The sequence below is a fragment of the Streptomyces canus genome (genome assembly GCF_030816965.1).
GTDB classification, from domain to species: domain Bacteria; phylum Actinomycetota; class Actinomycetes; order Streptomycetales; family Streptomycetaceae; genus Streptomyces; species Streptomyces canus_E.
The window spans coordinates 114,507-572,919 of record NZ_JAUSYQ010000002.1 but is presented as its reverse complement, the minus strand read 5'-3'; the positions used below and the strand labels follow the sequence as shown (position 1 = coordinate 572,919).

415 protein-coding genes and 34 pseudogenes (2 of these 449 only partly in view) are annotated in these 458,413 nt (G+C 70.6%); 222 read left to right on the top strand and 227 right to left on the bottom strand.

Annotation, left to right across the window (positions count from 1 at the left end):
• A protein-coding gene (locus QF027_RS03550; RefSeq protein ID WP_307072555.1) for an NAD(P)/FAD-dependent oxidoreductase crosses the window boundary here: on the bottom strand, positions 1–1,089 show its 5' portion. It extends 288 nt beyond the left edge of the window; the window shows 1,089 of its 1,377 coding nt (coding positions 1–1,089); its start codon is at positions 1,087–1,089; the stop codon falls past the left edge of the window.
• Between the two features lie 264 nt (positions 1,090–1,353).
• Here QF027_RS03550 and QF027_RS03545 point away from each other — a divergent pair, with 264 nt between their 5' ends.
• A complete protein-coding gene (locus QF027_RS03545) occupies positions 1,354–1,713 on the top strand; it encodes a PRC-barrel domain-containing protein (RefSeq protein ID WP_307072552.1) in 360 nt (119 codons plus the stop codon).
• Between the two features lie 16 nt (positions 1,714–1,729).
• Here QF027_RS03545 and QF027_RS03540 read toward each other — a convergent pair whose 3' ends face one another.
• Both QF027_RS03540 and QF027_RS03535 read right to left on the bottom strand, forming a co-directional pair.
• Positions 1,730–2,164, bottom strand: a complete 435-nt coding sequence (locus tag QF027_RS03540; protein ID WP_306986162.1) for an ATP-binding protein — start codon at positions 2,162–2,164, stop codon at positions 1,730–1,732.
• A gap of 117 nt (positions 2,165–2,281) precedes the next feature.
• Positions 2,282–4,177, bottom strand: a complete 1,896-nt coding sequence (locus QF027_RS03535; RefSeq protein WP_307072550.1) for an AMP-dependent synthetase/ligase — start codon at positions 4,175–4,177, stop codon at positions 2,282–2,284.
• 152 nt (positions 4,178–4,329) lie between these two features.
• On the opposite strand from QF027_RS03535, the gene QF027_RS03530 reads away from it, so the two are divergent.
• Positions 4,330–4,563, top strand: a complete 234-nt coding sequence (locus QF027_RS03530) for a DUF6480 family protein (RefSeq protein ID WP_053848060.1) — start codon at positions 4,330–4,332, stop codon at positions 4,561–4,563.
• A 3-nt stretch (positions 4,564–4,566) separates the two neighbouring features.
• Here QF027_RS03530 and QF027_RS03525 read toward each other — a convergent pair whose 3' ends face one another.
• The 6 genes from QF027_RS03525 to QF027_RS03500 form a co-directional block, all read right to left on the bottom strand.
• Positions 4,567–5,655 (bottom strand): glutamate--cysteine ligase 2, encoded by a 1,089-nt coding sequence (locus tag QF027_RS03525; RefSeq protein ID WP_306986164.1) that lies wholly within the window; start codon positions 5,653–5,655, stop codon positions 4,567–4,569.
• Positions 5,656–5,764: 109 nt separating this feature from the next.
• Entirely contained in the window at positions 5,765–7,972 is a 2,208-nt protein-coding gene (gene glgB / locus QF027_RS03520) for a 1,4-alpha-glucan branching enzyme (RefSeq protein WP_306986165.1), read from the bottom strand.
• 3 nt (positions 7,973–7,975) lie between these two features.
• Positions 7,976–9,334, bottom strand: a complete 1,359-nt coding sequence (locus QF027_RS03515) for a maltokinase N-terminal cap-like domain-containing protein (RefSeq protein ID WP_307072548.1) — start codon at positions 9,332–9,334, stop codon at positions 7,976–7,978.
• 26 nt (positions 9,335–9,360) lie between these two features.
• Positions 9,361–11,079, bottom strand: a complete 1,719-nt coding sequence (gene treS / locus QF027_RS03510) for a maltose alpha-D-glucosyltransferase (RefSeq protein WP_307072546.1) — start codon at positions 11,077–11,079, stop codon at positions 9,361–9,363.
• The gene (locus tag QF027_RS03505) at positions 11,076–13,052 is read right to left on the bottom strand and encodes an alpha-1,4-glucan--maltose-1-phosphate maltosyltransferase (protein ID WP_307072545.1); all 1,977 of its coding nucleotides are present in this window, start codon (positions 13,050–13,052) and stop codon (positions 11,076–11,078) included. The genes treS and QF027_RS03505 overlap by 4 nt, the downstream gene beginning before the upstream one ends.
• 74 nt (positions 13,053–13,126) lie before the next feature.
• Positions 13,127–13,426 carry a DUF5133 domain-containing protein gene (locus tag QF027_RS03500; protein ID WP_306986169.1) on the bottom strand — a complete coding sequence of 100 codons (300 nt, stop codon included), beginning with the start codon at positions 13,424–13,426 and terminating at the stop codon, positions 13,127–13,129.
• A 246-nt stretch (positions 13,427–13,672) separates the two neighbouring features.
• Between QF027_RS03500 and QF027_RS03495 the strand changes: the two genes are divergently transcribed.
• Both QF027_RS03495 and glgX read left to right on the top strand, forming a co-directional pair.
• Complete coding sequence (locus QF027_RS03495) at positions 13,673–14,167, top strand: pep a2 (protein WP_306986170.1); 495 nt, start codon at positions 13,673–13,675, stop codon at positions 14,165–14,167.
• A gap of 44 nt (positions 14,168–14,211) precedes the next feature.
• On the top strand, positions 14,212–16,308 hold the full coding sequence (gene glgX / locus QF027_RS03490) for a glycogen debranching protein GlgX (protein ID WP_307082262.1): 2,097 nt from the start codon (positions 14,212–14,214) through the stop codon (positions 16,306–16,308).
• A gap of 24 nt (positions 16,309–16,332) precedes the next feature.
• Here glgX and QF027_RS03485 read toward each other — a convergent pair whose 3' ends face one another.
• Positions 16,333–17,136, bottom strand: a complete 804-nt coding sequence (locus QF027_RS03485; RefSeq protein ID WP_306986171.1) for a VOC family protein — start codon at positions 17,134–17,136, stop codon at positions 16,333–16,335.
• Positions 17,137–17,306: 170 nt separating this feature from the next.
• Between QF027_RS03485 and QF027_RS03480 the strand changes: the two genes are divergently transcribed.
• Positions 17,307–17,639, top strand: coding sequence for an ANTAR domain-containing protein (locus QF027_RS03480; protein ID WP_306986172.1), 333 nt, complete (start codon positions 17,307–17,309; stop codon positions 17,637–17,639).
• A 15-nt stretch (positions 17,640–17,654) separates the two neighbouring features.
• Here QF027_RS03480 and QF027_RS03475 read toward each other — a convergent pair whose 3' ends face one another.
• The gene (locus QF027_RS03475; protein WP_266553792.1) at positions 17,655–18,446 is read right to left on the bottom strand and encodes an RNA polymerase sigma factor SigF; all 792 of its coding nucleotides are present in this window, start codon (positions 18,444–18,446) and stop codon (positions 17,655–17,657) included.
• 239 nt (positions 18,447–18,685) lie between these two features.
• Here QF027_RS03475 and QF027_RS03470 point away from each other — a divergent pair, with 239 nt between their 5' ends.
• The 4 genes from QF027_RS03470 to QF027_RS03455 all read left to right on the top strand — a co-directional run bounded on the left by QF027_RS03470 (position 18,686) and on the right by QF027_RS03455 (position 21,478).
• Positions 18,686–19,141 carry a MarR family winged helix-turn-helix transcriptional regulator gene (locus tag QF027_RS03470; protein WP_306986173.1) on the top strand — a complete coding sequence of 152 codons (456 nt, stop codon included), beginning with the start codon at positions 18,686–18,688 and terminating at the stop codon, positions 19,139–19,141.
• Positions 19,138–19,959, top strand: a complete 822-nt coding sequence (locus QF027_RS03465; RefSeq protein WP_306986174.1) for an ABC transporter ATP-binding protein — start codon at positions 19,138–19,140, stop codon at positions 19,957–19,959. The genes QF027_RS03470 and QF027_RS03465 overlap by 4 nt, the downstream gene beginning before the upstream one ends.
• The gene (locus QF027_RS03460; RefSeq protein ID WP_306986175.1) at positions 19,919–20,770 is read left to right on the top strand and encodes an ABC transporter permease; all 852 of its coding nucleotides are present in this window, start codon (positions 19,919–19,921) and stop codon (positions 20,768–20,770) included. The genes QF027_RS03465 and QF027_RS03460 overlap by 41 nt, the downstream gene beginning before the upstream one ends.
• 192 nt (positions 20,771–20,962) lie before the next feature.
• Positions 20,963–21,478, top strand: a complete 516-nt coding sequence (locus QF027_RS03455) for a hypothetical protein (protein ID WP_057612613.1) — start codon at positions 20,963–20,965, stop codon at positions 21,476–21,478.
• Positions 21,479–21,491: 13 nt separating this feature from the next.
• Here the strand turns inward: QF027_RS03455 and hemC are convergent, their stop codons facing one another.
• The 4 genes and pseudogenes from hemC to QF027_RS03435 all read right to left on the bottom strand — a co-directional run bounded on the left by hemC (position 21,492) and on the right by QF027_RS03435 (position 24,657).
• On the bottom strand, positions 21,492–22,427 hold the full coding sequence (gene hemC, locus QF027_RS03450; RefSeq protein ID WP_059209722.1) for a hydroxymethylbilane synthase: 936 nt from the start codon (positions 22,425–22,427) through the stop codon (positions 21,492–21,494).
• Positions 22,428–22,468: 41 nt separating this feature from the next.
• A pseudogene (locus QF027_RS03445) lies at positions 22,469–22,924 on the bottom strand (GNAT family N-acetyltransferase); the annotation flags it as partial.
• Between the two features lie 7 nt (positions 22,925–22,931).
• The gene (locus tag QF027_RS03440; protein ID WP_307072542.1) at positions 22,932–23,450 is read right to left on the bottom strand and encodes a hypothetical protein; all 519 of its coding nucleotides are present in this window, start codon (positions 23,448–23,450) and stop codon (positions 22,932–22,934) included.
• A gap of 7 nt (positions 23,451–23,457) precedes the next feature.
• Complete coding sequence (locus QF027_RS03435; protein WP_307072540.1) at positions 23,458–24,657, bottom strand: MFS transporter; 1,200 nt, start codon at positions 24,655–24,657, stop codon at positions 23,458–23,460.
• Positions 24,658–24,770: 113 nt separating this feature from the next.
• Between QF027_RS03435 and QF027_RS03430 the strand changes: the two genes are divergently transcribed.
• Complete coding sequence (locus tag QF027_RS03430; RefSeq protein WP_307072538.1) at positions 24,771–25,760, top strand: ArsR/SmtB family transcription factor; 990 nt, start codon at positions 24,771–24,773, stop codon at positions 25,758–25,760.
• A 471-nt stretch (positions 25,761–26,231) separates the two neighbouring features.
• Here QF027_RS03430 and QF027_RS03425 read toward each other — a convergent pair whose 3' ends face one another.
• The 5 genes from QF027_RS03425 to QF027_RS03405 form a co-directional block, all read right to left on the bottom strand.
• On the bottom strand, positions 26,232–27,257 hold the full coding sequence (locus QF027_RS03425; protein WP_307072535.1) for a questin oxidase family protein: 1,026 nt from the start codon (positions 27,255–27,257) through the stop codon (positions 26,232–26,234).
• Between the two features lie 103 nt (positions 27,258–27,360).
• Positions 27,361–28,137 carry an NPP1 family protein gene (locus tag QF027_RS03420; RefSeq protein ID WP_306986183.1) on the bottom strand — a complete coding sequence of 259 codons (777 nt, stop codon included), beginning with the start codon at positions 28,135–28,137 and terminating at the stop codon, positions 27,361–27,363.
• A gap of 131 nt (positions 28,138–28,268) precedes the next feature.
• Complete coding sequence (ligD, locus tag QF027_RS03415) at positions 28,269–29,249, bottom strand: non-homologous end-joining DNA ligase (RefSeq protein ID WP_306986184.1); 981 nt, start codon at positions 29,247–29,249, stop codon at positions 28,269–28,271.
• Positions 29,250–29,330: 81 nt separating this feature from the next.
• Positions 29,331–29,702, bottom strand: a complete 372-nt coding sequence (locus QF027_RS03410; RefSeq protein ID WP_307072533.1) for a VOC family protein — start codon at positions 29,700–29,702, stop codon at positions 29,331–29,333.
• Between the two features lie 80 nt (positions 29,703–29,782).
• The gene (locus QF027_RS03405; RefSeq protein WP_307072530.1) at positions 29,783–30,532 is read right to left on the bottom strand and encodes an SDR family oxidoreductase; all 750 of its coding nucleotides are present in this window, start codon (positions 30,530–30,532) and stop codon (positions 29,783–29,785) included.
• 117 nt (positions 30,533–30,649) lie between these two features.
• Here QF027_RS03405 and QF027_RS03400 point away from each other — a divergent pair, with 117 nt between their 5' ends.
• Complete coding sequence (locus QF027_RS03400) at positions 30,650–31,339, top strand: TetR/AcrR family transcriptional regulator (protein ID WP_307072528.1); 690 nt, start codon at positions 30,650–30,652, stop codon at positions 31,337–31,339.
• 4 nt (positions 31,340–31,343) lie between these two features.
• Here the strand turns inward: QF027_RS03400 and QF027_RS03395 are convergent, their stop codons facing one another.
• The 3 genes from QF027_RS03395 to QF027_RS03385 form a co-directional block, all read right to left on the bottom strand.
• Positions 31,344–32,027 carry a response regulator gene (locus QF027_RS03395; RefSeq protein ID WP_306986188.1) on the bottom strand — a complete coding sequence of 228 codons (684 nt, stop codon included), beginning with the start codon at positions 32,025–32,027 and terminating at the stop codon, positions 31,344–31,346.
• Positions 32,024–32,218 (bottom strand): hypothetical protein, encoded by a 195-nt coding sequence (locus tag QF027_RS03390; protein ID WP_306986189.1) that lies wholly within the window; start codon positions 32,216–32,218, stop codon positions 32,024–32,026. The genes QF027_RS03395 and QF027_RS03390 overlap by 4 nt, the downstream gene beginning before the upstream one ends.
• A 162-nt stretch (positions 32,219–32,380) precedes the next feature.
• Positions 32,381–33,868, bottom strand: coding sequence for an MFS transporter (locus tag QF027_RS03385; RefSeq protein ID WP_307072526.1), 1,488 nt, complete (start codon positions 33,866–33,868; stop codon positions 32,381–32,383).
• A gap of 245 nt (positions 33,869–34,113) precedes the next feature.
• Between QF027_RS03385 and QF027_RS03380 the strand changes: the two genes are divergently transcribed.
• The 6 genes from QF027_RS03380 to QF027_RS03355 all read left to right on the top strand — a co-directional run bounded on the left by QF027_RS03380 (position 34,114) and on the right by QF027_RS03355 (position 39,103).
• Positions 34,114–34,764, top strand: a complete 651-nt coding sequence (locus QF027_RS03380) for a TetR/AcrR family transcriptional regulator (RefSeq protein ID WP_306986191.1) — start codon at positions 34,114–34,116, stop codon at positions 34,762–34,764.
• A 91-nt stretch (positions 34,765–34,855) separates the two neighbouring features.
• Complete coding sequence (locus tag QF027_RS03375) at positions 34,856–35,578, top strand: response regulator transcription factor (RefSeq protein ID WP_306986192.1); 723 nt, start codon at positions 34,856–34,858, stop codon at positions 35,576–35,578.
• Positions 35,579–35,819: 241 nt separating this feature from the next.
• The gene (locus QF027_RS03370) at positions 35,820–37,052 is read left to right on the top strand and encodes a cytochrome P450 (protein WP_306986193.1); all 1,233 of its coding nucleotides are present in this window, start codon (positions 35,820–35,822) and stop codon (positions 37,050–37,052) included.
• Positions 37,053–37,100: 48 nt separating this feature from the next.
• Complete coding sequence (locus QF027_RS03365) at positions 37,101–37,295, top strand: ferredoxin (protein WP_307072524.1); 195 nt, start codon at positions 37,101–37,103, stop codon at positions 37,293–37,295.
• Entirely contained in the window at positions 37,292–38,479 is a 1,188-nt protein-coding gene (locus tag QF027_RS03360; protein WP_307072522.1) for an NAD(P)/FAD-dependent oxidoreductase, read from the top strand. The genes QF027_RS03365 and QF027_RS03360 overlap by 4 nt, the downstream gene beginning before the upstream one ends.
• A gap of 108 nt (positions 38,480–38,587) precedes the next feature.
• Positions 38,588–39,103 carry a MarR family winged helix-turn-helix transcriptional regulator gene (locus QF027_RS03355; protein WP_306986197.1) on the top strand — a complete coding sequence of 172 codons (516 nt, stop codon included), beginning with the start codon at positions 38,588–38,590 and terminating at the stop codon, positions 39,101–39,103.
• A gap of 3 nt (positions 39,104–39,106) precedes the next feature.
• On the opposite strand, the gene QF027_RS03350 is transcribed toward QF027_RS03355, so the two are convergent.
• Positions 39,107–40,246: an MFS transporter gene (locus QF027_RS03350; protein ID WP_307082260.1), complete on the bottom strand. Its 1,140-nt coding sequence runs from the start codon at positions 40,244–40,246 to the stop codon at positions 39,107–39,109.
• An 81-nt stretch (positions 40,247–40,327) separates the two neighbouring features.
• Here QF027_RS03350 and QF027_RS03345 point away from each other — a divergent pair, with 81 nt between their 5' ends.
• The 4 genes from QF027_RS03345 to QF027_RS03330 all read left to right on the top strand — a co-directional run bounded on the left by QF027_RS03345 (position 40,328) and on the right by QF027_RS03330 (position 44,429).
• Positions 40,328–41,092 carry an AraC family transcriptional regulator gene (locus QF027_RS03345; protein WP_307072520.1) on the top strand — a complete coding sequence of 255 codons (765 nt, stop codon included), beginning with the start codon at positions 40,328–40,330 and terminating at the stop codon, positions 41,090–41,092.
• 71 nt (positions 41,093–41,163) lie between these two features.
• Positions 41,164–41,544, top strand: a complete 381-nt coding sequence (locus QF027_RS03340; protein ID WP_307072518.1) for a DoxX family protein — start codon at positions 41,164–41,166, stop codon at positions 41,542–41,544.
• Positions 41,541–42,008: a peroxiredoxin gene (locus tag QF027_RS03335; RefSeq protein WP_306986200.1), complete on the top strand. Its 468-nt coding sequence runs from the start codon at positions 41,541–41,543 to the stop codon at positions 42,006–42,008. Before QF027_RS03340 ends, QF027_RS03335 begins: the two co-directional genes overlap by 4 nt.
• Positions 42,009–42,071: 63 nt before the next feature.
• Complete coding sequence (locus QF027_RS03330; RefSeq protein WP_307072516.1) at positions 42,072–44,429, top strand: SpoIIE family protein phosphatase; 2,358 nt, start codon at positions 42,072–42,074, stop codon at positions 44,427–44,429.
• Positions 44,430–44,438: 9 nt separating this feature from the next.
• On the opposite strand, the gene QF027_RS03325 is transcribed toward QF027_RS03330, so the two are convergent.
• The 4 genes from QF027_RS03325 to QF027_RS03310 all read right to left on the bottom strand — a co-directional run bounded on the left by QF027_RS03325 (position 44,439) and on the right by QF027_RS03310 (position 47,167).
• A complete protein-coding gene (locus tag QF027_RS03325) occupies positions 44,439–44,873 on the bottom strand; it encodes a cupin domain-containing protein (RefSeq protein ID WP_306986202.1) in 435 nt (144 codons plus the stop codon).
• A 110-nt stretch (positions 44,874–44,983) separates the two neighbouring features.
• Entirely contained in the window at positions 44,984–45,565 is a 582-nt protein-coding gene (locus QF027_RS03320; RefSeq protein WP_307072514.1) for a DNA polymerase ligase N-terminal domain-containing protein, read from the bottom strand.
• A 25-nt stretch (positions 45,566–45,590) separates the two neighbouring features.
• Positions 45,591–46,421, bottom strand: coding sequence for an aldo/keto reductase (locus QF027_RS03315; protein WP_307072512.1), 831 nt, complete (start codon positions 46,419–46,421; stop codon positions 45,591–45,593).
• Positions 46,422–46,543: 122 nt separating this feature from the next.
• Positions 46,544–47,167: an HIT family protein gene (locus QF027_RS03310; RefSeq protein WP_307072510.1), complete on the bottom strand. Its 624-nt coding sequence runs from the start codon at positions 47,165–47,167 to the stop codon at positions 46,544–46,546.
• 77 nt (positions 47,168–47,244) lie between these two features.
• Here QF027_RS03310 and QF027_RS03305 point away from each other — a divergent pair, with 77 nt between their 5' ends.
• The gene (locus QF027_RS03305; protein ID WP_307072509.1) at positions 47,245–48,210 is read left to right on the top strand and encodes a TauD/TfdA dioxygenase family protein; all 966 of its coding nucleotides are present in this window, start codon (positions 47,245–47,247) and stop codon (positions 48,208–48,210) included.
• A 513-nt stretch (positions 48,211–48,723) separates the two neighbouring features.
• On the opposite strand, the gene QF027_RS03300 is transcribed toward QF027_RS03305, so the two are convergent.
• The 3 genes from QF027_RS03300 to QF027_RS03290 form a co-directional block, all read right to left on the bottom strand.
• Complete coding sequence (locus tag QF027_RS03300) at positions 48,724–49,752, bottom strand: LLM class flavin-dependent oxidoreductase (protein WP_307072507.1); 1,029 nt, start codon at positions 49,750–49,752, stop codon at positions 48,724–48,726.
• 90 nt (positions 49,753–49,842) lie between these two features.
• Complete coding sequence (locus QF027_RS03295; protein ID WP_307072505.1) at positions 49,843–51,351, bottom strand: metallophosphoesterase family protein; 1,509 nt, start codon at positions 51,349–51,351, stop codon at positions 49,843–49,845.
• Between the two features lie 49 nt (positions 51,352–51,400).
• Entirely contained in the window at positions 51,401–52,288 is an 888-nt protein-coding gene (locus tag QF027_RS03290) for an MHYT domain-containing protein (protein WP_307072503.1), read from the bottom strand.
• 276 nt (positions 52,289–52,564) lie between these two features.
• Between QF027_RS03290 and QF027_RS03285 the strand changes: the two genes are divergently transcribed.
• A complete protein-coding gene (locus tag QF027_RS03285) occupies positions 52,565–53,341 on the top strand; it encodes an SDR family oxidoreductase (protein WP_307072501.1) in 777 nt (258 codons plus the stop codon).
• Between the two features lie 56 nt (positions 53,342–53,397).
• Here QF027_RS03285 and QF027_RS03280 read toward each other — a convergent pair whose 3' ends face one another.
• The 4 genes from QF027_RS03280 to QF027_RS03265 form a co-directional block, all read right to left on the bottom strand.
• Positions 53,398–54,168 carry an alpha/beta fold hydrolase gene (locus QF027_RS03280; RefSeq protein WP_307072499.1) on the bottom strand — a complete coding sequence of 257 codons (771 nt, stop codon included), beginning with the start codon at positions 54,166–54,168 and terminating at the stop codon, positions 53,398–53,400.
• 82 nt (positions 54,169–54,250) lie between these two features.
• A complete protein-coding gene (locus QF027_RS03275; RefSeq protein ID WP_444876084.1) occupies positions 54,251–55,060 on the bottom strand; it encodes a DUF899 domain-containing protein in 810 nt (269 codons plus the stop codon).
• Positions 55,061–55,143: 83 nt separating this feature from the next.
• A complete protein-coding gene (locus QF027_RS03270; RefSeq protein ID WP_307072497.1) occupies positions 55,144–55,908 on the bottom strand; it encodes an ABC transporter permease in 765 nt (254 codons plus the stop codon).
• Positions 55,892–56,770, bottom strand: a complete 879-nt coding sequence (locus tag QF027_RS03265; protein WP_307072494.1) for an ABC transporter ATP-binding protein — start codon at positions 56,768–56,770, stop codon at positions 55,892–55,894. The genes QF027_RS03270 and QF027_RS03265 overlap by 17 nt, the downstream gene beginning before the upstream one ends.
• A gap of 45 nt (positions 56,771–56,815) precedes the next feature.
• On the opposite strand from QF027_RS03265, the gene QF027_RS03260 reads away from it, so the two are divergent.
• A complete protein-coding gene (locus tag QF027_RS03260; protein ID WP_307072492.1) occupies positions 56,816–57,511 on the top strand; it encodes a TetR/AcrR family transcriptional regulator in 696 nt (231 codons plus the stop codon).
• A 4-nt stretch (positions 57,512–57,515) separates the two neighbouring features.
• Here QF027_RS03260 and QF027_RS03255 read toward each other — a convergent pair whose 3' ends face one another.
• The gene (locus QF027_RS03255; protein ID WP_306986215.1) at positions 57,516–57,731 is read right to left on the bottom strand and encodes a 4-oxalocrotonate tautomerase family protein; all 216 of its coding nucleotides are present in this window, start codon (positions 57,729–57,731) and stop codon (positions 57,516–57,518) included.
• 183 nt (positions 57,732–57,914) lie between these two features.
• Here QF027_RS03255 and QF027_RS03250 point away from each other — a divergent pair, with 183 nt between their 5' ends.
• On the top strand, positions 57,915–58,778 hold the full coding sequence (locus tag QF027_RS03250) for a helix-turn-helix transcriptional regulator (protein WP_307072490.1): 864 nt from the start codon (positions 57,915–57,917) through the stop codon (positions 58,776–58,778).
• A 162-nt stretch (positions 58,779–58,940) separates the two neighbouring features.
• On the opposite strand, the gene QF027_RS03245 is transcribed toward QF027_RS03250, so the two are convergent.
• Positions 58,941–60,302, bottom strand: coding sequence for a DEAD/DEAH box helicase (locus QF027_RS03245; RefSeq protein ID WP_306986217.1), 1,362 nt, complete (start codon positions 60,300–60,302; stop codon positions 58,941–58,943).
• 158 nt (positions 60,303–60,460) lie between these two features.
• Between QF027_RS03245 and QF027_RS03240 the strand changes: the two genes are divergently transcribed.
• Entirely contained in the window at positions 60,461–62,536 is a 2,076-nt protein-coding gene (locus QF027_RS03240) for a S9 family peptidase (RefSeq protein ID WP_307072488.1), read from the top strand.
• On the opposite strand, the gene QF027_RS03235 is transcribed toward QF027_RS03240, so the two are convergent.
• Together QF027_RS03235 and QF027_RS03230 are read right to left on the bottom strand one after the other, a co-directional pair.
• Positions 62,533–63,288, bottom strand: a complete 756-nt coding sequence (locus QF027_RS03235) for a dienelactone hydrolase family protein (protein ID WP_307072485.1) — start codon at positions 63,286–63,288, stop codon at positions 62,533–62,535. The two genes, QF027_RS03240 and QF027_RS03235, sit on opposite strands and share 4 nt — an antisense overlap.
• A gap of 133 nt (positions 63,289–63,421) precedes the next feature.
• Positions 63,422–64,042, bottom strand: coding sequence for an L-threonylcarbamoyladenylate synthase (locus QF027_RS03230; RefSeq protein ID WP_037712834.1), 621 nt, complete (start codon positions 64,040–64,042; stop codon positions 63,422–63,424).
• 153 nt (positions 64,043–64,195) lie between these two features.
• Here QF027_RS03230 and QF027_RS03225 point away from each other — a divergent pair.
• From QF027_RS03225 to QF027_RS03210, 4 genes and pseudogenes are all read left to right on the top strand, one after another.
• Positions 64,196–65,113: pseudogene (locus QF027_RS03225) on the top strand (MerR family transcriptional regulator).
• Between the two features lie 240 nt (positions 65,114–65,353).
• Positions 65,354–66,886, top strand: coding sequence for a helix-turn-helix domain-containing protein (locus QF027_RS03220; RefSeq protein WP_307072483.1), 1,533 nt, complete (start codon positions 65,354–65,356; stop codon positions 66,884–66,886).
• 252 nt (positions 66,887–67,138) lie between these two features.
• Positions 67,139–67,375: a hypothetical protein gene (locus QF027_RS03215; protein WP_059209764.1), complete on the top strand. Its 237-nt coding sequence runs from the start codon at positions 67,139–67,141 to the stop codon at positions 67,373–67,375.
• Between the two features lie 280 nt (positions 67,376–67,655).
• Positions 67,656–68,102, top strand: a complete 447-nt coding sequence (locus QF027_RS03210; RefSeq protein WP_306986220.1) for a hypothetical protein — start codon at positions 67,656–67,658, stop codon at positions 68,100–68,102.
• Positions 68,103–68,138: 36 nt separating this feature from the next.
• Here the strand turns inward: QF027_RS03210 and QF027_RS03205 are convergent, their stop codons facing one another.
• Positions 68,139–68,882 carry a CbtA family protein gene (locus tag QF027_RS03205; protein ID WP_307072481.1) on the bottom strand — a complete coding sequence of 248 codons (744 nt, stop codon included), beginning with the start codon at positions 68,880–68,882 and terminating at the stop codon, positions 68,139–68,141.
• Positions 68,883–68,898: 16 nt separating this feature from the next.
• Positions 68,899–69,117, bottom strand: a complete 219-nt coding sequence (locus QF027_RS03200; protein WP_037712826.1) for a CbtB domain-containing protein — start codon at positions 69,115–69,117, stop codon at positions 68,899–68,901.
• A 251-nt stretch (positions 69,118–69,368) separates the two neighbouring features.
• Here QF027_RS03200 and QF027_RS03195 point away from each other — a divergent pair, with 251 nt between their 5' ends.
• Positions 69,369–69,950: a histidine phosphatase family protein gene (locus QF027_RS03195; RefSeq protein WP_307072478.1), complete on the top strand. Its 582-nt coding sequence runs from the start codon at positions 69,369–69,371 to the stop codon at positions 69,948–69,950.
• Here QF027_RS03195 and QF027_RS03190 read toward each other — a convergent pair.
• Positions 69,928–71,022, bottom strand: a complete 1,095-nt coding sequence (locus QF027_RS03190) for a serine hydrolase domain-containing protein (RefSeq protein WP_307072476.1) — start codon at positions 71,020–71,022, stop codon at positions 69,928–69,930. The two genes, QF027_RS03195 and QF027_RS03190, sit on opposite strands and share 23 nt — an antisense overlap.
• Positions 71,023–71,088: 66 nt before the next feature.
• Positions 71,089–71,973, bottom strand: a complete 885-nt coding sequence (locus tag QF027_RS03185) for an alpha/beta fold hydrolase (protein ID WP_307072474.1) — start codon at positions 71,971–71,973, stop codon at positions 71,089–71,091.
• A gap of 121 nt (positions 71,974–72,094) precedes the next feature.
• Here QF027_RS03185 and QF027_RS03180 point away from each other — a divergent pair, with 121 nt between their 5' ends.
• Together QF027_RS03180 and QF027_RS03175 are read left to right on the top strand one after the other, a co-directional pair.
• Positions 72,095–74,074, top strand: coding sequence for an AfsR/SARP family transcriptional regulator (locus QF027_RS03180; protein ID WP_307072472.1), 1,980 nt, complete (start codon positions 72,095–72,097; stop codon positions 74,072–74,074).
• A gap of 75 nt (positions 74,075–74,149) precedes the next feature.
• Complete coding sequence (locus QF027_RS03175) at positions 74,150–77,143, top strand: glycosyl hydrolase (RefSeq protein ID WP_307072470.1); 2,994 nt, start codon at positions 74,150–74,152, stop codon at positions 77,141–77,143.
• Positions 77,144–77,447: 304 nt separating this feature from the next.
• On the opposite strand, the gene QF027_RS03170 is transcribed toward QF027_RS03175, so the two are convergent.
• Positions 77,448–78,089 (bottom strand): methyltransferase domain-containing protein, encoded by a 642-nt coding sequence (locus QF027_RS03170; RefSeq protein WP_307072468.1) that lies wholly within the window; start codon positions 78,087–78,089, stop codon positions 77,448–77,450.
• A gap of 98 nt (positions 78,090–78,187) precedes the next feature.
• On the opposite strand from QF027_RS03170, the gene QF027_RS03165 reads away from it, so the two are divergent.
• Entirely contained in the window at positions 78,188–78,640 is a 453-nt protein-coding gene (locus tag QF027_RS03165) for a flavodoxin family protein (RefSeq protein WP_306986228.1), read from the top strand.
• On the opposite strand, the gene QF027_RS03160 is transcribed toward QF027_RS03165, so the two are convergent.
• Both QF027_RS03160 and QF027_RS03155 read right to left on the bottom strand, forming a co-directional pair.
• A complete protein-coding gene (locus tag QF027_RS03160) occupies positions 78,637–79,353 on the bottom strand; it encodes a response regulator (RefSeq protein ID WP_307072466.1) in 717 nt (238 codons plus the stop codon). The two genes, QF027_RS03165 and QF027_RS03160, sit on opposite strands and share 4 nt — an antisense overlap.
• A gap of 123 nt (positions 79,354–79,476) precedes the next feature.
• Positions 79,477–80,775, bottom strand: coding sequence for a sensor histidine kinase (locus tag QF027_RS03155; RefSeq protein ID WP_307072464.1), 1,299 nt, complete (start codon positions 80,773–80,775; stop codon positions 79,477–79,479).
• Between the two features lie 218 nt (positions 80,776–80,993).
• On the opposite strand from QF027_RS03155, the gene QF027_RS03150 reads away from it, so the two are divergent.
• Positions 80,994–81,686 (top strand): ABC transporter ATP-binding protein, encoded by a 693-nt coding sequence (locus QF027_RS03150; RefSeq protein ID WP_306986231.1) that lies wholly within the window; start codon positions 80,994–80,996, stop codon positions 81,684–81,686.
• Positions 81,683–84,031 carry an ABC transporter permease gene (locus QF027_RS03145; RefSeq protein WP_307072462.1) on the top strand — a complete coding sequence of 783 codons (2,349 nt, stop codon included), beginning with the start codon at positions 81,683–81,685 and terminating at the stop codon, positions 84,029–84,031. The genes QF027_RS03150 and QF027_RS03145 overlap by 4 nt, the downstream gene beginning before the upstream one ends.
• Positions 84,032–84,034: 3 nt before the next feature.
• Here the strand turns inward: QF027_RS03145 and QF027_RS03140 are convergent, their stop codons facing one another.
• Both QF027_RS03140 and QF027_RS03135 read right to left on the bottom strand, forming a co-directional pair.
• Positions 84,035–85,204, bottom strand: a complete 1,170-nt coding sequence (locus QF027_RS03140) for an alanine--tRNA ligase-related protein (RefSeq protein WP_307072460.1) — start codon at positions 85,202–85,204, stop codon at positions 84,035–84,037.
• Between the two features lie 209 nt (positions 85,205–85,413).
• Positions 85,414–85,785 carry an ANTAR domain-containing protein gene (locus QF027_RS03135; protein WP_306986234.1) on the bottom strand — a complete coding sequence of 124 codons (372 nt, stop codon included), beginning with the start codon at positions 85,783–85,785 and terminating at the stop codon, positions 85,414–85,416.
• A 210-nt stretch (positions 85,786–85,995) separates the two neighbouring features.
• Between QF027_RS03135 and QF027_RS03130 the strand changes: the two genes are divergently transcribed.
• Positions 85,996–86,955, top strand: coding sequence for a helix-turn-helix transcriptional regulator (locus tag QF027_RS03130; protein WP_307072457.1), 960 nt, complete (start codon positions 85,996–85,998; stop codon positions 86,953–86,955).
• Between the two features lie 96 nt (positions 86,956–87,051).
• Positions 87,052–88,764, top strand: coding sequence for a hypothetical protein (locus QF027_RS03125; RefSeq protein ID WP_307072455.1), 1,713 nt, complete (start codon positions 87,052–87,054; stop codon positions 88,762–88,764).
• Positions 88,765–88,824: 60 nt separating this feature from the next.
• Here the strand turns inward: QF027_RS03125 and QF027_RS03120 are convergent, their stop codons facing one another.
• From QF027_RS03120 to QF027_RS03095, 6 genes are all read right to left on the bottom strand, one after another.
• Positions 88,825–89,466, bottom strand: coding sequence for a cutinase family protein (locus tag QF027_RS03120; RefSeq protein ID WP_306986237.1), 642 nt, complete (start codon positions 89,464–89,466; stop codon positions 88,825–88,827).
• Between the two features lie 80 nt (positions 89,467–89,546).
• A complete protein-coding gene (locus QF027_RS03115; RefSeq protein ID WP_306986238.1) occupies positions 89,547–90,779 on the bottom strand; it encodes a PucR family transcriptional regulator in 1,233 nt (410 codons plus the stop codon).
• A gap of 122 nt (positions 90,780–90,901) precedes the next feature.
• A complete protein-coding gene (locus QF027_RS03110) occupies positions 90,902–91,825 on the bottom strand; it encodes an alpha/beta hydrolase (protein WP_306986239.1) in 924 nt (307 codons plus the stop codon).
• 22 nt (positions 91,826–91,847) lie between these two features.
• Positions 91,848–95,786: a beta-ketoacyl synthase N-terminal-like domain-containing protein gene (locus tag QF027_RS03105; protein ID WP_373432398.1), complete on the bottom strand. Its 3,939-nt coding sequence runs from the start codon at positions 95,784–95,786 to the stop codon at positions 91,848–91,850.
• Positions 95,783–97,483, bottom strand: coding sequence for a fatty acyl-AMP ligase (locus tag QF027_RS03100; RefSeq protein WP_307072450.1), 1,701 nt, complete (start codon positions 97,481–97,483; stop codon positions 95,783–95,785). The genes QF027_RS03105 and QF027_RS03100 overlap by 4 nt, the downstream gene beginning before the upstream one ends.
• 25 nt (positions 97,484–97,508) lie before the next feature.
• Positions 97,509–99,050: an acyl-CoA carboxylase subunit beta gene (locus QF027_RS03095; RefSeq protein ID WP_307072448.1), complete on the bottom strand. Its 1,542-nt coding sequence runs from the start codon at positions 99,048–99,050 to the stop codon at positions 97,509–97,511.
• Between the two features lie 508 nt (positions 99,051–99,558).
• On the opposite strand from QF027_RS03095, the gene QF027_RS03090 reads away from it, so the two are divergent.
• The 3 genes from QF027_RS03090 (at position 99,559) to QF027_RS03080 (ending at position 102,355) form a co-directional block, all read left to right on the top strand.
• Entirely contained in the window at positions 99,559–99,993 is a 435-nt protein-coding gene (locus QF027_RS03090; RefSeq protein WP_306986243.1) for a DUF485 domain-containing protein, read from the top strand.
• Positions 99,987–101,579: a solute symporter family protein gene (locus QF027_RS03085; RefSeq protein ID WP_306986244.1), complete on the top strand. Its 1,593-nt coding sequence runs from the start codon at positions 99,987–99,989 to the stop codon at positions 101,577–101,579. The genes QF027_RS03090 and QF027_RS03085 overlap by 7 nt, the downstream gene beginning before the upstream one ends.
• 107 nt (positions 101,580–101,686) lie before the next feature.
• On the top strand, positions 101,687–102,355 hold the full coding sequence (locus QF027_RS03080; protein WP_306986245.1) for a YceI family protein: 669 nt from the start codon (positions 101,687–101,689) through the stop codon (positions 102,353–102,355).
• Positions 102,356–102,427: 72 nt separating this feature from the next.
• On the opposite strand, the gene QF027_RS03075 is transcribed toward QF027_RS03080, so the two are convergent.
• Together QF027_RS03075 and QF027_RS03070 are read right to left on the bottom strand one after the other, a co-directional pair.
• On the bottom strand, positions 102,428–103,825 hold the full coding sequence (locus tag QF027_RS03075; RefSeq protein ID WP_306986246.1) for a cytochrome: 1,398 nt from the start codon (positions 103,823–103,825) through the stop codon (positions 102,428–102,430).
• A 157-nt stretch (positions 103,826–103,982) separates the two neighbouring features.
• On the bottom strand, positions 103,983–105,101 hold the full coding sequence (locus QF027_RS03070) for a glycoside hydrolase family 53 protein (protein WP_306986247.1): 1,119 nt from the start codon (positions 105,099–105,101) through the stop codon (positions 103,983–103,985).
• Positions 105,102–105,326: 225 nt separating this feature from the next.
• On the opposite strand from QF027_RS03070, the gene QF027_RS03065 reads away from it, so the two are divergent.
• Positions 105,327–105,635: a helix-turn-helix domain-containing protein gene (locus QF027_RS03065; RefSeq protein WP_306986248.1), complete on the top strand. Its 309-nt coding sequence runs from the start codon at positions 105,327–105,329 to the stop codon at positions 105,633–105,635.
• Positions 105,636–105,792: 157 nt separating this feature from the next.
• Here the strand turns inward: QF027_RS03065 and QF027_RS03060 are convergent, their stop codons facing one another.
• Positions 105,793–106,164 (bottom strand): cupin domain-containing protein, encoded by a 372-nt coding sequence (locus QF027_RS03060; RefSeq protein WP_307072446.1) that lies wholly within the window; start codon positions 106,162–106,164, stop codon positions 105,793–105,795.
• Positions 106,165–106,801: 637 nt separating this feature from the next.
• Between QF027_RS03060 and QF027_RS03055 the strand changes: the two genes are divergently transcribed.
• Both QF027_RS03055 and QF027_RS03050 read left to right on the top strand, forming a co-directional pair.
• Complete coding sequence (locus QF027_RS03055; RefSeq protein ID WP_307072444.1) at positions 106,802–107,503, top strand: 2-phosphosulfolactate phosphatase; 702 nt, start codon at positions 106,802–106,804, stop codon at positions 107,501–107,503.
• A 146-nt stretch (positions 107,504–107,649) separates the two neighbouring features.
• Positions 107,650–109,650, top strand: coding sequence for a S9 family peptidase (locus QF027_RS03050; protein WP_307072442.1), 2,001 nt, complete (start codon positions 107,650–107,652; stop codon positions 109,648–109,650).
• A gap of 30 nt (positions 109,651–109,680) precedes the next feature.
• Here QF027_RS03050 and QF027_RS03045 read toward each other — a convergent pair whose 3' ends face one another.
• Complete coding sequence (locus tag QF027_RS03045) at positions 109,681–110,475, bottom strand: S1 family peptidase (RefSeq protein WP_307072440.1); 795 nt, start codon at positions 110,473–110,475, stop codon at positions 109,681–109,683.
• Between the two features lie 210 nt (positions 110,476–110,685).
• Positions 110,686–111,312 (bottom strand): TetR/AcrR family transcriptional regulator, encoded by a 627-nt coding sequence (locus QF027_RS03040; RefSeq protein ID WP_307072438.1) that lies wholly within the window; start codon positions 111,310–111,312, stop codon positions 110,686–110,688.
• A 115-nt stretch (positions 111,313–111,427) separates the two neighbouring features.
• On the opposite strand from QF027_RS03040, the gene QF027_RS03035 reads away from it, so the two are divergent.
• Positions 111,428–112,114, top strand: coding sequence for an SDR family oxidoreductase (locus tag QF027_RS03035; protein WP_307072436.1), 687 nt, complete (start codon positions 111,428–111,430; stop codon positions 112,112–112,114).
• A gap of 18 nt (positions 112,115–112,132) precedes the next feature.
• Here QF027_RS03035 and QF027_RS03030 read toward each other — a convergent pair whose 3' ends face one another.
• The 4 genes from QF027_RS03030 to QF027_RS03015 are packed head-to-tail and all read right to left on the bottom strand — an operon-like array spanning position 112,133 to position 118,460.
• Entirely contained in the window at positions 112,133–115,210 is a 3,078-nt protein-coding gene (locus QF027_RS03030; RefSeq protein WP_307072434.1) for an alpha-mannosidase, read from the bottom strand.
• Between the two features lie 51 nt (positions 115,211–115,261).
• Positions 115,262–116,152: a carbohydrate ABC transporter permease gene (locus QF027_RS03025; RefSeq protein ID WP_306986257.1), complete on the bottom strand. Its 891-nt coding sequence runs from the start codon at positions 116,150–116,152 to the stop codon at positions 115,262–115,264.
• Complete coding sequence (locus QF027_RS03020) at positions 116,152–117,084, bottom strand: carbohydrate ABC transporter permease (RefSeq protein ID WP_373432124.1); 933 nt, start codon at positions 117,082–117,084, stop codon at positions 116,152–116,154. The genes QF027_RS03025 and QF027_RS03020 overlap by 1 nt, the downstream gene beginning before the upstream one ends.
• Complete coding sequence (locus QF027_RS03015) at positions 117,081–118,460, bottom strand: extracellular solute-binding protein (protein WP_307072432.1); 1,380 nt, start codon at positions 118,458–118,460, stop codon at positions 117,081–117,083. The genes QF027_RS03020 and QF027_RS03015 overlap by 4 nt, the downstream gene beginning before the upstream one ends.
• A gap of 240 nt (positions 118,461–118,700) precedes the next feature.
• Between QF027_RS03015 and QF027_RS03010 the strand changes: the two genes are divergently transcribed.
• Positions 118,701–119,939, top strand: coding sequence for an ROK family transcriptional regulator (locus QF027_RS03010; RefSeq protein ID WP_306986834.1), 1,239 nt, complete (start codon positions 118,701–118,703; stop codon positions 119,937–119,939).
• 60 nt (positions 119,940–119,999) lie between these two features.
• Here the strand turns inward: QF027_RS03010 and QF027_RS03005 are convergent, their stop codons facing one another.
• Positions 120,000–120,452, bottom strand: coding sequence for a cytidine deaminase (locus QF027_RS03005; protein WP_307072430.1), 453 nt, complete (start codon positions 120,450–120,452; stop codon positions 120,000–120,002).
• A gap of 203 nt (positions 120,453–120,655) precedes the next feature.
• Between QF027_RS03005 and QF027_RS03000 the strand changes: the two genes are divergently transcribed.
• The 5 genes from QF027_RS03000 (at position 120,656) to QF027_RS02980 (ending at position 127,663) form a co-directional block, all read left to right on the top strand.
• A complete protein-coding gene (locus QF027_RS03000) occupies positions 120,656–122,908 on the top strand; it encodes an MMPL family transporter (protein WP_307072428.1) in 2,253 nt (750 codons plus the stop codon).
• 7 nt (positions 122,909–122,915) lie between these two features.
• Entirely contained in the window at positions 122,916–124,247 is a 1,332-nt protein-coding gene (locus tag QF027_RS02995) for a sensor histidine kinase (RefSeq protein ID WP_307072426.1), read from the top strand.
• Positions 124,244–124,936, top strand: a complete 693-nt coding sequence (locus QF027_RS02990) for a response regulator transcription factor (protein WP_306986262.1) — start codon at positions 124,244–124,246, stop codon at positions 124,934–124,936. The genes QF027_RS02995 and QF027_RS02990 overlap by 4 nt, the downstream gene beginning before the upstream one ends.
• Before the next feature lie 133 nt (positions 124,937–125,069).
• Positions 125,070–126,476: an MFS transporter gene (locus QF027_RS02985; protein WP_307072424.1), complete on the top strand. Its 1,407-nt coding sequence runs from the start codon at positions 125,070–125,072 to the stop codon at positions 126,474–126,476.
• Positions 126,473–127,663, top strand: coding sequence for an FAD-dependent monooxygenase (locus tag QF027_RS02980; RefSeq protein WP_307072422.1), 1,191 nt, complete (start codon positions 126,473–126,475; stop codon positions 127,661–127,663). The genes QF027_RS02985 and QF027_RS02980 overlap by 4 nt, the downstream gene beginning before the upstream one ends.
• Before the next feature lie 6 nt (positions 127,664–127,669).
• Here the strand turns inward: QF027_RS02980 and QF027_RS02975 are convergent, their stop codons facing one another.
• Positions 127,670–128,410, bottom strand: a complete 741-nt coding sequence (locus QF027_RS02975) for an SDR family NAD(P)-dependent oxidoreductase (RefSeq protein WP_307072419.1) — start codon at positions 128,408–128,410, stop codon at positions 127,670–127,672.
• Between the two features lie 46 nt (positions 128,411–128,456).
• Positions 128,457–128,819: a winged helix-turn-helix transcriptional regulator gene (locus tag QF027_RS02970; RefSeq protein ID WP_306986266.1), complete on the bottom strand. Its 363-nt coding sequence runs from the start codon at positions 128,817–128,819 to the stop codon at positions 128,457–128,459.
• Positions 128,820–128,915: 96 nt separating this feature from the next.
• Here QF027_RS02970 and QF027_RS02965 point away from each other — a divergent pair, with 96 nt between their 5' ends.
• Positions 128,916–129,797: an NAD(P)-dependent oxidoreductase gene (locus QF027_RS02965; RefSeq protein ID WP_307072416.1), complete on the top strand. Its 882-nt coding sequence runs from the start codon at positions 128,916–128,918 to the stop codon at positions 129,795–129,797.
• Between the two features lie 59 nt (positions 129,798–129,856).
• Here QF027_RS02965 and QF027_RS02960 read toward each other — a convergent pair whose 3' ends face one another.
• The 3 genes from QF027_RS02960 to QF027_RS02950 form a co-directional block, all read right to left on the bottom strand.
• Complete coding sequence (locus tag QF027_RS02960; protein ID WP_306986268.1) at positions 129,857–130,675, bottom strand: SAM-dependent methyltransferase; 819 nt, start codon at positions 130,673–130,675, stop codon at positions 129,857–129,859.
• A gap of 75 nt (positions 130,676–130,750) precedes the next feature.
• On the bottom strand, positions 130,751–131,002 hold the full coding sequence (locus QF027_RS02955) for a DUF397 domain-containing protein (RefSeq protein ID WP_306986269.1): 252 nt from the start codon (positions 131,000–131,002) through the stop codon (positions 130,751–130,753).
• Positions 130,999–131,874, bottom strand: coding sequence for a helix-turn-helix domain-containing protein (locus QF027_RS02950; RefSeq protein WP_307072413.1), 876 nt, complete (start codon positions 131,872–131,874; stop codon positions 130,999–131,001). Before QF027_RS02950 ends, QF027_RS02955 begins: the two co-directional genes overlap by 4 nt.
• 261 nt (positions 131,875–132,135) lie before the next feature.
• On the opposite strand from QF027_RS02950, the gene QF027_RS02945 reads away from it, so the two are divergent.
• Positions 132,136–132,576, top strand: a complete 441-nt coding sequence (locus tag QF027_RS02945; RefSeq protein ID WP_306986270.1) for an ATP-binding protein — start codon at positions 132,136–132,138, stop codon at positions 132,574–132,576.
• A gap of 1 nt (position 132,577) precedes the next feature.
• Here the strand turns inward: QF027_RS02945 and QF027_RS02940 are convergent, their stop codons facing one another.
• The gene (locus QF027_RS02940) at positions 132,578–133,885 is read right to left on the bottom strand and encodes a PP2C family protein-serine/threonine phosphatase (RefSeq protein WP_307072412.1); all 1,308 of its coding nucleotides are present in this window, start codon (positions 133,883–133,885) and stop codon (positions 132,578–132,580) included.
• 162 nt (positions 133,886–134,047) lie between these two features.
• On the opposite strand from QF027_RS02940, the gene QF027_RS02935 reads away from it, so the two are divergent.
• Positions 134,048–134,860, top strand: coding sequence for an SAM-dependent methyltransferase (locus QF027_RS02935; protein WP_306986272.1), 813 nt, complete (start codon positions 134,048–134,050; stop codon positions 134,858–134,860).
• Positions 134,861–135,030: 170 nt separating this feature from the next.
• Here QF027_RS02935 and QF027_RS02930 read toward each other — a convergent pair whose 3' ends face one another.
• The 3 genes from QF027_RS02930 to QF027_RS02920 form a co-directional block, all read right to left on the bottom strand.
• Complete coding sequence (locus QF027_RS02930) at positions 135,031–136,296, bottom strand: alginate lyase family protein (protein ID WP_307072409.1); 1,266 nt, start codon at positions 136,294–136,296, stop codon at positions 135,031–135,033.
• Positions 136,293–137,945 carry a glycosyl hydrolase family 28-related protein gene (locus QF027_RS02925; RefSeq protein WP_307072407.1) on the bottom strand — a complete coding sequence of 551 codons (1,653 nt, stop codon included), beginning with the start codon at positions 137,943–137,945 and terminating at the stop codon, positions 136,293–136,295. Before QF027_RS02925 ends, QF027_RS02930 begins: the two co-directional genes overlap by 4 nt.
• 244 nt (positions 137,946–138,189) lie before the next feature.
• A complete protein-coding gene (locus tag QF027_RS02920; RefSeq protein WP_307072405.1) occupies positions 138,190–143,391 on the bottom strand; it encodes a family 43 glycosylhydrolase in 5,202 nt (1,733 codons plus the stop codon).
• A gap of 221 nt (positions 143,392–143,612) precedes the next feature.
• Here QF027_RS02920 and QF027_RS02915 point away from each other — a divergent pair, with 221 nt between their 5' ends.
• Positions 143,613–143,798: a hypothetical protein gene (locus QF027_RS02915; RefSeq protein ID WP_306986868.1), complete on the top strand. Its 186-nt coding sequence runs from the start codon at positions 143,613–143,615 to the stop codon at positions 143,796–143,798.
• A 6-nt stretch (positions 143,799–143,804) separates the two neighbouring features.
• Here QF027_RS02915 and QF027_RS02910 read toward each other — a convergent pair whose 3' ends face one another.
• The 4 genes from QF027_RS02910 to QF027_RS02895 all read right to left on the bottom strand — a co-directional run bounded on the left by QF027_RS02910 (position 143,805) and on the right by QF027_RS02895 (position 147,931).
• Positions 143,805–146,141 carry a glycosyl hydrolase family 95 catalytic domain-containing protein gene (locus tag QF027_RS02910; protein WP_307072402.1) on the bottom strand — a complete coding sequence of 779 codons (2,337 nt, stop codon included), beginning with the start codon at positions 146,139–146,141 and terminating at the stop codon, positions 143,805–143,807.
• A 108-nt stretch (positions 146,142–146,249) separates the two neighbouring features.
• The gene (locus tag QF027_RS02905; protein ID WP_307072400.1) at positions 146,250–147,155 is read right to left on the bottom strand and encodes a PfkB family carbohydrate kinase; all 906 of its coding nucleotides are present in this window, start codon (positions 147,153–147,155) and stop codon (positions 146,250–146,252) included.
• Positions 147,156–147,180: 25 nt separating this feature from the next.
• Entirely contained in the window at positions 147,181–147,318 is a 138-nt protein-coding gene (locus QF027_RS02900) for a hypothetical protein (protein ID WP_307082779.1), read from the bottom strand.
• A 16-nt stretch (positions 147,319–147,334) separates the two neighbouring features.
• Positions 147,335–147,931 carry a TetR/AcrR family transcriptional regulator gene (locus tag QF027_RS02895; RefSeq protein WP_307072398.1) on the bottom strand — a complete coding sequence of 199 codons (597 nt, stop codon included), beginning with the start codon at positions 147,929–147,931 and terminating at the stop codon, positions 147,335–147,337.
• Between the two features lie 149 nt (positions 147,932–148,080).
• On the opposite strand from QF027_RS02895, the gene QF027_RS02890 reads away from it, so the two are divergent.
• Entirely contained in the window at positions 148,081–149,100 is a 1,020-nt protein-coding gene (locus QF027_RS02890) for an aldo/keto reductase (protein WP_307072396.1), read from the top strand.
• A gap of 40 nt (positions 149,101–149,140) precedes the next feature.
• Positions 149,141–150,058: an LLM class flavin-dependent oxidoreductase gene (locus QF027_RS02885; RefSeq protein WP_307072394.1), complete on the top strand. Its 918-nt coding sequence runs from the start codon at positions 149,141–149,143 to the stop codon at positions 150,056–150,058.
• Here the strand turns inward: QF027_RS02885 and QF027_RS02880 are convergent.
• Positions 150,021–150,929, bottom strand: a complete 909-nt coding sequence (locus tag QF027_RS02880) for a glycoside hydrolase family 16 protein (RefSeq protein WP_307072392.1) — start codon at positions 150,927–150,929, stop codon at positions 150,021–150,023. The two genes, QF027_RS02885 and QF027_RS02880, sit on opposite strands and share 38 nt — an antisense overlap.
• 172 nt (positions 150,930–151,101) lie before the next feature.
• Positions 151,102–151,419 (bottom strand): hypothetical protein, encoded by a 318-nt coding sequence (locus QF027_RS02875; protein ID WP_306986281.1) that lies wholly within the window; start codon positions 151,417–151,419, stop codon positions 151,102–151,104.
• A gap of 376 nt (positions 151,420–151,795) precedes the next feature.
• Between QF027_RS02875 and QF027_RS02870 the strand changes: the two genes are divergently transcribed.
• Genes QF027_RS02870 through QF027_RS02860 form a run of 3 tightly spaced genes read left to right on the top strand, consistent with a single transcriptional unit; the run spans position 151,796 to position 155,112 of the window.
• Positions 151,796–153,016, top strand: coding sequence for a PP2C family protein-serine/threonine phosphatase (locus tag QF027_RS02870; RefSeq protein ID WP_307072389.1), 1,221 nt, complete (start codon positions 151,796–151,798; stop codon positions 153,014–153,016).
• A 42-nt stretch (positions 153,017–153,058) separates the two neighbouring features.
• Positions 153,059–154,669 (top strand): sensor histidine kinase, encoded by a 1,611-nt coding sequence (locus tag QF027_RS02865; RefSeq protein WP_307082256.1) that lies wholly within the window; start codon positions 153,059–153,061, stop codon positions 154,667–154,669.
• Positions 154,666–155,112, top strand: coding sequence for a response regulator (locus QF027_RS02860; protein ID WP_307072387.1), 447 nt, complete (start codon positions 154,666–154,668; stop codon positions 155,110–155,112). The genes QF027_RS02865 and QF027_RS02860 overlap by 4 nt, the downstream gene beginning before the upstream one ends.
• 14 nt (positions 155,113–155,126) lie before the next feature.
• Here QF027_RS02860 and QF027_RS02855 read toward each other — a convergent pair whose 3' ends face one another.
• Entirely contained in the window at positions 155,127–155,858 is a 732-nt protein-coding gene (locus tag QF027_RS02855; protein WP_307072384.1) for a TioE family transcriptional regulator, read from the bottom strand.
• Positions 155,859–155,916: 58 nt separating this feature from the next.
• Here QF027_RS02855 and QF027_RS02850 point away from each other — a divergent pair, with 58 nt between their 5' ends.
• The 3 genes from QF027_RS02850 to QF027_RS02840 all read left to right on the top strand — a co-directional run bounded on the left by QF027_RS02850 (position 155,917) and on the right by QF027_RS02840 (position 158,688).
• Positions 155,917–157,119, top strand: coding sequence for an erythromycin esterase family protein (locus QF027_RS02850; protein WP_307072382.1), 1,203 nt, complete (start codon positions 155,917–155,919; stop codon positions 157,117–157,119).
• A 226-nt stretch (positions 157,120–157,345) separates the two neighbouring features.
• Positions 157,346–158,119 carry a chitosanase gene (locus QF027_RS02845; RefSeq protein WP_307082254.1) on the top strand — a complete coding sequence of 258 codons (774 nt, stop codon included), beginning with the start codon at positions 157,346–157,348 and terminating at the stop codon, positions 158,117–158,119.
• A 104-nt stretch (positions 158,120–158,223) separates the two neighbouring features.
• Positions 158,224–158,688: a hypothetical protein gene (locus QF027_RS02840; RefSeq protein WP_373431034.1), complete on the top strand. Its 465-nt coding sequence runs from the start codon at positions 158,224–158,226 to the stop codon at positions 158,686–158,688.
• A gap of 57 nt (positions 158,689–158,745) precedes the next feature.
• On the opposite strand, the gene QF027_RS02835 is transcribed toward QF027_RS02840, so the two are convergent.
• Positions 158,746–159,357 carry a hypothetical protein gene (locus QF027_RS02835; protein ID WP_306986285.1) on the bottom strand — a complete coding sequence of 204 codons (612 nt, stop codon included), beginning with the start codon at positions 159,355–159,357 and terminating at the stop codon, positions 158,746–158,748.
• A 460-nt stretch (positions 159,358–159,817) separates the two neighbouring features.
• On the opposite strand from QF027_RS02835, the gene QF027_RS02830 reads away from it, so the two are divergent.
• The 7 genes from QF027_RS02830 to QF027_RS02800 all read left to right on the top strand — a co-directional run bounded on the left by QF027_RS02830 (position 159,818) and on the right by QF027_RS02800 (position 168,423).
• Positions 159,818–161,536, top strand: a complete 1,719-nt coding sequence (locus QF027_RS02830; protein WP_307072380.1) for a SpoIIE family protein phosphatase — start codon at positions 159,818–159,820, stop codon at positions 161,534–161,536.
• 148 nt (positions 161,537–161,684) lie between these two features.
• Positions 161,685–162,806 carry a DUF475 domain-containing protein gene (locus QF027_RS02825; RefSeq protein ID WP_307072378.1) on the top strand — a complete coding sequence of 374 codons (1,122 nt, stop codon included), beginning with the start codon at positions 161,685–161,687 and terminating at the stop codon, positions 162,804–162,806.
• Positions 162,807–162,873: 67 nt separating this feature from the next.
• Positions 162,874–163,638, top strand: a complete 765-nt coding sequence (locus tag QF027_RS02820; RefSeq protein ID WP_373432397.1) for a DUF4097 family beta strand repeat-containing protein — start codon at positions 162,874–162,876, stop codon at positions 163,636–163,638.
• Between the two features lie 742 nt (positions 163,639–164,380).
• Entirely contained in the window at positions 164,381–164,611 is a 231-nt protein-coding gene (locus QF027_RS02815; RefSeq protein ID WP_057614068.1) for a DUF5133 domain-containing protein, read from the top strand.
• Positions 164,612–164,722: 111 nt separating this feature from the next.
• A complete protein-coding gene (locus QF027_RS02810) occupies positions 164,723–166,381 on the top strand; it encodes a catalase (protein ID WP_306986290.1) in 1,659 nt (552 codons plus the stop codon).
• A gap of 85 nt (positions 166,382–166,466) precedes the next feature.
• Positions 166,467–167,816 (top strand): diacylglycerol/lipid kinase family protein, encoded by a 1,350-nt coding sequence (locus QF027_RS02805; protein WP_307072374.1) that lies wholly within the window; start codon positions 166,467–166,469, stop codon positions 167,814–167,816.
• Positions 167,809–168,423, top strand: coding sequence for a phosphatase PAP2 family protein (locus QF027_RS02800; RefSeq protein WP_307072372.1), 615 nt, complete (start codon positions 167,809–167,811; stop codon positions 168,421–168,423). Before QF027_RS02805 ends, QF027_RS02800 begins: the two co-directional genes overlap by 8 nt.
• 35 nt (positions 168,424–168,458) lie before the next feature.
• Here the strand turns inward: QF027_RS02800 and QF027_RS02795 are convergent, their stop codons facing one another.
• On the bottom strand, positions 168,459–169,073 hold the full coding sequence (locus QF027_RS02795) for a hypothetical protein (protein ID WP_307072370.1): 615 nt from the start codon (positions 169,071–169,073) through the stop codon (positions 168,459–168,461).
• A gap of 298 nt (positions 169,074–169,371) precedes the next feature.
• Between QF027_RS02795 and QF027_RS02790 the strand changes: the two genes are divergently transcribed.
• On the top strand, positions 169,372–170,262 hold the full coding sequence (locus QF027_RS02790) for a hypothetical protein (RefSeq protein WP_307072368.1): 891 nt from the start codon (positions 169,372–169,374) through the stop codon (positions 170,260–170,262).
• 93 nt (positions 170,263–170,355) lie between these two features.
• Positions 170,356–170,649: a hypothetical protein gene (locus QF027_RS02785; RefSeq protein ID WP_306986296.1), complete on the top strand. Its 294-nt coding sequence runs from the start codon at positions 170,356–170,358 to the stop codon at positions 170,647–170,649.
• 106 nt (positions 170,650–170,755) lie between these two features.
• Here QF027_RS02785 and QF027_RS02780 read toward each other — a convergent pair whose 3' ends face one another.
• The gene (locus QF027_RS02780) at positions 170,756–170,923 is read right to left on the bottom strand and encodes a hypothetical protein (RefSeq protein ID WP_307072366.1); all 168 of its coding nucleotides are present in this window, start codon (positions 170,921–170,923) and stop codon (positions 170,756–170,758) included.
• Between the two features lie 26 nt (positions 170,924–170,949).
• Between QF027_RS02780 and QF027_RS02775 the strand changes: the two genes are divergently transcribed.
• From QF027_RS02775 to QF027_RS02750, 6 genes are all read left to right on the top strand, one after another.
• On the top strand, positions 170,950–171,318 hold the full coding sequence (locus QF027_RS02775; protein ID WP_307072364.1) for a hypothetical protein: 369 nt from the start codon (positions 170,950–170,952) through the stop codon (positions 171,316–171,318).
• Between the two features lie 248 nt (positions 171,319–171,566).
• A complete protein-coding gene (locus tag QF027_RS02770; protein WP_307072362.1) occupies positions 171,567–172,109 on the top strand; it encodes a DUF1360 domain-containing protein in 543 nt (180 codons plus the stop codon).
• A gap of 136 nt (positions 172,110–172,245) precedes the next feature.
• The gene (locus QF027_RS02765) at positions 172,246–173,418 is read left to right on the top strand and encodes a carboxylate-amine ligase (protein WP_307072360.1); all 1,173 of its coding nucleotides are present in this window, start codon (positions 172,246–172,248) and stop codon (positions 173,416–173,418) included.
• Between the two features lie 174 nt (positions 173,419–173,592).
• A complete protein-coding gene (locus QF027_RS02760) occupies positions 173,593–175,377 on the top strand; it encodes an N-acetylglutaminylglutamine amidotransferase (RefSeq protein WP_306986301.1) in 1,785 nt (594 codons plus the stop codon).
• Positions 175,350–177,455, top strand: coding sequence for a S9 family peptidase (locus QF027_RS02755; RefSeq protein ID WP_307072358.1), 2,106 nt, complete (start codon positions 175,350–175,352; stop codon positions 177,453–177,455). Before QF027_RS02760 ends, QF027_RS02755 begins: the two co-directional genes overlap by 28 nt.
• A 125-nt stretch (positions 177,456–177,580) precedes the next feature.
• Positions 177,581–179,044, top strand: coding sequence for an aminotransferase class I/II-fold pyridoxal phosphate-dependent enzyme (locus tag QF027_RS02750; RefSeq protein WP_307072356.1), 1,464 nt, complete (start codon positions 177,581–177,583; stop codon positions 179,042–179,044).
• A gap of 13 nt (positions 179,045–179,057) precedes the next feature.
• Here the strand turns inward: QF027_RS02750 and QF027_RS02745 are convergent, their stop codons facing one another.
• From QF027_RS02745 to QF027_RS02735, 3 genes are all read right to left on the bottom strand, one after another.
• On the bottom strand, positions 179,058–181,469 hold the full coding sequence (locus tag QF027_RS02745; RefSeq protein WP_373431036.1) for a SpoIIE family protein phosphatase: 2,412 nt from the start codon (positions 181,467–181,469) through the stop codon (positions 179,058–179,060).
• Between the two features lie 58 nt (positions 181,470–181,527).
• Complete coding sequence (locus QF027_RS02740) at positions 181,528–185,802, bottom strand: HAMP domain-containing protein (protein WP_306986304.1); 4,275 nt, start codon at positions 185,800–185,802, stop codon at positions 181,528–181,530.
• Positions 185,803–186,045: 243 nt separating this feature from the next.
• Entirely contained in the window at positions 186,046–186,426 is a 381-nt protein-coding gene (locus QF027_RS02735) for an STAS domain-containing protein (protein ID WP_306986305.1), read from the bottom strand.
• Positions 186,427–186,646: 220 nt separating this feature from the next.
• Between QF027_RS02735 and QF027_RS02730 the strand changes: the two genes are divergently transcribed.
• Complete coding sequence (locus QF027_RS02730) at positions 186,647–187,081, top strand: ATP-binding protein (protein WP_306986306.1); 435 nt, start codon at positions 186,647–186,649, stop codon at positions 187,079–187,081.
• Positions 187,082–187,221: 140 nt separating this feature from the next.
• On the opposite strand, the pseudogene QF027_RS02725 reads toward QF027_RS02730, so the two are convergent.
• Positions 187,222–187,603 (bottom strand): annotated as a pseudogene (locus QF027_RS02725) (SRPBCC family protein).
• A gap of 82 nt (positions 187,604–187,685) precedes the next feature.
• Here QF027_RS02725 and QF027_RS02720 point away from each other — a divergent pair.
• Positions 187,686–187,805 (top strand): annotated as a pseudogene (locus tag QF027_RS02720) (inorganic diphosphatase); the annotation flags it as partial.
• Between the two features lie 99 nt (positions 187,806–187,904).
• Here QF027_RS02720 and QF027_RS02715 read toward each other — a convergent pair.
• Positions 187,905–188,834 carry a LysR family transcriptional regulator gene (locus tag QF027_RS02715; protein WP_306986307.1) on the bottom strand — a complete coding sequence of 310 codons (930 nt, stop codon included), beginning with the start codon at positions 188,832–188,834 and terminating at the stop codon, positions 187,905–187,907.
• A 92-nt stretch (positions 188,835–188,926) separates the two neighbouring features.
• Between QF027_RS02715 and QF027_RS02710 the strand changes: the two genes are divergently transcribed.
• Entirely contained in the window at positions 188,927–190,318 is a 1,392-nt protein-coding gene (locus QF027_RS02710) for an MFS transporter (protein ID WP_307072354.1), read from the top strand.
• A gap of 116 nt (positions 190,319–190,434) precedes the next feature.
• On the opposite strand, the pseudogene QF027_RS02705 reads toward QF027_RS02710, so the two are convergent.
• The 5 genes and pseudogenes from QF027_RS02705 to nac all read right to left on the bottom strand — a co-directional run.
• Positions 190,435–190,600, bottom strand: a pseudogene (locus QF027_RS02705) (triacylglycerol lipase); the annotation flags it as partial.
• A 32-nt stretch (positions 190,601–190,632) separates the two neighbouring features.
• Positions 190,633–191,661 (bottom strand): L-idonate 5-dehydrogenase, encoded by a 1,029-nt coding sequence (locus QF027_RS02700; protein WP_307072352.1) that lies wholly within the window; start codon positions 191,659–191,661, stop codon positions 190,633–190,635.
• A 27-nt stretch (positions 191,662–191,688) separates the two neighbouring features.
• Entirely contained in the window at positions 191,689–192,459 is a 771-nt protein-coding gene (locus QF027_RS02695; protein WP_307072350.1) for an SDR family oxidoreductase, read from the bottom strand.
• Complete coding sequence (locus QF027_RS02690) at positions 192,456–193,463, bottom strand: 2-hydroxyacid dehydrogenase (protein ID WP_307072348.1); 1,008 nt, start codon at positions 193,461–193,463, stop codon at positions 192,456–192,458. The genes QF027_RS02695 and QF027_RS02690 overlap by 4 nt, the downstream gene beginning before the upstream one ends.
• 116 nt (positions 193,464–193,579) lie before the next feature.
• Positions 193,580–194,509, bottom strand: a complete 930-nt coding sequence (gene nac / locus QF027_RS02685; RefSeq protein WP_306986312.1) for a nitrogen assimilation transcriptional regulator NAC — start codon at positions 194,507–194,509, stop codon at positions 193,580–193,582.
• 319 nt (positions 194,510–194,828) lie between these two features.
• Between nac and QF027_RS02680 the strand changes: the two genes are divergently transcribed.
• From QF027_RS02680 to QF027_RS02650, 7 genes are all read left to right on the top strand, one after another.
• The gene (locus QF027_RS02680) at positions 194,829–195,611 is read left to right on the top strand and encodes a LamB/YcsF family protein (protein ID WP_307072346.1); all 783 of its coding nucleotides are present in this window, start codon (positions 194,829–194,831) and stop codon (positions 195,609–195,611) included.
• A gap of 1 nt (position 195,612) precedes the next feature.
• Positions 195,613–196,326 carry a 5-oxoprolinase subunit B family protein gene (locus QF027_RS02675; protein WP_307072344.1) on the top strand — a complete coding sequence of 238 codons (714 nt, stop codon included), beginning with the start codon at positions 195,613–195,615 and terminating at the stop codon, positions 196,324–196,326.
• Positions 196,319–197,305: a 5-oxoprolinase subunit C family protein gene (locus QF027_RS02670; protein ID WP_306986315.1), complete on the top strand. Its 987-nt coding sequence runs from the start codon at positions 196,319–196,321 to the stop codon at positions 197,303–197,305. Before QF027_RS02675 ends, QF027_RS02670 begins: the two co-directional genes overlap by 8 nt.
• A gap of 161 nt (positions 197,306–197,466) precedes the next feature.
• Positions 197,467–198,783, top strand: a complete 1,317-nt coding sequence (locus QF027_RS02665; protein WP_307072342.1) for an MFS transporter — start codon at positions 197,467–197,469, stop codon at positions 198,781–198,783.
• Positions 198,784–198,833: 50 nt separating this feature from the next.
• On the top strand, positions 198,834–199,577 hold the full coding sequence (locus QF027_RS02660; RefSeq protein ID WP_306986317.1) for an SDR family oxidoreductase: 744 nt from the start codon (positions 198,834–198,836) through the stop codon (positions 199,575–199,577).
• A gap of 4 nt (positions 199,578–199,581) precedes the next feature.
• Positions 199,582–200,823, top strand: a complete 1,242-nt coding sequence (locus QF027_RS02655) for an aspartate transaminase (protein WP_307072340.1) — start codon at positions 199,582–199,584, stop codon at positions 200,821–200,823.
• Positions 200,820–201,494 carry a 4-carboxy-4-hydroxy-2-oxoadipate aldolase/oxaloacetate decarboxylase gene (locus tag QF027_RS02650; protein WP_307072337.1) on the top strand — a complete coding sequence of 225 codons (675 nt, stop codon included), beginning with the start codon at positions 200,820–200,822 and terminating at the stop codon, positions 201,492–201,494. The genes QF027_RS02655 and QF027_RS02650 overlap by 4 nt, the downstream gene beginning before the upstream one ends.
• A gap of 187 nt (positions 201,495–201,681) precedes the next feature.
• Here the strand turns inward: QF027_RS02650 and QF027_RS02645 are convergent, their stop codons facing one another.
• The 7 genes and pseudogenes from QF027_RS02645 to QF027_RS02615 all read right to left on the bottom strand — a co-directional run bounded on the left by QF027_RS02645 (position 201,682) and on the right by QF027_RS02615 (position 206,936).
• Complete coding sequence (locus QF027_RS02645; RefSeq protein WP_307072335.1) at positions 201,682–201,948, bottom strand: hypothetical protein; 267 nt, start codon at positions 201,946–201,948, stop codon at positions 201,682–201,684.
• Positions 201,949–202,296: 348 nt separating this feature from the next.
• A complete protein-coding gene (locus tag QF027_RS49500) occupies positions 202,297–202,542 on the bottom strand; it encodes a hypothetical protein (protein WP_373432396.1) in 246 nt (81 codons plus the stop codon).
• Positions 202,543–202,756: 214 nt separating this feature from the next.
• Positions 202,757–204,133: a glycoside hydrolase family 43 protein gene (locus QF027_RS02640; protein ID WP_307072333.1), complete on the bottom strand. Its 1,377-nt coding sequence runs from the start codon at positions 204,131–204,133 to the stop codon at positions 202,757–202,759.
• 343 nt (positions 204,134–204,476) lie between these two features.
• Positions 204,477–204,768, bottom strand: a pseudogene (locus QF027_RS02630) (LLM class F420-dependent oxidoreductase); the annotation flags it as partial.
• Positions 204,769–204,832: 64 nt separating this feature from the next.
• On the bottom strand, positions 204,833–205,342 hold the full coding sequence (locus tag QF027_RS02625; protein WP_307072331.1) for a MaoC/PaaZ C-terminal domain-containing protein: 510 nt from the start codon (positions 205,340–205,342) through the stop codon (positions 204,833–204,835).
• 146 nt (positions 205,343–205,488) lie between these two features.
• On the bottom strand, positions 205,489–205,707 hold the full coding sequence (locus QF027_RS02620; protein WP_307072329.1) for a hypothetical protein: 219 nt from the start codon (positions 205,705–205,707) through the stop codon (positions 205,489–205,491).
• A gap of 302 nt (positions 205,708–206,009) precedes the next feature.
• Positions 206,010–206,936: a hypothetical protein gene (locus QF027_RS02615; protein ID WP_306986323.1), complete on the bottom strand. Its 927-nt coding sequence runs from the start codon at positions 206,934–206,936 to the stop codon at positions 206,010–206,012.
• Between the two features lie 584 nt (positions 206,937–207,520).
• Here QF027_RS02615 and denD point away from each other — a divergent pair.
• Positions 207,521–208,537 (top strand): D-erythronate dehydrogenase, encoded by a 1,017-nt coding sequence (denD, locus tag QF027_RS02610; RefSeq protein WP_307072325.1) that lies wholly within the window; start codon positions 207,521–207,523, stop codon positions 208,535–208,537.
• A 270-nt stretch (positions 208,538–208,807) separates the two neighbouring features.
• On the opposite strand, the gene rph is transcribed toward denD, so the two are convergent.
• A complete protein-coding gene (gene rph / locus QF027_RS02605; RefSeq protein ID WP_307072323.1) occupies positions 208,808–211,405 on the bottom strand; it encodes a rifamycin-inactivating phosphotransferase in 2,598 nt (865 codons plus the stop codon).
• A gap of 369 nt (positions 211,406–211,774) precedes the next feature.
• Here rph and QF027_RS02600 point away from each other — a divergent pair, with 369 nt between their 5' ends.
• Complete coding sequence (locus QF027_RS02600) at positions 211,775–212,278, top strand: MarR family winged helix-turn-helix transcriptional regulator (RefSeq protein WP_306986326.1); 504 nt, start codon at positions 211,775–211,777, stop codon at positions 212,276–212,278.
• A gap of 331 nt (positions 212,279–212,609) precedes the next feature.
• Here QF027_RS02600 and QF027_RS02595 read toward each other — a convergent pair whose 3' ends face one another.
• From QF027_RS02595 to QF027_RS02570, 6 genes are all read right to left on the bottom strand, one after another.
• Positions 212,610–214,349, bottom strand: a complete 1,740-nt coding sequence (locus QF027_RS02595) for a PP2C family protein-serine/threonine phosphatase (protein ID WP_307072321.1) — start codon at positions 214,347–214,349, stop codon at positions 212,610–212,612.
• The gene (locus QF027_RS02590; RefSeq protein WP_307072319.1) at positions 214,333–215,418 is read right to left on the bottom strand and encodes a SpoIIE family protein phosphatase; all 1,086 of its coding nucleotides are present in this window, start codon (positions 215,416–215,418) and stop codon (positions 214,333–214,335) included. The genes QF027_RS02595 and QF027_RS02590 overlap by 17 nt, the downstream gene beginning before the upstream one ends.
• A complete protein-coding gene (locus tag QF027_RS02585; protein ID WP_306986841.1) occupies positions 215,415–215,858 on the bottom strand; it encodes an ATP-binding protein in 444 nt (147 codons plus the stop codon). The genes QF027_RS02590 and QF027_RS02585 overlap by 4 nt, the downstream gene beginning before the upstream one ends.
• Positions 215,858–216,283 carry an STAS domain-containing protein gene (locus QF027_RS02580; RefSeq protein ID WP_373432395.1) on the bottom strand — a complete coding sequence of 142 codons (426 nt, stop codon included), beginning with the start codon at positions 216,281–216,283 and terminating at the stop codon, positions 215,858–215,860. Before QF027_RS02580 ends, QF027_RS02585 begins: the two co-directional genes overlap by 1 nt.
• Positions 216,280–217,179 (bottom strand): STAS domain-containing protein, encoded by a 900-nt coding sequence (locus QF027_RS02575; protein WP_307072317.1) that lies wholly within the window; start codon positions 217,177–217,179, stop codon positions 216,280–216,282. The genes QF027_RS02580 and QF027_RS02575 overlap by 4 nt, the downstream gene beginning before the upstream one ends.
• Before the next feature lie 134 nt (positions 217,180–217,313).
• Entirely contained in the window at positions 217,314–218,486 is a 1,173-nt protein-coding gene (locus QF027_RS02570; RefSeq protein ID WP_307072315.1) for a PP2C family protein-serine/threonine phosphatase, read from the bottom strand.
• A gap of 198 nt (positions 218,487–218,684) precedes the next feature.
• Here QF027_RS02570 and QF027_RS02565 point away from each other — a divergent pair, with 198 nt between their 5' ends.
• Complete coding sequence (locus QF027_RS02565) at positions 218,685–219,119, top strand: MarR family transcriptional regulator (protein WP_306986331.1); 435 nt, start codon at positions 218,685–218,687, stop codon at positions 219,117–219,119.
• Between the two features lie 287 nt (positions 219,120–219,406).
• Here the strand turns inward: QF027_RS02565 and QF027_RS02560 are convergent, their stop codons facing one another.
• Positions 219,407–220,516 (bottom strand): hypothetical protein, encoded by a 1,110-nt coding sequence (locus QF027_RS02560; RefSeq protein WP_307072313.1) that lies wholly within the window; start codon positions 220,514–220,516, stop codon positions 219,407–219,409.
• A gap of 2 nt (positions 220,517–220,518) precedes the next feature.
• Positions 220,519–221,586 (bottom strand): hypothetical protein, encoded by a 1,068-nt coding sequence (locus QF027_RS02555; RefSeq protein WP_307072311.1) that lies wholly within the window; start codon positions 221,584–221,586, stop codon positions 220,519–220,521.
• A gap of 175 nt (positions 221,587–221,761) precedes the next feature.
• Between QF027_RS02555 and QF027_RS02550 the strand changes: the two genes are divergently transcribed.
• Positions 221,762–222,109: an antibiotic biosynthesis monooxygenase family protein gene (locus QF027_RS02550; RefSeq protein WP_307072309.1), complete on the top strand. Its 348-nt coding sequence runs from the start codon at positions 221,762–221,764 to the stop codon at positions 222,107–222,109.
• 45 nt (positions 222,110–222,154) lie between these two features.
• On the opposite strand, the gene QF027_RS02545 is transcribed toward QF027_RS02550, so the two are convergent.
• From QF027_RS02545 to QF027_RS02480, 14 genes are all read right to left on the bottom strand, one after another.
• On the bottom strand, positions 222,155–224,446 hold the full coding sequence (locus tag QF027_RS02545) for an FdhF/YdeP family oxidoreductase (RefSeq protein ID WP_307072307.1): 2,292 nt from the start codon (positions 224,444–224,446) through the stop codon (positions 222,155–222,157).
• A gap of 50 nt (positions 224,447–224,496) precedes the next feature.
• On the bottom strand, positions 224,497–225,117 hold the full coding sequence (locus tag QF027_RS02540; protein ID WP_306986336.1) for an SRPBCC family protein: 621 nt from the start codon (positions 225,115–225,117) through the stop codon (positions 224,497–224,499).
• A 367-nt stretch (positions 225,118–225,484) separates the two neighbouring features.
• A complete protein-coding gene (locus QF027_RS02535; protein ID WP_306986337.1) occupies positions 225,485–225,736 on the bottom strand; it encodes a hypothetical protein in 252 nt (83 codons plus the stop codon).
• Between the two features lie 69 nt (positions 225,737–225,805).
• Complete coding sequence (locus QF027_RS02530; protein ID WP_307072305.1) at positions 225,806–227,224, bottom strand: NADH-quinone oxidoreductase subunit N; 1,419 nt, start codon at positions 227,222–227,224, stop codon at positions 225,806–225,808.
• On the bottom strand, positions 227,221–228,726 hold the full coding sequence (locus QF027_RS02525; protein WP_307072302.1) for a complex I subunit 4 family protein: 1,506 nt from the start codon (positions 228,724–228,726) through the stop codon (positions 227,221–227,223). The genes QF027_RS02530 and QF027_RS02525 overlap by 4 nt, the downstream gene beginning before the upstream one ends.
• A gap of 7 nt (positions 228,727–228,733) precedes the next feature.
• Positions 228,734–230,581, bottom strand: coding sequence for an NADH-quinone oxidoreductase subunit 5 family protein (locus QF027_RS02520; RefSeq protein WP_307072300.1), 1,848 nt, complete (start codon positions 230,579–230,581; stop codon positions 228,734–228,736).
• Positions 230,578–230,883, bottom strand: a complete 306-nt coding sequence (locus QF027_RS02515) for an NADH-quinone oxidoreductase subunit NuoK (RefSeq protein ID WP_306986341.1) — start codon at positions 230,881–230,883, stop codon at positions 230,578–230,580. Before QF027_RS02515 ends, QF027_RS02520 begins: the two co-directional genes overlap by 4 nt.
• Positions 230,880–231,440, bottom strand: coding sequence for an NADH-quinone oxidoreductase subunit J (locus QF027_RS02510; RefSeq protein ID WP_306986342.1), 561 nt, complete (start codon positions 231,438–231,440; stop codon positions 230,880–230,882). Before QF027_RS02510 ends, QF027_RS02515 begins: the two co-directional genes overlap by 4 nt.
• A gap of 23 nt (positions 231,441–231,463) precedes the next feature.
• Positions 231,464–232,408: an NADH-quinone oxidoreductase subunit H gene (locus QF027_RS02505; RefSeq protein WP_307072297.1), complete on the bottom strand. Its 945-nt coding sequence runs from the start codon at positions 232,406–232,408 to the stop codon at positions 231,464–231,466.
• Entirely contained in the window at positions 232,401–234,032 is a 1,632-nt protein-coding gene (locus QF027_RS02500) for a hypothetical protein (RefSeq protein WP_307072295.1), read from the bottom strand. Before QF027_RS02500 ends, QF027_RS02505 begins: the two co-directional genes overlap by 8 nt.
• The gene (locus QF027_RS02495) at positions 234,023–234,379 is read right to left on the bottom strand and encodes an NADH-quinone oxidoreductase subunit A (RefSeq protein WP_307072293.1); all 357 of its coding nucleotides are present in this window, start codon (positions 234,377–234,379) and stop codon (positions 234,023–234,025) included. Before QF027_RS02495 ends, QF027_RS02500 begins: the two co-directional genes overlap by 10 nt.
• Before the next feature lie 95 nt (positions 234,380–234,474).
• Positions 234,475–236,748, bottom strand: coding sequence for a heavy metal translocating P-type ATPase (locus QF027_RS02490; RefSeq protein ID WP_307072291.1), 2,274 nt, complete (start codon positions 236,746–236,748; stop codon positions 234,475–234,477).
• Positions 236,729–236,992 carry a hypothetical protein gene (locus QF027_RS02485; protein ID WP_307072289.1) on the bottom strand — a complete coding sequence of 88 codons (264 nt, stop codon included), beginning with the start codon at positions 236,990–236,992 and terminating at the stop codon, positions 236,729–236,731. Before QF027_RS02485 ends, QF027_RS02490 begins: the two co-directional genes overlap by 20 nt.
• Before the next feature lie 196 nt (positions 236,993–237,188).
• A complete protein-coding gene (locus QF027_RS02480) occupies positions 237,189–237,482 on the bottom strand; it encodes a heavy-metal-associated domain-containing protein (protein ID WP_306986348.1) in 294 nt (97 codons plus the stop codon).
• A 357-nt stretch (positions 237,483–237,839) separates the two neighbouring features.
• Here QF027_RS02480 and QF027_RS02475 point away from each other — a divergent pair, with 357 nt between their 5' ends.
• From QF027_RS02475 to QF027_RS02465, 3 genes and pseudogenes are all read left to right on the top strand, one after another.
• Positions 237,840–238,250 carry a DUF6153 family protein gene (locus QF027_RS02475; RefSeq protein WP_307072287.1) on the top strand — a complete coding sequence of 137 codons (411 nt, stop codon included), beginning with the start codon at positions 237,840–237,842 and terminating at the stop codon, positions 238,248–238,250.
• Positions 238,251–238,327: 77 nt separating this feature from the next.
• A complete protein-coding gene (locus tag QF027_RS02470; RefSeq protein ID WP_307072285.1) occupies positions 238,328–239,977 on the top strand; it encodes a multicopper oxidase family protein in 1,650 nt (549 codons plus the stop codon).
• A 345-nt stretch (positions 239,978–240,322) separates the two neighbouring features.
• Positions 240,323–240,601, top strand: a pseudogene (locus tag QF027_RS02465) (LmrA/YxaF family transcription factor); the annotation flags it as partial.
• A 394-nt stretch (positions 240,602–240,995) separates the two neighbouring features.
• On the opposite strand, the gene QF027_RS02460 reads toward QF027_RS02465, so the two are convergent.
• Together QF027_RS02460 and QF027_RS02455 are read right to left on the bottom strand one after the other, a co-directional pair.
• Positions 240,996–241,544 carry a GNAT family N-acetyltransferase gene (locus tag QF027_RS02460; RefSeq protein ID WP_306986351.1) on the bottom strand — a complete coding sequence of 183 codons (549 nt, stop codon included), beginning with the start codon at positions 241,542–241,544 and terminating at the stop codon, positions 240,996–240,998.
• A gap of 117 nt (positions 241,545–241,661) precedes the next feature.
• A complete protein-coding gene (locus QF027_RS02455; RefSeq protein ID WP_307072284.1) occupies positions 241,662–241,844 on the bottom strand; it encodes a hypothetical protein in 183 nt (60 codons plus the stop codon).
• Between the two features lie 191 nt (positions 241,845–242,035).
• On the opposite strand from QF027_RS02455, the gene QF027_RS02450 reads away from it, so the two are divergent.
• Positions 242,036–242,278: a DUF5302 domain-containing protein gene (locus tag QF027_RS02450; protein WP_059209864.1), complete on the top strand. Its 243-nt coding sequence runs from the start codon at positions 242,036–242,038 to the stop codon at positions 242,276–242,278.
• Between the two features lie 672 nt (positions 242,279–242,950).
• Positions 242,951–243,850: an LLM class flavin-dependent oxidoreductase gene (locus tag QF027_RS02445; protein WP_307072283.1), complete on the top strand. Its 900-nt coding sequence runs from the start codon at positions 242,951–242,953 to the stop codon at positions 243,848–243,850.
• Positions 243,851–244,107: 257 nt separating this feature from the next.
• On the opposite strand, the gene QF027_RS02440 is transcribed toward QF027_RS02445, so the two are convergent.
• Positions 244,108–244,437 (bottom strand): TfoX/Sxy family protein, encoded by a 330-nt coding sequence (locus QF027_RS02440; protein ID WP_307072282.1) that lies wholly within the window; start codon positions 244,435–244,437, stop codon positions 244,108–244,110.
• A complete protein-coding gene (locus QF027_RS02435) occupies positions 244,437–244,892 on the bottom strand; it encodes an SRPBCC family protein (RefSeq protein ID WP_307072281.1) in 456 nt (151 codons plus the stop codon). Before QF027_RS02435 ends, QF027_RS02440 begins: the two co-directional genes overlap by 1 nt.
• A gap of 380 nt (positions 244,893–245,272) precedes the next feature.
• Between QF027_RS02435 and QF027_RS02430 the strand changes: the two genes are divergently transcribed.
• From QF027_RS02430 to QF027_RS02420, 3 genes and pseudogenes are all read left to right on the top strand, one after another.
• Positions 245,273–246,069 (top strand): IS5 family transposase gene (locus QF027_RS02430; RefSeq protein WP_307082246.1). Its coding sequence is split into 2 segments (ribosomal slippage): positions 245,273–245,608 and positions 245,611–246,069, totalling 795 coding nucleotides; the frame shifts between segments, so codons are not numbered across the junction.
• Positions 246,070–246,308: 239 nt separating this feature from the next.
• Positions 246,309–246,575 carry a hypothetical protein gene (locus tag QF027_RS02425; protein ID WP_306986356.1) on the top strand — a complete coding sequence of 89 codons (267 nt, stop codon included), beginning with the start codon at positions 246,309–246,311 and terminating at the stop codon, positions 246,573–246,575.
• Positions 246,576–246,636: 61 nt separating this feature from the next.
• Positions 246,637–246,738 (top strand): annotated as a pseudogene (locus QF027_RS02420) (transposase); the annotation flags it as partial.
• A 450-nt stretch (positions 246,739–247,188) separates the two neighbouring features.
• On the opposite strand, the gene QF027_RS02415 reads toward QF027_RS02420, so the two are convergent.
• Together QF027_RS02415 and QF027_RS02410 are read right to left on the bottom strand one after the other, a co-directional pair.
• Entirely contained in the window at positions 247,189–247,530 is a 342-nt protein-coding gene (locus tag QF027_RS02415; RefSeq protein ID WP_307072280.1) for a YrdB family protein, read from the bottom strand.
• 513 nt (positions 247,531–248,043) lie between these two features.
• Positions 248,044–248,466: a MarR family winged helix-turn-helix transcriptional regulator gene (locus tag QF027_RS02410; RefSeq protein WP_307072279.1), complete on the bottom strand. Its 423-nt coding sequence runs from the start codon at positions 248,464–248,466 to the stop codon at positions 248,044–248,046.
• A 62-nt stretch (positions 248,467–248,528) separates the two neighbouring features.
• On the opposite strand from QF027_RS02410, the gene QF027_RS02405 reads away from it, so the two are divergent.
• Positions 248,529–249,323: an alpha/beta fold hydrolase gene (locus tag QF027_RS02405; protein WP_307072278.1), complete on the top strand. Its 795-nt coding sequence runs from the start codon at positions 248,529–248,531 to the stop codon at positions 249,321–249,323.
• A 436-nt stretch (positions 249,324–249,759) separates the two neighbouring features.
• Here QF027_RS02405 and QF027_RS02400 read toward each other — a convergent pair whose 3' ends face one another.
• The 3 genes and pseudogenes from QF027_RS02400 to QF027_RS02390 form a co-directional block, all read right to left on the bottom strand.
• On the bottom strand, positions 249,760–250,278 hold the full coding sequence (locus tag QF027_RS02400) for a GIY-YIG nuclease family protein (RefSeq protein ID WP_306986360.1): 519 nt from the start codon (positions 250,276–250,278) through the stop codon (positions 249,760–249,762).
• Between the two features lie 267 nt (positions 250,279–250,545).
• A pseudogene (locus tag QF027_RS02395) lies at positions 250,546–251,212 on the bottom strand (hypothetical protein); the annotation flags it as partial.
• 133 nt (positions 251,213–251,345) lie between these two features.
• Entirely contained in the window at positions 251,346–252,047 is a 702-nt protein-coding gene (locus QF027_RS02390; RefSeq protein ID WP_307072277.1) for a response regulator, read from the bottom strand.
• Positions 252,048–252,190: 143 nt separating this feature from the next.
• Between QF027_RS02390 and QF027_RS02385 the strand changes: the two genes are divergently transcribed.
• The 6 genes from QF027_RS02385 to QF027_RS02360 all read left to right on the top strand — a co-directional run bounded on the left by QF027_RS02385 (position 252,191) and on the right by QF027_RS02360 (position 256,890).
• Entirely contained in the window at positions 252,191–252,376 is a 186-nt protein-coding gene (locus QF027_RS02385) for a hypothetical protein (protein ID WP_307072276.1), read from the top strand.
• A gap of 5 nt (positions 252,377–252,381) precedes the next feature.
• The gene (gene pflA / locus QF027_RS02380; protein ID WP_307082244.1) at positions 252,382–253,119 is read left to right on the top strand and encodes a pyruvate formate-lyase-activating protein; all 738 of its coding nucleotides are present in this window, start codon (positions 252,382–252,384) and stop codon (positions 253,117–253,119) included.
• 152 nt (positions 253,120–253,271) lie between these two features.
• Positions 253,272–253,901: a DoxX family membrane protein gene (locus QF027_RS02375; RefSeq protein ID WP_307072275.1), complete on the top strand. Its 630-nt coding sequence runs from the start codon at positions 253,272–253,274 to the stop codon at positions 253,899–253,901.
• A gap of 157 nt (positions 253,902–254,058) precedes the next feature.
• Positions 254,059–254,964: a universal stress protein gene (locus tag QF027_RS02370; protein WP_306986363.1), complete on the top strand. Its 906-nt coding sequence runs from the start codon at positions 254,059–254,061 to the stop codon at positions 254,962–254,964.
• A gap of 25 nt (positions 254,965–254,989) precedes the next feature.
• Positions 254,990–256,012, top strand: coding sequence for a zinc-dependent alcohol dehydrogenase (locus tag QF027_RS02365; RefSeq protein WP_307072274.1), 1,023 nt, complete (start codon positions 254,990–254,992; stop codon positions 256,010–256,012).
• A gap of 5 nt (positions 256,013–256,017) precedes the next feature.
• The gene (locus QF027_RS02360; RefSeq protein ID WP_307072273.1) at positions 256,018–256,890 is read left to right on the top strand and encodes a universal stress protein; all 873 of its coding nucleotides are present in this window, start codon (positions 256,018–256,020) and stop codon (positions 256,888–256,890) included.
• A 41-nt stretch (positions 256,891–256,931) separates the two neighbouring features.
• On the opposite strand, the gene ppk2 is transcribed toward QF027_RS02360, so the two are convergent.
• A complete protein-coding gene (gene ppk2 / locus QF027_RS02355; RefSeq protein ID WP_306986366.1) occupies positions 256,932–257,735 on the bottom strand; it encodes a polyphosphate kinase 2 in 804 nt (267 codons plus the stop codon).
• Positions 257,736–257,776: 41 nt separating this feature from the next.
• Here ppk2 and QF027_RS02350 point away from each other — a divergent pair, with 41 nt between their 5' ends.
• From QF027_RS02350 to QF027_RS02335, 4 genes and pseudogenes are all read left to right on the top strand, one after another.
• Positions 257,777–260,170: a phosphoketolase family protein gene (locus QF027_RS02350; protein WP_307072272.1), complete on the top strand. Its 2,394-nt coding sequence runs from the start codon at positions 257,777–257,779 to the stop codon at positions 260,168–260,170.
• Positions 260,171–260,473: 303 nt separating this feature from the next.
• Positions 260,474–260,716, top strand: a pseudogene (locus QF027_RS02345) (acetate--CoA ligase family protein); the annotation flags it as partial.
• Positions 260,713–261,444: a CBS domain-containing protein gene (locus QF027_RS02340; RefSeq protein WP_307072271.1), complete on the top strand. Its 732-nt coding sequence runs from the start codon at positions 260,713–260,715 to the stop codon at positions 261,442–261,444. The pseudogene QF027_RS02345 and the gene QF027_RS02340, both read left to right, overlap by 4 nt.
• A gap of 16 nt (positions 261,445–261,460) precedes the next feature.
• Positions 261,461–261,958, top strand: a complete 498-nt coding sequence (locus QF027_RS02335) for a flavodoxin domain-containing protein (protein ID WP_306986369.1) — start codon at positions 261,461–261,463, stop codon at positions 261,956–261,958.
• A 57-nt stretch (positions 261,959–262,015) separates the two neighbouring features.
• Here QF027_RS02335 and QF027_RS02330 read toward each other — a convergent pair whose 3' ends face one another.
• The 4 genes from QF027_RS02330 to QF027_RS02315 all read right to left on the bottom strand — a co-directional run bounded on the left by QF027_RS02330 (position 262,016) and on the right by QF027_RS02315 (position 264,532).
• A complete protein-coding gene (locus QF027_RS02330; RefSeq protein ID WP_307072270.1) occupies positions 262,016–262,273 on the bottom strand; it encodes a hypothetical protein in 258 nt (85 codons plus the stop codon).
• A gap of 203 nt (positions 262,274–262,476) precedes the next feature.
• Positions 262,477–263,058 (bottom strand): Rv1733c family protein, encoded by a 582-nt coding sequence (locus tag QF027_RS02325; RefSeq protein ID WP_307072269.1) that lies wholly within the window; start codon positions 263,056–263,058, stop codon positions 262,477–262,479.
• Between the two features lie 501 nt (positions 263,059–263,559).
• A complete protein-coding gene (locus QF027_RS02320) occupies positions 263,560–264,024 on the bottom strand; it encodes a pyridoxamine 5'-phosphate oxidase family protein (RefSeq protein ID WP_307072268.1) in 465 nt (154 codons plus the stop codon).
• 160 nt (positions 264,025–264,184) lie between these two features.
• Entirely contained in the window at positions 264,185–264,532 is a 348-nt protein-coding gene (locus QF027_RS02315; protein ID WP_307072267.1) for a hypothetical protein, read from the bottom strand.
• Between the two features lie 463 nt (positions 264,533–264,995).
• Here QF027_RS02315 and QF027_RS02310 point away from each other — a divergent pair, with 463 nt between their 5' ends.
• The 6 genes and pseudogenes from QF027_RS02310 (at position 264,996) to QF027_RS02285 (ending at position 272,962) form a co-directional block, all read left to right on the top strand.
• Complete coding sequence (locus tag QF027_RS02310; protein WP_307072266.1) at positions 264,996–266,723, top strand: sensor histidine kinase; 1,728 nt, start codon at positions 264,996–264,998, stop codon at positions 266,721–266,723.
• A gap of 161 nt (positions 266,724–266,884) precedes the next feature.
• Positions 266,885–267,478 (top strand): annotated as a pseudogene (locus tag QF027_RS02305) (universal stress protein); the annotation flags it as partial.
• Positions 267,475–268,245 (top strand): HAD family hydrolase, encoded by a 771-nt coding sequence (locus QF027_RS02300; RefSeq protein ID WP_373432394.1) that lies wholly within the window; start codon positions 267,475–267,477, stop codon positions 268,243–268,245. The pseudogene QF027_RS02305 and the gene QF027_RS02300, both read left to right, overlap by 4 nt.
• Positions 268,242–270,464: a glycoside hydrolase family 65 protein gene (locus tag QF027_RS02295; protein ID WP_307072264.1), complete on the top strand. Its 2,223-nt coding sequence runs from the start codon at positions 268,242–268,244 to the stop codon at positions 270,462–270,464. Before QF027_RS02300 ends, QF027_RS02295 begins: the two co-directional genes overlap by 4 nt.
• A 486-nt stretch (positions 270,465–270,950) precedes the next feature.
• Positions 270,951–271,439, top strand: a complete 489-nt coding sequence (locus QF027_RS02290; RefSeq protein WP_307072263.1) for a GNAT family N-acetyltransferase — start codon at positions 270,951–270,953, stop codon at positions 271,437–271,439.
• A gap of 752 nt (positions 271,440–272,191) precedes the next feature.
• Positions 272,192–272,962, top strand: coding sequence for a polysaccharide deacetylase family protein (locus QF027_RS02285; protein WP_307072262.1), 771 nt, complete (start codon positions 272,192–272,194; stop codon positions 272,960–272,962).
• 147 nt (positions 272,963–273,109) lie between these two features.
• On the opposite strand, the gene QF027_RS02280 is transcribed toward QF027_RS02285, so the two are convergent.
• Both QF027_RS02280 and QF027_RS02275 read right to left on the bottom strand, forming a co-directional pair.
• Positions 273,110–273,688 carry a hypothetical protein gene (locus QF027_RS02280; RefSeq protein ID WP_307072261.1) on the bottom strand — a complete coding sequence of 193 codons (579 nt, stop codon included), beginning with the start codon at positions 273,686–273,688 and terminating at the stop codon, positions 273,110–273,112.
• Between the two features lie 1,104 nt (positions 273,689–274,792).
• Positions 274,793–275,407 carry a hypothetical protein gene (locus QF027_RS02275; RefSeq protein ID WP_307072260.1) on the bottom strand — a complete coding sequence of 205 codons (615 nt, stop codon included), beginning with the start codon at positions 275,405–275,407 and terminating at the stop codon, positions 274,793–274,795.
• 414 nt (positions 275,408–275,821) lie between these two features.
• Between QF027_RS02275 and QF027_RS02270 the strand changes: the two genes are divergently transcribed.
• The 5 genes from QF027_RS02270 to QF027_RS02250 all read left to right on the top strand — a co-directional run bounded on the left by QF027_RS02270 (position 275,822) and on the right by QF027_RS02250 (position 280,090).
• Positions 275,822–276,769, top strand: coding sequence for an RNA polymerase sigma-70 factor (locus QF027_RS02270; RefSeq protein ID WP_306986382.1), 948 nt, complete (start codon positions 275,822–275,824; stop codon positions 276,767–276,769).
• Positions 276,770–276,880: 111 nt separating this feature from the next.
• The gene (locus tag QF027_RS02265; protein WP_307072259.1) at positions 276,881–278,077 is read left to right on the top strand and encodes an NAD(P)/FAD-dependent oxidoreductase; all 1,197 of its coding nucleotides are present in this window, start codon (positions 276,881–276,883) and stop codon (positions 278,075–278,077) included.
• Positions 278,078–278,542: 465 nt separating this feature from the next.
• Positions 278,543–278,914, top strand: coding sequence for an ArsR/SmtB family transcription factor (locus QF027_RS02260; RefSeq protein ID WP_307072258.1), 372 nt, complete (start codon positions 278,543–278,545; stop codon positions 278,912–278,914).
• The gene (locus QF027_RS02255; RefSeq protein WP_307072257.1) at positions 278,889–279,425 is read left to right on the top strand and encodes an SRPBCC family protein; all 537 of its coding nucleotides are present in this window, start codon (positions 278,889–278,891) and stop codon (positions 279,423–279,425) included. The genes QF027_RS02260 and QF027_RS02255 overlap by 26 nt, the downstream gene beginning before the upstream one ends.
• On the top strand, positions 279,425–280,090 hold the full coding sequence (locus QF027_RS02250) for a dihydrofolate reductase family protein (RefSeq protein ID WP_307072256.1): 666 nt from the start codon (positions 279,425–279,427) through the stop codon (positions 280,088–280,090). The genes QF027_RS02255 and QF027_RS02250 overlap by 1 nt, the downstream gene beginning before the upstream one ends.
• 437 nt (positions 280,091–280,527) lie before the next feature.
• On the opposite strand, the pseudogene QF027_RS02245 reads toward QF027_RS02250, so the two are convergent.
• The 3 genes and pseudogenes from QF027_RS02245 to QF027_RS02235 form a co-directional block, all read right to left on the bottom strand.
• Positions 280,528–280,680: pseudogene (locus tag QF027_RS02245) on the bottom strand (IS481 family transposase); the annotation flags it as partial.
• A gap of 170 nt (positions 280,681–280,850) precedes the next feature.
• Positions 280,851–281,327, bottom strand: coding sequence for a DUF6069 family protein (locus QF027_RS02240; RefSeq protein ID WP_307072255.1), 477 nt, complete (start codon positions 281,325–281,327; stop codon positions 280,851–280,853).
• A complete protein-coding gene (locus tag QF027_RS02235; protein ID WP_307072254.1) occupies positions 281,324–281,935 on the bottom strand; it encodes a TetR/AcrR family transcriptional regulator in 612 nt (203 codons plus the stop codon). Before QF027_RS02235 ends, QF027_RS02240 begins: the two co-directional genes overlap by 4 nt.
• Before the next feature lie 164 nt (positions 281,936–282,099).
• On the opposite strand from QF027_RS02235, the gene QF027_RS02230 reads away from it, so the two are divergent.
• From QF027_RS02230 to QF027_RS02200, 7 genes are all read left to right on the top strand, one after another.
• Positions 282,100–282,888, top strand: coding sequence for an ArsR/SmtB family transcription factor (locus QF027_RS02230; protein ID WP_307082242.1), 789 nt, complete (start codon positions 282,100–282,102; stop codon positions 282,886–282,888).
• Between the two features lie 58 nt (positions 282,889–282,946).
• Positions 282,947–283,462 carry a hypothetical protein gene (locus QF027_RS02225; RefSeq protein ID WP_306986389.1) on the top strand — a complete coding sequence of 172 codons (516 nt, stop codon included), beginning with the start codon at positions 282,947–282,949 and terminating at the stop codon, positions 283,460–283,462.
• A 281-nt stretch (positions 283,463–283,743) separates the two neighbouring features.
• Positions 283,744–284,226 carry a DUF3533 domain-containing protein gene (locus QF027_RS02220; RefSeq protein ID WP_307072253.1) on the top strand — a complete coding sequence of 161 codons (483 nt, stop codon included), beginning with the start codon at positions 283,744–283,746 and terminating at the stop codon, positions 284,224–284,226.
• 159 nt (positions 284,227–284,385) lie between these two features.
• Complete coding sequence (locus QF027_RS02215) at positions 284,386–284,955, top strand: TetR/AcrR family transcriptional regulator (protein ID WP_306986391.1); 570 nt, start codon at positions 284,386–284,388, stop codon at positions 284,953–284,955.
• Between the two features lie 203 nt (positions 284,956–285,158).
• Positions 285,159–285,863 (top strand): phosphotransferase family protein, encoded by a 705-nt coding sequence (locus QF027_RS02210; protein ID WP_307072252.1) that lies wholly within the window; start codon positions 285,159–285,161, stop codon positions 285,861–285,863.
• Between the two features lie 206 nt (positions 285,864–286,069).
• A complete protein-coding gene (locus QF027_RS02205) occupies positions 286,070–286,429 on the top strand; it encodes a hypothetical protein (protein WP_307072251.1) in 360 nt (119 codons plus the stop codon).
• A 264-nt stretch (positions 286,430–286,693) separates the two neighbouring features.
• On the top strand, positions 286,694–287,365 hold the full coding sequence (locus QF027_RS02200; protein WP_307072250.1) for a class I SAM-dependent methyltransferase: 672 nt from the start codon (positions 286,694–286,696) through the stop codon (positions 287,363–287,365).
• Between the two features lie 200 nt (positions 287,366–287,565).
• Here QF027_RS02200 and QF027_RS02195 read toward each other — a convergent pair whose 3' ends face one another.
• A complete protein-coding gene (locus tag QF027_RS02195; RefSeq protein WP_306986394.1) occupies positions 287,566–288,393 on the bottom strand; it encodes an SAM-dependent methyltransferase in 828 nt (275 codons plus the stop codon).
• Positions 288,394–288,830: 437 nt separating this feature from the next.
• On the opposite strand from QF027_RS02195, the gene QF027_RS02190 reads away from it, so the two are divergent.
• Together QF027_RS02190 and QF027_RS02185 are read left to right on the top strand one after the other, a co-directional pair.
• Positions 288,831–290,045 carry a tyrosine-type recombinase/integrase gene (locus QF027_RS02190; RefSeq protein WP_373432393.1) on the top strand — a complete coding sequence of 405 codons (1,215 nt, stop codon included), beginning with the start codon at positions 288,831–288,833 and terminating at the stop codon, positions 290,043–290,045.
• Positions 289,976–290,161: pseudogene (locus QF027_RS02185) on the top strand (non-reducing end alpha-L-arabinofuranosidase family hydrolase); the annotation flags it as partial. The gene QF027_RS02190 and the pseudogene QF027_RS02185, both read left to right, overlap by 70 nt.
• A 734-nt stretch (positions 290,162–290,895) precedes the next feature.
• Here QF027_RS02185 and QF027_RS02180 read toward each other — a convergent pair.
• From QF027_RS02180 to QF027_RS02170, 3 genes are all read right to left on the bottom strand, one after another.
• The gene (locus QF027_RS02180; RefSeq protein WP_307072249.1) at positions 290,896–293,244 is read right to left on the bottom strand and encodes an alpha-L-fucosidase; all 2,349 of its coding nucleotides are present in this window, start codon (positions 293,242–293,244) and stop codon (positions 290,896–290,898) included.
• Between the two features lie 346 nt (positions 293,245–293,590).
• Positions 293,591–293,890, bottom strand: coding sequence for a transcriptional regulator (locus tag QF027_RS02175; protein WP_307072248.1), 300 nt, complete (start codon positions 293,888–293,890; stop codon positions 293,591–293,593).
• An 837-nt stretch (positions 293,891–294,727) separates the two neighbouring features.
• A complete protein-coding gene (locus QF027_RS02170; protein ID WP_307072247.1) occupies positions 294,728–295,036 on the bottom strand; it encodes a hypothetical protein in 309 nt (102 codons plus the stop codon).
• Here QF027_RS02170 and QF027_RS02165 point away from each other — a divergent pair.
• Complete coding sequence (locus QF027_RS02165) at positions 294,996–296,693, top strand: sensor histidine kinase (protein ID WP_307072246.1); 1,698 nt, start codon at positions 294,996–294,998, stop codon at positions 296,691–296,693. The two genes, QF027_RS02170 and QF027_RS02165, sit on opposite strands and share 41 nt — an antisense overlap.
• A 7-nt stretch (positions 296,694–296,700) precedes the next feature.
• The gene (locus QF027_RS02160; protein ID WP_307072245.1) at positions 296,701–297,381 is read left to right on the top strand and encodes a response regulator; all 681 of its coding nucleotides are present in this window, start codon (positions 296,701–296,703) and stop codon (positions 297,379–297,381) included.
• On the opposite strand, the pseudogene QF027_RS49990 reads toward QF027_RS02160, so the two are convergent.
• Positions 297,328–298,062: pseudogene (locus tag QF027_RS49990) on the bottom strand (phosphatase PAP2 family protein); the annotation flags it as partial. The gene QF027_RS02160 and the pseudogene QF027_RS49990 sit on opposite strands and share 54 nt — an antisense overlap.
• A 417-nt stretch (positions 298,063–298,479) precedes the next feature.
• Entirely contained in the window at positions 298,480–299,361 is an 882-nt protein-coding gene (locus QF027_RS02150; RefSeq protein ID WP_307072244.1) for a LysR substrate-binding domain-containing protein, read from the bottom strand.
• A gap of 71 nt (positions 299,362–299,432) precedes the next feature.
• Between QF027_RS02150 and QF027_RS02145 the strand changes: the two genes are divergently transcribed.
• Genes QF027_RS02145 through QF027_RS02135 form a run of 3 tightly spaced genes read left to right on the top strand, consistent with a single transcriptional unit; the run spans position 299,433 to position 301,989 of the window.
• Positions 299,433–300,638 (top strand): thiolase family protein, encoded by a 1,206-nt coding sequence (locus QF027_RS02145; RefSeq protein WP_306987121.1) that lies wholly within the window; start codon positions 299,433–299,435, stop codon positions 300,636–300,638.
• Positions 300,635–301,330 carry a 3-oxoacid CoA-transferase subunit A gene (locus QF027_RS02140; RefSeq protein WP_306987119.1) on the top strand — a complete coding sequence of 232 codons (696 nt, stop codon included), beginning with the start codon at positions 300,635–300,637 and terminating at the stop codon, positions 301,328–301,330. The genes QF027_RS02145 and QF027_RS02140 overlap by 4 nt, the downstream gene beginning before the upstream one ends.
• Complete coding sequence (locus QF027_RS02135; protein WP_306987117.1) at positions 301,327–301,989, top strand: 3-oxoacid CoA-transferase subunit B; 663 nt, start codon at positions 301,327–301,329, stop codon at positions 301,987–301,989. The genes QF027_RS02140 and QF027_RS02135 overlap by 4 nt, the downstream gene beginning before the upstream one ends.
• 62 nt (positions 301,990–302,051) lie before the next feature.
• On the opposite strand, the gene QF027_RS02130 is transcribed toward QF027_RS02135, so the two are convergent.
• Positions 302,052–302,450: a VOC family protein gene (locus QF027_RS02130; RefSeq protein ID WP_306987116.1), complete on the bottom strand. Its 399-nt coding sequence runs from the start codon at positions 302,448–302,450 to the stop codon at positions 302,052–302,054.
• A gap of 93 nt (positions 302,451–302,543) precedes the next feature.
• On the opposite strand from QF027_RS02130, the gene QF027_RS02125 reads away from it, so the two are divergent.
• The 4 genes and pseudogenes from QF027_RS02125 to QF027_RS02110 all read left to right on the top strand — a co-directional run bounded on the left by QF027_RS02125 (position 302,544) and on the right by QF027_RS02110 (position 305,284).
• A complete protein-coding gene (locus QF027_RS02125; protein WP_306987115.1) occupies positions 302,544–303,527 on the top strand; it encodes a helix-turn-helix transcriptional regulator in 984 nt (327 codons plus the stop codon).
• Between the two features lie 127 nt (positions 303,528–303,654).
• Positions 303,655–304,329, top strand: a pseudogene (locus QF027_RS02120) (cytochrome P450); the annotation flags it as partial.
• The gene (locus tag QF027_RS02115; RefSeq protein WP_307082238.1) at positions 304,248–304,760 is read left to right on the top strand and encodes a hypothetical protein; all 513 of its coding nucleotides are present in this window, start codon (positions 304,248–304,250) and stop codon (positions 304,758–304,760) included. The pseudogene QF027_RS02120 and the gene QF027_RS02115, both read left to right, overlap by 82 nt.
• A gap of 338 nt (positions 304,761–305,098) precedes the next feature.
• Positions 305,099–305,284: a hypothetical protein gene (locus tag QF027_RS02110; RefSeq protein ID WP_306987113.1), complete on the top strand. Its 186-nt coding sequence runs from the start codon at positions 305,099–305,101 to the stop codon at positions 305,282–305,284.
• 139 nt (positions 305,285–305,423) lie between these two features.
• Here QF027_RS02110 and QF027_RS02105 read toward each other — a convergent pair whose 3' ends face one another.
• The 7 genes and pseudogenes from QF027_RS02105 to QF027_RS02075 all read right to left on the bottom strand — a co-directional run bounded on the left by QF027_RS02105 (position 305,424) and on the right by QF027_RS02075 (position 310,830).
• The gene (locus tag QF027_RS02105; protein ID WP_307072243.1) at positions 305,424–305,960 is read right to left on the bottom strand and encodes a GNAT family N-acetyltransferase; all 537 of its coding nucleotides are present in this window, start codon (positions 305,958–305,960) and stop codon (positions 305,424–305,426) included.
• Positions 305,961–306,044: 84 nt separating this feature from the next.
• Positions 306,045–306,620 (bottom strand): hypothetical protein, encoded by a 576-nt coding sequence (locus QF027_RS02100; protein ID WP_307072242.1) that lies wholly within the window; start codon positions 306,618–306,620, stop codon positions 306,045–306,047.
• Entirely contained in the window at positions 306,617–307,636 is a 1,020-nt protein-coding gene (locus QF027_RS02095; protein WP_307072241.1) for a DUF4232 domain-containing protein, read from the bottom strand. The genes QF027_RS02100 and QF027_RS02095 overlap by 4 nt, the downstream gene beginning before the upstream one ends.
• A gap of 110 nt (positions 307,637–307,746) precedes the next feature.
• Positions 307,747–307,935, bottom strand: coding sequence for a hypothetical protein (locus tag QF027_RS02090; protein ID WP_306987109.1), 189 nt, complete (start codon positions 307,933–307,935; stop codon positions 307,747–307,749).
• Between the two features lie 70 nt (positions 307,936–308,005).
• A complete protein-coding gene (locus QF027_RS02085) occupies positions 308,006–309,760 on the bottom strand; it encodes an NlpC/P60 family protein (RefSeq protein WP_307072240.1) in 1,755 nt (584 codons plus the stop codon).
• 5 nt (positions 309,761–309,765) lie between these two features.
• Positions 309,766–309,999: pseudogene (locus QF027_RS02080) on the bottom strand (sulfatase-like hydrolase/transferase); the annotation flags it as partial.
• Between the two features lie 90 nt (positions 310,000–310,089).
• Positions 310,090–310,830, bottom strand: a complete 741-nt coding sequence (locus tag QF027_RS02075) for a sulfatase-like hydrolase/transferase (protein ID WP_307072239.1) — start codon at positions 310,828–310,830, stop codon at positions 310,090–310,092.
• A gap of 454 nt (positions 310,831–311,284) precedes the next feature.
• On the opposite strand from QF027_RS02075, the gene QF027_RS02070 reads away from it, so the two are divergent.
• Both QF027_RS02070 and QF027_RS02065 read left to right on the top strand, forming a co-directional pair.
• Positions 311,285–313,873: a LuxR C-terminal-related transcriptional regulator gene (locus QF027_RS02070; RefSeq protein WP_307072238.1), complete on the top strand. Its 2,589-nt coding sequence runs from the start codon at positions 311,285–311,287 to the stop codon at positions 313,871–313,873.
• 122 nt (positions 313,874–313,995) lie between these two features.
• On the top strand, positions 313,996–314,193 hold the full coding sequence (locus QF027_RS02065) for a hypothetical protein (protein ID WP_306987104.1): 198 nt from the start codon (positions 313,996–313,998) through the stop codon (positions 314,191–314,193).
• A gap of 345 nt (positions 314,194–314,538) precedes the next feature.
• On the opposite strand, the gene QF027_RS02060 is transcribed toward QF027_RS02065, so the two are convergent.
• Positions 314,539–314,727 (bottom strand): hypothetical protein, encoded by a 189-nt coding sequence (locus QF027_RS02060; RefSeq protein WP_307072237.1) that lies wholly within the window; start codon positions 314,725–314,727, stop codon positions 314,539–314,541.
• Between the two features lie 351 nt (positions 314,728–315,078).
• Between QF027_RS02060 and QF027_RS02055 the strand changes: the two are divergent.
• Positions 315,079–315,834, top strand: a pseudogene (locus QF027_RS02055) (transposase family protein); the annotation flags it as partial.
• Between the two features lie 307 nt (positions 315,835–316,141).
• Here QF027_RS02055 and QF027_RS02050 read toward each other — a convergent pair.
• The 5 genes from QF027_RS02050 to QF027_RS02030 all read right to left on the bottom strand — a co-directional run bounded on the left by QF027_RS02050 (position 316,142) and on the right by QF027_RS02030 (position 320,241).
• Complete coding sequence (locus tag QF027_RS02050; protein ID WP_307072236.1) at positions 316,142–317,080, bottom strand: hypothetical protein; 939 nt, start codon at positions 317,078–317,080, stop codon at positions 316,142–316,144.
• The gene (locus tag QF027_RS02045) at positions 317,077–317,565 is read right to left on the bottom strand and encodes a hypothetical protein (RefSeq protein ID WP_307072235.1); all 489 of its coding nucleotides are present in this window, start codon (positions 317,563–317,565) and stop codon (positions 317,077–317,079) included. The genes QF027_RS02050 and QF027_RS02045 overlap by 4 nt, the downstream gene beginning before the upstream one ends.
• Complete coding sequence (locus QF027_RS02040) at positions 317,565–318,791, bottom strand: macrolide family glycosyltransferase (RefSeq protein ID WP_306987100.1); 1,227 nt, start codon at positions 318,789–318,791, stop codon at positions 317,565–317,567. The genes QF027_RS02045 and QF027_RS02040 overlap by 1 nt, the downstream gene beginning before the upstream one ends.
• Positions 318,788–319,666 carry a patatin-like phospholipase family protein gene (locus QF027_RS02035; RefSeq protein ID WP_306987099.1) on the bottom strand — a complete coding sequence of 293 codons (879 nt, stop codon included), beginning with the start codon at positions 319,664–319,666 and terminating at the stop codon, positions 318,788–318,790. Before QF027_RS02035 ends, QF027_RS02040 begins: the two co-directional genes overlap by 4 nt.
• Positions 319,667–319,899: 233 nt before the next feature.
• The gene (locus tag QF027_RS02030) at positions 319,900–320,241 is read right to left on the bottom strand and encodes a DUF5134 domain-containing protein (RefSeq protein ID WP_307072234.1); all 342 of its coding nucleotides are present in this window, start codon (positions 320,239–320,241) and stop codon (positions 319,900–319,902) included.
• Between the two features lie 130 nt (positions 320,242–320,371).
• Between QF027_RS02030 and QF027_RS02025 the strand changes: the two genes are divergently transcribed.
• The 3 genes and pseudogenes from QF027_RS02025 (at position 320,372) to QF027_RS02015 (ending at position 322,699) form a co-directional block, all read left to right on the top strand.
• Positions 320,372–320,869 (top strand): Ohr family peroxiredoxin, encoded by a 498-nt coding sequence (locus tag QF027_RS02025; protein WP_307072233.1) that lies wholly within the window; start codon positions 320,372–320,374, stop codon positions 320,867–320,869.
• 98 nt (positions 320,870–320,967) lie between these two features.
• Positions 320,968–321,878: pseudogene (locus QF027_RS02020) on the top strand (FAD-binding protein); the annotation flags it as partial.
• Between the two features lie 74 nt (positions 321,879–321,952).
• The gene (locus tag QF027_RS02015) at positions 321,953–322,699 is read left to right on the top strand and encodes an SDR family oxidoreductase (RefSeq protein ID WP_307072232.1); all 747 of its coding nucleotides are present in this window, start codon (positions 321,953–321,955) and stop codon (positions 322,697–322,699) included.
• Positions 322,700–323,137: 438 nt separating this feature from the next.
• Here the strand turns inward: QF027_RS02015 and QF027_RS02010 are convergent, their stop codons facing one another.
• Both QF027_RS02010 and QF027_RS02005 read right to left on the bottom strand, forming a co-directional pair.
• Complete coding sequence (locus QF027_RS02010; RefSeq protein WP_307072231.1) at positions 323,138–323,788, bottom strand: sigma factor-like helix-turn-helix DNA-binding protein; 651 nt, start codon at positions 323,786–323,788, stop codon at positions 323,138–323,140.
• A 22-nt stretch (positions 323,789–323,810) separates the two neighbouring features.
• Positions 323,811–324,042: pseudogene (locus QF027_RS02005) on the bottom strand (WhiB family transcriptional regulator).
• A gap of 263 nt (positions 324,043–324,305) precedes the next feature.
• On the opposite strand from QF027_RS02005, the gene QF027_RS02000 reads away from it, so the two are divergent.
• Positions 324,306–324,725, top strand: a complete 420-nt coding sequence (locus QF027_RS02000) for a hypothetical protein (RefSeq protein ID WP_307072230.1) — start codon at positions 324,306–324,308, stop codon at positions 324,723–324,725.
• A gap of 10 nt (positions 324,726–324,735) precedes the next feature.
• On the opposite strand, the gene QF027_RS01995 is transcribed toward QF027_RS02000, so the two are convergent.
• From QF027_RS01995 to QF027_RS01985, 3 genes are all read right to left on the bottom strand, one after another.
• Complete coding sequence (locus QF027_RS01995; RefSeq protein ID WP_307072229.1) at positions 324,736–325,077, bottom strand: hypothetical protein; 342 nt, start codon at positions 325,075–325,077, stop codon at positions 324,736–324,738.
• A 35-nt stretch (positions 325,078–325,112) separates the two neighbouring features.
• Positions 325,113–326,468 carry an NAD(P)/FAD-dependent oxidoreductase gene (locus QF027_RS01990; protein WP_307072228.1) on the bottom strand — a complete coding sequence of 452 codons (1,356 nt, stop codon included), beginning with the start codon at positions 326,466–326,468 and terminating at the stop codon, positions 325,113–325,115.
• Positions 326,469–326,852: 384 nt separating this feature from the next.
• The gene (locus QF027_RS01985) at positions 326,853–327,263 is read right to left on the bottom strand and encodes an SsgA family sporulation/cell division regulator (protein WP_306987091.1); all 411 of its coding nucleotides are present in this window, start codon (positions 327,261–327,263) and stop codon (positions 326,853–326,855) included.
• A gap of 293 nt (positions 327,264–327,556) precedes the next feature.
• Between QF027_RS01985 and QF027_RS01980 the strand changes: the two genes are divergently transcribed.
• On the top strand, positions 327,557–330,313 hold the full coding sequence (locus tag QF027_RS01980) for an AAA family ATPase (RefSeq protein WP_307072227.1): 2,757 nt from the start codon (positions 327,557–327,559) through the stop codon (positions 330,311–330,313).
• Here QF027_RS01980 and QF027_RS01975 read toward each other — a convergent pair.
• Entirely contained in the window at positions 330,310–333,141 is a 2,832-nt protein-coding gene (locus tag QF027_RS01975) for a helix-turn-helix transcriptional regulator (RefSeq protein ID WP_307072226.1), read from the bottom strand. The genes QF027_RS01980 and QF027_RS01975 overlap by 4 nt on opposite strands.
• Positions 333,142–333,192: 51 nt before the next feature.
• Complete coding sequence (locus tag QF027_RS01970) at positions 333,193–333,615, bottom strand: cupin domain-containing protein (RefSeq protein ID WP_356949721.1); 423 nt, start codon at positions 333,613–333,615, stop codon at positions 333,193–333,195.
• A gap of 364 nt (positions 333,616–333,979) precedes the next feature.
• Between QF027_RS01970 and QF027_RS01965 the strand changes: the two genes are divergently transcribed.
• The 6 genes from QF027_RS01965 to QF027_RS01940 all read left to right on the top strand — a co-directional run bounded on the left by QF027_RS01965 (position 333,980) and on the right by QF027_RS01940 (position 343,481).
• Entirely contained in the window at positions 333,980–334,969 is a 990-nt protein-coding gene (locus QF027_RS01965) for an ROK family glucokinase (RefSeq protein ID WP_307072225.1), read from the top strand.
• Between the two features lie 157 nt (positions 334,970–335,126).
• Positions 335,127–336,560 carry a sugar porter family MFS transporter gene (locus QF027_RS01960; RefSeq protein WP_307072224.1) on the top strand — a complete coding sequence of 478 codons (1,434 nt, stop codon included), beginning with the start codon at positions 335,127–335,129 and terminating at the stop codon, positions 336,558–336,560.
• Positions 336,557–336,928 carry a WhiB family transcriptional regulator gene (locus QF027_RS01955; protein ID WP_307072223.1) on the top strand — a complete coding sequence of 124 codons (372 nt, stop codon included), beginning with the start codon at positions 336,557–336,559 and terminating at the stop codon, positions 336,926–336,928. The genes QF027_RS01960 and QF027_RS01955 overlap by 4 nt, the downstream gene beginning before the upstream one ends.
• A 231-nt stretch (positions 336,929–337,159) precedes the next feature.
• On the top strand, positions 337,160–339,904 hold the full coding sequence (locus QF027_RS01950) for an ATP-binding protein (RefSeq protein WP_306987082.1): 2,745 nt from the start codon (positions 337,160–337,162) through the stop codon (positions 339,902–339,904).
• A gap of 205 nt (positions 339,905–340,109) precedes the next feature.
• The gene (locus tag QF027_RS01945) at positions 340,110–342,884 is read left to right on the top strand and encodes a helix-turn-helix transcriptional regulator (protein ID WP_307072222.1); all 2,775 of its coding nucleotides are present in this window, start codon (positions 340,110–340,112) and stop codon (positions 342,882–342,884) included.
• A 366-nt stretch (positions 342,885–343,250) separates the two neighbouring features.
• Positions 343,251–343,481 carry a hypothetical protein gene (locus QF027_RS01940; RefSeq protein ID WP_307072221.1) on the top strand — a complete coding sequence of 77 codons (231 nt, stop codon included), beginning with the start codon at positions 343,251–343,253 and terminating at the stop codon, positions 343,479–343,481.
• 89 nt (positions 343,482–343,570) lie between these two features.
• Here QF027_RS01940 and QF027_RS01935 read toward each other — a convergent pair whose 3' ends face one another.
• From QF027_RS01935 to QF027_RS01915, 5 genes and pseudogenes are all read right to left on the bottom strand, one after another.
• Positions 343,571–344,245, bottom strand: a complete 675-nt coding sequence (locus QF027_RS01935) for a Type 1 glutamine amidotransferase-like domain-containing protein (RefSeq protein WP_306987140.1) — start codon at positions 344,243–344,245, stop codon at positions 343,571–343,573.
• The gene (locus QF027_RS01930; RefSeq protein ID WP_307072220.1) at positions 344,245–344,565 is read right to left on the bottom strand and encodes a hypothetical protein; all 321 of its coding nucleotides are present in this window, start codon (positions 344,563–344,565) and stop codon (positions 344,245–344,247) included. The genes QF027_RS01935 and QF027_RS01930 overlap by 1 nt, the downstream gene beginning before the upstream one ends.
• Before the next feature lie 51 nt (positions 344,566–344,616).
• Positions 344,617–345,404, bottom strand: a pseudogene (locus QF027_RS01925) (class I SAM-dependent methyltransferase).
• A 328-nt stretch (positions 345,405–345,732) separates the two neighbouring features.
• A complete protein-coding gene (locus tag QF027_RS01920) occupies positions 345,733–346,092 on the bottom strand; it encodes a hypothetical protein (RefSeq protein WP_306987074.1) in 360 nt (119 codons plus the stop codon).
• A gap of 76 nt (positions 346,093–346,168) precedes the next feature.
• Positions 346,169–346,350 (bottom strand): annotated as a pseudogene (locus QF027_RS01915) (IS5/IS1182 family transposase); the annotation flags it as partial.
• A 52-nt stretch (positions 346,351–346,402) separates the two neighbouring features.
• On the opposite strand from QF027_RS01915, the gene QF027_RS01910 reads away from it, so the two are divergent.
• The 7 genes from QF027_RS01910 (at position 346,403) to QF027_RS01880 (ending at position 353,666) form a co-directional block, all read left to right on the top strand.
• A complete protein-coding gene (locus QF027_RS01910) occupies positions 346,403–346,555 on the top strand; it encodes a hypothetical protein (protein WP_306987073.1) in 153 nt (50 codons plus the stop codon).
• Positions 346,556–346,898: 343 nt separating this feature from the next.
• Complete coding sequence (locus QF027_RS01905) at positions 346,899–347,423, top strand: PadR family transcriptional regulator (protein WP_307072219.1); 525 nt, start codon at positions 346,899–346,901, stop codon at positions 347,421–347,423.
• Entirely contained in the window at positions 347,420–348,118 is a 699-nt protein-coding gene (locus tag QF027_RS01900; protein ID WP_306987071.1) for an ABC transporter ATP-binding protein, read from the top strand. The genes QF027_RS01905 and QF027_RS01900 overlap by 4 nt, the downstream gene beginning before the upstream one ends.
• Positions 348,115–350,412: an FtsX-like permease family protein gene (locus QF027_RS01895; RefSeq protein ID WP_307072218.1), complete on the top strand. Its 2,298-nt coding sequence runs from the start codon at positions 348,115–348,117 to the stop codon at positions 350,410–350,412. Before QF027_RS01900 ends, QF027_RS01895 begins: the two co-directional genes overlap by 4 nt.
• A 1,675-nt stretch (positions 350,413–352,087) precedes the next feature.
• Entirely contained in the window at positions 352,088–352,711 is a 624-nt protein-coding gene (locus tag QF027_RS01890) for an RNA polymerase sigma factor (RefSeq protein WP_306987068.1), read from the top strand.
• Positions 352,708–353,379 (top strand): hypothetical protein, encoded by a 672-nt coding sequence (locus QF027_RS01885; protein WP_307072217.1) that lies wholly within the window; start codon positions 352,708–352,710, stop codon positions 353,377–353,379. The genes QF027_RS01890 and QF027_RS01885 overlap by 4 nt, the downstream gene beginning before the upstream one ends.
• A 113-nt stretch (positions 353,380–353,492) precedes the next feature.
• The gene (locus QF027_RS01880) at positions 353,493–353,666 is read left to right on the top strand and encodes a hypothetical protein (protein WP_306987066.1); all 174 of its coding nucleotides are present in this window, start codon (positions 353,493–353,495) and stop codon (positions 353,664–353,666) included.
• Positions 353,667–353,786: 120 nt separating this feature from the next.
• On the opposite strand, the pseudogene QF027_RS49495 reads toward QF027_RS01880, so the two are convergent.
• A pseudogene (locus QF027_RS49495) lies at positions 353,787–353,897 on the bottom strand (hypothetical protein); the annotation flags it as partial.
• Positions 353,898–353,967: 70 nt separating this feature from the next.
• Positions 353,968–354,582 carry a TetR/AcrR family transcriptional regulator gene (locus QF027_RS01870; protein WP_306987065.1) on the bottom strand — a complete coding sequence of 205 codons (615 nt, stop codon included), beginning with the start codon at positions 354,580–354,582 and terminating at the stop codon, positions 353,968–353,970.
• A gap of 114 nt (positions 354,583–354,696) precedes the next feature.
• On the opposite strand from QF027_RS01870, the gene QF027_RS01865 reads away from it, so the two are divergent.
• Positions 354,697–355,608, top strand: a complete 912-nt coding sequence (locus QF027_RS01865; protein WP_307072216.1) for an alpha/beta fold hydrolase — start codon at positions 354,697–354,699, stop codon at positions 355,606–355,608.
• A gap of 652 nt (positions 355,609–356,260) precedes the next feature.
• On the opposite strand, the gene QF027_RS01860 is transcribed toward QF027_RS01865, so the two are convergent.
• The 3 genes from QF027_RS01860 to QF027_RS01850 form a co-directional block, all read right to left on the bottom strand.
• Positions 356,261–357,901 carry an amino acid ABC transporter substrate-binding protein gene (locus QF027_RS01860; RefSeq protein ID WP_307072215.1) on the bottom strand — a complete coding sequence of 547 codons (1,641 nt, stop codon included), beginning with the start codon at positions 357,899–357,901 and terminating at the stop codon, positions 356,261–356,263.
• Positions 357,902–357,907: 6 nt separating this feature from the next.
• Entirely contained in the window at positions 357,908–360,049 is a 2,142-nt protein-coding gene (locus tag QF027_RS01855; protein ID WP_307072214.1) for a hypothetical protein, read from the bottom strand.
• Positions 360,050–360,457: 408 nt separating this feature from the next.
• Positions 360,458–361,195 (bottom strand): SAM-dependent methyltransferase, encoded by a 738-nt coding sequence (locus tag QF027_RS01850; protein WP_307072213.1) that lies wholly within the window; start codon positions 361,193–361,195, stop codon positions 360,458–360,460.
• 192 nt (positions 361,196–361,387) lie between these two features.
• Here QF027_RS01850 and QF027_RS01845 point away from each other — a divergent pair.
• Positions 361,388–361,552: pseudogene (locus QF027_RS01845) on the top strand (IS256 family transposase); the annotation flags it as partial.
• A 192-nt stretch (positions 361,553–361,744) separates the two neighbouring features.
• Here the strand turns inward: QF027_RS01845 and QF027_RS01840 are convergent.
• The 3 genes and pseudogenes from QF027_RS01840 to QF027_RS01835 form a co-directional block, all read right to left on the bottom strand.
• Positions 361,745–362,017, bottom strand: coding sequence for a hypothetical protein (locus QF027_RS01840; protein ID WP_306987060.1), 273 nt, complete (start codon positions 362,015–362,017; stop codon positions 361,745–361,747).
• A gap of 157 nt (positions 362,018–362,174) precedes the next feature.
• Positions 362,175–362,417, bottom strand: a pseudogene (locus QF027_RS49490) (hypothetical protein); the annotation flags it as partial.
• 69 nt (positions 362,418–362,486) lie between these two features.
• Positions 362,487–366,263, bottom strand: coding sequence for a S8 family serine peptidase (locus QF027_RS01835; protein ID WP_307072212.1), 3,777 nt, complete (start codon positions 366,261–366,263; stop codon positions 362,487–362,489).
• Between the two features lie 251 nt (positions 366,264–366,514).
• Here QF027_RS01835 and QF027_RS01830 point away from each other — a divergent pair, with 251 nt between their 5' ends.
• Positions 366,515–367,555 carry a helix-turn-helix transcriptional regulator gene (locus tag QF027_RS01830; protein ID WP_307072211.1) on the top strand — a complete coding sequence of 347 codons (1,041 nt, stop codon included), beginning with the start codon at positions 366,515–366,517 and terminating at the stop codon, positions 367,553–367,555.
• A 516-nt stretch (positions 367,556–368,071) separates the two neighbouring features.
• Complete coding sequence (locus QF027_RS01825) at positions 368,072–370,597, top strand: carboxypeptidase regulatory-like domain-containing protein (protein ID WP_307072210.1); 2,526 nt, start codon at positions 368,072–368,074, stop codon at positions 370,595–370,597.
• Between the two features lie 468 nt (positions 370,598–371,065).
• On the opposite strand, the gene QF027_RS01820 is transcribed toward QF027_RS01825, so the two are convergent.
• Positions 371,066–372,031, bottom strand: coding sequence for a DMT family transporter (locus QF027_RS01820; RefSeq protein WP_307072209.1), 966 nt, complete (start codon positions 372,029–372,031; stop codon positions 371,066–371,068).
• Positions 372,032–372,537: 506 nt separating this feature from the next.
• On the opposite strand from QF027_RS01820, the gene QF027_RS01815 reads away from it, so the two are divergent.
• The 7 genes and pseudogenes from QF027_RS01815 to QF027_RS49985 all read left to right on the top strand — a co-directional run.
• On the top strand, positions 372,538–373,599 hold the full coding sequence (locus QF027_RS01815; protein ID WP_306987139.1) for a YihY/virulence factor BrkB family protein: 1,062 nt from the start codon (positions 372,538–372,540) through the stop codon (positions 373,597–373,599).
• Positions 373,600–373,704: 105 nt separating this feature from the next.
• Positions 373,705–374,370, top strand: a complete 666-nt coding sequence (locus QF027_RS01810) for a phosphatase PAP2 family protein (protein WP_307072208.1) — start codon at positions 373,705–373,707, stop codon at positions 374,368–374,370.
• A 20-nt stretch (positions 374,371–374,390) separates the two neighbouring features.
• Positions 374,391–374,810, top strand: coding sequence for a phage holin family protein (locus QF027_RS01805; RefSeq protein ID WP_306987052.1), 420 nt, complete (start codon positions 374,391–374,393; stop codon positions 374,808–374,810).
• Positions 374,807–375,280, top strand: coding sequence for a DUF3618 domain-containing protein (locus tag QF027_RS01800; RefSeq protein WP_307072207.1), 474 nt, complete (start codon positions 374,807–374,809; stop codon positions 375,278–375,280). The genes QF027_RS01805 and QF027_RS01800 overlap by 4 nt, the downstream gene beginning before the upstream one ends.
• Positions 375,277–375,543 carry a DUF4235 domain-containing protein gene (locus tag QF027_RS01795; RefSeq protein ID WP_306987050.1) on the top strand — a complete coding sequence of 89 codons (267 nt, stop codon included), beginning with the start codon at positions 375,277–375,279 and terminating at the stop codon, positions 375,541–375,543. The genes QF027_RS01800 and QF027_RS01795 overlap by 4 nt, the downstream gene beginning before the upstream one ends.
• Positions 375,544–375,963: 420 nt before the next feature.
• On the top strand, positions 375,964–376,392 hold the full coding sequence (locus tag QF027_RS01790) for a hypothetical protein (RefSeq protein WP_307072206.1): 429 nt from the start codon (positions 375,964–375,966) through the stop codon (positions 376,390–376,392).
• Positions 376,393–376,543: 151 nt separating this feature from the next.
• Positions 376,544–377,651: pseudogene (locus QF027_RS49985) on the top strand (IS701 family transposase); the annotation flags it as partial.
• A 68-nt stretch (positions 377,652–377,719) separates the two neighbouring features.
• Here QF027_RS49985 and QF027_RS01775 read toward each other — a convergent pair.
• Positions 377,720–378,559 (bottom strand): hypothetical protein, encoded by an 840-nt coding sequence (locus tag QF027_RS01775; RefSeq protein WP_306987045.1) that lies wholly within the window; start codon positions 378,557–378,559, stop codon positions 377,720–377,722.
• A 568-nt stretch (positions 378,560–379,127) separates the two neighbouring features.
• Positions 379,128–379,436, bottom strand: a complete 309-nt coding sequence (locus tag QF027_RS01770; protein WP_307072205.1) for a hypothetical protein — start codon at positions 379,434–379,436, stop codon at positions 379,128–379,130.
• Positions 379,437–379,742: 306 nt separating this feature from the next.
• On the opposite strand from QF027_RS01770, the gene QF027_RS01765 reads away from it, so the two are divergent.
• The 17 genes from QF027_RS01765 (at position 379,743) to QF027_RS01685 (ending at position 398,167) form a co-directional block, all read left to right on the top strand.
• Positions 379,743–380,306: a hypothetical protein gene (locus tag QF027_RS01765; protein ID WP_307072204.1), complete on the top strand. Its 564-nt coding sequence runs from the start codon at positions 379,743–379,745 to the stop codon at positions 380,304–380,306.
• A 553-nt stretch (positions 380,307–380,859) separates the two neighbouring features.
• Positions 380,860–382,425, top strand: a complete 1,566-nt coding sequence (locus QF027_RS01760; RefSeq protein WP_306987040.1) for a glycosyltransferase family 39 protein — start codon at positions 380,860–380,862, stop codon at positions 382,423–382,425.
• A 202-nt stretch (positions 382,426–382,627) separates the two neighbouring features.
• A complete protein-coding gene (locus QF027_RS01755; protein WP_307072203.1) occupies positions 382,628–383,065 on the top strand; it encodes a hypothetical protein in 438 nt (145 codons plus the stop codon).
• 100 nt (positions 383,066–383,165) lie between these two features.
• Positions 383,166–384,788, top strand: coding sequence for an alpha/beta fold hydrolase (locus QF027_RS01750; RefSeq protein ID WP_307072202.1), 1,623 nt, complete (start codon positions 383,166–383,168; stop codon positions 384,786–384,788).
• A 267-nt stretch (positions 384,789–385,055) separates the two neighbouring features.
• The gene (locus QF027_RS01745; protein ID WP_307072201.1) at positions 385,056–385,619 is read left to right on the top strand and encodes a hemerythrin domain-containing protein; all 564 of its coding nucleotides are present in this window, start codon (positions 385,056–385,058) and stop codon (positions 385,617–385,619) included.
• Positions 385,620–385,744: 125 nt separating this feature from the next.
• Positions 385,745–386,707 carry an NAD-dependent epimerase/dehydratase family protein gene (locus QF027_RS01740; protein WP_307072200.1) on the top strand — a complete coding sequence of 321 codons (963 nt, stop codon included), beginning with the start codon at positions 385,745–385,747 and terminating at the stop codon, positions 386,705–386,707.
• Between the two features lie 407 nt (positions 386,708–387,114).
• Positions 387,115–388,749, top strand: coding sequence for a carbamoyltransferase family protein (locus QF027_RS01735; RefSeq protein WP_307072199.1), 1,635 nt, complete (start codon positions 387,115–387,117; stop codon positions 388,747–388,749).
• Complete coding sequence (locus QF027_RS01730) at positions 388,746–389,747, top strand: glycosyltransferase family 2 protein (RefSeq protein WP_307072198.1); 1,002 nt, start codon at positions 388,746–388,748, stop codon at positions 389,745–389,747. Before QF027_RS01735 ends, QF027_RS01730 begins: the two co-directional genes overlap by 4 nt.
• Positions 389,744–390,334 carry a D-glycero-alpha-D-manno-heptose-1,7-bisphosphate 7-phosphatase gene (locus QF027_RS01725; protein WP_307072197.1) on the top strand — a complete coding sequence of 197 codons (591 nt, stop codon included), beginning with the start codon at positions 389,744–389,746 and terminating at the stop codon, positions 390,332–390,334. Before QF027_RS01730 ends, QF027_RS01725 begins: the two co-directional genes overlap by 4 nt.
• Complete coding sequence (locus QF027_RS01720; protein WP_307072196.1) at positions 390,331–391,341, top strand: glycosyltransferase family 9 protein; 1,011 nt, start codon at positions 390,331–390,333, stop codon at positions 391,339–391,341. The genes QF027_RS01725 and QF027_RS01720 overlap by 4 nt, the downstream gene beginning before the upstream one ends.
• A complete protein-coding gene (locus tag QF027_RS01715) occupies positions 391,338–392,288 on the top strand; it encodes a glycosyltransferase (protein WP_307072195.1) in 951 nt (316 codons plus the stop codon). Before QF027_RS01720 ends, QF027_RS01715 begins: the two co-directional genes overlap by 4 nt.
• Entirely contained in the window at positions 392,285–393,502 is a 1,218-nt protein-coding gene (locus tag QF027_RS01710) for a glycosyltransferase (RefSeq protein WP_306987028.1), read from the top strand. Before QF027_RS01715 ends, QF027_RS01710 begins: the two co-directional genes overlap by 4 nt.
• A complete protein-coding gene (locus tag QF027_RS01705; RefSeq protein ID WP_307072194.1) occupies positions 393,502–394,086 on the top strand; it encodes a D-sedoheptulose-7-phosphate isomerase in 585 nt (194 codons plus the stop codon). Before QF027_RS01710 ends, QF027_RS01705 begins: the two co-directional genes overlap by 1 nt.
• A 1-nt stretch (position 394,087) precedes the next feature.
• Complete coding sequence (gene rfaE2 / locus QF027_RS01700) at positions 394,088–395,440, top strand: D-glycero-beta-D-manno-heptose 1-phosphate adenylyltransferase (protein ID WP_306987025.1); 1,353 nt, start codon at positions 394,088–394,090, stop codon at positions 395,438–395,440.
• Entirely contained in the window at positions 395,437–396,390 is a 954-nt protein-coding gene (locus QF027_RS01695) for a glycosyltransferase family 9 protein (protein WP_306987024.1), read from the top strand. The genes rfaE2 and QF027_RS01695 overlap by 4 nt, the downstream gene beginning before the upstream one ends.
• Positions 396,387–397,274: a glycosyltransferase family 2 protein gene (locus QF027_RS01690; protein ID WP_307072193.1), complete on the top strand. Its 888-nt coding sequence runs from the start codon at positions 396,387–396,389 to the stop codon at positions 397,272–397,274. The genes QF027_RS01695 and QF027_RS01690 overlap by 4 nt, the downstream gene beginning before the upstream one ends.
• Positions 397,271–398,167, top strand: a complete 897-nt coding sequence (locus QF027_RS01685; RefSeq protein ID WP_307072192.1) for a glycosyltransferase family 2 protein — start codon at positions 397,271–397,273, stop codon at positions 398,165–398,167. The genes QF027_RS01690 and QF027_RS01685 overlap by 4 nt, the downstream gene beginning before the upstream one ends.
• Positions 398,168–398,237: 70 nt before the next feature.
• Here QF027_RS01685 and QF027_RS01680 read toward each other — a convergent pair whose 3' ends face one another.
• The 5 genes and pseudogenes from QF027_RS01680 to QF027_RS01660 form a co-directional block, all read right to left on the bottom strand.
• A complete protein-coding gene (locus QF027_RS01680) occupies positions 398,238–398,438 on the bottom strand; it encodes a hypothetical protein (protein ID WP_307072191.1) in 201 nt (66 codons plus the stop codon).
• 256 nt (positions 398,439–398,694) lie between these two features.
• Positions 398,695–398,940: a hypothetical protein gene (locus QF027_RS01675; RefSeq protein WP_306987021.1), complete on the bottom strand. Its 246-nt coding sequence runs from the start codon at positions 398,938–398,940 to the stop codon at positions 398,695–398,697.
• 66 nt (positions 398,941–399,006) lie between these two features.
• A complete protein-coding gene (locus tag QF027_RS01670; RefSeq protein WP_307072190.1) occupies positions 399,007–400,278 on the bottom strand; it encodes a cytochrome P450 in 1,272 nt (423 codons plus the stop codon).
• A gap of 88 nt (positions 400,279–400,366) precedes the next feature.
• Entirely contained in the window at positions 400,367–400,675 is a 309-nt protein-coding gene (locus QF027_RS01665) for a hypothetical protein (RefSeq protein ID WP_306987019.1), read from the bottom strand.
• A 105-nt stretch (positions 400,676–400,780) separates the two neighbouring features.
• Positions 400,781–400,972: pseudogene (locus QF027_RS01660) on the bottom strand (DUF2795 domain-containing protein); the annotation flags it as partial.
• Between the two features lie 629 nt (positions 400,973–401,601).
• Between QF027_RS01660 and QF027_RS01655 the strand changes: the two are divergent.
• The 4 genes and pseudogenes from QF027_RS01655 to QF027_RS01640 form a co-directional block, all read left to right on the top strand.
• Positions 401,602–401,820 (top strand): annotated as a pseudogene (locus QF027_RS01655) (alpha-amylase family glycosyl hydrolase); the annotation flags it as partial.
• Positions 401,741–403,033 carry a glycosyltransferase gene (locus tag QF027_RS01650; protein ID WP_373432392.1) on the top strand — a complete coding sequence of 431 codons (1,293 nt, stop codon included), beginning with the start codon at positions 401,741–401,743 and terminating at the stop codon, positions 403,031–403,033. The pseudogene QF027_RS01655 and the gene QF027_RS01650, both read left to right, overlap by 80 nt.
• 379 nt (positions 403,034–403,412) lie before the next feature.
• Positions 403,413–404,891 (top strand): annotated as a pseudogene (locus QF027_RS49485) (NF041680 family putative transposase).
• A gap of 60 nt (positions 404,892–404,951) precedes the next feature.
• The gene (locus QF027_RS01640) at positions 404,952–405,428 is read left to right on the top strand and encodes a hypothetical protein (protein WP_307072187.1); all 477 of its coding nucleotides are present in this window, start codon (positions 404,952–404,954) and stop codon (positions 405,426–405,428) included.
• 514 nt (positions 405,429–405,942) lie between these two features.
• Here the strand turns inward: QF027_RS01640 and QF027_RS49480 are convergent.
• Positions 405,943–406,041: a pirin family protein gene (locus QF027_RS49480; protein ID WP_373432133.1), complete on the bottom strand. Its 99-nt coding sequence runs from the start codon at positions 406,039–406,041 to the stop codon at positions 405,943–405,945.
• Positions 406,042–406,237: 196 nt separating this feature from the next.
• Positions 406,238–407,053, bottom strand: a complete 816-nt coding sequence (locus QF027_RS01630; protein ID WP_307072186.1) for a hypothetical protein — start codon at positions 407,051–407,053, stop codon at positions 406,238–406,240.
• Positions 407,054–407,091: 38 nt separating this feature from the next.
• Here QF027_RS01630 and QF027_RS01625 point away from each other — a divergent pair, with 38 nt between their 5' ends.
• The 4 genes from QF027_RS01625 (at position 407,092) to QF027_RS49475 (ending at position 410,192) form a co-directional block, all read left to right on the top strand.
• Positions 407,092–407,364, top strand: a complete 273-nt coding sequence (locus tag QF027_RS01625; protein WP_307072185.1) for a WXG100 family type VII secretion target — start codon at positions 407,092–407,094, stop codon at positions 407,362–407,364.
• Between the two features lie 58 nt (positions 407,365–407,422).
• Positions 407,423–407,692: a WXG100 family type VII secretion target gene (locus QF027_RS01620; protein ID WP_307072184.1), complete on the top strand. Its 270-nt coding sequence runs from the start codon at positions 407,423–407,425 to the stop codon at positions 407,690–407,692.
• Between the two features lie 110 nt (positions 407,693–407,802).
• On the top strand, positions 407,803–409,161 hold the full coding sequence (eccD, locus tag QF027_RS01615; protein ID WP_307072183.1) for a type VII secretion integral membrane protein EccD: 1,359 nt from the start codon (positions 407,803–407,805) through the stop codon (positions 409,159–409,161).
• A 251-nt stretch (positions 409,162–409,412) separates the two neighbouring features.
• Positions 409,413–410,192: a right-handed parallel beta-helix repeat-containing protein gene (locus tag QF027_RS49475; RefSeq protein ID WP_373432391.1), complete on the top strand. Its 780-nt coding sequence runs from the start codon at positions 409,413–409,415 to the stop codon at positions 410,190–410,192.
• On the opposite strand, the gene QF027_RS01605 is transcribed toward QF027_RS49475, so the two are convergent.
• Positions 410,116–410,364, bottom strand: a complete 249-nt coding sequence (locus QF027_RS01605; RefSeq protein WP_307072181.1) for a hypothetical protein — start codon at positions 410,362–410,364, stop codon at positions 410,116–410,118. The genes QF027_RS49475 and QF027_RS01605 overlap by 77 nt on opposite strands.
• A 148-nt stretch (positions 410,365–410,512) precedes the next feature.
• Here QF027_RS01605 and QF027_RS01600 point away from each other — a divergent pair, with 148 nt between their 5' ends.
• A complete protein-coding gene (locus QF027_RS01600) occupies positions 410,513–410,944 on the top strand; it encodes a spore-associated protein (protein WP_306987137.1) in 432 nt (143 codons plus the stop codon).
• On the opposite strand, the gene QF027_RS01595 is transcribed toward QF027_RS01600, so the two are convergent.
• From QF027_RS01595 to QF027_RS01575, 4 genes and pseudogenes are all read right to left on the bottom strand, one after another.
• On the bottom strand, positions 410,875–411,105 hold the full coding sequence (locus QF027_RS01595) for a DUF6420 family protein (RefSeq protein ID WP_307082236.1): 231 nt from the start codon (positions 411,103–411,105) through the stop codon (positions 410,875–410,877). The two genes, QF027_RS01600 and QF027_RS01595, sit on opposite strands and share 70 nt — an antisense overlap.
• Positions 411,106–411,313: 208 nt before the next feature.
• Complete coding sequence (locus tag QF027_RS49470) at positions 411,314–411,949, bottom strand: hypothetical protein (protein WP_373432390.1); 636 nt, start codon at positions 411,947–411,949, stop codon at positions 411,314–411,316.
• A gap of 113 nt (positions 411,950–412,062) precedes the next feature.
• A complete protein-coding gene (locus tag QF027_RS01585; protein ID WP_306987010.1) occupies positions 412,063–412,452 on the bottom strand; it encodes a hypothetical protein in 390 nt (129 codons plus the stop codon).
• An 881-nt stretch (positions 412,453–413,333) separates the two neighbouring features.
• Positions 413,334–413,456 (bottom strand): annotated as a pseudogene (locus tag QF027_RS01575) (IS5/IS1182 family transposase); the annotation flags it as partial.
• A 404-nt stretch (positions 413,457–413,860) separates the two neighbouring features.
• Between QF027_RS01575 and QF027_RS01565 the strand changes: the two are divergent.
• Positions 413,861–416,872 (top strand): S53 family peptidase, encoded by a 3,012-nt coding sequence (locus QF027_RS01565; RefSeq protein WP_307072179.1) that lies wholly within the window; start codon positions 413,861–413,863, stop codon positions 416,870–416,872.
• Here QF027_RS01565 and QF027_RS01560 read toward each other — a convergent pair.
• From QF027_RS01560 to QF027_RS01520, 8 genes are all read right to left on the bottom strand, one after another.
• Positions 416,860–417,099, bottom strand: coding sequence for a hypothetical protein (locus QF027_RS01560; protein ID WP_306987007.1), 240 nt, complete (start codon positions 417,097–417,099; stop codon positions 416,860–416,862). The two genes, QF027_RS01565 and QF027_RS01560, sit on opposite strands and share 13 nt — an antisense overlap.
• A 69-nt stretch (positions 417,100–417,168) precedes the next feature.
• Positions 417,169–417,621 carry a hypothetical protein gene (locus QF027_RS01555; RefSeq protein ID WP_307072178.1) on the bottom strand — a complete coding sequence of 151 codons (453 nt, stop codon included), beginning with the start codon at positions 417,619–417,621 and terminating at the stop codon, positions 417,169–417,171.
• 271 nt (positions 417,622–417,892) lie between these two features.
• Positions 417,893–418,669 (bottom strand): polysaccharide deacetylase family protein, encoded by a 777-nt coding sequence (locus QF027_RS01550; protein ID WP_306987004.1) that lies wholly within the window; start codon positions 418,667–418,669, stop codon positions 417,893–417,895.
• Between the two features lie 78 nt (positions 418,670–418,747).
• A complete protein-coding gene (locus tag QF027_RS01545; RefSeq protein ID WP_306987003.1) occupies positions 418,748–419,023 on the bottom strand; it encodes a helix-turn-helix domain-containing protein in 276 nt (91 codons plus the stop codon).
• Positions 418,996–419,517, bottom strand: coding sequence for a hypothetical protein (locus QF027_RS01540; RefSeq protein WP_306987002.1), 522 nt, complete (start codon positions 419,515–419,517; stop codon positions 418,996–418,998). Before QF027_RS01540 ends, QF027_RS01545 begins: the two co-directional genes overlap by 28 nt.
• Positions 419,514–420,845: a hypothetical protein gene (locus QF027_RS01535; protein ID WP_307072177.1), complete on the bottom strand. Its 1,332-nt coding sequence runs from the start codon at positions 420,843–420,845 to the stop codon at positions 419,514–419,516. The genes QF027_RS01540 and QF027_RS01535 overlap by 4 nt, the downstream gene beginning before the upstream one ends.
• Before the next feature lie 197 nt (positions 420,846–421,042).
• Positions 421,043–421,549, bottom strand: a complete 507-nt coding sequence (locus tag QF027_RS01530; protein ID WP_306987000.1) for a PepSY domain-containing protein — start codon at positions 421,547–421,549, stop codon at positions 421,043–421,045.
• A 1,469-nt stretch (positions 421,550–423,018) separates the two neighbouring features.
• Complete coding sequence (locus tag QF027_RS01520) at positions 423,019–423,264, bottom strand: DUF2630 family protein (RefSeq protein WP_306986999.1); 246 nt, start codon at positions 423,262–423,264, stop codon at positions 423,019–423,021.
• Between the two features lie 272 nt (positions 423,265–423,536).
• Between QF027_RS01520 and QF027_RS49465 the strand changes: the two genes are divergently transcribed.
• The 6 genes from QF027_RS49465 (at position 423,537) to QF027_RS01495 (ending at position 429,807) form a co-directional block, all read left to right on the top strand.
• A complete protein-coding gene (locus QF027_RS49465; RefSeq protein ID WP_373431095.1) occupies positions 423,537–423,998 on the top strand; it encodes a transposase in 462 nt (153 codons plus the stop codon).
• A gap of 47 nt (positions 423,999–424,045) precedes the next feature.
• Entirely contained in the window at positions 424,046–424,603 is a 558-nt protein-coding gene (locus QF027_RS01515) for a site-specific integrase (protein ID WP_306986998.1), read from the top strand.
• A gap of 123 nt (positions 424,604–424,726) precedes the next feature.
• Entirely contained in the window at positions 424,727–425,527 is an 801-nt protein-coding gene (locus QF027_RS01510) for a hypothetical protein (RefSeq protein WP_306986997.1), read from the top strand.
• Entirely contained in the window at positions 425,524–427,341 is a 1,818-nt protein-coding gene (locus QF027_RS01505; RefSeq protein ID WP_307072176.1) for a hypothetical protein, read from the top strand. The genes QF027_RS01510 and QF027_RS01505 overlap by 4 nt, the downstream gene beginning before the upstream one ends.
• A 424-nt stretch (positions 427,342–427,765) precedes the next feature.
• On the top strand, positions 427,766–429,409 hold the full coding sequence (locus tag QF027_RS01500; RefSeq protein WP_307072175.1) for a hypothetical protein: 1,644 nt from the start codon (positions 427,766–427,768) through the stop codon (positions 429,407–429,409).
• On the top strand, positions 429,406–429,807 hold the full coding sequence (locus tag QF027_RS01495; protein ID WP_307072174.1) for a hypothetical protein: 402 nt from the start codon (positions 429,406–429,408) through the stop codon (positions 429,805–429,807). Before QF027_RS01500 ends, QF027_RS01495 begins: the two co-directional genes overlap by 4 nt.
• 19 nt (positions 429,808–429,826) lie before the next feature.
• On the opposite strand, the pseudogene QF027_RS01490 reads toward QF027_RS01495, so the two are convergent.
• From QF027_RS01490 to QF027_RS01465, 6 genes and pseudogenes are all read right to left on the bottom strand, one after another.
• A pseudogene (locus tag QF027_RS01490) lies at positions 429,827–429,952 on the bottom strand (IS5 family transposase); the annotation flags it as partial.
• The gene (locus QF027_RS01485) at positions 429,901–430,296 is read right to left on the bottom strand and encodes an alpha/beta fold hydrolase (RefSeq protein ID WP_306986994.1); all 396 of its coding nucleotides are present in this window, start codon (positions 430,294–430,296) and stop codon (positions 429,901–429,903) included. The pseudogene QF027_RS01490 and the gene QF027_RS01485, both read right to left, overlap by 52 nt.
• A 48-nt stretch (positions 430,297–430,344) precedes the next feature.
• On the bottom strand, positions 430,345–431,298 hold the full coding sequence (locus QF027_RS01480; protein ID WP_307072173.1) for a D-2-hydroxyacid dehydrogenase family protein: 954 nt from the start codon (positions 431,296–431,298) through the stop codon (positions 430,345–430,347).
• A 66-nt stretch (positions 431,299–431,364) separates the two neighbouring features.
• Entirely contained in the window at positions 431,365–432,219 is an 855-nt protein-coding gene (locus tag QF027_RS01475; protein WP_307072172.1) for an MBL fold metallo-hydrolase, read from the bottom strand.
• Positions 432,216–433,181 (bottom strand): zinc-dependent alcohol dehydrogenase family protein, encoded by a 966-nt coding sequence (locus QF027_RS01470; RefSeq protein WP_306986992.1) that lies wholly within the window; start codon positions 433,179–433,181, stop codon positions 432,216–432,218. Before QF027_RS01470 ends, QF027_RS01475 begins: the two co-directional genes overlap by 4 nt.
• 103 nt (positions 433,182–433,284) lie before the next feature.
• The gene (locus tag QF027_RS01465) at positions 433,285–433,908 is read right to left on the bottom strand and encodes a TetR/AcrR family transcriptional regulator (protein ID WP_307072171.1); all 624 of its coding nucleotides are present in this window, start codon (positions 433,906–433,908) and stop codon (positions 433,285–433,287) included.
• A 186-nt stretch (positions 433,909–434,094) separates the two neighbouring features.
• On the opposite strand from QF027_RS01465, the gene QF027_RS01460 reads away from it, so the two are divergent.
• The 4 genes from QF027_RS01460 to QF027_RS01445 all read left to right on the top strand — a co-directional run bounded on the left by QF027_RS01460 (position 434,095) and on the right by QF027_RS01445 (position 436,363).
• Positions 434,095–434,307 carry a nuclear transport factor 2 family protein gene (locus QF027_RS01460; RefSeq protein WP_306986990.1) on the top strand — a complete coding sequence of 71 codons (213 nt, stop codon included), beginning with the start codon at positions 434,095–434,097 and terminating at the stop codon, positions 434,305–434,307.
• Between the two features lie 310 nt (positions 434,308–434,617).
• The gene (locus QF027_RS01455) at positions 434,618–435,025 is read left to right on the top strand and encodes a tautomerase family protein (RefSeq protein ID WP_306986988.1); all 408 of its coding nucleotides are present in this window, start codon (positions 434,618–434,620) and stop codon (positions 435,023–435,025) included.
• 65 nt (positions 435,026–435,090) lie between these two features.
• Positions 435,091–436,014 carry an alpha/beta hydrolase gene (locus QF027_RS01450; protein ID WP_307072170.1) on the top strand — a complete coding sequence of 308 codons (924 nt, stop codon included), beginning with the start codon at positions 435,091–435,093 and terminating at the stop codon, positions 436,012–436,014.
• A 184-nt stretch (positions 436,015–436,198) separates the two neighbouring features.
• Positions 436,199–436,363, top strand: a complete 165-nt coding sequence (locus tag QF027_RS01445; RefSeq protein WP_307072169.1) for a hypothetical protein — start codon at positions 436,199–436,201, stop codon at positions 436,361–436,363.
• Here QF027_RS01445 and QF027_RS01440 read toward each other — a convergent pair whose 3' ends face one another.
• The gene (locus tag QF027_RS01440; RefSeq protein WP_306986985.1) at positions 436,364–436,567 is read right to left on the bottom strand and encodes an integrase core domain-containing protein; all 204 of its coding nucleotides are present in this window, start codon (positions 436,565–436,567) and stop codon (positions 436,364–436,366) included.
• Between QF027_RS01440 and QF027_RS01435 the strand changes: the two genes are divergently transcribed.
• A complete protein-coding gene (locus tag QF027_RS01435) occupies positions 436,511–437,506 on the top strand; it encodes an alpha/beta hydrolase (protein WP_444876083.1) in 996 nt (331 codons plus the stop codon). The genes QF027_RS01440 and QF027_RS01435 overlap by 57 nt on opposite strands.
• 20 nt (positions 437,507–437,526) lie before the next feature.
• Here QF027_RS01435 and QF027_RS01430 read toward each other — a convergent pair whose 3' ends face one another.
• The 3 genes and pseudogenes from QF027_RS01430 to QF027_RS01420 form a co-directional block, all read right to left on the bottom strand.
• Entirely contained in the window at positions 437,527–438,027 is a 501-nt protein-coding gene (locus tag QF027_RS01430) for a hypothetical protein (protein ID WP_307072167.1), read from the bottom strand.
• A gap of 115 nt (positions 438,028–438,142) precedes the next feature.
• A pseudogene (locus QF027_RS01425) lies at positions 438,143–438,827 on the bottom strand (P1 family peptidase); the annotation flags it as partial.
• Positions 438,828–438,855: 28 nt separating this feature from the next.
• Positions 438,856–440,094, bottom strand: coding sequence for a low temperature requirement protein A (locus QF027_RS01420; protein ID WP_307072166.1), 1,239 nt, complete (start codon positions 440,092–440,094; stop codon positions 438,856–438,858).
• A gap of 73 nt (positions 440,095–440,167) precedes the next feature.
• Between QF027_RS01420 and QF027_RS01415 the strand changes: the two genes are divergently transcribed.
• Entirely contained in the window at positions 440,168–440,584 is a 417-nt protein-coding gene (locus QF027_RS01415; protein ID WP_307072165.1) for a hypothetical protein, read from the top strand.
• Between the two features lie 478 nt (positions 440,585–441,062).
• Here QF027_RS01415 and QF027_RS01410 read toward each other — a convergent pair whose 3' ends face one another.
• On the bottom strand, positions 441,063–442,181 hold the full coding sequence (locus QF027_RS01410; protein WP_306986981.1) for a fatty acid desaturase family protein: 1,119 nt from the start codon (positions 442,179–442,181) through the stop codon (positions 441,063–441,065).
• Between the two features lie 7 nt (positions 442,182–442,188).
• Positions 442,189–443,244 (bottom strand): ferredoxin reductase, encoded by a 1,056-nt coding sequence (locus QF027_RS01405; RefSeq protein ID WP_307072164.1) that lies wholly within the window; start codon positions 443,242–443,244, stop codon positions 442,189–442,191.
• 85 nt (positions 443,245–443,329) lie between these two features.
• On the opposite strand from QF027_RS01405, the gene QF027_RS01400 reads away from it, so the two are divergent.
• A complete protein-coding gene (locus tag QF027_RS01400; RefSeq protein ID WP_306986979.1) occupies positions 443,330–444,469 on the top strand; it encodes a PucR family transcriptional regulator in 1,140 nt (379 codons plus the stop codon).
• Positions 444,470–444,880: 411 nt separating this feature from the next.
• A complete protein-coding gene (locus QF027_RS01395; protein WP_307072163.1) occupies positions 444,881–445,219 on the top strand; it encodes a thioredoxin family protein in 339 nt (112 codons plus the stop codon).
• A 682-nt stretch (positions 445,220–445,901) separates the two neighbouring features.
• Here QF027_RS01395 and QF027_RS01390 read toward each other — a convergent pair.
• Positions 445,902–446,840 (bottom strand): L,D-transpeptidase, encoded by a 939-nt coding sequence (locus QF027_RS01390; RefSeq protein WP_307082234.1) that lies wholly within the window; start codon positions 446,838–446,840, stop codon positions 445,902–445,904.
• A gap of 624 nt (positions 446,841–447,464) precedes the next feature.
• Between QF027_RS01390 and QF027_RS01385 the strand changes: the two genes are divergently transcribed.
• The gene (locus QF027_RS01385) at positions 447,465–447,584 is read left to right on the top strand and encodes a sigma factor-like helix-turn-helix DNA-binding protein (RefSeq protein WP_307072162.1); all 120 of its coding nucleotides are present in this window, start codon (positions 447,465–447,467) and stop codon (positions 447,582–447,584) included.
• A gap of 299 nt (positions 447,585–447,883) precedes the next feature.
• Here QF027_RS01385 and QF027_RS01380 read toward each other — a convergent pair whose 3' ends face one another.
• Complete coding sequence (locus tag QF027_RS01380; protein WP_373432489.1) at positions 447,884–448,339, bottom strand: GIY-YIG nuclease family protein; 456 nt, start codon at positions 448,337–448,339, stop codon at positions 447,884–447,886.
• Here QF027_RS01380 and QF027_RS49460 point away from each other — a divergent pair.
• The 4 genes and pseudogenes from QF027_RS49460 to QF027_RS01365 all read left to right on the top strand — a co-directional run.
• Positions 448,301–448,456: pseudogene (locus QF027_RS49460) on the top strand (zinc-binding dehydrogenase); the annotation flags it as partial. The gene QF027_RS01380 and the pseudogene QF027_RS49460 sit on opposite strands and share 39 nt — an antisense overlap.
• 40 nt (positions 448,457–448,496) lie before the next feature.
• On the top strand, positions 448,497–448,643 hold the full coding sequence (locus QF027_RS01375; RefSeq protein WP_306986975.1) for a hypothetical protein: 147 nt from the start codon (positions 448,497–448,499) through the stop codon (positions 448,641–448,643).
• 278 nt (positions 448,644–448,921) lie between these two features.
• Positions 448,922–449,353 (top strand): ATP-binding protein, encoded by a 432-nt coding sequence (locus tag QF027_RS01370; RefSeq protein ID WP_307072160.1) that lies wholly within the window; start codon positions 448,922–448,924, stop codon positions 449,351–449,353.
• Positions 449,354–449,397: 44 nt separating this feature from the next.
• Positions 449,398–449,796 (top strand): hypothetical protein, encoded by a 399-nt coding sequence (locus tag QF027_RS01365; RefSeq protein ID WP_307072159.1) that lies wholly within the window; start codon positions 449,398–449,400, stop codon positions 449,794–449,796.
• A gap of 498 nt (positions 449,797–450,294) precedes the next feature.
• Here QF027_RS01365 and QF027_RS01355 read toward each other — a convergent pair whose 3' ends face one another.
• The 3 genes from QF027_RS01355 to QF027_RS01345 all read right to left on the bottom strand — a co-directional run bounded on the left by QF027_RS01355 (position 450,295) and on the right by QF027_RS01345 (position 452,234).
• Complete coding sequence (locus QF027_RS01355; RefSeq protein ID WP_307072158.1) at positions 450,295–450,486, bottom strand: NUDIX domain-containing protein; 192 nt, start codon at positions 450,484–450,486, stop codon at positions 450,295–450,297.
• Positions 450,486–450,692 (bottom strand): dihydropteroate synthase, encoded by a 207-nt coding sequence (locus tag QF027_RS01350; RefSeq protein WP_307072157.1) that lies wholly within the window; start codon positions 450,690–450,692, stop codon positions 450,486–450,488. Before QF027_RS01350 ends, QF027_RS01355 begins: the two co-directional genes overlap by 1 nt.
• A gap of 252 nt (positions 450,693–450,944) precedes the next feature.
• Positions 450,945–452,234 carry a helix-turn-helix transcriptional regulator gene (locus QF027_RS01345; RefSeq protein ID WP_307072156.1) on the bottom strand — a complete coding sequence of 430 codons (1,290 nt, stop codon included), beginning with the start codon at positions 452,232–452,234 and terminating at the stop codon, positions 450,945–450,947.
• A 140-nt stretch (positions 452,235–452,374) separates the two neighbouring features.
• On the opposite strand from QF027_RS01345, the gene QF027_RS01340 reads away from it, so the two are divergent.
• Positions 452,375–453,310: an NADP-dependent oxidoreductase gene (locus QF027_RS01340; protein ID WP_307072155.1), complete on the top strand. Its 936-nt coding sequence runs from the start codon at positions 452,375–452,377 to the stop codon at positions 453,308–453,310.
• Between the two features lie 197 nt (positions 453,311–453,507).
• Here QF027_RS01340 and QF027_RS01330 read toward each other — a convergent pair.
• Together QF027_RS01330 and QF027_RS01325 are read right to left on the bottom strand one after the other, a co-directional pair.
• Positions 453,508–453,837: pseudogene (locus QF027_RS01330) on the bottom strand (DDE-type integrase/transposase/recombinase); the annotation flags it as partial.
• A 36-nt stretch (positions 453,838–453,873) separates the two neighbouring features.
• On the bottom strand, positions 453,874–454,257 hold the full coding sequence (locus QF027_RS01325) for a hypothetical protein (RefSeq protein WP_307072153.1): 384 nt from the start codon (positions 454,255–454,257) through the stop codon (positions 453,874–453,876).
• A gap of 6 nt (positions 454,258–454,263) precedes the next feature.
• On the opposite strand from QF027_RS01325, the gene QF027_RS01320 reads away from it, so the two are divergent.
• Together QF027_RS01320 and QF027_RS01315 are read left to right on the top strand one after the other, a co-directional pair.
• Positions 454,264–454,656, top strand: coding sequence for an alpha/beta fold hydrolase (locus tag QF027_RS01320; protein ID WP_307072152.1), 393 nt, complete (start codon positions 454,264–454,266; stop codon positions 454,654–454,656).
• The gene (locus QF027_RS01315; protein WP_307072151.1) at positions 454,641–455,048 is read left to right on the top strand and encodes a hypothetical protein; all 408 of its coding nucleotides are present in this window, start codon (positions 454,641–454,643) and stop codon (positions 455,046–455,048) included. The genes QF027_RS01320 and QF027_RS01315 overlap by 16 nt, the downstream gene beginning before the upstream one ends.
• Here the strand turns inward: QF027_RS01315 and QF027_RS01310 are convergent.
• Positions 455,002–455,730: an SDR family oxidoreductase gene (locus tag QF027_RS01310; protein ID WP_307072150.1), complete on the bottom strand. Its 729-nt coding sequence runs from the start codon at positions 455,728–455,730 to the stop codon at positions 455,002–455,004. The two genes, QF027_RS01315 and QF027_RS01310, sit on opposite strands and share 47 nt — an antisense overlap.
• Positions 455,731–455,800: 70 nt before the next feature.
• Here QF027_RS01310 and QF027_RS01305 point away from each other — a divergent pair.
• Positions 455,801–456,183, top strand: a pseudogene (locus QF027_RS01305) (MerR family DNA-binding transcriptional regulator).
• A 417-nt stretch (positions 456,184–456,600) separates the two neighbouring features.
• Here the strand turns inward: QF027_RS01305 and QF027_RS01300 are convergent.
• Both QF027_RS01300 and QF027_RS01295 read right to left on the bottom strand, forming a co-directional pair.
• The gene (locus tag QF027_RS01300; RefSeq protein WP_307082232.1) at positions 456,601–457,482 is read right to left on the bottom strand and encodes an alpha/beta fold hydrolase; all 882 of its coding nucleotides are present in this window, start codon (positions 457,480–457,482) and stop codon (positions 456,601–456,603) included.
• A gap of 36 nt (positions 457,483–457,518) precedes the next feature.
• Positions 457,519–458,413: the 3' portion of a hypothetical protein gene (locus QF027_RS01295; protein ID WP_307072149.1), read on the bottom strand. 386 nt of this gene lie beyond the right edge of the window; the window shows 895 of its 1,281 coding nt (coding positions 387–1,281); its start codon lies beyond the right edge, outside the window; the stop codon is at positions 457,519–457,521.

Below are 458,413 nucleotides of genomic sequence, written 5' to 3'. Positions count from 1 at the left end.
GTCGACGACGAGGCCGAGATCCTTGTGGACGTACGGCTTCAGCGGCTGGTTGCGCAGGGTGGCGATGACGTTGTCGGCGACCTGCTTGCCCTGGCGCATGGCGTGCTGCGCCGTGGGCGGGCAGATCGCGCTGTCGTCGTCCTTGGCCTTGTCGGGTACGGCGGCCGAGTCGCCGAGCGCGAAGACGCCGTCCTGGCCCGGCAGGGTCATCTCGGCGGTGACCGCGAGCCGCCCGCGAATCGTCTCGGCGCCGAGCGTGGCGATCAGCGGGCTCGCGACGACCCCGGCCGTCCAGATCAGGGTCCGGGTGGGGATCACCCGGCCGTCGGTGAAGGTGACCTCCTCGGGGCCCGCCTTCTCGATGGAGACGCCCAGAGAGACGTCGATGCCGCGGCGGCGCAGGATCTCCTGCGCGCTGCGTCCCAGCTTGTCGCCCAGTTCCGGCATCAGCTTCGGGGCGATGTCGATCAGATGCCACTTGATCAGAGAGGGGTCGATGCGCGGGTAGCGCTTGACCGCTGCGTGGGTGAGCTTCTGCAGACAGGCGGCGGTCTCGGTGCCGGCGTATCCGCCGCCGACGACCACGAACTGCAGCCGGGCCGCGCGCTCGGCCGGGTCCTGGCTGGCGTCCGCGAGATCGAGCTGGGAGATGACGTGGTCGCGGATGTAGGCGGCCTCGGCGAGGGTCTTCATGCCGAAGGCGTGCTCGGTGAGCCCGGGGATGTCGAAGGTGCGGGTGATGCTGCCGGGAGCCAACACGATGTAGTCGTACGGCTCGTTGATGATCTCGTCCGTGATGGTGCGGATGACGCAGACCTTGGACTTGAGATCCACGCCGATCGCGCCGCCCGGGATGATCCGGGTGCGGTACTTCTTGCTGCGGCGCAGCGAGACGGCGATCGACTGGGGCGTCAGCACGCCGGAGGCGACCTGGGGCAGCAGCGGGAGATAGAGCTGGTAGGCGAACGGCGTCACCAAGGTGACGTCGGCTTCGTCCGGGGAGAGTTTCCGCTCCAGCCGGCGAACGCATTCCACACCGGCGAAGCCGGCGCCAACCACCAGGATCCTGGGTCGTGTCACGGTGTTCATCCCTTTCTGCGGCTCCAGGCGGTCTGCCTCGAACGCCCTTCGTCTGCCCGTGCGGGCGCGACGAATGCGTCGAGGACCACCATGCCCGTCCTGGCCTGAAAGTGCACCGGGAGAAAAGTGAAGGAGGTGCGCGGACCGGACGCGGGGAAACCGCTTGTGAGGGTGCCGGTCGCCGAATGTGTGTGCGGCAGAGGGGTATTGGGTGCTGTGGGCCCGCTCGCAGCGGAGAGCCGGGGCCGGGCAGTGCCAGGAGGGAGGAGCAGCGTGACCACCGACAGCATCTGGTCGTACGCGCCGGACAGCGGATACGTCGAGGGACGGGACCTGACGGGCTTCACCGTCGTCGCGAGCGACGGCACGATCGGACACGTGGACCGGCAGGCCGCCCCACACGGTATGAGACACCTCGTCGTCGACACCGGCGTCTGGGTCTTCGGCAGGAGCGTCCTGGTACCGGTGGGCGTCGTCACCGGCGTCGACACCCAGGGCCGCCGCATCACGCTGGCCTGCACCGGGTCGGAGGTGAAGGCGGCCCCGCGCTTCCGGACGGACAGCGAGACCAGGGACCGCGAGTACCTCGCGACGGTCGGCACCTACTACCTGCGGCTCGCGGCCACTGCCTGACCGGGACCGGGGCAAGTCACCACGGCAGAAAGGCGTGCACGTCCTTGCCGCGGTCGTCCGTGACCACGCTGACCTGGTCGCACAGCGCCTGCACGAGGTGCCAGCCGACGCCCCCGCCGCCGCTGCGCGGATCGAAGGCGCGGGGCGCAGGCGGTGTGGGGTTGGTGTCGCGCAGGGTCACATGCACGCCGTCGAAGGTACGGCGCAGGCGGAGTGCGAAGGGGCCGGGAGCGTACTGGACCGCGTTGGCGGCGAGTTCGGTGACGATCAACAGGATGTCGTCCCAGTGCTCGGCGCTCGCGGGCGGCACCCTGTCGGCCAGGTCGCCGAGGAATTCCTCAGCGGCAAGCCGCGCGCCCGTCACGCACTGCGGTTCTCCCGCGAAACGGGTCGTACGGCTTGGGATCGCCTCGGAAGTCAGTGTCTCGTCCCAACGCGGCTCGGTCGCCATGCCGGAGTTCACCCCCGTGGAGTCGGCAAGGCATTGTCCTTTCACTGGCATCGCCATTGTGCTGTGTTCCCGAGCGGACGCGGCCCAATCGTCCTCGAGCGTGTCGGCTCGGGCGCATCACCGGAACACGTTGTCCGAGTCGTCCCAGCTCAGCACGTCATCCGCCGGTGTGCGCCGGGCACCGGGCGAGCGGGCCTGGTACATCGCGTCGATCTCCAGCGCGTACCGGCGCACGATCTCGTCCCGGCGCAGTTTCATCGACGGCGTCAGCAGGCCGTTGGCCAGGTCGAACGGCTCCGACAGCACCCGGAACACCCGGATCGACTCCGAGCGCGAGACCGTGCTGTTGGCGGCGGCCACGGCTCGCGCGATCTCCTCCCGCAGCGCGTTCTCCTCCCGCGCCGAGGGGTCCTGCTGGGCCACCAGAACCCCTCGCCAGTGGGCCAGGAACACCGGGTCCAGGGTGAGCAGGGCGCCCACGCAGGGCCGGTTGTCACCCACCACCACGGCCTGGTGGATGAGCGGGTGCATCCTCAGCCGGTGTTCCAGGGCGGCCGGGGCCACGCTCTTGCCGCTGGTGGTGACGATGATGTCCTTCTTGCGGCCGGTGATCGTCAGATAGCCGTCGGCGTCCAGCCGCCCGAGGTCCCCGGTGGCCAGCCAGCCGCCGTACAGCGCGGCCCGTGTCGCGGACTCGTCGTTGACATACCCCTGGAAGACCGACGGCCCGCGCACCAGGATCTCCCCGTCGTCCGCCACCCGCAGGTCCACACCCGGCAGGGGCCGGCCCACGGTCCCGGACTTCTCCCGGCCCAGCGGCTGCATGGTGATTCCGCCGCAGGTCTCGGTGAGCCCGTATCCGTCGTGGACGTAGACACCGATGCCCTCGTAGAACAGGGAGAGCTCACGGTTGAGGGTGGAACCGCCCGAGGTGGCACGCCGGGCCCGGCCGCCCAGCGCTGCCCGCAGTCTTCGGTACACGGTCCGTTCGTACAGGGCGTGCTGGAGCCGCAGGTCGAAACCGGGACCGGGACCCTCGCCCAGCCGCTGGCGCTCGCAGGCCAGGGCGAAGTCCCGTGCCGTGTCGGCGGCCCGCTCGAACAGGGCGCCGCGGCCCGCCTGCTGGGCGGCGCGCAGGAAGTTCTTGTAGATCTTCTCGAAGACAGAGGGGACGGCGTAGAAGTAGGTGGGACGGAAGGAAATCAGGGAGGCCGCCAGCGCCTCCTCGCTCAGGTCGGGCTCGTGGGCCATGAGCAGACCGCCGCGGATGCACACGCCCTGGATCATCAGGCCGTACACGTGGGAGAAGGGCAGGAAGGCGAGGACGGACGGCTGCTGTCCCGCCGGTGCCGTGATGCGGCGCCAGCCCTCGATCAGCGTGTCGACGGGGCTCGCGAGGCCGCGGTGGCTGAGCGCGCAGCCCAGCGGACGGCCGGTGGTGCCGGAGGTGTAGGCGATGACCGCTGTGGAGTCCGGCAGCACGATGCGGCGCAGTGACTCGACCGTGGCGAGCGGGATCATCCGGCCCCGCTCCGTCAGCTCTCCCAGCGCGTCCGCGTCCAGCTGCCAGACATGGCGCAGTCTGGGCAGCGAGGCGCACACCGAGCCGACCGTCATCACCGCCTGCTCGTCCTCCACCACCACGGCCACACAGCCGGTGTCCCGCAGGATCCACTCGACCTGTTCGCGCGACGACGTCGGATAGATCGGCACGACCTCGGCGCCGACCGTCCACAGCGCGTAGCTGAGGACCGTCCACTCGTAGCGGGTGCGCGCCATGATCGCCACCCGGTGGCCGGGCGAGATCCCGGACGCGACCAGCCCCTTCGCGAGGTCCACGACCTCGTCCCGCAGCTCCACGGCCGTGACCTCCTGCCAGCCTCCCGAGGAACCCTCGGGACGGCGGGCGAGCACCGGCAGGGTGGGGTCGAGATTCGCCCTCTCGAAAACGCTGTCGGCCAGGCCCCCGCTGGATTGCGAGATGGTCCGGGGAGCGAGGGCGAAGTCGCGCATGCACTGCTCCTGACGTGTACGGGCTGTGACTGAGCCGACGAGCTCGGTCATCGGCGGTGCTCGAATCTAGCCCAGGTGTGAGCGGGCGGTACCTGGAATACGGAAGTAAGCGGTCACCTGTGATCTGGTCGAGATCGGGGCACTCGGAGCGCATGAGTTACACGAACCCTGATCCCGAACCCGAACGCACCACCGGACTGGAACCGGGCGGTGGCGTACCCCCGGGCGAGACCCCGCCTGCCGAGAGCAGCCTGCCCGAGGCAGGTCCCCGGGAGACGCACAACCCGACCAGGGGCTGGGCCAAGGGGCCGCTGGCCCTGATCCTCCTCCTGGTCGTGCTCGTCGCCGCCTTCTTCCTGGTGTACGCGATCGTCCTGGCCCTGTGACGACTACGACTGGGTCAGCCGCACGCACTCGGTGACCACGTCCCGCAGGCTCCCGGTGCGCTCCAGCAGCTCGCGCTGCACCCGGGCGCCGTTGCCGTGCCGCAGCAGTTCGGCACAGGACTCGCGGGCCCGGTCCAGGTCGCCGCTGTCGGCGAGCGCGTCCTCGACATGCTCCAGCAGGGCCCGCACCACCGTTTCCGCGGGCATCCTGTGCATGGTCGCCGGGTGGAGCAGTTCCTCGGACAACCCGGAGCGCGCGGCCCGCCAGGCGGCCAGTCGCAGCAGGCTCACGCTGTGAGTCAACGGCTCGCGGCCCGCCCGCCACTCGCGCGCGGCCGTCTCCACCAGCCCGCGGGCGAGGGTCGCCAGGAGCACGGCCGTGTCCGCGTGCAGACAGACGTCCGAGACCCGGATCTCCACCGTCGGGTAGTTCCGCGACAGCCGGGCGTCGAAGTAGATCATTCCCTCGTCCAGGATGACGCCGGTCGCCACCATGTCCGCGACCCGCCGGTGATAGCGCTCCGCCGAGCGGAAGGGCTCGGTCGGACCGGCCGAGGGCCAGCGCTGCCACACCCGGCTGCGATAGCTGCTGTAGCCGGTGTCCTTGCCCTGCCAGAAGGGCGAGTTGGCGCTCATCGCGGCCAGCACGGTCAGCCAGGGCTGCATCCGGTCGACGACGGCGACGGCCTCCTCGTCGGACTCCACGGACACATGGACGTGACAGCCCATGACGAGCTGCTCGCGGGTGGCGATGCCGTACTGATCCGCCATCCACTGGTAGCGGCGGCCGATGCCGACCGAGGGGCTGACGGGCAGCGGCGAGGTGGCCAGGGAGGCCACGGCACAACCACTGTCGCCGGCGAGCCGGGCGGCCTCCTTGCGGCAGCGCACGATCTCGGCGCGGAGCTCGTCCATCCCCGACTGCGGGTGGGTGGCGAACTCCAGCATCTGGTTGTGCAGCTCCTTCTCGAAGACGTCCTGATCCGGCCCGTCCTGCGCGGCCCGCGCGAGCACGGCCGCGGACAGAGCCTGCGGCTCGCCGGTCTCGGGGTCGACCAGGAGGAGCTCCTCCTCCACTCCGACGGTGCGCAACGTGATCCAGCCCCTTCTGTGGCCCTCGGCGACGACGAGGATGCTCGTTCTCGTACGACCCCGACTGCCCCCTCGGGACCGGTCGGACACCTCCGCGCCGCCCGCGGACTCAGCCGGGCACCGGGACCAGCCACACCGTCGCGAGCGGCGGCAGGGTGAACCGCAGCGCCCCGTCCTCCGCCTTGACCGGGTCGCGCCGGACGATGTCGCCGCCGCCGTACCGCGCGGCGTCGGTGTTGAGGGACTCCTGCCACAGGGGAAGACCGTCGGGAACGGTGAGGCGGTAGTCCTCGCGCACGACGGGGGAGAGGTTGGAGACCGCGAGCAGCGGGCTGCCCGCCGCGTCGAACCTCAGGAAGGCGAAGACGTTGTCCTCGGCCGCGTCCCCCACCACCCACCGGAAGCCGCCGGGGTCGGTGTCGCGCTGCCAGAGCGCGGGGGTCGCCCGGTAGGTGGTGTTCAGGTCGCGCACGAGGTCACGGACGCCCCGGTGGTCGGCCTCGGCCCCGTACGCCGGGTCGAGCAGCCACCAGTCCGGGCCGTGGGACTCGGACCACTCGGCGCCCTGGGCGAACTCCTGGCCCATGAACAGGAGCTGCTTACCGGGGTGGGCCCACATGAAGCCGAGATACGCACGGTGGTTGGCGCGCCGTTGCCACCAGTCGCCCGGCATCTTGGAGACCAGCGCCTGCTTGCCGTGCACGACCTCGTCGTGGGAGATCGGCAGGACGTAGTTCTCGCTGTACGCGTACACCATCGAGAAGGTCATCTCGTTGTGGTGGTACTTGCGGTGCACCGGCTCATGGCTGATGTAGCCGAGGGAGTCGTGCATCCAGCCCATGTTCCACTTCAGGCCGAAACCCAGACCCCCGCTGTCCGTGGGGCGGGTCACGCCGTCCCAGGCCGTGGACTCCTCCGCGATCGTGACGACACCCGGCGCCCGGCGGTACACGGTCGCGTTCATCTCCTGGAGGAAGGCGACCGCGTCGAGATCCTCCCGCCCCCCGAACACGTTGGGGCTCCACTGGCCGGAGTCACGCGAGTAGTCGAGATAGAGCATCGAGGCGACCGCGTCCACGCGCAGCCCGTCGATGTGGAACTCCTCGCACCAGTACACGGCGTTGGCGACCAGGAAGTTGCGCACCTCCACGCGCCCGAAGTCGAACTCGTACGTCCCCCAGTCCGGGTGCTCGGCACGCCGGGAGTCTCCCGGCTCGTACAGCGGGTCCCCGTCGAAGCGGGCCAACGCCCAGTCGTCCTTGGGGAAATGGGCCGGCACCCAGTCCATGATCACGCCGATGCCGGCCCGGTGCAGGGCGTCGACCAGGTACTTGAAGTCGTCCGGGGTGCCGAGCCGGGCCATCGGCGCGTAGAACCCGGTGACCTGGTAGCCCCAGGAGCCGCTGAAGGGGTGCTGCGCGACCGGCATCAGCTCGACATGGGTGAAGCCCAGGTCCCTGACGTACGACGGCAGCTCGTCGGCCAGTTGACGGTAGGTCAGTCCTGGCCGCCAGGACGGGAGATGGACCTCGTAGACCGAGAACGGCGCCACGTGCACAGGCGTGTCCCCGCGGTGGGCCATCCAGTCGTGGTCGCCCCACTCGTAGCGCGAGGAGGTCACGATGGACGCCGTGTCGGGCGGCACCTCCGCGCGGCGGGCCATCGGGTCGGCCTTGAGGAATCGGCCGCCGTGGCGCGAGGTGATCTCGAACTTGTAGCGGGCGCCCTCGCCGATCCCCGGCAGGAACAGCTCCCACACCCCGGACGAGCCGAGCGAGCGCATCGGGAACGCCTGCCCGTCCCAGAAGGTGAACTCCCCGGCCACCCTGACCCCTTGGGCGTTGGGTGCCCACACCGTGAAGCGGGTGCCGGTCACGCCTTGGTGGGTCATCGGCTCGGCGCCGAGCGCCTTCCACAGCTGCTCGTGGCGGCCCTCGCGGATGAGGTGGAGGTCGGTCTCGCCGAGCGCGGGCAGGAAGCGGTACGGGTCGTGGACCTCCTGCTCCCCGTCCGCGTAGGACACCACCAGGGTGTAGGCGGGGATCGTGTCGAGAGGCAGCAGACCGGAGAAGAGGCCGTCGCCCTCCGAGGCCAGCCGCCTGCGCTCGCCGTCGATCACGACGCTCACCGCGCGGGCGAACGGGCGCAGCGCCCGGAAGACGATCCCGCCCGCGACCGGGTGGGCGCCGAGCAGCGCGTGCGGGTCGTGGTGGGCGCCCGCCAGCAGCCGGCCCCGGTCCACGGGGTCGAGCGGCGGGGCCGGAGCACAGCGCGCCACTCCGGACGGCTCGGGCAGTGAGGTGTCGCGCAGGGCCACGGCTCAGTCTCCTCTCACGGCGAGGCGTTCGATCGCCGCCATTGGCACGGGCAGCCAGTCCGGCCGGTGTCGTGCTTCGTACAGGACCTCGTAGACGGCCCGGTCGGTCTCGTAGGCGCGCAGCAGGCCGTGCTTCTTGCGCGGATCCCACCCGGCGAGGGCGGCATAGCCCCCGCAGAAGGCCTCCCGGCAGCGGCGCGCCCACTCCGGCCGCCAGGGCCGACGCTGCCGGGCCGCGTAGTCGAAGGAGCGCAGCATGCCCGCGATGTCCCGCACCGGGGACTGGGCGGTGCACCGCTCGGCGAGCGGGCGGGACGGCTCGCCCTCGAAGTCGATGACGAACCACTCGCGGCCCGCCCGCAGCACCTGCCCCAGGTGCAGGTCGCCGTGGACGCGCTGTGCGGGCGGCCCGGAGTCGCACGTGGCCAGCGCGCCGAAGGCGCTTTGCAGGCCGGGGACGAACGGCCGCAGCGCGGGCACGCTGTGCGCGGCGGCGTCCAGGCGTTCGGTCATCGCGGCCGCCGTGGAGCCGTTGTCGTCGTGGCCGCTGCCGGGGAAGGCGGCCGCCAGCGCGAGGTGCACCTCGGCCATGGCCCGTCCCAGCTCGTGGGCCTGCACGGTGAAGTCGTCACCTGAGGCCAGCGCCTGCAGGGCCAGTGCCCAGCCGTCGGACGCGTCGCGCAGATACGGCTGCAGCACGCCGAGTGTCGCCCCCTGCGGATGCGTGGTCCGGAACCAGGCCACCGGCGCCGGCACCCGACGGCAGCCCTGCCCGGCCAGCGCGACCGGCACCTCCAGGTCCGGATTGACCCCGGGCTGGATGCGCCGGAAGACCTTGAGGATGAACTCGTCGCCGTACACCAGCGAGGAGTTCGACTGCTCGGTCTCCAGCAGCCGCGGTGGGAGCCCGGCGGGCACCGGCACCGACGGGTCGCCCTCGAAGCGCAGGGGACCGGCCGTGCCGGGATGCCGCAGCCGCTCCAGCAGCAGCTGCGCCGAGCGCGGGTCGTGCAGGGCGTCGTAGATCGTCAGGCCGGCCAGCGGGCCCCGCTCCGCACGGCCGATGAGGGCGCGGCCCAGACGCGGCGAGAGGTTTTTGCGCACGCCGAGCAGCAGTTGGTAGCAGTCACCTGCCGGGGCGCCGCCGGGCCCGGGCACCCCGCCGTGACCGGTGCGGACCAGCAGATGCAGACAGCCCGGGAACAGCTCGGTCATCGACAGCAGACCGAGCTCACTCACGGGGCGGTCCTTGCCCGCGAACCAGCGCTGCCGCGGCAGCCATTGGCGCAGCAGCTCGCCGAGCGAGGTCATGAGATCGGTCGCGAGCGCGGGCCTCGGGCTGACCGATGCGGTCTTCGGCATGGTGACGCGTCCTTTCGTCGGCACGCTCAAAGGCGTCGGCCGATGCGGGATGCGACTCGGGAGAGCCGGAACCAGTAGAAGCCGTGCCCGCCGAGGGTGAGCAGATACGGCAGTTCACCGATGGCCGGGAAGCGCACCCCGCCGAACAGCTCGACCGGGTGCCGGCCGTCGAACTCACGCAGATCCAGCTCCGTGGGCTGCGCGAACCGGGAGAAGTTGTTCACACACAGGACCAGGTCGTCCTCGTACTCCCGCAGAAAGGCCAGCACCGCGGGGTTGGAGGACTGCAGTTCGGTGAAACTGCCGAGACCGAACGCGGGGTTCTGCTTGCGGATCTCGATCATCCTGCGGGTCCAGTGCAGCAGGGAGGACGGCGAGGCCATCGACGCCTCGACGTTGGTGACCTGGTGCCCGTAGACGGGGTCCATGATGATCGGCAGGTTGAGCCGGCCCGGATCGGCCGTGGAGAAGCCCGCGTTGCGGTCGGGGGTCCACTGCATGGGGGTGCGTACGGCGTCGCGGTCGCCGAGCCAGATGTTGTCGCCCATGCCGATCTCGTCGCCGTAGTAGAGGATCGGCGAGCCGGGGAGCGACAGCAGCAGGGCGGTGAAGAGCTCGATCGTGTCGCGGTCGTTGTCGAGCAGGGGGGCGAGGCGCCGCCGGATGCCGATGTTGGCGCGCATACGCGGGTCCTTCGCGTATTCGGCCCACATGTAGTCGCGTTCCTCGTCGGTGACCATTTCGAGGGTGAGCTCGTCGTGGTTGCGCAGGAAGATGCCCCACTGGCAGTTGTTGGGGATAGCCGGGGTCTTGGCGAGGATTTCCGAGACGGGGTAGCGGGATTCGCGCCGTACGGCCATGAAGATGCGGGGCATGACGGGGAAGTGGAACGCCATGTGGCATTCGTCGCCGCCGGCCTGGTAGTCGCCGAAGTAGTCGACGACGTCCTCCGGCCACTGATTCGCCTCGGCCAGCAGGACCGTGTCCGGATACATCGCGTCGATGTCGCGGCGCACCCGCTTCAGGAACTGGTGAGTGGCGGGCAGGTTCTCGCAGTTGGTGCCCTCCGCCGCGTACAGATAGGGGACGGCGTCGAGCCGGAAGCCGTCGATGCCGAGGTCGAGCCAGAAGCGGAGGGCGGCCAGGATCTCCTCCTGGACGGCCGGGTTCTCGTAGTTGAGATCCGGCTGGTGGGAGAAGAAGCGGTGGAAGTAGTACTGGCCGCGGACCGGGTCGTGACTCCAGTTGGAGGCCTCGGTGTCGACGAAGATGATCCGGGCGTCCTGGTACTGCTTGTCGTCGTCGGCCCACATGTAGTAGTCGCCGTAGGGCCCGTCGGGGTTGGCCCGGGACTCCTGGAACCACGGGTGCTGGTCGCTGGTGTGGTTCATGACGAAGTCGATGATCACGCGCATGCCGCGGTGATGGGCGGCGTCGACGAACTCCACGAAGTCGGCGAGGTCACCGAACTCCGGCAGGACGGCGGTGTAGTCGGAGACGTCGTAACCGCCGTCCCTGAGCGGTGACTTGAAGAACGGCGGCAGCCACAGGCAGTCGACGCCCAGCCACTGGAGGTAGTCGAGTTTGGCGGTCAGGCCCTTGAGGTCGCCGACGCCGTCGCCGTTGCTGTCCTGGAAGGAGCGGACGAGGACCTCGTAGAAGACGGCCCGCTTGAACCAGTCCGGGTCCCGGTCCTTCGCCGGGGTGTCCTCGAAAGTGTCGTGGACGGGCTCGTTGACGGTCACGGTGTGGATCCTCCGATCTGCGGCGCCGACCTCCGGACCTGGAACACGTGCGCGGGTGCCCGACCGGGCTCCAGACGCACGTAGTTGTTGCTGCTCCAGTGGTAGGTCTCACCCGTCAGTTCGTCGTGTACGGACAGGGTCTCGTGCCGTTCCAGGCCGAGTTGCGGCATGTCCAACGAGACCGTGGCCTCCTGGGTGTGGTGTGGATCCAGGTTCACGACCACCAGGACCGTGTCGTCACCGGTGTGCTTGCTGTAGGCGATGACCGCGCCGTTGTCGGTGTGGTGGAAGCGGAGGTTCCGCAGGCGCTGGAGGGCGGGGTGCCGGCGCCTGATGGTGTTGAGCTGGGTGATCAGGGGGGCGAGGCTGTCCTCGCGGTCCCAGTCGCGGGTCTTGAGCTGGTACTTCTCCGAGTTCAGGTATTCCTCGCTGCCCTCCCGCAGCGGGGTGTTCTCGGCCAGTTCGTAGCCGGAGTAGATGCCCCAGGTCGGCGAGAGGGTCGCGGCCAGGACCGCGCGCAGCGCGAACGCGGGCCGGCCGCCGTGCTGGAGGAACTCGTGCAGGATGTCGGGGGTGTTGGCGAAGAAGTTCGGCCGCATGTAGGAGGCCGCCTCACCCGAGAGCTCGCTCAGGTACTCGGTGAGTTCTTCCTTGGTAGTGCGCCAGGTGAAGTACGTGTAGGACTGCTGGAAGCCGATCTGGGCCAGGGTGTGCATCATCGCCGGGCGGGTGAACGCCTCGGCCAGGAAGATCACGTCCGGGTCGGTGGCGTTGATGTCCGCGATCACCCGCTCCCAGAACACCACCGGCTTGGTGTGCGGATTGTCCACTCTGAAGATCCGCACCCCGTGGTCCATCCAGTGCCGCAGCACCCGCAGCGTCTCCGCGATCAGCCCGTCCATGTCGGCGTCGAAGGCGATCGGGTAGATGTCCTGGTACTTCTTCGGCGGGTTCTCCGCATACGCGATGGTGCCGTCCGGCCGGTGGTGGAACCACTCCGGGTGCTTGTGCACCCAAGGATGATCCGGCGAACACTGCAGCGCGAAGTCCAGCGCGATCTCCAGATCGTGCTTCCCGGCCTCCTGCACGAACCAGTCGAAGTCCTCGATCGTGCCCAGATCCGGATGGACGGCGTCATGCCCGCCCTCCGGCGAGCCGATCGCCCACGGCACCCCCACATCGTCGGGCCCGGCGGACAGGGTGTTGTTGCGGCCCTTGCGGAAGGTGCTGCCGATCGGATGGATCGGCGGCAGGTAGACCACGTCGAAACCCATCGCCGCGATCGCCGGCAGCCGGCGGGCCGCGGTACGGAACGTGCCGTGCGGCCGCTGCGGCGTGCCCTCCGAGCGGGGGAAGAACTCGTACCACGACCCGAACAGCGCCCGCTCCCGCTCCACCAGCAACGGCAGCGTCTCCGACGCCGTGATCAACTCCCGCAGCGGGTGGCGGGCGAGCACCGCGTCCACGTCAGGCGTCAGGGCGCCCGCCAGACGGGTGGCGACCGGCAGTGAGTCGTCGGCGAGCGTCTTCGCCGCGGCCACCAGCACCGCATGCTGGGGGCCCTCCGGGACGCCCGCCGCCGCCCGGGTGTAGAGGTCGGCGCCCTCCTCCAGGACCAGACCGGTGTCGAGGCCGGCAGGAACCTTTATGCGGGCGACGTGGCGCCAGGTACCGATCGGATCGCTCCAGGCCTCGACGCGGTACGTCCAGCGGCCCTCGACGTCCGGAGTGACCTCCGCGCCCCAGCGATCGCTGCCGGGGGCCAACTCCCGCATCGGGGTCCAGGGGCCGTGCCGCCCTTCCGGGTCGGTCAGGACGACGTTCGCGGCGACCGCGTCGTGGCCCTCACGGAACACCGTTGCGGTGACCTCGAACGTCTCTCCCACGACCGCCTTCGCCGGACGCCTTCCGGACTCGACGGCAGGGCGGACGTCCCGTACCGGGATGCGGCCGATGACCGGGGTGGAACTCATGCTCTCGCCTCCGCCGTGCTCGAGGCCGGGCGCTGACTGCGCCCGGCCGGGGATCGAAGCTGCGCCGGAAGGGGTTACCTCCCTGCGGGGGACCGTTCCGCGGATCTCGGCGGACCACGCCTTGCGACGGCCCCCGTGCGGGGGAGGTCGCTCTGCTCCTCGAGGTAGGCGCCCACGCTGGTGCGCAGATAGCGCTCGGCGGCATCGGCCGCCTCACGCGCGCAGCGCTTGCCCATCAGGACGCAGAGCGTGTAACCCGAGTCCTCGAAGGTGGCCCGGACGGTGCGGTCGGCGGGGGAGGCCAGCATGACGCGCTCCCAGGCGCGATACCGCCGAAGTTGCCGGGCGACTTCGGCTTTGGCCGGTAGCAGCATGGCGCCGTACACCTTTCCGGGCGGGAGCAGATGCGGGACTCGCGAGATCTTCACTCATGGTGCACGGGTAACGACTCAGCGTCTTGTTGGATCTTCAACTACCTCACGGATCGCTCGTGTTGCACGAATGGCGTAGCACTCCCACTCTGGAGTGACTCTGAAGCGATCAGCACTCACGTTCCGTGTTTCGGGGTCCGGTCCCGCGGGGGCCGGGAGGAGCGGGAGCTTCGCCGGTGAGGAGTGACGATGAAGACCGCAGTGCCCTGCTACTACCACCTCGACGTGGAGGTCAGCCCGGAACGGGTCGGACAGGTCAGGCGCATCCTGGCCGCCCATCTACGGCTCTGGGACCTCGAGACCCTGGTCGAGCCCGTCTGCGGTGGTGCCGAACTGCTGCTCAAGGCCATCGACGAGCACGCGAGGGACAAGAACACCTCGATCGAGCTGTGGTGGAACGGCCAGCACCTCATCACCGCCGTCGCCGAGAACGACAGCGAGCTGCGCCCGGACCTGGATCTGCGCGCCTGCCTGGAGCGGATCGCCGCGATGAGCGACGGCTGGGGCTGCTGCGCCACCGACACCGGCAGCAAGGTCATCTGGTTCTCGCAGCGGGCCCGCGCCGGCGAGCGCGTCCCGCTCGTGCCGACGGCCCCCGAGCCCACCCTGCGGGAGGTGCTCCAGGTGCCGCGCGAGATGCCGGTCGCGGTCCTGGCCGCCACCACTGCCGACGGCGGGTGCTGAGCGTGCCGTCGTCCAGGAAGAAGCCGTACAAGAACGGGAAGCGGGTGCCGGCCTGGAGCGGGCACCCCTACCCGCTGGGCGCCCAATTCGACGGTGAGGGCACCAACTTCGCGCTGTTCAGCGAGGTCGCCGAGCGTGTCGAACTCGTCCTGGTCGACGAGCGTGGCGCCCACACCGCCATTGAGCTGACCGAGGTCGACGGCTTCGTGTGGCACGGCTTCCTGCCGGGCGTCGAGCCGGGGCAGCGTTACGGCTATCGGGTGCACGGACCCTGGCAGCCTTCACTCGGCCACCGGTGCGATCCGGCGAAGCTGCTCCTCGACCCGTACGCCAAGGCGGTGGACGGGGAGATGGACAACCACCCCTCGCTCCACACCCCCGAGGCCGACAGCGCCGGGCACACCATGCTCGGCGTGGTCACCGACCCGGGCTTCGACTGGGGTGACGACCAGCCGCCCAGGCACTTCTACGCCGACAGCGTGATCTACGAGGCCCATGTCCGCGGACTCACCCGCACCCACCCCGCTGTCCCGCCGGAACTGCGCGGCACGTACGCCGGTCTCGCCCACCCGGCGGTGATCGACCACCTGACCTCGCTCGGTGTGACCGCCGTCGAGCTGATGCCGGTGCACCAGTTCGTGCAGGACGGGGTGCTCCAGGACCGCGGCCTGGCCAACTACTGGGGCTACAACACGATCGGCTTCTTCGCGCCCCACAACGCCTACGCCGCCCACGGCACCCGCGGCCAGCAGGTCACCGAGTTCAAGGCGATGGTCAAGGCGCTGCACGCGGCCGGCCTCGAAGTCATCCTCGACGTCGTCTACAACCACACGGCCGAGGGCAACGAGAAGGGCCCCACGCTCTCCTTCCGGGGCATCGACAACGCCTCGTACTACCGGCTGGTCGACGGAGACTGGGGGCACTACTACGACACCACCGGCACCGGGAACAGCCTGCTGATGCGGCACCCCTACGTGCTCCAGCTGATCATGGACTCGTTGCGGTACTGGGTCACCGAGATGCACGTCGACGGATTCCGCTTCGACCTCGCAGCCACCCTGGCCCGGCAGTTCCACGAGGTGGACCGGCTCTCCGCGTTCTTCGACCTCATCCAGCAGGACCCGGTGATCAGCCGCGTCAAGCTGATCGCCGAGCCGTGGGACGTGGGGGAGGGCGGCTACCAGGTTGGCAACTTCCCGCCGCTGTGGTCGGAGTGGAACGGCAAGTACCGCGACGCCGTACGGGACTTCTGGCGGGGCGAGCCGCACACGCTGGGCGAGTTCGCCTCCCGGCTGACCGGCTCCTCCGACCTGTATCAGCACAGCCGGCGGCGACCACGGGCCAGCGTCAACTTCGTGACCGCGCACGACGGTTTCACCCTGCGCGACCTCGTCTCCTACAACGACAAACACAACGAGGCCAACGGGGAGGGCGGCCAGGACGGCGAAAGCGACAACCGGTCGTGGAACTGCGGGGCCGAGGGCGAGACCGACGACCCCGCCGTACTGGAGCTGCGGGCCCGCCAGCAACGCAACTTCCTTGCCACTCTGCTGCTCTCGCAGGGCATTCCGATGCTCTGTCACGGCGACGAACTCGGCCGCACCCAGCTGGGCAACAACAACGCCTACTGCCAGGACAACGAAGTCTCCTGGATCGACTGGGAGTTGAGCGAGGAGCAGCGCGAACTCGCCGAGTTCACGCGGCGCGTGATCGGCCTGCGCACGGCGCACCCCGTCCTGCGCAGGCGCCGGTTCTTCCGGGGCGAGACCCTGACGCACGCGGGGCAGCCGCTGCCCGACCTGGTCTGGCTGCTGCCGGACGCCCGCGAGATGGCCGAGGCGGACTGGCAGCGCTCCGACGCGCACGCGGTCGGGGTCTTCCTGAACGGCGACGCCATCGCCGAACCGGATCCGCGCGGACGCCCGGTGGTCGACGACTCGTTCCTGCTGCTGCTGAACGGCCACTGGGAGCCCGTCGACTTCCGGCTGCCGGGCCCCGCGTACGGCGAACGCTGGACGACCCTGCTCGACACGGCGGAACCCCAGGGCACCGACGAAGCGGAGCACAAGGCCGGCTCGGAGATGACGATCGAGGCGCGCAGCCTGGTGCTGCTGTCGAGGCCGTCCCGCGCGGGCACCTGAGGGCGGGCCTCTCGGCGCTCGCCCTCAGCGCACGCGGCGCGAGGTCACCGTGAACTGGGCGCCGTCGGGGTCGCGCAGGACGGCCTCCTCGCCGTTCTGCGAGAGCACGCTGCCGCCGTGGACCTCCGCCGCCTTGGCGCAGGCCGCCACGTCCTGGACCGCGAAGTGGACCTGCCAGTGCGGCCGGATGCTGGGATCGGGGGCCGAGCCCAGCGCCCCCGACTCGATGCGTGCCACCACGTCGCCCCCGCTGCGCAGCACCACCTCGCCGGCCTCGTAGCGGACCTCGCAGCAGCCGGGACGCTCCGTCGCCCAGTCGAGGACCTCGCCGTAGAAGATCGCGGCGTCGAACGCGTCACGGGTGTGCAGCCGTACGAAGGCCGGCTGGGCGCGGCGCCACACCTCCCAGTTGGCGACGAGCTCGCCCTCCCAGACGCCGAAAGTCGCCCCGTCGCGGTCCGAGAGCAGGGCCGCCCGGCCGGGCGGGAAGGACAGCGGGCCGACGGCCAGCGTGCCGCCGCGTTCCTGTACGCGGGCCGCTGCCTCGTCCGCGCTGGGCACCGCGAAGTACGCGGTCCAGGCCACCGCCATCTGCCACATCGACGCCACCGCCGCGATCCCGGCGACCGGCGTGCCGTCCACCAGCGCGACCCGGAAGCGCCCACCGAGCTTCGCGGGCCTCCACTCCCACCCGAGAACGGCCCCGTAGAACTCCTCCGTGGTCTGCTCGTCACGGCTGGTCAGGCTGACCCAGCAGGGGGCACCGAACACATGGTGCGTGGAGACGAAGTCCGCGGTCGCGGTGGGATGTCTCGGATCGTGGTTCATGGCAGTCGCGTCCTGCTCTCGTCGGCCGGCGGCCACCGGGCGGTCTTGGACCAGTGTCCGTCCGGAACCGCTTCGGGCGCCTGCCGAGTACCCCGAAGGCGGCGCCGAAACGGTGGCCCGTACGCCTGCCGCCCGGTGGCGCGGGCCTGTCCGGGTGACAGGATGGATGGGTGGCAGTCGTACCGAACGAACCCGCCGACGAGTCGGACCGGATCTTCGCCCTGCAGGAGGAGATCGGCCAGCTCAAGGAAGCGATGGCCTCACACGCGGTCGTGGACCAGGCCATCGGCATGGTCGTCGCGCTCGGCAGGGTGACCCCGGACCAGGGCTGGGAAGTGCTGAAGGACGTCTCCCAGCACACCAACATCAAGCTGCGCAACGTCGCGGACCTGATCCTCATCTGGGGACGGTCCGGAGAGATCCCGCCGGAGATCCGGGCCGAGCTGGAAGACGCCATCGACCGCTACGGCCCGACGCAGATTCCGGGGGCGCCGCCCGAGTGAGGATGTCCTTCGGGTTCAGTCGGCGTCGGCCAGGACCTCCTCGCGCAGGTGCGCGAAGCACGTGCTGAGCAACCGGGAGACATGCATCTGCGAGATGCCGAGTTCCTCGGCGATGCCGCTCTGTGTCATGCCCTGGAAGAAGCGCAGGTACAGGATGGTCCGCTCGCGCTCCGGCAGGGCCTCCAGACAGGGCCTGACGGCCACCCGGTCGATCACCACGTCGAAGCCGGGGTCGGGGCCGCCGAGCGCGTCGCCCAGGGCGTAGCCGTCGGTGCCGGGCATCTCCGCCTCCAGCGACAGCGCCGAGAAGCACTCCAGCGCCTCCGCACCGGTGCGTACCTCGTCCTCGGTCAACTGCGCCCGCTCGGCGATCTCGGCCACGGTGGGCGCCCGCCCGGGCGTCTGTGCGAGCTCCTTCGAGGCCTGCCGGACCCGGTTGCGCAGGTCCTGCACCCGGCGCGGCACGTGCAGCGTCCACATGTGGTCGCGGAAGTGCCGCTTGATCTCACCGGTCACGGTCGGCACCGCGTACGCCTCGAAGGCGCTCCCGCGTGCCGGGTCGTAGTGGTCGACGGCCTTGACGAGCCCGAGGGCGGCCACCTGGTAGAGGTCCTCGAGGGACTCCCCGCGGCCCCGGAACCGGACGGCGATCCGCTCCGCCATGGGCAGCCAGAGCTCGACCAGCTCGTCCCGCAGAGCCTTGCGTTCCGGACCGTCGGGCAGTCGCGCCAGGCGCACGAACGCCTTGTCGGTGTCGGGGGCGTCGTCGTGCGGATGAGGTTGTCTTCTGGTGGCGACGGACGACATGCCGCGCACCTCCCTGTGGTGCTGGATGGACAGACATCGTGGGAGGCGCACGATCGGACGTGAGGAAGGACATCCGGGGCCCTCTGGGCGGGCTCCCACGGAGACGTGCCTCCTGTCCGAAGCACTTATCTGGGGATTCCCGTTCTCGGATGAAATGAAACAAAGAGAACTAATCATCGGATATGTGTTTGACCAGCTCTTGAGATAGATACCTCTGTTGCAGAGGTAACCTCGGCGATGTGGACGAGGAGACCTTCCCGGAAGAGCTGGCCGACGCACTCGCCGGCGTCCAGCGGCTGCTCAGGCGCAGGCTGCGCGCCGGACTGACCGTGCCGCGGCTGCGTGGCGCCGAGGTCGAACTGCTGCGCCTGGTCGAGTCGCGGCCCGGCATCGGCGTCTCCGACGCCGCCAAGGAGCTGTATCTGGCCGGGAACTCCGTCTCGACCCTGGTCAACCAGCTGGTCAAGGAGGGCCATCTGGTCCGTGAGACCGACCCCGCCGACCGGCGCGCCGCCCGTCTGCTGCTCACCGAGAAGGCCGAGGCACGCCTCGGGGACTGGAAGCAGCGGCGGGTCGCGCTCGTGAGCGGGCACATCACCCGGCTGGACGCGGCCGATCAGGAGGCCCTGCGCGCCGCGCTCCCCGCGCTGCGCGCGCTCGCCGTCACTCTGCACGAGGAGGCCGAGGAGACATGACACCCGAAGCTGTTTCCTGTACGGGGCTCGCCTACGCCTTCGGTGACACCAACGCCGTGGACGGGCTGGACCTGACCGTCGAAGAGGGGGAGGTCTTCGGACTGCTCGGCCCCAACGGCGCCGGTAAGACCACCGCCATCCGCTGCATCACCACCCTGCTCCCCGTCCCGGCCGGCATGATCCACGTCTTCGGCCGCGACACCGCCACCGACGCGATGGCCGTACGCCGGCTGCTCGGCTACGTCCCGCAGCAGCTGTCCGCCGACGCGAACCTGACCGGCCGGGAGAACGTCACCCTGTTCGCCCGGGTCTTCGACGTCGCCCGCAAGGAACGCGCCGAACGCGTCGCCCAGGCCCTGGCCGCGGTCGACCTCACCGAAGCCGCCGACCGGCTCGCCGGTACCTACTCCGGCGGCATGGTCCGCCGGCTGGAGCTCGCCCAGGCCCTGGTCAGCGCGCCGCGGTTGCTGATCCTCGACGAGCCGACCATCGGCCTCGACCCGATCGCCCGCACCGGCGTGTGGGAGCACATCAACGCCGTGCGTGAGGCGACCGGCATGACGGTCCTCGTGACCACCCACTACATGGACGAGGCCGCCCAGTACTGCGACCGGGTCGGCCTCATGCACCGGGGCCGCATCCGCGCCCTCGGCACCCCCGACGCACTCCGCCGAGGCCTTGCCGAGAGCCGGGGCACCGACGCCCTGCCGACCCTGGAGGACGTCTTCCGTGACGTCGCCGGCAGCGGACTCGAAGACGAGGGAGGGGATTTCCGCGATGTCCGAAGCACCCGCCGCACCGCGAACCGTGTCGGCTGACCCGAGCTCCATCAGTCTGCTGCTCCGCCCGCCGGAGCCCCGCGCGGGCTGGCGAGTGCTGCCCGCCCGGGTCGTGGCGATGTGCGCCGTGGAACTGCAGAAGCTCGGCCACGACCGCACCGAGCTCTACACCCGCGCGGTCCAGCCCGCCCTGTGGCTGCTGATCTTCGGCCAGACCTTCACCCGCATCAAGGCGATCCCCACTCAGGGCATCCCCTACATCGACTATCTGGCGCCCGGCATCATCGCCCAGTCGGCGATGTTCATCGCGATCTTCTACGGCATCCAGATCATCTGGGAGCGGGACGCGGGCATCCTCAACAAGCTGCTGGTCACGCCCACCCCGCGCTCGGCACTCACCACCGGGAAGGCCTTCGCGGCCGGCGTGAAGTCGCTGATCCAGGCGGTCGTCGTCATCGTCATCGCCGCCCTCCTCGGGGTGTCCCTGACCTGGAACCCGCTCAAGCTCCTCGGCGTCGGGGCGATCGTGATCCTCGGCTCGGCGTTCTTCTCCTGCCTGTCGATGACCATCGCAGGCATCGTGCTCAGCAGGGACCGCCTGATGGGCATCGGGCAGGCCATCACCATGCCGCTCTTCTTCGGCTCCAACGCCCTGTACCCGCTGTCCGTCATGCCGGGCTGGCTCCAGGCCGTGAGCAAGGTGAACCCGCTCAGCTACGAAGTCGACGCCCTGCGCGGCCTCCTCCTCGGCACCCACGCCCATCTGGCGCTCGACTTCGGGGTGCTGGCCGTGGCCGCCGTGCTCGGCATCACGGCGGCCTCCTCGCTCCTCGGTCGACTGGCCCGTTGATCATGCGCGCGGAACGTGATGTGCGGCACGCCCGTGGAAGGGATTTTCCGGCCGCTCGGCGGATTCTTCCTGCGCACGGCTTGATCAGCGATCAAAGGGGCTGAATTCCCTGGCCACAGCGCATTCTGCTCATTTGACAGTGCATTGAGCACACAGATAGGAAGCAGCTCTCTGAGGTCGAAGAGGTGCACTGTGTACGAGCCGAACGTGGTCGGGGACTGGCAGGAGTACGACGAGCATGCCGGTCTGCGTGTCCGCGTCCACCGTCTGGAGGCGGCCGAGCCGCCGCGTGGACGCGACGACGCCGCCGAAGGGCTCACGTACTTCAGCGTCCGGGTGACCGTCGAGAACCGCGGCGACCTGCATCCGACCGTCCATCTCGAGGACGGTCAGATCGATGTGCGGATCGGCCCCGACGGCGAGAGCGCCTTCATCGACTGGCGCAACTCGCAGTTCATCGAGGGCTTCGACGTCTATCCGCTGCGCCGCGCCACCGCGGTGCTGTTCGCAGCGGGACCGGAGACGAGCCTCGGCCAGATCGACGTGCAGATCCAGCTGCGGGTCGACGACGAGTGGGCCGACCGCCGGCTGTGGGCGGGCGGCATCGGACTCGACGAGGGAGCCACGCACGCGGGCGTGGGCCGCGAGGGCCTGGCCTGCCAGGTGAGCAACTTCCTGCGGGACCAGGCCGAAGAGGGCACGGCCTGAACCGCCCCCGGGCTCAGTGGGGAATGCCGTCGATGATCTCGCGGGCGCCCTGACGCAGCAGCGCCACGGCGACCGAGGTGCCCAGCGTGGCCGGATCCAGCCGGCCCGCCCATTCGTGGGCGTTCAGCCGCGTCTTGCCGTCCGGGGTGAACACACAGGCGCGCAGGGAAAGTTCGTCGCTGTGGTCCACGCGTGCGTACCCCGCGATCGGGCTGTTGCAGTGGCCCTGCAGGACGTGCAGGAACATCCGCTCGGCGGTCGCCTCCCGGAACGTGTCCGGATCACCCAGCGCGCTCACCGTGTCGATCAGCTCGGTGTCGCCCTCCCGGCACTGGAGCGCGAGGATGCCCGCGCCGATCGGCGGCATCATCGTCTCGGGGGAGAGGATCTCGCTGATCACGTCCTCGCGGCCGATGCGCTCCAGGCCGGAGACCGCGAGCAGCAGCGCGTCCGCCTCGCCGGCCGCCAGCTTGGCCAGCCGACGGTTGGCGTTGCCGCGGAACGGCACACACTCCAGGTGCGGGTGGGTGGCGGCCAGCTGGGCCACGCGGCGCACCGAGGAGGTGCCGATCCGGGTCCCCTCCGGAAGCTCGTCCAGAGTGAGGCCGCCCGGGTGGATCAGGGCGTCGCGGATGTCGTCCCGCTTCAGGAACGCCGCGAACGTGGTGCCCGCCGGAAGCGGCCGGTCGGCGGGCACGTCCTTCACGCAGTGCACCGCGAGATCGGCCTCACCTGCCAGCAGCGCCGCGTCGACCTCCTTGGTGAACGCGCCCTTGCCCTCGACCTTGGACAGGTCACCCATCCACTTGTCACCGGTCGTCTTCACCGGTACGACCTCGGTGCGCACACCGGGGTACAGGGCCGTCAACTCGCTTCTGACACGCTCCACTTGAGCCAGCGCCATCGGCGAGTCACGGGAGACGATGCGGATCAGTTCCGGGAGGGACATGCGGGACACGATAGACCCTGCGGAGGTTCGGTGTTTGACGCTCAGGGAGCAACGGGTAGGGAGTAGCGCACCTTTTGCCTGGCGCGGGCGCCCATCCGGTCGTAGAAGCGGATCGCCCCTTCGTTCCAGACCGGCGTCTGCCACTGCACTTCGCCGAGCCCCAGCGTGCGGGCCTCGGCGGCCACTGCGTCCATGAGCAGGACGCCGAGTCCGAGGCCGCGGTGCCCGGGCAGCAGGAACAGGCAGTCCATGTGCAGGTACTCGCGGCCCTCCCAGGTGGAGAGTTCGGGCGAGCAGGTGGCGTAACCGACGAGTGCGCCGTCCGGGAGTTCGGCCACCAGGCAGCGCAGACGGGGCGCGGCGGTGTCGAAGAGGAGCGCGGCCAGCCGGTCGGGCAGGTCGTCAGGGGGCGGTGCCGCCTTCTCGTACTCCGCGTGCCGGGCGGCGAGTTCGGCGACCGCGGGAAGATCGGCGCGCTCGGCGTGCCGGACTTGGGGGCCTCGCTCATCGGACGTCGCCCGCGATCGTGTCCGCGCCCCAGGCGGTGAGACGTTCGGCGAGCGACCCGGTGCCGTCCAGGACGTGCCGGGAGTACGCGTCCCGCTCGTGCGCGAGTACGGCGGCCTCCCACACGCAGGGCGCGAGACCCGCTCGGCCGGGCCGCAACGCGTCGGGCTTGCCCACCGGGCCGGTGAAGATCGCCAGATCCGCCATGTCGCCCTCGATCCAGCTGTGGACCAGGACGTAGTCGCCGTCGCCGCCGGCATGCACGATCAGGACGGCGAGCCCCAGGGAACCCCGCAGCGGACCGAGTCCGAGGTGCCGCGCGGCGATCCGCAGCCCGGCCTCGGCGTCCTGATCGGAGACGGTGCGGCCGGGCGCCTCCAGCGCGTACACCTTCACCAGGTGACCGGCGGCCTCCCTGGTGCCCAACGGCCGTGCGGGGCGGGCGTGGTGGGAGTCGGCGAGGGCGAGCAGGGCCTCGGTGTCGACGGCGGCGGGCAGTTCCTCGTGAAGATCCATTCGGCCATCATCGGATGCCGGTCTCGGGTGCGTCCACCGCCGCCCGTGAGACGACCGACTCCGGCCAGGACAGGACCACCAGCGCCACCGCCGTCAGCAGCCCGCCCGCCAGGAACGTGCCGCGGACCCCGGTCAAGGGCAGCAGCGCGCCGCCGAGCAGGGCGCCGACGGCCACGCCCACGTTGAACGCGGCCGAGTTGGCCGCGAGGGCGGTCTCGGTGCGTCCCGGCGCGACACGCAGCACCTGGCTCTGTGTCGCCATGAACAGCGGTGCCACCGAGGCGCCCAGCAGCATCAGCAGGACGACGGTCGCGACCTGGCCGCTGCCGCCCGCGTACAGGCCGATCAGGGCGACGGCCTGTCCGGCCACCGGCACGGTCAGCGTGGCCCGTGGAAACCGGTCCAGCAGAGGCCCGGCCACCGTGACCCCGGCCAGCGCCGCCGCCCCGAACGCCATGAGCACCGTGCTCACCGCGTCCTGGCCGAACCCGCTCACCTCGTCCAGGAAGGCCACGATGTAGGTGAACCCGGTGAACGCGCCCGTCACCGAGAGCGCGGTGGTGGTGAGCACGACCGCGAACCGGCGCCGGTCGGGGGCGGCCCCGTACGCCGCATGACTCTCCTGCGGTCGCGAGGTCGGCAGCAGCACGGCCACCACGGCCAGCGACACGACGGCGAGCGCGCCGAGGACCGCGAACGGCACCCGCCAGCTGCTGTGCCCGCCCAGCCAGGTCCCCGCCGGTACCCCGGCGACCGTGGCCAGCGAGCCGCCGACCGACAGCAGCCCGATGATCCGGCCGCGGCGCTCGGACGGGAACAGCCCGACCGCGACCGGCCCCATCACCGCCCAGAACAGCGCCTGCGCCAGCGCAGTCGCTACCCGGGCCGCCAGCAGCAGCCCGTACGACACGGCGGTGAGCGCGGAGATCCAGCTGGCCACCGCGAGCACCGTGAGCAGAGCGGACATCAGATGCCGGCGCGGCACGGACCGGGTGACGTGGGCCAGCGGCAGGGAGCCGACGGCCACCGCCAGGCCGTAGCCGGTGACCAGCGCGCCCACCGCCGTGAGCGAGACCCGCAGATCGTCCGCCATCAGGGACAGCAGACCCACCGGGAGGTTCTCGGTGGTGTTGAAGGTGAACGCCGCCAGCATCAGCGCCGCGACGACGGCGGCCCTGCGCCAGGGGGCCGGACGTACGCTGCCCATGCACACGCCTTCCGGGGGAGGAGGGTCGGGGACGGCAAGCGTGCGGTGCCGAGGGCGGGGGTTCTACTCTTTCGACACAGGACGAATCACTCGCAGGTGCCGGGGGAACCGCTGTGCCGCTCACGCTGCGCCTGGGGCCCGACGACCTGCGACGGTGCCGGTTCGCGGTCTCGCCGCTGTGCCAGACCCACGAGGCGCTGCGCATGCTGCGCCGGACCGCCCGGCACGGCTACCACCGGGCCTGGCTGCGCCGCGCCGCGCCGACCGTGGCCGGGCTCGACCTGTCCCCGCTGTGGCTGTTCATCCCGCTCGCCGGCGGCTACACCCCCGATTTCCTGGGGCCGCCGCCGGAGGAGCCGTACCCCCGCTTCGAGGACGAGCTGGCCCGCGTGCGCGCCACCGACCCCGCCCTGGCCCACACCGAGATGGCCCGCTCGCTCGCCTGCACACCGGGGCTCACCGAGTCGCCGCAGGGCCGGGCCGCCCTCGATGACCCCGCCGCTGCCGTGCGGCGCCTCGCCGACCTCACCGAACAGGCCTGGCGGGCGCTGGTCGCCCCGGACTGGGCGCGCCATCGTGCCGTGCTGGAGGCCGACATCGCCCACCGGTCCCGGCAGGTGGCGGACGCGGGTCTGGACGCGCTGTTCGCCGGTCTGCATCCGGACGTCGACTGGGCCGACGGAAGCCTCACCCTTCCCGTGCGCGGCGACATGACGGACGCCCAGCTCGCCGACGGGCGGGGCGTGCTGCTCATGCCGAGTGTGTTCGTCTGGCCGGACGTGGTGAGCGGCTTCGCCCGGCCCTGGCAGCCGACGGTCATCTATCCCGCGCGCGGGATGGGCGGACTGCACACCGACGAGACGCCGCGCCCCTCGGAGGCGCTCCCACGCCTGCTGGGACGGCAGCGCGCGGCGATCCTGGCCGGGCTCGAGGACCCGGCCTCGACGACCGACCTGGCCCGCCGCCACGGTCTCGCCCCCTCGACCGTCTCCGCCCATCTGTCGGTCCTGCGCGAGGCGGGTCTGCTCGGCTCACGACGGCAGGGCCACCACGTGCTGTACGGGCGGACACCGCTCGGCGACGCGGTGGTTTCCGGGGCCTGACCTGTGGGGCGGTCAGGTTGTGATGCCGAGGGTGGCAGGGCCCGGCCTGGTCGGGCGGTGAGCCGGGTGAGGGATGCGGTGGCGTCCGGGGCCTGGTCTGTGGGGCGGTTCAGGCCGGTTGTCGGGGGCGCGTGTGGTGGGGGCGGGTGGTGAGCGGGGGCGTGGGACGCGGTGGCCGGCGGCGCCGGGTTTGTGGGGGCGATTGGGGTTGGTTGCTGGGGAGGCGGAGTTTGGTCCGGTCGGGCTGTGAGCCGGGCGGGGCACGGTGGTCGGCGCCTGGTTCGTCGGGTGGTTGGGGTGGGTTGGACCTGGTCGGGCGAGGAGTCTGGACGGGGACGCGGTCGGGGTCTGGCTGCACGGGATCGCTGTCCGTGGTGGTGCCGACCACGGCCGGCCGCACGGAGTCATCGCGGGCCTGAGCGTGGTCGGAGGCCCCCGCGTGTGACGTCGGCGCGGTCCGCCGGGCGGGGTTCAGACGAGCGGCTCGCTGAGTTCTACCGAGCGCAGGGCGGCCGCGAGGGCCTGCTCGTCGCCGATGTCCAGGGCGGTGTCGGTGAGCTTGATGACGTGCTCGTCGCCGTGGGCGAGGGCTCGTTCCACGACCTCTTCGGGCGTCAGGTGCGCGGGAGGGGCGTAGGCGACCGGTGCCACGGGCGCGTACATCGCCGTCACCGCCGCCGACGCCGTCCAGGCCGCGTGCAGGCTGGGTATCCACTGGTCACGGGGAAGGGAATCCAGGGTCCGCAGCACGGCGTTGGGGGCCGTGGCCGCGTGGACGAGCATCGTAGGCTCGCCGTGACCGTGGGTGGCGTAGCGGTGGGTCGCGGCGCGGACGAGTTCGGTGAGCCGCTCCTTCGCGGTGTCCGGGTCGGTCACCTCCTGCGCCCACACGGGCAGTCGGCGTACGGCGGCCAGACGGTTCCGGAACCCCACGTGCCCCGGCTCGATCGCGGGTACGGCGTCCAGGGCGTCCGTGGCGGTCGCCGCACCCGGCAGTGTCACGAGACCCGTCACGGGCTGGTGGCGTGCCGCCCAGTAGCCCAGCGCGTGCGCGAGTTCGGTGAGTCGGGGTCCGTTCTCCTCGGCCTCCACCGCGCGGACCGCGTGGCCGACCCGGATGACCGTGTGCGTGGCACCGCCGTACAGGCCCGGCAGCAGGCGCGGCCACCACTCGGCGAGCACGTCCTTCCAGGGACGCTCGGCGAGCGTGCGGGAGAAATGGTCGGTCCAGTCCGCGATCCGGCGCGGATCACCCAGCGCCGAGGGCCAGTTGTCGTCCGTGACCGGCGCGGTGCGGTCGGGGAAGTCCTCCAGCTTGTCCCGGTAGAGGTCCAGCCACCGGTGCACGGAGCCGGCCTGTCCGTGCGCGGCGAGTGCCTCGACGACCATGGGGGCGTGGTTGGTCAGCCAGCCCTCTCGCTCCGGGCCGGACGCGTGGACGCGGTCCAGGGCCTCCTCGAGGTGTCCGCTCGTGTCGCTCGTTCTGATCGTGTCCATGAACGGGACGCTATGCCGGGTCCGGGCCTGCGCGGATCGGGCGCGGGACGGAACCCGCGGGTGCGGGGGACCTAGGTCCCCCGCACCCGATCGTGTCACCGGGTCAGGCGTTGGGGTCGAAGGAGATCCCCGACGGCTTCGCCGACGACAGATGGGCCGCGAAGTTGGCGTCCTTGAGGCCGAAGTTGGCGCTGCCGAAGTCGTACGCGCTCAGCTTGTCGCGCAGCCCCGACGGGTAGCCGTTCCAGCCGACCAGCGGCGGGTACTGCCACGTGCCCTTGGCGTTCTCCGGCGGCTCGTCACCCGAGTTGGCCAGCCGGAAGCAGTGCGTGCTGACGCCGTCCTTGTGGTAGACGATCTTCGCGTGCGTGCCGTCGAAGCGGACGCCGGAGGCCGCGCTCACCGTGAACGAACCGTGGTTGGACGTCGACACGTACTGAATCGTGCCGTTCTGCACCCAGATCACGACGTGTTCCCAGTCGTTCCGGTGCCCGCCGATGCTGCTGTTCGCTATCGCCTGGTCCTTCTCGAAGTACAGGCCGTACATATAGGCGCACCAGCCGTTGTTGCACTTGTAGCGCGAGTACGTGTTGGTGTTGTCGAGGTCCGAGGCGTCATGGCACTCGCCGCTGAGCGAACCCGTCGGGTTCAGACCGCCGTTGATCGTGCCGTCGGGGCCGATGGCGGGCGTCGAGTAGCAGCCGTCGGTGTCGTAGTCGAAGGCCGGCTGGTAGGTGTACTCGGCGCTCTCGGCGTTGGCGGGCAGCGCCTTGGGCGGGGCGGCGAACGCGGCGGAGGGGAAGGCGACGACGAGCGCGGCGGCGCCGGCCAGGCCGGTGAACCATCTCGTGCGGTGCTTCTTGAACGACGGTGACGCCACTGCGTCCTCCTCGTGGTCCGGGCGCAGCCCAACGGCTGTGGGTTACTGGGGAGTTCAGCTTCTCCGCTTTTCATGTCCGCGCCAAGAGGTCGAAGGCGTCACTCCGGTTACGACCGGCCCAACAGTTCGGATCACGGAGGTGAGTCGGGGAGGTCGGCCGAGGACTCCTCCGGCGCGAGATCCGGCCGCAGCCGCAACCAGGACGGCTGACGCAGCAACCCCGCCCGGGTACGGGTGCTGTAACGGACCTCGCCGACCAGCCGGGGCAGCACCCAGCGCGCACCCGGGACCCGCGGCGCGGGATCGAAGGGGCACACGTCCGTCGCCGCGGCGGCCAACAGCGAGGCGAGCTCCGTCCGTTCCGCCTCGCTCCAGCCGGTGCCCACGTTGCCGACGTAGCGCAGCCGCCCGCCGCCCCGCTGTCCGACCAGCACCGCGCCCGGCAGACCCGTGAGCCTGCCCTTGCCGGGCAGCCAGCCGCCCACGACGACGTCCTCGCTGCGCATGTTGCGGATCTTGATCCAGGCGCGGGAGCGCACCCCGGGTTCGTACACCGAGTCGAGCCGCTTGCAGACCAGGCCTTCCAGACCGTGCTCACGAGTGGCGCGCAGGGCCTGCTCGCCGTGGCCGACGAGGGCGGCGGGTGTCGACCAGTGCGGGCCGGTGAGCTCCAGTTCGTCCAGTCGAGCGCGCCGCTGTGCGTAGGGGAGGGCGAGAAGCGAGCGCCGCCCCAGGTGCATCAGGTCGAACAGCACGAGATGCACGGGCGCTTCGGCCGCCCGGCGCGCGGCTCTGCCCGGGGAGTGAGCCAACTGCATGCGCGGTTGCAGCAACTGGAAGTCCGCGCGGCCCTGTTCGTCCAGCGCCAGGATCTCCCCGTCGAGCACGGCGGGTGTGGCGCCGAGCGCAGCGCCCAGCGGCCGCAGTTCGGGATAGGCACCGGTGATCTCCTCCCCGGACCGGGCGCGCAGCACCACCTCGCCGTGCCCGGCGAGGTAGACCACCACCCGCTGGCCGTCCTGCTTGGTCTCATAGGCCCAGCGCGCGTCCTGTGAGGCGGGCGGCAGGGCGCCGGCGGTGGCGAGCATGGGCGGGATCAACGGGAGGGTCACGGGTGAGGTGTCGACGCGAGCGCCGGCGGTCACGCGCTCCGCGCACCGGTTTCCCCTGAACGGGCGCCGCTCGAGGGCTGCTCAGACCTCCTGGTACAGGTTCACGATGTTGCCGTCCGGGTCCCGCAGCCACACCGACCGGCGGCCCCACGGCTGGGTGGTCGGCGGCTTGAGGATCTCGACACCCTGGGCCGCCAGCCGTTCGTGGCGTGCGTCCACGTCGGTGACCCGGAACTCCACGGTGAAGCTCCCGCTCGCGGCGGCGGCCGTCGAACCGGGCACCATCGACTCCATGCCCCGGGTGGAGAAGAAGGACAGGACGGCGCCGGGGACCGTCACCCGGGCGAAGGGCGCTTCGCCCTCCACCTCCGCGTCGAGGACTCTCGCGTAGAAGGCGGCGAGCGCCGGGACGTCGTCGGTGATCAGGGAGGTGCCGGTGAAGTGGGGCCGCATCCGCAGATCGTAAACGGAGGGTCGGACAACCGGGGCGGGGAGCGGACTTGGCGGCGCGGCCGGATGTCTGAAGACGCAGGTCAGATGATGCCTCCGTTGGCCCGCAGCACCTGCCCGTTGACCCAGTGACCGGCCGGGCTGACCAGGAACGACACGACGGAGGCGATGTCCTGGGGGGTCCCCAGCCGCTCCAGCGGGGGCTGTGCGGCCAGGCGGGCGATGGTCTCCTCGTCCTTGCCGTCGAGGAAGAGGTCGGTCGCCGTCGGTCCGGGGGCCACCGCGTTGACGGTGACGTCACGGCCGCGGAGCTCACGGGCGAGGATCAGGGTCACGGCCTCGACCGCGCCCTTGCTGGCCGCGTAGGCGCCGTAGCCGGGGAAGGCCAGGCCCACGACCGAGCTGGAGAGGTTGACGAGCGCGCCGCCCGGGCGCAGCCGGCGCGCGGCCTGCTGGTCGACGACGAAGGTGCCGCGGATGTTGGTGCGGTACAGGGCGTCGAGCTCGGCGAGGTCGAGCTCCGCGATCGGGGAGAGGGGCATCCGGCCCGCGGCGTGGACCACCGCGTCGACACCGCCGTACGTGGCCTCCGCCTGGTCGAACAGGGCGGCGACCTCGGTCTCGTCGGCGACGTCCGCGCGGGCGGCGTACGCGGTGCCGCCCGCCTCCTCGATGGCGCGCACGGCCTCGTCGGCGGCGTCCTTGTTGCCCGCGTACCCGACGACGACCGCGAACCCGTCGGCGGCGAGCTGCTGGGCGATCTGCCGTCCGATACCGCGCGACCCGCCGGTCACGATCGCGACACGCTGTTCCGTCCGGGGCTGAGTGGTCATGACTGCACCCTCCTCTGTTAGCACTGCTACGTCCATCTCGTATCGACGATAACATGGAATCGTATCGACGGTAACCCTCATCTCGTATCAACGCTACGAATGCCGTACCGTGGGGGCATGGATGCGAGGGAAAAGATCCTTGAAGCGGCCACCGAGCTGCTGGCCGGTGCGTCGGCCGCCGATGTCTCCACGCGTGCCGTGTGCGAGAAGGCCGGGGTGGGTGCGCCGATGCTCTACCGGCTCTTCGGCGACAAGGCCGGTCTGCTGGCCGCCGTGGTCGACCGGGGATTCGAGCGGTATCTCGCGTCCAAGCGGGAGGCGCGGCCGAGCGAGGATCCGGTCGAGGACCTGAAGAGCGGCTGGGACAACCACATGCGCTTCGCGCTGGAGCACCCCAGCCACTACCGCCTGATGTACTCGCCCGAGCTGACCGTGCCCCCGGCCGCGGCCCAGGAGGCGCACGACCTGCTGCACGGCATCCTCGAGCGTTGTGCGGCCGAGGGGCGGCTGACGGTGCCGCCCACGCTGGCCACCCAGATGATCATGTCCGCCAATGTCGGGGCGGCCCTGTCGATGCTGACCAGGCCCGAGCAGTACGCGGACACGAAGTTCTCGGAGCGGCTGCGCGACGCGGTGCTGGATGCGGTGACCTGGCCCGCCGGACCCGACACGCCCCGGGAAGGCAGGCCGGTGCCCGTCGCTGCCGCCACACTGGCGGCCCGCCTGCGCGCCGACCTGCCGCCGACGCTCACCGCGGCGGAGTCGGCCCTGCTCCAGCAGTGGCTGGAGAAGCTCTCCGAGCGGTGAGCAGTCAGCGCTCCTCGGGCGGCAGCGGCTGCACCAGACCGGACTGGTAGGCCATGACGACGAGCTGGGCGCGGTCCCGGGCGCCCAGCTTCGTCATCGCACGGTGGACGTGGGTGCGCACCGTCAGGGGGCTGACGAAGAGCTTCTGCGCGATCTCGTCGTTGGAGTGCCCCTCGGCGACCCACGCCATCACCTCCCGTTCCCGGGTGGTGAGGCCGCTCAGGTCGTCGGCTGCCGCGAGCCGGGTGCCCAGGCCCGGAGCGGAGAGGAAGCGGGTGATCAGGGTGCGGGTGGCGCCGGGGGAGAGCAGGGAGTCGCCGGCCGCCACGGTGCGGATGCCGGCGAGCAGGGCCTCCGCGGTGACGTCCTTGCCGAGGAAGCCGCTGGCGCCGGACCGCAGCGCCTGCGCGACGTACTCGTCGATCTCGAACGTGGTCAGGATCAGCACCCGCGTGTCGGACAGCTCGGAGTCCGCGCAGATCACGGACGTGGCGGCCAGGCCGTCGGTTTCCGGCATGCGGATGTCCATCAGGATCACGTCGGGGCGATGGACGCGCGCGAGGTCGACCGCCGCGGCGCCGTCGGTGGCCTCCGCGACCACCTCCATGTCGTCGCACGAGTCGATGAGGATCCGGAAGGTGGCCCGCAACAGGGCCTGGTCGTCGGCGAGCAGTACGCGGATGGTCATGGGGTCCGATCTTGATGTGCCGAGACGATGGGGGACCGGGACAGCGGAGACCGACCCACCGCGTCCGGCCGGTCGATGCCGGGACGGCCCTCGCCGCCGGACAGGGACGCGGGCGGTCGCAGCGCGGTCGTCACCGCGACGACCGTACGGACATGCCGCCGCGCCCCGTCCAGGCCGAGGGGGCCACGCATCCCCATCTCCACGGTCCGGATCGCCATTCTTGCGCAACCCGGTCCGTTCGTCGTCGTACCACCGCCGACCATCACGCGTACTGAGAACGCAGTACGCGCCAGGGGCGGGTCCTCCTCGGGCAGGACTGGTGGCCGCCGGCCGGCGGCCACCAGGCGGGGGCGTCAGCGTCCCGAGGGCGTTCCGGCCGAGGTCTCCGCGGCCGCCGGCGCGGGGGGCGCCGCCGGAACTGCGGCGCGCGGGCGCGGGATGAAGGAGGCGATGGCGAAGGCCAGGAGCGCGGCGCCCGCGCCGATCGCCATGACGGTCTTGAAGCCGTTCTCGGACGGCAGCGCGTATCCGCCCAGGTCGATGGTCATCTGGGCCAGCACGACACCGGCGATGGCACTCGCGCAGGATGTGCCGATGGACCGCATCAGGGTGTTCAGGCTGTTCGCCGCCGCCGTCTCGGACGCGGGTACGGCGCCCATGATGAGCGCGGGCATGGAGCCGTACGTGAACCCGATGCCGGCGCCGATCACGGAGGAGACCAGTACCAGGTGCCAGACCTCGGACATCAGCACGATGTTCAGGCCGTACCCGCAGGCCACGATCAGCGCGCCGATCATCAGCGTCACCTTCGGGCCCTTGGCCTTGGAGACCGCCGCCGAGACCGGGGCCAGGGCCATCATCACCAGGCCGGACGGGGCCATGACCAGGCCGGCGGTCAGCAGGGACCTGCCCAGGCCGTAGCCCGTCCGAGTGGGCAACTGGAGCAGCTGCGGGAGCACGAGCGACATCGCGAACATCGAGAAACCGACCGCGATCGAGGCGAGGTTGGTGAACAGCACCTGACGTCGGGCGGTGGTGCGCAGGTCCACCAGCGGCTGGGCGGTGCGCAGTTCGAACAGGCCCCAGGCCAGCAGGACGATCACGGCCGCGGCGAACAGGCCGAGCGTGGTGCCGCTGGTCCAGCCCCAGTCGGCACCCTTGGAGATGGCCAGCAGGAGGGAGACCAGGCCGACCGCCATGCCCACCGCGCCGACCGCGTCGAAGCGGCCGCCGGTGCGCACCCGGGACTCCGGAACGAACGCCAGGACGAGGACGAGGGCTGTCGCGCCCATCGTGGCCGAGGCCCAGAACAGGACGTGCCAGTCGAAGTTGTCCGCGATCAGCGCGGCGGTCGGCAGGCCCAGGGCGCCGCCGACGCCGAGGGAGGCACTCATCAGCGCGGTGGCCCCGGCCAGGCGCTCGGCGGGCAGTTCGTCGCGCATGATGCTGATGCCGAGCGGGATGACACCGGAGGACAGGCCCTGCAGGGCACGGCCGACGATCATCGGGACCAGGGCGTCGCTGAGTCCGCAGACCACCGATCCGACCACCAGCATCACCACGCTGACCAGCAGCATCCGGCGCTTGCCGAACATGTCGCCGAGCCGCCCGACGACCGGGGTGGCCACGGCCGCCGCGAGCAGGGTCGCGGTGACCGCCCACGCGGTGTCCGAGGCCGGGGCGTCCAGCAGTCTGGGCAGTTCCGGCACGATCGGGATCACCAGGGTCTGCATCAGCGAGACGACGATTCCGGCGAAGGCCAGCACCGCCACCACGGCGTTCGGCCGCGGCGCGGCCGCAGCGCCGCCCGTGTCGGCGGATCTGGCGGGAGCGTCGGACATGAAAGAGCCTCCAGGGCAGGGGAGCGGGGCAGAGAGCTGGGCCCAAAAATTAAGTCAGGTGCTTGACTTATCTTACCGGCCCGGTACTGGAGCCTCCGAGGGGACCGAGCGGTCCTGCGCATCGTTCTCGGCGTGCTGTTGCGTAGGCTTCCGGCACTGGAACCCGCCGCACCGCCGGCGGGCCTCGGGCGGCTCGAGGGACTGGCCGTCGGAGAGCTCGGCGAAGTCCCGGTGCGGTGGTGGGCATGGCGGGCAGGACGGTACGCGAGGAACAGGTCAGCGCGACCCGGGAGCTGATCCTGACCGCGGCCGAGCGGCTCTTCGCCGAGCGCGGTGTCCTCGCGGTGTCCAACCGTCAGGTCAGCGAGGCCGCGGGACAGGGAAACAACGCCGCGGTCGGCTACCACTTCGGCACCAAGGCCGACCTGGTCCGGGCGATCGCCCGCAAGCATCACACCCGTATCGAGGAGATCCGCGCCCGGCTGCTGGCCGGGGCCCGCGGCTCCACGGACGTACGCGACTGGGTGGACTGCCTGGTCCGGCCGGTGCCCGAACATCTCGCCGCGCTGGGCAGCCCCACCTGGTTCGCCCGCTTCTGCGCCCAGGTCATGACCGACCCGGTGCTCCAGCAGATCATGGTCGAGGAGTCCATGTCCTCGCCGTCGCTCCGGCAGATCGTCGAGGGCCTGAACCGTTGTCTGCCCGAACTGCCCGCCGACGTCCGGGCCGAGCGCGCCGAGATGGCCCGCCATCTGATCGTGCACATGGCCGCCGACCGGGAGCGGGCCCTTGCCGAGAACACCCCGACGCCCCGCGCCAACTGGCACGACGCCGCCACCGGTCTCGGTGATGTCGTGGTCGCCATGTGGACGGCTCCGGTCACTCCGACCCGGTAGAGGAGCCGGGCCGGGGGGAGGGCATTGCTTGAGTTAGGCAACGAAGGCGCTAGAGTGGTCGGGCGACCCCCTCCGACGAACGGTCTCGTCCATGCACGGCAGTTCCAGCGAGAGACCGGCACTCGCCCGCGGTGCCGGTCAGCGCCTCCTGATCGTCGCGGGCGACTCGGATGCCGCCGAACTGCTCTCCACCACACTGGAGTTGGCGGGCTACCGGATCGTCGCCGTCGCCGCTGCCGCCGAAGGTCTGGCGCGGCTGACCCGGGAGCGGTTCGATCTGGTGGTCGTCGACGCGAACCTGCCGGACCTGGCCGGACTGGGCCGCCACCGGCCGACGTTGGTCCGCCGCCCGCCGGTGCTCCTGCTGATCGACTACGAGTCCCTGGACCGGATCGTGCCCGAACTGGGCCTCGGGGAGCGGGACTACGTCACCAAGCCGCTCCGCGTGGCCGACCTCCTGGCCAGAGTGCAGGTCCTGCTGCGCGGCACCGGGGCGGGGCCCGCCCGGAGTGGCGCCCTCTGTTACCGCGACCTCGTGCTGGACGACACCCTGTGCGAGGCCCGTCGCGGACCGCGCGGCCTCGATCTCACCCCCGCCGAGTACCGGCTGCTGCGTCACCTCCTGGTCAACGCCCACCGGGTGCTGTCCAAGGAGCAGATCGGCCGGTACGTCTGGGGCGACCACCGCGGGGACAATGCGATCGAACAGCTCGTCTCCCGGCTGCGGCGCAAGGTGGACCAGGAGGCTCCCGAGCTCATCCACACCCGGCGTGGCTTCGGCTACTGGCTGGGACGCGCCGACGTGGAGGCGTGAGGGTTCGGCTGCAAAGGGTGGGTAGCGGGCCTCCAGAACACCCCATCTGCGCACAACAGCCTTGTGAATGGGGACAGTTGATGGCACGGCGGGTGCGTGATCCAGGTCACGTCAGCTTCCCGTCAGGTCACTGGCGGGATGACGTCAGCCCGGTCTGTTTGCATGTGTTCATCGAGGCCTCGACCACTTCGCCCCGGCGCTCCGCCCTCTCGGGCAGAGCCCCCCACCACCGAGGAGAACCATGGCCGAAACCGTGGCCGGTCCCGCGCACGACGTCGCGGGCACCGCCCCCGAGTTCCCCATGCCGCGTGCCTCCGGCTGTCCCTTCGACCCGCCGCCCGGCCTCAAGGAGCTCCAGGAGCAGGGGCCGCTCGTGAAGGTGCGCCTGTGGGACGGCAGCGAGCCCTGGCTCGTGACCCGCTACGCCGAGCAGCGGGCCGTCCTGGGCGATCCCCGGGTCAGCGCCGACACCGATCGGCCCGGCTATCCGACCAAGACCAGTGCCGAGGCCGGCGAGGGCAAGCTCAGCTTCATCATGATGGACGACCCCGAACACGCCCGGTTGCGCCGGATGGTGACGGCACCGTTCGCCATCAGGAAGGTCGAGGCCCTCAGGCCCGCCGTGCAGCGGATCGTGGACGGCCTGATCGACGACATGCTGTCAGGTCCCGGTCCCGTCGACCTCGTCGAAGCGTTCGCCCTGCCGGTCCCGTCGCTGGTCATCTGCGAACTGCTCGGCGTGCCCTACGACGACCACGCGATGTTCCAGGACAACACCAGGACGATGGTCCGCACGACCGCGACCCCCGAGGAACGCGGCGCCGCGACCCGGGAGATCGCCGGCTATCTGGCCGGTCAGATCGCCCGGCGCCTCACCGACCCGAAGGACGACCTCCTGTCGGGCATCGCCGGGCGTGTCGCCGCAGGGGAGCTGACGCACGGGCAGGCCACGGAGATGGCCCTGCTCCTGCTGATCGCGGGCCACGAGACCACCGCGAACATGATCACGCTCGGCACCGCCGCCCTCCTCGAACACCCCGACCAGCTCGCTCTGTTGCGCGACACGGACGACCCCAGGCTCGTCGCCTCGGCGGTCGAGGAACTGCTGCGCTACCTCCACATCACGCACCTGGGACGCCGGCGCGCGGTCACCGCGGACATGGAGATCGCCGGGCAGGTCATCAGGGCCGGCGAGGGCGTGATCATGGTCAACGAGATCGGCAACCGCGACCCCGAGGTGTTCGAGGCCCCCGACCGCCTCGACATCACCCGCGACGCCCGCCGCCACGTCGCGTTCGGCTTCGGCGTCCACCAGTGCCTCGGTCAGCCGCTGGCCCGCATGGAGCTCCAGGTCGTCTACGGCACCCTCTACCGGCGCATCCCCACCCTCAGGCTCGCCTGCGCCCTGGAGGACGTGAAGTTCAAGCACGACGCGTTCATCTACGGCATCCACGAACTGCCGGTGACCTGGTAGCGGCTCCCGCCCACCGACGACAACCGCGAGACAGACAAGGGGAATCCCATGAAGGTGGAACTGGAAGCCGACAAGTGCGTCGCCTCCGGGCAGTGTGTGGTCGCCGCCATGGACGTGTTCGACCAGGACGACGACGGCATCGCGATCCTCCTGACGGAACAGGTCGGCGACGACCAGATCGACGACGTCAAGGAGGCCGTCGCGGTCTGTCCGGCTGCGGCGATCCGGCTGGTCGGGGCGTGAGGCGGATCGCCGTCGTCGGCGCCTCGGCCGCCGGGCTCTCGGCGGCCGAGACACTGCGCCGCGAGGGGTACGACGGCACGATCACCCTCGTCGGCGAGGAGCCCGAACCTCCCTACGACCGACCGCCGTTGTCCAAGCAGGTCCTCGCAGCGGAGTGGGAGCGGGACCGGCTCGCCCTGCGCACCTCCGCCGACCTCGCCGCCCTCGACCTCGACCTGCGGCTCGGTGTCGAGGCGACGGGCCTCGAACTCGTCTCCCGCACAGTGGAGTTGGGCGACGGCTCCGAGGTGCCGTACGACGGACTGATCATCGCCACCGGGGTACGGCCGCGCCGCCTGCCCGGTGAGGGCGCGCATGTGCTGCGCACCCTGGACGACGCGCTCATGCTGCGGGAGCGGCTGAGCGCAGGACGGCGACTGGTCGTGGTGGGCGCCGGTTTCCTCGGTGCGGAGGCCGCCGCGGTCGCCCGGCGCCTCGGTGCCGAGGTGACCGTCCTCGAACCCGCCGCGGTGCCGCTGGCGCACGCGGTGGGGACGGAGGTCGGGCGGATGCTGGCCCAGGTCCATGTGGACCGGGGCGTCGGCCTGCGCTGCGGGGTGACCGTGACCGAGGTGACCGAGGACGGTGTCCGGCTCTCCGGTGGCGAGGAGATCGAGGCGGACGAGGTGCTCGTGGCCATCGGCTCGCTGCCCAACACCGAGTGGCTGGAGGGCAGCGGGCTCACGGTGGGTGACGGGCTGGTCTGCGACCAGTACTGCGAGGCCGCGAAGAACGTGTACGCGGCCGGCGACGTCGCCCGCTGGTACAACCCGCTGTTCAGCACCTCGATGCGCATCGAGCACCGCACCAACGCGGCCGAGCAGGGCATGGCGGCCGCCCGCAACCTGCTCGGCGCCGAGGGGGCGCGCAAGCCGTTCGCGCCCGTGCCGTACTTCTGGTCCGATCAGTACGACATGAAGATCCAGGCGTACGGCTTCCTGCGCGGCCACGACGAAGTCGCCGTCGTGGAGGGCGACTTGGCGCAGCGCCGGTTCGTCGCGGGGTACCGCACCGGCGACCGCGTCAGCGGTGCCCTCGCGGTGGGCATGCCGCCCAAGGCGATCCGGCGGTGGCGGCAGGCCATCGCTACCGGGGCGGCCTGGCACGCGACCGTGCCGACCGGGGTCCCGGCGGCCGACGTCTGAGTGTTCCGGGGGAGGCCGGCAGCTGGTCGGCTGCCGGCCTCCAGTGCCCTCGCTCATCGCCTGTCGCAGATTACTTGAGTTACGCAACAAGATGGTAAACTGGCGAGTATGTCCTCACAGCCGCTCCCCGACGTCCCCGCGTCCCCGGAAGTCATCGAGATCGAGCGGGCGCTCACCCGCATCACCTACCTGAGCACCCGGGCCCGGCAGCACGACCGGCTGATGTCCCTGGCCGAGGTGCCGCTGGACCGTGCCGCCGTGGCGCTGCTGCGGCAGGTCGCCGACACCGAACCGATGCGCCCGGGGGAGCTGGCCAACCGACTGGGTGTGGAGGCCTCCCACGTCACCCGCACCGTCCAGCAGCTGCAGAAGTCGGGTTATGTCACGCGCGTCCCCGACCCCGACGACCGGCGCGCCCAGCGCATCCAGCTCACCGAGACCGGTCAGCAGGCGATCGACCGCATCCGCGACGCCGGCGCCCGCGGTATGCAGATGGCCCTGGCGGAGTGGTCGCCCGAGGAGCTTCGGCAGCTGGCCGGGCTCTTCCATCGCATGGTGGACGACTTCCTCTCCCACGCGATCGAGGACGACAGCGAGGAGCCGACACCGGCCGGGACCGCCTGACGGTCATCGCACCGGAAGGCGCGGAGCGGACTGTCGCACCGGTGCGGGCTCGCGAAGCCCGCGCAGCAGCAGGCCGCCCAGCGCGGGCAGGACGATCAGCGGCACCAGCGCGGTCCGCAACGACGTGGTGTCGGCCAGCGCCCCGAGCGCCGGGGCGGCCAGCCCGCCGACGCTCACCGTCAGCCCCAGCGTGACCCCGCTCGCAGTGCCCACCCGCCCCGGCAGATAGTCCTGGCCGAGGGTGACGTGCAGGGAGAACGGCACGTACAGACCGGCCGAGGTGAGGGCGACGAACAGATACACGGCGGGGCCGGGGACGAGCACCACCCCGGCCACGGCGAGCACGGTCAGCGCATACGCCCGGCGCACCACCGCGACGCGCCCGTACCGGTCGGCGAGCCGGGCCCCGAGAACCGTGCCCACGGCACCGCCCGCGTAGAGCACGCACAGCGCCGCCGTACCGGCCACGTTCCCGCCGCCGACGCGCTCACGGACGTACAGCGAGACGAAGGCGCTCAGTCCGACGAACACGACCGACCGGCACACCACCGCGCCCGAGAGCCGCAGGAACGACGGCCAGTCGTCGCTTCCGGAGCTCTCGGTCGGCCGTCCAGCCGGCGCGCGGACCCGGGAGGCGCGCACCGCTGCCGCGCACAGGGCGGCACCCGCCATGGCCGGCACGACCAGCAAGGGAGAGGCGTTCAGCCCGCCCGTGGTGATCACGGCGGCGACCAGCAGCGGGGCAAGGGCGAAGCCGACGTTGCCGCCGAGCGAGAACCACCCCATCCCCGTGTTGCCGCCGGACGCGACGGTTCGCGCGGCCCTGGCGGCCTCCGGGTGGTAGGCAGCGACCCCGACTCCGGACACGGCGACCGCCGCCAGTGTGAGCGGATAGGAGCCGACGACCCCGCTCAGCGCGACCCCCGCCCCAGCGGTCAGCGCGCTCAGCGGCAGCAGCCACGGCATCGCCCAGCGGTCGGTGAACGCGCCGAACAGCGGCTGCACCACCGACGACAGCAGGGACGCGGCCAGGACGATGCCCGACGCGGCCGTGTACGAATAGGCGCGCTCGGCGACGAAGCAGGGCACCAGGGCGGCGACGGCCCCCTGGTACACGTCCACACAGGCGTGACCGAGCGACATCAGCGTGAGGGAACGATTCTTGGACACCGGACGAGCCTCGCCGGAGTCGTGTCTGGCCCGCTTTCGATAATCTGCCCATTGATGTCGAACACCCGCCAAAGGGCGATTCGCCCCACGCTTTCGGCGCCCACGCGCGCCCAGCACCTCGCCGCAGGCGCACGCATCGACGCCCACCGGCACGACGACCACCAGATCGTCTACGCGGGCTCCGGCGTCCTCGCGGTCACCACCGATGCCGGCACCTGGTTCGCGCCCGGTACCCGCGCCATCTGGGTTCCCGCGGGCACCGCCCACTCCCACCGCGCCCACGGCCGGCTCGACCTGCACCTGGTCGGCCTCCCCGCCGACGACAACCCACTTGGTCTGGACGCCCCTACCGTCCTCGCCGTCGGCCCGCTGCTGCGCGAGCTGATCCTCGCCTACACCCGCGACCCCGCCGACGACAGCCCCGAACGCCACCGCCTGCTCGCCGTCCTGCGCGACCAGCTGCGCGCCTCGCCCCAGCAGCCCCTGCTGCTGCCCACCCCCACCGATCCCCGCCTGGCCGAGGTCTGCGCGCTCGTCCACGCCGACCCCGCCGACCCGCGCACCCTGGCCGCCCTCGGCGCCGCGATCGGGGCCTCGGAACGCACCCTCAGCCGACTGTTCCGCGGCGAGTTCGGCATGACCTTCCCGCAGTGGCGCACTCAGTCGCGGCTCTACCACGCCCTGCGCATGCTGGCCGACGACGTCCCCGTCACAACCGTCGCCCACCGCTGCGGCTGGTCCTCCGCGAGCGCTTTCATCGACGTCTTCCACCGCTCCTTCGGCTACACCCCGGGCACCCACAGCCGTCGTTCCCGGTAAGGGCGGAGGCCGCTGCACGAGGTGCTTGTACCGTCCAGTAATGTGCGCGGCAGCCCCCAGGAGGAGGAACCGTGTCACGGTCCCCACGCTCACCCCTGCTGCTCGCCGGCCTGCTGGCCACCGCGGGCGTCACCCACTTCGCCGCACCACGTCCGTACGACGCCACCATCCCGCGAGCCCTGCCCGGCACGCCCCGGACCTGGACCTACGCGAGCGGTGCCGTGGAGCTCGCGCTCGCCGCCGGTCTGGCGCTGCCGAAGACCCGGCGGACCGCCGCGCTCGCCACGGCCGCCTTCTTCGTCGGGGTGTTCCCCGCCAACGTCAAGATGGCCGCCGACTGGCGCCACCGGCCCGCACCGCTGAAGGCGGCGGCCCTCGGACGGCTGCCGCTGCAGCTGCCGCTCGTGCTGTGGGCACGCAGCATCGCGAAGAACGGGGAGGGCCAGGGATGAGCAAGGCGATGGAGACCGGTGACACCGTCGAGGACTTCGAGCTGCCGGACGAGACCGGCACCAGCCGCAAGCTGTCCGAGCTGCTCGCCGACGGCCCGGTCGTCCTCTTCTTCTACCCCGCCGCCCTGACCGCCGGCTGCACCGCGGAGGCCTGCCACTTCCGCGACCTCGCCGCCGAGTTCGCCGCGGCCGGCGCCCGGCCGGTGGGCATCAGCGGCGACACCGTCGAACGCCAGCAGGAGTTCGCCGGACGGCACACCCTCGGCATGCCCCTGCTGTCCGATGTCGACGGCAAGATACGCGAGCTCTTCGGTGTCAAGCGAGGCTTCTCCCTGGCTCCCACCAAACGTGTCACCTTCGTCATCGCCCAGGACCGTACGGTTCTGGAGGTCGTCCGCAGCGAGCTGCGCATGAACACCCACGCCGACCGCGCCCTCGAAGCCCTGCGCGCACACCGGCAGTGACGGGCGGGCCCGGTTGCACCGTTTCGGTTGATGCGGTCCGGCAAAGGGACCATCCTGGACGATATGGAGCACGTCTCCGCTACGGCGACCACCGATGCCTCAGGCAGGGTGACGGGGTGGAGCGAGGGCGCCCGGCGGCTGACGGGACGTACGGCCGAGGAGGTCGTGGGGCGGGCGGCACGGGAGCTGCTCGCCGAGGACCCGCCGGGACCAGCTGTGGCGGCGCTGAAGGGGACTGTCGTACTGCGGCACCGCGACGGCTCCTCTCTCACGCGTTTCGTGGAGGCGTGCCCCGTCCTGGGCGGGGACGGCACCCCCGCCGGATACGTGATCACCGCCCGGCCGCCGGGCTCCACCGAGCCGACCCTGGCCGGACAGGCCTTCCAGCAGGCGGTCATGTCCATGTCGATCTTCGACACCCGACAGCACTACCTGCGCCTCAACGACGTGGCCTGCCGGGTCATGGGGGTGCCGGAGGAAGCCCTCATCGGACGGTTCTTCTCGGACACGGTCGAGGACGCCGAACACAGCCGCGGGTTCCTGGCCGGCCTGCGCCAGGTCGCCGAGACCGGCAGACCCGTCCGCTACGAGAGCTACACCGGCGCACCCGCCCTCAACCGGGATCACGCCTGGACCATCGAGATGTGGCCCGTGCGAGAGGAAGGCTCCGAGGAGCTCACCGGTGTCGCCCTGGCCGCGTTCGACAACAGCGACCAGTACTGGGCCCGCCGACGGCTGGCCCTGCTCAACGAGGCGGCCGCAGCCATCGGCACCACCCTGGACGTGGTGCGCACCGCCGAGGAACTCGTCGAACTCCTCGTGCCCCGGTACGCCGACTTCGCCAGCGTGGACCTCCTCGACTGGGTGCTCGGCGCGGACGAGCCGCCGACCGCGCTGGAGGGCGACGTCGTCCTGCGCCGTGTCGCCCACGGCTCCGGCCACGAGGGCACCCCCGAGGCCGCCGTCCGCCTCGGCGAGACGGACGTCTACCCTGCCTCCTCGCCGCCCGCGCGGGCCCTGCGGCAGGGGCGGGCGGCCCTCAGCCAGGCCGGCGAGCCCGACTTCATGCGCTGGGTCGCCGAGCGCAACGCCCGCGCCCCGGCCGGCCGCTCGTACCGCAAGGGCGTCCACTCCGTGCTCGCCGTGCCGCTCAAGGCGCGCGGCACCACCCTGGGCGTCGCGGTCGCCGTCCGCATCGCCCACCCCGACGACTTCGGGGACGACGACGCCGTCCTCGGCGAGGAACTCGCCAGCCGGGCCGCCGTCTGCGTCGACAACGCCCGCCGTTTCGCCCGCGAACGCACCACCGCACTGGCCCTGCAGAGCAGCCTCCTGCCGCGCGGCCTGCCCGGACAGGCCGCGGTCGAGGTCGCCCACCGCTATCTGCCCTCCGGCTCGCTGGCCGGCATCGGCGGCGACTGGTTCGACGTCATTCCGCTCTCCGGCAGCCGCGTCGCCCTGGTCGTCGGTGACGTCGTCGGCCACGGCATCTCCTCCTCGGCGACCATGGGCCGCCTGTGCACGGCCGTGCGCACCCTCGCCGACGTCGACCTGCCGCCCGACGAACTCCTCACCCACCTCGACGACCTCGTCACCCACCTCGCATCCGACGACGGCCCCGATGGAGGGGGCGAGGTCGCCGAACTCGGCGCCACCTGCCTCTACGCCGTCTACGACCCCGTCACGCGCCGCCTCACCACGGCCGCCGCCGGTCACCCGCCGCCCGCCGTCGTCCTGCCCGACGGTACGGCGCACCTCGTCCCCCTGAGCACGGGGCCCCCGCTCGGCGTCGGCGGCTTGCCCTTCGAGGCCACGGAGATCGAACTGCCCGAAGGGGCCGTGGTCGCCCTCTACACCGACGGTCTGACCCAGGACCGGGACCGCGACGTCGACCACGCCACCGACGAACTGTGCCGCGCGCTCACGGCGAAGACGGACACCCTCGACGAGCTGTGCGACACCGTCCTGAAGGCCGTACTGCCCGAGGAACCCGGTGACGACGTGGCCCTGCTGCTGGCCCGCACCCGGGTTCTCGGCGCCGACCGGGTCGCCACCTGGGACGTCGAGCCCGACCCCGCGCACGTGGCCGCCGCCCGGCAGGCCGCCACCGAGAAACTCGCCGTCTGGGGACTGGAGGAGGCCTCGTTCGTCACCGAACTCGTCGTCAGCGAGCTGGTCACCAACGCCATCCGCTACGGCGAACCGCCCATCCAGCTACGGCTGATCCGTGACCGCACCCTCATCTGCGAGGTCTCCGACGCCAGTTCCACCTCACCGCACCTGCGGCGCGCCCACGCCTTCGACGAGGGCGGCCGCGGGCTGCTGCTGGTCGCCCAGCTCACCCAGCGCTGGGGGAGCCGGCAGACCGGCAGCGGAAAGACGATCTGGGCCGAGCAGCCGCTGGAACCGCCCGACTCCTGATCACTTCGCTCACTCGAAGGAGCAGCCGGGGTTCGGCACGTCCCGCGAGTACGGCGAGCCGTGCGGGAGCACGTACAGCACCTCCAGGACGAGCGGGGTGGTCCCTTCGTTGCGGCCGAGGTGGACGTCGCTCGGGCCGCCGGGCTCACGCACCACGGTGCCCTGCCGATAGACGCCGTCACTGGCGCAGTCGGAGTGGTAGTGGCTGAGGGTGCCCTGCTTGACGTACCCGTAGACGAGACCGTCGTGGTAGTGCCAGCCGGTCGCCTGGCCCGGCGGGACGGTGATCTCTCTGAGGACGTAGTCGGTGCCGCCCACGGTCTTCTGGGCGATCAGTGTGCCGGTCACTCCGGGGCCGGGCGGGGTCGCCTGTGCGATGCCGCCGGCGAAGACGGTGGCGGTGACGACCGCGCCGGATATGGCGGTACGGAGCGCGATGCGCATACGGAAGGCCTCCTGGCTCGTGTTCTGGGCGACGACGTGTCGCGGTGAACGTCGCTGTGAACATAGAGGCACAGAAGGCCGGTTGGGCGGGATTCGGTGGATCTTCCGGCTCAGTTCTCCTCGGCGGCGACCTGGGCCAGGGTCCGGCCGGTCCGCACCGAGCGTGCCCGGCGCGGATCGGGCGTGCCGTGCCCCGGTGCCCGCCCCTCGGCTGCCTTCACCAGCAGCCAGGACCCCTCACGGAACCGGGTGAGCGCGTACGTGCCGTGCAGTTTCGATCCGTGCAGCCGGAAGGTGGCGTGCCCGCGCTCCAGCGACCGGCCGAAGTCGACGGGACGCCCCTTCTTGTCGTGGCTGAGGGGCTCGTAGGTCCCGTGGTCCCAGACGATGACGGTACCGCCGCCGTACTCGTCCTGCGGGATCACGCCCTCGAACTCCTCGTACGCGAGCGGATGGTCCTCCGTGGGCACGGCGAGCCGCTTGTCCTGGGGGAGGTCGGAGGGGCCCTTCGGGACCGACCAGGACTTCAGCACGTCGTCGACCTGGAGGCGGAAGTCGAAGTGCAGGGTGCTCGCGTCATGGATCTGCACGACGAACCGCGGATTCGCACCGGTGTGCCCTTCCCGGCCCTCGGGCTCACCGGTGCGTGCGAAGTCCCGCTTGCCGTGGTAGTCCCGCAGTCGCTCACTCACGCGCCCCGGGTACCCCTACCGCGGTTCAGAACTCCTCGTGCGCCTCCGGGTCCCCGCCGAGGCGCCGCTGCGCACGGTCGGCGATCGCCGCCATCTCGGCCTCGCTCAGCTCGAAACCGAACACGTCGAGGTTCGTGCGCTGCCGCTCGGGGTCGCCGGACTTCGGGATCGGCAGGGCGCCGAGCTGGATGTGCCAGCGCAGGATCACCTGGCCGGGCGTGACACCGTGCGCCTCGGCCACGCCGGCCACGGCCGGGTCGTCCAGGAGGTCCGAACCCCGGCCCAGCGGACTCCAGCTCTCGGTCACGATGCCCTTGTCGGCGTGGAAGGCGCGCAATTCGTCCTGCGGGAACAGGGGGTGCAGCTCGATCTGGTTGACGGACGGCAGGACCCCGGTCTCCTTCTCCAGCCGCTCGATGTGCGCGGCCGTGAAGTTGGAGACCCCGATCGACCGGACGAGGCCCTCCTCGCGGAGCTTGATCATGGCCTTCCACGAGTCGACGTACTTGTCGACACGGGGGAGCGGCCAGTGGATCAGGTACAGGTCCACGTACTCCAGGCCGAGACGGGCGCGGGACTCCTCGAAGGAGGCCAGGGTCTCCTCGTGGCCGTGATGACGGCCGGGCAGCTTCGTCGTCACGAGGACCTCCTCGCGCGGGACGCCGCCGGCGGCAACGCCACGGCCGACACCGGTCTCGTTCCGGTAGTTCGTCGCCGTGTCCAGGAGCCGGTAGCCGCTCTCCAGAGCGGTGGCGACCGCCCGCTCCGCCTCGGCGTCGTCCATCGGCCAGGTGCCCAGGCCGATGGCCGGGATCTTCGTACCGTCGTTGAGCGTGTGTGTCGGGATGCTGATCACGTCCGGACCTTCCCTTGACTGTGTCGTCCCCCCAGCCTCACGGACAGGGCGGGCAATGATCAACCGGGCGGGCGCGGACGAGGACACCGGACGGCACGTCGGCGGTATCCGGGTGCCCCACGTCAGGGGAGGTTGTGGGCCGTGCCGCCTTCAGCGGCGAGGGCTGCGGCGATTCGCCGGTGGGCCTGTCGGCGTTCCTCGTCCGGGAGGGGCGGCAGGAGTTCTTCCCAGACCGGAAGGAAGGTTCCCCGCAGCTGCATCAGCCCCGCGGGCCGGGCGAGCAGCCAGAAGTGCAGGTGGGCGGCTCCGTCGCCCCACCGGTTGACGTGGACGCGGGCGACGCCGTCGAGGCTGCGTACCGCCCGCTCCGCCCGCTGGAGCAGGGGGCCGAGCTCGGCCGCGCGTTCGGCGGGCAGGTCCGTCAGGTCGTAGTGGCCGCGCGGTTGCAGCATCACCACCGCCGGGAGGCGGGACTCGGTGCCGACCGCGTCGAGCCGCCAGTGGTCGTCGGACCAGAGGGCTTCCGTCACGGGCTTGCGGCAGGTGGGGCACTCCTCGGGCCCGTCCTCGCCGGAGCGGGCGGGCTCGGGGAGGACGGGGGGCTGCAAGGGCTTGACCCGGAGGTCGCCCTCGAAGGGGAAGGTCTCCCATGCGGTCACCGAGTCGGCGGGCAGGGGCAGCTGTTCACCCGCCCGCAGGCGCCGTACGAAGGCGCTGGGCTCCTGGGGAGTTGAGGGAACGGTCACGCTGGGCAGTCAACCATGGGTGACGTGCCCCGTGGGGCGCGGACTTCGGACGGATGCCGGCGATCAACGGAGCACGCATGACGACGGACAAGGGCACGGTGGAGTGGGACGCGGGCATCGAGGTGAACCCGGTGGCCGGGCACATCGGAGCCGAGATCACCGGGGTCGATCTGGCCGGCGATCTCGACGACTCCGTGGTCGCCGCGATCCGGGCGGCGGTGCTGCGCTGGAAGGTGGTGTTCTTCCGCGGACAGAAGCTCGACCACGCCGGCCATGTGGCTTTCGCCCGCAGGTTCGGTGAGCCCGTCGTCCTGGGCAGGCGCGGCAGTGCCTCGCCCGCGGAGTTCGCGGAGATCGAGACGACCGCCGACCGCCTGGAGCTGGGCGGGAAGTTCGGCATGGAGCACGAGGAGTGGCTGCAGCGTCGGCGGCACACGCTGCTGCGCGGCTGGCACTGCGACCACGGCGCCCGTGTCGACCCGCCCGCGGCGACCATCCTGCGCGCCGAGACCGTTCCGCCGTACGGCGGCGACACCACGTGGTCCAACCTCGCGGCCGCCTACGCCGGACTGTCCGCTCCGGTGCGGGCGTTCGTGGACGGCCTGCGCGTGGAGCACCGGCTCGGGGTCGGCTACCAGCCCCGTCCGGGCGACGACGCCTACGTCCGCCATCTCCTGGACCACCAGGTCGCCTCGCTGCACCCGCTGGTGCGGGTGCACCCCGAGTCGGGGGAGCGGATCCTCTACGTCAACGGCTACTACGTCGAGCAGATCGCCGGCCTCTCCCGTGCCGAGAGCCGGGCGATCCTCGACATGCTCCTCGAACAGGCCGTCCGGCCCGAGTACACGGTCCGCTTTCGCTGGCAGCCGGGCAGCGTGGCCTTCTGGGACAACCGGGCCACCATCCACCTGGCTCCTGGCGACAACGCCCACCTCGGTTTCCCCCGGACCATGCACCGGGTGATGCTGGCGGGGGACGTACCGGTGGGGCCGGACGGCACGCCGTCGGAGGCGATCACCGGGACCGAGGTGGGGCGCTGGTGACGGCGCCATGGGGCGGCGCCGGCCAGGTGGCCCGAGTCTGAGGTCGGTACCCCGGTTCGTTCGGGACGTGTGGTGTGTGGCGCGCCTGTGTCGTCGGTGCTGTGGGCCGTCGCTTCTCGGCCCGTCCGGGGTGTCGGCCATGCGGCCAACTTCTCCCGTCGGCGCTCCGAGGTGTTGTTGCCGGGTTCGGTCCGGGCGTGTGGTGTGTGGCGCGCCTGTGTCGTCGGTGCTGTGGGCCGTCGCTGCTCAGCCCACCGGGGGCGTCGGCATGCGACCCACCTCTCCCTTCGGCGCTCCGGCCCGCCGCCCCTCGGTCCATCCGGCCCGTTGTCCCTCGGCCTGCTGTGGGCCGCTGTTTCTCGGTGTCTGTCTGGTGCGTCGTCCGTTGGGTTGCCCTGGGGTTGCCGCTTCTCGGGCTGCTCCGGGCCGCTGTCCCTCGGTGTCCATCCGGCCCGTCGCTCCTCCGCCCGCCCAGGGCCGTCACCTCTCGGCCCCCTCGGCCGTCGGCCAGGTCTACGTGCCCGGCCGCCAGCCCAGCGTCGGACCCAGTTTCGTCGCCATGTCGGTGAGGATCTGCACATAGTCCTCGTGCTCGAAGGTGAACGGCAGCGCGAACGCCACCTCGTCGACCTCACGGAACGCCGCGTGCGCGTGCAGCCGTTCGGCGATCTCCTCCGACGTTCCGACGATGTCCGGCGCGAACATCAACCGCGCAGGGCCCTGCGGTGACGTGGTCCGAGGGGTGCGCTTCGCCGCGTACGCCTCGTACTTCGCGCGCTGCTCCGGCGAGGCCGAGTCGGTGGGGATGACGACGAGCCCCTGGGACACCCGGGCGTCCGCGCCGTCCGGGTGGGCGGCGCGGAAGGCACGGAGGTGCGAGAGCTGGATCTGAGCGAAGTCGTACGGGCCCTCGGCGCCCTCCGCCTTGACGACGCTGCTGGTCAGGAAGTTCATACCGTGCTCACCGGCCCACTGTGCCGAACTCAGGCTGCCGCCGCCGTACCAGAGGCGTCGGCCGAGGCCGGCGGAGTGCGGCTGCACCCGGTCGGAGAACACCTCGAAGCCCTGCACCCCGCTGAAGTCGCTGGCCGGCTTGCCGCGTACGAAGTCCAGCAGCCGCCGCACCCGCTCGTAGGAGAAGTCCTCGGCGTCGGCCGTGTTCGGGTACAGCGCCCCCTTGACCTCCTCGAAGTGCATCGGTGGGCCCACGCTCACCCCCGGGTTGATCCGGCCGCCGGACAGGATGTCCACCGTCGCCAGGTCCTCGGCCAGCCGTAGTGGGTTCTCCCAGCCGAGCGGGATCACGGCCGTGCCGAGCTCGATGCGGCTGGTGCGCTGCGAGGCCGCCGCCATGACGGCCACGGGGGACGAGATGCCGTACTGGAGATGCCGGTGGCGCAGCCACGCGCTGTCGAAGCCGAGCCGCTCGCCCAGCTCGATGATCTCCAGCGTGGACTCGTGGCCGCGCCGCGGATCCGCCTCGTCGAACAGGCCGATGGTCAGGAAGCCCAGCTTGCGCAGAGGGCGGGGGGACGACGGCACGGGTCCTCCGGGTTGTTTGATGTATCAAGTAGTACGGCAGTGCCAACCCGCCCGTCCCGCATGATGTTCCCCGTCGCCGGGCCCTTCGGGTCAAGACCGGGGCAAGGGAATGGTCACCTCGTCCTCGACCGGCGGGTCGATCTCCTGGGCGAGGTTGCCGGTGGCCGCGAAGCAGCGCAGACGCACCGCCTCCGGAGTGACGTCCAGGCGCAGGAAGCACTTGAAGAACGGCGGGCTGTACGTCGCCGAACCGGGCGAGAACAGCTGCGTGTAGATCTTGCGCACCGGGAGGCGGAACCGCGAGGCGCGGTCCGGGCGGCCGCCCGCGCCCAGGAGACTGGCGACCAGGCGAATACGGAAGGTGACACGCGCAGGCTCGCCCGGGAGACGGGTGGGCGGGATGCCGAGCCGCTCGGCGATCACCGCGGTGGCCTCGGCCTCGGTGAGGGTGAAGAAGCGGCGCAGGTGCAGCCTGCGGCCGTAGAGCCTGCTGTAGAAGGCCAGGGAGTCACCGCGCAGTGGATAGCAGCGGAAGTCCTTCTCGGTGACGTTCGCGATCGAGACATGCGGGATGGTGTGGGTGGCGTGCATGAACGCGCCGCCGCCGCCCGAGACGACGTACTGGATGGTGCGACCGTCCACGTCGACCGGGTAGCGCTGGTAGTTGTGGATGTCGCCGCCGATCGCCGCGACATAGTGGTGCTCCGGGGCGCGCACGATGTCGTCGACCGTGCCGCCGCCCTCGATGGCGCAGGGGTGGTGCTCGCCGTCCACGTACAGGGGCGAGCCCGTGATGAGGATCTTCGGGCGCGGGCCCCGCGAGACCTCGCGCAGCCAGGCGCCCTGTTCGGCGTCGATGGTGCCGAGCAGCCCGGTGTCTATGCCGATGATGCGAAGCGGGCCGGCGTCGACGGCCCAGTACGGACCCGGCTGGACGGTCCGTTGGGCCGGTGCCGCCCGCAACCGGCGTGCTCCGTCCAGGCGTTGGCCGTCGTCGGTGCGCGGTCGGTGCCACAGCAGGGACCGCACCCAGGCGCGGGTCAGGGGACGAGGCGCGGGCTCGGGGTCGAGGGGCGGGGCGTCGTCGCAGAAGACGCGCATGAAGGCGCCGAGGTCTTCGTACCAGTCGTGGTTGCCGGGTATCGCGTAGATCGGCGCCGGATAGTCCTGGTACGGCCGGAAGAACTTGGTGCCGTAGTCGTCCGCGCTGCCCACCGGGTAGATCACGTCACTGGCGACGACCGCGAACCTCGTGTCCTGACCGATCTTCAGAAATCCTGGCACGACGGCGTATTGAGGATCGTCGCCCTCGCCGGTGTCGCCGATGACCATGAACGAGAAGCGTTCGGGGTCCTCCCGCCGGATCAGCTTGTCGGCGGGTGCGCCGGCCGCCGCGCGCTGGGCCACCCAGCGGCTTCGGGTACGGCCCGTCGGGTCCCCGAACCAGGAGGCGACCACGCCGTTGCGGGCGGCCCACAACGTCCGGGGGTTCAGCCACGAGATCTTCTCGACCTTGGACGGCATCAGCCGCTTGTACTCGCCGAGTTGGGCAGAGCCCCAGCCGGCGCCTTCGGCGGTATCGCGTGAGGAGTCAGACACCGGTGCACCGTAACAACGATCTAGAAACGGCCGGGAAGGGGGGCGACTCTCACCTCTGCGGGCTGTGCGGCGCGGCCCACTGCGGATCCTGCGGTGCCCGGGCGTGGACCACCCTGTCCTCCTGGTCCTCCTGGTTCTCGAAGGCCGAGTCGGGCTGCGGTGCGGTGCTCGCGGTCGAGGCGGACCGGCGGTTCCAGTCGCCGTCGCCGAGCACCAGGAGCGGGTCGAACATGACCACTACTCCGGCCAGCAGCAGAAAGATCACCGGCCCCAGGAGCATGGGCAGCAGCAGCGAGGTGGGCGAATCACCCGCCCACGAGCCGCCGGTCCTGTTGTGCACATGGACGCTGACCGCGGACATGCCCGTGTAGTGCATCCCCGTCACGGCGACGCCCATGATCAGGCTGGCTCCGAGGCTCGTCGTGAAACCCCGGATCGTGACGGCCGCCCACAGTGCCGCGGTCGCCGCGACGATCGCGATGACCACGGAGAGCGCGACCGTGGTGGCGTCGTACCGGATCGTCCCGTTCAGGTGCAGGGCCGCCATGCCGAGGTAGTGCATGGCCGCCACGCCGAGCCCGGTGATCACGCCGGCGAAGGACAGGTTCAGGGTGCTGGCGCCGCGACAGCCGACGATGAACACGCCGATGCCCACGACGACGATGGCCACGGCGAGGCTGAGGACCGTGAGTCCGGTGTTGTAGCGGATCCGGGTCTCCACGACCTGGAAACCGATCATCGCGATGAAGTGCATCGTCCAGATGCCGCAGCCGATCGAGGCGGCACCGAGTGCCAGCCAGCCGGCCCTCCACGACTGATTGCTGAGCAGGGTGCGCACGATACAGCGCAGCCCCAGGGCCCCTCCCAGGCACGCCATTAAGTAGGCGGCCACCGGGGTCACCGCACCATAGCGGAACCCGTCAACTGTGCCTTCCATAAGCCAACTCCCCCCAGAGTTCTGGCTGGTTGTCGTCGAAGGGTTACGGCAGGCGATCCGGTAAAGCAAGGCATTACCGGTGGTAAGAGGAGAACCGTCGAATAGCGCGGTTGAACTTAAGTCACAATGAGGTGGGTTTCAGCCAAGCGGTCTCCCGGGGGCTGCCACCGTGCCAGAGTTGAGCGGATGTCAGGTCCTCGGCCGGGGGCTGGCACGCGTCTGTGGTCGGGAAAAGCGCTTGCCGCTCCGGGGGTCGCTCGTGAACGATCCCGTCCCGTGACAACACCATCTCTCTCTGCCGCCCGCCCCCTCGCCCTGATCACCGGCGTGGGCCGCACCGTCGGTATCGGCGCCGGTATCGCGCAGCGGCTGGCGGGCTCGGGTTGGGACATCGCCTTCACCTACTGGAACCCGTACGACGCACGGATGGCCTGGGGAACCGAGTCCGGCGCCACCGAGGCGATCGAGGCGAGCCTGTCCGAGCGGGGCGCGGCCACCGCCGCCATCGAGGCGGACCTCGCCGACCCCGACACACCGGCCCGGGTCTTCGACGAGGTGGAGCGGCGGCTGGGCCGCCCAGTCACCGCGCTGGTGATGAGCCACTGTGAGTCGGTCGACTCCGGCCTGCTCGACACCACCGTCGAGAGCTTCGACCGGCATTTCGCCGTCAACACGCGCGCGACCTGGCTGCTCATCCGGGAGTTCGGCCGCCGCTTCGCCGCGGAAAAGGGCGCGGGCCGGATCGTCAGCCTCACCAGCGACCACACCGTCGGCAACCTGCCCTACGGGGCGAGCAAGGGCGCCATGGACCGCATCACGCTGGCCGCCGCCCACGAGCTCGCCCATCTCGGCGTGACCGCCAACGCCATCAACCCGGGCCCCGTCGACACCGGTTGGATGACCGAGGAGGTTCGCGCGCACTGCATCGGCGCCACCCCGCTCGGCCGCCTCGGGACTCCGCAGGACACCGCCCACCTGGTGGACTTCCTGTGCTCACGGGAGGGTCAGTGGATCAACGGGCAGCTGCTGAAGAGCAACGGGGGCCTCGCCTGAGCCTGTTCTGCCTCGTCCCCCCATCTCCGGGCCCCCGGGCCGCTGTGCCGGCCGCGTCACGCGAAGAACTCGCCCAGCAGCGGCAGCAGCAGGGACGTCCGCCGCATGAGGGACATGTGCGTGGTGGCCGGCAGGACGGCCAACTGCGCCTGGGGGATCAGGCGTTGCATCTCCGCCGCGTGCTCCACCCGTACGAAGTCGCTGTCACCGACGAGCAGCAGCGTCGGCGCCCGCAGTCCGCGCAGGTCGTCGGCGGTCCAGGGCAGAGGGGCGTGCGCCGCCGCCGAGATCTTGGCGAGGAAGTCCTGGAAGTGGTCGGGGTCGGGTGCGACGGCCGCGTACGTGTCGGCCATCTCCTGGAAGTCGGCCTGGCTGGGCAGCCGGGGCGAGCTGTAGTCCGGGACGCGGACCTCTTCGTGGACCCCGTCCTGGGTGTACATGGTGGCGGCGAGCGCGAGCCGTCCGACGCGCTCCGGGTGCCTGACGGCGATCTCCAGCGCGGTCAGCCCGCCCAGGCTGAACCCGAGGAAGTCGGCCTGCTGGATGCCCAGTTCGTCGAGCAGCGCCACCACGTCCGACGCCAGAGCCGGCACCGTCAGCGCACGGTCGGTGTCGGCGGTGTGGCCGTGCCCCTGCAGCTCGGGAGCCACGACATGCCGGTCGGCGGCCAGGGCGGGCAGTACGGCGGAGAAGGCCAGACCGACCGTCTGGCCACCGCCGTGCAGCAGCACCAGCGGACGGTTCCCGTCAGGGGCGTCGCCGTGGGTCTCGTAGTACATCTCCAGGCCGTTGACCTTGGCGTGGGCGGAACTGTTCGGCACGGTCATCACATCCGTTCTGGGGGAGCCGTATAGGAGGAAGACCATGCGCGGACGCGGAAGTCATCGGTGCTCAGCCGTGCCCGTCAGCTCAGTCGTACTCGTCCGGAAGCCGCATCGCCGGGCCGCCGACCTGGAGCCCGAGCGGGGTCGCGCGGCCGTTGGGCTCCTCCCAAGCCTCCTGACGGCCGAGGGCGGTGAGGTCGAGGTAGGGATAGCCGTTGTGGAACTCCTCGATGCCCCGGCCGAAGGTGGAGTAGGTGTGGAAGACCTCGTCGCCGACCCGAAGGAAGGCGCTGATCCCCGGCCAGTCGCCGCGCATGCTCGGCGACCAGGGCGTTCCGGCGTGGGCGAGCTCGGCCTCGGAGCGGTGGAAGACCTGCACCGGTGCGACCCGCTCGTCGACGGTCGCGTGGAAGTCGTAGTTGAAGTCGCCGCCCGCCGAGGAGTACCAGGGGAACGACCAGCCCATCCGTTCCCGGTACGCGGCGAGTCTCGCGTACGGCGCCCTCGTGACCGCGGCCAGTGAGGTGTTGCGGACATGGAGTTGCCGCAGGTTGCCGATCTGGTCGGCCGCGGAGGAACAGCTGGGGCAGCCCGTGTCGCGGGGGTGCTCGGCGCCGTCGGCGTCGAGGTCGAAGGTCCACATGAAGTGATGGACGACCAACTGGGCCCGGCCCTCGAAGAGTTCGAGCAGGCTCACCTCGCCGTGCGGACCTTCGAAGGCGTACGGCTTCTCGACGCGGACCATCGGCAGCCGCCGCCGGGCGGCGTTGACCCGGTCGCGCGCCCGGGTGACCTCCTTCTCCTCGGCCAGCAGCTCCTTGCGGGCGAGGAGCCACTCCGCGCGTGAGACCACCTCGGGCAGATGCGCCATCGCCGTCATCTCGATCCTCCCCACCGCTCCTGCCCCCTGTCGGGCAAGGGGCCACGGGCCACCTCTCCAGCTTGCGCCCGACGCGGACACGGGGCGAACGTGCCCGCCTAGAGCGCCACCACCCGCCCGCTGCGGCCCTGAAGCCGGACCGAGGCCAGGGTGGCGCAGACCACGGCCACGCCGAAGAGCGTGCCGCAGGCCACCGCCGCGGTGCGGACGTCACCCGCGAGAGCGGCGCGCAGGCCGTGGGCGGCCCAGTAGCCGGGGGAGGCCGGAGCCACGTCCGCCACCCACGCCGGCAGGACGCTGAGCGGCACGAGCGCGCCGCCGACGCTGCTGAGGAGCATGCCGCCGATGTCGTAGGCCGCGGAGAGCTCGCCCATGGTGCGCACCAGAACGCCGAGCAGCGCCCCGAGCGCGAGCAGCGTGCAGCTCCAGTTGAGCAGGACCCCCAGCACCAGGAACGGATGCGAGACCCGCAGCCCGAACACGCACACCCCGAAGCCGACGATCAGGAGCTGCTGGGCGAGCAGGGCGGTGAGCACAGGGACGGCCTTGCCGAGGAGCAGCTCCGCCGGATGCAGCGGCGTGCCCCGCAGCCGGTCCCAGGTGCGGCCGAGCCGCTCGGTGAGGATGGCGTTGCCGGAGATGCTGAGCGCGAGCAGCGAGAAGGTGACCAGCGTGCCGACGACAGCTTGTTCCGTACCGGCCGTGCTGCCCTGCGCGGACAGGTAGAGCGGACGCAGCAGGATCATGAAGACCAGCGGCAGGATCATCCGGCTCAGCAGCGGGCCGGGTTCGCGCAGCATCAGCAGCGCGTTGTGACGTACGAGGACGCCGAGGCGGGTGGCGGACTCACTCGGCGGCGTCATGGCCCCGCCTCCCCTCACGGGCTGCGGTTTCCAGGGAGTGATACAGGTCGTCCAGACTGGGGCGGTGCACGTCGACCGAGACGGGCGTACGGCCGGAGGCGAGCAGGGCGGCCAGGTCGGCGCCGGGATCCGTGGTCGGCATCCGCAGCTGGGGCTCCGCCGGGTCGGCGAAGGTGACCCTGAGCTCGCCGGGCAGGTGGCGGGTCAGCTCCTCCTGGGTGCCGCGCGCGATGACCCGGCCGGCCCTCGCGAGCGCCAACGTGGCGTCCAGGTCGACGAGTTCGGGGAGGTAGTGGGTCGTGTAGACCACGGCGACACCTGTCTCGGCGCGCGCCCTGACGGCTGCCAGCAGTGCCGAGCGGGTCTCCGGATCGGCCCCGGCGGTCGGTTCGTCAAGCAGCAGAAGGGGCGCAGAGCCGACCATCGCGGTGGCCGCCTGGACCCGGCGGCGCTGCCCGCCGGACAGCACGCCCACCGGCCGGTCCGCGAGCGTCGACAACTCAAGCTCCTCAAGGACCCGGGCGATCCCCGCCTCGCGGCGCCGCGCGCGCAGCCCCGCGAGGCCGGCGAACAGCCGCAGGTTCTCCCGCACCGTGACGCTGCCGTACAGGGCCAGCTCCTGGGGAGCTACCCCGATGAGCCGTCGCGCGGCCAGCCCTTCGGCCAACGCGTCGTACGGCCCGATGCGGATCCGACCCGCGTCGGGACGCAGAAGACCCGTGACGATCTCCACGAAGGTGGTCTTGCCTGCCCCGTTGTGGCCGATCAGGCCGACGATCTCGCCTGGTTCGACCGTCAGATCGAAGCCGTCGAGCGCGCGATGACGGCCATGACACTTCACCAACCCGCCCGCTACGAGCATCTTGCCCCCTCATGTCTACGGCGTATACGTCTACACTGTAGACCCATGGGTGGCAGGCGGGAAGAGATCCTGGACGCGGCACTGGACATCGCCGACGAGCGCGGCCTGGAGGCGGTGTCGATGCGTGCGCTGGCCGAACGGGTCGGTGTCACGCCGATGGCGTTGTACCGGCACGTCAAGGACAAGGCGGCGCTGCTGGACGGCATGGTCGGACGCCTGCTGTCCGCGCTGTTGCCGAAGGACGCGGTGGAGGAACAGACGTGGGACGAACGGCTGAACACCCTCGCGCACGCCTGCCGGAAGGTGACCCAGCGGCATCCCTGGGCCGCGCACCTGCTCTTCTCGCGCCCCGCCGTCACACCGGACGCCGTGCGCGCGGTGGACATCATCTACCTGGCCCTGATCGAGGCCGGGGTCCCGGACTCGGAGGTGCCCCGCCTGGAGCGGCTGATCAGCACCTTCGTCATCGGCTTTGCCACGTCTGAAGCCTCGGGCCGCTTCGCCCCCGGTGCCCTCGACCCACGCAGCCGCCGCGGCCAACTCCGGGACAGCGAACTCCCCGGCCACACCAGGCTCGGGCCCTGGCTGGACCTTCCCGTCGACCTCACCGCGGAGTTCGAGGCCGATCTGTCGGACATCCGGCGACTGGTGGTGGGGGCCGCGCGGGGGAGGGGTGACGTGGGTACGGCCGGTGGCAGGAGCACCACCGAGGCCGTCGACCACTCCGCCCCTCACGGCTGAGCGGTCAACTTCCCACCGTCCCCCCGAGTTCGGCGAGAGTCAGCACGTTGCCGCCGATGCCCCAGCCGCCGTCGGTGACCTCCTCGACGAGAACGAGGGTGGTGGCGCGGGCGCGTTCGCCGTAGACGTCCACGTAGAGCTCGGTGGTGCGAGTGATGATCTGTTCCTTCTGCTCCTCGGTGAGGGTGCCGGCGGGGACCTTGAAGTTCGCGAACGGCATGCGCTGCTCCATCTGTGTCTGCGGGGTGTGTCCACGGGTGGCGAATATGCGGACCGAAGCCGTCGGGCGGGCCCGCCGCTGCACACCACCCTCGCCCGCTGCCGCGCGCGCAGCCAGGGCTGTGTCCACCCTGGGGTCGGCATCCCCTGGCTCCGCCTCCGCGTCCCGCGTGATGATGGCCGGATGAATCTCGCCGAACTCGCCGCGTTTCTGAGGTCCCGGCGCGCCCGCGTGCGGCCCTCCGACGTAGGACTGCCCACCGGACCCCGGCGCCGGGTCCCCGGCCTGCGGCGTGAGGAGGTCGCGCAGCTGGCCGGTCTGTCGGCGGACTACTACACCGAACTCGAGCGCGGAGGTGACGTGCAGCCCTCCGCGCAGGTGCTGGCCGCGCTCGCACGGGCGCTTCGGCTCGGCGGCGACGAACGCGACCACCTCTTCCACCTCGCCGACCGGCCCGTCCCCACGGCGGCCCGCGGCTCGAACGCTCATGCCCAGCCGGCCCTGCTCGGCCTGCTCGACCGGCTCACCACGACGCCCGCGCAGATCATCACGGACCTGCACGAGACCCTCGTCCAGAACGAACTCGCCGCCGCGCTGGTCGGCCGCGCTCCCACGCGCCGGGGGGCGGCCGGAAGTTTCGTCCACCGCTGGTTCACCGACCCCGTCTCCCGCACCGTCTATCCCACCGAGGACCACCCACAGCACTCCCGGGCCTTCGTCGCCGACCTCCGGGCCGTCGCCGCCCGGCGCGGCCGCGACACGGAAGTCGCCGGGATGGTGTCCGATCTGCGGCGACGCAGCGAGGAGTTCGCCGCCCTGTGGAACATCCACGACGTCGCCCTGCGGCGGACCGACCACAAACGCATCGTCCACCCCACGCTGGGAGTCGTCGAAGTCGACTGTCACACCCTGTTCAGCGAGGACGGACGCCAGCGCCTGCTGTGGTTCAGCGCCCCGCCGGGCACCGAGGGTGCCGCCCAGCTGGAACTGCTCTCCGTCATCGGCACCCAGGACATGTCCGCCGACGACGAGACCACGTTGCGGTAGGCGGGCGCCCTGACTCCCTCACCACCTACGTGTGGGCCTCCATCCTCCACGCCTGGAACGACGAGGAGAGTGGCCGCATCCCCGCCGCCCTCAGGGAGGCGGCCCGGGCCCGGCGCCCGCCCGCTGATGATCGAGAACGTCGCGCCGGAGGGCGACGAGCGCTCAGCCGCCGCGACGCACCTGGGCCGCCCTCCGGGCCTCGGCGAGCTTGCGGGCCTCGCCGGACTTCCGGGACTTGCCGCCGGTGCCGCGGGAGGCGTCCTTGCTGGTGCCCAGCCCGCGGAAGGGGGCGTTGGTGTTCTTGGGCCGCGACACAGCGGGTCCCCGGTCGAGCGGGGTGCCGGAGGGAGCCTTGGCTCCGGTGATCCGGCTCAGCTCCGCCTCACCCGAGCGCACCTTGGTGACGGTCGGCTCGATGCCGGCCTCGGCCATCACCCGACTCGTCTCGCGGCGCTGGCCCGACAGGACCAGGGTGACGACCTTTCCGGACTCACCCGCCCGGGCGGTACGCCCCGCGCGGTGCAGATAGTCCTTGGGGTCCGTGGGCGGATCGACGTTGACGACGAGGTCGAGGTCGTCGATGTGCAGGCCCCGGGCCGCGACATTGGTGGCGACCAGGACGGTGACCTGGCCGTCCTTGAACTGCGCGAGGGTACGGGTGCGCTGCGGCTGGGACTTGCCGCTGTGCAGGGCCGCGGCGTGCACTCCGCCGGCCCGCAGATGCCGGGTGAGCTGGTCGACGGCGTGCTTCGTGTCGAGGAACAGCAGCACACGGCCGTCACGGGCGGCGATCTCCGTGGTGACGGCGTACCGGTCGGGGCCGTGGACGACCAGGACATGGTGATCGCTCGTCGAGACGGCGCCTGCGGACGGGTCGACCGAGTGCACCACGGGGTCGTTGAGATAGCGGCTGACCAACTGGTCGACGTCACGGTCCAGGGTGGCCGAGAAGAGCATCCGCTGGCCGTCGGGGCGCACCTGGTCGAGCACCTCGGTGACCTGCGGCAGGAAGCCCATGTCGCACATCTGGTCGGCCTCGTCGAGGACGGTGATCCGCACCCGTCCCAGGCGGCAGGCCTTGCGCTCGATGAGGTCGTGCAGCCGTCCGGGCGTGGCGACGACGACTTCGGCCCCCTCCCGCAGCGCGGCGGTCTGCCGGCCGATCGACATGCCGCCGACGACCGCGGCCATCCGCAGCCGGAGTGCGTCGGCGTACGGCGCGAGCGCCTCGGTGACCTGCTGGGCCAGCTCCCGGGTGGGCACCAGGATCAGGGCGAGGGGCTGCTTCGCCTCCGCGCGCTGCCCGGCCGTCCGGACGAGCAGCGGCAGGCCGAAGGCGAGCGTCTTGCCCGATCCGGTGCGCCCGCGCCCCAGGACGTCACGTCCCGCGAGGGCGTCGGGCAGCGTGGCCGCCTGGATCGGGAAGGGCTCGCGCACGCCGTGTTCGGTGAGGGTGCGCAGCACCTGGGGCGGTAGCGCCATCTCGGAGAAGGAGGGGGTGCCGTGGTGGTCCGGGTGGTTCATGCAGAGCCTTCCGCAGAGGAGACGTACCGAGGAAGGCCCGGCAGGAGGTCATGCGTGCGCAAAGGTTAGACGGTAACACAAAGTGATGGTTGGGGTAGTGTGTCTCGATTTTATCGAACACGCGTTTGTGCCTTGGAGGCGGTGGAAGGAACCCCCGCATGGCGCCCACCACTTTCCCCGAACAACTCGTCCGCACCTGCCGCTTCACCCGAGGTGTCCCCGAGCGGTTCACCGTTTCGCCCGACGGAGGGACCATCCTGTTCCTTCGTGGGCGCACGGGTGACGATCCGGCCGCCTGTCTCTGGGCGTTGGACGTCGGTTCGGGGAGGGAGAGGCTGCTGGCCGACCCGTTCCGGATGCTCGCCAACGGGCGCTCGCCGCGAACGGCCGGCATCGAGGCCTACGGCACCGACGAGGCGACCGGTGTCGTCGCCTTTGCCCTGGCGGGCGGGCTCTGGAAGCTGGACGTGGGCAAGGGGGAGCCTCGCCGACTGCCCGTGGTCGGCCCGGTCGCTGACCCCCGGCCCGATCCGACCGGATGTCACATCGCCTACGTGTCGCACGGCGCCCTGCGTGTGGTGGAGGTGAACGGCTCCGGGGATCGCTCGGTGGCCGAACCGGACACTCCCCGCGTGGAGTTCGGAACCGCCGTACACACGGGCGCCACATCCCTCGACGGCAACCGCGGGCACTGGTGGTCCCCGAACGGCGGTCAACTGCTGTTCGCTCGGACCGACTTCACGCACGTCCGGCCCTGGCCGACGGTCGAGCCGACCGGACCCCCGGCGACCCGCACCGCCCTCGCCGGAACTCCCAATCCGGACGTCACCCTGTGGCTCTCCGCACTCGACAGCCCACCGGTACCGGTGAGTTGGGACCGGACGGCCTTCGAGTACGTCGTGGGCGCCGGCTGGGACGCACACGGACCCTGGGCCGTCGTCCAGTCCCGTGACCAGCAGGCCGTCCGGTTCCTCGGGATCGGGCCGGGCGACGGGCGGACGACCGTCCTGGACGAGCAACGCGACCCGTGCTGGGTACAGCTCGTGCCCGGGCTGCCCACGCGTACGGCATCCGGAGCTCTCCTCGCCCACCGGGACCTGCGGGGCACGAGACATCTCACCCTGGACGGAACTCCCGTGACCCCCAGGGGGCTGCAGCTGCGGACCGTGCTCGGCACCGACGGCGAGGAGGTCCTGTTCACGGCCTCCGGTGAGCCCGCGGAGACCCATCTGTGGAGTTACGGTCCCAAGTCCGGCCTACGGCAGCTGAGTTCCGGGCCCGGCGTCCACTCCGGCACCTCCCGCGGCGGCACTCTGGTCCGGATCACCCGTGACGCCGAGCGGCCCGGCGGGCGGGCCGAGGTGCTGCGGGCAGGCGCACCGGCGGTCGCTGTCCTGTCGTACGCCGAACGCCCGGTCCTCGACCTCCACCCACAGCGTCTCGTCCTCGGTCCCCGAGGGTTGGCCGCCCGGCTCCACTTCCCCTCCTGGTACCGCCGGGGCAGTGGCCCGCTGCCGGTGCTCGTCGACTCGTACGGCGGAGCGGGGCTCCAGCGCGTCACCGCGGAGCTGGACTGGCGGGTCCTGCTGTCGCAGTGGTTCGCCGAGCAGGGGTTCGCGGTGCTCACGACCGACGGCCGCGGCACACCGGGCCGGGGACCCGACTGGGAGCGCGAGGTGTACGGCGACCTGTTCGGGCCCGTCCTCGACGACCAGGTCACCGCCCTGCACGAGGCCGCGCGCCGGGATCCCGACCTCGATCTCGGCCGGGTCGCCGTCCGCGGCTGGTCCTTCGGCGGGGCACTCGCCGCCCTGGCCGTGCTGCGCCGCCCCGACGTGTTCCACGCTGCCGTGGCCGGTGCGGGCGTCGCCGACCAGCGGCTCTACAACGCCCATTGGCGCGAGCGGTTCCTCGGCCACCCCGACGCGTTCCCGCAGCGGTACGACGCCTGCAACCTGCTCCTCGACGCGCCCCGCCTGACGCGTCCGCTGCTGCTGATCCACGGCCTGACCGACACCAACGTCCCGGCGGTCAACACACTCCGCCTCTCCGAGGCGTTACGGACCGCGAGACTCCCGCACGAACTCCTGCTCCTGCCGGGCACCGGCCACCAGCCGATCGGCTCGCCTCTCACGGGGCAGCTGCTGGAGGGCCAAGTGCGCTTCCTGCGGCGCCACTTGGACGTCGGGCCGACGCAGGAGCCGACCGGCCACCCCGTGCGGCGCTCGTCCTAGAACGTGCGCTTGAGCAGGTCGAGCAGTGCCGCCCAGTGCCGCTCGTCGCCCTCGCGGTGGTACGAGGCGGTGTCGGCCTGGGTGAAACCGTGCGGGGCGCCGTCGTAGACCTCGCACCGGTGGCGGACTCCGGCCCGGGTCAGCGCGGCGGCGAGGCGCTCGATCTGCTCGGGAGGCAGCGACGGGTCCTGGTCCGCGTGGCCGAAGTACAGCTCGGCGGTGATGTGCTCGGCCACCAGGTGCGGGCTGTCCGGAGCTTCGGTCGCCAGACGTCCGCCGTGGAAACCGGCTGCCGCGGCCACCCGGTCCGGGTAGGTACCTGCGGTGAGCAGGGACAGCCGTGCGCCCATGCAGTAGCCGGTGAGGGCGACCGGGCCGTCGGCGACCTCGGGGCGGTCGGCCAGCCAGTGCAGATACGCCCCGGCGTCCCGCATCGCGAGCTCGGGCGTGAGCGCCTGCACCACCGGCATGATCTTCTTGAAGAGCTCCGGCCGCGCGCCGGGGTCGATGAACTCGGGCAGTTCGAAGACCGGCGCGCGCCCGTGACGGTAGAACAGGTTCGGCACGAGAACCGTGTAGCCGGCCTCGGCGAGCCGGTCGGCCATCGACTTCAGCTGGGGGCGCAGCCCGAAGGCGTCCTGGAAGAGCAGGACGGCCGGCCTGGGCACGCCATCGCCGGGGTGGGCCAGATAGGCGTCGGCGACGCCGTCCTCGGTGGGGATCTCGACGGCGGTTCCCTGTGCGGAGGTCATGGGGGGTGCCTCTCTGTGCATGCGACGGTGAGCAGGTCGCCGACCCGGCGGAACCGGGCCGGGCACATGGTTGCACGCACCATCCAGCTGGTCGTCGCGCCCCCCTCCCACTTGAGGGCCGCTTTACTCGAATTTACTCGAACCGGCTGGTGTCACCCGCACCGTGCCGCACGATCTCTGCCTCGCCGCCGGAGAAGTCGATCACCGTCGTCGGTTCGGTGCCGCAGTCCCCGGAGTCGACGACCGCGTCCAGCACATGGTCGAGACGGTCCTTGATCTCCCAGCCCTGGGTCATCGGCTCCTCCTCGTCGGGCAGGAGCAGGGTGCTCGACAGCAGCGGCTCTCCGAGCTCGGTGAGCAGCGCCTGGGTGACGACGTGGTCCGGGATGCGCACGCCGACCGTCTTCTTCTTAGGGTGCTGGAGCATGCGCGGCACCTCCTTCGTCGCCGGAAGGATGAAGGTGTAACTGCCGGGCGTGGACGCCTTGATCGCACGGAACACGTCCTTGTCGACCCGTACGAACTGGCCGAGCTGCGCGAAGTCCTGGCAGACCAGGGTGAAGTGGTGCCGGTCGTCCAGATGCCGGATGGTACGGATCCGGTCGATGCCGTCACGGCTGCCCAGCCGGCACCCGAGCGCGTAGCAGGAGTCCGTCGGATACGCGATCAGCGCGTCCGAGCGGATGCTCTCGGCGATCTGGGAGATGGTGCGGGGCTGCGGGTTGTCGGGGTGCACGTCGAAGTACTTCGCCATCCGTCGAGCTTATGCCGTCGCCGGACGGCGGCGACGCAGGTACATGGGTGCCGTCCCCGACCGACGTGTGTGCGCTCGGACGACCGAAGGCCTCGGCACGGGCCAAAACGGCCGGGTTGAGTCTCCCCCGGAGGGAGACCGCAGGATGAGGCCATGGACGACGGCGGAACCCTTTACTCGATCGGTGACCTTGCCCGGCAGACCGGGCTGACGGTGAAGACGATCCGTTTCTGGTCCGACCACGGCATCGTGACCCCCGCCGACCGCACCCCCGCCGGCTACCGCCGCTACGGCACCGAGGCCGTCGCCCGGCTCGCCTTCGTACGGACACTGCGCGAACTGGGCCTCGGCCTCGACGCGATCCGGTAGATCCTCGACCGTGAGCCGGCTCTGGACGAGGTCGCCGCACAGCACGCCGCGGCGCTGGACGCCCAGATCGCCGTCCTGCGGCTGAGGCGGGCGGTGCTGACCACCGTGGCGCGACGAAAGCCCACGCCCGAGGAGGCCCATCGCATGCACGAACTGGCCCGACTGCCCGAAACCGAACGCCGACGCCTGGTCGACGCCTTCCTCGACGCCGTGTTCGTGGCACCCGACAGCGAGGGGATCCGCAGCTCCATGACGCCGGAACTCCCCGACCGGCCCACGGAGGAACAACTGCAAGCCTGGGTCGAGCTGGCCGAACTCACCCTCGACCCGGACTTCCGGACCGGCCTTCGTCGCACCGTCGAGGCCCACCGCTCCGACGCCGCCACGCCGCCGCGCCCGGACGTCGTGGCCCTGGCCCGAGTACACGCGGAACCCGCTCTCGAATCGGGGATCGCGCCGGAGTCGCCCGAGGCCGATCCCCTCGTCACAGCACTCTGCGCACACTGCGCCCGCGCCCTGGACCGCTCCGACGACACCGCCCTGCACCGCCACCTGCTGAACCGCCTGGAAACCGCCCACGATCCGCACCGGGACCGGTACCTCGAACTACTCGCCGTCATCAACGCATGCCCCGCGCCGGGCCGCCTCTCCCCGGCCCTCGCCTGGTCCACGACCGCACTGCGCGCCCGGACGGCTCGGTGACACGGGCTGCGCCTCCGGCCTCCGCCGAGGCCGATCCGGTTCGTGCTGGGCCGCGGCTCCGGTCCTTGCCTGGTCCATGACCGCACGGTGCCGGGGCCGCTCTCCTCGCGCCCTTACCCGACGGGCACCTCCACGCACGTCTCCCACCTGACCGCGTCCGGCCGAGCTCCCGCCCGCCGCACGTGAGGTAACGTCCCGAGCGGTGTGCCATGCCGGGCGAGGGGCGAGGAGAAGGGTGACGTGGCAGGTCAGGAGGGTGGACTCGGTCGGAGCCGGGCGGCGGACGCCGGACCCCCGACATGGGCGCAGGAACTCCTCGACCATCTGCGGCCGACAGGACGTGATGTCCGCCGGATCGTCGCCTGGCTCGCAAAGACGCTGCACGGCTCGGCCTCGCTCCAGGACCACACCGGAACCCTCGTCGCCGGTACGCGCATACCGCTGGACGAGGGCCTGGTCGCCGACATCCTCGCCGGACGCATCGCCTCCGCGGCCTCGGCCGACGAGGACGGCCACCTGCGCCTGGTCAGGATCGAGCAGCCGAACCAGGCGTCCGCCGGAGTGCTCGCGGTGGCCCGCCCGGACCCCTTCGACCGGCACGCCTCCGACATCCTCACCCACACCGTCCAGGTCCTCGGACTTCTGCTGCTCGCCCGTGAGACGACCGCGGCCGGGCGGCGCCTGAAGCGGGCCACGTCCGATCTGCGCCTGGCCATCCTCCAGCTGCTCATGGTGGAGGACACCGTCTCCGCCCGTCGCGTCGCCGCGGGGCTCTGGCCCGGCCTGCTCGACACCGAGACGGCGCGCGTCTACGTGCTCGAGGGGGACGCCGCGGAACGGGAACGGCTCGTGGAGGAGTGCCTCGGCGTGACCGGCGACCGCGCACTCGTGGTGCGCTGTCCGGCCATGGACGAGCACGTGATCGTCGTGACCACCGCAGACGCGGCGGGCGAGGCCCTGCGCTCACTCGTCGACCGCACCCCCGGCACCCTGCTCGGCGGCAGCTCCCGGCAGAGCCTCGCCCGGACCGCCACCGCCTACGGGCAGGCGGTCAGCGCTCTCGCCGTGGCGCGGGTACGGCCGGACAAGGCGGCGGTGTACGCCGAGCGCAACCACCCCGAACGCCTGATGGACCCGGCCGCGCTGCGCGAGTGGACCGCCCGGCTGCTGCGCCCGCTCGACACCCTGCCGCACCACACCCGCGCCGAACTGCTCGCCACCACCCGGCTCGGACTGGAGTTCACCGCCGTGAGCGCGGCCAAGGTCCTCGGCGTCAGCCGCAACACCGTCCGCGCCCGTATGGAACGCGTCGAGTCCCTGCTGCGGACCGATTTCACCGACCTCACCGTCCGTGCGACCGTCCACCTGGCCCTGAGCACCCAGGTCAGCCTCGCAGACGGACAGAGTGATCACGGCGGCTCCACTCAGGCGCGCGCCCGGCTGGGTGACCTGCTGGCCGGACCCGCGCTGGGGACCTGGGCGCGGGAACTGCTGGGACGTCTGGACGGCGACGCCCGCGACCTGCGCCGCACGCTGCGCAGCTGGATCGCCGCGGGCGGCAACGCGGAGCGGGCCGCGCAGACACTGGCCGTCCACGCGCAGACCGTGCGCGAACACGTCCGCAGCGCCGAGCCGGTTCTCGAACGCCGGCTGATCGCCTCCGGCAGCGACCTCTACGAGGTCGTGCTGGCCCATCTGGCGACCGGCGAACTCGAACACCCCGTCCTGCTCCCGGACAATCCGGGCCCTCCGGACTCACCTGTGCACCGGTGAGCCCTGTGCCGCGCACAGCGGGCATCGACGCGATTCACAAGGGTACGCAGGTCACGTAAGTTCGACGCACCGCAGGGGGAACGACCGGAACGGGGGACCGGTCGCGCCCCCTGCGACGTGTTTCCGCGCGACTCCCGCCGGTCCTTGCCCACGCCGTCCACGCTGGTTCGGTTTTCGGGCACCGATGGGGACTGACCTGCGCACGACGGGTACTCGTCCCCTCCGGAACGACTACCGCTGGAGGAGGCCCGAATGACCAGCAGCACGGAGACCGGCGGCGCGACCGGCACGCCGGACAAGGACTACAACCTCATCTGGTATGTCGAGGCGTGCCTGAGCAACGCGCTGCGCCTGGAGAGCTACATCCAGGACGCGGAGCGTGACAAGGACACCGAGGTCGCCGACCTGTTCCGCAAGGCCCAGGCGGACAGCCGCAAGGGCGCCGAGATCGGCAAGGGGCTTCTGCGTGCCCGGCTGAACGGCGGCTGACCCGGTAGGTGCGGAGGGGTCGGACAGACGGGTGTCCGGCCCTTCCATCCTGCGCGGACATCGCGTTGCCGTCCGGAATCCTGTGGTCTCACGTGCCGGCTCCGCGGTGAGAACCTCTCCCAGGCCCGGGATCGCGTCCCGCGGGACGCCCGGGATCGGCCCGTCGCCGACATCGGCACGGCCCTCGGGCTCGAGCGAACGCACACAGGGACTGAACAGGCGTAACCGATCTTCCGTACCCCAGGGTGCAGCCGTACACCGACCGGATACGGAGAGGCTCGTGCCGCGACGAGGACGCAACCATCGGACCACCGTGTTACGGCTGGGCACCCTCGTCGGGAGCCTCGCGCTGGTCACGGCCTGCGGCGGAGGCGAGGACGACACCGCCAAGACGCCGCGGCCCTCGAGGAGTTCCGCCGCGCCGGCGGCCGGCATCGTGGCCGCGGCCAGGATCGAGGTGATCGCCGGACTGGCCGGCTGCAAGGCCGAGATCCGGATCGAGGCCGACGAACTGCGTGAGGGACTCTGCCACTCGGGGCAGGCCGACTACCGCATCACCACCTTCCCCGCGGAGAAGTACAAGGAGGCGTGGCTCGACGCGGCCAGTGTCTACGGCGGCACGTACCTCGTGGGCCCGCGCTGGGTGGTCAGCGCCAAGGCGGAGCACCTGGAACAGGCCAGGAACAAGCTCGGCGGGACCATACGGCAGCTGCAGGGCACGTCGTAGGTTCCGCCGGGCGCGCCCCCGGCAGAACCCACACCGTCAGGCGACCAGCGCCGAGACCTTGCCGCGAGCCCGTTCCGGCTCGAGGACCCGCTCCGCCAGGTAGCCGAAGAGCAGCCCGAATCCCGCCCACAGCACGGCCTGGACGCCGAGGGAGGCCAGGCGGAACTCCCACAGGTCGGTGGCCGGGAAACCCTTCGGGGAGTTGTCCCCGGCGGGCAGGGCGACCATCGCCACCGCCACCGCGGCGACGAAGGCCACGGCGGCCGCGGTCGAGGCGTTCCAGTTGCCCCAGGCCGGGGCCAGTCTGCGGCCCAGCAGGACCGTGCAGATCCCGAGGAGCACGCTCAGCGCGATCATCAGGACGAACAGGGCCGTGCGCTTGTCGATGGTGTCCGGGTCGCCCACCGCGGGCGGATTCGCCGGATACTTGAGGATCGGTACGAGATAGACGGTGAGGAAGCCGCCGAGCGCGGTCAGACCAGCGGTCGCCCGGGCTCCGAACCGGCCGATCCGGCCCAGCGCGAAGCAGAACGCCAGCGCCAGGATGCCGCCGATGGCGACCCCGAAGACGAGGACCCCGGTGGCGAGTCCGGCCGTCGACTGCACGGAACGGCTGACGAGTTCCTCGCCGTGCTCGTGGGAGCCGGCCTCCTCGAAGGCGATGGCCGCGTCCACCGGGCCCTCCCCGACCAGATAGGCGAAGACGAAGGCCAGGACGCCGGCGCCGAGCCCTGCGAGCATGCCGCGCACCAACAGGGTGCGTACGACTGTGGAGTTCATGGTGGTCCGCCCCGCCTCAGTGGCAGGGGAAGCCGAGCAGGTGGCGTGCGTCGTGCACCCACTCGTGGACGCCCTCGCCGGAGACGAGTGCGGTGGCGCCCTGTTCGGCGCCGACGAAGTACAGCAGGACGAGCATCAGGACGCCGAAGAAGACGGCCCAGGGGACGAGCGCCCGCACCGGCAGCGGGGTGATCGCAGGGGTGGTGGGCGTGGGGGCGGCAGTGGACTGCGCCATGGCGAGACCTCCTCGGGAACAACGCGTCCCGCATCGTGTGGAGCACTCGACGACGGCGTGGGGTCTGACTCACCACCACCTCGTCTGCCGAGGGGTGGCACACAGTGGCGCGACCGTGCCGGGCTTGCACCGGACTTCCGTGGCGCCGTCGTCCTTGTCGCCCCAGATGGTAGGGGCAATGCGGGCTCCGGCCAACATGGCGTACGCCACCTACGATGAACTGCCCCCGGAGACTCGACGAAAGGGCCCCCATGGCCGTCCGGCTCACCCTCCTGTGCGCCGCTGCCCGCACGGAACGCGCCGTACGCTTCGCCGACGGCCCTCTCGACGAGCGGGCACTGCGCCGGGCGGAGGCCGCCGCCGGAACCCTCCCCGAGGCCCGCACCGTCTACACGGCACCTTCTCGCCGCTGCACCGGGACGGCCGAGGCCCTTGGACGGGAGGCCGTCACCGCGCAACCGGCGCTGCGGGACCTCGACATGGGTTCCTGGTACGGCCGCACCCTCGACGAGATAGCGGCAACCGACGCCTCGGGACTGGTCAGTTGGCTCACCGATCCGGAGGCGGCACCGCACGGCGGGGAGAGCGTGGAGCAGATCTGCGACCGCGTCGCCGCCTGGCTGGACGCGCTGCCGTCCGACGCGGGACGTGTGCTTGCGGTGGTCGAACAGGCCGTGGCACGGGCCGCGGTGGTGCACGCGCTGGGGGCACCGCACCAGGCGTTCTGGAGAATCGACGTCCCCCCGCTGTCCACCGTCGGACTCACCGGGCGCGACGGCCGCTGGAATCTGCGGATGTCCGAGCTGCCGTTCAGTCCTCGCCCACCACGGTGAGGTCGTCCCCGAGGGCCGCGGCGATCCGCGCGGCCCGGACATGGTCGTCCAGCCGGCGGGTGAGATAGGCGCAGGCATGCCCGTGCCGCAGCGACCACCAGGCCGCGGACCCGCCGATCCCGCCCTTGGCGATCTTCCCCTTGTCGCGGACGAAGCCCAGCGTCCAGGTGAGCCGGGTGCCGAAGACCTCGTCGAAGCCGGTGACCTGGGCGGCGAGGAGCTCGGCGTGCAGGTCGGGGCCCAGGAGCCGGCGCACCGGCCCGTCCTCGCCGGTGAGACGCGAGAAGAACTCCGCCGTCGAACTCGCCGTCGTCTGGAGGTTGGTGGCCCCGAACACCGACTGCCGCCACGCCCGGGAGTTCGTCCGGGCCGTGTCCAGAACGCCGTCGGGTATCTCCAACCACGGCCTGGCATGCAGCTGTTCGGGCCAGTCGGGCCGCGCGTACTCGAGGTCGGCGACCCGCTCCAGCGAGTCGTCCGGCACGCCGAACCAGGCGTCCAGACCGAGCGCGGGCCGCACCACCTCGTGGAAGAGCTCCCCCAGAGTCGTCCCCGCGGCGGCCCGCAGGGCCCCGTCGACCAGATGGCCGTAGGTCAGGGCATGCTCCCCGAGGGATGTGCCGGGGACGTACTCCGGTGCCTCCTCCTCCAGGCTCTGCCGCAGCCCGGCGTCGTCCAGCGGGTCGAGAGCCGCGGCCGCGGCGGGGAAGCGGGGCTGGCCCGCCCGGTGGGTGAGCACCTGGCGCAGGGTGGTCCGCTCCTTGCCGTGGACTCCGTACGCCTTCCAGTGCGCGGCGATCGGCTCGTCCAGCGCCAGGGCGCCGTCGCGCACGGCCGCCAGCGCGGTGAGCGTGACGAAGGACTTGGACAGGGAGTACGGCATGACGAGGGTGTCGTCGCGCCACGGGCGGCTGCGCCCGGCGTCGGCCCAGCCGGCGTTCAGCCGCACCACTTCACGGCCGTCACGCCAGACGGAGACACCCGCCCCGGTCTCCAGACCCTCGTCCACCAACTGCTGTAAGACTTGGCGCACTTGGCCGTAACCGTCCGCGGTGAACCCTTCCACGTCCATGGTGTTCCTCCGTCCGTGTCGCCTGTCCCCGGACGATACGGGGGAGGGGTATATGGAGGCAACGGGTCACGCTCTTCGAAGAGTGAGTTCCCGAACGGCCTTCGCCACGTCCGCCGGTGCTTCCTCCGCCATGAAGTGGCCGCAGGTGACGGTCGTATGACGAAGGTCGTCGGCCCAGGCCGCCCACAGGGCGGTGGCGTCGTGGCCGAGCGCGGCTCCCCAGTCCTGCTGGAGCACGGTCACCGGCATGCCCAGCCGGTTCTCCGCGGCCCGGTCGGCCTCGTCGTGCTCGACGTCGATGCCCGCGGAGGCGCGGTAGTCGGCGACGATCGACGGCACCGCCTCGCGGCAGGCCCGCAGGTACTCGGCACGGACCTGGGCCGGGATCGCGTCGGGGCGGTTCGCCCACACGTCGAGGAAGTGGCCGAAGAACGCGTCCGCGCTCGCGGAGATCATCCGCTCGGCGAGACCGGGCGGCTGGGCCATGAGGTAGAGATGGAAGGCGACCGCGGCCGACGTGCCGTGCAGGGCGTCCCACATGTCGAGTGTCGGCAGGACGTCCAGACAGGCCAGGTGGGAGACCGCGTCCGGATGGTCGAGGCCTGCGCGGAAGGCGACCAGCGCGCCCCGGTCGTGCCCGGCCAGCGTGAACCGGGAGTGCCCCAGCCGGCGGGCGAGGGTGACGACGTCGTTCGCCATGGTCCGCTTGGAGTAGGTGCGGGGGCCGTCCTCGCGCGGCTTGTCGCTGCCGCCGTAGCCGCGCAGGTCGGGGCAGATCACGGTGTGGTCGGCCGCCAGGTCCGCCGCGACGTGGCGCCACATCAGGTGGGTCTGCGGGAAGCCGTGCAGCAGGACCACGGGTGTGCCGGTCCCTCCCACGGCCACCTGGAGGGACACGTCGTCGGCGACGGACACGCGCTGGTACTCGAATCCGGCGATGGTGGGTCTCACGGCGGGGCTCTCTTCGGTCGTACGGCGAGTGGGAGGCATCGGTGTCCGGGCCCGGGGCGCCGATGAACCCAGGATCCGGGGAGCGAATGAGCAACGAATGAACGCGTGTACGTTGAGGTACGTGCGTGTGGTCGAGTTCGGGGTCCTGGGGGCGGTGGCGGCCTGGGACGAGACCGGGGAGCCGATCGCCCTGAAGGGTCCGAGGCACCGTGCGGTGCTGGCCCGCCTCCTCATCGCCCGCCGCCGGGTCGTGCCCGTTCCCCGCCTGGTGGAGGACCTCTGGGAGGGGGACTCGCCGGCGGATGCCGTGGGCACCGTCCGGACCTTCGTCGCCGGGCTGAGGCGTGCTCTGGAACCCGAGCGTCCCCGCCGGACCCCGGCCCGCCTTCTCGTCACCGAAGGCCCCGGCTACGCGTTGCGCGCCGAACCCGCCCATGTCGACGCCCGCCGGTTCGAGGAGATGGTCGCCGCCGCTGCGGACCTTCCTCCCGTGCAGGCGGTGCCCCGGCTGACCGAGGCTCTCGAGCTGTGGCGCGGACCCGCCTACGCCGACTTCGCCGAGGAGCGCTGGGCGCGCGCGGAACGCTCCCGCCTCGCCGAGCTCCGGCTGACCGCCGTCGAGCGCCGGGCCGAGGGCCGGCTCGCCCTCGGTGCCGCGGCCGACGCGGCAGCGGACCTCGACGCCCATGTGGCCGAGCACCCCTGGCGGGAGGACGCCTGGCAGCTGCTCGCCCTCGCCCTGTACCGCTGCGGACGCCAGGCCGACGCCCTGTCCGTCCTGCGGCGTGCCCGACAGCTGCTGGGCGAGCACCTCGGTGTGGAGCCGGGCCCGCGGCTGAGCCGCACCGAGCAGGACATCCTGCGGCACGCCGACCACCTGGACCCGGGCCCCTCGGACCCGGCCGCGCAGGTCTGGGCGCAGGCCTCCGCGTCGTACGCGAGCATGGTCCCTGCGCGGGCACGCACCCGCCTGGAGTCGACCGCGGGGTTGATGCGCGATCTCGCCGTCACCGGGGGCGGCGGACTGGAAGCGGCCCGCAGGCACCGCGCGGCGGCCGTGGCGGCGGCGGAGCAGCTGGGCGATCCGGAGCTGACGGCGCGTGTCATCGGCGTCTACGACGTCCCCGCCGTCTGGACCCGTTCCGACGACCCCGCCCAGGCCGGCCGGCTGGTGGGTGCGGCGGAACGCACCCTGCTCCTCCTGCCGCCCGGCGCGTCCGAGGCGGCAAGGGCACGGCTCCTGGCCACCGTGGCGGTGGAGTCCCGCGGCACGCTCCTCGAGGGGGCGCGCGCCCTCCAGGCGGCCCATCGGGCCGTGGAGAGCGCACGCCGGCTCGAAGACGCCAGCCTGCTCGTCTTCGCCCTCAACGGCCTGTTCATGCAGACCTTCGAACGAGCCGGACTCGCTGCCCGGCGGGACGGGATCGGCGCGGAGATCACCGAAGTGGCCGCTCGGCACGGCCTGTTCACCTACGAGGTCCTCGGCCACCTGATCCGGCTCCAAGCGCACTGCGCCACCGCCTGCTTCACGGCGGCCGACCGACACGCGGCCGCCGCCGACGCCCTCGCCGAACGGCACGAACTGCCTCTCGTCGCCGTCTTCACCACGTGGTACCGCGCCCTGCGCACCGCGACGACAGAGCCCGCGCAGATCGGCGACTCCGCGTACCGGGCCGCCGCCACGTGCCTCGAGGGCGCCGGAATGCCTGGCCTGGAGCAGGGGTTGCTGCCGCTCGCCCTGCTGTGCCTGCGGCTGCACCACGGCCTCCCCGTCACCGCCGACCCGCACACCGACTGGGGCCCCTACGAGCCGTGGGTGCGCCCCCTGTTGCTGCTCGCCGAAGGGCGCGACCAGGACGCCGTACGCCTGCTGGCTTCCGTGCCTTCCCCGCCCGGGGACCTCCTGTACGAGGCCCTGTGGAGCCTCCTCGCCCGCGCGGCGATCCAGGTGGACGACCGTGTGCTGATGCGGCGTGCCCAGAGCGCGCTCGAACCCGCGAGGGGTGAACTCGCGGGCGCCGCAAGCGGCTTGCTCACCGCCGGTCCCGTCGCGGACCATCTGGACGCGCTCGCCGCGGCACTCGCACCGCACGCATCTTGACCTCGGCCGGAACGGCGGCTTAACGTTCCGGCGTTTGCCGGTGATTGAAACGATTCAATACTTTGGGGCGCCCCTATGCATGAAGCCAACCCGCAGCGCGACGGCATGTCCCGACGCGCGGTCCTGGCCGCCGGACTGACCGCGGGCGCCGCCCTGGCGCTCGGGGTGGGGGCCTCGTCGGCGGTGGCCGGGACGGAAGGCGCCGCCGACTGGTTCGCGGCCCCCGCCCGCTCCGTGCGGCCCCGGTTCCGCTGGTGGTGGCCGGACGGTCTCGTGGACCCGGACGAGATCGCCCGCGAGATCGACCAGATCGCGGACGCGGGCTTCGGCGGTGTGGAGATCGCCGCCGTCCACCACAGCATCAAGGACAAGTCGGTCCTGGACGCCGCACACCACGGCTGGGGGAGCGGGCCCTGGCGGGACGGCGTCGAGGCCGCGCTGCGCCGCGCGGCGAGACGGGGTCTCACCGTCGACCTCACCCTCGGTCCCAGCTGGCCCGTGGCCGTCCCCGGTCTCACGCCCGACGACGACGCCGCCGCCAAGGAACTCGCCCACGGCCGCGCCTCGTTGACCGGTGGGAGCACCTACCAGGGGCCCGTCCCGCCACCCGTCCACGCCACGGCCGCGGGGGTGACCCGTCAGCAGCTCCTCGCCGTACAGGCCGCCCGGGTCGAGCCCGCCCACTCGACCCGCAAGGAGACCGGACTCGACCCGGACAGCGTCCAGGACCTCACCGCGACCGTCACCGACGGCACGCTGACCTGGACCGCGCCCGGGGGCGGGGACTGGGTGCTCATCTCCTACTGGGTGCGTGGTTCGGGCCAGCAGCCCGAGTCCGGCCCCCACTCCGCCCCGGCCGCCTATGCCGTCGACCACTTCAGCCCGGCCGGCACCACCGCGGTCACCTCCTACTGGCAGGACCACCTGCTGACCCCCTCCGTGCGGCGCCTGTTGCGAGCCGCGGGCGGCTCCTTCTTCGAGGACTCCGTGGAGCTGGAGACCGACGGCCTGACCTGGACACCCCTGCTGCCCGAGGCCTTCGAGAAGCACACCGGACGGCCGCTGCTGCCGTACCTGCCCGCCCTCGTCCTGGACAACAGCAACCAGGTCTTCGCCTTCGAGGCCCAGTTCACCCGCCAGATCCGCCACGACTTCTGGGAGACCGTCTCCGGCCTCTTCAACCGCCACCACCTGACGGCCCTGCGGGACTGGGCGCACATCCTCGGCATGACCCTGCGCTCGCAGCCCTACGGCCTCCAGACGGACGCCATCGCCGCGGCCGCGATCCTCGACGTCCCCGAGGGCGAGTCCCTCGGCTTCAAGAACCTGGACGACTACCGCTGCCTGGCCGGCGGCCGGGACATGGCCGGACGGACCGTCCTGTCCTGCGAGGCGGGCGCCTACAACGGATCCGCGTACAGCACCACCTGGGACCGCTTCCTGCGCACCATGGGTGGCGCCTACGCGGCCGGCGTCAACCAGACCGTCGTGCACGGCTTCTCCTACGCCACCGCCCCCGGCGTCAACTGGCCGGGATTCGCCGCCTTCAGCCCGTACAACGGCACCGCCGGCTACGGCGAGTCGTGGGGCCCGCGCCAGCCCACCTGGCGGCACGTCCAGGACATCTCCGGATACCTGGGCCGCGTCCACCAGGTGCTGCAGACCGGTACCGCCAGAGCGGACGTCGCCGTGTTCCGGCAGACCGGCTACACCGCCACCGGAATCGGCGCCTCCTGGTTCACGGCGACCGGCGTCCCCCTCGGCTGGACCCACCAGTTCCTCAGCGGCCCCCTCCTCGACCTGCCCTCCGCCACCGTCTCGGACGGCCGGCTCGCCCCCGACGGCCCCGCCTACAAGGCCCTGTTCGTCGAGGGCGACTTCTTCTACGGCTCCACCCCCACGCTCGCCGTCGAGGACGCCCGCAAGATCCTCGCCCTGGCCGAGGCGGGACTCCCCGTGGTCCTGTTCGGAGCCTTCGACCAGGCGCTGACTCCCGGCGTCCCGGACCAGGGGGAGACGGACCGGCTGCGCGACATCCTCGCCCGGCTGCTCACGCTGCCCCACGTCATCCGGGTCACCGACAAGGCCGCGGTCGGCGACGCCCTCGCCGGGCTCGGGGTGAGCGCCGACGTACGGCACGCCACCGCGTCCACGCTCCTCAACGCCCACCGCGTCACCGCCGATGCGGACTTCTACTACCTCTGCAACGGCAAGCACGCCGAGACGGTCAAGCCGCCCGTGGCCGCGATCGACCACGACGTCACCCTGCGCCGCAGCCACGGCGGCAGGACGGTGCCGTATCTGCTCGATCCCTGGACGGGCGAGGCGGTCCGGATCGCGCGCTACACCGAGGACGGGGCCGACATCACCCTGCGGGTCACGCTCCAGCCGGGGCAGACGATGATCGTCGCCCTGGGACGGCCGGGGCTGTTCGGCGACCGCCATGGCACCAGTGCGCACGCCGAGGCGACCGACGCCGACGCGGTGCTGTTCACCGACCGAGGGCTGACCCTGCGTGCCCGCACCGCCGGTACCTGGACCACACGCCTGTCCCAGGGCCGTACCGCCACCACCAGGACCCCCGCCGTGCCCGCGCCGATCACACCGGCCCGCTGGGAACTGGACGTCGAGGACTGGTACCCGGGCTCGGACGCCACCCGCACCGAACACGTCCGGCACAGCCTCACGCTCGACCCGCTGCGGCCCTGGTCGCAGATCCCCGAACTGGCCGACTCCGCGGGCATCGGCCGGTACCGCACCACGGTCACCCTGCCGGCCGACTGGACGTCGTCCCACGGCGCCGAGTTGGAGCTGGGGCAGATCAGCGACACCTTCCGGGTGAGCGTCAACGGCAGGCGCCTGCCCGCGGCCGACCGGCTCCACCCCGTCGTCGACCTCGGCCCCTTCCTGCGGCGCGGTGAGAACACGCTCGAGATAGAGGTGGCGACCCCGCTCATCAACCGGCTCAGGGTCGCGCAGCCCACGGTGTTCGGCGGGGTCGCCCGCCAGGACCACGGTCTGGTGGGGCCGGTGAGACTGGTTCCGTATGTGCAGGCGGCCGTGCGCTGACCGACGAAGGGCGCCCCCTTCCTGTGCCGGGCGCGCCCCGGGAGCGGATGGCGTGGAGACGAGTCGGCGCCACGCCGTCGCTGTCGGTTGTCCGGTGTACCGGGGCCGTCGACGGCCGGATCCCCCTACGCGCCGTCGTCGTCCTGGCCGGTGTGAGGGAGGCCTCGGCGGCGACAACGGGCCCACAGGCGCTCGGTGTCGGGCCGGAGGCGTGCCTGGGGGAGACGACGGCGGACAGGCTCGCGGCCACGGCCACGGCCGTCGGCGGAAGACGGCGGAGGAGTCACAGCCCTGATCACTGCGTTCAATGTGCTCGCGCAGGAAGCCCGCAGTACAGGAACAGATGCGGTTCGGTGGCGCCTTCGGGATGGTCCGGGGTGAACTCCACTGCCTCCTCGTGCTGCACGGCCAGACCCGCGTCGCGCACTACGGTCACCACGTCCTCCGCGGCGAAACTCGTGGCCCGGACAGGCTGTCCCATGAACTCGACCGCCAGGTCCTCCACGTCCGCGGGCACGGTGGCAAGCACGAGGCTCCCGCCCGGCCGCAGGGCCCGCGCCAACCGCCCCAGCACCTCCGACTGCTCCGCGCGAGTCATCTGGAGCAGCGAGAAGTACACGCACACCGCGTCGAACGAGTCCTTCTCCAACGGCAGTTCGCGGATGTCCGCCTGGCGGAACACGGCCTGCGGCACCTGCCGGGCGGCGAGGTCGACCATGACGGGCGAGACGTCCACTCCCAGCACCTCGTGGCCCGCTGCCACCAGCGTCGACGCCGTGGGGCGGCCGGTTCCGCTGCCGACGTCCAGGATCCGGCTCCCGGGGCCGAGCCTCCCGAGCAGCCACTCCAGGGACGCCAGGTGAGCCTCGGAACGCGCGAACGCCTTCTCGTACGTCAGCCCCAGCGCGTCGAAGACCGCTGCTGCCCGTTGCCCTTTGTCCGCCACGACCTGCTCCCCCCTCGCGGTGTCCGGGCATCGTAGCCCGGCAGTGCCCGACCACGGCACGGCTTGCGGACGAAAGCCGAGGCGGGCAGGGTTCGACCGTGGCCACCCTGCTGATCGTGCATCACACGCCCTCGCCCAACTGCCAGGCGATGTTCGAAGCCGTCGTCTCCGGTGCGACGGCGCCGGAGATCGAGGACGTCCGTGTCGTGCGCCGCGCGGCCCTGTCCGCCACGGCCTCGGACGTGCTGGAGGCGGACGGCTACCTGCTGGGCACCCCGGCCAACCTCGGGTACATGTCCGGAGCCCTCAAGCACTTCTTCGACCAGGTCTACTACCCCTGCCTCGACGAGACGCGCGGCCGCCCGTTCGGCGTCTACGTGCACGGCGGCAACGACGTCACCGGAGCCCTGCGCGGCATCGAGTCGATCACGACGGGTCTCGGCTGGCGCAGCGCGGCCGAACCGGTGACCGTCACCGGCGAACCGGCCAAGGCCGACATCGAGGCGTGCTGGGAACTGGGGGCGACGGTCGCGGCAGGACTGATGTCCTAGGGGCCGCGGAGGGCACCTTCCGCGGTGCCGCCCGGTGTGATCAGCCCGCTCTCGTAGGCGAGGACCACCGCCTGGACACGGTCGCGCAGCTCCAGCTTCGACAGGATCCGGCCGATGTGCGTCTTCACCGTCGTCGGACTGAGGAACAGCCGCTCCGCGAGCTCGGCGTTGCTGAGCCCCGTCGCCAGCAGCCGCAACACCTCCAGCTCACGTGGTGTCAGTCCGGACAGCTCCCGGTGCGGGCCGGCCGAGGGGGCGGCCTCCTCACGCCGGGCGAAGCGCTCGATCAGACGGCGCGTGATCGTGGGCGCCAGCAGGGCGTCGCCGGACCGCACCAGCCGTATGGCGGCCACCAGATGCTCGGGCGTGACGTCCTTGAGGAGGAAGCCACTGGCCCCGGCGGTGAGCGCGGCGTAGACGTAGTGGTCGAGGTCGTACGTGGTCAGGATGATCACCCGGATCTCGCCCGCGGTGTCGTCGGCGAGGATCCGCCGGGTGGCCTCGATGCCGTCCATGCCCGGCATCCGGATGTCCATGAGGACGACGTCGGGGCGCGTGCGCCGGACCGCGGCGACCGCCTCCGCCCCGTCCGCCGCCTCCGCCGTCACCTCGATGCCGTCCGCGGTCAGGATCATCCCGAACCCCGTCCGTACGAGGGCCTGGTCGTCGGCGATGACGGCCCGCAGCCTGTCGCCGTTCACGTCGTCGGCCAACGCAGTCACCCCTCGCCCATGCCGTTCACGTCGTCGGCCAACGCAGTCACCCCTTGCCCATGCCGTTCGCCGAAGCCACCCCGCGCCACCGCTGCCAGAGCCGCCCCGTGGAACCGTGGACGCTCATCCTGTCCGCCACGGCACCTCCGCCCTGATCCGGAAGCCCCCGGCGAGGGTCGGGCCGGCCGTCAGTTCGCCGCCGTAGACCGCGAGGCGCTCCCGCAGACCGATCAGCCCGCGGCCGTTCCCGTCCGCGGGCACCCCGTCGCGCACTCCGCCGGTGTCCATGACCTCGATCTCCAACCGGTCACCGGACCAGCCGACCGTGACGACGGCCTCGGCGCCGGGCGCGTGCTTGATGGTGTTGGTCAGCGCCTCCTGGACCACGCGGTACGCCGTGAGGTCCACGCCGGGCGGCAGTGGTTCCGGGGGCAGCGAGACCGCGACGCCGACCGGTGTCCCGGCGGCCCGCACCCGGTCGATCAGCGCGTCCAACTGCCCGAGACCCGGCTGCGGTTCGAGGCCGTCGGCGGGGGAGTCCGGGCGGCCGGTGTCCGGCGCGGCCAACAGGCCCATCACATGCCGGAGTTCGGCCATCGCGGCCCGGCCCCCGGCCTCGACCGCGAGCAGCGCCTCCTTGGACCGCTCCGGGGCCGCGTCCATGACCTTGCGCGCGGCGCCCGCCTGGATGACCATCACGCTCACATTGTGGGTCACGACGTCGTGCAACTCGGCGGCGATCCGGGCCCGTTCCTCCTCCACGGCCCTGCGCGTCGTCTCCTCGTGGGCTCGCTCCAGTGCCGTGAACCGGTCGCGGCTGGCCGCAAGCCGCCGTCGCCCGGACCGGACCACGGTGGCCAGCACCCCGGCGACCAGCAGCACCACCCCGGGACTCGACCAGCCGGGCAGCACCGGCTGCGTCGACCGGAAGGCCACGCCGGCGAGGACGGCGGCGACGACAAGGCCGGCCATGGCTCCCGCCCGGTGCCGGCTGTGCATCACCGCGCTGTAGGTGCCGATGACGCAGGTCAGCACGTTGATCCAGGAGGCGTCGTCGCCGATGGCCAGCCCCGCGCAGAGCACCACGGCGAACACGGTCAGCGGAAACCGCCGCCGTGCCGCGAGCGGCAGTGCCGACAGCATGATCAGTCCCCACGGCGGTGAGGAGACCGGCGGCTCGATCCGCCCGCCCGGAAGAACGGGAGGCCGGGGCGGAACCGGCACCCCGTACTCCATCTTCGACACCTGTACCGGTCCGTCACCGGGATAACGCGACGCCACCACCAGCGCGACCACCGTCAGCAGCACGGCCAGCAGCACGTCGAAGCACACCGACCGCCGTGACAGCCCAGCGCCCTTCGCCTCCGGCCGCAGCGCGACACGCACCTGCCGACGCCATCCCCGCAGGTACTCCGTCTCCATGCGGTCATTGTCGCGGTCCCCGGGCCCGTGCCGCGTCCGTCTGCACGACCAGCGTCCCCTCCGCCGGGCGTACTTCGCAGGGATGACCCCGCCTGCGCGTCCTCCGCACGGAGGGCCGCATCTCGGTGCTCCGGCCGACGCGCCCGCGACCCGTCCTTCCATACCTTCGCCAGGCCGACAAGGACACGACCCGACGACCGACAGGACGGGCACCTCCCATGACCGCAGTGATCGAACTGAAGGGCGTGGCCAAGCGCTACGACAACGCCGGCGCACCCGCGCTCGGACCGCTCGACCTCTCCGTCGCTCAGGGTGAGGCCCTCGCCGTGACCGGCCCCTCCGGCAGCGGCAAGTCCACGCTGCTGAACCTCGTCGCAGGGCTCGACAAGCCGACCGAGGGCACCGTGACCGTCGCCGGGCAGCAGGTCGACCGGCTCGGCGAGCACGCCCTGGCCCGGTTCCGCCGTGAACGGATCGGCATGGTCTTCCAGTTCTTCAACCTCCTCGACGACCTCACCGTCCTCGACAACATCCAGCTTCCCGCCCAGCTCACGGGAAGCTCACGGCGCAAGACGGAGGGCCGGGCGAACGAGCTCATGGAGGTCCTGGGCATCCAGAAGCACGCCCGCGCCTACCCGGGCCGCCTCTCCGGCGGCGAACGCCAACGGGTCGCCGTCGCCCGGGCGTTGGTGAACCGGCCCGCACTGCTGCTCGCCGACGAACCGACCGGCGCCCTCGACAGCGTCTCGGGCCAGGACGTCCGGGACCTGCTGGTCGACCTGCACCGCGGCGGCCAGACCATCGTGCTCGTCACCCACGACCCGGCCCTGGCCGAGGCCTGCGCGAGCCGCACCGTCCACCTCGTCGACGGCCATGTCGCCCTCGACTCCCGCGCGGAGGCCGTGCGATGACCGGACCGCTCATCCGCGTCGTCCGCTCCGGAGTGGGCCGGCGCCGCGTGCAGACCGTCGTCATCGCGATCGCCACGATGATGGCCGTGGCGGCGGCGGTGGTCGCGGGTTCCCTCATGGTCGTCTCCAACGCGCCCTTCGACCACGCCTTCGCCGCGCAGCAGGGCGCCCACCTCACCGCCGAGTTCGACCCGGCGAAGGTCACCGCCGAACAGCTCGGGGCCACCGGGCAGCTGGACGAAGTCACCGCGAGCGCGGGGCCGTACCCCTCCACGGTCGTCGAGGCGACGGACTCGTCCGGCCGCCGGCCCCCGGCCATGACCCTGGTCGGACGCACCGGTCCGCACGCGGCCGTCGACGACCTGGACCTCACGTCCGGACGGTGGGCGAGGAAACCGGGCGAGATCGTGCTGAGCTCCTCCTACCAGGGGCCCGCCTTCAAGCTGGGCGACACTCTGACAGCCTCCGACACGACTCTCACGGTCGTCGGTTTCGCCACCTCGGCCAGCAAGACCGCCGACCTGTGGGCGACTCCCGCGCAAGTCAGGGCCCTTGCCTCCGAGGAACACCCCGTCACCAGCCAGATGCTCTACCGCTTCGCCTCGGCGGGCTCGAAGGGCGACATCGCCGCCGGCCGCAAGAAGCTCCTCGCCGCCGTCCCGGCCGGTGCGCTCCTCGGCACCCAGTCGTACCTCGACACCAAGCGCGCCGCCGACCGGGGCGCCGCCCCGACCATCCCGTTCCTGGTCGCCTTCGGGGTCCTCGGCATCGTCATGTCGGTGATCATCGTCGGCAGCGTCATCAGCGGCGCGGTCGGCACCAGCCTGCGCAGGATCGGCATCCTCAAGGCCATCGGCTTCACCCCACGCGAAGTCGTCGGCGCCTACGTGGCCCAGGCGATCATCCCGGCAACCGCGGGCATCGCGCTCGGAGTGGTCCTCGGCAATCTCCTGGCCGTGCCGCTCCTCGACGACACCGAGCAGGCGTACGGCACCGCCACCCTGTCCGTCGCCTGGTGGGTGGACGTGGTGGTCCCCGCGGGCGCCCTGCTGGTCGTCGGGATCGCGGCCTTCGTCCCCGCGCTGCGGGCCGGGCGGCTGCGCACGGTCGAGGCCATCGCGGTGGGCCGGGCCCCGCGCACCGGGCGCGGCCAGTGGGCGCACCGCGCGGCGGGACGGCTGCCGCTGCCCAGGGCGGTGACCTACGGTCTCGCCAGTCCGTTCGCGCATCCGGTCCGCACGCTCGCGATGCTGCTCGCCGTGGCGTTCGGCACGATCGCGGCGACCTTCGCCGTCGGGCTCACCTCCTCCCTGAACGAGGTCAGTTCCATACAGGACCCCGAGAGCCGTTCCGCGGTGACCGTCTTCACCGGCGGTCCGTCCGTCGCGGGCGGCGAGCACGTCCCCGCTCCGGGCACTGCGGAGCCCGAGCCGGCCGACCCGGCACAGGTGAGCGTCGCCATCAAGGCGCAGTCGGGCACCGCCTCGTACTACGGCATGAGCGGGCAGGACGCCACGGTGGCCGGGGTCTCCGGAACCGTCCGGGCGACCCTCTACCAGGGCGACTCCACTCGTGGCGCCTACGCCATGATCTCCGGGCACTGGCTCACCGGCGCGGGCCAGGTCGTCGTGCCCGGACAGTTCCTGGAGACCACCGGTACCGAGATCGGCGACACCGTACGCGTGACCGTCGGGAAGGAGACGGTCGTCCTGCGGATCGTCGGAGAGGCCTTCGGCACCTCGGACGACGTGCTGGAGATCCATGCGAACTCCGCCGACTTTCCCGCGACCAGGCCCCAGGTGTTCCTCGTCGACGTGAAACCGGGCGTCTCCGCGGTCGCGTACGCCGAGAAACTCGCCGCGCGGATCGAGCCCCTCGGCGCCGACGCCCGGGCCAACGCGCCGTCCGAGCAGGACAACTTCGTGCTCATCCTGAACACGATGGCCGCACTCCTCACCCTGATGCTCGTGTCCGTCGCAGGACTCGGCGTCCTCAACTCCGTGGTTCTGGACACCCGGGAGCGCGTCCACGACCTGGGCGTGTGCAAGGCGCTCGGCATGTCACCCCGGCAGACCGTGAGCCTCGTCCTCGCCTCGGTGGCCGGCATCGGCGTGATCGGCGGTCTCGTCGGTGTCCCCGCCGGATACGCCCTGCACGGATTCGTGCTCCCGGTGATGGGACACGCGGCCGGCACCGATCTGCCCAGGTCCGTCCTTGACGTCTACGACACCCCGCAGCTGATCCTGCTGGGCCTGGCCGGTCTCGTCATCGCCCTGCTGGGCGCGATGCTCCCGGCGGGCTGGGCGGCCAGGGCCCGTACGGCGACGGCTCTGCGCACGGAGTAGCCGTCACCCTTCCCGGCACAGGCTGAGAACCAGGTCGCGGGGCAGGCCGTGAGTGTCGTGCAGGTACTCGTAGTCCTCCTCGCTCAGCGGCCCCCGGTACCGCGGCCCGGACAGCAGACGCCGACCGCGTTCCAGCAGCCTGTCGAACCGGCGTTCCTCCTCCAGCAGCACGTCACGGACGAGCCCTGTCCCGCAGCTCGTACGGAAGTGGTCCAGCGTGTGCTGGAGGAGCTCCACCGGCAGGTCGGAGAGGGTGCGGGACGGGTCGTTGCGCCGCAGGGTGGTGAGCAGGCGGCGGACGACGCGGCGCAGGACGTAACCGCGGCCGGTGTTGGACGGCCGTACCCCGTCGCCGATCACGACGACACCGGAGCGCAGATGGTCGCAGACCAGACGCAGCGACGGCTCGTCGAGCCCCCACAGGGGAGGCAGCAGTCGCATCCACGGCTCGAACAGGTCGGTGTCGTAGACCGAGTCATGGCCCTGCAGGATGGTGACCAGGCGCTCCAGCCCCATGCCGGTGTCGACGCTCGGACGATCGAGGGGCCGGAGAGAGCCGTCCTCGAGGCGGCGGTACCGCATGAATACGTGGTTCCAGATCTCCACCCACCGCGGGTCCGTGGTGGGGGTGCCCTGGGGCGGGGTGCCGCCGGTCCACACGAAGATCTCCGAGTCGGGGCCGCACGGGCCGACGGGCCCGTTGGACCACCAGTTGTCCTCCCGGGTGAGTTCCACGGGCACCCCCGACTTCTGCCAGGTGCGCAGCGATTCGAGATCGGGGCCCACCTGCTCGTCACCGCCGAAGACCGTGACGTGGAGTCTCTCCCGGGGGATGCCGAACCCGTCACGGAGCAGCTCGTAGCCCCAGCGCAGGCTCTGCGAGTGGCCGTAGTCGCCGAGCGACCACGAGCCGAGCATCTCGAACACCGTCAGGTGGGTGGAGTCGCCGATCTCGTCGAGATCGGTGGTGCGCAGACAGCGCTGCACATTGACGAGGCGGCTGCCCCGGGGATGGGGGCGGCCCTCCAGATGAGGCGTGAGCGGATGCATGCCCGAGGTGGTGAACAGCACCGGGTCCCCGGGCGGTGGCAGCAGTGTGCTGCCCGTGATCAGGTGGTGTCCGCGCTCGCGGTAGAAGTCGGTGAAGACGCGTACGGTCCGGTCCGTGTCCATGGCAGTGGTCCTTCGGTCTCGTGGGACCGGAAACGACCGCGGGAACAGACGGCGACCAGAGGTCCTGCACCGGCGGTCCGTTTCCGGCCGCCGGGGGAGTGGGGAGGTCAGGCGTCGGCAGCCGGCGAGCTGGTCGCTCGCGCGGCTGCGGTGTGGGTACCGCTGCTGATCTCCATACGGTCAACGGTACGCACAGGCGCCCCGGCTCGTCACTCGGATTTCCCGGAGGGGGCCCTGCGGTAGCGCCTGCACCGCTGTTCCTGCCGTATCAGCGACCGGCCTCCGTGCGCCGCGTGCGCCTCGGTCAGGGCGATGCGCAGTGCGGGGTGGATCTCCGCCGGCAGGCTGCCGAGGTCGGGCCAGCGCACGACGTGCTGGGCGATGTCACGCAGCTTGGTGTTGGTGCGCTGGGACACGGTCTTGAGGACCTCCCACCCCTGGTCGGGACGGAGACCGCTGAGGGCGAGGACGACACCGATCGCCTGGTCGACGACGGCGTGAGAGACAAGGGCCTGCCGGAGCTGGGCGATTTCCTCCTCAAGTTCTTCGATCTTGTCGGCCGGCTCTTCGCGTTGCGTCATGCAGTCCTGTCGCCCTCTCCCTCTGTTGCCCGGCGACTTCGCAGCCACCGCCCGTCCAGCCTGGACGGATGGGCCCGTCCGCGACGAGTCACCGGACGCACACCTTGTGACCTGGCAGGACAGAAAACGAAACGCGGTCGCGAAGCATCGTGACATTCGCGGGTATGTGCGAAAGAGGAGCCGAGCCGAGAGCAGGAGGACCTCGCTGCGATGGAGACGCTGACATTCGACAGCGACGACCTGGACCGTACTGAGGACTTCCTCAGTCATGCCTACGCGAAGATGCGGATCGGCAGCGGTACCTCGGACAGCGGTCGTGCCCGGATCCACCGCACTGCCATCGACTCGGTCAGCGTCGACGAACTCGAACTCGACTTCGACATGAGCTACGCCGTCACCCCGCTGGGCCGGATCTGCCTGTGCGTCGTCCACGAGGGCACCATCGAGGACCACGTCTACCAGGGTGTCTCGGACTCCTTCGGCCCCGGTGACGTGGTGTCCTTCGCCCCTCCGGAACTGTCCTACGCGGGCCGTGTCCACGCGGCCCGCTACAACATCACCATGCTGGACCCGGAACTGCTCACCCAGGTCGCGGGGGCCACGGGCGGACGGCGCCCGGAACCGGTCCGGCTGACCGGACACCGGCCGCACACCCCCGCCGCGGGCGACCGGCTGCGGTCGACCATCCGCTATGTGCAGGACCACGTGCTGTCGGATCCCGCGGTCGCCGACCAGCCGCTCGTCGCCTCCACCGCCGCCCAGCACCTCGCCGCGACCGTCCTGGCCACGTTCCCCCACACGGCCTCCGCCGACCCCACCGGCTGCGAGCGCCAGGACGCCCACCCCGCCGCCCTGCGCCGCGCCCTCGCCCACATCGACGACCACGCCGACCAGCCCCTCACGGCCGCCCAGATCGCGGAGGCGGCCCACATCAGCGTCCGCGCGCTGCAGTACGCCTTCCGCCGGCACCTGGACACCACGCCGCTCGCGTACGTCCGGCAGGTCCGCCTGTCCCACGCGCATGACGAGCTGGGGGCCGCCGACCCCGGGGACGGAGCCACGGTCAGCGACATCGCCGCCCGCTGGGGCTTCTACCACCCGGGCCGCTTCGCCACCCTCTACCGGCACTCCTACGACCGCTCACCGCGCCGTACCCTGCACGACGGCTGACGTCTCCTCTGCGGTGGGTGACAAAGCGTCCACCGAGACCTGCGTTCTTGTGAGCAACCGCCGAGAGCCGTGCCCGCGCAGTTCTACGGTCCCAGCATGGAAACGAGTCGCAGCAGAGGAAGAACCCCGAGGACGCTGGGTGCCGCGGCGCTGGCGGTGCTGCTGACCACCGGGGCGTTCACCCCGTCGGCGTCCGCGGACAGCGCGAGAACCGAGACACCCGTCGGGACGAGCGGGGGTGTGACCGAGACCGTCGTACGCGTGAAGGCTCCCCTGCCGGCGTCCTTCGGGGCCCGTCCGGCGGCGTGCGACTGGCTGTCGTATCTGCGCTACCGGTCCTCGTCGGGGCCTGCGTCATCAGCCGACGCCGACCGGGTCCTCGTCGCCCAACCGGGCATCCTGGAGGGCGCCGGAGCCTTCGACAGCGTCGCCCGCAACACCGTGACCCGCGCCGCCGAGCAGGGCCGGCACATCGAGTTCTGGGCCCTGGACCGGCGCTCCAACTGCCTCGAGGACCGCACCGGAATCGCCTCCGGAAACCAGCACACCGCCGTCGACTACTACTACCGCGGCAAACAGGTCCAGGGCCGCACCTTCGCCGGGTTCGTCGGCAACGACAAGCTCGGATGGATGGCGAAGCTCGGCATCGAGCAGACCGTACGCGACGAATACGACCTGCTGGCCGCCGAGTTGCCCGACCAGGGGGTCCGCAAGGACAAGGTGCTGTGCGGCGGCCACTCGCTCGGCGGTGTCATCACCGGGTACTTCGCCGCCGCCGACTTCGACGGCAACCCCGCCACCACCGCCGACGCCGGACACAACCAGTGCGCCGGCTACTTCGCCCTCGACACCACCGTCTCCACCTCGCTCGCCGACCTGAGCGGCAGCATCCCGGACGACACCAACCTGCCGGACGTCGGCCTCGGTTACGGCGTCGTCCAGGCCGGACTCGACAGCGGACTGCTCCCGCGCTCGCTGTCCGCGCCCGTCCTGCTCAACCCCGAGACCATGACCCTGCTCGCCATCGCGGGCGTGGGTGCCCTGCAGGATCCGGGCGGCGAGGCCGACCTGCCGAGTTACCTGCCCGCCAACACCAACATCGAGGCCACCAACCGCTTCCTGTTCTCCAAGGACACCGCCACCTTCCTCACCGGCTCACCCGCGGTGAAGGACTTCCGGCTCACCAACGAGGCGATCCTCGGTTCGCTGATGGACGACCAGTCCGTCCCGCTCGCGTTCCTCCAGAGCAGCGTGGGCTTCTTCGACGGCGGGCCCATCACCGACAAGAACTTCCCCGCGGCCAACGGGAGTTCGTCGCAGCCTGGCCTCTTCGGCACCGAGTACAAGGCCATTCCCGCCGAGCCGCACGGTCCGCTCTACACCTGGCGCAACTACGACCGTGTCGGCGACCCGGACGACCCCGGTCACCGGTCGTCGGACGGGACGCCGTTCACCGCGGCGGGCAAGGAGGTCACCGACATCCAGGAGCTGGCGCGCAGCATGGCCGCGCAGCCGCTGGACTTCACCGAGCAGTACTTCCCGACCAAACTCGTCACCGACATCGAACTGGCCACCTCCCCGCAGGTGAAGCGGCTCGTCGTGCACCCCGACGGGCTCACCGCCAACCCGACGCTCACGGTCCTCGCGGGCGACGGACTGCTCGCCGGCCGGGTCCCCGCCGACCTGCACCCCGTGGTCGCGGACGGCTACCAGCACCTCGATGTGCTGACCGCGGCGCCGGTACAGAACAACGGCCGGCCCGAGCCGGTGTCCACCGCCCTCACGGAATTCGCCCGCACACCCCGATAGCCCGACGGCATGCGAAGGGCCCGGGAGGAACTCCTCCCGGGCCCTTCTTCATGCCGTCGCTCAGACCTTGCCCGCGGCGAAGGTCGCCGCCGCGTCGGCGTTCGCCGTGTAGCCGAGGTGCGCCAGCGTGTCGTTGCCGCCCGCTTCGCAGACGGGGTCACCCTTGGCGCAGAAGTCGATGGTGCGACTCTGGTACGTGCCGGTGACGCTCTTGCCGATCGCCCGGATCGGGTTGCCGAACAGCAGCACCGCGGCCACCCGTGACTCCAGCGCGGCGGGAATGGTGGCCACGATGGGACTGCCGACCACGGCACCGGCGCTGCTGATGCCGATGGAGTTGTCGACGACGTTCGCGCCCTGCGAATAGCCGACCAGAATGAAACGCTGATTCGGACAGGCGGCCGCCTGGCTTTTCACGTGGTTCACCAGATCCGCGTTGCCCTGCGCGGCCGAGGTGAGGGAAAGGTCCGCGGGGTAGTTCACCTTGTAGCTGGTCACACTCCGGCCCGTGAGTTTCCTCTGGAGGGCGGAGTACACCGGGTCGCCGACGATCAGGCCGAGCGTGCCGGGCTCGAAGGTGCCGCGAGCGGCGACGACGTCGATGTCCGAGCAGGCCGCGGCGGATGCCGGTGGTGCCGAGACGGTGGCCACACCGGCGCCGCCGACCAGCGACAGCGCGGCGAGGTACAAGCGAATACGCATGGGGATCCTTTGAGGGTGGGGCGTGTGAAACGCCTGCGGAAAGGACGTCCCGAAACTTATTCGCTGGACCGTGCCCGGTGTTATGGACGGGAATTCAGAAATTCCTCGCTCTTTTGTGCCGTGGTGAGTGCCAGAATGAGATCCAGACGGGCGCCGGGATCGTGCAGCGCATCACCGAAGACTTTCTCCAGCTGACGCAGCCGATAACGCACCGTCTGCGGATGGACGTGGAGACGGGCGGCGACGTCGGGCACATTGCTGCCGCTGAGCAGCCACGCCAGCAGCGTCTCGGCGAGCCGCTCGCGCTGCCCCTCCGACACCGTCTCGAGCGGTGCGAGGGCCCGCCCCCGCAGCTGGTCGAGCATCGGCTCGTCGCTGTGCAGCAGCAGGGTCGACAAGTGGTCCGCGCAGCGCACCACCCCCTGCCGGGGAAGGATCCCGCGCCCCATCAACCCCAGCGCGCGGGTGGCCCAGCGCAGCGACCGGGCGGCCTCGGCGAGCGGCACCGTCGGCCCGATCGCGGCCGGCCGCCCGCGCAGCGCGAGGCTGAACGCCCGGCCCCCGAAGCGCCCGGAGCCGTCCGGGTCGGGGATCAGCATCCGCGGCGGCCGCGACTCCATGTCCACCAGCGCTCCCGCGGCGGCCAGCGGCCACTCCTCCTCCCGCTGGTCCGGCGTGGCCGCGAGCGCGACGACCGCGACCTGCCTGGGCACCGACCACCGGGCACCGTGCGCCATGTCCTGCACCGCCGCCGGCGCGACCGGCCCCTCGCCGAGCAGCAGGTCCAGCAGGCGTCTGCGGCGCCGCTCCAGCTCGTCCGTGTTGTGCGCGCGTGCCTCGGAGTACCCGGCCGCAGCCGCCTCCGCGACCTCGTGCACGGTGCGGAAGGCGAGCTCGCCCAGCGCCGTGACCACCGCGGAGTCGAGGCCGAGTTGCTCGGCCGTACGGCCCATCAGGCGCCAGGCGTGCAGCCCGCCGACCCGCAGCGCGGACTGCAAGGCGTCCAGACTGCGCCCCTCCAGGGCCTCACCGCGCCCGAGTTCGTAGTACGTCGCCGCGATCGCCTCCCCGCGGCCGCGCGGGTCGGCGATGTGGTCGACGAACAGGGTGAGCGCCTGCACCACACCGGCTCTGAGGTGTTCGCGGTAGGTTCCGTCGGCCGGACGCGCGTACTCGGGCACCTGCCGGCGGACCTCCTCCTCGACCTCGTCGGCGACCTCCTCCAGCTGGGCGCGCAGCAGTTCGGCCAGGTCGGGCGGGACCGCGGCGGCGCCGCGGCCCTCCGGGACGCCGTGCGGGGCGGCGGTGGCCAAGGGGGGCCCTCCTTTCACCCGGAAGCGGCTCACCCGCGGGCTGTTGCCCGTGGGGCGAGGGGCAAGTCCTGTGTTGGACGGACGACCCCTGCGTTGCGTTCCGTGTTCCGACGGTACCGACATCACTGCGGCACCCCCAGGCCTCGGGCGAGCAACGGCCACGACGCGGTGAACTCCTGCTTCCAGTAGGCCCAGCTGTGCCCTCCTCCTGCGTAGAAGTGTGTGGTGACCGGGATGCGCTGCAGCGCGAGCATGTCGGTGAAGCTGTGGGCGGAGGGCCACAGGGCGCTCTCCAGGGCCTCGGGCAGCCAGTCACCCGTGCCTCCCGCCAGCCCGCTGCCGCTGGAGACGTACAGGGCGGTGCCGCGCAGTCCCGCGGCCCGGTTCCGCGGGTTGAAGTCGAGCCAGGTGAGCAGGTTCAGGAACGGACTGCCCCACAGCGACGTGGGCACCAGGTTCTCGCGGGCCACGATGGCGTCCATCAGGGTGGGGACACCGGGCGCCATGGTGTCGAGGATCCCGCTGTAGGAGGCCGCCGCGGTGAACATGCCCGGGTGCCGTGCCGCGTGCGCCATGGCGCCGTAGCCGCCGGTGGACACCCCTGCGACGACCCGTACTCCGGAGGCCCGGTAGTCGCGGGCGAGCAGCGCCGGAACCTCCTTCAGCTGGAAGGTCTCGTAGTCGGGCCCGCCGCGCCAGGCGGTGGGAATCCCGGTGGGCCCCGCGTCGGGCATCGCCACGATCAGGTCCCGGCCCTCGGTGAAGGCCTCGATGTCCGTCTCCCGCGTCCAGGACGTGTAGTCGTCGTGGGCGCCGTGCAGCAGGTACAGCACGGGGTAGGTGCGTGTGGGCTGCGAGCCGAAGCCCGACGGCAGGATCAGGCGCACCGGCGCACTGCGGCCCAGTGCGGCGGAGGACACGGACACGTCGACGGTGCGTGACCCCAGCGCGGCGGCGGTCCGGGCGCCGAACAGGACGGCCAGACCGGCACCGGCCGCGGCCTTGGTGACGGTACGTCGGGACACTCCGGTGGTGCGACGGTGCATGGCGGCTCTCCTCGGATCACGTTCAGCGGGTCCCTTCGGCGAGCTCACGCCCCAGACGGGCGGCGATCTCGTCGACATGCGGCGGGTCGAGCAGCGACAGGTGGTGTCCCGCGACCGGTACGACGGTCAGGCGCGGGCACACCTCGTCCCAGCCCAGCGCCTGGTCGTCGCGTTCGTAGGCGGGGTCACGCACGGTGTGCGGAGCGGGCTCCGTGGCCCGGTACAGGACCACCCGCCCGTCGTGACGGCCCGGCCGGTGGGCCTCGCCGATCCTCAGGTCCAGGTAGGAGGAGCGCTGGTGCTCCAGAGCGGCGGGCGGCACATCGGCGGACGCGCGCAGGATCTCCAGCACGGTGTCGATGCGTTCTCCGTCGTCGTCCATCGCGACGAGGTCGTCGTACGGCAGCTCGAGCCGGACCCCGTAGGCGTCGCGGACGTGTCGGGCGAACCCCTCGAAGTGGGCGCGCAGCCGCTCGGCCGGTGTCCGGTCCGGCTGGGGGAGGGGGCGTACGGAGTCGATGAGGACCACGAGCTCCACGTCCCGCCCCGCCGCGGTCAGTTGCCGCGCGGTCTCCTGGGCGACGAAGCCGCCGAAGGACCAACCGCCCAGCAGAAACGGCCCGTCGGGGTGTACGGCTGTGATGGCCTCGGCGTAGCGGCGCGCCTTCTCGGTCACCGTGGGGGCGTCGTCGAGGCGTTCGAGACCGTACACGGGCCGCTCGTCGCCGAGGCGTTCGGCCAGTGCCCGGTAGACGTCGGTCGTTCCACCGGCGGCGTGCACGAGGAAGAGCGGGGGGCCGCTGCCGGTGACGCGCAGCGGGCGTACCGGTCCGGTCCGGACCCGGTCGGCCACCTCCTGGACCGTGGTGGCGCCGAGCAGGTCGCGCAGCGGCAGCTCGACGGCGAACTCGCGCTCCAGGGCGGTGCGGATTCGGACCGCCATCAGCGAGTCGAGTCCGAGGTCGGCCAGCGCGGTGGCGGGGGTGACCCGGCCGGCGGGGTGGCCGGTGACCGTGGCGATGTGATGGCACAGACGGGCGGCGAGAGAGGTGTCCTCAGTGTTCGCGGGTACCTCCGGCGGTACCTCCGTCCGCACCTTCGTGGGTGCCGCTCCCTGCCCGTCCGTCCACCAGTGCCGCACGTGCTTCCAGCGCGGCTGGGGCAGGTCGACGACCCGCCCCGGCGGCAGCGGCAGCCGTCCGCCCGCGCAGTACAGGGTCGCCACCTGCGTGAGGAAGTCGGCGCATCCGTCGGCCTCCCGCCGGAGCGTGCCGATCGTGAGGGCACCGGGCACGTTGTCGGTGACGGCCCGGGCCAGGACCGGGTGGGGCGAGATCTCGACGAAGGCGGTGTGGCCGTCGGCGGCGGCCGCGGCGACGGCCCGGTCCAGCCGTACCGGCCGCCGCAGGTTCGCGGCCCAGTGGGCGGCGTCGAAGACACAGTCGCCGCGCGGGTCGTCCAGGACGGTGGAGTAGACCGGCACGAGGGGCGCTCTGCCTCCGACGTCGGCCAAGGACTCGGTCAACTCCGCGAGCAGCGGCTCGACATGGGGCGAGTGCCCGGCACCGACGACCCGCATGGACCGGGCCGCCCGCCCTTGCCGCTCCAGCCACCGCACGAGCCGCGCCACCGCCGGTTCCTCACCGGTGACGACCTTCTGCCCGGGCGAGGAGTGAACGGCGACATGCACACCGGGGAAGTCCCGGGCCAGGGCGTCGAGTTCACTGTCGTCCAGATCGACCACCGCCATGGCCCCGCCCTGGAGCCTGCTGAGCAGCCCGGCCCGTACGGCGACGATCCGGGCGCCCTCCGACACGTCCAGCGCCCCCGCGCACACCGCGGCGGCCACCTCGCCCAGGGAGTGGCCGATGACGGCGGCGGGCTCGACGCCGTAGGAGCGCCACAACTCGGCCAGCGCCACCTGGAGTCCGAACAGAACGGGCTGGGCCACCTCCAGCCTGTCGAGTTCGCTGCCGGACGCGAGACGGTCGTACAGGGACAGCCCGCACTCCGCGTCGAGCTTCTCCACGGCGGCGGCGAAGGCGGGCTCCTCGGTCAGCAACCGGCGTCCCATCCCTGCCCATTGGCTGCCGTACCCGGAGAAGACCCACACCGGACCCGGTCCCACGAGGTCACGTTCACCGGTCACGACCTGCCCGTGCGGGCGGCCCTGCGCCAACGCGTCCAGCCCGTCGGCGAGTTCGTCGCGGTCCCGGGCGACCACCGCCGCCCGCACCCCTCCGCGGCCGGTCCGTCCGGCCAGCGTGCGCGCCACGTCGGCAGGATGCGCGGCCGCCGTCCGGAGCCAGTCGGCGAGCCGGGACGCGGTGTCCCGCAGCCGCTCCTCGTCCACGTCGGACAGGAGATGGAGCCGGGCCCCGGGCTCCTCACTCGGTCGCGCGGGCAGCACGCCGGGTCGCCATTCCTCCAGCACCGCATGGGCGTTGGTGCCGCCGAACCCGAACCCGGAGACCCCGGCCGTGGCGGTGCCGCCGTAGCGCGGCCACGGCTCGTCCTCGGACACCACCCGCAGCCGGACGTCGTCCAGGGCGCTGCCCTCGGAGCAGTGCAGGGAGGGCGGGATGACGTCGTGGTGCAGGGCGAGCACGGTCTTCACCAGCCCGGCGATGCCCGCGGCGGACTCCAGGTGCCCCAGGTTCGACTTCACCGAGCCGAGGAGCAGCGGCTGGTCGGGGTCGCGGCCCGCACCGAGCACGGCGCCGAGCGCGCCCGCCTCGATCGGGTCGCCGAGCGGGGTGCCGGTGCCGTGCGCCTCGACGTAGTCGATGTGGGCGGGGGTGAGCCCGGCCCGGGCGTACGCGGTGGTCAGCAGGGCCTGCTGGGCGGCCGGGTTGGGGGCGAGGAGACCGTTGGAGCGGCCGTCGGAGTTGACGGCCGTGGCGCGGATGACGGCGAGCACTCGGTCGCCGTCCCGCTCGGCGTCGGACAGCCGCTTCAGGAGCACGGCCGCGCAGCCCTCACCGCGGCCGATGCCGTCGGCGCCCGGCGAGAACGGCTTGCACCGGCCGTCCGGCGCGAGGGCGCCCGCCCGCCGGAACGCCACGGTGACGGTGGGGGAGAGCAGCAGGTTGACGCCCGCGGCGATCGCCGTGTCGCTCTCGCCCGTGCGCAGGCTCACGCAGGCGTGGTGCACCGCGACGAGCGAGGAGGAGCAGGCGGTGTCCACGGCCATGCTCGGCCCACGCGTGTCCAGCACATACGCCAGCCGGCCCGCGGTCACGCTCAGCGCACCGCCCGCCGGCGCCCAGGGATCGACGGCCGCGGGGTCGGCGCCGGTCAGCGAGCCGTACTCCGGGGCGGAGACCCCGACGAAGACACCGGTGGCCGTGCCCGCGAGGGACGCGGCCGGGACGGCGGCATGGGCGAGGGCCTCGTGGACGACCTCCAGGAGGATCCGCTGCTGCGGGTCCATCACGGCGGCCTCGCGCGGGGTGATCCGGAAGAAGTCCGCGTCGAACCCGGCGATGTCGTCGAGATAGCCGCCGTAGGGGAGCGCGTCCTCGGGCGGGAAGGGGGTGAAGTCGCGCCAACGGTCCTCCGGGACGCGTCTGATCGCGTCGACGCCGTCGGTCAGCAGCCGCCAGTAGTCGGCCGGGCCGTGCACGCCGCCGGGGAGGCGGCAGCCGAGCCCTATGACGGCGATGGGCTCCGAGGTGGGCGGCGCCGGCGCGGCGGGCGCCGGCGGCGTGGTCTGCGACGGCGTACGGCACAGGTGCGCCACCAGAGCCTCCCCGGTGGGCGCCTCCCACAGCAACGTCGCCGGCAGCTCCCGTCCCGTCAGCCGGGAGAGTTCCCCGGCCAGCACGACCGCGTCCCGCGAGGACATGCCGAGATCCGCCAGCGGCCGGTCCATCGCCACCTCCGCGACGGCCGTACCGGACCACGCGGCGACCCGCTCCGCGACCAGGCGGCGTACCGCACCGGCGTCCACGGCCCTCACTCGGCGCCGTCCGGCGCATAGGCACCCGCCAGATACCGCTCACGTGTCAGCGCCCGCGACACCTTGCCGCTCGACGTCCGCGGCACCGTGCCCGGCGGGACGAGCAGGACGTCGGCGAGGCGCACCCCGTGCCGTCCGGAGACGGCCGCACGCACGGCCCGTACCAGAGCCGGTACGTCGATCTCGGCGAGGCTCGTGGTCCGCGTGTGCTCGGCCACCACGACCACCCGCTCGCCGGAGCCGCCCGTGACCCCGAACGCGGCGAGCCGGTCGCGCCGGACCGCCGGATGGGTGTCCTGGACGGTGGCCTCCAGGTCCTGCGGATAGTGATTGCGTCCGTCGACGACGATCAGGTCCTTCAGCCGACCGGTGACGATCAACTGCCCCTCCAGGACCGTTCCCAGGTCACCGGTGCGCAGCCGGCCGTCGGCTGTGAAGACGCGCCGGGTCTGCTCTTCCTGGTTCCAGTAACCGCGGCCCACGTTGGGACCCCGCACCTGGATCTCACCGACCTCACCCTCGGACAGAGGGGCGCCGGAGACGGGGTCGACGATACGGACCTGCTGCCCCGCCGGAGTGCCGCAGCCCGCCAGCAGCACGGCCCGGGGGTCGTCGGGGCGCGCGGGCAGCGCCTTCCCCTCGGCGAGCGCGTCGCGGTCGAGGGCGAAGCGCCGCAACGGTTCCCCGGGCCCGGCGGCGCTGACGAAGACGGTCGCCTCGGCGAGCCCGTACGAGGGACAGTGCGTCTCCGCGACGAGCCCCTGACCGGCGAAGGCCGCCTGGAACCTGTCGGCCGTGCCGGGGCGGACCGGCTCACTGCCGTTGATCAGCGCGGCGACCCCGTCCAGCCGCAGTTCCGCCTTCTGCGCGTCGGTCACCGCCGAGGCGCAGTAGTCGTAGGCGAAGTTGGGCGCCGCGCTCAGCGCGCGCGGATGTGAGGCCAACAGCCGCAGCCAGCGCGCGGGTTCGTGCAGGAAGGCGACCGGATCCATGAGCACCGACAGCAGCCCCCGCACGACCGGGGCGGCGATGCTCAGGACGAGCCCCATGTCGTGGTACAGCGGCAGCCAGCCCACGCACGTCACCGGATGGGCCTCGGCGCCGTAGGCGCTCAGCGCCTGACGGGCGTTGGCGACGACATTGGCGTGACTGATCTCCACCCCGGCCGGGGTACGGGTCGAACCGGAGGTGTACTGGAGGTAGGCGACCTCCGCGTCGGCCGGTTTCAGGTCTGTCGCGGCGGCGTCCGGGACCTGGTCCACGGCGACGACCCGGTCGCACAACTCCTGTACCTCAGCCAAGTGCCGGCTCGTCGTCACGACGACCGAAGGACGTGCGTCGGCCAGGACCGCCGTCAGCCGGTCCCCTTGGCCCGGCAGACCGGGCGGATACAGCGGTACGGCGATGAGGCCGGCGGCGAGCGTCGCCAGGAAGCCGGTGACGTACTCCAGCCCCTGGGGGCACAGCAGGGCGACCCGCGACCCGGGCTCGGCCTCCTCGGCGAGCCGGGCGGCCACCGCCCGCACGCGCACGTCGAGCCGGCGCCAGGTCAGCGTGCGGTGGACGCCACGCGAATCCGGGGCGGGATGGTCGACGAAGGTGAACGCCCGTCGGTCGGGGGTGGCTCGGGCCCAGTGCTGTACGTACTCCGGCAGGCTCCGGAACGCGGGGGCGAGCGGGGGACGGCGGTTGTCCATCGGGCAGGTCTCCTCGCGAGGCAGGTCAGAGCGGGATGTTGCCGTGCCGGCGCTCCGGCATGGGGGAGCGCTTCCCGCGCAGCGCGCGCAGGGCACGGCAGATGTGGTCACGGGTGTCGCGCGGGGCGATCACGGCGTCGACGTACCCGCGCTCGGCGGCGAGATAGGGCGTGCCGTGCGTGCTCTCGTACGCGTCCACGAGCTGGGCCCGCAGCGCCTCGGGATCCTCGGCGGCGGCGAGTTCCCGCCGGTGCAGGACGCCCACCGCGCCCTCGGCGCCCATCACGGCGATCCGTGCGGTGGGCCAGGCGAGGTTGATGTCGGCGCCCAGGTGCTTGGAGCCCATCACCGCGTAGCCGCCGCCGTACGCCTTGCGCACCACCACCGTCACCTTCGGCACGGTCGCCTCGGCGTAGGCGTACAGCAGCTTGGCGCCGCGCCGGATGATCCCGGCCTGCTCCTGCCGGACCCCGGAGAGGTATCCCGGCACATCGGCGAAGGTCAGCAGCGGAATGCCGAACGCGTCACAGAACCGTACGAAACGCGCCGCCTTCTCGGAGGCGTCGATGTCCAGCACGCCGGCCGCGTGCGACGGCTGGTTGGCGACGACGCCGACGGGCGCCCCCTCGACGAGCGCCAGCGCGCAGATGATGTTCGGCGCGAACAGCTCCTGGACCTCCAGGAGTTCACCGTCGTCGACGACCGCCCGCAGGATGTCCCGCATGTCGTACGCCTGCCCGAGCCGGTCCGGCACGATCTCGTCGAGCGGCACGTCGGCGGGCGGTGCCACGGGAGCGTACTGCGGTGGCCGCTCCAGGTTGTTGGCGGGCAGGTACGACAGCAGCTCCCGTACGGTGTCCAGGGCCTCCGCCTCGTCGGCGGCGAGGAAGTGGGCGTTGCCGTTGAGGGAGTTGCTGGTGCGGGCGCCGCCCAGCTCCTCGGCGCTGGTGCGCTCCCCGGTGACCGCCTCGATGACGTCGGGACCGGTGACGAACATGTGCGAGGCGCCGTCCACCATCACGGTGAAGTCGGTGATGGCGGGCGAGTAGGCGGCCCCGCCGGCACACGGGCCCAGGACGACGGAGATCTGCGGGATCACCCCGGACGCCTGCACGTTGCGGCGCACCAGCTCGGCGTAGAGGGCGAGCGAGACGACGCCCTCCTGGATGCGGGCGCCGCCGCCGTCGTTCAGCCCGATGACCGGGCATCCCGTCCTGAGGGCGAGATCCATGAGGGCCACGGTCTTCTCGCCGAATGCCTCGCCCATGCTGCCGCCGAAGACCGTGGAGTCCTGGGCGAACACGCAGACGGGACGGCCGTCGATCGTGCCGCACCCGGTGATCACCCCGTCCCCGTAAGGACGGCGGGCACCGTCCCCGGTCGGCCGGGACCGTACGAACAGACCGGTCTCGGTGAACGAGCCGGGGTCCAGCAGCAGATCGATCCGCTCCCGGGCGCCGAACTTGCCGCGTCTTCTCGGCCCGTTCCCCGCCACGGCCTGCGCCCGGCGGGCCTCGAGCGCGAGGACGCGGTCGGCGGTGCGGTCCGGCAGACGTGTCGTCGTCACCTCTAGTGTCACAGCCACCTCCGAAGTGGCCTTCGAATATGGCAGCGCCCCCGCGGCGGGCCGAGCCCAACGCCGTTCTGTTTGCGCGAGGTGAGTCCCGAGGGGCCGGCCTTAGTCCGTGAGTGACAAGGGACTGTGCCCGACGCGGAGGCCCCCTGTGCACTGCATTTGAGACAACCTGGGCGCAGGGAAGGTGCAGACCTATTCCGGAGGTCGGCCTTTTCGCAGGCTGTGGGATGGCGCGCAGGAGTATCGAAGCGCGTGAATGAGTCAGTTCACCGATTCGGTTCGACCGGCCGGTTGATAGTTCAACGGGGGCGCTGCAACAATCCCGGTCCTGGCCTCGTCGCCACCCCCGACTCCCCGGCCGATCGCCCCACCAGGCTTGTCGTCAAGCGCGAATTCGAATCGTGTGAATTCCGGATTCACAAACCCCCCACAGTCCGCACGAGCTTGACTCCGGCGTGCCTTTGTTGCGACGACCGGCGCGGCAGTAAAGAAGGTGCATGTGTCACGGCACTCCACGGGGCTCGGCGGGCCGCCGCCGCCCTACGAAACAGGTCCCGAACCGGCGGACCGGCAATCGGTGTCCCGCGAGCCCGCGTATCAGTCGCTGCGCCGCAGTCACCGCCGCTTCGGTGTCCGGGCCACGGCCGTCGCCGTCGGCGGCTTCCTGCTGTACGTCCTGCTGTCCAGCTTCGTGCCCGGCCTGATGAACACCGCCCTGAGCGGTCATCTCACGGTCGGACTGGCGCTGGGGCTCGGGCAGTTCGTGCTGATGGGCGTGATCGTGTGGCGCTACCTCGTGCACATGCGCACCCGGGTCACTCCGGTGGTCCGCGGTCTGCGCGGGCTGGTCCGCCACCACGAGACCGCGGAACGCGAACGCGCCGCCTTCGAGGCACGCACGGCCCCCCGCGGTGAGGAGTACCGCTCATGGTGACGCTCGGCGCCGCCGTCGTGGACCGCCTCAGCCTGCAGCTGACGCTCGTGCTCTTCCTGTCCGTGGTCGTGGTGACCCTGTTCACCGCGTTGCTCACCGCACCCCAACGCGACGAGATCGGCGAGTTCTACCTCGGCAACCGCGCCATGTCCCCGCTGCGCAACGGACTGGCGATGTGCGGCGACTACCTGTCCGCCGCGACCCTCCTGGGCAGCACCGGCCTGGTCGCCCTGACCGGCTACGACGGACTGCTCTACCTGTGCGGCACCGCGGTCGCCTGGATGATGGTGCTGCTGCTGATCGCCGAACCCCTGCGCAACACCGGCAAGTTCACCCTCGGCGACACCCTGGCCGTACGGCTGACGCGTATGCGGCGGCCGGTCCGCCTCGCCCTGGCCCTGTGCACGCTGGCCGTCACCACCCTCTACCTGGTCGCCCAACTCGTCGGCAGTGTCGCACTGTTGACCCAGTTCACCGGCGAACCCAGCGCCGCCACCCGCACCCTGTGCGTCATCGTCATCGGCACCGTCGTCATCGTCTACGCCGCCATCGGAGGCATGCCCGGCGCCACCTTCATCCAGGTCGTCAAGGCGGTCATGCTCATCTGTGGCGTCACCGTGGCCGGCGTGATGGTGCTCCAGCGCTTCGACTGGAACGTCGAGAACCTGCTCGCCGCCGCCGCGGACAACAGCGGGCAGGGCGCGCGGTTCCTGGAGCCCGGACTGCGTTACGGCGCCAGCTCCACCAGCAAACTCGACTTCTTCAGCCTGCAGTTGGCCATCGTGCTCGGCCTCGCCGCTCTCCCGCACGTGATGATGCGTCTGCTCGCCCCGAAGTCGGTCGATGTCCTGCGCACCTCGGTGGTGTGGGCCATGGGCCTGGTCAGCCTCGTCTGCCTGGCGGCCGGCATCCTCGGCCTCGGAGCCACCGCGGTCCTGGGCCGCGACACCATCGCGGAGAACGACCGCACGGGGAACGCGGCCGTGCTGCTGCTGGCGCACGAACTGGGCGGCGCCGTCCTGACCGCTTTGCTGTCCTGTCTCGCCTTCGTCACCCTCCTCGCGGTCGCCGCTGGCCTCACCCTGGCCGCCGCTTCCTCGCTCGCCCACGACCTCTATGGCGAGGTGATCCGCAAGGGAAGGGCGACGGAGACGGAGGAGCTTGCCGTGGCCCGGCTCGCGGCGGCCGTCATCGGCATCCTCGGCATGTCGCTCGCGCTGATCTCCTGGGGCGCCAACTCCGCGACCCTCGCCTTCCTCGCTTTCGCGATCGCCGCCTCCGCCATCCTTCCGACCCTCGTCTACAGCCTCTTCTGGCGGCGGTTCACCGCTCAGGGCGCCCTCCTCAGCCTCTGCGGGGGTCTGCTCACCTCGGTCCTCCTCGTGGTCTTCTCGCCGGTCGTCTCCTCCGCCCCAGCCTCGCTCTACCCGGACGCCGATTTCGCCTGGTTTCCCTTGCAGAATCCCGGAATCGTCTCCATCCCGGCCGGTTTTCTCCTCGGCTGGCTGGGCTCGATGCTCAGCCCTCCGGAAACGAAGGAGACCTACGAGGACTTCGAAGTGCGCACCCTCGTCGGGGTCGACTAGCCGATTTCCCCCCGCCTTCCGGGAATCGTGTGATGAAGGCGTGGATATTTCGTCGACGGCAGATCATGGCTTGCGGCAACAACGCCCGTGCAGTAATTAGGTGATGTATGAACTTGTTCAACCGTGGCACCCCGTTCCGTCGCGCGGACCGCACGGAACCCGCCGCCGTCACCCAGCCCCCCACCGGGTCGTCGGCCACTGCCACAGCCGTCCTTCCTGATCCTGGACTGGCGGCCCTGACCGGGGAGTGGGCCATCGACCCCGCACACAGCAGGATCGGCTTCTCGGTACGCCACGCCATGGTGACGACCGTGCGCGGGGCGTTCCTGGAGTACCAGAGCCGCCTCTACTTCAACGGCCGCGATCCGTCCCGCTCGAAGGCGGAGATCGTCATCTCCACCGGGAGCGTCGACACCGGCGTGGAACAGCGCGACGGCCACCTCGTGGGCCGCGACTTCCTGGACGCCGCGACCTATCCGCGCATGCGGTTCGTCAGCACCGGCGTGGAAGCCGTCGGCCCCGACGTGTACCGGATGAGCGGCGACCTCACCATCAAGGCGATCACCCGACCCGTGGTCCTCGAACTCACCTACATAGGCCATGTCACCGACCCGTTCGGCTACCAACGGGCCGGCTTCGACGGCACCACCACCATCAACCGCTCCGAATGGGGCCTGACCTACAGCACCAGGCTCGCCGAGGGCGGCGCCATGGTCAGCGAGAAGGTACGCCTTCAGTTCGACATCGCCGCGATCCGCACACCTCCGGCCGGCTGACCGGGCCCTACCGCGAAGAGCGGGCCACGAACTCGTCGGAGTTCGTGGCCCGTTCCGGTGTTCCAGGGGTCGTCAGCGCCCGCGCACCAGCCCCGCCAGGTAGCGCCACAGCGACGAACGCGGCCGCACGGCGGACTCGTCGGCCGGAGCCGAGCCGACCGGCGCGGGGAGGACCGGGGGAGGGGGCACCGGCAGGGCCGCCGCGTCCGAGAGGGTGTAACGCACCGGAAGCGACCTCAGACCCCGCATGAACGGCGATGAGCGCCAGGGCAGTTGGTCGACGGGCAGTGACAACTCCATCCCGGACAGCCGCTCGAAGAGCCTGCTCACCCCGATCGCCGCCGTGCCACCGGCCAGTTCCCGGGCCGGACACTGCCGCGGGCCCGCGCCCCAGGACAGATGGGCCCGCGTACTGATGGTCGACTCGGGGCAGACCTTGCCCGCGAAGGCCGGGTCCGCGTGCGCGGCGCCGACCGACACCCACACCGGATCGCCCGCCGCGATGGTGTAGTCGCCGAGCCGCATGTCGGTCAGCGGGAACCGGGGCACGAAGTTGATCAGCGGGGGCTTCTGCATCACCACCCGGTTCATGGTCTCCCTGATCAGCCCCGCCGACAGACTGGCGCTCGCGGGGAGGTTCCCGGTGATGACCTCGACGACCGTGTTGGATATCAGGATGCCGACATGGTCCGAGGTCATCCCGAGCAGCATCATCAGCTCACGCGACAACTCCTCGACACTCAGCCCGGGATGGGAGGCGAGCAGGTAGGAGGGGAAGTCGTCGCCGGGTTCCTTCATCTTCCACGCGCCCAGCTCCGACAGGGTCGCCAGCAGCCGCTCCAGCGCGGGTCCCGCGTCCGGCCCCGCGTCCAGCACCCGCCACATGTCCATCAACGCGTCGTCGTGCTGCGAGCCGGGGAAGCCGAGCAGGTGACTCGCCACCATCAACGGCAACGGCCGCGCGAACTGCGCCGACAGATCGGCCCACCCGGTGCGCCCGCCCTGCGAGAACAGCGTGATCAGCTCGTCGGCGTCACGGGTGATCTTCGCCTTGAGCCGCTTGGCCACCGGATGCCGGGGATCCTGGAACGGCCGGAGCGCGGTGTCCCAGGCGACACGAAGGCCCCGGTAGCCCTCACCGCCCTGGATCAGCACGTGGTTGACGTCCAGCGACGGCGCGAGCGGCCAGTCCTCGGGCAGCCGCCCTTCCCGCCGCGCCCGCCAGTTCTCCAGCCCCTTCGGCCAGGCGTGGTCGTCACGGAGAACCTGGAACGCCTCCTCGTAGCCCAGCACGAGCCAGACGGGCACCCCCAGCAGGTCGACCGGCGCGACCGGGCCGTGCGCCCGGCGCAGACGCTCGTACACGATCGCCGGATCCCGTTCGTAGTCGCGGGTCATGAGCGGTTCGAGACTCATCGACTCCAGCGACCCGTGACCGGCTGCCGATCCGCTGTTCAGTTGGACCCCCATGGCTTCCTTCCCTCGGTCAGGCGCTACGCCAGCGTAATGTGACCCGCTGCGCTGCCCTCATGGCGGGGGGTGATTATCGCCCCGGCGCTCCGCGAAGCCGCAGGAACGACGAACGGCACCGCCCGGCGGCGGTGCCGTTCCTGGTCCAAGTCGCCCCTTACGGGGTCCACTTGATGTTCGGGTTCACATTGCCGGTCCAGTTGAAGACGGCCATGTTGTCCCAGCCGTTGCCGCTGTTGTTGATGTCGGCCGGGTCCCACCCGTTGCCGGTCACCGCGTACCAGGTGGGCTCCCAGTAGAAGACGCCGATCGCGCCGTTGCTGCGGGCGGCGTTCTGCACGGCGGTGAAGTTGTCCGCCTGTCCCTGCCAGCTGAGCGGATAGCCCGAGCAGCCGGTCGTTATGGAGTTGGCGGTGCTGTCCGCGTTGGCCGAGGTGAACGGGTACGCCGTCTCGGCGATGATGACGTTCTTGCCGTAGCGGGACTTCATGTCGGCCACGACACTGCCCATGTTGGCGATCGTGCCGTGCCACGGGCAGTAGTAGGACAGCCCGGTGATGTCCCAGTTGACGCCCTTGGCCTTGATGCCGTCGTAGAACCAGCGGGCGTTCGCGTCACTGTCGGCGTCAGCGGTGTGGATGATCACCTGGGTGCCGCTGTTGCACGCCTTGGTCGCGTTGTAGCCCGACTTGAGCAGCAGACTGAGGTTGGTGAAGTCGTTGTTGACGACCTTGCCCTCGTTCCACAGCATGCCGACGTTGATCTCGTTGCCGATCTGCACGCTGTCCGGGGTGGTGCCCTGCGACTTGAGGCTGTTGCAGACGTCGTACGTGTAGTTGTAGACGTCGGTCTGCAGCTGGCTGATGGTGTGGCCGGCCCAGGCCGCGGGCTTGTTCTGGTTGCCCGGGTCCGCCCAGGTGTCCGAGTAGTGGAAGTCGACCAGCAGCTTGAGCCCCTTGGCCTTCACCTGCTTCGCGTACGACAGCACCTTGGCCTTGTTGTTGTAGCCGCTCGCGGGGTTGTTCCAGACCCGCAGACGGACGTAGTTGACGCCGAGGCCCTTGAGGATGTCCAGCGGGTCCTTGGCGGTGCCGCTCGCGTCGTAGTACTTGGCACCGAGGTCGAGGGCGCGCTGGGCGGTCGACACATCGGCACCGAGCATGGTGAGCGAACCGGCGGCAGAGGCGCTGGGCGTGGTGAGCAGGGATGCGGGCAGGGCGAGGGCCGCCAGGAGCATGGCGGCCCTCACGAGGCGGCGCGGACCTTTGACGGTCATCCCGACCTCCTTGTCTGACATGACCATGTGGATGATTTCCGTGAACGTTCACAGTAGAAGGTGCTTCTGGCACTGTAAATACATGTGTCGGCGGCATTTCTACGAGGTTAGAGAGGTGGCAGTCGAGGTGATGGATTGTGTACGTACACAGATTTCCGGGAGAGAGATTCACTCTCTATGCGCTTCACGCATACCTGGTGCGGCTGGAGTGGTAGGTTCCGCGCCATGCGGATGACGCTGGACGAGCGGGTGCGATCGGCGGTGGCCGCTCTCCTGTACGCGACCGGCGAGTCGCAGACGGAACTGGCCGCCGCTCTGGGCGTGAGCCAGGCGCAGGTGAGCCGCCGTCAGTCCGGAACCGCCGCCTGGAGCCTGGCCGACTGCGACGCGGTGGCCGCGCACTACGGCATCGACCCGCTGGACCTCCTGGCCGGGCCCACCCGGGCCACGGAGACACTGTCGGCGCAGCGCCGCCGCGTCGCCGGCCGTGGCGTGCGCCCTGCGGGCGCTGCTCGGGACGGGGGAGCCCGATGACCGGCTTCGGCGCGGTCGACGCGTTGCTCGCCAAGGGGAAGCAGGAGGTCCCGCTGCGTCCCATCGAGGAGGGGCGCGCCGGGTCGGTGGTGGGAGCGGGGGTGGATGGGCGGTGACGTCCGTTCCGGGACAACTCCCACCGCCCACGCCCCGCATGTCAGCTGAGGATCTCGGCCGCCTTGGTCATCGGCCCCCCTGCGTCACCGGTATTGATCGTTCCCGCCGGTTCGAACAACAGGATCGCGGTCTCCTCCTCTGCCAGGGGGCAGTGTTCGACTCCGCGGGGAACCACGAACAACTCGCCAGGTTCCACCACCACGTCGCCATCCCTGAGCTGGATGGTGAGCCGCCCGCTGATGACCAGGAACAGTTCATCGGTGTCCTCGTGGGTGTGCCAGACGAACTCTCCCTTCAGTTTCGCCAGCTTGACCTCGTAGTCGTTGAGCACAGCCACTTTCTTCTGCGACCACAGCTCGCTGAACTGCGCCAGCTTGTCGGCGAGATTGACAGGAACAGCGGAGTTGGACATCGGGAATCCCTCCTCAAGGGCCGGGCAACGAGGAGCGGCCTCTCAGGCCATCCAGCCGGCGTCACGAGCCTGCCGCGCTCAGGCTCCGCCAGTCTTGTACGTTCTTGACGTGGCCTCTGGCCGCCCGCGCACGGCCATCGTCGCCTGGAGGCCGCCGGTCCCTGGGATCGCCGAGGTCTGCCCCGCACACGTCAAGTGGGACCTGATGTTCCCCGACGACGGCTCGGGCGACTTCGCACGCGACCGCCGCCGCTGTGGGGCGTCCCTCATGTCCGCAAGCGCGGGGCGGGGCGTGAAGGTCGTACCGTCGGACACCGGGTGCAGCCCGCCGACACCCCGAACCCGGCTTCGGCAACTCGACGCGCTCGCCACGCTCATCACCACCCGGCGCGGACTCCGGTCCTGGCTGCGCCCCCCCGCACCGAAATCGCCCGCGCCACCGCACGCACGCCGAGGGCTCCTCACCGCGTGGTGGTGGATCTCGGCAGCCAATGGGGCGAGGACGAGGGCGAGTTCACGACCGCGACCGGGTTCGCCGCCTGAGGCATCGGACGCCGGGCGCTGATCATGCCGTTGAGTTCAGCGCGGGCGTACTGCTTTCCGGGGACTTCGACTCGGCATGCGCGATCATGGCCGGATGGACGCTCGTTTCCTTGGCATCGCTCACCTGGTCGACACCCCGTCGGTGGCGGTCGTGGTCGACGTCATGCGTGCTTTCACGGTGGCTGCCTGGGCCTTCGCCCAGGGGGCGGAAAAGATCGTTCTTGCCGAGTCGCTGGACGAGGCCCTGGCGCTCAAGGACCGCCACCCGGACTGGGTGGCGCTCAAGGACGGTCCGCCCGCTCCCGGCTTCGACACCGTCAACTCGCCGGGCCTGCTGCGATCCCTCGACCTCGGCGGACGGACCGTCGTGCAGAAGACCACGGCCGGGACGGTCGGCGCCCTCGCGGTCAAGGAGGCGTCGCTCGTGCTGTGCGCGAGCTTCGTCGTGGCGGGGGCGACGGCTCGACTCCTGCGGACCCGCAAGTGCGCCGATGTCACGTTCGTGGTGACGGGCGAGGACGGGCAGGCCGATGAGGATCTGGCCTGTGCTCAGTACATCGCTTGGAGGGCCACCGGGGCCGGCACGGACGCAGCCGAGTTCCTCCGCCGGGCAGGCGAGTCACGCGCCGCCGCCGAGCTGGCGGAGGGCGTGCGTCAAGGAGTCCATCCTGATGACGTCGCGCTCTGTCTTGAGCTCGACCGGTTCCCTTTTGCCATGGTGGCGACCTTGGAGGACTCGCTCATGGTGCTCCGTCCATGCGCAGTGCCTTCGCCGACCGTCGAGGCTTCGATCTGACGGTGCGGTGGTGTGCATCAGGAAGTTGCCGTGCACGGGCCCGGGTCGGGTGATCCAGCAGGAACCCACAAGCGCCTCAACGGCCGTACCAGTACGTTGACTTGATCGCGAAAGTTCGAGGGGACGAGTCTGGAACCCACTCCTTCATGGGCAGGATGATCACCATGGTCAACGCCCCGAGCCCCTTCCACCACCACCTCGTCGAACAACCGCGCCTGACCGACCTGGCCCTCGCTCCCGACGGCACCCGCCTGGTGGCGTCCGTCCAGACCCTGGACGACGAGGGCACGCGGTACGTGTCCGAGCTGTGGGAGGTGGATCCGGCGGGCGAGCGCGAGGCCCGTCTCGTGTCCGGATCCGTCCCGGGCGACTTCGCCCCCGCCTTCACCCCCGACGGCAGCCTGTTGTTCCTCTCCGAACGTGGCCCGCACGAGCCGCCGGGCGCCGCGCTGTGGTCGCTGTCCGAGCACGGTGAGGCCGAGCGGATCGCCCACCACCCGGGCGGTATGACCGCGTTGACCGCCGCCCCCCGTGCGTCCACGCTCGCCTGGACAGCCGCTCTTCTGCCAGGTGCTGCGGATGCCGACACCCACGCCGCCCTGCTCCGCGAGCGCCATCGGGCACGCGTCACCGCGGTCCTGTACGAGGCGACCCCCACCCGAGCCAACGGTGTGGACCTCGGCCCCGCCGAACCGCACACCTTCGTCCGTCGTGGCGAAGCCCCGCCGATCGACGCGGGCGGCCAAGGCCTCGCCGGCGCAGGGGACATGGCCCTCTCCCCGGACGGGTCGGTGGTCGCCTACACGCGGGCCCCGACGAGCACCGCCCCGGACACGAACGCGGTGGTGATCGCCGACGCGGCAACCGGCATGGAGCGTCGCGCCTTCTCCCTGCCGGGCCACCAGTACCACCGCCCGGTCTTCACCGCCGACGGCACGCGCCTGATCTGCCAACGCCAGCGGGAGGAGACGTACGACACGGAATGGCGGGTCACCCTCGTCGCTCTCGACCCCGTATCAGGCGAAGAGACGGACCTCCTGCCGGACTTCGACAACTGGCCCTGGCCGGGACGGGCCATACCCTCTCCGGTCGCCGGGGACGCCACGCTGTGGTTCACGGGCGATGAGCGGGGCCACTGCCCGGTCTTCCGCCGTGACCCGGACGGCACAGTCACCCGCCTCACCGCCTCCGGCGCGTACTCCTCCCTCTGCGTGACGCCGGACGGGTCCATCCTCTACGCCCTGCGCAGCGCGCTCGACAGTCCGCCCCAGGTAGCCCGCCTGGACGCCACCGAGCCCGACCAGGAGCCCGCCGTTCTCAAGGCACCGGGTGACCTCGGGCCCCTCCCCGGCACGTTGACCGAGGTGCACACGACCGCGGACGACGGCTTCGCACTCCGCGCCTGGCTGATCCTGCCCGAGGGCGCGGGGCCCGACGGCCCGTCACCCCTCCTCGTCGAGGCGCACGGCGGACCCCAGTCGTCCTGGAGCGGCTGGCCCTGTCAGTGGAACCCCTGGCCCTTCGTGGCCCGCGGCTACGCCGTACTCCTGCCCGATCCGGCCCTGTCCACCGGATACGGGCAGCAGATGCAGGCACGCGGACGCGGCCAGTGCGGCGGCCGGCCCTACCGCGACCTCATCGCCCTCACCGACGCCGCGCTGACCCGCGCCGACCTGGACGTGGGCCGAACGGCCCTTGCCGGCTGGTCCTTCGGTGGCTATCTCGCGGGCCGCGCCGCGACCCTGACCGACCGCTTCAGAGCAGTCGTCACACACGCCGGGATGTGGAACATGGAGGCCTTCCAGAGCGACACCGACATGCACACGTACTTCCGCAAGATCTACGGCGACCCGCGCACCCGGCGCGAACGCTACGAGGCCGACTCGCCCCACCTCGACGCGGAGCACCTGACGACACCGATGCTGATCGTGCACGGCGGCAAGGACTACCGGGTCCCGGTGGGCCAGTCCCTGGCCCTCCACCACGACCTTCAACGCCAGGGTGTTCCTGCCAAGTTCCTGTACTTCCCGGACGAGAGCCACGGGATCGGAGCCCCGAACCACCTGCGCCTCGTGTACGAGACCGCCCTGAACTTCCTCGACCACCATGTCCTCGGCGAGGAGTGGAAGCGGCCGGGGCCCGTGTGACGTCGGTCGATCACGAGGCCGGCTCGGGCGTCAGCGGGTGGGGATGCCCAGATCCGTGGCGACCGAGTCCGCGCGGACGATGACGGACACCGGGAACTGCTCGTCGCAGTACTTGTTGCCGGACGACACGATTCCCACCACCTTGCCGCCGCTGATCAGCGGCCCGCCGGAGTCTCCGGGGCAGATGCTGTCGGTGGAGCCGGGGCGGGGCATGCCGCACAGCATCGTGGCGGGGTCGGTCCCGGGGTCGGTGTACGGCTGACAGTCGGCGACGGGGGACAGGACCAGCGTGGTCTGCTTGAGCCTGGTTCCGCTGATACCGGGCCCGGTGCGTCCCCAGCCGAGCGTGGTGGCCTTCCGGCCCTCGGCCACCAGCTTGCCGTCCCTGGCTCCGGCCACCGGGATCGTCCGGTACGGCATCGGCCGGTCGAGAGTGAGGACCGCGGCGTCATAGGCGTAACCGGGCCCGCCGTAACGCGAGTCCATCCGGGCCGAGGTGACCTCCCGCACCGTGCCGTCGGTGCCGTCCACTTGGGTGCGGCCGCCGATGACCCGCAGTGTGGACACGTCACCGGCGCTCTCCACGCAGTGTCCTGCCGTGAGCACCTTCGTGGGCGCGACGAGCGTGCCACCGCAGAACTGCCTGCCGTCGAACTCGATCAACATGGCGTACGGCCGGGCTTTCGTGGTGGCCGGACCGCCGCCCTTGATCGCGGAGGCGGGAGTGGCGGTGGACCAGAGCGTGGCCGCGGCGAGCATGGCGGTGGTGACGACGGCGGCCGTGCGCGTACCGGGACGGGTGGACCTGGCGGCGCGGATCGGCATGGCGGTTTCCCCCTGAACTGCTGGGCGCGGGACGCGTGCATCGGCCCCGCGTGATGTGGTCGGTGGGGAGGACGAGCGTCAGGGGCGAATCGGTTTCGAAGAACGCGGCGTCCGGTTCCGGCGGGCGCATCACGATGACCGGCTCGCGGGCGAGAACCCGATGCCGGCATGGCCCGCACGGCGGGAGCCGTCGAGCCCTGTGCGGCAGTCTCAGTCGAAGAGGATGTGCCGCAGCATCCGCGTGAGATATGCGGTGAGTTGTTCCGGCGGCATCGAGGCGAGCGGCTCGGTGCGCGCGATGTACCGGCTGAAGGCGACTCCGATCATCAGGGACCCCACGAGCGCCACCCGGGCGTCCAGGTCGTCGTCCCGAGTCGCCGTCCCGTCGGGGAAGAGCACGGACCGGTAGACGGCGGCACTGCGCTGCTGCATCGCGGACAGGAGGCCGGCGGCTGCGCGTTCGTCCGACGCGGCACCCCGTACGAGGGCGACGAGCGGGTCGCCCACGGCGTCGGTCTCCATCCGCCGTACGAAGGCGTCGGCGATCCGGTCGGGCAACGTCGCCGGGTCCCCGGCCGCCACCTGCTCCAGATCACGATTGCCCGGAACCGCCGCCAGGAAGAGCCGTTCCTTCGACGAGAAGTGACGGGTGATCAGACCGTGGGTGACACCGGCCCGCCCGGCGATGTCCCTGAGGGTGGTGCGGGCGTAACCGCGCTCGGCGAAGGCGTGGCGTGCCGCGTCCAGGATGGCAGCCCGGTGTCCCTCGGGGTCCCGCCGGCGTCTGCGCGGTGGACCCCCCGGCTCTTCGCGGCCTTTCGCGGCGCCCTCTTCCATGTGATCACTGTACTTCCGGCCCGGGTGTCGAGGACCGGCGCCGCTATGGTTAATATCCAAGTGGATATTAAGAGTTGGGTACACGCCCAATCGGCAGCTGAGGGACGGTCACCGTATGACCAGCACACTCGTCGTAGGCGGCAGCGGCGGATTGGGCGCAGTGATCGCCCAGCACTTCGCCGACCGCGGCGATGACGTCCTCGTCACCAGCAGAGACAAGGCGCGGGCGGAGGCCACCGCCGCCCGGATCGGCCCCGGCACGCGAGGGCTGGCCCTCGACCTCGGCCGACCGGAGACGATCGGTTCCGCGTTGGCCGACGTGACCGAGGTCGACCACGTCGTCATCACCGCGGTCGGTCAGGCGGCGAACTCCCTGGCGCAGTTCAGCGTCACCGATGCCGTGGCGGCGGTGACCATGAAGCTCGTCGGCTACGCCGAGACCGTCCGTGTGCTGCGCGAGCGCTTCAACCCCGGCGCCTCCGTCGTTCTCTTCGGCGGGCTCGCCAAGGAACGCCCGTATCCCGGCTCCACCATCGTCAGTACCTTCAACGCCGGTATCACCGGCCTGGTGCGGACCCTCGCCGTGGAGATCGCCCCCCACCGCGTGAACGCGCTGCACCCCGGCCTGATCGGCGACAGCCCGAAGTGGCGTGACGTTCCCGACCCGCCGCACTCGGCCCGGACGCCGATCGGACGGCTGGTGACCATGGCCGAGATCGCCGACGCCACCGAGTTCCTGCTCCGCAACACCGGCGTCAACGCCCACGACCTGCACATGGACGGTGGCCTCCTCGCCACCTGACCCGCGCTCGCGGGAGCCTCAGTCGCGCGCGGCGGGCCGCAACCGCAGCGTCAGGATCTGGAACGGCCGCAGCGTCAAACGGACGCCGTCCTTCAGTTCTTGGTGGCTCGAAGGGTCGTCCAAGGGGCGTTCCAGCAGGTCGGTCACGTGGGAGGAGGCCAGCGGGAAGCCGGTGGTGAGTGCGGCCGCGGCCCGGGTGCCGCGGGATTCGTAGAGCCGTACGACGACGTCCCCGCTGCGGTCGTCGGCGAGCTTGACCGCTTCCACGATCACGCCCTCGTGGTCCACCGACACCAGCGGGGCGACCGTCGCACTGCCCGGCACCGCACGTTCGGGCAGGTTGAAGCGGTACCCCTCACGTCTCGCGTCGGTGACATCGGCGCCGATCACCAGCGCGTACCCGAGCCGGTGGGTGCCCTGGTCCTGGTCCGGGTCGGGGAAGCGGGCGGCGCGCAGCAGGGAGAGGCGGACCGTGGTGGTCGTACCGCCGTCGGGGCGCACGTCACGGGTGACGTCGTGGCCGTAGGAGGAGTCGTTGACCAGGGCGGCTCCCCAGTCGGGCTCGCCGACGTGCAGGAAACGGTGGGCGCACGTCTCGAACTTGGCCGCGTCCCAGCTGGTGTTGGTGTGCGTGGGCCGCTCGACATGTCCGAAGGGGATCTCGGCGGTGGAGTGGGCGGCCCGTACGTCCAGCGGGAAGGCCGCCTTGAGGAACTTCTCCCGCTCGTGCCAGTCGACAACGGTGTCGATCACCAGCCCGCGGGACCCGGCCGGCAACGTCAGGGTCTGCTCGATCCTCGACGCGCCGAAGACCCGGACCACCCGGACACCGTCGGCGGTCGCCGTCACGGACTCGGCATCGGTGAGGTCGCGCACGGTGTTGCGGTAGAAGACGTCGACGTCCCAGGCGTCCCACTGGTTGGGGAAGTCCTGGTGCAACTGGAGCAGGTTGCCGACCGCCCCCGGAACCAGCGCCTCCCGTCCGGCGGTGAGGTCGTAGGCGGAGGTGATCAGACCGCGGTCGTCCACCACGACACGCACCAGACCGTTGTCGAGAACGAATCCGTCCCCGTCCGGTACCGGGGGCACCGGCACGGCGACGGACTCGGGGCGCGGGGCCGCGCCGAACGCCGCGACACCGCCCCGCGAGTGCGGCGCGGAGTTGAAGACCACCGTGCCTCCAGCCACCGTGCCTCCCGGATCTCCGGCCAACGCCCCCTGAGCGGCGCCGATCAGCTCCTCCAGTTCCCGGGCCACGGCCGCGTACGTCTCCTCGGCCTCCCGGTGCACCCAGGCGATCGATGTCCCGGGCAGGATGTCGTGGAACTGGTGGAGCAGCACCGTCTTCCACAGCCGGTCCAGGGCGTCGTACGGATACGGCTGCCCGTGCCGTAGGGCCGCGGTCGCCGCCCACAACTCCGCCTCGCGCAGCAGGCGTTCGCTGCGTCGGTTGCCCTGCTTGGTGGCGAGCTGGCTGGTCAGCGTGCCGCGATGGAACTCCAGGTAGAGCTCCCCGGACCACACCGGTGCGCCGCCGTTGGCCTCGTACTCGTCGTGCGCGCGCCGGAAGAAGTCGACCGGCCCCTCCATCTCGATGCGTGCCGAGCCCTCCAGGTCCCTGAGCCGGTCGGCGCGCGCGAGCATCTCCCGCGTGGGGCCGCCACCGCCGTCGCCGTAACCGAAGGGGATGAGGGAGTGGCTCGCGCCTGCCTTGTCCTGGAAGTTCCGCACGCTGTGGGCGACGTCGGCGCCGGACAGCTCGCCGTTGTAGCTGTCGACGGGCGGGAAGTGGCTGAAGATCCGGGTGCCGTCGATGCCCTCCCACCAGAACGTGTGGTGCGGGAACTTGTTGGTGGTGTTCCAGGACATCTTCTGGGTCAGGAACCACTTCACCCCGGCCAGCTTCATCAGCTGCGGCAGGGCCGCGTTGTAGCCGAAGGTGTCCGGCAGCCACATCTCCTCGGTCTCGACGCCGAACTCCTCCAGGAAGAACCGCTTTCCGTGGACGAACTGGCGCACCAGGGCCTCGCCGCCGCTGATGTTGGTGTCGGGCTCCACCCACAGGCTGCCGGCCGGCAGGAACTGCCCGGTCTTCGCCTTCTCCTGCGCCCGTGCGTACACCTCGGGGCGGTGCTCCTTCAGCCAGGCGAGTTGCTGCGCCTGGGACATCACGAACTTGAACTCCGGATGGCCGTCCATGAGGTGGGTGACGTTGGAGACCGTCCGGGCCACCTTGCGCACGGTCTCACGCAGCGGCCACAGCCAGGCGGTGTCGATGTGCGCGTGCCCCACCGCAGAGATCCGGTGCGCGCTCGCGTGCGCGGGCGATGCGAGTACAGGGGCGAGGACTGCCCGCGCGGCGGCCGCGCTACCGCTGATGTCCTGGAGATCGAGTTCGTCCAGGGCGAGTTCGACGGCCCGAAGGATCTGCCAACGGCGCGGGGCGTCGGGGGACAGCTCGGGCATCAGCTGTCCCAACACCTCCAGATCCTGGACGAGTTCGTGGACCTCCCGGTCGAACACGGCGAGGTCCAGACGCCGTAGTCGGTACAGGGGTTCGCCGGGGTCCGCGGCCGGGTCGCCCAGCCACGGTGCCCGGCCGCCCACCGACGTGGGGCCGAACGCGAGCTCGCCGGGAGCGGTGTGCATGACGACCGGGATGGCGGCGGCCTCGATGTGGGCGGCGAACTCCTCACCGCCTGCGGCTCGTTCGGCCACCGGAAGCCAGATGTTGCGCGGGTTGAGTGCCTTCACCGCGGTGCCGTCCGGCCGGTAGACCAATCCCTCGGCGGAGAAGCCCGCGGAGTGGGTGGCGAACCCGAGGTCCAGTACGGCCTCGACCGTCTCGCCGGCCCAGTCCGCCGGGATCGTCCCGCTCACCTTGAACCAGCTCGTGGACCAGGCGGGACCCCACCACTCGCCAACCCGGGCCGGCCGGTAAGGAGCCGCCAGGCCCTCGGGGACCGGGACCGGCTCGCCGGGGACGTTCCAGATCTCCACGTGGAGAGGGACGGACCGGGCATGGACGGCGGGGCGTATCCGCTCGTTGAGCACGCGGGCCAGCCGCTGTTCGGTGACTTCACGGTCGTTGTGCATCGGGTTTCCGTCTCCGTGCGAGTACTACGAGGTGGGGGGAACGAGTCCGGGTCAGCCCTTGAGGGCGCCGCCGAGCGCGAAGCCGCCGCCGAGTTTGCGGGCCAGCAGCAGGTAGAGCATCACCACGGGCAGCGAGTAGAGGAGCGAGAACGCCGACAACTGCCCGTACTGCGTCTGGTCGTGGGCGGAGAGGAAGGTGAACACGCTGACGGACGCGGGGAGTTTCTCCGGGGACAGCAGCAGGATGAAGGGGACGAAGAAGTTCCCCCACATGCCGATGAACGTGAAGATGGTGACCACGACGACACCCGGCCGCATCAGCGGCAGCACCACCCGCCACAGCACCTGCATGGTGTTCGCGCCGTCGATACGGGCGGCCTCCTCCAGGACGATCGGCACGCCGTCCATGAAGTTCTTCATCAGCCAGATCCCGAACGGCAGCGCGGACGCGGCCAGGAACAGGGTCGTGCCCGGCATGGAGTCGATCAGGTTCACCTGCACGAACATGCTGTACACGGGGATCATCACGGCGGTGATGGGCAGTCCGGTGGAGAACAGGATCGTGTACAGGAACGGTCGGCGTACCCGGGACCGGTAACGCGAGAGCGGGTAGGCGCACAGGACCGACGCCACCACGGTCACCGCCGTGCCGAAGCCGCACAGCAGCAGGCTGTTGAGCATCGGCCGGTAGGTGGTGTCGACGTTGAGAACCGCGTCGAAGTTGTCGAGCGTCAGCGCCGAAGGCCATTTCAGCCGGAAGGAGTTGGTGTCGCTCACCGAGGCGAGCACCATCCACAGCAGCGGCAGGACGTACAGGACCGACACGGCGATCAGGACGAGGTTGATCACGAGGCGACCGGGACGCACGCGGCGCGGACTCGGGGCGGGTGCCGGCACCGTCTTCGAGACGGGCGGGGCGGGGGGAGTGGCGACGGCGGCCATCAGTCGTCCTCCAGTTTCAGCAGCCGGATGTACACGACGGAGAAGAGGGCGCCGACCACCAGCAGGACGAGGGCGATGGCGGTGCCGTAGCCGATCAGGCTGTTCTGGAAGGCTTGTTGGTACATGAAGATCGGCAGGGTCTCGCTCTTGTTGCCGGGGCCGCCGCGGGTCATGGTGTAGATCAGCCCGAAGACGGAGAGTGTCTGGAGCGTGATCAGCATCAGGTTGGTCAGGATCGAGGGCCTGATGACCGGCAGCACGACCCGCCACAGCCGCTGCCAGGGGCCCGCGCCGTCCATCTCGGCGGCCTCCACCAGCTCCTGCGGTACGTCGTTGATGGCGGCGGTGAAGACCATCAGCGAGAAGGCGGTGCCGCGCCACACGTTGGCCAGGCACACCGCGAGGATCGGCATCGTGTAGAGCCAGTTCTGGTCCGGCAGATGCACCGCGTCCAGAAGCGAGTTGAGTGAGCCCTGGTCGTAGAAGAAGGCGTACATCAGATAGCCGGCGACCACCTCGGGCAGCACCCAGGCGGCGATGACCACACCGTTGACGAGGGCCCGTACCGGCTGGGTGGCCTTCTGCGTCAGGACCGCGAGCGCGAGCCCGAGGGTGTTCTGGCCGATGACCGCGGAGCCGACCACGAACAGCAGGGTCAGCCACATCGCGTTGAGGAAGTCGGTGTCCTTGAACGCCCTGGTGAAGTTGTCGACGCCGACGAAGTGGGTGCCGGCGGCCCCGGTGAGCTGCATGTCGGTGAACGCGTAGTACACGCAGTACGCGATCGGACCGGCCAGGAACACCGCCAGCAGGACCACGGCCGGGACCGTCGGCAGACCGCGCAGCAGCGAGCGGACGGCCAGGGCGGGCGCCCCGCGGGACCGGCGGGGGTGACCGCCGGTCCCGCGGGGCGCCGGAGCGAGGGCGGTCACGAAGTGCCCTCCGCGGTCTTGTCGTCGCCCACCGCCGCCTTGACATCGTTATCGAAGGTCGAGGCGGCCTTGTCGACGGAGGCCTGACCGGTCGTCACGGACTCCATCGCCTTCTGGATCGCGGTCGAGACCTGGTTGTACTCGGGCAGCCCGGGCCGGTAGTGGGTGTCGGCGACCAGCTCCGTGAAGAACTTGTTGGTCGGCACCGAGTTCAGGTACGTCGGGTCCGACGCGACGTCCGTGCGCACCGCGATGTTCGCGTTGGTCGCGTTCCACTTGGCGGCGTTGGTTTTCGTCTGGAGTGTGGTCGACAGGAACTTCCAGGCCAGGTCGGGGTTCTTGGCCTTCGCCGGGATCGACCAGGCCCAGCCGCCCGACATGCTCGTACGGCCGGGCGCCTGACCGTTCTGGGTCGGCATGGCCGCGGTGCCCATCACCGACTGCCACTCGGTCCACGGCTTGGCCGCCGACGAGCTCCAGTTGTTGGGCATCCAGGAGCCGTCGATGTCGATCGCCAGCTTGCCCTCGGGAATGAGCTCGGTGCCCACGGCGGTCCCGAAGTTGGCGCCCAGCGCCTGCTCCTTGGCCGGACCGAGCCCCTGGCTGTAGAGGGTGTGCACGAAGTCCAGTGCGTCCTTGAAGCCCTGGCCGCCCACGACCCACTTCTTCTGCGAGGCGTCGTAGAGCGACTTGTCGCCGGCCGGGGTGCCGTACAGGAGCATCTCGAAGCCCTGCATGGAGGAGGCCTCGCCGCCCGCCTGGCCGGTGTAGAGGTTCAGCGGGGTGACGCCGGGCAGCTTCGCCTTGATCTTCTTGGCGGCGGCGATCACGTCCGCCCAGGTCTTCGGCTGCCAGGGCACGGAGATCCCGGCCTTCTGGAGGAGCTGCTTGTTGTACCAGATCCCGCGGGTGTCGGTGTCGTCCGGTACGGCGTAGGTCTTGCCGTCGGAGGCTCCGGTCACCGCGCCCTTGGCGGCCTTGGCGTACTGCGACCAGTCGGCCCATTTGGCGGTGTAGGTGTCCAGCGGCTTGAGGTAGCCGCCCGCGATGTCGGAGTTGATGAGCGCGGTGTCCTCGTAGACCAGGTCGGGCGCGGTCGCGGGGGAGCGCATCATGAGCTGGAGCTTGGTGTAGTAGTCGTTCTCGGAGGCGGTCACCGGCACGAGGGTCACCTTGGTGCCCGGGTTGGCCTTGGTGAACTCCTTCACCATCGAGGCGAGGAAGTTGGCCTGGAGCTTGTTGGTGCTGTCCAGGTTCTGCCAGTAGACGACCTTGATGGACTTGGCCGAGCTGCCTGACGAGCCCGAACCGCAGCCGGTGGCGGCCAGGGCGGTGGCGGCGGTGAAGGCCGCGGCGGTGACGATTCTCGAGCGCACAGTGGTTCCTCCGGGACGCGAAACCTGAGGGAAAGCCGCGAGTTTTTCGGCCTGGAGGCCAGCCCGGACGACGCGCCGTACTCTGCGCCACCCTGCGCTGATCGGCCTCGATGGCCGGAATTTGATGGGCGTCAGCTAAATCCATTTGATGGATGAAGTCAATGCTTCGAGTATGTAAACTTTCGCCGTGGGAGTGCCGGGGCGGCGGATGTGAGGGGATCAGGTGACCGACAGGTGACGATGCTCAGCGGGACGAACCTGCCGCGGGTCGGCGGCTACAACCAGGCCGTAGTCCTGGACGCCATCCGCACCACGGGACAGGTGAGCCGGGTCGAGCTGGCCGCCCTCACCGGCCTGACCAACCAGACCGTCTCCAACGTCGTCCGCAAGCTCCTCGACGCGGGCCTCGTGGCCGAATCCGGCCAGGCCCCCTCCAGCGGCGGCAAGCGCCGCACCCTGCTGACCATCCGGCCCGACGGGGCATGCGCGGTCGGCGTCCACCTCGACCCCGACGCCGCGGTCATCGTGGTGGTCGACCTGGCCGGCGAGGTGATCGGCAGCCGACGGCTGCGGCTCACCGATCCGGGCGACGCGGCCGACGTGGTGGACCGCATCGCGCGCACCACCGGGCGCCTCCTCGACCGCAGCGCAGTGGACCGCACCCGCCTGCTCGGCCTCGGGATCGCCGCGCCCGGGCCCCTCGACGGCAGCACCGGAGCCGTGGTCTCCCCGCCGAACTTCCCCGGCTGGGGCCGGGTCCCCCTCGCGGACATGTTCGCCGACGCCACCGGCCTGCCCGTCGCCCTCGACAACGACGCCACCGCCGCGGCCATCGGCGAGCGCTGGATCGGTGGCGCGGACCGGGCGGGCAGCTTCCTGTTCATCTACCTCGGCACGGGCGTCGGCGCCGGCATCGTCCTCAACAACACGGTCCTGCACGGCGATTCGGGCAACGCCGGCGAGTTCGGCCACATGGCCGTGGAGCCCGGTGACCGTGTCTGCCACTGCGGTGCGATGGACTGCCTCGGCCCGTATGTCAGCCCGGCCGCGATCATCGACGACCTGCTGCGCCTGCACGGCCGGACCGCCGCCGACCGCATCGGCCTCACCGGTACGCCCGACTCCGTGCACCACGACTGGAAGGCCCTGCGCCGAGCGGCCCGCGCGGACGATCCCGACGCCTGCGATGTCGTACGGCGTGCCGCGCGCCGTATCGGCGAGGCCGCGCGCGGCGCTGCCAGCCTCCTCGACGTCAGCCGGGTCGTCCTCGGCGGCGAGGCGCTGCGCGGCATCGAGCCGATCATCCGCGAGGAGGTCGAGGCCGCCGTCAACCGCACATCCGTCGCCCGTACGATCCGCGCGGTCGCCGTCGAGCAGAGTGTGATCGGCGAGACGGTGGGCGCTGTGGGGGCGGCGTCGCTCGTGCTGCACGGGAACTATGCGCCGGGGTGGCGGATGCTGACGGACGTATCGGGCTGAAGTGGGGGCGGTGCGCGTCGAGTTGGGGGGTGCGCTGACGTCTCGTGTCCGAAGTCCGGGTCAGTTCCGGGATTCCGGGTCCTGGGCTTCGTAAGGCCAGACGTCGTCCGGGAAGACTCGCGCGAACCAATGGGGCTGGACGTCCCGAAGCTGCAGCGTTCGCCAGCGGCGTGGGTCGGCAGGTTCCGGGACCGCGACCTCGACGTCCGGGCCGTAGGCGAAGAGCCGCTCCTGGCAGACACCACAGGGCGCAAGGATCCAGTACCCGCGGTCCTTGTCGGCGGCGGTGACGCACACGGACGCGACCACGCGCCGCCCCAGCTTGAAGGCCTCACAGATGGCGCCCGTCTCGTGGCAAAGGCCCACCGCACTGTTCGGTGCGTCCGGGGCGGTGCTCGTGAGGATTGCTCCGTCGTCCAGACGCAGCGCAGCGGCCCCGGACCAGTCCTGTCCGGGGAAGCGGTGGCGGGCCAGCCCGATGGCGGCGTCCACGAGTTCCTGATCAACGGCCATGGGGGAAACGTACATCCGGCGGCCCCGGCGAGGCTCAAGTCGGCCTGGTGCGCAGGCACTAGGACACGTGAGGGGCTGGTCCGGGTGCACCAGGGGAAGACGGCGGCGCAGGACGATGCCCGTCAGGGCGCCGGAAGGAAGGGTTGGAGGCGTGCGAATCCCGCGCGTTCCCCCTGCCTAGCGGCGTCTGGAGTGATCAACAGGTGGCTACTTTTCTTTACCGGATCGGACGGTGGGCCTTCCGTCGGCGCCGTCTCGTGGGTGGGCTGTGGCTGGGTGCCCTGCTGCTGGCCGTCGCCGCCGCCGCCATGGCACCGGGCGGGGAGGAAGAGGACCTCTCCATGCCCGGCACCGAGTCCCAGAAGGCGTTCGACCTGCTGGACGAGCGCTTCCCGCAGAGCAACTCCCAGGGGGCCGAGGCCCGCTTGGTGTTCCGGGCCCCGGACGGGCAGCGGGTGACGGCCACGGAGAACAAGGCGGCCGTCGAGGACGCGCTCGGCTCGTTGGACGGGGGCGGTCAGGTCGCGTCGACCACCGACCCCTATACGACCGGCGCGGTCAGCGAGGACGGCACCATCGCCTACTCCACGATCACCTACACCGCGGACGCCGTCGACCTGACCGGGTCGACGAAGAGCGCCCTCGAGGACGCCGCGAGCCAGGCCAGGGACGCGGGGCTGACCGTGGAGATCGGCGGCTCGGCCCTGGACGCGGAAGAGGAACCGGGCGGAACGACGGAACTCATCGGCGTGGCGGTGGCGGCGGTGGTGCTGGTCCTCGCTCTCGGGTCGCTGGTCGCGGCCGGACTGTCACTGCTGACCGCGTTCACGGGCGTGGCCATCGCCTTCGGCCTGGTCTCCGCGCTGGCCGTTCCGCTGGGTCTGACGTCCACCGTCGCCATCCTGGCGCTGATGCTGGGCCTGGCGGTCGGCATCGACTACGCACTCTTCATCACCTCCCGCTTCCGGGACGAGCGCGCCCAGGGCAGCGAGCCGGAAGAGGCCGCCGGCCGGGCGGTGGGCACGGCCGGATCCGCTGTCGTCTTCGCCGGCGCGACCGTCGTCATCGCCCTGGCCGGACTGGGAGTGGTCGGAATCCCCGAACTGACCAAGATGGGCATGGGCGGAGCGGGCGCCGTGGCCCTGGCCGTACTCGTCGCCCTGACCCTGGTCCCCGCGCTGTTCGGCTTCTTCGGACGGCGGGTGCTGTCCCGCCGTATCCGCAAGGCCACCCGGCCGGGAAGCGAGCGCCCGCACCCGATGCCCGCCGCGGCCGGCCGGCCCGGGCTCGGCACCCGCTGGGCCCGGTTAGTGCTGCGTCGGCCGGTGGCCGTGCTGATGATCGCGGGAATCGGTCTCGGAGCCGTCGCCCTACCGGCGCTGAGCCTCGAACTCGGGCTGCCCGGAGATGAGTCCAAGTCGGTGCAGACCACCCAGCGCCGTGGCTACGACCTGCTGTCGGAAGGCTTCGGCCCCGGCTTCAACGGCCCGTTGACCGTGGTCGTGGACATGTCGGCATCCTCGGGGTCCGCGGACACCCGGGCCACCACGGACCTGGTCGTCAAGACCGTAGAGGGAGTGGACGGGGTCGCGTCGGTCGGTGATCCGGTGCTCAGCCGGACCAAGGACACGGCCGTCCTCACCGCCGTCCCCCGGACCGCGCCGAACAGCGGCGAGACCAAGGACCTGGTACACGCGATCCGGGGCGCGGTCTCGGGCGTCGAGGCCGACACCGGCGCCGCCGTCCTGGTGACCGGCACCACCGCGATGAACATCGACATCTCCGAAGCCATGTCCGACGCGCTCGTCCCCTATCTGACCGTCGTCATCGGCCTGGCGGTGCTCCTGCTGATGGTGGTCTTCCGTTCGGTGCTGGTCCCGGTCAAGGCCGCGCTCGGCTTCCTGCTGTCGGTGGGTGCCGCATTCGGCGTCCTCGTCGCCGTCTTCCAGTGGGGCTGGGCGGCGGACCTGCTCGGCATCGAGCAGACCGGACCGGTCATGTCGCTGATGCCGATTCTCATCATCGGCATAGTGTTCGGCCTCGCCATGGACTACGAGGTCTTCCTCCTCACCCGGATGCGGGAGGCCTACGTTCATGGCGCGTCTCCCGGTGAGGCGATCGTCAGCGGGTTCCGGCACAGCGGCCGTGTGGTGGCCGCGGCGGCGATCATCATGATCAGCGTGTTCGCCGGATTCGTCGGAATGAGCAGCCCGACCGTCCAGACGATGGGGGTCGGCCTGGCCGCCGCCGTCGCCTTCGACGCCTTCGTGGTCCGGATGGCGATCGCACCCGCGGTCCTGGCGCTGCTCGGCCACCGGGCCTGGTGGCTGCCTCGTATCCTGAACCGTGTGCTGCCGAATGTGGATATCGAGGGTGAGGCACTGAGCAGGCATGTCCCCGGCTCCGCGGCCGAGTCGGACGCGGCGGTGCGGCGGCTCCCCGTCGGGCGGGACTGAGCCGGCCATGACGAACACAGGGGGCGGTGGCCCGCGACCACGCGGCACGTGGGCGCGGGAGGGAGCGATCACGGCGACAGCGTTCGCGCTCTGTCTGCTCGGCGGTGTGGTGAAGGACGACGGCAGCACGCTGTCACCGCCGTCCGCCGCCGCCTACGTCATCGCCGTGGTGTCCTGTGCCGTACTGCCGGTGCGGCACCGGGCGCCCCTGGCCGCCATGGCGGTCACGACCGCGAGCGGCGCGCTGGCGCCGTTCCTGGGCCTCCTGCTGAGCCCGCTCATCGCGGCTCCTGCCGTGATCACCGCGTACTCCTATGCGCTCACCGCGCGCACCGAACGGCGCGCGGCGAGCGCGGTGGCGCTCATCTCCGTGGCGCTGCTGGTCGCCTCGACCCCCCTGTTCGGGGCCCTGTCCTGGAAGGACGCGAGCAGGGTGGGAGCGGTGGCGGCGTTCCCGCTGGTGGCCGGCGTACTCGGTCACTCGGTGCGGAACCGACGGGCCTACCTGGCGGCCATGGAGGAGCGGGCCCTGCGGGCCGAGCAGAGCCGGGACAGCGAGGCGCGCCGGAGAGTGGCCGAGGAACGGGTGCGGATCGCCCGCGAGCTGCACGACCTGGTGGCCCATCAGATCACCCTGGCCAACGCACAGGCCACGGTCGCCGCCCACCTCTTCGACACCCGCCCGGAGCAGACCCGCAAGAGCCTCAAGGAACTCGTCGAGACCACCGGCGACGCGCTCGACGAACTGCGGGCCACGGTCGGTCTGCTGCGCCAGTCCGGGGACGCGGCCGTGCCCGCCGAACCGGCGCCCGGCCTCTCCCGGCTTCCCACGCTCCTCGAGTCCTTCCGCCGCGCGGGACTGGAGGTGTCGGCGCACCAGGAGGGCACGGCCAGGCCGCTGCCGCCGGGAGTGGACCTCACCGCCTACCGCATCGTCCAGGAGGCCCTGACCAACGTGACCAAGCACGCCGGTACCCGTAGCGCCCGGGTGCGCCTCGCCTGGAGCCGCGAACGCGTGACCATCACGGTCGCCGACGACGGAGGGGGCGCCCGCACGGCATCGACCGCCGCCACGGCGCCCAGTGCGTCCACGGCGGGGGACCGCCCGCCCGGTTACGGTCTGATCGGGATGCGTGAGCGTGCCACCGCGGTCGGGGGGCACCTCTCCGCGGGCAGGCGCCCGGAGGGCGGTTTCCTCGTCTCCGCCCAACTGCCCCTCCCGCCCGCCAAGGACGCGACGCACGGGACGGACGGAACGACAGCCGTCGAGAACCGGATGGCCGACGCGGCGACGGGCGACGGACGGACGGGCGACGCAGAGGCCGGGGATGCGCTGTGACGCTCCGGGTGCTGCTCGCCGACGATCAGGCCCTGCTGCGGGGTGCCTTCCGGCTGCTTCTCGACTCGGCCGACGACATCACCGTGGTCGGTGAGGCCGCCGACGGCGGGGAGGCCGTGAGACTCACCCGTCAGCTGCGCCCGGACGTGGTGATCATGGACATCCGGATGCCGGAGGTGGACGGTCTCACCGCCACGTCGGAGATCAGCGCGGACCCGGAACTGCGTGCCAGCCGCATCCTGATCCTGACCACGTACGAGACCGACGAGTACGTCGCCCAGGCGCTGCGCGCGGGGGCCGGCGGATTCATCGGCAAGGGCATCGGCGCCGAGGACCTGCTGGACGCCGTGCGGACGATCGCCGACGGCGACACCCTTCTGTCCCCCGCCGCGACCCGTTCCCTGGTCGCCCGTTTCCTGGCCACACCGGACGACGTCCCGTCGCACCGCCCCGAACAGCTCGCCGTGCTCACCCCGCGCGAACGCGAGATGGTGGCTCTGGTCGCGACCGGCCTGTCCAACCAGGAGATCGCCGAGCGGATGTTCCTCAGCCCCTTCACCGTCCGCGCCCACGTGCAGCGCGCCATGACGAAGCTGGACGCCCGCGACCGGGCACAACTCGTCGTCATCGCCTACCGGACGGGCCTGGCCCAGGCCGCCCCCGACAGCGGCACCGACCACCTGTCGTAGTACCCGCACTCGCTGCCGCACGCACCGAACGGCGGCGCGCTCGTCTGCGCCACGAGCGCAGACATCAAGCACGTCCACCGTCTGCTCGCACATGTCCATCTCTTGCTCGCAACCGACAATCAAGAGGACACCCATGTCCAAAGTGGCTGAAACTGTGGTCTCTCCGGTCCGCATCGGCAGACTCTCGATCGGAGCCCTCGGCATCCTGGCACTCGCCCTCGGTGCCCTGCAGTCAGTGGTGGAACCCGCGCTCCCGCTGCTGCAACGGGAGTTGGGGGTCAGTCCTGCCGAAGGGGCGTTGGTCGCCAACGCGTTACTCGTCACCGGTGCGGTCGTCACCCCCGTCGCAGGAAAACTCGGCGACCGCTACGGGGGAAAGCGGGTGCTGGTAGGGCTGATGGCCGTGGTCTCGGCCGGTGGTCTGGTGGCCGGTCTGGCGCCGAACCTGCCGGTGCTCTTGCTCGGTCAGGTATTGCAGGGCGTCATGGTGGGTGCGCTGCCCCTCTCGTTCATCCTGGTGCGCAAACACCTCCCGACAGGACAGTCACAGGTGGCGATCGGGATGGTCGTCGCGCTGTTCACCGGCGGCGGCATGGTGGGAACGTCGACGGCCGGGCCGATCGCGGAAGGTCTGTCCTGGCATGGGATGTTCGTGTTACCGACGCTCGCGATCATCGCGGCGACGCTCGTCGTGGCTCGCCTCCTGCCGCATGATCCGCCGATCCCGTCGGACAGCAGGATCGACTGGCCCGGTGCGGTGCTGCTGAGCGGCATGTTGCTCGCCTTCATGCTCGGGCTCGTGACGGTGACGAGGGACGGCGGCCTGCCGGCACTCGCGGTCGGCGCCCTCGCGGCGGTCGTGGCCGCCCTCGCGGCCGGATGGGTCGCCGTCGAGCGCCGGGCAGCCTCGCCGATGGTCGATCTGCGCATGCTGGCACAGCCCGCGATGTGGAACGCGGGTGTGCTCACCCTCGTCATCACCGTCAGTCTCGGGATGGTGCTCTTTCTGCTTCCGCAGCTGTTCGCGATATCGGCCGACGGCTACGGCTTCGGTGCCGATACCACCGACATCGGACTGTTCCTGCTGCCCGGCGCCGTCGCGGGGGCGGTGAGCGATGCGGTCGGCGGGATCGCGGCGCGGCGTTTCGGGCCGCGTGCCGTGGTCGCCGTGGGCACCGTCGTCACGGCGGCCACGATGATCGCCCTGGCATCGCTGCACACCGCGGCATGGCAGCTCGTCCTCGCCAAGGTGCTGACCGCGTTCGCCGCGGGCGTCGGTACCACAGCACTGCTCGCCGGCACCGCCACCGCCGTCGCGACCCGGGACATCGGCATCGCCACCAGCCTGCTCGTGGTGACGCGCGTGATCGGCGTCGCCCTGGGCGTCCAGATCGGGGGCGCCATCCTCGACGCCGGGGCCCACCCGGTGACGGGCCTGCCGAGCGAATCGGCCTTCGCCACGGGATTCGTCACCGCCGGACTCGTCGCCGCATTGTCACTGCTCGTCGTCCGCATCACGAAGAAGGGAACCCAGGCATGACACCGAAGCGCAACGTCCTCATCTCCGGGGCCGGCATCTCCGGATCCGCACTGGCGTACTGGCTGCACCGGTCCGGATTCACGGTCACCGTGGTGGAGAAGGCAGGCGCACCGCGCGACGGCGGATACCCGATCGACATTCGCGGGACCGCGACAGAGGTGGTCCGGCGCATGGGGATACTGCTGCAACTGCGGGACGTGCACATCGACTCGCGCCGCTGCACTTTCCTCGATGCCCATGGCAGTGAAGTGGCCTCGCTCCATCCGAGTGCCGTTGTCGGCAGTGTCGAGGGACAGGACCTCGAGGTGCGTCGAGGGGATCTGGCCGCGCTCCTCCACGCACTCGTCCGCGACGATGCGGAATTCCTGTTCGGCGACTCCATCCACACCTTCGACCAGTCCGGACAAGGGGTCGACGTCACGTTCCACAGTGGGCGACAGCGCAGGTACGACCTGGTGGTCGGTGCCGACGGAATGCATTCACCAACCCGGGAGCTCCTGTTCGGCCCCGAGAAAGAGTTCCACCGCTATCTCGGCTACTGCTTCGCCCTGTTCACCATGCCGAACACCTTCGGGCTCTCCCGCGAGCTCATGTTGTGGAACTCCCCGGGGAGGGCCGCGGCCCTCTACGCCGTCGGGAAAAACGACGAACTGCACGCGTTCCTGACCTTCCACCGACCAGAACCGCCGTTCGGCGCCCTCCGGAACCCCGGCGCCCAGCGGGACCTGGTCGCCCAGATCTTCGCGGGCGCGGGATGGGAGGTCCCCGGCATGGTCGACGCCATGCGCGACGCTGACGACCTGTTCTTCGACATGGCCGGTCAGATCCGTATGCCGCGCTGGTCCAGCGGCCGCGTCGTTCTCGTCGGTGACGCCGCGTACGCCCCCTCGTTCCTCACCGGACAAGGCTCGAGCCTTGCGCTGGTCGGTGCCTACATGCTCGCCCACGCCCTGGCCGCCCACCGGGATCACGCCGTGGCCTTCGCCGCCCACGAACGCGCTCTTCGCGCATTCGTCGCCATGAACCAGGCGCTGGTCGACAACGGTGGGGCCACGCTCTTTCCCACCACGGCGCGGGCCCTGGAGCAACGCAACACCATGCTGCGTGACCTCGTCACCATGCCCTCCGCGCCAACCCGACCGGCCCATTCAGCCCTCAAGCTGCCCGAATTCGCCCCGATGCCGTGAGGTCCCTCAGGTCAGGTTCAGGCCGCCGTCGAGCACGATGACCTCCCCGGTCAGATAGCCGCTGCCGATCACCGACGCCACCAGGTCGGCCACGTCGGAGGGGCGGGCCGGGCGGTGCATCGGTGCGCGGTCCCGCCACAGTTCGTGCGCCTGCACCCAGTCCTTCGTCATCGGCGTGTCCACGAGCCCCGGTGCCACCGCGTTCACCCGCACGTCGGGCCCGAGCGCGGCCGCGAGCAGCCGGGTGACGTGGTTCAGCGCGGCCTTGCTCGCCGCGTACGGCACCGAGGAACCCTTGGGCCGTACGCCGGCGTGGCTGGTGATGTTGACGATGCTGCCGCCACCGGGGGACTGCCGTAGCGCCGGAAGGGCCGCGGTGCACAGCACCCAGGGCGCGATGAGGTTGACCTCCAGCAGGCGCCGCCAGTCCGCCGGGGTCGCCGCCGCGAGGTCCGCGTGTGGGATCGGCCAGCTGATGCCCGCGTTGTTCACCAGCACGTCCAGCCGCCCGAAGTGACCCAGTGCCGTCTCGACCAGCTCCCGGGCTTCCTCCTCCACCGCGAGATCGGCCTGTACGTAGGCGCCGCCGAGTTCCGCCGCCAGTGCCTGCCCGGCCTCCGTGCTGCGCCGCGAGTGCAGGACGACCCGCGTCCCGTCCGCCGCGAGCCGCCGTGCGACGGCCTCGCCGATCCCCGACGTGGACCCGGTGACCAGGGCGACGGGTCCGTCGCCTAGTTGGATGCTCATGGCAGTGGATCTTGTCACGGCCCCCGCGGGACGTGGTCACCGGTTCCTAGCCCGCCCTCTCCTCCGCCCCCTGCGCGGCCGGCCGCCCGCGTCCCCAGGCGGCCAGAGGCCGGAGCGCGTCGTTGAGACGCTCGCCGTCCTCGGTCAGTGTGTACTCGACGCGGGGCGGCACCTCGTCGTAGGACACACGGCGCACCACCCCGTCCGTCTCCATCTCGCGCAGGTGGGATGCGAGCACCTTCTCGGTGATCCCCGGAAGCAGTCGGCGCAGCTCGCCGAAGCGGCGGCAGGGGTGCTCGTGGAGCGCCCACAGGATCAGCACCTTCCACTTGCCGCCGATCACCTCCATCGCGGCGTCGATCCCGCAGACGTGTCCGTCCGGCGCGCCCGGCCGGTTCAGTGTTGTCATGCCCCACCCCTCCGACGTGCTTGCTCACTTCGGGGTAACCACCCACTCCGAAGTGCGTACTTGATCTCCCACGGGCCTGTGACCAGCCTGATCGGCATGACACAGAACACCGTTGAGAAGGACTCCGTCACGCTGCTGGGCCTCGGCGCGATGGGCACCGCGCTGGCCCGTACCTGGCTTGCCGCCGGTCACCCGCTGACCGTCTGGAACCGCACGCCGGCCCGCGCCGCTTCGCTCGCCGCGGAGGGTGCGAAGGTCGCGGACAGCGCCGCAGCCGCGGTCGCCGTGAACGCCCTGGTCGTCGTCTGCCTGTTGGACGACGCCTCGGTCGAGGACGCGTTGGCCGGCACCGATCTGGCCGGCCGAGACCTGGTCAACCTGACCACCAGCACCCCTGCTCAGGCCCGCGCCCGTGCCGAGTGGGCCCGCGAGCGCGGTGCCCGCTACCTGGACGGCGGGATCATGGCCGTCCCGCCGATGATCGGCGTCCCGGAGTCCGGCGGCTACGTCTTCTACAGCGGCTCGCGGGAGCTGTTCGAGCGGCACCGGGAGACGCTGGTCCTCCCGGCCGGCACCGTCTACGTCGGCCACGACGCGGGCTTCGCGGCGCTGTACGACATGGCCCTGCTCAGCGCCATGTACGGGATGTTCGCCGGGGCCGCCCACGCCTTCGCCCTGATCCGCAAGGAGGACGTCGACCCCGCGTCGCTGGCCCCGCTGCTCGCCGACTGGCTCGTCGCGATGGCTCCGGCCGTGCACCGTACCGCCGACCAGCTGCGGAGCGGCGACTACACCCGAGGTGTCGTCTCCAACCTCGCCATGCAGGTGGCCGGCACACCGGCCTTCCTGAGCACCGCCGAGCAGCAGGGCGTCAGCCCCGAACTGCTCAGCCCGTACTTCGCGTTGATGCGCCGCCGACTGGCCGAGGGCAGCGGGGAGGAAGACCTGACGGGCGTGATCGACCTGCTGGTCCGCTGAGGGCCGTCGACCGTCCGGGCCGCCGTGCGGGCACGTGCTCCCGCACGGCCGACGCCGTGTCACGGCTTGATGCCCACCCCGGCCCACGCGCTGACCTCGGCGTCCGTGAGCTCCGGGCCGGTGCCCTGAGGGTCGTCCGGGCGCCACCGGTGGGTCAGGGAGACGCCGGGGTCGAGCAGGTCGAGGCCCTTGAAGAAGCGGGCGACCTCCTGCTGGCTGCGGACCTGGGCCCGGGTGCCGGCGGCGGCGTAGATACCGACGAGCTTCTCCCACAGCTCCGGGGCGAAGTCACCCGTGCAGTGGCTCACGGCCAGCGCGCTGCCCGAGGGCAGGGCGTCCAGGAGGCGGGAGACGATGCCGTACGGGTCCCAGTCGTCCGGGACGAAGTGCAGGATGGCGTTGAGGGACAGGGCCACGGGCCGGTTCAGGTCCAGGGTCCTGGCCAGCTCGGGGGAGTTGAGGATCGCCTCGGGGTCGGTGAAGTCGCCCTGGACGTAAGCCGTCCGGCCCTCGGGGGTGTTGCGCATCAGGCGCTCGGCGTACTTGAGGACCAGGGGGTCGTTGTCGGCGTAGACCACGCGAGCCTCGGGAGCCACGGACTGCGCGACCTGGTGCAGGTTCGGTTCGGTGGGGATGCCGGTGCCGATGTCCAGCCACTGGCGCACGCCGTACTCCCGCGCGAGGACGCGGGTGGCGCGGTGCATGAAGGAGCGGATCTCGCGGGCGCACGTGAAGATGCCGGGGTAGGTGGCCGCGACGGTCTCGGCCGCCTTCGTGTCGACGTCGAAGTGGTCCTTGCCGCCGAGGTAGTAGTCGTACATCCGGGCGGAGTGGGGCCGGCTGGTGTCGATCTCCCGCGCGGCGTGGGAGTTGGTCATCCTGTCCCTTTCAGGTGGTGTGCGTGGGGGTGTCGGGCAGGTCGCTGCCGGGGCAGGTCCGGCTCGGGTCGGGGTTCAGCCGGCCGCGAGATGGTCGGCGAGGCCCCGCTTGACGCCCGCGACGAACGCGGCGATCTCCTGCGGGGTGTAGATCAGCGCGGGTCCGGCCGGATCGGTCGACTGCCGCAGCGCCACCCGGCCGTCGGCCAGCAGCTTCGTCTGTACGCACTGGCCGCCGTTGGGACCGCTCCACGGCGACTCCCAGCCCTGCTCGCCCAGGTCGGTGGCCGGCATCCCGTTGTAGACCTGGCAGTCGGTGCTCGTCATGAGTACTCCTTGCGCATGCGGTTCAGCAGCGCCTTGCTGTCCGTGTCCGAGGTCAGCAGGGACATGCGGTTGTGCGCCTCCAGATGCGCCGACACGTCCGAGCGCTGATCCAGGTACATCGCGCCGGAAAGGACCTCGGTGTACACGATGTCCGGCAGCTCCGGCTCCTCGAAGCGGAAGTAGCTGAACGGGGCGCACGCACCCACATGGGCGCCGGCGGTGAACGGCACCACGTCGACGCTGACGTGCTCCAGCTCCGAGACCTCCAGGAGCCGGTCGATCTGCTCCCGCATGACCTCGGAGCCGCCGACCACCCGGTGCAGTACGGCCTCTTCCATCACCACCCACAGCGTGGGCGCGTCGGGTCTCTCGAGCAGGCTCTGGCGGCGCAGCCGCAGATCCACACGCCGCCCCAGATCCTCGTCGGCCTCACCCGGGAAGCCGCCGCGCAGCACCCCGCGCGCGTACGCGTGGGTCTGCAGCAGCCCGGTGACGTAGTGGGGTTCGTAGGTGCGCAGGGTCCGGGCCCCGGCCTCCAGGCTGACGTAGGCGCTGAACCAGTTCGGCAGGACGTCCCGGTAGGTGTGCCACCAGCCGGGCGCGTTGGCCCGCTCGGCCAGGACGACGAACTCGTCGATCTCCTGGCGGTCCGCCCCGTAGGTCTCCAGCAGCTTCTCCACGTAGAGCGGCTTGAGGGCGACCTCGGCCTTCTCCAGGCGGCGGATGGTCAGGGACGTCACCCTCAGGGCCCTGGCCGCGTCCTCCAGCGAGGCCCCCGCGTCCTGGCGCCGCTCCTGCAGACGGCGGCCGAGGATCATGCGCAGCACGGTGGGAGCACTGGTGCCACCGGTGCCCGTACGGCCTTCGCTCACGCCCTGACCTCCTGAGGGACTGTCACCGGATCGAGTCTGACAGCGACTTGATGACGCCACCAGACGGATATCGGCTATCTGAAATTATCAGGGAGCTGGTTGCAGGTTGAACTTGGGTGCGAGCATAGTGACTTGTGTGAACCGTGCCGCCGAACGCGAGCATGGTGCTGTCAACCGTCCCCACCCTCCGGCGTGTTGGCATCCGCCGCCCTCGATGCTGCTCGCCCGGCCGCGCCGCCGCCCCCACGGAAGGCCAACACCGTGTCCCCCCACACGACCTCGTACCCGCAGCTGTTAGACGCCGTGGACCAGGAACGGACCCACTGGATCGAACTTCCCGCCCACCGCTCCAGCGTCGGTGTCGCCCGGCGCTCCGTCGGCACCCGGCTCAAGGCCTGGAGCGTGCCGGGCGAGCTGTGCTCGGACGCGGTGCTGCTCCTGTCCGAACTGGCCACCAACGCCGTGTGCCACACCCTCAGCCCGCGCATCCTGTGCGGCATCGGGCTGGTCACCGACGGGATCCTCCGGCTGGAGGTCCACGACCACGACCACTCGGGCCCCACGTTGCGCCGGTGCCGGGCGGGGCTCGACGACGAGGGCGGGCGCGGACTGTTCCTGGTGGAGCAGCTCGCGGACACCTGGGGAGTGGACCGCTCGAGACTCACCGGCGGCAACGCGGTATGGGCGAACCTGTCGGCCTGAACTAGCCCTTGGTGGGCGTGAGTTCGGCGAGGAGCAGGGTGCGGTCGTCCGCGCCGGCCGGATCGGAGGGGGCGTTCAGCAGGCGTCGGCACAGGGAGGGGAGCGGGTCGTGGTCGACGGCGGCCGTGTCGAGCGCCCGGGCTAGGCGGGCGATCTGGTGGTCTATGTCGGCGTCCCGCGACTCGACCAGACCGTCGCTGTAGAGCACGAGCAGCGCGGGCTCGTCGATGCTCAGCACGGTCGGCTCGTAGGCTTGCGCACCGAGACCGAGCGGCAGGCCCGCGCCGACCAGCGTGACCGGAGCGGTCCGGCGGTCCGGCCCGCGCAGCAACGGCGGAGGGTGACCGGCACCGACGAGGGTGCAGGTGCCGCGCCGGGCGTCCCACTCGGCGTAGATGCAGGTGGCGAAGGACGCGCCCGGGGTGTCGCTGGCGAGCGCGTCGAGCCGTCGTATGAGATCGACGGCGGGGATGTCGAGACCGGCCAGCGTGCGTACGGCCGTGCGCAGTTGGATCATCGCCACGGCCGACTCCGGGCCGTGCCCCATGGCGTCCCCGACGATCAGGCTGACCCGGTCGTCCGGCCGTCTGAGCACGTCGAACCAGTCACCGCCGATGATCGAGCCCTGTCCGGCGGGCAGGGACCCGTGGGCGATGCGGCAGCCCTCGACCTCCTGGATGGTGCCCGGCAGCAGGCTGCCCCGGATGGCCAGGGCGGTGCGGCGCTCGTGCTCGTAGCGGCGCGCGTTGTCCAGGGCGACCGAGGCCCGCGCGGCCAGTGATTCCACGGCCGCGATCTCCGCGGTCAGGAACGGCCCGCGGTCCGGTCCGCGGGAGCAGGCGACGAAGCCGATCGCCCCGCCCCGCAGCCGCAGCGGCACCACGAGGAAGGAGCGCGTCCTGAGGAGTTCGCCGATGCGCGCGTCCTCACCGGCGGAGGCCGCGAGCCGCTCGGCCGTGTGGTCGTCGACCGAGTCGAGCAACTGCGCGTGTCCGTCGACCAGGGCGCGGGCGTACGGGGTCTCGCGGGGAAAGACCAGCACCTCGCCGACCGGCAGGGTGCGCTCCCAGGACTCGGGCGTGTCCGTGCCCACGCGCAGGGCCAGTCTGCGGGCCTCGATCTGAGCGGGGTCCGCGCCGGTGTACGTGGTCTCCTCACGCCGCCACCGCTCCAGCAGATAGAGGGACGCCGCGTCGCAGAAGCCGGGCGTCAGCGCGTGCACGACATGGCTGCCGGTCAGCCCCAGGTCGAGTTCCGAGCCGATGACGTCGGCCGCGGGGGAGAAGGCCGACCGACGGGGTGGGGGCACGGCGGCGGAGGCGTCGTCGGAGCGGCTGTGCGGTTCGTTCCGCAGGGTCGTGATGCCTTTCCGGGTGGGGGTCCGGGAGCCCGGCGGGGGACAACTGATCGCCAGGCGTCGACGGCAACTATATGATGAGTCGTCAAGTACCTTGTGGGAAAGGACTTTCTGGTGACCGACGCGGATGCTCTGCCGCCAGGGACCGATCCGGACAAGGCGAGCGTAGCCCGGATGTACGACGCGATGCTGGGCGGGGAGCACAACTTCGCCATCGACCGGGAGGCGGTGGCGGCCGTCACGGCCATCGACCCCCAGGTGCGCACGCTGGCCCGCGCCAACCGCGCCTTCCTCGGCCGGGCGGTGCGCTTCCTGGCCGACTCCGGTGTCCGGCAGTTCATCGACCTCGGATCGGGGATCCCGACGCAGGGCAACGTCCACGAGGTGGCCCAGGCGGCGAGCCCGCAGGCCCGGGTGGTCTACGTCGACAAGGACCCGGTGGCCGTCGCCCACAGCACCACCCTGCTCGCCGACAACCCGTACGCCGACATCGTCGACGCCGACATCCGGCGGCCGGCCGACGTCCTGGCCGCGCCGCAGGTGCGCAAGCTGATCGACTTCGACCAGCCGGTCGCCGTGCTCATGGTCGCGATCCTGCACTTCGTCGCGCCCGAGGAGAACCCGGCCGGCATCGTCGCGGCCTTCCGGGACGCCCTGCCCGAGGGAAGCTGGCTGGCCCTGTCCCACGCCACCAACCAGGACCGCCCAGACACGGCCGCCGCGGTCACCCAGCTGTACCGCTCCCGGGCCGCCTCGCCGGTCACCGTCCGCTCCCACCAGGAGATCCAGGACCTCTTCACCGGCTTCGAGCTGACGGAACCGGGCCTGGTCCACGTCCCGCTGTGGCGTCCGGACGAGAACGAGGACATCCCGGAGAACCCGTCGGAGTACTGGGTGTACGCGGGGGTCGGCCGCAAGAGCGGGTGACCCCCGCGACGGCTCCGTCCCGCTGGGGCACACAGCTCATCTCGGCGGGGCGGCGGAGGGTGGCAGCCATGGTCACCGCGCACTACCTGTTCGAAGACATCCCGCGAGTGCTGCGCCCGCAGGACGTCGACCGGGCGATCCACCCGTCCACTGGGCCCTGACGGAGGCCCTCACCCCGCGATGGAGTCCAGCTGTTCCGCCGCCGGACGCAGGGCCCACAGGTCGCCGCCCGGCGGCGCCTCCAGCAGCGGAACAGCCCTGCGCGCCGGCATGTCGCCCGCGTCGGCGGCCGCGTGCACGACGTCGGTCGCCGCGTACCGGAGGAACTCCAGCTCCGGATGGGGCCACGCGGCGGCTCCGGTCGTGGCAGGCAACAGATAGTCCACCGCCTTGAACAGACTCTGCCCGTTCGGGCCCCGGTACGCCCACAGATCGACCCCGACATGCCGGCCGATGGCCGCGAGCCGGGTGTAGGCGACCAGGTCGAAGGTCGAGTAGTGCCAGCTCCGGGTGCGGGTCAGCTCCTGGGGCTGGCTGCCGTCCGCCGCGATCTGCGGCGCGATGCGCTTGCCGCGGGCGTCCAGGACCGTACTGCGGGCCAGGGCCCTGTCGCCGGTCGCGTAGGCGAGGCCGGCGAGCAGCATGTCGTAGAAGGTCCCGTGGTTGTTGGTGGCGGCCGCCTCCTGCTTGCCGAAGTCACTGTCCTTGAGCCAGCCGAGGAAGTCGGTGTTCCACTCCGTCATGCCGGTGCGGTCCTTCCCGCTCCAGCCCGGAGCGCCGGTGTCCAGCAGGGCGAGCGCGTCGAGGACACTGGTGTAGGACTGCGAGAAGTCGATGATGCCGATGGCCCGTCCGTCGTACTTGCAGGGGATGAACTGCGCGTGGTCCAGGTGGGGGTTCATCCTCGTGGCCGGGTCGAGGAACCAGGTGCGCAGCACCTGCCCGGCCTTCCGCGCGTACCGCTTCTCGCCGGTGTAGTACCAGGCGAGGGAGAGGTCGTACGCGGAGTCGAAGGTCTTCTCGACATCCTGGCGGTCGGTGCCGGAGTCGACCTCGGGATTGCGCTCGCCGTCACGCTGGACGTACGGGCAGCCCCATGGGTTGTCGGCGGTGGGGGGCTGGGAGGGCCACCAGTACGGGGCCTGGCTGAGGTAGTCGTGGACGTCGCCGCCCGGAGCGGGCCTGGGCTTGTCCACGACGGTCCAGGGGCCCTGGTCCAGCCACTTGTCGGCGCGGACCGTCAACGCCTTCACCGCGCGCCGCAGTTGCGGATCACCACGATCGAGCCGGGCTTTCGTCTGCTGCAGACGGGCACCGTCCAGGACCGCGGTGTGCGGCGGGGGCGCGGTCCGTGCCGCCACCGGTGCGCAGAGCCCTGTCGTGAGCGCGGCCAGGGCTGTCGCAAGAACGACCCACCAGCGGGACCGCGCGCTCATCGGACCACCCCGTCCAGCCGGCGCTGGGCCTCGTGGAGGTTCCGTGGCCGCACCGCCTCCGCACTGCCGTACAGCTCAAGGCGCGTGTGCAGATCACCCGTGAAGTCGGGGACGTCGATCTGGTCGAACTCCCTGACCTCGTCGATGCCGACGCTCGCGGAGTACGGCGCCAGACCGTCGATCTTCACCAGCCCGGCGCGGCCGTTGGTGACGCGGATGTTCCAGTGCGTGAACCGGGCGCCGAAGAGGGGACCCGCGCTCGCGTCACCGCCGTGGCGGCCGTTGTTGTTCAGGGTGATGTCGGTGCGGACATTGGCGAAGGGCAGGCCGCGATGGCTGTCGAAGGTGCCCATCCGCATGTCGCCGCGCGACCAGACGTTGTACGACGACAGCCCCTCGACGTTGATGCCGTGCAGCTGGGTGCCCGCGGGCGCGGGGCTGGTGCGCTCCTCGATCGTGAAGTCCTCGACGAGGTTGTCGTGCGACCCCTCGCGGCAGAAGTAGGGGTGATGGGAGCCGCGGCCCGCCACGCGTGTCCGGCGCAGAGTACAGGCGGAGGCGGCCACCAGGCCGAAGCCGTTGTCCACATGACGGACCGTCACGTCGTCCACCCAGCAGTCGTACGCGCACTGAAGCACGACGCCGTTGTGCCCCTTGTCCAGCAGGTGCGGCTGCTGCGGGGCCTCGGGCGCCTCCAGGGTCAGGCCCTCGACGCCCGCTCCGCTCAGCTCCGCCACATGTGTGGTCAGTTGCGGGGACCACTCGGGGCGCAGGTCGAGCGGGAGCGGGCGTTCGAGGGTGACCTTCCGGCCGTGGACGCGGGCGATGCGGACCGGCCACTCGTAGGGCACGTACGACGTCAGTTTCGTCTTGTCGTCCCAGAAGTAGGCCTCGGGGCCGGGCCCGCCGCCGCACATGTGCTCCAGCAGGGTGTGGTCCGTGTCGTCCGCGAGCCGGAGGAGGACCAGGGCACCCGGACGCAGTGAGTCGGTGTCGGCGGCCGTCACCGTCCAGGAGCCCTGTCGTGCCGGGGCGAGCTCGGTGAGCGTCCGCCACTCGTCGCGCCGGTTGCCCGTCCAGCCCTCGAAGGGCCACGCCTTGGCCCTGATCGCGGCGACGAGTGATTCCCAGCGGGCCCGGGGCGCGAGCCAGATCAGTCCGCCCGCCCAGGACCAGGACGACTTGTCCCCTCCGTAGCGGGAGCCGTAGGTCCCGATCAGCTCGGTGAGGTTCTTCGTGGCGTACAACGTCGTACGACCGCTGCCGGCGCCCTTGAGCACGACGTTCGAGCGGTCCACGCGGATCACGTCGTCGATGCGGTACGTGCCCGGAGGGATGGTGACCGTGCCACCGCCGGCCCTTCCGGCGGCGGCGACGGCACGGTTGATCGCGGGGGCGGAGTCGGTCGTCCCGTCCGCCACGGCGCCGAAGTCGCGTACGTCGGCGACGACCCGGTGGCGCGGAAAGCGTGTCGCCCCGCCGCGGCATCCGGCGCGGCCGACGTACGGGATCTGCGGATGGGTGAGCGGAGTGCGGCTGAACTCCCGCCACAGAGACGGGACTTCGGCTGCTCGGGCGGTCGGCGCGGTGACGGCGCCGACCGCCACGGCGACCGCGCTTCCCAGCAGGGTTCGTCTGGTCATGCCCATGACATTCCGAGGATCCGTGGGGCCCGTGTGCGCATTGCTCATGTCCGTTCGCCCTTCCCATGTGCTCTTCATGGATATGAACGACGTTCATAACTGCGTTGAGCGGTGAGCATGCCACGAGGTTCATCCGTGCGAAAGAGGTTGCGCAGCGGTTAATGGGCCATGTCCGTGAACAGATGCCCATGCCGAGCCCCGCCGACGAAGTGTCTGTCGGCGGGGCTCGGCATGGCTGCGGTGCCGGGTTTTACCGGCGGCTCCAGCCGACGGCGATGATGCCGGTGATCTTCGATCCGGTGACGTTGTCGTAGACGACCTCACCGCCGGACTTCTTCCAGATCCTGAGGCGGAAGGTGTCCGGGGCGTCGGTGGCGGTGATCCGGAAGCCGTATCCGCTCTTGCCGTCGACCGTGCCGGATCCCTGGTAGACGGCCCGGGAGCCGGTGACCACGAGCCAGTCGGAGCCGGTCGAACGGAACGTGAGCCTGGCCGGGCCGAAGCCGAAGGAGGCCTCGCCGACGGGTGCCGAGGCCCCTGGCAGGTAGGCCGCGGCGAAGGAGAAGGCGGCCTTGCCCGTCAGGTCCGGCTTGGCGGGGTAGGCGCCGGCCGGGGAGCCGAGGACTCCGGTGCCGAGCGCGGGACCGGCGGAGCGGTCGTAGACGATCAGCTCGGGAAGCGTCCTGCTGTCCGATGCGCCGTCGTCGTCGGTGACGGTGATCACCGGACGGCGGATTCCGGCCGTGGTGTAAGGGTGTTCGGCGCGGCAGCCGGACGCGGTGACCGTGCCGGACTGCGGCGCGCTCCCGTCCTTCCAGTCGATCACGCACGTGTGGGTGTCACTCGCGCCCGGGTCGGTGAACTCCGCCGTGACGACTGTGCGCTTGCCGACCGGCCCGGGGGACTGCGGACCTGTGGCGGAGACGACGGCAGGCGCCGCGTTGGCCACCTCGACCGTCGCCGTGTCCTTGCTGCGGCCGCCCGTGAGGGTGACCGTGTAGGTGCCGTTGTCGGTGCACGTGAGCGTCGTCGCGGCCGAGCCGGGGTCGGCGAAGGAGCAGGGTGCCCCCTCCTCGACGGTCCACTTCGGGTTGCCCGCACCGGAGATCGTGCCGTGCAGCCTGATCGCGTCGCCCTCCGTCCCGCCGACGTCCTCGCCGGCGTGCACGATGCTCACCGGGTCGACGCTCGTCAGGGTGGGCACGACCTTCTTGATCAGGCCGTCGGAGTCGAACTCCAGCTTGTCGACGGTCGTTTCGCGGTGCATGCCGTCACCGCCGGGGATGGCGAACCGGTGATAGGCGATGTACCAGTCGTCGGTGCCCGGCACGTGGACGACCGAATGGTGACCGGGGCCCTTGATGCCGAGCGAGAGGTCCTTCTCCAGGATCACGCCCCGCTTGGTCCAGGGGCCGGTGGGGGAGGGGCCGGTGGCGTAGGCGACACGGTAGTTCTCGTCGCGGGTGTCGTTCTCCGACCACGTGAGGTAGTAGGTGCCCTTGCGCTTGATGACGAAGGAGCCCTCGTTGTAGCCGCTGGGCGTGATGTCCTTCATCTTCGTGAGGTCGACGGACGTCATGTCGTCGTTGAGCGGCGCCACGTAGGCGTGCCCGTTGCCCCAGTAGAGGTACGACTGCCCGTCGTCGTCGGTGAACACGGCCGGGTCGATCATCTGGCCGCTGAACTGGCCCGCCTTGAGCAGCGGCCGGCCCAGTGCGTCCTTGAAGGGGCCGGTCGGCGAGTCGGACACCGCGACACCGATGTTGGCGTCGGCGCAGAAGTAGAAGTAGTACTTCCCGTCCTTCTCGGCGATCGTCGGCGCCCACGCCCTGCTGTCCGCCCACGAGATGTCCGGACCGAGGTCGAGGATGACGCCGTGGTCTTTCCAGTGGACCAGGTCGGTGGAGGAGTACGCCTTGAACTGCGTGCCGCTCCAGCCCTCGAAGCCGTCGGTCGTCGGATAGATGTAGAAGGTGTCGCCGAACCGCACGATGTTCGGGTCGGCGTTGAGCCCCGGCAGGACCGGGCTCCTCATGATGAGCGCCGAGACCGTCCAGGTGCGCTTCTTGCCGTCGGACCCGGTCACCTCGTACGTCACCGGCTTGCTGAAGTCCTGCACGCTGCCGGAGGCGGGGCTGATCGCCGCGCCGTGGGCGAGGGCGAACTCCGGTGCCAGCGCGGTGAGATCGGTGCCCTCCCGCATCGGCAGCGTGACCTTGCCGTCCGCGTTGTCGACGATGGCGTCGACCTTCAGCGCCGGGTGCGTGGCCCTGGCGATGCCCGCGGTGTTGCCGCTGAGCTCCATGACCTCCGCGGCCGACAGGGCCCGGTCGTAGATGCGGAAGTCGTCGACCTCGCCGCCGAAGTACGGGTCGGGCGCGTACAGGGACTTGCCGATGTAGCCGCTGTAGTCCTTGTTCGCGTCGTACAGCTCGGACGGCTTGACGGTGGTCGTCGTGCGGGCCGCCTCGACGCCGTCGACGTAGAGGACCATCGTGCCGGTCGCCCCGTCGAGGGTGACCGTGACGTGCCGCCACTCGCCCGGCGTGAGCTGCGAGCCGGCCGTCAGCTTCGACTCCGCCGACCAACTCGCCTTCGTGATCGCCGAGTAGAGGCTGTTGCCGCCGTTGGAGGGGGTGGCGAAGAGGTACTTGTCGCTGTCGGGACCGAGCCCGAACAGCCACTGGAAGCTGTTGCCCCCCTTCCACTTGGCGTACGTCGACACGGTCACGCTGTCGGCGTTCTTCAGCACACCGCTCGGGATCCTGACGTACGGCGAACCCGTCGCGTCTCCCGACATCTTGAAGGAGCCGCCCCGCACGCCCGTGCCGAAGCCGGGGGTACCGACGTAGGTGCCGTGGTAGCCGTGCCCGCTGGAGTCGACCGCGATGTTGCCGCCGGTCTCGTCGAAGCCGTAGTGCAGAAGCAGGTCGGCCGGGACGTCGGGGCCCTCCTCGGACACGGTGACCTCGGCCTGGACGGGGAGTGCGGCGCCGTCGGGCAGGCTGCCGGTGACCGTGAAGGTGCCGGCCTGCGCGTACTGCGACGCCGGGACGTCCGCCCAGGTGACGGCGACGGGCCGGTCGACGCCGTCCGCGTACTTCGCGATCACGGTGGCCGGCAGGACGGGCGCCTGGCCCGTCCGAGTCTTCACCTGCACGGACTCGACGCTCTCGACGAGCTGGTCCGGCTGGTAGGCCCGCAGCAGCCGGTCGTACTCCGCCTGGGTGACGGGCAGGACGGTGCCGTGGCGCGGCTTGGCCGGAAGGTCGTAGTCGGCGACCGGGGTCCAGTTGCCGGAGTCGAGGTCGGTCGTCTCGAAGGGGAGGTAGCCGCGCCCGCCGAACTCGTCGAGGAACGCGTACCACTTGTCCTCTGTGTTCGACTTGAACACCAAGGGTCCCTCGGCGGCGCTCATCGCGCCCTTTCCGATGCCCTCCGCGACCGCGGTCCAGGACGGGTTCAGGATCGAGTCGCTCTTCTCCTCGAAAATGAACTTGCTGTTGGGCGTGGAGGAGCTGTTGTTCCGCTCGTCCTTCGACAGACGGTAGTAAGTGCCGTTGTTCTGGATCATCGTGGAGTCGATGACCGAGTAGCCGCGGTCGATCCAGACCTTGGGCTCGCTGAACGTGTAGAAGTCGCGGGTGGTCGCGTACATCATGCGGTTGTACGTGTCGCCGGAGTGCGCTTCGTTGTCGTACAGCTTCGACGCCCAGAAGACCACGTACTCGCCGAGCTCGGCGTCGTAGAACGCCTCCGGTGCCCAGGTGTTGCCCGCGCTGTCCGGAGAGATCTTGATCAGCCGCTGGTTCGTCCAGTGGACCAGGTCGGTGGACTCCCAGACCATGATGGACTTGCTGCCGGAGCGCTGGGCGGCGTCCCAGTCGCCGTTGCCGTAGATCCGGAGGTCGGTGGCGATCTGGTAGAACTTGTCGCCCTCGGGGGAGCGGATGATGAACGGGTCGCGCAGGCCCTTCTCGCCGAGCGTGGAGGTCAGGACCGGCTTGCCGTCGTTCAACTCCCGCCATTTCAACGGGTTGTTGCCCTTGCTGAGGGCGGAGTAGAGCTGCTCGCCGTCCGAGGTGCCCTCGCCCGTGAAGTAGCTGAACATATAGCCCTTGAGGGCCTGTTCCGCGGGAAGTTCGGGAACCTTCGCGGTGAAGCTGCGGGTCGCCTTCGCCTCGCCCTTGGTGACGGTGGCGGTCAGCGCGACGGTGGCGGAGCCGTCGCCGTGCGCGGGGCGGTGGACCACACCGTCGTTCTCGATGACCTTCTCGTCGGCGGAGGACCAGGCGACCTTCGTGTCGTACCCGCCGGTCGCCGGGAGGGTCAGGTTTCCGCGGACGTCGTCGAGGTTGTGCACGGCGAGCGACTGGGCGGCCCGCTCGGCGGCCGTGGCGTCGTCGAAATCGGGCAGGACCGTGACGTCGAAGCTCTTGGTGTCGGTCACGGTGCCCTTCTTCAGGGTCGCCGTGAGCGTGGCGTGGCCGTCCGGTTCACCGGCGGCGGGGCGGGTCACCTTGCCGGAGCCGCTGACCACATCCGTGTTGTCGCTGGCCCAGGTGATGCTGGACCCGCCGGCCGTGCCGGTCCTCGGCAGGTCCAGGTCGGCCGTGACGGCGCTGGTGTCGCCGAGGCTCAGCGCAGCCTTGTCATCGGCGACGCCCTGCGTGTCGACGGGGAGGGAGAGCTGCTCGACCTCGGAGGCCGCGAGGGCCCGGTCGTACACGCGGAAGTCACGGATCCGGCCCTTGAAGAGCTTGTCGCCGGAGTAGACCGACTTGCCGATGTAGTTGGCGGTGGTGGTTCCCGATCCGATGGCGCCGGGCATGATGGTGACCGCGGTGTTGCGGCCGACCTCGACGCCGTCCTCGTACAGGACGCCGGTGTTGCCGGTCTGGGTGTAGGTGAGCTGCTTCCACACCGCGCGGGTGAGGTTGTGCGCGTCGGAGGGCTTCGTGGTCTGCTCGGTCGACCAGTTTCCGGTCGCGATCGAGGTGCGCAGGGAGTTTCCGGTGGCGAACAGGTACCCGTTGCCGTTGCCGCCGCTGGAGTTGCCGAAGCCGTAGATGAAGTACGGCGTGGTCTGTGCGGAGTCGATCAGCACGTCGGTGGAGACGGTGATCGAGTCCATGCCTTTCAAGACGTCGTCCGGCACCTTGATGGAGGTGTCGGAGCCGTTGAAGGCGAGTCCCTGCGCGGGGTCCGACCAGTCGGCGGTCCCGTTCACTGTGCCGTCACGGCCGTTGCCCGAGGCGTCGGTGACGGTGGCGCCCGAGGCACCGTCCAGCTTGTACCAGAGGGCCAGGCCGTCGGTGACGTCCGCGGTGTCCGCCGCCTGGGCGGGGACCATGGGTGCGGCGAGGCCCAGGAGCAGTGACGCGGTGGTCAGGCCGGCGAGATGGCCTGCCCGGCGTCTCGCGCGGGTGCGTGGACGTGCGAAGTACGTCATGTGGGGTTCCCCTGCTGAGGCGTGGCGGGGCCTCGGCGGGGGCACCCTGCCGTTTCGGCTGTGTGACGTCGTGTTGCGAGAGTGTCAATCGCGTGGGACGGGGACGTCAAGAGGTTTCGAACGATGTCCGACTGGTCGAACGTTACGTTTTCCCCACATGTACCGGGGAGTTGGGGGCATGCGGGTTGTACCCAGCGTGACTACCTCAGACAATCGAAGGGATGGGCACCATGCTCGCCATCATCTCCGCGGTCCTGTTCTTCATCTCCTTTCTGATCAACGCTGCGGACATCTCGACCAATGACACCTTCAGCTCGACGAACATCATGCTGCTCGGTCTCATGGTGCTCGCCCTGCACGTGGCCGGCATCGGAAGCGGCTGGTCCGTGGGCGGTCGCAGGCGGTGAGACCCGTCAGATACGGGGCAGCCCCCAGCGGGGCGCGTCCTCGTTCGGGCGCACGGGTGCGACCGTCAGGTCGGGACGGTCGCCCCTGGCCGTGATGAGCACCGACTCGCCCTTGCACAGGGCGACTTGGACGGCACCGTCGCCGACGTCGATGTGACGGAGGGGGCGTCCCCGTCCGTCGCGTACGTCGACGGGACCCGCGATCCCGTGCCGTACGACGCAGGGCGCACCCGCCTCGCTCACCAGCCGCACCCAGCGCGTGGCGCCGTTCTCACGCCGCGCGCCGAGCAGGAAGGCGCCCTGCGTACGGAAGTCGTGCACGACCAGGTCCGCCCAGGCGGCGGGCAGCGCGGGAAACACCCTGATGACACCGCCCCACGACTGACACACCATGTCGTGCAGCGACTGTGCCGCCGACAGCGGTGTCTCGATGACCGGCCCGGACTCCTGGTACATGGTGTTGGGCTTGATGAAACGGGTCATCAGCTCGCCGAGGTACGCCAGCGCGTCCTCGCCCTTGCCGAGCAGCGCCGACATGGAGGCGGCGCCGGTGAAGGTGTAGCCCTGCAGGGCACCTTCGAAGCCCACCCAGTGCGCCAACGACCGCTCGATCAGGGCGTGTTCGTCGGGCGTGCGGCCGGTTACCTCGTACAGCGGGTAGACCGCGAGCAGGTGGGAGTAGTGGCGGTGCGACTTCGCGAAGGGGATGTCCGCGCCGATCATGAAGCCGTTCGCGTCCGTCGGATACGGCACCCGTCTCGCCAGCACCTCGCGCCAGCGGGGCGCCAACGGGTCGTCGACGCCGAGGAGTTCGGCAGAGTCGAGAAGGGTTCGACAGCCCCAGGTCAGGAGCATCAGGTCGTAGTTGCAGTCGCGCGAGTCGCCGCCGTACTCCGGGGAGAAGGTGGCGGGCAGGTGCAGCATGCCGTCCGGGCCGGGTTCGAGGAAGTGCAGGTAGTAGTTGACCGCCTTGCGCAGCAGGGGGAACAGGACATCCTGGAGGATCGACCTGTCCATCGTGTGCCGGTAGCTGAGCCAGACGTTGTGCAACGCCCAGGTCAGATTGCCGACTTCGGGTGTGGGAGGGTCCTGGCCGGGGACGCCGACGCCGTAGCCCGTGAGGGCGCCGGCCGCGCCGTTGACCAGGTGGGGATCGGTGGTGCGCGGGATGCCCAGCGAGTCGGCTCGGTACGGCGTCGGTGTCTCCTGGGCGAGGTTGTCCCGGAACTCGCTCAACGCGCGGGTGATGGCGTCCAGTTCGAGATGGTTGGAGCCGTGGATGAGCCAGTACTCCAGCTGGGCGTTCAGGTTCCACCAAGTGTTGGGCCAGGGCGTGGGCTCCAGCCAGGGCCCGCTCGTCGCCATCACGGGGGCGTCACGGCGGGCGGCGGAGGCGGTCTTGTACAGCTGGATCCAGTAGAAGCGCTGGATACGGGCGTCGGGGAGGGACAGGAAGCTCTTGCGGTAGTAGGCGTGCCACCAGGCGCGGTGGTCCACCGCCAGGGCGGAGCAGGGGAGTTGTTCCGTCCGGCGGACCGCTTTGAGGGCCCGGCCCAGAGCCGTGGTCTCGGGGTAGGAGTGCGCGACGTGCGCGTACAGCGTCCGGGTCCGGCCCCTGGTCCGCTCCCGCCACGCGGTGACGTGCTGCCCGCCCGCCAGCAGCGGCTGCACGGCGGCGGTGATCCCGTCGTGGTCGGCGACCTGGGCGGGCGGATTGCCCTGGTAGCCGTCCGGCAGCGGCTTGAAGGCGGCCCGCGGACTGATCGCGTCCGCCGGATGGAACACCCACCGGAAGCCGCGCTCGCCCTCGCTCGCGGTCACCTCCACGGCCAGGACCGAGCGGTCGTTGTGGACCAGGGCGCGCAGGGCCAAGGTGCCCTTGTCGGTGGTGAGCGTGCCGGTCAACTCGGCGTCGCGCAGCGACAGCCGCCAGTCGAGCCCGGTGATCGCGCCCACCGGCTCCAGTGTGAAGTACCCGATCGGCAGCCGGGCGAGACCGAAGAGTGAGCCGAACTCGGGGCGTCGGTCCTGCACTTCGGAGTGCTGGATGTTGAAACGCACCGCGTTCGAGGCGGCTCCCGGTTCGGCGTAGATCCCGGAGCCGAGGAAGCCGTTCCCGAGGAACGGACCTTCGTACCAGGCGGTCGGCATCCGCTGCCAGACCAGGTCGGCGTCGTCGAGAACGGCGCGCCAGGGGTCGCCGGCCGACGATGCGCTCTCGGTGCGGTCGGCCGCCGTCGCCTGCGTGAGAGGCAGACCCGACGCCAGAAGTGTGCCGCCGAGGGCGGAGCCCGTGACGAGCACGGTGCGTCGGGACGGATCGGGCGCGGAGGGGCTGGACACGGTGCCTCCAAGCGGGCTCAGCGAGGGCGATTCATCGGAGCTATCCCGCGTTGCAACATAGAGTTGGGGTTGCCGTGCGTCAATGGAACGGGATAGATCCGATGTCCCTCATCGCCCTCGCATCCAGGCCCGGGTGCCGAACGAGGCACACGCCCGCGCGGCCACCGCCGCCGCGGCGCGCAGGGCTTCGCCGAAGCCGTACGGGGTCAAGTCCCCCTGAGTGGCGAGGCGATGGGTGAGCGCCCCGTGGAGGACGTCACCGGCGCCCAGCGTGTCCGCGACCCGGACGGCAGGTACGTCCACGGTCCCACTGCCTTCGGGGCTCGCCCACTCGATGGGCCGCGCTCCGCGACTCACCGCCGACCAGGCCACCCCGTGTTCCCTCAGGAACCGCAGGACGTCCGCCGGGGTGTGCGTGCCTGGGGGCCGGAAGTCGTCCGAGCAGACGGCCACGTCGATCGACGGCAGCAGCTCCTCCGTACCGGCCTTCCAACTGCCCCCGTCGAGCACCGTCTTCCGGCCGACGGCACGCGCGGCGCGGGCGATCGCCGTCGCCAGCTCCATGTGGTGGCCGTCGAACTCGACGATGTCGCAGGCGGCCAGCAGCGCGCCGAGATCGTCGGGCGGCGTGAGCCGGTACCCGCTCGCGTTGGTCGACGCCACGGCGCGGTCCCCGCTCGACTCGGTGACCAGAATGGACGACACGGCGGGCGGGTCGGCCGAATCGGCGGCCAGGTCGGACACGCTGACCCCCAGCTTCCGCAGGTCCGCCGCTGCCGCGACCCCCAGCGGATGGGAACCGATCCCGGTGAGCAGCCTGGCCCCGCCACCCAGATGGCTGAAGGCCACGGCCGCGTTCGCGGCAGGACCGCCCGCGGCCACCACCTGCTCACGAGCCGTCACTTTCTCGTCGGACGACGGCGCATGGTCCACGAGCTGGATGACGTCCACCGTGCACAGGCCGACGAACAGCCCTTGAGGTCGTCGGCTGTTCGTCGGCTCCACCTTGTGCACCTCCTCCTCCTCGCAGCCCCGTGCCTCAGCCCGCCGCCTTGTCGGCACGCGAGCCGCGGCGCGCCGACGCCTTCACCTCCTGGGCGCGCTCCTTCATCGCGGAGCGCTCCTCGTCGGTGAACGTCTCGGTCTTCCTGGTCGTCTTGCTCGTACTGGCCGCCATGACGGTTCCTCCTGGTCTACGGATGGTCGGGGACATCGGCCGGCAGACGCAGACCCGCGATGAGGATCCGGACCAGCCGCCGCGGGTCGTAGTCGGGATCGCTGTCCGCCCCGATGCAGAGGTTGCCGACCCCGCGCATCAGCTCGTACGCCCCGACGCCGGAGCGGATCTCGCCGGCCGCGGCCGCGGCGTCGAGCAACTGGGTGCACACGGGCACGAGGCGGTCGAGGAAGTAGGCGTGCAGCGTGTCGAAGCCGGAGTTGTCGGACTGCAGGACGCCCGCGAGCCCGTGCTTGGTGACCAGGAAGTCGACGAAGAGGCTGATCCACTGCTCCAGCGCTGCATGCGCCGTCGCGCTGCTCGCCAGCAGGGCGGGACCTGCCTCGGCGCAGGCGTCGACCTGGTGCCGGTAGACGGCGATGATCAGGTCCGACCGGGTGGGGAAGTGCCGGTAGATCGTGCCAAGGCCGACACCGGCCTCGGCGGCGATGTCACGCACGGGTGCCTCCACGCCCCTGGTGACGAACACCGCGGCGGCCGCGTCGAGCAGGGTCTCCTTGTTGCGCCGGGCGTCCTTCCGGCGTGGGGCCGCGCGCCCTGGGTCGTCGTTCACCGTGCCGTTTCCTCCGTCTCCTTGCAAAAACGGAACAGTGTTCCGTATCGTTACCGGAACGAGGTTCCGTTTGTTCATGATGGCAGAGCGGAGCCCCGCCACCAAGCCATGCCCTGCCGCACGGCTGCACCCGTCATGGAGGAACATTCATGCAGTACCGCACATTGGGCCGCACCGGTGTCCAGGTCAGTGCCCTCGCGCTCGGCGCGATGAACTTCGGCAGGATCGGCCGCACCACCCAGGACGAGGCCACCGCGATCGTCGACGCCGCTCTCGAGGCAGGCATCAACGTCATCGACACCGCCGACATGTACGGCGACGGCGAGTCGGAGGAGATGGTCGGCAAGGCCGTCGCCGGCCGCCGCGACGACATCGTGCTGGCCACCAAGGCCGGCATGCCCATCGGCAACGAGCGCAACCACCAGGGCAGTTCACGCCGCTGGCTGGTCACCGAACTGGACGCCAGCCTGCGCCGCCTCGGCGTCGACCATGTCGACCTGTACCAGATCCACCGCTGGGACCCGACCACCGGCGACGAGGAGACGCTGTCGGCCCTCACCGACCTGCAACGCGCCGGAAAGATCCGCTACTTCGGCTCTTCCACCTTCCCCGCCCACCGCATCGTGCAGGCCCAGTGGGCCGCCCGCGAGCACCGCCTGGGCCGCTACGTCACCGAACAGCCCAGCTACTCCATCCTCCAGCGCGGCATAGAGACCCACGTCCTGCCCGTCACCCAGGAGTACGGCCTCGGCGTCCTGGTGTGGAGCCCGCTGGCCTCGGGCTGGCTGTCGGGCGCGATCCGCGCGGGCCGGGACATCACCACCCACCGCTCGGCGATCCTGCCCGCGCGATTCGACACCACGATCCCCGCCAACCGGACCAGGCTCGACGCCGTCGAGCGACTGGCCGAGGTCGCCGACGAGGCGGGACTCACGCTCATCCAGCTCGCACTCGGCTTCGTGACCGCGCACCCCGGCGTGACCAGTGCCCTCGTCGGCCCCCGTACGGTCGATCACCTGCGCGCCCAACTCGCCGCTGCGGACACCGTCCTGACCGACGACGTGCTCGACGCGATCGACGAGATCGTCGCCCCCGGCACCGACCTGGCCCCGGACGAGAAGTACGACACCCCGCCCGCGCTCCTCGATCCGTCACTGCGGCGCCGCTGACCGCCGGGGGAGACCCCAGGACGAAAGGGACCCAGTTTCCATGCCGCACCGACCACCGCCCAGCTTCGGGCTCATGACCGCCCCCATGCAGGTCGACTACCACGACATCCTGCGGGTCTGGCGTGAGGCCGACACCATCCCCGCCATCGAGCACGCCTGGCTCTTCGACCACCTCATGCCGATCGGTGGCGATCCTGACGGACCGGCCTACGAAGGCTGGACCCTCCTCGCGGCCCTGGCCGCCCAGACCCGACGACTACGGCTCGGAGTCATGGTGACCAGCAACCGCTTCCGGCCACCCGCGATGCTGGCCAAGATCGCCACAACCGTCGACGTGGTCTCCGGCGGCCGGCTCGACTTCGGCATCGGCGTCGGCTCCCGCCCAGACCACCCCCTGGCCCGGCGCGAGTACGAAGCGCACGGCCTGCCCTTCCACGACTCCGCGCGAGCGGTGAGCGACCTCGCGGAAGCGTGCACGCTGATCAAACGCCTGTGGACCGAGGAGAAACCCTTCGACCACCACGGCACCCACTATCACCTCACCGGAGCCTTCGGCAACCCCAAACCGGTCCAGCGCCCCCACCCCCCGATCCTCATCGGCGGCCGCTCGTCCGCGACCCTGCGCATCGCGGCCCGACACGCCGACCTGTGGAACATTCCCGGCGGCGACATCGACGACGTCATCCGCCGCAGCGCCCTGCTGGACCGCTACTGCGGGGAGATCGGCCGCGACCCGGCCGAGATCACCCGCTCGATCCACGTGCCGGTCTCCTACGACCGTCCGGGCTCCACCCGCGACGCGATCACCGAGGCGATCGACGCGGGCTTCACCCACCTGGTACTCGGCCTGCCGTCGCCCTACCCCGCCCACGTCGCCCGGTGGGTCACGGACGAACTCATCGACCCGTCCGTCCGACCCGTCACTTCCAGCCGTAGGCATACGCCGCGACCCACGTGATGTCGAGCTGCGCGCTGCTTCCCGGTGCCGCCCCCGGGCCCTCCAGAGCGCTTTCGTTCTGGAGTACCCAGGACAGAGGACGGTCCGGCACGTCGCGGGTGTCATGACCCGTCTGCCGGCCGTCGACGAAGAACCGCACGTGGCCCGGAGTCCACTCGGTGGACACGGTGTGCCACCGCGTCCAGTCGTCGCTTCCCGGGAAGTAGCCCTGCTCACCGCCACCACAGGGATGGTGGAAGGAGCTGAGGGAGCCGGTCCACTCGCCTTCGGGATGGTCCATCTCGCAGCCCCCGCCGTAGTGCAGCCACGCGGACTTGTAGCCGGGCGCGAGTTTCGTGACCTTGATGCGGGCGCTGTACTTGCCGTACTTCATCTGCATCACCGCACGCGGCACCACCGCCGCGGCATGCACGGGGCCGCCTTCGGCGGGTCGCCACATCCGCACGGACATCCTTCCGTCGCCGTTCGCCGCGGGACCGACGCTCACCGTGTCCTCCGGGTGGTGGACCCCCACCACATCCCGCCCCCGGCTGGCGGCCGTGTCGGGCCAACCGGCGGGATACGCCCACCAGTTGTCGCGGTACTTCCCCTTCAGGCCCCCGCAGTAGGCCGCGGAGGTGTCGACGTCGTGCTCGCAGTCGCTGAACGAACCCAGTGGCACCCGGTCGCCGTTGAAGTCCTCGGCGAGGACCTGCCAGAAGGGCCCGCAGTCACCGCGGGGCAGGTGCGCTGCGGTGGTGCGGCAGGCGTCCGCCGGAGCGGGTGCCCCGTCGGCCCGGGGGAGGCCCAGGAGGCCGCCTCCCACGAGCAGGAGGCTCGAGACCATCACCAGGATGCGCTTGTGGTGGTGCGGCGCTGCGTGTGAACCCATCCCGAGGCTCCTTCAGGCGGCCGACGTCGGGCGCCCTTGCCGCGCGGGGCACCGAAAAGGCCAACCGCGGCGGGCGGACCGCGCTTTCGCGAAGGAACATCCTCGCCCGCCCGACTCCGCGGCGCCATCCCCCGGACAGGCCGGGAACCGGACGGCCGCTCCGGCGCCTGCCTCAGAACCCGCTGTCGATGCCCGTCACGACCGCCGCGCCCAACGGCGAGTCCTCCTCGGCCAGGCCGCTGTCACGCAGGGCCCGGGAAACCAGCCGTACCGCTTCGGCCTCGGCCTGCGACCGGTCGGCGGCCTCGACCTCGACCCGGGCGGCGAACATGCCGTCCTCCTCCACGGTCAGCACACTCAGTTCCTCGCTCTCCCCGAGATCCGTGTTCCTGGGGTCCTGAGGCCGGAGCCTTCGCCCGATGTCCGAGCAGACGCTGTCGGGGACTCCTCGCAGGAACGTGCCGGGGACGGTGATGACGTAGGTGGTCACGGCGACTCCTTTCTGACGTCCTACCCGGTTCCCCGTGAGGCCGATCGGAACCGAAGGCCCGGGGAAGAGCCCTCGGATGTGGAGAAGGTGTGTCGCGGAAGGTCGTTTTCTGGACCTGCCCCTGCATGGTGACGCCGGTCGGGGGTAAACGCGGCCAGAACGACTGCGATCTCGGGACGGGCGACGATGAGGACGGCGATGAGGGCTGACGCAGGCAGGGCACTGCCACAGGCGGAGGACCCCGCGCGGTGCAGCGGCGGGCCCCCTTGCCTTCTTGGTGACATGTGAAGATCGGATCGTCGCTCTGACTGCGCTCCCATCGTTGTGCTGGGCAACGTCTGGAGGCAGACGACACGTATGGGAGGTCGGAACCGCAGTGATCTCGGGGACTGGGGCTGCCGAGTTGGTGTCGGCGACGGCAGCCGGTGCCGAGACGGCGTGGGAACACTGGGAGCCGTCGGTTCTCCTCGTGGAGGACGATCCCGGCGACGCGCTGCTCGTGGAGGAACTGGTCGCCGACGGCGCCGTGAAGATGCGGCTGCGATGGGTGCGGTCGATGACCGAGGCCGCCGACGTGCTCGCCACCGAGAAGCCCGACTGCGTCCTGCTCGACCTGCATCTGCCGGACGCTCATGGTCTTGAGGCGGTCTCCTTGGTCCAGGGGCTGGCCGAGCAGGTCGCCATCGTGGTCCTCACCGGGCTCGCCGAGGAGCAGACCGGCCTCGCCGCGGTCGCGGCCGGTGCACAGGACTACCTGGTCAAGGGCCGGGTGGAGCCCGAGCTGTTCGGGCGGGCGGTGCGCTACGCGATCCAGCGCAAGCAGACCGAGCAGGCGGCGGTGGCCCTGCAGGCGGGCGCGCTCCAGGCACAGGAGAACGCCCGACTGGAACGGGGACTGCTGCCTCGACCCCTCCTGCGCGCCGAGGGCGTCGAGGTCGTGGCCCGCTATCGGCCCGGACGCGCGCAGACACTGCTGGGCGGCGACTTCTACGACATCGTCCAGAGCGCCGACGGCACCCTCCACGCCCTCATCGGGGACGTCTCCGGCCACGGCCCGGACGAAGCGGCCCTGGGAGTCGCCCTGCGGATCGCCTGGCGCACCCTCGTCCTCAGCGGCATCACCGGCGCGCAGCAGATGGCCCGGCTCGAGGAGCTGCTGATGGCCGAACGGGCCCGTGACGAGGTCTTCGCGACCCTCGTGACGCTGGCCGCCGTCCCGGGAGAGCAGCAGGCCCACGTCGTACGAGCCGGTCATCACGGCCTGCTCCAGCGCACCGGAACGGATGTGGAGTGGGTGGAGGTGCCCGGCGGACCGGCCCTGGGCATGGTCCCCGGCGGCGCGAGATGGCCGACCGCACAACTGCCGGTTCCGGCGGGAACGTCGGTGGTGCTCTTCACCGACGGCCTGTTCGAGGGGCATGTGAGCCGTGGCTCGGAACGCCTCGGCGAGGAGGGGCTGCTGGCGCTCGCCCGCGAGGGCGCCGCGCTGGATGCGGAGGCCTTCGTGGACCGGCTGATCGAGAAGGCCGAGAGCCTCGCCGAGGCGCGGGGCGGCCTGGCCGACGATGTGGCCGTCGTCCATCTGAACTGGAACTGAGTGAGCGGGAGCGTGGTGTCGGAGCGCATGGTGAGGCGAGGAATGGGCGCGTTGTGGATCGGACGCCGGCTGACGGTGCAGGGCTGGTTCTGCCTGGCTCTGGCTGCCATGACGCTGCTGGTGGTGGTCGGCAGCGTGGTCGGCGCCCACCTGCTCGGCCGGACGGCAGAGGTCAGCGACCAGCTGCTGCGCCGCGTCCAGCCCGCCCAGACCGAGGCGTACCGGCTGCAGGCGGCGCTGGTCAACCAGGAGACGGGCATCCGCGGCTACGCGATCGCCGCCGACCGGCAGTTCCTCGACCCGTACACGCAGGGCAAACAGGCCGAGGCGGGCTCGGCCGCCCGGCTGCACGAGTTCATAGGCGACCGGCCCGAACTGCTGGCGGACCTCAAGGCGATCGAACGCCAGGCGGCCGACTGGCGCCGCAGCTACGCCGAACCCCTCGCCGCCTCGGTCACCCCGGGCCGGCCGAAGCCGCTGGACGAGCAGAAGGCCGATCAGGGCAAGAGGGAGTTCGACCGGCTGCGCACCTTGTGGAACAAGCAGAACACCGACCTGGCGAAGGCGGTGGAGGAGGGCCGCTCCCACCTCGCCCATGAACGGAAGGTGCGCGACTCGGTCCTGGCCGGCATGGTCGCCGCCTTCCTGTTGGCCGGCGTCGCCTGTGCCGTCCTGGTCCGGGTCCTGGTGACCCGCCCCCTGGAGGCGCTGGGCACCGCGTCGAGGCGGGTGGCGGGCGGCGACTTCGCGTACGTCATCACCGCCGGCGGCCCGGCCGACCTGACCGCGGTGGCCAACGCTGTCGAGGGCATGCGCTGGCACGTCGTGGCCGAACTCGAGGCCTCCCGTGAACAGGAGCAGGAGCTGACCCGGCAGGCCGCCGACCTGGACGCCCAGGCCGAGGAACTGCGCCGCTCCAACGCCGAACTGGAGCAGTTCGCCTACGTCGCCTCCCACGATCTGCAGGAGCCGCTGCGCAAGGTCGCCTCCTTCTGCCAGCTGCTGGAGAAGCGCTACGGCGACACGCTCGACGACCGTGGTCGGCAGTACGTGGACTTCGCGGTCGACGGGGCCCGGCGCATGCAGGTCCTCATCAACGACCTGCTCACCTTCTCCCGGGTCGGACGCGTCAACGACGCCCGGGTGCCGGTCGGTCTCGACCAGGCACTGGACAAGGCCCTGGCCAACCTCGGGACGGCCGTCGAGGAGTCCGGCGCCCGCGTCGACCGCCCGGAACATCTGCCCGAGGTCGTCGGGGACCCCACCCTGCTGGCCATGCTCTGGCAGAACCTGGTCGGCAACGCCCTCAAGTTCCGCGACCCCGACCGCACGCCGCACGTGTCCATCACCTGCGGAACCGACCCCGACGACCCCGGCAGCCTGCTGATGACCGTCACGGACAACGGCATCGGCATCCCGGAACCGTTCACGGAGAAGGTGTTCATCATCTTCCAGCGGCTGCACGGGCGGGACGCCTACGGTGGCACCGGAATCGGTCTGGCACTGTGCAAGAAGATCGTGGAACAACACGGAGGCAGGATCTGGATCGACACCGTCCACACGGACGGCACCCGCTTCTGCTTCACCCTCCCGTCCATCACCGAAAGCCCGGAGACATCCGGCATCGGCACCGAGGAAAAGGCCCTGACATGACCACCCCCGCCGCCAGCCCCATCGACGTGCTCCTCGTCGAGGACGACCCCGGCGACGAGCTGATGACTCGTGAGGCCTTCGAGGACAACAAGATCGGCAACACGCTCCACGTGGTCCGGGACGGCGAGGAAGCACTGGACTTCCTCTACCGACGCGGCGACCACACGGACGCGCCGCGGCCCGACCTGATCCTCCTCGACCTCAACCTCCCCAAGTACGACGGCCGTCAGGTCCTGGAGAAGATCAAGTCCGACCCGGAGCTGTCCCACATCCCGGTCGTCGTCCTCACCACCTCCGCAGCCGAGGAGGACATCCTGCGCAGCTACAAGCTCCACGCGAACGCCTATGTCACCAAGCCGGTGGACCTGGACCAGTTCATCGCCGCGGTCCGCCAGATCGACGACTTCTTCGTCCAGGTCGTCCGACTGCCACGCCACTTCTGAGGCCACGGCCGGGGTCATCCGCGTTCGCGGAGGTACGCCTCCAGCTCCGCCGCCCCGGCCAGCATCGCCCGTCCGCGGGCGGACAGCCGGCCGTGCCAGTCGCGCAGTGCGGCGCCCAGCGGCTCCAGCCCTCCGGCCTCCCGCACCTGCGCGATCAGCGGCGCGATCTGCTCCAGCCGATAGCCGCCCCGCCTGAGCTGATGGGTCAGCCGGGCGTCCCGTACGTCGGCCTCGTCGTAGACGCGATACCCGGTCAGCGCGTCGCGCCGCGGGCGCACCAGCCCAGCGCGCTCCCATTTGCGCAGCGTCGCGGGCCGGATCCCGAGCTTGGCTGCCAGCGGCCCGATGAAGGTGCCGCCGGGCCCCGCCGCCACGGCGGCCTGGGACACCGCGCCGGCCTCCAGGTCGCGCAGCGCCCTCTCCACGGCCTCGAGGGTGCGCCGGTCGTCGAGGAGCTGGACATGGCTCTCGGCGATGAGACGGAACGCCTCCTCTGCAGCGCTCTCGTTCACCGCCCGCATGATCGACGTCGCCGTCCGGTGGCCGTGGCCGGGCACCAGGGCGAGGAAGGCGCGCAGGGCACCCGCGTGCACTGAGGTGTAGGCGCGGTAGCCGTGCGGCGTACGACCGGCGGCCGGGAGGATGCCGGCCGCCTCGTAGTTCCTGATCGCCTGGGTCGACAGACCGTGCCCGCGCGCCAGATCGATCGGCCTGAGCCGACCCTCGCTTTGAAGCTTTTCTCCCACGTCAGCGATGATATCGCGAAAAAGTCTCAACCGAAGGTTCAACGATAGCGTTGAAGGCATGGCGACTGACATCAAGGACACCGCCCAGGCCGTCGACGCTGCCGCCGTCATGGGACTGCTCCCGGCCCGGCCCCGGCTGCTCGCCCTCGGCGAGCCCACCCACGGCGAGGACACCCTGCTCGAACTGCGCAACGAGCTCTTCCGCCAGCTCGTCGAGCAGGAGGGCTACCGGACCATCGCGATCGAGAGCGACTGCATGAGGGGCCTGGTGGTGGACGACTACGTCACCTCGGGCACAGGCACCCTCGACGAGGTGATGGAGCACGGATTCAGCCACGGCTGGGGCGTCTGTGCGGCCAACCGCGAACTCGTGCGCTGGATGCGCGCTCACAACGAGGGCCGGCCCGTGACCGAGCGGCTCCGCTTCGCCGGCTTCGACGGCCCGCTGGAGATCAGCGCCGCCGCGAGCCCCCGGCAGGCCCTCATCGCACTCCACGGCTACCTGGCGGCCCGGGTGGACGCGGATCTGCTCCCCTGCACCGCGGAGACGCTCGACCACCTGCTCGGCGCCGACGACCGGTGGACCGATCCCGCCGTGATGAGGGACCCGTCCCGGTCCGTCGGGCAGTCGGCCGAAGCGGGCCGACTGCGTCTGCTCGCCGACGATCTGGTGACGCTGCTCGACGTCCGGACACCCCACCTGATCACGGCGACCTCCCGGGACGACTGGGAGCGGGCGCGCCTGTACGGCCGCACCGCGACCGGCCTGTTGCGCTACCACCACTCGATGGCCGACACCTCACCGACCCGCATGACGCGCCTGTGCGCGCTGCGGGATTCGATGATGGCCCACAACCTCCTCGCCGTCGCCGCCCGGGGCCCGGCACTCGTCCATGCCCACAACTCCCATCTGCAGCGGGAGGAGAGCGCGATGCAGACGTGGGAAGGGCGGGTGGAGTGGTGGAGCGCCGGTGCGCTGGTGACCGCCCGACTCGGCGCGGAGTACGCCTTCGTGGCCACGGCTCTCGGCACGATCCGGCACCAGGGAGTGGACACACCGCCGCCGGACACCGTCGAAGGACTCCTGTACGCCCTCCCGGAGGACCCCTGCCTCATCGACGCCCGGCAGCTGGCCACCGCACTCGCCGACACACCGCCCGCGCCCCGTGAGTCCCCCTGGTTCGGCTACGCCCCGCTCGACCCGGCCCACTTGGCCGCCTGCGACGGCCTCGTGTTCGTCAAGGACGCCCTGCGGAGCTAGCCCCCTTCGATCGCCGGCCGAACTCACGTCTTGCTGAACATCATTCGTTCGAACCTACGAAGTTCTCCCTGTAGGGGTTACTGCGCGCGCCTCGCACTGGTAGGAAACGTTCCTAACAATCAGGTCTGGACCAACTCTCCACCCCCCACCTCCACTTGGAGTCCCCGTGGAACCTGACACAGTGCCCCCGGCCGCCCACACCTCGCGCCGCACCCTCCTCGCTCTGATGGGAGCGGCGACCTGCGGCGCCATGTTCAGCCCCCCGCGCGCCGCGGCAGCGCCCGCGGCCGCCGTGGGCCTCGACGACCCCGCGAAGAAGGAGATCGCCATGAAGCTGGTGTCGAGCGCGGAGAACTCCTCGCTCGACTGGAAGGCGCAGTACAAGTACATCGAGGACATAGGTGACGGCCGCGGCTACACCGCCGGCATCATCGGCTTCTGCTCCGGCACCGGAGACATGCTCGACCTCGTCGAGCTGTACGCCGACCGCAAACCCGGCAACGTCCTCGCCAGGTATCTGCCGGCACTGCGCCGCGTCGACGGCAGCGACTCGCACGACGGCCTGGACCCGAACTTCCCCGACGACTGGCGCAAGGCCGCCCGGGACACGGTGTTCCAGCAGGCGCAGAACGACGAACGCGACCGCGTCTACTTCAACCCCGCCGTCAGGCAGGGCAAGACGGACGGCCTGCGTGTGCTCGGTCAGTTCGCCTACTACGACGCCATCGTCATGCACGGCGACGGCGGCGACGCGACCAGCTTCAGCAGCATCCGCCGCCGGGCCCTGCGCCAGGCCAAGCCCCCGGCGCAGGGCGGCGACGAAACGACGTACCTGAACGCCTTCCTGGACGCACGCGTGTGGGCGATGAAGCAGGAGGAGGCGCACAGCGACACCAGTCGGGTCGACACCGCCCAACGCGTCTTCCTGCGCCAGGGCAACTTCGACCTGAACCCGCCACTGGACTGGAAGGTCTACGGGGACAGCTACCGCATCGGCTGAGTCAGGGCAGAGGTCACGGCCCGGTGCGTCACAGCACCGGGCCGTCACCGGGCCGCGGTGAGGTGTCCTGGCGACGCCCGCTGTGAAAAGGCTCTCGACGGAGCGTGTTTGCCGTCGAAGCGAGCGGTAACGCGTTGTCCATGAGTGAATCGAACGAGCAGACGAACCAAGATTCCGCGAGCACGCAGACCGCGGCGGCGAAGGCCCGCCGTACCACGGCGAAGGCCACCGCCCCGGCGTCCAAGGCGGCGAAGAAGGCGGCCGCGAAGACCGATGACGCTGCGTCAGCGGGCAAGGAGGCGACGGAGCGGACGGCCGGCACGGCGAGTGGGGCCGCGCAGACCGCCGCCAAGAGCGTCGAGGCCGGCCGCCGGACCGTCATCGCCGCCTCGGGGCAGGCCGCGGCCGTCGCCAAGACGGCCTGGACGGTGATAGCCCAGCGGAAGCTCATCGCCGCGGGCGTGGGTGCCGGCCTGACCGCGCTGACCGCGACGTCGTACGCAGCCGGCCGACGCGCCGGGCGCCACGTGCACGGTCCCATCACCCGCTTGACCGGTGGGCGGATCTGACGGGGGAGAGGCAGACGCGGAGACGTTCCTTCGCGGCAGAGGCGTACCGCCTGCTGGTCACGGCCCTTGCGACAGCAGGTCGTCGAGACGTGCGCCCGCCGCCCACTGCCGCAGAGCGGACCCGTCGAGCAGGCAGATCGTCTCCTCCCTCCGAGCCCACCGGATGTCTCGGGCGGTGAAGACACCGCGATGGACGACCAGGCGCAGGGGTGATTCCTGGTCCCCGCGGTGCGGGTGAGGATGCGGCGCGTCCTCGTCGGGGAGGGGTTCCGCCACCGGCCGGAAGGCCACGTCGATCCGACGGCCGGCCGCGTCCCGGGCGCACAGACGCGGCCGGTCCGGCGCGGGCATCAACCGCACCCGCCACCCGTCCCGGCGCAGCATCCGCGCCACCGCCAACGCGAGTCCCTGGGTGTCGAGTTCGAGCAGTTCGTCCGCGGTGTAATAGCCGATACGTCGGCGAGCGCCGGGGCGTCCGTGCCGTATCGCGGCGGTGACGACCAGGGCCAGGAACACCACACCGACGACAGGGACGACGACCCCGGCAGCGCGGTATCCCGCGGCGAGCACTGCGGCCACCGCGCACACGGCTGCCACGACACCGGCGAAAGCGGGCAGCACGTCACGGAACCCCGGCCCGTAGCGCCCCTGGGCCCGCAGCGCGCGCACCACATGGCGCTTGCGTGATCGGCGTGACGGGATGAGGCCGAATGCCCACGATAGGCGTGCCACAGCCCCAGCCCTCCCATGCCGCCTGTCTCCACCCGTGACTTCACGGATACCCAGCGCGCCGCCAAGTGCCTTGAAAACAGGGGGAATCCGGCCACACCCCTCCGGCGCGCGGAAGCGTCAGGGGGCGCGAAGGTGTCGTGGCTCCCCCTTCTCCACGCTTGCCGCGAGCGCACACGCGCCGGGTACACGCCGGGCAGACGCCACCGGTCGCGTGCAGGATCTCGGCGGTGACACAGGTCGCTTCCGCACGCCCGGCCCTGCCGACGCGGTTGCGAGGTCTCGCTCACAGACGAGGCTGGATACATGAGTGTCGGGGCACACGGGAGGGCAGTACCGCCGAACGAGAACCCCACCCACGGGCAAAGGGCGGCGGCCCGACCAGCGAGGCGAGGAAGACATGACAGGCGCGGAGGACGCGGCGACCCCCGGGAGACCACCCACGGCCATACCCGCCGCCGGGCTCACCGGGACCTTGGAGGCCATCGGTACCGCGGCGTACGTCGTGGACGAGGAAGGCCGCGTCATCGCCGTCAACTCCTACGCCGAACAACTGCTGGCCCGGCCCGCCGCGGAGTTCCTCGGCCGCGACGCGCACGACCTGCTGCACCGGGACGCCCACGGCCACCCCTTGCCGAGGAGCCGGTGCGACATGCGGCAGGCCTTCCACGCCGGGCACACCGCCCAGGCCGAGGGGGACCACTTCGAGTGCGGGGACGGCTCCTTGCTGCCCGTGTCGTGGCTGATCACGCCGTACGTCGTGGACGGCCGGGAAGCCGGCACGCTCGTGCTCGTCCACGCCCAGCGCCCGCGGGAGACCGTCAGACGACCGGAGACGGCGCCCAATGCGCTGCCGGAACTCGAGCGGCTCGCGCTGCTGGCCGAGACCACCACCCGGCTGACGTCCACTCTCGACGCCGAGGAGACGCTGCGCCGGCTGGTGGCCCTGGTGGTGCCCCGGCTTGCGGACTGGGCCGTCGTCGACTTGATCACCGAGCGCGACGAGGTGTGGCGTACCGCCGTCGTCCACGCGGAGAACGACACCCTGGTGCACCACGAGGATCTTCAGGGACCGATGCCGCCGGTCCCGGAGGATTCTCCGATGCCCCTGTCCAGAGCCCTGCGCGGGGTCGCCTCGACTCTGGCCGGCCCCCAGACCTACCGGCAGGAACCGGATTCCGGCATCGCGGTGGAACAGCACCGCCTGTTCGAGGCCACCGGAATCCGCTCCGCCGCCATCGCCCCCATCCGCAGCACACGCGCGGTCCTGGGCGCACTGACCCTGGGCCGCGCCAAGAATCCAGCGGATTTCACCACCGCCGACCTCCCCCTGATAGAGGACATCGCCCGCCGCGCCGGCCTGGCCCTGGACAACGCGCGTCTGTACCAGCGTCAGCGCAAGGTCGCCGAGACCATGCAGAACCACCTGCTGCCCCAGATGCCGCGGGTGCCCGGACTGCAGATGACGGCCCGCTACCTGCCGGCTCCCGACGCCTCACAGGTCGGCGGCGACTGGTACGACGCCTTCTCCCTCTCCGACGGCGCCACCGCGCTGGCGGTCGGAGACGTCGTCGGCCACGACCTGGAGGCCGCGGCCGGCATGGCACAACTGCGCAACATGCTCCGCGCCTACGCCTGGGCCCACCAGGAACCGCCGAGCCGGATCGTCGCCCGGCTCGACGAGGCGGTCATGCACATCACCGACGTCACCATGGCCACCACGATCTTCGCCCGGATCGAGGAGCGGGACGACGGCCACTGGGAACTGTCCTGGACCAACGCCGGCCACCCGCCGCCCCTCCTGATCAGCCACGACGGCCTGGCCCGCTACCTGACCGACGGCCACGGCATCCTCCTGGGCACCGGAGTCCGTACCCCCCGTACCGACGCGACCGCCCCGCTGCCGCCCGGCTCCACGCTGCTGCTGTACACCGACGGCCTGATCGAGGCGCCCGGACAGACCCTCGACGAGGGCCTGCAGCGCCTGCGCAGACACGCCGCCGCCCTCGCCCACCGCCCTCTGGCCTCCTTCACCGACCAGGTGCTGCGCCGGGTCCGGCACGTCACCAACGACGACGACGTCGCCCTCCTCGCCGTACGAGCACCCATCCGAACATGATCCGGACAGCGGTCCGCCGCCAGGGCGCCCGCGCCGGCACCCCGCGCCACCTCGCCGACGGACGACCGTGATAGACAACGCCCCTGACCCCACGGGCCCTTTGCGCCCGCCACCCCGGGCGACCGCCCGATGACAGGACTTGGTGCCAGTGATATTGAAGACCTTTCGCTGGGCGTTCGCGGTCACCGCGCTCGGCCTGGCCGCAGGAGTGCTGTACGACGGCTGGGCCGCGTTCGGCATCGTGGCGATCCTGGCCGTGCTGGAGATCTCGCTGTCGTTCGACAACGCGGTGGTCAACGCCGGAATCCTGAAGAAGATGAACGCCTTCTGGCAGAAGATCTTCCTCACGGTCGGCGTGCTGATCGCCGTGTTCGGTATGCGGCTGGTCTTCCCGGTCGTGATCGTCGCCATCACCGCGAAGCTCAATCCGTACGACGCGGTCCAGCTGGCCGTGACCGACAAGGACCGTTACCAGCAGCTGGTGACCGACGCGCACCCGGCGATCGCCGCGTTCGGTGGCATGTTCCTGCTGATGATCTTCCTTGACTTCATCTTCGAGGACCGGGACATCAAGTGGCTGGCCTGGCTGGAGCGGCCGCTGGCCAAGCTCGGCAAGGTCGACATGCTGTCGGTCTGCATTGCCCTGGTCGTCCTGCTGGTCACCGCGTTCACCTTCGCGACCCACGCCCACCAGCACGGCGGCGCCCACGCCGACAAGGCGCAGACCGTCCTGATCTCGGGTATCTCGGGTCTGATCACCTACATGGTCGTCGGGGGCCTGTCCGGCTACTTCGAGAACAAACTCGAAGAGGACGAGGAACGCGAGGAAGGAGCCGAACACTCCGGCGGGACCGGATCACCGGTCATGCTGGCAGGCCGAGCGGCGTTCTTCATGTTCCTCTATCTCGAGGTTCTCGACGCCTCGTTCTCCTTCGACGGCGTGATCGGCGCGTTCGCCATCACCAACGACATCGTCCTGATGGCGCTGGGCCTCGGCATCGGCGCGATGTACGTCCGGTCCCTGACCGTGTACCTGGTCCGCCAGGGCACCCTCGACGACTACGTCTACCTGGAGCACGGCGCCCACTACGCGATCGGCGCCCTCGCGGTGATCCTCATGGTCACCATCCAGTACCAGATCAACGAGATCATCACCGGTCTCGTCGGTGTCGTCCTGATCGGCTGGTCCTTCTGGTCCTCCGTGCGCCGCAACAACGCCCTCGCGGCGGCCGAGGGGGCGACGGAGACGGACTCGGCGCCGGCGCCGTAGACCGGACGGTTCGGCCCCGCCGTCCGTCTCTGCCATGGCTGGGGCGAACCGGGGCATCCGAGGCTGTATGAAGGCGATGCCGACACGGCGCCGGACGCGCCTGATGGTGGTTCTGGCGCTGCTGCCTCTCGCCGGGGCGTGCAGCGACGACGACGGCGGGGAATCCGGCGGCCCGCAGGCGGAGGGAACCTTCCGCGTGGCGGGCTCCGGTGACCACCTGATGATCGCCACCGACAACGGCCTGCGGCTGCGCCCGGCCGACGGCCGCGGCGTCACCGTCGACGACCGCGTCGACGAGCACTGGTCCCATCGCGGGAAGCTGTGGACGCTCGACCTGTCGTGCGCCGACCGGATCGCGGGTGACGAGGGCTGCCCGCGGATGCCGTACGTGGAAATCCCCGACGCTGTGAGCGTCACGGCCACCGCCCGCAACGCCGGCGTCGACGTGGCGGGCGTCGCCGCCGCGCTGGACATCACGACCGTCAACGGCGATGTGACGGTGACCCGTTCCGGACGCGACGACGCCGACATACGGCTGTCCACCCGCAACGGCTCGGTGCGCGCGACGAGCGTGACAGCGGAGCGGGTGCACGCGGCAACCACGAACGGCGACGTGGTGGTGGGATGTGCCGCGGTCCCGTCGGGCGTCAGCGCCGCGACCGTCAACGGCTCGGTCGACGTCACCGTGCCCCACGACAGCCCGGCCTACCGGGTCACCGCCTCCACCGACAACGGCCGCGCCACGGTGGCCGTCCCGGCACAGCGCGCCGACCGGAACCACACCATGACGCTGACCACGATCAACGGCGACGTCGACGCCCGCCGGGACTGACCCGGGCACGAGAGCAGACGGAAGACCGAGGCCGTCAGCCGCCGACATCGCCGTCCCGCACGCTCGGCCCGTGGGCCGGAACCTCCGCGCCGGGCGCATGGAGGCACGCATGCCCGGCGAGGACCTGAGCGTGCCGTCGGGGCCGAACGGGAGTGCACTGATCTCCTCGGGGAGTGTGGTCCCTAGGAGCCGTTGGGACGTCAGGTCCCACAGGTGCAGGCTGCCGGCCGATCCGGCGACGGCGAGCGTACGTCCGTCGTGGGAGAAGGCAAGCGTGGTGACCGCGCCGGTGGCCGTCCGTCGTCGGGTCGGACGTGGTGCCGTCCAGCACGCCGAGGCGCGCCCGCGCGGCGCCGCCCCCGAGGCTGACCCGGCCCAGGACGACGCCCACGCCCAGCCGGGTGCCGTCGGGGCCGAAGGCCGCGGTGCTGATCCCCCCCCGACGTGCGCGCCCGCACGGCCGACGTCTGCCGACTGGCACACCCACCGGGCGGCCCGCGCCGGGAACAGCTGATGGCGGAGGTGCAGGTGGACTCGTGCTGAGAAGGGCTGAGCGGGAGGCGGGTTTGGGCCGGGGCCGCCCGGGCAGACGGGCGGCAGGTGCTTGGGATCACAGGCCCACCGCGGAAGCGGCCGAATGCGGCCCTCCTTGGTGTGTCCGCCGAGGCCTCTCCCGCGACAGTCCGAGTGACGCGGCGGATGAGACCGCCCTCACTCCCCTGCGCAGATGGAGGAGCGAATCATGCTCATGGCCCACCCCGCCCTGCTGACCGACCTGCTCGAGCGCTACGAGGCGCTGCGTGTTCTGCACGCGGAGGAGGGCAGCGCCGGGGCGCGTCAGCGCCTCGAGGATGTGTCCTACACCTTGTGCATCGCCACGGGCACCCGTGACATCGACTCCGCCCTGGCAGCTGCCCGCCGTCAGCTGTCCGGCGCCCGCCCCGACGACGACGCACTGATGGCGGACGCGTGACGTGAGTGGCACGAGCCGACCGGGTACTCGGGTGGTCCGCCGAACACCGGTCGGCGGCTGCCCGCTGTGCCGAGGGCTGTCACCTGCCGAGAACCTGAGGAGCCCCAGATCATGACCGATGTGTCCGGTACCGGTCCCGCTCCGGCGGACGACCGCAAGGTGCTCACCAACCGCCAGGGCCACCCGGTCCACGACAACCAGAACCAGCGCACCGTCGGCGCCCGCGGGCCCGCCACGCTGGAGAACTACCAGTTCCTGGAGAAGATCAGCCATTTCGACCGGGAACGCATCCCCGAGCGTGTCGTACACGCTCGCGGTGTGACCGCCTACGGCTACTTCGAGTCCTACGGCGCCTGGGGCGAGGAGCCGATCAGCCGGTACACCCGGGCCAAACTGTTCCAGGACCGCGGCAAGCGCACCGACCTGGCCGTTCGCTTCTCCACCGTGATCGGTGGGCGCGACTCCTCCGAGGCCGCCCGTGACCCTCGTGGCTTCGCCGTGAAGTTCTACACCGAGGACGGCAACTGGGACCTGGTGGGCAACAACCTGGGCGTCTTCTTCATCCGGGACGCGATCAAGTTCCCGGACGTCATCCACGCCCTCAAACCCGACCCGGTCACCTTCGAGCAGCAGCCGCGCCGCATCTTCGACTTCATGTCGCAGACACCGGAGTCGATGCACATGCTGGTCAACCTGTTCAGCCCGCGTGGGATCCCCGCGGACTACCGCCACATGCAGGGCTTCGGCGTCAACACCTACAAGTGGGTCAACGCCGAGGGTGAGACCAAGCTGGTCAAGTACCACTGGATGCCCAAGCTGGGCGTCCGCTCGATGACCGAGGAGGACGCCGCCAACGTGCAGGCCGACTCGCTCGGCCACGCCACCAAGGACCTGTACGAGGCGGTCGCCCGCGGGGAGTACCCCGAGTGGGAGCTGCTGGTCCAGATGATGGACGACCACGACCACCCCGAGCTGGACTTCGACCCGCTCGACGACACCAAGACCTGGCCCGAGCAGGAGTTCCCGCCCAAGCCGGTGGGCCGGATGGTGCTCGACCGGATGCCGGACAACTTCTTCGCCGAGAACGAGCAGATCTCCTTCGGCACCGGCGTCCTCGTCGACGGACTGGACTTCTCCGACGACAAGATGCTGGTGGGCCGGACCTTCTCCTACAGCGACACCCAGCGCCACCGGGTCGGCCCGAACTACCTCCAGCTCCCCGTCAACCAGGCCAAGAACGCCGACGTGCGCACCAACCAGCGCGACGGCCAGATGACGTACCACGTGGACGGCGCGGGCGAGAACCCGCACGTCAACTACGAGCCGTCCATCACCGGAGGCCTGCGCGAGGCGCAGTACCCGACGCACGACGAACAGGGCCCGGAGATCCACGGCCGGCTCACACGCAAGCGCATTCCTCGCACCAACGACTACCTGCAGGCGGGCCAGCGGTACCTGCTCCTGGAGGAGTGGGAGCGCGACGACCTGGTGAAGAACCTCACCGACCTGATCGCCCAGTGCGACCGGCCCGTACAGGAGCGCATGGTGTGGCACTTCCTGCTGGTCGAGAACGACCTGGGCCTGCGGGTCGGCGAGGGGCTCGGAATCAGTCCGGAGGACGTCGCCGGGCTTGAGCCGCTGGCCGGCCAGGACCTCACCGACGAGGACCGCAAGCGGTTGTCGAACCTCGGCAAGAACCCTCCGCGCGATGTCGAGGGCCTGACCATGACCCACTGCGTCCCCGACGAGCGGCACGTCGTGACCCGCTGAACCACAGGGGGCCGGGGCGGCACCGGCAGCGAGAGCAACAGCATGAGATCGTTGGGCCACCGATCCGTGAGAGGCGACCCGGACGATGAATGAGGTGGAGCCGGACGGCTCCGGTACCGCGGCGCGGACGCTGGCCCGGCTGGCTCTGCTCTGTCTGGCAGGGGTGGTCACGGCGGTCGTGGCCGCGGGCCGGTGGCTGCTCCCGCTGCTGGGGCTGGTGGGGCTCGCCCTGGCCGGCGCGGGTATCTGGTGGGCTCTGGCACATCGGGGTGTGGCGCGTGTGTGCGGCGCCCTGCTGGCAGTCGCCGCGCCTGTCGCCGTCCTGGTCCTGTACGCGGTGTCCGGCCTGTGGCCGTTCGCGGCGGCGGCGCTGGGCCTGTGGGCGGCGGCACTGGCCTGCGCGAGAAGCGCACTGCGTCGGTTGCGGTCACCCCGCGGCATGCACTCGCATCCGGTCCGGCCGCCCCGCAGACCGGTGCTGATCATGAATCCGCTGTCGGGCGGCGGAAAGGTCGCCGAGCACGGCCTTGTGGAGCGGGCCGAGGCGTTGGGCGCCCGGGTGATCCTGCTCGACGTGGCCGACAGCCCCGATCCGGCGGCGCTGGCTCGCCAGGCCGTCGCGGAGGGCGCGGATCTGCTCGGCGTGGCCGGTGGTGACGGCACCCAGGCTCTGGTGGCGGCGGTGGCCGCCGAACACGAAGTGCCGTTCGTGGTCCTCGCCGCCGGGACCCACAACCACTTCGCGATGGACCTGGGTCTGGACCGCGACGATCCGGCAAGCGGTCTCAAGGCTCTCTCCCACGGCGTGGAGATCCGTGTCGATCTGGGCGACGTGGCGGGTCGGCCCTTCGTGAACACGGTCTCGTTCGGGATGTACGCGGAGATCGTGCAGAAGCCCGAGTACCGCGAGGCCAAGGCGTCCACCACTCTCGAACTGCTGCCGGACCTGCTGGCCGGCGAGGCCGGAGCACAGCTGACCGCCACGGCGGACGACCAGCGCCTCGAAGCCCCGCACGCGCTGCTGGTGAGCAACAATCCCTACGTGCAGGCCGGCCCGATGGGCGTCGGACGAAGATCCCACCTGGACGGAGGCCGACTCGGTGTGATCAGTCTGCGGATCGAGGGCGCGGCGCAGGCCGCCGAACTCGCGCTGCGGGGCGAACGCGCCAGCGGGATCACCTCCTTGACCTCGCGTCGGGTGGTCGTCGAGGCCGACGCGGAGACCATCCCGGTGGCCGTGGACGGCGAAGCGCTGCTGCTGCCCCAGCCGGTCGTGTGCACCGTACGCCCCAAGGCACTGCGGGTTCGGGTACCGAGAAACCGTCCCGGCGCGCCGTACACTGCCCCGTCCGTCGACTGGCGCCGTGTCGTCCGACTGGCCCTCGAACGGACTCCCTTCCCGGCTGTCAAGAACCAGGAGCAGAGCGATGCTTGACCGACCGCAGCCCCAACAGCGAACCTGCCGCGAGCTGTTGCGGGATCTCGCCGCCCTCGACCAGGCGCTGTACGAGGCCGTGACGGTCACCAGGACACCGGCCCTGGACTACGCCCTGCGCCGGCTGTCGGCCGCGGCGGACCACTCCAAGATCTCGTTCACGATCGCCGGACTGCTCGCCCTGTGCCCCGGGCGACCCCGGCGTGCCGCCGCCCTCGGAGTCGCGGCCATCGGTGTCGCCTCGGCGAGCGCGAACATGCTCGGCAAGCGCCTGGTACGCCGACCGCGTCCGCACCGGGCCGAGGACTCGCCGTTTCCGGGGCGGCACGTGCCGATGCCGGAGTCCGCGTCCTTCCCCTCGGGGCACACGGCGTCCGCGGTCGCCTTCGCGGCGGCGGTGGGGCCCGCGCTTCCCGTCGCCACGGTGCCGCTGGGCCTGTTGGCCTGCGCGGTGGGCTACTCGCGGATCCACACCGGGGTGCACTATCCGGGCGACGTGGTCGCCGGTGCCGTACTGGGCACCGGAGCGGCGGCCGCGGTCCTCGCGGCCGCCGGCTGGCAGGGACGGGGCGGGGGCGGTTTCCGCCCCTCACGGCCGACCCGCTGAATGAGCCTCGGCATGAGCCTCGGCACCGCGTTCGTTCAGTCCGCTTGCTGGGAGCTGTCCTCGGTCGGCGTGGCAGTTTCGCTCGCGTCGAGTGAGGTGTAGAAGACCGAGGTCCCCTGCTTGGTGCGCTGGGCCTGGTTCCTGGCCACGAGTCCCTCGAGTGTGGTGCGCACGACGGTGGCCTTGATCGTGCGCTCGGGGTGCTGCCGGCCCAGCGCGGTGGAGATCTCGGCCGCCGAGCGGGGTTCCCTCTGGTCGGCCAGATGCTCTCGGACAAGGTCGACGAGGGTGGGCCCCGACCGCACGGTCGAAGCCTTGGCGGCTGCCTTCTTTCCGGTCCGCTTTCCGGCCTGTTCGGCCGAATTCCGGGTGCCCCTCCGCCCGTCCGAGGCGGCGGCCTTCTTACGAGGAGCGGGCACCACTGCGCCTGGCGGGGTGGATGGCGAATCGGCTGTCGTCGGGGTGCCCAGGACCTGCTGGATGTTCAGCAGGACTGCGTGGTCGTGCCGCAGAGCCGCCAACTGACCCTGGAGTGCTTCGATTTCCCCGCTGAGGCGCTCTTGTTCTTTGAGGTTGCGTTCGAGGTCACCGGCCACCTGGGTGCTGTACTGGGAGGTCAACTCGGTGGTGTTGGGGGCGGTTTCGGACATGGGCTCGCACCTCTTCCTGGGGCCTTGGCCCGCGGTGCGCGCGCCTGCGGCCTCCGCGACATCCAATGGGGCGTGCTGTCTCGCCTGCCTCCGCTGGTGCGGTGGCAGTTCCTGCCGCACGCGCTGTCGTAGTGATGGTACGCAGGACACATGTCTTGTTCCGTACGTATGCCGCACCAGCAGGCCGTCCGGTGTGGCACACGACCGTCGGCGTCCGCGTATGCCGGGCTGTGGGTGGGGCATCCGGTGGTACGCAGCACTTTTGGCACCAGAAGGTGATGAAGGGATGTCAGGCGTGATGAAACCGTCCTTACGTACCTCTCGCTCGGCCGCTCTGGGCGTCGGTGGCATCGTGTCGGTCGCCCTGCTGACGGGATGCGGCGACGACGGGTCAAGCGGGGCCGACAGCGCGGATCGGTCCGCCTCACAGGGACAGCCGCAGTCCTCGCCGGCTCAGGTGGTCCAGGCGACCAACAAGAAGACCACGCAGGCGAAGACGGCCCGTATCAAGCTGGCGACCACTGTCGAGGCGGGCGGCAACAGCGAGACGATCACCGGTTCCGGCGTGCTGGACCTGCAAGACGGTACGAGCCGGATGCGGCTGGGCCAGGGCGGCCAGCAGCTCGAACAGCGGATCGTGAACCAGGTTCTGTACCAGAAGCCCCCCGCGGCAAGCGGCCAACTGCCCGAGGGCAGGAGCTGGATGAAGGTGGACCTGCAGCGACTGAATCGCTCGCAGGGCACCGGTGGCCCCGCGATGAGCGACCCGGCGAACTCCTTCGCCTACACCAAGTCCCTGTCCGAGAAGGACGTGCGGAAGGTGGGCGAGGATACCGTGAACGGTGTGTCCACCACGCACTACCGGGTCGATCTCGACCTGTCGAAGCTGGCCGAGGGCGATTCGGCCCAAGAGCGGAAGCTGCGTGCGCAGTTGGGCGACAACGTGCCCGTCGATCTCTGGATCGACGAGGACGGACTCACCCGCCGACAGCAGATCCGGATGACCGTCAAGGACGCCGCGCAGACCGGCGGGGCCGGCACATCCGCCCGGCAGGCCCAGGCGAAGGTCGTCATGGACTTCAGCGGCTTCGGCACCGAAGTCGACGTTGCCGCGCCTCCGTCCGCCGACACCGTCGACATGACGGACAAGGTGTCCCGGCAGAGCGGAACGAGCTCGCAGACGAACTGACCCGCTCGTCAGGCAGGCACACCGCGACTGCGTGACGGTACGCGGTGCCCGGTCCGCAGGCTGGTGGGCGTCGATCGGGGTACACGGGTCGGCATGACACACACCGACGACACCACGGCGGCCGGGGCCGCAAGGCAACTGCGCCGCATCAGGGCCTTCTACGCGGCCGGCGTCGTCCTGTGGACGGCATCGTCAGCCTGGACGATGGGGGATTCTCCCGGCAGCCGGCCCATGTGGACCTCCTTGCTGCTCCTGGCCGTGTTCACGGGTCTGCTGGCCATGGCCTGCCGGTGCCTGCGGGGCCTCGGGCCCACCGGTCCCGCCCGGCCTTCTCGCCACGTCGCACTGTCCGGGAGGGCCGGGCGCCACGCGGTGTCCAAGCCCTGACCACGTCGATCCCGGGGGACTCGCCCGCTCGGGCGCTCATCACGGTGCCCGGGCAGAAGCAGCCACGCCGAGTACGTCCGCGTGCCCTTCGGCGACTACGGGGCCTTCAACGTCCCGGAAGCGTGGACGACACCAGCGCGCTGTTCGCGTCCGACGCGGTGCCGACCGGCTGGATGGGCGCCGACCTCGGCGGGGCCGTACGGGGCTGTGGCGCCGTCGCCCGGATGGCGGCACGTGCCACGATGGTGCTCGGCGCGGAACGGGTGATCTCCATCGAACCGGATCCCGGAACGTCCGGAGATGACGCAGCGCCACATCGGCAGCGAGGTCATCGACTGCACGGCCACCGACGTCGGCGAGGAACTGCGCGAACACACCGGAGGCCGCGGCCCCGGCGTGTGCATCGAGGCGGTCGGCATGGAGGCGCGCAGCGACAGTCCGGTCCACCTGTACGACCAGGTGGAGCAGCAGCTGCGGCTCCAGACGGACCCGCCGTACGGCACTGACCGTGCGGGGCGCCCAGCAGCACGGCCGACGCCACCTCCCGACGCTGCTGGAACGGCTGGCGGCAGGGGAACTGCGCACCGCGCACCTGGCGACCCGTCGGACGGCTGTGTGCGCGGTCGTCCGGCCGGGCGGCTGAGCGTCCTCGTTTGCGGCGCGTGCTGAGGGAGACCCGGCTGGCCATGAGCAGGCGACGACGTCATCTGGAACGGAAACAGCGGCTGGACCGGTGATCGACGCAGTCCGGTCGGACACACCTCGACCGGGCGCAGCTGAACCCTTCGCAGACGCGCGTCGGACCGATGCACGCGCTGCCCACCCCACATCGTCACGGAAGGCCGCACCGGATCGGCGCGGTGGACGAGAGCTGGGAACCGGATCGGTATCGAACGAATCAGGACGGGGATCCGCCCATGGCCACACCGACTGACAACCGCATGAGACGACGGGCACAGGCGTTCCTCCGGCGCACGGGCCGCGGCTACGCGGGCACGCACGACCGGCCCCTGCGCGGCTATCTCACGGCCATGGCGGCGTTCGGCGCCTACACGGGGGGCTGGGCCGCGGCGGTACGCCTTCGCGGGCGCCCGCTGCCCGACCGGCCGGAACCCTGGGACGTGCTCTTGACCTCGGTGGCCACGTTCCGGCTCAGCCGGCTGATCAGCAAGGCAGCGGTGACGAGCCCGCTGCGCGCCCCCTTCACGACGTACGTCGGTCCGCAGGGCCCCGCCGAACTGCACGAGGAGGCGCAGCCAGGGAACGGCAAGGACACGGTGGGCGAGCTGATGACCTGCCCCTTCTGCATGAGCGTCTGGGTGGCGTCGACCCTGACCGCCGGACAGCTCCTGTGGCCTCGCGCGACGCGCACCGCGATGGGCGCGCTGGCCGCGTTGGCCGGGGCGGACGCGCTGCAGCTGGCGTACGGCGCGCTGGTCGACAGGACCACCGACGGCTGACCCAGAACCCTGCTCACTTGTGGGTGATCTGCTTCAAACGCGCATTTCACGCGTATCGGTCGATCTCGTGGGCACTTGGGGGTCACCCCTGAGACAGGCGGGGCCTTCGGCAACACCTCAAGGAGCGACTGTGGTCATGCGCATCGGAGTCGAGGAGGAATTCCACATCCTGGAAGTGGAAAGCGGACTGCTGGTGCCGCGTGCCGACGCGGTCCTGCGTCGGCTTCCCCGGCGCACCTTCACCACGGAACTGCACCAGTCCACCGTGGAGTCGAACAGCGGGGTGCACGCGACCCTGGCCGGCCTGTACGCCGACCTCACCAGAACGAGACGGAGGCTCGACGCGGCCGCCTCCTCGCTGGGGCTCGCGGTCGTGGCCGCGGGCACAGCACCGCTTGCCCCGGCCGCCTCCGGACACCCCACCGCCGGCGCGCGCTATCGCCACATGGTCGAGGAGTACCGCCAGGTGGCCGACGAACAGCTCATCTGCGGCGCCCAGGTCCACGTGGACATACCCGACCGCGACACGGCCGTAAAGGTGATGTGCGCGGTCTCTCCCTGGCTGCCCGTGCTGTTGGCGCTGTCCGCCAGTTCGCCGTTCTGGCAGGGAGCCGACACCGGCTATGCCAGCTGGCGCACGCTGCTCTGGCAGCGCTGGCCCACCGCGGGTCCCGTCGGTTGCTTCCCCGGCGCGGCCGACTACGACGCCGCGGTACGTGACCTCGTCCGGGCCGGGGTCATCAGCGACCCGGGGATGATCTACTACGACGTTCGCCCCTCCGCGCACCTGCGGACGCTGGAACTCCGTATCTGCGACGCCTGCCCGCGGGCGGAGACCGTCGTGCTCGTGGCCGGCCTGTTCCGTGCCCTGGTGACCGAGGCCATCGAGCGGCGCGCGTCCGGCGCGGCGGTGTGCGACGGCCGCCACGAATGGCTGCGCGGCGCGTCCTGGCGGGCTGCCCGGTCCGGCCTGGAGGGTGCGCTGGTGGATCCTAGGACCCACCGGGAGGCGCCTGCCGCCGATGTCGTACGCGGGCTGCTGGCCCGGTTGCGTCCCGCGCTGGAGGCCCACGGCGACTGGCAGACCGTCAGGGATCTGACCGAGGCGGCCCTGGCGGACGGCAGCGCCGCCGAGCGCATGCGCCGCAAGACACGGGAAGAGGACCTGCTGGCCTGCACGGACCTGCTGATCGCGGAAACCCGCGGCGAGCGGCGACACCGCAGGCCGGCCCCCGCCACCCGCAGGAAGGTCGCGCGCTCCGCCGCGGGTGCGGCAGGATCCGGGGCTCCGGAGGTCCTGGGCAGCTGACCCGGTCGCGCGCGATGCGTCCCACCGCCTCGCCCGTCCGAACTGCACCGACACAACCCGAGGAGAGGTTTCGTTCATGTCCAGCAATACCGCCCGGGTCGCGACCGGCAGGCGCGACCCGGGCTTCCCGTCCAGGCTCGTGTCCGCCGGCTCCTGGGAAGGGGGCGGAGCGTCATGTGCGGTCTGAGCGGCGAGATCCGCTTCGACGGCAGGCGACCCGACCTCGCGGCCGTCGAGCGCATGACCGACCGGCTCGCCGCTCGCGGGCCCGACGGCCGAGGCATCTGGACACAGGGCGCGGTGGCGCTGGGGCACCGACGACTGAAGATCATCGACCTGTCCGACCTCGGCGCCCAGCCGATGACCGACGCCGACGGCGAGATCACCGGCGTCTTCAACGGCTGCGTCTACAACTACCGGGAGCTGCGCGAAGAGCTCGGGCGCCTCGGGCACCGCTTCGAGTCGACATCCGACACGGAGGTCGTGCTCCACGCCTACCGGCAGTGGGGAACCGCCTGCGTGGAGCGCTTCTACGGCATGTTCGCCTTCGCGCTCGTCGAGCACCGCACCGGCCGTGTCGTGCTCGGCCGTGACCGGCTGGGGATCAAACCGCTGTATCTGGCGCCGACACCGGACCGGTTGCGGTTCGCCTCCTCCCTGCCCGCTCTCCTGGCTGCCGGGGACGTGGACACCTCCGTCGATCCGGTGGCCGTCCACCAGTACCTGAGCTGGCACGCCACGGTCGCCGCGCCGCGCACCGTCCTCAACGGAGTGCGCAAACTGCCGCCGGCCACGGTACGGGTGATCGAACCGGACGGCAGCCACCGCGACCACCGCTACTGGCAGCCGTCCTACACGCGTCGCGCCGAGTACGCGGGCATGGGGCCCGAGGAGTGGCGTGACGCGGTGCTGGAGGCGCTGCGCACGGCCGTACGCCGCCGGATGGTCTCCGACGTGCCGGTCGGCGTCCTGCTCTCCGGCGGCCTGGACTCCAGCCTCATCGTCGCACTGCTCGCCGAGGAGGGTCAGCGAGGCCTGAAGACGTTCAGCGTGGGATTCGAGGCCGAAGGCGGCGAGAAGGGCGACGAGTTCCGCTACTCGGACCTGGTCGCCCGGGAGTTCGGCACGGACCACCGCCGGATGACGGTGCCCTCCGAGCAGGTCTCGACCGGCCTGGACGACGCCGTCGCCGCGATGAGCGAGCCGATGATCAGCCACGACGTGGTCGCCTTCCACCTGCTGTCCGAGCAGGTCTCCAAGGAGGTGAAGGTCGTACAGACCGGGCAGGGCGCCGACGAGGTGTTCGCCGGATACCACTGGTACCCGGAGCTGGCCGCGGTCGCGCGGGAGGAGGAGCCGCAGAGGTACGCCGAGACGTATTTCGACCGTCCCCACGCCGACCTGGCGCGGATCCTCCAGCCGCACATGCTGCCCGAGGACGACGTGTCGGGCCGCTTCGTCAGGGACCACATGGCCCTTCCCGGCGCGCAGACAGCCCTGGACGCGGCGCTGCGGCTGGACACCCACGTCATGCTCGTCGACGACCCGGTGAAGCGGGTCGACAACATGACCATGGCCTGGGGGCTGGAGGCCCGCGTGCCCTTCCTCGACCACGAGCTGGTCGAGCTGGCCGCGGCCTGCCCGCCGGAGCTCAAACTCGCCGACGGCGGCAAGGGCGTACTGAAGGAAGCCGGACGCAAGCTCCTGCCGTCGGAGATCGTCGACCGGCCCAAGGGTTACTTCCCCGTCCCGGCCATCCGGCACATGGCCGGCCCCGTCCTGGACCGGGTACGCGAGGCGCTCTCGGCACCGGAGGCGAAGAAGCGGGGGATCTTCCAGGAGTCGTACGTGGCCGAGCTCCTGGCGGCGCCCGACGAGCACCGGACCAAACGCGGCGCCAACGCCCTGTGGCAGGTGGCACTGCTGGAGACATGGCTTCAGACGCACGGAATCACGTGACCGGCGCGTACGACCCCCGGCCCGTGCACGCACCGGCGCCCGTCCCGGCGCAGGGGCCCGCCCGCGCCGCGGCCCCCGCCTCGATGGCGTTGCCCGAGGCAGAAGGCCCGCGGGACGCCGTGACCCGGCTGCACGCGCACGGCTGCTGGTATCCCTCCGCCGCTCCCGACGGCACCGAGGTGGCCTTCATCTGCGACCGGGGCGGCGTCCCCCAGCTGTGGGCCGGGCCCGTGGACGGGGAGGGGATCCGGCTGCTCGACTCCTCGCCGGATCCCGTGAAGGAGGTGTCGTGGTCCCCCGACGGCCGCTGGATCGCGTACACCACCGCGCCGGGCGGCGGTGAGCACTCACGGGTGCTGTGCGTGCGCCCCGACGGCACCGGCCGTCGCCTGCTGGCCGGTGCCGACCCCGACAGTTCCGCCTACCTCGGCTGCTGGGCCCACGACGGCTCGGCCGTCGCCGTCACCCTCGCCGCGCCACCCCCCGCCCGCGTCCAGGGAGACGGTTCGACGGACGCCGTCCCGGCCCACTGGACGGCCCGGGACGGCCGAGCGACCCTCCTCGGTACCACCGCGTACGCCGTGGGGCCGGGCGGGACACCGGCGACCCGGCCGGGCGGAGGACTGTCCGCCTACCTGATCGATCCCGACGGTCTGGCCTCGCCCGTGCTGCTCGCCACGGAACCGGACGCCCCCACGCTCCGGGTGTGCGACCTCAGCCGCGACGGCCGGCTCGCGCTGCTGCGCCGGGGGCCGCGCGGGCGGCGGGAGGCGGTCGTCCGGCGCACCTCGGACGCGGCGACCACCCTCACCCTGCCGGTCGCCGACGGTGACCAGTGGATCGGCCGGTTCTCGCCCGACGGGCGGACACTGTGGCTGCGCAGCGACGCCGACCGCGAGTACGCGGCCCTCTTCGCCGTCGCTCTCGGCGCCGACGGCACGCCGCGCGGCAGGACCGTCGTGGCGCAACGCGAGGACAGCGGCCTGGAACTGCTGGCGATGGCACACGACGGCCGGACGGCCGTGCTGGCCTGGAACGTGCGGGGCGCCGGCGAACTCGAGGTCCTCGAGACCTCCCCGGGGCACGGCGCCCCGGACACCGCAGGACCGGCGCGGCCGGTACCGCTGCCCCACGAGGTCGTCACGCGGGTCGCGGCCGCCGGGACGGGGCGGCTGCTGCTGGCGCTGTCCGGTTCACAACGCCGCCCCGGCGTGTGGTGGGCCCACGAAGGCGTGTCCCTGCTGCGCACCCCGTGGTCGTCCCGGGACGAGGACGCCGTCCCGCCGGGCCGCCCACCGGTACGTCCTGTCCTCTCGCGCCTCGCCGCCAGGGACGGCCTGCCCCTCAGCGGCTGGTACTACCGGGCTCCGGGACGTGCCCCGAACGAGCCGGCACCCTGCGTGATCCACCTGCACGGCGGCCCCGAGGACCAGGAACGCCCGGTGTTCGACCCGCTGTACCACGAGCTGCTCGGGCGCGGCCTGGACGTTTTCGCCCCCGACGTCCGCGGTTCCGGCGGACACGGCCGGTCCTTCGTCGACGCCGACCTGGGCACCGGCCGCTACGCCGCGCTCGACGACGTCGCGGACTGCGCCGCGCACGCGGTCACGGCGGGCCCCGCGGACCCGACCAGGCTGGCGGTGATGGGGCGCTCGTACGGCGGCTACCTGACCTTCGCCTCCCTCGTGTGGCACCCGGACCTCTTCCGCACCGGCGTCGCCGTCTGCGGCATGTCCGACCTGCTGACCTTCTTCGCCGGCACCGAGCCCTGGATCGCGGAATCGGCGGCGCACAAGTACGGCCACCCCGAGCGCGACCGCGAACTGCTGCACGCCCTGTCACCGATGAGCCGTATCGACGCGCTGCGGGCCCCGCTGCTCGCCGTCCACGGCGAGCACGACACCAACGTGCCGCCGGGGGAGTCGGAACAGTTCGTGCGGGCCGCCCGGGAGCGCGGTGTCCCCGCCGAGCTCCTCGTCCTGCGTGACGAGGGGCACGACTTCCTGCGCGCGGACAACCGGCGCCTGTTCCGCCGGACCGCGGCGGACTGGATGGAGCGGCACCTGCACCCCTTCTGAGCCTCCAGGGGGCCGGACGGCTGTGCTGGGCGTTTCGGCGGGCTCATGCGGTCAACACGGTGTTCAGACCGAGTGGGCCGTACGGCTTCGACAACTGAACGGGCGGGACGGACTTGGGAGGAACCATGGATCACTCGCGGGTGCCCGTGCTGGAGGCGCTGGAGGAGTTCCGGCGTCGCGGAGACACGGTCTTCGGTCCGCCCGGGCACAAGCAGGGCCGCGGCGTGGACCCGCGGGTGGCGGAGATCGTCGGGCTCGATGTGTTCCGCTCGGACGTCCTGTCCCTGAACGGGCTGGACGACCGCCGTCAGTCCCAGGGCGTGCTCAGCCAGGCACAGGAACTGATGGCGGACGCGGTCGGGGCCGAGCAGGCGTTCTTCTCCACGTGTGGCAGCTCCCTGTCCGTCAAGACGGCGATGCTGGCCGTGGCGGGCCCCGGGGAGAAGCTGCTGCTGTCGCGCAACGCGCACAAGTCCGTGATCTCGGGAGTCGTCGTCAACGGCGTCGAACCGATCTGGGTCCATCCCAAGTTCGACCGCGAGCGGCACATCGCCCATCCGCCGGAGCCCGACGACGTACGCCGCCGTCTCCAGGAGCACCCGGACGCCAAGGGCATGCTGCTGATCACCCCCACCGACTGGGGTACCTGCGCCGACGTCCGGGGCGTGGCCCGGGTGTGCCACGAGTTCGAGGTCCCCCTCATCCTCGACGAGGCCTGGGGCGCCCACCTGCCGTTCCATCCCGAGCTGCCCGCCTGGGGCATGGACGCCGAGGCGGACCTGGTGGTCACCAGTGTCCACAAGATGGGCGGGGCGATCGAACAGAGCTCCGTTTTCCACCTCCAGTACGACCGGGTCTCGCCGGAAGCGCTCAAGCAGCGGGAGGACCTGCTCGGCACCACCAGTGCCTCGTCGCTGGTGTACCTGACCCTGGACGGCTGGCGTCGTCAGATGGTCGAGCAGGGCCACGACCTCCTGGGCGCCGCGCTGCACCGCGCGGAACGGATCCGGCTGGCGGCCGGAGATCTGCCGGGACTGCGGCCCATGGGGCAGGAGGTCGTGGAGGAGGGGCTCGCCGCCGACTTCGACCCCCTGAAGGTCGTGATCGACGTACGCGAGCTCGGGATCAGCGGCATGCAGGCCGCCGAGTGGCTGCGGGCCGAACGGCACGTGGACATCGGCGGCTCCGACACCTGCCGGATCAGCGCCTCGATCACGCACGCCGACGACGACGAGACGGAGAAGACGCTGCTGGACGCCCTGCGCGCCCTCACAGAGGGCGCCGAATCCATTGAGCGCAGGGCGCCGGTGCACCTGCCCGAGCCGTCGGCCCTGGAACTGGAGCAGGCCATGCTGCCGCGCGAGGCCTTCTTCGCCGAGGTCGACCACGTCCCCGCCGACCGTGCCGCCGGCCGCATCGCCGCGGAGATGATCAGCCCGTACCCGCCGGGTGTGCCGGTGATCGCTCCCGGTGAGGTCATCACCGACGAGGTCCTCGACTATCTGCGCAGCGGAGTCGACCATGGCGTCCTGATCCCGGACGCCGCCGACCCGTCGGTCACGACGTTGCGGGTGGTGGCGCGGCACTGAGGCCGACCGTGCCTCAGGCCACGCGGATTCCCACGATGCAGGTGTCGTCGTCCGTGTCGGACCTGCTGTGGGTGAGCAGACGGTCCAACTGCTGGTCCAGCGTGGGCGGGACCGCACGTGCGACCGTCAGGAACTGCGCCAGGGACTCCTCCACGGACCGGTCCCGGCGTTCGATCAGACCGTCCGTGTACATCAGCAGCGTGTCGTCGACGGCGAGCTGGACCTCGTGCTCCTCATACGTGGCCTCCGGTACGGCACCCAGCAGCAGCCCTTTGACCAGCGGCAGCGGTGCCGCATCCGAGCCGCGTACGAGGACCGGCGGCAGATGCCCGGCCCGCGCCCAGCGCAGGGTGTGGTGCTCGGGGTCGTACAGGCCGCAGACCGCGGTGGCGGTGACGGCGCCGGTCAGATGGTGGGCCACCATGTTGAGCCAGGACAGCAGCTGGCCGGGCCCGGCGCCGGTCACCGCGAGCCCGCGCAGCGCGTTGCGCAGCACGACCATGCTGGTGGCCGCCTCGATGCCGTGCCCGGCGACGTCGCCCACGCACAGCAGCACCAGCCGGGACGGCAGCACGACCGCGTCGTACCAGTCACCGCCGACCAGATGCTGGGTCTCCGCGGGCCGGTAGCGCACCGCCACGTCCAGCCCCGGAACCTCCAGCGGCGCCCGCGTCGGGGGCATGATGGCGTGCTGCAACTGCAGGGTCAGCCGGTTGCGCTCGCTGGCCTGCTGCTCGCTGTGGGCGAGCTGGTCCCGGGTGGCGGCGAGGGCGACCTCGGTCCAGTGGTGGGCGGAAATGTCCTGGTAGGCGCCGCGTACGACATACAGCTGACCGGCGGAGTCGAGGACGGGCTCCGCCACGACCCGGATGTGGCGGGTGACCCCGTCGGGGCGTTGCAGACGAAACGCGGTGGACGCGGGACGGCGCTGGTGGAGCAGGGTGCGCAGAAACCGTCCGATGGCGACGGCGTCGTCGGGGTGGGCGTGCGCGGGCAGGTCCTCCAGTGGCACGGCGGCGTCGGAGACGGGCCTGCCGTAGAGGTGGTAGAGCTGACCGTTCCAGGTGATCTCGCCCGTCAGCAGGTTCTCCTCGAAACCGCCGATACGGCCCAGGCGTTGGGCGTGCTGGAGCAGGCTCGCCAGGCGGGCCGTCTCGTCCTCGATGCGCCAGATGAGCAGGACGCTGCCGCCGTGCCGGCTGATGTTGATGTCGGCGACGGCCGCGAGCGGGACGTCGTCCACCAGGGCGGTGAGCCGCATGCGGTGGGCGCGGAAGGGCTCACCGGTGGCGTAGACCCGCTCCATGCGTTCGAACAACTCGCTGTGACCGGCGGCCATCGGGTACGCCTCCAGCAGCAGCGCGCCGCTCACGACACCCCGCGGCCGGCCCGCCGGGTCGAGGAAGCGGCTGTTGACGTGGTGGATGCGGAAGTCGACGAGGTGTCCGTCGGAGTCCAGGTGCGGCACCAGCACCAGCGCCGGGTCGTGGAGACCGTCGGCCAGGTCCATCAGCTCGGAGACGTCCGGCAGAACGCGCGGGAGCGGGGCGCCGTCGGGATGGTGGAGGGCGTACGTCTCCAGGGTGTGCGCGCACAGCTCGGCCAGCGCCTCTATCTGACGGACGATCGGCGGGGGAGGAGGCTCCAGCGGCGCGGCCCAGGCGATCTCCAGTACGCCGTGGATGCGCCCGCCGGTCTCCGCCGGTACGGCGACCCGGCCGCCGTCGGAGTGGTGGTGCTGGCCGATGGACGGCAGCCCGGTTTCGGACAGACTGCGGATCCACTGCCCCGTGCGCTCGGCGAGCCCACGGCGCGCCACGGTCGTCACGCCCGGCGGTACATGCCGCCAGCGTCCGGCCTCGGCCGTGGAGAACCCGGCGCTGCCCGCCAGGGCGAGGGACCCGTCGGGCCCCAGGGCCCAGATGGCCACCGCCTCCGCGCCCAGCGGGGTCAGCGCGTGTTCCAGCAGGGAGTCGGCGACAGCCTGGGTGTCCTGGGCGGCGAGCGCACCACTCTCGGCGGTACGCAGCCGTACAGCGGAGGAGTGCCCCTCGAGCGGGTCGGCGGTGGCGGCGAGGAATTGGTTGGTCACCTCCGACACGCGGTCGCGCGAGGCCTGGTTGATCACCTCGACCGCGAACTCCAACGGCGTCACGCCCGCCTGTGCGGTGAGCCCGGCGAGCTGCCGCGAGGCCTGCGCCGGACCGCAGCCCAGCCGCTCGACCAGGATGCCCTTGGCCAGTTCGATCAGGGCCCGCCCGTCCGCCTCGGCCTGCGCCGCCCGTACCTCCCGGCGCAGCCGCTCCACGGTCGCCGCCAGCCTGCCGACGGGAGAGGACTGCCCGCCACTGTCGTTTCCGTGGACGGCGGGCTGGCTGTCCACGGCGGGACTCTGGGGCTCGGGCGGCTGACGGAGATCACTCACGGTGGGCCTGTTCCTCGGCTGGGACGTCACGCGGTCGGCTGGTGGTCTCGGCGTGGGTTCACGCGGGCAGCCACCGTCGGACCCGGGCAATGAGGTCGCCGGTGTCGACGGGTTTGGTGACGTAGTCGTTGGCACCCGACGCGAGGCTCTTCTCCTGGTCGCCGGGCATGGCTTTCGCGGTGACCGCGATGATCGGCAGCTCCGCGTACTGCGGCATCGAGCGGATCTCCGTGGTGGCGGTGTAACCGTCCATCTCCGGCATCATCACGTCCATCAGGACCAGCGAGATGTCCGGGTGTGCGAGCAGCATCTCGATGCCCTTACGGCCGTTGTCCGCGTGCAGGACCTGGAAGCCGTGCAGTTCCAGCACCCCGCTGAGCGCGAAGAGGTTGCGCGCGTCGTCGTCGACCACGAGGACCGTCCGGCCGAGGAAGGAGCCGTCCACCGCCTGTGCGGCAGAACGCTGCGGCTCCTCGGGACGCACCAGCGACAGCACGTCGCCCGGCTGCTCGGCGGACAGGTGCAGGGTGATGCGCTCGCGCAGGTCGTCCAGGCTGGCCAGGAAGTCCAGCGGCCGGTCACCCGCCAGGGCCCGCAGACCCTGCTCCTGGGCGAGGTCGACCCGGTGCCCGGTGTGCACCAGAACCGGAACGCTGGCCAGCGCCGAGTCGCCGCGCATGGCCTCCAGGAAGTCGGCGCCCTCGTCGTGCCGCATGCCGAGTTCGAGGACGACGCAGTGGCAGGGGTCGGCCGCCAGCGTGCTCGCCGCCTCCTGCGCCCCCACCGCCGTGATGATGTCGATCCCCCCGTGCGGATCGTCGGAGTCGTACGCGAGGTCCGCGACGGCCCGCTCGGCGACGAGCGTGAGCAGACCGCGCGGGCGCTCCTCGATGACCAGCAGACGGCGTCTGCGCTGCTCGGGGGAAGGCGCGGGAGCGGCGAGCTGCCGGGGCTCGGCCGCCTCCTCGCCGGCGGAGGCGTCGTACGGCTGTTCCGCCGGACGGCCGCCTCCCTCCATCAGTTCCTCGAAGTCGGCGCGCGCGACGGGCAGATACAGGGTGAACGTGCTGCCCTGGCCGGGGGTGCTGTCGACCTTGACCGCGCCGCCCAGCAGACGGGCGATCTCGCGGGTGATGGACAGACCGAGCCCTGTGCCGCCGTACTTGCGACTGGTCGTGCCGTCGGCCTGCTGGAACGCCCCGAAGATCGTCTCCAGTTGCTGCTGCGGGATGCCGATACCCGTGTCCTTGACCCGGAACGCCACGACCGGGCCGCCACGGTGCACGCCCGGCGGCACCTCCCGGTCCGCGGCGGGCTCGATCCGCAGCTCCACACCGCCCTGTTCGGTGAACTTCACCGCGTTCGACAGCAGGTTGCGCAGGATCTGGCGCAGCCGGGAGTCGTCGGTGAGCAGGTCGGCCGGGGTGCCGGGCGCGGTGGCCACCGTGAAGTCCAGGCTCTTCTGCGTCGTCATCGGGCGGAACGTCGCCTCGACGTACTCGAGGAGCTTGCGCAGCGGGACCCGCTCGGGGGCGACGTCCATCTTGCCCGCCTCGACCTTGGACAGGTCGAGGATGTCGTTGATCAGCTGGAGCAGGTCCGAGCCCGCCGAGTGGATGATGCCCGCGTACTCGACCTGCTTCGGGGTGAGGTTGCGCGAGGGGTTCTGCGCCAGCAACTGGGCAAGGATCAGCAGGCTGTTGAGCGGGGTGCGCAGCTCGTGGCTCATGTTGGCCAGGAACTCCGACTTGTACTTGGAGGCCAGCGACAACTGCTGCGCGCGGGTCTCCAGTTCCTGGCGGGCCTGCTCGATCTGGAGGTTCTTGGCCTCGATGTCGCGGTTCTGCGAGGCCAGCAGGGAGGCCTTCTCCTCCAGCTCGGCGTTGGAGCGCTGGAGTTCGTCCTGCTGGACCTGCAACTCCTCGGAACGGGCCTGGAGTTCGGCGGTCAACCGCTGGGACTCGTCCAGCAGCTCGTCGGTGCGGACGTTGGCGACGATGGTGTTGAGGTTGACGCCGATGGTCGGCATCAGCTGCGCAAGGAAGTCCTGGTGGATCTGGGTGAAGCGGGTGACGGACGCCAGCTCGATCACGCCGAGGACCTGCTCCTCGACGACGATGGGCAGCACCACCAGAGCGGTGGGCTGGGCGTGCCCGAGGCCCGAGGAGATGGTGACGTACCCGGCGGGCAGCTCCTCCACGGTGACGGTACGGCGGTTGCGCGCGGCCTGCCCGACCAGCGAGCGCCCGACCGGGATACGGGTGGGCCGCTCGTCGTCGTCCGGATAGCCGTACGAGCCCACCAGCCGCAGCTCGGGCCCGCGCATGGTGTCCTCCGCCAGGTAGAAGGCGCCGTACTGGGCCGAGACCAACGGCGTGAGCTCGTCCATGATCAACTCGGCGACCACCGGCAGATCACGGTGGCCCTGCATCAGGCTGGAGATCCGGGTCAGGTTGGTCTTGAGCCAGTCCTGCTCCTGGTTGGCCCGGGTGGTCTCGCGCAGGGACTCCACCATGGAGTTGATGTTGTCCTTGAGGTCGGCGACCTCGCCGGAGGCCTCCACGGTGATCGAGCGGGTCAGGTCGCCCTCGGCGACGGCGCTGGTGACCTCGGCGATCGCGCGGACCTGCCGGGTGAGGTTCCCGGCCAGTTCGTTGACGTTCTCCGTCAGCCGCTTCCAGGTGCCCTCGACACCCTCCACCTCGGCCTGTCCGCCGAGGCGGCCCTCGCTGCCGACCTCGCGGGCGACACGGGTGACCTCGGCGGCGAACGACGACAGCTGGTCGACCATCGTGTTGATGGTGGTCTTCAGCTCCAGGATCTCGCCCCGGGCGTCGACGTCGATCTTCTTCGACAGGTCGCCGTTGGCCACCGCCGTCGTCACCAGGGCGATGTTGCGCACCTGCCCGGTGAGGTTGTTGGCCATCGAGTTGACGTTGTCCGTGAGGTCCTTCCAGGTGCCGGCCACGTTCGGCACGTGCGCCTGACCGCCCAGGCGGCCCTCGGTGCCGACCTCGCGGGCCACGCGGGTGACCTCGTCGGCGAACGCGGAGAGCGTGTCGACCATGGTGTTGATGACGTCCGCCAGGGCGGCGACCTCGCCCTTGGCCTCCACCGTGATCTTCTGGGAGAGATCGCCGCGCGCGACGGCGGTGGCCACCTGGGCGATCGAACGAACCTGCCCGGTCAGGTTCGAGGCCATCACGTTGACGTTGTCCGTCAGGTCCTTCCAGGTCCCCGACACGCCCCGTACGATCGCCTGCCCGCCGAGGTTGCCCTCGGTGCCGACCTCTCGGGCGACGCGGGTGACTTCGTCGGCGAAGGCGGAGAGCTGGTCGACCATCGTGTTGATGGTGTTCTTGAGTTCGAGGATCTCGCCGCGGGCGTCGACGGTGATCTTCTGGGAGAGGTCGCCCTGCGCCACGGCCGTGGCCACCTGGGCGACGTTGCGGACCTGCGCGGTGAGATTGCCGCCCATGAAGTTCACGGAGTCCGTGAGATCGCGCCAGGTGCCCTTGACCCCCTTGACGTCGGCCTGCCCGCCCAGCCGGCCCTCGGTGCCGACTTCTCGGGCGACGCGGGTGACTTCGTCGGCGAAGGCGGAGAGCTGGTCGACCATCGTGTTGATGGTGTTCTTGAGTTCGAGGATCTCGCCGCGGGCGTCGACGGTGATCTTCTGGGAGAGGTCGCCCTGCGCCACCGCCGTCGTCACCTGGGCGACGTTGCGGACCTGCGCGGTGAGGTTTCCCGCCATGAAGTTGACCGAATCGGTGAGGTCCCGCCAGACACCGCCCACTCCGGGCACCTGGGCCTGCCCGCCGAGCCGGCCCTCGCTGCCCACCTCTCGGGCGACGCGGGTGACTTCGTCGGCGAAGGCGGAGAGCTGGTCGACCATCGTGTTGACGGTCTCCTTCAGCTGAAGGATCTCCCCGCGCGCGGGCACGTCGATCTTCTGCGAGAGGTCGCCCTTGGCCACCGCCGTCGCCACCTGGGCGATGTCACGGACCTGGGTGGTCAGGTTGCCCGCCATCGCGTTGACGGAGTCGGTCAGGTCCGCCCAGGTGCCGGAGACTCCCGGCACCTCGGCCTGCCCGCCGAGCGTGCCCTCGGTGCCCACCTCGCGGGCCACCCGTGTGACTTCCGACGTGAACAGGGACAGCTGGTCGACCATGCCGTTGAAGACCGTGGCGATGTCACCCAGCAGGCCCTGTCCGTCGGACGGCAGCCGGGTACCGAAGTCGCCGTCGCGCACGGCGGTCAGCCCGGCCAGCAACTGCCGTAGCTCCTGCTCGCCCGGAGCCTTCTCCCGGTCCTGAGTCGACGTGCTGCTCATGCGCACCCTCGTTCCGCTCCCCAAGAGTCCCCGCACGAGGACTCGGAACCGTGTCGGGCTCGTCAAGGGCCCGCTCACCAGCGACAATTCCGCACCCCACGGAACTGACCGATGAGAAATCCGTCGAAGATTAACCCAGGTGCGCAGCGGCGACAAAAGCCTGGTGGGAGCGTGGTGGCAGGCCGAAAAAAGACGTCGTCAAGTCGGCATGGGGGGTGTGATCCCGGGTACCCGGCTCGATTTTCACGCGCCTGGCCGCACCGACGCGAGGGCCTCCTCCAGGGTCGGGTGACAGGGGACGACGGTGTCGAGTCCCACGAGCTGCAACGTGCGCAGCGCGGCGCCGCGCACCACCACGAGCCGCAGCCATCCCTGTGCGGCCCGAGCGGACTGGAAGGCGGCGATCAGAGCGTTGACACCGCTGGAGTCCATGAAGGTGACCCGGCTCAGATCGATGACCACCCGGGGCCCCTCAGGGGCGTCGGCCACGGACAGGGTCCGCGTCAGGCCGCCCACGCTCTGATGGTCGATCTCTCCGTCGAGGCCGAGCACGGTGATGCCGTCGGCGTCGGTCCGGACCACGGACAGTCTGCCGTGTCCCACTGCTTCCCGGTTGTCTGCCACTTGCGTCCTCTGCGCACTCGATGGGGGCTGTCACGTCCTTGGTGCCACCGTTGCCCAGGAAGCCCGAGCACGATGCATGAGACGGCCCTTTCGTTCGTGGGCAGCACAAGAACAGCGCGGCACAGGAGTAAGGCGGGGATGACGGGGTATCCGCGCGCCCATGAACGGGGTATTGGAGATGGTCGGCAGGCTGCGGGTCCTGCCTGAGGAGTGTGCGTGGATGCCGGAAGCCGCACCTGCCGAGGTGACCGTGGCCCTGGACGGAGCGGACGGCTGTATCGCCGACGCTCGGGCCCAGACGTCGAAGTTCCTGGCGCGGGTGCAGGGCGAGTACGGGTTGCCGGTGTCGGCCCGCGCCATGGACCTGGGGCAGTTGGTGGTCAGCGAGTTGGTCACCAACGCGCTGAAATACGCGCCCGGGCCGGTGCTGCTGCAGCTGCGCGTCAACGACGCCATGCTGGAGATCGAGGTGTGGGACACCGATCCGACGCTTCCCCTGGCCCGCGCCGCTGACGCCGGTCGGGTGGGCCAGCACGGGCTGGAGATCGTGATGGCGGTGGTACAGGGGATCGAGGTACGCCGAGAGCCCGTCGGCAAGCGCATCACGGCCCGCCTCGCGCTGTTCGACGATCCGCTGCAGGACCTTTCTGGCTGAACGGGCCTCGCGGCCGAAGACCGCGGACACCAGAAGATCGGGTCCCCGACCCGTGCTCCCTTCCTGGAGGCTTGGAGGCCTGGCGGCGCAGCCGGTCGTCGCCGGTCTCCAAGGGCGGTTTTCGGCTGCCCGTGGAAAGGTCAGCCAGGAACGATCGCCTTCTCGGCGGCCGTCTTGATCCGGATGCCGAAGGCCGGGGCGTCCTTGCGGGGCGCGGCCGACGCCGGACCGACCAGCAGTTCGCCCAGGCCGTGGCCCTCCAGGAAGTTGAAGACACGCACGCGGGTCCTGCCGTCGGCCAGGGGCTCCAGGTCGTAGCCAGCGCGCCGTCACGCTGTTCTTGGACACCTCGGCCCAGCGGAGCCGCACCGGCGCTTCGCGTACGGTGACGCGGAACTGGATCCTCTCGATGCTGAGGACCCGAGGACTGAACTGAGGATCGTTGCGCCTGTCGGCGAGCCAGGCGAACACCTCCTCCGCGGGCCGATCGACCTCCACCACCGCTTCCCACTGTCCGGACACGGGCACTCCCCGTCTCCGCGGGTGGACCGGACGTCGCGCGAGACGAACGGTGACCGCGGCGGCGTACGGGCGAACCGCGTTTTACAAGGACCTGGAGCCCGGCAAGTCCGTCGAGGGCGCGGACTCGGTGTGGCGAGAGGCGGCGGAGGAGGAGATCACCGCGTCGGTGAAGCGGCTGGCGAACGCGGGGGAGGCCGTATGAGGTGAGCGTGTCGCCTCGACGACGTACCCGCCGATGCCCGGTGGCCGGGAACTCCCGTGCAGCCGGGCATCGTTGTGCCGTGTGTGAGTCGGAGCCCGTTCAGGAAGCCCGTGCCGAGCGGGCCGTGCGGGTCACCTCGGGCAGCGGGTCGGCCCGCCGTGCCAGCTCGAGCAGAGCGCGCAGGGCCTCTTCGGCCGGGCCCGGACGAGGGCGCCACTGGGCGACGATGCTGACCGGGCGGATCCGCTCGGCCAGCCGCAGCTCGACGAGTTCACCCTCGCCGAGCTCCCGGGTGACGGCCAGCTCGGGCAGCAGCGAGACGCCGTGCCCGTGCCCCGTCAGCCGCAGCAGTGCCGACAGCGACCCCTGGACCAGCGCCAGTTGGGCCCCCGCCAGCAGATCCCGCCCGAACCGGTCCACCAGCATCTCCGAGGTACAGCCCGGTTCGGCCACCAGGAAGTCGTACGCCAGCATCTGTTCGGGCGTCACCAGCTCCTGCCGCGCCAGCGGATGGCTGGGTGCCGCCACCAGCAGCGTGCGGTCGTGGCCGACGACCGCATGCGGGCCGAGTGCCCGTACGCCGTTGTCGTACTGGAAGACCAGGTCCAACTCGCCCGCTCCGAAGGACTGTTCGAGAGTGCTTCGGTTCGCCACCGTGAGCTCGACGTCCGCGCCGGCCCGGGAGCCGGCCGCGCCGTACTCCAGCGCCGCCAGCACATCGGGCATCCACACGTGCGCCAGCGACTCCTGCGCGCCGATCCTGAGCCGGGGCCGGTCGCCGCGCGCGGCCCGCCGCATCCGCTCCTCCAGCTCCAGCGCCTCGCGCGCGTGCGGCAGCAGCCGCTCGCCGGCCTCCGTCAGCACCGCGCCGGTACCGGCGCGCACCAGGACGGCCACGCCGAGGTTCGCCTCCAGACGCTTGAGCTGGGCACTCAGACTGGACTGTGCGTATCCCAACGCCTGGGCGGCGGCGGAGATACCGCCCTGGTCGGCGACGGCGACGAAGGCGCGCAGATAGCGAGAGTCCACCTGACCAACATAGCCACCCCATCGGACTTTCCGATGGGGTTATCGGACTTACGACGTCGCCGCTCCCCTTGCCGCTGAACCACGCTGCCCGCATGACCACTGCCGACAGCCTCCCCCTTGCCACCGGAACCGCCGCTCCCCCCGCCCCGGAAGCCCCCGCATCCCCGGCCCGCTCCCGGCTCACCTTCGTGGGCATCGCGGCCGGAAACCTGCTCGTCCTGCTCGACACCTCGATCCTCAACGTCGCCGTCCCCGACGTCCAGAAGTCCCTCCACCCGGCCGCCGCGGCCCTGCCCTGGGCCGTCGACGCGTACACCGTCGTCTTCGCCGGACTGCTGCTCGCCGGCGGCGTGATCGCCGACCGCTGGGGCGCCCGGCGCGTCTACGCCAGTGCCCTCGGCCTGTTCGCCGTGCTCTCGGCGGTGTGCGCCGCCGCGCCCGACGTCGGCGCCCTGATCGGCGGTCGCGCGCTCCTCGGAGCCGCGGGGGCGGGCCTCGTCCCGGCCTCGCTGGCACTGCTGATCCACCTCAACCCCGACCCCGCCCGCCGCACCCGGGCCATCGGCGCCTGGACCGCGCTCAGCGGCCTCGGCGCCGCGGCCGGGCCCGTGCTCGGCGGAGGGCTGGTCGAACTGGGCGGCTGGCGCCTGGTGTTCCTGGTGAACCCGCCCATCGCGCTCGCCGCGCTGCTGATCGCCCGTCGGCTGCCGGTCCCGCCGCTGCGGGCGTCCCGTGCCCTGGACCGTCCCGGACTGCTGCTGTCCACCCTCGGTCTCGGCCTGCTGACGTTCGGCTTCGTCGAGTCGGGCATCGAGGGCTGGGGCTCGCCGCTCGCTCTGATCCCGATCGTCGCCGCGCTGCTCGCCTTCGCCGTGCTGGCCTTCATGGAGAGCCGCGTGGCCTCCCCGGTGCTGCCACCCGCGCTGCTCGCCCTGCCGAAGGTCAGGGCCGCGATGGTGGCAGCCGCGGTGTCGTGCTTCGCCTACTTCGGCGGCATGTACATGTTCGCCGTATGGATGCAGCACACCTACTCGCTGACTCCGTTCAAGGCGGGCCTCGCCTGCCTCCCGATCGCCTTCCCGGTCTGCGTGATGCCCTTCTTCACCGGCCGGCTGGTGGCCCGCTTCGGCCCCCGTCCGATCCTGCTGACCGGCATGTCGGCGGCCGTCGTCTCCGGCGTCCTGCTCACCTTCTGCGTCGGGAGCAACCCGCCGCTCGCGCTGCTCGTCGCCGCCGAGCTGACCCTCGCCGCGACCGGCACGCTGTCCATCCCGGGCGCGGCCGCCGCGATGGCCATGTCGGCACCGCCGGAGTACGCCGCCACCAGCCAGGGAGCGCTCAACGGTATCCGTCAGGCGGGCTCTGCCCTCGGCGTCGCGGTACTCGGCACGCTGGGCGCGCTGACGACCTCGGGTCACGTCCTCGTCGTCGTCGGCCTGCTCGCGGTGCTGCTGGTGGCGAGGGCGACACGGACCGGCAACTGACACCGGTCGCACGCCACGGACATGACGAAGCGGCCGCACCACTGGTGGGTGGTGCGGCCGGTGGGCTGGAGTTCGGCCGCCGAGGCGGTGGCACCACCGCCCTCGCTGCAGCCCTACGGGCCGACGCGGGAGGCGACGGTGAGCAACGTACCGGGGAGCGCGCGCCGTACGGACGACGTCCAGCACCGCATGCCCCTCTTCGAGGCGGTTGACGTAGGCGTGGAGACGGTCGGTGGTGCCCAGGCCGACGTAGTCGGTGACGACGACGGCCGCTCCGGCAGCACCGGCTTCGTCGTGGGCCGTCGAGTCCTTCGTCAGGTACGGGCCAGGTCCAGCAGGACCTTCGAGGCGACGTCTCGGTCGTGGGCGATGTCGAAGGCGGCGCGGGCCTCGGCGAGCGGGAAGGTGTGCGTCACGATCGCGTCGACGGTCAGGCCCTGGGCCAGCAGACCGATCGCCTCGTCGAACTCGGAGTCGAAGCGGAAGGCGCCCCGGAGTTCCAGTTCGCGGGTGACGGCGACGTTGCCCAGCAGGGGCACCTCGCCGGGTGGCAGCAGACCGAGGAGTACGACGGTGCCACCGCGGCGAACTCGTTCGACACAGCTTCGCAGCCCCGCGGGTGCTCCGGACGCCTCGATGGCGATGTCGAAGGGGGCCGGCCACGAGCCGGCCTCGGGAGCGTTCGGCCGGAGCGTGGCGGTGGCCCCGGATGCGGTGGCGATGCGCAAGGGGGTGTCGAGGAGGTCGCTGACGACGATCTCGGCAGCGCCCTCGTGGCGGAGCACGGCGGTGACCAGGCAGCCGATCGGCCCTGCGCCGGTGACCAGGACGCGCTTGCCCGTCACGTCACCGGCCCGGTGCACGGCATGCAGGGCCACCGACAGGGGCTCGGCCAGGATGGCGCGGCGCAGGGCGAGCTCCGGCGGCAACGGGCGGATCTGCGCCGCCGGCACCGTGACGAGTTGGGCGAAACCGCCTTGGACATGGGGCGTGCGGGCGGCGCTGCCGAGGTAGCGGGTGTCGGCGCAGATGTTGCGGCGGCCCGCAGCGCAGTCGGGGCAGCGGTCGCACGGTGTGGCGGGGTGCACTGCCACCGGGGTTCCCACGGCCGGTCCTTCGGTGTCGGCTCCCAGGGCGGCGATGTGACCGACGACCTCGTGTCCGAGCACCATCGGCTCCCGGACGGCGAAGTCGCCGACCCGGCCGTGGTGGTAGTAGTGCAGGTCTGATCCGCAGATTCCGCCGAGAGCGACGGCTACGGTCACCTGGCCCGGGCCGGGCCGGCTGGGGGAGCGGTGCTCGACCCGGAGGTCTCCTGCCGCGTGGACGACGCAGGCTTGCATGGTGGGTTCCTTCCGTGGCGGCGTCCGTCACAGGACGGAGAGCATGCCACCGTCGACGTAGAGCACCTGGCCGTTGACGAAGTCGGACGCGGGGGAGACCAGGAAGATCAGGGCGCCCACGAGGTCGGCGACGTCGCCCCAGCGACCGGCTGGTGTGCGTCTGCGGACCCAGTCGCTGAACTCCTCGTCGGCCACCAGGGCCGCGGTGAGTTCGGTGGCGAAGTAGCCGGGTCCGATGCCGTTGACCTGGATGCCCAGCGGGCCCAGGTCGGCGCACATGCCCTTGGTGAGCATCTTCAGGCCGCCCTTGGTGGCGGAGTAGGCGGCGATACCCGGCCGGACCGCTGCGCTCTGCAGTGAGCAGATGTTGACGATCTTGCCGTGGCCTCGGGGCGCCATGCGCCGTGCGACCTCGCGTCCCACGAGGAAGGCACTGGTGAGGTTGGTGTCGAGGAGGCGGTGCCAGTCGTCGTCCGTGAACTCCAGGAACGGGCTGCGGTGTTGGACTCCGGTGTTGTTCACCAGGATGTCGATCGGCCCGGCCTCCTCCTCGACACCGGCGATGCCGGCGGTAACGGCAGCCGAGTCCGTCACGTCGAAGGCGGCTGTCCGCACCCGGTCCCCGAAGGAGCCCGCGAGTTCCGCAGCGGTCGCCTGCAGGGCCGTGGTGCCGCGTCCGTTGAGGACGACCGTGCAGCCGGCCTCCAGGAGGCCCTCGGCCAGCGCCTTGCCGATGCCGCGGCTGGAGCCAGTGACCAGGGCCGTCTTTCCGGCGATGTCGAACAGCGGGTGGCTCATGCGCGTACTCCGGTGCTCCCGGCCGGGATGCTCTGCACCGCCGGGGTTCCGGGGAGGGGGGTCCGGGCGGGACGACCGGCGAGGACATCGAGGATGTTGTCGGCGGCCAGGTCGACCATGGCGGCCCGGGTGGCCTCGGTGGCCGACCCGATGTGGGGCAGCGTGACCACATGGGGCTCGGCGACCAGCGGTGACAACTCCGTTCCCATCGGCTCCCGTTCGAAGACGTCGAGCCCGGCGGAGTGCAGCCGTCCTTCCCGGACGGCGTGCAGCAGGGCCTCCTCGTCGACGACACCGCCGCGGGAGGTGCTGACCAGGGTGGCCGTGGGTTTCATCGCGGCCAGTTCGCGGGCCGAGATCAGGTGCCGCGTCTCCGCAGTGAGCGGCACATGCAGGGACACGATGTCGGACTCGGTCAGCAGCGTGGCCAGATTCACCGAGGCCGACAGGGCGTCGTCGGGTGCGTGGGGGTCGTGGTGGAGCACGCGCATGCCGAAGCCGTGGGCCCGGCGGGCGACCGCGCGGCCGATCTGACCGTAGCCGATCAGGCCGAGGGTGGCTCCGTGGATGTCCAGGCCGAGGTAGTCGTGCATCCGGAAGAGCCCCCAGGAGCCTGACGCGAGGCTCGCTTCGGCGGCACCGATCCGACGGCGGGCGGCGAGGATCAGGGCGAAGGTGAGATCGGCGGTGGTCTCCGCGAGCACGCCGGGGGTGTGGGTGACGACGATGCCGCGCTCGGCGGCCGCGGCCCGGTCGACGTTGTCGTAGCCCATGCTCGCCAGCGAGATGACCCGCAGTGAGGGGCCCGCCGCGTCCATCAGCGCACCGTCCACCGGATCGTTGCCCAGGGCCAGAACGCCACTCACCCCGGAGGCGAGCGGAGCGAGGTCGGCGGCCCCGGGCTTCCCGTTCCCGGGCCAGGCCACCACCTCCGCGACCCCGGACAGGCGGTCCAGGCCGCTGCCGGGCAGGTTTTCACGGGTGATGAGGACGCGCCTTTTCATCTATGTCTCCAGTGACGAGCCGTGCATTGCCGACCGACGGCTGGCGTCGAAAGAAATCGTTTCGGGAAACGCTAGCCGGGACGGTCGCCGGTAACAAATAACGGATTCGTCTGACGTTATCGCCGATCCTTATCCCCGTCGACAGCACCGTCAAAGGTGGTGATCAGTTCGAGGAACAGATCGTGAACCGCGAGGGCGGGCTCCGAAAGGGGCTGATTGTCCGACGTCACCAGCGACAGCTTGACCTGGATGACGGGATCCATGATGCGGCGTACGGACAGCGAGCGGACATCCAGGATGGCGCGCGCCGCCGACCAGGGCAGGACCGTGGCGCCGAGATCCGCGTCCACGGCGTTGACGAGCGTCAGCGCGGACTCGACCTCGCCCACCACGTTCGGACGGAGCGACGCCTGCTGGAAGGCGGCGTCCACCACCTGCCGGATCGTGTGGATGCGGCTGGGCAGGAGCAGCGGCACGCCGGCGAGTTCCTCGAGGCTCACCTCGCCCTGTCCCGGCGGCGCCGTCGCGCCGGAGGCCCCGATGAGGAACAGGTCCTCCGTGCGCACAGGCTCGAACTGCACGCCCCGCAGCGGGCCGGCCCCGTAGATGAACGCCATGTCCATCCGCCCGGTCATGATGGCCTCGCTGATCACGCCGCCGAAGTTCTCGTTGATGTGCAGCAGGATGTCCGGGTAGCGCTCGCGCACACTCTTGAGGAGCGGCAGCGCGAGCGCCGCGCCCAGGCTGTACGGCGCGAGGCCCACCGACACGCTGCCGGCGGGAGCCCGGCCGGAGACCTCCACCGCGGCGTGCGCGAGGTCCACCTGCCTCAGGATGAGCTGGGCATGCCGGTACAGTGCCCGGCCCGCCTCGGTCGGGGCGACTCCGCGTTTGCTGCGGATCAGCAGTTGCTGCCCGAACTGCGTTTCCAGCGCGGACAGTTGCTGGCTGAGCGCGGGCTGCGCGATGTGCAGGATGTCGGCCGCGCGCGTGATGCTCCCCGCGTCAATGATCTTGATGAACGAGTAGAGACGCCTGGTGTCCATGCGGAGCCTTCCACGGGGAGCGGAGCCTCATCGTAGGGAGCGGCGATCCCGAAGCACAGCCCTGGCGGGGCCCAGGTGTGAGGGGGTCATAGCCGTTCGCGATAACGCCAGACCGAACACATATTGGCGATCACGCGAGCATGGGCCTAAGTTGAGCGGAACATTCAACCCGGAACCGCTTGACAGAGTCGAAGTGAATCGGTTCCCAGGAATTCCGTCTGCTTGTGACGCTCGCCTTTGTTTCGAAAGTGCTGACCTTTCCGGATATCACGAAGGCGTGCCGGCATCTCCTTCCTCATATTCTCTCCCGGAGGACGTCATGGCCCCCATGGTTGATCTCGTCGCCGATCTCGGCGAGGGATTCGGCGCCTACACGACGGGCGACGACGAAGCCCTCCTGGAGATGCTGACGTCCGCAAATGTGGCCTGTGGGTTCCACGCGGGTGATCCGCGCATCATGGACGCCACCGTCCGGTCCTGCGTGGCGCGGCAGGTGGCCGTGGGTGCTCACCCGAGCTTTCCCGACCTGGTCGGCTTCGGCCGCCGCGCGATGGACCTCACGCCCGAGGAGGTCCGCACGGACGTGCTGTACCAGATCGGCGCCCTCCAGGCGTTCGCCGTCGCTCACGGCACCCAGGTGCGGCACGTCGCCCCGCACGGACGCCTGGGCAACCTGGTCGCCGTACGCGCCGACTACGCCCGCGCCGTCGTGGACGCCGTCGCCTGCCTGGACGAGTCGCTGATCGTCCTCGCTCAGGACGGTGAGCTCGCCGACGCGGCCCGGGCGCGCGGACTGCGCGTGGGCATCGTCGGCATCGCCGACCGCGCGTACCGCGACGACGGGACCCTCGTCCCCCGCTCCGAGCCCGGAGCGGTGATCCACGAACCGGACGAGGTGGCCCGGCGGACGCTGCGCATGGTCACCGAGGGAGTCATCCGCAGCGTCGACGGCACGGACATCCCGGTCGCCTGCGACACCGTCCTGCTGCACGGAGACAGCCCCGGAGCGATCGCGCTGGCCGGCCGCATCCGCGAGCAACTCATGGCCGCCGGTGTCGAGATCACCTCTCTCGACAAAGTGCTGAGCGGGAAGGGCGTCTGACATGAACGGCAACCTCACGGTCACGGACTGCGGTGACTCCGCTCTGGCCGCCAGGGCCGTGGGCCTGGCGGCCGAGGACGCCTGGCGGCTCGTCCACGCCCTGGCCGACGCCCTGGACGCCGTCCGGCTCACCGGGGTCCACGACGTGGTGCCCACCTACGACGCCCTGCTCGTGGAGTTCGACTGCACCCGCACCGACCACGACACCGTCAGGCGTGTCGTCTCGCACGAGGCCGCCCGCCTCGGGCCGCATCCCACGCCGACGACACCGTCTCGACGCTTCGTCGTCCCCGTCGTCTACGGCGGCGAGCACGGACCCGATCTGCCCGAAGTCGCCCGTCAACTCGACCTGACCGAGAGCGAGGTCATCGCCCTCCACTCCGGTACCGACCTCACCGTGCGCTGCCTCGGCGCACCGGCTGGGGCGCCGATGACGGACGGCCCGCGCTTCCCCGGACCGGTGCCTCGGCTGGCGTCGCCCCGCACCCATGTCGATCCCGGCTCGGTCGCCGTCGCCGGGCGGCAGGCCGTCATCTGCCCGATGCCCTCGCCCGGCGGCTGGCCCCTCCTAGGACGCACCCCCGTGCGCGTCCTCGACCTGCACAGCGACCCGATCACCGCCTACCGGCCCGGGGACACCTTCCGTTTCGTCCCCATCACGCCCGACGAGTGGGACCTGCATGCCGGCACGCCCCTGGCGGCCTGTCATGGCTGACACCCTCACGATCCGCACCGCCGGCCTCGTCACCGTGCAGGACCTCGGCCGGGTCGGCCGCTCCCGCTACGGCCTGCCCGCCGGCGGAGCCGCCGACCAGCACTCGGCGCGCGTCGCCAACGTCCTGTGCGGCAACGAAGACCGCGCCCCGCTGCTGGAGATCACGGCTCTCGACTTCGCGTGCGTTCCCTCCACCGACATCCTCATCGCCGTGACCGGCGCCCCCGCCGAACTGACCGTCGGTGGAGTCGTCCGCCCGCAGTGGGAACCGCTCTGCGTGCGCGCGGGTGAGACCGTGCGCGTCACCGGCATCCGGCGCGGACTGCGCGTCTACCTGGCGGTGCTCGGCTCGTTCGAGGCGGACTACCTCCAGGGCAGCTGCGCTCCCGACACCATCCTCGGCTTCGGTCCCAGCCTGCGCGGCGGCGACGAACTCGTACTGCGTACGACCTGCCCGCCCCTCGACCACCCTTTCTCGCGGATCCCGCTGTTCCGCCTGAACGCCCCGGTCGTCCCGTTCCCCACCACCTGGACCATCGACGTCACCGACGGCCCCGACCGGGCCGAGTTCGCAGACACGGCAGGCCGACTGTTCGACGCCCCCTTCACCGTCAGCCCGCGGAGCAACCACATCGGCCTGCGGCTGCAGGGCGAGGTGCCGCGGCGGGTCACCCGGGGCGAGATCCTCTCCCGCGGCGTTCCCATCGGCGCCGTGGAGGTGCCGGCCGGAGACGAACTCCTCGTCCTGCACCGCGGCCGCGGTGTCACCGCCGGCTACCCCGTGCTCGCGGTCGTCACGGCCACCGGTCTGTCCGCCCTGGGGCAGGTGCGCCCTGGGCAGACCATCCGCTTCCGCCACCGCACCGTCGACCAGGCGGTCACCGCCCACCGCGCCCAGCGAAACGCCGTCGACGCACTGAGAACCCGCGTCCGCACGGCCTTCGACGCCCTGCGCATCCGCGCTCCCGCTGTCGGCTGACCCTCGACCCCCACCACCTAGCCGTCTCCGCCACCACCCAGCCGTCTCCGCCGCCGCCCAGCCGGCCCCAGCCGTCCATTCGTCCCCACGGCCGCCCCTTCGCCCGCCCGCACGGAGCCGATCGCCCCTCGTCCCCACCCCGCTGCAAGACAGGAGACGCCATGACCACCATGGCCGCTCAGCCAGTCCCCGTCCCCAACACCGTCGATGCCAGAACAGCCAGGAAAGTCACCCTCGCGGGATGCGTCGGCATCTTCGCCGAGCTCTACGACAACGGCATCTTCGGCTTCATGGCCGGAACGCTCGCCGCCGTGTTCTTCCCCGGCTCCGACAACGCCGTCCAGCTCGTCTTCCTCGGGTACGCCGTCTCCTTCTTCTTCCGCCCCCTCGGCGGCATCATCTGCGGCCACCTCGGCGACCGCATCGGACGCCAGCGCATGCTGGTGTTCGTCATCATGCTCATCAGTGCCGCCACCGCCGCCATCGGCATCCTGCCCACCTACGCGAGCATCGGCGTCGCCGCGCCCACCCTGCTGATCCTGCTGCGCGTCGCCCAGGGCTTCTCCGTCGGCGGCGAGGCATCCGGCGCGATGAGCTTCCTCGCCGAGCACGCCCCTGAGGGCAAACGCGGCCTCTACACCAGTTACGCCCAGATCGCCTCGTTCCTCTCCCTGCTCACCGGCACCCTGATAGCCGCCGCAATGACCAGCGGACTCGGCGCCGAGCGCATGGAGTCCTGGGGCTGGCGCATCCCGTTCCTGCTCGCCGTCCCGCTCGGCATCACCGGGATCTACATCCGCGGGCGCATCAGCGACACGCCCAACTTCACGCGCCTGAAGGAAGGGGACGGCCTGTCAAAGAACCCCCTCAAGGAGGCGTTCAGCTCATCCGAGCACCGCCGGGCCATGCTGCTGGCCCTGTTCATCCCGCTGATGAACGGCTCCGGGTACTACGTCCTGTTCAGCTACATGCCCACCTTCATGAGCAGCGAGCTGAACTTCGGCAAGGTCCAGGGTCTCCTCGTCACCGCCTCCAGCCTGGTCGCGATCTGTATCGCCATCCCCTACATGGGCCGGCTGTCCGACCGGATCGGCCGCAAGAAGGTCATCGCCGGTGCCGCGATCGCCATGGCCGTCGTCGGCATCCCGTGCTACCTCCTGATCGGCACCGGCAACGTCGGCCTCGCCGTCCTCGGCGCCTGCCTCATGGCCGTCGTGTTCGCCGGGCACACCGGCGTCGTCCACATCCTGCTCGTCGAACTCTTCCCGACCCGCGTCCGCTACTCCGCCTACGGCCTCGGCTACAACGTCTCCGCCGCCCTCTTCGGCGGCACGGCCCCGCTGCTGATGACGTACCTGATCGACCGCACGGGCGACGTCAACATGCCCGCCTTCTACGCCGTCGTCACCGCACTCGGCACGCTCATCGCCGTCTCCCGGGTGAAGGACCGGGCCCACCTGCCCCTGCGCGACGCCTGACAGACACCCGCACCCGCACCCGCACCCCTCCCACCAAGGAGCACACCAGCATGCCCATCTCCGACTACAGGACGGCCCTCGTCACCGGAGCGTCGACCGGCATCGGAGCCGTGGTCGTCGAGCGACTCGCCAAGCGCGGCCTCGAGGTCCACGCGGTGGCGCGTAGCGCCGAACGGCTCGACGCCCTCGCCCGCGACACCGGCTGCGTCCCGCACGCCGTCGACATCACCGCCACCGATGCGCTCACCGCCGCCCTGGACGGCCTGGAGATCGACGTCCTCGTCAACAACGCCGGCGTCTCTCGCACCGGCAACATCCTGACAGCCGACGAGTTCGCCGTCGACGAGCAGGTCGCCGTCAACATCCAGGCCGTCCTGCACCTGGTACGCCTGCTCATGCCCGGCATGGTCGAGCGCGACCTCGGCCACATCGTCAACATCAGCTCCATCGCCGGCGTCTACAACTTCGGCGGCAACACCGTCTACCACGCCACCAAGGCAGCCGTGCACACCCTCTCCCGCCAGCTGCGGGTCGACGGCTACGGCCGCCGGGTCCGGGTCACCGAGATCTGCCCGGGGCGCGTGGAGACGGAGATCTTCGGCCGCCTGCTCGGCGACATGGAGGAGGCCCAGCGGCAGTTCTACGACGGCTACGAGTCCCTCAAGCCCGAGGACATCGCCGACTCCATCGAGTTCGCCGTCGACGCGCCCCGGCACGTCAACATCGGGCACGTCGAGATCCTGCCGACCTTCCAGGTCCCCGGCGGCCTCAACTTCGAGCGCAGGGAAGGCTGATCACATGCACACGGCAGAGCGGGTACGCCGTATCAATCCCTCGCCCAGCACGGCGGCCGCACAGCGCGTGCGCGAGCTGAAGAGCCAGGGGCTCACCATCCTCGACCTGACCGTGGGCGAGCCCGACTTCGACACCCCCGACCACGTCAAGGCCGCCGCGATCCGGGCCATCGAGGCGGGCGAGACGAAGTACACCCCCGTGAACGGAACGCCGAGCCTGCGCGCCGCGATCGCCGGGAAGTTTCGCGCGCGCCACGGCCTGGAGTGCACCGACGCGCGGATCACGGTCGGCGGCGGAGCCAAGCAGGTCATCTTCCTCGCCCTGATGGCCACCCTGGACGAGGGGGACGAGGTCATCGTCCCCGCCCCCTATTGGGTGTCGTATCCCGACATGGTCCGCGCCAACGACGGCACCCCCGTCATCGTGGACTGCCCCGAGTCGGACGGCTTCAAGCTGACCCCGGAGCGGCTCGGGGCCGCGCTCACCGAGCGCACACGGTGGGTGATCCTCAACACCCCCGGCAACCCCACCGGATCCGCCTACACCACCACCGAACTACGCGCGCTCGCCGAGGTGTTGCTGAAACACCCCCACGTCCGCGTCCTCACCGACGAGATCTACGACGAGATCTGGTACGGCGACCAGGACGCCCCGTCTCTGGCAGCGGTCGAACCACGCCTGGGCGAGCGGGTGTTCCTCACCAACGGCGTCTCCAAGACGTACGCGATGACCGGCTGGCGCATCGGCTACGGCGTGGGCCCGACGGATCTGGTGACCGCGATCAACACACTTCAGTCCCAGACCTCCTCCTGTCCCTCCTCCGTGAGCCAGGCCGCCGCTGCCGCCGCGCTCACCGGGCCGCAGGACTTCGTCGAGGAAACCGTGCGCGTCTACCGGGCACGCCGCGACGCCACGGTGAAGCTCGTCAACGACATCCCCGGTCTGAGCTGCACCGTCCCCGACGGGGGCTTCTACCTCCTGGTCAACTGCCGGGACGCCATAGGGCAGTTCACACCCTCGGGAAACCGGATCGAGAACGACGAGGACTTCGCCCGCTACCTGCTCGACAGCCGGCAGGTGGCGGTCATCCACGGCGCCGCGTACGGCGCACCCGGCTATTTCCGCATCTCGTTCGCCACGTCGACGGACGTCCTCACCGAGGCATGCGCGCGCCTCGCGACGGCCTGCTCCGACCTGTCCCGCGTCCCGTCCGCCGCTCCAAACCGTCTGAAAGGCCCGTCATGATCCGCGTCAGCACGAAGTTCGAGCGGCCGGACGCCGCTCTGGTCGAGCGGTTGCGTGTCTTCTCCTCGGCCACCATCCACGAGGCACAGGGCCGGCTCGGGGCGCTGGACTCGGTCATCAAGCCGGTCGACCACCGCATGTCTCTGTGCGGTCCCGCCTTCACGGTCCAGTGCGCACCGCGCGACAACCTGATGCTGCAGACCGCCATCGCCTACGCCCGCCCCGGGGATGTCGTCGTCGTGTCCGCCGGCGCCTACGAGGAGGCGGGCTCCTTCGGAGACGTCCTGGCCAACGCCTGCCAGGCCAAGGGGCTCGGCGGCCTGATCACCGACACGGGCGTCCGCGACACCGAGGACCTGCGTGCTCTGGGATTCCCCGTCTTCTCCCGCAGCCTGTCCATCAAGGGCACGGTCAAGGAGACCGTCGGCCCGATGTGCGAGCCGGTCACCGTCGGCGGCGTACTCGTCCGCCCGGGGGACGTGATGCGCGCCGACGCCGACGGCGTGGTCGTCGTCCGCCGCGAGGACGTCGCCGAAGTGGTCGCCGCGTCCCAGGAACGCGTGGACGCCGAGGCCGGGTACATCGCGGCGTACCGGGCTGGGAAGACCGTGATCGAGATGTGCGGTCTCGAACCGCTTCTCGCGTCGAAGGGGCTGGTGATCGAGGACTAGAGGGGCCGGACGCCGTTGTCCGCGGTTCGACAGGGAGAGCGCCGCGACCTGTGAGCTGGTAGTCGTGGCTGTTGCCGAGCGCGGTCACCGCGTTCAGTTTGAACCGCTGGTTGGTGCCCCCGTGGCGATGTCACAGGATGGCACGTCGAGATGACGGGCGGCCAGGACCCTGTAGCGGCGTGGCAGTTCAAGCGTCGCCACTGTCGAAGGTGTCGGCACCGTCACGGTTGCGCACCACGCAGACCAGCCTCCCTCCGGTGACGGACAGACGCTCGGGCCAGTCGAGGCACATGAACCGGCCGAGAGAACCGTGGGCGCCGATCAGCAGCGCGGTATGCGGGACCGACCGCGAACGACGGTCGTCGGGCCCCGGAATCACCGACCTGGACGTCGACTCGCTGTCGGCGCTGAACACCGGCTGGCCGGGCCCGGCCTCGCGCAGGTCAGGCAGCACACCTCCTGCTGACCGCCTGCACGGCTCGGTCCCGACCGGAAATCGTGGCGGATCCCGTACGGCTCCAACTCGGCCTGTCGTGCCACCAGTTGCAGTGACTCGGCCGGCGCCCGCCTGAGCTCGTCATGAATGGTGGCCTGCCGCACCGCCTCGGCGGAGGGCACGCTCGCTGTCGCCGTGGACGTGGACCTGCCGGACGAGCGGGCCGGTGACGAAGACGCCATGATGTCGCCGGTCCGGTGGAAGCCGTCCTCGTCGAAGACCGCCGCCCCCCTGGACGACCCCGCGAGCGTCCTGCCCACCGTTCCAAGGACGGTGGGCAGGGACGAACGCCAGGCGCAGGTCAGGTCAGGTCAGTTGATTGTCCACTGCTGCTTGGTCTGGCCGTTTAGGCCGGCGCAGCGATTCGAGGCGGCGCCGACGAGGGCCACGCCGTTGGTGCCGGGGGTGCCCTGGACCCGGTCGCGTCGATGTCGGGCGCGGTGCTGCCGGAGACCGCCGCGAAGCGCACGGTGTCGGGGCCTTGGCCTGGTGCGCCAGTGCGGACACAGTCCGGTAGGTCGAGGCCGAACCTGTCGGCGGGAAGGAGACCACGAACGTGTACTGACCGTCGACCCGGACGGTCGCCTTACGACCCCGATCTGGCTGGTGCTGACGGCGACCGGCTCGGCGGTCAGGGACGCCGACGGAGCGTGGTCGGCCAGAGCCGTCAGGCCGGCCAGGGCGAGACCGAGGGCGAGGACGCGCGCGGTGACGCGTCTCGCCCGGCCGAGTGCGGAGACGTCCGACACGGGGGTGCCTTCCGTGGTCAGTACCCGACCCGGAAGGTCGCGTCCTGCTTCTCGGTGGTGGTGGAGACGGGGTCGATACGCAGGACGTAGTTGGAGTGGCGTATGTAGCGCGTGGGGTTGTTGTACGAGCGGAAGGAGGTCCAGCTCGCGTCCGCGAGGCCCGCCGTGCGGTAGAAGGTGGCGTCGCCGGCGAAGGTCGACGTGCCGTCGTTGACGTCGAGTTGGAGGGCGTAGTTGTAGTGCCGCAGGTAGCGGTCGGGGTAGTTGACCGACCGGAACGAGACTCCGGAGCTGTCGGCGAGGCCCGGGACCAGGGTCCACAGGGAGTCCTTGTACGGCTCGATCGGGTACTCGTCGATGCGGCCCGTGTAGTCGGAGTGGCGGACGTAGCGCGCCGGGTAGTTGTAGGACTTGAGCCGGTTCCAGGCCGGGGCGCCCCACTTGGTGAGCAGGTTGTTGTACTCGGCCGTGGTGATCGTCGCGATGCCGCAGTGCTTGGAGTTGACCGGCTGGGTGTAGGTCTTCTGGTCGAGGGCGTTCCAGGTGCCGGAGGCGGGGCTGGTGGACTGCCAGGCGTAGAAGACGCCGTTGGGCGTGTAGGTGTCTCCCCAGAGCCACCAGGTGCCGGAGCTGAGGGACTTGACCACGGTCGGGGCTTCGGTGCCGCCGTGGGCCACACCCGTGCTGTACTCGGTGAAGCTGCCCGGGTTCAGGGTGGTGGATCTGGCGCTGACCAGGGTCTGGTTCTTCTTGAAGAAGAGGTAGTTGTAGCCGTTCACGCCCACGGCCATGTCGCCGTCGATGACGTCGTAGCCGGGGTCGAAGAAGACCTGCGGGGCCGAGGCGGTGACGAAGTCGCTGGTGTAGTTGACCATGATCACGTTGTGGCCGCTGGAGTTGACCGAGGAGTAGATGACCGCGTACTGGCCGCGCCCCGCGTCCCAGAACGCTTCGGGCGCCCAGCTGTGGGTGGTCATGTCGTGCAGTTTCAGGCGCCGGTAGCCGGTGAAGGTGCGCAGGTCGGCGGAGTCCCAGACGTGGATGTACTGGCTGTTGTAGCTCCAGTCGGTGCCCTTGAGGTCGGTGGCGAGCACGACGAACGTGCCGTCCTGCTTGCGCATGAGGAAGGGGTCGCGCAGGCCCAGGGCGCCGGCAGTGGGGGTGACCAGGGGGTTGTTCTGGTTGAGCGGCGTCCAGTTCAGCCCGTCGGGGCTGACGGCCAGGTGCAGGCCGTAGTCGGTGCCGTCGCCGAGGTTGGTCGACTCGGTGAAGTACACCATCGCGTACGCCGAGTCGGCGGCCTGCGCGGTGCCCGTGCCGAGGGTCAGGGCGAGCGGCACGGCGGCCGTCATGCCCAGGAGGCCGCGGCGGGACAGGTGGGGGTTTGTGCTCATCGTGCTCTCCAGGGTGGCGTGCGGGGGCACCTCAGTGGCCGGTATTTCGAACGGAGTTCGGTAAATCGATCAGAAGGTAGGGCCTGGAAATGAGCGCGTCAATCGTCCTGTCACTCTTTTGTGATTCCTGTGCGTTCCGCGCCTCGCCCTGCTTCTGGAACACCACGTCGGGCTCCCAGTCGTGGCGGTGCCCGAAGGCGTCGGGGCCGTTTGGCGTCTGGTCTTCTCGAAGTAGAGCTCGTAGACGTACGCGCACCAGCCGTTCCTGCACAGCGACTGCGCGTACGTGTTGGCCGTGCCGAGGTGTCCGGTCCGGCAGCCGCCGGGGAGCAGCTGTCCGAGTTGTAGGGGTGATCTTGGCGAGCAGTCCGGGGTGGCGGTACGTCACCCCGGTGACGAGGGCGCCCAGCCGCACGGTGGACGAAGGGGTGGCCAGGTAGGCCAGGGTCGTGCAGGCCTCCAGCATGGGCGCCTCGGCGCCTCCGGTGAACTCCATCTGGACGTAGTGGTCCATGACCGACAGCCGGTTCACGTCGGCGGCCTCGGCCGCGGCTCCCGCGGCGGCCGACTCGGCACGCAGCGCGCTCCCTCCCTTGGAGGTGGTCGAATCGGTTGATGCGCACGTTGATGTGCAGGTGCGTCTCCGTTCAGCGTTCTCTCGAGCGTCCGTGGCGCAGCCGCCGGTCCTCGGTCCGTGCTTCAACGGCCGGTGGGATGCGCCGAGGCTTCGGGCCGAGCCGCCCCGGTCGGTGGGTGGTGTTCCCAGAGCGTGGTTCCCCGCAGCTCCAGGACGACGGTGCCGGAGCCGTTGGTCAGCGTGCCCCGGCTGTGGACGACGGCGGTGCCGTCGTCGCGGGGGCGGATCTCGACGATCTCCATCGTGCCGTGCAGCATGTCCCCGGGACGGACCGGCGCCCGCATGCGCACGGAGTCGATCTCGCGGCCGGCGATGAGGCCGGAGCGGGAGAACACCGCGTCCACCAGGAGACGTTGCAGGACTGCCACCGTGTGGAAACCGCTGGCGATGAGGCCTCCGAAGCGGCTCGCGGCCGCCGCGTCCTCGTCGGTGTGCAGGGGCACCGGGTCGAAGCGGCGGCCGAACTCGAGAATCTCGTCCTTGTCGACCGTAGTGCTGCCCAGTTCGAACACGTCCCCGGGCCGCAGGTCCTCGGCATACAGCACGCTGCTCACCACCGGTCCGACGACCACGCGGGCCCTGCTGGGCCCGGCGCCGGGGTGAACAGGTGGATGTGCGCGCAGAGCTTCACAGGGGTCTCCGTTCCGCCCTCTTGGGGCGGTCACTGACGACGGCTCGGATACGCCGGCTACGCCTCCAGGACCGTGACCGGTGGATGTCATTCCAGTTCGGTGACGAACCGGTGGAGCAGGCGGCTGAACGTCTCGACGTCCTCGTCCGGCCACTGGCCGAGCCGTTCCCGGAGTCCCTCGCGCTGGTGCTGTCTGACGCGGGCCAGCCGGGCGTGGCCGGTGCCGGTGAGTTCCAGCAGCCCGGTCCTGGGCCGCGACGGATGGGCCACCCGGCGCAGCAGGCCGTCCTCTTCGAGCTGGGGCAACTGACGGCTGACGGTGGCTTCTCCTCGGTCGCTGAGGCGTGATCCTTCCAGGTGCTGCGCGACGGTCAGTGCCGAACAGGAGCGGCAGCGGCAGACGTCCCATGCTGGGAGTGCTCCAGCCCGCGTCCAGTTCGACCTCGGTCGTGTCTTCGGCGGTGTCCTCGGCCGGCAGCCGCAAAACGAAGGTGCCGCAACGACCGCGTTTCGCCCCAGGCCCTTGTCCCGGCCGACCGGGCGTGTCCGGTGCCCGGGGCGAAACTGCCGGATGTCTCACCGCATGGCGGTGCCGGCTGCGGTCCTGGTCAGGAGCGCCGTGCGCGGCGGGTGCCGTAGAGGGCGGCCGCCCCGAGGGCGATCACTGCGGCCGCGCCGCCGGCTATCAGGCCGACCGGTGCGCTCGAACCGGTCTCGGCCAGCGGCGGGGTGCTGTCGCTGGGCGAGGGCGCCGGGGAGGTGGGGGGCGTCGACTCCAGCGGAGGGACGTCCGGGGTGGTGGGCGGAGTGGAGGAGGTGGGGGGCGGGGTCGTGGACGTGGCGGGTGGAGTCGTCTGGTCCGCGGGCGGCTGGCTGGCGGGCGGGCTGCTCGGGCTGTCCGGTGTGGACGGGGATGCAGGGGGCGTGGGGGAGTTCGGCTGCTCAGGGGTGCACGACTTGTCGCCGCCGTTCCACGCCGCGATCAGGTGGTAGGGCGTGACGACGTTGTCGGGCTGGTAGGGCGCGGGCCCATGACCGTTGCCCGACCCGCCGTCGTAGACGACGTCGTCGCCGTACAGGTCGATCTGCCCGTAGCAGTCCGGCGTCTTCACCGTGAGCTTCTGCCAGGTCCGCTTGGCGTCGTCGGCGCCGGGGAGGTCCTCGGCGCCGAGATAGACCGTGGCGTGGTCGGCGAGGGTCTGGAGACCGGAGGTGTACCAGTTGGGCCCCTCGGTGGTGTACTCGGCCAGTGAGACCGGGTACTTGCAGCCCTCGCCGACCGTCTGCCCCGGAGCCAACCGCACCTCGACGGTGCCGGGGGCGGTGGACCACTGGTGGAAGCCGCCCTGTGAGGTCCAGTCGGCATCGACCGGCTTTCCGGCGGCGTCGACGAGGCGGTACTGAACTGTGGCCGTCTGGCAGCCGCCCGCGGGTGTGGCGCCGGCGGCAGTGGCCCCGAACAGGGGGGCGGCAGTGGCGATGAAGGCGGTCGCGGCAACAGCGGCCGACGTTCTGGAGCGTGAAAGGCGCGTCAAGATATGTCCTGGCGGATTCGTGAGTGTGGGAGGTGGCAGGACGCGAGCAGCCGCGGCAGGCGGTGAGTGGGAATGCAACCCGTGTCTCAGCCACTCGCGTCACTTCGCTCGCTTCACTGACAGCGAGCGAGCCGCATTCTTGTCGCTCTTCACAACTCCCGTCAATCTTTCACGAGTTCGGCACATCGGGGCGTCCTGGCTTGCGAGTTCTGCCCTGGTATCCGCAGGCGGCCACGACGGGACGCGGGTGCTTTCAGGAAGCGTCCGACGCGAGTGGCGGGGCCCAACTGATGCCGCCCTCGATCATGCGGCGGGCGAAGTCCTGGGCCTCGGCGATGAACTCGGCGTGCCGCACGGCACGTCCGGTGCGGAAGCCGTACCCGGCGCGTTCGTCCGCTCCGTCGGTGCGAGCTTGCTCGGCGGTCCGCCCAGTAGCCGCTCGATCTCGGCGTCGTAGTCGATCACAGTCGTAACGTATTACAGCGCGACGACACCACCCGTAGAAGGCCCTCAGAACCGGCGGTGCCGGAGCCCGGCGGGGTACGACATCGATGAGACAAGCTGTCTGCGGAGGAGATGAACGGGTGAGAATCGTCGTGACGGGTGCGTCCGGGTTCCTCGGACGACTGCTGGCCGGCGCCTTGTTGCGGGCGGGGACCTTCGGCGGTGAGCCGATCAGCCGTCTGGTGCTGGTCGACCGCGTGGTCTGGCCCGGCGACTCGCAAGGCGCCGGGGCGGCGGTCCAAGTGGTGCACGGGGAACTGCTTGAGCACCTGGACACGATCTTCGCCGAGCCGGTGGACGTGCTGTTCCATCTCGCCGCCGCGGTATCGGCCGAGTGCGAGGCCGACTTCGATCTCGGGATGCGTGCCAACGTGGACGCCACGCGCGCGCTGCTGGAGGCGGCGCGGGCGCAGTCCCGGTCGGACGGGCCGGTGGTGCGGATGCTGTTCGCCAGCAGTGTCGCCGTCTACGGTTCCCACCCGGCCCTGCCTCTGCCACCGGCGGTCAGCGAGACGACGGTGCCGGTACCGCGGTCGAGTTACGGCACCCAGAAGCTGATGTGCGAGCACCTGATCGCGGACTGCACCCGCCGCGGCTTCGTCGACGGGCGTGTCGTGCGGCTGATGACAGTGGCGGTACGTCCGGGCAGGCCCAACGCGGCCGCCTCCGGCTTCCTGTCCGGCATCGTCCGCGAGCCGCTCGCGGGCCTGCCCGCCGTCTGCCCGGTCGATCCCGGCCTGAAAGTGGCCCTGTCCTCCCCTCGGCGCACCGTGGCGGGGATCCTTCGCGTCGCCGAGGCGGAACGCGGCAGCGGACCGGGACGCCTGGACGGCCCGCTGCCGGTCAACCTGCCCGCCGTGACCGTCTCGGTCGCCGACATGCTCGCGACCCTGCGGCAGGTGGCCGGTGACACCGTCGCCGACCGTGTCACCCTCGCCCCCGACCCGGCAGTCGAAGCGATCGTCGGCTCATGGCCGGCCGTCTTCGACCACCGACGCGCCGCCGCACTGGGCCTCGACCCCGACCCGAGCTTCCTGTCGGTGCTCCAGGACTACCTCACCGATCACCCCGACGCGATCGCGGCCCCGTTGGACTGACCGGCGGCACACGGCACCAGGCAGGTCTGCCGCGTGGCCCGCGACATCGTGCGGCCATCGCGGACGACACCGGCGGTTCGGTCGTCCATCGAGGGCCGGCCGACTGTCGGGCGTGGCGCGGCGCTGCGAGAGAATCCCGGCCGCCCCCTCACCGCGGATGACCGGGGCGCCAGGAGCGCCACCTGATCAACATGCTCACGGAAGCGGGTCACCCCCGTGAGCCGTCGGCCCGCCACCGCGGCCACGGACTGGCTTCTCGGTGGGTCCCCGTCAAGGCAGGATCTCGACGTACCCGTCGGTTCCGTGTACGCGGATCCGCTGTCCGTCCCGGATCCGACGGGTGGCCTGCTCCACGCCCACGACGGCCGGCAAGCCGTACTCCCGGGCGATCACCGCGCCATGGGTCATCAGACCGCCCACCTCCGTCACCAGGCCCGCGATGCCGACGAACAGCGGCGACCAGCTGGGGTCCGTGAAGGTCGTGACCAGGATGTCGCCCTCTTCGAGATCGGCCTCCGCGATGTCGAGGATGACGCGCGCCCTTCCCTCGATGGTCCCGGTGGAGACAGGCAGGCCGACCAGGGCACCGGCCGGCACGTCGTCGCGCCGGTATGCCCCGGTGAGAGCCTCGCCGTCGGAGGTGAGGACCCGGGGAGGTGTGAGCGCCCGGTACGAGCGGAACGCGTCCTTGCGCTGCTGGACGAGCTGGGCATCCAGCTGCTTCGAGCGCACGACGTCGTGGAACTCCTGGAAGGTGAGGTAGAAGACGTCCTCCTTGTCGGCCAGCACGCCCGCCTGAACGAGGCGCTCGGCCTCCGCCAACAGGGCCTGCTTGTAGACGAAGTAGCGGCTGATGATGCCGTACTTCGGGTACTCCCGGTACCCGATGAAGGTACGGACCCGCTCGATCATGCCTTTGGTCTCGCCGGCCTTCCGTTCCCCGTCCGGCAGCGTCCGCAGGCGTGACAGCACGTCCTGTTCCTTCTGCTGCGCCTTCTGGCGCCCTTGCTCGAAACGCCGCCGGGCCGCGCCCTGTTCGAAGTTCCTGACGTTGTCGAGGATCACGGGAACAAGGGTGCTGGGGCGCTCGCGCCAACGCGGCCTCGTGATGTCGATCTCGCCGACGCAGCGCATGCCGTACCGGTCGAGGTAGGCCTCGATGGCATCGCGCGCTTCGGTCCCGCCCGGGAGCTTCGCCAGCTCGTCGAGGAAGCCGTCGTCCTCGACCCCCTCCAGGAACCCGACCACCTCCGGATGCGGGCGGATCGCGTCCGCGACGTCGAGCAGCGCGAGTCCCATCTCCGACGTGACATTGCCGGGGGCGGACAGCGTCAGCGTGTCAGCCGCGTTCTTCTCGCCGAGCCACTCCTCCAGTTTGTCGTTGAGCCACCATGTGGCCTCCATTCCCGCCATGATCACCTGAAGGTTCGTCGGATCACCGAGGACTCGTTTGTGCTCCTCGAAGGCCTCCAGCAGGAAGTCGAACAGCTCCGGGCCGGTCTTTGTCCGGACCTCGTGCCGGAGGGCGGCGACGGACGCCTGACTGCGCTCGATCAGTCCGGTGACGATGGCAGGATCGGTCGCGATCGGAGCAGGCGGGCCGGCGGCCGACGGCCCGCCGGGAGGCGCGTCCGGAAGCGACGGGACGAAGTCCTCGCGGTCCAGGACGGTCTCCAGCGCGTCCCGGACCAACGGATCGCCCTTCCCCATGAGGTCCAGCAGGCCGGCGCGGCTCGCGGGCGAGGCCAGGCGCCGGGTGACGTCGACGAACAGCCTCCCGCCGGCCTCGTGCATCGGCACCATGGCCGTCAGCCGCCACATGGACAGCCCCAGGGGTTTCATGGCGTCGGTCATCATCTGCTGATGACCGACGGAGACATAGACGTGGTTCTCCTGGTCGCCGCTCTCGGGGACGGGGAACAGCGTGGTGACCGGCCGGCTCTGCACGATGTGGAATCCGTCGTCGACCAGGCACCATTCGATGTCCTGCGGGCGGCCGAAGTGCGCTTCGATCCGCCTGCCGAGCTGCACGAGCCGGACCGCCTGCGCATCCGTCAGCGCCGGCTGCTCCTGCCGCTGCGGGTCGGTCCCCACCTCCTGTGTGCCGCCGGACGGCAGGGCGTGAACGGCACGCTGTTTGGCGGAGATCGTCCTGGCTACGACTTCGCCGTGCCGCACCTTGAAGACGTCCGGGTTCACCAGACCGGAGACCAGGGCCTCGCCCAGGCCGAAACCGGCGTCCACGGTGGCAACCGTCCGGTCGCCGGTGACGGGGTCGGCCGTGAACAGGATGCCGGCCGCCTGCGGGAAGACCATCTGCTGCACCACCACGGCCATGTGGACCGTACGGTGGTCGATGCCGTTGCGTCGGCGGTAGACCACGGCCCGTTCGGTGAACAGCGAGGCCCAGCACCGGCTGATGTGCCGAAGGATCGCCCTCGGTCCCACGACGTTGAGGTACGTGTCCTGCTGGCCGGCGAACGAGGCCGTCGGCAGATCCTCCGCCGTGGCGCTGGATCGCACGGCGTAGGCGGCCTGCTCGCCGGACCGGGCGAGCGCTTGGGTGATCGCCGCCGCGAGATCGCCCGGGATGGCGATCTCTTCGACGGTCCGGCGGATCTCCGCGCCGAGTGTGCGGATCGCCTCCTGGTCGTCCGCGTTCACGCGCGACAGCTGTTCGAGCTGATCGGCGACCAACGGCGTTTGGGCCACGACCCGCCGGAAGGCGTCCGTCGTCACGCAGAAGCCCGCCGGTACCCGGATGCCTTCGATCCGTGACAGGGCACCCAGGTGGGCGCCCTTGCCGCCGACGACGGCGATCTGACTCTCGTCAATGTCTTGGAGATCCAGCACGTACCGCTCTGTCATCGCAGTACCGCCCCCGGTTGCGTTCCCCGTCGACGAGTCGGTCGAGAACAAGTCGTTTCCCCATTTCCGCAGGTTGTGGCCTCGGCCGACGATTGTGCGCGGTGACCCGGGTCTTGCCGCAAGCCCCCCTGCGCGCTATAACTTGAGAGTGGCAAGGAGAGTTCTCTCCTTGCCTTTGCCTTGTGCCGTCCGCCGGGACTCACGGGATCTCGCGAAGCGTCCGGGCCGAGCCGCCTGATGTGTTCGCCGCCAGTGGCGCTCGGGTCGGGTCGAGGAGCGGTCATGTGCTTGCTCGACGACTCATCGGGTACCGCGTTTGAATGAGGGCGGTATCTGCATGGCCAGGCGATTACTGAAAGCGATGCGTGTGTGACTCGTCTCAGTGGCTCGGGGGACGGCCGGTCGAGCGGGCCGGGTGATGACCCGCTCTCCGTCGCGTGGGAGATCGCCGATGCCGTGGACGGTCTCGCGAACGTGTGGTCGGTGGCCGCCCAGGGGGCGAGCCTGAGGCTGTCGCCGCACCAACTGAGGGCTCTTCGGGTCCTGGAGTCGGAACCGGGGCTCAATCTCACCACTCTGGCGGAGAGCCTGGACATAGGGCCACCGACTGCCAGTCGGTTGTGCGATCGGCTGGAGGCGGCCGGCCTGCTGGAGCGACTGCTGCATCCGCACAGGCGACGTGAGGTGCAGCTCGTTCTCACGGGGCGCGGCCGGCAGATCCTGAACGAAGTGGCTGCGCGCAGATCCCAGGCGCTCGCCGTGGTCCTCGCGGCCATGGAACCCGGCGAGCGGGCGGCGCTGGGCGGCGCCCTGCGGGCTTTCCTGACCGCTCAGGGCGATACCGGCAAGCCGATCGGCGACCCCGAACGCTGACCGGACGGTCAGCCCCGGCGCCGAGGACCGGGCGCAGGACCCGCTCGCCGAAGACCGCGGGCCGCGACACCCACCTCTACCTCCAGGCCCGCCGCACCCTCGGCCTACGGAGGCGAGGTTGCACGTCGGGCCGGCGACCGTCTCATCGCGGTCAGCACCGGTGACTGGTGAGCTCGTGTCCGGGTGCCGTGGCGAAGTCGCCGAGCCGGGGCAGGGCGTGCGGGCCCACGGTGCCTGCGGGCAGACGTACGGAAAGGACGCCCAGGCGGTCGCCGCGCGCAGGAGTGTCACCTCCTGTGCGACCACCGGTTCGGCTGTCGTTCAGGGGCTTTCACGGCGTCACGGTGTGGCACAGCAGCAGGCAGACGTCGTCGTCCCGTTCGGAGTCGTGGAGGAGGGGCTTGAGCAGGGCGTCGGCGGCGGCGTTCAGGTCCTGTTCCAACTCCGGTGTGTTCAGCGCCGCGAGGGCGTGGCTCAGACGGCCGATGCCGGGGTCGATGCCCTGCCCCCGGCGTTCGACCAGGCCGTCGGTGTACAGGACCAGGGAGGAACCGGCGGGCAGATCGGCCCGCTGATCCGTGTACACGTAGTGCAGCGGGATGCCGAGCATCACGCCGGGTTTGGCATCCAGGACCCGTACGGCGCCGTCGGTGGCGCGCACGACCGCGGGCGGGTGGCCGGCCGACGCCCAGACGACTTCCGGTTCGCCCGGCCGGAAGCGGGCGATCAGCGCGGTGGCGTACAGGTCCGGCTGCAGGTGGCCGAGCATGCGGTGCAGGCGCGTGAGGATCTCGCCGGGGGTGGCGTTCTCGACGGCGTAGGCGCGCAGGGCCGTGCGCAACTGGCCCATGACGACTGCGGCGTGCAGTCCGTGGCCGGTGACGTCCCCTATGACGGCCAGCAGGCTGCCGTCGGGTTGGAGGAAGGCGTCGTACCAGTCGCCGCCGATGTTCATGCCCCAGGTGGCGGGCAGGTAGCGCGCGGCGAGCAGCAGGCCGGGCGGGGTGGGCAATTCGGTGAGCTGGGCGCGCTGCAGAGCTTCGGCGGTGTTGCGGTACTGCTGGTAACGGTGGGCGTGGTCCAGGGCGACGCCGACGCGGCGGGCGAGTTCGACCAGCATGACGGAGGTGTCCTCGTCGAAGCGGGGGCCGGGGGCGGTGAGGGTGAGGACGCCCAGCAGGCGCTGTGCGACGAGCGGGATGGCCAGCAGCGGTCGCTGGGGGGACAGTACGGAGGGCGGGAGGTCGTCGACGCCGGGCAGGGTGCCCGGGTGGGCCGCGGCGTGCTGGGGACGGCCCGTGCGGGCGGCGGCCACGGCGGCCGCCGAGTGCTCCCGGACGCGGTGTGTGTGCTCGTCGTCGTGGTCCGCGTACTCCTCCTCGTCGAAGAGCCAGACGTCGAGATGCTCCGCGTAGTCGGGCACCAGTATGTCGGAGAGGCGGCGCAGGATGGCCATATGACTGAGGGACGAGGTGATGGCGGCGCTGGCGTCACCGAGAAAGGTCAGCAGGCGCCGGGCCCGTTCCGCCTCGGCGCGCGCGGTTCGCTCGGCTTCCAGGAGGTCGCGCTGGGCGAGTGCCGCGGCCTCCAGGTCTGCATGGAGCGCCAGAACGCCTTGGTTGGTCTGATGCAGTTCCTCCCGGTGCAGCCGGACCAGACTTTCCTGCTCGTCGAGGAGGTCCAGCACCGCCGCGGTGTTCTCGTCGGCGCGCAGCAGGGCCTCCGGCAGCGAGGTGGTGACGCTCGGACGGTCCTGGGCGGGCCGGCGAGGCAGAGAGCACGTGAGTGAGGGTGCTTCGTCCAGCGGGCCCGGCCCGGATTGGCCCACCGGGCTCAGCGAAGCCTCGAGTCGACCGGTCTGTCCGTTGGCGAACTGCCGTACGTGGAGCAGGAGTTCCCACTCTCCCCCCTGGTCGAGGCAGCGGCGCAGCCGCGCCGTCAGGGCGGTCAGGAAGCGGGCTCGTTCCAGCGTCGGTGCCCCGGCGTCCGTGGCGACGCGGTCGACGGCGGCGCGGGCCCGGGCGGCGTCGGCGACGGACGCGATGGTCCAGATATCAGGGGGTGCGGTCATGCGGGTCCGTCCGGGGAGCAGGGGTCAGTACGGCCACACTGGCGTCGTCGCGCAAGGGGCGGGCGGCGCTGCCGGCGTCCCTCAGGACGACCGCGGCCACCACGGCCGGGTCGTGCACGGCGAGTCGGGGGTCGCCGGGGGGCACCCAGCGGCTGGGGAGCCCGTCGCTGTGCAGGACGAGCAGACTGTCGGGCGCCCAGTCGGTCGCGGTCAGGGGCACGGTGGCGGGGAAGTGGGCGCCGACGATGCCCGGGTGGGAGATGAGGGGCCGCCACGCGCCGTCGGTGCGCAGTCTGGCGCCGATGTTGCCGACACCGGCGAACGAGAGCCGGTCGCTGTCCTCGTCCAGCTGTGCGACGCCGACGGCCGCGCCTCGCGTGGCCCGCAGGGCTGCGTGCAGTTGCCGCAGGATCTCGGCCGGCGGCAGATCAGCGCACCGGCGCAATTCTTCCACGGCGGCGGTGGACGCCTCGGCCGCCTTCTCCCCGTGGCCCAGCCCGTCCACGAGCATCAGCGTGACGCGTGGACCGGAGCGCACCCGGCTGAAGGCGTCTCCGGAGTGCTCGGCATGGGCGAGGGACGTGGTGATCCCCCCGGCCCGGGTGCCCGTACGCGAGCGAGCCTCCCGGGGGTGAGGGCCGCCGGGCGCCCGGGCCGGGGCGATGCGTGCCACCGCGACGGTGCCCCGACCCGGTCGGCTGTGCAGGTCGAACTCGCTGGAGATGCGCCGGCAGGTGCCCAGGCCCGCTCCCAGGGAGGACGGGGCGGTCGTGTGACCGTCCCGCATCGCTGCCGGGATGTTGTCGATGCCCGGTCCGTGATCGAGTGAGGCGATCTGCACGCAGGGCACATCCTCGGCGCACGTGTCGGAGGGGGCGGCCAGATTGATGAGGACGCGGCCGCCGCCGGCGTGCTTGACGAGGTTCGTGCCCAACTCGGTGGCCACCAGCGCCGCGACCGCCGTGGAATGCGCGTCCAGCCCCGCGTCGGCGCAGGCGGCTTCGGCGGCGACGCGTACGTCCCGGACCCGGGTGCTGTCCTGCACCGGGATGTCCCACACCCTGCTCAAGGCGCACCTGTGCGGGGCGCGGGCAGGCCGGAGACCCAGTCGGTGATGGTGACGGTGGTGCCCTCGCCGGGGCGGCTGTCGAGAGCGAACTCCTTGACGAGCCGCTTGGCCCCGCTCAATCCCATGCCCAGACCGCCACCGGTGGTGTAACCGTCGGTCATGGCGAGCTCGACGTCCCGGATGCCGGGGCCCGCGTCGACGAAGGACAGCCGCAGTCCGCGGTGGGCGCCTTCTGTCAGCACCGTCATCTCCATGTGCCCGCCGCCGCCGTGCACGAGGGCGTTGCGGGCCAGTTCGCTGGCGGCGGTCACCAGCTTCGTCTGCTGGACCAGATTGAAGCCGAGGTCGGCAGCGGTCTGGCGCACTTGTTGTCGCACCCAGGCCAGGTCGGCGTCCGAGCCGATGGGCAGACGCGTGGTCGAGGTGATGGGGGCATGCATCATGCACCCTCTTCCAGGTGAGCGGTCGGAGCCGCCGAGGAGGCCCGGCCCAGCAGGGACAGGGCCTTCTCGACGTTCAGGGCGGTGCTCAGGCCGGGCAGGGTGAGACCCAGTTCGACCAGGGTGATGGCCACCGCCGGACGCATGCCGGCCAGTACGGTGCGCGCGGCCAGCAGGCGCGCGCTCGCGGCGATCTCGGCCAGGACACGGCCGAGGAAGGAGTCGATGATCTCCACGCCCGAGAGGTCGATCACCACACCGGCGACGGGCATGGGACTGGACGCGATGCGCTGGGAGATGTCGTGCTGGAGCTGTTCGGCGGCCCCGTCGTGCAGCTCTCCCAGCAGGGTGACCAGCAGGACGTCTCCCAGCGCCAGTACCGGTACGGGGCCCGGGCCGGGATGCATGGCGGGGAGGCCGGTCACCGCGAGCCCGCGTCCGTGAGTGGGCGCGCGGAGACGACGATGCCCTGCTGGGTGAGAGCGTAGGCCAGCGCGTCGGCGAGACCGGCCCGCGTGATGATCGACCCGAGGTCGATGCCGAGCTGGACGATGGTCTGCGCGATGGCGGGACGGATCCCGGAGACGATGCACTCCGCGCCCATGAGCCGGGCCGCGGCGACCGTCTTCATCAGGTGCTGGGCCACGAGCGAGTCGACGGTCGGGACGCCGGTGATGTCGAGGATGGCGTAGGCGGCCCGCTGGTCCACGATGGCTTCCAGCAGGCTCTCCATCACGACCTGGCTGCGGGCGCTGTCCAGGGTGCCGATCAGCGGCACGGCGACGACGCCGTCCCACAGCTTGATGACGGGGGTGGCCACCTCCAGCAGCTGCTGGCGCTGCCGGGCGATGAGCTCCTCGCCCGCACTCACCGTCGTCTCCAGGATGACCAGGCGCAGTGTGGCGGTCAGGACCGCCAGCGCCTGCGTGCACGCGGTGACCCGCGCGTCGTCGGAGTCGTCCTGGAACTCGGCACGCAGCAGTGCGGTCACCGGCTCGCGCAGGCCCGCGACCTCGCCGGCGATCTGCACCGGCGTGAACCCGGCCCGGGCCCGGGCCGCGGCCATCCGGCCGAGCTGGTCTCTCACGGTGCCGAATCCCGGAGCCTCGACATCCTCCAGTTGTCCGGAGCGGGCCACGTCGGCCAGGGTGTCCACCACGGCTTTGCACGCCTCGACCGCTTCATCCCGGGAGACGGTGAAGACCGTACGGAACAGGGCGGCGTCCGCCCAGCGTTGGGCGATCTGTTCACGACGCCGTTCCAGAAAGGCACCCAGCTCCTTCGCCGTTCCGGGGGCCGTGTCGTGCTCCGCCACCTGCATCGTCTCCCTGCCTGCGAGGCCGTAGGGCCCGCCGGGCGGTCAGGCCATGTGGCAATTATTGCCGCATGGCAAACGTTAACGCGAGCGTGTGGGGCGAACAACATGCGGTCGCCGCCATGGGGTCGGTTCGTCCGTCACTCGAACTGTGGCCTGCCGCGCCAGTCCAGACACACGATCAGCGCGTCGTCGTCCGGCATGGCTTCGCCGCGGTGGCCGGTCAGCTCCCGCAGGACGGCGCGCGGCACCTCTGCGGCGGGCAACAGTCGCGTGGAGTGGATGGCCCGGGTGAGCGCCGCCTCCCCGTACGCCTCTCCCTTGGGGGAGGCCACGGCGTGGACGCCGTCGCTGACGAAGACGAGCCGGTCACCGGGCTCGACGTGGAAGTCCTGCGCCACGTAGTCGGTCTCCTCGAACATGCCCAGCGGGAGCTGGGCCTCGAAGGTGACGCGTTCCACGCTCCCGTCGCGCAGACGCAGCAACTGCGGGGAGCCGGCGTCCACGACGCTCGCCCGGCCGGTGGCCAGATCGAAGTCGAACATCAGGACGGACAAGTAGCAGCGCCCCCGGTAGTGGGCGTAGACGGCCTGGTCCGCCAGGGCCGCCTGGTCCGCGATGGAGAGCCCGGCGCGCCGTGCGTTGCGCAGCGCGTTGATGGCCAGGTTCGTCAGCAGGGACGCCTCTATGCCCTCGCCCATGCCGTTGGTGACGTACAGCATCAGATGGTCGGCGGTGGCGGACCAGTCGAAGTTGTCGCCGAAAATGGCGTAGGCGGGCTCCAGTTGGGCCCCCAGGTCGTACTCGGGGCGGGAGCAGGCGCGGCCGGGCAGCTGCTGCCACTGCATCTCGGCGGCCAGCGTCAGCCGGTCCTTGCGCCGCGCCTGGAGATACACGTCGGTGTCCCGCTCGGCCACGACCACCTCGTGACCCAGTACGTCGGCGATGTCGGCCAGTTCGGACTCCCAGCGGTGCGCGGCGTCGCTGTCGGACAGCGTGAGCGACAGCACGCCGAGCCGGTCGCCGCGCACACTGACCGGCAGATGCAGGCGGGTCCGCCCGTTCGGCCCTTCCTCCCGGTACGGCTTCTGGGCACCGAAGGCCCGGCCGGGCGGGCTGTTGTGCACCGACACCGGCACCAGAGTGTGCGGCAGCACAGACACCGGCTGGAGCACAGTCAGGCTGTAGTCGGCCATGAACAGCTCGACGTCCTCCGCGCCGTACTGCTCGATCAGTACGGCGCGGAGGACGTCGAGCAACTCGTGGGGGGCCGCTGTCCGCAGCGCACGTTCAACGGCCAGAAATCTCTTCATGATGCGAAAACACCTCTCCTCGGCCGGACGGCGAACGGGTCCCTCTCGCGAAGGGCGCCCCCTCGATGGACCGCTTCGGCCGACCCTGTCCCGTGTGGTCAGCGCGCGTGCCTAGTACGCTGACAGCAGCCCAGTGCCTGCGAGAGTGTGATCGTGACTGACTTCCGCCGCCGCTCAGAGCGCGATGAGGTCGCACGCGTGACCACCACAGCCGTCGAGCTGCTGGAGGTCGTGTGGGGCCGGGCCTCGACCGCGCCCACCTCCGCGTCACAGCTTCGGGTGCTGCACATCCTCGAACACCACGACGGCATCAACCTGCGCACCCTCGCCGAGTCCCTCGCCTCGACCCCGCCGTCCACCAGTCGGCTGTGCGACCGGCTGGTGGCGGCCGGGTTCGTCGAGCGGGTCGTGAGCGAGGAGAACAGACGTGAGGTGCGGCTGCATCTCAGTGGCCGAGGCCGCGCCTTCCTCGTCGACCTGCGCGTCCGCAGGGAGAGGGAGTTGCAGACCGTGCTGGCGGACATGCCTGCCGCCAAGCGGGTCGCGCTGCTGGAGGGGCTGGAGGCGTTCTGCGTCGCCGCGGCCACGCAGATACACGACGACGCGGCGGATTCCGGCAGCCGGACCGCCTGAACCGACCATCGCGCCGACAGCGTCTTTGTCACCTCTCGACATGGGTGACCAGTACACGGAGTGGTCTCCGTCCACCGGAGCATTCCAGGTCCTTCCCCGTACGTCCGACACGCTTACTGTGTTGCTTCCCGGCTTTTGTTGTCAAACGGCAACAGTCCGTCCGACCGCCCTTACCCGAACTCGGTTACCCCGTCGCGGCGAGTTCTCAGGGGGGTGTGCCGTATGTCTCTCGAACGAGGGAAGCCGCGCATGCGCGGAGTCATCCGGGGAAGAGGATGGGTTTCTGCTCAGCCGAAGCGCAGCGTACGCGGCGCGAAGGTGCCTTCGGGGCCGTCGGCGCGGCCCACCGACCACACCGTGTCCGTGCCTGATACCGGCGCCAGCCGCAGTGTCCGGGAGTCTCCCTCGTCGGCCACCGCCGGTTCGCCGTACTCGGTGAACGACTGGCCGTTCCAGGCGAGGAAATCCGGCCCGGGGACAAGCGGCGGAGAGCTGCCGGCCGGGCCCCACTTCTGCGAGCGGGCCACCGAGACCCAGGCCAGTCCGCCGGACGTGGAGGCCGCCAGTGAGCTGATCGAGCCGAAATCGGTGGGGACGCTCACCCGGCTCCACGTCTGCCCGTCGAAGCGGAGCAGCAGCGGCGGAATCGGCCGGCCCGGCGGGCCGCCGACGAACCCGGCCGTGCCACCCGCCCACACCTCGGTCGGCGAGACCGCCAGCACACTGCCCACGGCCGACCGCGGGAAGCCGTCCACGATCGTCTGCTGCCACGCCTGGCCGTTCCAATGGGACACGGCCGCACCCGAGTCGGTGGCGCCCGCGGCCCAGACGTCGTCGGCCGCCCGTATGTGCAGCCCGTACACCGATCCCGCCGGCACCGGCAGGTCCCGCCAGCCGCTCCCGTCCCGGCGCAGCAGTACCTGGCCACCGTCCCGCGAACCGATCAGCCAGGCCTCACCGCCGCCGGCGACGACGCTGGTCAGCACCACACCGGGCGGCGGCCGGCTCTCGGACCAGGCGATGCCGTCGAAGCGGAGCAGACGGGCGCCGCCCGCCGCATCGCGGCCGACCGCCCAGACCATGGTCGGTGAGGTGGCGGCGACGGACAGCAGCTCTCCCTGCCAGCCGATCCCGGACAGGCTCTGGCGGTGCCACGCGGTTCCGTCCCAGCGCAGCACCAGCGGGAAGCCCGGCGCCTCACGTCCCACGGCGTCGGTGCCCACCGCCCACGCCTGGTCCGGACCGACTGCCACGGCCTCGTTCAGCGCGGCCTGTGGGCGTACCTCTGGCGGAACCGGAACGTGCTGCCAGGACAGCGGCTGCGCCGCGGCCGAGCCCATGACCGTGATGAGGGCCATGGCGACAGCGAGGGCCGCGACGAGAAGTCTTCTTGTCATGCTCAGCCTCCCAGCCGCTCGCTCATCAGGTTCGGTTTCGAGCCGTAGATCTCCACGGTGCCGAAGGACAGCAGTGAGGCCCCGGCTCTCGTCAGCGCACGCGGTTCGACGTCGATCGCGTTCGTGCGCTCCGGGCCGTAGGAGTAGGTGGTGCGGGAGCCGTTCACCCGCGCGTACTTCGACTGGAACGCGCGGTCGCTGCGCACCGGCAGCCACAGTGCGCCGTCCGGGCCGCGCACCATGGCCTCGGTGGAGGTGTCGCCCAGCGGCGGGTGGGCGGTGTGCCAGACGTGTCCGTCGAAGGCCATCAGGTAGGTGCCGGCCACGCCGTCCGTGTACTGGCTGCCACCGATCGTGATCCGGCCGGACGGTTCGAGCAGCAGCGTGTGCACGTTGCTGTTCGGCGGCAGCGGCACCTTGGCGTCCTGCCATGCCGTGCCGTCCCAGTGCAGGACGGCGGTCCCGGTGCTGGTGTCCGCCCAGGCCCAGGCGTCGTCTGGGGTACGCGCGGTGACTCCCATCAGGTACAGCACGTCGGCCGGCGTGGCCTGTGCGGTCCAGCGGGAACCGTCGTAGTGCAGCACCTTCAGCCCGGTGTCGTCCTCACCGACCACCCACGCGCCACCCGCTGTCGCGGTGAAGTCCTGGTAGGTCCACAGGGTTTGCGGCAGCGGGAGGGCACTCCACCCTCCCGCCGACCGGCGCAGGATCTCGCCCTCTCCGGCGCGGTCGTGGAAGATCCACACTTCCGTGCCGACGAACTGCACCTTGCCGAGCCGGCCCGGCTCACCGGCACCGGGGAAGGTGGTGTCCCGGCTCCACGCCCTGCCGTTCCACCGGTACAGCATCGGCTGCCATCCGTCGGCGGCCTGTTCGTACCCGGTCGCCCACCCCTCGGCCGGCCCGCGGGCGGCCAGATCGGACACGGTCACGGGCGGGGCCGCCGCCGGCACCGGCAGCGCCGACCAGCTCGGTGTCACGGCAGGATTCGGTGTCACGGCCGCAGCCGGCGACACCACCGCGGCACACGCGATCACCAGACAGACGACGACCGCACGGAGACCGTTCACGAGACCTCCCAGAACGCGAAGGCCGCACACGCTATGGGTCTTCACCGATCCGTGGACAGACGGCATTCGGCCGATCGCGGTCCCTGGGAGCGTGGGTCAGCGGGGTTGTGAGTTCGGGCGGGGGCGCGAGATCGTTTGAGGCGATACTGCTGGTGTCGTCCGTCGGAGGACTCGCGTGACCGATCCCGTGCCCGCGTCGCTGCCCGCCCCGCCCTACTACGCGGTGGTGTTCACGGCAGTGCGGACCGCCGACGACAACGGTTATGGGGAGATGGACGAGCGGTTGTCCGAACTGGCAGCCGACCAGCCGGGATTCCTCGGTGTCGATGCCGCTCGCGGTGCGAACGGCCTGGGGATCACGGTGTCGTACTGGAGGGACGAGGAATCGATCGCCGCATGGCGGAATCACGCGGAGCACACCCTGGCCCGAGCGTACGGACGCGAGCACTGGTATGCCTCGTTCTCGCTCCACGTGGCCAAGGTCGAGCGCGCCTACGGGTTCACTCGCCCGGCGGACACGTAGGTGCTGTCGGGCGCGGGCCGCGACTTGCGGTCCTGTTCCTTCCGGTCAGGCGGGTGTGGGCTCGAGGCGGACGACAATGCCCTTCGACGTGGGCTGGTTGCTGATGTCGGCGACGCTGTCCAGCGGCACCAGGACGTTGGTCTCGGGGTAGTAGGCGGCGGCTGAGCCTTGTGCGGCCGGGTAGGGGACGACCGTGAAGTTCTCGGCGCGGCGCTCGGTGCCGTCCGCCCAGATGCTCACCAGGTCGACGTGATCGCCCTGGGCGAGGCCGAGTTCGCGCAGGTCGGCCGGGTTGACGAGCACGACATGGCGGCTGCCGTGGATGCCGCGGTATCGGTCGTCGAGTGTGTAGGGGATGGTGTTCCACTGGTCGTGCGAGCGCAGGGTCTGCAACAGCAGGTGGCCCTCGGGTGCCTTGGGGATCACGCGCTCGTTGCGGGTGAACAGCGCTTTGCCGGCCGAGGTGTTGAACACGCCCTCGTTGACGGGGTTGGGCAGTTGGAAGCCGCCGGGTCGTGTCACCCGCGCGTTGAAGTCGTGGAATCCCGGAACGATGCGGGAGATGCGGTCACGGATCGTGCCGTAGTCCCCCTCGAACCGGTCCCAGGGGATGTCCGGCTTGCCGTCGAGGGTGCGGCGGGCCAGCCGGCACAGGATCGCTACCTCGCTCAGCAGCAGGGGGGACGCCGGCTCCAGGCGCCCCTGGGAGGTGTGCACCTCGCTCATGGAGTTCTCGACCGTGACGAACTGCTCGCCGTCGGCCTGTACATCGCGTTCTGTGCGGCCCAGGGTCGGCAGGATCAGCGCCGTGTCACCGCAGACGGTGTGCGAGCGGTTCAGCTTGGTGGAGATGTGGGCGGTCAGCCGGCACGAACGCATGGCCTCCTCGGTGACCTCGCTGTCGGGAGCGGCGCGTACGAAGTTGCCGGCCAGGGCGAGGAACACCTTGACGCGGCCCTCGCGCATCGCCTTGATCGCATTCACCGAGTCGAGTCCGTGCGGGCGTGGCGGATCGAAGCCGAACTCCTTCTGCAGCGCGTCGAGGAAGGAGTCCGGCATCTGCTCCCAGATGCCCATCGTGCGGTCGCCCTGGACGTTGCTGTGCCCGCGGACGGGGCAGACGCCGGTGCCGGCGCGACCGAGGTTGCCGCGCAGCATCATGAAGTTGACGATCTCCCGGATGGTGGGCACACCGTGCTTGTGCTGGGTGATGCCCATCGCCCAGCAGACGACGACACGTTCGCTGCGCAGGACCTCGTCGTGGACCTTCTCGATCTCCTCGCGGCTCAGTCCGGTCGCCGCGCGCACGTCGTCCCAGTCGACGGTGCGGGCATGCTGCGCGAACTCCTCGAAGCCGGCGGTGTGGGCGTCGATGAAGGCGTGGTCCAGGACGGTGCCGGGCCGGGCGTCCTCGGCTTCCAGCAGCAGGAGGTTGAGGGCCTGGAAGAGGGCGAGGTCGCCACCTGGCTTGATGTGCAGGAAGCGGTCGGCGATCTGGGTGCCCCGTCCGACGACCCCACGTGGTTTCTGCGGGTTCTTGAAGCGCCGTAGCCCGGCCTCGGGCAGCGGGTTGACCGCCACGATGCGGGCGCCGTTGCGTTTGGCCTCCTCCAGGGCCGTCAGCTGGCGCGGATGGTTGGTGCCGGGGTTCTGCCCCACCAGGAAGATCAGGTCGGCGTGGTGGAGGTCGTCGAGGCTGACGGTGCCCTTGCCGGTGCCCAGCGTCTCGCTCAGGGCGAAGCCACTGGACTCGTGGCACATGTTGCTGCAGTCGGGCAGGTTGTTGGTGCCGAAGGCGCGGGCGAAGAGCTGCAGGACGAAGGCCGCCTCGTTGCCGGCCCGGCCCGAGGTGTAGAAGACGGCCTCGTCCGGGGAGGCGAGCGAGGTGAGTTCCCCGGCGAGCACACCCAGGGCGTCGTTCCAGCTGATGGGCTCGTAGTGGTCCGAGCCCGGTCGCTTGATCATGGGTTCGGTGAGCCGGCCCTGCTGGTTGAGCCACATGTCGGAGCGCCCGGCGAGGTCGGAGACGCTGTGCTCACGGAAGAAGTCGGCGGTGATCCGGCGGTTCGTGGCCTCGTCGTTGATGTGCTTGGCGCCGTTCTCGCAGTACTCGTTGCGATGGCGCTGTCCGGGGGCCGGATCCGCCCAGGCGCAGCCGGGACAGTCGATCCCGCCCACCTGGTTCATGGCCAGCAGGTCCACCCCGGTCTTGCGCGGTGAGGTCTGCTCCAGGGAGTACTCCAGCGCGTGCACGACCGCGGGGACCCCGGCCGCCCACTTCTTGGGCGGTGTCACCGAGAGGGTGGTCTCCGGCTCCTCGCCGGGCGGGTTCTGCATCGGTTCGCCTTTCTCTTGCCACGTCTGTCCTGCCGCCTGCGGTACGTGGGTCAGCCGACGGGCCACTGGGCCACACGGCTCCTCGGCGGTTCCGGGTGATCGTGCTGCACCCGGCCGTTGCGGATGGTGCCGCGCCAGGCCCCGCCCTCCTGTCCCAGCCCCTCGATGAACTGTTTGAAGTGCTGGAGCTCGCGGCGGACCAGCCGGGCGGTCACCTGCGTGATCTTGGAAGAGCCGGTGAGCCGTTTCGCGGCCCCGCGTGGCTCGAGGAGCATCCGGACGGTGATGGCGGTGCCGCCCGACTCCGTCGGCCTGAACTCCACCTCGCCCTGGTGCGAGGGGCGCTGCTCCAGGCCACGCCAGGCCAGGTAGGAGTCGGGGTCCTGCTCCACGATCTCCACCGCGAAACGGCGGCGCAGCGGTCCGTAGCCGATGGTCCAGGCGGTCACCGTGGGCCTGACCTGTTCGACGCCGTGCACCACGCGCGAGAACCGGGGGAAGGTCTTGAACTGCGTCCACTGGTTGTACGCCGTCCGCACCGGCACGGCGACCTCGACCGTCTCCTCGACGTGCCGCCTCCGCAGCGGCCGGCGACGTGTGACACCGTCGCTGTCGGGGCGCATTCCCGGCGTGTTCGGGACGGCCTGCCGGGAGTCCTGTTCGCGCGCCATCGTCGCCTCTTCTCCGGTGCGGGGATCCGGGCCTCGCGCACCCGCCTCCCTCTCGTGTGTCAGGGCTTCTCTCCCGGTTCCCCCATCGCGGTCTTCGAGTCGTGCGGATGCGCCTCCATCCTGCTCGGTCCCAGGCTTGCGGGTCGGGGTGCTGTCGGCGGTCGCGGCCGCCAACGGGCTGCTGCTGTCGTGGCGACCGCGGGAGAGCAAGTTGATCCGCCCTCGTGTACCACCCTGGCCACCCGTGGCCCGGTACGGCCGCGATGTGGCCGTCGGCGCGCACGGCCGTGTCGCTCAGGTCCTTCGGGGTCGGCCGCCGCGCTCTCGCCCGCCCCCGTGCTCGATCCCGACGACGTCGTCCAGGCACTCATGGACGGGTCAGACCTGCCTGACGCTCGGCCGTCGCACGAGCGCGGCGCTCGGCGTCACCGTGATCTCGGCCATCGCCGGAGCCGGCCTGGAAGGCGGCTGCGCGGCACGGCGGCGCGGGCACGGCGGCCGGGACCGGCGGCTTCGGCAACGCCTTCACCGCCTGTGCGGTCATCGCCGCCGTGGTGGCCGCCGTCGGTGCGCTGCTGTTGCCCGCGGGGCGGCCGGACGCGACGCAGGGGCCGGTCATGGCGTACAGACTGCGCGCGCGACGGTCCCCGCGGCGGCCGGACGGCTCACGAACGTACGTCAGTGGGTGTCAGTGGGTGATCGGTCCGGTCAGGACGTCCAGGACCGGTCCGCCACCGATGCCCAGCCCGAGGGACACGGCCGCGGCGACGTAGGCGACGACGCGTGCCGCCCGGTCGCCGTCGGCCAGGGACTCGGACCCGCTCCCGGAGACAGTGGGCACGATCCAGCGCAGATAGTAGAAGAGGGACGCCACCGTGTTGACGGCGGCCACGACGGCGAGCCACGCGTACCCGCCGTCGAACGCGGCACCGAACACCTCGAGTTTGCCCAGGAAGACCGCCGTGGGCGGGGTGCCGACGAGCCCCAGCAGACAGACGACCAGGCTCGTGGCCAGCAGCGGACGCTCTTTGGCGAGCCCCCGGTAGTCGTCCAGGGAGTCGGCTCGAGGAAGGGCGCAGACCACCGCGAACGCGCCGAGGTTGGTGACCGTGTAGGCCGCGAGGTAGTACAGGAGCGCCTGCTGGGCGAGGTCCGCGCGGCCCGCGACGGCGACCGGCATGAGCAGGTACCCGACCTGGCTGATCGTCGAGTAGGCCAGGAGGCGCTTGACGTCCTGCTGGAAGAACGCGCCCAGGTTGCCGAGCGTCATCGACGCGGCGGCCAGTACGGCGACGAGCGCGGGCCACGGCAGCGTGCTGTCCGCGAAGACGACGTCACCGAGCCGGAAAAGCGCGGCCAGTGCCCCGATCTTCGGGATGCTGGTGAGCAGCGCGGCCACCGGCGGGCTGCTGCCCTGAACGGCGTCGGGCACCCAGAAGTGCGCCGGCACACCTCCGGCCTTGAAGAGCACGCCCGACAGCAGCCCGATCGCGCCGACTGCGAGCAGCGCCCCGGGCGCGTCGCGGAACGCGTCCCCGAGCATCGGATACCCGGTGGCGCGTCCGGTCGCGTACAGGACCGTGATGCCGGCCAGCATCAGTACGCCCAACAGGGCACCGGCCACGTAGTACTTGAGGGCCGCCTCGGTGCCGGGCCCGTCCTTGCGGAAGCCGGCGAGCGTGTAGGCGGGGATGCTCGCCAGCAGATAGGCGGCGGCGAAGAGCAGCAGGTCCTGCGTGCCCGCCATCATCAGAGCGCCGAGGGCTGCCAGCTGCACCAGGACGTAGAACTCGCTCTCCCGCGCATCGCCACGCAGCGGACGGAAGGAGATGCCGAGGACGAGGAGCGTGCCGCCGAGGACGACGACCCTGGACGTGCTCGTCACCGGGTCGACGGCGAAGGCCTCGCCGAAGGCGGTCGTGGCGGGCTGAGCCGCGGCCACCGATGCCGCGACGATCCCCGCCGCACAGGCGACGGCCGCCAGCAGCCCGACCAACCACTGCCGGGCGCGCGGCAGCCAGGAGCCGAGCAGCAGCCCGAGCACGGCCGACGCGGCCAACAGCACCTCGGGCAGGAGGTCGAGCGGGTTCTCGTTCATCTCGTTCATCGGGCGAGCAGCTCCAGGACGGAACGCGAGGCCGGCTCGATGACGTCGAGCAGGAAGCGTGGTGCCACGCCGAGGACGACGGCCAGGACGAGGAGGGGGACGACGGCGAGGGTCTCGTGTGCCCGGATGTCGGGGAACACGCGTGGCGTGCCCGGCGCGTCGGGCAGGCGCAGCGGCCCCGTGAAGACCTGTCTCAGCGCGCGCAGGAACAGCCCGGCCGTGAGCAGGATGCCGAGCACCGAGAGTGCCGTGGCCACCGGCCGTGGCCCGAGGCTGCCGGTGAAGATCTGGAACTCGGCGATGAAACCGGAGAACCCGGGCAGACCGAGCGAGGCGAAGGCCGCGACGCCGGTCATCGCCGCGAAGGCCGGGGCCGTGGCGGCGAGTCCCGAGTAGGCGCCCATGTCGTACGTCCGTCCGCGCTCGTACAGCACTCCGGCGAGGAGGAACAGCGCACCGGTGAGCAGTCCGTGGCTGACCATCTGCGTCACCGCCCCGGTGACGGCCAGGGAGCGGGCCTGTTCGGAGCTGTCCGCCGTCGCCGCGGCGGCACCGAGGGCGAGGACGATGTAGCCCATGTGGTTCACGGAGGTGTAGGCGACCATCCGCTTGAAGTCGGTCTGCGCGAGCGCGACCAAGGCCCCGTGCAGGACCGACACGACGCCGACGACGACCAGCACGAGGGCGTAGCGCCGCCAGGCATCGGAGAGCATCGGCATGGCGATGCGCAGGAATCCGTACGTGCCCATCTTCAGCAGCACCCCCGCCAGGATCGCCGAACCGGCGGCCGGCGCCTCGACGTGGGCCGGTGGCAACCACGTGTGGAACGGCACCGTCGGCGTCTTGACCGCCAAGCCGACCGCCACGGCCAGCAGGACGAGGCCGCCGTACACGGACCGTCCGGCGAGCGGGTTCTGCCGGGTCAGCTCGACCATGTCGAAGGTGTGCGGGGACGCGGCGAGGTAGAGCCCGATGAAGCCGAGCAGCAGGGCGAGCGACCCGACGAAGGTGTAGAGGAAGAACTTCAGCGCGGCCCGGGCCGCCTGCCGATGGCCCCAGCCCGCGATGACGAAGTACATCGCCACGATGGACAGGTCGAAGAAGACGAAGAAGAGGATCAGGTCCAGGGCCGCGAACAGGCCGAGACAGGTGGTCTCCAGGAAGAGGAACAGTGCGGCGAACTCGCGGACCCGGCGCCTCTCGCGCAGGGAGTACAGCGCACAGGCCAGGAACAGCAGACAGCTGAGGGCGAGCAGCGGCAGCGACAGCCCGTCCACGCCGACGTGATAGCCGACGCCCGCTCCGGGGATCCAGCGGGCGCGCTCCTCGTACTGCATGCCGCCGCCGGCCTCGTACCCGGCCCATATCGCGACGACGAGAGCGAGTTCGACGGCAGACACCGCCACCCAGATGATGCGGAAAACCGAGGAGGTCGTACGGCGGGGGAGCGCGAACAGCAGGAGCGCGACGGCCGTGGGCGCGAAGACTAGAGCGGTCAGCATCGGGGGGTCACCTCACGAGGACGAGCACGACGGCGAGGACGGTGAAGGCCGCGACGGCCTGGGCGAGGTACTGGTGCAGCTGGCCGGTCTGCGGGCGGCGTGCCAGGCGGCCGAGCGCACGGGTGCCGGCGGCGAGGGCGGTCACCGACCCGTCGAGGGCACGCTCCACGACGCCGTCCGTCCAGCGGGCGAACCGTAGGGCGACCGTGGCCGAATCGTCGACGGCGCGGTCGATGACCCGGTCGTCGAACGCGGCGGCAGCGCGCGCGAGGCGCAGGACGGGGGCGACCAGGAGCCGGTGGGCGGCGCGCTCGAGGTGCAGCCAGTCCAGGAGGGCGGACTTCGCACGTCCTGGCAGGGGCAGTGGGCGGGATCCCCAGGCCCACGTGGCCGCGACGGCCGGCAGGGCGAGAATCCCGGAAAGCGCGAACCCCCAGGGGTGCGGGGCGGATTGATCAGGCTGGGCGAGTACGCGTCCGACGCTGTCACGCAGCGGAGGGAACGCCAGCGGCGTCAGTGCGACGCAGGCGACAGCCAGCAGCGCCAGGGATGGCAACGCACCACCCGGAACGCGGCGGGAATCGGTCTGTGGCACCGCGCGCCGCCACACGTACCAGAGGGCCTTGGCGCTGTAGACCGCGGACAGGAGCGCCCCGGCCAGCCCGAGGGCGTACAGCCAGGGACTGCGCTCCAGAACTCCCGAGAGCAGGACGTCCTTGGCGGCCCACAGCGAGAGCGGTGGGAGCCCGGCCAGGGAGAGCGCGGCCACGGTGAAGGCCACGCCGACGGTCCGACTGCGGCGGGCGGCTCCGAGCAGTTCGGGAAGCTGCTGTGTCCCCAGGGCGGTCAGCCAGGCGCCCGCGCCGAGGAAGAGCAGGCTCTTGGCCGCCGCGTGGGCGATGAGCTGAAGCGTGCCGCCGGAGGTCGCAGTGGTGCCGGCGGCCAGCACCATGAAGCCGATCTGGGCGCAACTCGACGCGGCCAGCAGCTGCTTGAGATCCGTCTGTGCCACGGCGACGAGTCCGAGACACAGGGCGGTGGCGGCGCCCGTCCACGCGACCACGTCGTCGCCCCAGCCAGAAGCCTCCAGCAGCGGTCCGGTGCGCAGCAGCAGGTAGGCCCCGGCGACCACCATCGTCGCCGAGTGCAGCAGCGCGGAGACCGGGCTCGGGCCCTGCATGGCCTTCGACAGCCAGAAGCTGAAGGGAAGTTGGGCCGACTTGCCCAGGGCGGCCACGATGATGCCCGCGGTGACGAAGGACAGCCACGGGTCGTCGGCGCGGGCCAGGCCGTCGAGTGACAGGGCCGGGTCCCGGCCGCTCGCGAGCGCGGCACCCGCCGCCAGGTAGAGACCCAGGTCCGCGGTACGGGTGGTGAGGAACGCGGTGTCGGCCGCGCTCGTCCGCTCCGGGTCCCGCCACCAGTAGCCGATCAACGCCCATGACGTGGCGCCCATGACCTCCCAGCCCAGCAGCAGGACCGGGAGGCTCGTGGCGGTCACCGTGGCGAGCATGCTCCCGGAGAACAGCAGCATCTGGCCGAAGAAGCGCGCCCGGGCCTCGTCGGCGCCGAACTCGGCGGCGCTGAAGAGGAGTACGGCGAGTGTGACCGCGGCGACCGTGACGGCCAGCAGCCCGGACAGGCCGTCCACCGCGAACCGCATCGGCAGTCCGTCGAGGAACGGCGCCTGCACCGCCGGATGCCGGAACGCCGCGGCGATCGCGAGACCCAGGGCGGCGGCCGTCACGATGAGAGCCACGGCCGGCGCCGCGCGATCGGCCCGCCGTCCCGTCACGAGCAGCAGCGCACCGGTGCCGAGCGGCAGGACGACCAGCGCCCACAGCAGGGCGCTCACTCCTTCAACTCCGCCGCCATGTCGGTCATGTCGACCTCGCGCGACCGGAACAGGGCGGTGACCACGGCGAACCCGATCGCCATCTCCAGGGCCATCGCCGTGACGGCGACGACGATCAGCACCTGCCCGTCGGCGGCCGCCGGAGCGATGTAGTGCCAGGCGGCCGCGGCGCCCAGGATGACCCCGCCCAGCATCAGTTCGAGGCCCATCATCAGCATCACGATCGACTGCTGGGTGAGCGCTCCGAACAGCCCGACGCAGAACAGGGCGGCGGCCACCAGGAGAAGCAGCTCCAGAGTCACCGGCCGACACCGCCTCGTACGGGATCCTCCGGGCGCCGCGCCCGCAGGTCGTCGCCGAGCCGGTCGTACCGTCCCCGCCGGGTCGCCAGTACCACGGTGGCGACGATCGTCGCGAACAGGGCCATGCCCAGCGTCATCATGGTCAGCATCTGCGGACCCATGAGGGACATGCCGAGCTCCATGGTCGGATCGGCGGGTGCCTTTCCGCGCCGGGCGGGCCAGGGCGCGAGCAGGATCCCGGCGGCGAGAAGCACGAAGACGAGGCCGCAGACGACGGCCGCCCCCTTCTTGTTGTGCATCATCGTCATCGGCATCAGCCCGGCCGGATTCATCATGTACATCACCATGAAGACCGCCATGATGGCCATCTCGATCGTCATCATCAGCACGATGACGATGCCCAGGTAGTCCAGCCCCAGCAACACGACCAGACCGCCCACGCAGAGCAGCGAGGCCAGCAGGGAGAACGTCGCCCGGGCCATGGAGTCGAAGCGGAACACCATCACGCCGCCGACGACCGCGAGGACGGCAAGCAACCAGAACACCGTGACTTCCATGGACGTACGACACCTCGCTCTCGTCATCGATTCAGGACTACGGCGGCCACGACCAGCGCCTGCACGACGGCGAGCGGGGTCAACACCACCCAGGCCAGCTCCAGGTAGCGCTCCATGCGCAGGGTCGGCACCCGGCGCCTGGCCCACACCAGGAAGGCCAGCACGGCCGCCGTCTTGAGCACGGTCCACACCCAGCCGGGCAGCAACGGCCCGTGCCCGCCCCCCAGGAAGAGCGGCACGCTGAACCCCGCCGCCACGACCAGCAGCAGCCACCGGCCACCGAGAAAGAGCACCCGGTCCGCCCCGGACAGCTCGGAAGCCGCGCCACCCGCCACGTCATGACCGACGGGCTGGTCGAACGGACCCCAGAACGCCATCGCCATGGCACTGAGCAGATAGATCCCGAAGGCCGCCGGCATCCACACTGCGAACCACAGCCCCGCCTGGGCGTCGACCACTTCACCCACCCGCAGCGACTCCGCGCCCAGCGCGGCCGTGGTGATCGCGAGCATGTGCGGCAGCTCGTACGCCAACCCCTGTGCCAGGAACCGGTAGCCGCCGATCAGCGACAGCGTCGAGTTCGCCCCCCAGCCCGCCAGCCACACCGCCGCCCAGGCCAACGCCTCCATCGCGTTGAACCAGACGATCCCCTCCGGCAGATCGCTCACCGACCGGAAGCCGAGCGGCAGTACGACGGCCGCCAGGACGGCGGCGACGGGCAGGAGAGCCGCTCCGATCCGGGCCAGCGGCAGGTCGGACGCCCGGGTCCGCCGCGGCTGTTGCACGAGCTGCCGCAGCACCTCGCGCGCGGGCCCCGCCGCACGGACGGCCGCCGCACGCAGGGACCCGGGCCGTCCGCTCCGCGCGGCCGCCGAGAACACGGCGTCCAGGCCCGCCGTCGCCAGAGCGACCGCGACGAGCAGAGAAGGCAGGACGAGGACCGCCCACAGCGGTGTGCGTTCAGCCATGGGACACCGCTCCTGCCGTCGGCACGTACGCCAGCTCGTCCAGGTCCGGGTCCAGGCTCGCGACGATGATCCGCGCGCACGCGAACTCGGCGCCCTCCAGCAGGCCGGGCAGGGCATCGAGGAGCGGCCGAGAGGGCGGCGGCCCCGACCTGTCGACTCGCCCGCGGGGGCCGGCAGTTCCGGTCGCCGGTTCCAGAGCGCTGGTGTCGTCACAGGCAGCCGCACTTCGCCCGACCGCGTCGAGCCACACGAGCATCCGGCGGTACGCGTCTCCGTCGGCGACCAGGGCGGGACCGGTGACCCCGAGATGCGCCGCGTGCTCGGCGGCCAGCGGCCCCAGCCCAGCGGTCAGCCATCGCAGGGCCCGCGATCTCTCGGCCCGCCGGATCAAGGGACGGGCGAGAGCGGAGAGTTCGGCGGCGCCCGCCCCCGCCAGTGCGCTGTCCCGTACGTGCCGGGCACGGGCGGCCATGTCGGCCCATCCCGCCACGGCGAAGAACCGTCCCAGACTGTCCAGGTGCGCTGCGCACAGCCGCCGCGCCGCATCGCCACGGGTCACCCGCTCGCCCGCCACGGCACGGAGCCACGGCTCGCTCCAGAAGGGCGGACGCGGGGACCCGGAAGCCGCCGACTCGACGTCGACATCGACCTGCTGGACGACATCGCCCTGCAGCGCCAGCCGCAGCACCAGCCCCGCGGGCCAGTCGACGAGACCGGGACCGAGCGGCACATGCAGCCGATCGAGCCTCAGTCCGTCCCTGTCATCGGCCCGGCCCGCCATGGGCAACCCGTCCACGACCCCGCCCATGTCATGGCCGGCGTGTCCGGTGTGCCCGCTGCCCATGTCGTGGCCGGCGTGGCCGTCATGCCCGGCGTGCCCGCTGCCCGTGTCGTGGCCGTCGTGCCCGCCGCTCATATCGTGGCCGTCGTGGCCGTCGTGGCCGTCGTGGCCGCTGCCCACGTGCCCGGCGTGCCCGTGATGCTCGCCGGGCATGTCATGGCCGCCGTCGTGTGATCCGTGCTCGCCGGGCATGTCATGGCCGCTGTGCGGGTCGTGCCCCTGGTGCGGGTCGTGCCCGTGGTGCTCGTCGTGCCGGGGGTGGTCGCCGTGTCCGTCGTGCCCGCCGCTCATGTCATGCCCGTCGTGCCCGTGGTGCTCATCGTGCCCGTCGTGCGTGTCAGGGTCCTCGGTCTCGGCGTGCCCTGCGTGCATGTCGTGCTCGCCGTGCCCACTGGGCATGGCATGGCCGCCGTGCTGGTGATGCCGGCCGTGCCCCTCGCTCACGTGGCTCTCGTGCTCCTCCGGGTGAGGCATCCCGGCCCGGAGTGCGGCCAGGCCGTGGTCGAGGACCGTGGCGACCTCGTCGGCGTTCGTGAGTGACACCCGGGCCTTGGGGGCCGACATGGCGCGCCACAGATTCTTGACCCAGTCCTGGCCCTCTGCGGGGCCGGTGCCCAGGACCACGAGGAGATCCGCCTCCGCGGGCGCGCTCACACATGCCCATCCCCGAAGCACGAGCTCCGCTTCCAGGGCCAGCCGTTCGGGCGTGGCTCCGGGAGACACCGCGAGCAGAACTCCGGGACGGGACATGGCCGTTCGGGCGAGCCGGCGTCTCAGCTCCATCGGAACGCTCCCTCCCGCCAGGCGTATCCGACGCCCGCCAGCAGGATGCCCAGGAAGAGGAACATCTCGACGACCGCGGACGTACCCACCGCCGAGACGACCTTCGTCCACGGATACATGAACAGCATCTCCATGTCGAAGGCCAGGAAGACCATCGTGACCGGGTACCAGCGGACGTGGAACCGTGACAGCGCGTGCTCCCGCGGTTCCAGGCCTCCGCTGAACGGTCCGGTGTGCAGCGGCTCGCGGACCGCCCTTACGGCGACGGCGAGACCATGAACCAGTACGACGGCTCCGGCGACCAGCACCAGGAGTGCCAGGACCGGCTCCCAGTCCGATGTCTGCACGGGTCCCCCTTCCAACGGATCGTCCTCCCCGGCTACCACGCCTGGGAGCATGTCAGTGCGTCGCCGAGCAGGGCATCCGCAACACGGTGCTCAGCTCACCTGAAGGACCGCAGCCGCAGGCTGTTGGTCACCACGAACACCGACGAGAAGGCCATCGCCGCCCCCGCGATCATCGGGTTGAGCATGCCGAAGGCGGCGAGCGGCAACGCGGCGACGTTGTAGCCGAAGGCCCAGAACAGATTGCCCTTGATGGTGGACAGGGTCCTGCGGGACAGGCGGATCGCGTCGGCCGCCACCCGCAGGTCGCCGCGTACGAGGGTCAGGTCACCGGCCTCGATCGCCGCGTCCGTCCCGGTGCCCATGGCCAGGCCCAGGTCGGCGGTGGCGAGGGCGGCCGCGTCGTTGACGCCGTCGCCGACCATCGCGACCGTACGGCCTTCCGCCTGGAGCCGCTTGACCACGGCCACCTTGTCCTGGGGCAGGACTTCGGCGATCACCTCGTCGATGCCGACGGCCTTGGCGACCGACTCGGCGACGAGCTGGTTGTCGCCGGTCAGCAGGACGGGCGTGAGCCCCAGCCTGCGCAACTCGGCGACCGCTTCGGCGCTGGTCTCCTTGACCGCGTCCGCGACGGTGAGGACACCGCGCGCCTCGCCGTCCCAGGCGACGGCGACCGCCGTACGTCCCTCGGCCTCCGCGGCGGCCTTGGCCTTGGCCAGCCCCTGGGGGAGCGTGATGGCCCACTCCTCGAGAAGCTTCTCCCGCCCGACGAGGACGGCATGTCCGTCGACGACGCCCTGGACGCCGAGGCCCGCCACATTGTCGAAGTTCTCCGGGACCGGCAGGCTTCCGGCCTGCTCGGCCGCGCCCGTCGCGATGGCCCGGGCGATGGGATGCTCCGACGCGTGCTCCAACGCGCCCGCCAGCCGCAGCAGTTCGGTCCCGCCCACGCCCGGTGCGGTGAAGACGTCCTGGAGCTCCATCCGGCCTGTGGTCACCGTGCCGGTCTTGTCCAGCACGACGGTGTCGACGCGACGCGTGGACTCCAGTACCTCGGGGCCCTTGATGAGGATGCCGAGCTGGGCGCCGCGACCGGTGCCGACCATCAGCGCGGTCGGCGTGGCCAGGCCCAGGGCGCAGGGGCAGGCGATGATCAGGACGGCGATGGCGGCGGTGAAGGCGGACACGGTGTCGCCGGTGGCCCCGAGCCAGGCCCCGAACGTCGCGACCGCGATGAAGAGGACCACCGGCACGAAGATGCCGGAGATCCGGTCGGCGAGGCGCTGCACCTCGGCCTTGCCGTTCTGTGCGTCCTCGACCAGCTTCGCCATCCGCGCCAGCTGGGTGTCCGAGCCGATGCGGGTCGCCTCGACGACCAGCCGGCCCCCGGCGTTCACGGTCGCGCCGGTGACGGCGTCCCCGACGCTCACGTCCACCGGTACCGACTCGCCGGTCAGCATGGCGGCGTCCACCGCCGACGCGCCCTCGACGACGGTGCCGTCGGTGGCGATCTTCTCCCCGGGTCGTACGACGAAGCGGTCACCGACGCCCAACTGGCCGACCGGGATGCGTACTTCCCTGTCGCCGCGCAGCACCGAGACGTCTTTCGCGCCCAGCTCCATGAGCGCCCGCAGCGCGGCACCCGACTTCCTCTTGGCGCGCGCCTCCAGGTAGCGCCCGGCGAGGATGAACGTGGTCACCCCGGCCGCGGCCTCCAGATAGATGGAGGAGGAACCGCCGCCACGGGAGACGGTGAACTCGAAGCCGTGGCGCATGCCCGGCATCCCGGCGTCTCCCCAGAACAGCGCCCACACGGACCAGCCGAGCGCCGCGAGCGTGCCGATCGACACCAGCGTGTCCATGGTGGCGGCGCCGTGCCGGGCGTTTGTCCAGGCGGCCTTGTGGAAGGGGAGGGCGCCCCAGGCGACGACCGGAGCGGCCAGAGTGAGCGACAGCCACTGCCAGTTGTCGAACTGCAGAGCGGGCACCATCGCCATCAGGACGACGGGCACGGTCAGCACCAGCGACACGTACAGGCGCCGGCGCAGGGACAGCACTTCGCCGTCCGCGGCCGGAGCCTCGCCCTCGTCTCCCGTTCCTGATACGGGCGGGGGTGGCTCCTCGGCGGTGTAGCCGGTCTTCTCGACGGTGGCGATGAGGTCGGCGACCTCGATGCCGTCCGGATACGAGACCTTCGCCTTCTCGGTGGCGAAGTTGACGGTCGCGGTGACGCCGTCGATGCGGTTGAGCTTCTTCTCGATGCGTGCGGCGCACGAGGCGCAGGTCATGCCGCCGATGGACAGTTCCACCGCGGAGACGGGCGCGGACACCGTCCCGGGGACGGCCTTTTCAGGAGCCGTGCTGGTCATTGCGTATCTCCAGGGGCAGGCCGGGACGTACGGCGTCCGTATCAGCGGAGCGGCACGTCCCGGCGTGGGAGGAATTCGCCTGTTCGGTGTAGCCGTCGATCCGCGCGGTGGCACTCGGCGCGGGCAGACCCTGCGGTTCGTAGCTGCCCGACGCCGCGAGATCCCCGGTTCCACCGCCCAAGGCGGCGCCGAGAGCGCGGTTTGATGCTGAGGCAGTCAGCGGTGCGGTGGCTGCGGTCACCATGGACATCGGTCCGCTGATCACCAGCGAGTCGGTTGCCAGGTGAGTGTTCGGCGTTGAGCTCGTGGATCTGCTGATCTTCCCTGACCTTCTGAACGGGTCCTTGAGGACATCCGCTCGATCGGCCGACGCCACATCGAGGTGTCTCACACCGCCTCCGAGGCGGAATGCCCGAGGGCCGCCGTGCCCGAAGGGGGTGTCAGACCTGGCCGACGAGCTCGTAGCCGGCCTCGTCGACGGCGGCGCGGACGGCCGTCTCGTCGAGCGGCGCGGCGGAGGTGACGGTCACCTCGCCGGTGCCGGCGACGGCCATGACCGCGGTGACGCCGTCCAGCGCGGAGATCTCCTGGGAGACCGCGCCCTCGCAGTGCCCGCAGGTCATGCCGGACACCTTGTAGACCGTGGTGACGCCGACGCCCTGGACGTCGACCGTGGCGTCGGAGCCGCAGGAGCCGGTGCCGCAGCAGGAGCCGGAGTTCGTCTCAGTCGTCATGACTACTTCCTCTGCGTGTGGATACGTAGGTCGTCCTGCGGGAGGGCGAGGTTCTCGGGCCTCCCGGATACTCCGACACTATACCCCCTAGGGGTATAGTGTCCAACCTGTGGTGCCGGTCACATGACCCCGTCCGGCCCATCCCTCTGTGCCCAACCTGCTGAGTAGACGCGGTACCAGCGGCGGCGCCGAGTTGCGGCGGCGTCCGTGGCCGTTCCGCTGCGCGGTGCCGGCCTTGAGTGTGTGACGGGGTTGGTCGGCGTTCAGGCGGTGAGCCTCTTTTACCCCCCGCGGGTATGATCGGGGCCACGGTCCGCATCGGGACCGGATTCGACGAGTACGGCACAGGTGGAGCGCATGGCGATGGGGTCGGCGCCCAGCGGCGGCATGACCGTCCGCTGGATCCACGGGGTGTTCCTCACCCTGTGCGTCGCGCTGGCCGTGCTCGTCCACCACGAGACGTTCGCGATGGACGCCCCCTCGGTGCCGCACATGGTTCCCGCCACGCACGCGATGCCTGACCGGGCGGCACCGGTGGTCTCTAACGACTCCTCGCACGGCGCCGACGACGACGGCGGGTGCTCCACCCCGGGAATGCAGCACTGCACCACCGCGAGTGTCGACTCCGTGCAGCTCGCGGCACCCACCCGGGTCGGGTTCGACCCGTCGGCGAACCTGCGGCAGGCAGCCGCGGCCGTAAGCGTTCCGGACGCCACGGTCGGCCGAGCCCCGCCGGACCTGTCCGTCCTCTCTCAACTGCGCATATAAGCCGCGCCGGGGCGGCGCGCGATGTGCCGTCACTTCCGCGACCACATCGGCAGTTTCGACGCAGAGGACACAACGCAATGAACAGCATCAACCGTCGCTCCGCCCTGCTCGCCGGGCTGGGAGTCGCCGGCGCGGGCGCTCTCGCAGCGTGCAGCACCGGCTCCGGTTCCGGTTCCGGTTCCGGCTCCGGTTCCGGCAAGAACGCCCTGGTCAGTCCCTCCGGCTCGGAGGTCGTCGCCGCGGAGAAGAAGCGCAAGGGCACCGGACGGCAGCAGAAGCTCACCCTGACCGCCGCGCCCGCCATGATCGACCTGGGTGGCGGCGTCATGCCCAAGACGTGGGCCTTCGACGGCCGTACCCCGGGCAAGGAGGTCCGTCTGTCCATCGGTGACACCCTCGTCGCCGAGCTGTCCAACCAGCTCCCGAACAAGACGGCCACGTCGATCCACTGGCACGGCATCGCCCTGCGCGACGACATGGACGGTGTGCCGCCCACCACCCAGACCGCCGTCCGGGCCGGCTCCACCTTCACGTACAAGTTCGTCGCCGACGCCCCGGGCACGTACTTCTTCCATCCGCACGTCGGCGTCCAGCTCGACCGCGGCCTCTATGCCCCACTGATCGTCGAGGATCCCAAGGAGAGCCTCGACTACGACGACGAGTGGGTCGTCCTCCTCGACGACTGGGTCGACGGCGTCACCGGCACCCCCGACGAGGTCTTCGCCGAGCTGAAGCAGGGCATGGGCGGCATGGACATGGGAAGCAGCTCACCCTCCAACAGCCCGGACGGTGACGACATGGGCGACATGGGCGGGATGGACATGGGCGGGATGGACATGGGGGGCGACTCCGCGTCCGCCTCCGCCCCGTCGAGTGGCGACATGTCGATGAAGTTCATGCTCATGGGCGCCGAGAGCGACCTGCTCGGCGGCGACGCGGGCGATGTGAACTACCCCTACCACCTGATCAACGGCCGGGTGGCGACCGACCCGGACGTCCACACGGTCAAGCCCGGCAAGAAGGTACGCCTGCGGATCATCAACGCCGGCGGAGACACGGCCTACCGGGTGGCCCTCGGCGGCCACAGGCTGACCATCACGCACACCGACGGCTTCCCGGTCCGGCACCAGGAAGCGGACGCCCTCCTCGTCGGCATGGGCGAGCGTTACGACGTCCTCGTCACCCTCGGTGACGGCGTCTTCCCGCTCGTCGCCCTGGCCGAGGGCAAGAACGCGAACGGTCTCGCCGTGGTGCGCACGGGCTCGGGGAGCGCCCCGAAGGCGACGGTCCGCCCGAAGGAACTCGACGGCATGATCATGGCGGCGTCCCAGCTGCACGCGGCCGACGAGGCGCGCCTGACGTCCGCCGAGACCGACGTCACGCACCAGATCAAGCTGACCGGAGGCATGGACAAGTACAACTGGGCCATCAACGGCACGCCGTTCGACATGAACGACCCCGACGCCCACCCGATCCTCATCGAAGAGGGGCAGCGCGTACGGCTGGACTTCGTCAACGACACCGACATGTGGCACCCGATGCACCTGCACGGCCACACGTACCAACTCGGCGCCTCAGGCCCGCGCAAGGACACCTCGATCGTGCTGCCGAAGAGGAAGTTGTCCGTCTTCTTCGACGCGGACAACCCAGGCCAGTGGATGCTGCACTGCCACAACGCGTATCACGGCGAGGCCGGGATGATGGCGAACGTGGCCTACCAGGCCTGACGTTCGGGGCCCACCGTCCGGGCGGACCCGTCGATCGGCGATGGGTGCGTCCGGACGGGTAGGTTCCGATCTGACGTGTCGGCCTCGTGGGCCCCAGGGGTGAACTTGCAACGTCAGTAGGGGAAGAACTCGGTGTTCACACCCATCCTCGTTTCCCGTTCAAGTTCCTGTGCGAGGCTGCGATCAGCCCGTACTGGCTCGGTCTGGAGGTCGCTTGGCATGACTGGCTGACCGAGTCCGAACTTACTGATCCGATGTGGCATCGGGAGATCGTTCCGAATGCCCGCGAGGCGCTCGACCGATATCGCGCTCTGCCGTTGCGGCCGGGGGCGACCCCTGAGCGTCGGCTTCGCGGGAGGCTGCCCCGTCGCCGCCGCCACGGTGGACTGGGCGGAGTCGACCGGGTCCACGCGGGCGGCCGTGGCGGAGGCGTTCGCCACCTGGACCGCGCCGGTGGCCCGGCCGCTGACCGACACGGGCGTGCCCGGGGAACGAGCGGCCGCGCTGGCCACCCTGATGGTCAGCGCCTTGGAAGAAGCGATCCTCATGGCCCGGGCGGAGCGGGACGTACGTCCGCTGACGACCGTGGCCCGCGAGCTCGGCCCCCTCCTCGACGGGCGGTGAGCAAGGACGGCTGACCGGCCCTTCTGCGCCGGACCACGCCTCCCCGCACGGCACCAGACCGAAGACAAGGGTGGCCAGGATCATGCCGAGCGGGGGAGCACCATGCCGGGCGCGCCTACCGCGGCCCTCAGGGGCATGTCGGCCGGGTTGAACTTCGAGGGGTCGATCCTGCTGACGCCCACGGGTGGCGATCGCGATGGCCGGCCCGCTTCCACCGGCACTGGCTGGGCACCGTAGACGCATCGGCGGAGGTGGCCGGGTTCCGGGACGTGACCACTGGACCGGTCACAGCCACCGAGGCGACGGGCCCGGCCGGCTCGGGCGGGCAGCAGCACGAGCCCTGGGAGAACAGCGTGGTGAAGTGGTCCGTCGCTTCCAGGCGATCGAGTCGGCCTCAAGCGGGCGGAATGACCGGGGACCACTCGCCCATCCACTGTTCGGCATCCCACTTCTCGAACCGTTGCACCTCGGTGAATCCCAGCTTGGCGGCGAGGCGCATTGAGCGGGCGTTGGCGGTCTGGGTGTAGAGCACCACCGGCACGCCGGGAAGCGCGTCGGCGAACCACGTGAGTGCCGCTGCGCACGCCTCGGCGGCGTACCCCCGTCCCCATGCCTCCGGCAGGAACAGGTAGCTGAGCTCGGCCTCCCCCGCGTCCGGACGGACATTGCCGCGACGCTCCGCTTCGCGCCGACTGACCTCGACAGTGCCGATCATCGCTCCGTCGAGCTCGATCACGAAAAGGCCAGGGCGCTGCCCGGGCGTCTCGGGCACCGAGCGCTCGAGCTCATCACGCGGTTGAGGGCCACCGAGGTAGGTATGCACATCCGATGAGGCCAACAGCTCGATGAACGCCGCACGGTCCCGGGCCTCGGACTCGCGGAGCACGAGCCGCTCGGTCCTGATCGGGGCAAGTGGCCAGGCGACGACACCGAGTTCAGTCATGGCGGGCAACCTATCGCACGCCCGGGCGACCGAACCGTCGCGTCGGCCACAGGGCCAGTCGGTCGGGGTTCCACCGGTACGGCACGCCCTCGCTCTTCAGCAGCACGCCCGCCTCGGTCACCCGTCGAGGACGTCGACGAGCATCGATCCGAGTGGGGAGCCGTCTCCCCAGAACATCCACTTGACGCTGCCGAACGAGCGGCCGCCCGGAAACACCCCAAGGGTCTTCGCGAGCGAGAAACCCGCACGGTCATAGTCGGTCCAGTCGGCCAGAACGTTCCGCAGCCCACCCGTCACCATCGCACCTCTCCCTTCGTGAAGCCTCGCGACGGGTGGGTCCATGTGTCCCACAGCACCGGTGGCCGTGCGCCCACGCCCACAGGCTCCACGGACCTCACCGCACCCGTATGCCTGAGAATGGACACCGGCGCCCCGTACCGCGTCCGGCATGACAAGCTGTGAGTCCCACTGCCCGAACCCAGGAGGTCACGATGACCGCAGAAGCTGCATCCCCAGAAGGTTCGGAGCCGGCTGAGCCCGAGACGTCCGCACTCGCGCCCGACAGCGACGGCAACTACGACCTCAAGCGCAAGTTCCGCGAGGCCTTGGCCCGCAAGCGCGGTGCCCAGGCGGACGCCGCCGACCTTGCTGCCAACCCCCAGGCCTCGAAGATCCGCGGGGCGCACGGCCCGGCTGCGAGCCAGCGCTCGTTCCGGCGGAAGAGCGGGGGCTGAGCCGGGAGCGGTTCCGGAAGCTGACCACACTGGCTCGGGCGCGGGTCGCCGAGAGCGCCTCAGGATTGCTCGCCCGGACGGGGAAGCTGCCGCCGCTGACAGGCGAGCACGTCGTCGTGGCCGCGGTGCTGTGATGGCTACGGCCAGAACCCGATCCACCGTGCCGACGTACGGGCAGCAGCCGACCGTTCGGATCGGCTGATGGAGAAACGACCGCCCGTGGGGGAGTTCATGAATTCCCCCACGGCGATCTGCGCTCTGGTCTTCAGCAGCCGATGGTGAAGCGGCGCTGAACGAAGCGGGGCAGCTCCGCCTCGTCGATGAGGGCAACTGCCATGTCCCCCACGGCATCGGGCCGGTCGCTGCCGTGAGGCGAGTTTGAGGGTGGCTCTCCAGAGCCTTCGGCAGGGCCTGTGCCGCCGTGGCGTAGGGCTGGGGCCGGCGATCGATCGCCGTACGGTGTCCTCACGCCCCGGCTTCCCCGACCTGCCAACCCGCAGCCGTCGCCCTCGCCACATGCGCCATGCACCGACGGGGCGGAGAATCGGCCCGGGCTGCCACGCCGACCACCTGCCTGTGGAACGGCCTGCGCTCCGAGGCCGGGTTGAGATGACTGTCCCCCTGCGCTGATACCCCGTTGAACGAGCTGCCACCGCCACATAGGTTCCGCCTATGACGAACGTACGGATCGGCGTGATGTACGACCGCGACTGGGCCCCGGAGGGCCTTCCCGGCTTCGCGCGGCAGGCAGAGGCGCTCGGCGTGGACGACGTGTGGGTGGTGGAGGACCTCGGGTGGAACGGCGGGGTCTCGGCCGCGGCCGTGGCCCTGGGTGCCACGGAACGCATCATGGTGGGTATCGGCATCGCCCCCGCCCCGTTGCGCAGCCCGGCGCTTCTGGCGATGGAACTGGCCACGCTGGCACGGGTGTTCCCCGGACGGCTGGTGGCCGGGATCGGGCACGGGGTGCAGGAGTGGATGGCCCAGGTGGGTGCCGCGGCCCGTTCCCCGCTGTCCCTGCTGGAGGAGACGATCACTTCCGTACGCGCACTGCTGAGAGGGGAGCGGGTGGAACTGAAGGGTCGCGAAGTGCACCTGGACGGCGTCCAGTTGACACATCCGCCGGTCGAAGTGCCGCCGGTGGTCGCGGGCGTTGTGCGCGCTCGCTCCCTGGAGCTGTCCGGCCGGGTCGCGGACGGCACCGTGATCACTGAGGGCCACGGCCCGCGCGACCTGGAGAACGCCCGCGCGCTGACCGCCAAGGGCGGCGCCGCGTCCGACCATGCCCTGACGGTCTTCGCCTTCGCCTGCGTCGGTGACGACGCTGACGAAGTGACCCGGATCCTGCACCCGCACATCGAGGGCCACGGCGCCTGGCTCGGCCGCCCGCCGCACGAGGTGTTCACCGTCTCGGGCCCTGCCTCGCAGGCCGCCGAGCGTCTCCGCGCTCTGGCGACGGCCGGCGCGGACACGGTCGTCCTGCGGATCGCCGGCCCGGATCCGCTGCGGCAGCTGGAGGCCGTACTGGATGCGGTGGGACCGCGGAACTCAAGTCCGGGAGCCGCCCAGTGAACTCGATCTGATCGGCGTCCAGGACGCGGCCGCCGAGCCGGCCCGGGGAACGGCTCGGGCATGCCTGTGAAGAAGTTCCCTCCTGTGGTCACAGCGGCACCTGGACCGGCCTGCCGCTCGGCGACCCCGTAGGACAGGGGTCGTGGTCCGGCGGGGTGATACGCGAACGCGCCCCCGCCAGGACCGCGAACCCACCGCACCCCAGGGCCACGCCGTCGCGCGACCGGCCCGTGGGACACAGCAGCGGCCAGGGGCCACTACTTGGGCGGCAGGCTCGCTGCGAAGGCGCGTCCCTCGTCGATCCACGCTCCCAGGGCCTCGTCCTCCGTCACGGCGGACCCGGCGACCACGACCCAGCCGCGCATCGGGCGGCCGGTCATGTCGAAGACCCGCGCCCCGGGCCGGGCGAGTGCCGCGTGGGCGGCGTCGGGACCGACGCGGACCATGAGCTCGTCGCCGGTCACGCCGACGGCCATGTTCCCCTGGTACAGGAAGGCGATGCCGCCGAACATGCGCTTCTCGGTGACGCCGGCATCCGTGTGGAGATATTGGCGGATGCGCTCGGCGAGCCCTTCGTCGTACGCCATCAGATGTCTCCTTGCCGCTCGGAGAGTCTGCGCTCGAGGTCGCGCAGATCCTGGGTGAGGGAGGAACGGACCTGACGGGCGAGCAGGGGTGATGCCAGGCGCAGAAGTTCGCCGGGACCACCGCGGACCCGGATGGCCGCGAGCGTGCCGCGCGGGCGCGCCTCGACGGAGTAGGTCACGTGCATCGGCATGGGAGCGGCCACGGAGACCATGTCCAGCAGTCTCGGGGGCTCGTACGCGGCCACACGCAGGACGTAGTCGATGCGCCGGCCGAGGAAGTAAGCCGTACGGGTGACCTCGGCGCCCGTCCCGAATCCGCCGTCCGTCTGCCGGGTCAGTTCCGTCGTACGGATGCCCTGCGTCCACTCGGCGTCGTGTCGCCAGTCCACGGCGTACGCAGCCACCCGCTCGGGCGGCAGCGGGGTCTCGCGCCGCACTGTCACGTCGATGGTCATCGTCTCACCGCCTCTACCCCTGGCCCCGGTTGCCGTCGGCGTTCCGTCGCCTCCAGCATGGCCGTGATCGGCGGCGGGTGCGCGCCGTAAGGGAGAGGCGGACGGGCGGCAGAGAGCAGGCCTTCCGGACAGACCTGACGCCCGCAAGCGGCCGGGCGTTGCACGCCGTCGCCGACGACCAGCGGTGTGCAGGAACCCCTGCGGCCTACGGCCGCAGGTGCTGGTCTCTGCTGACACGTTCAGCCTGCAGTGGCGGTGGTGAACGTTCCCGGAGAGGTCTCGTGGCGTACCTGCCTGGGCGGCGGTGCGGGGTTGAATGGCCATCATGATGCTTAGACGCCGTCTCATTTGGCCTGCTGGGTAGTCTGCACTGTGTGGTGATGGTCGAGCGCATGGTGCCGGACGAACTGTGGGAGCTTTTCCAGCGGGTGGTCCCACTTGCCCCATCGCGGCCGCAGGGCGGCGGACGGCGCCGGTACGGGGATCGTGAGGTGCTGGCTGCGATCATTTTTGTGGCCACGACGGGTTGCACCTGGCGGCGGTTGCCGCCGGTCTTCGGTCCGTCGGGGCCGACCGCGCACCGGCGCTTCACCGAGTGGACCGCCGCCCGGGTCTGGGCGAAACTGCATCGCCTCATCCTCGACGAACTGGGTGCGCGCGGAGAGTTGGACTGGTCGCGCTGCGCGATCGACTCGGTGAACATGCGGGCCCTGAAAGGGGGGAGCTGACAGGTCCGAATCCTGTCGACCGGGGCAAGAAGGGCTCGAAGATCCACTTGATCACCGAGCGGACCGGTTTGCCCCTCTCGATCGGGATCTCCGGTGCGAACCTGCACGACAGCCAGGCACTCGAGCCGCTCGTGCGTGGCATCCCGCCGATCCGTTCCCGGCGCGGCCCGCGCAGACGACGGCCCGCCAAGCTGCACGCGGACAAGGGCTACGACTACGACCACCTGCGCCGATGGCTGCGCAAGCGAGGTATCCGGCACCGCATCGCCCGCAAGGGCATTGAGTCCTCGACCCGGCTGGGCCGGCATCGCTGGACGATCGAGCGCACGATGTCCTGGCTGGGTGGCTGCCGCCGTTTGCACCGCTGCTACGAACGCAAGGCCGAGCACTTCCTGGCCTTCACCGCCATCGCCTGCAGCCTCATCTGCTACCGCAGGCTCACCAAATGAGACGACGTCTTAGAGGAACGTCATCCACCGCCGCCGTTGCCGTTGTTGGCGCTTGCGTGTTCGCCGTTCTCACGTCGTGTTCGTCGGATTCTTCGGATGGGCCCACCGCCGGGAGCCGGCCCAGCGGGTCCGGATCCGGGTCGGCGTCCGAGCCCACACACACGGTCACGCCGTCGCCCTCGCCAACCGGACCGTGTGCTGACGGGAAGTGCGAAATCAAGGTCGCCGTGGGGGACGCCGTGACAGTTCCGGAAGCGTACGGCCTCGGGCCGATCAAGGTGACCGCGATCGCCGACGGAGAGGTGGACATGGTCGCTCAGCTGACAGGGTCGGGTTACAGCGTCTCGGGCTGTTCCGGTGGCGGCAGCGTGTCGTCGGACGGCGGAGGTGGTGTCGCGTTCAGCTGCGGCGAGGGCCCCGCTGCGACCATCAACGACGCCATGAGCCTGAAGGTCGTCGACATCCTGGATGCGGCCGCCGTCCTCCGCATCAAACCCGCCGGTTGACGTACGGCCCGGCGCTTGAGGCAGGGCCGCCCTTCGTCCATGCAGAGGTGACGAGAGCAAGTGGCGACGAAACCCTCAGCTGTACCTGCGAGAGATCCCCGATGCGGTGCTCTACGTGGCCCGCACCGGCATTCCGTGGCGCAGTCTTCCGCATGACTACCCGCACCCGCCCTCACCCGGGCTCTCGGCTACCACGACAAGACCACCACTCACCTCGCCGCCAAAGCCGGGGGAACCTGGATCAGACGACGGCTGCCTGAACTGTCAGGGTCCCCGCAGCGTGCCGTCGCACTGAGTGGGGCGGGTCGCCCCGTACCGCACGCGCAGATCCCGATCGAGGTGGTGTGGGAACACGCACCGGAGGTCGCCAAGGTGATGACCTGGGCGAACGAGACCTACTACACCGTCGACCTCGCCGGCGTACGGGCGGCCTTCCCTGACGTCATGGACTTCGCCACCTGGCTGGGAGCGCTCGGGTCGCACTCGCCTCATGGCGCAGCTGGACACCCTGCCCCTGTAAAGGTGTCCTCTCGGGCACGCCGTGGACACAAGACGGGAGGACCGGCAGGCAGAGTGCGTGGAGTACCGCCCACCCGAACCCGCTGGGGCGGAATCAATGCCTGAGCAGCCACAGGACCCGGTCCCATGACAGCAGGTGGTACATGACCAGCACGCCGCCGAGCGTCACGGCGAGAACATGGGATCCCGCCGCGTACAACGCCGCCGCACCACCGAAGAACACCGCCAGCTCCAGCAGGAACCGCAGCGGACCAGGTGTCGCGATCACTGTCCTCCCCGACCGGGACGCATCGTCTGGAGTGGCAAACGTGCCCCACAGCACGGCTACGAACAGGGGAGCCGCAACGACGCAGACATAGCGAAGGGGAGCGGGAACAGTGGCCCATGCCCAGAGTCCGAAGCAGACCAGAGCCACCAGTTCCAGCACGAATCTCATGCCCAGAGCCCACGGCCGAAAGCCAAACCCGGACGACATACGCGCAGTTCCTTCCGTCGCAGCTCTTCCGTGATCACAGACCGCCGCACGGGAGGTTCAAGTATCAGACCGGACAGCGAACTTGCTCGTCCAGGTGACGGGCCGTAGGGGCGCGTGGGTGTAGCGCGCCGGTGTCCCACGGTCGGCATGCGACCGACGTCGATCCAGTTTGCGGACAAAGAGCCCCTGTTGGCAACGTCACCCGCCACGGCATCGACCTCGCGCCCGTACGTGCGGCCTTGCTGCCACGGCGTTGACGCCCGTCGGCGGGGAGCGCGCGGACAACGCGACGAGGGTGTCGTTCCGGAGCCGGATCCAGGTCCACCTGCGCAACCGCAGACGGTGGCGCACCCGCCCGGAGCTGTTCACCGCGGTCTCCGAATGCCTGGAGATCTTTCATGGCCGGCCCGCAACGAGGCAACACAACTCCGCCCGGCCCGGACAGACCTGAGCCGCCATCAGAGGCGGGGTGGTTCAGCAAGTGTCTCGTGTTGTGGTGAGGCGCTGAAGCAGGTCGAGGAGGGTTGCGCGGTCCGCGTCCGGCAGGGCGGAGAAGCAGTCGGCGAGCACTTCGTCGGCGATCTTGTGGCCTGCTGCCAGGATCTGCCGACCGGTGGGTGTGAGGTGGTGTTCGATGCGCCGACCGCGTCCTGGTCGGCGTTCCACGAGGTTCTGGGCGGTAAGGCGGCCGGCGAGTGTTCCGAAGGCTTGTTCGGTCTGGAACGTGGCTGCGGCCAGCTCGCGGGCGGACGCTCCGGGGGAGCGGCTGATCGCGCGAAGGGCGTCCCACTGGGCCAGTGTCGTGCCGACGGCCTGGAGGGCGCTGTCGAGGGCCCGATGCTGGCGGTACTGGGCCTGTTTGACCGCTCTGCCGAGTTCTTGCAGCTCAACGTGCATGCATCGAGTCTACGCCATGACCAAGCTAGCTTATATAAAGATGCTTAGTTACTATGGTCGGCATGTCCACCAACGCGTCAGCCATGTACGCCGACCTGTCCCTGACCCTGTCCGAGGCCGGAGCAGGCAGACCGGTCCTCGTCCTGCACGGCGGCGGAGGCCCCGCCACTGTCGCCGGCCTCGCCCAGCACCTCTCCCGCACCGCCCACACGATCACACCCGTGCACCCTGGCTGGGACGGCGCCCGCCGCCCCGACTGGCTCACCGGCATCGACGACCTTGCCCTCGCCTATCTGCACATGCTGCGCGACCGCCGGCTGCGCGATGTTCTCGTCGTCGGCTCCTCCCTCGGGGGCTGGACAGCCGCCGAGATGGCCGTACGTGACAGCGCGGGAAGCATCACCGGCCTCGTCCTGATCGACGCGGTCGGCGTGCAGGTCGAGACGGAACACATCACCGACCTCTTCGCCCTTGACGCCCGAGGCGTCGCGGAGCACTCCTGGCACGACCCGGACCGCTACTACCTCGACCCGGCCGGCCTCCCGCCCGAAGAACTCGCGCGCAGACAAGCCAACATGGCCACCATGCGCCTCCTCGCCGGCGATCCCTACATGTACGACCCCACGCTGCTGCGCCGGCTCGGGAAGGTCCAGGTGCCTTCCCTTCTGCTCTGGGGTGAGAGCGACCGCATCGTCACCCCCGCCTACGGCGCCGCGTACGCCGACGCATTCGGCGACGGCCGACTCGAAGTCGTCCCCAAGGCCGGACATCTTCCGCAGATCGAACAGCCGGAAGCCACCTTCGCCCTGATCGACGCACACCTGCGCCAGTCGGCCCATCCGTCGGAACAGCGGTGAGTACGTATGGCGATCAGTCGCCTTCCCGCCCATTCGGCCCCGCCCGGGCCTGAAAATCCTTGGACGCGGGGCGGCGTAACTCTGCGTCGATGCCGACAAAGGCCGCGACTCAGCGATCATTCGGCATTCCTCGTCCTCGCGGCCGACGCCATGGGGCTGGTACGCCGCTACGAGAAAGCCCGCGTCGCCCGCCGAATCCTGGTGAGCCAATGTTGTTGTCCTCGCGCCCCTCGACGCGCTCGGCCCCATGCAGCTCGACCAACAGCACCGAACAGCCGGCCCCGGTTCCGGCCCCCGCTCCGGTAGCCCGCGACGAGTCCTCGCGACTCGTCGCGTACGACTCGGCCTTGGCCCCCGAATCGCCCTCCCCTCACCACAGGGGGGCGGCGCGACGCGGTGCCCGCTGCTGAGCGGTTGGTTGATTCTCTTGCGGCGCCTACGGCTTCGCCCCTCTGGTCTGCCGTCCGGGTGAGTGCTGAGCGGCCTCCGCTTCCTCGACTTCTCTGGCGAGTTTCGCGACTTTTGTCTGCGCTGCGGTGATGCCGCGGAGGATGAGACGTAGGTGGGTGGTGGACCGGGGCACGGCCGCCTCGAGTTCTTCCAGCCGTCGCTGTTGCGCGGCGAGTTCGGACCTCAGTCGGGATGCCCGGTCGGGTGGTGGGGGAGGGGCTGTCCCGTTGAAGACGACGTTGTGCAGGGGCCGTTCGGCTTGGACGGCTTCACGTTCGGCTGCGTGTGCGTCGTCGGGATAGTCGACCTGGATGGCGATGACGCGGCGGCCCCAGGGCTGTTGTTGCAAGTGGGTGCGGATGCGGGTGAGCGGGCAGGTGGAGATGCCGACGTAGAGCAGGCCTTCGGGGCCGTGGAGCCGGTACAGGGCGGTGCGGCCGGCGGTGTGCAGGCTGCCTTCCTCGTCGAAGAGACTGCGCAGGAACTGTGTGTCGATGTCGGTCATGACGCGGCCTTTCTCGGCTCAGGGCGCGCGGTGGCTGTCGCGGTCGGCTGGTACCAGGCCCGCAGCCGTGCGGGCACCTCCGTCTGCCGGGCGGCACGGCATGCCCCCGGAGCGGGCGTCGACCGCGCGCCGCTTGTCCATCTCTTCACGGTCCCACGCGGGTGTGACAGTGCCTCTCCGACCAGCACGGCAGGCATCGGGGCGGATCAGCTGCAGGTGTTCCGCGGCCGGGTCGGTGGTCGCAACCGGTGCATGGGAGGGTGCGGTGCGTTCGGCGAGTCCGAGGGCGTTGAGGGCTTCTTCGTAGGACTGGACGACGCCGCCGGGGCCGGACTGGGGGCGGCCGATGGCGACCCGGCCGCCGTCGGTGGCGGCGCGGGCCTGTTCGGCGAAGTAGCTGAGGACCTCGTCCTGGGACCGGGGGCGATGCACAGCAGGCGGCCGTCCTTGGTGGTGAGCAGGACGCTGCGGTCGCCGAAGCGGGAGATGAGCGCGCGTTCCACCTGCCGGGGCACCGGGTCGCCCTCGTCGTAAGCGGCAGGCCCTTGGGCTACGGCGACCGCGTGCGCGTGGGACAGGCGCAGGCCGAAGCGTTCGGCGCGCTCGGCGAGGCGGCCGAGGTCGCTGCGGCCGTAGAGGAGGTCGTCGGATGAACTCGCGGCGGAGCCGCCTCTTCCTGGCGTACTGCCAGGAGTTGGGCGCGTTCGTAGCCCTCGGCGAAGGCGTCGATCACTTGCCGGACGGTGGCCGGCGCGCAGTCCGTTGAGCTTGTTGTCAGCGGCCCGGCCGCGCGGTGGCCGCGGATCTCCAGCGTGAGCGCGTCCGAGCCCAGGCGGAAGCGCCAGGGCTGGGTGCTGTGGATCGACGGTGCGGCCACGGCCGCGGAGACCAGCGCCTCCAGAGTTGTCGCGTAGAGGACGGGGACACGACGCATCGGGGGCTCCTCGCCGCCCTGCGCCGAAGGAGGCGTCGGGGCTTCTCGGTGACCGGCTCAGCCTGGCGCCCGGCGCACGGGGAGGAGCAGGGGCCGTCCGGCCCGGGGTGGGCTCTGAACGGCCCGGTCGGCGCTATTTCGCCGGACGGCCGCCGGGGTTCGGCTGTTCCAGGTGGGAAGCCAGGACCGCGGCCTGGACGCGGCGCTGGACGCCGAGTTTGGCCAGGAGCCGGGAGATGTGGTTCTTGACGGTCTTCTCCGACAGGTAGAGCTTCTTGCCGATCTCGCGGTTGGTCAGGCCGTCGCCGATCAGGGCGAGGATGTCCCGCTCGCGGGGCGACAGGCCGGCCAGTTCGGGTGCCGGGGCAGGTGTCTCGGCGGGTTCGGCGCGCAGCGAGCGGATCAGGCGGGCCGTGGTCGCGGGATCGAGCATCGACTGGCCCGAGGCGACCGTACGCACCGCCGAGACCAGGTCGGTTCCCCGGATCTGCTTGAGCACGTAGCCCGAGGCCCCTGCCATGATCGCGTCCAGCAGTGCGTCCTCTTCGTCGAACGAGGTCAACATCAGACAGGCCAGCTCCGGCATCTGGTTGCGCAGCTCCCGGCAGACCGTGATGCCGTCGCCGTCCGGCAGGCGTACGTCGAGCACGGCGACGTCCGGGCGCAGCGCCGGGCCGCGGACGAGGGCGCGCTCCACGGTGTCCGCGTCGCCGACCACCGAGATGTCCGGTTCGGCGTCGAGCAGGTCGGTGATACCGCGTCGTACGACCTCGTGGTCGTCGAGCAGGAAGACACGGATCGGATCCTGCTCCGTGAAGTTGCGTGTCCCGGTCATGACGGCCCCTAGTTCCCCGGCGACGGACGGGCGGCGGGTTGCCCGCAAGCACGATCATCGCTCGCCGGGGCCGGTCGCACTAGGGCCGACCGGCCCCATCGGCATGGCCCGGTGGGCCCCGCTGCCGGGCGGTTCCCGGCGCCGTGAGGACAGTACTCGTGCAGGTCGCCTGGGGCGTGGCCGACGCCCACCACCCCCAGCACGACCCCCGGCGTCACCGACAGCCGTCCGGGCCCGCCACCCCTCAGAGGGCCGTGTGGCCGTCGGGACAGGTGACCCGCGAACAGCAGCTCGACGTGATCAGCCGCACCTTCCATGGGTCGCTGTGAGCACGATGGCGGTGACGGTGAACGGGCGGATCCACTCCTGGGACCTGTCCACCGGCGTGGACGGTCCCGGGACCCGGTTCGTCCTGTTCCTCTCCGGCTGTCCGCTGCGGTGCCTGTACTGCGCCAACCCCGACACCTGGCACATGCGCGACGGACGGGAGGCGACGGTCGACGAGGTGATGGCGGAGATCGAGAAGTACCGTGCCTTCGTCGTCACGGCCGGCGGCGGGGTCACCGTCACCGGCGGGGAACCGCTCCTCCAGTCCGCCTTCACGGGCGAACTCCTGCGCCGCTGCAAGGAGTCAGGACTGCACACGGCGCTCGACACCTCGGGCTTCCTCGGCGCCCGCGCCACCGACGAACTCCTCGCCGACACCGACCTGGTGCTCCTGGACATCAAGTCCTTCGACATCACGACCTACCGGCGGCTGACGGGTGGCGAGCTCGGCCCCACCCTGAACTTCGCCACCCGCCTCGACCGGCTCGGCGTGAAGATGTGGGTCCGATACGTCCTGGTGCCCGGCTGGACGGACGACCCGGACGCCATCGACGGCCTGGCGGGCTTCGTGGCCGGGCTCGGCTCCGTCGACCGCGTGGACGTCCTGCCGTTCCACAAGCTCGGCGCCGCGAAGTACGAGGCCCTCGGTGTCCCCTTCCCGCTGCGTGACACGCCGAGCCCGACGCGGGATTCGGTCGATCGGGTACGGGAGCAGTTCCGTGCGCATGGCTTGACGGCTCGTTGAACCGGGGGCGCCCGACAGTCCCTGAAAACAGGGCCGTTCAGCCCTGGGGGCACGGACCTTCGGCATCCGGTGGCAACCGCCGTACGCGACGAGAGTGAGGGGCGTCAGGCACCGAACGGACCTTCTCGCTCCTCCCCGAAGGGATCACCACCATGGCCGTGCACGAGCACCCTCACCGGAACTCCGGCTTCCACCTGCCGAACTTCCGCAGGAACCGGACCGCCTCCGGCTCCGGGTCGGCGGTGTCGGCACGTACCGGCACGCAGACGGCGCGGGCCTACACCTTCGCGTCCCTGCGCCTGCTCACCGGGTTCGTCTTCCTGTGGGCCTTCCTCGACAAGACCTTCGGCCTCGGCTACGCCACTCAGTCAGGCAAGGGCTGGATCGACGGCGGCTCGCCCACCAAGGGCTTCCTCGGCGGGGTGGCCGCCGGCCCGATGGAGTCCACCTTCCACTCCTGGGCCGGGGACACCTGGGCCGACTGGCTGTTCATGCTCGGTCTGCTCGGGATCGGTGTCGCGCTGATCGCGGGGGTGGCACTGCGGCTCGCGGCCGTCGCGGGCACCGTGATGATGGCGCTGATGTGGGTCGCCGAATGGCCGCCCGCCCAGCACCTCTTCGACGGTTCGCCGAGCATGTCGACGAACCCCTTCGCGGACTACCACCTCGTCTACGCCGTCGTCCTGATCGCCCTGGCCGCCGCCTCCGCCGGCGACACCCTCGGCCTCGGCAGGGCCTGGGCCAAGCTTCCTCCGGTTCGTCGCGGCAGCTGGCTGCGCTGAGCGCGGGAGGCGCGGCGGGCCTGCCGGCGAGGTCCGCCGCACCACATCGACACCGGCCAGGGCCGGTCGGCCCAGGGAAGGGACCTGTGGCCCCTGCCGGGGCCCTCGTCCGGAGAGAAAGCTCGAATCGGGATCCCCGATCCAGAAGGTGGAGATCATGACCCGTACCCTCACCGTCGGCCTCGACGGCTCTCCCGAGAGCCGCGCGGCGGCCGAGTGGGCCGCCCGTGAAGCACGGCTGCTCGGCCTGCCGCTGAAGTTGGTCCAGGTCTGGGAGCCGGTTCCGGCCCCCATGGCCCAGGCGCCGCTCCTCGGTCCCGAGACCCACCAGCACTGGACCGAGCGGGTGACCCGCGAGACAGCCGAGGGCATCCGACTGCGCCACCCCGGCCTCGACGTGATCACCGAGCAGTTGTCCGGCCGGCCCGCCGAGGCGCTGGCGGACGCGGCGAAGAACGCCGAGCTACTGGTCCTCGGATCCCGTGGGCTGAGCGGGATCGGCGGATTCATGGTCGGCTCCGTCGGTCTGTCCGTCGTGGCGCATGCCGAGCGGCCGGTCGTCCTGGTGAGGGCCGGCGAACAGGCTGCCGACGAGCACGAGATGGACCCGGTCGGCATCCCGTCCGCCGCAGCCCCGTTCCGGCCCGTCGTCCTCGGCCTCGACATCGAGGGCCCCGACGAGGAGTTGATCGCCTTCGCGTTCGCGGCCGCCGTCCGCCGGAGCACGTCCCTGCGGGTGGTCCACGGGTGGAACCCGCCGCCGTACTACGCCTACGGGCTCTCCGTCGACCTGGAACTCCGCGGAGAACTGGCCCGGTCCGAGACCACCGCCCTGGCCGAGGTCCTGCTCCCGTGGCGCGAGAAGTACCCGGACGTCGAGGTCACCGAGGAGTCCTCCTACGGCAGCCCCGGCAACCACCTCGTCGACGCCTCCCGCGCGGCCTCACTGGTCGTCGTGGGACGGCGCATCCGACGCAGCCCGTTCGGCGCCCACATCGGTTCGGTCACCCACACCGTCCTGCACCACTCCACCGCCCCCGTCGCCGTCGTCCCGCACAACTGACCTTCACCCCCAAGGAGCAGACAACATGAAGGCAGCGGTCGTACGAGCCTTCGGCGAACCTCTGGTCATCGAGGACCGGCCCGACCCCGAGCCCGGCCCCGGCCAGGTCCGCGTCCTGGTCGAGGCCTCCGGGCTGTGCCACACCGACATCCACGCCGCCCGGGGCGACTGGCCCGTCAAGCCGACTCCGCCGTTCGTCCCCGGTCACGAGGGCGTCGGCCTGGTCGAGACGCTCGGCGAGGGTGTCACCCACCTGGGCGTCGGGCAGCGGGTCGCCGTGCCCTGGCTGGGCAAAGCGTGCGGGCGATGCGAACACTGTCTGTCCGGCTGGGAGACGCTGTGCGAGCGGCAGATCAACACCGGCTACGGCTGTGACGGCGGGTACGCCGAGAAGATGCTGGCCTGGGCCGACTTCGCGCAGCCGGTGCCGGCCGGTGTCACGGCCTTCGACGCCGCCCCGCTGACCTGCGCCGGCGTGACGACGTACAAGGCGCTCAAGATCGCCGATGTGCGGCCCGCGCAGCTCGTCGCGATCTCGGGCGTCGGCGGCCTCGGTCACCTGGCCGTGCAGTACGCGAAGATCGCCGGGGCGCAGGTCGCGGCGATCGACGTCACCGACGAGAAGCTGGAACTCGCCGCCGAGCTCGGCGCGGACCTGGTGATCGACGCCCGCAAGGACGACGTGGGCGAGGTGCTCAAGCGGTACGGCGGCGCGCACGCGGCGATCGCGCTCGCGGTGAACGAGGCCGCCTTCGCCGCCGTCAACTCCGGGCTGCGGCGCGGCGGCAAGCTCGTCATGGTCGCCCTGCCCGCGCACGGCACGATCCAGGTCCCGATCTTCGACACCGTCCTGAACGGCACGAGCGTGATCGGTTCCATTGTCGGCACCCGGCAGGACCTCGCCGAGGTGTTCCAGCTGCACGCGGCCGGCCGTACCCGGGTCATCCGCGAGACCCGCCCGCTGTCGAGCGTGAACGAGTCCATCGACGATGTCCTGCGCGGCCAGGTCAAGGCCCGGATCGTCTTCGACCTCGGCGTGGGACGGTGAGGGCGATGGACCTGCCGATCGTCGTCGGTGTCGACGGCTCCGAGGCCGCACTGCGGGCCGTCGACTGGGCGGCAGACGAGGCCGCCCTGCGCGGCCTGCCGTTGCGCCTGGTGTACGCCTCGCTGTGGGAGCGGTACGAGAGCTCCAGGCCGGCTGAGGACCTGGGCCGGCCGTCCGAAAAGGTACGGGCGGAGGACATCGTGGCGGCTGCCGCCCGGCGGGCCGCCCGGCGCCGGGCCGACGTGAAGATCTTCACCGAGGTGCTGCCCGAGGAACCCGAGTACACGCTGGTGCACGAGAGCCGTGGGGCCACCCTGCTGGTGACGGGCACCCGGGGCCGCGGCGGCCTCGCCGGGGCCCTGCTGGGCTCCGTGAGCCTGACCGTGGCCGGGCACGCGCACTGCCCGATGATCGTGGTGCGCGGCGACCAGGACGACCGGGCCCGCCCGGGACAGCATGACCGCGTCGTCGTCGGCGTCGGAGACACGCCGGCCGCCGCGGCGACGATGCTGTTCGCCTTCGAGGAGGCGCGGCGACGGGGCGCCGTACTGGAGGCCGTACGGGCCTGGCGGTGCCCCGCGCACGAGACCACGGACCACCCGCTGCTCGCCGGAGAACCCGCCCGGCTGCACGAGCAGCACGCGGTGGACGCCCTGGAAGCGGCACTCAAGGAGGCTCCCGACGACGTCGTGGTGCGTCGGCGCACCGAGGAGGGCCATGCCCGGACCGTCCTGGTGGAGGCCTCACGCGACGCCGACCTCCTGATCCTCGGGGCCAGGCGCCGCCCGCGGCACTTCGGGCTCCAGCTGGGCCGCGTGGCCCACGGGGTACTGCACCACTCCGACTGCCCGGTCGCCGTCGTGCCCGAACCGGTGTGACGATGGTGATCGTGGCGATGGCGACCGCGGTGACCGGCTGCTCAGAGGCTCGCCGCGTGGTCGGGGACGAAGGTCTGAAGATCGCGCGGCGGGCGCTCGTAGCCGGTCGACTCCGGGCGCACCGGCAGCTCCAGCACCGGCGGCGGCACATCGTGGTACGGCAGCGAACCCAGCAGGTGGGCGATCATGTTCAGCCGCGCCCGGCGCTTGTCGTCGCTCTCCACGACGTACCACGGTGCCTCGGAGATGTCGGTGTGCACCATCATCTCGTCCTTGGCCCGCGAGTACGCCTCCCAGTGGGTGATCGACTCCAGGTCCATCGGCGAGAGTTTCCAGCGCCGCAGCGGATCCTCCAGCCGCTTGCGGAACCGTTCCTGCTGCTCGGTGTCGCTCACCGAGAACCAGTACTTGCGCAGCACGATTCCCGCTTCGACCAGCATCCGTTCGAAGATCGGGCACTGCCTCAGGAAGAGCTGGTACTCCTCCCTCGTGCAGAAGCCCATCACGTGCTCGACCCCTGCCCGGTTGTACCAGGACCTGTCGAACAGGACGATCTCTCCGGCGGCCGGCAGGTGCTCGACGTACCGCTGGAAGTACCACTGGGTGCGCTCGCGCTCGGTCGGCTTGGGGAGCGCCGCGATCCGGGCGACGCGGGGGTTCAGATGCTCGGCGACCCGCTTGATGGTGCCGCCCTTGCCCGCAGCGTCCCGCCCCTCGAACACCACGACCACCCGGGCGCCCTCGGCCCGCACCCACTCCTGGAGCCTCACCAACTCCGTCTGAAGGCGCAGCAGTTCCTTCTCGTACGACTTGCGCGGCACCCTCGCCGCGGCCTTGCCGGCCATGCCGCCTCCACCGCCCGATGACCTACTTACGGAGCCATCTCATGTCCGAGGCAGAGCGCGTCGAACACCAGGACGCCACCGTACTTTCCGACGACGAGCTGCGCACCCTGGATGCCCACTGGCGAGCCGCCAACTACCTGGCCGCCGGGCAGATCTACCTGCTGGCCAACCCGCTGCTGACCGAGCCCCTGAAGCCGGAGCACATCAAGCCCCGGCTGCTCGGCCACTGGGGCACCTCGCCCGGACTGAACCTCGTCCACACCCACCTCAACCGCGTGATCAAGGCGCGCGGGCTCGACGCGCTGTGCGTGTGGGGGCCGGGGCACGGCGGGCCGTCGGTCCTCGCCAACTCCTGGCTGGAGGGCAGCTACAGCGAGACCTACCCGGACGTACCGCGCGACGGGCAGGGGATGGAGCGGCTGTTCCGGCAGTTCTCCTTCCCGGGCGGGGTGCCCAGCCATGTCGCCCCGGAGACACCGGGGTCGATCCATGAGGGCGGTGAGCTCGGATACTCCCTCTCGCACGCCTACGGAGCGGCCTTCGACAACCCCGACCTGCTGGTCGCCTGTGTGATCGGCGACGGGGAGGCGGAGACCGGGCCGCTCGCCGCCGCCTGGCACTCCGACAAGTTCCTCGACCCGGTGCACGACGGCGCGGTCCTGCCGATCCTCCACCTCAACGGCTACAAGATCGCGAACCCGACGGTGCTCGCCCGCCTCCCGGAGGCTGAACTCGACGCGCTGCTGCGCGGCTACGGCCACGAACCGATCCACGTCACCGGCGACGACCCGATGACCGTCCACCGTGCCATGGCCCACGCCTTCGACCAGGCCCTGGACCGGATCGAGGTCATGCAGCGGACGGCCCGCGAGGACGGCGTGAGCGAGCGGGTGCACTGGCCCGTCATCGTGCTGCGCACGCCCAAGGGCTGGACAGGCCCGGCGGAGGTGGACGGCGTGCCCGTCGAGGGCACCTGGCGAGCCCACCAGGTCCCGCTGGCCAACGTGCGCGAAAACCCCGAGCACCTGCGGCAGTTGGAGGCCTGGCTGCGGTCGTACCACCCGCAGCAGCTGTTCGACGCCGACGGCCGCCCCGTGGCGGACGTCCTCGCCTGCGTGCCCGAGGGCACCAAGCGCCTCGGTTCCAGTCCGCACGCCAACGGAGGCCTGCTCGTACGCGACCTGCCCGTCCCGGATCTCGACCGCTTCGCCGTGCCCGTCGACAAGCCGGGCACCACCCTGCACGAGCCGACCCGGGTCCTCGGCGACCTCCTCGAACAGGTCATGCACGACACCTCGGCCCGCCGGGACTTCCGTCTCGTCGGCCCCGACGAGACCGCCTCCAACCGCCTCCAGGCCGTCTTCAATGCCAGCGGCAAGGCCTGGCAGGCCGAGCTGCTCCCGGTCGACGAACACCTCGAACGGCACGGCCGGGTGATGGAGATCCTCTCCGAGCACACCTGCCAGGGCTGGCTGGAGGGCTACCTTCTCACCGGGCGACACGGACTGTTCTCCTGCTACGAAGCCTTCGTCCACATCGTCGACTCCATGGTCAACCAGCACATCAAGTGGCTGAAGACGTCACGGGAGTTGGCCTGGCGCGCTCCGATCGCCTCCCTCAACTACCTGCTGACCTCGCACGTGTGGCGCCAGGACCACAACGGCTTCTCCCACCAGGACCCCGGCTTCGTCGACCACGTCCTCAACAAGAGCCCCGAGGTCGTCCGCGTCTATCTGCCGCCGGACGCCAACACCCTGCTCTCCGTGGCGGATCACGTGCTGCGCAGCCGCGACTACGTCAATGTCGTCGTCGCCGGCAAGCAGCCCTGCTTCGACTGGCTGTCCATGGACCAGGCCCGCGCCCACTGCGCCCGCGGGGCCGGTATCTGGGAGTGGGCGGGCACCGAGGACGGCTCCCGCGAACCCGACGCCGTCCTGGCCTGCGCCGGTGACGTACCCACCCAGGAGGTGCTGGCCGCCGCCCAGCTGCTGCGCCACCACCTGCCCGACCTCGCGGTCCGCGTGGTCAACGTCGTCGACATGACCCGGCTGCTGCCCCGCGAGGAACACCCGCACGGAATGAGCGACTTCGAGTACGACGGCCTGTTCACCACCGACAAGCCGGTGATCTTCGCCTACCACGGCTACCCCTGGCTCATCCACCGCCTCAGCTACCGCCGCACCGGCCACAAGAACCTGCACGTGCGCGGCTACAAGGAGTCCGGCACCACGACCACCCCCTTCGACATGGTCGTCCGCAACGACCTCGACCGCTACCGCCTGGTCATGGACGTCATCGACCGCGTCCCCGGCCTCGCCGTCCGCGCCGCCGCCCTGCGTCAGCACATGGCCGACGCCCGCACCCGCCACCAGGCGTGGATCCGCGAGCACGGCACCGACCTGCCCGAGGTCGCCGACTGGACCTGGAACGCCTGAACACCCCTGCGTCAGCAGATGGCTTGCCCCCGCACCCGCCATCAGGCGCTCACCGCAGCCGCGGAGGCACCGCTCACGGGCATCATGCGGATGTCGAAAGCTCCCTGGCCACCAAGCGGCTCGTCGACCTCACGGCCCTCGCCGCCGATGCTTGACCCACCTGGACGGAGACCGGTGCCGCCGATCACCGGTCTCCTCCTGTGCACCAGGTACGACCAGCGCAGAAACATGGGCCGACCGGCCCCCGAGGCACCCCGGACAGCCCATGGGCCCCCTCGCCGAACCGCTGGATGCTCGAAGTGCCGAGAGTCACCGCTTCTGTTCGGCGCGCACGGCAACGGACCCGTCGACCTCGCAGGCCTGGAGCACGTGCTGCTGCGCCTGTCCCGGATGGCGGCGGACCTGCCGCAGCTCGCCGAGGCCGACTTCGATCCGGTCCTCGCGGCACCCGGCCAGGTCACCGTGCTGGACGTACGGATCCGCCTGCTGCCGCGTCGGCCCCACGACCCCTGTCTGCGCCGACTTCGTGAGGAGGACCAGCCATGAGGCACAACAAGGTCGGTTCCGTGATGACGAGTGATGTCGTCCGGGCTGCGTACGGGACTCCGTTCAAGGAGGTCGCGAGGCTGCTCACCGGCCACCGGATCAGCGGACTTCCGGTCGTCGACGAGGACGACAAGGTCATAGGCGTCATATCCGAGACGGACCTCATGGCGCGCCAGGCCGCCATCCCCGACCCCTTCGGCCCTGCCCACCGCCGCCGACTGGTCTCGCTCACGCGCGGCGTCCGGCGGCAGGCAGTCAAGGCGAAGGCCCGCACCGCAGGCCGGCTGATGACCGCGCCTCCGGTCGTCGTGCACGCCGACGACACCATCGTCGAGGCTGCCCGGACCATGGCCCGGCACCAGGTGGAGCGGCTGCCGGTCCTCGACGAGACGGACCGCCTGGTCGGCATCGTCACCCGCCGCGACCTGCTCCAGGTCTTCCTGAGGACCGACGCGGACATCCGCGAAGAAGTGATCAAGGAGGTGCTGGCGCGCGCCATGTGGCTGCCGCCGCGCAGCATCGATGTCTCCGTGGCCGAAGGCATCGTCATCCTCAGCGGCCAGATGGAACGCAAGAGCGAGACGGAGATCGCCGTCTCGATGACCCGCCGGATCGACGGCGTGGCAGCCGTCGTCGACGAGTTCACCTGGCGCCTGGACGACGCCCGGCTGAGCCCCGACGAGCAAGCCCTGCACGGCGTGGCCGACGACTGGCTGCGCAAGCTGTGAGAGGAGGCGGACCACCATGACCGGCAAGGTGCTGGTGGCTTACGGAACGACCAACGGATCGACCGCGCAGGTGGCCGAGGCCATCGGCGAGGTCCTGCACAAGGACGGGCTGACCGTGGACGTGCTGCCCGCCCGGTCGGTGGCGAGCGTTTCCTCGTACGACGCCGTCGTGGTCGGCGGAGCACTGTACGCCGGACGCTGGCACAAGGACGCCCGCCGATTCGTCCGGCGACACCGTCGCGCCCTCGCCGAACGCCCGCTCTGGCTCTTCAGCAGCGGGCCGCTCGACGCCTCGGCCTCCGAGCGGGACATTCCGCCCGTGCCGGGAGTGCAACGGGCCATGACCCGGCTGGACGTCAGGGAACACACCACCTTCGGCGGCCGCCTGGAAGAAGGCGCGAAGGGAGCGGTGGCCCGGATGATCCTGCGCTCCGGGAAGGGCGGGGACTTCAGGGACTTCGCCGCGATCCGGGAGTGGGCGGCGCGGGTGGCCGCCGAGCTGGCGCGTGAATAGCGGACGGCAGCCATGGTGCCCGCGTTCCGGGCACCATGGCTGCCTGCCGAGGCCTGCCTACGTGGGCACCACCGCGACGGGGCACAGAGCCTCGGTCAGGAGTGCCCGCAGGGCCGGCCCAGGCCCGCGCTGACTCCGGCCCACGAGCACCAGCCCGGCACGCGCGGAACGCCTGCTCAGCGCGTGGGCCGGAGGCAACAGCCGGACGTCCTCCAGCACGTGCACATCGGAGTGCTTCTCCCGCCACGGTCGCCGTGCGTCGGCGAGCAGCCGCACCCCGTCGTCCTCCCGGGCGGCCCGGTCCTTCTCCGGCACACCGAAGGGCAACCCGGCGGCGCGGGAAGGGAACCTCCAGGGCGTGCACGGCACGCAGCGGCACGCCCCGCATCCTTGCGGTGTCGAAGGCGGCGGGCACCTCGGGAACCAGCACGACAGGGCAGGCCGGGAACATCGTTCAGTCCGTCGTGCTGCCCGTCGTGGACACATCGGGCGGTTTGCCGCGCAGTGCGGTGTGGGCTTCAGCCGGTCCTGTGCCCCCACTGCGGGCCCACCAGGTCCCACTCCCGTCCCCAGCGGTCGACGCGCTGACGGTCGAGCCGCCACCGCACGACGGCTCCCACGCCGAGGACCGCGCCGGTGAGGGCGAGTCCGGCGGCGGTGCCCAGCGCGCCGGCCTCGACAGCGGCTTCCCCGGCACTCGGCGGTGCGGTGACCAGTGCGCCGTGGCCGTCCTGCCAGACCACGACTCGCGTCCCGGCCTTCAACCCGGTGTCGACCAGGGTGCGCCCGGTGCGGGCGGAGCCGTCGGGGGTCGTCCAGCGGACGGTGACCGAGACCTTGCCGTCCGACGACCGCACCGCCGAGCCGTGCTTCGGCACGTCGGTGACGAGCACCGCATGGGTGGAGCGCCGATCGGTACGCAGTTGCGCGAGTGTCTCGTCCGTGGCGTGCGCTGTCACCAGGCCGACAACGGTGCCTCCCACCGCGACGAGGGCCCACAGTGCCAGGATGATCCACGCCTCGGCGATGTCGTCGCAACGCCTCAACGGGTTGTTCCGCCAGCGCCAGAACCACTTCTTCGTCCGTTTGCCGTGGGCCATGGCTTCGCGCCCCTCTCGGTCGGCACACCGTCGACGCTGGCAGCCCCGGGCCGGCGGCGGCATGGGCCGAGAGGGCCGCACTCACGGGCCGCTCGGGACAGGTTTCCGGCCGTGGAGAGGGCCGTTCGGCCCATGAGCACCGGGACGGTGAGGCGCGTACATCGCCGTGCGGGTCATCCCACGGCGGCAGGAAGAACCCCGACGGCCGGCAGGGGACCGGCCTGTGCCGATGACAGGTGCGGGTGTATCTCGAGGACACCGCCCGGACCGGCGGCCCGGAGGACCCGCAGAAAGCGGCTGCTGCCGCTGACCAGCCGGAGTCGGCCGTGCCGCGTCTGGATCCGGTTCCGCGTCCGGGCGGGAGCGGCAGGCTGTGTACGGCCGACCCGAGGAGGCCGTGCCACGCTTCACCCTGGCCGCCCGCCCGGGACCGGTTGTCCACACCCTCCTGCACCGCTCGCACTGCCCCCTGGTCGTCGTTCCGATCGCGTGAGGCAAGGCTCAGCCCCCGCCCGCCCGGCCGTCGGCGGTCAGCAGGATGCCCGTGACCAGCTCGGGCCGGATGCGGATCGCGTGGTCCATGGGCTGCTCCACCCACGGCTCCAGCATCGCCTGGTAGCGGTCCAGTTCACCGAGGTCGGTCACCGGCCGGGCGTATCCCGTCACCACCACGCTCCAGCCGAGATGCGTCGTCGCGTCGATCTCGTCCGCCTCGTAGGCGACGACGACACCGGGGCCGTCGGCCTGCTGCGTGCACGAGGTCAGGGCGGTGCCCTCGTGGGTGCGGATGACGATGTCCCCGCAGTCCAGGACGTGGTTGACCGTGCGGACGGTCGGGAGCGCGTGCAGGGTGAAGACGATCCTTCCCAGGGATACGCTGCCCAGCAGTCGCAGTGCCTCGGCGCTGTCGAGCTCGATGCGGCGGCGCGGGCCTGCGTGGGCCGGCCGCCCGGCGTTGTGGACCATCACGGACTTTCCGTTGGGGGACTCGTGGCGTACTGCCCGGTCGCACTACATGCGGAGCGACACCGCGGGGGATCGGTGCCGCTCCTACTTCAAGCTTCTCCCTGGCCGAGGGCCGCGCCAAGGGCCGATGGTCCCCGACCAGGGCCCGGACGGCACTCACTCATCGGGAGCGGAACTCCCGCGGCTTGAGGTGCACGGCCCTGTCCACCCGGGCGCGCAGCCGCTCCTCCAGTCGGTCCGCGAGCGCATGCGCGTCGCCTTCCCGAAGGCGTACGACGACGAGGTGGCCGCCCACCCGGACGTCGGCCCCGGCGGACCACGGCAGGACCTGGTGTGCGGCGGCCCTGCCGATCGTCACTCTGCCCTTGACGGCCGGAAGTCCCGGCCGGGTCAGGGCCGCGTGCACCTTGGCACGGAAGTACGCGAGTGCCTCGTCGGCCACGTCGCCGTCCGTCCGTACCTGGACGGCGACGGGCATGTCCTGGGTGCTCACATCCCCGTCGGTCATGTGATCCGCTCCCTGTGATCGTTCGGTGAGTGCTGCCGGTCCGGTACGGCGTGCCTCACCGGCTGTCGCTGTCCACGGTGTCGGACAGCGCCGCCCGGCCCGTCTCCAGACGGCCACGTCCCGGCGGCCCTCGCGGAAGTCGTGCAGGCAACGGACCATGACGCTGCGCTCCTCGGCTCGGCGGACCCGGTTCGGCTCCTCGGTCAGGACGTGGCCTCAGCGTGGAACACCGCCGGATCCGCCCGGCAGGTGCTGTCCGTCCCCGGCACAGGGCCGAACGGCCTCAGTGCGGCCCTGCGGGGTAGGGGCGGATGCCCGTCAGGCGTCCGGTCACGGCAAAGGCGGCCACCGGGCCCTCTGCCGCCGGATCCGAACTCGCACCGTCACCTGCCGTCGGCCGGTAGCGTGGTCCACGACCGGAGCGGCCGGTGTCAGCCCGTCCGAGGGAACCGAGGAGACGCAGGTGGCAAGCTCCCAGGAGCCGCAGGAGGCCCGTGTACGGCTGCCGCAGCTGAGGCTGGACGAGCTCTTGGAGGAGCTTCAGGCGAGGCTGGACGCGGCCCGTGGAACCCGGGACCGGGTGCACAGCCTGCTGGAGGCGGTGCTCTCGGTCGGCCGCGAGCTGGATCTGGAGCAGGCGCTGCACAGCATCGTCGAAGCCGCCGGGGTGCTGGTCGACGCGGAGTACGCGGCCCTCGGTGTGATCGGTCCGGACGGCAGGCGGCTCTCCGCCTTCCACACGGTCGGGGTCACCGAGGAGCAGATCGCCCGGATCGGCCCCTTCCCGGAGGGCCACGGCATCCTCGGTGAGCTGATCCGCCATCCCGAGCCGCTGCGCCTGACGAAGATCTCCGAGCATCCCTCGTCATACGGGTTCCCGGACCACCATCCACCGATGAACAGCTTCCTCGGCGTGCCCATCCGGGTGCGCGACCAGGTCTTCGGCAACCTGTACCTCACCGAGAAGCGGGGTGGCGCGCAGTTCGACGAGGAAGACGAGTCCGTTCTCTCGACCCTGGCGGTGGCGGCCGGCGTCGCCATCGACAACGCCCGCCTCTATGAGGACTCCCGCCTGCGGGAGCGCTGGCTGCGGGCGAACGCGGAGGTCACCCACAGCCTCATGTCCGGCGGCGGGCGCACCGACGTGCTCGGCCTGATCGCCGAGCGGGCCGCCGAGATCACCGGATCGGCGCTGGCCGCGGTCGCGTCCCCCATGGAGGACACCGGGTCGCTCGCCGTGGAGATCGCCGTCGGGCTGGATTCCGACGCGCACAAGGGGCTCGTGCTCCCGATGGACGCGACCTTGATGGGGCTGGCCTTCTCCACCGCCGCCCCGGCCGTCAGTACGGACGTCTCCCACGACGAACGCATCACCCCGGAACCGCCCCGTTTCCAGGGACTCGGCCCCGCCGTGGCCGTGCCCATCGGCAAGGGCGAGAACGGAGTCCGAGGCGTGCTTCTGCTGGCACGGGAAGCCGGTCGGCCGGAGTTCACCACGACGGAGACCGAGACCCTCCAAGGCTTCGCCGCGCAGGCCGCCGTCGCCATGGAACTGGCGCAGCGGCGCCAGGACGTCGAGCAGATCGCGGTGCTCAAGGACCGTGACCGGATCGCCCGTGACCTGCACGACCTGGCGATCCAGCGGTTGTTCGCCACGGGAATGACCCTGCAGAGCGCCGGCCGGTTCATCGAGCATCCCGAGGCGTCCGAGCGCGTGGTCCGGGCGGTGGACGACCTGGACGAGACCATCAAGATCATCAGGTCGACGATCTTCGGGCTGCGGGCACGTGACGGCGGGGCCGGGACGGGACTGCGCGCCCGGGTCGTACGGGCGGCCGGTGAGGCGGCGCCGGTGCTGGGCTTCGCGCCCAGCCTGCGCATGGAGGGACTGCTCGACACCGACGTGCCGCGCGAGATCGCCGACCATGCGCTGGCCGTGCTCTCCGAGGCCCTCACCAACATCGCCCGGCACGCCCAGGCCGACCGCGTCGACCTGGCGCTGGAGTGCGACGGCCGCCAACTGCGCCTGACGGTCGCCGACAACGGCGTGGGCATTCCGGCCGACGGCCGCCGCAGCGGACTGCTCAACATGGCCGAACGGGCCGAACAGCTGGGCGGTGAAATGGAGTTGAGCAGTCCGCCCGACGGCGGCACCACGCTGGTGTGGCGGGTGCCGGTGGGGGAGCGGTAGCGTGCACGTGTCCCGCCCCATCCCTGACCTCGTGGTGCCCAGCTGAAGGGCATCGCCGAACGGCCGACGGCCGGTCTGTGGTGGGCGGCACAACCCCTGGAACGTCCGTTACGTCAGTTACGTCCGTGACGTCCGTGACCTCCGATCGGCCCTCGCCCGAGGCCCGGCTCGCAACAGGCCACAACGCCCATGCCCTGGTGACCGGTTCCCGGGGCCGGGGCGAGCTGACCGGTCTGCTGCTCGGCTCGGTGAGCCTGGCCGTGGCGGCCCGCGCGCACTGCCCGTTGATCGTGGTCCGCGGCGACCGGGCCGGCCTGGCCGGCACCCACGAGCGGATCCTGCTCGGCGCGGGCGACTCCGCGTTCCGCCGGTGAAGCGGTGCTGTTCGCCCTGCGGGAGGCCGAGGCACGCGGGTGCACGCTGGACGCCCTGCGCGCCTGGCGCTGCCCCGCGCACGCGAGCGCCGATCACCCTCAGCCGGCCGAGGACCCGGCCCACGAGCACGAGCAGCGGGCGTCCGCCCTGCTCGACGCCGTGCTGCACGACGCGAGCGCCGACCACCCGGGCGTCCGGGTGCGTCGCACCACGGTGGAGGGCTCGGCCCGCAAGGTGCTGCTCGACCGGTCGGCCGCCGCGGACCTGGTGATCGTCGGGGCGCGGCGCAGGTCCGGCCGCTTCGGCGTCCAGCTGGGCCGGGTCGGGCACACTCTGCTGCACCCCAGTGCCCGGTGGCCGTCGTCCCCCAGCGGGTGTGACGGTGCGCCGCCCGCCGCACCCGGTGGTGTCCCGCGACACGCTCGCACCCGTGCTGCGGGACGTACGGGCCGTGGTGTTCGACACCGACGGAGTGATCACCGACTCGGCCCGCGTGCACGCCGCGGCCTGGAAGACGGCTTTCGACGCCTTCCTGCGCGAAAACCCGCCCGAGAACCCCGGTCTGCGCCGCCCCTTCGATGAGCGGGACGACTATCTGCGGTACGGGGACGGCAAGTCCCGCCTCGACGGCGCCGCCACCTTCCTCGCCGCACGCGCTGTCGGTGCGTCGGAGGAGGCGGTGCGCGCCGTCGCGGCCGAGAAGGAGCGCCTGTTCACCGGGCGGCCGCGCGAACGCGGTGTCGCCGCCTACCCGGGGACCGTCCGGCTGGTACGTGCCCTGCGCCGGACGGTGGCGGCGGCCTCGGCGTCCCGGCACGCCGGTGAACTGCTCGCCGGAGCCGGGGTGTCGGACCTCTTCGGCGTGCTCGTCGACGGCGGCGAGGCGGCCCGGCTGGTACTGGCGGGCAAACCCCGGCCCGACCTCTTCCTGGAGGCGGCCCGAAGGCCCGGCGTGCCCGCCGAACGTGTCGCCGTCGTCGAGGACGCCCTGGCCGGCGTCGAGGCGGGCCGGAACGGCGGTTTCGCCCTCGTCGTCGGCGTGGACCGCGCCGCCGGACCGGACACCGCGGCGAGACTGCTGCGGCACGGCGCCGACGTCGTCGTACGCGATCTCGAAGAGCTGCTTGCGGGAGGGACGCCGACGTGACCGACCGGACCTGGGAGTACGAGGGCTACGACGCCGCCGAAGAGCGGCTTCGGGAGTCGCTGTGCACGCTGGGCAACGGGTACTTCGCGACCCGGGGTGCCCTGCCGGAGTGCGCCGTGGACGGGGTGCACTACCCGGGCACGTATGTCGCGGGCTGCTACAACCGGCTGACCTCCCGGGTGGCGGGGCGCGCGGTCGGGAACGAGGACATGGTCAACCTGCCGAACTGGCTGCCGCTCAGGTTCCGCCTCGACGAGGGACCGTGGCTCACTCCGGACGCGGGGGCGGTCACCGGGCACCGCCTTGTCCTGCACCTCACCTCGGGACTCCTGGAGCGGCTGCGACTGGTGCACATGGGGGACCCTCATCTGGCAGCGCTGCGCACCGAGCTCACCTACGAGAACCTCACAGGGGAGCTGGAAGTGGAGGCGGCCCTCGACGGAGGTGTGACCAACGCAGGTGTGCCGCGCTACCGCGATCTGGACGGTCGCCATCTGACCCACGTGCACACGGGAACCGCTGCCGACCCGGCGACGGTGTGGCTGCGTTGTCGTACCCGCACCTCCGACATCCGTATCGGCATGGCCGTCCGTCTCACCGCCGACGCCCCGGTCGCCGTCCGACACGAGCCTTCACGGGCCGTCCAGCAGCTGCGCCTGAACCTGGAACCGGGCCGCACCGTGACCGTCGACAAGGTCGTCGCCCTGCACACCTCACGCGACGCCGCGATCAGCGACCCCCTGCACGCGGCCGTCGAACGCGTCGGCCGCGCCCCCGGCTTCGACGATCTCCTGGAGACACACCTCACGGCCTGGGACCAGCTCTGGCGGCGCGCCGACCTGACCGTGCCCGGGGAACCCGGCCGCATCCTGCGGCTGCACCTCTTCCACGTCCTCCAGACGCTCTCGCCGCACACCGCCGACCTCGACGTCGGTGTGCCTGCGCGGGGACTGCACGGCGAGGCGTACCGCGGACACGTCTTCTGGGACGAGCTGTTCGTGCTGCCCTACCTCAACCTGCACTTCCCCGAGGTGTCCCGCGCCCTGCTCCGCTACCGCCACCGCCGCCTCGAACAGACCCGCACGGCGGCGCGCGCCACCGGTCGGCGCGGCGCCCTGTACCCGTGGCAGAGCGGCAGTGACGGCCGTGAGGAGACCCAGCAACTGCACCTCAACCCGCGCTCCGGGCGCTGGCTGCCGGACAACTCCCGGCTCCAGCACCACGTCGGATCGGCGATCGCGTACAACGTGTGGCAGTACTGCCAGGCCAGCGGAGACACCGAGTTCCTGCACACCAAGGGTGCGGAGATGCTTCTTGAGATCGCCCGCTTCTGGGCGGACTCGGCCGTCTACGACGAGTCCCTGCGGCGCCACCGCATCCGGGGGGTGGTCGGACCCGACGAGTACCACGAGGCCTACCCCGGAGCTTCGGAGCCCGGCCTCGACGACAACGCGTACACCAACGTCACCGCAGCCTGGGTGCTGAGCCGCGCGCTTGAGCCGCTGGAGAGTTTGCCTGAGCCCAGGCGCCGCGAACTCGTCGAGCGTGCGGGCCTGGACGGGGGCGAACTCGAACAGTGGGAGGACGTCTCGCGCACCCTCCACGTCCCTTTCCACCAGGGAGTCATCAGCCAGTTCGAGGGCTATGGCGACCTCGCCGAACTCGACTGGGACGCCTACCGCAAGCGGTACGAGGACATCCGCCGCCTGGACCGGATCCTGGAGGCGGAGGGCGACAACCGTTACCAGGCCTCCAAACAGGCCGACGTGCTGGTGCTCGGCTACCTCTTCTCCCCGGCCGAGCTCCGCTCCCTCTTCGAGAGGTTGGGCCACCGCCTCGACGACGACACCTGGCGCCGCACCGTCGATCACTACCTGGCCCGCACCAGCCACGGCTCCACTCTCAGCGGCCTGGTCCACGGCTGGGTCCTGGCCCGCGCCCGGCGCGCGGACGCCTGGAGGTACTGCCAGGAGGCCCTGCGCGGAGACATCGCCGACCTCCAGGGCGGCACCACCGCAGAGGGCATCCATCTGGGCGCCATGGCCGGCACGCTCGACCTCGTCCAGCGCGGACTCACCGGCCTGGAAACCCGCCAGGGCGCTCTGTGGCTCGACCCGGTACCGCTGCCCGAGCTGTCGTCGTACGGCTTCTCTCTCCTGCCGGACCGCTCGGTGGGCCTCCAGCCCGGAGAGACGGCCCGGCTGGTCCTGCCGGAGTGAGCGGGTCACCACCGTTCGCCGGCCTGGATGCCGGATATCAGGTGCGTGCCGTGCGGCAGGCCCGGGGGAGTCCTGCCAGGCGAGGGTGACCCGGCAGTCACATGATCAACAACTTTTGTCGGCCAGGCCAAGACGCTTGGCCGCCATCGACAACGCCGGCACGGCGGGGAGGCGATCAGCCCGAGAACCCGACCGGAGAAGATCCATACGGGGGCGGTGGGAGCGTGGCTCCAGCCGCCGGCCCGGCGAACAGGTCGAGGATGATCCGCCTCACGAGGCTCACTCGGAACGCTGCCGTCGAACACCCTGTTCCCCAGCTCCTCCGCATCGGTGCGGGCGTGCGGTTGCTGCTGGCGGCCGATTCGGCGGCAGTGGTGTGGCCGATCGGGGCCTGGGGGAGACGCTCCCGGGAGCGGGTGCAGGAACGCCTGCCCGAGCAGTCGACCCGCCGTACGAAGACACTCCCCGGTGCGACATACTCTCCTGATGAGGTCACGCACGTCCCCGACCAGCCAACCGATCACGATTCGGAGGGCCGTCGCGCGGGATGCCAAACGGCTCACGCGGATCGTGCGCGGCTCAAGCGCCTACGAGGGTAAGTACGCAGCCGCAGTCGCGGGCTACCGGGTCGGTCCTGATTACATCGAGGCACACCGCGCCTTTGTGGCTGTCGGCGCAGACGAGCCTGGAGGCCCGGTCCTCGGGTTCTACTCGCTCGTCCTCGCTCCACCGGAGCTCGACCTGCTGTTCGTCGCCGACGAAGCGCAGGGACGGGGTATTGGACGGCTGCTCGTCGCGCACATGCAGTCCGAGGCCCGTGCCGCCGGGATCGACCGTCTCAAGGTCGTGTCGCATCTTCCCGCCGAGGACTTCTACCACCGCGTCGGTGCTGTGCGGACCGGGACCGCCTTCGCGAACCCGCCCGCCGTGCCGTGGGACCGTCCCGAATTCGAGTTTCGCATTCCTTCGGAATGACGCGATGTGCCGGTTCGCGGGGCACCGGTTTCGCCTGCAACGCGCAGCGGACGATGCTGCCGGTCACCGACCGCGGAGACGCCACCGGGCTGCTGGGACTCTTCCTGCCAGGGCTGCTGACCGCGTCACCGTCGTACGAGGCCGCACAGGTCACTCTGCGCGGGAGCCCGGAGCCCTCCGAGGCCCCCAGTGGCGACACCTTCGACTACGCCCGGGAACGCCGACACCCTGCCCACATCAACCTCCATCCCGGGCGGGCCCAGCTCGCCGGCGCCGGTCACCCCTGGCCACTTGCGTGTCGGGGGAGCGTTGTGCCGGATCCTGTACCCCTGCCGGCCCCCGGCCGGCTCGGCGATCACCTGATCACGGGCGATGACGCAGTTCCGTACCGCATGTGGTGCATGACCGCGTGTCCCGCTCCCTCTTCCAGCGGCACCGGGCGAGCACGAGGACTCCGCCCATTTCATGGAAGTGACCACACAGCCCTGATCCGGCGACCCGCAGCTGTCGACCCGGGTGCACAGGAGTGCGTTCATGCCCGCCGGTGAACTCCCCCTCAATCCCGTCGGCCCGACGCCCGTCCGGGCCAACCGGCCTGCGTACGGCCGCCGTCGGCCGGGTTGTCCGTGAACTCCCCCGAAATTGTCCTTGATCGGTAACGGACGCATCCTGTGGCCGCCGTCGCTCGTCCTGCCAGGTGGTCGCAAGGTGACCAGGGAATCGGCGAGGAACTGCGTGAAGGCGGGACGGACATGGCACGGCACGGCGGGCGGGGCTGGAACGGCAAGGTGCTCGGGGCGGCGCTCGGGGTGACGTTGCTCGCTGCCGGTGCCTCGGTGTGGACCGCGCAGGCCGGAGCGTTGGGCAGCCCGTCGGCCAAGGCGACCACGTCGGCCACGCAGGGAAGTGCCGTCAAGCCGGTCGCGTCGGGCATCGTGCACGCCTCGGACCAGGGGGCGCGCGGGGTCAACATCACCATCGACGACGGCCCCGACCCCGTGTGGACCCCCCAAGTGCTCGATGTGCTGGGCCAGTACGGGGTCAAGGCCACCTTCTGCATGGTGGGCACGCAGGCGCAGGCCCACCCGGACCTGGTCAAGCAGGTGGTCGCGGCCGGTCACCGGCTGTGCGACCACTCGGTGTCCCACGACACCACCATGGACAAGAAGCCCCAGGCCTACCAGGCGCAGGAGATACTGGACGCCGAACGCATGATCACCCAGGCGTCCGGGGGCGTACGGCCGATGTACTACCGGGCCCCCGGCGGCGCCTTCACCCCCTACAGCCGCCACCTCGCCGCCTCCCGGGGCATGCGCCCGCTCGGCTGGAACGTGGACTCCAAGGACTTCGAACGGCCGGGCACGGCCGCCATCGTCGCCACCGTGGAACGGGAGTTGCCTGGCGGGCCGACGATCCTCTTCCACGACGCGGGCGGCGACCGCTCGCAGACCGTCGAGGCCCTGCGCCAGATCCTGCCGCGGCTCAAGGAGCAGGGCTACTCCTACGGCTTTCCCGTGCGCTGAGCCCGGCGGCCCGCGGCAAACCTGTCAGCGCGGCGGTCGGCCGGTCGACCGGTCCATGCGATCGACGCCCCAGCTGCACCACCACACCAGCAGCCCGCCCGCCCTTCGGGCGCCGGTCCCCTGGCCAGGAGGGTACCGGTGTGCCCCCTACTCGACGAAGTCCGGCTGCCAGGGCAACACCTGGAAGTCACCGGTGCCGCTCTTCACGCGTTCGAACGGTGCTGAACTCACGCACCTGGGCAGGTCCTTGGTCTCCACAGGGTTGCCAACGGAGGCCCAGCTGTAGCCCAACCGGTCGTGCCGGCCCACGTCGTGCACGGTGAAGCCCACCCGCTTGCCCTTGGCTCCCGCCAGGTCGCTGCCGGTGATGACACCGGTGGCGACGGCGACCTTCCCGCCGGTCACCAGACAGTCGATCCGCCCCTTCGCCCAGGCGCCCTCGCCGTCGAGGTAGTGGCTGAAGCGGAAGGTCCCGGTGGCCTTCGCCGGATCCATCCGGTGTTCGGCGGCGAGGTGCGCGTCGAAGGTGAAGGTGATGTCGTCCCCGAGCGTCCGGGAGAGCTTGGCGGAACCGGTGAGGGCCGCGGCTTCCCGGGACCCGCCGGAGGCGTCGGACCCGGGCGAACGGCCGGAGGCCGCGGCGGAGGCGGTGCAGGCGATGGCGATCAGGACGGCGGCACCTGCGGCGACCCGGATACGGGTGGAGGCTGACGCACTGCGGCTCATTACAGATCCTTCCTCGTGGATGACGCCCGTGTCCTGCGGGCGTCTTTCCACGGTCCCGTGGCTGACGGAGCATCACATCGCCTGCAGAGCTGACGTATTGCTCCCTCAGCCGGGGCATACCGGTGATCACCATGACCCCGCGGAGGTACGCCTGTACGCCCCCTGGGTCTCACCGTGGCAGCGGGGCCGGGCACGCTCCCGGCGATCGTCTGCCGATCAACGAGACCCCTGCCGCCCAAGGGAGGTGGCCGTGCAGTTTCGTCGGTCGGGCCCGCGCGGATGCGTTCTCGCACTCGCCTACAAGGCCATGCGCGTGGACCGCCCTTGTCACGGGCGCCAACCAAGGACTCGGCCGTGCCCTCGTGGAAGGACTGGCGGCGCGCATGCAGCAGGACGAACAGACAGCCGCGAACCCAACGAGTTCCGGACGGACCATGACGTGCCTGCGGCGACGACCGGGACCGCCGATCCGCCCGCTTGGAGGTCCGCAGCGAACTGCTCTTCCAGAGCTGCCTCTGGTGCGGCACTGCGGCCTACCGCCGTTCGTTCTGCCGCGCCTGTGGCCCCACCGCCTTCAAGCGGGAGGGCCGGTGGCTCCACCGCCTTCAAGCGGGAGCGCAGCACGGGCGCCGGGGCCCTCGTGCGCCGCATCGGCCAATCGCCGCTCAGCACCTGGTTCGTCGCGATGGACGAGGGCTTCACCCTGGTCTGCCAGATCGCCAGGACCGAACCGGCTGTGGCCGGGACAGGGGTGAGAGTACGTGTCGTGCGGGCCGTGGCTCCCCGCGAGCAGGGACTACCCCTCGTCGAACTCACCTATCGGACAACGCCCTTGGAGCGCCGGCGGTGAGAGGACAGGGCACCGGTCATGTCACGTTCGGGGTGCGGCCTCGCTGGGCCCGCCGACCACGTCGTGGGCCGACATCGCCAAACGCAGGGCCACGGCGTGGGTATTCGTCACCATGCCCGACCGGGTCCCCGCCTGAGCGGGGACCGGAAGATGTGACCTGTGACCGCCCTGCCCTACGGTGCGGTCGGGAGCCGACAAAGCCGTATCCGGCCGAGGTGTCGCGCTCGGGCGTTCACGACCGAGTGGTCGACCTGTCAGTGTTCTTCGGGCTGCGCCTCGGCCGCTGGAGTGGTCTCCGCTTCCGGTGCGGTGTAGAAGACGGAGGAACCCTGCTTCGTGCGCTGGGCCTGGCTCCTGGCCACAAGCCCCTCGAGGGTGACGCGTACGACCTTGGTCTTGATGTCACGCTCGGGATGGGCCTGGCCGAGCGTGGCGGCGATTTCCGCAGCGGAGCGCGGTTCGTCCTGCTCGGCGAGGTGGCGGCGGATGAGCCCCACCAAAGTGGGCTGGGCGGCCTTCGTCCCGGACTTGGCGGTGGACTTCTTGGCCGTCGTGCCTTCCTGCGCGGCGGTGGCCTTCCGTGCGGTTTGTTTGCTGCGCGGTGCGGCCTTGGCCTTCTGCCGAGGAGCCGGCACCGTGGCGGTCTCGGTCGAGGGCGTGGCCTCCTTGGTCGTCTGAGTGACGCCGAGCGCCTGCTGGATGTTCACCAGCACGCTGTGATCATGCTGCAGGGCGGCCAACTGCTGTTGCAGGGCAGCGATGTCGCCACTGATGCGTTCCTGCTCCTTGAGGTTGGTCTCGAGATCGGTGGCTACTTGGGTGCTGTACTGGTGTGTCAGTCCCGTGGTGTCGGTCGTGCTCTCGGACATGATGCTGGCCTTTCCTCGGTGTGCGGCCGTGACGCAGAGGCGGAGCGCAACGCTGAACCAGGCGGCGTGGGCTGCACTGGCAGCGCGGATGCCGTAACTGCAACAGAATGCCTTGGCATGGAGATACTACGGACAAGCGGAGCCAACTGTTCCTTGCGCGCAGTCTTTGCTGTTTCGGTGCCGAGGTCATGGCTGTCATGTCCGGTGCGGCGGGGCCGCATTGCAAGGTGGCAGGGCGAGCCATGTGCAGAGAAGAGGGAGGAAGTTCCTGAACGTTTTACGGGCCGGGCTGATCCGTCGCGAAGCCCAACCGGCATAGTGAGAAGACCCCTCATGGGAGGGGGAGGAGTGACTGCGACCGCACGGCCGTACGGTCGCAGTGAAACCGCGCGCTGCGCCGGTTAGGATCCTGGCATGGCCCTGACCTTCAGTGACGTGGATCGGTTCGAGGCGGCCAGGCCGCGTCTCGAGGCCATCGCCTACCGCATGCTCGGCTCGGCGAGCGAGTCGGAGGACGCCGTACAGGAGACGTATCTGCGCTGGCAGGCCGCCGATGTCGGGCGCATCGAGGTGCCCGAGGCATGGCTGACCAAGGTGCTCACCAACCTCTGCCTCAACCAGCTCACGTCGGCCCGTGCGCGACGCGAGACATACGTCGGCCAGTGGCTGCCCGAACCGTTGCTCGAAGGGGACCCGCTGCTGGGCCCGGCGGAGACGGTCGAGCAGCGCGAGTCGGTGTCGTACGCCGTGATGGTCCTCCTGGAGCGGCTCTCGCCCAACGAGCGGGCGGTGTACGTGCTTCGCGAGGCCTTCGCGTACTCCCACCGGGAGATCGCCGAGATCCTGGACCTGAGTGAGGCGGCTAGCCAGCAGATCTTCCATCGCGCGAAGAAGCATGTGGCGCAGGGCAGGGCGCGGGTCGAGATCGACGACGCGGCCGTGCGCCGGATCGTCGAGGAGTTCCTCGCTGCGGCGACCAGTGGTGAGACCCAGCCGTTGATCAAGCTGCTCACCTCGGACGCCACCGCGGTGGGCGACGGCGGCGGCAAGGTGCCGGCCCGGGCCAGTGCCTTCGAGGGCGCACGTGCGGTGGCGAAGTTCCTGCGCGGGTTGTTCAAGCCGGCCCGGGCCAAGCGGGACCTGGTCGGCGGTTCCCCCGACCTCTATGCCGCCACGGTCAACGGCGGCCCTGCGGTCGTCGCGGTGGTCGACGGGCGTGTCTTCGGCATCATGTGCCTGGAGCGCACGGACGAGGGCATCGTCGCGGTGCGCAGCCAGGTCAATCCGGACAAGCTGGAGCGGGCGACGCAGCGTTGGGCGGCGGGCGATTTCGGTCCTCCGGTCCTGACCGAAGCCCTCTGACTCCTGTGACGCAGGTCACTCTGGTCTCCTGTCAGGAATCGGCGGGCTGCCCGGTTCAAGGGGCGTGACCGGGCCAGAAGGCACCGGACCCGCGCAGACAGGAGCAGGAAAATGCAGCATCGCATCATCGTCCTCGGCGCCGGCTACTCCGGCGCGATCGCGGCAGGCCGACTCGCCAAGCGGCTGCGTCGTGAGGACGTCGCCATCACCCTCGTCAACGCAGAGCCCGACTTCGTCGAGCGGGTCCGGATGCACCAGTTGGCTGTGGGCCAGGAGCTGAAGCCGCGCCCGCTGCGCGAGATGTTCGCGGGCACGGGAGTCGAGCTGAAGATCGCGAAGGTCACGTCGATCGACGTGGACCGCAAGACCGTCGCGGTGCAGGGCGCCGAGGGGAGGGCGGAACTGCCGTACGACACCCTCGTCTACGCCCTCGGCAGCGGAGCCGACGACAACGACGTCCCCGGTGTCGCCGAGCACGCCCACCAGATCGCGAGCCGCCCCGGCGCGCTCCGGCTCCGCGAGCGCCTGAGCCGGCTCGCCGAGGGCGAGGCGGTCCTCGTCGTGGGCGGCGGCCTGACCGGCCTGGAGTTCTCGACGGAGGTGGCCGAGGCCCGCCCGGACCTCGACATCAACCTCGTCACGCGCGCCGGACTGGGCGACTGGCTCTCCCCGAAGGGTCGCGCGCACCTGCGCAAGGTCATCGACAGGCTCGGCATCACGGTGTACGAGAACGCCGCGGTGACCGCGGTCGAGGCGGACCAGGTCACGACCGCGGACGGCCGGACCCTCCCGGCTGCCGTCACCGTATGGACCACGGGCTTCACGGTGCACCCGCTGGCCGCGGCCACCAGCCTCGAACTAGCGGACACCGGGCGCATAGTGGTCGACGCGACGATGCGCTCGATCTCGCACCCGGACGTGTACGTGATCGGCGACGCCGGCCACGCACTGGGCGCCGGTGACAAGCCGCTGCGCATGTCCTGCGCCTCTGGCACCCCTATGGCCTGGCAGGCCGCCGACTCCATCGCCGCCCGCCTGACCGGCGGCAAGCTCCCGAACGCCCTGCTGCGCTACTTCAACCAGTGCATCTCTCTCGGCCGCAAGGAGGGCCTGATCCAGTTCGTCACCGCCGACGACCGCTCTGTGGACCACGCCCTGACCGGCCGCTTCGCGGCCCGTTACAAGGAGCTGATCTGCAAGGGCGCGGCCTGGGGCGTCGCCAACCCGACGATGGGCATTCCGGTACGGCGGCGACGGGTGGTGGCCGGCCGGGTCGCGTCGGAGGGGGCGGCGCGGGTGTCGGCGTGATGTACGGCTTTGTGCGCGACATGGAGGTCTCGGTCTGCGGTGGGGTCTTCCCCGGCGCATGAGACGGAACCGGTGACGGGCTGCGTGCGGGCTCGGCCCGCCGACGTCACAGTGACTCCGCAAGCCTGGCGCCTCTTCGTGAGCCCGCTGCTGCCACGGCCGGCGACCACCCAGCTCAGTACCGAGCCGGCCGATGGGCCGACCGCCCGGCATGACTGAGCTGGGACCCGTCGCCCGGCCCCTGCCCCGATCGCGACCGAGCGGCCTGTGCTGCGCGAGCCCGAGTCCCGGACCGTACGGCGCCGTCCGGACCGTATGGGATGCAGTCGGCCCTGCGGGAAACGTTGGTCGCAGGCCGGGCGGGTTGAGGTGGCGCTGTTCCGTGGTCTTCGACCTGTCACACAGCCCTGACGCGGCGGGGCCACTGAGCGTTGACGCATGCCGATATAGGCATATGATGACGTCATGGCACGAGCGGCAACAACCTCGGACGCGTTCAACGCGATCGCCGAACCGCAGCGGCGGGAGATCCTGCTGCTGCTCCGGGGCGGCGAGCGGCCGGTGACCGACCTGGCGCAGGACCTGGGGATGACGCAGCCGCAGGCGTCCAAGCACCTGCGGGTTCTCCGGGAGGTAGGCCTCGTGCGGGTCCGCGGGGCGGGCAAGCAGCGGCTGTACGGCCTGGACGCCCGCGGGCTGCGCCCGGTCCACGAGTGGGTGGGCGGCTTCGAGCGGTTCTGGAGCGAGAGCTTCGACCGGCTGAACGAGTACGTGCGAGATCTGCAACAGGCAAGACAGGAGGAACCAGCGAATGACGACGACCAGCAGCGGCGCTGAGTCCGACCGCATTAGGGCGGAGCGCGAGATCGTGATCTCCCGGGCCATCGGCGCCCCACGGGAGCTGGTGTTCGAGGCGTTCACGCAGGTCCGGCACCTGGCGCGATGGTGGGGACCGGAAGGGTTCACCACCACGACGCGGTCCTTCGAGTTCCGCGTCGGCGGGGCCTGGGACTTCGTGATGCACGGGCCGGACGGGACCGACTACCAGGAGTGGATCACCTGGCGGGAGATCGTCCCGCCGGAGCGGATCGCGCTGCTGCACGGCGAGTCCCGCGACGACCCCAACGCATTCGAGTCGGTCCTGGCCTTCCAGTCGGCCGGCGACGACACCCGGATCGTGATGCGCACGGTGTTCCCCAGCAAGGAACTCCGCGACGAGGCGGTGGAGAAGTACCGCGCGATCGAGGGCGGCGAGCAGACCCTGAACAACTTGGCGGCCTACGTCGCCGAACTCACCCGGAACGACACCGGCCGCAGTGAGACCACCCCGAAGGAAGCGGAGAGCTGATGGCCGGGAAGGTGTTCTTCAGCGTGACGATGTCGCTCGACGGCTTCATGGCACCCGAGCCCGTGCCGCCCGAGGACGCCTTCTCGCCCGAGAAGCAGGACGATCCGAGGGTCAGGCGCTGGATGTCGAGGTGGGCGGAACTGCAGGCGTGGGCCTTCCCGCAGCGGTGGTTCCGGGAGAACCTCAAGCTCGGCGAGGGCGGCGAGGAAGGACTCGACAACGACATCGCACGGGCGACGTACGAGCGCACCGGCGCGAGTGTCATGGGCAAGCGCATGTTCGAGGCCGGCGAGCCGGCATGGCCGGAGGAGGCGCCGTTCCACACCCCGGTTTTCGTCGTCACCCACACCCGGCGTGACCCGTGGGAGCGGCCGGGCGGTACCACCTTCCACTTCGTCAACGACGGCATCGGGAGCGCCCTCGACAAGGCCCGCGAGGCAGCCCGTGACCGCGACGTGCGCATCGCAGGCGGCGCCGAGACGATCCAGGAGTATCTGGACAGCGGCGTGATCGACGAGTTCTCCATCACCCTCGCACCCGTACTGTTCGGCACCGGCATCCGCCTGTTCGACCGCGTGGACCCCGACCGCCTCTCTCTCGCCCAGACCGGGGCCGACGCATCGTCCCGAGTGACCCATCTGACCTACACCGTCGGTAAACGCTAGCCCGCGTTCCCCCAGCGTGCGGGCAGGCGTGTCCCCGCAGGACCAGGTGCCGGTCGGTCAGGTCAGCTCGTCAGTCAGGTCCGGCAATCGAACGCGCATGCCTTGAGACCGCAGGCGATGTCGCCGATGTCGGCTCGGGTGAAGAGCGGCGCGGGACCGCTCGGGTCGCGGGAGGCACTCGAGCTCGAGGTGGAGAGTCCGCGCGGGGGCGTTGACATCCGCGGAATTCGCCGCCCAATGTACTGCCGGCAGCGACCGGCGAGCCGACGCGGTCCGGGCCGCGCACAGCACCTTCGTCGCCAGCCCCCGCTCGTACGCTCCTGACACAAAGAACCGGATCGCCATTTCGCCGACACAGTGCCCGTCAGCTGGGCAGCTGTGGCACCGTCGAGCCAGTGCCGGCCCGCCGGTTCCCCCGAGCTAGTTGTATTGACCCAAGGGTTGTTGACGCGGCTGATGGGTGGTTGGCCGTCGAGTGCGGTGTGGCACCGGTGGTAGTTGTAGGTGTGGACGAAGTCGGCCGGAGCTTCGGTGCGTTCGGCGTTGCTGGAGTACGGGCGCACGGATGCCCATTCGTCAAGCAGCTCACGAGGCTCGGCCGATGGCGGGACGGTCCTGCGGCCGGTCAGCCACCGGGCGAGGCCTCGATGAGCGCTCCGGCCACGGCGGCAGCAGCGGCTCGATCAGCATCCACCAGTCGGCGTCCACGGTCCACGGCCGGGTACTCACACCCTCCCGAACGGCCGAATCGTCACACCGGTCACGCCCGACCGCGCGACACACCGCCTCCGTCTGAGGCTGTTCGCGCCGTACTTGGTGCTGGTGGCCACCCCCTTTCGGCATCGGCTCGCGACCTGGGGGACCTGCCGCCCAGCCCCGGGACCAGAACCGCCGCCACTGCCAGGTGCATCAGAGCGAGGGAGACCCGGGTGCCGCTGTCCATGCCGTCGCCGATGAACGGCAGGAAGGAAACGGCCAGTACGGCGCCGGCCACCCCGGTCCAGATGGCGCGGGCGCGCCGCGCCCCGAACCGCTCCAGGGCGGCCAGCAGTCCCCAGCCGGAGAGCGACGCGAGCAGTGCGAGGACGCCCACAGGCACGGCGCCGATGTCGAGTGTCTGCTCGCCGTCGGTGATCCGCAGCCGGTGCCCCAGCAGGGGGTCCGCGACCAGCCACACCAGGACGGGGGCCAGGACGGCCAGGGCCGCAACCCCCAGGCGCCTTCTCCTCACGCTCACTTGGGGCCCTCCGAGAGCGCCCCGTGCAGGAAGACCTCCACCAGCTCCTGTGGGGTCAGGTCGGGCTCGTCGTCCGTACGCGGCTGGGTGAAGAGCAGCCCGAAGAAGAGGGCCGCGATCTGCTCCGGCGGCCGGCGCAGAGCGGCCCTGTCGGGCTCCAGCAGATCCGCCAGGGCCGCGCGGATACGGGTCGTCGACTCGGTGCGGCCCGCGCCGCGCACCGTACCGGGGTGCTTGCCGCCGCCATGCCCCAGCGAGCCCGCGATCGCGCCCATCCTGGACAGGTGTGCCTGCAGTGCCTCGGCCGCCTCCGCGAGCCGGTCGGGCAGGGGCTGGGACACGTCGATCGCGTCGAGTTCGCGAATCGCGTGCTCGGGGGAGAGTGCCTCGGCCATGCAGGCCCGCAGCAGCTCGTCCTTGTCGGCGAAGACCCGGAAGATCGTTCCCTCGCCGATGCCCGCGGCGCGGGCGATCTTCGCGGTCGTCACCGCGGCACCGTACTCGGCGATCAGCGGGATCGCGGTCTGGATGATCATCGCGCGCCGCTCCTCCGGCGACATGGCGGGGGCGCGGCGGCGGGTGGTCTGGTTCTCCTTGGGTGCTGTCATGACTACGAGACTACGGAGTGAGTCCTCACTCCGTCAATGAGTGAGGACTCACTCCGCTCAACTTATCTGCCACTCGTCCTGACGTCCTGCCCATCGCTGTCGGCCCTTGACAATAGGCAGGTGAATACCTGCATATTGGTGGTGTGAGCCTCGAAGCAACAGCGATGGACTCGGTGTTCAAGGCGCTGGCCGATCCCACTCGGCGGCTCCTGCTCGACCGGCTGCGCGAGCACAACGGGCAGACTCTGCGCGAACTGTGCGAGTGCCTCGGCATGGCGCGCCAGTCGGTGACGCAGCACCTGGACATCCTCGTGCGGGCCAGTCTCGTCACCGTGATACGGCGCGGCCGGGAGCGGCTGCACTACCTCAACCCGGCCCCGATCCACGAGATCGAGGAGCGCTGGATCTCCGGCTTCGACAAACCCCGCCTGCAAGCGATCAGCGCCATCAAGCACCAGGCAGAGGAGTACGCCATGACCAACGCACCCACACCGGTGCCGGACTACGTATACGTCACCTACATCCGCGCCAGTGCGGAGCAGGTGTGGCAAGCCCTGACCGACGCCGACCTGACGGCGCGCTACTGGGGACACGCCAACGTCTCCGACTGGCAGCCGGGCTCGGCCTGGGAACACCGGCGAGCCGACGGGTCAGGCAAGATCGACGTGGTGGGCCGTGTCCTGGAGGCCGAGCCCCCGACCCGGCTGGTCATCACCTTTGACGACGCCCCCGATGCCGAATCGCCGAGAGAGCCGTCTGTCGTCACCTTTCTCGTCGAACCGCATCAGGACATCGTCCGCCTCACCGTGACCCACGAGAACCTCCCCAACCAGGAGATGCTGGGCGGTATCTCGGCCGGCTGGCCGGCCGTGCTGGCGAACCTCAAGTCGATGCTGGAGACCGGCGAGGTCCTGCCACAGGCGCCCTGGGAGATGTCCCGCACCCACACCTGAGCCGCGACTCCCCGCCTCTTGCTCATCCCGCATACGCCCGCACAGAGAGGTGCAAGACATGCTGGACACTGCCCCGCTCCAGGACGCCTACCGCGCACTGCTCGACGCAGCCGCCACAGTGGCCGACGCCGATGACCCCGACCCCGCCCCGCCAGAAGGCGAGTGGAACGCCGACCAGATCCTTGCGCACGTCTCTCTCATCAGCGCCGCCACCATCGCCTCCGTCGCGGGTATCGCAGCGGGGGCCAACACGACGTACGACAACCGGATCGCCCTCGACACCTGGACCATCGAGCAAACCATCGCGCACGCAGGCGACAACGCCGGGCTCCGGGACCGCATCAGCGGCCAGGCAGCCGCCCTGTGCGCACTCGCCGGAGGTGCGGCGCTCAGCGACGCCGAGCTCAGTACCCCAGTGCCCGCACGGCTCCTGTCCCACGACACCCTCCTGGTCGATCAGCCTATGTCGCTGCGCGACATCGTCACTGGCCTGGCGGAGGCAGAACTCCCCGGCCACACGAAACAACTCCTCGCCCTCCTCCCCGACCGGTCCAGTGCCGAGGCCACGCGGTGACCAGGTCACAGCAATCCTGACTGCGGCTCGGCAGGCTGATGTTCGGGGAACTTGCCGATACTGATGCGCTGTTGGCCGTAGTCCGTGGTGTGCGGCCTGGGCCTGACGGCGTTCTCCTGCGCGCTCGTCCTGGTGGTCTGCGGCATGCTCTCCGCGCACGTCATCAGCGGCCAGGTCGATCACGCTATCGGCTACACCCACAACGACATATGCCCGCTGCGCCTGCATCGCCCCCTGATACGGGCCGCCCGGGTGCAGACCTCGCCATCGCCGGCACCCTCATGGCCGGACTGTCCCTGCTGACGGGGAGCCTGGTCATGCCGGGCGCGGCCGGCCTCATGGGCATGGATGCCTCCCACCTGCCGCTGCTGGGGCTGTACTCGGTGTGTGCCATCGCCGTCTCCGGGATGGGTGCCCTCACTTTGCTCGCCGTGTTCGGAACGCCGGGCATGCTGGTGGTCACGCTGGTCTGCATCGGGATGGCGGTGCCGACGGCCGGTGCCACCACGCCGCTTCGGGCGTTGCCCGGCTTCTACCGCTTCCTGGCGGAGTTCGAGCCGCTGCGGCCAATCACCGGCGGCATCCGCTCGATCCTCTACTACGACGCCCAGGGTGACGCGGGTCTGGCCCAGGGCTGGGTGATGATGGCCGTCGGCCTGGCGGCGGCCGCGCTGTTCGGCTTCGGCGTGACCGGCTGGTACGACCGCAAGGGACTGCACCGCATCGCCGGGAGGAAGCCCGAGAAGACCACCGCCCCGGCGTAGCGGGCGCGTACAAGGCGTCACGGCTCGACGCGGATCTTCTCCGAGATCGTGCCGAGCCTCTGAGTGGTCTTCAGGTGCGCGCGATCGCCGGGCGCCACCCGGACACCCCGTGGAAACCGATCGGTTTCTATTTTGTCCGATTCGAGTTAACCTCGCGGTATGACGACCAAAGTGAAGCCAAGCCCCAGAGAGCGGCTGCTGGAGGCAGCGGCCACGCTCACCTACCGAGAAGGTGTCGGCATCGGCGTCGAGGCGCTGTGCAAGGCGGCGGGGGTGTCCAAGCGTTCCATGTACCAGCTGTTCGAGAGCAAGGACGAACTGCTGGCGGCGAGCTTGGAGGAACGCGCCGCTGACTACGTGGCCGCGCTCCTGCCGCCGACGGACGATGGCCGCTCACCGCGCGAGCGGATCCTGCACGTCTTCGAGCGGGTGGAGTCGCAGGCCGGTGCCCCCGAGTTCCGGGGCTGCCGGTACCTGGCTGTGCAGATCGAGCTCAAGAATCAGACCCACCCCGCGAGCCGGGTGGCCCACCGGATCAAAGCGAACCTCACGGACTTTTTCCGTTCCGAGGCCGAACAGGGCGGCGCGAGCGATCCCGACCTGCTGGCCCGCCAGCTCATCCTGGTCTTCGACGGCGCCAGCGCCCGCGCGGGAATCCAGGCCGACAACCTGACCGGGCTCATCGCGCCCACGGTGACAACCCTGCTCGATACGGCAGGCGTGCGCTGACGCGCGCCGTCCTCCAGAGGCCCGGTGACCGAACCGCGCTTGCGGGTTGATGCGCGTCTCCGGCAGCGGGCGCAGCACCCGCGGCCTCACGCCCTTGCTCTCCGACCATCGAGGGAAGGGCCGATGGCCATGACGACGTGGTGCGCGAATGAGGCCAGGGTTGGTGTAGGGCCCAGTGCGGTGCCGTGGAGGATGATCGGTGGATGCGCCCGTTGAAGCACGGCTATACCAACCACACCGTCGGCGACGGATCGGTGGTGGAGAAGACCTACGAAGGTCCCGATGCGGGGATCAGACGGGCGCGGGAGTACGCGTTGTTGACCCGGTTGCAGGGGAAGCTGCCTGTACCTCCGGTGCGTGGCGTGAGCGACGGGGTTCTCACGCTCGGGTTCGTGGCCGGTGCGCCGGGCCAGGAACTGGTGGAGGCGGGTCACGCGGCGCAGGTCCTGAAAGCCTGCGGGGTGCTTTTGCGTCGCATCCATGAGACCGCGCCGAGCGTTCTCGGGGCGGGTGCGCACGATGCCGGCAAGGTGCTCGTCCACGGGGACTTCGGGCCCAACAACCTGCTCCTGGACCCGGTGTCCTTCCGGGTCACCGCCGTGGTCGACTGGGAGTTCGCACACCTTGGTGACGCGGTCGAGGATCTGGCCTGGTGCGAGTGGATCGTGCGGATGCACCACGCCGAGCACCGCCAGGAACTCGACCACTTCTTCAAGGCCTACGGCGGGGCCGTGCCCGCGTGGCCGGTTCGCCGGGCCGCCATGCTGGCCAGGTGCGCCGACCTGGAGCAGTTCTGCCGCCGAGCGGATCCGAACGGTCCAGGGGTGAGGCAGTGGCAGGAGCGCGCCGCCGCGACAGCGGGCTGGCAGGAACAGTCCGGGACCGGCCGGGCGCAGGAGCGGCCGTGATGTGAGGAAGGCCGTGCGGGTCTGTTGTGACGGATTCCCTGGCTCGCACGCCCTTGCCCCACCTGTCCTCACCGGCCTGTCGGGCCGTCGACTCGGTGCGCTGGTCGGCGAGTTGGCCCAGGCATGGACGGCCTCGAGGAGGGACGCCTGCGCGACCGGTGGGGACGTGACCGCCTCCGTACAGCGGGGCGTGGCCGGATCTCCGGTTGGCCCTCAGCGACCGGTTCATTGGCACACGGCTCGTCCTGCGCTTCCAGGTTCGGGCCCGCGGCCCGGTCGTGATCTACGGGGTGAACCCCTCCGCGGTCACCCAGGCCGTCCAGGCGATCCGCCGGCTGGTAGCCGCCCGTAAGGACGTCTTCGCCTATCTCGCGACCGGCAGGCGGGCCGCGTGCATTCGTGTCGGGCAAGACGCGGCAGACGACGCTCTCGCGGCTCTCCTGTGCACCGATCCTGGCCATGTCGTGACTGTGGCGGGCACCGGCCGGCAGGTGCCTGGCGAGGACGAGGCCCCATCGCCGGCAACGGCGCCCGGCAGACCGTTGACCTTCCGGCTGGTGAGGTGACCGCCCGGCCGGCATGCCGGGGGAAGAACCAGAGCGCTGTGTCGGCCTCGAACCTGGGGGGTTCCATGTGCTTGCCCGCCTCGGTGTACTCCAGCTTCGCCTGCGAGACGAAGGTGGCGAGCCGTGCTGTTTGCCGGTCCGGCAACTTTGTGTGCGCATCAGCACGGGTCCGAGCACCATCGACAACGCGTCCCGCACGCCGATCAGGGATGGATGATCGGCGGGGCGACGCGGCACAGCATCACGAGCAACGGGAGGCATCCGGTGTCAGGTCACCACGAGCACGGCGGAAGCGGCGAGCACGACGAGAAGTCGGTCGCCGCGATGTTCGAGCCGGCGGGTTGGGACGAGCGGTACGCGGGGCAGGAGCGGTTCTGGAGCGGCGAGCCCAATCCGCAGCTCGTCGCTACCGCTGGTGAGCTCACCCCTGGCACGGCGCTGGACGTCGGATGCGGCGAGGGGGGTGACGTCGTCTGGCTGGCCGGTCAGGGCTGGCGCGTGACCGGCGCCGACTTCTCGGCCGAGGGCCTGGCCCGCGCCGCCCGCCACGCCGACGAGGCCGGCGTGGCCGACCGTGTCGACTGGTGGCGGGTGGACGCCAGGACCTTCGATGCCGGCGACCGCTCGTACGACCTGGTCACCAGCCACTATCTGCACGCCCCCGACGGCGGCATGGTCGAGGTGACTCGCCGGCTCGCGGCAGCCGTCGCTCCTGGCGGGTCGCTCCTGGTGGTCGGGCATGCGCCGTCCCACGAGTTCACGCAGCTCTCCGAGAGCCACCACAAGGCGATGTTCCTGGCCGCGGAACTCCTGCCCGGCTTGCCGGACGGCTTCGAGCCCGTCGTCGTGGAGCAGCGCACCCGCACGCTCAAACGGGACACCGGGCCGGTCGAGGCCGAGGACTCGGTGCTGTTGGCACGCCGCGTGGAGCGCTGAACGCCGGCCGAGGCCTTGCGGCGCGGTCACTCGTCGAATGACGTTGGGGGCGCGACGCGCGAGGTCCCGCATCTGCTGCTCGCCGACGAGTGACGGGCCGCAGCCGGATGCGGGCGCCGGGGCCGGCGCTGTCGTGGTGGGAGTCGGGGAAATCGTGGGTGCGCTGTCCGGTGGCTGTCGGGAGGGCGTCGACCGGACGGTCAGGGCTTGCGGGCGAGGGCGGCGACGATGAGGTGTTCCCAGACCGTGAGTTGCCGTTCCCCGCTGTTGTTCCAGGGTGTTTCGATCTGGTCGGGGCGCCACAGGGGTGCGGGGACGATACCGGGGTCGAGGATCTCCAGGCCCTCGATGATGGAGGCGATCTCCGCGTCGGTGCGCCACCGGCCGCGGCCGAACGTCTGCTGGAGGACCTTCTCGGCCTCCCGCGTCTGCGGGTTGTTCCCGGAGCGGAAGTGGCTGATGAAGAAATAGCTTCCGGAAGGCACATTGTCGCGCCAGTAGCGGACGATGCCGGCCGGGTCCTCGTCGTCGTTGACGTGGTGGAGGATCGCGCTGAACATGACGGCGACGGGACGCGTGAAGTCGATCATGTCACGGGTGTCGGGGTGGGTGCGGACACCTTCGGGGTCGCGTACATCGACCGCGACGACCCGGGTCCGCTCATCCTTCTCCAGCAGCGCCCGACCGTGGACGAGGACTTGAGGATCGACGTCGACGTAGACCACCCGGCTCTCGGGTGCGTGCCGTTGCGCGACCTGGTGGACGTTGTCGGCGGTCGGAAGGCCGCTGCCCAGATCGATGAACTGCCGGATGCCGGTGGTTTTCACGATCTCCCCGACCGCGCGGGTCAGGGCTGCACGGTTGGCGAAGGCGATGGCCACCGAGCCGGGCAGGTCGCGCTTGAACACGTCGCCGATCTCTCGGTCCACGGCGTAGTTGTCCTTGCCGCCCAGCAGGTAGTCGTACACGCGGGCGATGCTGGGCTTGGACGGGTCGATGGAGGAGCCTTCGTACGTCATGGCGGCCATTTTCCCCGCAACGCCGCCCACTGACCACGTTTTTGGGATGCCTGGCCCATGTGCAGGCTGCCCGGTATACCGATCTGGAGCCCGGCCGCGGACTGTCGTACGACTTCTCTGTGTGCCCGCTGAAGCAGTCGCCGGTGCCGGAGTCCTGGGAAGGCCGCCGTATGAGAAGCCGGCTTGCCGAGGACCCCGGCAGTTCGGCTCACCGGACCCGGATGAAGGCCACGTCGTAACCGCTGTACGTGGCACGGGACTTGACGTGGACGCCGTCGCTGCCGCCGTCAGGCTGCCGTATTGCATTGAATGCAACACATGTCGCGCTGGGCCGACTCGCTGAGCTGCAGGTGGTGCTCATGCTGACGCCAGGTTGGTGGCTGGTTGGGATGCGCTGACCAGGCACCCGATAACGACTCAACGATGATGCGTCAGATGCATCGTGAGTGCTGTCGTTGATATGCCAGGAGCTGCGCATCTGGTCCTTGCCGACGGAGTCGTGCACCTGGACCCCGAACCCGCCGGTTCTGGAAGCCATGCTGGAGGGCTGGGCACTGCAGCAGCGCACGCGTTTCTTGAACTGGGAGTCGACGATCCGCCCCCGGATCGCGCTGATCCGTCGGCCGGCCCGCTTCACCAATGAGTACCCGTGGCAATGGGACCCCGCCGAGGTGGAGGCCTTCTTCGACGACCTTCGTACCCGGCGCCCTGGCAGGCCGCTGGCGGTGTCGACCGCACGGAACTACCAAAACGACCTACGGCTGTTCTCCGACTACATCACCGACACCCGCTTCGGCTGGCCGTCCACATGCAACGAGCGATTCGGGCGGGCTCCGGTCCAGCTCCTGCACGAGTGGAACACGGTCAGCCACACCAGCGAGTACGAGGGATCCGCCGAACGTCGTCCGCTCACCTACGACGAAGTCCAGACCCTTTTCGACGCCGCCGACGGCCGTGTCGAGGAGATCCGCGCACGACGGCGCAAGGGCTCGCTCGCGGCCCTACGCGACGCCATGGTCTTGAAGACGGTCTACGCCTTCGGCTTGCGGCGCCAGGAAGCATGCGGCCTGGACCTGTGCGACCTGCGCCGGAATCTCAAGGTCGCCGACTACGGCCGTTTCGGAGCGATCTTCGTCCGTTACGGCAAGGCCTCCAAGGGCGGAACTCCCAAGCGCCGCAGCGTTCTGACCGTCCCGGAAATGGACTGGATCGTCGGCGTTCTCGACCAGTACGTGAGCGAGGTGCGCCCCGCTTTCGTGCCGGGCAAGCACCCGGCGTTCTGGATCACCGAGCGGCGCGACCGGATGTCTCTGCGACGGCTGAACGAGGCCTTCGAGACAGCGCACAGGTCCGCCGACCTGCCGGCGGAGCTGGACCTGCACTCGCTGCGGCACAGCTACGTGACCCATCTGATCGAGTTCGGTTATCCAGAGAAGCAGCGGTCATTCCGCGCCAGGGCGCCGGATCGTCGTGCGACGCGGATCCGGATGGCTGAGAAGGGCATGTTCCAGACCACGGAACTGGTCCCGCTGCTGGCCGGCGTCGGGCAGGTCGGCGAAGGGCCGAGGCGGCAGGTGCGCGCCGCTTGCCCAGCAATTCCACCTGGGCCCAGGGCGTCAGCCACGGTGACCTGGTCCGCAACAACCCCGACCAGACCATGACCATCGATCCCTGCAACCTGCAGTTCCTCTATCAGGGCCTCCTCAAAGACATCTCGCCGAACTCCGGCTACATGAGCCTGCCGTACCGGCCGGGCCTGCTCACCCTGCAGCGCTGACCCGACTGATCCACGGTGATCGCGATGGAGTGCGGTCCGCCGACGCGTAGACGAGCTGTCCACGGCGTGGGCGACTCCACCTGCTGACAGATACTCACCACCTTGAGGAACCGCAGCCGCGCGTCGGTCGGGGTTCCTCCCTCTCGTGGTTTTCCCCCGCGGGTGTATGGCGGCGTAACGGGCAAGCGTGCACTGATCCGTACTGACATCCGTGCGCAGTCCGGCAGGATGCGATGACGATCCCGCATTCGAGGAAGTCGTGGCCGAACGCCGCTGGTGCCCGGCTGGTCGGCCTGGTGGATCAAGTCGATGACGTCGTCCACCATGCCCTGGCGATTTGGCCCAGAGACGGCCCAGCCCGACCAAAAGAGCGAGGCATTGTCACATCCTGTGGACTGACCGGGCAGTGGACGCACTGGCCCGCCCGCGACCCACCGGGCATCCGCACCACGAGCCTGGTCCTCGAGAACGCCCTGCTGGCCGTGCCCGACCGGCACCCGCTCGCCCAGCTGGAGTACGTGCCGCTGGACAACCTGCGAGGCCAGGTCTGGGCCGGCTGCCCACCGGGCACGAGGTCCGCGAACAATCCTGACCGGGAGCCGTACCTTCAGCTGCTCGCGGTGATCAACAGCTGGTCGCCGCCGGAAAACCTGGCACCGGTACTCGACTGGTTCATCCAGGCCTTGCGTGACCCGGATATCGGGACAGCGGCTGGACCGCTGCGGCCTCGTCGGTCAGGAGTTCCACTTCACCTTGAAGACCCAGACATGCTGTCCCGCTTTGCGGGCCGCCGCGGGAACATCGATCACCAGCGCTCCCTTGCTGACGGTCCAGGCCAGTGGCCGGTCGTGGCCCAGCATCGTCACTGCGTCACCGTCGCGAATGGGGACCGGCGCCTCGATGGTGAGCCGCGAGCCCGGCTGTGCCAGCGAGTGGATGTAGAAGGCCCGGTTCGGGCGGACGGTGAAGCGGATGTCGTCACCCAGTTCCGCCATTTTCGACCAGTACGTCGTGTCGTAGACCGCCTCGCCGTTCGTCCGCAGCCACTGACCCGTCTCACGCAGTCGCGTCTGCATGATCTCCGGGATGGTGCCGTCGGCGCGTGGGCCGATGTCGAGCAGGAAGTTGCCGTTCTTGGAGACGATGTCCACCAGGCTCTGCACGACCTGTTCCGTCGTCATGTAGGAAGCGTCGGGAGTGGCCTGGTTGTAGCCGTAGCTGAAGGGGTCCAGTCCGCGGCTGGACTCCCACTTGGCGATCACGGTGTTGTCGTACGTCGTGTACTCGGGCGTCGTGAAGTCGTGGAACGAGATGCCCGAACGGTTGTTGACGGTGACGTCGATGGGACGGGACCGGTTCTTCGCGTGGTTGAAGTACTCGGCGAGCACGTGCACGCTGTCGTTGGCGCCGCCGATGTCGCACCAGATGAGCTCCGGGTCGTAACCGTGGATCAGCTCCAGCATCTGCGGGGCCTGGTAGTCCTTCACGAAGTCCTTGCCCGCGCTGTATCCGGTGTAGGGCACGGGCTCGAGGGTGTACGGGTTGCGCGGGGCGTGGCCCATCCAGGGGTTGTCCGGGTTGAACCACTCGGGCATCGAGAAGTAGAGGCCGCGGTGGAGCTCGGGCGTGTAGCGCCGGGACGCCTCGAACAGCTCCTTGATCAGGTCCCGCTTCGGGCCCATCTTCACGGCGTTGCGGTCGGAGACCTTGGTGTCCCAGAGGGCGAATCCCTCGTGGTGCTTTGAGGTCAGCACGTGGTACTGGGCACCGGCGTCCCGGAACAACTCGACCCAGGATCGCGGGTCGAACTTCTCCGCCGTGAAGCGCGGGATGAAGTCGTCGTAGGCGAAGTCCTCGCCGTAGGTGTCCCGGTGGTGGGCGTACGTGGGGTTGTTCGGGTCCTGCATCTGGTCCCAGTACCACTCGGCGTACTGCGTGCCGACCGGCGCCCAGGCGGGCACCGAGTACACGCCCCAGTGGATGAAGATGCCGAACTTGGCGCTGTGGAACCAGTACGGCGCCTGGTGACCGGAGAGGGAGGTCTCGGTCGGCTGGTAGTCGGCGACGCCGAGGGACAGCCGGCTGCGCTGGGTGGCGGCCGTGGCGCCGCGGCCGGTGACCGTCACCACGCCGTCCTGGGAGGTGCCGGGTGCCGTACCCGTGCGGTTGCGGATACCGATGCGGACGCGTGCCTGCTCGCCGGGGTCGAGGCGGCGGATGGCGGCGGGCTCCACGGTCCGGGCGCCCGGCACCGTGACGTGTACCGACACCTCGTCGCCGGCCAGGACGGCAGCGGTACCCGCGTTGACGACGGTGGCCTCGACGCTCTGGGCGCCGGTGGACGTCAGGAGCGAGTTCGTGGAGTGGGCGTCGCGCAGGATCAGCGCGCGTCCCGGGGCGACCGGCTGGAGGGAGAGCGCGAACACGTGCAGCGAGGTCTGGTTCGGCTCGGGTGCGTGGGTGGTCGGCAAGGTGATGGCGATCGCGTCGCGCTGAGGATCGACCCATACCTCCGATGTGCCGATGCCGACGCTGTGGTCGTCTTTCGCGCCGCTCGGACCGTAGCGGTACGGCGTCGACAGCGAACCGCCCGACGCGTACCAGTCGGCTCCGGTGAGGCCGGCCGTCGTGGTCGAACCGTCCGCGTAGTGCACCGTCGCCTTGCCCGAGGCGTTGCCGTAGCTCCCCGAGGTGAGGAAGTAGGCCGCCATGTAGCGGCCCTTGGGCAGGTCGATGCGCTGACCGAGCGCGACGACGTTGTTCTTGGCGCCTGCGGCCGAGGACGGGAAGACGAAGGGAACGCCGTCCACCTCCACCTGGCCCGCCGGGAGTTCCTCGCCCGGGAACGTGTAGCCGGAGCCGTCGAAGTCGCCGCCTCGCGCGGAGGCGGTGTCGATGCCGTCGTTGTCGTAGAGGCTGTCGAGGGGGACGGGAACCGGAGCGGGCACGGGCGCCCATGTCCGGCTCTGTTCTGTGACCGCCTGAGCAGCGTGGGCGTCGGTCGTGGAGGCGAAGGAAAGAGCGGCTGAGGCAGCGACACCCGCCGTGACGCCGAGGACATGACGTCTTGGATACGTACTCATGGCGGCTCCCAATCATCGGATGTCTTGATGATTGGGGAGGCGTAGGGGAGTGTCAATGGGGAGAGCGTGCAAGAAAGTTGAAGCAGAGGTCGGATGGGTTGGGGCTTTTCGAAGAGACAGACCCGGGAGCCCTTGAGACGGCGGAGTTCATCGATCGACGCCGTGAGGCAGCGCAGTTCTTCAGGCACCCTCAGGGCTCGCGCGTCGCCGGTGCCGGTCACGGCGCGGCCGGCAGGGACGGTGACGTGCACGGCGAGCGCGAAGAACCGACCTGAGGACGTTGTTGGTCGCGGCGACCGGCAGTCGTATGCGACGGGCGGGGCGGGTCCCAGGGATGTCGCGCTGGTCAGCAGTAGCCCTTCGACCATGCGTCCGCGCCGGCCTGGTCCGCTTTCACCACGACGACTGCGGCGCGCAGTTGGTCGAGAGCGTGGCCGATACGTTCGTCGGCGATCTTGTAGCGGCTGCGGCAGCCGTAGGAAACCGTGCCGACGGGGCCGCAGTCCCGCAGGCAGGCCAGGTCGTGCGGCGGCCGGGTGAGCCAGGCGCCGACGGGCGTCGGCGAGGTCGGCCGGGCAGATGGCCGCCGGCGGAGGGCGAGCAGGATCCGACAGCGGATGCCGCTCTCGCAGGCAACGGTCAGCACTCACCGTCCACACCGGCGTCGCCGACGCTGCGAGAGCCGGCAGTGCGGGGATCTTCTGGGCGCATCCAGCGTGGCCCTGTGCCCCCGTCGCGGAACGCGGACGGCACCGCCCGTCGAGCACACCCGCGTCCGGCCGGTGCTCCGGCAGCGGGGGCACGTCTCGGGGCCGGTGCCCACGACAGCCACGGCTTCGGGCAGTTGCTTCTCGGTTGCGGGGGATGAAGGGAACTGAAGTCGGCGGAACGTGGTTGCGTGGGGCCCGGGCGGCCGACATGGCGTGAAAGCGTTCGGGGCCGGCTCTCGGTGGCTGGAAGTCTGAGTTCGCACTCCCGACTGTCAGTCGCGCGGCCGGGAACGGGAGTGCTGCGGGATGTCGTTCACGCCGTGGCCAGGAGGGCGGCAGGCCCACGCGTCTGCCGCGTCTGCCTCAGAGGCACCCGATCCGTGTCGGTCCCCAGGGCCGAACCCACTGTGCTCACCGCCAGATCGGCCAGTCCGGCAGCCAACAGGAGTGCTTGCCTGTCGCTGTTCCTGCCCCCGCGCCGTCCCGCTTCTCGCGTCACGCCGTCTCCCTCGTCCGTCGTACGGTCAGGCGGCCCTGGGCCTCACCGCCCTTGCGAGCGTCGCGGCACACAGGATGCGACCGTGGAAGAACTCACGGTCGAGTGATCCCACCGCTCTACCGTTCGGATCCGGCGGTTTGTTCCGAAGAGCCCTCAGCGGCGTGTACTTCCGCCGTCCGCGACGACGATCCGCCCGCGTCAGTGGGCCGGGCAAGCGTGTGGCGCCACCCATCCCTGGAACGGGACGGGCAGCGCCACACATCGATACCGGAACCTATCCGGGGAACGGCTTGCTCGCGTCGTCGTCAGCCTTGATGCACGCGTCGAGCTTCTTCTGGAGGGCGGCCGCGTCGTTGAGCGCCTTCTTGGCCGCCGCGGTCTCCCCCAGCTGCTTCAGCTTCGCGGCCTTGGTCTTGAGGTTGGCGATCTGCTGGCGCAGCTGGCTCGTGTCGCAGGTGACGGAGGCCTTGACCGATACCTCGCCCCGGTCGGCCGACGTGGCGGCGTGAGCGGGCACCGAGGTGATGAAGAAGCCGCCGACCATGGCCGCGGAGACGGCCAGGACGGAAAAGCGCTTGGTCATGAGTTGTTTCCCCCTGGTAGGGCTTGAATTGGTCGGAGTGGATCTTACAGACTCTTGTAACCCGCCAGTAACCGGAGAGGGTGAGGTCTGGGGTGGTTCGCGACCTGTGCGCGACTTCGCGGAGTTGCCGCCGCTCCACCAGCACCGCACGGTGGATTGGACTTTCGGCAGTGGTCGGACGGTGCCCGATGTCCGTACCGTCACCTCCGTGGACGTCACAGTGATCAACGGTGAGACGGTGACCGGAACCGCCCTATCACGACGGGCACTTGATTCCGGGACCGTTCTGACAGCGGCTGCCGCGGTGGCTGCCGGTCTGAGCGTGATGAGCCTGTGGTGGGCTGTCCCGGCGGCCATCGCCGCGTTCCTGGCAGGACGACGGCCTGGACGGACGGCGCCGACAGCGCTTGCCCTGGTCGCGATACTCGCGGGCAGTCTGGTGGCCTTCTCCGTCGTTCCTGCTTGGCTCCCTCTGGCCGGCCGGTTCGTGGCAGTGGTGGTGGCCGCCACGATGCTGCCATGGTTCGCCGGCCGGTTCTGGTGCCAGTATCAGCAGCTTGTCCGGGCCGGGTGGGAGCGTGCCGATCAGCTGCAACGCGAGCAGCAACTGATCGCTGATCAAGCCCGGTTGCGTGAACGGGCGCGTATCGCCCAGGACATGCATGACGTACTCGGCCACGACCTCAGCCTGATCGCCCTGTCGGCCGGCGCTCTCAAACTCGCGCCGGACCTTGAAGAACGCCACCAAAGGGCCGCCGGGGACATCCGAGCCAGAGCCGCTGCCGCGGTGGAGCGTCTCGGCGAGGTGATCGGTGTCCTGCGTGAGGAGACCGAAACCGCAGCGATGGCCCCCAGCAACTCCAGCATCACGACTCTGACCTCCGAGGCTTCCGCGGCCGGCCTCACCGTGGAGTTGCGCATCGACGGCGAGGCGGACGATCTGCCGCCCGTGGTCGAACGGGCGGCTCACCGGGTCGTGCAGGAAACTCTCACCAACGTCGCCAAGCACGCGTCCGGCGCGACCGCGACTGTCCATGTGACCCATACGGCAACAGAAACGAAGGTCGTCGTCGAGAACGGCCCGCCATCGTCTGCGGCCGACCACAGGCTCCGGCCTCGCAGTGGAGGGCGTGGCCTGATCGGTCTCGAAGAACGTGTGCGGTTGACCGGCGGTTCGTTCGACCACGGCCCGCGCGACGGAGGTTACGCAGTCGTCGCGCGTATCCCGCACACGCCCTCGCCGCCACCGCCGCTCGTGCCGTCAGCCCCTCGAGGGGACGAGTTGCCGCAGGAACATCGCCGCGCTCGGCGACGGGTCGGCCGGGCCCTGGTCGCCGCGGTCATGGTGCCCCTCGCCACGGGAGCGTTGCTGAGCGGGGCTCTCATGGGCTGGGAGACGCTGTCGGCGGCCCGGTCGGTCCTGGACCCCCGCGACTTTGCCCGGCTTCATGTGGGGCAAGATCGTGCCGAGGTGGAGCGTTTCCTGCCGGATCGGCAGACAAACCATCAACCGCTGACTGCCGAGCCGACGGGAGACGGCACAACGTGCGAGTACTACGCGATGACGGCCAACCGGTTCGACGATCGGTCCGGCGACGCCTACCAGTTGTGCTTCCGGAAGGACACCCTGGTGTCCCTGGACACGATCACCCCGTGAGCGTTCGATGATCCGGGTGCTGATCGCCGACGACGAGCCGATGATCCGCGCGGGAGTACGCGCCGTTCTTGCCACGGATCCGGACATCGAAGTCGTCGCCGAGGCCGTCGACGGGCACGACGCCGTGGAACTGGTCCGACGCCATCGTCCCGCGGTGGCCGTCCTCGATATCCGCATGCCGGGAATCAACGGCATCGACGCCGCCGCGGAGATCCACAACACAGTGCCGACCACGAGCGTCATCATGCTGACGACCTTCGGCGAGGACGACTACATCCTCAAGGCGCTCGGTGGTGGTGCAGCGGGCTTCCTGATCAAGTCGGGTGAGCCCGAGGAACTGATCACCGGAGTTCGCGCGGTGGCCGAAGGCGCCGCCTACCTGTCACCGAAGGTCGCGGCCCGGGTCATCGCGCACCTCGCCGCGACGGACGTGGGCAGCCTGGCCGGTCGGCGCTCCGCCGCCCGGCATAGGGTCGCCGCCCTCACCGCCCGGGAAAGAGAGGTACTGGCCTTTGTCGGAAGCGGCCTGTCCAACGGGCAGATCGCCCGGCGGCTCCATGTGGTGGAGGGAACGGTCAAAGCCCATGTGAGTTCCATTCTGGCGAGGCTGGGCGTCGACAACCGGGCCGCTGCCGCGGTGGTGGCCCACGAGGCCGGGATCATTCCGCCTCAGCCTTCCGAGCCGTGATGCCGCCACTTGGGCAAGGGGCATGAACGCGAGGAGCACGGCCGCCACGACAGCGCCGCCGAGCATCGCGCCGGCGAGCACATCATGCGGGTAGTGAACTCCCACCAGCACGCGCAGCAGCGCAGCGGCCCCGGCCATGGGCAGCGTGATCCAGGCGAGGCGGGGCCGCAGCACGGCAAGACCGACGGCCAGACCGGCGGCCAGGGTGGCGTGGTTGCTGGGGAATGACCAGTCTCCTGGCCCGGGGCATTGCGCGACGGGTTCGGCGCCCACGTGCACCGCACGGCAAGGACGCTCCTCGTCCACTACCAGCTTCACCGCTTCGCTCACCGCATAGGCAGCGAAGGTGCCGAGCCCGGTCAGCACAGATCCGGCAACCCCTCGTGTGTCTTTGCGGCGGATTGCCGTCCCCCACATCCAGACCAGCAACATTCCGAGGATCACAAGAGTGGCCTCGGTGGCCACTTCCAGGAGAGGGCCCAGCCACGAGGGTGCCTCCTCCGCCGCCCTGGTCAGCGACCGGTACACGGACGCCGAAGCGCCACCCGTGACCTCGACAGGACCGGCCTCGCCCAGCCCACCGGGGGACAGCCAAGTGACGACTCCTGCACCCACGCCCAGGACGGCCAACGCGCCGAGCGGCCGAACTGCTGGGACTTTCCTTCGCGGTTCTCGTTCCATGAGGCCCGAACGTAGAGCGGGGGCCCATGGGGAACCCGAGCCGAACGGCAACACCGGACCCTGACGATCGTCAGGGTTGACCCCGGCGGTCACCTTCGTTCCCACTCACCGCTCACGTTTTCTGGTCGCAGCGGCAGGCAGGTCATGCGCCCGCGGAGGCGACGACGATGTCGAAGCGCACCGGTGGCGGCGATCACCGCCGTCGGTGAGCGGCGGGTCGACGACGCGGGCCGCTTCCTGCACCTGGAGCAGCCGGAGCGGATCAGTCGCGAGGCGCTGGCCCGGTTAGCCGAATGACCGTTCCGTGGGTCCGTCGTGACCTGCCCGGCCGGACACGCCGTGGCCCTGCCCGACTCCGGCGGGGCAGCATCACGAGCACACGTTCAGCCACGTCGCGCCGTCCGGCGCCCGTGCGTCTCAGAACATCGCCCGGATGATCCCCACGGTGCGCGCCAGGTGCGGCTCGGAGCGGTCCGCGCGGTGGGCCACGGCCAGTTCCACGCGTGCGTCGGCCCCGGTCAGCGGTCGGTAGGCGACGCCGTCGAGCGCCAGCGCTGTCACGGGCTCGGGCACGACGGCGACGCCGAGGCCGCCGGCCACGAGCGTGACCAGTGTCGACGTCTCACCGACCTCGTGGCGGATGTGCGGCTCGACGCTCGCCTCGCGCAGCAGGCCCAGCACGACGTCGTACATCACCGACCGGCGGTCGGCGGAGTGCACGATCAGGTCGGCACCGGCGAGGTCCGCGGCGCGCAGCCGTTTCCGGCGGGCGAGGGGGTGGTCGAGCGGTACGGCGACGACGAGCCGGTCCCGGCGCAGCGTGTGCACGGTGAGGGAGAGGTCGGCGGCCACAGGACGCAGCAGCGCGACGTCGATCGCGCCGGTGCGCAGCGCCTCGACCTGGTCGGGTGCGAGCATCTCCCCGCGGAAGGAGAAGTCGACGCCGGGAAGCTCCTCCGTGAGCCGCCGCGAGAGCGCGGGCAGAAGGCTGTACGTCGCCGAGCCCACGCACCCGATCGCGAGGTGGCCCACCGAGCCGGCGGCGACGAGCCGTGCGTGCTGGCCGGCGTCGTCGACGTCGGCGAGGATCCCGCGTGCCCGCTCCAGGTAGGCCCGGCCGGCCTCGGTGAGGTCGACGCGGCGGGTGGTGCGGTGGAGCAGTTCGACGCCGAGCTCGGTTTCGAGCTGGCGGATCTGCGTGGAGAGAGGCGGCTGGGCCATGTGGAGCCGCTCGGCGGCACGACCGAAGTGCCGCTCCTCGGCCACCGCCACGAAGTACCGCAGGTGACGCAGATCCATATGTCGTCCGTATCAATTGGCTCAGATATGCGTACTTCAGAATATCGCGGCCCGGGATTAACGTCGCTCCTATGAGTGCTTTCCTCTACTCCGCCACACGCACGCCGTTCGGCCGCTTCAACGGCGCGCTGGCCGGCGTCCGCCCCGACGACCTCGCCGCCGCCGCGATCACCTCCACGCTCGCCCGGGTGCCGGGTCTCGACCCCGCCGCGATCGACGACGTGGTGTGGGGCAACGCCAACGGCGCCGGTGAGGAGAACCGCAACGTCGGCCGCATGGCGGCGCTGCTCGCCGGGCTTCCGGTGAGCGTGCCCGGCACCACCGTCAACCGGCTGTGCGGGTCGAGCCTCGACGCGGCGATGACGGCGAGCCGCACGATCGAGTCCGGCGATGCCGAGGTGGTGTTGACCGGCGGTGTGGAGTCGATGACGCGTGCGCCGTGGGTGCTGCCGAAGTCGGCGAAGCCGTTCCCGGCCGGCGATGTCACCGCGGTCTCGACCACGCTCGGCTGGCGGCTGGTCAATCCGCGGATGCCCAAGGAGTGGACGGTCAGCCTCGGCGAGGCCAACGAGCAGCTCCAGGAGCGCTTCGGGATCTCCCGCGAGCGGCAGGACGCGTTCGCCGCCCGCTCCCACCAACTTGCCCACGCAGCTTGGGAGTCGGGCTTCTACGACGACCTGGTGGTGCCGGTCGAGGGCGTCGACCTGGCCCGCGACGAGGGCATCCGGGCCGGATCCACGCCAGAGGTCCTGGCCGGGCTCAAGCCGGTCTTCCGTACGGCGGAGCAGGGCGGCACCATCACCGCGGGCAACGCCAGCCCGCTCAACGACGGTGCCTCCGCGGTGCTGTTGGGCAGTGAGAAGGCCGCGGCCGTGATCGGGGCCGACCCGGTCGCCCGTATCGCGGGCCGCGGTGTGATGGCGCTGGAGCCGCAGGCCTTCGGCTACGCCCCGGTCGAGGCCGCGAACCGTGCGCTGGCCCGGGCCGGGATCGGCTGGGACCGGGTCGGTGCGGTCGAGCTCAACGAGGCGTTCGCCGTGCAGTCGCTCGCCTGCGTCGACGCGTGGAAGATCGACCCGGGCATCGTCAACCAGAAGGGCGGTGCCATCGCGATCGGGCATCCGCTGGGCGCCTCGGGTGGCCGCGTCCTCGCCACGCTGGCCAAGGTGCTGCGCGAGACGAGGCAGCGCTACGGCGTCGCCGCGATCTGCATCGGGGTCGGTCAGGGCCTGGCCGTCGTACTCGAGAACTGCGATGTCACGGGGGCAGACCGATGAGCCGGGCGGAGATCCTCGAAAGCGCCGACGCCGCGGTCGCCGGGATCGAGGACGGCTCCACGATCCTCGTCGGCGGCTTCGGCCTGGCCGGGATGCCCTTCGATCTGATCGACGCGCTCATCCGGCAGGGTGCGAAGGACCTCACGATCGTGTCCAACAACGCCGGCAACGGTGACGTAGGGCTCGCCGCGCTGCTGGCCGCCGGCCGGGTGCGCAAGGTGCTCTGCTCCTTTCCGCGCCAGGCCGACTCCTGGGTCTTCGACGGCCTCTACCGCGAGGGGAAGATCGAGCTCGAAGTCGTGCCGCAGGGCAACCTCGCCGAGCGGATGCGCGCGGCCGGTGCCGGCATCGGCGCGTTCTACTGCCCGACCGCGGTCGGCACACCGCTCGCCGAGGGCAAGGAGGAGCGGGAGATCGACGGCCGCAGGTATCTGCTGGAATACCCCATCAAGGGCGACTACGCGCTCATCGGCGCGCACGTCGCGGACGCGATGGGCAACCTCGTCTACCGGAAGACGGCCCGCAACTTCGGACCGGTCATGGCCACGGCCGCGACGACGACCATCGTCCAGGTCGACGAGGTCGTCGAGCCCGGCAAGCTCGACCCCGAGGCCGTCGTCACCCCGTCCATCTACGTCGACCGGGTCGTCCAGGTCGAGGCCCGTCAGTACACCGTTCAGGGGGCACGATGACCATCACGCCGAGCGACCAGGTGCGCGCCGACCACCGGCTCTCGATGGACGAGCTGGCCGCCGTCATCGCACGCGACATCCCCGTCGGTTCCTTCGTCAACCTCGGCATCGGCCAGCCCACCAAGATCGCCGACCACCTTCCCGCCGACTCGGGGGTGGTGCTGCACACCGAGAACGGCATGCTCAACATGGGTCCGAGGGCGGAGGGTGACGCGGTCGACCCCGACCTGACCAACGCCGGCAAGGTCCCGGTGACCGAGCTGCCCGGGGCGGCGTACTTCCACCACGCCGACTCCTTCGCCATGATGCGCGGCGGCCACCTCGATGTCTGCGTCCTGGGGGCCTATCAGGTCGCCTTCGACGGCGACCTCGCCAACTGGACCACCGGCAGGCCCGAGGACATCCCCGCCGTCGGCGGCGCCATGGACCTCGCCATCGGCGCCAAGGACGTCTACGTGATGATGACGCTCTTCACCCGCTCCGGCGAGCCGAAACTCGTACCGCAGTGCACCTACCCGCTCACCGGCGTCGGCTGCGTCAGCCGCGTCTACACCGACCACGGCGTCTTCGACGTCGGCCCGGACGGCGTACGGATCCGGGAGACGTACGGCATCAACGCCCACGAACTCGCGGAACGACTCGGTATCCAACTGTCGTAGACCAGGCGTTCATCGGGAGCCCCGGCATCCCAGGGCTCCCGCGCGGGCGGTTGCGCCTGGCGTCAACGAGCGAACTTCGCGATGGCCGCCGGGGTGACCGGGGTGAAGAAGTTGACGAGGTTGCCGTCGGGGTCGCGGAACAGCAGCGATCGGTTGCCCCAGGGCATTGTGGTGGGCTCGTTCACGAAGTCGGCGACGAAGCCGGTCAGGTTCCCGTGCACGCGGTCCACGTCGTCGACGAGAAACTCGATGATCACGCTGTGGTTGTCGGCCGGGCGAGCGGCGGCCGGCGCGAACAGCGGCAGCGTGCGGGTACTGCCGATGGCCAGGGTGGCGCTGGGGGTCTTGAGTTCGGCGAAATCCTCGGTGGACCAGGCCGCCTGCACCCCGGTGGCCTTCTCGTAGAACTCGACGAGGCGGGTGATGTCGCCGGTGATGATGCGGATCGAGACGAAGTCCATGGTGTTCTCCCTAAAGTCGCGCAGCCGTTGCACGTCGCACGCTAGAACGAATAGAGGACAGAATCAGTCCACTATCGTCGCTAAGCTCTGGGCATGTCCCGACCTACTGGCCGCGTGCTCACCTTGCTGGAGTTGCTGCAGTCGGGGGGCGTTCGGACGGTTGCCGAACTGGCCGACCGGCTCGGCGTCGACGGCCGCACTGTGCGGCGGTATGTGGACCACCTGGTCGACCTCGAGGTGCCTGTCGAGGCGGTGCGCGGCCGCTACGGTGGCTACCGGCTCGGCCCCGGCTACCGCTTGCCTCCGCTCATGCTCAGCGACGACGAGGCGCTCGCTGTGCTGCTCGGCTTGGCCGCCGGCCGCCGAGCGGGGTTGATGACGACGGCGGACACGGCGGTCGAGACCGCTGCGGCCAAGATCCGCAGGGTGCTGCCCGAGCGCGTCGCCCGCCGACTCGACACGGTCCTGGAGTCCCTCGCCTTCACGGCTTCGCCCGGCGAGCTCGCCACCCCCGACGCCGGTGTCCTGCTCGCGATCGCCGATGCGGTACGCCACCGCCGACCACTCTCGATCAGGTACACCGACCGCGACGGCCGGCGCAGCGAACGGAGGCTGCACCCGCACGGGATCGTCGCCCATTCGGGCCGGTGGTACGTCACGGGCACGGACGCGGAGATCGACCAGGACCGGACCTTCCGGCTCGATCGCATCGCCGACGCGAGGACCCTGCCCGGCTCATTCGAGGCGCCCGTGGGCCCCGGTCCGGCACAGCGCGTCCTTTCCGGGTTCGCCACGGCTGAGTACCGGCATCACGTGACCTTGCGGATCCACGGGACGGTCGAGCAGATCCGCGCCCGACTTCCCGCCAGTGTCGCGAGCGTGGACGAGCCCGCGGCAGGCGCGGATCCGGAAACCGGGCGCTGGCTGCGTGTCGAGATACGGGCGGAGCAGCTCGACTGGTTGCCTCCAGTACTCGCCTCACTCGACCGACCGTTCGTCATCGAACGTCCAGATGAACTGCGCGGCCTCGTCGCCGCGTTCGCCGACCGCCTCGCCTCCTATGCCGGCCAAGTCTGACAACGGGGACCTCATGTACGAGATGGCACACCTGGAGTGACGAGGAGGCCAACAACGTCATGACACGGACGAGTGCGGGCAAGAGTTCGGTCGCCGAAGCGCTGGGGCTTTCCTCCGCACCGCCGCCACCGACGTCACCATCACCGGCACGGTCGTTCCGACCGACACGAAGATCCTCATGTTTCCGGGCCCGGCCAACCGCGCCCCGGACCGACCGCACGACCCTCACCGCTTCGACCTCACCCGCGCCACCTCCGGCCACGTCGGCTTCGGCATGGGCATCCACCAGTGCATCGGCCGGCACGTGGCCCGCACACCGCACCGCGCCCCCGACAACACCCCGCGCCCGTGGGCATCCCTGCCACGGAGCGCGACGGGACGGGGTGCGGACGATGTCGTCGTAGCGCTGTGGTGTGTCAGGTGTTCCAGGGGTCCGTTCGCAGGTGGTGGTCGACCTCGCCTGAGGGCGCGGGGACGTGGCGGACGACGAAGCCGGACCCCGCGCGGTGGCCGGACATCGGGATGGAGGAGCATCTGCTCAGCCACCGTGCCACCGTCTTCCTGTGAGGGACCGTCATGCGTTCTGCCCGCCATACCGTGCCACCCGTCCTGCTCACCAGCCTGCTGCTGGCAGGCTGTTCACCCGTCTCCCTCGGCACGTCGACGTCGTCCGGAACGCAGAGCCCGGCGACGGGAGCGCCAGCCGGCTCGGGGCGGACGATCGCGGTGGGGGCGGGCCCGCAGGAGCACTACACAGTGCAGCAGCAACCCGCCGCGGGCTCCTGCCACTACCGGTACATGAAGGGGGAACCGCTGGAGGATCCGACGTGCACGCCGGGCGCGATATCCCCGGCGGTCACGCAGGCGGACCTGGCCTCGACGATCTGCCGCAAGGGCGGCTACACCTCCGGGGTACGCCCCTCCACGTACGTGACAGGCAAAGAGAAGAAGCTCAACGCCGCCTCCTACGGCTTCACCGGACGCATGGGGGATGCCGAGTACGACCACCTGATCAGCCTGCAGTTGGGTGGGGACCCCAACGACTACCGCAATCTGTGGGTCGAACCGGCCGACCCCGGCCACAAGAAGGGCTCCGGCGTCAACAACGCGAAGGACCCGGTGGAGACGAAACTGCACACCGCGGTCTGCAAGGGCACAGTCACCCTCGCCGCCGCCCAGCAGGCGATCGTCACCGACTGGACCACGGCCCTGAGCACGCTTCATCTCGCCTGAAAAACGGCTGGGGGACAGGCGCGCCCGGGAGAGCGGCGGACAGTCTTCCGATACGGGGCCGGGCGGACGGTCGGCGCACGAACGCCCCGGCTGGACGGGGGAGACCAGCCGGGGCCGTGTGCGGTGGCGTGCGGAGGGCGGTCGCCTCTCGGCGAAAGGCTCCACGGGGCTTCAGCCGAACGATCGTCCCCATGGGCTATAGGTGAGGCCCGGGGACACTGTCCCCTCCACCAGCCACATATGAAGGAACGGCCAACCAGCTCCGGTTGTTCCCCGCCCCTCATCCGCACTTGCTGTGAGCTGCGGCACGCCCAGCATGGCGGGCAGCCGAGGAACTCGTGGCTGAGGGCGGCGAATTCGTGTGGTTGCGGCTGAGCGCTGCCGGGGCGCTGCTCATCGCGTCGGTGACCACCACCGTCATCTCCGACAGCGGCCGCCTGCAGGCGCGGTCAGATCAAGCCGGCGTCTATAGGCTTGCGCGTCCCAGCACCGTGGACCGCTCGGCCGATCTGCCCGCTTGTTGATGTTCCGCAGGAGTCACGCCGGCAGAACCCTCTTCTCCAACGGGGCGAAGCCAGCACGGCCGAACATTTGACGCCTGAGCATCATGAAAGGTGCGAGGCCTTCGACGAGCCCCTTGCCGCCGTACTGGGTGGCCCTGCGTCACATAGGGGGCGAGAACAGCCGTACTGGCCCTGAGGGCCGGCGGGCACCGTCGCGCAGCGGCGTCACCATGGTCCGCAGCGGCATGGTCACCAGGCGGTCTTCGGGTTGTTCGACAAGTACGTCCGTGTCGAGCGAGTGCCATCCGAGGCGACGGTAGAGCGGCACGAGGGGAGGCCGGCAGAACAGGAGTGCATGCTGAGGACCCATCGTGCGGGCGTGCTCCAGCGCAGCTGTGACGACGAGCCGAGCCAGACCCTGACCTCGCATGCCGGGTGCGACGGCCACCCCGCCGACTCCCACCACATCTGTTTCGGCGTCGCCGATCGCGACAGGCAGTCGCAGCAGGCCGGCGTGTGCCACGAGCCGGTCTTCGTGTCGGACTCCGAAGTGTTCTTTTTTCGGCAGCCAGGTCAGGCCGGCGGAGGCGACACCGAAGGGATCATCGCCGTTGCCCAGGATCTCCTCCTGGTCCGCCTTCGTGTACTGGGGGAGCCGCACCACATGCGGTGCCACAGTCGGTCGGTTGTCAGGCATTCCCACATCATGATCTCTCCGCCGAGCGCCGGCCAAGTCGATTCATCCGGCGACACCTACGTCAATCGCCGGCCGTGACGCAGCTCATGGGGTTCCTCGAGTGGACTGACTCACCCCGGAGCGGAACTGCCGCACGAGGGTTCTCGGGTCCCGTACGGCCTGCCACAGGCCGATCGACAGCAGCGCCAGGCTGATGGCGAAGCAGACCCAGAACACGAACTGGGTGCCGGTCGCGAGGTCGTGGGTGCTGCCGTCCTGGTAGCGGCAGTACGCCTGTGGGGGAAACGCCTTGGAGACGCCGATGCCTCCGTAGTACATGGAGCACGGGTCCTCGCCGGGGTCCTTGAGCGTGTCGTCCGCCGTGACCACCAGCAGCCAGGCCAGCGCCGCCACCGGAACCGTGCCGAACACGATCATTTTCGTCCAGGTCGGCAGGCGGGGGTGGCCGAGGAGCCCGAGCAGCGCGATCACTACGACCACGAACACCGCGGCGACGGCCACGGCGGTGAGCGGCCTCTTGAACACTTCCTCCAGAAGCCAGACGACTCCGGCCACCGGGGGCGCGGTGAGGAGGACGACCTTGATCCCGGATGCCGTACGCGGGTGCACGAGCAGGTGCACGGTGAGCGCGCACGCGAGCAGGGCGAGGAGCGCGGTCACGGACGCGCGGCGGTGGTGGCAGGGGCGGGCTCCCGGTGCGTCTCGTCCTTGCGCCACGGACCGACGCCGAGCTTTCCGGTCGTGCCGAGGTCGAGTTCCGGCACCACCGTCACGGGATCGGCTGCGGGCGTCGCCCATACTCGGACGTAGGGTGCGTTCACCGGTTCGCCGGCCTGGGTGGTGTTCCGCCAGGCCAGCCCGGCCACGGCGGCCTCACCGGGGTGCAGGACGACCGGTCGCGGTCTGCTGTCCCCACCGAGGCCGGTACTGATCTGATCGGTCCCCTGGAGGATTTGTACGCCGTCCACGGTTTGGTGATCGTCGTCCTGGATCGTGAGCTTCGGGTAGCCGTTGAGCTGAGTGGGCTCGGTACCGCAGTTGACCAGGTGCAGGCCTACGACACGCAGCCCCATGGCCGCGTCCCCCTGGTCGGCGTAGAGGTGCATGCCCGACTTCGGGCACGTTCCCGAGGCGGACGACGCCTCGGCTTCTGGGACGCTACGTATCTTGATCACCTGTATGCCCGTCACCTCGGGTGCGTGCCCGACCGGTTCCCCGATGACGACGGTGCCCTCGACGGTCCGTCCGGGTTCGACCGCTTCGACGGTCTGTTCCGCGTTGTCGACCGCGCCTCCGGAGGCCGAGAGGAACCCGAAGGTCAGCGTGTACGTCGCGGTTTCCGTCTGCTGGTTGGTCAGTTCGAAGTCCGCGCTGTAGGCGACTCCCGCGCAGCCGCTCTCCGGGCCCCAGGCCGACAGTGCGGTGATCTTGACGCCGTCCTCGGCCGTACCTCCGACGGAGGGCAGGGGGAGCGCGGACGGTGTGCCGGAGGGACGAACCGGCGGTTCTGAGGACGGCGAACTGCCGTACCGGGAGAAGTCCGAGGGGCACAGTGCCTCGGGCCGGACCCGGCCGCCGTCGGCACCTCCGCCCGGCGAGACGCTCTCGGAACCGCAGGCGGCGAGCAGCAGGGCAGCGGCGAGGACGGCGGGAGCGGTGCGGGAGGTGGTGGACATCCGCCCACCACACCAGGGGACACCGTCGCGGGCTGTGGCGGAGGCCACACCTCCGGTCACAGCGGTGTCACAGATCACGCTGGAACAGCGCCTGCGCGCGGGCTTCGCCGTCAGGACAGTGGCGGATCGGCCAGGGCGGTTGCGGTGACGGCGCGGGTCGAGGCCTCGTAGAGCGGTGCCCGGCCTTGCCGAAGGCCGTCGCCGGTGCGTACGTAGCCGCCCACGCCGCGCGCGAGTCGCGACCGGGTCGTGCTGGGCCAGGCGAACTCCGCCTGGCCCAGCAGCACATGAGCGTGCACGGCCGCACGGATGCCAGGGAGGGATCCACACCCACCGGTTCCTGCGGGACGTGGTGGCTCCCGGCTTGGCTCAGATACGGCGCACGGTGTGCAGTGTCTTGGCGTACGTCCCTGAGCCGTCGAGCAGGGACGCACCGCCCAGGTCGGACATGGTGGGCCCGTCGGCCGTCTTGCGGCTGGAGAGGAAGCGGCGTCTGCCGGCGTCGTCGAGACCCAGGTAGATGCCCACGTGGTCGAGGGTCGGGCTGACCCCGTCGTCACCGGAGTCGGCGTTGAACAGCACCAGGTCGCCGGGCTGGAGCAGGGCCGCGGTCGGCGGGGTGGTCCCGGTGGCACGGTCGACGACCACGCCCGGCGCGTAGTCGGCGATGTGCCGGGACTTGCGCGGGATCCGCGTGCCCGAGGTGTCCTCCTCGGCGGCCAGGGGCACGCCCAGGTGGTAGCCGTAGACCATGCGTGTGTAGCCCGAGCAGTCGAGGTTGCCGACCTGCTTGCTGGACGGTCCCCTGTACGTGCCGTCCGGGAAGGTCCAGCCGACCTTCATGTACTCGTGGAAGTCGGCGCCCTCGAGCCGGTAGCCGTGCGGGTCGAGATAGCCGTACCCGGCCTCGCCCAGCACTTGCTTGCCCTGGGCCGGTCCGGCGCCGGCCGTGACCGCCGCAGCGCCGCCGAGGAACATCGCGGCGTACGCGAGGACGTCGGGGACGGTGGATCCGGCCCAGCCGCGGATCGTCTGCTCCAGCTCGGCTGTCCAGGTCCCGTCGAAGGGCTCCGGCAGCAGACGTACCCAGTCACCGTGGGCGACGGTCGGCAGGATCGCCCAGTTCGCGGCGTCCACTTCGAGGCGGCTCACGGACAGGCGGACCGGCAGGTTGGTGCAGCCGTCGTTGGCCAAGGCGCGCAGACCCACCCGGCCCTTGGTCAAGGTGGGCGTGGAGTCGGTGAGGTCGAAGGCCCACGAAGACGGTTCAGGCGACGTGGACGGCCAGGCCTTCGCCTGGATCCGGGCACTCTCCCGCCGCACCCGGATCGTCCAGTCGGCGCCCGCCCGCACACCCGTGGCCAGTGTGACCGCCGCTCCCAGCGCGGTCACGTCGTTGTCGACCTCCTTCTCCAACCGCATCTCGACCGCCCCGGAGGTGAGGAAGGACAGCCTCGCCCGGTAGTGGTTCTGGGTGCTGACGTAGCCGAAGCTCAACGCGAACGAACAGGCCTGCCCTGTCGGGACCTTGTCGAACCTGGCCGTACAGCGCACGTCGACGTCGGTGATCTGGTCGTCGAGCAGGCTGGCGTGCCGGCTGTACCCGGCGGTCGTGAGGTCGATGATCCCGCTGCCCGGTACAACCGAGAAGTCGGTCTTGAAGGTGTCGGACGTGATCCACCTGCCGCCGCCGGGCGAGGTGCCCCAGTACACCCGGTCCTCCTCGTCCAGCGCGAGGTCCGGCAGTGTCCGCTGGAACTCGTCCGCGAAGGGCCGCTTGTTCTCCGCGAACGTCCGTTGAGGGCCGGGCAGTACGACGGTTCGCGCGCCGTGCGTCAGCAGCGCGACGCGCTTGCCGCCGGAGGTGACCTCGGTGCGGGTGGCGGTGCCGGTAAGCAGGGTGGTGGTGAGCGGGTTGGTGAGGGCCACCGGGGTGAAGTGCGTGGCGTCCAGGGGCGCCATGCTCACCCACGAACGGGCCGAGGACAGGCCATCCGGCCCCGGGAAGGCCGGTACGTCCGCGGCCGCGGCGGCACGCGCCGGGGCAGCGGCCAGACCGGTGAGTGGGGCGGCGGCAGAGGCCGCGAAGGCGGCGAGGAGCCTTCGTCGAGATGTGTCAGACATGTGTTTCATGATCTGTCGCCACCCGACGAGTCGTCACGGCAGCCCCGACTTCGGCCGGTACCGAGCGAGTTCCAGCCGACCGATCCGCCCGGACCGCCTTCGCCGATGGCTCCGTTGTCGGAGACCACCGCGAGGACGGTGTTGTCCAGCTGCTCGGTCTGTTCGAGGTGGTCGAGCAGACGGCCGATCAGGTCGTCGCAGTGGGAGAGGAACCCGGCGTACACCTCTGCCATCCGGGAGAAGAGCCGCTTCTCGTCGTCGGAGAGAGCGTCCCAGGGCCGGGTGTAGTCGAGTGGCGGGAATGCCTCTCCCTCCGGGCCAGTGCGACTCTACGGGGTTCCGATCGGGTTCAGTGGCGGCAGCTCGGTGTTCTGCGGGAGCAGTCCCGTCTCCTTCCGCCGGGCCATGGTCTGCTCACGCAGCGCTTCGTCGCCCGCGTCGAACCGGCCCCGGTAGCGCTCGATCCATTCGCGCGGCACCTGACGCGGCGCGTGTGCGCGGCCGGGGGCGTAGTACAGGAAGACCGGTCGGTCCGGAGCGATCGCCTTCACATCACCGATGAATTCCAGCGCCTTGTCGGTGATGTCGGTACTGAAGTGGTAGCCGTCCTCGGGCATGGTCGGCTGCTCGACGGGGTGGTTGTCGTGCACCAGATCCGGGTACCACTGGCTGGTCTCCGCCCCGAGGAAGCCGTGGAAGCGCTCGAAGCCGCGGGCGACCGGCGACCAGGATCTCACCGAGTGTGGCGCATTCCGGAAGCCGACGGCGCACCCGCTGATGCCATGCCGTTGGTGGTGATTGCGGCCGGTGAGCAGGCAGGAGCGGGTCGGCGAGCACAGCGCGGTCGTGTGCCACGGGCCGCAGCGCAGCTCGTTCGCGGCGATCCTGTCGATGTTCGGCGTGTCGATCGGGCCGCCGTAGCAGCTCATGGCTCCCAAGCCCACGTCGTCGAGCACGATGTACAGCACGTTCGGTGAGCCGGGTGGGGCCTTTGGCTGTTCGTACGGGCCACAGTCCGGGACCGAGTCGCGTATCTCGAGGTTGACGACGCCTCGGAAGGGCTTGGCCATGGCAGTCTCCTCACGTCTGCCTCCCGTCTCGGGACCTGCCGGGGCCGGACACATCACCGGTACCAGGTGACACGATGGTGAGCACTTCCCATGGTGGTGGGGTGGACGGTGTCGCTGGTGATGACGTGTCCAGCGTCTGTGCCGATCACGCGGGGGCCTGACCGATGCCGACGGCGCTGTGACTTTTGTCGATCAGGCGACCGATCCGCCTGCCGGCGTGGGCACCGAACACCCCAGTGCGTACACCGAGGACTGATCGAACGCCGCGCCACACGCAACAGACGCCGGTGCTCGTCCAGATCGAGATTCTGTCCGATTTGACACTTCGGGCGTTTCTGGCAGCGTAGTGAAAGCTATGCCCCATGCACCCGGCGGGTTTTCCCGCGAAGGCGCCGCCGGGGCTCTGACGCCGAACGGCGCCCCTGTTCTCGCCGCGCGGTTCACCGTCCCCGCCGTGCCCAAGACCTTCGTCCGCAGGCCGCGTGTGACCGAGTGCCTCACCAGGGCCCTGGAGGGCCCGTTGGCACTGGTCAACGGCCCCGCGGGAGCGGGCAAGACACTGCTCGTCGCCGACTGGGTCGTCGCCACGCTGACGAAGCCGGTGGCGTGGCTGACGGTCGAGTCCGGTGACAACGCCCCCGGGGTCTTCTGGGCGTATGTGCTCGCGGCCTTGCGACACCATGGGATCACGCTGCCCGACGACATCGGTACTCCGGCTCGCCCCGGCGAGGTGGACGACTCGCTCCTGTCCCGCCTCGCCGCGCACCTGAACGAACGGACCGAGCCGGCGATCCTCATTCTCGACGAGTTCGAGCGGGTATCCGCTCCGGAGGTCGCCGAGGGGCTGGAGTTCGTGCTCCGCCATGCCGGCGCAGGGTTGCGCCTGGTGCTCATCAGCCGTACCGAGCCGCTGCTCCCCCTGCACCGGTACCGCGCTGCCGGGGAGATGACCGACATCCGGGACGCCGACCTGGCGTTTCTGCCCGACGAGACCGCCGAAGTGGCGAGCAGGCACGGCCTGCCCCTGTCGGACGAGGGCGCCCGCACACTGACCGAACGGACCGGAGGGTGGGCCGCGGGTCTGCGCCTGTGCATCCTCGCCGCACAGCGAGCGGAGGACCCGGACAGATTCCTGAAGGAGTTCGAGACGGGACAGGGCACGGTCGCGGACTTCCTGCTGGCCGAGGTGCTGGACGCACAGCCCGCCGCAAGCCAGGACCTGTTGCTGAGGGCCAGCGTCTGTGAACGGACCCAGCCCGGCCTGGCGAACGCCCTCACCGGTCGGGACGATGCCGCAGCGATCCTTGCGGAGCTGCAACGCGCCAACGCGTTCGTCGAGCCCCTCGGCCACTCCTGGTACCGGCTGCATCCCCTGTTCGCCGAAATCCTGCGGGCCCACCTGAACACCAGGCACCCCGGACTGGAACGGGAGCTGCACGGCAGGGCCGCCAGGTGGCTGAGCGATGCCGGACTGCTCGCAGAGGCCCTGCCGCACGCGGCCGACGCGGGGGACTGGGAGTTCGCCGCGGATCGGTTCGTCGACGATCTGGCGATCGGACAGCTGTTCACCGGACTCGACGCGGACCGCCTCGGCGCGCTGTTCTCCCGGATGCCACCGGATACGTCGGGTCCTGCCGCGGACCTGGTCCGTGCGGCCTGCGCGCTGGCTCGACACGACATCGACCGGGGTCTCCAGGATCTGAACCGGGCCGAGGCGCACCTTCCCGCGGCCGAGGCGCGGGGCACCTCGGCCGCCCGGCTGACCTGCGCGTTCCTGCGTGTCCTGGTCGGCGGGATGCTCGGCTCGGCGGAGATGGCCGAGACCGCTGCCCGGCGGGCCGAGGAACTCGTCGAAGGTGACATCCTCACGGAGCGTCTCGAGGCGCATCCGGAGGTGTCGGCTCTGATGCTTGCCGGTCTCGGATCGGCTCGCTTGTGGTCGGGCCGTTTCGACGCGGCCGGATCGGCCCTGTCCGCCGCGGCGGAGGTGTCCGACGGCCCCTCGACGGCTGTTCCCCGGCAGGAATCACTCGGTCGGCTGGCCCTGATCGACTTTCTGCGGGGATGGCCGGGTCGGGCCGAGGCGCATGCGGGGGAGGCGATGGCCGAGGCGGAGCGCTCCGGCCTGCCGCCCTCCGTCCGTACCTCCGTGGGGCAACTGGTGCTGGCCGCCGTGGGAATCGACCACGACGATCTGACCGCCGCGCGCTCACATCTTCACCGTGCTGCCTTGTCCGCTGCAGACTCCCGCGACCCGATCGTCACGTCGTGGCTGACCATCGTGCACGCGCGGCTGCTGCTGGCCGGAGGCGAACCCGAGCGGGCCCTTCGCGTCCTCGTCGACATGAGGCAACTGCCGTCCGCAGTAACGTCCTCACCGTGGGTGAACAGCCAGGTGGTACTGGCCAGGGCCGCCGCGTACTTGGCCCAGGGGCGCCCGCAGGCAGCCGTGGACGTACTGGCTCGGACGGCCGACGTACCCGAGTGCGCGATCGCCTCGGTCCGTGCGCGACTGGCGGGCGGCGAGGGCGAAGCGGCACGCTCCCTTCCCGACGCAGTCCCCGGCGCCAATGGCTGCGGACCCGCCATCACAGTCCCGGCCCTGCTCGTGCGCGCCCAGGCCGCCGACGCGCTGGACGACGACTCCTCGGCCCAGTACCTCGTCGCCCGCGCCCTGGCCGCCGCCGGGCCCGAACACCTGCGGCGTCCGTTCCTGGAGGCCGGGCCCTGGCTGCGGGCTCTGCTCGACCGTCGGCCTGCTCTGTGGCAGGCACACGGCTGGCTTCCGGCCCGGCCGGCCACAAGGGCGAGTGCAGTGGCTCCCGGCGATATGGCCTCCGCGCCCGTGATCGAACCGCTCAGCGAGCGCGAATGCGAAGTGCTGGGGCGACTGGCGCAGACGATGTCGACGGAGGAGATCGCCGCCGATCTCTTCCTGTCCGTCAACACGGTCAAGACCCACCTGAAGAACATCTATCGCAAACTCGCGGTGACCCGGCGTGGCGAGGCGGTGCGCCGGGGCCGGGAACTGCGGTTGCTGTGAAGCTGTTCCGAGGGCCGGGCGGGGTCACCCGGTCGGGGTGATGCCATGCGCCGGGTGACGACAGAGCATGAAGGTGAGGGGACAGCCGGGAGCGGCCGCACCGCTGCAAGGGATGCGTGCTCATGCGCTATGAGATCCGCGTCGAAGGAGAGATGTCGAGGACGATGACCGATTCGTTCCCGGAGCTGGAGAGCTGCGTCATATCCGGACAGACGCTGCTGTTCGGCCAGGTCACCGACGAGGCGCATCTGTACGGGCTGCTGGCGCGGTTCCAGTCGCTGGGCCTGCACGTGGTGGAGATGCGCAGGCTCGCAATGTGACAGCGGCATCCGTCACGCGCACGCGTGGACCTGCCGAGCTGTGCCGACCTGATTTCCCCGGCAACGGCCTGAGCGGGCCCGCGCACAGCTGGTGAGGCCCGGCTCGCCGTCCGGAGTCGTGCCGAACCGATCCTTGGGGCAGCCGCCGCGTCAGGCGAAGCGGACGTCGGCCGGCTCCAGCCTGTGGCGGTCGCCGGGGTTGCCTCCGTGATGCCGGCCGCGGCGAGAGCGTCGATGATGCCGTGCTCGCGGGCTGCAGTAGAACCGTGTGCCCCGCGAGCCGCCGACCTCACCTGCCTGGTCATCCACTCGTAGACCATCCACCCCGACCTGCGAGCCGCCAGGTCAGTCACCGGCCTTTTTGCCGAACCATCCGAGCGACTGGGCGACGGACGCGCCGATAAAGAGGATGCCGAGAGGAATGATCGTGAACCAGACAGCATCGGCTTTCATGGCAGCGAGCAGGGCGATGGCGCCGATGGCCAGCGCCAGGAGCACGAGCATGCCCAGAAGGACGCGAATCTTGGAAACCAACGGAGGACTCTCCAATGTTCAGCTGGGCTCTACTGACTGGACAGCGTTCGCTCCCCGTTGGACCGTCGGCGACGGTTGCCCAGTAGGGAGGCAGCGAGCTGCCCGGCGTGACACCACGATTCCGTCGGGAAGCTCATGGGACGAGTCTCCCGACGCTGCCGTCCGGAGGCACCAGTAGAACTACGCAATCGAATACGTAGGTCCCGGCCCAGGCGGGGCAAAGCAGCGGTCAGCCGTACAGTGAGCCGTTTCCAACTTCACCTGAAGGGTGGTCAGTTGGCCTGACGGACGGATGAAGCCGCTGGTGGATGGGTTTTCGACCAAGAGAACCGTCTCCACGAGAGGCTTCGTATGTTTGTCTACCCGTCCGGCGTCGACGTGTCCAGTTCTGCCCTGCTTCCTCACTGCCCCCCTGAGGGAACACCGTCGTGTTGTCGGCACCCGATGGCGGCGCCTGAGCGAGGGCCGGCAGGCCCTGCCCACCCTCGTCCACCTCCGCAACGGCCAGCCGTATGCTCAGCTCACGGCTGGTTTCGGGGATCGGCACCACCACCGTCCACCGCTACGTCACCGAGGCCGTCGGGCTCCTGGCCGCCCTCACCCCCAGGCTCGCCGAAGCCATGCGGGCCGCATCGATGAAGGCGTGTCTGATCCTGGACGGGACGCTCCTGCCGATCGACCGGAGCGCCGCAGACCGTCCCTTCTCCTCAGGCACACACAAGAGGCACGGCATGCACGTGCGGGTCGTAGCCGACCCGAAGGGGCGTCTGCTGTGGGCTTCACCGGCCCTGGCCGGCGCCGTCCATGACGTCCGGGCGGCCCGCGAGCACGGCATCATCGACGCTCTCGCCGAGGCCGGCATCACCTGCTGGACGGACAAGGGCTACCAGGGCGCAAGCGGGACGGTCCGCCTCCCGTACCGCGGTCGGTGGGACCATTCTCCGTCGGTCAGCAGGCCGCCAACCGATCCACGCAAAGGTCCGGGCCCTGGTCGAACAGGCCATCGCCACTCTCAAGTCCTGGCGGATCCTCCGCAGGCTCCGCTGCTCGACGACCCGAATCACCAGCCTCGTCCAAGCCGTCCTCATCCTCCGTCTGTCCAGCTCGACCCGAGGATGGAAAAGGGTCAGTCCGAGTGGGGAGACGTGGTACGGGGCGCGGCTCCCGTGCCTGGACGTTCAGTCCTTCGGCGGGGTTGCCGCGGCCGGGACCCTTCGCGGGGCGAGTGGCGCTCCTCGGGCCAGGGCTGTCTCAGGGGCGTGCTGCTGTACTCGGGGACAGCGGCCCGTAGTGGGAATTGCCGGGCCTGAACAGCCCTTTGGGCCCCGGCTCCGTTGCTCATCTCCCGTGTCCGAGCACGTCGCGTCGCGACCGATCGTGCCGGATCCTGCGCTGCGCGCCCTGGTCGGGGCCCTCATGGCAACGGGTCGCCTTGTGTGACGGTCGCGCTGTGATGGGCGCGGATGATCGCGATCACCGTGTCGGCGGTGTGGTCGAGGTGGCTGCGGCCATCTGGCAGCTTAGCCGTTGGGCTGATGTAGCTCTGCGGACCAAAGTGAGTGGCCGGGTCGAGCCGATGCACGGTGATCTTCCCGGCACGAACGGCCCGGTTCCATCCGCTACGCCGGAAGAGTCGCCGGCGCTGGGGGAAGATCCAGGTGGCAATCTGCTCAATCCGGTCGTTCGCGCTGGTGAGCTGATGCAGGTGCTCGGCATGGGTGAGGTCGTTGGCCCCGTTGTGGAATCCGCCGAGCGTGATCAGCAGGAGCGGGCAGCGCAGCAGTGTGTACAGCTCGTCAACCGCACCGGTGGCGACCTGGGCGCCGCCGCTGTAGCTGAGCAGCACCACGGGCATACCGCTGTCGGGATGGTAGCCGGCGAGCCGGAGCTGAGTGGCGATCTGGGAGCCGACGGCCCGGTTGTACAGGGGCCGGTAGCGGTGGTCGGCGGCGACGAAGGTCTGCATGACGTTGTGGAGGAACAGCAGCAGCCCGATGCGGCGGCGCAGCCACGCCCACACCGGCCGGTCGGCAAGTGGGTCGGCCAGCGGCGAATAGGGTTGTATCTGTCCCAGCACTCGCAGCTCCGGCGCTCCGGCGATCAGGGCCTCGACCAGCTGGCCGCCGTCCCGGCTGTCACGGACGCGGCGTTTGCCGATGCCGTCGAGGTAGACCAGGTAGGCACCTGGTGGACTGTCAGGGGCCGCCCCCCGGGCGTAGGGGACGCCTTCCGGGAGCTCGGTGGCGGGGGCCCGCCAGCCGGCACCATAGGCCAGAACCTCGTAGCGGGCCAGCAGGGCTTCGGCCAGCAGAGCAGGCCCGACCACGCAGGCCCAGAGCAAGAAATCGTTCATGCGATCGCCTCCTGTGCTCCGGTCGCGCTGATCTTCACGACGAGGTGCCGGACGGTCTCCACTGCGAGAGCGAGCCCGGCCCCGGCGACGGCGACGCAACCGGCGGCGCTCCACCAGTGCAGCCCGCTTGCCGCGGCGAGCGGGCCGACCAGACCGGTCCCGACGCCCACGAAGAGCAACAGGTGGAGCAGAGGCCCGAGCAACGGGAAGGCGAGGACGGCGGCGAGCACCAGTGGGGCGACCACACTTGGTGTCCATACCAGGCCGGTTCCTGGCGATGGAGAGGACAGCACCAACTCGGCCAAGGCCCACGCGGTCAGCGGCCACAGGGCGAACACCACACCCTCGACGAGGCCGGCGGGCAGCAGCAACGCGGCCACGAGAGTCCGCGGCATACCAGGCCGGCGCGCTACGAGAGGCAGGATGCGCCCAGCGGCCTCCGACAGCCCGGAGAGCACCAGCAGGACAACGACAGCGGGGGACATCACTCGGCCTCGCTGTGCCGGACCGGCGGAGACGACTGACCGGCCGGGCCGGCCGCGTACAGATACCGCTCGAGTTCGTCGGCGGCGCGCCGATATCCCCCCGCCTCGCGCTGGGCGACCTGCAGGGTGCGCGCGGCTGCTCGGAACCGGGGGTCGTGGAGCAGTTGCCGGGCGAGGACGCCCACCGACCCGCTTGCGACGTCCTGGGTACGGATCGACAGGCCGGCGCCGAGCTCGACGACGCGCCGGGCCACCATCGGCTGATCGGCACCCTGGGGGATCACCAGCAGGGGAACCCCGGCGTACATGGCCTCGTTGACGCTGTTCATCCCGCCGTGGGTGACGAACAGCGCCGCGCGGGCCAGCACCTCCGGTTGCGGCACGAAGCGGCGGGCGAGCACGTTGGCCGGCAACGGACCCAGTGCCTCGGGATCGGTCTGCCCGGTGGAGACGATCACGGTGCCGCCCAGCGGGGCGAGCGCGGTGGCCAGGCTGCGCAGCAACTGGGGGGCGGCGTTGAACACCGTGCCCAGCGAGGCGAACAGCACCGGGTCCCGCAGCCAGTCGGTCGGGAACGACGGGTCGGCCCGTCGGGCGCCGATGCTTGGGCCCACGAATCGGTAGGACTGGTCGAAGTCCTCGATGGCAGGTTGGAAGGCCCGTGAGGTGTAGACCAGGTTGAGCGGCTGGCGGATGTTCGCCAGGTCGAGCAGGGGCAGCCCACGTGCGTCGAAGCGGCGGTGCAGTGCCCAGCGGGATCGCAGGTAGCCCTGGACACTGCGGGGTTGAGCCGTCGCCGCGGTCAGCAGGTCCAAGGAGCCATGGGTGGGGCTGGGGACATGCCGGTTGAGGGCGAAGGTGGTGAACGAGGAGGCTGCCGGTACCCCGAGTTCGCGGGCGGCCACCGCGCCCCACAGACAGGCGCTGTCGTGGACGATCAGGTCGGGTCGGTCGCGGCGCAGGTCGGTGAGCACGGCGGGCAGCAGGTGGACGGCGGTGGTTGCCAGTGACTCCATCCAGGTGAGCGGTGTCGGCGGATCGGGGAAGGGCTGATCGCCCCCGGGGTACAGGTACACGCTCGCGCCGGTCGCCTCGATCTCCTCACGGAACGCGGGCGAGGTGTGGTAGACGACGGTGTGGCCGCGCCGAACAAGTTCGGCCACGATCGGCAGCGTCGGGTTGACGTGGCCGTGCATGCCGATGCTGAGAAACGCGATGTTGCTCACGGGCCGACCTCCGCCATGGAAGAAATTGATGTCTCGCCCGGGCCTCCCGATGCCGCCGAGAAGTCGTCGGCCCGATACAGCCCCGTCCCGCTGATGCGCAGCCCGTCCAGAAAGCGCTCGGCTGTGAGGCACGCCGTGCTGATCAGCCGCTGGGACTGGCCGAAGTCCCACGGTGCGGGCCAGGCTTCGATGCCGGTCGGCAGCACGACGGTCGGGATGTGCTGGGACACCTCGCGCAGGTCACGCTCGATCTGGTGGTGCAACAGCAGCAGCCCGGCCCTGGCGGCGATCGCACTGGCACGTCGGCGCGGAATGGTGGGGCGCAACGGCGAGCTCTCCGGCCCGGTTGCCACCACCACCACGCTGGCCGCCCCGGCCTGCAGGGCCGCCAGTACCGGGACATAGGCGATCAGCCCGCCGTCGACGAGGGTCCGGCCCGCACGATCCACCGGGGGGAGCATCCCGGGAATGGCTGCGCTGGCCAGCAGCGCGGACTCGAGGTCCCCCCGGTCGAGCAGCACCGGAGCACCGGTGACCAGGTCCGTGGCCACCGCGGTGAACGGGACCGCCAGTTCCTCGATCCGCGAGGGCAGCCCGGCCCGGGCGATCAGCCGACGCAGGCCGCGATCGGTGAAGACGCTGCTCCGTGAGGACAGGTAGCCGAGCGGATACACGTCACGGCGACGCAATTGGGTCCACACGTCGTCCAGCCATGGCATGGCCCTGTGGGGGTGGGCGGCCGCGATGGCCCCGTTGAGGGCACCCACCGAGGTTCCGATGATCATGTCTGGGGCGAATCCGTGGCGCTCCAGCGCGTACCCGACACCGATGTGCGCCGCTCCGAGCACGCCACCGGCGCCCACCACCGCGGCCACGGGACGTGGAAGGGCGCGCAGACCTGCCGTGGTGGGGTGTGGGGGCGGGTGGACCGAGCCGCCGACGCCGAAACCGAAATGTGCTGATGCGCGTGAAATCCGGCGACGAGCTACCCTCATGATCCACCTTTCGCGCCATGGACACCGAATCGGACTGGTTCACCCCTCTGGACCGGGCTGACACAAGATGTGTGACACCGTCGGCCACAACATTGAGCACGGTCCGCCCGGTGTCAGTGGTGCATGAGGAGCATGATGGCCGTGCCCAGAGCCGTCGATCCTTGCCGGAAGCGGTCGCAGGGCCCACCGAGGTCGGTGGACATGCCCACGACGCCCGGAGCCCCGAGCAGCGTGGGCATGTCCCGGGTCAGCGACCGGAGAGCGTAGGCCAGCAGACAGATCGTCAGTACGCCGGTGATCATGTCGCCGGTGCGCGCGTGCGTGACGCTGCCGTGCCGCGCCGGCATCCATGCCATGGCGACCATGCCGACCGCGTGGGGCGACCTGTGTACGAGGCCGGTCAATCTGGGGCCCCGGAGACTGAGGACCGCGGTCAAAGAGCCCGCGCGCGTCACAAGAGCCGGTACTCGTCGGTCTTCCAGTCATTGGTCGTCCGGTATCCAGGACGCCACGACGCAAAGGTGCGCTCACGATGACTTGCAGCCCAGTTGGTCCGGCACGTCGCAGCACCACGGGTGTGAGGCGGTGACCGAGCCGATCCAGCCGCACGACCTGTCCACCGAGAAGGACCTCGACGGGAACTCCTTCGCTCCCCTCTACACCACGGCGGTGACCGTGACCGGCGGGACGACGGCCCATGGGAGAGCCTCGGGGAGGGCACGCTCGGACGACGGAATTCTCGACCTCGACCTGCGCCTGCCCGCCGAACTGGGCGGAGACGGCCGGGGAACCAATCCCGAGCAGTTGTTCGCCGCCGGGTTCGCGGCCTGCTTCCACGGCGCGCTGAGCGTCGTCGCACGACAGGCCGCGCTCGACCCCGCCGCGATCTCCGTCGAGGCGACCGTGGCGTTCGGCCACAGTCCGCAGGACGGCGGATACGTCCTGCACATCGACCTGGTCGTCAGCTGGCCGGGCGTCACCCCCGAGGTCGCCACCCCGCTCCTGCAGAGAGCCGACGCACTGTGCCCCTACGCGAGGATGGCCTGGCACGGCACGCCGACCACCATCACGCTGGCCTCCTGAAGCCACGGCCGTGGTGTCAAAGATCGCGGGACTGCCCGGTCGTACTGGATGAAGGCCCCAGCGGACGGAGCGGACCATGGCTGTCAGCGAACAACGTCTTGCGCTACGACCCCGACCGCATGGAGCTGTCCACCCGCGACCGGGTGGCCCTGGCCGCGTACACGGAGATCAAGGAAGGACGCGGCACCCCCAACGGCGGCGTGTGGCTCGACGTCTCGCACCTGCCCCGGCAGACGATCATGACGCGTCTGCCGCGTGTCTACCAGACCCTGCTGGATCTGCAGACGCTCGACATCACCGCGAGCCGATCGAGATCGCGCCCACGGCGCACTACTCGATGGGCGGGGTGTGGGTACGCCCGGAGGACCACAGCACGGACGTCCGCGGCCTGTACGCCATCGGCGAGGCGTCGAGCGGCCTGCACGGCGCCAACCGTCTCGGTGGCAACAGCCTCATCGAGCTTCTCGTCTACGGCCGCATTACCGGCCAGGCCGCTGCCGCCTGTTCAGAGTCCCTGACCGCGCAGCCGCGGTCGGCGTCGGCCATCGCGGAGGCCCGCGCGGAGATCGACGACCTCCTCGCCGCCGACGGGCCGGAGAACGTCCGTGCCCTGCAACGCGCGATCCGCAACACCATGACCGAGCACGCGGGCGTCGTACGCGATGAAGACGGCCTGCGCGCGGGACTGGCGGAACTCGCGGCGATCGAGAAGAGGATGCAGGATGTCGGCATCCACCCGGACATCGCCGGCTATCAGGACCTCGGGCACGCTTTCGACCTCAAGTCCGCCGCGCTCGCGGCCCGGGCCACCCTCGAAGCGGCACTGGAGCGCCGGGAGACGCGTGGCTGTCACAACCGCAGCGACTATCCCGACATGGATCCCGCCCTGCAGGTCAACCTCGTGTGGTCCCCGACGACGGGCGTCACCCGCGAGAGCCTTCCGGCCGTCCCCGAAGAGATTTCCTCCCTGATGGAGGAAGTCTCGGCCACGGGCAGACTCGTCGAATAGGAGGTGTCACAAACAGATCGGGTGGTCGGTCTCTACTGATAGAGGCATCAGGGAAACTCGAAAGGAATTCCGTCATGAAGGTCGTAGTGATCGGTGGAACCGGGCTCATCGGCTCGAAGGTGGTCGCCCGGCTCGGCGAGCACGGGCATGAGGCGGTCGCCGCGTCCCCCAACACCGGCGTCAACACCCTGACGGGTGAGGGCCTTGCCGAGGTCCTGGAGCGTGCGTCGGTGGTGGTCGACGTGTCGAACTCGCCCTCGTTCGAGGACGAGGCCGTCATGGAGTTCTTCCGGACCTCGACGACCAATCTGCTCAAGGCGGAGACCCAGGCCGGCGTGGCGCATCACGTGGCGCTGTCCGTGGTCGGCACCGACCGTCTCCAGGGGAGCGGGTACTTCCGGGCCAAGCAGGTCCAGGAAGACCTGATCAAGGCGTCCGGCAACCCCTACTCCATCGTCCACGCCACCCAGTTCTTCGAGTTCGCGAAGGGACTCGCCGACGGGGTCACCGAGGGGGACACCGTGCACCTCCCCGACGCCAAGATCCAGCCCATCGTCTCCGACGACGTGGCCGTGGCGGTCGCCCGCACCGCGGTCGGCGCACCGGTGGGCGGCGTGGTGGAGGTCGCCGGCCCCGAGGCGTTCCAGCTGGAGGAGTTCATCCGCATGGGACTGACCGCCCAGAACGACCCCCGCAAGATCGTCACGGATCCGCAGGCGACGTACTGGGGCGCCCCGCTGCAGGAGAACACGCTCCTGCCCGGCCCGGACGCGCACGTCGCGGAGACCCGGTTCGCCGACTGGCTCGCACGGCAGAAGTAGGTTCTCGAGGTGGCCCTCACCGAAAGGAGAGGGCCACCCACGTCCCACGTTCGAATCGCTGACCGCCGAAGCCGCCGAGCTTCGTAACCGGGTCACGGAACTGCGCCGGAAACTCGCGGTCCTCGCCGAGCGCATGAACGTCATTTCAACCGCACTGAACCGGCATGCGCCCTGCCCCTGATCTCCTCGGCCGGGCCACGGCCGCCGCCCTGTCGAAGGCGGACGCCCGGGTCGCTCCGGCGAGATGCCCGTCCTGAAACTGGGCGTGGCCGACTGGCGGCCGGTGCAGGAGGCCGCGAAGGCGACCGTCGGGCGTTTCGACGCGCTGGACATCCTGGTGACGACGCGCGTCATGCTGAGCGGACCGTTCCCGGTGCCGACGCGGGGGAGCGGACGCGTATGCCCGCCACCGAACGGCATCTATGTGCGCCGACCTGCTCACCTGCCGCGGAGCAAGGGTGCCGCGGTGCAGATCTCCTCGACCTCGGGGCGTAGGTCCATGACCGCCGGCGTCGTGCAGCGGCCACCAGGTTCCAGGTTCGGGATCACTGCCTTCTCAGCGGCGTTGCGGCAGGAGGCGACGGCGCGGGGCACGCGTCGTCCCCGTCGAGCCTGGACTCGTCGCGACGGGCAGAGCCCGAAAGGAAAATCGCCGACGACGTCCGGTACGCCGTCACCCGGCCCGGGCACGTCTGCGTCGACGAGATTCCGCCCGCCCGGCCAGGCCCGTTGACACCTGCCGCAGCGGTCACCGCCGACAGCCCGCATCAGTCTTTCCAGGTGTCCGCGGTCTCCGGTCCGGGCCGCCGAGACGAACGCCTGAACAAGACGCCGGTGCGCGACGGAGTCGGCCTGCTGCCTGCGGTGGTTCCCGTTGAGACGCCGCTGGGCGCGTGCAAGCTGCTGCCTCCTGTTGACGACGCTGAGGTGCAGGATCTCGGCGATCCGGTCGTACGGGCAGCCGAAGCCCTCTCGCAGGACGTACGCGGCGCGTTGCCTCGGAGACAGGGTTTCCATCAGCAGGAGAACCGCTCGCTCGACGGCGTCCTGTCGCTCGGCCACCTCTTCAGGGCCCGCGTGGTGGTCCATCCGCTCCGGGATCGAGGGGCTGTCACAGGACTCCCGGCGCTTCCAGGCGGACTGGACGACGTTGATGGCCAGCCGTTCCGCCCCAGATGCCGTCCCGCCCGCACGGCCCAGCCGAGGCACTGCTCTGCGGCGGGACAACGGCCGCACACAGCCTCCACCTCGTCCATCTGCCGAAGTGCGGGACCGCTGTTGGATACGGGGAAGAAGAGCTCGGGATCTACGCGCAGGCAAGCTGCCCGTTCACGCCAATGCATGGTTCCCGGTCTCACGGGTTGAGCCCACGCTCCTGCCGCGTGCGGGGCAGCGCGAGCGAGAGCGGGGATGGCCTATGGACCAGGGCGATGCGCTGCCGATCGACGAGCCGTGGGAGGACCACGACCGACGGGAACGTGTGACAGAAATGGGCGATGCTTTTTCACGGCCCTGCAAAGTCACACTGTTCGAGACACTGAGATGACCTGTCTGACACTCGAACCACTGCATATGATGTCGACAAGGGTTGAGGAGGGGAGAACTCATGGTCTCCGCGAGCCGTACGGCACACAGCATCGAGGTCACCGCCGAGGGGCTCCAGGAGGAACTGGCCCGGCTGCATTTCCAGAAGCAGACGCTGGAAAGGGAGTTGGCGGCGATCGTGGCACATCTCGGCTCCGTACAGCGGGCCCTCGGCGCTCTCGAGAGCGCGCTGGTCGCTCCGCGCTCCGCCGAGCAGGTGGACGAGCCCGACAAGCAGTACGGCAAGCTCACCGAGCAGATCGTGGCGTACTTCGCCAAGGTCGGTGACGCGGAGGTGCGAGCCCGCGAGGTCGCGGCGGCGCTAGGCCGTGACGCCGACAGCGGAAGCATCAACGCGGTCCGCAGCACACTCGATCGCCTCGTCGCCTCCTCCCGTATTGAGCGCGCCGGCCGGGGCCTGTATCGCACCGGGCGTTCCTAGCGCTCGGCGGTCACCGGGACGATCCGAGGATCACCACGACGCAGGCGATGATCGCCAGGGTGATCAGCACCATCCCGGTGAGTGTTCCCCGCAGCCATTGCCGGATCCTGACGTGGTGTTGCGCCTCCATCGCGCCGACGCGTTCGGCGATGTGATCGGTCACCATGCGGGCTACGTGTTTCTGCTCGTCGACGTACCACTGCTCGATGTCCCGCTTCTGCTCGGGGGTGAGCCCCTCCACGCGCGCGGTGAATGCCGCCACGCGGCGGTGCGTCGCTCCCCTGTGAGCCTCCCGGTACAAGAAACCTTCGATGTCGGGCAGGCCGCGGGCGGCCTCCTCGCGTGCGGACACGGCGTACCCCCAATGAAAACGAGAACCCCACATGGTCATGGTGCGCTGCCTTCCTTCGCACGGCCGGCGCTCGGGTCCTGCGGCTGCCCACCGTTGACGAAGGCGTCCCGTGGGCGCTGGACGGAGGCTAGAGACACGAGATCCCGGCCTGTCAGGGCCGCGGTGAGCCAGACCGCCAGAACGCGGATCTTGCGTTCCCAGCTGGGCACCGCGAGCACGTGATAACCCCGGTGCATCAGCCACGCCGGGAATCCCCTGATGACGATGCCCTTGTACTGGAAGATGCCCCGCCCCAGCCCCAGCGTCGCCACCACGCCCAGGCTGCCGTGCCGGTAGTCCCGGACTCGCTGCCCGCGCAGGTCGGCCACGAGGTTCCTGGCGAGACGTCTGCCCTGTCGCACGGCGTGCTGGGCGTTCGGCACCGTGCGCGCGCCCGGCACCGGCGAGGCCAGGTCGGGGATGGACGCGTCGTCGCCGGCGGCCCACACGTCCGGCACGGGTTCGGCGTCGGTGCCCACGCGTAGATCGGCGCGGGCCAGCAGCAGGCCGCGCTCGTCGAGGGGTAGGTCCGTGTGGTTGTGCACGACCGGGTTCGCGGCGTTGCCGGCGGCCCAGACGATCAGCTCGGAGTCGTACTCCGCTCCGTCGGAGAGGACGACGTGGCCGTCCTCGGCGGACAGCAGTTGCGTGTTGAGATGGACATGTGCGCCGCGGCGTTCCAGGTGGCGTACCACCCAGGCACCCGGCCGGTCGCTCACCTCGGGCAGGATGCGGCCCCGGGCCTCGACCAGGTGGAAGGACAGGTCGTCGATGCTCAGTTCCGGATAGGACCTGAGCATCGCGGTCGCCAGTGACAGCAGTTCACCGAAGCCCTCGACGCCGGAGAACCCGCCTCCCACGAACGTGACGGTGAGCAGCTTCTGCCGCTCGGGGCCGGCCGGCAGCGACGCGGCCTGGTCGAACGCGGTCATCAACCGGTCACGGATCGCTACGGCCTCCTCCACGTGCTTGAGACCGATGGCCTGCTGCGCGAGCCCGGGAATGGGGAAGGTGCGGGTCACCGCGCCGGCGGTGACCACGAGGATGTCATAGCGAAGCTCGTAGGCCTCGCCGCGCACCGGGCGGACGGTCACCGTACGGTCCGCGTTGCTGATCCCGGTCACGGTGCCGGAGATCAGCCGGGTGCCCCGCAGGTGCCGCCGTAGTGACACGACGGCGTGACGTGCCTCCACCGAACCGGCCGCCACCTCGGGCAGGAAGGGCTGATAGGTCATGTACGGGCGCGGGTCGACGACCGTGACCCGCGCCTCGCCCGTACGCAGCTTCTTCTGCAGACCCCAGGCGGTGTAGAAGCCCGCGTATCCGCCGCCGACGATCAGAATCTCTCGCATGACTACCTCTGCTTCTTGTCCGTCACCATGTAGACCGCTCAGGCCGGGCCGGTGTGACATGCGACGGCGGCTCAGGCCGTCGCGGTGTGTACCTGCTCGGCGTTCTCGCCTGTGTCCGTTTCACCGGCGGCCTTGGCCTTGACCGCTTTCTGGATCTCGACGGTGAGCCTGTGGACGAGTTCCGTGAGTTGCGTGTTGCGCCGCCACGTGGATGGAGACGAACCGCATCGGTCCGGCGAACCAGGTGATCCAGTCGGCTGTCCGCAGCTGGACGTCCTCGGCGCGCTCCTTCCGCACCTCGAGCCAGGCGGGGTGCCGGTGCGCCGGGGACGGGTCCGCGACCTCGTCCCCGTGGAGCGTCGGTCAGTCCGGCTCGGACGGCCCTTATCGAAGCGACTCACCGGGGCCGCTCAGGAGTTGGTGGACGGCTCCGTCCATGTCCAGGTGGCACTCCTCGGTACCGAGCGGCACCACCGCGAGGGTTCGCCGCAGAAATGCCCTGAGGGCTCGCGCCGGGGCGGTCACCACGACCGCCTCCTGCTTCGGATACGGGCACAGTGCGATGTGTACCCTGTCCGCCCCCGGGTCCCGGCAGGGCCAGACCTGGACGTCGCCGGCGCCGGTGAGCTTCTCCAGCCCGTCCAGGAGGAGATCGCGGCCGATCACCCAGTGCACGGTCGTGTCCGTGCGCATGTGGAACGTCAGGGACACCGCGTACGGATCGGCTCTGTCGTAGGACAGATCAAGCATCACCGGCCGGTCCACTCCTTCGGCGACGACCAGACGGACAAGCATCCGGCACACCACCGGCGTACAACTGTCGGGTTCTCTCATCACATCACCGCTCGGTAGATCTGTGGGTCAAGGGAGGTTCGGAGGGCACACGGTGTGATGCGTCCTGCGCCGCTCGTGTGATTCAGGTACATCACGATTCTGCGAGGCCCTCGTGTGCTCGCACCATCAGTCAAATGACCCGCAAGTCGCCATGCAGTCACGTGACTGATGTTTGTCCTCGCCGACCGGTGCACGGTGAGCCCAAGGCTTCCCGCCCTACAGCGGGAAGGACGGCGCAAACGTTCGGAGGACCCATGTCACTCGGCTCGCGCGTCGAACGGTTGCCCAAGACCCCTGCCGCGGACGCCGGTCAGCCCCCTGAGGTGGTGGGGCGTGCGCGGCAACTCCGGGAGATCACGGCGCTGCTCGGGCAGGGCTCGGCCGCGGGCCGTGCCCTGCTGCTCTCCGGGGAGCCGGGTGTGGGCAAGAGCGCCCTGCTCGGGGAGGTCGCCAGGGGCATGTCCGGGGCGGGTGCCCGGGTGCTGTCGGCCGTCGGCGTCCGGTTCGAGTCCGAGCTCGCCTACGCCGGACTTCACCAGCTGCTGTTGCCGCTGAACCACCGGATCGAGCGCTTGGAGGACACGCATCGGAGGGTTCTGCGCAGTGCGCTGGGCTACGGGGGCGATCCGGTGCCCGACAGTCTTCGCGTCTCCGACTCGGTGATCTTCCTGCTGCGCCAAGCGGCAACCGAACGCCCTGTGTTCATCGTCGTGGACGACCTCGGCTGTGTCGACCGGGCCAGTTCGGAGGTGCTGGGCTTCGTCGTCCGTCGGTCGGCGGGCAGCCGTATCGGATTCCTTGCCGCCTGCAGATCGGGAGCCGAGACCTGCTTCGACCGAGCCGGGCTCACCGAGTACGAGCTGCCGCCGCTGGATCGCGACGCGGCCGTGGAACTGCTCGGAGTCCGCTTTCCGGGACTGGCCGGACCGGCGCGGGACCGCGTCCTGGCGCAGGCGCAGGGCAACCCGCTGGCGCTCGTGGAACTGCCCGCCGCGCTGAGCGGTCCGCAACGCGACGCGCCGGCCGATCTGCCCGACGTACTGCCCCTCTCCCCACGTCTTCGGAGCCGCCACGCTTCGCGCGTGGCCCGCCTTCCGGCCGAGTCGCGCCGGCTTCTGCTGCTGCTCGCCCTCGACGACACCGGAGATCCGGGAGTCCTCCGTGCCGGATCGGACGACCCGAAGGCTCTTACGGCCTTGTCAGCGGTGGAGTCGGACCGTCTGATCACCTTCGACGACACGAACCGACGGTTCGTCTTCCGGCATCCGCTGACAAGGGCCGCGGTCGTCGAGACCAGCACCCTGACCGAGCGCTGCCAGGCCCATAGCACCCTGGCCGAGATCCGCGCGGAGACTCCTGAGCGGCGGGCCTGGCACCTGGGCCGGGCAACGCTCGTTCCCGACGAGCGTGTCGCCGCCCTGCTGGAGGAGGCCGGGCATCGCGCCGCCGCGCGAGGTGACGCCGCAGAAGCGGTCGCCACGTTCACCAGGGCCGCCGAGCTGAGCCCCCGTCCCGCCGATCGAGGACGCCGACTGACCCGGGCCGCATACCTCGGTGCCGACGCGACCGGTGAGCTGCGCGCGGCGTCGGAACTCCTCGACCGCGCCCGGTGCGCGGACCCGGACCTCACCGGGTCTCCGCTGACCGCCGCCACGGCGGCTCTCCTCCTGCTCAACGGCGGTGACGGCGACATCGACATGGCCCACCGTCTCCTGGTGGAGGCCATCGAGACCGGCAGCCACGGATACGACGCCGAGGACGACGTTCTCATCGAGGCACTGCACCTGCTGCAGCTGGTGTGCTGGGCCGGTGGTCGCGATGCCCTGTGGGAACCCTTCCACGCGGCCCTCGACCGTCTGAAGCCGGCTGCACCGCCGCTGCTCTCCGCCTGTGGCAGGACGTGGAGGGACCCGGCCGGTACCGGCTCGGTCGGCCGTCACGGCATGGCTCCCGTCCGCCGCGACCGGCTCACGGAACTGCGGGGCGTCTCTTGGGAAACGGTCCGTCGGGGACGCCGGGGCGGCCACGTGCGCCGGCACATCGACGCGCTCATGCACCTGTGCCTGCAGGATTTCCCGGCCGGCCGGTGGGAGGAGGCCGAAACGCTGGCCGCCGAGGGCCTGAGGATCTGCGAGGAGCGCCAATTCCCGTTCTTCTCCTGGTATTTCCAATACCACCAGGCCCTGCTCGCCGCCGTCCACGGGCACTTCGAAGAGAGCCGGAGTACGGCCGACCGAATCACGCAGTGGGCCGTGCCTCGTGGAGTCCTGGCGGCGGCGGCCTTCGCCGGCCATGCGCGAGTCCTCGCCGAACTCGGTGCCGGCGACTACGAATGCGCGTACCGCCACGCCGTGGCGATCAGCCCTGCGGGCCGACTCGCGCCCCACGCTCCGTACGCGCTGTGGGGCTGCATGGACCTCGTGGAAGCGGCGGTGCACACCCGGCGCACCGCTGAGGCGGGGGCACACGTGCGTGCGATGCGGGAAGCCGGTGTCGCGGCTCTCTCGCCGCGGCTGGCGCTGTTGGTGGCGGGCTCGGCCGCGCTGGTCGCACCCGATGACGGCGCGGTCGGGTGCTTCGAGCAGGCGCTGGACGTCCCGGGAGCGCAGAACTGGCCCTTCGATCTGGCGCGGATCCGGCTGGCCTACGGGGAGCGTCTGAGGCGCATGCGCTTCGTCACGGAGGCCCGAGCCCAACTGGACTCGGCGGCCGAGGTGTTCGAGCACCTGGGCGCCCGGCCGTGGGCCGACCGGGCCACGGGTGAACTCCGCGCCACCCGCCGGTCCCGCACCGGAGCGAAGCACGGTTCCGTGACCCTCACCGCGCAGGAGCAGGAGATCGCCGTACTCGCCGCTTCCGGGTTGACCAACAAGCAGATCGGCGAACGTCTCCACCTCTCGCCCCGAACCGTTGGTTCGCACCTCTACCAGTTGTTCCCGAAACTCGGAATCGCCTCACGTGCGGCACTGAGGGACGCGCTCGCGTCCCTCAGTGGAAGCAACGCCTTCTAGGTCTGCGAAGAGGTGGCAGACCGCTGCGCCCGGGACTGCTGAGGCGGCAGAGCGGCCAGGGCCTCGCCGAGGGTGACACGCGAGGTGATGCCGAGCTTCCGGAAGATCCGGTGCAGGTGGGCCGCCACGGTCCGGTGGGAGAAGAAGAGACGTTCGCCGATCTGCTTGTTGCTCAGCCCGGTCGCGGCGAGTGCGGCGATCTGGTGTTCCTGCTCCGTGAGCGGGCCGGCCCCCAGGTGCTGGTGGGCCCCCCAGGTGGCGGTACGGCCGGTGGCCCGCAGCTCTTCGGCCGCCCGCGCGGCCCAGGGGGCGGCCCCGAGACGGCGGAAGGTCTGGAGGGCGGCGGCGAGGTGCGTCCGGGCGTCCTGGGCGGCCCGTGCGCGACGCAGGTGCTGCCCGTAGGCCAGGCGGACCCGGGCGAGGTCGAAGGGCCAGCGCTCGGCACCGGGAACGGCGAGCGCTTCCTCGAAGGCGTCGGCGGCCCGGTTCTCGGGCGCGGCGAGCGCGGCCGAACCGGCGGTGACCAGTGCCAGGCGGCCGGAGATTCCGGGCAGGCCCGTCTCCCGCATCGCGGCGACATGGGCGAGTGCCTCGGCTCGGCGTCCGCTGCGCACCGCGGCTTCCACAAGGTCCATGGGAACCCACAGAGCCAGTGGGGCATGCGGGGCCAGCACGCCTGAAGGGCTGATCGCCGAGGCGTCGAGGAAGGCGTCCTCGTGGTCACCGCGTCCCAGGGCGGCCAGTGCCGTCATGTGCCGCGCGAAGTGCTCGACGGTCCACGCACCGCGGGGTACCGCCCACTCCGTGATCCTCTGTGCCAGCCTCCGCACCGTGCCGTCGTCGCCCCGCGCCGCGGCCAGCAGGCCCTGGGCCCGGTGGAACTGCTGGGCCAGCATCTGATAGCCGTGGGCCTCGCACAGCGCCAGCCCCTCCGCGGCGAGACGGCCGCACTCGTCCCACCGACCCGTCATGAAGTCGTCCAGGCACAGCACCACCAGCGCGATGAGCGCCGACGTGACCGCGCCGCCTTCGCGCCCGTCCTCGACGACGGGCCAGAGCGCCGCACGGCACCCTGTCGCCCGGTCCACGAACAGTGCCGCCATCGCGATCCGTTCGATCCGGCTCGGGTCGGTCTCCCGGTGCAGGTCGTGGATGACCGCATCGAGAAGGCCGAGGGCTGTCGGGGAGGAGCGTGCCGGGTCGGCGTAGACGTCGCCGAGCAGTTCCTGCAGGGGAGGCATCGGTACGGTCAGCTGCGACATGGCGGCCTGGTACGCGTCCCAGAACTCGGGTCTGCCCGCGCACAGACACACCTTGCGCAGGGTGCACAGAGCCTCGAAGAGCGCCTCGTCGTCGCCGTCGGACCTGCCGTCGCGGGTCGTGATCGCACCGACCAGCAGCCGGTGCGCGGTGTTGACATCACCGTCGCGGTTGAGCAGCACCTGGGAGGCCGCGGCCGCCGCCCGCAGTGATCCCCTCAGTTCCGGGTCGGCACGCCGGGCCTCCACGAGCAGTTCGGCCGCGGTGCGCAGTTCTCCGGTCACGTCCGCGCCCACGAAGGCGGCTTCGGCGAGCCGTCTGCCGCGGTCCGCGGGACCGGGAGTGAGGTCGGCGGACCGTACCAGCGCGTTGAAGGCGCCGACGGCGTCGCCGCGTCGGCGGACCCGGTGTGCGGTGTCCTCCAGGAGCGCGGCAACCTGCTCGTCGGGATCGGGTGTCGCCTCAGCCAGGTGCCAGGCCATGCGATCGGGTTTACTGGTGAGCGCTTTGGCCAGGGCCCGGTGGGCGTCCAGGCGCTGACCGCTGGTCGAGCCCGACACGACGGTCGCGCGGATCAGTGGGTGGTGGAAGGACAGCCGCCCCAGTCCTCGGTGTTCGATCCGCAGCAGCTGCGCCCGCTCCGCGGGAGCGAGCACGGTCAGTACGTCCTCGCTGGGGGAGGCGGCGCGCAGGACCGACAGGTCGCCGCCGCCCTCCAGCGCGGCCAGGAGCAGCAGCCGCCGGGTGGGGGCCGGCATCTCCGCGACCCGGGAGCCATACAGGTCCCGCAGCCGACGGCTGAGCGGGAGTACCTCGGACAACAGCACTCCCGCGCTGCCTCGCGAGTCGTCGAGCGCGGCCGGCAGTTCCAGCAGTGCCAGTGGGTTGCCCCGCGCCTGCGCGAGGACCCGACGCAGCTCCTGCCCGGTGAGCAGCGGGAAGTGGGTGCCGACCAGGGCGGCTGCCGCCCTGTCGTCCAGTGGGGACACGGTGAGTTCGGGAAGCCCCGCGCGTTCGAAGAAACTCTCGAACCCCGGCCGCGAGGCTGCGAGAAGGCCCACTCGGCTCCCGGTCAGCCGCCGGGCGACGAACGCGAGCGCCGCGGCGCTCGCCCGGTCGATCCATTGCAGGTCGTCGATGACCAGCAGAACGGGACGGCTGCCCGCTGCCCGGCGGAGCAGTGCCAGTACGGCCCCGTAGAGGACCAGCCGATCCACCGGGGCGCCGTCACTCGCGCCCAGCGCCACGGTCAGGGCTTCCCGGTGCACCGGGTCGAGCCCGTCGTACTCGTGCAGCAGGGGTTCGAGTACGTGGTTCAGTCCGGCGAAGCTCAGATCCGCGAGGAACTCGACCCCGTCGGAGCGCAGGACCAGCGCACCGGCCGCCGTCGCCGCCGTTGCCGCGGCATCAAGAAGCACGGACTTGCCGACACCCGGTTCCCCGGACAGCACCAGCACCCCACCGCGCCCGAGCACCTGGTCGACGTACGACCGAAGCAGCTCCAGTTCCCGGTCGCGTCCTACCAGCCCCTCGGTCGTGCTGCGCGGCGCCGATCCATGACCAGCCACAGCGTCCCCCTTCGAGATCTGACGTGGCGGACTCTCGTCTCCGGGCCGTGGTTAGTCCTCGGAAGGCCGCGGGGCGCGCAGGTGGGCCCGCTTCGACAGCTCTTCCTCTTCGACCAGCGTGAGCATCGGCCGGCCGGGCGCGCACAGCATGATGACGACGTACTTGGCCGGCGTATCCGACAGGGCGTTGCCGTTCTGGTAGTGGATCACGTCACCGCCCGGCTCCCAGAAAGTCTCACCGGCCTTGATCACCCGCTCGGGCTCGCCCTCGAGTTCCCACCGGACGGCGCCTTCGGTGACGTAGCCGAAGCACGGCCCCGAGTGCCGGTGCGGCGGCGTCCCGGGGTGTCCCGGAGGCCACTCGACCACCACGGTCATCGCCGAAGCACCCTCCGGCACGAAGGGCGGCTTGACGTCCGCCAGCATCCTGGGCCCGGTCCCGTCCTGGCTCCCGTGCTCGTCGAGTCCGCTCATGGATGTCTTGTCCAACATCGTGTCACACCTCCGGTCGATCCAACTTGGTTCGCTTAGAAGACAACGCACGGCACGGATGTGTGACACAGCGAGCGACTACGGCTGGACACAGTCGAATGACTCATGCAACGCGCCACCGGATTACGGAAGCTGATCCTGTAGACGGACCGGCGGCGAACCGCCGCCTCACGGGGTGCCGACGCTGCCATGCCCGTTGTTCCGTCTGGTGACGAGGCAACTTCCCCTCGTTCACACGAAATCACAACGTCAGGAGCCACATCATGTCTCACGGCCCCGTCAGCCTGTCAGGCGGACACAGGTGTCGGCACGCGCACCGTCGGTTCGACGGCGTGGGCGGTGCCGCATGAACGACCAGAACGGCGGTCTGACCGTCGGCGTCGATCTAGGCGGCACGAAGATCGCCGCCGGGACGGTCGACCCCGGCGGGGAGGTCGTCTCCCGGGTTCGCGTCCCCACCCCGCACGACCCGGACCGGATCGCCGGGGCGATCGCCGAGGCGGTCCAGCGGGTCCGCAAGGGCTGGGACGACGTCCGAGCGGTCGGTGTCGGAGCAGCCGGATACGTGGACGCGGACCGCTCGACGGTGCGCTTCGCACCCAACCTGGGCTGGCACGACAAGGCGATCCGGGACATCGTCCAGGAGGCCACCGGGCTTCCGGTCGTCGTCGAGAACGACGCGAACGCCGCCGCTTGGGGCGAGTTCATCCATGGAGCCGGTGCCGGGCATGACGACATGTTGATGGTCATGGCGGGCACCGGCCTGGGCGGCGGCATCATCAGCAGGGGCCGGCTCTTCCGCGGCCGCTTCGGCATGGCCGGCGAGATCGGCCACTACCGGGCGGTCCCCGACGGGCTCCCCTGCCCCTGCGGCCAGCGCGGCTGCATGGAGCAGTACGCCAGCGGGGCGGCCCACACCCGCCGCGCCCGCGAGATGGCGGCCGCCGATCCGGCACGGGCCGCGGTGGTGCTCGCGCTGGGCGACGGCACCCCCGACGGCCTCGATGGGCACCATGTGACCGAGGCCGCCCTCAGTGGCGACCCCTTCTCCCTCGAGGTGTTCGAGCAGTCGGGCCGCTGGTTGGGCCAGGCGCTCGCCGACCTCGCCTCCATCCTCGACCCGTCCGTCCTCGTCATCGGCGGCGGCCTCGGCGACACCGGCGAGCTGATCAGGCGTCCGGCCGAGATGTCCTACCGTCGGGCCCTCGGCGGCGGCGAGCACCGCGTCTACGCCGAGGTCCGCACCGCCACCGTGGGATCGGACGCCGGCCTCATCGGCGCCGCGAACCTCGCCCGCCTGCACGAACTGCTCTCAGCCCCGACGGCCGGCGTCTGAGCGGCGGCATGCTCGCCGCCCGGCACGACGACCGGTGCCCACTCATCAGCGCGGTCGTCCATCCGATCCACGTCCCCTACGACCGGTACGCCCGCCTGGCCGGGAGAGCTCCCGCCTGCGCCGATGCGTACCCGGCCCTGTGAAGGAGTCCTTGTCCATGACCGCGAACGCCTCTTCCGCGGGGCCGGCCCACTCAGGGGCCGCGCTCCGCCCGACCAACCTACGGCGTGTCACCTACATCTCGGCGGCCGCGTCGATCGGCGGCTTCCTGTTCGGCTACGACAGTGCCGTCATCAACGGCGCCGTCACCGGCATCCAGCACCGATTCGATGTCACCTCCAGCGAGACGGGCACCATCGTCGCCTCCGCTCTGCTCGGTTCCGCCTTCGGAGCGGCCGTCGCCGGACGTCTCGCCGACCGCGTCGGCCGTCGGCGCGTGATGCACTTCGCCGCGGTTCTCTTCGCGATCAGCGCGCTCGGCTCGTCCATGCCCTTCTCCGTCTGGGACCTGGGCGCCTGGCGCATCGTCGGCGGTACGGCGATCGGCCTCGCCTCGCTGATCGGGCCCACCTACATCGCCGAGGTCGCGCCGCCCGACCATCGCGGGCGGCTGGCCTCGTTCCAGCAGGCGGCCATCGTGCTCGGCATCACCGCCTCCCAGCTCGTCAACTGGGGCATCGCCCAAGGGGCTGACGGCAAGAGCGAGAACCCGCTGGGCGCCCTGGATGCCTGGCAGTGGATGCTGATGGCCGCGATCGTACCGGCGCTCGCCTACCTGTTCCTCACCCTGCGCATCCCGGAGTCGCCGCACTTCCTCGTCGCCACGGGCCGCGAGGTCCAGGCCCTCGCCGTGCTGCGCGACCTGCAGGGCACGTACGCGGGCTCCGAGGAGCGGATCGCCGAGATCCAGCATGCTCTCAAGACCGATCACAAGCCGCGGGTACGCGATCTGCTCGACGGCCGCTTCGGGCTGCTGCCGATCGTGTGGGTCGGCATCGGGCTGGCCGTCTTCCAGCAGCTCGTCGGCATCAACGTCATCTTCTACTACTCGTCGCTGCTGTGGCAGTCGGTGGGCATCGACCAGTCCGACTCCCTTCTGATCAGCCTGTCCACGTCGATCATCAACATCATCGGCACCGTCGTGGCGATGCTGCTGATCGACCGGGTCGGCCGGAAACCGCTCGCGCTGACCGGTTCGGCCGGCATGGCCGTGTCGCTGGCCTTCGCCTCCTGGGCCTTCTCGTACAAGACGGGCAGCGGCGGCAGTCTGTCCATCCCGGACACCCAGGGCACCGTGGCGCTGGTCGCCGCCCACTCCTTCGTGTTCTTCTTCGCGGTCTCCTGGGGTGTGGTGCTCTGGGTGATGGTCGGCGAGATGTTCCCGCTGAGGATCCGCGCCGCCGCGATGTCGGTGGCGACCGCCGCGAACTGGATCGCCAACTGGGCCGTCACCGAGAGCTTCCCCCGCATGTCGGACTGGAACCTGTCGTCCACCTACGCGATCTACGCGGCCTTCGCCGTGCTCTCGTTCGTCTTCGTCGCCGTCAGGGTGCGCGAGACCAACGGCAAGAAGCTGGAGGAGATGGGATGACAGCGTCTCGTACGCCCCTGATGAACAACGGTGTCCTGCCCGTCCGCCCGGCGGCGGGCCGGTGGCCGGCCGCGGCCTGCCGAGGTGCCGACATCGAGACCTTCTTCCCCCCTCGGGGCGACCTGGCGGCCGTCCGACGGGCGCTGATGATCTGCGATCGGTGCCCGGTGCGGATTCCGTGCCGCCGGTATGCGCTCGACCACGGGGAGCGGTACGGGATCTGGGGAGGTCTGACCGAGGAGACACGGGAGACGCTCATCCGCATCGGGCCGCCGCCGTCCGTGCCCTCTCTGCCCCAGGAACCCGTCGCCGAACCCATCGCGGAACGGGGGTTAGCCCTGCTGGAGTCGTCCCCGGGCGCGCGGTGAACGCGGAACCGGCCGGGCCCACCGGCTCGGCCGGTTCTGTCGGGTGACCGCCTTCGGATTCGGGCCTCGGCGCAGCGGGAGTTGAGTCGTTCTACTGATGGTGCGATCGCGCCGAGGGTGTAGGGGGCCACGGTTAGGATGTGGTGCAACGTGACTCCCTGCACTGAGGAAGCCGCACATGTTCAGCACAGCAGCCGGGGCCCTCCAGGGGCCGAACCGAGCCCCCGCGCGATGATCGGCCGGGACGCGGAGCTGCGCATCCTGCGCGGGCTGCTGGCGGACGCGGCGGACGGACGCGGCAGTGCGCTGTTGATCCACGGCACCGCCGGTCTCGGTAAGTCGGCTCTGCTGCGCTCGGTCGGTGCCGAGGGCACCGAGGGCGGTTTCAAGGTGCTGAGCGCAGCCGGTGTGGAGACCGAGCTGTGGCTGCCGTTCGCGGCTCTGCAACTGCTGCTGCAACCGGTCGCCGACGGCATCGGGAAGCTGCCGTCTCCGCACCGCAGCGCGCTGGTCGACGCCTTCAGCGCCACCCAGATCGAGCCCCATATCTTCCGGGTCGCGCTCGCCGTGCTCGAACTGCTCACCGACGAGGCCGACCGGCAACCGCTCCTGCTGCTCGTCGACGACCTGCAGTGGATCGATTCGCCGAGCCGGGACGTCCTCAGATTCGTCGTCCGGCGCACCCGCGATCTTCCCGTACTGGTCGTGGCGGCGTCCCGGGTTCACTCTCCCGACTCCTACGCCCCGAGCGCGCAGCCGGACCTTCACCTGCAACCGCTCGGCCGGTCCGCCGCCGCCGAACTGCTCGACGCGGGTGCACCGGACCTGTCGGCGCCGCTGCGGGCCCTCATCCTGGAGCGCGCCGCGGGCAACCCGCTGGCCCTGGTCGAGCTGCCCAAGACGGTGCAGGACATCGCATCGCAGCTGGACGATCTGCCGCTGACCCAGCGGCTGGAGGACGCGTTCGCCGCGCGTACGGACTCGGCGAGCCCGGGGTGCCGAGCGCTCCTGTTGGCCCTGGCCACCGAGCCCAGCGCACCACTGAACCGGTTGCTGGACGTGTCGAGTCGTCTGACGGGCACCAAAGTTTCCGTGGACGCGGTGCAGGAGGCGGTCGACGCGGGCCTGGTCGGTCTGGTCGGCCGTAGCCTCGAGTTCCGGCATCCGCTGATGCGCTCGGCGATCTACACCCGTGCCACGGTCGCCGACCGGCTGGCCACCCACCGCGCCATCGCCGTGGCCATGGCCGACACCCCCGAGCGCCGGCTCCTCCACCTGGCGGCCGCGACGCTCGGCCCGGACGAGGAACTCGCCGCCAGGCTGGAACGTTTCGCCGACACCGCGCTGGCCCGGGGCAAGGTGGCCTCCGCCGTGCCGGCCCTGCGCCAGGCGGCCGAGCTCGTCCAGGACCCGCGCCGCAGGACCGAGATCCTCGTCCGGGCGGTCGAGTCGGCCAGCGAGATCAATGACCGGGTGCACACCCAGCTGTTGCTGGACCGGGCCGACATGAGCGAACTCGGCCCGCTGGAGCGGGCCCGCCTCATGGTCGTCTCCGACAAGGCGGCGTTCGAACCCGACGAGCCGCACCGCCGGATCGAGGACATGGTGACCACAGCGGCCGGCGCGTTCGACGCGGGCGGCGTGCAGGTCGCCGAGAACCTGCTGTGGCGGGCGGCCGCCCGGTGCTTCTTCCAGGACGGCGACGCACGGGTGCGCACGCTGGCCGCGGCCGAGCTGGACCGATGGAACCCCGATCCGGATGCTCCCGTCGTGCTGACGGTACGGGCGTACACCGAACCGTTCCGGTACGGCGCCGAGGTGATCGCACGGCTCGGCAGCCTCCGGCCGGACCGCCTGGACGGCCGGATCATGCATTTCCTCGGCAGCGGCGCGATGGTCCTGGGCGACGCCACCCTCGCCGCCCGGTACCTGTCACTGGCGGCCGCGGCGTGGCGGTCGCAGGGCAGGCTCGGGCTGCTCGCCCGGTCACTTGCGGGCAGTTGGCCGCGGGTGTACCTCGGTCAGCTCGATCGGGCCCGCGAGGAGTCCGGCGAGGGACTCGCACTGGCCGAGGAGACCGAGGAGTGGATCGTCTGGCTGGGGGTGAAGGCGACAGAGAGTCTGGTGGCGGCGCTGCGCGGAGAGACCGAGGCCGCGGAGCGGACGCTCGGCGAACTGCGCGCCCACCGGTTGTTCCCGGGCATGCCGTTCGCCGCCGTCATGGCGCAGCAGGTAGAGGGCCTGCTCGCGCTCTTCGACGGCCGCGCGGCCGAGGCGTACGACGCACTCGCGCGCGCGTTCGATCCGACGGACCCCCATTACCACTCGGTCAGCCGCTGGCTGCTCGCACCGGACCTGGCGGACGCCGCAGTGGCCGCGGGTACCGTGCAGCGGGCCCGGGAACTACTGGATGGACTCCCCGAGCTGGCCGCCCGACTGCCCTCGGAAATGATGGTGGTGGCCCACGTCTACACCGAGGCGGTGCTGGCGCCGGACGACACGGCGGAGGAGCACTACACCGCGGCGCTGGCCGCGTTGCCCGCCGGCTGGGCCCTGGCCCGGGCCCGGCTGCACCTGCACCACGGCCGTCGGCTGCGTCGGCAACGGCACAACGTCGAAGCCCGGAATCCGCTGCGCAGCGCCCGCGACGAGTTCGACCGGGTCGGCGCGCTGCCCTGGGCCGAGATGGCTCGCGAGCAGTTGCGTGCCGCCGGCGAGTCGAGCGGCCGACGGCACGCGAACACCAGCGACCGGCTGTCGGCCCAGGAGATGCAGATCGCCGTGCTCGCGTCGCGCGGACTGAGCAACCGGGAGATCGGCCAGCGCCTGTTCATCTCGCACCGCACCGTCGGAGCCCACCTGTACCGCATCTATCCCCGCCTCGGCATCACCAGCCGGGGCAAGCTCGCTGCCGCGCTCGCCGCACTCCAGGACGGGCCCCCGGCGAGCGACTCGTCAGGCGCCGACGTCGATTGACAACACGTAGTCACCCGCTTGTTCGACTCTTGGCTGCACGGCGGGCAGAAGCGCGTCCCCTGACCGGCACCGTCACAGGGCGGGTGAGCCTGCTCAGCCGTTCTGCGGGCCCGCAGGCGAGCCGACTCGTCATGGTCGATCACGAGCACGGCGATCAGCAGACGGATTACCATACTCAGTGAACATTCCTGACAAGGGAGCTGCCATGGCGAGGCGCGGTGCACGGGCCGGGCTTCTCGGCAGGGAGAGCGAATGCAAGGCCCTCGACGATCTCGTGGCAGGTGCCAGAGCCGGGCGCAGCGGTGTCCTTGTCCTGCGCGGTGAGCCCGGGATCGGCAAGACCGAGCTGCTGAGACATCTCCTCGGTCGTGCCACCGGATGTCGCACCATCAGAGCGGCCGGCGTCCAGTCCGAGATGGAACTCTCCTACGCCGGCCTGCACCAGCTCTGCGCTCCTCTGCTCACCGGACTCGACCAGCTGCCCGAGCCTCAGCGTGATGCGCTCGCCACGGCTTTCGGTCTGCGCGCCGGCGCCGCGCCCGACCGGTTCCTTGTGGGTCTGGCCACACTGAGTCTCATCGCGGACGCCGGCGGTGACCAGCCACTGGTCTGCATCGTCGACGACGCGCAATGGCTGGACAAGGCGTCCGCGATGACCTTGGAGTTCGTGGCCCGCCGACTGCTCGCAGAATCGGTTGTGCTCGCCTTCGCCGTCCGTGAACCCAGTGCCGGCCATACGTTCGGCAGCCTTCCCGAGCTGTCCCTCACGGGGCTGACCGAGCGTGACTCCCGGACACTGCTCCACTCGGTCGTCACCGGTCCGCTGGATGAACGGGTGCGCGACCGCATCCTCGCCGAGTCGCGCGGCAACCCGCTGGCCCTGCTCGAGCTGCCGCGCGGGTTGACCGCGGCGGAGATGGCCGCAGGGCTCGGGCGTCCGGACGCATGGCCGTTGTCGAGCCAGATCGAGCAGGGGTTCCTCCGCCGCGTTCAGGCGCTTCCGCCCGAGACCCGACGCCTGCTGTTCATCGCCGCCGCGGAACCGCTGGGCGACGTGACACTGCTGAGGCGTGCGGCCGGCCGCCTCGGCATCGACGCCGACATCGCCGTGTCGCACGAAGGCGCGGCGGACCTGATCACACTCGGCACCCGGGTGCGGTTCCGGCACCCGCTGGTGCGCTCGGCGGCCTATCGAGCGGCGGGCCCGAGCGAACGTCGAGAGGTGCACAGGGCGCTGGCCGACGTCACCGATGCCCGGCTCGACCCCGACCGCCGGGCCTGGCACCTCGCCGACGCCGCCTGGGGGCCGGACGAGACAGTGGCCGCCGCGCTGGAGCGCTCCGCGGGCCGGGCCCACGCACGCGGCGGCATCGCCGCGGCCGCCGCCTTCCTCCAGCGTGCGACCGCGCTGACACAGGATCCCGCGCGACGCGCACAGCGCGCGTTGGACGCAGCACAGGCGAAACTCCACGCCGGGGCGTTCGAGCCGGCCGTCACCCTCCTCGCCACGGCGGCGGCCGGACCCCTCGACGAACTGGGCCGAGCGCGGATCGAGGTGCTGCGCGCCGGGATCGCGTTCGCCCAGAACCGCGGCGGCGAGGCCCCGCAGCTGCTGCTCGCCGCCGCTCGCCGGTTCGGCCGGCTCGACGATGTCGCACTCGCTCGTGAGACCTACCTGGACGCCATGGCGGCGGCGATATTCGCCGGCCGCCTGGCGCGCGGCCCAGGACTGCTGGAGGTGGCCGAGGCCGCCCGTGAGGCTCCGCCGGCCCGGCAGCCACAGGTGTCCGACCTGGTGCTGGACGCCCTCGCCGTGCGAGTCGCCGACGGTTACCCAGCCTCGGTGTCGATGATGGAGCACGCACTCGAAGCACTCTGCGACGAGCGGCTCCCCGTACAGGAGCAGCTGCGCCGGCTCTGGCTCGCGTCCGTCATCGCCTCGGAGCTGTGGGACGACGAGCGCTGGCACGCGGCTGCGACCCGTCATGTGACGGTCACCCGCGAGGCCGGAGCGCTCAGCGCTCTCCCCGACGCACTCGACTCCCGCGCCTTCGTGCACCTCATCGCCGGGGAACTGGCGGCGGCCGAGTCGTTGATCGAGGAGATCGAGGCGGTGTGCGCGGCAACCGGCAACAGCAACCCGGGACGTGTGGGCCCCCTCGGCCTGGCCGTCTGGCGTGGTCGCGAGGGAGAGGCCCGTACGTTGATCGACGCGGCCCTGGCCGAGGCGGTGCCGCGGGGCCAGGGGGCCATGGTCACCGTCACACGCTGGTACGAGGCGGTGCTCTGCAACGGGCTCGGCCAGTACGCGCAGGCGCTGGCCGCGGCCCGGGAGGCAGCGGCCGGGCAGCGGGAGTTCTCCTCGCCGCGATGGGGTCTGGTCGAGCTGATCGAGGCGGCCGTGCGGAGCGGCTCACCCGAGTCGGCCACCGACGCGCTGGAGCAGCTCTCGGAGGTGACGCGAGCCTGCGGCACCGACTGGGCGCTGGGCGTGGAAGCGCGCTCACGGGCGCTGCTCAGCGAGGGCGACTCCGCGGAGCGGCTCTACCGTGAGGCGATCGAGCGGCTCGCCCGGACCCGGGTCCGCATGGAACTCGCCCGTGCGCATCTGCTGTACGGGGAGTGGTTGCGCCGCGAGAACCGCCGCGGTGACGCCCGGGCCCAACTGGACGTCGCACACGAGATGTTCAGCCGGTTCGGGGCGGAGGCGTTCGCCGAACGCGCGCGAGGCGAGTTGCAGGCGACGGGGGCGAAGGTCCGCACCCACGCGGTCGCGACGCCCACGGCTCTCACCTCGCAGGAGGCGCAGATCGCCCGACTCGCCGGGCAAGGGCTCACGAACCCCGAGATCGGCGCCCAGTTGTTCATCAGCCGGCACACAGTCGAGTGGCACCTGCGCAAGGTGTTCTCGAAGCTCAGCATCTCTTCCCGCCGGGAGATCCGTGCCATCCAGTTCGAAGACGAGGCGACACCGGCCTGATCCGCGACTGGAGCCACCCCCGAAATCCGAGACCTGCACGGGCCGGGCGGGAACGTGATCCTTGGCCTTGAGGCGCGAGGCGCCGGAGTCCTCTGCGTCTTCGGGGGTGGCGGTCAGGCCGGGCGCTTCTGGCTCTTGATGTAGTCCTTGACGATGCTCAGGAGTGCGCAGCCGCAGGGACACTGCGAAATGTCACAGAAGCTTGGGGTGCCTGGTCATCTCTTCAAACGGCTGTGTGAGCCGAGGAATGTGTGACAGCCGCCGTTCGCGCGTTCCGTTCGGACCTATGGGCGCAGCACGAGGACGCACTGGCCCAGCGGACCCACCTGTGCGTGTCGCACCCCACGAACTGACATGGAGGCAACAATGTTCGAGCACCGGACAGAGGCTGAGATGAGGCTGTACTCCGAGAAGATGGCCAGCGAACTCGCCCTGAAGAGGCGGCAGAAGGAGAGGGACGTCACGAACGACCCCACCGAGAAGACAGGCGCAGTGAGCGGCGGCAGCACCGAGAACGATGACGTCGTCGAGACGCCGTCTGGGGCTGGCGAGACGCCCGTGACCACGGGAACGACGGTCACCGTTGACCCGGAGTGAGCAGACCGAACAAGCCACCATGGGAGGACCCCGTCGTCTTGCTGATGCGCCACCCTCCGCTCGGCTGCCGTGCAACGCGCCGGGGGGCTTCATGAGGTCGGGTTGAGCAACTTCCAGTGGCCCTCGGAGACCACTTCGACGGCGCCGTCGGCTACCTTGATGGCGGTCTGCTCGTCTATGGCGTACGCGGGCCGCCCGATCTGAGCCGCCCATCGTTCTGCCGCGGCCATGGTGTTCTCCGGGCAAGCCGGGTGATCCAGGTGCGGGAAGATCGAGAAATCAACCAGTCCCAGCGTGCTGTCGTCGCCGGTGGGCGGCCTCCAGCCCACAAAGTCCTGCCCGACGCGGGGGGTCATCACCATGCTCCCGGCGCTGAGTCCCACATAGACCGTGTCGGGCAGCGACGGCAGCAGATCAGCCAGCCCGGACTCCCGCATCCAGTGGCACAGGTACAGCGCGTCACCGCCATTGACCAGCAGGACGTCGGCTTCCCGGACCCAAGAGACCCAGTGCGCCTTCTCGAGGCTGGGCAGCGCGGTAAGTTCCAGCACGCCCACCGACTTCCACCCCAGATCGGTCATGGGGTGGGGGGATCGTCCGCTGATGAATCGCCACGGGCCGCCCGGGTCGGCGTCCGGGGCCCCGTACCCCGCAGTGGGGATGCACAGGGCGCTGCACTCGGCGATGGGCTTACCCAGGAGGGATACCAGCGCAGCCTGGATGCTCCCGTTCTTGATACCGGAGTCCGTGAGGAGAAGCTTCATCATGTCCCTCCCGAGGAAATATGAACAGATTCCGGGTCAGGCGCTGAAGTCGACCACGGGTTTCGGGCCACGACGCAGCGGATCAAGTCCAGGTCGACCATGGTGACCTGCGCGGTCCACCAGGCATCGCGGGGAAAGAGCATGATCCGCGGCTCCTCAGTTGTGCAGACAGGGCCCACATCGCCTTTGCTGTAGACCGTACCGACCTGCGCACCCAGCCGCACGCCTTGCTCGTCCTCGCGAGGACGGGCCATCGGACGGTGCCGATGCGGGCGGCCGTCGAACTTGCGCACCGAGACGAGAACCTCGCCAACGGTCATGATCAGGAGACTACTTGGCAGTCTTCCCCGGTGAACGGTCCCGGTCGGGCGCTAGTCGGCCTGTAGGACGAAGAACAGGAAGCAAAGGAAGCGCGGCTCGGCCGCGATGGCTTCGGGGAACAACTCGCGGGCGGCTGGATCCGGCTCCGGCTCGCTGATGACCGTGATCCGGAAACCGGCACCGGTGAACGCCTCGATCATCGCGTGCAGCGGCCTGTGCCAGATCCTCATCAGGGCGGTATGGCCGCCCATGGTCCACTCTTCGGTCCAGTTGGTGGTGTCGAAGTACTGGTACTCCGCCTCGCGGTCGGCCCGGCGGTGCATGAGGTCGATGGCAAAGGGATGGTCGACGGACGCGATCAGCCGACCGCCGGGCTTGAGTACCCGTCGCAACTCGGCCAGTGCCGGCCCCCAGCCCTCCAGGTAGTGCAGCACCAGGGAGGCGACTACATGTCGAACGTGTCATCAGAGTAGGGAAGCGGGCTGCCCAGTTCGGCCACCTGCAGGTCCGCACCGTCGCCGAGCCGCCGCCGGGCCAGCTCCAGCATCCCGGCACTCGCGTCGAAGCCGCTCACCAAGCCGCCACGGTCGCGCAGCGCCGCGAACAGGGGACCGGAGCCGCAGCCGGCGTCGAGGATCCGCCGGCCGGCCACATCTCCGGCGAGGGCCAGCATCGCGGGCCGCTCGTAGGAGGCGTTGATGAGGTTGGTTTCGATTTCGGCCGCGTACGCCTCGGCGAAGCTGTTGTAGTCGTTGACCTTCGGCGGATCCACAGTCTCCGCTGACGGCACGGTGAGCACGGTGGAACTCGCCTGCTCTTGGCGCTCGTTGGAGATCATGGTGCGGGAGACGTGTGCTGCATCAGTTCGGTTCCTGGCCGCTCCCGATCGTGCTCACAGCCTTGAAGATCCAACGGCCACCGTTACGTCATGTCGGCCTCAGGAGGAGTACTGGGGTCGCATCAGTGATGCCAGAGGAATCGAGATGGTCCGGAGAGCGAGAGCCGCTCCACTTGCCGCCTCACAACTGTGACGTCGCATGAGCGGCACCGAGATCGAGATCACCGTAGAGCTGGTCCGCGACCTGCCGCAGGAGCAACGTCCAGACCTTGCGGGGCCTGGCCATCCGCGAGTCGCCCACTGAGAAGGCATCAGCCCTGGCTCCTGCTCATGAAGTGAAGTCGGCGAGGTACGCCAGCCCCGCGAGTAGTCCTGCGTAGGCCAGGACCAGCAGCAGACTGCAGAAGATCAGGACCCAACCGGTCACGATACCGAGCAACGCGACGCCGCGGTCGCGGCCGCCCAGGTGCTTGCCCCGACGGCGGCCGAGGTGTCCGGCGGGGACCGCGACAACACCAAACACGAACACCAGAAACGTGTACCAACCGCCGTACAGCAGCCACAACATCGGCGTCATGAAGATGCCCACGATCAGACCGACGCCCAGAGAGGCGGCCCAGATGCTGATCCGAGCAGGCGTGTTGCGAGCAGCGCCCGCCGCAGCGGTGTCCTGAGTAGCTTCGGTCACGTTGGATTCCCCCTGGTTGGTACCGGCGAGCCACTCTACGAGAACGGCCTGCCTGAGTGAGCTTCTTTCATCCTGCCTATTCGCAGGTGAGGAAGGTGTGGACTGCTGCGACCATTCTGCCGATGCGGCGGACTTCAGGCGGGCGAAGGCGCGTTCGCCTGGAGCGCGGAGACGGGCGTGGTCGCGGTTGTACTGGAGTGTGCGGTGGCCGTAGTAGGGAGTGCGGACGGTGGCGCCGGCGCCTTGGTAGGCGCGATCGGTTCCTTGATCCACTGCGTTCAGGGGACCAGGAAGGCGGCGGGTGCCAGGAATGGACCGGCGAGAGGCTGGAGCCCTCCTGCGCCTGCCGCTGTGTACGGCGGTGCTGCCGCTGGAGTCAGTTGAGCTGGACGCCTTCCGGCGTCGTCACCGGCGCGACACGTTCTGGTGCGGGCTGCTGATCAAGGGTGCGGCCTGCAGCTGACGGCCAAGCTGTGCCGCTGACAGCGCCACTGGCCCAAGGTCCCGGCCCCCGTTCCGCCCTCCGTTGACGGGTTGCGCAGGACCACAGGAGACGCCGAGGCGCGTTCGGCAGCCCGCTATGGGCGCCGTGCGTTGAGGCGGATCCGAATAGAGCTCCGCCTGCCCGCACGGCACGCCACGTCGCTCCTGACGGCCCTGCTCGCCCGCCCCTGTGACCTGCAACCGCAAGGTGAAAACGCTCGGTGCGAGCTGTGCCTAAAGGTGATCGCGCCGACCCGCCCAGCCTGGTACCGGGTCGAGCCGTCCGTTGACGTCGACTAGATACTGAGTGTAGATACTGAGGTATGACTGTCCCTCTGGCACTCCTCGGACTCCTTGAACGGGAGTCGAGCCACGGCTACGACCTCAAGCGCGACTACGACACCTATTTCGGCCGGGGCAAACCGCTGCCCGCCGGGCAGGTCTACTCGACCCTGGGGCGCCTCGCCCGTGACGGGAAGGTCGAGGTCGGCGAGACCGGACCCGGGTCGGGGCCGGACCGGAAGCGCTACGTGATCACCGAGCTGGGGGTCACGCAGGTCGAGAGCTGGCTGACCGAGCCGGTCGCGGGCGAACCGCACCTGCAGACGGTGCTGTTCACCAAGGTCGTACTGGCGGTGCTGCTGGATCGCGACCCCCGCGTGTACCTCGACATCCAGCGAGCCGCCCACATGGAGCGGATGCGGGAGCTGACCGAACTGCGCCGCACCGGCAGCACGATCGACTCACTGCTGGCCGATCACGGTGTATTCCACCTGGAGGCCGATCTGCGGTGGATGGATCAGACCGTGGCACGGCTCGCCGCTCTGACAGCGGAGGTGCGCTCATGAGTCCGGACGATGGCTTCCTCGTGGAAGCGCGGGATGCTGTCCTGTCGTTCGGGCAGACGCCCGCGCTGCAGGGTGCGAACCTCTGCGCCCGTGCGGGCGAGATCCTTGCAGTCACCGGCCCGAGTGGCTCCGGCAAGTCCACGCTGTTGCACTGCCTGGCCGGGATCCTCGTACCCGACTCCGGCGAGATCTGGTTCGACGGCCGCCGCATCGACACCCAGGGCGAGCCCGAACGCAGCACGCTGCGCCGGGACCGGTTCGGCTTCGTCTTCCAGTTCGGTCAGCTCGTCCCCGAGCTGACCGCCGAGGAGAACGTCGCCCTGCCGCTCCTGCTCGCCAAGTCCCGCAGGGCGAGCGCGCTGGCCGAGGCCCGATCGTGGTTCGGGCGGCTCGGCCTGGAGGGCCTCGAGGGGCGCCGGTCCGGCGAACTCTCCGGCGGCCAGGCGCAGCGTGTCGCCCTGGCCCGCGCCCTGGTCTCCCGGCCCGAGGTGCTGTTCGCCGACGAGCCGACCGGCTCGCTCGACTCGCTCACCGGCGAGCACGTGATGGACCTGCTGGTGGCCTCCGTACGGGAGGAGGGCACCACCGTCGTCCTCGTCACCCACGAGCCGCGGGTGGCCGCCTACGCGAACCGCGAAGTCATCGTCCGCGACGGCAAGGTGACGCCGCTGTTCGTCGAACGGCTCACCTCGTGATCCGCCTCGGCCTGCGCCTCACCGTGAGCGGTGGCAGGGAGGCCGCCGCCCGCCTGGCCGTCATCGTGGCCGCCGTCGCCCTCGGGGTCGGACTGCTGCTGAGCATCCTGGCGGCCATCAACGCCACCGCCACCCAGAACAGCCGCAACGCCTGGCTCAACACCGGCTCTGGCACGAGCACCTCGAGTCAGTCGGCGGCGCAGGCGGACACCGATCCGCTGTGGTGGCTGCTCAGGGCGGACCACTTCGACGGCAAAACCATCGGCCGCGTCGATGTCGCGGCCACCGGCCCGAACTCCCCGGTCCCACCTGGCCTTTCACGCCTTCCCGGGCCGGGCGAGTTCTACGCGTCACCGGCCCTCAGCAGGCTTCTGCACTCCACCCCGGCCGCCGAACTCGCCGACCGCTACCCCGGCCGCCAGATCGGCACGGTCGGCGACGCGGCGCTCCCAGGTCCCGACTCCCTGGTCGTCGTCGTTGGCCACCGTCCGGGCCAGCTCGCGAAGCAGCACGACGCCACCCGGGTCACCTCGATCACCACCGTCGCCCCCAGCAGCTGCAACGGCACGAACTGCACGGTGAGGGCGGGCATCGACGACAACGGCATCAAGCTCATCCTCTCAGTGGCGGGCACTGCCTTGATCTTCCCCGTGCTCATCCTCATCGGCACGGCCACCCGGCTGGCAGCCGCCCGCCGTGAACAGCGCTTCGCCGCCATGCGCCTGGTGGGTGCCACGCCCCGGCAGGTCTCCATGATTTCGGCCGTCGAATCGACGGTCGCCGCGGTCATCGGCACGGTCGTCGGCTTCGGCCTCTTCTACGTGTTCCGTACGCAGCTGGCCTTGGTCGACCTCACGAGTACGCCGTACTTCGCCGACGACCTCACGCTGCGGACCGGCGACATCCTGCTCGTCGCCGTCGCCGTCCCCGTGGGGGCCGCCATCGCCGCCCGGATCGCCCTGCGCCGCGTGCAGGTCTCCCCGCTCGGGGTCACCCGGCGCATCACGCCACGCCCGCCGCGGGCCTACCGGCTGATCCCCCTGGCCGTCGGCATCGCCGAACTCTCGTACACCATCGGCCGGGTGCCCAGGAGCACCAACGGGCAGATCTGGGTCTTCGTCCCGGGAATCCTGCTGGTCCTGACCGGACTCGTCATCGCCGGCCCCTGGCTGACCATGGCCGGGGCACGCCTGCTGGCCCGGCAGACCAGCCGCGCCGCGCTGCTCGTCGCGGGCCGGCGGCTCGCGGACGACCCGAAGGCCGGCTTCCGCGCGGTCAGCGGGCTGGTCCTCGCCCTGTGCGTCACCAGCGCGGCCGTCGGGATCATCGGCTCGCTGAACGCCGAGCGCAGCATCCCGCAGGCTGACCGGGCGGTCGCCGGCGCCTTGGACGCCAACTACGTACAGGGCTTCGACTCCGCTACCGGGCGTCAGATCGGCGGCGTGGCCCCGCTCTCCAAGGCTGCGCTCGGCGACCTGAACTCCGTACCGGGTGTCACAGGCGTTCTGATGATCCACACGAACCCGCTCGGCACCACGGACCCTGCCTATCACGGCCCCCGAGGTACCGGGAGCCCGCCGATCGCCGGCCTGGCCTCGTGCACGGAGCTCGCGAGGATGCCCGCCCACGGATCATGCGCCGCAGGAGCCCAAGCGGCGTCGGTCACCCAGAACTACGGCAGCTTCGGCACCTACTACTGGCAGCACTGGCCCGCGGCATGGCCCGCCGTCGACATCTCCGCCCAGCGCCTCGCACGCCTCCCGGTGCAGGAGATCGTCGTGGCCACCAACGGGTCGACGTCGGCGATCGAACGGGCGCGCACCATCCTCGCGAACACGTATCCCGACCGCGACGTCCCTTGGACCGTCCGCGAGGTCCATGCCGAAAGTGGCGCACAGCTCGCCGGATACCAGCAACTGGCCAACGTGGTCATCCTGGTCAGCTTCCCCATCGCCGGATGCAGCCTGGCGGTGAGCGTGGCCGGGGGGCTGCGCGACCGCAAGCGCCCCTTCAGCCTGCTGCGACTGACGGGCACACAGCTCGGGGTGCTGCGGCGGGTGGTGCTTCTGGAGAGCGCGGTCCCGCTCCTGGTGGTCGCCGTGGTGGCGATCGGCATGGGCTTCCTGGCTGCCCAGCTGTTCGTACAGGCACAGTTCAGCTACTCGATCCGGGCACCGGGAATCCAGTACTACGCCATCGTGTTCACCGGGCTCGTCGCCTCACTGGGGGTCATCGCATCCACGATGCCGCTGCTCAGGCGGATCACGGGACCCGAAACGGCACGCAACGAATAGCAGGAACAGCGACGGCTCGGACCGGCCTACCCCAGCCCGTCCGAACCGTTCGCCGTTCAGGGTGGCCTGGATCGCAAGCTCATCGCTGTGCGTCCTGCGACGTCGACCCGGCCACATCGCGTGCACCGACAGCATCCGCGACACGTGGTGCCGTCGGTGCATCTCGGGGACAGACTGCCTGTCGACGTGGGCGACCACGGCCGCGCACGACCATGTGAAGGTGCCCCCGTGAGATCCCATACCGGAGCCACATCATCGATGGATGTCTCGCTGAAACCGGCCTCGCCTTGACGACATCACGCCAACAACGTCAGTAACCAGCGGCGTCAGGTGACCGGGTAATCCGCGGGTGGGAGCGCGTGACGAGAGAGCGTCCGTACGCACATCTTCGCTCTCAGCTCTGCCTTGTTCGAGACCGGACTCCATGGCCGGGTACGGTCGGCGGGGCCGGCGAGAGCCTGGTCCACGGACCGTCAACGGCGGCGCGCCGTTGTGCCCGACGAGGGCCCCCGGCCCACCCTGCCGGCCGAGCCGGACGACGATGAGCGCCGCATCTGACGACAGAGTCCTGGCATCGAGGTCAGCCCAGGGGGACCCGTGCGACGCCGCTGACTCCTCACCGGCACGGTTTGGAGGGGACGCTGCTGCGTTCCCATGGGAGTTGACCGCTGCCCTCCGGTGCGGCGTACGCCTCCACGACAGCGCGCGGTGAACGCGGCGCAGCCCGGATGAACCGTCCGGGCTGCGCGGTTTCATCCGGACGAGCGCGCGTGCCCGCGTGTGAGGAGGAGATCAGCACATCGCGCTCGAAGGTCAGTCGGAGAGGTGGTAACGGTTGCAGCTGTAGAAGAAGAGGGTCTTCCGGTCGCTCGTCGTCGGATCCCAGACGTTGGTGCACAGAGTGCCCGCGTCACAGACGTATGTGGACCCCGGAGGCCCGTGCTCGGTCCGGACTGCCGGAGACGTCGTCGGCGAAGCGCCGCACGCAGCCTTGGCCGACACCGACACTGCCGGCCCTACTGTCCCGGGCGCCGGAGGGAGCGCGACGATCCGGGCGCCGGGCCCGTCGGAGGAGGGAACGGCGGCCGGCGCCGGCCCGCCGGTGGCGAACAGCGCCGCCGACAGACCAGCCAAGCGGTGCATCATGCTGGACGGCCACCGCGCCCAGCAGGTCGGACGGGGCTGGTGGGCGTAGTGGTTGGACGTCGGTCTCCTCGGCGGCATGGGTCGCCACCTGTACCTGCGGCAGCAGACGCCCCCTGGACCGTCCCCCCTTACGCAGATCGTGACGTTCACAGACCACGTCTTCCGCTATCCGAACAGCGCGGGCAGCGTCCGATGGCTGCGTGCGCGGGAACGGGCTCCGGCGGTGCGGTGGGGTGTGATGCAGAACACCGTGCGTGTGCGCAAGCGTGTTCGGTACGTACTTCGGGGGGATTACGCCTGGTCAGAGCGCCACGGAGGGTGACTAGCGGCGCTTGTTGAAGGTTGCACAGTGCCTGTGCGCGGGCACGCTGGGTGTCTTTTTCGAACGGGCGTGAGTGTTCCGCCGGGCAAATCACTTAGCTAGGACACAGGCCCAACGGCCTTTCGGCGCTGACGAGTTGGCGCCGGGTCCCTGATTGCCTCGATGGAGAGGATCTTTGCTCATGTCCCCTGCCGACAGGAGCCGGTCGTGAGGTACGACGACGCCCCGGAGGGCGCCTCGCCGACGGAGCCCGGCGCCGGGCTCTCGCAGTCCATGTTCGTCCCCCTGGACCTGGAAGTGGACTTCGAGGCCTTCTACCTCGGTCACCACGAGGTCTTCCATGCGTACGCGGAAGTCCACTTCGGTAACCGGGAGACCGCGGAAGAGGTCATCCACGAGGTCTTCCTGGAGATCCACGCAGGCTGGTCGCAGCTGCTGAGCGCGGGCAACCTCGAACAGGGCGCGTGGGCGATCGTGCGACGGATCGTCCACAACCGCCTCGATGCGGAGGGGCGGGGGCCGGCGTTCGTCATCAACGGCCCCATCGCCCAGGCCCTCGACACGGCGCTGGTCACGGCCCGCGACAAGCTCCAGAAGATGGAGTCCACCAGCGGACTGTACGAGGCGATCGCCGAACTCCCGGACCGCCAGTTCGAGGTGATCGTGCTGCGCTACGTGCTTGGCTACCCGACCGCCAAGGTCGCCTGGTACATCGGCATCGACGACCGCACCGTCGGCCACCACCTGCGCCGCGCCAAGGAACGCCTGCGCCTCAAGCTCGGTCTGCCCGAGACCCCCAAGAAGTCCAAGCACAAGGGAGTGGGAGCGTGAGCACCACCATCAACGACCTCCTGGAAGGCGCCCGGCTTCCGGTCGCCCCGCGCAGCGGCGCCGACGTCGCCGCGGGGCTGCGCCGGCTGGCCGCCGACGCCTCCCGCCGGACCCCCACCACCGAGGTCACCCGCGCCGCCCAGGCCGGACAGCGCCTCGCGGTGGTGTGCCGGTGGGTCCTCAACGAACCCGACGCCGCCGCCCACGTCGCGAAGATCGCCGAAGGCCCGGACCGCGGCCCGTTGACCGAGGACGAACTCGATGTCGACGGCGCCCTCGTCTATGCCTGCCTGCTGTCCCTGACCAGGCACCCTGAGTCCGCCCAGTTCTGGTGGCAGCTCGCCGCCGGCGCCGGCAGCCGCGCCGCCGCATACTGCCTGCACCTGCACCACCTGTGCCTGGGCGAATCCCGCCGGGCACGGCACTGGTTCCACCAGCTCACCCACTCCATGGCCGACACCGCCCCGCCGGACGCCGCCTTCCTCGACGGCCTGGAGATCTTCGCCCGCTACGTGCGCGCCAACGGATCCGGCGCACACGGGCCCACTGGCCGCCTGGAGAGCGAGGTCGACCGGCTCGCCGCCCGCACCCCGCACTCCTCCGTGATCGTCGCCCGGCCCGACCGCCAACTCGTGGCCCGCCTCCAGGAGTTCACCGAAGGCCGCTGATCCGCGGGTCCAGGGACGACACAGCGAAGGGGAGTCCTTGACCGGCCACCGGTTCCGAGGCCACCGGCCGGACGGACTCCCCGTCAGGACGCCATCCAGAAAGGACGTCTGCCATGAACCCCAGCCCCCGCAAGCCCCGCACGGGCCGGGAACGGCTGATCGCCGCCGGGAAGTGGATCGCGCGACGGCGGCGCACCGCTCTCGCACATCTGCTCCGCGGCGCCTGTTACGGCGCCGGGACGGGAGCGGTCGGCCTGATCTTCATGTGGATGGAACGCCAACTCTGAGCGGTGCGGACCAGCCCACCGGGCGGGCTGGTCCTGTGCGGCAGGGAGTGCACAGAGAGGGTTGCCGACGACGCCGAGGGCGACGTTGGACGTGGGGCAGACGTCGAGGACCATGCCTTCCGCAGCCAGGCGGGCACGAAGAGCCGGGTCCTCGATCGCTCGCACGCCGTGGGCGATTCGTCGGGCGCCGGGTACGCCGCGTGCGGCGTGCACGATCACCGAGCAGCCCATGAACGATCGTTACTCCAGCCCACCAGGTCGTCATCGACGCCGACACCCGTCCGGGTGGGGCGTCCGCCCGTCAACTAGGGGCACCGGTGCGGAAGATCCGGTTCAGGTGGTGGTCCAGGACGGCGATGGCGGAGTCCGGGCTGCGCTGGCCGACGAGGATGCTGGTTCCGAGTCCGGCAGACATGGCAAGCAGGCCGGCTGCCTCCAACTGTGCGTCCACACCGGGTTTGAGCAGGGCTGCCTCCTGCGCCTGCCGGAGGAGCTGGGTCACCGCGTCTTCTGCGGCGTCCGGGTCCTTGATGAAGGGTTGGGCGGCGAGTGCCGGGTCGGTCACGGCCAGAACGGCGTACGAGGTGTAGACGAAGTGGAAGGTGCGGCTGTCCTCGTCGGTCGGCAGCGCGGTCATCAGCAGCGCCTCGATCTTTTCCCGCGGACCGGGACTGTCCCCGGCGGCTTGCACACGGGCGGAGGCCCGTTCCCCGAACCGCTCCGTCAGGTGCTGCAGTCCGAAGAGCAGCAGCTTCTCCTTGGTCTCGAAGTAGTACTGCACCAGCCGCAGCGACACGCCCGCCTCTGCTGCCACATCGCGCATGCCCACGGCATGCAGTCCGCGTCGCCCGGCGACCCGGACCAGTGCCTCGGCGATCTCGGTGCGCCGTTCTGCGTGGTCCACGCGCTTGGGCATCGGCCGTTTCTCCGCTCGTCGTTCCACTGTTGAGGTCCCAAGGGGACCTTGATGATACAGCCGTACCAACGCTGTGGTACGTTCGTATCACGAAAATGAGATCCGGAGGTGCCCGTGTCCGAGACTGCTGTCCGTGCCCGAGCCGACATAGGCCGCTACGTGAGCGATGCCTGGCGCGACCGCTACTTCGCGGCCTGCGACGCGGTCTACGCACTGGGCGCACCCGCGCTCGCGGAACAGGACGTGGAGACGTCCTTCGGCACCACGCATGTCTATCGCTACGGCCCGGAGGACGAGGCCGCTCGATCCCGCACCCCCGTCGTCCTGGTGCACGGGGCGGGCTCGTGCTCCGCCATGTGGTACCCGAACACTCGCGCCCTCAGCGCCGACCGCCCGGTCTACGCGATCGACACCCCGGGTGACCCCGGCCGCAGCGTGCAGCGCGAATCGATCCACCAACCCGAGCGCGCCGCACAGTGGCTGGACGAGACCCTCACCGGACTCGGCCTCGACCGCGTGCATCTCGTGGGCACCTCCTACGGCGGATGGCTCACCCTGAACCAAGCGCACCGCAAGCCCGGTCGTCTCGCCTCGGTCACGCTGCTCGACCCCGGCGGCCTGGAGAAAGTGGGGCTGCGCTTCTTCGTCTGGATCTTCGCCAGCCTCTTCGCGACCTTGGCGCCCAAGGCGCTGCGCCCGCGGTTGGCTGCCTGGCTCGAACAGCCGGTCCTCGTCATGCCGGAACTGCTCACGATGATCAGAACGGCCGGCCGCGCCTACCGCATACGCCGCCCGGCTCCACTTCCCCTGTCCGAGGAGGAGCTGTCCACCATCCGGACTCCGCTCTATCTCGTGCTCGGCAAGCGAAGCCTCCTCGTGCACCCGCAGCGGCAGGCGGAGCGTGTGCCGCGCCTGGTCCCCGGCGCCCGAGCCGAGATCATCTCTGACACAGGCCACGGGCCGCAGATTGACCACGCGGAGGAGATCAACCGCAGAATGCTGAACTTCATGGCCTCCGTTGACTGACAGCCGCCCCCGGCGACGGGGCCAGGACGGTGCGGTGGGATGGACCGGCAGCGCCCGGACTGCAGGATCGTTTCTTGAGGGGAGGCCTCTGTCATGCGAGTGGGGACCCTTGAGGACCCCCACTTGGCAGCCTGAACCTGAAGCTGCGTCAGCTCATGATCGATGGTGGCAACTTGGTGTCTATGCGGCGGATGCGGGCGGCCGGGCAGGTGTCGGCAGCGCCAGCACCCTGCCACGCGGGCCCGCAGCCGACATTGGCGTCAGATACCCAGCCGCCCGCGGTTTCGGCGCGGTGGGAGTAGGTCGCGCCAGGCGGTAGAGGTCCTTGTCCACCAAGGCAGGTGGCTCGTCCTCGTCCGGTCCGGCAGGCGGATCGGAGCACCCTCGTTGGCGGCCTGGCAGACGTAAGGACTGTACGCCCTGCAGACACTTTTCCAACTCCCGCTCATCCTCACCGCACGCCCCCGGCTGCCGGTCGGGCGGGATACCGTCCTGCCACACGTTCAGGTGACGACCACGCACCTGAGCAGTCAGGTACCGCCCTCTCGGCGCCTCGGCCTCCACTGCGACCGCGCCACCTCACATCACGGCATTACCGCGCGACGTCACGGCTTGCGGGCGAGCCCGCCGTGTTCGGCGATGGCCGGCTGTCTCAGGAAGTGCCGCTCGGGATCACGCAGTTCTTCGGCTGTACCTTGCCGGTGGGCCAGCCCAGGCCGACGAACTTCAGGGTCCCGCTGGCGCCCTGGCCCGGGTTCAGTTCGACTACCGCAACCGGCTTGTCGTACGGATTCCCGCCGCTGGTCAGGCAGATCAGGCCACTCGTGCCCCTCACCCGGTGCACCGACTGGAGTTTCGACCACTCCTGGCGGACGTCCGCGAGGCTGGGCGTCTGCTCGGCGTCGTTGCCCTGTACCTCGTGCAGGGCCGTGCCGATGGTGACGAGGCCGTCGTAGACGAGCATGGTGCGGGAGTCCTCCAGGTTCGGGGTGGAGCCGAGGTCTGTGCTTGCCTTGTTCGTGCTCTGGATCAGGTCGTTGAGGGCGTCCAGGGCGGCCTTGGGCTCCGTGAGGTACTGGGGGAGTTCGTTCGCGGTGGGCTCGCGGTGGTGGGTCGCCTTCCACCGCTTGGTCCAGGCGGCCAGTTCGGTGTCCCAGGCGGTCGGGTGCGCGGGGGCGGCGTACTGGACCGTCACCTTCGCCCTGCCGGCGTCGCCGCGTAGCTGCGCCCAGTCCTTCTCGGACATGGCCTGTCGCAGCGAGGCGGCGTCGGAGCCGCTGACCAGGGTGAAGTGCCGGTCGGCACAGGTCTGTTTGGCGAGGGTGAGCGCGAAGATCCGCAGGTGCAGTGTGCGTCCAGCGAAGTAGACGGTGTCGGCCGCGGAACCGCAGATGTTGTTGGCGATCTGCTCGAACTGGCTGCCGGTCGAGCCGGCCTCGTCGATCCCCGGGGATTCGAAGGGCATATCGGCGGGACCTGCCGGACCCGTCTCCTTGATCCCCCGGAACGCGCGCGCCAGCGAATCGTCGTAGGCGTCCGGGCGGGTGTCGTAGACCAGCACCGTCCTGGCGTTCTCCCGGCCGCGCTCGCCGTTGAAGTTGGCCAGGGCCTCGGCCGCGCTGCCGTTGGTGGGGATGATCCGGGCCAGGCCGGGGAATCGTTGCTTCTCCCCGTCGACGTTCGCGATCCCGTCTCCGCTGATCCGGGAGGCGAGCACCGGGACGCCGCTGTCCGTCAGACGTTCCACGGCTTTCTCGGTGGCGTCGAGAGTGAGGTTGAAGCCCGTGACGGCCCGCAGCTTGTCCTTGTCGGAGCGGGCCATGTCGAGCAGCGTGCTCACGACCTTGTCCTGATGGCCGTAGTTCAGTCCGGAGTTGGCCAGCACCAGCCGGATCTTGGGCACTTGGCCCTCGCCCGAGTTGGCCTGCCGCTGTCCCAGATACGCGCCCTGGAGATCGCTGCGCATCTGCCGCCGCAGCCCCACCGTGTCCGACTGGAGGGGCATCATCATCGCCACAGTGACGTGGGGCTGGTTCGCGATCCTCTTGTTCTCCTCCGAGATGGCCCTGGCCACGGCGCTGATCTCCGGTGTGCCGAAGTCGTAGCCCGCACCGTCGACGCCGATGCACTCGCCGCCGATCTTCTCGATGCCGTCGTGGCAGGTGTCCGGCTTCTGGAGGGCGGGAACGCCGTATACGCCGACGGCCACGAGCACCGCCACGCCTGCCAGCGCGTAGAGGATCTTTCCCCACCTGGGCAGTCTGTTCCACCCGGGTGGTTTCAAGCTGGGCATCCCCGTCTACTCCCTTCGGCCGAGCTGATCGGTGCAGTCGCAGCGGAGCAACGGCTGCTCGTTCGCGGCCAGTTGGCTCCACGCGGTGGCTGTAGGGCCGAGTTCTCCGGCGCCGTCGAAGTCCATGGTCGACAGCTGCCTCAGCAACTGCTCCAGCGTGCGGGCCATTTCGCCCCCGGTCGGCCTGGTGCGCTCCTCGCACAGCCACACGGCGTGCAGCAGTTGGTCGACGGTGCGGCGCAGCGGGGGACCGGCTACCTGTACCAGACCCTGGGCGCGCTTGCGGCGCTCGTCCGCCCCGCCCGGATACGGCGCCTGGGCGATCTCCAGCAGTTCCTCGCACCACTGACGGGGGCGGCCGGGGAGGGTGGCGACGAGGTGGCGGACCACGTCGTCGACGCCGCCGGAGACGAGGTGGTGGTTCATCCGGTGGGTCGTCGCCGAATGGAACGCACCGCCGCTCGGCTCGCTCACGGCGTAGTGGTCGCGCAGCAGATGGTGGTCGGCGTACCAGGCGGCACCGTCGCGCTCCAGCCCGTACAGCCGGTGCACCAGCAGTTGGCGCAGGCCGAAGTCCCCGATGAAGTGCCGCTTGCAGCTGGGCCACCCGGTGTCGTTGAGCAGCCGCGCGACCTCATGTGCCGTCAGGCGCAGGACACGGCCTGCCTGGTGATGGCGCAGCAGGACGTCCGCGCACTCCAGATCGTGCGCCACCGACAGGTGGGTGAGGAGATCGAGCCACTGGTCATGGTGCTCGGCCGGCAGCCGCACCGGCAGCTGGTCGAGGACCAGCTCCTGAAGCAGTACGTCCGTCACCGGCCGTTCGGGGCTGCCGTCGAGTTGGTGCAGCGTGGCGTCCAGGATGGCCCGGTCGTTGGCGTCCGTCTCCATCCGGTGGTCGGCGGCAGCGGTGGCCAGCCGGATCACCGTGTGCGGCCGTCCACCGCTCAGCTGGGCGACGGCAGCGGTGATACGGCGGCGATGCGTACCGCCCTCCCGCTCCGCGCCCAGCTGTATTCGCTCGGTCGCCCGGCGGAGCTGGTCACCGGTGAGGAAAGGCATCCGCAGCAGGAGCACCCCGGCGGACAGCGGGCCCCGGTCCTGCTCCGGGTCCCTGCGGCGGGACCAGGTGGCCGGCACCCCGTCGGCGGGCCGGAAGGCCGCCACCTCCCTCGGCGGCAGACCCCCGTGCAGGAAGGCGCCGCCGTCCGCCCGGCGCGCCGTGCCCACGATCACCACGCGGTCGCGCTGCCCGTCCCGGCGGTCGGCGAGCACGGCGCGCAGCAGCCGCTCGCCGAGCGGTTCTTCGGCGTGGTCCAGCAGCAGTCCCGGGCGGCCGATCCGGCCCAGCCAGCCCCCCAGCCCGCCGTACGCCGCCTCCAGATCCTCGCGCAGCGCCCGGAACAGGAAGCGCTCCGCGTCCCCCCGCCGCTCGCCGCCGGCCCGGAAATCGGCGGTGAGCGTGCGCAGCCCGTGCCTGACGTTGCCGACCGCGCCGGGGTACTCGCCGTAGATCCGGGTCAGTTCCGCCTCGCCCCGGGGCGTCAGGCGTTCGAAGAGGGCGTCGATCAGCGCGGTCAGCCCGGCGGCCCCGTACGGGCCGAGCACCGGTCCGGCCAGGACGGCCAGCATGTTCCGTACGGCTCCGAGGAGCGCGCCGCGCCAGAAGTCGCCGGTCCCCAGACCGCGCAGGCGCGGCTGCTGGATCAGCTCCTCGTACCGCTCAACCTCTGTGCTTATCGCCACACGGGTGCCGCCCGCAACGCCGGTCGCGATCACCGCCATGCCCGCGAAGAACCGCGGGAAGGTGAACGCGCCGCCCGTTCCCCGCCAGCTGTGCAGCAGCAGGGCGGCCTCGACCAGGGCCTCGGTCACCGCTGAGCGGGCACCGGGCTCGGGCCCGGCCTGGTCCGCGTACACCGGGTTGGCGCAGTTCAGACGGATCACCGGCACCTGCCGGGCGAAACGGTCGTGCACCGCCCGCAGCAGCCGCCCCTTGCCCATCCCCGGGCCGCCGGTGAGCAGTACCACGGGCAGGTCGGGGCCGTACAACAACTTGCGGTCGGAACCCGACGGCGACCGCCCTAACAGGCGTGCGAAGAAACCGTCCGCGTCGAGGAGTTTCTCGAAGCCCAAGTCCTCATACACGCATCTCCCCCGTGGATACCCTCCCGCCCGGGAGCGGGTGATCGATGTGGCGAATGGTCAGTGGAACACGAGACCGTCAGTCAGGACAACGGGTGTTATGTGAAGGGAAGTTGGTGGTGGGGTTCCAGGGTGCTGTATGTCGTTGTTTCATGGTGCGGTGGGGGTGCCTGCGCGCCGGAGGGTACAAGTACGGCCGTCCAGCGCGGAGTTGCGCCGTACGTGACGGTGTCGCCGCGGTCGGCTTCCTTCGCGTCCAGCGTTGGGAACGCCCCTGCCCGAGATCGCGCCGTCTGCGTGCCTCGCCGAACGCCCCGAGGCGGTGGCGGCTTGAGGACCGATGGGCCCCGGGCCCGGCAGCGCCTGCACGATCTGTCGGAGAGGACCGGGGCGACCGGGGCTTGTCCAGGGTCAGTCGGATGTCTGACGCAGGACCAGGCTGACGAAGCCCCACGTGTCCCGGTAGACGCGCAACCATTCGGTGCGGCGGGTCGTGGCTGTCTCAAGCACCTGCGAGCTGTCCGGGTCGGCGGGGTGGTCCAGGGCCCATGAGGCCAGTGACCCCCAGCAGGCCCACTCGTAGTCGTCCAGCTCACGACGCGTGCTGACATGCCCGTGGACGGGAGTCCACCCGTCGGCGACGACGCGGTCCAGGGTGGTCGCCAGGTCGGTGAAGTCCCCGAGCATCTCGACGGCCTCCTGTGACGGCTCACGTTCCCAGAAGCCCTCACCGATCAGGACGCGTCCGCCCGGAGCCAGGTGCTCACGCGCCGCCGCGAGGGTGGGCAACAGGCCGCCGAAGGCATGCGTGGCCCCGACGCTGAGTACCAGGTCGAACGAGTGCGGAGAACGGAAGTCCGCGGCCTCCTGGTGATGCAGTGCAAGGCGCGTTTGGAGGCCCAGACGGCTCGCGGCCTCGCGGGCCTGCTGAAGGGCGTCCTCGGAGATGTCGACGCCGTCGGCGTGCAGGTGCGGGTGCGCAGTCAGGGCGCGCAGAAGCCATTCCCCGCCGCCGCAACCCAGGTCGAGTACCCGCTCGTCGCCACGTGGGACGCCACGTTCCAGCAGCTGTCGCACCGAGTCGTCGTCGAGCGGGGACTTGATCGGGTGGTCGGCATGGGCGAGCCTGGAGATCTGTTCACGATTCACCGGCGCAGCTTGACAGCGCCGGAGGTCGCACGCACCTCGATTTCCTCTGCGGACTGGACGCCTGTCAGACACTCGTCGATCCACAGGTGGGGCTTTGGCTCTGCGCTCGAACGGGCCGGCGTGTCGGCCGAAGCTGGGCGATGCTCTGTTCGCGGTGCTGGAAGAGGAGCTGGGTAAGACGGTGTCCTATGTGGGCACTTCCCGAACGAGACCGCCACCTTGAAGTGCGTCTGCATGGCCATCATGAGTCTGGACCCCACCGGCAAGGGCCAGGCCCGCTGGACCATGCGCTGCAAGACCGCCCTGAACGCCTTCGACATCACCTTCGACGGCCGACTCTCCGCAGCCCGTCAGTAACCCCAACCACCCGCTGTGGGAACACCCTTTGGGTCCTGCAGAGGTTCGGCTCCCGGGCCTGGACGCTCTGGAAGTGATGCTCGCCGAGGATCCGGGCCGGCACGGAGGTCGTGTGCCGGCCCGGCTTCCGCCCGGTCAGGAGTGCGGTCGGATCGCGGTGACCTTCATCGAGACCGGCACCGGCGGAACGGTCTACGGCGTGTCGTGGACGAGGCCGAGTGCGGCCGTGCAGCGGCCTGGGGTCCGTGTCTCAGGAAGTGTCGCGTCGAGCGTGAGTCGCGGGGTGGCGACGGAGTGCGCAGGGACGGTGAGCGTGGTGGCCTCCTCGCGGAACCAGTCGGTGTCGTCGGCGCCCGTCTGACCGTAGCCGGGCAGGAGTTCGGTGGTGGTGACGGCATCGCTGTCGCCCCATCCGGTACTGCCGCCGATCTTGTACAGGCCGGCCGCCGTCGCGCCGCGGTACATGGGAGTGGTGTTGTCGGGGAGCCGATGCCAGGTGTGGGCGCCCAGGTGGCCGCGGTGATGTCCGCCGTGGCCTGGGTGGCGACGCAGCGCCGGTCAGCACCGATCGGCCGTTCGCGGTGGTGTACGCCGCGCCCCACACGCCGGTGGGCAGGGAGGCGAGCGGTGACCAGGTGTCGTCGGCCGGATCGTGGGAGTACACGTCGTCGACGGCGCCCGTGCCGGGCGACTGCCCACCGGCACACACGACGTGACCGTCCGGTCCGCCGCAGGCGAGGTAGGCGACGGCCGGCGGGTGCGGTGGCAGGCTCCGCCCCCTGGGGTGCGTCGTCAAGCGTGGGCCGACCCTGCGGAGAGGAGGTGACGGTGCGTCAACTCGGCCCGTGCAGGAGGGGAGCGGCATGGACGGATACCGCCCGGCGCTCGTACGGGGATCGCCGGGCGGCTTCGGTCAGGCCGAGGTCGGGTCAGGTCATCCGGCGATTCCCGCGGCGCGTACGACGGTCTGCGTCACGGTGTTGCCGCGGCTGTCACCGGCCTGGACGCGCAGCGTGAGGTACTGCGCCGAGGCGGGCGCGTGCAGGCGCAGGCTCACCTTGCCGTTGCCCCTGCCGCTGAGGCGGGCCGTCGTCCAGGTCGCGCCGTCGTCGTAGGACAGTTCCACCTTGCGGGTGTTGAGCGCCGCGTTGGAGCCGCCCTCCAGGTGCAGCGGAGTGACGAGCAGGGTGGCGTCGGCGGCTGCCTTGCCCTCGTCCGACGTCGGCAGGGCGTAGTCCACCTGGACGAGCGGGAGTTGCTCGTCGGCGTCGGGGTCCTTGGGCGCCGCGGAGGTGAACGTCCACTCGGTGCGCGTGGCGGTCGAGTAGGGGAAGGCGGCCGTGGCGGTACGGGTCGCCGCGTGCACCAGACGGTAGGTGCCCTTCTTCGCCGGCACCGTCGCGCTCACCCCGGCGCCGCCCTCGGCGACCAGGGTGTCGCCCCGGTACAGCGAGGTCTCCTGGGTGGTGTCGGTGCTGCCGAAGGCGACGTAGTTGGCGTGGTCGCCGCCGGAGTCGCCCCAGGACGGGATGACGACGTCCAGCTGGTCGCCGGTGCGCACGGGCGGCTGGACGCTGCCGTTGATGCGGGGCCGCACGACGGGTCCGAACCACTCCACGTCCGTGGTGCTGCCCGCCGGATAGGTGACGGATCCGGATGCGCTGTAGGACAGGGACTGGAGTTCGCCCTCCTCAGCCCACGAGAACGTGCTGTCGGTGCTGACGTAGTCGGTGCGGTGCGCGCCGGCCGTGCTCAGCCGGTTGGTGCCGACCTGGTACGCGGTCCAGGGGTGGATGTCGTAGCGGTTCTCGTACACCTCACGGCCGGTGGAATTGCGGAAGGAGGTCTCCACCCGGGCCAGTTGACCGGTCGTGGGCGCGTAGACGGGGTGGGCGGGGATGCGGCCCTTCCAGGTGCGGACCAGGTCGTACAGGTAGTCCGTGTCGGGGCGGGAGACCGCCCGCAGCGGCACACTGCCCGTGGTGCTCGCGTCGACGCTCGCCAGGAGCTTGTCACCGTTCGTGCGGGACAGGCCGACCACCTCGATGGAGGACTTGATGACGGGCTCGCGCAGACGCCCGTCGAGGTCGTTGACGAACAGCAGCAGCTTCACGCCCGCGGTCTGCGCGGCCCTGATCTGGTCGTCCGCCGTGTCCTCGTCACTGGAGTCCCAGGGCACCACGGCGGCCTTGCCGGCGGCGTCGACGCCTTCGTAGTCCTCCGCGAGACCGTAGCCCGGGTGGATCAGGTCGAGGGTGTAGTCGTTCTCGGGCAGCTTCGTCGATCCGGGCATGATCCACAGGTCGTCGAACTCCTGCCCGCCGGCGGTCACCGACAGCAGCGGCTCCTGGTTGCGCCAGCGGGCGGTGAGGTACTGCTCGCCGTCAGCTGGCGCTGTGGTGGGCGCCGTCCAGATGCTGTCGTAGCCGTCGCCGATCAGCGAGGTGTCGGCCACCGAGGAGGCGTCCTTGAACACGCGGTAGTAGTCCAGGCGCCGGGAGAAGTTCTCGGTCCTCTTCGGGGTGACCTCCTTGACCTGCCTGAGCTTCGTGCCGTCCAGTACGAGGTCGGTGGTGCCGGTGACCTTCACCTGGGGGATGACCATGCGGGCGTATCCGGCCGAGGCGGGGCCGTGCGTGCCCTCCACCCGGAAGTCGGCGTAGACGGTGTAGGTGCCGGGCGGCAGCAGTTCGTCGGACTGGCCGTTGCTGTAGAGGTAGGTGCCCGCGTACTCGTCGCCCTTGCGGTAGAAGGTCAGGATGCCGTCCGTGGCCTCGCCGGAGCGGCCGGTGACCTTGGTGCGGACGTGGAACAGCTGCTGGCGGGTGCTGACGCCGAGCAGGGTTCGGGTCAGCGTGGTGCCCGCGGCTGACGCCGTCAGCTGTCCGGTCCGGCGCTGGAGTTCGCCCGCCTTGTCCAGGTCGGTGGTGACGGTGGCGGTCGCGGTGCCGTGCGCGGGGACCTCGACGCGGCTGGGGGAGACGGTGAAGACGCCGTCGGCAACGCCGGGGGCGTCCACCGCCAGGTCCACGGTGACGGCCTGGTCGCCGGTGTTGGTCCAGGTCGCCGTGGACCGGACCGTGCCCGTGTCCGTGCCGGGCGAGTGGATGCCGGCGTCGATCTTGCCGGTGGCGGTGAGCGTCGCCGAGGCCGCGGCGGCGGCGTCCACCCGGCCGTTGCCGCCGTCGTCCGCGCTGATGTCGGGGGTGGCCTTGGCGGTGCTGATCAGGGCGTCCTTGATGCGGCTGCCGGACCAGTCGGGGTGCGCGGCGGCGACCAGCGCGGCCACGCCGGCCACGTGGGGGGTCGCCATCGAGGTGCCGCTGGCGGTCATGTAGGAGCCGCTGCCGTTGGCCGCGTACTGCGAGCGGGCGGCCAGGATGCCGACGCCGGGCGCGGTGATCTCGGGCTTGAGGGCGTCGTCGCCGTAGCGGGGGCCACGGCTGGAGAACTCGGCGATGGCATCGGAGGAGTCGACGGCTCCTACGGTCAGGGCGGCGTCGGCGGTGCCGGGCGAGCGGACCGTCTGGGCACCGGGACCGTCGTTGCCGGCGGCGATGGTGAACAGGGCGCCGGTCTCGGCGCTCAGCTCGTTCACGGCCTGGGCGAGGACGGTCTCGCCGTCGGCGTTCTCACTGCTGCCCAGACTCATGCTGATGACCCGGGCGTGGGCGTCACGGGCGGCCCACTCCATGCCCGCCAGGATCCAGGAGTCGTAGCCGTAGCCCTCGTTGGCCAGGACCTTGCCGACGTGCAGGTCGACGCCGGGTGCGACGCCCTTCTCCTTGCCGTCGGAGGCGGCACCGCTGCCGGCGATCGTGGAGGCGACGTGCGTGCCGTGGCCGTGGCGGTCGGTGACGTCCTGTCCGGGGACGAAACTGGCGCTGTCCTCGACCGCGTCCTTCAGGTCGGGGTGGCCCGGGTCGTAGCCGGTGTCGAGGACAGCCACGTCGACGCCCTCGCCGGTGTTGCCGCCCGCCCAGACCTCGGGGGCGCCGATCTGGGCGACCGAGTCGCTGAGCGTGGCCTCGGCCTTGCCGTCGAGCCAGACCTTGGCGACGCCGCCGCGGAAGGCCGCGTCCGCGTCGACGTCCGGTGCCTTCGCGGAGCCGGAGCCGGAGTCGGACGCGGTGCCGGTGAGCGCGCTCCACAGGGCGCCGGTGTCCTCGCGGTCGGCGGCGAGGGCCACCCCGTTGACGCTGGTGAGGGGGCGTACGTCGGTGACATCGCCCGGCATGGCGACGGCGCGCTTGCGCAGGGCGGAGGCGGGGGCCTCCTTGCCGCCGTAGGTGACGATGAGGGGCAGGTGCTTGAGCTTCGCGTCGTCGTAGCCGTCGGCCACGAGCCGGGAGACGTTGAAGAGTTGGGCGTCCAGGGCGCCGGACGCCAGGTAGGGGCGGGCGGCGTCGGGATAGACGTAGGTGTCGCCGCCCACGGTCAGCACGCGGGCGCCGGTCGACTCGCCGCCGGGACCCTCAACGGTGATCGTGCCGGGGCCGCCGGCCGCGCCGGGGGCGACGGTGACCTTGTCGCCGGTCACCAGGGTGACGACGGATGGGGCAACGTTGTCAGAAGTGCGGGTGGCACGGGCCGAGTTGTCGGTCGGCGAGATGTCTGCGGAGGAGGCCACGTGCGGGGTCGCCGCGGTGACCAGGAGGGCGGTCGCGACCACGAGCAGGCGGCGCCGTCTTCCGGAGGGGTGGAGTGTCAAAGGATTCCCTCGACTTGAATGGGCGTACTGGCAGTTGTGCGCAGGTCCAGTCGCGTCCTTGGGACTGGTGGGAGCGTGCCCACCTTGACGGTGTCGCGTCATGCGCGACAAGATCCGGCTGTCGCGGCTTCGCGCAACTGCGCACATGCGCTTGCGTTTTGCGGGCGGCGGCCCCGCGGCCGCCGGTGCGCACAGATACGGCAGCGACACGTTCAACACCGAAGCGCACTACAGCGGGAGCGTCAGGCTGCATGGATGGGACGTCGGACAGACCCTGGGCCGGCATAGGGCTGGACTCGCTCAGCGGCCGAGTCCTGGAGTATCTGGTGGGGCACGCTTCCGCCAGTGCCCTCACTGTGGCGGAAGCGGTCGGCGCGTCGCGCGAAGAGGCCGAGACGGCTCTGCGGTCTCTGGAGGACGCGCTTCTGATCATCCCCATCGCGGGCCGGCCCCCGCGGTGGAAGGCCGGCCCGCCACGTTCGTCCCTGGGCTCCTTGCTGGCCCGCAGGCGCGCCGAACTGGCCCGCGCCGAGTCGTACATGGAGCAACTTCACGAGATCTACGACGTCGCGGCCCACCCGCACGCTCCGCACCTGGTGGAGGTCCTGGAAGACAACGAGGAAGTCGCCGCACGCTATGCGCATCTCCTCAAGGGCAGCACCCATGAAGTACTGCACCTGGCCAAGCCGCCTTATGTGACCGGGCCCCCGGCTGCCTCCGACCAAAGGGGCACCGCACAGCCGGAGTACCGCGAGGGAATACGGCTGCGGTCGGTCTACGACACCGAGGGCTTCACGGACACGGTGTCACTGGAGACGGCGCTGCGGGGCAGTGCCGGCGGGGGCGAGTTCCGGCTCAGCTCCCGACTCCCCGTCAAACTGGTCCTGTTCGACCGGACCACCGCCCTCCTGCCCCTGCACGACGACCGCCCCTCGGCAGGATCACTCGTGGTCCACTCACCTGCCCTCGTCGCCGCCCTCGCGGCCCTGTTCGAGGCCATCTGGAAGCATGCGGTGCCGGTGTCACTCGAAAGCCGGCAGGACTGGCCCGCCCCCCGCCCGACCCGGGAAACGACACCGCTCGACGAACGAACCCAGGCGATCCTCGACCTCATGGCGACCGGGATGAAGGACGACGCCATCGCCCGGGTACTCGACATCAGCCGCCGCACCGTGCAAAAGCATGTGAGCGAGGCAGGCACCGCGCTCGGCGCCAGAACACGCTTCCAGATCGCCCTCCGCGCAGCCGAACGAGGCTGGCTGCCGTTGGAGACACCGAACTCGAACGAGTAAGGGTCGGAGCACCACCTCGTCCGATCCGTTCTCGCTATTCTTCCCGACTCGATTTGACGCTTTCCCGGAGGAAGACAAAACGCCCGGATGGAGCCGAGTTCAGAACTGGGAGAGCGATTTCATTCTGTTGCCTGCTTACCCTGCTCGGCAAGGGTGAACCGTGCGGAATATGTGATCCTGCGCAAGTGAGAAGCCCGTCGGCGGCTTGTTCCCCGAGGCTGCGCATGGCGTGTTGAACGGGTGGGGCGCAGGCCACGGTCCGGGCCGGATGCGTTGCTGGGGTTTGTCTCGATCGGGTCGACGACGACACATGCGGGCAACAAGTCGGGGGTTGACAGGCCGCCAATTGGCATCGGCTAATTGATCGCCCGCACATCTGCGTATTCACTTTGGTCCGGCCCGAGTTGAGGGCCCAGTCATGATTGGCCTCATGTGTCGATATCCACTCGTGCGAGAGGCGTGTTCCCGGCCTTTCGCACATTCCATCGCGGCGCGGCGATTCTCGGTGTCGCGACCTTGGCACTCCTGGGCGTCCAGCCCCTTGCGCAGGCCGCACCGCCCCCGGTCGCGCAGGCCACGACCGGCACAGTTCAGGACGCATCAGACGCCGAGCCCGACTTGGCACCCGTCTGCGGCACCCCGGCCAAGGGGCACGCGACCTGCTACGCCATGCGCGCGACGGACCAGCCGGCCAGGATGCGGCTGAGCGCGTCCGAGGTTCCCGCGGGGCTCGGTCCGCAGGACATTCAGAGCGCCTACAGCCTGCCCGCCGACGGGGGCGCCGGCCAGACCATCGCGATCGTCGACGCCTACGACAACCCCAACGCCGAGGCAGACCTGGCCGTTTACCGCGCCCAGTACGGCCTGCCTCCCTGCACCACGGCCAACGGCTGCTTCCGGAAGGTGGACCAGCGCGGCGGCACCAACTACCCGCTCCCCAGCAACGCCTGGGCGGGTGAGATCGCCCTCGACCTGGACATGGTCTCCGCGGCGGCACCGAACGCCGACATCCTGCTGGTGGAGACAGACAACGACGGTCTGGAAAACCTCGCCGCCGGTGTGGACGAGGCCGTGGCCCTCGGCGCCAAGTACGTCTCCAACTCCTATGGCAGGACTGGTGACGACCCGACCGACCTGGCGACCTACGGGTCCTCCTACGACCATCCCGGCGTCGCGGTGGTCGCGGCCAGCGGCGACAACAAATACGGCGTCTCCTTCCCCGCGACCCTCCCGTCCGTGACCGCGGTCGGCGGCACAACCCTGACGGCCGACCCGGCCAGTGCCCGCGGCTGGTCGGAGACCGTCTGGGCCAGAGACTCCTACGGGCCGGGCTCCGGGTGCGCGTCCCATCAGACGAAGCCGGACTTCCAGCAGGACACAGGCTGCGCGGGGCGGAGCGTCGCCGACGTGTCAGCCGTCGCCGACAACGTTGCCGTCTACCTGACCTACGGCTCACAGGGCACCGGTTGGCAACGCTACGGCGGCACCAGTGTCGCGACGCCGGTGATCGCCTCCGTCTACGCGCTGGCCGGGCCCCCGCGCCCCGGCACCTCCCCCAACTCCTACCCCTACGCCGCGCACGGCGGCGGTCTCAACGACATCACCACCGGGTCGAACGGAACCTGCTCCGTCGCGTACCTGTGCAACGCCGCCACCGGCTACGACGGTCCGACCGGCCTGGGCACCCCGGCGGGCCTGGCCGCCTTCCGCAGCGGACCGCACGGCACCCTCTCCGGTACGGTCAAGGACGCGGCCACCGGCAAGCCGGTCGCCCACGCGACTGTGGGGTCCGGGCTCGACGTCGCCACGACCGACGCACAGGGGGCGTACACGCTCGACCTCCCCGCGGGCGCGGTTGACGCCCTGACGGTGAAGGCCTTCGGCTACACGACGACCACGCCGGTCACCCTCGACATCGCGGACGGCCAGACCCTCACCCGCGACTTCCGACTCTCTCCGATCCCTCGTGAGCGCGTCCACGGCACCGTCAAGGACGGGTCAGGGCACGGCTGGCCGCTGTACGCCCGACTCGCCGTGAGCGGGTCCCCGGAAGCCCCGGTCTGGACCGACCCGGTCACCGGCGCCTACGAAATGAGCCTGCCGAAGGGAAGCGACTACACGCTGAACGTCACCGCCGCCCTGCCCGGCTACGAATCCCTCGGACGGCCGGTGGCGGTCCACAACAAGGCCGTCACCGCGAATGTGGCGCTGACTGCCGATCCCGACACCGCCACTGCCATCGGCTACCGACTCGAACGCGCCGACCGGGCCGAGGCGTTCGAGTCCACAGCGACCGCGCCCCAGGGCTGGAGCGTGGTGAACGCGGCCGGTACCGACAACGGATGGGAGTTCGACGACCCCACCCAACGCGGCAACTCCACCGGCGGCGATGGCGCCTTCGCCGTCGTCGAGAGCGACAACGGACCCATCGGACCGCATCAGGACAGCCAACTCATCAGCCCCGCATACGACCTGTCCGCCGCGCAGTCGGCGCAACTCACCTTCAAGACCGCGTACCTGGCCAACCCCACCCAGCAGCACATGACCGTGGACGCCAGCACGGACGACGGCGCCACCTGGGAGAACGTCTGGACCGGGCCGAAGGTCAGCGACTCCGCGCAGCACCTGACCGTGCCCGTGTCACTCCGGCAGTTCGCCGGGCACAACGCCGTGCGGCTGCGCTTCCATTTCGTCGCCAACTGGGGCTACTTCTGGGCACTCGACGACGTGAACGTCCAGACCCGCGTCCTGGTGGCCACTCCCGGGGGCCTGACCGTCGGCACGGTCCGAGACGGCACAAGCGGCGCCGGCTTGGTCGGCGCCACCGTCAGCGACACCGCGGACCCGGACGAATCCACCCTCACCACCGCCACGCCCGAGGACCCGGCCGTCAGGGACGGCTTCTACACCGTGTTCTCGGCGAAACCGGGCCCGCACGTCCTCCAGGTCACCGCGTCCGGTTACGCGGAGCTGCGCCGGAGGACGACCGTGCGGCCCGATAGGGTCCGCCGCATGGATCTGGCCCTCAAGCCGGACGCATGACCACGGTACCGGCGACCTCGCACGTCAAGGCGTGCGGCTAGGGTCCCGCCTGAGAACGGGCCTGCCCGAGCATGAACGCCGCGAGAGGACCGCCGCCTTGTGGGCGGCGGTCCTCTCGCGGCGCGTGGCAATACCGCGGAGCCCGGTCACTTCGGGAGTCGCAAGCCGCGCGTTGCGACAGGAGGAGGCAGTGCTCGCCGAGGGGTTGGTTCACGCGCGGCGAGTCAAGGCGACGTCATGGCAGGCGGTGTGACTCGACGTCGGCCGTTCACCCACCTCGCCGCAGCAGCGGTCCGCGCCCAGCCGCGTGGAGCCGCATCAGCTCGACACAGCCACGCAGCCCAGCATGACGTGTCGCCCCGGCGGCCGCTCGCCGGGGCGACGCCGAACGGCGATGGAAGTTTGAGCGGTCCGGGTCACCGGGTCCGGTCCCGAAACAACCTTGGGACCGTACCCGGAGAGCAGGGGCTACCGGCCCCGACGGCCGCCTGTGCCGACGGGGACAGTCAGGAGGACCAAAGCCAGAGCGAGGACGGCGAGCCCGTACCAGGAGGCGCTCGACAGGTGTTCATCGAGGACGGTGACACCCAGGACCGCCGCCACGGCGGGCTCGGCCAGGGTCAGCGAGGTGGCCACGGATGCCGGAGTGTGGCGCAGTCCGTGGCCGAAGAGCCGGTAGGCCAGATAGACGGTGAACAGGGCGAGGTAGACAGCCACCGTCGCGCCGCGAGTGGTGACGAGCCAGTGCGTGTCGACGAACACGACGAGCGGCAGGACGAGCAGTCCGGCGGCGCCGAACAGTACACCCATCACCGCGTTGGAGGGGTGCCCGCGGGTGATGAGCCTGCCGCCGATCAGCGAGTAGGCGGCGTACGACAGTCCGGCGCACGCGGCGAGCGCGACGCCGGTCAGGTCCATGGGTGAGGCGTGGCCGGTGAGTTGTGGGCCCAGGACCAGAAGGGTGCAGCCCAGTACAGCCGCTGCGGTGGCACCGGTCCAGCGTGCGGTGGGCCGGGCCTGTCCGATGATCCAGGACAGCAGTCCGGCGAAGACCGGCGCGCTGCCGAGCGCGATCACGGTGGTCACCGCCACGCCGGTCCGGGCCACAGCCGGGTAGAACGTGACCGGATAGCCGGCCACCGCCAGTACACCGAGGACGAGCAGCCACCGCTCGGGGCGTGTGCAGGCGGCGGGTAGCGCGCGGGCGCCGCGGGAGGTGAGGAACAGCAGGATGCCGCCGAGGGCGAGACCGGCGCAGCCGATGGCCGCCGCTGGTGCACCGGCGGGTGCCAGGGAACTGGCGGTCCCGGTCGTACCCCACAGCACGGCTGCGGTGAGGATGGGCGCGGGGCCGCTGAGGAGGCCAGTGCGAGAAGGGCGCGGGCCCGTGGTCGCTGAGCGCGCGGGACTCAGAGGGGAAGTGCGGTTCGGCACAGTCGTGATCTTCCGTCGTCGAATGCGTCTGGGACTCGATCCGAAACGGGCGCACGACAAAAGCCCCTGCCCGCTCTGCGGGCGGCGGGGCCGGGGATCAAACCGTCAGTGTCTGCGCCCGGTCAGGCGCAGAGCGGCGGGAGAACGACGTGCCAGTAGGTGTTCACCCCGTGAGGATACCTGCGTGGGGGTGTGCTCGCGGGCGCTGGTTCGAGCCTGTCATCTGCGGGCGAGCGCGCTGGGCGAGAGGGGCACGCGGCTCAGCGGGTACGGCGGCAGACTGTGCCGCTCGCGCGTCGGTGATACGCACACCCCGGTGAGCAGCACGACCAGGAGCGGCGGGACCTCATGGCCGCATGCCCTCGGCTCACAGCTCACACGCACCGTGCCCGCCTGGGGAAACGGGTTGTGCGCCCTATCGCCACAAAAGATCACAAAACATGCGAGAGGTGAGGTTTTTCGCATATGCCGCGTATGGGATGCGCTCGCCTGGATACGCGAGTGGCATGGTACGGACACTGAAACGGCATGGAAGGAACGGCAGGCACACCGCGGCCGGCCAGGAGGTCGAGGCCGGGCGGGGGACGGGTGCCGGACCGGATGAGCAGGTGGAGCGGCAGGCGCCGGATACTCCGACGGACCTGCCCAAGGGCTCCTGGGGGACGGTGCTGAAAGGCACCCTGAAGGAGTTCAAGAAGGATGAGCTGACTGACCGGGCCGCAGCGCTGACCTACTACGGGATCCTGGCGCTGTTCCCGGCGCTTCTGGCGCTGATCTCGCTGCTGGGGATCGTCGGCCAGTCGGCGACGAAGCAGGTGCTGGACAATATCCAGAAGCTCGCCCCAGGCGCGGCACGGGACGTCCTCAGTAACGCGGTGAAGCAGATGCAGGACAACGGCGGGCTCGGCTCGATCATGGCGATCGTCGGCCTGGCGCTCGCGATCTGGTCGGCGTCCGGCTATGTCGCTGCGTTCATCCGGAGCGCGAACGCGGTCTACGACGTTCCCGAGGGCCGTCCGGTGTGGAAGGTGATGCCGGTCCGGCTTGGTGTGACGGTGGTGCTGATGGTGATGGCGGTCATCAGTGCGCTGATCGTCGTGTTCACCGGCGGGCTGGCCCGGCAGGTCGGCACCGCGCTGGGGATCGGGGACACGTTCTTGACGGTGTGGTCGATTGCCAAGTGGCCGGTGCTGGTGGTCCTGGTCACGATCATGATTGCGATCCTGTACTGGGCGACGCCGAACGCGAGGGTCCGCGGCTTCCGCTGGATCACGCCGGGCAGTTTCCTGGCCCTGGTGATATGGATGATCGCTTCGGCCGGGTTCGCGCTGTATGTGGCGAACTTCGCCTCCTACAACAAGACCTACGGCGCCCTCGCCGGCGTGATCATCTTCTTGGTGTGGCTGTGGATCACGAACCTGGCGATCCTGCTCGGCCTGGAGTTCGACGCCGAAATGCACCGCCGGCGCGCCGTCGCGGGCGGCCATCCGGCCGGAGAGGAGCCGTACGTCCGGCCGCGGGACACCCGCAAGTGGGACGAGGAGGACCGCCGCCGCCTTGAGTCCTGAGTGGTGGAGATCAACGTCGCGGGCCCATTCCCGGCCCCTGGGGCGGGGGCGTCGGGCCGATCACGGGATCGGTGTGGGACGGACCGGGACGGGAAGTCGCTGATCATGAGAGTGATGGCAGGTCTGCGCGTCGGGGGTCACCGGCCGGCCAGGTGGTCGATCGCACGGGGGCCGCGCTGGCTGCGGAGGGTCGCGCCCGCGGTGGAGGAGATGGCCGAGCACACCAAGGTGTGGTGGGCGGCGGCCGGTGTGATGGCCGCCGCCGGAGGGTGGCGCGGTCGCACGGCTGCTGCTGGGGTGACAAGCATGGCGGTGGCGCAGGTGCTGTCCAACGCGGTAGCCAAGCCGCTGTACCGGCGTCGCCGCCCGCCACGGGAGTGGGTTCCGGCGGAAGATCTGCAGAATCGGCCGGACAGCTTCTCCTTTCCCTCCGGACACACGGCTGCCGTCTTCGCTTTCGCCGGAGCCGTCACGCCGGTGTGGCCGGCCGTCGGCGCCGCTTGTGCGGTGTCGGCGGTGCCCGTGTCCGCGGAACGAGTGCACAGCGGCGCGCACTATCCCTCCGACGTGGCCGCCGGCGGTGCCCTCGGGCTGGCTGCGGCCCCCCTGGTACCGGCCGCACCGCGGCTGCTGCGGCGACGTGTGCGCTGGCGAGCGGTGGTGCGTCGATGCCGGGGTACTCGGACCCGCGATCAGACGGTAGAAGGAGATTGCCGATCGGTCGCCCCTCACGGGCACCCCGTGGCGAGCAGGGCCTGCCGGAAACGCTGATGAAAGACAGGTGAACACCCATGACAGTAGAAGGCTCTCCCCGCACCGGCAGCGGAGCGCAGGAACCGGTCGGCGACCTGGTCCAGCGTGCCTCGCAGCAGCTGTCACAGCTGGTCCGCGACGAAATGCGCCTGGCACAGGCGGAGATGACCCAGAAGGGTAAGCGGTTCGGCAAGGGCGGCGGCCTGTTCGGCGGCGCCGGCCTGGTGGGTGTCCTCACCCTGCAGGCCCTGGTCGCCACCGTGATCGCCGCGCTCTCGCTCGTGATGGATGTGTGGGTGGCGGCGCTGATCGTCACCGGCGTCCTGGCCGCCGTCACCGCCCTGATGGCCACCCTGGGCAAACAGCAGATCAGCAAGGCATCCCCTCCGGCGCCGGAACAGACCATGGACAGCGTCAAGGCCGATGTAGCCGAGATCAAGGAGAAGGCACAGCGATGACCCAGGACAAAGCGCACACCGGCGATGAAGGCACACCCTCGCCGGAGGAACTGCGCGAGCAGGTGGAAGCGACCCGCGAGGAACTCGGCGAGACCGTTGAGGCACTCGCGGCCAAGACCGACGTCAAGACCCGCGCCCAGGAGAAGGCGACGGCCGTCAGGCAGCAGGCCGCCGAGAAGACGACACAGGTCAGGGCGCAGCTGCGGGACAAGGCGACGCACGCGGCCCACGTGGTGCAGGACAAGACCCCGGAGCCGGTGCGCGCCAAGGCCGCCGCAGCCACCGAGCAGGTCCGCGACAAGGCAGCCCATGCCGGGCAACTCGCCCGGGAGAAGGCCCCGGAGCCGGTACGCGAGAAGGCCGGCCAGGGCATGCAGGCGGCACGCGCCAACCGCACCCCGCTGCTCGCCGCTGCCGCCGGCGCATTCATCGCACTGCTGCTCATCCGCCGCTCCAGGAGGCACCGATGAAAGCCTCGAAGATCGCCTACAAGCCGGTCGGCATGGCCATGGGCGCCGTCAGCGGCGTGCTGGCCGGTGCGGTGTTCAAGCAGGTCTGGAAGAAGCTCGGGCACGACGAGGACGCTCCCGACGCCACGGACGAGCACCGCACCTGGCGCGAGGTCCTGTCGGCAGCCGTCCTCCAAGGCGCGATCTTCGCCGGTGTCAAAGCCGCCGTGGACCGCGGCGGCGCCACCGCCGCCCGCCAGCTGACCGGCACCTGGCCCGGCTGACCCGACAGTCGACGTGCGACCCGCCCCTCCTCGGTGCCGCCAGGGCTCGTTGGTCCCGGGGGTAGGGGCTGGACGGTCCATACCACCGTGCTGGTGGGATGGGAGAGTGAAGACAGAGGGGGGTTTTCTATCCGCCCCAGACGGCGGGGACGCACGGTGGCGGCCCCCTCTTTCAACGCCACTTGAAGGCGATGGCCTTCGCTCCCTTGAGACGCACGTCATCGACGACGGCCTGCGCCTGCTTCTCGGAGCTGACATAGGTGAAGGGTGACGTCGGTGCCCTGATTCCATGCGGCTGGGGTCCTGGGGCGCCAGGAGGAGGCACTGCAGGCGGTCAGCGAAGCGGTGAAGATCCGACGCCAACTCGCCTCCAGCCTGATCGAAGGCAAGCGAGCTGACTCCACTCGGCGCCGGGACCGCGTGATCAAGGTCCTGGATGCGGTCCTGCGAACCGGAGACGACATCACCGTCTCCGGCCTCGCCCGAGCTGCCCGAGTCGGCCGCAGCTTCCTCTACCGTCACCGTGACCTGATCGAACGAGTTCACACCGCTGCTGACACACCTGTGGAGGAGGGCCGACTGGCTGTCGTCAGCCGAGCTTCCTTGCAGACCGACCTGGCCAACGCGCTGGAGCGGAATACTTGCCTCGCCGCGCGAGTACGCCAGTTGGAGAAGCGGCTGTCCGAGCAGCTCGGCGATCAGGCATGGAGAGAGTCCGGGCTCGGGGCCTCACCCGACATCGGCCAACCGCAACGACGCGTCGTGCTGGAACAAGAACTCCCCGAGAAGCGCGGAGAACTTGAGGAAAGGAAGGACTCGACGCTGCGCGGGCCGCCGACAGGGAGCTGACTCGGGCCCAGAACCGGCGTCATGCCGGGCGGTCACGAACTCACCGAATGGCACTCCTGAGACTGACCGTTCGCGTTGTCCTCATCTCCACCCTGGTCTGAGCATGAGCTGCAAACAGATGACTACGAGCCGCCCCCGGCGGGCGCAGAGGCAGTTCTTCCTGTCGAGTCGCCCGTGGAGGTCGAGCAGGTCAACGACCGGCGGCTTGAGCTGCTGCGTGCGGATTCGGCGACGGGTCCGCACGGCGGCGGGGGATCGTGATCGATGATTCCGGTGACCGCAAGGATGGGACGGCGAGTGCGCATGTGGGCAGGCAGTGGCTTGGCCGGCTGGGCAAGACGGACACCGGCATCGTCACGGTGACCACGGTGTGGACCGACGGCCGTGTGTATTACCTGCTGCACGCGACGTCCTATACCCCCGCCCATCACTTCGCCCGCGGCCGCTCCGACCCGGCCTTCCGTACGAAACCGCAACTGGCTGCTCTCTCGCGGCCCGTGGGAAGGCGGCGGGATTCGGCTGCCGGCCGGTGGTCCCCAACTGCGCCTACTCCATCAGCGACGACTGGTACCTCGCACTGCGCGTGGCGGTCCTGGCCTACGTGGTGGCGCTCAAGCCGCACAACTGACGCTCCACGGCCGTCCAGTCACCAGGACGTCTGGCACCGCGCCAGGTCAGAGCCTGGGCGGCTTCGATGGCGCGACGGGCACACCGAGACCTGGTGAGCCGCCGATGCCCGTCCGGACGGATACGGCCCCGACTCACCTTGCCGGCCGGTCGTGGCCACCACCCACCCGGCCCGGCTGCCGGAGAAGACCACGTGGTACCTGGCCACAACCTGCCCCACCCCGACGCACCCCACGCCATGGCCAGTGCGCCCGCCTGCCGACCTCGCCGAGACTGTCCGCCTCTACGGTCTGCGGCCGTGGATCGAGCAGAGCTATGAGCAGATCAAGGACGAACTCGACTGGGCCGACTTCCAGGTCCGCTCCGCACGCGCCATCCGCCGCCACCAGACCCCGGTCAACTGTGCCTTCTCCTTCTGCGGAGACCAGTGGTTCGCCCTACCCGGACCGCCGGATGCCACCGCGCCGGACCCGTGCCCCCAACAAGGGGCCAGAGAGGGGACCACCCTTACTCAACCAGTCCCAACGGCCCTGCTGGCCCAGGGCCTTGCGCGTCATACGGTCCTGGCTCGCCCCGGCCATCACCCTCACCCGATGCTGGCAAGCATGGACGCACACGGATCCACCCCATGAGCTCCAGGCCCTGATCGACGCGGTCACCACCGGACACGGCATCGACCTTTACCTCCGGATTTGACGAACTACCGGGAGTCGAGCTTTCGCAGCACCTCGGCGATGTTGGATCGGTACGTGTGCAGCGCCTGCAGTCCGGCGGCGTAGCGGTAGCGGTGCCGAGTGATGTCCACGGCCTGCTTCCGCGCCCGTACAGCGTGCCAGAGCTCGGCTGTATGGTGGCGGCGTTTGCAGGTGACGTCCGCGGCGGCGGTGGCCCGCTCCCGCTGTGTATGGCGGGTGTTGCCGTCATGGCCCCGCTGCCAGGCGGTGTCCGTGTACGCCGCGACGGGGTCGGGATAGCGCGGGAACCCTTGTTCTGCCACACAGCGGGACCACACATCCCATGCCGCACGGAGGCGCGGGTCGCGTTTGACCGCCTTGTCGACCTCGATCGCCCGTGTACTCGCGTAGAGCCAGTCCCGCTTGAGGTCGATGCCGCGCATCAGCCGCCGGTTCGTCCCGGCGTTGCAGGCGGGAAAGTCCGCATACTCGGCGTTGGTCATCCGGCGGCCCTTCGGCCGGAAAGCCCGGGACTTTGCCGGGTCCCAGCCGTAGCCCCAGCGGCGGGCGGTGGCGAGATCCAGGGCGCCGTAGTCGGTGCTGACCGCGGTGGCGACGAAGGGGTCGCTGGGGTAGCGGGGGTCGAGCGGGAAGTCCGGGTGGCCACGCTGCGCCATGCACTGCCGGACCAGCAACGCCGATGCCCGCTGCGATCGCTGGTAGTCCTGCGGCGTGAAGTCGTAGCGGTCGGCCGGGAGGGGGCCGAGGTCCGACGCCGTACGGATGACCTCCGGGCGTCCTGGACCGGAGACACAGATCGCTGCCAGCACCGCCACGACACCCAGTCGCCACCCCCGCATCGTCATGCGCAGGGATGCTAGCGAACAGCGCGCAGCGGCCGGCCATGGCCCCCAACAACTCGTCCACACACGCCAAGACTGGGTTACCGGCGAGATGCAGCGATGCCCAGTGACGAAATGCCATCGAGCGATGCTCAAGGCCCAATGGCACTGCACGGTGACGGGTGACCCCTACTCAAGACCTGGAGCCGGACCACTCTCCACAGGCAGAGGGCCCCGGCACCGTGCATCTGCCGGAGTACGTCGCACATCTCCACGATGACGTCATGATCGTGACCTGGGCCGTCCGTGCGGCCACCTCTCCCTCAGCACGCGAGCCGCCGAGTTCCTTCCAGAGACCGGGGACCGTGGGGGGGGCTGGGGCTGCGAACTGATCGGCTGGGCGGAAGTCCACCACGACGTGGCGCTGGTCGACGAGACGGGAAAGCTGGTCGCCAAGCAGCGCATCAAGGACGACGCGGACGTTTTCCGCCGCCTGCTTGCCCTGTGCGCTGAAGCCGGTGACTGCGCTGAGGCCCTGATACCGGTCGCGGTGGAGACCGCCCGCGGCCTGCTGTTAGGCGCTAGGGGTGGGCTACCCGTATCGGGGCTGATTCCAGCTGACTCTGCTGCCGGGATTCTGGACAGGCCGCCATACGGGTGCGGAGGGGCCGTGCTGGAGGCGGTCGGTCAGCGGGGCCGCGAGGACCGGGACTTCGTGCAGGAAGCCGAACAGCTTCAACTCCCCGGCGGCCGCACGCAGGGCGCTGATCCGGTTCTCAATGGCGACGGGGCCGGTGCCGTCCAGGACGAACAGCAGCCGCGGGAAGAGCGTGTAGCGTCGCCGCCACTCTTCCCGCCCCGGCCCCTGCAGGGTTGGCCGGGCCCGGGACCGCAGGCACATAGCGGCGCGGGCGCTCGTAGGCGGTCGGCTTGGCGCCGAGACGCTCCGGCCCCATGGTCGCCCGGTCGACCTCGACGAACGCCCGCAGCATCGGGGCGCCGCCGTTGTCGGCGTGAGCTTGCCGGTAGTAGAGGAGGGTGTCGGGGATGACCGCCTGGCCGTTTCCAGGACCAGGTGCAGGTCCAGATCCTTCGGGACGGCCGCGTCGATGGACCCTGGGTCCAGCAACAGGGAATGGGAACGCTCCGGGAGACATCGCGGGAGTTGGCCTGCGGCAGTCTCCGCAGAAGCCGCGACACTGGACGCGTGGCCCGGCACGATGGGGAGCCGGTACCTCACACCGTGCGCCAACTGAACGGGGGTCGTGTGGACGCGAGTTGGTCGGGGATATGGATCGCCGTGGTGGGCGTCGCGGGCACACTGGGGGCCGCCGTGCTGACACAGAGCCGAGCGGACCGAGCGCGGCGTCTGGAGAACTTGGAACAGAACCTGGAGCGGCGGCGCACCTGCTACATCACCTTGAACACCTCCGCACGCCAGTACCTGACGGCGATGAGCAATTACCTCCATGCGCTGGAGAATGACGAGGACGTGCCCGCATGCCTGGAGAGCCTCGAAGCTGCTCGGCTGGCCTACCGGGACAGCTATGCAGAAGCGCAGATGGTCGTGCCCAACGTGGTGTTCGACGCCTCTCGCGCGGCGAAGAAGGAGTTGAACCACTTCTACGGTGACCTCAAGCGGTACGGGGCCGACCCGTCCGCGTACGCGTCGGAACTTGCGGACTTGCATCCGCGACTGCATGACGTGGTCTGGCGGTCGGTGGGCGCGCTGCGCCGGTCCATGCGAGTCGACCTCGGCGTTGACCGCTAAATCTCCTTGTCGATGAGGGTGAGCGTGGTTCGGCGAACGGCTTCCTTGCGGGCAGTCCCGATCCGTGCACGGGCGACGCAGCGGGGACGGCGAAGACCCAGGACAACTACATCGGCGTCGGCAAAGAGCCTGAACATCCGCTGACCGGCCGGGACCGCCGCGCCGAGCCGCCGTCAGTGTGGCGGTGACGTCAGGCGGGGGACATAGGCGGGGGAGAGGCCGGGGCGGGCTGCTGCGTCACGTAATCCAACCACGAGCTATTCCCCGGTGGGCGACCGAAGGATCCTCATACCGGGGCGACAAGCGCCCATGGCTCTTCCTCTCCCATTACCCGCCACCGCCATCCCGCCGACCCCTCGGTGCCGCACGATCACCGGGCTCGGACAGCCGGTATGTTCCGTCTAATGCAGCTTGATCGGTACAACTGGGTCCGGAGCGACGGAGGTTGATCGTGGGGGGAAGCCGTGTGCAGGCAGTCAGGCTTGAGAGTCGTCGGGTTCTGTTCGAGCGCTTACGTGCGTCGCGTTCACCGCACCGGGCTTCCGTGACAACGGTGCTCAGCTATCTCAAGAAGTGGGGGGCGCCTGACCTGCGGCATCCGGTGCTTGATCGAGATCGACTGAACCGCTGGTATCGGCAACTGCTCGCGGTTCTTCTCGTTCTGCTGGTCTGGCTGGTGAGTCTGTGGAAGCTCGACCGTGACGCGTCGTCGTGGCGGGACGAGACGGTGAGCTATGCCGTGGCCAAGCGCTCTCTCGGCGAGTTGTGGCTCCTGGTGCAGAACATCGACGCGGTCCACGGCCTGTACTACTTCCTGGCCCATCTCGTACTTGGGGCATGGGACGACGGCGTCCTGACACTGCGAGTCCTTTCGGCACTCGGCACGCTCACCGCTGTGCTGGGGGTCCACGCCATCGGCAGCCGGCTCGGTGACCCGGCGACCGGATTCTTGGCCGGGGTTGCTTTCCTGTGCGTCCCACAGGTGCAGTTCTACGCGCAAGAGGCCCGCTCCTATGCGTTGGTGAGCGCCGCGGTGGTATGGGCGACGTGGTTCTTCGTGCGTGCGCTGCAGGACAGCCGACGACGCTGGTGGGCGGGGTATGCAGGGTTGCTGCTGCTGAGCGGGTGGCTGCATGTTTTCGCTCTGCTGGTCATCCTCGCGCACGCCGTGACGCTCTGGCGCAGTGGGCACATGCCACGCCTCGGGAGGCGCTGGCTTTTGGGCATCGCCTTCGCCGGTTGTGCCGTGGCTCCGCTGGCCGTGGTGAGTGCTGGTCAGGCGCCGGCGCAGCTGGACTGGCTGGGCCGGCCGAGCCTGCAGGACTGGCTGGGATTCGTGGTTCCTGCCGTCGTGGCAGCCGCCCTGGGCCTCTTGCTTCGTCGGCAGGACGAGGGCTCGGCCAGAGCGTTGACGCTTCCAACGACCGCTGTACCGCTCCTGATCGTCCCCGCAGGGTTCCTGCTGACGGTGTCCCTCGTCCACCCGTGGTACGTCGATCGCTACGTCCTTTACTGCATGTCCGGGCTGGCGCTCCTCGTCGGCCAGGCCCTACGGCACTGGCAGCGGATCCTCCGAGCAGAGGCGGACCCGGCGCGCAGGCGGCGCCGGATGTACGCGACGGCAGCCGTTGCCTTCGCCCTCTTCTCAGCGCTCGGCCCCTGGTACTGGCAGATGCGCTCCCCGGCCAGTCGCACCGACACCGTGGAAAGCTATTGGGGGCTCACCGTCACCGTTCCGGGCGCCCCCGAACCAGTCCTGTTCCAGCCTGCACGGCGCCGCGCGTGGGTCCTGGCCCGGCCCGCCGTCTTCGGGCCGCTCGACGACATCGCGCTGCAGCAGACACCAGCTGCATCCGGCACGTTGTACGGCGTCGAGGCGTCCCCAGACGTCATCCGGCAGCGCATGCTCCAGCATCCTGAGATCAACGTCCTGCGCGATCGACCCGGCCAGCCCCTGGACAACACCCCCGCAGAGATCACCAAGCGGGAAGTCCTACGCCGGCACTATCAGCTCTGCTGGGTGATCCCGGTCAACGGCGGCGAATCCGCAATCTTCATCCGCCGCGATGCCGCAGCGACGAACCCCATGTGCGCGCCCGGGCGCGACATCTACAGCTGATCGGCTCAGCATCCGTTCCAGGATGCTCCGAGTCTGTGGTTGGTGTCTGGTCGGATCGCGAGGTCAGATAGGTGTTCCAGTCGCGGGCTGCTCGGCGGGTGCACCGGAGGGCTGCGCTGAAGCTGAGCGTGTCACTGAGTACTGACGCGCGCAGGTCGGAGCGGTGCCATCTCGTGATACGGCGCCCGATCGCTTCCCGCCGATGCCCAGCGGCAGGCCGTACCGGACGCTGGCCGGCGACGCCGACCGCCGGCGTCTGGTCCACCGCTTCCTGCACGACGACTCCATCACCACCGACGAAGGCGTCCGTCTCCCCTCGGCCCTCACCCCGTCACCGTGCCCCCCACCACTGCACCAGTTCCTGATCCATCTCGCCGAAGACCGCGACGGTGCCCTCGCGCTCGGCCGGAGCACCGACCACGCCTGGCTCCTTCCCGGCACCCACCCCGGCCGCCACCGCAGCCCCGCCAACTACGCACGCGCCTCGCGACCTACGGCCTGCCCTCCCGGCGCGGGCGCAACAGCGTGCCGATGGACCTCGCAGCGCCGACGCCTTGCGCCGTCCTCGGCGAGGTCCTCGGCGTCTCCATCGGCGGCCACCGGCTGGGCCGCCGCCACAGGCGGCCCCCGCGCGCGGTAGCCGCCGAACTCAGCCGCCGCCCCAAGAGCGGAGATCAGGGTCGGGTGCTGGCGGTGCCGCTCTCGAAAGACGGAGACGACGGCGTGAGTGAATAGGGGGCATGCTTTTCGACTTCGCGCACGACCACGACGGTGAACGGCTCAGCGGTGTGTACGGCGGTGATCCATCCGGGGGCACCGTTGTGGTGATGCATGGCGCAGGCACCAGCAGCACGGAGCGACTGCACCCGCTGGTACGGGAGTTCGTGGCCCACGGCTGTCGCGGGCTCGCCTTCGACTTCTCCGGGCACGGCGAAAGCACCGGCAAAGTGAGCGAGTTAAGCCTGCGGCGACGGTTCGAGCAGGCCGTCTCGGTGATCGACGCGTACGCGGGGGTGGACGGGCCGCTGGTCCTTGTGGGGTTCAGCATGAGCGGGCAGACGGTGGCCGATCTCGTCCGGCACTACGGGGATCGCGTGGCGGCGCTGGGGCTGTGCGCGCCCGCCGTGTACACCGCCGAGGCGTGGGACGTGCCCTTCGAGGACGGGAACGGCCGGTTCAGCGGGATGATCCGGCGGCCGGACAGCTGGCGGGAGGCGCCCGCGCTTCAGGTGCTGCGGGCGTACGAGGGCCGGGCGGTGCTCGCCGTGCCGGGCACGGACGCGGTGATCCCGTCGGCGGTGACCGAGGCCGTACAGGATGCGCTGGCCGCGCGCGCCCAGTACACGCGGTTCGACCTTCCGGACGCGCAGCACCAGCTGGGAATCTGGTTTCGCGATCATGGCGAGGACCGGCGGGAGTTCGTGGAGGCGGTGCTGACCGGCCTCGACGACCGTGGCTGGACGGCCACGCATGCGTGGGTGGCCAAGCAGCTCGGCCACGGCCGCTCGGTCACCGACATGCGCCTGCTGGCCGGTGGCTGGAGCTCCCAGATGCGCCGGCTCACGCTCGACGACGGCACGGCCCTGGTACAACGCGCCTTCGTGAAGCCCTTCTTCCGCCACCACGGGCCCGGGCTGCTGACCCGCGAGGCGAACGTCCTGACGCTGCTCGCCGGGCAGGAAGGCATCCCGGCTCCCGAGCTCGTCGCCGTGGACGCCACGGCCGAACACTGCGACCACCCGACCCTGCTGATGTCCGCGCTGCCCGGCCGCGTCCGCGTGGACGGGGAGGACCTCGACCGGCGCCTGGACCTGCTCGCGGCCCAGCTCGCCCGCGTGCACAGCGTCGTACCGGACGAAAGGCCGCGCACGTACCAGGCGTGGACGTCCCCGGAACGCGTCCGCACCCCGGACGGCCCCCTGTGGGAGCGGGCCGTCGACGTGATCCGCCGCGACCCACCGCCGTACGAAGGCTGCTTCCTGCACCGCGACTTCCACCCCGGGAACGTGCTCTTCACGGGAGACGGCCCCAAGCTGCGGATCACCGGTGTCGTGGACTGGGTCGAGACCTCGTGGGGACCTGCAGACCTGGACGTGGCGCACTGCTCGACCGCGCTCGCGCTGCTGCACGGGCCGGCGTACGGGCTGGACTTCCGCGAGCGGTACGAGGCACACGGCGGCCGCGACCTCGCCGACAACCCCGACCACCTGTACTGGCGACTGCTCGACGCCCTGCACTACTGCCCCGACGCGGCGAAGCCGGCCGGGCCGTGGCGTGAACTGGGCCGGGACGATCTGACGTCCGAGGTGCTGGCAGAACGGCTGGAGGCGTACGTGGACGGACTCCTGCTCCGATACCGCTGACCGGCCCTGGATCCCTCGTCTGACACCGACCGAGGAGGCGTGCGCATTGGCGTCGTTCCGGGCGTGGCGACCGGCGCGGTGCCGGCTCTCCGGCGTCCGCCTCCGGGACACCGGCGAACACCCTGTCGGCCGCCCGGGTGAAGTGGCGGACCGGCGTGATGTTGTCGGCGCGCGCGTGGGAGGTATCCGTGCTGGGTGCCGAGTCGGCGGCGTGCTCGTGCGACGCGGATGGCGGCGGCGCTGCAAACGACCCGGAGTGGAGAACCCATGGGACACGGCGGAAACGTCATCCAGGAACTGACCACGGACCACCGCGAGGTGGACGACCTCTTCGCGCGGATCGAAGCGCTGCCCGGTCCCGACCCGCAGCGGCGCGAACTGGCCGACCGGCTCACCATGGAGCTGATCCGGCACTCGGTGGCCGAGGAGGAGTACCTGTACCCGGCGGTGCGCCGGTACGTCGACGGGGGAGACGACCTCGCCGACAAGGAGATCGCCGACCACGCCGACGTCGAGCGCATGCTCAAGGAGCTCGAAGGCAGCCAGCCCGGGGACGGGCAGTTCGACACGCTCATCCTCCGGCTGAAGAACTCCGTCACGGCGCACGTCAGCGACGAGGAGAGCCGGCTCTTCCCGATTCTGGCCGACGTCTGCTCCGCCGATGCCCTGGAGGACCTCGGGGAGAAGGTGCGTTCGGCCAAGCGGCACGCGCCGACCCGCCCGCATCCGTCCGCGCCGGACACCCCGCCCGCGAACAAAATCCTCGCACCCGGTACCGGCATGGTCGACCGCCTGCGCGACGCGCTCACCGGCCGCGGAAAGCAGGACTGAAGCGGCTTGCGCGCCCCCGAGGCGCCCGGCCGGCCGGCGGCCCCCGCCGCGCGGCGCGGCATGCGCACGCGTCATGGGGTGAATCGGGAAGCACGCACATGAGCCGCGAGAGCGAGGAGTGTCCTATGAGCGGATGGGCCTGGCGTCGGGCTTTGGTGACGGGTGGGGCCGGTTTCGTGGGTTCCCATCTGTGTGAGCGGTTGCTGGAGGCGGGTTGTGAGGTGGTGTGCCTGGACAACCTGGCCACCGGCTCGCGTGCGAACGTGGCCGATCTGTGCCGGCATGCGGGGTTTCGTTTCGTGCACGGTGATGCCACCGATCCAGCCGCCTGGCAGGGCCTGACGGGCCGCTTCGACCTGGTGCTGCACTTCGCCTGCCCGGCCTCGCCCGCCGACTACCTGCGCCTGCCGCTGGAGACCCTCGCCGTGGGCAGCGAGGGCACCCGCCACGCCCTGCACCGCGCCCGCACCGACGACGCCCGCTTCGTGCTGGCCTCCACCTCCGAGGTCTACGGCGACCCGCTCCAGCACCCGCAGCGCGAGAGCTACTGGGGCAACGTCAACCCGATCGGCCCGCGCAGCGTCTACGACGAGTCCAAGCGCTTCGCCGAGGCCCTGGTCACCGCCCACCGCACGGTGCACGCCACCGACGCGGCCATCGTGCGCATCTTCAACACCTACGGCCCGCGCATGCGCACCGGTGACGGCCGCGCCGTGCCCACCTTCATCGCCCAGGCCCTGCACGGCACCGCGCTGACCGTCGCCGGCGACGGCAGCCAGACCCGCTCCCTGTGCTATGTCGACGACACCGTCGAGGGCGTCCTGGCCCTGGCCGCCTCCGGCGAGCCCGGCCCCGTCAACATCGGCGGCAGCCAGGAGATCACCATGCTCGACCTCGCCCGTCGCATCGTCGACCTGACCGCCTCCAGCTCCCCCATTCGCTTCGTCGAACGCCCCGTCGACGACCCCGGCCGCCGCAAACCCGACACCCGCCTGGCCCACGAACGTCTCGGCTGGCAGCCCCGCACGGACTGGACCGACGGCCTCAAACAAACCATCGACTGGTTCACCCGTTCGGCCGCTGCCTGATCCTTCCGGCGGTGAGGTGACGCGGGCGTGCCGGGGGACGAGCACGACGTGAGGCCGCCGTAGCCCCCCGTTCGGATCCACGCCGACGCTGCCGCCTGCCGCGCCGCCTCCGCCGTCGGGTTTCTTCCAGCCTCGGCCCCCTCACGCCGGCCCGGTGCGTCTGCCGAGCCCGCCCCCCGCCTCATCGGCCCGGGACGAGGGGGCGGCCGAGGCATTCTTCGGCCCCGACAGTCAGCAGCCGCGTCCGCTCGGCGTGCCGCCGCGCTGGGCTTCCGGCACACTGCGAAAAGTTGTATATGCGGTTATTTGTCATGAGTTGTCTCCAACTGTTTGACACAGCCGCGCTCGCGGCACTCGCGAAACCGCGGCAGGAACTCCCACGAGCCTCTGGGATGGAGTCACCCCCCATGCGCGTCCTTGGCATCAACGCCCTGTTCCACGACCCCGCTGCCGCTCTCGTCGTCGACGGCCACACCGTCGCCGCCGCCGAGGAGGAGCGGTTCAGCCGCCGCAAGCACGGCAAGCGGCCCGTGCCGTTCTCCGCCTGGGAACTGCCCGAGCTGTCCGCCCGCTGGTGCCTGGAGCACGCCGGCATCCGGCCCGAGGAGCTCGACGCCGTCACCTACTCCTTCGATCCCACGCTCGCGCGCCCCGCCCACGAGATGGGGCTGAACGACCCCTTCGACCCACTGCGCCTGGACTATGCGCGCCGCGCCCCCGAGTTCCTCGCCGAGGCCCTGCCCGGACTCGACCCCGACCGGGTGGTCTTCGTCCCGCACCACGTGGCGCACGCCGCCTCCGCCGGGCCTGCCTCCCCGCACCCGGACAGCGCCGTCCTGGTCCTCGACGGCCGCGGTGAGGCCGCCTCCCACCTGGCCGGCCGCTACCGCGACGGCAAGCTCGACATCCTCGCCACGCAGGCGCTGCCCGACTCCCTCGGCCTGGTCTACGAGGAGCTCACCGAGCACCTCGGCTTCCTGCGCAGCAGCGACGAGTACAAGGTCATGGCGCTCGCCTCCTACGGCAAGCCCCGCTTCCTGCCCCAGCTGCGCCAGTACGTCCACCCCACCGGCGACGGCGGCTTCCGCGCCCGCGGCGTCGACTGGGCCGCCCTCGCCCCGGCCCGCGCCAAGAACGAACCGTGGACGCAGGAGCACGCCGACCTCGCCGCCAGCACCCAGGCGGTCCTCGAGGAACTCCTGCTCGAACTCGCGCACTGGCTGCACCGCGAGGCCGGGGGCGAGGCGCTCGCCCTGGCCGGCGGCGTCGCCCTCAACTGCGTCGCCAACTCCAAGATCGCCGCGCAGGGCCCGTACCGGCACGTGTGGGTACAGCCCGCCGCCGGTGACGCCGGGACCGCGCTCGGCGGAGCCCTCCACGTGGTCGCACAGCAGGAGAGCCCGCTGCCCATGTCCGGCGCCGACCTCGGCCGCGGCTGGAGCGACGAGGAGTTGCGGGCCTGGCTCGAGCAGGCGGCCGTACCGTACGAGGAGCCGGACGACATCGCGGAGACGGTGGCCGAGGAGCTGGCCCGGGACGGCGTCGTCGCCTGGTTCCAGGGCCGCAGCGAGTACGGACCCCGCGCCCTGGGGCACCGCTCCCTGCTGGCCCACCCGGGGCGTGCGGAGAACCTGGAACGGCTCAACCACGTCAAGGGGCGCGAGGAGTTCCGGCCCGTCGCGCCCATGGTCCTCGCCGACCGGGCCCACGAGCTGTTCACCGGGCCGCTGCCCAGCCCGTACATGCTGTTCGTGCACGACGTGGCACGTCAGTGGCGCGACCGCATCCCGGCCGTGGTGCACGTCGACGGCACCGCCCGCATCCAGACCGTCGACGAGCGGCAGGAGCCGCTGGTGGCGCGGATGCTGCGCGGCTTCGAGCGGCGTACCGGACTGCCCGTGGTCGTCAACACCAGCCTCAACACGGCCGGCCGGCCCATGGTCGACGACCCCCGCGACGCGCTGGAGTGCTTCGGCTCCGCGCCCGTGGACCTGCTGGCGATCGGCCCGTACGCGGTGCGCCGGGGCAGGGCGTTCGCATGAGCCCGTCCTACGCCGTCGTGATACCGACGCTGGTGCGCGACACCCTCGCCGACTGTCTCGGCGCGCTCGTCGCCGCGACCGGACCGAAACCAGCCGAGATCGTCCTCGTCGACGACCGCCCCGCCCCCGGTCCCGGCCCGCTGGAGCACGCGCTGAGCGTCCTCGGTGACCTGCGCGAGCGCACAAGCGTCGTGGCGAGCGGGGGACGCGGACCCGCCGCCGCCCGCAACACCGGCCTGCGCGCGGTCGCCGCGCCCTGGGTGGCCTTCCTCGACGACGACGTCCAGGTCGGCCCGCACTGGTGCGAGCAGCTGGCGCAGGACCTGGCCGACGCGAGCCCCGACACCGGGGGCGTCCAGGGCGTGATCGCCGTACCGCCGCCCGGCGAGCGCCGCCCCACCGACTGGGAGCGGGGCACCGCCGGTCTCGCGCAGGCACGCTGGATCACCGCAGACATGGCCTTCCGCGCCGACGCCCTCAAGCAGGTCGGCGGCTTCGACGAACGCTTCCGGCGGGCCTTCCGCGAGGACGCCGACATCGCCCTGCGCGTCCTCGACGCGGGCTGGCGCATCCAGCAGGGCCGCCGCACCACCCGTCACCCCGTGCGGCCAGCCGACCGCTGGGTGTCGCTGCGCGCCCAGCGCGGCAACGCCGACGACGCCCTGATGCGCTACCTGCACGGCCCCGACTGGTGGGAGAGAGCGGGCGCCCCGCGCGGGCGCCTGCGCACCCATCTGGCGGTCACCGCGGCCGGCGCCGCCGCGTGCGCCCTCGCGGTCACCGGACACGGCCGGGCCGCCGCGACCGCCGCGCTCGGCTGGGCCGCCGGCACCGCGGAGTTCGCGTGGGCGCGCATCGCCCCCGGACCGCGCACCCGCCACGAGGTGACGACGATGCTCGCCACCAGCGCGCTCATCCCGCCCGCGGCGACCTGGCACTGGCTCAGCGGCCTCCAGCGGCACCGCAACGCCCCGGCCTGGCAGGAGGTGGCGTCATGAGCCCTGTCAAGGCCGTGCTGTTCGACCGCGACGGCACCCTCGTCCACGACGTCCCCTACAACGGCGACCCGAACCGTGTCCGCCCCGTCGACGGCGCCCGCGAGGCCCTCGGCCTGCTGCGCTCGCGCGGCATCCGCACCGGCGTCATCACCAACCAGTCCGGCATCGCGCGCGGACTGCTCACCGACGCCGACGTCCGCCGCGTCAACCGGCGTGTCGACGAACTGCTCGGCCCCTTCGACGTGTGGGGCGTGTGCCCGCACGGCCCCGACGACGGCTGCCACTGCCGCAAGCCCCAACCGGGCCTGGTCCTGTGGGCGGCCGGCCGGATCTGCACCGAGCCCGCCGACTGCGTCGTCATCGGCGACATCGGCGCCGATGTCGAGGCCGCGTCCCGGGCGGGTGCCCACGGCATCCTCGTACCGACCCCCGAGACGCTGCCGGAGGAGACGGCGCGTGCCGGGCATGTGGCCCCGGATCTCCTGACCGCCGTGCGCGCCGTGCTGACCGGACCGCCCCGGGGCGATGTCCTGGCCGACGAGAGGCACTTCGAGTCCGCCTACGACACCGGCGGGAGGCCACGATGAAGGCACTCGTCACCCGCCTCGACAGCTTCGGCGACGTCCTGCTCGCCGGGCCCGCGATCCGTGCCGTCGCCGCCCGCGCCGACACCGTCACCCTGCTGTGCGGACCGCAGGGCGCCCCCGCCGCCCGCCTGCTGCCCGGCGTGGACGACGTCCTCGTCTGGGACGCGCCCTGGGTGGGGTTCAGCCCGCCGCCCGTCGGTCGCGGAGAAGTCGAGCTGCTCATCGACACGATCGACGCCGACACGGCCCTGATCCTGACCTCCTTCCACCAGTCGCCGCTGCCCACCGCCCTGTTGCTGCGTCTCGCGGGCGTCGACCGCATCGCCGCGGACAGCGAGGACTACCCCGGCTCGCTGCTCGACGTGCGCCATCACCGCGCGCCGCACGCGCACGAGGCGGAAGCGATGCTGGACCTCGCCAAGGCCGCGGGCTTCCCCCGGCCCGACGACGGGCGGCTGCGGGTGCTGCCCCCGCCGGTCACCACCGCGCTCACCGGACCCGGTCCGTACGTCGTGCTGCATCCCGGCGCCAGCGTCCCCGCCCGGGCCTGGAGCCGCGAGCGCAGCGCGGAGGCCGTGCGCGAACTGGCCGCGGCCGGCCACCGCGTGGTGGTGACCGGCGGGCCGGACGAACGGGACCTGACCGCGTACGTCGCCGGCGAGCACGGCCTCGACCTCGGCGGCCGGACCGCTGCTGGGGAACTGGCCAGCGTGCTGGCCGGGGCCGGCGCCGTCGTCACCGGCAACACCGCGCCCGCCCACCTCGCCGCCGCCGTCGGCACCCCCGTCGTCTCGCTCTTCGCGCCGGTGGTGCCCGCCGAGCGCTGGCGGCCGTACGGCGTGCCGTACGTCCTGCTCGGCGACCAGCTGGCGCCCTGCGCGGACAGCAGGGCCCGGACCTGTCCGGTCCCCGGCCATCCGTGCCTGGACTCGGTGACCGGGCACGACGTGGTCGCCGCCGTCGAGAAGCTCCTGACCACCGACGAGCAGACCCTGGGGGAGACATGAGGATCCTGCTGTGGCACGTGCACGGGTCGTGGACCACGGCCTTCGTACAGGGCCCGCACACCTACGTCGTCCCCGTCACCCCGGACCGCGGACCCGACGGCCTCGGCCGCGCCCGCACCTTCGACTGGCCGGACTCCGTCGTCGAGGTCCCGCCCGAGCGGCTGCGGGACGAGGACATCGACCTCGTCGTCCTGCAACGCCCCCACGAACTCCCCCTGGTGGACGAGTGGCTGGGCCGCCGACCGCCGCTGGTGTACCTGGAGCACAACGCCCCCGACGGCGCCGTGCCCGACACCCGCCACCCGGCCGCCGACCTCCCCGGCGTCACCCTTGTCCACGTCACCCACTTCAACCGGCTGATGTGGGACGCCGGAAGCACCCCCACGACCGTCATCGAGCACGGCATCGTCGACCCCGGTCACCTGTGGACCGGCGAGCTTCCCCGGGCCGCCGTCGTCGTCAACGAGCCCGTCCGGCGCGGTCGTACGGTGGGCACCGACCTGTTGCCGGGGTTCGCGCAGGCCGCCCCGCTGGACGTCTTCGGCATGAGGACCCAAGGGCTCGCCGGACACCTCGGCCTTCCGGACGAGCGCTGCCGCTCCCACGAACTCGTCCAGCGCGAGCTGCACACCGCGATGGCGCGGCGCCGCCTCTATCTCCACCCCGTCCGCTGGACCTCCCTGGGGCTGTCCCTGCTGGAGGCGATGCACCTCGGCATGCCGGTGGTGGCCCTCGCCACCACCGAGGTGACCGAGGCGGTGCCGCCGGGCGCGGGAGTGGTCTCCAACCGCATCGACGTACTGCAAGACGCCGTACGGGACTTCCTCGCCGACCCCCCGCACGCCCGCACCGTCGGCGAGGGCGCACGCGCCGCGGCGCTCGCCCGCTACGGACTGACCCGCTTCCTGGACGACTGGGAGCGGCTGTTGAAGGAGGTGGCCCGATGAGGATCGCCATGGTCTCCGAGCACGCCAGCCCGTTGGCGGCGCTCGGCGGCGTCGACGCCGGTGGTCAGAACGTGTACGTGGCCCGGCTCAGCGAGGAACTGGCACGCCGCGGCCACGACGTCACCGTCTACACCCGGCGCGACTCCGCCGAACTGCCCGATCGCGTGGCCCTGCCCGGCGGCGCCGTCGTGGAGCACGTGCCGGCCGGACCGCCCGCACCGGTCCCCAAGGACGAGCTGTTCCCGTACATGGACGCCTTCGGCGCCCACCTCGGGCGCGTCTGGGACCGTGAGCGGCCCGACGTCGTGCACGCCCACTTCTGGATGTCCGGCCTGGCCGCCCGGGCCGGCGCCCGGCCCCACCACCTCCCCGTCGTGCAGACCTTCCACGCCCTGGGCACCGTCAAGCGGCGCCACCAGGGCCACGAGGACACCAGTCCTCCCGAACGCGTGGGCTTGGAGCGGCAGATCGGTCGCGGCTGCGCCCGGGTCCTGGCCACCTGCACCGACGAGGTGCACGAGCTGGCCGACATGGGCGTGCCGCCCCGGCGGGTGTCCGTGGTGCCGTGCGGAGTGGACGTGGGCCACTTCCGGCCCGGGGCATCAGCCGCGGACACCCCGGCACGCCGGGAGCGGCACCGGCTGCTGGCCTGCGGACGGCTTGTCCGCCGCAAGGGCTACGACCAGGCCATCCGGGCCCTCACCCAGATCCCCGACACCGAACTGGTGGTGGCCGGAGGACCTCCGCCCCAACTGCTGGACGCCGAACCGGAGGCCCGGCGACTGCTGCGCCTGGCCGAACAGCTGGGACTCGCCGACCGGGTGCGACTGCTCGGCGCCGTGGACCCGGCCCGGATGCCCGCGCTGATCGGCAGCGCGGACGCGGTCCTGTGCACACCGACGTACGAACCGTTCGGCATCGTCCCGCTGGAAGCCATGGCCTGCGGCGTGCCCGTCGTCGCCACGGACGTCGGCGGCCACCGGGACACCGTCTCCGACGGGGTGACGGGGCGACTGGTACCGGCGGGTGACCTCGGGGCGATCGCCGAGGCCGTCCGCGACGTGCTCGCCGACGCACGGTTGCGCCGCACCCTGGGCGCGGCCGGCCGCGAACGCGCCCTCGCCCGCTACACCTGGCAGCGCGTCGCGGACGGCGTCGAAGAGGTCTACGAACGCGTCACGGCACGTGACGAGATGCCGTCGGAGGTGGCGTGATGAGTACCCAGGTATCCCCGCTGGCCGCGCACTGCGACGAACTCCTCGACGCCCTCGGAGCGTTCCGCGCCTCGGCCCCCATCACCGAGCGGTGGGGCCGCAAGCTCGCCGCGGTGCTCGGCGGCGGCGGGCGGCTGCTCGCGGCGGGCAACGGCGGCAGCGCGGCCCAGGCCCAGCACCTGACCGCCGAACTCGTCGGCCGCTACCGCGACGACCGGCCCGCCTTCTCGGCGATCGCCCTGCACGCCGACACCTCCAGCACGACGGCCATCGCCAACGACTACGGCGTCGACGCGGTGTTCGCCCGCCAGGTGCGCGCCCACGGCCGCCCCGGCGACGTGCTGATGCTGCTGTCCACCAGCGGCTCCAGCGCCAACCTGCTGTCGGCCGCCGATGCGGGGCGCGCGGCGGGCCTGCACGTGTGGGCGCTGACCGGACCGGCTCCCAACCCCCTGCTGGCGGGCAGCGACGAGGCCCTGTGCGTGAGCGCGGGCTCCGCCGCGACCGTCCAGGAACTCCACCTGGTCGCGGTGCACATGATCTGCGTGGCGTTCGACGCGGCGCTGGAACGGAAGGGGAGCTGACGTGGGGGGCAAGGCACCCCTCGTCGTCGTGGGCGACGCGCTGCTGGACCGCGACCTGACCGGCACCGCCGAGCGTCTCGCCCCCGACGCGCCCGTGCCCGTCGTCGCCGACTGCGCGCAGCGGACCCGGCCGGGCGGCGCCGCCCTCACCGCCCACCTCGCCGCCCGCGACGGCCGCGAGGTCACCCTGATCACCGGTCTCGGCGACGACCCGGCCAGCGACGAGCTGCGCCAACTCCTCTCACGCGAGATGAAGTTGATCGAGCTCCCGCTGATCGGCGCACTGCCGGAGAAGACCCGCGTGCTGGCGCAGGGCAGCCCGGTGGTCCGCCTGGACCGGGGCACGGGCCGCGTCCGTGAGGCCACGGAGGAGGCCCGTGACGCGCTCCGTGCGGCGCCCGCCGTGCTGGTCTCCGACTACGGCCGGGGCGCGGCGGACTCCCTCCGGGACGTACTCGCCGAACGGCCGCCGCTGGTCTGGGACCCGCATCCGCGCGGCGGACCCCCCGTGCCGGGCACCCGGCTGGTCTCCCCGGCCCGGTCGGAGGCGCGCGCGTTCGCCGACCAGGCGGGAAACGGGAACTCCCTGCGGGACGCCGCCCGCGACGCCGCCGCGCTGGTCGAGCAGTGGCGGGTCGCCGCCGTCACGGTGACCCTCGGTTCCAGCGGGGCCCTGCTGTCGTACGGGGATCATCCGCTGCTCGTCCCCGCCGCCACCGCGCACCAAGGGGACACCTGCGGTGCCGGCGACCGCTTCGCCGCCACGGCGGCCGGGCTGCTGGCCGACGGCGCCCTGGTCGGTGAGGCGGTGGAGGGCGCCGTCGCCGCGGCGACCGAGTTCGTCGGCGCCGGCGGGGCCGGAGGCGTCACGGACGCCGCCCCCGCGGACCTCCCCGACGCCGACCCCCGCGACCTGGTCGCGCGGATGCGCGCCACCGGCGGCACCGTCGTCGCCGCGGGCGGCTGCTTCGACCTGCTGCACGCCGGACACGTCGGCCTGCTCCAGGCCGCCCGCAGGCTCGGCGACTGCCTGGTCGTCTGCGTCAACTCGGACGCGTCGGTGCGGCGGCGCAAGGGCCCGGAACGGCCGGTGAACCCGCTCGCCGACCGCGTCCGCGTCCTCAACGCCCTGGCCTGCGTGGACGGCGTCGCCGTGTTCGACGAGGACACCCCCGAGCGGCTGCTCGCCGACCTGCGTCCTGACATCTGGGTGAAGGGCGGCGACTACTCCGGTGCCGACCTGCCCGAGGCCGTGCTGCTCCAGGAGTGGGGCGGACAGGCCGTCCTGCTGCCGTACCTCGACGGCCGCTCCTCGACCGCGCTGGTGGCACGGGTGCGGGAAGGAGCCCGGTGAGCGCACCTCCCCGCCTGCTCGTCCTGCGCGCCCTGGGGCTCGGCGACCTGCTCGCCGGTGTGCCCGCACTGCGCGCGCTGCGCCGGGGTTTCCCGGACCACGAACTGGTCCTGGCCGCCCCGGAGCAGCTCGCCCCGGTGGCCGCGGCCACGGGAGCGGTCGACCGGCTGTTGCCCGCCTCCGCCCCGGGACGCGCCGTACCGCGCCGCCTGGACTGGACCGGCCCGCCGCCCGACGTCGCCGTCGACCTGCACGGCAACGGCCCGCCCAGCCACCGGCTCCTGCAGTCCCTGCGGCCGGGCCGGCTGCTGGCCTTCGCGCACCCCGGCACGCCCGAGATCGACGGGCCGCCCTGGTACGCCGAGGAACACGAACGGGACCGCTGGTGCCGCTTCCTCCAGGCGTACGGCATCCCCGCCGACGCCACCGACCTGCGGCTGCCCAGCCCACCGGAGTCGTCCCCGGCGTCCGGCGCGGTCGTCCTGCATCCCGGCGCCGGGGCGCCCTCGCGCTGCTGGCCCGTCGACCGCTACGCCGCCGTGGCCGACGCCCTGCGCGAGCGCGGCCACCGGGTCGTGGTCACCGGGGGAGCGGACGAGGAGGACCTGGTGGCCCGGCTGGCCAAGGAGGCACGGCTGCCCGACACCGACGTGTTCGGCGGCGGCCTGCCCTTCGGGCGGCTGAGCGCACTCGTCGCCGACGCCCGCGCCGTGGTCAGCGGCGACACCGGCATCGCCCACCTCGCCGTCGCCCTCGGCGCCCCCTCCGTCACCCTCTTCGGTCCGGTGCCGCCCAGCCGCTGGGGGCCGCCCGCGCACCCGCGCCACCAGGTCCTGTGGCATCCGGGCCCGGACGGCGATCCGCACGGGCGCCGCACCGACCCGGTCCTGCTCCGTATCCGCCCCGAGGACGTCCTGGACGCCCTCGACCGACTCACCGACACGACATGAACCAGGCCTCCGTCGGCGTCGTCATCGCCACCCGCGACCGAGCCCCCACGCTCGCCCGCACCCTCCGTCACCTTCTCGACCTGCCCGAGCGGCCCCCCGTCGTGGTCGTCGACAACGCCTCCACCGACGGCACCCGCGACCTGCTCGCCCGCGACTTCCCCCAGGTACGCGTGGTGTGCCTGCCGCGCAACCGGGGAGCCCTCGCTCGCACGCACGGGGTGCGCGCCCTGGCCACCCCGTACGTGGCGTTCAGCGACGACGACTCCTGGTGGGCGCCGGGCGCCCTCGGCCACGCCGTCGGCCTCTTCGACGCGCACCCGCGGCTCGGTCTGCTCGCCGCGCGCACCCTGGTCGGCCACGCCGCCGCACCGGACCCGCTCAACGAGGTGCTCGCCACCTCCCCCCTGGGCCGGGCCACCGACCTCCCCGGCACGCAGGTCCTCGGTTTCCTCGCCTGCGCCTGCGTCGTCCGCCGGGAGGCGTACCTGGATGCCGGCGGGTTCCACCCGCTGCTGTTCTTCGGCGCCGAGGAGACGCTGCTCGCCTACGACCTCGCCGCCCGCGGCTGGGGGGTCACCCACTGTCCCGACGTGGTCGCGCACCACCACCCGGCCCCGTCGCCGCGCACCGGCCGCCCGGCCGTCGTCCGCCGCAACGCCCTGCTCACCGCATGGCTGCGCCGCCCGCTGCCCTACGCGCTCGCCCGCACCCGCGACCTGGCGGGCGAGGCCCGCCACGATCCGCACGCTCGCCAGGCCCTGCGCGAGGCCCTCGCGCGCCTGCCCGCCGCCCTGTGCGCCCGCAGGCCGCTGCCCCCGCCGGTCGAACGGGCCGCCCGCACCCTGGACCTCCCGGACACCGCGGCCATCGGAGCGACGGTATGACCGATCCCCGCACGACTGTCGTCGTCATCACCCACAACCGCCGCCCCGAGCTGCTGCGCACCCTCGACCGGCTGGCCGAACTGCCGGAGCGGCCCCGGGTCATCGTCACCGACAACGCCTCCACGGACGGCACCGCCGTCGCCGTCGCCCGGCACCACCCCGAGGTACTGCTGCTGCGCCCCGGTCGCAACCTCGGTGCCGTCGGCCGCAACCTGGCCGTGTGCCATGTGCACACGCCCTACGTGGCCTTCTGCGACGACGACTCCTGGTGGGCGCCCGGCGCCCTGTCGGGGGCCGCTGACCTGCTCGACCGGCATCCCGCGCTCGGCACCGTCACGGCACGCATCGTCGTCGAACCGGACGGCGTCGAGGACCCCATCGTCGGCGAACTGCGCAACTCGCCCCTGCCTCGGCCGTGTTGGCTGCCGGGACCGGCGCTCGGCTCCTTCCTTGCCGCGGCGACCGTCCTGCGTGCCGACGCCTTCCGCGCCGCGGGCGGCTTCCATCCCCGCCTGTGGCTCGGCGGCGAGGAGGAACTGCTCGCCGCGGACCTCGCGGGCGACGGCTGGTGGCTGACCTACGCCGACCATCTGACGGTCCATCACCAGCCGTCGGCGGTCAGGGACGCCACGCTGCGCCGGGCCCACGGCATCCGCAACACCCTGTGGTTCACCTGGCTGCGCCGCCCGGCCGGCCGCGCTCTGCACCGCACCGTGCACCTGGCCCGCACGGTCCCGCGCGACACCGTGTCCCTGCGGGCCTTCGCCGAGGCCACGGCCGCACTGCCGTGGGTGCTGCGCGAACGGCGGGTGCTGCCGGCGGAGGTCGAGTCACGGCTGCGGCTGCTGGAGGACCCCCAACGCCGGTCGACCGCCCGCCGGTACACGGGTTGAGCGGGCACGGGTTGAGCGGGGCCGCCCAGGAGGACGGTCCCAGCTCAGTGGAGAGGCAACTACCGTGCTGTCAGCCGGTGTTCTCGGGGCGTTCGCCCTTCGGACCGCGGCCGCGCTCGGTGCGCGGTCCCCGGCTCTGCCGCTGCGGGTCCTGTTGCAGGGCGTCGTTGGCCGCCTTGCCGGCGTCATGGTCTGAGATACCCGACCGCTCCGCCTCCTTGCGCAGCCTGGCCCGCTCGGTGTCGTACTTCTTGCTTCCGGGTCGGGGCATGACGATCACCTCCCGGCGCCGGATGCCCCACCTCTCACAGGCACAAACGCACGGCTCGTCAGGCCCCGGGCTCCGTCCACGTGCACAGCGCCGGAACGCCGAGTACAGCGTCACGGCCAGACGGCGGCAAAGGCCCATATGACCGCCGGTTCCGAGGTGTCAGGTCGCGCACCGGTCCCACCAGTGGTTCAGCGCCGCTTCGTCGAGCCGTTGCGCGCCTGCGGCCGGCCCGCGCTGGTGCCCGCCGAAGCCGTGCTCAGCCGCCCTGCCGCCGCACGGTCGCGTCGAGAGCGGCGGCCACCGCGTCGGCATCGTCGGGCGCGGACGCGGCGTGGCCCGGACGTTCCCTCAGATCCCGGGCGGACAGCACCCGCAGTGCGCCGCGACAGCGCTCCGAGTCCAGCTCGGACGCCCCGACCACCTCGGCACGGCCGCCGAGCAGTACCAGCACGGCGTCGTCCTCACGGTTCAGCAGCTCGCGGACATGATCGCCAGTGATCATCGGATCGCGTTCCTCCTCCTGGTCCCTTCCGGTCTTTGTTGGCCCTTCCGGTCCCTTCCGGTGCCGTCAGCCCGCCGTCTGCCCGGACAGCCGGGCCGGCACCGACACCCGGACCGCCTCCATGACGAATCCGCTGCGTACCCGGGCCGGTATGCGGTTCAGCGGGATCCGCAGATCCTGCTCGGGCACGTCGTACGTCAGCTGGGCCAGTCGTGGGCCGAGGGCGCACAGGAGCGCGATCGTGATGTCCTCACCGGGGCAGCGGTGGCCGGTGGCGCGGTCGCCACCGCCTTGCGGAACGAGCTCGTCGCGCTCGGGCGGCCGTTCCAGGAAGCGCCGCGGGTCGAAGGTGTACGGATCGGTCCAGAGGTCCGGGTCGTGGTTCTGCCCGTACAGGTCGAGCAGGACCATCGCGTCCGAGGGGATCGGTTCTCCCCGCCACTCCAGGTCGGTGGCCGCCCGGCCGCCGAGGAAGGGGGCGAAGGGATAGAAGCGGCGCAGCTCGTGGGCGAAGGCCACGGCGTACGCGGCGTCGTTCTCACGCAGCCGTTCCCGGACGGCGGGTCCGCGATGCAGCGCGTGCCCGGCGTAGGCGACGAACCAGCACACGGCGACGGTCGGGCGAATGACGTTGAGCAGTTCGACGGCGGCCGTACGCGGATCGAGAGGTCGGCCGTCGGCATCCCGGTGCCGGACCACCGCGTCCAGCGCCGATCCGGCCGGCGCGGTGGCGGTCCCCTTCCGTACGTCCTCGACCAGACGTCCCAGCCACGCCTCACTGCGCGCCCGTGCGCGGCGGGCCCGCCAGTGGCGCGGCCCCGCCGTGGCGAAGCCGTCGACCATGGCGACCAGGTCCCGGGCCAGTCGGTCGGGGTCGTCGACGGGGATGCCGGCCCACCGGCAGATGCCCCGGGTGAGGATGCGGCTCGCCTCGTCGAACAGGACGACCGACGGACGGTCCGACCAGGACGGCACGGCCTCGTCCCACACCGCGGTGACGTCCTTCACCACGCCGGCGACCGACTCCGGTCCGGTGAGCAGGGAGAGGAACATGCCCTTGCGCGTGCGGTGGGCCTGTCCGTCCAGAGTGTGCACGGCTCCGTGCCCGAACAGTGTGCTGAGCACGGGCCCGGGAAGCGCGCTTCCGCGCTCCACGTGCCGTTCGTCGTAGAAGAACCGCACCGCTTCCGGCCCGTGCAGGGCCACGGCGTGCTGTCCCCTCAGCCGGGTGCGCACCACGGGGCTCGTGGTGCGGCGGCGGTCGGGCAGCCAGGCGTATCCCTTGGCGAGCAGGGCGAGTGAGCTGTCGGCGATCGGGGGGCGACGACTCTGATTCATGGCTCTCTGAGTGCCCGTCGGCCGCGACCGGAAACGGGGCCCGGGTCGGTCGGCCGCTCCGGACGCTCAGGGTGTCGCGGTGCCGCCATCAGGGCCGTGGGTTCGTGCGGTGCCACCGGGGTCGGGCGTCGGTGCCGCGGCGTCCCGCGACGGAGGCGCAGCGCGGGCACTGGCGGCGGACCCGGTCCGCGGCTCCGCCGGACTCCGGGAAGGTGTCCGGCCAGGTGACGTGGGGGAAGCGGATCAGCTGGGAGCGGCTGAGGGACAGACCACAGACGGTCTGGTTCAGGCCCGGCTCCCAGGCGTGGACCTCGCCGGCGGGCAGCCGGCGGCGGCCCTCCTCCTCGTCGGTCCACTGTCCGGAGGCGGCGACCCCGTACTGCTTGGCGCGTCCCATGGTGTGCGCGGGCGCCGGTCAGCGGGCCCGGGTGGGCACGGTGCGGAAGCGAGCGTTTCCGGACATACCAACCCTTCCTTCGATCGGGTTCACGGTGCTGGACCAGTCGTTTCCGAAGACTGCCTTCTGCACTGCGTTGGGACCGTCGAACTGCTGCCTCCCGGACTGCGACAGCTTGTCGACGACCTTGTCGTCGGCGCCGTTGTCCCTGGCCAGGGAGACGAGGTCGTCGCGGCTGGCGGGGTAGTCGGCGCCCTTCAGGGCCTTCTGCAGATCGATCGGGCTCATGTCGGCCATGGCAGCGCCTCCCGGATCGGGTCGGCGCGGCTGGTCCGCGCGTGGACGTGGCGGGTACCCGTCGGTTCGAGCCGTGAATCGTCCCGCGGCCACGAGCGCCCGGACTGCGGCGGGCCTCGCCCGGGTGCCGCCGAGGGGGCGGAACCGCGGCCGGGTTCGATCACCGGCCGGCCGGGGTGCCCGCGGGGTTCCACCTGTCGGCAGAAGCTTCCGGAGGGTGAGGGCCCGGCATGGGGCTCCAGCGCTGTCCTGCGCCTCCGATACGGCCGCCCCGTCGTGTCTGTGCCGGACAGCCTGAACGTGGTGCTGGCATGCGCAGGCGTGATCGCTGCCGCCGTGCGCACGCCGAGCGATCACATGCCGGTAGTGGCCGCGGCGGTGACCTGATCGCCGCGGGGCCGGCAAGGCCGCGCAGGCCGCTGGACGTGCTGGGACTGTCATCGTGGCCGAGCTGTGCGAGAGACCGTAATCGAGTGTCCTCGCACGGTGATCTTCGTTGCACCGGCCGTGGCGACGACTGATCTGTGTGCGTGTGGTGATCCCTGTCCGCCGGGATCGCGCCGGTCGGCGTTGGTCGTTTTGATCTTCACTCGCCGGGCTCGTGCTGGCTCGCGGGCGTAGGCTGCCGTATGAGCAATCGCCCCGATCCTGCTCTGCCCTGGGAGACGTCACAGCGCCGGAACGGTGCCCGCCGCGGGGCTGTCGAGTGGTGGCACGACGCAGTCTGTTACCAGGTGTACCTGCGCAGTTTCGCGGACGGGAACGGCGATGGTGTCGGGGACCTTGCCGGGCTGCGCCGACGCCTGCCTTATCTGTCCGAGCTGGGTGTGGACGCCGTGTGGGTCAACTCACGGCGCGAAGGTCGTCGAAACGGTCGCGAACACACAAGACAAGGCAGGCGCGCTCAACCAGGTCCTGAGCGAACTACTGCCACGGCTGTCCGACGACGACGGCGTCATGATCATGGACTCCGACACCTCGCTGTCCCCCGAGTTCATCGCCCGGGCAGCCCGCCGCCTGCACGAACAGGAACCCGGCCTCCCACCCATCGGCGGCGTGGGCGCCATCTTCTTCGGCTACCCCCTGCGCGGCCTGGTCTGCCACCTCCAGAACAGCGAGTACGTGCGCTACGCACGCGAACTCCACCGCCGCCACGGCCGCGCCGACGTCCTGACCGGCACCGCCTCCCTCTTCCCGGCCGAGGCCCTGCGCCACGTCCACCGAGCCCGCGCCGAGCACACCCTGCCCCGAGGGGACGCCGTCTACGACGTGCAGTCGCTGACCGAGGACAACGAACTGACCCTCGCACTCAAACACCTCGGATACCGCTGCGCCTCCCCGTGCGCCTGCATCGTGGGCACCGAGCTCATGCCCACCTGGTCCCGGCTCTACTACCAGCGGCTGCGGTGGCAACGCGGCGCCCTGGACAACCTCAGGGCCTACGGCCTCACCCGCGTCACGCTGCCCTACGTGTGCCGGCAGACGCTCACCTATCTGAGCGTGGCCTTCGTCCCCTTCTTCTTCACCGTCCTGGGGTACTACACCGTCACCAAGAAATTCCCCGGACTGCCGTGGTTCTGGGTCGCGATCACCGGCATCGCGGCATTCGAACGCGTCTGGGCAGTCAAACGCGGCGGCTGGAAGGCCCTGCTGCTCGCCGTCACAATGGTGCCGGAAGTGCTCTTCGACCAATTCCTCAACGCGGTCTACGCCAAAGCGCTCATCGACCTCCTGACCCGCACCGACGCCGCCTGGGAACAAACACGCGGCCGCAAGAAACGCCTCCGGAAGCTGCTGGTCACCACCTGCGGTCTGGTCCTGCTGCTGACCGGCGCCGTGGGCCTGGCCTTCGCCTGCATCGCACTCGGCATCGCATGGACCTTGATCGCTGTCTTCGTGCTCTCCGGTGTCGCCGCAGCCGTCATCCGCCTCAGCCGCCTGTACCCCGTCGGACTGCTGCTGTCCCTGCCCAGCGGAGAACCGGAGCACGACGAGATGCCACCCTGGCCTCAGCCAGGGTGGCCGGCATCGACAACGACCGGCTCCCGCAGCCACCGTTGACCGGTCACAGCACCGCTACCGATCAGGAAGGCCGGGCCGCATAACCAACGCCTCTACGTAAACAGGGGATTGACACCGGCTCCTGAAACACCAGCTGCAACACGACCGTGCGTTGCGGCTCCCCGGCGCGGACATCCGCCGGATTGCACCAACTGCTGCCCGAACCTCCACAGTGTCCCGGACTCGAAGAATCGAAGGCCTGCGTATTCAGACCGGCCCTTCAGAAAAAAACAGGCTCTGACCTTGTCGTTTATCTGACGAGGTCGAAAGGTGCCTCGAACTGAGTCGCTCACCTGGGCATTCGCCGGACGTGCGGGCAGCCTCAGCCTGATCATGTGCTCCGACTGAGGACGCACCTGACCAGACCGAGGCCGTGGAGATGAGTGTGCTGCAGCAAGGGGACCGGCATCAGGCGCTCGCGACGCTGACACGCTTCCATGGCGACTTCTACGACTGCCTGAACGGACGCGGGGATGCCCTGTTCGAGCTCGCCGACGCTCTGTTGTGTACGGACGGGCCGGTGAAGACGCTGGTGGACCTGGCGCTCGCACCGGAACACCGTCGCAGCCATGGGGCCTTGTACGGCGGCTTGAACAAGGGACACCTGGACGTCGGCCGGCTTCGACGGACGATCGCCGGGCTGCCGCTACCGAAGGCAGCGGACGGCCGTCTGGTCCTGGCCGTCGACGTCTCACCGTGGCTGCGTCCGGACGCCGCGACGTGCCCGGACCGCTCCTTCTGTCATACCTACGGCTGGGGCGACGCCAAGCATCAGATGATTCCGGGCTGGCCGTACTCGGTCGTGGCCGCGCTGGAGACCGGCCGCACCTCCTGGACCGCAGTGCTGGATCCGATCCGCCTGGAGCCCGGCGCCGATCTCGCCGCCGTCACCACCGCCCAGCTGCGTGAGGTCGTCCAGCGGCTCGTTGCCGCCGGACAGTGGCACGAGGGAGACCCGGAGATTCTGGTGGTACTCGACTCCGGATACGACGCCCCGCGCATCGCGCCCCTGCTGGCCGGACTGCCCGTCGAGATCCTCGGCCGTCTGCGCTCGGACCGGGTGATGCGCCGGCCGACACCGCCGCGCGTCTACGACCCCAAGGGGGGGGCCGACCGCCCAAGCACGGCGGCGAGTTCGTCTTCGGCGCCCCCGGCACCTGGGGCGAAGAGCAGGCTACGACCGTCACCGACACCCGCCTCTATGGGAAGGCCACCGCACAGGCGTGGGACCGGCTGCACCCGCGTCTGACCCGGCGGGCAGCCTGGACTGACTACGGCGGGCCGCTGCCCATCATCGAGGGCACCGTCATCCGCCTGGTCGTCGAGAAGCTGCCCAGCGGCGGGGTCAACAAGCCGGTCTGGCTGTGGTGGTCGGGCACCGGCGCCGCCACGACGGAGGTCGACCGCTGCTGGCAGTCCTTCCTCCGGCGCTTCGACGTCGAGCACACATTTCGCCTGTTCAAGCAGACCCTGGGCTGGACCAAGCCGCGGCTACGGAGCCCCGCAGGCGGACCGCTGGACCTGGCTGGTGATCGCCGCACACACCCAGCTCCGGCTCGCGCGTCCCCTGGCGACCGACCTCCGGCGGCCGTGGGAGAAACACGCCCCACCGAACAAGCTCACCCCGGCCCGGGTTCGGCGCGGGTTCAGGAACCTACGCACGAAGGCTGGCTCCCGGGCCAGTGCAACCGAACCGAACCGAACCGAACCGACCCGACACGGCCCCGGCAGACCACCGGGCTCGAAGAACCGCCGCTCGGCCATCCGCCATGACGTTGCCAGAGTGCTCGCAACCGGCGAGGCCTACGCCCGCCCCGCCCACCACAAGGTGGGCACCAAACCCCGACGCGCAGTATGAACCGACAGTTCACGACACCTACGACCACGGATGCGCCTCGTGCCGGGCAAAATGAGCGGCATGGTCAACGAGGGGAACATCGGCTTCACGCTGCCGCGGGGGGCGACTGGCTTCTTCCGGCCGAAGGACGGCCCGCTCCCAGAGACTGACCTGCGGGCGTTCCGCGCCGCTCTGTATGCCGCTGCCCGCGTCGTCGGAGGCGAAGTGGGCGAGGTGGAGGAACAGGCATACCCCCGGACCTTCCACACCGCAACGATCGGCACATGCGCAGGCGAGAACATCGTCCTGTGTCACGCTCATCACCCCTGGATCGCCTTCGCCCAGACGCGTCGGGACTGGTACGGAGAGGAGTTCCTGGCCCCGCCGCCGTGGGCTCACACTTTCACCAACGCGGGCTTCGTGGTCCTTAGTTGTGAACAACTCGCCACACCACTCTCCAACGTGGACACCTCAGTGCTCACGCAGGGCGAGTGGCGTGAGGTGCGGTTCTACGGCATCACCACGTTGGGCGGAGTGCTCTTCAACGCGTGGGACTGACATCCACACGGCAGGCCGCGATCGACGCCGGACCATAAACGACAAGCTGACGGTCGGGCCGTGGCGTCGTCGGAGCCGCCAGTACTGGGGTTGGGCGCGGACAACGTTTGGGTTCGGGACAGGTCGGGCTGCTGTTCCGGGACGAAGACGTTCCTGCCGATCCAGAGGTTGTGGCGGAGGCAGACGTTGTCGTGGGCCGAGGCCCAGACCTGCATGAGGCGCCCGACCGGCCGACCGCGACTGGCGCGGCGACCTCGCCCGGGCTGCGCACAATGCTTTCGTCGCGGCCGCAGACGTGCGCGTACGAGCCTGACTTCCGGTGGCCCGCCTTCCGGTACAGCCCGGGTTCGCGGCGAGTTCACGGACCCAGCGAACGTTTCCTGCACAGCATGGGGGTCATGCTGATGCCCGCCGAGGTGAGGAATAGAGGCGTGTCGTCGTCGGGCAGTACCAGGTCGCCGGCTGGCAGGGAGACGTCCAGGACGTCACCTACGAGGGCATGAGCGTTCAGCCATCAGATTGAGCTGCCCCGCTTGATGACCTGCTGGGAGCCGAGGTTGTCATGGTGGAGGACCTGGCCGTCCATGAGGCAGGTGACGGTTTGCAGCCCGATGTGGGGGTGCCCGGCCCAGGTTCAGACCGCTGCTCTCGGTGACGCCGGCCGGCCCCATGCGGTCGGCGAAGCGCCAGGCGGTCACCCTGCTTTCCCCTCGTGTCGGGCAGTCGGCCCGCAGGCGTCCTGGAACGAATGCCAGCGATGGAAGGGGTGTCGAGGCGGTGACGCCCCGACACCCCTTCCGTACGGTTTCCTACTGCTTGGCCCCTCTGTGCAGGTAGGCGCGGTCCACTGTCTGCCGCACGCTGTTGCCGGCCGCGTCGGTAGCTGTGACACGCAGCGTTACATAGGCGGCGCCGTGAACCCGCGACGGCCGCTCGACCGTTGCCGTGAACGTGTTGTCGCCATGGTGCGCGACACGTGCCGTGGTCCAGCTCCCGCCGTCGTCGTAGGACGACTCCACCTTCAGAATCACCCCGTCCGGGGCGGCCATGCCGTCCTGCATCCGGACGCCGAGACCGAGGGTGTGCCGACGCTCCGGGCCCACCGCGTTCCGTTCGTCGACCGGCACATCGTAGTCGACCTGGAGCAGCGGCAGCAGGGCCGCCGTGGCCGCGGTGCCGGAAGCGAACGTCCACGACGTGCGCGTGCCGGTGCCGAACCGCCAGTCGTCCGAGATGCGGGAGGTCGTCAGGTCCAGCCGGTAGTCCGCCTCGCCCGCGGGCACCTCGATGTCGCCCCACGCCCCATTGTCCGAGGCGAAGATCCGCTCACCTTCGCGGAGCAGCACCGCGGTGGCCGAGTCACCCGCACCGTCCGCCGGCGTACGGGTGCCGATGCCGAAGCCGCTGGTCTCCGCGAAGGACCAGTGGCCACTGGCGGAGTCCGTGAATTCGGGAATGTGGACGGACAGCGTGTCGCCGTTGCGAACCGACGGCCAGGGTGCCCCTCTCGGGATCGACGGACGGGTCGGAGCTCCGAACCAGTGCTCGGTGGTGCGCTGACCCGGCCGGTAGGTGTGGGGGAGGTCCCGCATCCCGACCTGCTCGGTCACCTTGGTGCCGGACACCGTGCGCGATGTGCTGATCAGAGCGTCCTTGAGCTGCTGTGCGCCCCAGCCGGGTGCAACAAATCGTGCAGGCGGAGCTCGACGCCCTCAAGAGCTACGTCGTCGCGATGGAGGCGAACTGGCAGGGCGTCGCCTCGAACACCTTCCAGGAACTGATGAGGGAGTGGGACATGTATGCGGCACAGCTGCAGAACGCACTGCTCGCCATCTCCAACGGCCTGGACTCCAGCGCCGACAACTACATCGGCTCCGAGCACTCGAACCTGGCGAATCTCAACAACGTGTCACTTCCGAAGGCCAACCTGTCCTGACCCCGGCGTACGCCCGCACGTCCGCTCGCTGCACACACCCTCCGTGGAAGGAATCGCGATGCCCGATATCGAAAGCGTGCCCATCTATGTCGGCCAGGGCCTGGAGACCGCCGGCCAGGACCTCAATGCCGCGGCCCAGCACATCATGGGCGAGCTGCACGCCCTGAAGAGCCGGATCCAGTCGCTCATCGACACGTGGAACGCCCAGTCGGCGACCGACTACCAACTGCGCATGCACGAATGGGACATGGCTGCCGTGGGCCTCTTCGGCAGCGAGGAGGACGACGGCGTGCTCGGCGAGCTCGCCCGCGTGATGCGGGTGAACTGAGGCAACTATGTCGGTGCCGAGGAAGCCAACATCAAGACCTGGAACTCGGTGCACTGACCCCCGGCCGCCCCTCAACAGGCTCCGGCCACGTGTGACAAGGAAGACACCCAGTGGAGTATGAACGCTGCCATGTGACCGTGGTGGGAGCACGGCGGCGGGTTGATCTCGCGGTGCCCGCGGACGCGGCCATCGCCGAGTACACCCCGGCCCTGCTCACGCTCGTGGGGCAGGTGGAGTTGGACGAGACGTTCCCCCCGGCCTGGTCGCTGGCCCTGCCCGGCGCCCCACCCCTCGCGCCCGAAGCCTCGCTGCGGGAGGCGGGCGTCGCGGACGGCGCCACGCTCTACCTCCGGGACGTGGCCGCGGGCGAGTTCGACGAGCCCGTGGTCACCGACCTGGAGGAGTCCGTCGAGACGACCCGCGACGGCGTCACCGCGTGGGGCCGTCGCGTCCGCGCCCACACCACGCTGGTCCTGGCCGTCCTGGGCCTCATCGCGGCCTTCGTGATCCTGGCGTGGTCGGGCTCTGCGGACTCCTACCGGCCCGGTACCGGGGTCGGCGCGATGAACGTCGCGTTCGCCCTGGCCCTGCTGGCCTGGCACTCCACCCGCCAGGGCTGGTCGCTCTCGCTGGGCCTGAGGCTGATCATGGCGTACTCGGCCGTACCCCTGCTCGCCACGTCCGCCGCCTGTCTGCCGGTGGCGAGCGCGAGCACCTCCGGTCTGCTCCTGGCCCTGAGCGTGGGTGCCCTGGTCGGAGCCCTCGCCGGGCTGCTGGCCATCCGTCACGTCACGACGCTGATGGCCGTGGTGATCACCGGCATCACCCTGGTGTTGACCGCCGGTCTCACCCTCGGCCGTACCTCGCTGCTGGAGTCGGCGGCCGTGGTGTCCGTCACCACCATGGGCGTGCTCGCCGCCGCACCCAAGGCAGCCGGGCATTTCGCGGTGCTGGCGGGTTCGTGGGCGGGCGGCACGGACCCCTACGCCGACGAGGCGGACGTCCTGCGGCTGGTGAAGCGGGGTCAGCGCGTGCTCATCGGCACGAACGTGCTCGGCTCCGCCGTCGCGGCCGCGTGCCTGGTGATCCTGGGCTCGGCGGACCACGCCTTCGCGGTCGCGCTCACCGCCTGCCTCGGCCTCGCGCTGATCCTGCGGGCGGGGCGGCTGACGATGGCGCCGGCGGTCGTCCCGATGGTGGCCGCGGGGACACTCGGCCTGGCCGTCGCACTGGTCCGGGCCCCGGGCAACTTCGGGACACCGCCGTGGACCGGGCCCGTCGCCCTGCTGGGCGCGGCCGTGCTGGCACTGGCGTTCGGCCTCGGCCGCGCGTTCCGCGCCGACTCGGACGAGGAGCGGCCGACCTGGATCGACACACTCGCCGGGTTCTTCCTGCTGGCCTCCGTACCGGTCGCGGTGGGCGTCTTCGACGTCTACACCTCGCTGCTGCAGTCGGGGCAGACGCCGTGAGGGGCCCCGAGGCCGGAGCGGGACACCAGTGAAACGCAACGTCCTCAGGGTGGCGGACCGGGGCTGGGGCACGCATCGCACCGTCACGGCCGCCGTTCGCGCGGCCGGCGAGGGCGCGGTGATCCACGTCCAGCCCGGGGACTACCGCGAGTCGGTGGTGCTGGACCGCGACGTCACCCTGATCGCGGAGAAGGGCCCGGGCACGGTGCGCATCATCGCGGCCCACGGACCCGCGATCACGGTGCGGGGCGGTGCCTGCGAACTGCGCGACCTGGCGGTCGAGGGCACCGCCGACCGCGACCCCGCCGTGCTCGTCCGCGGCGGCCGGCCCGTCCTCGACCACTGCGCGGTCTCCGGCGGGCGCGTCGATCGGCCGCGGAACCGCCGAACTGCGCACTTGCACCGTCGAGGACGCCGAAGGCTCCGGCGTCCTCGTCACCGGCACGGCCCACGCGGTCCTGGAGGACTGCGTGATCCGCTCGACGGCAGGGCACGGTCCGACGCTCAGTGATGCCGCCCGCGCGGAGGTACGGAACACCACGGTCGAACGCGTCACCGGCTGCGGCATCGTGCTGACCGGCGAGTCGCAGGGCACCTTCGACGCCTGCACGGTCCGGCACCCCGGCGACGCCGGCCTGCTGCCCTCGGCGTGCTGCATGGTTTCGACGTCGGCGGATCGGATGTTGTCCATGGTCGCGAAATGGCGGGCGATGTCGTCATTGGCCGTCATCCTGGACGCCGCCACTGACAACGACCGGGTGTCCTGCACATACCCGGGCAGGGGCGTGTCCCGGGACGCGCCATACGAAGTGCGGCCTGTCACCGCAGTGTGGGATCTGCGCGGCAGGCCGATGGCCGCAGCGCGGAGGCCCGTGTCGGGACACGGAAAGTGCTCCGCCCTGGTCGGAGCACGGGAGGGGCGAGCAGGTGGACTGGGCTGCCGGCTCAAGCGGGTCAGGCGGCCTGGCGGGCCTGGGCGGCGCCGCGCTGCGCGGGTGCGGTGGTCTTTTGCCAGGTGCGGCAGATGGTGATGACGGCGTCGTAGCCGACGGTGAGTGTGGTCAGGGCGAGGGCCATGAGGATGTCGCTCTGGTGCAGGACGCAGGACGCAGGACGCAGGGCGCCGGTGGTGGCGATGGCCGGAGGGTGAGGCTGCCCGCGGGTCGGCGGAATTTCCTCGCGTGGCGGTACCAGCGGACCCATACGTCCTTGGGCGGCGCCACGGACCCGTTCACTCCGTGTCCGGGTTCCGTAACCGGTGCCGGTGGCCTACAACGCTGGTCGGGTGACGACGGTCAAACCCTTCGAGGTCGACAAGCTGTTGGAGCAGTCGACGAAACGGGGGATTCACATGAACATCATTCAGCGTGCCGCAGCGGTCGGAGCGGTCACGGCTGCCGTGGTCGGCGCCATGGGTGCCGTCGCACCGCAGGCAGGGGCGGCGACGCCCCTGGCAAAGTACAACGGTGTCTGCGGGGCGGGCTACACGGTGGTCGACTCGGCACCGGTCGGTACGGCGGGCACGGTCTACCTGACGTACAACCCGTCGACCGGTCAGGACTGCGTGGTCACCGTGCGTGCCCGTCCCGGCACCGCCGTGTCCATGCTGGCAGCGCTCACGGACGCCCAGGACGTCGACCCCGAGTTCGATGACGGTCTCTACACGACCTACGCCGGTCCGGTGTACATCGGCCACCCCGGGCACTGCGTGAGCTACTGGGGACGGATCGCCGGCCAGAGCGGCGGAGCGAACAACGTGCACTGCGCACCGCTGACCGACTGAGCGGTCAGCGGGCCCGTGCGCAGCACCCCGCCCGCGTGTGCGGGGCGATGCCGGCACTTTGCGTGGATGCAGTAGCCCTCGGCGGCCAGGGCGAGCCGCCTGAAGGCGGCGTTCTTCTCGGCCTTCCGGATGGTCAGCCGCCGCCTCCGGGCGTACGGCACGACCAGGTCCAGGACGTCCTCCAATGCCGCCCCTACCCGGTCGGGTGGGGACGGCGGGATCGGAGGAGGGGTGTGAAACTGGCAACCTCGCCTAGTCGAGAGTCGTGTATTCCTTGGCCGGTGAGGGCTCGTGGTCACCGTGAGTGGCCGTGAGTGGCCGTGAGGAGCGTAGCGGCTCCAGGTTTCTGCGGCTGCGACGAGGCGGCGTTCAGACCACTGGGCGGATCCGGCCACCGGTTGCCTGTCGCAACGCGGGTTCCAGCCGGTCGCGGGCCTCGGTCTGGGCAGAGATCCGTTCGTTGAGGACCGCCAGCCGTTCCAACGCGACCCGCAAGCCCTTGTCCCAGCAGCCGCTTCTCCAGCCGGTCCCGCGCGCCCGCGATCCGCGGATCGCGCGAGGCCGCCTCGGCGAGGTCCCGCAGCGCGCGGTCGAGAACCACCCCCTCGCACGACATACCGTGCGACGTGCCTCCTGCATCGACCACGGCCACCTTGCCGTACACCGGTGCCCGGTGACCCCGTATCGCCTCCAGCGACTCCGCGGGCCTGGCCATGACCGGAGCAGCCGCGCCCGGGTCACGCGCGAGCAACTCCTCCAGTCTCTCCCCGGAAGGTCCTCGACGATCACAAGCTCGGCCGGGCAGTGAACGCCGTCGCGGTCGACGAGACGGATCGCCGGGACGCGGACGCCGAGCGCGTCCAGCCGCGCGTGCGCGGCCTGGAAATGCCCGAGTCCGAGGCCGGGCGAGAACGGGTCGGTGCGGTCGTCGTCGCCCTCGGCCGCCGGCCAGTAGTTCTCGGCGTCGTCCCACAGGTAGGCGATTGCTGTCGTCGCGTCATCCATCACCAGGTGATCAATTCCAGGGGATGCCTGCGGAGGGGGGCGGCGGCCGAAGCCACCGCGAGACGGTCAGGGGGTGGGCTGCCGGCCCTGGTGGTCGAGGTGGCAGCGGGCTGTCAGGCGTCAGGGTCGACTTCGGGGTGCGTGAACCGCACGGGCTTGCCCAGCGACCGGGCGTAGGCGATTTCGGCTCGGGTGCTGTCTCCGATGTAGTCGCCGACTACGAGCGCCTCATCAGCGAGCCGGATCTTCGCCCGGTGCAGATCGTCGAGTCGAACCTTCAGCGCCTCGGCCTCGACAGGATCGGACCAAAGTTCGTGCGGTGACTTCATGTCACAGCCCGGTTTGACGACAATCTTTCCGGCTTTGGTCTCCCGCAGATCGGCCTCGTTCATCTCGGTCATGAAGCGGGTGGAGCCGCAGATCACGACGATACGCGGGAGGCTCAACAGCTTCTTCGCGTCGGCGAGCTTCTCCTCGGGGGTGAGCAGATGCGGGTATGACACTGGTTCCTCCTGGTGGTGTGGTCCAAGGGGTTCCTGCGGAGACGAGAACGAGGATGTCCAAGATCGTTTTGTGACGAACGACGTGGACACCCTCTTTGACAGCACTCTATGCGACGACCCGACGACATGCTGAAGGAGCATCCCGACCTGGCGCCTGGCGCCCGCCGGTCGGCATTGGCGCTCTGCTCGGTGGCGGTGACGGCCTCGGCCAGGAGGACCTCGGCCCGGTGGAGCAGTCGTCGCGGTCGGCGTCGATCCAGTGCCGGAACTCGGTGCGCTCGTACCCGATGCGGTCCTCGTCCTGGACGGGGAGGGCGGCCAGGGCGTCGCGGACGGGCAGGGCGATCGGGTCGCCGGGCGCGGCGTGGGCGGTGATTGGGCTGAGCAGCAGGGCGGCGAGCGCGGACAGCGCGGCGGCGCGGTCCGTACGGCGGTGGAACGCAACGCAGCTCCCCTTCGGCGATCACGGGCAGGTCGTGATCTCCGAAGCGGGCCGGGGCCGGTCCGCGCCCGCTGATGGGCCGTCATCTCACGCGCGCGGGCGGTAAGTCACATCCTCGGCCGTTGGCGCAGGTCGTGGCCGTGGGGTGGTGGCTGCAAAGGGGCGTATGGCGTATGGCGTAGCTGACCACGGCGACGGCTGTGGCGCAGCTCACCGCGGCCAAGGCAGCAACCCGGTGCCTGCGCCACTGCGGCGGACTGCTGGTGGACGACGGATGGTTGCGGGTCTTCGGCAGCCCCGTGAGTGGAGCGGCGCATGGGGTTCCGGGCCTAGCTGTGGCCGGCCTGGCTGGTGTCCGGGGCACTCGATGAGTTCTACGCCGATCTGCGCTGCCCGGCTGGAAGGAGGGAGGTCCGGACGCTGAACAGTGCTCAGGGCCTGACACTGTTCGGTAGCAGATGAGGGTGCAGGCGATGCTGGTGAAGGCCAGGAAGTGCTCGGATTTGCGTTCGTAGCGGGGGTGCAGGGAGCGGCATCCGGCGAGCCAGGACATCGTGCGCTCGCCGCTCCGGGCCGCGCCGACCGTCCCGGCGCCGCTGGCGAGGTTGTCTGCTTCGCCCCGGATTCCCTTCGCTGGAAGGCTCTGGGGGTCGGTCATTCGACGCTCTACGGTCCAGCGGTGCAGGCCCGGGCGGGTCGGAGACTCGATGCCCTTGCGGGCGATGCGGTGCCTGATGCCGCGCCCGCACACGCTTTCCCTGCGGCGGTGGCGTAAAGATCCGCTCATGGTTCTCGGGCGAATGGAGACAGTGACTGCCTTGTCCTGATAGGAATGCGCACACTTCGGTTAAGAGGGATAACTCCTGCGTGCCTCGTGACGTGGATGAACCCGCCGGCCCGAGTGACGCTTCGACCACCATCGCGGCCATCGGTGTGATGGTGCGTCAGTTTCTAGGAGATCTCTGCATGGCCAAGAAGGCCTACGCCGCGCCGGGACGTCCCGGGCGCGCGGCAGCCAAGACCGCCAGACGGGCCAGGGCGATCACCGTGGCTTCCAGCGCTGCCGTCGCCCTCATCGCCGTCACCGCGACCGCCAACGGCGCGATCACCGAGGCGGCAACGGCCGGATCGGGCGCACCCAAGCGAATAGGCGCGGCACCGCATGTCCCGACGGGTGCGACCATCACCGGCGCGACCGCGTCGGGAACCACGCTGCACCTCAGCGTGAACCTGGCCCCACGCGACCCGCAGTCGCTGGCGGACTTCGTCACCGCGGTGTCCACGCCGGGCAGCGCCCGATACCACCGTTACCTGGCCAAGGGGCAGTTCGCTTCGGTCTTCGGTCCTACCCGGGCCACCATCGCGGGAGTCTCACAGGCGTTGAAGGCGGCCGGTCTCTCTCCCGGCAAGGTCAGCCCCGACGGCCTGTCCATCCCGGTCACCGCCACCGCTGCGCAGGCGTCCCACGCCTTCGGCACCGGCTTTCGGAACGTTCGGCTGAAGGACGGCACCACCGACTACCTCAACACCTCGGCCCCCGCGATGCCCGCGAACGTGGCGTCCTCGGTGACCGGGATCGTCGGCCTGAGCAGCGTCAACACTGTCACCAGCCACCACTCTGCGGTGCGTCGCGCGAGCAGACACAGCTCTGCCACCGCCGTCTCCGGACGCAGTTCGAGCGCGGTGACCGCCGATACGTACAACCCGGCGCTCTGCGCCGACTTCACCGGCTCGGGCCTGACCGACGGCACCGACTACTACAGCCCCGGCAAGCTGGCCGGCGCCTACGGGATGACCAGCTCCGCCACTGCCGGCGCGGGGCAGACCGTGGCCGTGTTCGAGCTGGAGAACGTCGACGCCGGCAGCGTCGCCGCGTACCAGTCCTGCGTCGGCACCAGCACCTCGGTCTCCCACGTGTACGTCGATACGACGTCAGGGGCGGGCGCCCCGGCCACCGACGGATCGGTCGGCGTGGAGTCGGCGCTCGACATCGAGGACCTGATCGGTCTGGTGCCCGGCGCGAGCATCATCGACTACCAGGGCCCGGACGCCGCGTCCGCGACCGACCAGAACGTGCTCGACGTCTACCAGCGGATGGTCACCGACGACCAGGCGCAGGTCGTCTCCACCAGTTGGGGTGAATGCGAGGCGGTCGAGAGCAGCGCGACCGCGAGTGCCGAGAACACCATCTTCGCGGAGGCTGCCGCCCAGGGACAGAGCGTCGTCGCCGCTTCGGGCGACGACGGTTCCAGCGACTGCTACAGCGCGACCGGCTCCACGGCCAAGGCGGTCGACGACCCCGCGAGCCAGCCCTACGTCACCGGTGTCGGTGGTACCACGATGACCAGCTCGGGCAGCACCACGACTCAGACGACGTGGGGGAACGATGCCGGTGGTACCGGTGGCGGTGTCTCCTCGCGCTGGGCGCCCGTCGTCTACCAGGGCGGTGTCGCCACCACCACCAAGCGGGCCGTCCCGGATGTCTCCGCTCTGGCGGACCCGGCCGACGGGTATCCGATCTACCTCCAGGACGACAGTCAGTCCTCCAGCCCCGTTCCCGGCATCGTCGGCGGCACCAGCGGTGCGGCCCCGACCTGGGCCGCCGCGATCGTCCAGGCCAACGCCGGCACGGCCTGCCAGGCCAATGGCCGGGTCGGCTTCCTCAACAACGCCCTCTACAAGGCCGCACGCAGCAGCTACCCGGCGAACCTTTGGGACGTCACCAGCGGCGACAACTCCGTGTACGCCACCGGCTACACGGCGGCGGCCGGCTACGACGAGGTGACCGGCCTGGGATCGCCCAAGGAGGCCGGCCTGACCACCGCACTGTGCGCAGCCCAGGGCACAGCAGCCACGGGCGCCTCCACCTTCCATCCGCTCAGCAGCCCCAAGCGCCTGCTGGACACCCGCAACGGCACCGGCTGGGGCCTCAGCTCCATCCCGACCACCAAGCCCCTGGTCGCGGGCGGTACCGCCCCGGTCAAGATCGAGGGTGCCGGGGGGATCCCCAGCAGCGGAGTGACCGCTGTCGTGCTCAACCTCACGGTCACCGGCACCACCGGCTCGGGTTCGTTGATCGCCTGGGCCGACGGCACCAGCAAACCGTCGACCAGCAACCTCAACTGGACCGCCGCGGGCCAGACCATCGCGGCCTCGGCGACCGTGAAGGTGGCCGGCGACGGCGTGGTGGACCTCTACACGAGCAGCACCACCCACCTGATCGCCGATGTCCAGGGTTACTACACCAGCAGCACCACCGGCTCGAAGTACACGGCGCTGACCCCGGCCCGTCTGCTGGACACCCGCTCCAAGGTCGGCATCTCCACCACCACCAAGATCTCCAACGCGGTGATCAGCCTCAAGGTCCGCGGTCATGGAGGCGTGCCGACCGGCGCCAGCTCCGTGGTGCTCAACCTGACGGCCACCCAGACCGTCGGCGGGGGATACCTGGAGGCCTACCCCGAAGGCGCCACCCGCCCGACCGCGTCCAACCTCAACTGGTCGGCCACCGGGACCACCATCCCCAACCTGGTGGTCGTGCCGATCGGCAGCGACGGCAACGTCAGCGTCTACGTGCACGGCACCAGCCACGTGATCGCCGACGTCTCCGGCTACTTCTCCACCAGCGGCTCGACCTTCGACACGGTCACCCCGCTGCGCCTGCTGGACACACGTCAGACGACGGCGCTGGGCGCCGGCAAGACGCTGGCCCTGCAGATCTCGGGGCGCGACGCCATCCCGTCCACCGGCGTCAAGGCCGTCGTGCTGACCGTCACCGTCACCGGCACCACCGGCAGCGGCTACCTCACCGCCTGGGCCGACGGCGGCAGCCGTCCGACGGCCTCCAACCTGAACTGGGTGCAGGGCAAGACGATCGCCAACCAGGTGATCGTGCCGGTCGGCTCCGACGGCAAGGTGGACTTCTACACGAGCAGCACCACCCAGGTGCTCGCGGACGTGGCCGGCTACATCAGCTGACGCCCACCGACGACACGACCGCGATGCCCCAGGCGCTGGTCGTGGCGCAGGACAGCCGGCACGACGATCGCCTGCGTGCCCGGAGCGGCCTTGCGCCAGCGTGGGCCCAGCTGCTTGCGGCGCCGGCGTATCAGTCCGTCGACGAGATCGACGGTCCGCTTCGACACAGGAAGCCGGGCCTGGTAGACAACACTGGGAGAGCCCTTGGCAGGCGGCTGTTTCTTCACGTGAACGCCAACTCCCGCTGGGGGCCCTCGTGTTACAGCCGGAACTGGCCGGTCTGCCCCAGTCGGTGATCAACGTGGCAGATACCGCTCCGAGCCCGTCCGGGTCAGCCACCCCCGGTCGGACAGCTTGCGCAACTGGCCGCGGACCGGCTCGACCTTTGCCGGAGTGTTCTCGCGACTCAGTGCGAGCGCAACGTCCTTGGCCATCACCGGCCCCGACGCCTTCACGACGATCTCCTTGATCCGCCGATACTCCGGCGTGAGCACCTCCACTCCCATGCCTTTCTCGCGGTCCGGGATCAGCCGCATCCCACCCGCCCCGGGCGTCACCACCACCGGCTTCGGCTCCACCGACGGCTGCCGTCCTCCGTCCGTCGCCTCGGCCCACTGCCCGAACACCACCTCGGCCGCCTCCAGGCGGCCCAGCTCGGCGTCAATCTCCGCCAGCTCCTTGCGCAGCGGCTCGGCCCGCTCAGTCAGTCGCATCCGCTGCTCGATCGTCCACGTCAGCACGCCCACCATGCGCCTCCCTCGCGTTGCGGAACCTACGAGACGCCTTGGGCGAACCACCCCAGAACCCGCGAACCGGCCCGTGGCAGACGATCACCTGCTAATGATCACGTCCGAGATCAGCACGAGCGCGTCAATCTCCACCCACACCAGCGTCCCGACCTGCGCATGGAAAATCGGTCGATGGGATGCAGAACGAGTCACCGGAGTTCGGCGGAACCGGTGGCCGCCGCTCCCGTGGTGGCGAGGGACCCATGAGGCGGACGCTTCGCATGTCAGTCAGTCACTTGTAGATCTTGCCGGGCTCGGCCTTGGCCGGAGCGAGCAGCTGGGAGACGGTCACGAAGGTGTAGCCCTGCTTGCTGAGCGCCTTCAGGATGGAAGGCATGGCCGGCACGGTGCCCTTGTGCAGCGGGTGGAGCAGGATGATCCCGTCGCGGCCGGCGCCGTCGAGCACGCGCTTGGTGATCAGCGCGGTGTCGTCCGTCTCGTAGTCCTTCGCGGTCACCGTCCACAGCACCTGCGCCATCCCCAGTTCTTTCGCGACGTTGGAGACGCGGTCGTCGGTGCGGCCCTGGGGCGGGCGCATCAGCGTCGGCTCGCTGCCGGTGATGCCGGAGATGGCCCGTGCTGTGCGGCGCAGCTCGTCGCGGATCTGCGCATCAGAGACATCGGTCAGCACCGCGTGCGTCCAGGTGTGGTCCCCGATCTCGTGGCCGTCCTTGGCGATCCGCCGCACCACGTCCGGGAACTTGTGGATGCGCCGGCCCTCGAGGAAGAACGTCGACGGCGCCTTGTACTGCTTCAGGAGGTCCATCAGCCGGTCGGTGGGTTCGCCCGGGTTGCCGTCGAAAGTGAGGGCGATGCACTTGACCTTCCGGCAGTCCACCTGCCCCGCCGGTACGGTTGCTCCAGTCGCGGCCCGGTCACGTTCCTCGCGCGGGGAGAGCGTCTCCATCTTGTTCGTCTGGATGACCATGGCGACGGTCATGGTCACGGCCGCCACCACGGCCAGGGTCAGGAGTATGAGCAGGCGAGGCCGTCTCTTCAGGATCTTCACGTCAAGGAGAAGATTTCAGCGACGGAAGGGTTGCCCAGCCGCCTCGGCTGTGAGGTAGGACACGTGTGTGCAGCGCTTTCAAGCGAGCTGTGGCGCGACCTCGGCTGCGATTCGCTCCAGCGCCACCGTCGGCGGCCGCAGTTCCGGCGAACCGGCCCGCCAGGTGCGGACGGTGTCCAGGTGCAGGCCTGTCTCACGGACGATGCGCGCGTTGGAACGCCCGCGCGCCGCGTGTAGGACGATCTGCGCGCGGAGGCGCATCCGATGCTCGGTCTTGTGGCCGTAGGCCATCTTCTTCAGCCGCTCGCGCTCGGCGGCGGTCGGGGCTATCGGGCGGGCCGGGGCAACGGGCATGGGGCGAGGGCCGATCGGGAGAAGTGGATCACAGCAGGCCGTAGCCTGCCGCGTCCGCTTCCCGGCCCGTCGGGCAGGATGGCTGCGATGCCCACACCTCCGCAGTCCACCCGGCTCTCGCTCCAGCAGCGCTTTGGTGGCGCGACGCGCTGTGCCGCGGCCGCCAGCCACAGGCATACGACGGGAGGCACGGCACTCCCGACCGCCGTGGCCAGCGCCGCCGTCGCCAGCGGCTCGCTGAGGGTGGGCACGACGGCGCTGCGTGTGGTGCCGTCGGCGGCCCGTACCGTCAGCTCGCAGCCCTCCTCGGTCATGCTGATCCTGTCGGCCAGTCCGTAACCGGTGTCGACGCACTTCTTGGTGGCGACGGCATCGGCGACGAAGAACAGCACGGCCGCCAGGACGGCGAGTCCGAGCGCCGCTGTCAGACCCACCGTGCGCAGGGTGCGGTTTCTGTCATGGGCGGGTCGGCCCTGCCGGTCGTGTGCGGTCATACGCTCATCCTCCTTGCGGTGGTCAGCTGTTGGCGGGGCAGGTTCCGGTGCCATTGGACGACGCGGTCGGGGAGCCGCCGCGGGCCCATTCCGCGCAGCTCGGCACCGTCCACCCACGGCTGCTGTTCACCATCAGCTCGGTGGCCGCGTCGGCCCGCGTGTAGTTCAGGCCCATGCAGGAGCTGCCTGGGTCCATACCCGCGTCGTTGCAGTCGTTGCAGTCGTTGCTGAGCTTCTGGCCCGCGAGGCCGTAGGGGGAGGCGGACTTGGCACCCTTCTCGGCGTGGATCCAGAAGTTGTACGTGACGCCCCCGGTCAGGTTCTTCGGGTAGCCGACGCCGACGGAGAAGTCGAGCTTCTGGCACGAGTCGGTGGTGTCGTCCCAGTCCCAGTACGCGACAGCGGCGCTCGGGTAGTTCCAGCCCTAGTCGACGGCGTTCCACTTGAAGCCCGTCGACCAGGCCGCCGAGAACTCGGTGTAGGCGCTGTCCGCGCAGTACGGGCGCGGGAAGATGTCCACCAGGTCGTAGTTGTACAGCGACAGGTTGTGCTCGTAGCCGAAGTCGTCGCCGAAGGCGGCGAGGTCGCTGGCTCGACCCCCAGCTCATGTAGTGCCGGAAGTGGCGCGGCTTGGAACTCGCCGAGTAGCGGTAGGCCTGCAGCTCCGCCGAGACGGGAGCCCAGGTGTTGCCGATGTTGGCCGGGGTGACGTCGCCCTGGCCGTCGGGCGCGGGTTCTTCCGTCGTGCTGGAGTCGGCGGGGACGGGCTCCTGGTGGCTCGCCTCGACCGCGGCGAGGACCGCGGCACGGCGGCCCAGCAGCTGCTCGCGCTCCGGGGTGGCCGTGACGGCCTGCTGCAGCGTGCCGAGCGGCAGTTCCTCGACCGCGGGGGAGTCCGAGTCGAAGACCTGGGACCGGGACAGCACCGGGGCGAGGGCGGTGAGCCGGTCGGCAGGCACCTCGCCGTCGACCACGACGAGGAACACCAGCGGCTCCACGCCGTACTCCTCGGTCACGGCCTCGCGCATGTTCTCGATGGCCTGGTCGGCCGGGACGCCCGGGCCGGGCTGGCTGCCGCCGCCGAAGTCACCGGTGTACCGCAGCAGCAGCGGGTTCAGCCCGGCCAGCGAGACCTTTAGCTCGTCGAGGGTCTGCGGGACGGTGAACAGCAGCCGCGTCACCTTCTGCTGCACCTGCGGAACGCTCGTCGCCGTGACCGTCGGCGCCGGCTCCTCGGTCTGCGCCGCCGCCGTCGTGGCGGGCAGCACGGCCAGGGACAGACAGCCGACGGCTGCCGTGGCCCACAGGCCCATACGTCGAAACGTCATTCGGCATCGCTCCGGATCTTTGCGTACGGGGTACGGATCGGGTCGTGGGGATTGTGTGGGGGCACGGGTGAGCCGCCGGTACGGGATGGCTCGTCGTACGGGTCGGTGAACTGTGTGTACGGACAGCGCCCTTGAGGTGCGGGATCAGCTCCTCGTACGGGATCAAGTCGCCGTACGGACCAGGTCGCCGTACGGGATCAGCTCTTCGTACGGGAAAGGACGGCGCCGCTGCGGGCGTCGACCGTGACGCGCTCCACGTCCGGGGTCTCGGCGCCCGGGCGGCCTGTGAGGCCGCGGTCGACGGTGACCGTCCAGCGCGAGATGTCCCAGGTGTCGGGGGTCGCGGTCGCGGTGCCGTGGTCGTCGCCGATCGCGGCGCGGGCCGCGGCGACGGCCTCCTCGGCGGTGACCACGAAGCCCGCAGTGCCCGCGGTGCCCCGCGCGGCGGACAGATAGGTCACGGCGCCGGTGCGGCGGTCGACCTCGACGGTCACCTCGCGCACTCCCGGGTGCCCGGCCTCGGTCGGGCGCCAGCGCAGCAGCGTCACGGCGTCGCCCGCGACATGGCTCACGGACTCCTCGGCGACCTCCCAGTCCGCGCTCCAGCCGGGGCCGTTGCGGCCGACGAACTCCTCGGCGGCGGCCCGGACCTCGGCCGCGTCCAGCGACAGCTCACCGCTCGTCGAATCCTGTGCTTGTCTCAACCGAGACTGGAGAGAGCAGATTTCTTACGTTGGACGAGTCGCTAAGGCTCCCCGAGGAAGGTCGGCTCGTGGCGGAGTGACGTGGTCGCGTGTGTGGATGTGACCGCAGAGGAAGGGTGCAAATGGGGGTATGTCCTTGAGGCATCTGATGGTCCGGGAGATGGTGCGGATCTGCACAGGGTTCGGGCACAGTGTCGGCCCTGTCCTGGAGGTTGGGCAGGACGGACAGGTCCTCGTCTACGTGTCGGTGCAGGACGGGTCCGAGTTCCAGTGTTGGGACTTGCGTACGGGGGAACTCGCCTGGCGCGACGGAGAGGGGGTCTCCGGCTGCAATGACACGGCGTTGGTACGGCTTCCAGGCGGAGGTTTGTCACTGGCTGTCGCCACAGAGGACGGCGTCGAGTGGTGGGACGCGTTGACGGGCCGTTACCGCCCGGAACTTGCCTGGGAGGAGAGGACCGTCTGGGCCCTGAGTGCCGGACAGCTTGGTGGCAGGCCGGTACTTCTTGGCGCCGGCAATGACGGGACCGTGTACCGGTGGGACGGCATCAGCGGTGCAGCGCTGGAAAGCCTCGGTTTGAGGTCGGCTCAGGTAGCTCTGCGATGGCTGTGGGATGCGTGCCCACGCCGTCCAAGGGGGGAGTGATCGTGGCGGGGGACGACGCGGGTCGACTCTGGCGCTGGGACCCGGTGACCGGACACCCTCTCGGAGAGCCGACCGCAGGACATGCCTCCACGGTTCGCATCATCAAGGCACTGCCACCCCTGGCCACGGGGAGGTCGCTGTTCGTCTCCACCGACCAGGAACGAATACTTCAGAGGTGGGACACCGAACCGGCACTCCAGTCGGCCCTCCGATGGAAACCGGCACCTACGTCTTCGCTCTCGCGACGGCACGCGTGGACGGGACTGATCTGCTGCTCGCGGCGGGCGCCGACGAGATGGTCCGCGCGTGGGACGCGGAGACGGGTGAACCAATTGGTCTCTCCGTCAACGGCGTTGCGGTGAGTGGCTTACCCAGCGGGAGTCTGCCTGGCGTTGGGGCCGCTGTGGGCTGGTTGTTGATCCAGCTGAGGCCGCCGAGGTCGAGGTGGTGACGGGCGCGGGTGACGGCGACGTAGGCGAGGCGTGCGCCGGTGTCGCTGATGGGTTCGGGGACGCCTGCCCAGCCCTGCTCGTCAGGGAGGAAGGGTCTCCCGATGTTCGAAGTCGGAATTTCGACCAGCGATGCGGCGTTGCGGGTGCGGGTGGGCCTGGACCGGGTTCTGCATCGAAGACGAGGGGCACGTCGGTGTCCGGCGAAGACCTGCTGGGCCAGTCGCGTTCACCCTCTCCTGCAGGAGCCTGTCACATCGCCTGCGTGGCGCGCCCGGCTGACAGGGGCGAAGTAAACCGCCTTTGGACGGGCTCTGCCCGTGCCGGGCATGGTGGGAGCGACGGGGGCGGTCCGGCCATGCCCGGAGCCGCAGTCAGTCTAGGTAGCCCTCGACCTGTGACGAAGGGCGTACGTGCGCCTCGTCCGGGTTCTCGCCGAACTCCGTCTTCGCGCGCCGCTGGCGCAGCAGGTCCCAGCACTGGTCCAGTTCGCGTTCCAGCTGCCCGAGCTGAGCGTGTTCGGTCGTGCTGTCGATCTGTCCGGCCGCGAGGGCGTCGCGGAGCCTGCGTTCGTCGTCGACCATCGTCTTGATCCTGGCCAGGATGTGTTCTTGGTCCATGTCAGTACGCCTCCTCGGCATCGACCCCACTGTAGGGGTACGGGCGTGGCGACGGCACGGCGACAGCGGCTGGTCAGCTCCGGGGTGGGAGCTGGCGCTGGTGGCGTTACGGAGCGGCCTGAGAGGGCGGGCCTGGCTTGCCTGACCTGAGCCGACGAACTCCCATCGCGTCGGCCTGGGCGCGTGAGGCACGACAGAGCATCTGTCCGCGGGCGCGAAGGAGCGATCAACTGGGCTTGATCCGCTTTGACGGACATCTGAGATCAGGGGTTGTGCCCCGGAAGGATGGCCATCATGGAGAGGATGGGAAGAAGAAGCCTCGGCCTCACCGTTCGTTCACGCCGGAGTTCAAGGCCGCGATCGTCGAGCTGTGCCGACGTGGTGACCGCTCGGTCGGCCAGATCGCCAAGGACTTCGACCTGATCGAGACCGCGGTGCGGCTGTGGGTGAGCCAGGCCGAGACCGACGCGGGCGAGCGCGGTGACCTGATCAGCAGCGAACGCGAGGAACTGGCCGACTGCGGCGGGAGAACCGCCGGCTGCGGGAGGACGTGGAGGTCCTCGAGCGGGCCACGGTTTTCGTCGCGACGGAGACTCCGAGTACAGGGCCCGGCCCAACTGGTTTGGCGGACAGCGCATCGAGGCCGCTGTTTGGCGCGGTCGCGGGCATCGTGGGCGGGGCCGGTCTCGTCTGAGTGTCTGGAGAACCGTCCCACTTGGGTTATGCGCTGTTGAGCTGTCCGCGGCTATCGTCCAGCGTCATGTCGATCACAGGGTGGCGGGTGCACTTCACCCGGCGGGACCCGGCGTGGCCGAGGGAAGTGACTCCATTCATACGGGAGTTCAGTGGCCTGTTCGGCGGTCTGGATCAGCGGCTGGATGACCTGGGCGTGCCCGAGGGGCAGCCGTTCCTGATGAGCCCGGCGGCCGAGTACGACGTGGCCTTGAACCGCTACTTCTCGGTGTGGCTGGCATCTTCACCGTGGAACACTCAGGCCGCGCATGCCCGGGACCTGCGTACATACTTCGACTTCCTGTGGTTCGGGCGAGGCCGGTGCGACTGGCGCGACGCGACGATGGACGATCGGGCGGCGTACGAGTGGTGGCGTCGTCGCGACGACTCCGGGCCCCGAGTGGAAGACACCAGTTGGGACCGGGAAGTCTCTACGGTCAACCAGTTCTACCTGTGGGCGATCGAGCAGGACCTCGTACGAGCCAACCCCGTTCGCCAGCGCGCATCTGTGGCCTGGTCGCCGTGGCGCCGCGGGGCTGACGGGAGCTCGGTGCGGCAGGTGCCGGCCGAGGCGTCGCACACGGGGCCACGGCGCGAGGTGAAGTGATTGCCGCCGAGGTCGTATCGGCTGTGGCGCAACGTGGGGCTGAGCGGATTTGACGCGAACGAGATGCCGAGGCGGGCGTTCCGGGGCAGGTGGGCGGCGCGGAACGCAGCGTATGCCGACTCGATGATCCGTACGGGGTTGCGGCTGTGCGAGCACTCGGCGCTGACGGTGTTCGAGGTGCCGGAGCTCCCGCCGGCTGGGTCCGGGATTGTCAACGCGCGGGCGATGCTGCCGCACGCGATCTCCAAGGGGCACTCGGGGCGGGCGGTGTACTGGCCGGTGTCCGTGCTGCGGGACGTGCGGGACTATATGGAGTGGGACCGGGCGGAGATGCTCGACTACGGCCGTTCGCGCGGCTTCTACACCCCATCTCGCCGGTCGCTGCTGGTAGAGGACCCGGCCGCGCCCAGGGTAAGGATCGGGGGCCGTTGGGTGCCGGTGGCTCGCTTGGACGCGGCTGAGCGGCGCCGGCTGCTGGTGGCCACAGCGGACGGCGGGTGGGAGCCGGCGATGGTGTGGCTGAACCAGTGGGGTCTGCCGATGACGGTCTCCGGGTGGAAGCAGGTCTTCGCCGATGCCAACGACCGGTGCCGTGCCCGAGGCGTCGGCGTTGCGGCGACCCCGCACATGCTGCGCCATTCCTACGCGGTGACCACGCTGGAGCTGTTGTGGCGGGGACATCTGCAGGCACTGGGCGAGATGAACGAGCAGCAGCGGCTGACGTATCAGCGGGTGTTCGGGGACCCGTTGAACTGGGTGCGGATCAGGCTGGGTCACCGGTCGGCGACTACCACGGCGATCTACCTGCACACTCTGCAGGAGCTGGAGATGCGTACGCGCCTGGAGCTGGTGCCGGAAGGGGCGTGGGAGCCGGCGGGCTTCAGCGAGGAGGGCTGGCTGGAGCGGTCGGCGGTGGCCGCGTGAGCCAGGACTCACCGCGCGCGGGCCGCGGGTGTGCGGCGGCTGTGCCCGAGGGGCTCTATCAGCCGCCACCGGTCGTGGAGGTTCCCAAGGAGGGGGGATCGCCGGTAGCGCGGTTCACCGGGGAGGACGGGCGCGAGTGCGTGTTCCGGTTCGAGGAGTTGCCGCTGCCGGGGATGCATCTGGACTTCGCGTACGCGCTGGGGGTGCGGATCGGGCCTGGCGGCGGGTGCCGGACCCAGCGGGCGGCGAGCGGCCAGTGGCAGTCGATCAAACGGTTCCTCCTGCTCCTGGACCGCCTTCCTGTTCCGCCGCAGCGGGTGGAGGACCTGCGGGCGCGTCATCTGGAGCGGTATCTGATGTCACGGCGGGAGACGTGCTCGGAGAAGTCTGCTCGCAGAGACCTCCAGGGGCTGCTGCGGATCGTGCGCGCCTTGCCTGGCCAGGACCGGCTGGATCGGACGGCAGCGGACTTCGCCGGGCAGCGCGGCCACGGGGTGGATGCCCAGCAGGAGATGCGTCCGGGGTACTCGGACCGGGAGTTCCAGGCCGTCATGGCTGCCGCCCGTTCGGACGTGGCGGCTATCCGTGACCGGCTCGCGGCGGGCGAGAGCCTGCTGCGGCGCTTCCTCGAGGCCCCCGATTCCCTGACTCTCGCCGAACGGGAGCAGGGCGTACGGCTGGAGGCGATGGCGCGTACGGGGCGGGTCCAGGTGGACTACCGAGGGCTTTCGGCGGGCGAGTATCCGGCGGCCTGCTACGCACAGGCGCGGCAGCTGTTCGCCATCGACCCGGACCTCGCCCCGCTGTTGATCTACGCGGCAGGGTTGAGCGGCAGGAACCCGGAGACGCTCAAGGAACTGCCCGCTGAGCACCGGCTGCTGGAGGAACGGGCGGTCGCGGTGACGCTGACCAAGCGCCGCCGGGGCAAGGCCAACTCCCGGGCGAGCGTGCACTGGAGTGTCGATCCGGACCGGGACCTGAGGACGATGGGCAGCTTCTACCTGCTGCTGCACCGGATGATGGCGCGCAGCCGCGCGTTCTCCCATACCGCCTCGGTGTGGTCGATCTGGGCGGGCAGCGGTCGTGGCGGCGCCCGGCATGCCGCGACCGCGGGGCATTGCGGCCCGTTCGATGCTGAGCTGGCCCGCAAGTTGAAGCTGAGGGCGTGGGCCGACGGCCACGGACTGGTCGGCGACGACGGGGCGCCGCTTGAGATGTTGGTGACCCGGATGAAGAAGACCGTCGAGGCCCGTACGGCCAAGCGGGTCGGCGGGCACCTGCCGTCCGCCCGGCTGACCAACACGGCGCAGACGTCCTTCGCCCATTACCTGCGAGCGGATCCGTTCATCAGCGAGTGGGCCGCCGACGTGCTGACCGAGGCAATCACCGACGCCGAACACCACGCCCGCGACGTCATGCTCCGGCTAGGTGGGGCGGACCCCAAGGCCGTGCCCCAGACCGCACGGAACAAAGCGGAGGTGGGAGAGCTCGACACGCTCGCCGCCTCGTGTCTCGACATGGAGCACCATCCGGCCGGCGGCCGATGCCGAAGCTCGTTTCTTAGCTGCTTCAGCTGCTCCAACGCGCTGGTGCTGGAGCGGCACTTGCCCGCTCTCCTCGCCCTGGTCGACGCCCTGCGTGAGGATCTCCAGCAGCGCGACGCCGAGCAGTGGACTGCCCAGCACGGTACGACCTGGCAGATCCTGACCCGCGACATCCTGCCCCGCTTCAGCCCCGCCCAGCACGCCGCTGCCGCCCAGGGGAAACCTCTACTGCCGCTCGACCTGCTGGACGGCCCGAAGGAAGCCCCGTGACCAGTGCCTTCGAAACCGCCGCACGGCCAACCGCGGTGCCCGGCGACACTCTGGTGCTGGCCGGGCGTCCGCTGCGCGATCACGCCGTCCTGGAGCAGACGTCCCGCTACGCCGAGGATGTATGGGTGCTGACGCCAGCCTGGCTGCGGGTTGACCAGAAGACCCTCCGGCTGGACTTCACGCTGCTGCCGCCTGCGCTGGTCGATGTCGCCAAACCGCTGTTCCTCGCTCTACTCGCCCACGACACCCCGCCAGGGGAGCTGCCCTTGGCGATCGACAGCATCCGTACCTACTTCGGCTGTGTGCGGCGTTTCCTGTGGTGGGTCCACGGCCGCGACCGCACCCTGCGGGAGCTCGACGGTGAGGACCTGGACGACTACCACCGCGAGATCACGGCACTTCGGCTGTCCGGCGGTGCCACCCGATGCAACCGGCGAGCGGTGCGGATGTTCTGGCCTACCGGAATGTCCTGCCCGACCACCTCGGCCAGGATCCGCTGCGACGGCCCCTGTGGCAAGCATGGGCACGCCATCACCGCCGCGCGGGCGGAGAGAATCTCACCGACCGCATCCCCGAGCAGGTCGTAGCACCGCTGCTGAGCTGGGCGATGCGCTGGGTCGACGACTTCGCCGACGATGTCCTGGCTGCCCGCGCAGAGCGCGACGCTATCGATGCCCGGTCGCCCGCCGGCCCTGACCTGCCCACCGCGCTGGCGGAACTGCTGGACGACTTCCGTCGCCGTCGCCACCCCCTGCCAGCGGCACCCGCGCGCCTGGCCTCCGCCCGCCGAGGTGAGCCCTTCCCCAGCACCAGCTACCTGGCTCGACTGCTGGGCTATCCCGTTCACCGCCTGGACGAGGCCCGGCCACGACAGATGATCGCGGAGGCCGTCGGCGACGTCGGAGTCGACACGGACTGCCCGCTCGCGCACGCTCCCCAGGGGCGGCTGGAGGGCCGACCGTGGCTGGAGCGCATCTCGTACTACGACGTCGCACGCATGGAGCGGCTGCTTCTGGTGTCCTGCTGGATCGTGATCGCCTATCTCTCCGGCATGCGCGACTCCGAGATCAAGCACCTTAAGCGCGGATGCCTGAGCGTCCAGCAGGCACCGGACGGGCATGTCTACCGGCACCGGCTGGCCAGCCTCGCCTTCAAGGGCGAAGACGTCCACGGCGCGGAGGCCACCTGGATCGTCACCGCCCCCGTCGCCCGGGCCATCGCCGTCCTCGAACGCTTCCAGCCCCAGGACCAGCCCTACTTGCTCGCCCCCGCACCCAGCCCCCGCCGCCGCAGCGCATTCCCGGTGCCCAACAGCAACACCACCAACAAGGACATCACCTTCCTGATCTCCTGGATCACCGCCTACTGCGACGACCGCAGCCGCCCCGACGGGATACCCCTGGAACGGGGCCGGCTGCCTCGGCTGACCACGCGCCAGTTCCGGCGGACCCTGGCCTGGTTCATCGCCCGCCGCCCCGGCGGCGCCATCGCGGGAGCCCTGCAATACCGCCACCAGTGCATTCAAATGTTCGAGGGCTACGCCGGCACCAGCGACTCCGGCTTCCGCGACGAGGTCGAAGCCGAGCAAGCCCTCGCCCGGGGCCAGCTCCTCGCCGAGATGGGCGCTGACGAAGACCGACCGACGCTTTCAGGACCAGCCGGCGCCGAGGCCGAAGCCCGGCTCGCCGAGTTCGCCCGGCACACCGTCTTCGACGGCCAGGTCGTCACTGACGAAGCCCGCCTGCGCCGCATCGTGGCCCGCCACGACCCGCACCTGTACCTGGGGACCTTCGTCACCTGCGTCTACAACCCCGACCGCGCCCTGTGCCGCACGTCCAACGCTCCCGGCGACGGCCAGCCCGTCCTGGCCGACTGCCAGCCCCTGGCCTGCCGAAACACCGCCCTCACGCCTGCCAACCGCCAGGCGTTGAACGGCCACCTGACCAAGCTGAAGGAGGCCCTGGCCAACCGCGACCACCTCGCCCCCTACGTCCGCCACCGCCTTGAGGAACAGCACCGTGCCACCGCCGCGTTCCTCACCCGCCACACCCCGGAGATCGCCGAGTGAAACGCGTTCTGCCCGACACCGACACCGTCAAAGCCGCCATCGACACCGTCCTTGCCGAGGCCGCCGCCCGCGGACGGCGGCCCACCGTGACCGCGGTCGAGCGGTTCCTGGACATCCCGCACGCCACCTTCCACCGGCACTACGCCGACCTGATCGACGCGCACTTCCGGCCCCACACCCCGGCCCCAGCCCGGCCTGCGGTTCCGCGGGTACCCTCCGGATCCGACGTACGTACGGAAGCCAACCTGAGCCGGCTACGGAAGGAGAACACCGACCTGCGCCGCACTCTCGCCCTGTACGAGGAGGCCATCCGCCAGCTGACCCTCGAAAATGACGCTCTGCGCAGCGGCGCCGCCGTTCTTCCGCTGCCTACCCGCCGCACGCCCGCGCCGTCCTGACTGAGCGTTTGGTCCGGGGTTAGGTTCCGCGCCAGTTCAGCGTGGCTTCACCGGTGAGTCTGCGGGCCATGAGGTCGATCATCGCGAGGTGGATCATGGCTTCGGAGCGGTGCGGGTGGCGTTCGTAGTCACGGGCGAGGCGTCGGTCGGCACGGCAGTAGGGGGCACCACCGTGTCCGATGGCGCATGCTGCGTGGCATGAATGAGTCCAACGCGGGTCAGGCCCAGCGCCTGGATGAACGCCGCCGCGTCATCGGCCTGCGCTTCCACGGTGTCCGGGGTCTGGCCACTGGAGCTTGCGACGCCTGTGTTGTCGAACGGAATGGCCGGACGGTTCGCGGCCAGTCCGTCCGTCACCGCAGGATCCCAGTGATCCATGCCGCCACGGAAATGCCGCAGGAACACCAGCGGTGTGCCGGTCTCGGCGCCGAAGCGCCGGCAGGCGTACCGAATCCCGTTCGCCGTGACGAACCGCGTCGGAGCCGTCACATGGGAGAGAGGCGGTGTGTGAGTCGGTCGGGTCGTCGTCTTCGGCTCCTACTTCATCAGCCGCACGGGAGAACCCGCCTGGAACGCGGCGATGTCCTCGACGGAGTCCTGATAGAAAATCTCGTACAAGTCGCGGTTCACGAATCCGACGTGCCCCGTGAGCAGCGCGTTCGGCAGCGCCCGCAACGGGTGGTCCGCGGGTAGCGGCTCGGTGTCGTACACGTCGAGGGCGGCTGCTCGGATCGCGCCCTCACGCAGGACGTCGATCAGGGCGACCTCGTCGACGACCGGTCCGCGTGAGGTGTTGACCAGGAGGGCCGAGGGCTTCATCGACCGGAGTTCCGCCGCGCCGACCAGCCCGCGTGTTTGCTTGCTGAGCGGTACGTGGATCGAGAGCACATCGCTTTCGGTGAAGAGTCGCTCCTTCGTCACCGCCCGCGCGCCGTGCTCGGCGGCGGTTTCGGGGGTCAGGCTCCGACTCCATGCGATGGTGTCCATTCCGAAGGCCTGTCCGATCCGTGCCACTCCGGAGCCGACGCGACCGAGGCCCAGAATGCCGAGAGTCCTGCCGTGCAGCCCCTCGCCGACCGATACCTGCCAGCCGCCGGCGCGCATCGACTCCGCCTCGACGACCAGGTTTCTCGTGGCACCGAGGATCAGCGCCCAGGTGTGCTCGATGGTGGGGTGGGACTCATAGCGGGTCCCGCACACCGTGATGCCGAGTCTGTGGGCGGCCGTAAGGTCGATGGCGGCATTGGCGGGGCCGGTGCTGACCAGGAGCCGGAGGTCGGGCAGCCGCTCCAGGACCTCGGCCGGGAATCGCGTGCGCTCCCGCATGGCCACGAGCACGTCGAACCCGGCGAGGCTACGGACCACCTCGTCGGCATCGGCGAACGGCTCGGTGAAAACGACGACTTCGGCAACGAGCGATCCCCAGTCGGCCAGGCTCGTCGCGACGTTCTGATAGTCGTCGAGGATCGCGATCTTCATGCGGGTGGCCATGTCGGCAACCTCCGTATTTCGTCGAGGTGATGCGCCTGTCTTCGTGGGGTGGCGACGCGGTGTGGCTCAGGCGAGCAGGCCCAGGGCGCTGTACCAAAGGGGTCCCGGGTTGAGCCGGTCACCGTGGAGCTTCGAAATCTCCTCGAAGAACTCCAGCGGCTCCGGCTTGCCGGCCAGGAGCCGGATCGCGTCGCGCAGGTACTGCCGGGTCTCGTCCAGGATCTTCGGGTCGTCGGGCAGGTCTGCCTTCTTGTGACCGGCGACCACGTGGCGCGGATCGAGTGCGGCGACCCGGTCGATGCCGTCCAGCCACGCCTGAAGGCCGCCGTCACCGCCTTCGAGCATCATCAGGTGCACGCCGTTGTAGACCACGTCCCCGGCGACGACGAGACCGATCGACGGCACGTGCAGGACGCTGGAGTCGTCGGTGTCGGTGTGACCGGTCTCGACGGCCCGGAGGACTCGGCCCTCCAGCCGGAATCCCTCGGTCGGCACGGGCACGGCGAGGACCGGGGTGTTCTCCGGGACCCCGGGGAAGGTCTTCGCGAACCCCTTGTCCTTGCTCTCCAGTTGGCTGCGCATCTGCCGGATGGTGCCCTCGGTGGCGTACACCACGCTGTCGGCGTCGCCGAACCGTTCCAGCAGCGTCGCGGTGCCGAACCAGTGGTCGGGGTGGCCGTGGGTGACGTAGACGTACGCCAGACGCTTCCCTGAGCGCGCCAAGCCCTCGGCGACCTGCGCGATCTGGGTGTGAGTCAGCGGCGGGTCCACCAGGACCGCGTCGCGTTCTCCGGTGATCAGGGTGGATGAGATCGGCGAGGACACGATCCCGTCGCCGTTCGGCAGCTGAAGATCGATCTTCCGGGGAACGCCGTCAGAGACCAGGACTTCGTAGGACAGTTCGGGCATCTCGATCGTCATGACCGGGCCACCTTGAGCAGGGTCTTTCCGCCGCGGACGACCTGCTCGATCGCCGTATGGATGTCATCGAGGTCGAACACGGCGCCTAGCGGAACGAACAGGGCTCCGCTCGCGACCAGGGGCGTGGCCTCGCGGATGACGGGGAGGACCTTTGTCGCGTAGTCGAAATGGCCGGCGAAGAATCCGTGTACCGTCGCGCGCTTGCCGATCAGGGTCAGTGCGTCGACGGACATCGGCTGTCCGGTCGCCGAGGCGTAGCTGACGAGCGCACCGCCCTCGGACAGCAGGTCGAGCAGGTGGGCGGGAGCGTCGCCGCCCACCGAGTCGACGGCGAGCCCGACCCGGGCATCGCCGATCGCCGTGCGAACCTCTTCGACCGCCGTCGGGCCGTCGAGGCGGACGATGTCCGCGCCGGCCGCGGTCAGTTCGGCGGACACGGACTCGTCCCGGACGAAGTTGATCGTCCGGAATCCGCGGGCCTTCGCCAGGGCGATCAGGGAACGTCCGACGCCGGAGTTCGCGGCGTTCTGCACGATCCAGTCCCCGGGCCTCAGGTCGGCGTACTCGCTCAGGATCAGACCGGCCGTGGGCGGATTGATGCCCAGCATCGAGAACTGCTCGACGCTGCCTTCCGGCAGTCGGAACAGCCCGTCGGCGGGCAGCAGCAGCCGCTCGCGCCAGGCACCGGCGAGCAGCGGCAGAACCACCAGGTCGCCCGCCGCGAGCGTGTCGACGCCGGGGCCCGCCTCGACAACCCGGCCGACACCCTCGCTGCCGAGGACCAGCGGGAGCGGTGGCCGCCCGAGCTCGCCCCTGACGACCTTGAGGTCGTGCAGGTTCAGCGGTGAGAGCTCGACCGCGACCTTGACCTCGCCGGCGCCGGGAGCGTTCGGCTCCTGGAGATCGACGACGCGTACGACGTCCTCCGGCTTTCCGAACTGGGTGATCTGGATGGCACGCATAGGGACTCCCGGTGAGAGGCGGCGAACTCCTCGCCACAGTCAAACTGCACATTTTGCTTATGTCCGCCGCGGCTTGTCCGTCGTCGGACGAGAGGGGGGAATGTCAGCGCCGCACGTTCGGTGCGTCCGCCCTGGGGATCAGCTCCAGCGCCGATTGGGCCGTCTGCCGGAGCGTCGTGGCGTCGACGCCCGCCTTGGCCATGTTGTCGATGCCCCTGATCACGCTCAGCAGCAGATATCCCAGGGCCTGGGCGTCGACGTGCTCGGCCACTTCTCCCGCGTCCTGGGCGTCGCGTAGCGCGGACGCGAGGGCGCCGGCGAGATCCTCGAACGCGCGACGGGCCGTGCCCGCCACCATGTCGTCCTCTCCGGCGCGGTCTGCGGTGACCTTGCTGAGGAAGCATCCCCGGCGCGGCGACTCGGTCGCGAAGGCGTCGGCGAGTGAGACGACGTAGCGCTCCAGGCGGGCCATCGGCGAGGTGAGCACCGCGTGCGGGCCCTCCCGCAGTTCCTCGCGGGCCTGGGCGACGAGGCCCTGGCAGTAGTCGGAGAAGACGCGCACATAAAGGTCGTGCTTGTTGCCGAACGCCTTGTAGATGCTGCCCTTGCCCAGGCCGGTCGCATCCATGAGGTCATAGGTGGACGTGCCGTCGAATCCGGTGGTCCAGAACCGGTCGCGCACGACATCAAGCACGGTGGTCTCGTCGAAGCCTCGTTTTCGCCCCATGGCCTCACCATACCTCATTGTGGTCCAAGTGGACCACAATGAGGGTCGGCAACCCGACCCTCCATGCCGGCGCGGACGGATCGCCTGACGCTCTTCGCCTTGTTGACTGACTGGACCACTTCATGCTTCTATTGTGGTCCAGTCAGTCAACAAAGTCGTGTCGGTCGGCAAACCTGAGGAGGACTGATGACTCAGAGCCGAACGAGGACGGCGACGGAGCGGAACAAGGCCGTCGTCCTCGAGTTCCTGACGACCGCGTTCAGCTCGAAGGACTTCACCGCGCTGGACCGGTACCTGCACCCCGACTACCTCCAGCACAACCCGTTCATCCCGCCGGCCAGGGCCGGGCTGGGCCAGTTCATCGCGGACCTGCCCGACGCCAGCCGGTACGAGCCGTAGGCGGAGCGGAAGCGGGTCGCCGCGGCGTCGGTAGTGGCTGACCTGGGCTCGGGTCTGGTGTCGAAGCCGAGTTCCACGGCCCACTCGGCGAGGGTGTCTGCCCACCGCCGCACATTGCCGACGAGCCCCGGTCCGTCCCCGCGGTCGCCGATCACGCCGATCACGTTGCAGACGCGCCGGAGCGTCCTCGGGTCGCGGCCTGCGCCGGCGGCCGCCTCGCCGATGATCCGCTCTTAGCTAAGCCGAGAAAACAGCCAACTTCATCGCCTCATCTGACCTGAACAACACAACCGAGGAAACACTCATGCCAATGTTTCACGCCCACCTTCCGGCTCAAAAGTTCTCTAGCGAAGAGAAGCGGGCTCTGGCGGATGCCTTGAATCTCGCTCTTCATGAAGCCATGGATACACCTATGGATGACCGTTTCGTCATCATCAGTGAGCACAAGGACGATGAATTCTTCATCCATCCGACTTTTCCTGACGTGAAGCGATCCGACAAGCGCATGCTCGTAACGGTGACGACCGGCACGAGCAGGACGGTGGAGCAGAAACGCAAGCTCGCGGAGCTGGTCACCCGATACGCCGTAGAAAAGGTTGGCGTCAGCCAGGACGATGTCACCCTGATGATGTATGCCATTCCCTTGGAGAACATGAGCTTCGGCGGCGGAAAGCTGGTCTCTGACATCGACCTCTCTATGCCTTGGGTAAACAGGTAAGAAGGGCGAAGCTGCCCTGTTCTTTGGATCGGGGCAGCGAAAATGACGTGAAATGGAGCCCCACCATGTCCCGACAGCAGCGCCAAGCCCTCGACGCCCTGCACCGCTCCGGCCCGCGCCCCGACACGCAGCCCGCCCCCGCCGAGCTGCGCACCTCGTTCGCCGCGGCCGTGACCCGGCCGGCACCGGAAGGCGTCACCACCCGCAGGACCGTCCTGGGCGGGCGGCCCGCCCTGAGCCTGGAGCCGGCCGGAGCGGCAGACCGCGGACGGCTCCTCTACCTCCACGGCGGCGGCTACGTCGCCGGCTCACCGGACACCCACACCGGCCTCGCCGGTGAACTCGCCGCCCGCGCCGGACTGCGAGCGACATCGGTGGACTACCGGCTGGCTCCCGAGCACCCCTTCCCCGCGGCGGTCGACGACGGACTCGCCGCCTACCGCGACCTGCTGGCGACCGGAGCCGATCCACGAGAGATCGCCGTGGCAGGTGACTCGGCCGGCGGCGGCCTGAGCATCGCCACCCTGCTCGCCGCCCGCGAGGCCGGGCTGCCGCAGCCGGCCGCCGTGGTGGTCTTCTCCCCGTGGGTCGACCTCACCCTCTCCGGAGAGAGCATGCGCACCAAGGAAGACGCCGACCCGATCGTCACCGCGGCCGGCATGCGCGCGTTCGCGGATCTCTACATCGGCTCAGGCAACCGCAACCACCCCCTGGCGAGCCCGGTGTTCGCCGACCTCGCCAGCCTGCCCCCCATACTCGTACAGGTCGGCGCGAACGAGGTGCTCCTCGACGATGCGGTACGTCTGGCCGCCCGCGCGGGCGCGGCCCAGGTCGAGGCCACGCTGGAGATCGGGCCGGGCCTCCCGCACGTCTACCAGACGGAGCACGGGCGTCTCGACGAGGCGGACGCCGCACTCGACCGCGCCGCCCGCTTCCTCGTCAGCCACCTCGGCGCCCTGGCCGACTCCGGTCAGGTACCGGGCCACTGAGCAGGTGCGCTCCCAACCTCTGGTGGACGGCCACAGGCCAATTGCAGGCTGCTCACATAACTCACGGTGCTCAGACCGGTATTGCGAGCATCCCTGGTCCGCGTTCAGCAGGACGGGCACCAACGGATCCATCCACGTACACCGCAGCATCTACAAGGCGTTCGGCAACAAGCACGACCTTTATGTGCGCGTCTTCTCCGACTACTGCCAGGGCCTCGTCGCCCAGGCCCGCGAGGAACTGCGGGAGGGCCCGCACGCGGTGCTCACCTCGCCGATGGCCCGCCTGGAGCGCTACGTCGTCTCACTCGCCGACGGGCCTTCCCCCGTGATGGTGGACACGCTTCGTTGATCACGCGGCGAGCGCGAGCTCAGCCGAGCGGTGTCGGCGTTCGTATTCGTTGGGGCTGAGGTGGCCGTTGGCCGAGTGCCGGCGGCGGGTGTCGTAGCGTGCCAGCCAGGCGAAAACGGTTCTGCGACAGGTGCCGGCGTCGCCGTAGTGGCGGGCGCCCTGGAGGGTCTCGCGTTTCAGAGACGCGTGGAAACTCTCTTTCATTTATCGTACGCAATCGCTGCCCAGGAGTGTCCCTTCATGACCCTGCGAGAACGAGTCTCCTTCCCGGCCGAGGGTGCGGTGACGCTGCGCGGCACGCTGTACCTGCCCGAGACCCCGGGGCCTCACCCGGCGATCACGATGGCCCACGGCTACGGCGGTACGACCAAGCACAGCATCGAGCCCTTCGCGGAGGTCTTCGCCGAGGAAGGGTTCGTGGTCCTGGTCCACGACCACCGCGGGTTCGGTTCCAGCGACGGTGAGCCCCGCCAGGACATCGACCCCTGGCAGCAGATCGCCGACTGGCGGCGAGCGATCACCTACTTGGAGAGCCGTGACGAAGTGGACTCCGACCGGATCGGCCTGTGGGGCACGAGCTACGCGGGCGGGCATGCGATCGTCCTGGGCGCCACCGACCGGCGCCTGAAGGCGGTTGTCTCGCAGGTGCCGACCATCAGCGGCTACGAGCAGGGGCTGCGCCGCATCCCACCGGAGGCGACCGCCGCCTTGGAGGAGGCGTTCAACGAGGACGAACGAGGCCGTCTGCGGGGCGAACCTCCGCGCCGCCAAGCCCTGGTGAGTGCCGACCCGTCGGTGCCGGCGTCCTACCGCACGCAGGAAGCGATCGACTTCTATCTGCAGCCCGTCCCTGAAGGACTGTGGAAGAACGAGGTGACGGTCCGCTCCGCCCGCGCTGCCCGCATGTACGAGCCCGGCACCTGGATCGCGCGCGTCTCTCCCACCCCCCTGCTGATGGTGGTCGCCACCGGCGACACCGTCACCGTCACCGACCTGGCTCTGGCGGCGTACGAGAAGGCACTCGAGCCCAAGCGGCTCGAACTGATCCCCGGCGGCCATTTCGATCCCTACATCGCACAGTTCGATACGGCGTCCAGGGCGGCCGTGGCCTGGTTCCGCGATCACCTCACGAAGGAGAACTGACCGGCCATGCCGCACCTGACCTACACCTGCCCGGCAAGGAGGACGAGGCCGCGATCGCCGAGATCGTCCTCGCCCATCCGCCGCAGAACCGCCTGACCGCGCAACTGATCGACGAGCCCGGCGAGGGGGTCGCCGACATCTTGAAGTTGGAGGATCCCGGCGAGGTGTGTTCGCCGGGGTCCTCCGCCTTCTGGAGGTCGGTCAGCGGCGGGGACGCCGGCGAGTGAAGACCGGTCCTCGCATGACTGCGCGCGCCGGAGTCCGTGAGCCGACGGCTGATCTGCCGTATCGGGCGCCGTGGCGCGTCGCTGCTGCTGTTCGGCTCCCTCGTCGGCTTGTACGGGGCCGGGCAGCTCGCCGAACGGCTGCCAGACACCCGCGGCGTACGCCTGCTGCTGGCCCTTGCGCCCGATGGCGTTGTGGTCCTCGACGTGGATCGCGGCCGGGCTCATTGCCGTGGTGTGCGCGTTCCGCCGCGACAACGACTGGCCCGGGTTCGCCGCCCTCACCGCGGTCACCATGCCGTGGATTGGTCTTCCCTGGCCGGCTGGATCCCCGAGCGCATCAGATTGACCGAGGCTGACGATCGGCCCCGGACCTCCTCCATGGCACCATCCATTCGGCGAATACTGACACTGCCGCGATCTCGGCCAGACGCGCGGCCCGGTGGACGTCCTGCGCCGGACAGCTCACCCGCCTCCGCGACAACTCCCCGTGCAGCGCCCCGGTCCCGGGTTCCACGGCCGACCCCGCCGCGTTGGCCGCCACCAGCGCGGCCACCGTGACCCCCGAGTCGAGCACCGTGCTCGCGGTGCCGATCCCGCCCTTGACCGGCCCCGCGGTGGCTCCCGTACTGCGCCCGTACTGGCGCCCGCACAGCCCTCCGGCACCGCGGCGCCCGCCTCGCTCGCCGCCGCCTCGACCGCGTCCCGTCCGGTGGCCGCGTCCGGCCTGGCCCGGAAGTCACCGCCGCGGCCGAGGTCGAAGACACAGGCGGCGGGCACTACCGGCACGACATGCGCCGGATCCACCCCCACCCCGCGTCGCTGTTCCTCCGGCCAGGCCGTCACTCCGGACGCCGCGTCGAGCCCGTACGCGCTGCCGCCGGTCAGCACGATCGCCTCGACCGTCTGCACCAGGTTGGGCGGATCGAGCGCGTCGGTCTCCGTGGTGCCGGGCCCGCCGCCGCGCACGTCCACCGCGGCGACGGCACTGTCCTCGGGCGCCGGCACCGCCGTGGTGCCGGTGAGCCAACCGTTGCCGGTACGCGTCGCGTGCCCCCCGGTGGCCTGACGACATCTGTCCGAGCGTCGACTGTCATAGGGCCGGTCTCGTCCGGACCGGGGCGGTCAGGCGACCGGCGCTCGCACCGCGGTCTCGCGCTCCCGGGCCGTCGTGCGCGCGGTCAGTGTCTCGCCGGTCGCCACCGCCAGCGCGCAGACGAGACCAGCTGAGAGCACCGCCCACTCGCCCAGGAACATGCAGCAGGTCACCAGCAGGGCCGCGGTCGGCAGTACCAGTTGCTGGGCGATGCCGACCTTGAAGTGACGCGCGTGCAGTGCCCAGACGGTGAGCAGATACAGCGCCGTCGGCAGGGTCACGGCCGCCGACGCGGACAGCGTCGAGATATGCGCCTTGCCCACCGCCTGCTCGACCGCCACTTCCAGACCCGCGCCGATCGCGGCCGCCGAGGCGAAGACGATGTAGTGGCCGTAACCCCATAGGAACGCCTGCCTGTTGGATCTCAGATGGCCGTGGATCGGCACCGCGAAGTAGATCCACCAGGCGGCGAAGATGATCAGCAGCCCGCCTGCGGCGATCGGCAGCAGTTCGCCCAGCGCGTCCTGCTCGTCGATGCCCGTCTTCACGGCGACCGTGGCCGCCGCGATGGTCTCGCCGAGCACGATGATCGTGAACAGCCCGTACCGCTCGGCGATGTGGCGCGGGTGCCAGGACGTGGGCTGGACCTTCTCCGCGTACGCCGGGACGCACATCTCGAGGACCGCCATCACCACGAACACCGCGACCAGGGTGTCCTCGGGCAGGAACACGAGGCTGAGCCAGCCGATCTGGCACAGCACCACCCCGCCGGCGTACCGCAGGGCCACCCTGCGCTCCCTGCCCTGACTCGACCTGGCCACGCGCAGCCATTGGGACACCGAGGCGAGCCGCATGATCACATAGCCCGCCACCCCCGCCCGGTACTCGTGGTCCTCGAACGCCCGGGAGACCCCGGCCGCGAGCACCAGCACACCGGCGATCTGGATCAGCGTGACGACCCGGAAGAGCACGTCGTCGTTGTCGTAGGCCGAGGCGAACCACGTGAAGTTCATCCACGCCCACCAGATGGAGAAGAACACCAGCGCGTAGTAGAGGATCCCGTCGCCCGCATGGCCCTCGGCGATCGCGTGCACCAACTGGATGCCCGCCTGGGCGATGGCCACGACGAAGCACAGGTCGAAGAAGAGCTCCAGCTGAGTGGCGGATCGGTGTACCTCACCGCGGTCACGGGCAGTGAGCCTGCGCAGTGGGCTGCGGTGCGCGGGCGATCGGGGCGCGTCCGGCGCGGGAGTGGAACTTGGCGTCATGAAGTCAAGCACAGCAGATGAGGCACTCAATCTCTTGCCCAGCGTGGCTATTGTTGGTGGAACCTGACACCTATTGTCACTCTGGGCCGAGAACGGACTGTCTGGGGGGACGTCTTCGAGACCGACCGGGACGACATCCTGGCCACCTACGGCACCCTGCGCGACCAGCTGCGCCTGCTGGGCCTGGCCTACCTCTCCGTACTGCACCGAGCGGGGCGGCGACCTGGTACAGGAGCTGCGGCGGCGCTTCGACGGCAAGCTGATCGTCAACAACGGCCCCTTCGGGGGGCAGACCACCCGCGAGCAGGCGCTCCAGCAGATCGAGGCCGACCACGCCGACGCCGTGGCCGTGGGCCGGGCCCACATCGCCAACCCCGACCTGGTCGAGCGCTGGCAAGGCGGCCACCCGGAGAACGAGCCGCGGCCGGAACTGTTTTACGGCCCGGGCGCCGAGGGCTACACCGACTACCCCTTCCTCGAAGCGGCCTGAGGCCCACGGTCACGCCTGTCCGTGCGGCAGCCCCACTCGGAAGCGGTTCACGAGTCGCCTAGCACCTGATTCGCCGCTCGTTAACGGTCCCCCAACCGACACCACCACTGGTCCAGGGCCCTTCACACCCGAGAGCCCTGAGCCATGCCCGCAGTGGACAACGGACAGACCGAAACCCCATCCATAACTTCGGCTCGCCCGCCCAACCCGGCGGCAGGGCAGGGGCGGACAGGGGCGGCGCGCCGACTACCGGCCCGACCACGGCAGGTCAGCGCACTACAACACCGCGCCGGGGGCTGTGTGCTGAGCTCCTGGCGCACGTCCAGGCAGCCCAACCGGACATCGAGCTGCCCGGATCCCGTGTCGTACGGTCTGCCGTCGAGGTCGCCCACCGTCCCCATCGGATCTCACCGAAACCGGCGGTGCCGTCTGCCGCCTGCCGCCGGTACGGCCGCAAGATCTGAACCAATACCGGGAATCAGGCTGCGACGAGCTCCTGCTCGCGGTCCGGCGTCTTGACCTTGGGCTTCTTGTTCGGCAGCGAGAGCCGGAAGACCTTGTGCCACGCGGAGAACACCTGCTTGGGCAGCGAGCCGGTGACGTACTCCAGCTCGTACTTCTCGAACAGCGCGCGCACCTTCACCGCGACCTCGGCGTACCGGTTGCTCGGCAGGTCCGGGAACAGGTGGTGCTCGATCTGGTGCGACAGGTTGCCCGTCATGAAGTGCATGGCCTTGCTGCCGCTGATGTTCGCCGAGCCCATCATCTGGCGCAGGTACCACTGGCCGCGCGTCTCGCCCTTGATCGACCGGCGCTCGAAGACCTGCACGCCCTCGGGGAAGTGCCCGCACATGATCACCGAGTGGGACCAGATGTTGCGGACCAGGTTCGCGGTGAACGTGGCGGCGAGCGTGGTGAGGAACGACGGGCCCGAGAGCAGCGGGTGGATCACGTAGTCCTTGAGCACCTGCTTGCGGATCTTGCGGCCCACGGCCTTGGCCTGCGCGCGGAACTCCGGGTTCTTGCGGCGGCGCTTGTGCAGGTTCTTGCCGAGCTCCAGGTCGTACGCTGCGATGCCGTACTCGAAGAAGCAGGCGTTGATGAAGTTCCACAGCGGCTGGCCGAGGTGGAACGGGTGCCACCTCTGGTCCTCGTCGACGCGCATGATGCCGTAGCCGAGGTCGTTGTCCTTGCCGATCACGTTGGTGTACGTGTGGTGCAGCTCGTTGTGCGAGTGCTTCCACTGCTCGGACGGCGAGACGTGATCCCACTCCCAGGTGGTGGAGTGGATCTTCGGGTCCCGCATCCAGTCCCACTGGCCGTGCAGGACGTTGTGGCCGATCTCCATGTTGTCCATGATCTTCGCCACGGACAGCCCGGCGGTGCCGAGCAGCCACGCGGGCGGGAAGATCGAGAACAGCAGCACGCCCCTGCTGACCAGCTCGAGCTTGCGCTGCGCCGAGATGACCTTACGGATGTAGGCGGCGTCTTTCTCGCCGCGGCCGGCGATCACCTCGTCACGGATCGCGTCCAGCTCGCGGCCTAGCTCCTCGATCTGCTCCGCGGTCAGGTGGGCGGTGGGGTCGATGGCGGTCAAGGTGCTCCTACCGTTCGATGTCGCAGGGGCCCGCCGCGGCGGACACACAGGTCTGGATGAGGACGCCCGGCTCGGCCTCGGTGATCTCGCCGGTGCGCAGGTCGCGGACGGCGCCCGCCTTGAGCGGCGTGATGCAGCCGAAGCAGATGCCCATGCGGCACCCGGAGGGCATGAGCACGCCGGCCTCCTCGCCGATGTCCAGCAACGGCGTGGCGCCGTCCGCGTCGACGGTCTTGCCGGAGGCGCTGAACGTGACCTCGCCGCCGTCGCCGGCGACGACGATGCTGGGGCGGAAGCGTTCGGTGTGCAGCCGCTCTGGGACGCCGTGCTCGCTCCAGTGCTTTTCGGCGGCGTCGAGCAGGCCCGCGGGCCCGCAGGCCCAGGTCTCGCGCTCGGCCCAGTCGGGCACGAGTTCGTCGAGGCGGGCGATGTCGAGCATGCCGTCGGTGTCGGTGTGCACCTCGGTGAGCCGCAGCTTCTTGTCCGCGACCAGGTCGTGCAGTTCGTTGCGGAAGATCACGTCGTGCGGCTGTGGCGCGCAGTGGACCATGACGACGTCGTCGAACTCGGTGTCGCGCAGCATGCCCATCACGGGCGTGATGCCGCTCCCGGCCGTCAGGTAGAGCACCTTGGCGGGCTTGGCCTGTGGCAGTACGAAGTCACCGGTCGCCTGGTCGAGCTGGATCAGCGTGCCCGGTTTCGCCCTGCGGACCAGGTGGTTGCTGACCTTGCCGTCCGGGATCGCCTTCACGGTGATCGTGACGCGGCCGTCCTGGCGGTTTGTCGGCGAGGTGAGGGAGTAGGCACGCCACAGGCGCACCCCGTCGACGTCGACGCCGATCCGCACGTACTGACCGGCTGTGTGGCCGCGCCAGCCCCGTCCCGGCCTGATCACGATGGTCGCGGCGTCACCCGTCTCGGGGTGCACGGCTTCGATGCGCCCCCGCAGGTCAGCGCCCGCACGCAGCGGGCTGACCAGGTCGAGGTAGTCCGACGGCAGCAGCGGCGTCGTGACCATCTCCAGCAGTTTCCACGCCCTGCTGCGCAGGGCTGCACTCGTCATGACTCCAGCTTGCTGTGCCTCAGGGCGTAAAGTCCTGACCGCAGGACGTAAATCTGGTCGCCTGAATTGTTCGCAGGGAACAAATATGAACCATGCAATCCGGAGGGCAAGCGAACTGGCCCTGGATGACAGGACGGTCACCGCACTGCGGGCCGCGCTGAAGACCACCGCCGACGAGGTCGTCCAGGCGATCATCGACGAGGTCCCTCCCTACGCCAACGCCCTTTCGGGCAGTATGGGCGCCACCATCCGCCGAGCCGTCCGCACTGCCCTGGGGCACTACCTGGACCTCGCGAGCGGGAACGCCACGGGCGGCGACGCCGGTGACGCAGCCTACGAGCTGGGCCGCGGCGAGGTGCGCGACGGCCGTTCGATGGACGCCCTGCTCAGCGCCTACCGCGTCGGCGCCCGCGTGGCCTGGCGATGCCTGGCAGCGGGTGCCGTACCCGCGGGTCTGCCCGCCGCCGAGGTCGCCAAGTTCGCCGAGCTGACCTTCGCCTACATCGACGAGCTCTCCGCCGCGAGCGCCGCGGGCCACGCCGACGAACTGGCCGCCCAGGGCCGGGCTCAGGAGCGCCACCTGGAACACCTGGCCCGCGACCTCCTCGCCGGCGCGGGCCCGGACGTGCTGCTGGCCTCTGCTCAACGGGCCGGGTGGCAGCCTCCGGTTTCGCTGACCGCGGTCCTGCTGCCCGCCGCCCAGGCCCGGCCTGCCTACCGTGCGCTCGACCCGAGCACCCTCGTCCTCGACGATCTGCCGGACGCCACCGGTGTGCTGCTCGTCCCCGATGCCGACCGATCACATCTCTTGCGGCAGCTGACCGACCGCACCGCCGTGGTCGGTCCGGCCCGGCCATGGACTCGTGCGTCCGCCTCGTACGCACGAGCCATACGCGCGCGTTCCCTCTCCTCGGACATTCGCGACACCGATGACCACCTGCCCGAGCTGGTGCTGAGCGCAGACGTGGACGCGTTCGCAGACCTGCGCGCCCGAGCCCTCGCACCGTTGCGTACCTTGCCTGTCGCGACCGCACGGCGGCTGGAGGAGACGTTGCGGGCGTGGCTGCTGCACCAGGGCAGGCGGGACGAGGTGGCGGCGGCGTTGTTCGTCCATCCCCAGACAGTCCGGTACCGGATGACGCAGCTGCGGGAGCTGTTTCCGGATCTCGCATCGCCGCACCGGGTCCTTGAACTGACGCTGGCGGTCGGTCTTCGGGTCAGCTGACGCGAACTTCGACCGTCCACGACCGCGTCCGCGAGCGGTCCAGGAATCGTGCTCATCGAGCGTTTGGTCGGTGATCTGGGCCGCCGTGCGCCTCGACGAGCGGGCCGGTGCGCATCGTCCACCGGATCCAGTCGAGCCGTATCCGCCACCGCGCTGTCGTGAAGGGCGCTGTCCTGGCACGACCTGACCCACGGGCCCGCGGCTGGGCTGCAGCTGGGTGACCGGCGTGGCGGCCAGGCCGGGTCACCAGGGGGTGGGGGGCGGGCCGCTCGCGCCGGGGACCACCGTGGTTCCGCGGTGCCCCCGTGCCTCCCTTCCGACAGGGCAACCGGACAACCGACCGGGCCGACCTGGCACACCGCGCGAGGGATGATGGGATGGGAATGACGGAACGTGAGGGCAGGAGCTTCCATGGCGAAGCGGGTTCACCGACCCCGTGAGGACGCGGAGTTCGATTTCATCCTCGGGATGAGCGGAGTTCCGGTCCTCGCGTACTTCACCGGGACATGGCCCAAGGCGATCGGGCCCTGCCGGGTGATGGACCTCGTCGTGGGTGGTATCGCCGACGACTGCACGGGCCGCCTGACGGTCGTCCGCGCCGACATCACGCGTTGTCCGGCCGCAACCGAGCGATACGGGATCACTGGAGCCCCGTCCTACGTCCTGCTGAAGGAGGGAACGGCGGTGGCGCACGGCACGGGGCCTATGACCATCGCCGAGGTACGGAAGTTCCTGGACGGCCACCTCTGAGCGCTCGCTGCGGCACGTGGCCGCGACGCCCGTCAAGACCGAGCTCCCTTCAGCCTGGTCTCGCAAGGAACCCCGGGTCTGCAGCCCCGGGAGGAATTGCTTCCTGAGCCGGGAGGCGCGAAGCGCCGCCGCATGGCTGCGGAATGCTCCTGCGACGGTGCCGTGCTCATCCGGGAGCTGGCTCGGTCCGGGAGCTGCGCAAGCTGTATTACGGCGAGCTGAAGGCCCGAGGGGCGGGGGCGCAGGCCGCCCAGCATGTGATCAAGCGGGTTGCCGGCGCGTACACGACGCTTCGGGCCAACATCAAGGCAGCGAAGCTCGGCCCCGAGGGATGCAAGCGCCGCCGCAAGGCGGAGGCGGTCGGCAAGCGCATCACGGGTTCGCGTCGGCCTGTCCGACACTCCCAGCGGGTACGTCACCGGCCGCCCCCGGTAGCGCAGGCGGCACTCCCCGTCGGCCCCACCGCCTTGCCGGAACGACCAGCCGATGGCCACGACCCCAAGGGAGCGGGCAGCGTGACATCCGAGCTACGGCTGCACCCCTGGCCACAACCTGCGGGCACGTCGGCCCCCACCAGGTGCCGTCCCTGGAACGCAGACACCAGCCCCGCGTCGGCGAAGACCAGAGTCCGGAGCCCGTCCGTCAGTCGGCAAGCGCTGACCGATGCCGCCACGGCGACGCGTCACAGGGCGGCGGTCGTGCCCTCTCCGGAGGCGCTGCCCGCGAGCCACTGGTTCCATCCCAGGTTGAAGTCGGCGTAGCCGTTGTCGGCCGAGGCCTTGCCGCGGGGTGAGCCGGTGATGGTGATGGGGTCGCCCTGCTTGACCTGACCGTAGAACCACTTGGCGTCCGCCAGGGACAGGTGGACACAGCCGTGCGAGCCGCGGGCGCTGCCGCTGCCCGGGTTCGGGTCGCCGGTCGAGTAGTGGACGTAGGTGCCGGACTGGGTGAGGTGGATGTCCCAAGGCAGCGTCAGGTCGTAGTAGTTGGGGCTGCCCTTGTCGCAGCTGATACCGACGCTGCAGGAAGTCATGTGGACTTTCTCCTGCTTGTCGATAACGGCCATCGTGCCGTCCCACGTCGGATACTCGGCGCTGCCCGCGTTGATCGACAGGGTGCGCACCGGCGCGCCGTTCCGGGTCACCTTCATGGTGTGGCCGGTCACCGAGACATCCGCGCGCACGTCGTCACCGATCTTGAAGGTGTGCGTGTAGCTGTGTACGCCGTAGCGTCCGTTGCCGTTGCTGACACCCTTCATGTCGGCGTCGATCTTCACCGTCGTACCGGAGGGCCAGTACGTCTTCGGGCGCCAGTCGGCGCGCTTGTCGCCCATCCAGTGCCAGGCACCGGGCACCGTCCGGGAGGCGCTCACCTTCATGTGCTTTTCCACTGTGGCCCGCGCCTTGGCCGCCACCGGATTCGTGAAGATCACCGAGATCGGCATGGCCACGCCGACCGTGGTTCCCGTCTGTGGGGTGATCGTCTCCAGCAGCATGGGCGGGCCCGCGGGCGTCGTCGGTGACGGAGAGCTGCTCGCGCTCGGCTTTCCCGACGCCTTTGCGTCGTCCCCGCTCGCCTTGTCACTGCCGCCCCCGCCGCAGGCGCTCGCGCCCACCAGCATCACACCCGTGACGCATGCGATCCATATGCTGCCCTTGCGCCGTCCCACGAACTGCCCCGGTCTTCTCGCTGTTCGGCCCTGACGGGCCCGTCTCCCTGTCAGACAGAGATGGCGTGGGTCGCAGTTGCATGCGTCGCGCAAAGCCTGCCCCAAGATTCGGTGCCACCGCAGGATGGCGGACGACGGGGGAGGGGCGGTGCCGCGCAACTCTGTTGTCGCTGTCACTCAGGTCTCATCGCGCACGTGCAGCAGATCCCGGGGTGTCTCCGTCGAGGAGGGGTGACAGGAAGGGAGGCGCGTGTGGATATGGACTTCGACGGTTTCGTCGCCGCTCGGTCGGCAGCGCTGTTGCGGGGCTTCCTCGTCCTGACGGGTAACCGCGATGCCGCCGAGGATCTGATCCAGGAGACCTGGAGCGGGCCTGCCGCAAGTTGCGCTCGATATCCGGCAAGGACGCCCCGGAGGCCTATGTGCGGCGGGTCAAGGTCAACCTGGCCAACGACCGCTGGCGCCGCTTTCGCCGTACGGCTTTGCAGGCGGACGGCCCCGACCGGGCCGCCCGCGGCGACGAGTACGGACAGGTCGACAGCAGGGACCAGCTGACGCGCGCCGCAGCAACTGCCCATGCGGATACGGACGGTGGTGGTACTGCGGTACTTCCACGACCTCTCGGACACCGAGATCGCGGCCGACCCGGGCATCTCGCCGAGCACGGTGCGCACCCTGACCCTGTGCGCCAACTGATCTGAGACGCTCTCCACTTATCGATCACGTGGACGGCCTGGCCGGACTGGGTACTTGATCGACCTCGGCTCTTCTGCCGGCGTGATCAGACTTTGATTGTGGCGGCCTGCCCGTGGCGCAGCACGGTCAGGTCTCCTCGCGGTCGGAGGTGAGCATGGTGACCGGTCCGGGGGCCGGCGAGTGCGGTGGCGCTGAGCACGGCTCGGACGAATCGGCACAAGGGCCGGGCGCGGCCGTACTCGGCGTCGGTCGCCGCGCGCAGGGCGGCTGCCGAGGCATACGGGTCAGCGACAAACGGACTACGCCGACTGCTTGTCCGGGCGTGGGCCGGCGCTGGCGTAGTAGAAGGCTCGTGCCTGCTTGACCCGGTCTCGGGAGGCGCCATGGTCCGGTCGCTCGACGTTCGGCGTCGGGTGTAGCTGGGAGATCAGCTTCTTCTCCAGCGCGACCGGGTCGGAGTGCTCGCTCCACGTGAGGGTGAGGTGGTGGTACATCCAGTGGGTGCGGCGCTGTTCGTCCTCGGGGATCAGGACGACGCGGTCGGTCCAGGCGGTGCGGTAGCTCTCGGCGGACATGAGAAGACCGGCCAGGGTCCGGCGCAGAGTGGACCGTCCGGTAACCCTCAGGTGGTTCGAGACGACGCGGGACCGCAGGCGGCCGGCCTTGCTCAGGTACAGCAGCAGGGCCAGGGCCGTACCGCGCGTACGGTCCTGGCCGGCCCCCAGCTCGCCGAGATCGGGCGTCTGCTCGACCAGGACGAGCTCCAGGTCGGGGTGGACAGTACCTACCCAGCTCCCCGATGCGGGCCGCACACACGCGAGCCGCGCAGGGCCACATCAAAAGGCAAGATCGTGCTGACGGTGGTCTCGTGATCGCCGAACCCGCGTAGGCGGTGGCGAAGAACGCCCTCGCTTGGATGAGCTCAAGGTGCCCGAGCTGGAAGCGGCCCTTCGGCAGTTCACCGGGCACTACTCCGGCGGACGCAGGATGCCCGTCGTCCGCACCGACCGCGTCTCGCACTGCACGAACCCGCTCATCGAGTCCCACATCAGCCTGTAGTCCCTGTCGCGACGCTGCTCTTCTCCGCAAGCTCGATGGGCACTTGGAGGAGCATCTCGGCGCGGGGCCGCGGACGCCAACAGCTTGCCCCGCGCGTTCCCTGACCGGATGGGCCGAAGGTTTCCGAACCCCTCCATCGTCCCGGGGGGTCGTTCTTGTGTTCTGTCCGCGTTGATCATCAGACTCGAGGAAGGGCGTCGTCATGCCTGTTGAGTCGGGGGCCGGGTACACGGTACGTGCACGCGACGTTCGGTGGGCCAAGGAGAGGAAGTCGGACAGTGGCGGTGAAGGCGATGGGGTGGGCGCACTCATTCCCCATGTCCGAAGGAGTACGCGTCGGCCGGGAGTGGACGCGCAGGCGTCTTGAGTCGCTGCCTTGGACCGCTGCCGAACCGGACACGGTGGACGCCATCGTGCTGGCCGTGTCCGAGCTGATCACCAATGCGCACGTCCACGCGCACAGCGACGCACACCTGGTCCTCACCTGGGACGGTGACTGCCTTCAGGTGAGCGTCCACGACGAGGACCCGTCGCTGCCGCGGCAGCGCGAACCGGAGCAGGGCGCCGTCTCCGGCCGCGGGGTGTCCATCGTGCGCAAGCTCGCCGATGAGTGGGGGACGAGGTGCCAACGGCACGGCAAGACGGTGACGGCATGCTTCCGTCCTTCCGGCCCCGCTGCCGCCACCGGCTTTGAGGACAGCCGCAGTTGAGTTCTGCTCACTGGTGAAAGCCCGCTGTGGAGGACACAGGCGTCATGTATCTGGCACGAGGATCGAGTGACGACCCGTACGTCTGGCTCTGGACCCTTGGCGCTCTCGCACTGTACGCACTGATCAGCTACGGGCTGACATACCGGGCCCGTGTCCGGCACGGTTCCGTACATCCAGCTCGTGACGCCGTGCACGATCTCAAGGACCGAGAGGACCCGCAACCGCCCGAGCAGCGCTTCGTCAGTCGCGTGCTCATGTTCTGCGGCGCGGGACTCACCGGTCTGGCCGCCGCCCTGACCAGCGGTGCCGTACGGATCGTGGCAGTCGGGCTCACGGCCGGCGTCGCGGTGGTGGCATGGGCGTACTACGACTACCGCACGGAGAGGCGCGCTGCGCGTAACGATGGGGCGGCGCCAGGGCGCACTCGGACGGGCGGGCCCTGACGCGTGAGTCGTGGGCAGAGCCTGGCGGTCACAGGGCTGTGCGCCGGCCCCGACGACGCAGCATCCTCAGTTGCCGCCCACGCATGGACGCCAGGTGTCGTCGCCCCTTGAGCGGACACGCGAACTGGCACTGCGCCGCACGGGGATGACTTCGGAGCGGTGCGGGTGGGTCTCGTAGTCACCCGCGAGTCCGCGGTGGTGCATGAGACAGCCGATGCTGCTCTTGATGGCGCGCGGCCGGGGAATGACCGTGCACCCCTTGACTCCCGGCGGACACTGACCACCGGCACGCCCGGCTGCCCGAGCCGTGCCCCTCGCCCGAACCAGGGGGCGTGCTCCCCGGCGCAGCGGGACGTGACCGGGCGAACTCCCGTGCGGTGACCCACCGTACGTCGCTTACCTCACCCTCCTGCATGACGATCTCGCCTTCTTCCGCCTCGGCAAGCCACCAGTGCAGACGGAACATGCCGTCCTCGGTCTGCGACTCCCAGACCTTGGTTACGGTGAGACCCTCAGACCCACTTCCTCGCGAACCTCCCGCAGCAAGGATTCCTCCTGTGTCTCACCGGGTTCCAGCTTTCCGCTGAGCGGCGCCCAGTAACCCGGCAGCCGGGCCAGCAGCCCTCGCCGGATGACCAGCACCCGCTCGCCTTTTCGCACCACCGCGACGATCGCTTCCCGCTGCTCCATCACACACCTGCCTTCGCTGCTTCCAGGGCTTTGAAGACCGTGAGCGCATCGCGAATAGCGGCGACGTCATGGGTGCGGAGGTAGTCCGCGCCGTTCAGGGCGGCGTACAACTCCGCCGCAAGGCTTACCGGACCGATCCCCGGGAGGCCGGTCCCGGTGATTTCCCGCAGGAACGACTTGCGGGAGGGCGACACCAGGACCGGCACCTCGAACCTGACCTTCAGCCGCCCGAGGCACGTCAGTGCACGCCTTCGGCGTCCTCGTCGTGGTACGAGACAAGTCGCCACAGGCCGAGCAGCTCGGACGGTTCAGGCAGCTCAGGTGGTTGGACTCCGCGCATGGGGATCCTCCGGCAGGTCCGGTCCGTTCGGTCTCAGGCCGCAGCATGCACCGGCCCTCTGGAGCACCCCTTGAGCACCCGGCCAGCCGGGGTCGGCCGCCCCCGCCCTCGTACCGGGTCACACCAGTGAGCGCCGTGCCCCCCGGGCCAGGGCGGCGGCCTCGCCCCGTGAATCGACCTTCAGCTTCTCCAGGATGTTGCGGACGTGGTACTTCACGGTGTGCTCACTGATCTGCAGCGCTTCGGCGATTTTCCGGTTGCGGAGCCCCTCGGTGATCTGCTCGAGGACCTGCAGTTCGCGCGGGTTCAGGGCGTGCAGGGCGTCGGCCGACGGAGCCTCCCGGGCGGTGAGCGGCAGTTCGACCGTGATGTGCGTGCCCCAGCCCGGCACCGCGTCGAGGGATACCTCGCCGCCGAGCGACGCGACCCGGTCCGCGAGCCGGTGCATGGTGAGCGCGTCCGCCGCGAGTCCTCCGGGCCCGTCGTCCCGGAGAGAGATCCGCAGTCCGACACCGGTGAGTTTCCACTCGACGCGGATACGGCCGATCCCGTCCTGTTCCAGCATCAGCAGCACGCCGCCCCGTGCGACAGCGCGCGCGGCGTGGGCGATGTCGCTGGGAAGCAGGCGCGTTCGCAGACCAGGATCCGGAGGAACGAGTTCGAGGGTCACGTCGCTGTATCTGGTGAGAGGAGCGAGACGTTCTTCGAGGCGGGCGAAGGCCTCCTGCCCGGTCTCCTCGGTGAGGGACCGGTCGAGATCTCCGGCGGCGCGCAGCTCGATGAGGGCGGAGACCGCGATGTCCGCGGCCGTACGCCGGGCGGCTGCGTCGTCGAGCGTGCGGGAGCGCAGCGCACCGAGGAGTGCGGACAGCGCGGCCGTGTGCGCGTCGGTCAACTCGGCGATGACCCTGGCCCGTTCCTGGGCCGCTATCCGGTTCCCGGCGAGCGGGACAGGGTGGGCCTGCGCCGCGTACCCCGACAGCTGAAGGGAGATGATGTCCCACAGCTGCTGCACCAACTGCCGGATCCCGGGCGCCGGTTCGTAGCCGTCCGCCGTCACGACGGCCACCAGCGCCCCGGAACGCTGGTGCGGGGCGGAGGCCACGGACAGCACGCGGCGCTCCTCCCCACCGATGAGGGCGACGGCGAAGCGCGGCACACCGATGTCCACCGCGCCGGCCAGCCGGGCCAGTTCCGCGCTGGAAATCCGGTCGGCGACGCCTGCCTCACCGACCCTGCGCATCGGCGAGCGGGAGCAGTCACCCGTGAGAACGGCCAGCGCGCGGTGCGGCAGCGGCCCGGAGAGGACCGCGGACAGCTGCTCGGCGGTGCCTTCCGGTGGCACCTCGAGTACGGATTTCGCGGCGCTGAGCACCTGCGCCGGGTCCGACCAGTCACCAGCTTCCATAACCGCCCACCCTAATGAGCGTTCGTCGCCGTCGGCCTGCTCTTTCGAGCAGTCCGTTCCGGCCGGAAGGACGGGTACCTGCGGCACTCCTCGGCGCAAAGCTGGACCCCGTCGTATCCGCCTGTGGAGGAGTAAGACCCGTGAAAGCACTTGTCGCCCCGTCCTACGGCCCGCTGGACCAGCTCGTCGTCACCGATGTGCCCGCTCCCCGTCCGGGTCCCGGTGAGCTGCTCGTACAGGTGGAAGCCGCGGGTCTCAACCCTCTGGACAGCGCGCTGGTGACCGGCGCGATGCGCGCCATGATGCCCGTCGAGCACCCCTTCGTCGTGGGCATGGACGCCGCCGGAGTCGTGAAGGCCGTCGGCGAGGGCGCCACAGGGTACGAGATCGGTGATGCCGTGGTGGCCTACACCCACTTCCACCCGGGCACCATCGCCGAGTACACGACGGTCGCAGTGGGCCCGAACGTGGCCAAGCGGCCGACGGGCCTGGACGCGGTGCGCGGTGCCGCACTACCCGCCGCCTCCGTGACCGCCGAGTGCATCATGGCGGCGGCCGAGGCCGAGGCCGGCCGGACGATCCTGATCATCGGGGCCACCGGCGGCGTCGGTTCCTTCACCGTCCAGCTCGCGGCGCAGGCGGGCATGCGGGTGCTGGCCACGGCGGCGCCCGCCGACGCCGACTACGTGCGCTCCCTCGGTGCGCACGACGTCATCGACTACACCTCGACCGATCCGGTGAAGGAGTCTCAGCGGCTGGCCGGCGGACGGCTGGACGTCGTACTGGATCTCATCCATCGCGGACCCGCCCTCCTTGACACGGCGGACGCGGTGAAGGACGGCGGCCGGCTGCTGTCCACACTGATGGGCCCGGAGACCTTCGAGCGCGACATCAGCGTCGTGTACGTGCGGATGGCGGCGACCGAAGGGATGTTGCAGCATCTAGCCGAGCGCGTCGCCGCGGGCACCCTGTCCGTAGAGGTCGCGGCCACCTACCCCCTGGACGACGCCCCCAAGGCCCTGGCGGAGTTCGCGTCGGGCCGGTACTCACGGGGCAAAGTCGTCGTCACCGTCTGACCTGTCCGAAGCCGGACCTGACCCAGCTTGATGGCGAGCCGCCCGATGTCCTCGCCGCCGCGCAAGCCGCCGTCGACGCCCCGGCCGAGGTGGGCACCATTGCCTCCTACGCGACCGAGGTGGCGCAGCTGCCCGCAACGGGCACCTGGTCCAACCCCGGCAAGGGCGGCGCCCAGGCGGACATCGTCAACGCCACGGATTGCGAAGCGGACGGTCATCTCGGCTCGGTAGTCGTGTGCAGGCATCCGATGGCGGCGGGGCCGGAAGTGGGGCGAGGTATCGCTGAACGCGGACAGGAACCGCTGGGTCCCGCCCACTGAGCGGAAGCCCTTCATCGGCCGTTCGCGCTGTCTGGTGGGCTGGTGGCTGTTCTCCGCCCGGTTGTTCGGGTTCTTCGACTGGCGGTGCTCGACGGAGGGCATGACCTCGCGGTGGGTGGCGCCGTAGGAGCGGAGCTTGTCGGTGACGATCACCCGCGGCACCGCGCGCGTCTCTTTCATCAGCCTGCGGAAGAAACGCCTGGAGGAGATGTGGGACGGGGCCTACCGGTAACCCCGACAAGATCACCGGCGCCCCGTAGCCACCCGCAGCTGTAGCACCTCGGACGGAGACTCCGCATGCCCACCACCACAGCCAGCACGGTCAAGAGAACGGCCGTAGAGGTCGGGCAGGTCGTCGTGTCTGCCCCACGCCACGAGGACGGGGCAGCCGAGTTTCCTTCCCGCTGCCTTGTCCGCTTCGTCGTCGCGTCGGTCGATGGTCAGTCCCGCTCGGTAGTCCTCGCACATGGCGTGCACGACCTTGGGGTCGCGGCGGGCGGCGCGGTAGTCGCTGAACACCTCGTCCGCGCAGTGGTGGGGCTGGCCCCCGTACCAGGCGTCCGGATCGCGGTTGATGCGCCGCGACCGCCGATGCCGAGCTGGCTCCGGACGGCCCTGCGTACCCACCGCGTCGTGCTGGTGGACCAGCGCGGCACCGGACGCAGCACCCCGGTCTCCGCCTCCACGGCCTCCGGTCGCCCGGATGTGGAGCTCGCTGCATATTTAGGGCACTTCCGGGCCGACAGCATCGTCGCGGACGCCGAAGTGGTCTGCCGTCGGCTCACGCGAGGCCGCCCGTGGACGATCCTCGGACAGAGCTACGGAGGGTTCGTGTCCCTCACCTGCCTCTCCTACGCCCCGGATGGCCTGGCGGGCTGCCTGGTGACCGGGCGACTGCCCGCGCTGACGGCAGACGCGGCGGAGATCTACAGCCGGTTGTATTCAGTGTCGCCGCCAAGAACTCCGCCTACTACCGGCGTTACCCGGAGGACGTGGAAGGGGGCCGTCGCATGGTGGAACACCTGACCGCCCAGGATGTGCGGCTGCCCGACGGGGACCGGCTCACGGTCGCCCGGTTCCGTCACCCGGGCAAGACGCTCGGTGCCAGTGGCGGGTTCGAGCGGGTGCACTGGCTGCTGGAGGACGCCTGGGACGGGGCGGAACTGTCCGCGTCGTTCCGCTACCCGGTCATGTCCGCGACCGCCGCCGTCGGCACCCATCTTCGCGCTGCAGGAGTACATCTGCGTTCCTCGAGGGCGCGGGCGTCCAGGATCCCGACAGCCTCATGGACGGCGACCGGTGGATCGAGTGGCGCGGCGGCCCCGCGCACCAGTGGAGTACTGCCTGAGCTGATGCGGCCCGAGGGGCCGCTCAGGCCGCCATCAGCGCCGCTAGGGCGCGGTCCATTGCGGCGTTGAACTCTTCCGGCGTCAGCGGCAGACGAGCCTTGACGTCCCGACTCCACTGATCGGCGAGGACCTCGGCGGAGCCCGCCTCGACACCGTCGAGCGCCGCGTCGGCCAGGTCCGACGGAGCGATCTTGTCCACGGGCCAGCCCGCGGCCATGTCGGTGTCGGCCAGGCCGAGGTGTACCGCTGTGACGAGCGTGCCCTGCTCGGCGAGCTCCAGGCGGACGCCGTTGGTCATGGCCCAGGCGGCGGCCTTGGTCAGGTGGTAGGCATTGGCACCCTTGCCCCCGAACCACGACATGGCGGAGAGGACGTTGACGATCGCGCCCCCGCCGTTCCTGGCGAGCGTCGGCGCGAACTCCCGGATCATTCCCAGGTGTCCGAACATGTTGGTTTCCAGCTCGTGCCGCACCGCGTCCAGCGAACCGGTCACCAGGTCGGTCCCCGTACTGATTCCGGCGTTGTTGATGAGTAGCGAGACGTCCGGGGCAGCCTCGGCGGCGGCCCTCACGGATGCGGGATCGGCGATGTCGAGGGGCAGCACCTCGACCCCGGGCAGGTCCACGGTCTCCGGGCGGCGGGCCGTTGCGTAGACCTTGCGGGCGCCTCGTTCGAGCAGGCGCTGGGCGAAGGCGCGGCCCAAGCCGCGGTTGGCTCCGGTGACAAGGGCGACGGAGTTGTTGATATCCATGTCCCGTACGCTAAAACCTGACGCCAACGTCAGAGGCAAGTGCTGGTCCTCAGGCCCAGGGGTGAGAGGAATCACCACGACTGTCACAGTGGCCGCGGCCGAGCGGTTGATCCGCATCGGCGAGGTGGCACGGGGTGCAGGCGTCTCAGTGCGCGCCGTGCGCTACTACGAGCAGCATGGGCTGCTCATCGCGGAGCGCAGCCCGTCCGGCCGGCGCCTGTACCGGCAGGACGCCACCCCCTGGTCCGCTTCTTCCAGCAGATGTTCGCCGCCGGCCTGACCAGCCGAAGGATCACCGAACTCCTTCCGTGCTGGGACTACGGGCACACCGACGCCGGGCAACGAGCCATGCTGCGAGCCGAGCGCGAGCGCATCCAGGCCAAGATCGACGACCTGCAGGCCGCCCTGGACCACCTCGACGAGGTCATCGCGATCACGGACACGCATCCGTAGGCGCGGTCGGCCAGAATTCTCATCAGCGATCTTGAGCCGTCATCACGGCAAGAACGGGCGTCAGCAGCCCATCCGGGAGAGCGAAGACGGTGACGAGCTGGCCTGTAGCCGCCTCACTGACTCCGAGCCCTTGGGCGACGAGGTCGAGCTGTCCCGTCAGGATGTATTCGGCGACTCGGGCCGTGAACGTTGCGCAGGAGAGCACGGCAGTATCAGCGCGGGCCGGTGTCTTCCCGGGTTTCCAGGATTGCGCATGGTGCTCAATTTCGTTTCGCTGAGGAGTGCTTGGAGAGCGCCCGGGCGCTGGTGGGGTCGAGGGGGCCTCGTGGCTGTGCGGAACCAGATCGTTCGTCTCAGGCACGAGGGCCTCGCCGTCCCGGGCCGCTTCAGATCGCCGACCTCGGCGGCCGGGTGCGGTTACTGGTGCGCGGCCAGGAACGGCAGGAGGACGTCGGCCATCTCGTCGGGTACTTCCTCTGCGAGGTCGTGGCCGGCGTCGAAGGTGTGTCCGGTGACGTCGTGGACCATGAGTCGCATCTGGGACTCGTTGCGGTCGCCGATGAACGCGGATCCGCCGAGGGCCAGAACCGGGAGGTCCAGTTTCTTCTGTGCGGTCTGGCGGTTCTGTTCGGCGTTGACGAGCATGGCCCGGTAGATGGAGAGCATCGCGCGGATTCCGCCGGGCATGGAGTAGCAGCGCACGTATTCGTCGAGCGCGTCGGGGGTGGCGCTGTCGGGCCGGCTGCGCTCGTACTTGATCATGTAGGTGATCAGCTCGCGCTCGTGTCCGGCGATCAGCATCTCGGGTATGTCCGGCTGGAAGTAGAAGCCCACGTGCCACAGGTGCATGCCGCTGGAGATGTTCTCGGGGGTGAGGGCTGTGTGGTCCTCGAAGCCGAAGCCGGGGAACAGGGCCTCGGCGAACACGAGAGCGGTGACACGGTCGCGGTGGCGGGCGGCGAGCTGGTAGCCGATCACCGCTCCCCAGTCCTCGCCCGCCACGGCGTATGTCTCGTGTCCGAGGTTTCTCATCAGCTCGGCGATGTCGTCGCTCATCGTCGCGGAGTCGTAGCCGTCCGACGGGCGGGCGGAGTCGCCGAGACCGCGAAGGTCCGGGGCGACGACGGTGTAGTGGGGCGTCAGCTTCGGGACGAGGTGGCGCCAGTGGTAGCTGGTCTTGGGCACGCCATGCAGGAGCACCACCGCCGGGCCGGACCCGGCTGTGCGGTAGTGCAGACTCGTTCCGTTCACGCTGGCTCGGCCCGTGCGGACGGGTGTTCCGTTATGGTCGAACATCAGGTTTCAACCTTCTCGGTGTACTTCGCGATGCGGGTGTCAGTGGGCTTGCGCGGGGTCGACGAGGGTCACCAGGCGGCTCGGTCCGGTGCCGTCCGAGGTTGTCCGGGCAGCGGAGCGGCCGACGGGGCGCAGGGTGACGTTCTCCGGGTAGAGCCTGCCGAGCAGGGCCAGTACGACGAGGTCGTCCTGACCGGTGGCGTCCAGGGTGGCTTCGCCGCTCTGCGTCCACACCAGTCCCGGCGCGCGCAGCGCGGACCATGCGTCGGCGGTGCCGGATGCGTCGCCTGCGGCGGGGTCCTCACGCTGGGTGAAGCGGTGGCCGCGCAGGGCTTGGCCGAGGTCGACGTGGGCGGTGGTGCCGTCGTGGGTGACCTCGATGCGGGCGGTGCGGGTCCCATTGGTGACCGGCGCGGTGACGGTACGGGCGGTGAGCGGGCCGGATGTGGTGGTGGCGGGCGGCAGGTCCTCGACGAGGGTGCGGGGTGCGGCGTAATAGTCCTGCACCTCGGGGACATACGTGGCGACTTCACCGACGGCCGAGTCGGGGCGCCAGGCCGACAGGTGCCGGGGTGCGGTCAGAGGGGGCTGGTCGAGGAGGGCGGGCAGGGCGGTGCCGCCACCCGCCTCGAAGCCGTAGCCGGCCGGGCCGGAGGCGCCGGTGACGACGTTGCGGGCGAAGGCCACGATGCTGGTGTGCCGGATCTGGCGGACCAGGAGTTCGGTGAGGAACGCGTCGCGGGCCGGTTCGGTGTGCCGTAGTCCGGTCGGGGTGATCAGGAGCGGGACGTCCTGCCAGTTGGTGAAGGGCAGCAGGGCGTCGCGCAGCAGGACGATCTGGTGGAGCCACTCGTTGTAGAGCTGCATCGTGACCGGTCCACCGCGACGTCCGCGGAGCAGATCGGCTGCGGGAGGGGTGAGCAGGTGGCCGTAG

Coding starts and splice junctions, on each gene's coding strand:
- QF027_RS02755 (WP_307072358.1), top strand. CDS start 175,350: ATGGCTTCAGACGCACGGAATCACGTGACCGGCGCGTACGACCCCCGG.
- QF027_RS02320 (WP_307072268.1), bottom strand. CDS start 264,024: ATGGTCCACAACGCCGGGCGGCCGGCCCACGCAGGCCCGCGCCGCCGC.
- QF027_RS02595 (WP_307072321.1), bottom strand. CDS start 214,349: ATGACCGCACCCCCTGATATCTGGACCATCGCGTCCGTCGCCGACGCC.
- QF027_RS02360 (WP_307072273.1), top strand. CDS start 256,018: ATGGACCTGCCGATCGTCGTCGGTGTCGACGGCTCCGAGGCCGCACTG.
- QF027_RS01455 (WP_306986988.1), top strand. CDS start 434,618: ATGTTTCACGCCCACCTTCCGGCTCAAAAGTTCTCTAGCGAAGAGAAG.
- QF027_RS02170 (WP_307072247.1), bottom strand. CDS start 295,036: ATGACCAAGCGCTTTTCCGTCCTGGCCGTCTCCGCGGCCATGGTCGGC.
- QF027_RS03010 (WP_306986834.1), top strand. CDS start 118,701: ATGCTCAGCGGGACGAACCTGCCGCGGGTCGGCGGCTACAACCAGGCC.
- QF027_RS02900 (WP_307082779.1), bottom strand. CDS start 147,318: ATGGCGGCCAGTACGAGCAAGACGACCAGGAAGACCGAGACGTTCACC.
- QF027_RS01730 (WP_307072198.1), top strand. CDS start 388,746: ATGAGCCCGTCCTACGCCGTCGTGATACCGACGCTGGTGCGCGACACC.
- QF027_RS03200 (WP_037712826.1), bottom strand. CDS start 69,117: ATGGCGCAGTCCACTGCCGCCCCCACGCCCACCACCCCTGCGATCACC.
- QF027_RS02450 (WP_059209864.1), top strand. CDS start 242,036: ATGACCGCAGAAGCTGCATCCCCAGAAGGTTCGGAGCCGGCTGAGCCC.
- QF027_RS03075 (WP_306986246.1), bottom strand. CDS start 103,825: ATGGGGGTCCAACTGAACAGCGGATCGGCAGCCGGTCACGGGTCGCTG.
- QF027_RS02795 (WP_307072370.1), bottom strand. CDS start 169,073: ATGTCCGAAACCGCCCCCAACACCACCGAGTTGACCTCCCAGTACAGC.
- QF027_RS03070 (WP_306986247.1), bottom strand. CDS start 105,101: ATGACCGTCAAAGGTCCGCGCCGCCTCGTGAGGGCCGCCATGCTCCTG.
- QF027_RS02585 (WP_306986841.1), bottom strand. CDS start 215,858: ATGCATGCCCCCATCACCTCGACCACGCGTCTGCCCATCGGCTCGGAC.
- QF027_RS02845 (WP_307082254.1), top strand. CDS start 157,346: ATGGGAGCGGCGACCTGCGGCGCCATGTTCAGCCCCCCGCGCGCCGCG.
- QF027_RS03265 (WP_307072494.1), bottom strand. CDS start 56,770: ATGCTCGTAGCGGGCGGGTTGGTGAAGTGTCATGGCCGTCATCGCGCG.
- QF027_RS02260 (WP_307072258.1), top strand. CDS start 278,543: ATGGCACGAGCGGCAACAACCTCGGACGCGTTCAACGCGATCGCCGAA.
- QF027_RS03155 (WP_307072464.1), bottom strand. CDS start 80,775: ATGGAGACGGAGTACCTGCGGGGATGGCGTCGGCAGGTGCGTGTCGCG.
- QF027_RS03030 (WP_307072434.1), bottom strand. CDS start 115,210: ATGCACAACGACCGTGAAGTCACCGAACAGCGGCTGGCCCGCGTGCTC.
- QF027_RS02680 (WP_307072346.1), top strand. CDS start 194,829: ATGGCCCCCATGGTTGATCTCGTCGCCGATCTCGGCGAGGGATTCGGC.
- QF027_RS02470 (WP_307072285.1), top strand. CDS start 238,328: ATGAACAGCATCAACCGTCGCTCCGCCCTGCTCGCCGGGCTGGGAGTC.
- QF027_RS02435 (WP_307072281.1), bottom strand. CDS start 244,892: ATGACCATCGACGTGACAGTGCGGCGCGAGACCCCGCTGCCGCCCGAG.
- QF027_RS03050 (WP_307072442.1), top strand. CDS start 107,650: ATGGGCAGGATGATCACCATGGTCAACGCCCCGAGCCCCTTCCACCAC.
- QF027_RS02785 (WP_306986296.1), top strand. CDS start 170,356: ATGACACACACCGACGACACCACGGCGGCCGGGGCCGCAAGGCAACTG.
- QF027_RS03250 (WP_307072490.1), top strand. CDS start 57,915: ATGAATCTCGCCGAACTCGCCGCGTTTCTGAGGTCCCGGCGCGCCCGC.
- QF027_RS03005 (WP_307072430.1), bottom strand. CDS start 120,452: ATGGCCGTTGATCAGGAACTCGTGGACGCCGCCATCGGGCTGGCCCGC.
- QF027_RS02280 (WP_307072261.1), bottom strand. CDS start 273,688: ATGAGCCGCAGTGCGTCAGCCTCCACCCGTATCCGGGTCGCCGCAGGT.
- QF027_RS03500 (WP_306986169.1), bottom strand. CDS start 13,426: ATGCTGCTACCGGCCAAAGCCGAAGTCGCCCGGCAACTTCGGCGGTAT.
- QF027_RS01955 (WP_307072223.1), top strand. CDS start 336,557: ATGACAGCGTCTCGTACGCCCCTGATGAACAACGGTGTCCTGCCCGTC.
- QF027_RS01605 (WP_307072181.1), bottom strand. CDS start 410,364: ATGGGTCCGCTGGTACCGCCACGCGAGGAAATTCCGCCGACCCGCGGG.
- QF027_RS02265 (WP_307072259.1), top strand. CDS start 276,881: ATGCAGCATCGCATCATCGTCCTCGGCGCCGGCTACTCCGGCGCGATC.
- QF027_RS01940 (WP_307072221.1), top strand. CDS start 343,251: ATGTTCGAGCACCGGACAGAGGCTGAGATGAGGCTGTACTCCGAGAAG.
- QF027_RS03380 (WP_306986191.1), top strand. CDS start 34,114: ATGGCGGGCAGGACGGTACGCGAGGAACAGGTCAGCGCGACCCGGGAG.
- QF027_RS02800 (WP_307072372.1), top strand. CDS start 167,809: ATGCTTGACCGACCGCAGCCCCAACAGCGAACCTGCCGCGAGCTGTTG.
- QF027_RS02880 (WP_307072392.1), bottom strand. CDS start 150,929: ATGGGTTCACACGCAGCGCCGCACCACCACAAGCGCATCCTGGTGATG.
- QF027_RS02125 (WP_306987115.1), top strand. CDS start 302,544: ATGTCCCGACCTACTGGCCGCGTGCTCACCTTGCTGGAGTTGCTGCAG.
- QF027_RS03035 (WP_307072436.1), top strand. CDS start 111,428: ATGACCAGCACACTCGTCGTAGGCGGCAGCGGCGGATTGGGCGCAGTG.
- QF027_RS02865 (WP_307082256.1), top strand. CDS start 153,059: ATGGGCGCGTTGTGGATCGGACGCCGGCTGACGGTGCAGGGCTGGTTC.
- hemC (WP_059209722.1), bottom strand. CDS start 22,427: ATGTCCCTCCCGGAACTGATCCGCATCGTCTCCCGTGACTCGCCGATG.
- QF027_RS02010 (WP_307072231.1), bottom strand. CDS start 323,788: ATGGACCACCACGCGGGCCCTGAAGAGGTGGCCGAGCGACAGGACGCC.
- QF027_RS03405 (WP_307072530.1), bottom strand. CDS start 30,532: ATGACCACTCAGCCCCGGACGGAACAGCGTGTCGCGATCGTGACCGGC.
- QF027_RS02065 (WP_306987104.1), top strand. CDS start 313,996: ATGCGCTATGAGATCCGCGTCGAAGGAGAGATGTCGAGGACGATGACC.
- QF027_RS02140 (WP_306987119.1), top strand. CDS start 300,635: ATGAGCCGGGCGGAGATCCTCGAAAGCGCCGACGCCGCGGTCGCCGGG.
- QF027_RS02215 (WP_306986391.1), top strand. CDS start 284,386: ATGACGACCAAAGTGAAGCCAAGCCCCAGAGAGCGGCTGCTGGAGGCA.
- QF027_RS01965 (WP_307072225.1), top strand. CDS start 333,980: ATGAACGACCAGAACGGCGGTCTGACCGTCGGCGTCGATCTAGGCGGC.
- QF027_RS03240 (WP_307072488.1), top strand. CDS start 60,461: ATGGCGCCCACCACTTTCCCCGAACAACTCGTCCGCACCTGCCGCTTC.
- QF027_RS02340 (WP_307072271.1), top strand. CDS start 260,713: ATGAGGCACAACAAGGTCGGTTCCGTGATGACGAGTGATGTCGTCCGG.
- QF027_RS02195 (WP_306986394.1), bottom strand. CDS start 288,393: ATGGCCGCCATGACGTACGAAGGCTCCTCCATCGACCCGTCCAAGCCC.
- QF027_RS02655 (WP_307072340.1), top strand. CDS start 199,582: ATGCACACGGCAGAGCGGGTACGCCGTATCAATCCCTCGCCCAGCACG.
- QF027_RS02860 (WP_307072387.1), top strand. CDS start 154,666: ATGACCACCCCCGCCGCCAGCCCCATCGACGTGCTCCTCGTCGAGGAC.
- QF027_RS02235 (WP_307072254.1), bottom strand. CDS start 281,935: ATGACAGCACCCAAGGAGAACCAGACCACCCGCCGCCGCGCCCCCGCC.
- QF027_RS03260 (WP_307072492.1), top strand. CDS start 56,816: ATGGGTGGCAGGCGGGAAGAGATCCTGGACGCGGCACTGGACATCGCC.
- QF027_RS02440 (WP_307072282.1), bottom strand. CDS start 244,437: ATGGCGTACGACGAAGGGCTCGCCGAGCGCATCCGCCAATATCTCCAC.
- QF027_RS01740 (WP_307072200.1), top strand. CDS start 385,745: ATGAGCGGATGGGCCTGGCGTCGGGCTTTGGTGACGGGTGGGGCCGGT.
- QF027_RS03290 (WP_307072503.1), bottom strand. CDS start 52,288: ATGGAAGGCACAGTTGACGGGTTCCGCTATGGTGCGGTGACCCCGGTG.
- QF027_RS03175 (WP_307072470.1), top strand. CDS start 74,150: ATGCATGAAGCCAACCCGCAGCGCGACGGCATGTCCCGACGCGCGGTC.
- QF027_RS03080 (WP_306986245.1), top strand. CDS start 101,687: ATGAACTTGTTCAACCGTGGCACCCCGTTCCGTCGCGCGGACCGCACG.
- QF027_RS01520 (WP_306986999.1), bottom strand. CDS start 423,264: ATGGACCAAGAACACATCCTGGCCAGGATCAAGACGATGGTCGACGAC.
- QF027_RS02765 (WP_307072360.1), top strand. CDS start 172,246: ATGCGCATCGGAGTCGAGGAGGAATTCCACATCCTGGAAGTGGAAAGC.
- QF027_RS02270 (WP_306986382.1), top strand. CDS start 275,822: ATGGCCCTGACCTTCAGTGACGTGGATCGGTTCGAGGCGGCCAGGCCG.
- QF027_RS03130 (WP_307072457.1), top strand. CDS start 85,996: ATGGAGACGCTGACATTCGACAGCGACGACCTGGACCGTACTGAGGAC.
- QF027_RS02980 (WP_307072422.1), top strand. CDS start 126,473: ATGACACCGAAGCGCAACGTCCTCATCTCCGGGGCCGGCATCTCCGGA.
- QF027_RS02415 (WP_307072280.1), bottom strand. CDS start 247,530: ATGAGATTCGTGCTGGAACTGGTGGCTCTGGTCTGCTTCGGACTCTGG.
- QF027_RS02650 (WP_307072337.1), top strand. CDS start 200,820: ATGATCCGCGTCAGCACGAAGTTCGAGCGGCCGGACGCCGCTCTGGTC.
- QF027_RS03410 (WP_307072533.1), bottom strand. CDS start 29,702: ATGCGGCCCCACTTCACCGGCACCTCCCTGATCACCGACGACGTCCCG.
- QF027_RS01400 (WP_306986979.1), top strand. CDS start 443,330: ATGAACCATGCAATCCGGAGGGCAAGCGAACTGGCCCTGGATGACAGG.
- QF027_RS03100 (WP_307072450.1), bottom strand. CDS start 97,483: ATGGACAACCGCCGTCCCCCGCTCGCCCCCGCGTTCCGGAGCCTGCCG.
- QF027_RS02820 (WP_373432397.1), top strand. CDS start 162,874: ATGAAGGCGATGCCGACACGGCGCCGGACGCGCCTGATGGTGGTTCTG.
- QF027_RS02075 (WP_307072239.1), bottom strand. CDS start 310,830: ATGGCCAAGCCCTTCCGAGGCGTCGTCAACCTCGAGATACGCGACTCG.
- QF027_RS02015 (WP_307072232.1), top strand. CDS start 321,953: ATGAAGGTCGTAGTGATCGGTGGAACCGGGCTCATCGGCTCGAAGGTG.
- QF027_RS01670 (WP_307072190.1), bottom strand. CDS start 400,278: ATGAATCAGAGTCGTCGCCCCCCGATCGCCGACAGCTCACTCGCCCTG.
- QF027_RS03530 (WP_053848060.1), top strand. CDS start 4,330: ATGAGTTACACGAACCCTGATCCCGAACCCGAACGCACCACCGGACTG.
- QF027_RS02770 (WP_307072362.1), top strand. CDS start 171,567: ATGGCCACACCGACTGACAACCGCATGAGACGACGGGCACAGGCGTTC.
- QF027_RS01460 (WP_306986990.1), top strand. CDS start 434,095: ATGACTCAGAGCCGAACGAGGACGGCGACGGAGCGGAACAAGGCCGTC.
- QF027_RS02985 (WP_307072424.1), top strand. CDS start 125,070: ATGTCCAAAGTGGCTGAAACTGTGGTCTCTCCGGTCCGCATCGGCAGA.
- QF027_RS03365 (WP_307072524.1), top strand. CDS start 37,101: ATGAAGGTGGAACTGGAAGCCGACAAGTGCGTCGCCTCCGGGCAGTGT.
- QF027_RS02640 (WP_307072333.1), bottom strand. CDS start 204,133: ATGAGCACAAACCCCCACCTGTCCCGCCGCGGCCTCCTGGGCATGACG.
- QF027_RS03335 (WP_306986200.1), top strand. CDS start 41,541: ATGAGCAAGGCGATGGAGACCGGTGACACCGTCGAGGACTTCGAGCTG.
- QF027_RS03400 (WP_307072528.1), top strand. CDS start 30,650: ATGGATGCGAGGGAAAAGATCCTTGAAGCGGCCACCGAGCTGCTGGCC.
- QF027_RS02930 (WP_307072409.1), bottom strand. CDS start 136,296: ATGAGCGCGCGGTCCCGCTGGTGGGTCGTTCTTGCGACAGCCCTGGCC.
- QF027_RS03120 (WP_306986237.1), bottom strand. CDS start 89,466: ATGCGTATTCGCTTGTACCTCGCCGCGCTGTCGCTGGTCGGCGGCGCC.
- QF027_RS03040 (WP_307072438.1), bottom strand. CDS start 111,312: ATGGAAGAGGGCGCCGCGAAAGGCCGCGAAGAGCCGGGGGGTCCACCG.
- QF027_RS03535 (WP_307072550.1), bottom strand. CDS start 4,177: ATGCGCGACTTCGCCCTCGCTCCCCGGACCATCTCGCAATCCAGCGGG.
- QF027_RS02255 (WP_307072257.1), top strand. CDS start 278,889: ATGACGACGACCAGCAGCGGCGCTGAGTCCGACCGCATTAGGGCGGAG.
- QF027_RS01395 (WP_307072163.1), top strand. CDS start 444,881: ATGGCGAAGCGGGTTCACCGACCCCGTGAGGACGCGGAGTTCGATTTC.
- QF027_RS02475 (WP_307072287.1), top strand. CDS start 237,840: ATGGCGATGGGGTCGGCGCCCAGCGGCGGCATGACCGTCCGCTGGATC.
- QF027_RS03385 (WP_307072526.1), bottom strand. CDS start 33,868: ATGTCCGACGCTCCCGCCAGATCCGCCGACACGGGCGGCGCTGCGGCC.
- QF027_RS02805 (WP_307072374.1), top strand. CDS start 166,467: ATGAATGAGGTGGAGCCGGACGGCTCCGGTACCGCGGCGCGGACGCTG.
- QF027_RS02695 (WP_307072350.1), bottom strand. CDS start 192,459: ATGAGCCACCCGCTGTTCGACATCGCCGGAAAGACGGCCCTGGTCACT.
- QF027_RS02995 (WP_307072426.1), top strand. CDS start 122,916: ATGACGAACACAGGGGGCGGTGGCCCGCGACCACGCGGCACGTGGGCG.
- QF027_RS02405 (WP_307072278.1), top strand. CDS start 248,529: ATGTCCACCAACGCGTCAGCCATGTACGCCGACCTGTCCCTGACCCTG.
- QF027_RS01315 (WP_307072151.1), top strand. CDS start 454,641: ATGGTGGAACACCTGACCGCCCAGGATGTGCGGCTGCCCGACGGGGAC.
- QF027_RS03540 (WP_306986162.1), bottom strand. CDS start 2,164: ATGGCGACCGAGCCGCGTTGGGACGAGACACTGACTTCCGAGGCGATC.
- QF027_RS02730 (WP_306986306.1), top strand. CDS start 186,647: ATGCCGGAAGCCGCACCTGCCGAGGTGACCGTGGCCCTGGACGGAGCG.
- QF027_RS03440 (WP_307072542.1), bottom strand. CDS start 23,450: ATGGATCTTCACGAGGAACTGCCCGCCGCCGTCGACACCGAGGCCCTG.
- QF027_RS02570 (WP_307072315.1), bottom strand. CDS start 218,486: ATGAAGAGATTTCTGGCCGTTGAACGTGCGCTGCGGACAGCGGCCCCC.
- QF027_RS03190 (WP_307072476.1), bottom strand. CDS start 71,022: ATGGACGTGGAAGGGTTCACCGCGGACGGTTACGGCCAAGTGCGCCAA.
- QF027_RS02160 (WP_307072245.1), top strand. CDS start 296,701: ATGATCCGGGTGCTGATCGCCGACGACGAGCCGATGATCCGCGCGGGA.
- QF027_RS02095 (WP_307072241.1), bottom strand. CDS start 307,636: ATGTCCACCACCTCCCGCACCGCTCCCGCCGTCCTCGCCGCTGCCCTG.
- QF027_RS02750 (WP_307072356.1), top strand. CDS start 177,581: ATGGATCACTCGCGGGTGCCCGTGCTGGAGGCGCTGGAGGAGTTCCGG.
- QF027_RS03150 (WP_306986231.1), top strand. CDS start 80,994: ATGACCGCAGTGATCGAACTGAAGGGCGTGGCCAAGCGCTACGACAAC.
- QF027_RS03355 (WP_306986197.1), top strand. CDS start 38,588: ATGTCCTCACAGCCGCTCCCCGACGTCCCCGCGTCCCCGGAAGTCATC.
- QF027_RS01705 (WP_307072194.1), top strand. CDS start 393,502: ATGAGTACCCAGGTATCCCCGCTGGCCGCGCACTGCGACGAACTCCTC.
- QF027_RS02535 (WP_306986337.1), bottom strand. CDS start 225,736: ATGACCGGCCCCTGCGTCGCGTCCGGCCGCCCCGCGGGCAACAGCAGC.
- QF027_RS03205 (WP_307072481.1), bottom strand. CDS start 68,882: ATGAACTCCACAGTCGTACGCACCCTGTTGGTGCGCGGCATGCTCGCA.
- QF027_RS03325 (WP_306986202.1), bottom strand. CDS start 44,873: ATGCGCATCGCGCTCCGTACCGCCATATCCGGCGCGGTCGTCACCGCC.
- QF027_RS01365 (WP_307072159.1), top strand. CDS start 449,398: ATGTATCTGGCACGAGGATCGAGTGACGACCCGTACGTCTGGCTCTGG.
- QF027_RS01980 (WP_307072227.1), top strand. CDS start 327,557: ATGTCACTCGGCTCGCGCGTCGAACGGTTGCCCAAGACCCCTGCCGCG.
- QF027_RS02850 (WP_307072382.1), top strand. CDS start 155,917: ATGGCGACTGACATCAAGGACACCGCCCAGGCCGTCGACGCTGCCGCC.
- QF027_RS02925 (WP_307072407.1), bottom strand. CDS start 137,945: ATGGGCATGACCAGACGAACCCTGCTGGGAAGCGCGGTCGCCGTGGCG.
- QF027_RS03485 (WP_306986171.1), bottom strand. CDS start 17,136: ATGAACCACGATCCGAGACATCCCACCGCGACCGCGGACTTCGTCTCC.
- QF027_RS02085 (WP_307072240.1), bottom strand. CDS start 309,760: ATGTCTGACACATCTCGACGAAGGCTCCTCGCCGCCTTCGCGGCCTCT.
- QF027_RS01950 (WP_306987082.1), top strand. CDS start 337,160: ATGATCGGCCGGGACGCGGAGCTGCGCATCCTGCGCGGGCTGCTGGCG.
- QF027_RS02375 (WP_307072275.1), top strand. CDS start 253,272: ATGGCCGTGCACGAGCACCCTCACCGGAACTCCGGCTTCCACCTGCCG.
- QF027_RS02350 (WP_307072272.1), top strand. CDS start 257,777: ATGTCCGAGGCAGAGCGCGTCGAACACCAGGACGCCACCGTACTTTCC.
- QF027_RS02710 (WP_307072354.1), top strand. CDS start 188,927: ATGACCACTGCCGACAGCCTCCCCCTTGCCACCGGAACCGCCGCTCCC.
- QF027_RS02165 (WP_307072246.1), top strand. CDS start 294,996: ATGGCCGCGGAGACGGCCAGGACGGAAAAGCGCTTGGTCATGAGTTGT.
- QF027_RS02775 (WP_307072364.1), top strand. CDS start 170,950: ATGACGCAGCGCCACATCGGCAGCGAGGTCATCGACTGCACGGCCACC.
- QF027_RS01650 (WP_373432392.1), top strand. CDS start 401,741: ATGGTGTCGGGGACCTTGCCGGGCTGCGCCGACGCCTGCCTTATCTGT.
- QF027_RS02560 (WP_307072313.1), bottom strand. CDS start 220,516: ATGACAAGAAGACTTCTCGTCGCGGCCCTCGCTGTCGCCATGGCCCTC.
- QF027_RS03195 (WP_307072478.1), top strand. CDS start 69,369: ATGGCCGTCCGGCTCACCCTCCTGTGCGCCGCTGCCCGCACGGAACGC.
- QF027_RS01745 (WP_307072201.1), top strand. CDS start 385,056: ATGGGACACGGCGGAAACGTCATCCAGGAACTGACCACGGACCACCGC.
- QF027_RS01665 (WP_306987019.1), bottom strand. CDS start 400,675: ATGGGACGCGCCAAGCAGTACGGGGTCGCCGCCTCCGGACAGTGGACC.
- QF027_RS02890 (WP_307072396.1), top strand. CDS start 148,081: ATGCAGTACCGCACATTGGGCCGCACCGGTGTCCAGGTCAGTGCCCTC.
- rph (WP_307072323.1), bottom strand. CDS start 211,405: ATGACAGAGCGGTACGTGCTGGATCTCCAAGACATTGACGAGAGTCAG.
- QF027_RS02455 (WP_307072284.1), bottom strand. CDS start 241,844: ATGGTGACGGGTGGGCTGCGGAACGTTCTGGCCGACTGGACCGACTAT.
- QF027_RS01555 (WP_307072178.1), bottom strand. CDS start 417,621: ATGGTGGGCGTGCTGACGTGGACGATCGAGCAGCGGATGCGACTGACT.
- QF027_RS02545 (WP_307072307.1), bottom strand. CDS start 224,446: ATGCAGAACCCGCCCGGCGAGGAGCCGGAGACCACCCTCTCGGTGACA.
- QF027_RS02370 (WP_306986363.1), top strand. CDS start 254,059: ATGACCCGTACCCTCACCGTCGGCCTCGACGGCTCTCCCGAGAGCCGC.
- QF027_RS03135 (WP_306986234.1), bottom strand. CDS start 85,785: ATGACGCAACGCGAAGAGCCGGCCGACAAGATCGAAGAACTTGAGGAG.
- QF027_RS03025 (WP_306986257.1), bottom strand. CDS start 116,152: ATGGCCGCCGTCGCCACTCCCCCCGCCCCGCCCGTCTCGAAGACGGTG.
- QF027_RS01680 (WP_307072191.1), bottom strand. CDS start 398,438: ATGCCCCGACCCGGAAGCAAGAAGTACGACACCGAGCGGGCCAGGCTG.
- QF027_RS03270 (WP_307072497.1), bottom strand. CDS start 55,908: ATGACGCCGCCGAGTGAGTCCGCCACCCGCCTCGGCGTCCTCGTACGT.
- QF027_RS03495 (WP_306986170.1), top strand. CDS start 13,673: ATGAAGACCGCAGTGCCCTGCTACTACCACCTCGACGTGGAGGTCAGC.
- QF027_RS02410 (WP_307072279.1), bottom strand. CDS start 248,466: ATGCACGTTGAGCTGCAAGAACTCGGCAGAGCGGTCAAACAGGCCCAG.
- QF027_RS01900 (WP_306987071.1), top strand. CDS start 347,420: ATGAGTCCGGACGATGGCTTCCTCGTGGAAGCGCGGGATGCTGTCCTG.
- QF027_RS03245 (WP_306986217.1), bottom strand. CDS start 60,302: ATGAACCACCCGGACCACCACGGCACCCCCTCCTTCTCCGAGATGGCG.
- QF027_RS01990 (WP_307072228.1), bottom strand. CDS start 326,468: ATGCGAGAGATTCTGATCGTCGGCGGCGGATACGCGGGCTTCTACACC.
- QF027_RS03345 (WP_307072520.1), top strand. CDS start 40,328: ATGTCGAACACCCGCCAAAGGGCGATTCGCCCCACGCTTTCGGCGCCC.
- ppk2 (WP_306986366.1), bottom strand. CDS start 257,735: ATGGCCGGCAAGGCCGCGGCGAGGGTGCCGCGCAAGTCGTACGAGAAG.
- QF027_RS01675 (WP_306987021.1), bottom strand. CDS start 398,940: ATGATCACTGGCGATCATGTCCGCGAGCTGCTGAACCGTGAGGACGAC.
- QF027_RS01830 (WP_307072211.1), top strand. CDS start 366,515: ATGGATGGGACGTCGGACAGACCCTGGGCCGGCATAGGGCTGGACTCG.
- QF027_RS01930 (WP_307072220.1), bottom strand. CDS start 344,565: ATGACCGTTGGCGAGGTTCTCGTCTCGGTGCGCAAGTTCGACGGCCGC.
- QF027_RS02485 (WP_307072289.1), bottom strand. CDS start 236,992: ATGGTGACCGCAGCCACCGCACCGCTGACTGCCTCAGCATCAAACCGC.
- QF027_RS02275 (WP_307072260.1), bottom strand. CDS start 275,407: ATGTCCGAGAGCACGACCGACACCACGGGACTGACACACCAGTACAGC.
- QF027_RS03085 (WP_306986244.1), top strand. CDS start 99,987: ATGGTGACGCTCGGCGCCGCCGTCGTGGACCGCCTCAGCCTGCAGCTG.
- QF027_RS01565 (WP_307072179.1), top strand. CDS start 413,861: ATGGCCAAGAAGGCCTACGCCGCGCCGGGACGTCCCGGGCGCGCGGCA.
- QF027_RS01390 (WP_307082234.1), bottom strand. CDS start 446,840: ATGCTGGTGGGCGCGAGCGCCTGCGGCGGGGGCGGCAGTGACAAGGCG.
- QF027_RS02130 (WP_306987116.1), bottom strand. CDS start 302,450: ATGGACTTCGTCTCGATCCGCATCATCACCGGCGACATCACCCGCCTC.
- QF027_RS02290 (WP_307072263.1), top strand. CDS start 270,951: ATGAGGTCACGCACGTCCCCGACCAGCCAACCGATCACGATTCGGAGG.
- QF027_RS01540 (WP_306987002.1), bottom strand. CDS start 419,517: ATGACCGCACACGACCGGCAGGGCCGACCCGCCCATGACAGAAACCGC.
- QF027_RS01465 (WP_307072171.1), bottom strand. CDS start 433,908: ATGGGGCGAAAACGAGGCTTCGACGAGACCACCGTGCTTGATGTCGTG.
- QF027_RS02675 (WP_307072344.1), top strand. CDS start 195,613: ATGAACGGCAACCTCACGGTCACGGACTGCGGTGACTCCGCTCTGGCC.
- QF027_RS01450 (WP_307072170.1), top strand. CDS start 435,091: ATGTCCCGACAGCAGCGCCAAGCCCTCGACGCCCTGCACCGCTCCGGC.
- QF027_RS03060 (WP_307072446.1), bottom strand. CDS start 106,164: ATGTCCAACTCCGCTGTTCCTGTCAATCTCGCCGACAAGCTGGCGCAG.
- QF027_RS01795 (WP_306987050.1), top strand. CDS start 375,277: ATGAAAGCCTCGAAGATCGCCTACAAGCCGGTCGGCATGGCCATGGGC.
- QF027_RS01510 (WP_306986997.1), top strand. CDS start 424,727: ATGATCCGTACGGGGTTGCGGCTGTGCGAGCACTCGGCGCTGACGGTG.
- QF027_RS03505 (WP_307072545.1), bottom strand. CDS start 13,052: ATGAGTTCCACCCCGGTCATCGGCCGCATCCCGGTACGGGACGTCCGC.
- QF027_RS01310 (WP_307072150.1), bottom strand. CDS start 455,730: ATGGATATCAACAACTCCGTCGCCCTTGTCACCGGAGCCAACCGCGGC.
- QF027_RS03305 (WP_307072509.1), top strand. CDS start 47,245: ATGACGACGGACAAGGGCACGGTGGAGTGGGACGCGGGCATCGAGGTG.
- QF027_RS01840 (WP_306987060.1), bottom strand. CDS start 362,017: ATGTACCGCGGCGCGACGGCGGCCGGCCTGTACAAGATCGGCGGCAGT.
- QF027_RS01750 (WP_307072202.1), top strand. CDS start 383,166: ATGCTTTTCGACTTCGCGCACGACCACGACGGTGAACGGCTCAGCGGT.
- QF027_RS01345 (WP_307072156.1), bottom strand. CDS start 452,234: ATGGAAGCTGGTGACTGGTCGGACCCGGCGCAGGTGCTCAGCGCCGCG.
- QF027_RS01710 (WP_306987028.1), top strand. CDS start 392,285: ATGAGGATCGCCATGGTCTCCGAGCACGCCAGCCCGTTGGCGGCGCTC.
- QF027_RS01440 (WP_306986985.1), bottom strand. CDS start 436,567: ATGAAAGAGAGTTTCCACGCGTCTCTGAAACGCGAGACCCTCCAGGGC.
- QF027_RS49470 (WP_373432390.1), bottom strand. CDS start 411,949: ATGGATGACGCGACGACAGCAATCGCCTACCTGTGGGACGACGCCGAG.
- QF027_RS02460 (WP_306986351.1), bottom strand. CDS start 241,544: ATGACTGAACTCGGTGTCGTCGCCTGGCCACTTGCCCCGATCAGGACC.
- QF027_RS01985 (WP_306987091.1), bottom strand. CDS start 327,263: ATGCTTGTCCGTCTGGTCGTCGCCGAAGGAGTGGACCGGCCGGTGATG.
- QF027_RS02810 (WP_306986290.1), top strand. CDS start 164,723: ATGACCGATGTGTCCGGTACCGGTCCCGCTCCGGCGGACGACCGCAAG.
- QF027_RS03435 (WP_307072540.1), bottom strand. CDS start 24,657: ATGGGCAGCGTACGTCCGGCCCCCTGGCGCAGGGCCGCCGTCGTCGCG.
- QF027_RS02740 (WP_306986304.1), bottom strand. CDS start 185,802: ATGAGCAGCACGTCGACTCAGGACCGGGAGAAGGCTCCGGGCGAGCAG.
- QF027_RS02790 (WP_307072368.1), top strand. CDS start 169,372: ATGAAACCGTCCTTACGTACCTCTCGCTCGGCCGCTCTGGGCGTCGGT.
- QF027_RS03125 (WP_307072455.1), top strand. CDS start 87,052: ATGGAAACGAGTCGCAGCAGAGGAAGAACCCCGAGGACGCTGGGTGCC.
- QF027_RS02285 (WP_307072262.1), top strand. CDS start 272,192: ATGGCACGGCACGGCGGGCGGGGCTGGAACGGCAAGGTGCTCGGGGCG.
- QF027_RS02540 (WP_306986336.1), bottom strand. CDS start 225,117: ATGGCGCGCGAACAGGACTCCCGGCAGGCCGTCCCGAACACGCCGGGA.
- QF027_RS01640 (WP_307072187.1), top strand. CDS start 404,952: ATGGTCAACGAGGGGAACATCGGCTTCACGCTGCCGCGGGGGGCGACT.
- QF027_RS03280 (WP_307072499.1), bottom strand. CDS start 54,168: ATGACCGTGCCGAACAGTTCCGCCCACGCCAAGGTCAACGGCCTGGAG.
- QF027_RS02920 (WP_307072405.1), bottom strand. CDS start 143,391: ATGACGTACTTCGCACGTCCACGCACCCGCGCGAGACGCCGGGCAGGC.
- QF027_RS02400 (WP_306986360.1), bottom strand. CDS start 250,278: ATGACCGACATCGACACACAGTTCCTGCGCAGTCTCTTCGACGAGGAA.
- QF027_RS01960 (WP_307072224.1), top strand. CDS start 335,127: ATGACCGCGAACGCCTCTTCCGCGGGGCCGGCCCACTCAGGGGCCGCG.
- QF027_RS01905 (WP_307072219.1), top strand. CDS start 346,899: ATGACTGTCCCTCTGGCACTCCTCGGACTCCTTGAACGGGAGTCGAGC.
- QF027_RS01945 (WP_307072222.1), top strand. CDS start 340,110: ATGGCGAGGCGCGGTGCACGGGCCGGGCTTCTCGGCAGGGAGAGCGAA.
- QF027_RS02145 (WP_306987121.1), top strand. CDS start 299,433: ATGAGTGCTTTCCTCTACTCCGCCACACGCACGCCGTTCGGCCGCTTC.
- QF027_RS01770 (WP_307072205.1), bottom strand. CDS start 379,436: ATGTGCCTGCGGTCCCGGGCCCGGCCAACCCTGCAGGGGCCGGGGCGG.
- QF027_RS02830 (WP_307072380.1), top strand. CDS start 159,818: ATGACAGGCGCGGAGGACGCGGCGACCCCCGGGAGACCACCCACGGCC.
- QF027_RS01545 (WP_306987003.1), bottom strand. CDS start 419,023: ATGCCCGTTGCCCCGGCCCGCCCGATAGCCCCGACCGCCGCCGAGCGC.
- QF027_RS03215 (WP_059209764.1), top strand. CDS start 67,139: ATGACCAGCAGCACGGAGACCGGCGGCGCGACCGGCACGCCGGACAAG.
- QF027_RS03235 (WP_307072485.1), bottom strand. CDS start 63,288: ATGACCTCCGCACAGGGAACCGCCGTCGAGATCCCCACCGAGGACGGC.
- QF027_RS02000 (WP_307072230.1), top strand. CDS start 324,306: ATGGTCTCCGCGAGCCGTACGGCACACAGCATCGAGGTCACCGCCGAG.
- QF027_RS01480 (WP_307072173.1), bottom strand. CDS start 431,298: ATGGCCACCCGCATGAAGATCGCGATCCTCGACGACTATCAGAACGTC.
- QF027_RS03465 (WP_306986174.1), top strand. CDS start 19,138: ATGACACCCGAAGCTGTTTCCTGTACGGGGCTCGCCTACGCCTTCGGT.
- QF027_RS02480 (WP_306986348.1), bottom strand. CDS start 237,482: ATGACGACTGAGACGAACTCCGGCTCCTGCTGCGGCACCGGCTCCTGC.
- nac (WP_306986312.1), bottom strand. CDS start 194,509: ATGGACACCAGGCGTCTCTACTCGTTCATCAAGATCATTGACGCGGGG.
- QF027_RS02510 (WP_306986342.1), bottom strand. CDS start 231,440: ATGGAAGTCACGGTGTTCTGGTTGCTTGCCGTCCTCGCGGTCGTCGGC.
- QF027_RS02530 (WP_307072305.1), bottom strand. CDS start 227,224: ATGAACGAGATGAACGAGAACCCGCTCGACCTCCTGCCCGAGGTGCTG.
- QF027_RS01860 (WP_307072215.1), bottom strand. CDS start 357,901: ATGCCCAGCTTGAAACCACCCGGGTGGAACAGACTGCCCAGGTGGGGA.
- QF027_RS01880 (WP_306987066.1), top strand. CDS start 353,493: ATGAACCCCAGCCCCCGCAAGCCCCGCACGGGCCGGGAACGGCTGATC.
- QF027_RS01800 (WP_307072207.1), top strand. CDS start 374,807: ATGACCCAGGACAAAGCGCACACCGGCGATGAAGGCACACCCTCGCCG.
- QF027_RS01935 (WP_306987140.1), bottom strand. CDS start 344,245: ATGAAGCTTCTCCTCACGGACTCCGGTATCAAGAACGGGAGCATCCAG.
- QF027_RS03475 (WP_266553792.1), bottom strand. CDS start 18,446: ATGTCGTCCGTCGCCACCAGAAGACAACCTCATCCGCACGACGACGCC.
- QF027_RS01805 (WP_306987052.1), top strand. CDS start 374,391: ATGACAGTAGAAGGCTCTCCCCGCACCGGCAGCGGAGCGCAGGAACCG.
- QF027_RS01420 (WP_307072166.1), bottom strand. CDS start 440,094: ATGACGCCAAGTTCCACTCCCGCGCCGGACGCGCCCCGATCGCCCGCG.
- QF027_RS01535 (WP_307072177.1), bottom strand. CDS start 420,845: ATGACGTTTCGACGTATGGGCCTGTGGGCCACGGCAGCCGTCGGCTGT.
- QF027_RS03350 (WP_307082260.1), bottom strand. CDS start 40,246: ATGTCGCTCGGTCACGCCTGTGTGGACGTGTACCAGGGGGCCGTCGCC.
- QF027_RS02335 (WP_306986369.1), top strand. CDS start 261,461: ATGACCGGCAAGGTGCTGGTGGCTTACGGAACGACCAACGGATCGACC.
- QF027_RS01620 (WP_307072184.1), top strand. CDS start 407,423: ATGCCCGATATCGAAAGCGTGCCCATCTATGTCGGCCAGGGCCTGGAG.
- QF027_RS01470 (WP_306986992.1), bottom strand. CDS start 433,181: ATGCGTGCCATCCAGATCACCCAGTTCGGAAAGCCGGAGGACGTCGTA.
- QF027_RS01970 (WP_356949721.1), bottom strand. CDS start 333,615: ATGAGCGGACTCGACGAGCACGGGAGCCAGGACGGGACCGGGCCCAGG.
- QF027_RS01355 (WP_307072158.1), bottom strand. CDS start 450,486: ATGGAGCAGCGGGAAGCGATCGTCGCGGTGGTGCGAAAAGGCGAGCGG.
- QF027_RS02490 (WP_307072291.1), bottom strand. CDS start 236,748: ATGACCAGCACGGCTCCTGAAAAGGCCGTCCCCGGGACGGTGTCCGCG.
- QF027_RS02315 (WP_307072267.1), bottom strand. CDS start 264,532: ATGACCGACGGGGATGTGAGCACCCAGGACATGCCCGTCGCCGTCCAG.
- QF027_RS02225 (WP_306986389.1), top strand. CDS start 282,947: ATGCTGGACACTGCCCCGCTCCAGGACGCCTACCGCGCACTGCTCGAC.
- QF027_RS03375 (WP_306986192.1), top strand. CDS start 34,856: ATGCACGGCAGTTCCAGCGAGAGACCGGCACTCGCCCGCGGTGCCGGT.
- QF027_RS01685 (WP_307072192.1), top strand. CDS start 397,271: ATGACCGATCCCCGCACGACTGTCGTCGTCATCACCCACAACCGCCGC.
- QF027_RS02975 (WP_307072419.1), bottom strand. CDS start 128,410: ATGAGCATCCAACTAGGCGACGGACCCGTCGCCCTGGTCACCGGGTCC.
- QF027_RS02815 (WP_057614068.1), top strand. CDS start 164,381: ATGCTCATGGCCCACCCCGCCCTGCTGACCGACCTGCTCGAGCGCTAC.
- QF027_RS02885 (WP_307072394.1), top strand. CDS start 149,141: ATGCCGCACCGACCACCGCCCAGCTTCGGGCTCATGACCGCCCCCATG.
- QF027_RS03140 (WP_307072460.1), bottom strand. CDS start 85,204: ATGGACACGGACCGGACCGTACGCGTCTTCACCGACTTCTACCGCGAG.
- QF027_RS01430 (WP_307072167.1), bottom strand. CDS start 438,027: ATGGTGACCGCGGTGAGGGCGGCGAACCCGGGCCAGTCGTTGTCGCGG.
- QF027_RS01735 (WP_307072199.1), top strand. CDS start 387,115: ATGCGCGTCCTTGGCATCAACGCCCTGTTCCACGACCCCGCTGCCGCT.
- QF027_RS01910 (WP_306987073.1), top strand. CDS start 346,403: ATGGACCGGCGAGAGGCTGGAGCCCTCCTGCGCCTGCCGCTGTGTACG.
- QF027_RS01720 (WP_307072196.1), top strand. CDS start 390,331: ATGAAGGCACTCGTCACCCGCCTCGACAGCTTCGGCGACGTCCTGCTC.
- QF027_RS02690 (WP_307072348.1), bottom strand. CDS start 193,463: ATGAAAAGGCGCGTCCTCATCACCCGTGAAAACCTGCCCGGCAGCGGC.
- QF027_RS01715 (WP_307072195.1), top strand. CDS start 391,338: ATGAGGATCCTGCTGTGGCACGTGCACGGGTCGTGGACCACGGCCTTC.
- QF027_RS02180 (WP_307072249.1), bottom strand. CDS start 293,244: ATGAGTACGTATCCAAGACGTCATGTCCTCGGCGTCACGGCGGGTGTC.
- QF027_RS02365 (WP_307072274.1), top strand. CDS start 254,990: ATGAAGGCAGCGGTCGTACGAGCCTTCGGCGAACCTCTGGTCATCGAG.
- QF027_RS02505 (WP_307072297.1), bottom strand. CDS start 232,408: ATGGCTGAACGCACACCGCTGTGGGCGGTCCTCGTCCTGCCTTCTCTG.
- QF027_RS01600 (WP_306987137.1), top strand. CDS start 410,513: ATGAACATCATTCAGCGTGCCGCAGCGGTCGGAGCGGTCACGGCTGCC.
- QF027_RS02700 (WP_307072352.1), bottom strand. CDS start 191,661: ATGCAAGCCTGCGTCGTCCACGCGGCAGGAGACCTCCGGGTCGAGCAC.
- QF027_RS02970 (WP_306986266.1), bottom strand. CDS start 128,819: ATGACAACACTGAACCGGCCGGGCGCGCCGGACGGACACGTCTGCGGG.
- QF027_RS02150 (WP_307072244.1), bottom strand. CDS start 299,361: ATGGATCTGCGTCACCTGCGGTACTTCGTGGCGGTGGCCGAGGAGCGG.
- QF027_RS03390 (WP_306986189.1), bottom strand. CDS start 32,218: ATGCGTGGCCCCCTCGGCCTGGACGGGGCGCGGCGGCATGTCCGTACG.
- QF027_RS03145 (WP_307072462.1), top strand. CDS start 81,683: ATGACCGGACCGCTCATCCGCGTCGTCCGCTCCGGAGTGGGCCGGCGC.
- QF027_RS02050 (WP_307072236.1), bottom strand. CDS start 317,080: ATGAACGATTTCTTGCTCTGGGCCTGCGTGGTCGGGCCTGCTCTGCTG.
- QF027_RS01810 (WP_307072208.1), top strand. CDS start 373,705: ATGAGAGTGATGGCAGGTCTGCGCGTCGGGGGTCACCGGCCGGCCAGG.
- QF027_RS01690 (WP_307072193.1), top strand. CDS start 396,387: ATGAACCAGGCCTCCGTCGGCGTCGTCATCGCCACCCGCGACCGAGCC.
- QF027_RS03045 (WP_307072440.1), bottom strand. CDS start 110,475: ATGCCGATCCGCGCCGCCAGGTCCACCCGTCCCGGTACGCGCACGGCC.
- QF027_RS01475 (WP_307072172.1), bottom strand. CDS start 432,219: ATGACGATCGAGATGCCCGAACTGTCCTACGAAGTCCTGGTCTCTGAC.
- QF027_RS03460 (WP_306986175.1), top strand. CDS start 19,919: ATGTCCGAAGCACCCGCCGCACCGCGAACCGTGTCGGCTGACCCGAGC.
- QF027_RS03065 (WP_306986248.1), top strand. CDS start 105,327: ATGCGGATGACGCTGGACGAGCGGGTGCGATCGGCGGTGGCCGCTCTC.
- QF027_RS02325 (WP_307072269.1), bottom strand. CDS start 263,058: ATGGCCCACGGCAAACGGACGAAGAAGTGGTTCTGGCGCTGGCGGAAC.
- QF027_RS01815 (WP_306987139.1), top strand. CDS start 372,538: ATGGTACGGACACTGAAACGGCATGGAAGGAACGGCAGGCACACCGCG.
- QF027_RS03370 (WP_306986193.1), top strand. CDS start 35,820: ATGGCCGAAACCGTGGCCGGTCCCGCGCACGACGTCGCGGGCACCGCC.
- QF027_RS02445 (WP_307072283.1), top strand. CDS start 242,951: ATGACGAACGTACGGATCGGCGTGATGTACGACCGCGACTGGGCCCCG.
- QF027_RS02045 (WP_307072235.1), bottom strand. CDS start 317,565: ATGTCCCCCGCTGTCGTTGTCCTGCTGGTGCTCTCCGGGCTGTCGGAG.
- QF027_RS02105 (WP_307072243.1), bottom strand. CDS start 305,960: ATGCCTGACAACCGACCGACTGTGGCACCGCATGTGGTGCGGCTCCCC.
- QF027_RS01385 (WP_307072162.1), top strand. CDS start 447,465: ATGCGGATACGGACGGTGGTGGTACTGCGGTACTTCCACGACCTCTCG.
- QF027_RS02960 (WP_306986268.1), bottom strand. CDS start 130,675: ATGACCAACTCCCACGCCGCGCGGGAGATCGACACCAGCCGGCCCCAC.
- QF027_RS03395 (WP_306986188.1), bottom strand. CDS start 32,027: ATGACCATCCGCGTACTGCTCGCCGACGACCAGGCCCTGTTGCGGGCC.
- QF027_RS02135 (WP_306987117.1), top strand. CDS start 301,327: ATGACCATCACGCCGAGCGACCAGGTGCGCGCCGACCACCGGCTCTCG.
- QF027_RS01405 (WP_307072164.1), bottom strand. CDS start 443,244: ATGACGAGTGCAGCCCTGCGCAGCAGGGCGTGGAAACTGCTGGAGATG.
- QF027_RS02230 (WP_307082242.1), top strand. CDS start 282,100: ATGGACTCGGTGTTCAAGGCGCTGGCCGATCCCACTCGGCGGCTCCTG.
- QF027_RS02220 (WP_307072253.1), top strand. CDS start 283,744: ATGGCCGGACTGTCCCTGCTGACGGGGAGCCTGGTCATGCCGGGCGCG.
- QF027_RS02955 (WP_306986269.1), bottom strand. CDS start 131,002: ATGACGAGCACCGACTGCCAGGTCTACAACGGGATGCCGGCCACCGAC.
- QF027_RS02760 (WP_306986301.1), top strand. CDS start 173,593: ATGTGCGGTCTGAGCGGCGAGATCCGCTTCGACGGCAGGCGACCCGAC.
- QF027_RS02665 (WP_307072342.1), top strand. CDS start 197,467: ATGACCACCATGGCCGCTCAGCCAGTCCCCGTCCCCAACACCGTCGAT.
- pflA (WP_307082244.1), top strand. CDS start 252,382: ATGGCGGTGACGGTGAACGGGCGGATCCACTCCTGGGACCTGTCCACC.
- QF027_RS03425 (WP_307072535.1), bottom strand. CDS start 27,257: ATGGACACGATCAGAACGAGCGACACGAGCGGACACCTCGAGGAGGCC.
- QF027_RS01500 (WP_307072175.1), top strand. CDS start 427,766: ATGCAACCGGCGAGCGGTGCGGATGTTCTGGCCTACCGGAATGTCCTG.
- QF027_RS02500 (WP_307072295.1), bottom strand. CDS start 234,032: ATGGAGCTGAGACGCCGGCTCGCCCGAACGGCCATGTCCCGTCCCGGA.
- QF027_RS02660 (WP_306986317.1), top strand. CDS start 198,834: ATGCCCATCTCCGACTACAGGACGGCCCTCGTCACCGGAGCGTCGACC.
- QF027_RS02915 (WP_306986868.1), top strand. CDS start 143,613: ATGGGCACCATGCTCGCCATCATCTCCGCGGTCCTGTTCTTCATCTCC.
- QF027_RS01755 (WP_307072203.1), top strand. CDS start 382,628: ATGCCCAGCGGCAGGCCGTACCGGACGCTGGCCGGCGACGCCGACCGC.
- QF027_RS03255 (WP_306986215.1), bottom strand. CDS start 57,731: ATGCCGTTCGCGAACTTCAAGGTCCCCGCCGGCACCCTCACCGAGGAG.
- QF027_RS02575 (WP_307072317.1), bottom strand. CDS start 217,179: ATGCAGGTGGCGGAGCACGACACGGCCCCCGGAACGGCGAAGGAGCTG.
- QF027_RS01870 (WP_306987065.1), bottom strand. CDS start 354,582: ATGCCCAAGCGCGTGGACCACGCAGAACGGCGCACCGAGATCGCCGAG.
- QF027_RS01725 (WP_307072197.1), top strand. CDS start 389,744: ATGAGCCCTGTCAAGGCCGTGCTGTTCGACCGCGACGGCACCCTCGTC.
- QF027_RS02525 (WP_307072302.1), bottom strand. CDS start 228,726: ATGCTGACCGCTCTAGTCTTCGCGCCCACGGCCGTCGCGCTCCTGCTG.
- QF027_RS02780 (WP_307072366.1), bottom strand. CDS start 170,923: ATGGAGATCACCCGTTCCGCGCCGAGCACCATCGTGGCACGTGCCGCC.
- QF027_RS02250 (WP_307072256.1), top strand. CDS start 279,425: ATGGCCGGGAAGGTGTTCTTCAGCGTGACGATGTCGCTCGACGGCTTC.
- QF027_RS03515 (WP_307072548.1), bottom strand. CDS start 9,334: ATGCCGAAGACCGCATCGGTCAGCCCGAGGCCCGCGCTCGCGACCGAT.
- QF027_RS03110 (WP_306986239.1), bottom strand. CDS start 91,825: ATGCACCGTCGCACCACCGGAGTGTCCCGACGTACCGTCACCAAGGCC.
- QF027_RS02390 (WP_307072277.1), bottom strand. CDS start 252,047: ATGACCGGGACACGCAACTTCACGGAGCAGGATCCGATCCGTGTCTTC.
- QF027_RS01775 (WP_306987045.1), bottom strand. CDS start 378,559: ATGACGATGCGGGGGTGGCGACTGGGTGTCGTGGCGGTGCTGGCAGCG.
- QF027_RS02670 (WP_306986315.1), top strand. CDS start 196,319: ATGGCTGACACCCTCACGATCCGCACCGCCGGCCTCGTCACCGTGCAG.
- QF027_RS02965 (WP_307072416.1), top strand. CDS start 128,916: ATGACACAGAACACCGTTGAGAAGGACTCCGTCACGCTGCTGGGCCTC.
- QF027_RS03330 (WP_307072516.1), top strand. CDS start 42,072: ATGGAGCACGTCTCCGCTACGGCGACCACCGATGCCTCAGGCAGGGTG.
- QF027_RS02210 (WP_307072252.1), top strand. CDS start 285,159: ATGCGCCCGTTGAAGCACGGCTATACCAACCACACCGTCGGCGACGGA.
- QF027_RS03230 (WP_037712834.1), bottom strand. CDS start 64,042: ATGGCGAAGTACTTCGACGTGCACCCCGACAACCCGCAGCCCCGCACC.
- QF027_RS03055 (WP_307072444.1), top strand. CDS start 106,802: ATGGACGCTCGTTTCCTTGGCATCGCTCACCTGGTCGACACCCCGTCG.